We start from the raw sequence: 461,373 nt of genomic DNA on the forward strand, positions 1-461,373 counted from the left end.
CACTCTATTGTGTGAAAAAAGCGCTCCTTTGGGGCGCTTTTTTTTTGCTTCTATAATACTGTAATTGTAGGTTTCATCAGTAACGCGCAATCTACTCTTTCTAAGGCGTCATGATAATTATCTTGGACAGCTTAAATAGCTGATGCGTATGTGATGGTCTGTGACATAGACTTGGTTACATATGGATTTATAAGTGACGTGGGTACCAATAACCGACCGTTTTAAGTGACATATTGGCTAAGGGTTTGGCCTAATTCGGCTAATTTATTCGGTCTGCCACATGTATATAAAAGGTTATTAACCTGATGTGCAAAGCTGCCTGTATTGTCTCGATTATCGGCTATTTGATTCAAGGTATCTGGGGTTTGAGCAAAATTTAAGGGTGATCCTCTGATTCGTTTGTCCAGATAATCTGATCTAACCTTTGAGCTGTTTCCAGTAGCGTATTGCGCTTGAGCAAGCATTTATTTTCAGTATTTTACATGTTTGTTGGCGGAATCACCGCAGATACTCACTAACTTTCAAGCAGCTGATGACATTGTTTGTCATTTGCTTGAGCATACTTTTAGGTTTAGACCCTTTGAGTAAAGTGGGATATCTCTTGAGTTTAAGTGTAGGGGGAAAACGTCAATTGGTTGTGCACAAAATGTTTGGTGAAGATTTATTCCTCTGAACATAGTCTGGCTAAATAATGACATTCGTTCAGCTTTACGTAATAAAACCTTGTGCTGCATTCCTCCCATCTTGGTATTCAAATCAATACGAAAATTGTCAAACAATTCCATCATTAAACTGTCCTTAACTGATACTTTCCTGACCCTATCTGCGCTTATCACTCTGCCGCAAAACCGTAATATTAGAAGCAAGAAAAACAAGCATAAATATGATCAGACCATGATGTCTGTAGGAGTCTCAGGATGAATGCTAAGGTAAAAATTACCAACCGTGCAGGAGCAAGTTTTCCGGTGCGTCGTATGAATTTTAATTTTGAACAAGTGCCTGAATATTGGATGGATGGCTCAGCAGGGCTCACACATTTTATGACGGCCTTGTCGGCACTTTTTCCAGCGGGTGAGCAGTTCTTTATTGATAGTGTGCGTGCGGTACGTTATCACCCAAGCATAAAAGAGAATGAAGCCTTACAAAAAGAGATTAGCGCGTTTATTGGGCAAGAGGCTATGCATACACAGGAACATGTCGGTTTCAATGCTGCAGCGCAAAAGTACGGGCATGATGTTGCGCGTTTAGAAAAACAGACCGATCGTGTAATTCAGGGTTTTCGTAAGACTGCGGCAATGCTCTTTAAGCCAGTGGGCGTTACTCAAGAAATGATTGATTTAATGGGAACAACTGCGCTAGAGCATTTTACCGCGACCATTGCATCACAGTTATTAGTAAATCAGCATATTCAAGCACTGATGACGGACGAAACCATGTCGACCATGTGGTATTGGCATGCGATTGAAGAAAATGAACATAAAGCTGTGGCTTATGATGTATTTGAAGGGGTATTTGGAACCGGGGTTAAGGCTTATCTGGCTCGTTGTGGTTCATTGATTGCCGCCATGATGACTTTATTTGTGGTGCAAAGTTATTTTGTCTTCCGCTTATTAAAAGATGATCAACAATTGAATTTCAAAGCCCTCAAAGAGATTTATATCTATGGTTATAGCCCATCTAAGGGGATTATTGCGGGTATGGGACGTGAAATGCTAGCCTATTTTAAACCGAGTTTTCATCCCAATGATTTAGATACGGTGAATTTATTAACCAACTGGAAAGCAAAATTAGGCTTCTAGACGGCACTTTATGCTCAACAGCCATAGGGATAGTAAAAATATCCCTATTTTACTTCGACTCTCACATAAAAATTTTTATAATGCCAGTTCATATAGATTAGTAAGATGAACGAGCATGATTCGTTTAATGCAGCAAGCCGATGTCAATGCGGTGGCACAAATTGAGAAATTGGTACAAAGCCACCCATGGAGTACGAAGCAATTTCAAGATGCAGTGGATAGCTATCAATGTACGGTGATTGAGCAAGCTGGACAGGTGGTGGGTTTTTGTATTTTACAGCCAGTCTTGGACGAAGCCAATTTACTGTTGATGGCGATTCATCCCAATCAGCAGGGTAAAGGTTTGGGCTATCAGCTCTTGGAACAATCGATTACTTTACTAAAAAATCAGCCAGTGCAAATTTTCTTGGAAGTCCGCGAAAGTAATCAGGCGGCCATTACCTTGTATGAAAAATCAGGCTTCCACCAAATTGATCTGCGTAAAAATTATTATCCATGCCCCAAGGGTGGACGCGAGCATGCCATTATTATGGTTAAAGCCTGCAGCGATGACTTTGCGCAACTGTTTAAGTAATCAATCGATAAAGTCCAACGAACTCCATCTTATTGCTTATTTAATAATTGAATTGTTCCAGCCTGAGGGCAACGTGGTCATTAATGAGTTTCCCAACAGTTGAATTTCCTCTGCACTCAGTGAACGGTTGATACGACGCCATTGACCATCAAGCAAGACTTCTAAAGGGGTGTACTGCGACTTGTAATTCATTTTATTGGAATGTGGTACCCAATAGCCCAAATAGACATAATCTAAATCTTGTTGCTGTGCATATTCAATTTGTTTCATGATTGCAAATGCCCCTAAAGAGCGGCGGTTTTCGTCGGGCTCAAAAAAGGTATAGACCGCAGATAGACCGTCATCCAGCTGATCGCAGGTTGAAACACAGAGCAATTGATCATCTTTCCATAGCTCGAGAAAGAAACTCTCGGTACAAGTATGAATCAGGAATTTTTCGAACTGATCATAGCTCGGAGGAAACATATCGCCATCGGCATGGCGAGCATGAATATAACGCTCATATAAGGCGTAGTGCACATCACTAGCATCTTTGGGTTGGGTAATTTTAACGGTTAAATCCTGATTACGTTTCCATGCTTTTTTTTGCTTGCTGTTCATCTGGAAGTCTTGTACAGGAACACGGCAAGATAGACATTGGCGACATAAATGACATTCGGGACGATAGACAAAATCACCACTACGACGGAATCCGACCCGTGATAGTTCAGATAAAGTCACCACATCAATTCGATGTGCTGGATCTAGAAAAACCATCCGTGCTGATTTTTTTTCAAGATAACTGCATTCATGTGGCGGTGTAATGTAGTACTGTAAATCATTTAACAGGGACTTCGGGTGATAAGAATTCATAAAGATCCCTCTATTGTTCTCATTCGATTAACTGCGAAGATAACGCTATTCTTTTACTTGAAAATACACCCTCTTGATACTTTTTCCAATCGATAGGGGGTTGTTTTATCATATCTTGTAACGAATTTAAGTACTCTTGTCGAGAAATTGTACAGGCTCCTAGACTGAGTAAATGATCATTCACTAGCTGGCAGTCTACCCAAGCCAGTTTATTTTCTCTAGCGAGCAGCATGAGCGTGTAAAATGCCATTTTAGAGACATCGGTGCGCAGGCTAAACATGGATTCACCAAAGCAGCCTTGGCCAATACTGACCCCATAGAGTCCCCCAACCAGCTGTTCCTGTTCCCAGACTTCTACACTATAGGCATAACCAGCGGCAAACAGGCTTAAATAGCCTTGAATAATGTCTTCTGAAATCCAAGTTTCATCGGCATAGCTACGGGGTAAGGCACAGGAGCGAATCACCGTTTCAAAGGCATGGTTGATGGTAATTTTATAGTCCTGCTTTTTCATGGTGCGCAGTAAGGATTTACTCGGATGATACTGCTCAGGTCGAATAATGCAGCGTGGTTCTGGGCACCACCAGCAAATCGGTTCATCCGCGGAAAACCATGGAAATAGACCATGGGTGTAGGCTTCATACAGCGTGGAAGGGGAGAGGTCTGCACCGATACAAATTAGTCCGTGTCCTTCAGGATCAGCGGCAATCGGATCAGGAAATAAATATTCAGAAGGGGCTAAAGTCTGTGGCATGATTTTATTCGGAGTGTCATTCTTTGCTCTATCATACATAAAAAAACCGCCCAAATTGGGCGGTCTTTTTTGATGCAAAAGATTATGAGCCGAGTGCATCTAAATATTTTTCAGCATCCAGTGCTGCCATACAGCCTGAACCTGCTGAAGTAATCGCTTGACGATAGATGCTGTCAGCCACGTCACCCGCTGCAAATACACCTGCAACCGATGTTGCTGTGGCATTGCCAGAAGTACCGCTGTGCACTTGAATATAACCATCACGCAAGTTCAATTGACCTTCAAACATGCCTGTATTTGGTTTGTGACCAATGGCAATGAATAAGCCCTGAACGTCTACATCTTGTGTACTTTCATCTACAGTTGATTTTAAACGGACTGAAGTAACACCTGTGTTGTCACCCAATACTTCATCCACTTGATTGTTCCAAAGAATGCTGATTTTGCCTTCTTTTTCTTTTTCAAATAAATGATCTTGTAGAATTTTTTCAGAACGTAAGCTGTCACGACGGTGAACCAGAGTCACATGTGAAGCAATATTCGACAAATAAAGCGCTTCTTCTACGGCAGTGTTACCGCCACCGACCACCATGACTTTTTGGTTTTTATAGAAGAAACCATCACAGGTTGCACAGGCACTTACACCTTGACCCATGAATTTCGCTTCAGACTCTAAACCTAAATACTGTGCGGTCGCGCCTGTTGCAATAATTAAGGCATCACAGGTGAACTCTTCCATATCACCTTTAAGCACAAATGGGCGAACACTCAGGTCGACTTCATTGATATGGTCATACACGATTTCTGTGCCAAAACGTTCTGCATGGGCTTGCATACGCTCCATCAGGGCTGGACCCGTTAAACCATCAGGATCACCTGGCCAGTTATCCACTTCGGTGGTTGTGGTTAATTGACCACCCAATTGTAAACCAGCAATCAGGGTTGGTTTTAAATTGGCACGTGCCGCATACACTGCAGCGCTATAACCCGCAGGGCCAGAACCTAAAATAATTAATCGTGAGTGACGAACGCTCATCCGCGACATCCTTTTTTTCTTTCAAAATTTATGAAATTATACGTGAAAGTGTATAACAGTTGTGTGTGATCAATGTGGGTAATATTGATCATGCAAATCGATTTGAGCTATATAGAATTAAAGTTAACAACAAGCCCTCATAATCTTGCATCTTTTTTACGTGAACAGGTGCATAATATCAGGTTTTATTAAGAAACAAATTCAGGTTGTTTTCCAGAAAAACATGAATGAAAAAATGCCTACAGGACAGAGTATGACTGCGGTGTCGGGTGCTTATGCACAGCGCTTAATTTTGACATTATTTTTAGTCTCGTTTGGAATTTATCTGTTCCTTGCAACAGTCACTTATACGCCTTTTGATCCCGGTTGGATGCATATTTCCAGTGATACGCAACAGGTGTCAAATGCGAGTGGAGTTGCTGGAGCGTGGATTTCAGATTTATTGTTCGGATTTTTAGGCTGGGCAAGCTTACTCATCCCAATTTTTTTATTTATTGAAGCTGTACAAGTCTGGTGGCCTCGCAGTTTTCTGAACCGACCTTTCCGCTATGCAGCGCAGTTTTTTATTTTGTTGGCATCAGCCACTTTATTATTCCTGTTTTGGGAAGTGCCAGCAGATACTCTGACCAATGCATCAGGCGGTATTATTGGTTATGAGCTGGGACAAAGCTTAAGCCAATTACTGACTGTCTATGGTGCTGCATTTTTCTTGCTGGTGTTTTGGCTGGTACTTTTCACTTTGGCTTTTGGGGTCAAGTGGAATAAAACTTGGCAAACTCTCCAAGCGACTCCGGCTTATTTACAAGATTTATTTTATAAAAATGTGCCTGAGAGCGAGTCTGATTTTGATCGTACGACGCCACAGGTTAAAAAACAGGTGGTGGCTGTTGCACCCGCAAAAGCCCTTGCCAAAGATGACGTGACTCCATCTGCAGAAACTCAAACTGCCGAGCAGCCATTTGTGGCCAGTGCAGCCGCAGAGCGTCTCTTTGATGATATGGTGCAGAAAGAAGCGAACAGCACCTCGCCTACGCAGATAGATCTAGACGATGATGAAGAGTTTGAAAAAACCTTAGCCAAAGCACATCAATTAGAGCAGGACAGTCAGCGCAAGATCGCTTCAGGTGAAGTCTGGCGAGCGCTGAATACACATAATGATCATCAGCATAAGCAAGATATTGAAGCCTTATTGAAAGCCGCTGAAGATGAAACCATTACACCAAAGCACGATTTTGGTTCAGTGGTGGCACGTCAGCAGCATGAAGAAGCTCAATTCGAGATGAGCTCAGTTCAAGCCAAAAATGGGTTGGATTGGGATGATGATGAGATCTTTGATGAGTTATTGGCTGCTGTTCCAAACGCAAAAACTGCGACGGATGTCCATACGCCATTTCAGCGTCCTGAGCTTCAATTGTTGCAAAGCACTGAGTTTGCCACGCAAGCGATGGAATCTGCAGCACTAGCAACGGTAGCCACAGCTGGCGCAGTGGGGGTCGCAGAGGGAGCGGTTAAGGCACGCTTACTGAATGATGAGCTGAATCGTTTTCTGGATGATTTTGATGCCGAAGAGCAACAGGTCGCGCGTGTAGTTGAGTCGCCTAGCAGCTCTTATGCGCAATCTTCAGCCTTTGTGCAAGCCCCTATTCAGCATACCACCCTTGAACCTTCGGTGCCGTCTACATCGCCAGAAAAAGTGGAATTGTCCAAAGAAGCCTTTATAGAGGCATGGCAAGAAACCGCAGGGAAACCACAAGACGAAGATGAAGAGTTTGATTTTGATGCACCACTGACCGATGCAGCGGGACGCCCAATGTCGCGTGCCATGCAAGTAGCGCAGAAACGTCGAGATTTATCGACCTTACCAAGTTTGGATTTACTGGATCGGGTCGATCCAAACAAGAAAGTCAATTTTACTGCAGAACAGTTGACACGCCTTTCAGAACTGCTGGAAATTAAACTGCAAGAGTTTAATGTTAAAGCCAAAGTGATTGAAGCCCAGCCAGGTCCTGTGGTAACACGCTTTGAACTGGATTTAGCGCCAGGGGTAAAAGCATCCAAAGTTACCAATATTTCCAAAGATTTGGCACGCTCCATGTCGATGGCATCGGTACGTGTGGTCGAGGTGATTCCGGGCAAACCTTATATTGGCATTGAAATTCCGAATAGTGCACGTGAAATGGTACGCTTGATTGAATTATTGGAAACACCTGCCTATCGAGACCCTGCGGGTTTATTGTCGATGGCAATGGGGAAAGATATTTCAGGCAATCCAGTGATTACCGATTTAGGTAAGGCACCGCATATGCTGGTGGCAGGCACCACGGGTTCAGGTAAATCGGTAGCCGTAAACTCGATGATTTTATCGATGCTGCTGAAATACACTCCTGATCAATTGCGTTTGATTTTAATTGACCCTAAGCAATTGGAACTTGCGAACTATAATGACATTCCGCATTTACTTACACCAGTTGTCACCGACATGAAAGATGCGGTGAATGCATTGAACTGGTGTGTTAATGAAATGGAACGTCGTTATAAACTGATGTCTTTCCTTAAAATTCGTAAATTGGCCGATTACAACCGTAAGGTTGAAGAAGCAATTGCCAATGGTGAGGATTTGATTGATCCGACATGGAAGCCAAGTGATTCGGCTACGCAGGAACGTGCGCCACGCTTAACGCCATTGCCTTCCATTGTGATTGTGGCGGATGAGTTTGCCGACATGATTATGCAGGTGGGTAAGAAAGCTGAGGAAATGATTACCCGTCTGGCACAAAAATCCCGTGCTGCAGGTATCCATTTACTGCTGGCAACGCAGCGTCCATCGGTGGATGTGATCACAGGTCTAATTAAAGCCAATATTCCAACCCGTGTTGCTTTGCGTGTGAACAGTAAAATTGACTCTAGAACCATTTTGGATGCTGGTGGTGCTGAGGACATGCTGGGGCATGGTGATATGCTGTTTTTAGGACCAGGAAAAATTGAGCCTGAACGGGTGCATGGAGCGTTTATTTCGGATGACGAAGTGAACCGTATTTGTGATGCTTGGCGTGAGCGTGGTGATCCTGATTATATTGATGAGATTTTGACGCCTTATGATGAAGAGCCGACCTCACGTGGTTTTGAAGAAGGGGATGCTGGCTCTGATCGTGATGCATTGTATGATCAGTGCGTGTCTTTTGTTTTAGAAACACGTAAAGCGTCAACATCATCCTTACAGCGCAAATTTAGTTTGGGATATAACCGTGCTGCACGGATTATTGATCAAATGGAAGAAAACGGTATTGTGAGTGCCATGGGAGCCAATGGTAAACGCGATATTCTGGTTTAAGCATTAGTCATTAAAAAAACCTGCTGAATTAGCAGGTTTTTTTATTTGAAGTGAAGGCTTAATCGTAAAACATGGTTTGTGCCAACTCAATAAAAGCACGTGTTGCTGGACTGATGAGTTTATGGTTACGTACCGCCAAGCCAATCTCACGTTGGGTATTGGGCAGTAAGGGTCTTTTGACCACATTCGGATGCAAGGCGAGTAATTCAGGCGTCATGGCCATATCGGCCACAATCGAAATGCCTTCATGCTGATTCACCATATTTAGAATGGTCAATAATTGTGACAGTTGATACTGAATTTTGGGTTGGATTTCATACTGTTTCAGCAGTTTTTCAATATGCGTTTGGCTACCTGCTTTGGTCAGAATAAACGGGTAGTGCTTGAGCTGATGGATATCGACTTGGCTCATGTGAGCAATCGGATAGGAATTCGGAATTAAGGCAATAAAAATATCTTTGATCAGCGGGAAGGTATCCAATTGATGATTGGGTAATACAGCAAAACCAACATCGACGTGTTGATCTAGAATCCATTGTGCGACTTCATCATCCGTGCCTTCTTCAACAAAAACTTCAATTTGCGGATAGGCTGTACGAAATGCTTGTAGCAGCTCAGGCAGTAAATGAATGGACGCAGATGCACCAAAAGAGCCAATCCGAAGCGTTCCTTGTTGTAGACCATGGGTGGCCGCAACTTGCTGTTGCATGACTTGCGCGGTATTTAAAATTTCTTGGGCATGGATGCGTAACTGTTGTCCAATCTCAGTCAGTACCACATCGTTCTGTTCTCGGCTAAACAATTGCACCCGCCAAAAATTCTCCAGACTTTTGATGGCATGTGAAACGGCAGACTGAGAAATACCCAGTTGTTTGGCCGCATTGCTAAAACTTTGGTGCTTTGCGACCAATAAGAAGATTTCAAGCTGGCTAAACGTCATTCGGGGTATGAGTAAATACTCATTTTATTATGAGGGAGAATAAGGATTATATTCTGTTTCGGAGTCGAGTCAAACAGGGCGCGATGAGAAGGCTGGAACTGTAAAATGAATATGATGTTGACGTTATTCCCATTGCTAAGTTTGATTGCGATGGGGTATGTCTTAAAGAGGACCCGTTTTTTACAGGATGAATTTTGGGCGAATGCTGAAAAACTAAATTATTTTATTCTATTTCCCGCCTTATTATTTACCAACCTTGCTACCGTGCAGTTGGATGTGCTGTCGATAGCGCCCGTATTTTTCACACTCATGAGTGTGATTTTGATTGTCAGCACTGTGTTGTGGGGGCTAAAACAACTTCTAAATATTCCTGTGCGCCGTTTTGGTGTTTATATGCAAAGCCATATTCGCTTTAACACGTATATGGGGTTGTCCATCATGGGGTTTATGTTTGGTTCAGCAGGTATGCATTTATTTGCCATGATCATTGCCGTGGCAATTCCGTTGGTGAATATTATTTCTGTATGGTCATTTACTCAGCATGCAACTGGACAGCTTGGGCAGACCTTTGTGGCTATTTTAAAGAATCCCTTAATTACAGCATGCGTGCTCGGTCTGTTCTTTAATTACACAGGTCTAGGCATGTGGGAAGGTATGGCACAATGGCTGAAACTATTGGCGAGTAGCAGTTTGCCTTTGGGGCTCATTTCAGTCGGGGCAGCCTTACAGTTTGCTCAGCTCAAACCCACTTTTTGGCCTGTGCTTGTCAACAGTGCCTCTCGCTTAGTCCTGGTGCCTTTACTGACTTATGCTGTGGCAATGCTAGTCGGCTTAAGCCAACAGCATACTGCGGTATTAGTGGTCTTTTTTGCTTTGCCGACGGCATCGGCCTCGTATATTTTAACCCGCTTTTTTCAGGGCGATAGTCAGTTGATGGCCGCAATCATTAGCTTACAAACGCTTTTGTTTGCCGGTAGTTTTCCACTTTTAATGTGGTTATTGTTTTAAGCCTGTAAATAAAGTCTTGAGCAGGCAAGATTCGAAATAAAAAAGCCTACACAAGGTAGGCTTTTAAGCTTAAGCAAATTTTGCCAAGACTTCTAAAAATTCATCACGTTGACGTGGGTATTCAGCAATCACATCATGAATACGCTGCCCTTGTGGATTGGTTGCATTGACATCACGGCCATCGGCAACAAATTGGGTTAACAGGCGTGCATAATCTGTTGGGCGCATGTGTTTAAATGCATGGTAAAGAACATGAAAGTCGGCATTAACTCCAGTCGGAGGAAGCTGATTTAAATAGGCAAAAACGCGCTCATCCGACCATTCTTCATTAAACGTTGCAGGCTGAGATAATGCCATCGCAAACTCCTTGGTATATTCTTTTCAAACTAAAAAGGCAAAATAGCTGATGCTATTTTGCCTTGAATCAATTTGCTTGACTAATCAGAATTCAGATTATCGCTCTTCAGGCAAATTGATATTCATTTCGAGCATTTCAATATTCGCTTCAGAGCGAACCGACATTTGGATATGCTGTTCATCGACTCCGCGAACATAGCGGTTGACCACTTGCATGATTTCTTTTTTCATCTGGTCAATTTTGTCTTGGCTTAAACGTTTTCCTAAACCTTGTTCAGAAGCAACGATGACTTTCAAACGGTCTTTCGCCATCTGCGCGCTTGTAGGTTTATCATCACTACTGAACAATTTACTCCAGAATCCTGCCATATTTACGCTCCAAATAATCGTGCTAACCAGCCTTTTGGTTTGACTGTGATGTGACGGTAAGGACGTTCTTCACCTAAGAAGCGTGCAACAAGATCATCGTAAGCTTGTCCAGCTTCTGCTTCTTGAAACAGAATGACTGGTTTACCTTCGTTTGATGCTTGTAAAACACTTTTACATTCAGGAACCACACCCAGTGTAGGCACGCGTAAAATGTCTTTAGAAATGTCATCAATCGTCAGCATTTCTTGTTTGTCAGCACGCTCAGGATTAAAACGAGTGATACACAAATGTTTGCGTATACGTCCTTCGTTCTGTTCTACTTTTTTAGTTTTACTGTCCAACATTCCAATAATGCGGTCTGAGTCACGCACTGATGAAATCTCAGGATTGGTGACAATAATCGCTTCATCGGCATGGTACATGGCTAAAATGGCGCCACGTTCGATTCCCGCTGGAGAGTCACAAATAATGTAATCGAATTCCTGAGATAATTCGTCCATTACACGAGCAACACCTTCATCGGTTAACGCATCTTTATCGCGCGTTTGCGATGCAGGCAAAATATATAAATTTTCAATATCTTTATCACGAATAAGTGCCTGTTGTAATCGTGCTTCGTTATTTAAAACATTCACAAAATCATAAACTACACGTCGTTCGCAGCCCATAATAAGGTCAAGGTTACGTAAACCTACGTCAAAATCGATAACAACAGTTTTGTGACCACGTAGGGCTAAACCTGTTGCAAAAGATGCACTGGTCGTAGTTTTGCCTACGCCACCTTTGCCTGATGTTACGACAACAATTTTCGCCACCGAATCCACTCCTGTTATGGTATATCCCCCCTTTAAATAGCGGGGTTTTGGTGTTTATTTATACATTAAAATTCAAGTGCTTTAAACTCAAGCTCTTGGTTTGCATTTAAATAAATATGTACGGGCTTCTTTACGACATGGGGTGGAATGTCATCGGCAACACAATATGTCCCCGCAATTGAAACCAATTCAGCTTCAAGCGAGTGACAGAAAATGCGAGCAGCACTGTTTCCACCTGCACCTGCGATTACTCTACCACGGGCACTGCCATAAATATGTATATTTCCTGAAGCAATCACTTCTGAACCGCTGTTAATTCCGGCATTGACGATAATATCGCCATGATCTTGGACCAAGCATTGACCTGTACGTAAGATTTCATCGTGATACGAGGTAATATGTCCAATATTGCGTGGAAATGGTGAAGTTTTGGGAGCATTCTCGGTTGCTTCAGGGGCTGGTACCACTGCTTCGACCACTTGTTCCTGTGTCGCTTTAATCCGTTGCAATGCTTTATTGTCAGCGGGCAGTACAGGAAATTGAATGGCACGGGCTTGATCACCCAATAGGCCGTCTATGACGGCCATCGGTTGTAAATCTAAGTCGAGCAAGAGCTGAATTAAGGCAATCAGCTCTTGTTCAACAGTACTGTCTAAAATTACCAGTGCACCATGTGTGCTGCTGTCTTGAAGTAAATGGGTCAGTTGCTGACGAATGGCATTATGGTCATTTGTGTCGAAGGTTAGTCTACTAAAGTTAACCATTCTACCGGTGATCCGAATATCAGCCATATTTTATCCTTAAGACTTCGAAGCTATTGGTTTTATGCCGAAGTGACGTTGTAAATAGAGCAAATCCTAGAACAAATTCCATGAATTCTCTAGCCAAGTTTGTAACTTTTTTATCTTAATGCCTATTCTTTAGCTTGATCGAGGGCTTCAAGGTCTTCTAACCACTGTTTTACTTTCACTTGCTTGCGAATGGCGTCCAAACTTTCATAGACCGCGGACTCAACCAACTGCTCCAGCGCCTGATTATCAATATTTAACTCACTGACTTTTTCAGCAATTAGTTTATAGGTATGGTTGGGCTGTTCGGGGCTGCCAGACATCAGCGGATCCAAGATTCCATAGGTAATATTTTCTCCGAGACGTTGCCCGATACTTTGAATCTGGTGTTCAATCCTTCCCCCGACAATTGGAATTAAACGCAGTAACTGGGTTAACTCTGGCGTGTCTTCAATGGCTTGATTAACAATAGCCCCGATGTTTTGTGCAATCATGGTTTGTCGTTCTTTTAATTCCACAGCCAATGATTCTTGCAAAATTTCCGCCAGTGCTTGCGCGAATAAGGTGCGATGATGATCGACCAGATCATGAATAATTTTTTTATGGGTTGAGCTGGTATTTAACTCGTGTTTGACGCCATCAAGAACGGTAATGACCACGCGATCCGAGAGTTCTTCCATGATCACACGGTAATAGAATTTGGCTCTTTGTTGAATCGATTGCGGAATAACGTTATAGCCCAGTTCATGCAAACGGAACACAATAATTCCGGCCCGAAATAATCGTAGGAAACGGAGGTGCGGAATAATGGCCAGTACTTCATACCAATGGATAAAGGGGAAGAAAAACCAGCGGCGATGATGCCGATAAATCACGGCAATCACCCAACGGACTAGTAACTCTGTGATTAAAAATAAAATAAACCATGCTTCAGTGATAATGACCCACGGATGCAGATGTGTGCGGTACAAATTCAGTAGGTCATCTAAATGAATGGCGTTTAAAAACCAGCCGCCAATATTGCTCATCAAGAAGAAATTAGCCGCTAAGCAGAACAAGTTAAAAATAATCAGAAACACCATGAAGGTGTCATAGATCAAATAGAGTTTGAACGACCAACTCTGAGGATCGACACGATGATATTTCGATTTCGGGGGAGAACTGTTCTGCTTCATGGGCTTATATCTTCTCGGCTACAGGCTTCGCGTATTTGGCTTTCATTTCGCTGATGAGCTGATCTTTTTCTTTCCAGAGTTGATCAACCCAGTCTTGGAAGCGTTCACGATAGTTTTCATCTTCTTCATAGTTTCCTCCTAAAACCCAGTCTGGTATGTCAATTTTGCGTAAATTCACGGCAATATGACTGACCTCTCCAAGCCAAAAATCACTATATCCTGGTGCGCCATCAGGATAGACAATGGTCATATCCACCAACGCATCAATTTGATCCCCCAAAATATTCAGGGCGAGGGCTAACCCCCCCGCTTTGGGTTTCAGTAGATGCTGATAAGGTGAGTTTTGCTGTTTGTGCTTTTCTGGGGTAAAGCGTGTGCCTTCCAAATAATTCAGCAGGGTGAAGGGTTGGCTCAAAAGCTGTTGACAGGCTTTACGGGCTTCTTCCAGATCTCGAGATTTGAGTTCAGGATTTTTGGCAATTTCTTCTTTGCTATGACGCTTCATCATCGGGAAGCCTAAAATTTTGAAGGCTTGTCCAACAAAGGGAATAAAAATTAGTTCCCATTTGGTGAAAAAACGGGTTAAAGGCATACGGGTTAAACCAAAATATTGATTGACCGTCGTATCGACCCAGCTTTGATGATTACAGGTCATTAAATAGCGACCTTGCATACTTAAATCTAAGTTTTCATCAATGCTGATCTCCCATTTTAAATGCGGTAAAACATGATCGATCAACCAGTTATTGACGCCTAACCAACTGTTGGTAATCTGAATATTGGTTTCGTCGACTTTGCGAGATGGTTTGAATAACTTGGTGAAACCTAGAGCTAAAACAGGTGGGCCATGAAAAAAAGTGCTGCCTGTCATAATTGAGCCAACAGTGAGTCCACGTGTGATTTTTTTTAGTATGGGTTGTTTGTTTGCTTGAGATGACATATAAAAATAATCCTAAGTTAAATGCGTCCATTCTCTCTGTGGAATATAGTTACAAATTCTGAAAATAAAACAAGCGTTGAGTTAAGTAAATGAATCTGCAAGATTGCTTAATCATGTAGAGATTGTGGTCTTTACGCATTTGAAATTGAAAATAATTATTACAAAATGTAACTACAACGGCTATTATTAACAAAAAATCAATGGTCTAAGTTAGTTTTTTCAGCGACCATTTCAGGCAACAACAAAACACACAAATGGAGGCATGTCATGCGTGCACTATTAATTTCATCAGCAGTAGCAGGGGCGTTGGTTCTTTCAGGTTGTCAATCTACTGGCACAGGTATGGAATATGACAAAGCAGCAATTGGTGCAGGTCTCGGTGCATTATTGGGTGCAGGTTTAGCCTATTCAAATGCAGACAAGGACAAAATGGGTCAAGCTGCTGCAATTGGTGCAGTTGTCGGTGGCGGTGCTGGTCTGTTACTTGACAAGAAAGAGAAGCGCTTGCGTGAAGAACTTGCGGGTACAGGTGTAGACGTTGACCGTAATCAAGACGGTTCAATTAACCTTGTGATGCCAAGTGTGACTTTTGCGACCAACTCTTACACCATTCAACCACGTTTCCAAACTGCGTTGAACGATGTAGCGCGTGTGTTACGTGAAGATGGTACTGCGAACAAACTTGCCTTGGTTATTCACGGTCATACCGACAACACTGGTACAGATGCGATTAATAATCCATTGTCACAAAACCGTGCCAACTCTGTAATGAGCTATTTATCTTCTCAAGGTATTTCTAGCTCACGCATGACTGCTCGTGGTTATGGTTCATCATCTCCAATTGCAAGTAATGATACTGCTGCGGGTCGTGAACAAAACCGTCGTGTAGAAATTACAGTATACGAAACAAAATAATTGTTATTTTGTTTGCTTAGAAATCATCGAGTTTCGGAAAAGCCACCTTAAGGTGGCTTTTTTTATGAACAGAGAATCGTCATTTTGGGTTAGGCAATAGCTGGTTTGATGTCTATAATCTAGCTCGGAGAAAAAAGAGGAATCACTATGTCACTGGCAAGTCAGTTAAACGACAAGCAACTTGAAGCCATGAAATATACTCAAGGACCCTTGTTAGTACTTGCAGGGGCGGGTTCGGGTAAAACTTCGGTAATTACCCGTAAAATTGCTTATTTGGTTAAGCATTGTGGTATTCCTGCACATCGTATTACCGCAATGACCTTCACCAATAAAGCGGCACGTGAAATGAAAGAGCGTGTTACGAAATTGCTGTCACGTGAAGAAGCCAAAGGGCTTTCAGTTTCGACCTTCCATACTTTTGGGCTAAATCTATTGCGTATTGAGCTTAAAAATACGCCCTTAAAAGCCAATTTCTCTATTTTGGATGCCGATGACTGTAAACGTATTCTGATGGACTTGATGCATCGCGATAATTTGTCGGGTGCGGAAAGCAAAGAATTAATCGCCAAAGCGATGAGAATGATTTCAGACTGGAAAAATGACTTGATTCCACCTGAACAGGCCCACACGACCTGTGAAACGCCTGAAGATATTCAAATGGCGCATTTATACCAACTCTATGAACGCAATCTACGCGCCTACAATGCCGTAGATTTTGATGATCTGATTGTGATGCCGACGCGCTTGTTACAAGAAAATCAAGAAGTGCGTGATCGTTGGCAAAATCGTATTCGCTATTTATTGGTCGATGAATATCAAGATACCAATACTGCCCAGTATATTTTGGTGAAGCTGCTGGTTGGTGTAATGGGTCAGTTTACGGCCGTGGGTGATGATGACCAGTCGATTTATGCATGGCGTGGAGCAAAGCCAGAAAATATGGCATTGCTAAATGAAGATTTTCGCAATTTAAAAGTCATTAAGCTCGAGCAGAATTACCGTTCTACCAGCCGTATTTTAAAAGCGGCCAATACCGTGATTGGAAATAACCCGCATATTTTTGATAAAAAATTATGGTCAGACAAAGGTCATGGCGAAGTGATTCGCGTGATTACCTGCCGTAATGACGATGATGAAGCAGAACGCGTGGTCAAAGATCTGATTACCCACAAATTGATGAATGGGAAAAACTGGAAAGACTATGCCATTTTATATCGGGGTAACTTTCAGGCACGCATTTTAGAAACTCAACTACGTCAAATGCAGATCCCGTATAAGTTGTCGGGTGGTCAGTCATTCTTTGCGCGCGCTGAAATCAAAGACATTATGAGCTATTTGCGCCTGATCATTAACCCTGAAGATGACAGTGCCTTTCTACGCATTATTAATACACCGAAACGTGCGATTGGCCCTGTGACTCTAGAAAAGCTCGGGTTATTTGCACAGGAAAATCACTTGTCGCTCTTAGCTGCAGCGGGTGATCAGCGTTTGACCATGGCGATTCCGAAAAAGGCCACCACCCAGTTGGCTGAATTTGCTGAGTTTATTAGTAACTTTACCCGTGAGTTGCTGGAAGATGATGAACCTGTGCCGATTATTCGCCAGATGATGCTCGAAGCGGGTTATATCGACTACATCAAAGAGTCTGCTGCTACACCAGCACAGGAAAAAACCAAACTCGACAATATTGAAGTGTTATACACCAGCATTCAAAGTTTGATTAACCGTGCCGAAGATGTGGATGAGCGCAATATTGAAAGTGTAATTCGTAAAATGGTGTTGCTGGATATGTTGGAGCAACAACAGGAAGAAGAAGATACGGACAAGGTGAACTTGTTGACTTTGCATGCATCAAAAGGCTTGGAATTTCCATTTGTTTATTTGATTGGTTTGGAAGAAGAGCTGCTGCCACATAAAAACTCGATTGTGGCGGAAACTGTCGAAGAAGAACGCCGTTTGATGTATGTGGGGATTACTCGTGCGCGTCAAGGGCTGACCATTACCTTGGCAGAACAGCGTAAAGCCGGTGGACAAATGCGTCAAATGACCCCAAGCCGCTTTTTAGATGAATTACCCCAAGATGAACTGGAATGGTTAGGGCGCAAGAAAAAGCTGGCAGGCAATGTCGATCCAAAGCAGCAAGCGCAGCACTATCTTGAAAATTTACGTGCGTTAATTAAACGCTAATCCCAATATTTATTTTGCAACAATAGGAAACATTATGAAGGTTCAAGTTAAAGTTCTAGATGCACGTTTAGGACAAGAGTGGCCTATGCCCACTTATGCAACGCAAGGTTCAGCAGGTTTGGATTTGCGTGCATGTGTAACTGAGCCAACCGTAATTGAACCGGGTCAAACCGTGCTGGTTAAAACTGGTCTCGCTATTTATATTGAAGATACAGGTTTTGCTGGTCTGATTCTGCCACGTTCAGGCTTGGGCCATAAGCACGGTATTGTTTTAGGTAACTTGGTCGGTTTAATTGACTCGGATTACCAAGGGGAATTAATGGTTTCTGTATGGAACCGTGGTCAAACGGCATTTACTTTAGAGCCGGGTGAGCGTTTGGCGCAATATGTCCTTGTTCCGGTTGTACAGGCAGAATTTGAACAAGTGGATGAATTTGTCGCGACTGAACGTGGTGCAGGTGGTTTTGGACACACGGGTAAAAACTGATGTTATGCTGAAAGAACCTTCGGGTTCTTTCATTTTGAAATATAAAAGATTTTATTAAGATTACTTTTAAACCACTTCACGATAACTTAAATAGTATTAACAGTTCGATTCTATTCAGATATAAACTAGAAATATTTTAAAACATTTATGTTGTGTGAATACGGTGAACTGAATTCAGTTTGCTCGATTCTGAAGTTCCTAAGATATGAATATTCAACAACCTTTATTTCCATGGCAGGTATTCCGTGCCTATGATATCCGTGGAAAACTTACACTTTTAAGCCCTGAGTTGATGGAAGCCATTGCGCATGGTTTGGTTTGCCAGTATCAGCAAGCCGGTCAAAACTCAGTGGTAATTGGTTATGATGCTCGTTTGAGTAGTCCTGCTTACGCCCAAATTATACAAACAATCTTTGAAAAAAATGGGTTTCAGGTCACCAATGTCGGCTGTTGTTCCAGCCCAATGCTGTATTACACAGCACGTCAATTTTCAGGCAATGGCATTATGGTCACGGCTAGTCATAATCCAAAAAGCGATAATGGCATTAAATGGATTATGCAAGGCATTCCGCCATGCCCCGATATGATTCAGCAAGTGGCTTATGTGGCGAGTTTACAATTTTCACCCCAGCGTAAAGTTACAGTACCTACAATGCCGCATCAATTTGATGTGAGTTATTGCTTGCAGTATCAGCAAGCGATGTTGCAAGACATTCAACTGCAACGGCCCTTCCATGTGGTGCTTGATGGTTTGCATGGCTCTGCTGGGCGTTGTGCCGTATTGATCTTAGAAAAACTCGGTTGTCAGGTCACAGCACTTCGTTGTGAATCGAATGGTGAATTTCCAGATCATGCGCCTGATCCTTCACAGGCATGCCATTTAACTGCGTTAACCGCAACCGTTCGAGAGCAACAGGCCGATCTGGGTATCGCGCTCGATGGTGATGGAGATCGTTTGGTACTGGTGGATGAGAACGGCACAATTATTAGCGCAGACCGCCTATTGTCCTTATTTGCCCAAATGTGTCTGACTACACATCCTCAGCATGAAGTGGTGTTTGATGTGAAATGCTCAACCATGGTGCGGAATACGATTCGTGAATTGGGCGGGCAGCCGAAAATGATTCGTACCGGCAGCACCTTCCTGAAAAAATACCTACTACAATCTCAGGGTCGTGCGGTATTTGGCGGTGAGTATGCGGGACATTATGTATTTAATGATGGTCGTGGCTTTGGCTATGATGATGGTCTCTATGCCGGATTAAGAGTGTTGGAATTTTTAAGCCAGACCACGGGTTTAACCCTGTCCCAAGCCTTGTCCAAATATCCGGAACGTTGTGGCACTGAAGATACTTATATCAGTACCTACAGCACAGATCCGAAATTATTACTGGCGGATATTGAAGTCAACAGCCACCATCTGGCGGCACAATTAAGTAAAATTGATGGTGTAAGGCTTGATTTTGAAGACGGTTTTGGCATTATTCGAGCATCCAATACGGGTGAATATTTCACGGTCCGTTTTGATGCCGATAATCCTGTTCGTTTAAATGATATTCGGCAATCATTTGTTTCCATGTTAAGTGACCGATACCCTAAAATCGCACACGACATTTTAAAAGCTCATTGAGGAGAGAGGCGAATGCCACATCAGCAGACTGGCATCGACAAAGCACAAATTTTGACTGAAGCTTTGCCGTATATTCAACGTTTTTCAGGTAAAACGCTGGTCGTAAAATATGGCGGCAATGCAATGACCGATCCAGAGCTAGAAAGCTCTTTTGCGCGGGATATTGTGCTGTTAAAAACAGTCGGTTTAAACCCGATTGTGGTGCATGGCGGTGGTCCACAAGTTGACTCTTTCTTAAAGCAATTGGGGCGTGAATCTGACCGTATTGATGGCATGCGCGTGACCGATGCGGCGACCATGGAAGTGGTTGAAATGGTCTTGGGCGGTAGTGTGAACAAATCGATCGTGAACTTGATTAACCAGCATGGTGGTCGTGCCATTGGTTTAACTGGTAAAGATGGCAATTTAATTCGCGCGCGTAAACTTTTAATGCAGAAAAACCAAGAAGATGGTTCGGTGCAGCAGATTGATTTAGGTCTAGTCGGTGAAGTGACTGGGGTTAAAACCGATGTGCTAGAAATGTTCACCCAAAGTGATTTCATTCCTGTAATTGCACCTTTAGGCGTCGATGATCAGGGTAATACCTATAACATCAATGCGGATTTGGTGGCGGGTAAAGTCGCTGAAGCTCTAGGTGCAGAAAAGCTGATTCTACTCACCAATATCACCGGTGTATTGGATGAAAACAAAAACTTGCTTACAGGCTTAACCACACAGGAAGTCGATCGACTGATTGAAACAGGTGTGATTTACGGGGGCATGATTCCTAAAGTGGGTTGTGCATTGGATGCCGTGAAAGGTGGTGTGGTCAGTGCGCATATTGTAGATGGTCGTGTTCCACATGCTACCTTGCTTGAAATCTTTACCGATCATGGGGTAGGTACACTGATTACCAACCGTGCTAAGCACTGAGATTCAAGTGAGTTGTAAAATGCCAGCGAAATGCTGGCATTTTTATTGTGGGAGGAGCGACAGGATTTAAGTTTCGCCTCAACTTTGGTCATGCTACTGTCATCTAGTTTTTCTAGTGTAGGGGAAGAATCACTGGAGAGCATGATCCATGTTTGAAAAGCTGAACCTATATCGTCAACAATTAAATTTTCCACATCCTAAAAAAAATACGAGTCAAACCCAATATCGCTTTGAATGGGTAGAAGATTTAAAACAATTACAAGAAGTACAAAAATTTCGAGCGGAACAGTTTTCACAACAATTTGGGATTCAGTTTGAGCAGGGGTTAGATCAGGACCTCTATGATTTTGGTTGTGAGCATGCCGTACTGCGGGATAAATATAGCAATGAAATTGTGGCATATACTCGCTTAAAACGACTGCAAGCTTCGGATTTAGCCCACAGCTACAGTGCCCAAGAATTTAAAATTGTCGATGAGTTGGGACATTTATCGAATATTGTCGAAATTGGTCGAACCTGTGTGCATCATCGTTATCGCTCTGGGCGTGCACTCTCGGTCTTATGGCTTAATCTTGTGCCTAAAGTCCTTTGGGAAATGCGGGCGAAATACCTAATTGGTTGCGTTAGCATTCGTTTACAAGGCAATCAGGCACGTGCTTACTATACGCATCAGTATTTAAAACAGCTCAGTCCAGCGCAGACCTGCGCCATTCAACCGCAAGAAGCTTATGAGCCCACGCATCCTGAATATAGTTTCCCGCAGGATGAAAAAATTCCCAAGTTATTTGATGTGTATTTGAAAATGCACGCTAAATTGTCGCAACAGGCCTTTTATGATCGCGAATTTAATTGTCTTGATTATTTTGTGCTGCTTGAAGTGAACAAAATGGCGAAAAATTTTGTCATGCAAAAACAAAGGCAACGCTAAGCATTAAAATTACTGTCGCTAGCACAGATTCAGATTTACAAGCTTTGCTTTCGTCATGCACAATAAACCCATACTTAATAAATGTGTTTATAGTTGCTTATGTGCCAGTTGCTTGGAATGAATTGTGCGACCCCGACGGATATTACTTTTTCTTTCCGTGGATTTTCGCAGCGCGCTGGCATTACTTCCGACCATTGTGATGGTTTTGGCATCGCATTTTTTGAAGACAAAGCCTGCCGTTTATTTGTCGATAACCAGTCTGCAGTGGAATCACCGATTGCAGAATTAATTCGCAATTATCCGATTAAATCACGCAACGTGATTGCGCATATTCGTAAAGCCACCCAAGGTAAAATTAACCTCGAAAATTCGCATCCTTTTATGCGAGAACTCTGGGGAAGACAATGGATTTTTGCGCATAATGGTGATTTACATGATTTCGATCCACCACTTACGGGGCGTTTTACACCCGTGGGCAACACCGATAGCGAACGTGCATTTTGTTTTTTATTGGATCAATTGGTGGCACGATTTGGTTATGTTGAACCATCACTCAAGCAAATTTTTGAATTATTGTTAGAAATCTCCCCAAAAATTGCAGAGCATGGGACTTTTAATTTTTGTTTGTCCAATGGTCAGGCATTATTTAGCTATGCAATTACCAAATTGCATTGGCTGGTTCGCGAATATCCGTTTAAACCTGCGCAATTGATCGATTTAGATGTCGAGGTCGATTTTAGTCAGGTCACTACACCTGAAGACCGTGTAGCGGTGATTACCACCGAACCTTTGACGCAAAATGAAACTTGGCAAGCATTTCAACCTGGTGAAATGATTTTATTTCAACATGGGAAACCGATTCAGCATGCACTGACCCATGTGCAGCGTTTGATCCGTGAACAAGAAAATCCAGCGTTAAAACGTGTAACCCGTGCCGATCAATATTGAGCAGCATTGGCGGACTAAACGGCTAAAAGTCCGAAGTAGGTTAAAATTAAAGTTTTAATAATTAAAGAAAAAATATTATGTTTGGTTAATAAATATCTTATTCTTTTGATCGGGTATAAATTAATTAATGCATATATATCATGGGCTTAGTTTTACAATATAGCTAAATACTTGAATCCAGAGCAATTTACTTGTTTTTTATTTGTTTTCAATATCGTTACTATCCTTTTCCAGTAATGAATAATGAATGTGAAATGGGGGGCGTATGAAGATGAAATGGGTTCCAGAATATAATACCGGTATCGATGTAATTGATGATCAGCATAAGCGTATTCTCGATTATATTAATGAAATTGATGATGTTGCGCTGGATACTGATCGTGCGCGAATTAAACAGATTCTCGACAATATTATTGACTACACTCAATCCCATTTTACTTTTGAAGAATCCTTACAAGAAGAAGCGGGTTATAAATACCGAGTGCCGCATAAACGCGTACATGATTTATTTATTAAAAAAATTGAATCGTATCGTGACCGTTTTGAAATGGGGCATTCGATTGAAGCTGAATTGCATGAAGTTTTAGCGAAATGGCTGATTAACCATATTCAGCACGATGATGCTGATTATGTCGGTGCGGTCAAAGAAAACATGATGGGTATTATTAAAGAAAAAGAACAGAAAAAGGGTAAAAACTGGTTCGCACGTTTCTTCTCTTAAGTACAGCAAGGGCTGAGATTCAGCATGGACAAGCTGTGCAAAAGAATTAAAAAATTGAAAAAAAGAAAATAAAGTATTGGCGCAGCAAACCATCTGTTCGGTGGTTTGCTTTTCTTTTTGATTTTCACGCATGAGAAAGGCAAAATAGCGATAGATTTTTTTCAGGAATGCATCATGCAGGATAATGCTATGTCACGATGGTTATCGCCGCTGATGGCTTTTTGTTTGTCATTCATCATTATTGCCACATTGGCACCAATTGTTGGGATACAGGCAGAACGTCAGCTCGATTTCTGGTTGCTTTGGTTGGGCACAATGTTGGTTTTAGCCTTGCCGATTTGTTATTTGGAAATCGCATTGGCAAAGCGCTCTAAAAGCACAGCACTGAATGCATTGTCGAGCTTAACCCGTGATGCGGATGCCTCGTCGAAATGGCGTTTAGTGGGTTGGCTTGCGGTGGTGTTTATGCCATTCCTTGCTGGTGCAATGTTATTTCATGTCAGCCAATACAGTGCGCAATGGCTGCTGCAAGGCATTCAAGCTTCCTATATTTTTCTTGGCATCGCGATTGCCGCGATTGCTTTATCACTGTTACCGCGTCAGATTCTTGCTGCCATTACAGCACTCGGGGTGATTGCTGCGTTGATTTTTTCACAATTGAGTGAGGCCGCATTACCAGCATGGCACATGACCGCACTTGAATTTGGTGAGTGGGGCAGTGCTACGGTATTGGCACTGGTGGCGAGTGGTCTTGGTTTAGGGGTGTATTGGCAAACGAGTCTGGTGCAAATTAAACAGCAAGAGGTTGCCACTAAAACGGTATTACCAATTTGGATTGCTCAATTGGTTGCGGTCTTGGCATTTGCTTATTTTGCAGTCGCGGCTCAGCTTCCAGTCATGGCTTTATTGGTGGCAACGGTAGCTGGGGCTGCATTGTTATTGCAGTTGGCACGTGAGCAGTTGGCACAACGTCAAATTATGCTTGCCGTACAATGGGCTGTTCTTGTTGCTGCTGTGCTGGTCTGGGCTATTCCGAGCATCAGCGTGATATTCAATATTGTTCTGGTACTTTGGGGCTTGGTGATTTGCTTGATTTATGCCATTTTTGCAGGCTGGATTATGAAAATTAGCCATTTACGCAAGGCCATGAATTTCAGCAATGAGTTATTTTACAATATCTGGCGTATCGCTGTTCGTATTGTGCTGCCATTATCAATTTTACTTGCGATCGTATCGGTCTTAGGGCAATTGATCTAATGGCTGAGCAGGCAAAGGTATGGGTCGCCTATGCGACACCTGAACAGCAATTTCACTTGGAAGTGCCTTTTCAAACTGGGATGACCGCACTCGATGCGATTGAGCAAAGTGGTCTTCGCCAACAGGTAGAATTACCTGAGGTATTGCAGTTGGGGATTTTTGGGCTTCGTATATCTGAGCCGACTCATTTACTGCAAGCAGGTGATCGGGTTGAGATTTATCGGGCACTCACCATTAACCCTAAAGACATTCGCCGTAAGCGTGCAGCACAAAATCCCGTCGGACGCTTTGCCAAAGGCAATCGCTTTAAACAATTGAAATGATATAAAAAACCCCTCATCGAGGGGTTTCTTTTTATTTTAAAGTGTCTATAGTGGGGGCGCAGTTAAAATTGCTTCTTTCGATCCTGGTAAACCAGGTTGTGATTCTGGAATGGTTTCTAAACCTTCAATTTTGTTCACAATGCCATTTTGATCGAAGTAAATTTTCAAATGTTGACCATGTGCTGCCGGAATCTTGGCTTTTTTAGCATAAGTTCCTGGGATATAATTGTAGATGTAGTCCCATCGATATGGATTTAATGGATCTGCAACGGTTGGACTACCCAGTAAAAAACGCACTTGTTGGTGACTCATGCCGACTTGGATTTTGGACGCTTGGGCTTGGGTTAATGGTGTTCCTTGAGGAATATCTACTTTATAAACGCCCAAGGTCGAACAGCCCGCGAGCAGTGAAGTGACGAATAACGTCAACATGATTTTTTGCATTTTGCTACACTATCCCAAATTAATTTTGATGCATTTGATCCAAGGATAGATCATACTGCATCTTAACTTTGTTGCATATTCCAACTTTAAATTTGTTGAGAGAGACCTTTTTTCATGCCTATTTCAAACCAAGACTTACGCAAAGCTGGACTTAAAGTTACACTTCCACGAATTAAAATATTAGAATTATTAGAAAATTCAAAACAGCATCATTTAAGTGCGGAAGATATTTACAAGACTTTACTCGAACAGGGTGAAGATGTCGGTTTAGCAACTGTGTATCGCGTGTTAACGCAATTCGAAGCTGCTGGCATTATTCAGCGCCATCATTTTGAAAACAATCACTCTGTTTTTGAAATTATGCAAGAAGATCACCACGACCACTTGGTTTGCCAAAACTGTAACAAAGTTGTTGAATTTACTAACGAAGTTATTGAACATGAACAGCATACCGTGGCTGAAAAACATGGTTTTACCTTAACGGGTCACTCACTCAATCTGTATGGCTACTGCAGTGATCAAGAATGTCAGGATGCATTACGTAAAAAGTAATGTAACTTAATGACCTTCTTGAAAGTAAAAAGGCTTCAAAATGAAGCCTTTTTTATTGTGTGTTTAAAGTTGATTGCTCATCAATTGATGTCGCCTGTTTAAGACACAATTTGAATACGGCTTGCACCTGAACCCATTGGCTGAACCTGAATCTGCACTGGAATCCGTTCGTGCATTTCTTGGATATGGGAAATGAGTACCACCTTACGTCCCTGATTTTGTAATTGGTCAAAGGCGTTCATTACCATATGCAGTGACGAGGCATCTAAGGTTCCAAAGCCTTCGTCGATAAATAGCGATTCAATTTTCATGGAGCCTGCAGCCATATTGGCAATCGCCAAAGACAGGGCAAGTGAAGTCAGGAACGATTCTCCCCCCGAAAGCGAAGCCACCGAACGCGTTTCACCATCCATATCATGATCAATAATGGCTAGACTGAGCGAATTGTCCAAGCGCTTTAAAGTATAGCGTTGCGATAGCTGTGCCAGTTGCTGGTTCGCATATTCAATTAAAATATCTAAATGATATTGTTGTGCCAAATCACGGAATTTTTTCCCCGTTGCATCGCCCATCAAGCTGGAAATTTTTGCCCAGCGATGTTCTTGCTGCTGAATTTGCTGAATTTGGGTGGCGAATTGCTGTTGCTTGGCTAAATTTTGCTGATGCAGTTCCAGTTTGAGTTTTAATTGATCGCGTTGTTCAGTCTGTTGCTGTAATTGTTCTACGTTGGCTGAAATTAACTGGAGCAATTGTGCATAAGTGATTTGTGGTTGCTGTTGTAGATGCTGCTGCCATTGGTTTTGTAATGTCGTCAAGGCATAAGCGGCTTCATTTAACAGACGATCCGCTTGTTGTACACTCAGGCGCAACTGTTGTTCTTGTATTGAAGAAATCGCAAGAAGCTCGGTTAATTGGAGTTCTGTAAAATCACTGTGCTGAGTTAACCATGTGTTGATGTCAGTTTGAACCTGATCAAGGGCTTGTTGCTGTTGCTGTTGTTGTGCTTGCAATTGTTCCAGTGCATTTTTCTGCTGTTCAAAATTTTGACGTGCCTGTTCAAAGCTCTGCTTGAGTTGTTGATAGTGTTGCTGTAACTGTTGACGCTGCTGATCATGCTGCTGCAGCCATTCAGTGGCTTTCAGTTCGGTAGCCCCGTTCATTTGTACAATGAGTTGATGCGCGGCTTCGGTATTGTGTTTCCCTTTGGCTTCCACTTCTTGTAGTTGCTGTAGCAACGCATGACGTTGTGACTGAAGGTTGCTGAGATGGGTTTTTAGTACTTGCAGTTGTTGTGCTGAATGCTCCTGTTGTTTGCTTAACGCTTCAACCTGTTCAAGCTGTTGTGCACGTTGCTGCAAATGCTGCAACGTTTTTTGTGCAGCGGTCAGTGGCTGTTCCAGCCACATGGCGTTTTCATGTGCAGATAGGCAATCCATAATCTGCTGAATGTGCTGTTGCCACTGCTGTACAGATTCCAATTGATGGGAAATCTGTTGAACTTTCTGGGTTAAATGCAATTGATCTTTATGGGCCTGATTCAATTGTTCTAAGTCCAACTCATCTTGCTGTTTGTGTTGAGTGGTTTCTACAATCTGCGCTTGAAGTGTCGCTAAGATTTGCTTTTGAGTTTGATCTAAATCTAAACATAGTTCCGATTGCGTTAAATGCTGCTGCAATTCTTTACGCTGAAGTTCAGTTTTTACATGAGCCTGCTGCAAGGACTGTTGCAATTGCGTCTGCTCAGTACTCAGTTGTATAAATTGTTGTTGAGCCGTTTGCCAAAGTTGTAGGCATTGCTGTTCCTGCTGCATGGCTTGCTGTTCTTGTTGCTGTTGCAACTCATACAAAGCCTTCGATACCAGATTTTCATCCTCGCGATAAGGATGCTCTGTACTGCCGCAAACAAGGCAGGCTTCGCCTGATTTTAGTTCAGCGCGTAAATGTTCAATATTATCGGCATGCAGTAAGCGTTGTTGTTGCAAGAAGGTTTGCAATTTTTCACGTTCACTTTGAGCAGATTGGAATTTTAATTCTGCTTGTTGAGCTTGCTGTTCCGCGTGTTGGTGCTGCTGTTGAATGGTGTGTAATTTGCCATTAAGACCGAGTATTTCATGATTTAAAGTAAACCATTGCTGGAGCTTTTGCTGAATGCTATCCAGTTGATTGAGTTGAAGCTGTAGCTGCTCTTTATTTTTCTGACACTGCGCTTGTTGCATTTCAATTTGAGCCGTTGTCCCAAACTGTGCCATTAATTTTTGCAGCTGCAAGGTATCTTGATCACGCTGTTGCTGAGCTTGTTGCAGATTGCCTAGGGTATTTTCGACTTTTTGATAATGCTGAATAAACTGATGCAATTGCTGAAGATGTGCGTTTAAGCTCTTATCTAAGGGTGCAAAGTGATGGCTGTTGTGCAATTGTGCAGCATAGGTCTGTTGCTGGGCATCCAATTGTTGCAGTTGTTGTTCTAACTGCTGTTGCTGTTTGAGTAGCGGCTGTTGCTGAGCGTCTAATTCCTGTAGACGACCTTTGGTTTTCTTATATTCATCAGCGATATAGTCTCGTTCTTGCACGTATTTACGTACTTCAGCCAGTTCTTGTTGATGCTCTACTTCAAAAGTTTGGAACTGAGTAAGTGCGGTGTCAGCTTGCTGAAAGTGATTTTTCTCTTGATCGAACTGGGTCGATAGAGTGGTAAAGTTCTGTTGTTGCTGTTGAATTTTGGGTGTGAGTTGTTGCAGCGTATGCAGTATTTGCTGTTGTTGAAATACCACAGGACGTATGCCAGAGAAGGTTTCAAGTTGGGTCAGACGTTGGCGGTCTGGTGCTAAAGCCGCATGGGCTTGTTGTTGTGTCAGATGCTGTTGTTGTTTAAGTGCAATCTCTTGCTCGAATTTATGCAGTTGCTCAAACCATTGCTGTTGTTGCGTATGTTGAAGTTTTTCTTGTTCGAGGTGTTGAACCGTTTGTTGTGCTACGGTGAATTGGCGACGAAGTTCTGCAAGTTCTTCTTCCGAGAGCAGTTCAAGATGCCCTAAAACATTTTCTAGTTCTTTGCGCTGTGCCGCGATGGTTTTGGTTTTTTCATAAGCCAATTGTCCAATCTTGCCAAAAATACTGGAATTGGTCAGGTATTCCAATAACTCGCCACGCTCATTATCCCGTGCTTTTAAAAAAGCCGTCACTTCAGACTGTGCCAACAACACTGCACGGGTAAATTGTTCAAAACTCAGCTGGGTAATCTGTTGAATAGCACTGTCTACCGCTTTGGTTTTGTCTGCGATCACCACATCATCGCTTAAACATTTTAAATAGCGTTGTACATTTTGCAGTTTGCCTGTGGCACTTTCACGTGCGCGTTTCACTTCCCAACGTGCCAAATAACGCTTTTGGTCTTGGGCGATAAAACACAGCTCGGCAAAACCATGTCCCGAACCACGACGCAATACGGTGAGGGGGGAATTGGTCAGTAACTCCGAACCATCACTGTCGAGCAATTTACCATCGCTTTCTTTTAGGCGCGGAATTTTGTTAAACAGGGCCAAGCACATGGCATCTAGAATGGTCGATTTTCCTGCGCCGGTTTTACCCACAATGGCGATTAAGCCAGCACTGGCTAAAGGTTCCGCATCAAAATCGATCAGGTGTTCGCCAGCCAGAGAGGCTAGATTTTTAATGCGAATAGATAAAATTTTCATGGCAAACCTTTAACTGTTTTGTTCTTCTTCTAATGCTTTTTCCGCATCTTGTACCAAACTCATAAAGTCACTGAACACAGCATCATCTGCGCTATAACCTTGCTTTTCCCAGACTGTTTGGAACAGTTGTGCTGGCGTAGGTGGCTCAAGCTGTATGGTCTGTGCATTTGAAGCATCTTGTTCTGAGGCTAAATATTGGCGGGAAATCCGCACCAGACGATAACGTCCCTCAGGTAAAGCCTGCTCAAACTGCTGACGTAAATTGGGTGGTGGAGGGGTTAGGCTATGGTATTCAATATCGACATATTCTCGTTGGTCAATATTTTCAATTTCACCAGGGGCTAAATTTTTAAGTTGCTGTAAGACGTCATTCATCTCACCGCGAATACGGTGTAAGGCAATACTGCGCGGGATTGGCAATACCTTCAGTTGCAAGCGGGCTGAAGCTTCAAGCTTAGGATCGATCGTGATCTCTAAGACCTGATGCTTGTAATTGACTTCACTAAAGGACAGGGGAATGGGAGAGCCACTATAGCGAATATGTTCTTGCCCCACTTTTTGCGGTTTATGCAAATGTCCTAGAGCCACATAATCAATCACCTCATCAAATAATGCGGTTGAAAGGGCTTCTTCATTGCCTATGATAATCGGGCGTTCTGAATCTGATGTTTCAGCGCCTTGCATGTGGGCATGTGACATTAGAATCAGGGCTTGATCAGGTGTTTTATGGGCTTTGGCTACTGCAATCAGCTGCTGATGTAAATGTGCAATGGCTTCTTGACTGTCACTGCTCTGTTCATTAATACCAGTAATTTCAGCAGGACGTAAAAAGGGCAGACTCAAGCACCAAGCGACAATTTGTTGCTGCTCATCAACAATGGGAATGAGCAGGCGATTGAGGTCTAGTTGACCTTCGGCATTTTTGTGAATGACCCCAACCGCTTTGGCATTGTATTTCGACAGCAGCGGTTCGACTTGTTCAATGCGATAGCCCGAATCATGATTACCGGCAATTATAAGCGTTTGCATGTGCGGAGCCACCGCATGAGCATCGGCTAAAAACTGGTAGAGCTGCTTTTGTGCGCTCGATGCAGGATTAATGACATCAAAAATATCACCTGCAATGAGCAATGCATGCGGTTGCTGAATTTTGATTTGATCGATGAGCCACGCAAGGAATTGTTCATGCTCGTACTGACGGGAATGGTTGTAAAAGAATTGCCCTAAATGCCAGTCAGATGTATGAAAAAAGCGAACAGTCATGTGATTTCAAAGTATAAAAATGCCTCGTATAACTTAGCATATTTTGCAGCACTACATGTGCTGTAGACATTTAAAGCGACAGCTTCAGTCGCAAGAAAATACAATTTTAAACAGCATTTGGATCGAGTTGAACCAAGCCAAAAGTATTATGATCGGGGTCGAGAAAATAGCCTTGCCAGCATTTATTGGGAATGGCAAATTTGGGCATGGCAACTTGTCCACCTAATTCCAAGATTTTTGCAGCAGTTGTATCAAAGTCCTCAACCTGAATGGAACAGGTAAAGGCATTGGTGCCGCAATGGGGCGGCGGAACAGCGACGGGTCGTTTTAATAAGCCGCCATGCAAATTTGCCGTTTCAATTTGATAATATTCAATCGGTAGACCTTCCACTTTTGTGAAGTTCCAGCCAAAAATCGCGTGGTAAAACTGAATATCACGTGCAGGATGAGAGGATTGGATTTCAAAATAAACCATTGCTTGCATGGTCGTGATTCCATTTTTATTCTTCTGAAAAATAAAGACCGACGATTCGAGTGATGATGAAATCGTCGGTCAAGAAACGGTGTATGCTTTCAATTTTTAAGCTGCTGTTTTAAAAATTGAACCATAACGCCAAGCTTGTTGCTTTTGGTAGAAGGTCGCCGAAAATATTGTGGATGCCGGTACAAATTGACGGTTTCGAACCTTGTACCCTTATTAACGCGAACAAGTTTGAATTGGTTGACAAGAAAATTAAAAAAAACTGATTTTTTTTTTATAATGGTTTTTTGCCCCTTTTAGAGCTGAGTTGATGATACCACTCCGTCGATATTTTATTTGGTTTTTTGTCCTGTGCTTTGTGTTTACCTGTATTTGCGGTGTAGTCGCAGCGCTGATGCCGCGAGGCATGGGGGGAATCCTAACCGCTGTACCTTATTTGGTGGCAATGATTTGGGTGTTATTTAAATTCCTGAAACAACAAAAACGTGCTCCGACGCAAAGCGAACGTAAGCGTTTTACGCTCGGCTTTAGCCTGATTTTTTGGGGCTATAATTTGTTAGGCCTACTGGGCGGAATTTATTTCTTTTCACGCAGCAATCCAACCATTTGGCAAGACTTGTTGCTCTATCTGCAACAACCGCAGTTTATGGCCGTGGTCATCATCATGTTCTTGTTGATTGCGATCCCCCTGTATGTGCTGACCTATTGGTTTTATGGAGCACAGGCACAACGGATGGCAACAAAAATGTTTGGTTAACAGAGTATGGCTTGTATTTGTGCGGATTCTATTCTATAGATTAAACATCTGACCATGAGATTGTTTTATGTACAAACCAGTGGTGTTGATTACCGGGGCTTCAGGATTCATAGGCTCAAATCTGGTGCCTTATTTATTGGCACGCGATTATCAAGTGATTGGGGTTTCGCGGAAACCGCAAACGCGCAGCCATCCTGATTTAAGCTGGATCCAGCAATTCGAGGAACTACAAAACCCGTCGATTGATTATGTGATTAATTTGGCGGGTGAAAGCATTGCTCAGGGGCGCTGGACTGAGCAGCGCAAACAGAAGCTGATACAAAGCCGTGTTCAAACCACGCAGAAACTCTATCGCTATTTACACAGTCAGCAAATTTTCCCTAAATGTATTCTTTCGGGTTCAGCCGTGGGCTATTACGGTATTGATGCTACGGAACAATGGCAGCAAGTGTGCACTGAAAGCACGCAGGGGCAATCGATCTTCATGTCCCAGTTGTGCCAGCAATGGGAACAGGCGGCTCTCGCGGATTCGACGCAAAACACCAAAATTATGCGTTTAGGTGTGGTGTTTGGGCGTGGTGGTGGAATTTTGCCGCAAATGTTATTTCCCATTAAGTGGAATTTGGTGGGGAAAATTGGTCATGGTCGGCAACCTGTGGTCTGGGTGCATATGCAAGATGTGCTTCGCGCCATGGAATTTATTCTTACCCAAAACACAGAACAAAAAATATTTAATGTGGTGGCACCCGAAAAAGTTAGGCAGTGCCAATTTGCTCAAACCGCGGCCTTACTGTTAAAGCGGCATCCTATGTTAAGTTTACCGGCTTGGGTATTTAAAAACTTGCTGGGGGAGCAATCGCAACTGATTTTAAATGGTCAGTTTGTACAACCTCAAGCTTTGCAGCAGGCGGGATTCGAGTTTGAATTTCCGACGCTAAAAGAAGCCCTGCAAAATTTGCTTTAAGGGCTTAACACGGTTGCGGCACAACCCTGAAGAATTGAGCAGGAGCATAAGCCTGCGCATTAATGAAGGTCGGCTGTTTCAACATCAGCTGACGTAACAATTGTGCCGATGCTGGCCCCATGCATAAGCCATTTCTAAAATGACCCAGATTCAGCCAGACATTTTTTAGATGTGGTAACTGACCAATATAAGGAATGCCTTCAGATGAACTTGGGCGCAAACCGGCCCATTGTTGTACCACAGGGAACTGGGCTAGCTCTGGCACCATTTCATAAGCAGCCGCTAAAATATTTTGCTGAATCTGCTCGGACGTTTCGGCATTAAAGCCACAATCCTGCATGCTAGAACCACAGACAATATGACCATCTATGCGCGGAATGAGATACATCACCTGATTCATACACATGGTCGGCAACCAGTGTGCAGGGGCTTGAATCAATGCCATTTGACCTTGGATCGGACGAACAGGAAGTTCTAAACCGAGTTGCTCCGACCATAAACCCGACCACGCGCCCGTGGCAAGCACAAATTGATCGGCATAGACTTTTTGTCCAGCTGCGGTTTCTACGTATTGCACTTGGTCATCTTGAACATGAAACTTTTCAATCGGGGTTTGATCGAAAAAATTCACCTTGGGATGCAATTCTAAATAGCGTCGAATCGACTGCAACAGGCGCGGATTTCTGATATTGGCAATTTCAGGAAAATAGATGGCGTGCTGGAATTGCTCGGCGATATGCGGATTGACCTGTTCTAAATGCTCACGCTGCAAATATTCGCAATGCTGCATCGGTTCTTGAAACTGGGTTTTATAATTGAGACCGACTTCAAAATCGGCTTCATCGAAAATCAGCATACCAGTTTCATGGATTTGAAAATCAATGCCGGTAATCGGCTGTAATTTTTCATTCCAAGTTTGATACAGGGCTTTGCCATGTTGGGCCAAGCTATTCACGGCTTGTGGATAACGCCAAGGATACATCGGAGAGAGAATACCACCACCGGCCCAAGAGGCTTGACCGGCATAAGTCTGGTTATAAATGCTGACTTGGCAACCTTGTTCGACCAGTTCCAAAGCAGACAATAAACCGCTGATGCCTGCACCAATGATGACGATATTCATAAGGATTCGATGTGAATTAGTTCATGGCTTTGAGTTTGCGTGCAGCCTCTTCGGCAAAGTAGGTCCAGATGCCATCAGCACCTGCACGGCGGCAGCTCATGAGGGATTCGATAATGACCTGATCGGATAACCAGCCATTTTGAATCGCGCCTGCCAACATGGCATATTCACCACTGACCTGATACACAAAAGTAGGAATACCAAAGGTATCTTTAACTTCACGGACGATGTCTAAATAGGGCATACCTGGTTTGACAATCACCATATCAGCACCTTCTTGAATATCCAGTGCAATTTCATGTAAGGCTTCGGCGCGGTTGCCAATATCCATTTGGTAATTATATTTATTGCCACCTTTCAAGTTGCTGGCAGAACCTACGGCATCGCGGAATGGACCATAAAAACTTGAAGCATATTTGGCTGAATACGCCATGATATTGGTATAAATATGACCGTTGGCTTCAAGTGCTTGGCGGATGGCGCCAATACGGCCGTCCATCATGTCACTCGGTGCGACCACATCGGCACCCGCTTCAGCATGACTGAGCGCTTGTTTAATTAAACATTCTACCGTTTCATCATTGAGCACATAGCCTGTGTCATCAATAATGCCATCCTGACCATGCGTGGTATAAGGATCAAGGGCACCATCGGTAATCAACACCATTTCTGGCAGTTCTTTTTTGAGTAAGCGCACTGTGTTTTGGACTAAACCATCTTCACGCCATGCGGCTTCAGCCGTTAAGCTTTTGTCTTCTTGTGGGGTTACAGGGAACAATGCCAGTTTAGACACACCCAGTTCGAGTAAGGTTTCTGCTTTTTTTAATAAGAGGTCTGCCGAGAGACGTTGGACATTCGGCATGCTCGGAATATCTTGGGTTTGATTTTGTCCTGGCAGTACAAATACGGGATAAATCAAATGATCGGTAGTGAGTTGAGTTTCTCGAACCATGGCACGTAGTTGGTCATTTTTTCGAATACGACGCATACGAGTGGCAGGAAATGCTGGACGATTGAACGTATAAGTCATAACAATCTCACTGATCAGTATTAAACTAGGCAGTATTGTAGACCTATCCCGTAACTTTTGGGGCAAAATGCGGTCGTTTTTTCTAAATTTAAGGTGTTCGAGTAAATTATGAGCGATATGGAAAAGAAATGGACGGGGGGCATTCACTTGGGCGCAAAAGTTGATCTTGATCTGGTATTGGAACAGTTGTGTCATACCTTTAACCATTCTCCTTTTTTCTCTCATAATAGTATGACCATGCGCGTGGTGGATCAGCAGATTGAAGGCTATATTGAAATGCAGCCACACATGATTGGTAATATGGCCTTTCAAATTTTGCATGGCGGTGTTGCAGCAACGCTACTGGATAGCGTCGGGGGGATTGTTGCGATGGGTGAATTGTACAAACGCGCTGAACCTGAGCATTTGCCTGAGACCATTAAAAAAGTGACACGCTTGGCCACCGTAGATATGCGAGTAGATTATTTGTCACCAGGTCGCGGCAAATTCTTTATTGCTCGTGCAGAAACTTTACGTTTAGGTCGTAAAGGCTGCACCATGCGTATGACTTTGGTTAACGATGAAGATAAAGCCATTGCGACAGCCATCGCGTCTTATGCTTTTTAAAGTAATTGAAAAGTAAAATATTTCTTTGCATGTCATGAATAAAAGATGATCGAGAACCCGTCATGATATGGCGGGTTTAATCAATTAATAAACCGATCAGTCTAAAAAATAATTCTCATAATGTGATTTTTTTATTTAATATTCCTAGCCAAATATGAATTAAAGAAATGACTTTCTCATCGACACAATTCCTGCATTTTAAAAATACTGAAAAAAATGTGGTGATTTGTGGATTTTGTGGTGACCAAGTCTGTCTGGTGTAAGGAATAAACGATGACAGAAGCCTCAACAACTCCATCACAATCGACGCATGCCAATATGCAGGCAAAACGCAAAAAAGCCTTCTCGGTGTTTGGGCTGATCCTTGTGATTATTGCGGTGGTATATGCGATTTGGGCACTTCTGTTGAATCACTATGTCAGTACCGAAAATGCTTATGTTGGTGCCGAAACGGCATCGATTACCTCAATGGTCAATGGGCAGGTGCAAAAGGTTTTGGTGAAAGACACTCAACAGGTCAAGCAGGGCGATGTGCTGGTACAAATTGATGATCGAGATGCAACCATTGCGGTGGCGGCTGCACAAGCCGAATTAGCCAAAGCCAAGCGTCAATACAAACAAACCCGTGCCAACAGTAGCGCCTTAAATTCGCAAGTCTTTGTGAGTGATGATGGGATTCATAGTGCCGAAGCGCAAGTGCAAAAAGCACAGGTCGATTTAGGCAAAGCAGAAAAAGAATTGCAGCGTCGTCATCAACTGAGTGCTTCAGGAGCAATTTCCAAAGAGGAATTAAGCACCGCACAGATTGCCGTCGACAATGCCAAAGCGGGGCTTGCGGTAAACAAAGCGGCTTTGGCTCAGGCCATCTCCAATCAAAAGGCAGCACAAAGTACCCTTGCTGCGAATGATGCCTTAATTCAAGACAGCGATGAGAATTCGACTCCAGATGTGTTAATTGCAGAAACCAAATTAAAGCAAGCTTTGCTTGATTTGGAACGTACCCAGATTAAAGCCCCCTTAGATGGCGTGGTCACGCGCCGTAATATTCAGGTGGGACAACGCGTTGCACCAGGCACAGTCATGATGATGGTGGTGCCAGTGTCACAACTGTATGTGGATGCTAACTTTAAAGAAAGCCAGCTAGAGAAAGTTCGAGCAGGGCAAAAAGTGACCTTGTCATCCGATTTATATGGCGATGCGGTGGAATTTCACGGCACTGTACAAGGTTTTTCTGGTGGTACAGGTGCAGCGTTTGCGTTGATTCCTGCCCAAAATGCCACAGGGAACTGGATTAAAGTGGTGCAGCGTTTGCCTGTTCGTATTGCTCTAGATCCGCAAGAGTTGGCAAAATATCCGTTACGTGTCGGCCTGTCGATGGAAGCCAAAATTGATTTACGTTCTGTGAAGTAATTTCTCATGAACCCATATCGTCCTTTTGGTGATTTACAAGGTGGCCGCTTGATGCTGGCTGCCTTTGTATTGGCATTGGCAAATTTTATGGTGGTGCTGGATATGACCATCGCCAATGTCTCGGTCCCGCATATTACAGGCAGTTTGGCAGTTTCCAGCTCACAGGGCACATGGGTGATTACCTCCTATGCTGTGGCCGAAGCGATTTGTGTTCCCTTAACAGGCTGGTTGGCTGGGCGTTTTGGTACGGTCAGGCTTTTTATAATCAGTTTAATTGGCTTTACCACCTTTTCTGTGTTGTGTGGTCTTTCCACCAGTTTGGAAATGCTGGTGTTCTGCCGGATTGGACAGGGACTGTTTGGCGGCCCAATCATGCCACTCAGCCAGACGCTCCTGATGCGGATTTTCCCACCGGAAAAACAATCGCAAGCGATGGGTATGTGGGCAATGACCACTGTGGTTGGACCCATTTTAGGACCAATTTTAGGTGGGTCGATTAGTGACAACTGGTCATGGCACTGGATTTTCTTTATCAATATTCCCGTGGGAATTGTGTGTGCCTTGGCGGCGATTCGACTTTTGAAACCCGCTGAAACCGATAAATTCCGACTTCCGATTGATGCGGTTGGTCTGGGCTTGCTGGTGATTTGGATTGGTGCCTTGCAACTCATGCTTGACCTAGGGCATGAAAATGACTGGTTCAACAGCAGCTTTATTTGCCTGTTGGCGGTCATTACTATTGTCGGTCTGATAGCGTTTATTATTTGGGAACTGACCGAAGAGCACCCCATCGTTAACATTGCGATTTTTCGATATCGGGGCTTTACCATTGCGGTCTTGTCACTGGCATTTGCCTTTGGTGGCTTCTTTAGCAGTATTGTACTGATTCCGCAATGGGTACAGGTCAATCTGGCGTATACCGCGACGTGGGCGGGTTATCTCACTGCGACCATGGGCTTTGGTAGTCTGACCATGTCGCCTGTGGTGGCAAAGCTGTCGACCAAATATGATCAGCGAGCTTTGGCCAGTTTTGGCTTAATGTTGATGGGTGTTGTAACCCTGATGCGGGCTTTCTGGATTACCGATGCTGATTTTATGACCTTGGCGATGCCACAAATCCTACAGGGCTTTGCTGTGCCATTTTTCTTTATTCCCTTGTCGAACATTGCCTTAGGCTCAGTCTTAACTCAAGAGATGGCTTCGGCTGCGGGCTTAATGAACTTTTTAAGAACCATGGCAGGCGCCATCGGGGCATCCATAGCCGTGACCATTTGGGATGATCATGCCAAAGTGGCGCGTAGTGAGATGGTCTCTAACTTACATCCGACAGAAGTACAGGCGACTTTATTGCAAAATGGCATGAGCCATGAAACCAGCTTGGGTGTAATTTCAAATCTGGTGGATAAGGAAGCCATGACCATGTCGGTCGATCATGTCTTCCTAATTCTGACCTTGGTGTTTGTGGTGGCCAGTTTAATCATTTGGCTTGCACCAAAACCGAAAACTAAAGTGACTGGACCTAGCCATTAAGTTTAAAAAAACACCGCCAAAGGGCGGTGTTTTTTTAATTTAGATTTCAGATTTTGCCCGTTTCAGTGCGGTTTTCCATTGTTGTAGGTGTTGCTGGCGCTGATCTTCAGACATTTGCGGTTCAAAAATACGATCCAGTTGCCAAGATTCAGCAATTTCAGAGACATTGGAAAATACGCCCATCTTCAATCCAGCCATGGCCGCTGCACCCCATGCCGTTGATTCCAGCATCTTGGGACGTAATACAGGGACATTCAGCATGTCGGCTTGGAACTGCATCAGCATATCATTCTGACTGGCCCCTCCATCTACCCTTAATTCTTTGAGCGGTTGAGTGATATCTGCTTGCATGGCATTTAAAACATCAGAAACCTGAAAGGCAATGGACTCCAAGGCTGCCCGAGCTATATGGGCTTTGCTGGTACCGCGTGACATACCGCACAGTAAGGCGCGGGCATTGCTGTCCCAATGTGGCGCACCAAGTCCAGTAAAGGCAGGGACAAGCACTACACCATCCGAATCTTGTACTTGGCAAGCCAGTTTTTCCACCTCAGAGCTATGATGAATGATCCCCAAACCATCGCGAAGCCATTGCACAATCGCCCCCGCCATAAATACACTGCCTTCGAGGGCAAAGGTATTGTGTTCTTGGCATTGCCAAGCCAGTGTGGTGAGCAATTGGTTTTGGCTGTATTGAATTTGATTGCCCGTATTAAACAGCATGAAACAGCCTGTGCCATAGGTATTTTTGGCCGTACCCGCCTCAAAACAAGACTGACCAAATAGGGCAGATTGCTGATCTCCTAATATGCCTGCAATCGGGATTTCTGCACCCAATAAGCCTGGAGCGGTATTGGCAATATAGCGGTCAGAGGAAATAATGGTTGGCAGCACAGAGACAGGAATATTAAATAATTCTAATAATTCGTCATCCCACTGTTGTGTGGCCAAATTCATGAGCATGGTACGGGATGCATTACTGGCTTCAATCACATGTTCGGCACCACGGGTCAAGTTCCAGACCAACCAGCTATCAATGGTGCCAAAAGCCACATGACCTTGTTCTGCAAGGGTCCTTAAACCATCGACATTTTCCAATAACCAGACCAGTTTACCCGCACTAAAATAAGGGTCGATTCTTAGCCCTGTTTTTTTATGAATAGTGGCTAACAGGTTCCGTTTGGCCAGTTGTTCACACCAGTCTATGGCACGGCGGTCTTGCCAGACAATGGCAGGTGCTAGAGGAATACCGGTGCGTTTATCCCAGACAACGGTGGTTTCACGTTGATTGGTCACGCCAATGGCTTGAATGTCTTTGGCAAGCAAATGAGCAGAAGCAATGGCTTGTTGCACGACGGCAATCTGCGTGCTCCAAATTTCTTGAGCATCTTGTTCGACCCAACCTGAGTGTGGGGTGCGAATTTGTGTTTCACGTTGAGCTGTTGCGTAAATTTTTCCATGTTCGTCAAAAATTATAGCCCGACTGGAGGTGGTTCCTTGATCAAGTGCAAGTAAATAGCTCATGTTTTTATTTTTTAACTCTTGAAATATGAAAGATTACCGCAATAATGTAATAGAACGCAGTCAGTTCTGTAAATACTGTGAAATTACCTCGTAATTTTCGATATTTATGCTATGATTGTGGCGTACTTTGGGGGTGTTTCTGGCTTCGACGCTGGTGATGAAACTCATAGATGCATGCCGAGAGCGCATTTTCTCTCGTAAATAAAATTTGCATTTTAATAGTCGCAAACGACGAATCATACGCTCTAGCTGCCTAAGGGCAGCTTGTCCGCCTCTCCGAATACTTGTGGTTAGAGAGTCCGACTGAAGCGCACGCACACAAGTCCGTATGAAATCAAGCCTTGGGGTTTCGTACTAAATTAAAAGGATCGCGATTTGTACCCTGTTCGTCGGGTCACAAAGAGTTAAAACAGTAGACGATATCTAAGCATGTAGTATTCTCGAGCGTAGTGCTGGCGGACGCGGGTTCAACTCCCGCCACCTCCACCAAAATTCTTTCCGAAGTAATCCATCGGAATATATAAAAGCCTTTAAACTCAATGTTTAAGGGCTTTTTTATTGGCTGTATTGTCCGATACTGTCCTAAGCGATTTGACCCTATTTTTGCTTTATGTGGGTAAAAATTGGCAAAATTTACCCAATTAGTTTTAGTTTAAATAAGGGTAAATTGTCATGTCTCTTACAGATGCAGAATGTAGAAAAGCTCAACCGAAAGACAAGCAATATCGGCTATCAGATTCTCATGGCTTATCGCTGATTATTACGACTAAAGGTCAAAAATATTGGAATGTCCGCTACACTGTTCATAAGCACCTCGTTAATTAGCCATTTTATCTAACTAAAAGATGTCTACAAAATTAGTGGCTATTCACACATCGGCTAAATCTCAGCATTTATAAAGGTAGAGAAATAGCAATCAGAACATTTAAAAACTGGTTGGGATTCTTGAAAGGTAAGGCTATTAGCTTCATAGGTGGTGTGAAAATTTTGTGATTTTAATCAAAAAGATACAAATTATTATGATTGTAATTCTGACGGTTAGTGCCTAGTATTCTTCTTGAAGTTACTCCATGTAAGCTTCCTTGGTTTCATCCCATACACGTTTCAGTATGGGATTTTTTTTAATCTGAGGGTCGTATGAGCATACATTCAAAAGCGTATATTTTTAGAGAGCAGAAATTACTGGTAGATGAATATTTTCAATTACCGCAGGTAGAACGTCTTCAGCATGATCTGAATCTGTTAGAAAATGGCAAGATCATTGCGCGGGATTTAAAACAGGATGAGCCAGTGCCAGAAGGTTATCAGTTGATTCCGATCCGACAACTGGTACAAGTGTGGAACCAAAACGAATTTGCAGAAGCTAGCCGTGCAGTACAGTTATTAGAATGGCATCGTAATCACCGCTTTTGCAGTCAATGTGGTCATGCAACTTTTCAACATCCTAGTCAGTATGTCATGTGCTGTCCATCTTGTGGTTACAACCAATATCCGCGTGTTAATCCTTGTGTGATTACCATCATCACACGGGGTGAAAATGAAATTCTATTAGCGAAAAATGCACGGAACAAATCTCAGATGTACAGTTTGATTGCAGGTTTTGTTGAAGTAGGAGAAACCTTGGAAGACGCTGTACGTCGTGAAACGTTGGAAGAAGTTGGGCTTCAGATTCGGAATATTCAATATCTTGCAAGTCAGCCATGGCCATTTCCAAGCAATTTGATGATGGCATTCAAAGCAGAATATCACGCAGGGGAGATCCAGATTCAGGAAAATGAACTCAGTGATGCTCAATTTTTCAAGTTTGATAATTTACCCGAGATTCCCTTTAAGGGCAGTATTGCGTATGCCATGATTAATCATGTGATACATGGAACGCCTGTAGCAGATGACACCAAAGAATGGCTTTGAAGCAAAGATAAGCGGAATGCATTTTCTGAAGCATCAATCATTGGATTTCGCCATCGTATTTTCACGTTTAGTTCACAGGTCATTTGTTTATCATCCAAGTATCAGGAAAAGTGCATTCACGAACTGAAGTTCAGCGTTTTTCTAAAGCTTGAAAATATATGTTGTTTACACAAGGAAATGACGAGGTACTGCGACTGGACCTGTCGGTCGAGAGTCTAAAACCGAACCATAGGCGTATTTTCAAATTACGAGGCATTATGCTGATTCCGGCATAAACTGACTCAAAGTATTGTATGCATCTGCGACCCTTTTGCCGAACTGGACCTTCTCTCTACAGTTCGGTTTTTTTTACTTAACATTAAAGTCATACCAGATAAGTTGCCCGCTATGTTCATATTTATCCTCATCCTTTAGATCGGCTAAAGTGAATAAAATATGAGGATATCAGCGAAAGACCATGTTGTATTGCATAGATTTTTGGCAATCAAAGATTAATTTTTTAACCTTTTTTTTCGGCCATTAACCAATCAATAATATTCATGACATCACGATTTTCATTATTTTTTCTGACCATGGCATAAAAATTATAGTCACAATAGATAAAACCAAAAGGAGCAATCACTCTTCCATTTAATATTTCTTTTTCTACTAACATTTCAGGTGCTATGGCAATTCCTAACCCAGATACAGCAGCCTCTATCATTAAATTGAGACGATCAAAATAACGATCATTCGCTTTTGGGGAAAAGTTTATTTTGGACTGATCAAACCATGTATGCCATGCATTTTTATTGGAGTGGGTATGCAGTAATGGATAATTTAAGAGCTCATTTTTTGTATGAAGCGGATTTATTTCCCGATTACAAATAGGCCCCATGTTATCGGGAAATAAAAGATATTTATGCACAAAGTTGGGAAGCGTGTGGTTTTCACTGATGCTATTGATAAATATATCAACCTTCTCTTTTTCCAAAAGTTTTAAGTCATTACATGTCATTAATTTGATATGGATATTGGGATAAATAATTTCGATCTTTTCTAATCGAGGAATTAGCCAATTTGCCATAAAACTATGAGAGGCGCCGATCACAACTTCTACCTCAGATGGTTTATTGGTTAACTCAAAGATGCATTGTTCTAATCGATTAAAAAGATGCGTACAAACTAGAGATAATTCTTCTGCGTCCGTGGTCAGAGAGATGGTAGCGGAATGCCGAATAAATAATTTTTTATCTAACCATTCTTCTAACTGCTTTATTTGGTGGCTAATCGCACTATGGGTGACACACAGTTCTTCCGCAGCTAAGCTGAAACTTTTATTTCTGGCAACTGCTTCAAATGCTTTTAAAGCATTGAGGGGCGGTAATGTTCTACGTTTCATGTTGTAAAATTTTCTAACAGCATAAACTCAAAATATATCAATTATCAGAAAAATGAAAATATTTTAAGATCAAGCAAGTTTTGATACAGCAAGAGATATGAGATGGCGAGCCCTTATACAGGTAATGGTCCTGATGACTTGGGATTTTTTGGTAAATTTGGCGGATGTTACATGCCAGAAAGCTTAATGCCAGCACTTCAAGAATTAGCACACGCCTTTAATACTGTTCGGCATAAACCTGAATTTTGGGCTGAATATCAGCAGATTTTAACGGACTTTGTGGGACGTCCTAGCCCTCTTTTTTATGCAAAAAATCTAACAGCTTATGCAGGTGGCGCTCGAATATATCTCAAGCGGGAAGATTTGAACCATACGGGTGCACATAAGATCAATAATTGTGTTGGGCAAATCTTATTGGCCAAATTTATGGGGAAAACCAGAATTATTGCTGAAACGGGTGCTGGACAACATGGTGTTGCAACAGCCACTGTTTGCGCACTGTTTAAGATGAAATGTACCATTTTTATGGGAGAAACCGACATTCAGCGTCAACAAATGAATGTTGAACGCATGAAATTACTCGGTGCCGAAGTCAGAAGTGTTCAACAAGGCCGTGGGACTTTAAAAGATGCGATGAATGAAGCCTTACGTGACTGGATTCGTCATGTTGATAGTACCTATTACCTGTTGGGTACGGGTGCAGGTCCTCATCCTTATCCCACGATGGTGAGAGAATTTCAGAAAATTATTGGTCTAGAAGCCAGAAACCAAATCCTGCTCAAAGAAAATAAACTGCCCGATGCTTTAGTTGCTTGCGTGGGTGGTGGATCAAATGCATTAGGGCTGATGCATCCTTTTCTAGAAGACCTGAATGTCAAAATGTTTGGCGTTGAGGCAGGTGGAAAAGGAACACATAGTGGTGAACATGCCGCCTCTATTTGCAAAGGTCAAGTTGGTGTACTGCATGGCAATTTAACCTATTTATTACAAGATTTAGATGGGCAGATTTTAGAGGGGCACTCTATATCAGCTGGCTTAGATTATCCTGGTGTTGGTCCTGAACATGGCCATCTGTTTGAAACTGGGCGTGTGACATATACGGCGATCACCGATCAACAAGCGGTAAATGCCTTTCAGCTTTTAAGCCAGCAGGAGGGCATTATTCCCGCGCTTGAGAGTTCGCATGCGATTGCGTATGCGATTCAATTGGCTCAAGAAATGCAGCCAGAACAGATCATTATTGTCAATTTAAGTGGCAGAGGGGACAAAGACTTAAATACGGTCAAAAAATATCTTGCAGGAGCGACAGCATGAACCGTCTAGATCAAAAATTAGAGCAATTGAAATTGGAAAATCGAAGTGGTTTGGTCTGTTACTTTACTGCTGGGGATCCTAATTTTGCAGAAAGTTGTCGTCTGTTAAGCCAATTGGGTCAAGCTGGAGCCGACATTATTGAAGTTGGCATTCCATTTTCAGATCCTGTGGCAGATGGAGAGATCATTCAGGCAGCGCATCTTAGGGCATTAAGTGCAGGTCAAACGGTTAAACAGACCATTGAATTGGTACAAGCAATTAGGCTACATGATGACCAGACACCAATAATTTTCATGACTTATTTAAATCCGATGATGCAATATGGTTTCGATACGTTTGTCGCTGAAACAGAAAATCTTATAGATGGAGTGTTGATTTTAGATGCTCCATATGGATATCGAGAAAAATTTGAAGCGCAATTCAATGAAAAAAATATGCATTTCATTGCAATGACAGCACCGACCACTCCAGTTGAAAGGTTAGAGCAAATTTCAGCGCGTGCGACAGGTTTTTTATATCATGTTGCAGAAAATGGCTTAACCGGAGGAGACTTAAATCTGTCTAATCTTGAGAAAAAAATTGCTGAAATCAAACCTATTTTTAATATTCCTGTTGCAATTGGTTTTGGAATCAAAAATGAAAGCCATGTTAAAGCCTTAGCCAATCAAGTAGATTTGATTGTTATCGGTTCAGCACTTGTCGATACTTTTTTTAAGAAGGGAATGAAGGCGACTTTAGAAAAAGTCACAGTTTTTTCGCAGATACTTAAAGGAAATAAATAATAGCCCGTTTCTTTCATCAGTATGTTTAAAGTGAATTTAATAACCACCAGAGGTTAAAATCCTCTCCCGTAAGGGAGAGGGAACGTTTGATCTGGATTTTTTACTGAAAAGTGATCGCTTTTTAAAAATCACTATTATCATACAGATGCGACATACGTTTTTGCTTGGTTTCTAGATAATTTTTATTGAAAATATTTAAACCAACTTTTAAAGGAATGCGCTCAATAACATTAATTCCTAAATCAGTTAAAGATTTAATTTTAAGCGGGTTGTTCGTAATGAGTTTTACATTTTTTATTTTTAAATAATCTAACATAATGGAACACATGTCATATTTACGAGCATCTGCTGGTAAATTTAATAATAAATTTGCATCAAGAGTATCATGACCTTGGTCTTGAAGGGCGTAGGCACGAATTTTATTGGTTAGTCCTATGCCTCGTCCCTCTTGGCGTAGGTATAAAATGACACCTTGGCCTACATCATTGATCATTTTCATGGTGGCGTGTAATTGTGGACCACAATCACATTTGAGTGAGGCAAAAGCGTCACCTGTTAAGCATTCCGAATGAATTCTAACAAGTACAGGTTGATCAGAAATAGTAGACATGCCTTTTACAAGAGCAATATGTTCTTCACCCGTACTTTGATCCTGAAATGCTATAATTTCAAAATCACCAAAAGCGGTAGGTAACTTTGATTTGGAAACAAATTCTATAGCCACGGAAGAACCCACCTATATGTTGGTATTGGATAAAATATGTTTAAGCAACCTTGAAAGTATTCGTGCACTTTTGAAATTTTAAAGTGCTGACTTTGACTTTTAATTCAAGCATATGTCTTGGATAGTGAATTTTATGTGAAATCTTTTTTGAGAATACATATGTTTTTTATAGATTGATTATATCTATATATGGATGAGCTTATAGCTAGACCAAGAGATGAGAGGATTATCCAACTTTAAAGTGAAGCTATTCGAGAGACAATGTCTGAACCAATTTAATGGTGAAAACTCGGCAGTTGATTGAGAAGTTTGATGTGGGAGGTAGACGTTGATTGCTATAAAAAATCGATGTGACCCTGACCAAAAACATATCGAACATTAGCGCGGTAACCATAAAAGTAGTAAATGGCTCTTTAAGCTGTCTCATGTGGTTCACTATCTAAACTTTATAAGCCTGGTGATTCCTAAATTTGTATGACTTTTTCTCATGGATTCAATAGTTTTTATCATTTTTGTTCCTGTTATAATTATGAGAATCTAAACAAAGTTTTATCCAAGTAATTTAGTATAGATTGCTTGCCTGAAACTTTATGTTAATGGATTAATTTTTGGGACAAATCAGGAGTGTCCATGAAGATCAAGCCACTTCCTCCGATGAATAGTCTCATCGTTTTCGAGGCCGCTGCCCGTCATTTGAGTTTTACCAAAGCTGCTGATGAACTTAATGTTACCCAAGGTGCAATTAGTCGACAAATCAGACAATTGGAAGAATACTTAGGGAAAGAGCTATTTATTCGTGCCAATCGTAATATTTTATTAAGCCCGACAGGAGCACAGTTTTACCAAACAATTTACGCTTCTTTATTGAATATCGCTCAAGCGACAGCCGAAATTAAGAAATGGCAAGGTGATCGCCAAGTTACTGTAGCGACCACAAATGCGATGGCTTCTTTATGGTTATTGCCAAAAGTTGCTGGATTTCAGCAAAGTGAAGAAATAGATTTACGTATTTTGACCACAGAGAATATTCAAGATTTATATAAAATGGATTTTGATATAGCCTTGTTTTATTGCAAAGTTCCTCCTGTGGGTATGCAAGCCACCATGCTTTTTCCTGAAGAGGTATTTCCTGTCTGTAGCCCTAGTTATTTAGAACAATTCAAAGATACCGAGAATCAAATACAGATTTTTGAAAAAACTTTATTATATCTAGATGATTCTCAAAAAGATTGGATTAACTGGAATGAATGGTTTACATCGGTGAACTACCCAATTGTTAAGCCGAAAAATCGGATTAATATTAATAACTACCCGATGTTATTACAGGCAGCAATTAATGGACATGGTCTTGCTTTGGCTTGGGGGTCATTAGTTGATGACTATTTAAAATCGGGATCTTTAGTACGTCCTGTAGATACGGTTTTAAGAACACCAGCGAGCTTTTGTATGTTAGAGCCGCTTGATCGTGGTGTGATACCTTCCAGTGTAAAACATTTTCGTCAATGGTTATTAGAGCAATTGCCTGGACAAGTGGGGCAGAAAGGTTTGACCTAATAAGCTATATAAAAGGCATAAAAATAGGGATCTTAGATCCCTATTTTTATTTGTGATGAGACTTATTTTTCGGAGATGGATTGTCCAATAATTCTGGGACTCTCCTGAGTCTCTGTCGAAACTGGTTTATCACAAAAATCAGGACGAACATGCTCTGGCATCATTGCCCAAGCTTGCGGTTCACGACGTAAAGACTTAAATAAGGTCACACTTAAGATGGCGATGAAAATTGAGATTGGAAAGCCTGCAATAATAGAGGCAGTTTGCATGGCTTTTAATCCACCTGCATAAAGCAGTCCAGCACCAATTACAGCGATCAGCACGCCCCAAACAATTCTAATTTTTATTGGTGTATCTGTTGCTCCTTCGGCATCAAGAAAACAGAGTACATGGGTTCCGCAATCGGCTGAGGTGATGAAATAGGTTGCTAACAATAGACATGCAATGACACTCAAGGCTTGACCTAAGGTACCATGATCAATGTTGTCAAACATGGTGAAAAGTGCTGTGGTATTGTCTGCTTTAGTTGCTTTGACGATAGGACCACCTTCAAATGCTTGAGCAGCAGGTTGTCCAGCTTCAACTAAAGCTGCTGTTTGGGCTTCATATTGATGGCGTGCATCCTGTTCAATTTTTAGTGCTGAGCCACCAATGGTCGACATCCAGATGGCGGTGATTAATGTTGGAACTAATAACACACCAGCAATCAGTTCTCGGATAGTACGACCTTTAGAAATACGGGCGACGAACATACCGACAAAAGGACCCCAAGTCATCCACCAAGGCCAGTAATAGGCAGTCCACCAATTTTGCCAACCAGAATCTTTTTGTGCATCGCTCCAAAGACTCATCCCGATAATATTTTGCGTATAATTCCCTGTTGTTTCGAGTAAAGTATTTAAAATATAACGGGTTGGGCCAATGGCCAGTAAAATGATGATTAACAATACTGACAACAACATATTAAGTTCAGATATACGTTGCATCCCGCGATTGATACCAAATATGACCGAAACGGTTGCAATACTACATAAAATCGCAATGATTGAAAATTGAACACCTAGACTGTTGGATATACCAAAAACTTGATTTAACCCAGAGTTGATTTGGATCACACCCATTCCTAAGGTTTGGGCAATACCAAATGCGGTTATCACCACCGTTAAAATATCAACGGTATGTCCGATTGGGCCGTAAATACGGTCACCAATGATGGGATATAAAATGGAACGTAAACTGAATGGAAGACCTTTTCGATATGAAAAGTAAGCCAGTGCTAAAGCTGTAATACAGAAGATTGACCACGGGTGTAAACCCCAATGGAAGAAGGTCAATTGCATTGCCATACTGGCAGATTCATCGCTAAAACTTGGCGTAAATGGATTGCTCGCATAGTGCCACATAGGTTCGGCTGCAGACCAAAATACAATACCAATTCCCATACCACCTGAAAACAGCATGGAAATCCAAGCTACAAAGCTAAACTCAGGTTTTTCATCATCTTTTCCAAGACGAATCAGACCAAAACGGCTAACCATTAGATACAGTAAAAAAGCCACGACAAACGTCAGGAGTCCAACGTAGAACCACTTAACGTTATTTAATAAAATAGTTGAAACTTGTTCAAATAGTTTACCTGCCTGTTCAGCTTGAAAAGCACAAAACAGTACAAAAACTAAAACCAAAATTTTGGAAATGACGGTGACTGTCGGATTGAGTCCCTTAAAGACCCCAGATGTAGCACGCATAACTCCTCCTTGGATGCGGCACCGCAGTTAACTACCTGTTAACTGATCATGTGAGTCTTAAAAGCTTAGTGATTCACATGGAATTTGCTCAACTGATTTATTCTCATCCATGAGTGAGTTTTAATCATAGATCGCACATACCAAGTATAAGCCAAATTCATCCTCTTTAGATGCATGATAAAAACTCATGTATGCCTAGCTAAAAAGTCGTTTGTCTGTTTGCTCGATGTTTTACAGAATCTTCACTATCAAAGGCACCACGTGCTCATGGTTGAATGGCCTCGCAGGGAGAACTGCGTTTAGGAACGAAATGGAGATTATCGGATGAACAGTCAAGTTAGCCAAAAACTGATTTCAATTGCACAGATCGAGAATATTTTAAGCCCGATTACTGAATCTAGTGGTATGCCGAATGAAGCATATCTTAGTCAAGAATACTTCCAATTTGAACGTGATAATGTTTTTGCAAAAACATGGGCGTGTGTTGGATTTGCTTCAGACTTACCTAAAAATGCCTATGTGAAACCTGTGGATTTTATGGGTATGCCGTTGGTCATGATGCGTAACCGTGAAGGTGAAGTTCAAGTATTCCATAACGTATGTAGCCACCGTGGCATGCAGTTAGTACATGAAGAGGGTAGCATTGAAGGCGTGATTCGCTGTCCATACCACTCTTGGAGCTATGACTTAAACGGTAATTTAAAAGGTACACCACATATTGGTGGGATCGGTCAGCATAAAGATGAACGTTTTAAATGTGAAAAACATGGCTTAAAAGCGCTGCGTTCAGCTATCTGGATGGACTTAGTCTTTATTAATATTTCGGGTGATGCACCTGCTTTTGAAGAGCACATCGCACCATTAGCAAAGCGTTGGGAAGCTTTTTTAGGCACTAATGATCTTGATTTAATTCGTGTGGCAAAAACAGGTTCAGTATTTGAACTTCCTGTTGAGAGTAACTGGAAACTGACTGTTGAAAACTTCTGTGAAGCCTATCACTTGCCATGGGTACACCCTGCATTAAACACCTACTCAAAACTTGAGGATCACTACAACATTATGTTTGAAGATCGTTTCTCGGGTCAGGGGAGTTATAAATACAACCTATCTGCAACAGCTGGTACGCATTTACCAAAATTCCCAAGCTGGCCAGAAGATCAACTACGTCATGCTGAATATGTGGCGGTATTTCCGAATGTCTTGTTAGGTATTCAAGCGGACCACGCGTTTGCCATGATGATTGATCCTATAGCACCTGAAAAAACAATTGAAAAATTACGCTTGTATTACGTGGGTGATGAAGCACTTAGCCCGGAATATGACGCATGTCGTGAAGCGACTTTGCAATCTTGGAAAGTTGTATTTGCGGAAGATGTATTTGCGGTAGAGAACATGCAAAAAGGGCGTCATTCTCCAGGTTTTACTGGTGGTGTTTTCTCGCCTGAAATGGATTTACCAACATATTTCTTCCAACAATGGTTGGCTAATCAAACTAAAGCGGCTTTAGAGGGTAGATAATGAAACATTACCTCAACTATGTTGATGGTCAATGGCGGGATTCTTCTCGCCAATTGGTGATCATGAACCCTGGTACTGCAGCGCCTTATGCAACGATTGCACAAGCAACAACTGATGATGCTGATTTGGCAATGGCTGCTGCTCGTCGTTGTGTCGAAAGTGGGGCACTAACAGATGTACGTCCTGCACAGCGTACGACGTGGATGCTGAAAGCAGCAGAAGCAATTCGTGAAATTACTGACGAAGCAGCAATGGTGCTTTGTTTAGAAAATGGTAAAAATTTTGAAACTGCGCGTGAAGAGTTTGTAGAAGCTGCACGTTATTTCGAATACTACGCAGGTATGGCAGACAAAATCGAAGGAATCTCTGTGCCGCTTGGTAAAGACTATGTCGATTTTACGCAATACGTACCAATGGGTGTTTCTGTTCAGATCGTACCTTGGAACTTCCCAGTATCGATCTGTGCACGTTCACTTGCTCCAGCATTAGCTGCAGGTAATGCAGTAGTAATCAAGTCTCCTGAAATTTCACCTCTTGCGATGACCTTGTTAATTGCGGCAATTGAAAAAGCAGGCTTCCCACAAGGTGCGGTGAACTTACTTTGCGGTAAAGGTTCTGAAGTTGGTAATCATTTGGTTGAACACAACGATACGAATCAAATCGTATTCACGGGTTCAGTTCCGACGGGTCAACGCATTTTAAAAGCTGCTTCACAACGTGCAACACCATCTGTCATGGAGCTTGGTGGTAAGTCTGCCGCAATTGCTTTGGCTGATGTGGATTTAGAAAATCTGATCCGTAGCGTTAAAGTCGGTATTTTCTATAACGCAGGTCAAGTGTGTTCTGCAATGTCGCGCTTATTGGTGCATCGCAGTCGTTTTGAAGAAGTGAAACAAGCTGTCGTAACCATGGCGCAAAGCTTAAACATTGGTTCAGGTGAAACGCATGCCGAATTAACACCTGTTGTTTCTCTCGATCAGCAGCAACGTATTCTGGCTATGGTGGAACAGGCTCGTCAAGAAGGCGCAACGGTATTAACTGGTGGTAAAGCACCAGAACTCGCAGGTTACTTTGTAGAGCCGACTATTATTGAAGCAACGCCATCTATGAGTATTGCTCAGGAAGAAGTTTTTGGTCCTGTACTGGTCATGATCCCATTTGATGATGAAGACCAAGCGATTGAAATTGCAAATGGTACTGACTTTGGTTTGGTTGCGGGCGTATTTGGTGCTGGCATCAATCAAACATTGCGTATCGCGAATCGCTTACGTGCTGGGCAAGTCTTCATTAATGAATGGTTTGCTGGTGGTATTGAAACACCATTTGGTGGTGTCGGGCTTTCTGGCTTTGGTCGTGAAAAAGGTCAGGAAGCGATCTACAGTTATGTGCAAACACGAAACATCGCAATTCGTTTGTCACATCACGCGTAGTCATCAGGGAAGGAATGAGACAAGATGAAAAAGTGGTTATGTATTGTCTGTGGATGGATCTACGACGAAGCAAAAGGCTGGCCTGCTGATGGTATTGCTCCAGGCACAAAGTGGGAAGATGTGCCTGAAGACTGGTTATGCCCAGACTGTTTGGTTACTAAAGCTGACTTTGAAATGATTGAAATCACAGATGAGGTGATAGAAGCACCTCAAGTTCAAGAAACAATTGAACCTGTGGTGATTATTGGTAGTGGCCATGCGGGTTATCAACTTGCTTCGGCATTACGTGCTCAGTCTGCAGATCTGCAAATCACTTTATTCACTCTTGATGATGGCGCGATTTACAGTAAACCCGCCTTATCTAATGCTTTGGCATTAGGTAAGGACGGTCACTCGCTTGTACGAGAGACCGCATTAAGCTGGGAAAAGCGTTTAAACATCCGTGTATATGCCCATACTCGTGTTGAACGTATTGACCGTGCAAACAAGAAATTAATTACTTCAATTGGTGAATATCCATTTGGTCGATTGGTTCTTGCGACGGGTGCTTCTCCGATTGTGATCCCTATGCGAGGCGATACAAATGCAGTCGTGAGTGTAAACGACTTGGCAGATTATCGTCGCTTCCGTTCTATGTTGGAAGGCAAGCAGCATGTCACGCTATTGGGTGATGGCTTAATTGGTTGTGAGTTTGCCAATGATCTAGCAACGCATGGAATTAAAGTGACGGTTGTTGGATTAGGGCAATGGCCAATGGGACGTTTGATTCCACAAGCATTGGGTCGAGCATTACAAAATGCATTAACCAAGCTCGGTGTAGATTGGGAACTTGAAAACAGTATCAGTTCTATTCAGGCACAAGGCGATCGTTATCAAGTGACACTGCAAAATGGTCAAGTCTTAGAAACTGACTTGGTATTAAGCGCAGTAGGCTTGAAACCAAATGTTTCGTTAGCTCAAGACGCTGGTTTAGAAGTTGGTCGTGGTATTCGCACTGGTTTAGATCACCGTAGTAGTGATGCCGCTATTTTTGCTTTAGGTGACTGTGTAGAAGTAGAAGGTCAGTGGGCGCCATACATCAATCCAATTAACCAAGCTATTCCAGCATTGGTGAACAGCTTATTAGGTAAATCTACCGACGCAACATTAAAGAATACACCTGTATTAGTGAAAACTCCTGTTCTTCCGCTATCGATCTTATCTCCTGTAGGCCAAGGTCAATGGTCTGTGGAACAACATGGGGATGAGTGGGCTGCAAGTTATCATGATGATGCTGGCGTATTAAAAGGCTTTGCTCTCCTCGGGAGTCAATTACAGCAGCAGCGTAGTGAATGGCTTGAAAAGCTGAATAAGAGCAGTGCGGCAGCATAAGGATATAGAACATGATTGCTTTACCCCATGATGATAAAAGTTGCGGTTGGTATGCTGCATTACCTGCTGCACAACCAGCAATAGGCTTAACAGGTGTTCAAACTGCGGACTACGCTATTATTGGTGCTGGTTTTGCAGGATTGGCGGCAGCGCGTAGACTTGCTGAACTCAAACCGAATGCCCGTATTATTTTGGTCGATGCACAGCGTGTAGCAGAAGGTGCATCAGGTCGAAATTCTGGTTTTGTTATTGATCTACCGCATAAATTCTCACTAGAACATCCAGATCCTGAATTAAAGCAAAAGTTACTCAAGCTTAACCGTGCTGCAATTGCACAGTTAGAGGGATTGGTTAAAAAGCACAGCATTGATTGCCAATGGTCACTAGCTGGTAAATATCAAGGTGCAGTCGGTGAGCGTGGTGAAGCGCATCTGGCTCACTTCGCAAAATTGATGACAGATCTTGGCGAACCATTCCGTTATGTAGAAAAAGATGAGTTATCGAAGGTTTTAGGTACGAATTATTACAGTCGTGCAATTTTCACAGGTGGATCATATCTGATGCAACCTGCAGCTCTTGTACGTGGTATGGGGGATCATCTTCCTGAAAATGTAGAGCTATTGGAAGAATCTCCAATTCGTCGTTTGGAAAAGGTCGGTGATCAATGGGTTTTGCATGGTGATAACGGTTCAATAAAAGCACCTAAGTTACTTTTGGGAACCAGTATCTTCACGCAAGAATTTGGTTATTTAAGAAACCGCCTATTACCTGTAATGACTTTTGCAAGTTGGACGCGCCCATTAACTGATGAAGAAATGAAGCGCTACCACGGTGAATTGGATTGGGGCTTAACCCCAGCAGACCACGCAGGTACAACACTTCGTATGACTGCTGACCGTCGTATCTTGATTCGTAACACGTACAAGCACGTGCCTAAATACGGTTCAAGTGTGAACGAAGAGCAGCGTAAAAAAATCCGTGCAGACCACCGCAAAGCTTTTGTTGATCGTTATCCAGATCTTGCAGATGTTCCATTTACTGAAACATGGGGTGGTGTCTACGCCATTTCACGTAACTTCACTAACTTCTTTGGTGAGTTGGATGATGGCGTGTATGCCAGTGCGTGTGACAACGGTGTAGGCGCTGCATGGGGCACTATTTCGGGAACTTTACTTGCTGAATTGGCTGTCGGAGTTGATTCCGAACAACTTAAAGATATTCAGTATGTCACAGGTATGCCGAGTTTGAATCCGCCAGAACCATTTTTAGGGATGGGGGTGAAATTCCGTATTGCTTTGGCGAAATGGCAAAGCCGTAGCGAATTGTAAGAGAGGGAGTGGAAGATGAGTGAAGTCCGTTTAGTTGACAGTCAGTCACTGAATTTTAATGTCCGTGGTGACACGCCTGGTATGGCTTATGTTGCACGCGCGTTAGGCGCTGATGTATCTCCAAATATGGGTATTGGTTTTGCTCGTTGGGAAGGTGCAGAGGTCGCATGGAAGGTACTGTATGACGAAGTCATTTTCGTCATTGAGGGTTGTTTTGAGTTGACTGCAAATGGTCAGAAATATGAAGTCCGTCCTGGGCAAATGCTGTGGATTCCAGAGGGTACTGAACTGGTCTATGGCGGACATGCTCTGTTTGGCTATGTGGTACATCCGGGGAATTGGAAAGAAATACACGGGATTGCTTAAGGCTGAATCATAGCATTCAACATGCCTATATTGCGTAAACGTTTAGCCTCACGAAGACGCTAAACGTGGTTATGCATGAACGCTAAAAAATTGATGTGAACATATATCTATACATCAAGGTAATACAAAAATATGGATATGTTGTTTTAATTTCATTACACAAAGGATATGTCAGTAAATGAATCATTTATATCGTAAAGCAACTGTTGGGTTATTTGCGTTAGGTGTAACACTTCCTACTTTTGCAGGTGTCACATTTGGTGATGCGAAGAGTGAACTCGGAGCCTTAACGGTGTCAGGAGCAGTCCGTGCTAATTATCAAGACAAGCATTATGGGGGGCCTGCATCGGATCAGAAAGTTCAGTTTGATGCTGGAATTTTAAAACTTGACTATCAATCTTCCAAGTTGTTTGGACAAGTGCAATATCGTTGTTATCAATACGAACGTTTATGTGATTTCTCAACTTTAGTCGATGGTTATATGGGGTATAAAATTAACCCGACCGATCGTATTACTTTAGGTGTGCAACCGATTCCATTTGGCCCAGGTCAATATTGGGACAGTAGTTTTTATGCCAGTATTAACAACACGATTGGTCTACAGGATGCACATAACTTAGGTGTGAATTACCATTTTGAATTGGATTCTGCAACACAGTTTGATCTCGCTTACTTTGTAACCGATGGTGGTAATTATCATGGTACAAGCCGAGATGCAGCCAGATATACCGCCAATTTAGTTAAATCGTCCGATCCCAATAAAACAGAGCTGCAAGAAAAAAATATGTGGATGGCCCGAGTGAAACAAGAGTTTAACCCGCAAAGTCTACCTGATCTTAAAATGTCAGTAGGTGGAAGCTACTGGTATTCGGATATTGAGAATAACCGCACTTCAGCTCAGGGTTCACGAGATGCTTGGGCACTCTTTAATACTTTGAGCTATAAAAATTTTGCGCTTTCCATTACCGGTGGTGAGATGTCACTCGACAATAAGGATGGTATGAATCCAAATCAGTCGACATTCGGTTCGTTTGATACGGAATATGATATTGCTAATGATGGTTATTTCTATACCGTGGATATGAACTATACCTTTGCGAATGTGGGGGATATGCTCAATATCACACCTTATTTTGTCTATAGCGGTTTTAATAAGAAACAGCATGGTTTTGCTGATTCTGAACGACATATTGCAGGTGTTGCATGGAATCACAAAAATGTTTCTTTATATACAGAATATGTGATGAGTAAAAATGACCCATTTGTTGGTGGCACCTCAAGTTCATTGGCGCAAGGGGATGATGGTAAAATGAATAAACTTTTAAACCTCATGTTTATTTATAGTTTCTAAGTATATGCGCTTTATTTTTCGCTCTTACCATAGAGTATAGATCACATTAAGCTCCTGTATTAGGAGCTTTTTGCGTGTTGAATTACAAATAATGGATAATCCAAGATGCTGTCCACATATATTAATTCGTTTGCATTATTTTTTTCCCTATTGAATCCATTTCTAATGAGTATTTATATGATTGGGTTGATTCGGCACACTGAAACGAATGTGTTTAATAAAGGTTTAATTCAAGGTGCATTAATCGCCTATGTGGTTTTTTTATTATTTGCTTGGGGTGGGGAAGCGATATTTAGTAAGTATTTAAATGTCAGATTTGAATCGTTTCAAATTTTTGGAGGATTAATTTTTCTTGTTATTGGATACCGCTATGTATTTCAAGGTGCGGATACTATTGGCGAAATGCGTGGTGCACCAGAGCATTTAGCAGGCACCATTGCAATGCCGTTCATGATTGGACCAGGCACGATCAGTGCTGCGGTGGTTACAGGCATGAGCATGTCTATAGGTGAAGCAGCTTTAGTGATTGGGCTAACTTTATTTTTAAGTTGCAGTATATTGATTTTGATGAAATTTTCTCATGATCATTTACGTTATAAACATGCCAAATATATTGATCGCTATTTTGATATAGTTGGGCGTTTATCAGCTTTGCTAATTGGGACAATTGCAGTGGATATGATTGTTACAGGCGTGATGCGTCTAGTTGATAAAATGTAAGACTTCAAAATATCCTTTAGATTAAAACATGTAACTCATTTGTTATTACGGAAGATCTGTCGTGTGAGATTTAGCGCTGAATTTTTTGTCAAATTCAGCTTTTTTGTACATTTCATAGGATGCTTTACTAATAATTACAGCGGGTTCTCGTCCACGACGAGTAATTTCAACAGGTTGACCTGCGAGTGCTTGATCCATTAACGTAGAAAGTTGTGCGCGTGCATTTGAATAATTCCAACTTTTCATCAGGCTATCCTAGATTAAATTTGACTAAATATAAGTTGTCTCTTATGGGACGTTCAAACGATTTATTCTCAACGCAGGATGATAATTTGGAATGGATAAACACTTGTTATAAATTTTAATTTCTTAGATTTTTTTTAAATAATATTTCAAAAACTGTGTGTAGAAAAAATATATTCCAAAGATGATCTGCTAGGGGGTAAATCCATCTAGCAAAGCATTAGTAATGAGTTGGGCTGAATAGCTACCAAAAATTTAAAAATACTGTTCATTTCTATCTATAAAGTAACTACAAAATCGATAGCTATTCACACAGATACAGTGTCTAAGAACGCATAGCCTAAAACAAAACAGCACCCTCTATTCGATTCCATGGTTTTTCATTATGGATTGCTCAGAATGAAAACCAATATTAGCTTGCCCAAGATTTTCATGCTTTATTGAGCCTGAATCAAATATAACTAATGGGCTTGAAACAGAGGAGGCGTAGAGCCATAAGTTGAGTTATTTTACAAGCTTACACCCGAGTCCTGCTGTTCCTTGCATCATAGAGCTTATAACCAAGTCTGCCGTATCCTTGAGATTTCTTTTTTAAATCTAAATTCATCATACTTTGCAAATCAGCTCTATGTACTTTTCCAATCTACCCATCGATAACCGATCAGGCTCTACTGTTTTTAGTTTCAAAAATTATTGACGTGGAATGCGTACTGTTAGGGCGACCCATAAAGCTGCAATCAGTTGCAACCCACCGATCACCAAAAAGCCAATACTAAAGTTCCCAGTTAACTGACTAAACTTGCCAATCAAAACTGGAGCAAAAAAACCGCCCAGATTTCCAATTGATGCAATCACGCCAATGCCTATAGCTGCTGCCACAGGCGTTAACATTCGAGTCGGGATGGTCCAACTTAATGGTGCGCCAGCTAAAATCCCGATGTGGGCAATACTAAAGCCAATCACTAAGCCGACGACACTGCCTAACTGACTCACAATGACGAGATATCCGATAGCAATCAATGTAAAGCAAGCCGTTAAATGCCAGCGACGCTCCTGAGTTCGATCCGAATGTCGACAGATTAGAAGCATGGCAATTACGCCTAGTAAATTGGGTATAGCGACTAATAAGCCAATTTTAGCATTGGATTCTATTCCAGCTTGGCTAAATAGGGTGGGCATCCAAAACGATATACCATAGCCTCCACAGACCAATAAAAAATAGATCCAGGCACTGCTCCAAGTCCAGAAGTTTAACAGCGCAGCTCTCATTGAGGCTTTCGGGCGTTGTTGATTCCCTAAACTGGCTTTAAGCACCTGTTTTTCGCGTGAACTGAGCCAATTCGCATCCTCAGGTCTATCGGTCAGTAAAAAATAAATACCAGCAGCAATAATTAAGCATGGTAATCCCGTGGTAATCATCAACCATTGCCAGCCCGCTAGACCCGCATAACCATCCAAATACTCGATAATTGCTCCACAAATTGGCCCTCCAATCACACCAGAAACAGCCAGTCCAGCCATAAATAGCGCCATAATTCGGCCACGATGCGAGGCTGGAAACCAATACGTCATGAATAGCACCACGCCTGGAAAAAAGCCTGCTTCTGCAAAACCAATAAAGAATCGAATTACATAAAACTCTTGTGGTGTTGTAACCCAGGCTAAGCTTAAGGTGGCACCTCCCCAGGCAAGCATGATCATCGGCACCCAACGCCGAGCCCCCATGCGTTCCAAAATCATGTTGCTGGGAACTTCGAAAAAGAAGTAGCCAATGAAAAACATCCCTGCACCGATACCGTATGCCACATCATTGAGCCCCAGCGCCTGACTCATCTGTAGCTTGGCAAAAGAAATATTGATTCGATCGATGAAGTTAATCAGATAAGCTAAAAATAGGATAGGGATCAGCCGCCAAGCGACTTTCCGTACAATGTCATCAATTTCCTCAGATAGAATGTCGGGGACGCTTGTGCCACTGAGCGGTTTAGTGGTAACTATTTCATTCATTTTATTGTTCTCTTGAGTATTACTGCTTGGAACTCAATATGCCAAATTCAGTAATTTTTCCTTGTAGATACACGGACCTCGGAGTTTCTGAACCCCAAGGTCTGTATGCCACTTACTCTTATGTTGTATTTTGAAATTAGCTTTTGTAACTCGGATCTAATCGATCCAGTTTACGTAGTAATGCCGGCCAAGCAATTTCGGCACCCATACCACTGGTCGCGGCCTTAAAGACTTGATCTAGACCTTGTCGTATCGTAGGGTTAACCTCAATCAATGCGCCACCAGCTTGCGCATCAATTTGAATCCGACAGGTATTTTCGAAGGTATACATTTTCAAGAAAGCATCGGCGACACTTCGTCCGACGACTAACAGGCCATGATTACGAAGCATAAGATAATCTGCAGTGCCCAAATCGGCTTGCAAGCGAAGTTTTTCATCTTCACGAATCGCAACGCCTTCATAATCGTGGTAAGCCAACGAATCGAGAACAAAAATAGACTGTTGGCTAATCGGTAGAACTCCACATTTTTGCGCACTCACGGCCACACCGCTGCGGGTGTGGGTGTGCAAGACGCAAGCTGCATCTTCTCGGGCAGCATGAATGGCACTATGAATTGTGAAACCAGCTGGGGTGACAGGAAATGGAGAGTCACTTAACTTGTTGCATTCGGCATCCACTCTAATCAAATTAGAAGCGGTAATCTCTTCGAATAACAAACCATAAGGATTAAGTAAGAACTGTTCGGGTTCACCTTTCGCGGTAGGCAACCGCACACTGATGTGAGTAAACACCAAGTCCGTCCAGCCATACAATGCCGTGAGTCGATAGAGTGCAGCAAGTTCTACCCGCAGCTTCCACTCAGCATCGCTGACTTTGCCTTGCAATGATTCGATTTGCATAATTTTCTCAGCCTATACTTTGTCAGCTTGTGTCATATCCATATGCTCTAAGGCAGCTTTATACAAAGTGTTTTTAGGTTTAGAGAAAACCTTACGCAGCATCGGTTCAAAAAACTCCAGCGGAAGGATTTCACCCTGAGGGTCGAATGCAGGATTGTCGTATAAATCGACAAATTCACGCGTGCGTTCATAGTACTGATGCTCTGCGAACATATCGCGCATATTGCGATCCATACCAATAAAATGGAAAAAGTTATTGCCCTGAAAAACGCCATGATTTTGAATCATCCAATGATTCGCTTCACTGACAAAAGGCTTAAGAATTGCCGCTGCAACTTCAGGGTGATTGAACGAACCCAAGGTATCACCAATATCATGTAGCAAAGCGCAGACCACATATTCCTCATCACGGCCATCGCGATAAGCGAAAGTTGCAGTCTGTAAACAATGGCTCATTCGATCAATAGGGAAACCCGCATAATCCCCCTTTAATAGCTGAAGATGCGCCATAATACGGTCAGGCAATTCTTTGCTAAAAGGGCGGAATTCAGCCGCAATAATATCCCAGTCAGCTTGGGTTCCTTGATCCATCCGTGTGAAGCTAGCATGTTTGCTCATTATTCGTTTTCCTTACTCAAATATTTTTTTTCATCCAACAGCGAGGCAAGAAAATTGCTCCTTAGCAACCAGAACCTGATCGTTTCTCCCTGTTGACAACACGCTATCAGTCTCATAAATTCATGTCTAATGCATTATTTACAGGGATCTTATGCATTGAAAGCATCAATCAACCTGAAACAATTGCAACATTTAGCCTTGCTGGCTGAAGAGTTAAATTTTTCGAGAGCTGCCGAACGCGCCAATCTTTCGCAAACGGCTTTTAGCCGAAGTATCCAAGCCCTTGAAACGGAATTTGGCTTACGCTTATTCGATAGAGACACTAGATCTGTGCGCCCAACCCCGGCAGGTCGATATTTAATTGCCAGAGCGGTGAGCCTGTTGGGCAGGGCACGCGATTTAGCCGATGATATTTATTACTTATCTCAGGCTGAACGGGGAGAGTTAAATTTTGGGATTAGCTTACTCGCAATCGATGGGCCACTGCGCCGTGCTTTGATTGATCTGAAGCAACAATGCCCGCACTTGAAACTCCACATAGAAGCCAGTCAAACACCGAACCTGCAAACCCATTTAGAGCAGGAGCGGATCGAGTTTTTTGTTGCCTACCCAGGCGAACTGCAAGAGGATGATCGCTTTGAACTCACGTGGCTTCCTGCTGAACCCGTGTCCATGTATTGTCGACCTGAACACCCCTTATTACAGCAAAATACGCCTCCTGCACCCACACAAATTCCGTCTTATCCGTGGTCGGCTGTTACGATTGATAAATCGCTCTCACCCCGTCTACGTTCCATACTCGGGATGAAGCCCAATCAAGCCCTGCCGATTGGACTGACCTGTGATAATTTGCAAATCCTGCACGACCTGACTCTGAATAGCGACAACATTCTGTTTACTTGGAAATCATGGATAGAGAGCGATAGTAAACTTGTTGATCTGGCTACTGTATTGCAACCCGAGTTACCGACACAGTCGATGCATATTGAATATGCTATTGTGCAATTGGCGGAGCGTTCACTTTCACCGCCCGCACAGCGTTTGGTGAACTTGATTTTGCAGCATGCAGAGATAGCGTGAAACCCCCACGGATTGTTGAAGAGTCCGTTTTATTGAGCTCATGTTTTGCTGTAAAAAATCACGACATACTGCCTAAAATGAGAGAAACAGCAGTTTGCTGCCTGCTTGGTAAAGCAGCGGCAAGGCTTAAACCGAAGCGGTTAAGCCTTGCTCTCGCCTGCATAACGCATCTGTTGCCGCGGCTTGTTGTGTCTGGTGGTATATCTTTATTTATCGCGTATTTTTACTCATCCGAGCCAGTAAAATGACAGGGATGATGCCAACCAATACAATTAATAACGCTGCGATTGCGCCATCTTCATAGGTACCTCGTGAGGCTTCTGCATAGAGCTGTGTGGCTAAGGTTTCCATATTTAACGGTCTTAGTAGCAGGGTGGCAGGCAGTTCTTTCATACAGTCGACAAAAATCAATAATGCAGCCGAGATGATTGCAGGGCGTAATAGGGGTAAATGAACGCGCCATAAAATCCCCAGTTTATTCTGTCCTAGGTTTCGTGCAGCATCATCGAGCACACCATGGATTCGGTTATAGCCAGACTCAATACCACCAATCGAAATCGCTAAAAAGCGCACAGCATAGGCATAGATTAAAGTGAAACTGGTACCTAAAAACAGTAACCCAGTCGAAATTCCAAGTCTGAATTCTAGAAAATCTGCGACGGCATGATCAATGACACCGAGGGAAAGCATCAGCCCGATTGCAAGGACCGTACCCGGAACGGCATAGCCTAAACTTGAAATTCGGCTAAACCAAGTATTGCCACTAAATCGTGCTGAGCTGACAATAAAGAACCCGATCAGAATGGTCACGAATGTCGCAATACTGGCTAAGATCAGGGTATTGATTGAAGATTCTAATAAATAGTCGGACAAACCTGCGTATTGAAAACGTTTATAAGACTCCAGCAACAAATGGCTGAAGGGAATCAGGAATCCGATACAGACGGGAATGAGCCCCAGTCCGAATAAAGTCAGGGCTTTGCTTCCCGTTACAACCTGAGCCGGCATCAGTCTACTGCGTTGAGCCGAGTTCATATAACGCTGCTTACGCCGTCCCAATCGTTCAATGAAGACCAAAAAGCTAATAATCATCAGCATAAAAATGGCAATCTGTGCGGCGCCAGCCAGATCGGATTGGTTCATCCAAGTGGAATAAATGGATAAGGTCAGCGTTTTAATGCCAAGGAACTCGGTTGCCCCGATGTCATTAATGGTTTCCATTAAGACCAGACTGGTGCCGACCGCAATGGCTGGTCGAGCAAGCGGGATGGCAACTCTTAAAAAGACTTGATTGGGTTTCAGGCCCAAGCTACGCGCGACTTCAATCAGACTTGCTGATTGCATTAAAAACATGGCGCGGGTGCTTAAATAGATATAAGGATAAAGCACGAAACTCAATAGAAAAATTCCGCCCCAGACCGACCGGATATTTGGAAACCATAGCTGTTGCATGTCCAAGCCTAGCTGGTCTCGCAACAGACTTTGCACCGGACCTATGGGATGCAGAATATCAATATAACTATAGGCAATAATGTATGTGGGAACGGCAAGCGGTAACAGCAGGGCCCAGTCCAGAAAAGCTCGACCACGAAACTGATAGGCGGTCACAATCCATGCACTGCCCGTACCAATCAGGATGGTCAATACACCCACCCCGACAAGCAGTAGGCCCGTTTCGACTAGCGTAGGGGGAATGACATATTGAATCAGATGCTGCCAAATCTCACTATTACCTTGCAGCGCAGTCCACACTAAAGCAAGGACAGGTAAACAGGCGAGTAGCGTCAATAGTCCACTGAGTGAAAATAAAGAACGATATGCAAATTTCTTGTTGGGCATTGAAGGTAAAAGTCTAATGAGAGATGGAAATAAATCTGATCGTATAGGGAGCAAGATCACTCCCTATACGACAAGCGAGACTTAATGATTGAACTGTACCTTATCAACCAAACGATTGGCTGCTTTGCGGTGTTGGGCAATGTCACTTAAGCGGATCGTATCGACTTTCAGCTTGCCAAAGCTGGCAATAATCGGATCAATTTTAACTCCCGGTTTCACAGGATATTCAAAATCACTTTTCGCATACATGGCTTGAGCATGATCGGATGCTAAGAATTCGAGCAGCTGGACGGCTTCTTTACGGTTCGGTGCATATTTAGAGACCACAGCACCTGAAACATTGACGTGCGTGCCGCCATTTTTAAATTGCGGTAAAACGACATTAATGGCATTGCCCCAACGCTTTTGCTCTGCATCCCCTGTGCGCATGGTGCCAACATAATAGGTGTTTGCTACCCCAATATCACAAATCTTACCGAGAATATCTCGTGCCACGTCGCGATCACCACCACTCGCTGGACGGGCTAAATTCGCTTTCACACCCCGTAACCATTTTTCCGTTTCTTTTTCGCCATGATGGGCAATATAAGCAGCAATTAAACCAGTGTTGTATGGATGACTGCCTGAGCGGATACAGATTTTGCCTTTCCATTTAGGATTTGCCAGATCTTCATAGGAAATCGCCGTCAGCGGGACACGATCTTTGGACACATAAACTGCACGAGCACGCATGGAGAGGGCATACCAGTGTCCATTTGCAGCACGTAAGTTGGCGGGAATAGAACGGTTTAAAACTTTTGAGTCGACGCGTTGGGTCAAACCACTTTCGACCAGATCCACCAAGTTTCCGAAATCTACTGTGAGCATTACATCGGCTGGGGAGCGTGAACCTTCAACTTTCACGCGTTCAAGCAAACCGTCTTTGATAAAGACAGTATTCACTTTCACCCCTGTTTTCTGACTAAAATCTTTTAACAGAGGCTGAATTAAAGCCGGTTCCCGAGTGGTATACAGGTTGACTTCAGCTGCATGTACCCAGCTTCCACTGAAGGCGGCCAGACCAGTTAAAAGAAGATGAATTTTCGATAGTGATTTCATTTCTTATTTCCTACAGAGTTTAAATCTGAACGTCGTGTTCAAGTTGAGAGGTATGAGTTACGCCAGAATGCTCATCGGGCGCAAAGAAAAAACATGCGGCTAAATCTACGGACACATAGACAATTTCATGTTCAGAATATTGCTGTAGGTGATCCACTTGAGCCAATAAGCTAATAGGTTCAGAAACCAGTTGCAGATCTAATTGAGAGGCATGTCCCATAAAGCTGGAGGACATGACTTTGCAGGCAACTGCGCCTGCCACGGGTTCTCGACTCACCCGAACCTGATGCGGGCGGAAATAGCAGGAAATCGACGGTTCAGCCTCAGTCAGGTTGGCTGGAGCTGCGGTCTGACCGAAAAGGGTGGTGATTTGATCGCCCATGCGCTGAGCCGGTATTTCATTCAATGCTGAAAAATAACGTGCGGCAAACAGGGTGGCGGGCTGAAAATACAGTTGCTTTGGTGTGCCAATCTGAAGAATTTGTCCTTGATGCATGAGGATAATTTGATCTGCAATCTGTAAGGCTTCTTCAGGATCATGCGTGACAATCACAGCGGTAGACGCTGTCTGTTTTAAAAGTTCGATGGTGCTTTTACGGATCTGATCACGTAGGCGATGATCTAAATTAGAAAAAGGTTCATCCATCAGCAACACATGAGGATTAGGGGCTAATGCACGCGCTAAGGCAATCCGCTGTTGTTCTCCCCCCGATAAAGTATAAGGATAACTCAGGCGATGATGATGCATAGAGACCAGTTTTAAGGCTTGATCGACAATTTCTTGTTGTTGATTTTTATTGAATTTTTTTAGACCAAACTTCACATTTTCAAGCACGTTGAGGTGCGGGAACAAAGCATAGTCCTGAAAAACCAGACCAATATGACGAGCTTCGGCAGGGAGATGCTGTTCTTCATTCCAGAGAATGGTTTGTTCTAGTTGAATAGCACCGCTCGTAGGCGTTTCCAGACCAGCAATCAAACGTAGCATGGTTGTTTTACCACAACCTGAATGACCCAGTAAGCAAGTGATTTGGCCACGTGTTGCTGACCATGTCGCTTCATGAACAGCAAAACGTGAGCCGAATTTTTTGCTTAGCTGATTGATGATTAAGGCTTTGGCTGAATGTTCTGCGTTGGCATTCATATCGAATTCACGGAGCGATGGGTTGCGTCAAATAATAACTGATAATCTTTCTTATGTAGAGTGTTTTTATCATTTGGAGCATGGGTGGGACGAGTAAATTTCTGACAAGTTGCTAGCGCATAGCATACGGTGCTGTTGTCTAAAAAAAGATTAGACCATCGTTATTTCTACGCGAGATAGAAGTCCATCAGGATCAAGCATTTAAAATAAAAAAATTGTTGTTTTTATTTCGTTCATCTCAAGCAGTGTCATCACAAATCGGGAGGGTTTCGCTATACACTGCAAGAAAAGAACGTCATTTGCATCACTGGGTTTGATATCGCTTCAATCTATGCCTAGTATGCAGCTGCACATCTTTGGGTTTGAACTCAAGTTTTTCAGTGCTTTGAAATTTCAATTCGGCATGCTCGCGCTATTGATCATGACCTTATTTTGAATGATTGGGGGATGATGATGGATATGCCTAAGTAGGGGAAGACATGGAATTAAAGCAGCTCAAGTATTTAGTGACCATTGTTGAATCTGGCAGTTTGGGGAAGGCTGCTCAAAAGCTAGATGTCGGCACCTCGGCTTTAAGCCAGCAAATTGCTAAACTTGAAGATGAACTGTGTACACGTTTATTAAGCCGCTCCTCTACTGGTGTGGTGCCCACGCCGTCAGGATTAGCATTTTTCAAACAGGCGCAACTGGTGCTCAGGCATACACAATATGCCATTGAAGCCGCACATTCTTCTCGTTTAACAGGTCATGTGTGCGTCGGATTTTCTCCAAGTATTGCTTCGGTCTTGGGCGTGCCTTTAATGAAATTAATGTCAAAACGTTATCCTGAGATTAAGGTGCATCTGGTTGAAAGTCTGTCTGGGAATCTGGCAGCCATGGTCAATTCGCGCCAACTGGATATTGCCATTATTTTTACCCAAGATGTTGATCCACACTGGTCTGTCCAGCCTTTGCTGAAAGAACCGATGTTTCTGATGGCACATGCCGACCTACTGCAGCAGCATGGTTTTGCAGACTGTATTCACAACAAACAGATTGAATTTGAAAAAGTGAATCAGCTGCCTTTGGCTTTACCCAGCCAACATCATGGCTTACGCAAGTTTTTAGAGCAAAAAGTTGAACTTTTAAATGTTGAGTTTGAAATAGATGGTCTGCATTTGCTGATGAACTGCGTGCGTCAACTGAAAATGGCAACCATTCAGCCGGGCAGTGCCTATTTTGAGTACTTAAGATCAGATCTGTGCTTCCTCAAAATCATCTCTCCAGAGCTGAATCGAATGAATTATTTGATCAGTATTGCAGAGGAAGAGCTATCACCAGCCAGCCTTGCCACCAAAGTGGCCATCAAGACTTGTATTAAAGACTTAATAAATAAAGATTTATGGCCTAGTGTTGAGCTCTTAGACTTTTAGCCTATTTAGTTTTAGTAAAGACCCATTTAAATCCTCAGCATCACGATGACTGCCTCTTTTGAGTTTTAATTGCTCTAAATTCGAGAGGGAGAAATCGAATGCATGATGTAATAGTGATTGGCGGTGGGAATGCTGCATTGTGTGCAGCGATCACTGCTCGCGAGGCAGGGGCGTCCGTATTACTCGTCGAAGCAGCGCCAAAAGAATGGCGCGGGGGAAATTCACAGCACACACGTAACTTGCGCTGTATGCACGATGCTCCGCAAGATGTGTTGGTGGATGCATATTCAGAAGAAGAATATTGGCAAGACTTACTCAAAGTCACTGCGGGTAAAACCAATGAACATTTAGCGCGTCTGGTGATTCGAACTACAGCGAATTGCCGTGACTGGATGCGTCAGCACGGAGTGAACTTTCAGCCGCCTTTATCGGGTGCTCTCCATGTTGCGCGAACCAATGCTTTCTTCATGGGCGGAGGCAAGGCGCTGGTCAATGCCTATTTCAGAAGCGCGAAAAATCTTGGGGTTGAAATCCGTTATAACACCAAGATTACCGAATTGATGATTGAAGATGGCAAATTCATTGCCGCCATTGCCGCAGATGGCACTCGTTTTGAAGGTGCATCTTGTGTTCTCGCCGCAGGCGGCTTTGAATCTAATCGTGAATGGTTAAAACAAGCTTGGGGTCAAAACGCAAATGGTGAATGGCCCGCGGATAACTTCATTATTCGTGGCACTCGTTTTAATCAGGGCAACTTGCTGAAATTCATGATGGATAAAGGGGCCGATATTATTGGTGATCCGTCGCAGTCACATTGTGTGGCAGTGGATGCCCGTGCTCCTTTGTATGATGGCGGTATTTGTACCCGAATTGACTGCGTGTCTTTAGGTATTGTGGTCAATAAAAATGCCGAGCGCTTTTATGATGAGGGTGAGGATTTCTGGCCCAAACGTTATGCCATTTGGGGACGCCTGGTCGCGCAGCAGCCAAATCAAATTGCTTATTCAATTATCGATTCAAAATCGGTGGGTAAATTTATGCCACCGGTTTTTGAGGGGACGCAAGCCAACAGCATTGAAGAACTCGCCCAAAAGTTAAATTTAGATGTGGCGACCTTATCCAAAACGGTAAGGGACTATAACCATGCTTGTGTAGCAGGCGAGTTTAACCACACGGTACTGGACAATTGTCATACCGAAAATTTAAGCCCTGCCAAAACACATTGGGCCGTTCCACTCGATCAACCCCCTTATTATGCCTATGCCTTAAGACCCGGAATTACTTTTACCTATTTAGGTCTGAAAGTTGAAGATGATGCGGCCGTCCGTTTTAACGATGTCGCAAGTCCAAATTTATATGTGGCAGGTGAAATGATGGCAGGAAATGTACTCGGTCAGGGTTATACCGCGGGTGTGGGGATGTCGATAGGCACTACCTTTGGACGTATTGCCGGTAAGAATGCTGCAGCAGCGGCATTGAAGCAGGGAGCTTTAACATGAACTCCAATGTCAAAAATTTAATTCCTGTCGTGCAACTGACTGAAAATGAGCAGCAAGTGAAGCAAGCCTTACAGATTTGTAATGCCTGCCGGTACTGTGAAACTTTCTGTGCGGTGTTTCCAGCCATGACCAAGCGCTTGGAATTTACGCAGGCCGACATTCACTATATGGCCAACTTATGCCACAACTGCGGGGCATGTTTACATGCCTGCCAATATGCACCGCCACATGAATTTGGCGTGAATATTCCACAAGCGATGGCTCAAGTGCGCTTGGAAACCTATCAGCAGTTTGCTGTGCCAGCCTCTTTTGGCGCGATTTATAAAAAAACTGGTATTGCTTTGGTCTCGGGCATGACGCTGAGCTTCTTCCTGCTCATGTTGGCTGGGGTATGGCTCAATGGCACTAACCTCTTTGCTGAATACCAAGGTGATTTTTATGCGATTTTCCCGCATAACTTTTTAGCAGTGCTCTTTGGTTCAGTCTTTATCACGGCGATTGTGCTGCTAGGTTTGGGAGTAGCCAAGTTTTGGAAGCAAACCTCAACCATTATTCCAGAAGGTGTGGCACAGCCAGACATTTTGCAAGCCTCTAAAAATGTATTGACCCTTAAATATCTCGATGGAGGACACGGTAAAGGCTGTAATGAAGAAGATGACCGTTATACCCAAATTCGTCGCATGTTTCACCATTGCACCATGTACGGATTCTTATTGTGTTTTTTGGCCACAACTGTCGCGACCTTCTATCACTACTTCCTTGCTTTAGAAGCACCGTATGCCTATACCAGTTTGCCTGTCATTTTAGGCACTTTAGGGGGGATTGGCTTGGTTGTTGGACCATTAGGTCTGCTCTACCTGAATATCAAACGCCATCCACTACATGGCGATGCCGAACAAAAGCCAATGGATCGCGGTTTTATCTTCTTATTGCTGTTAATCAGTGTTACGGGGCTCGCACTACTGGCATTCCGTGACAGTTCTGCAATGGCACTCTTACTGATCATACATTTGGCGACGGTCATGACCTTCTTCTTGACCATCCCTTTTGGCAAGTTTGCCCATGGTTTTTACCGCAGTGCAGCATTACTGAAGTTTGCAGTGGAAGAGCGGATGGCAAAGCATAAGCGCAAAGCAAAATAAGATTTTTAACCCGGATCGCACCATGGAGGGCGATGAGGGTTAAGGGTAAAAAACTCGAAAGAGATGAATAGAGTAAAGGCGTTATAAGGATGTATTTGAAATGAAAAATTTAAAATTACTCGCATTAGCATGTGTTGGATTGAGCATGGTGGGCTGTGGTTCAGGCAATGCTTCTAAAGCGGCTGGTGAGCCTAAACGTCCAGAGTGTATCGCCCCAGCCAAGCCTGGTGGTGGTTTTGACATGACTTGTAAACTGATCCAGTCTGGTTTTAAACAAACAGAACAGCTCAAAGACCCGATTCGTGTCACCTATATGCCTGGAGGGGTGGGGGCTGTTGCCTATAATAAGATTGTAAACAATGATCCTGCGAACAATGATGCCGTGGTTGCATTTTCGACGGGTTCACTCTTGAACTTGGCACAAGGAAAATTTGGGCACTTCAGTGAAAAAGATGTGAAATGGTTGTCTGGGGTCGCCGTGGATTATGGTTTGGTTTCGGTACATAAAGACTCACCACTGAAAAACCTTGATGACCTCATGAAAGCCCTCCGAGAAAATCCGAAAGCGATTAGTTTTGGTGGTGCAGGAAGTGTCGGTGGTCAAGACTGGATGCAAACTGCAATGTTGGCAAAAAAAGCTGGCATTAGTCCTACCGACTTGAGATTTGTTGCACTTGAAGGTGGAGGTGAGGTTCTGACTTCATTGCTGGGGCAGCATATTCAAGTTGGTGTCGGCAATGTCAGTGAGGTCGGCTCACACTTAGAATCTGGTGATATTCGTGTTTTGGCCGTATTTGCAGACAAGCGCTTAGATGGGAAGTTCTCACAGCTACGTACTGCCAAAGAGCAGGGCTATGACATTGAATGGCCAGTCATTCGTGGTTTCTATATGGGGCCAAAAGTTAGTGATGAAGCCTATGGCTGGTGGAAAAACGCCTTCGATAAAATGATGGCTGACCAGAAATATGAAGCAATACGTAACAACCAAGATCTGCTCCCATTTCAGATGACAGGTGAAGAACTGACTGCCTATGTATATAAGCAGACTGAAGAAATGCGCAAATTGTCGCAAGAATATAAATTATCAAAATAGCAAATAGACTGAGTTGAGAAATTATTGCTCAACTCAGTTTTTGTTTTGAGGATAGATGATGAAATCTGAACGGATTCTTACCGCCATTATTGCAGTGTGTGGATTATTTTTGCTGATCTATGCAAGCAATTTTGAAGCGCCAATTTCCTACGATCCAGTGGGACCTAAAGCCTTTCCGATTCTATTAATGGGCTTAATTACAGCGAGTGCCGTATATCTGACAGTACGCCCAGCCATTATGTTTGAACCAGTGGAGTTGCATTGGACTAAACATCTGCTTGGTAAGTTAGTGTTGTGTACGGTCGCTTTAACTCTGTACGCATTAATTTTTGAATGGCTAGGCTTTATTGTTGCCACGCTGTTGATGACGGTTGCAGTGGGCAAACTTTTCCATGGCAAAACCGTACCAGTTTTGGTTACAGGCTTGGTGCTGAGCATTAGTACCTATTATATGTTTGACCGTTTCTTGGATGTGCCATTACCACTTGGATTTTTTGGTTAAGGATGACCTGATATGGACGTATTAAGTTTTTTAATGACAGGTTTCGAGGTTGCCTTACAACCGCAGAATCTCCTAATTGCCTTTGTCGGTGCATTTATTGGAACGATTGTTGGTTTATTGCCAGGTTTAGGTCCTATTAATGGTGTGGCAATTTTATTGCCGTTTGCCTATGCCCTAGGTCTACCAGTCGATAGTGCATTAATTTTATTGGCAGCAGTCTATTTGGGTTGTGAATATGGAGGACGTATTTCAGCGATTCTCTTAAACGTACCTGGGGATGCTGGGGCCATTATGACCACCTTAGACGGTTATCCATTGGCACAGCAAGGCAAGGCAGGTATTGCACTGTCTTTATCTTCGGTCAGCTCTTTTATTGGCAGTACGATCGCTTTTATTGGCATTGTCTTGTTTGCTCCAATCTTGGCGAAATGGGCAATCGCGTTTGGTCCAGCTGAATATTTTGCCTTAATGGTGTTTGCAATTGTATGTTTAACCGGTTTGGTCAGTACGCAGCCCTTTAAAACTCTGATTATGGCTTTAATGGGCTTGGCTCTTTCGACAGTGGGGATGGATGCCATTACTGGTGTTTATCGTTTTACCTTTAACAGTGTGGGCTTAAGTGATGGAATTGCCTTTACCACTTTGGTGATCGGATTATTCAGTGTAAGTGAAATCTTATTACTGCTTGAACGAACCACGATTGGTAAAGTCGCGATGGAGCAGGGCAAACGTTCACTATTCAATCTAAAAGAATTGCTCAGTTCATTAGCGACCATTATCCGTGGTGCATTGATTGGTTTCTTCTCAGGAATTTTACCTGGTGCAGGTGCAACCGTTGCAAGTGCCATGGCTTATACCACTGAACGGAAGATGGCAAGCGACAATAGCAAGTTCGGTAAAGGTGATCTGCGTGGTCTTGCTGCACCTGAAAGTGCCAATAACGCAGCAGCGTGTGGTTCATTTGTCCCGATGTTGACTTTGGGGGTGCCGGGTTCAGGTACAACTGCGGTCATGATGGGCGCTTTGCTCATGTACAACATTACTCCAGGTCCTCAATTATTTGCTCAGGAACCCGTATTGGTGTGGTCACTGATTGCATCGTTGATGGTCGGTAACATTATTCTGCTGGTATTGAACTTGCCATTGGTAGGCTTCTTTGCCCGCATGCTAAGTATTCCTAATTATATTCTGATTCCGATTATTGCCAGTGTCAGCTTTGTTGGGGTGTACGCCATTCACACCAATATCTTTGACTTGCTGCTCTGCATGGGCTTGGGCGTGTTTGGATATATTCTAAGAAAATTTGATTTCCCATTGGCACCGTTAATTCTTGGCTTCGTTCTTGGACAGTTGATGGAATCTAATTTACGTCGTGCCTTGTCTATTTCTCAAGGCGAACTCAACATTTTGTGGAGCAGTAACATCAGTATGGGCCTCTGGATCATGTCGGGATTGTTACTGATCTTGCCAATCGTGCGTAAATACTTGTACATCAAAAAACAAACAGCTTAACAGGATGGCAATAATGGTCGGCATCTGTTGACGATTATTGCTGAAAATTATGAACACAATCAGCTCAAATCTCAAAGGATTGGTCATCGCCCTGCTGGGAGCCATATTCGCCCATTATGTGCATATGCCTTTACCATGGCTGCTGGGGCCGTTATTGACGGCCTTATTACTTGGTAGTGTTGGGCATCCACTGGCTTGTGATCCGCGCTGGCGACGTGTAGGACAGATCATTATTGGTATGGCCTTAGGGCTTTACTTTACCCCCGCACTGGTACAAGCCGTAGCTGCGTATTGGGGCTTTATCCTGCTTGGCATGGCATGGTCACTTTTACTGGGGACTATGCTCGCGGTTTTGCAATATCGAATCAATGCTCTGGATTGGGCGACCGCATGGTTCTCTTCAGCCATTGGCAGTGCCAGTGAGATGGTGAATATTGCAGAACGGCACCACGCACAGGTCGATAAAGTCGTTGCTGCACATAGTTTGAGAATTGTGATTCTGGTGGTGTTGGTGCCAGTGTTTATGCATTTTTATTTTCAAGTCGAATGGTCTGGTTTGCCTCTGCACGATAGCGAGCGATTTGGTCTTTTTCAGGTGCTGCTGCTGTTTGGACTTGCTGTGTTTTTTGGGAAGGTATTTGAATTTTTTAATCTGCTGAATGCTTGGATTCTAGGCCCACTGACCATTATTGGACTGTTGTCATTTTGCGAGATACTTCAGTTGAGATTTCCAGAATGGTTAATTGCCTTGGGACAAGTCTGTATAGGTTGGTCATTGGGTAGCAAATTCCCGTTTAGTTTTTTAAAGAACAACAAAAAATTTATAGGGGTGACTTTGCTCTTCAATCTGTTGGCCTTGCTGTTATCAATCAGCTTTGCCTTGTTACTGGTGAATTTAAGCCATACCGAAAAGCAAATCTTGATTTTAGGTCTTTCTCCAGGCGGGATCGCAGAAATGTCGCTTATGGCCAAAGCTTTAGGACTCACAGTGCCGATTGTTGTGGCCTTTCAGCTCTCCAGATTAATTTTTGTCATTCTCACCACGCACTTTTTTTATCAACGCAGTCTTCAACTGTTTTTCAGATCAGAAAACAAGACCTTTTAAGCAACTGAAGCAGCTCATTCAGGGGGAACGTGTACCTACAATTTGTGTAAATGGACGAATAACACGGTTTTTTTAAATAAAATACATGGAATGCAAAATGAAATTTAATTCACCTAAGATGGTTCTCATCGCAAGCTTGACCACAATCAGTGCTTTTACCCATGCCAATCAGCCCAGTGAAATTGAACAGTTACGTGCGGAAGTGAATGAACTTCGACAACTGCTTCAGGCGCAGCAAGCGAAATCAGTTCCGAACCTGACCGCCACACCAGTCGCAGCAAGCAGTGTTGTCCAGCCCGTCGAAAAAAATATGCTTGCTCAAGCAAAAAGGCAAACACCATCGGGTAGCGAGGTAAGTTTGTATGGATTTGTTCGGGCCGATGTTGCATACCAGATTGAAGGTGCCAAAGGTATGTTTAACCGGATTAATAGTGTGGTGCTAGAAGGCGATCCCGGGAAAAAAGCCACGGAAGATCGCTTGGATACCACCGTCAATGCCACACGCATTGGTCTAGATTTTACTACCCCTTTAGCTGAGCATGCATTAAAAGGAAAAATTGAAATAGATTTTCGGGGTGGAGAAAATAAGGATACGGCACGTCTTCGTCATGTTTATTTAAATTATGACCGCTGGTTGGTAGGTCAGACCACCTCTAGTTTTCTTTCCACTGAAACTGCACCCGAAATGCTCGATTCAAATACTGCACTAGGGGGCGGTACCACGCGTAATCCAATGGTGCGCTATTCCCAACCCGTTAATGCCCTCACCACGTATTTTTTAAGTTTAGAAAAAGGCAATGACGATAACCGTCTGCCATTACTGGCGGGTAAATTGAAGCATGAATTTGCCGCAGGTAAAGGGGTAATGACGGCACGTGGTTTAATTCAAGAAGTCCGCCTACGCAGTGAAAATGATGCAACAGAACTGGGGTGGGGCGCTGCGCTAGGACTGCGTTATAAAATCACGCCATCTTTATTATTCAATAGCAACTATTCACATGTGGCTGGAGACAACAAATTATTACTGGCAAGTTCCGATAATCGACGCTATATCCAGAATGGAGATGATCTTGAATTAATTGATTTTGATGCCTTTCAAATGGGTCTTACCTATCAATTTAATCCAAAGCTGAGAAGCACGCTTGGCTATGGTGCATTGATCTATGCGGATAAAGACTATATTACGAAAGATGCCAATGAGAAGTTACAGCAGGGCTGGGTCAATATGATGTTCAAACCCAATAAGCCGCTCACTTTCGGACTGGAATATGTCTATGGGGAGCGTCATACCGTGAATGATCGATTAGGGAAAGATAATCGTATAGAAATGATGGCGAAATATGAATTCTAGATCAGGCGATAAGGTATAGCAGATATTCACTTTCCCGATTTCCTGTGTGCTCAATTCAATCTAACTATCAGCTCAAGTCCTGTTTTACCTTTAGCATGGCTTGAGCTTTTTAGGCTTAGATCTCTATCTATCCGTACACGGCGCAAGTGCCAAAGGCGATCCCGACAAAACATTTCATGCTTGAAATATCTGAGCCAATCTAGAGTGATTGATGGCTCTACAGCGCAATTTGTCTCGACTTTTATGCTGTGACGAGAAATGAACGCGTAAAAAAAGACAACATCCTGTGCAGATGTTGTCTTATACCGTCATTTTACTGTGGGATTTGTTCTAGCCCCTGATCCTCAATAATCTGTGTCGCTTGCGGAGATTTTACAAACTGAATTAATGCGTTGGCCGTCTTTTCGTGTTCCGAGTCTTTGCCAATTCCCGCAGAAAAAATCGTGACTTTTTGATAAGGCGCTGGAATTGCACCCACCAACTCAACTTGTCCATATTTGCCTGTAAAAGGCTTAATTTCGCTGATTTGCTGGAATCCAATATCAAATTGTCCTTCGGCTATACGCTTGGCAACGCGATCACCGACCACTTTTTCTGCCTTGCTAGAAATAATTTTATATTCAACAGCAGGAAAGCTTGGGAAGACATTTTTTTCGAGGTGGGTGCCGCTTGCACTGGCTGAGTAACCAATATGTTTTGCATTTAACAAAACTTTTTCGAATTTCTCTGCAGAGCTAATATCCGGCTTTTTAGCCCCTTTGGGAATTGCCATCCCAATACTAGATTTTACTAAATCGCGTTGTGACGCTGGTTCTACATAGCCCTTTTCGGCCAGCTTACTCAGTTCTGGAGCCGCAAGCACCACAACATCAAAACGCTCTCCACGATCCAGTCTATTTGGTATAGCGGTAGGTGATGCGCCCATAGACGAACCAGACGAGAGATGAATGGTATGACCTGTTTGTTGTTCAAAGATTGGAATGAGTTTTTCCATGGATGAATAAAACCCGCCAGAGCTAATCACTTCGAGTGTGTCTGCATGGCTCAATGTCGCGATTATACTCGCGCTGGTGAAAATAACCGATTTTAAAATAGAGAATTTTTTCATGTAGTGCCTCATTTTTGCGTGCAAGAGAGCACAGCACGGACATTCAAGATTGTCCGTACTGTCTATTAAAACTAAAGATGGAGTACTAGGAGATTAAGCGTTCAGTTTTGCGGGTTCAGTCACGGTATCTGACTTGTTTTGTTGAGAACCACGACAGAGATATAAGCTTGAGATTAGGCTACATACCGCGGCTAACATCAGCCAGAAAGCAGGGGTGCTGGCATTTCCTGTATTTTCCACAAGGAAAGTACACGCCATCGGTGTCATTCCGCCAAAAATAGCGGCTGCAAGGCTGAAAGCTAAAGAGAAACCAACGGTACGTACACGTTTGGGCATAACTTCGGCCAGTGTGGCCACCATGGTGCCGTTGTACATGCCAAAGAAGAAGGAGAAGTAAGCAAGCGTTATCAACAGGTTGGTGAAACTAATGTCATGCACTAACCAGTTTAAAACAGGATATGTGGTAAAGATGGCAAGTGTCGTGATCCCCACTAAAACTGGACGACGACCAATTTTGTCTGAAAGCAAACCACCCATAGGTAACCAGAAGAAATTGGAGAGACCGACAAACACCGTTGCTAAAAGGCTATCGGTCACGGACATTTCGAGTGTCCGTTTTGCATACACCGTGGTGTAAACCGTAATAAAATAGAATGTGGTGGTGGTCATGGCACTCATCATCATGCCTGCAAGCACGATACGCCAGTTACTGACCAGTGTATTGAAAATCTCTTTTGATGTCGGATGTGTTTTTTGCGCTTTGAAATCCTCTGTTTCTTCCAAGGTTCGACGGAATAAAAAGATTAATGGAATAATTAAACAACCAATCAGAAATGGAATACGCCAACCCCATTCACCGACTTGGGCATTGGTTAATACCGTATTTAGCCAGTAACCCAGTGATGCCGCAAATACAACCGCAATTTGTTGGCTGCCAGATTGCCAACTGGTAATAAATCCACGGTTCTTATCGGTTGAAATTTCCGCGAGATAAATAGAAACCCCGCCAGATTCAACACCGGCTGAAAAGCCTTGTAATAAACGTCCGATCACCACCAAAATTGGAGCAAGAATTCCTATGGTTTCATACCCTGGTACAAAGGTAATTAAGATGGTTCCAATCGCCATCAAGCTCAGGGTTACAATTAAACCTTTGCGGCGACCGACTTTATCGACATAGGCACCTAGAAAAATCGCGCCTAAAGGGCGCATCAGAAAGCCAGCAGCAAATACGGTAAATGTCATCATTAAAGAGACATATTCATTTTCGGAGTGAAAAAATTTTGCTGCAATATAAGTGGCATAGAAACCAAAAAGAAAAAAATCGTACTGCTCTAAAAAGTTGCCACTGGTTACATTTAATATTTTTTTAAAAGTGGCCGTACGATTATTCACGACATCCATTGGAGACCTCCTTGGCCTGACAAAACGGAAACATTCACATAAGTGCATCGCAAGGTCTTCGGCTTGAATGACGCAGACCCTAAAATCGCGAGTGGGGATAGACGGGACGCAATGATGTCCTTCATATCCCCTGTGAAGCCTTGTTTCCTATTCAAACTACATATCTATATTGCAATAAGCAGAAACCTGCTTAACCTGCATCGACAATGTAATCTTAAAAAGTCGGCATAGGAGAGAGGTAAAAGTTAATTGGGTATTTAATAAAATTAATGGTTGGTTATAAAATATTTTCCGCGCAAGGCCAGCTCTGATTTTGAATCAGCTCTCTCACACACGCCCGTATGGCCGATTTCGCGGCTAATGCAGCAGGAGATAATTCTTCTTCCGCGAGACTCACCAGATAATTTATACGCTCGATTTCTGGATCAACGACCTTTAGTAATTCTAATTTAGGCTGGTATTCTGGTAGGCAGGCACTGCCCGGTCGAACACTTGCCAGGTCGAGATGAACAAGACTATCCATGAGTAAATGTAGACCATCAATTTCATAGACCACATTTAGCTGTCCAATCTTGTTTTCTAAGAGTTTTCTTAAACTATGTCGCTGACGGGGCAATACTAAAGGAATATCCCCGATTTGTTTCGACTGGATGATGCCACTCTTAATGCACTCGGCAAGACCATATTGTTGCAGCACTTCTTTTCGAGCCATCAAATACATTTGCTCACGTACTAGCGGCTGTATTGACCACTGTTTATCAATTTCATTGGTAAAAATAATCGCAAGATCAAGCTGACGTGAATTAATGGCCTGAATTAGATTACCCGACAGCGTTTCCACAATTTCAAGCCGAATGTCGGGATAACGATCAGACATTAATTTCATGAAGGGTATTCCGAGCAACGCCATAATCGTTGGTGGAAAGCCGAGGCTGACGTGGCCTGAGAGTCGTGCAGAATGAGCTGCATCAACTGCAAAATTGATTTGTCTTAGAATTAACTGCGAGTGTTTTAAAAAGGCCAGACCCGCTGGAGTGGGGGTTACCCCAAAGGCATTCCGCTGTAATAAGCGAATAGACAGTTCCTGCTCGAGTTTACTAATTTGCTGGCTAATGGCTGAAGCACCAACATCCAGCTTTTGCGCGGCCTTTCCAATACTGCCAGCTTCTACCACCGTCAAAAAATATTTTATTTGCTTGATTTCCATAATGAATATATTCGCTAATCATCCTTGATTTATAGAGTTATGAAGGATTGGAAAATCGCTCATGAGGATTAATTTTAACAGCAATACAGAAAAGTATTGGGTAAAAGAATGCGTAGAAAATGGCTTTTTTGAATAAAAAATAAACTTTGAGATGCAGTTTTTCTCATATCCATAGACCAGCCTCTAAGAACCATCAAATAACGGTGCAAAGGGCATCTTTATCTTCTCTGTGGTTTGCATAGGATGATCAATAACCGCGAACGTAAATATTGTGGAAACTCAACGCAACTATCAAGTAAGAGCTTTCCTTCAGATATTTGTGCTGAACTGAGGTTATTCGACTTTATTTAAAATAAAAAACCGCCATGCATGGCGGTTTTTTAATAATGATATTTTAAGCATCAGCAATGACACTGGAGATGTTATATCGTCAGGCGACACATTGTTTGTCATTCAGGGGTATTAATTACAATGACTTAGAAATCATTACGACACATGATGACAAAAGTTAGCGACACAACCTATATCATTTTTTTGATAAAACGACACAACCTGTGTCAATTTTTAAATTTCATGTTGAATAAAAAATGAATTCTTTCTCTATCTCTTTTTTCTAAAGTACTTTAAAGGTATGCGTCTTTTTCTTGCCACTACAGCCTTTTGGTTTCAACCAAACTTTGGCAATGATAGCCTGACCAGTTTTTCCATATCGTTTTGTCTTGAATCATATAATTTATTATTGATATTAAAAAAGGCTGCGAATGGCAGCCTTTTCATTAAGTCGTCTATGACAACTTATGTGTCGCGTGACGGTGATATAATTACCAGCTTAACGCACCACCTGTTTGGTAATCAGTTACGCGAGTTTCAAAGAAGTTCTTCTCTTTACGTAAATCCATCATTTCTGACATCCACTGGAATGGATTATTCACACCAGCAAATTGTTCAGGTAAGCCCAACTGGCTTAAACGACGGTTACAGATAAATTTCAAGTATTCTTCCATCATACCTGCATTCATACCCAATACACCGCGTGGCATCGTGTCACGTGCATATTCGATTTCGAGCATCGTACCTTCAAGAATCATCTGGATGATTTCTTCTTGGAATTCAGCCGTCCAAAGATGCGGGTTCTCAATCTTGATTTGGTTAATCATATCGATACCAAAGTTCAAGTGCATAGATTCATCACGCAAGATGTATTGGAATTGCTCGGCAACACCATTCATCTTGTTACGACGACCCATCGACAAGATTTGACTGAAACCACAGTAGAAGAAGATCCCTTCAAGTACACAGTAGAATGCGATCAAGTTGCGAAGCAAAATTTGGTCGTTTTCAGGTGTACCTGTTTGGAAGGTTGGGTCACTCAATGATTGCGTATACTTTAAGCCCCAAGCCGCTTTACGCGCGACTGATGGAACTTCACGGTACATGTTGAAGACTTCGCCTTCATCCATACCTAAAGATTCAATACAGTATTGGTAAGCGTGGGTGTGAATCGCTTCTTCAAAGGCTTGACGCAAAATGTACTGACGGCATTCAGGGTTGGTAATGTGGCGGTAAATCGCCAAGACCAAGTTGTTTGCAACCAATGAGTCTGCAGTCGAGAAGAAACCTAAAGAACGCATTACAATGGTACGCTCATCTTCAGTTAAGCCATTTTCAGACTTCCAAAGTGCGATGTCATGGTTCATGTTCACTTCTTGCGGCATCCAGTGGTTGGCACAACCATCTAGATACTTCTGCCAAGCCCATTCGTATTTGAACGGTACCAGTTGGTTCAAGTCCGCACGACAGTTAATCATAGCTTTGTCGTCAACTTGTACACGTTGAGCACCCATCTCAAGCTCTTCAAGACCAGGCGCAACGTCCAAGGTTTCTAGAGCGTTAGATGCTCTTGCCAACGGATCGGCTGGATCTGTTGATCGCACTGAACGGGTTCCAGCGGATTGTGGAGCTGCCACATTCTTCTGTGGTTGCTCTGCATTAGATACCAACGGCGCAGCAGGCGCTTTTTGCGGTTCGACGGGCGCAGACTTGTGCTCAGGTGCAGCCGGTTTTTGCGAATCATCTTCTAAATCGTCCCAACTTAGGATAGACATATCAATTCTCTCTTCGTTGCTTTATATCTTTTATGAAGACATCTCAACCAAGAAGATGTCCTACTATACGCTCAATTTGTGTAAGCAAAATTAAGTTTTGTCGATAAATGCTCTAATTTTGTTCGGTAGAGCAAGTGTCCCCACTACTTATTTTGCTTACGCTGCTGATGGCGAATGGCTACAAATGCGTAGACCATTGGCACGTAAAAGAAAACAAAGGAAAAGACCAAAACCGCGAGTCCTAACATGTAGTTATGAGTCATATGGAGCATGGTCTTTTCCTTTTAAATTTCTTTTAAAATTTTTTAATCTCCCTAAATCCCTCTTTAAAAAGAGGGACTTTCACACCTCAATAAATCTGGTGTGATCCCCCTCCTTTAAGGAGGGGTTAGGGGAGGTTATTACTGACAAGCCTCACAATCTGGATTGTCAATTGAACATGCCATTGGCACTGGTGCCGCTTGTTCAAAACCTTCATCTTCGACCACAGGTGCTGCAACTGGTTTTTCTTCCGCTACTGCTGCAACAGGCGCTGCGACTGTAGTGGCCTTAACCGCATTCAATGCACCCGTGTTAATGGTCGATTTCTCAGCCGACGTTGCACCTAATGCACGGAGGTAATAAGTAGTTTTTAAACCACGTAACCATGCCATCTTATACGTGATGTCAAGTTTCTTACCATTTGCGCCAGCAATGTAAAGGTTTAGCGATTGCGCTTGGTCAATCCATTTTTGACGACGTGAAGCCGCATCTACAATCCAGCGTGGCTCAACTTCAAATGCAGTCGCAAAAATTGCTTTAAGCTCTTCTGGAATGCGTGAAATCTTCTGTACAGAACCTTCGAAGTGTTTCAAGTCATTCACCATGACTGAATCCCAAAGACCACGTTCTTTTAACGCACGTACCAAGTACGGGTTAATTACAGTGAATTCACCAGAAAGGTTAGATTTCACATACAAGTTTTGGAAAGTTGGCTCAATCGATTGAGATACGCCACAAATATTCGAGATAGTTGCTGTTGGAGCAATCGCCATCACGTTTGAGTTACGCATACCATCTTTTTGTACTTTCGCACGTAAAGAATCCCAATCTAAACGTTGTGTACGATCAACTTCGAACATACGCTCAGGACGTGATTGTGCAACTTTGTTTAAAGAGTCGATTGGAAGAATACCTTGATCCCACAATGAACCCTTGAAGGTCGAGTAAGCACCACGTTCAACCGCTAAGTCGCTAGACGTTTGGATTGCATAGTAGCTAATCACTTCCATTGATTCATCAGCAAAGTCTACCGCTGCATCTGAACCATACGCCATGCCCATTTCATATAAAGCATCTTGGAAGCCCATGATACCCATACCCACAGGGCGGTGTTTCAAGTTCGAGTTTTTCGCTTGTGGCACTGCATAGTAGTTAATGTCGATCACGTTATCGAGCATACGTACGGCTGTTTTAATGGTGCGAGCCAATTTCTCACGATCCAATACACCGCCTTGCACGTGTTGAACAAGGTTGATTGAACCCAAGTTACATACTGCAATTTCGTCTTTATTGGTGTTCAGCGTAATTTCAGTACATAAGTTCGACGAGTGCACTACACCTACGTGTTGCTGTGGTGAACGTAAGTTACATACGTCTTTGAATGTGATCCACGGGTGACCTGTTTCAAACAACATTGACAGCATTTTGCGCCATAAGTCTTTAGCACGTACTTTTTTGTGTAGCATGTTATTTTCTTTTGCTACAGCTTCGTAGTGTGCATAACGCTCTGCAAACTCTACACCCATCAAGTCGTGTAGGTCAGGAGTTTCAGATGGCGTGAATAGTGTCCATTCAGCATCTTCAAATACACGTTGCATGAACAAATCTGGAACCCAGTTCGCTGTGTTCATGTCATGCGTACGACGACGGTCATCACCTGTGTTTTTACGCAGCTCTAGGAATTCTTCAATGTCCAAGTGCCAAGTTTCAAGGTAGGCACATACTGCACCTTTACGCTTACCACCTTGGTTAACTGCAACAGCGGTATCGTTGGCCACTTTCAGGAACGGGACAACACCTTGTGATTTACCGTTGGTGCCTTTGATGTATGAGTTCAAAGCACGTACTGGTGTCCAGTCATTACCTAAACCACCCGCCCATTTAGACAACATCGCGTTATCACGCATCGCGCCATAAATGTCGAACAGGTCATCATCAATGGTGGTTAAATAACAGCTTGATAATTGTGGGCGTAAAGTCCCTGAGTTAAACAACGTCGGAGTAGACGCCATGTAATCGAAGCTCGACAATAAGTTGTAGAATTCGATTGCACGTTCTTCACGGTTTTCTTCGTTCAGTGCTAGACCCATCGAAACACGCATGAAGAACAATTGTGGAAGTTCGAAGCGAATACCATTTGAATGGATAAAGTAACGGTCAAATAAAGTTTGTAGACCTAAGTAAGTAAACTGGTTTGAACGTTCTGGTTGAATCGCAGCAGCTAACTTGGCTAAATCAAAGTCAAGCAAGTCAGCAGAAAGCAATTCTAACTCAACACCTTTTTTCAAGAATGCTTCAAGAGCATCGCTTTCTAAAGTGTCCGTAGAAAGACCTAAGAATTCTAAACCAGTCGCAACCAAGTCATCACGCAATAAACGTGCAGTCACATAAGTATAGTTAGGTTCTTGTTCAATACGGGTACGCGTCGCCATCATCATGGTGGTTGAGATGTCTGACTCTTTTACACCGTTATAAAGGTTTTTCACAGTTTCATCGATAATCGCTTGCGCATCGATGCCTTCTAAACCTTCAGCGGCTTTTGTTACTTTCGCTTGGAGCGCGCTTAAGTCTAGTGGCTTTAATTGACCGTCTTGTGCAGTAATTTGTAATGTCGGGTGATGGTGTGCACCTGTTTGCTGACGAGCAGACGCACGCTGTTCACGATAGATCACATAGGCACGCGCAACTTTCTGTTCACCAGTACGCATGAGTGCCAATTCCACTTGGTCTTGGATTTCTTCAATATGAATGGTGCCGCCTGAAGGTAAACGACGGTTAAAGGTGTTCATGACCATTTCAGTTAGTTGTGAAATGCGATCATGAATACGGCTAGAGTCAGCACTTTGCTGTCCTTCTACCGCTAAAAATGCTTTACCAATTGCGACAGAAATTTTTTCGGCATCAAAAGCAGCAACATCACCAGTTCGTTTAATCACCTGAAGTTGACCAGGGGTGGATGTGATTACGCTCATGTCAGCATAGCTCCATTGTCATCTATTGTTATGTTTATGGACCATTTGAACTGGGCAAAAAGTGTGCCACAGTGTTTGAGGAATAAACACAAGACTTAGTGGTTTAAGATTGAATTGAACACAAGATACGGGAAAATTGAGGGTAGATCAATATTGACATTTTACTAAAAATTTTTCTGATTCATGTCAAAAAAAGATTGCTCAAAATTCCTTGTTTTTGTCTTTCTAGTTTAAGCCTTATTAGACAAGGGCATAGCATAGCAAAGCTAGATTTATCTGCTTATAGATAAACTTGTGGATAAGTAAAAAAGAATGCAATTGATCAGTCAGAATCTGATCAATGGTCTGATTTGCTTAATAAAACATCGTTTTGTAACAGCAAGTCGGCGAGTGGGTTGTAAAAATTACAATCTTAAAAAGCCAATTAATTCAATGATTAAAAAATATTACAAAAAGCTACGTAGATGTATCAGTTTGGTGAATGGCATCTTGTTTACAATGTAAACGTGTGTATATTGCAAAATTATATTACGTCGTATCTGTCGGATTTTTAAAAGATACGCTTCATGCTATTGAAGGGGCAATTTATGAGCCAAGAAGAAAAGTTACCGAAAATTTTAATTGTAGAAGATGATGAGCGTTTAGCGCGTTTAACCCAGGAATATTTAATCCGTAATGGATTGGAAGTGGGTGTAGAGCCAGATGGTAATCGTGCGATTCGTCGTATTATTGCAGAGCAACCTGACTTGGTGGTGTTGGATGTAATGTTACCGGGTGCTGATGGTTTAACCATTTGTCGTGAAGTACGTCCTCATTATCATCAACCAATTTTAATGTTAACGGCTCGTACCGAAGATATGGATCAAGTGCTTGGCTTGGAAATGGGGGCAGATGACTATGTGGCGAAACCTGTTCAGCCACGTGTTTTATTAGCACGTATCCGTGCTTTATTGCGTCGCACCGACAAAGCGCCTGAAGATGAAGTGGCTCAACGTATCGAGTTTGATGATCTCGTCATCGATAATGGTGGCCGTTCTGTAACACTAAATGGCGAATTGGTGGACTTCACCAGTGCAGAATATGATTTGCTCTGGTTGTTAGCGTCAAATGCAGGTCGTATTTTATCGCGTGAAGATATTTTTGAACGTTTGCGTGGCATTGAATATGACGGTCAAGACCGTTCGATTGACGTGCGTATTTCGCGTATTCGTCCAAAAATTGGCGATGATCCTGAGAATCCTAAGCGTATTAAGACTGTGCGTAGTAAAGGTTATCTTTTTGTCAAAGAAACCAATGGAATGTAATTCCCTTTTGAATGATTAACACAGGACATTTTCGTGTTTAAACACAGTATATTCTTGCGGATCTATGCAGGTCTGGTTGTGCTGGTCGCAATCGTGGCGCTGTTTGGTTATCTCTTGGTGCAAATCATTAACTATCAGCGTGCGCAAGAATATCGTGAGTCACTCACGGATGGGCTGTCTTTTATCATTAGTGAAGGCATCGCTCGTCAGCAAACGGTGCAGCAAAAAGTCGACTGGATTTCGGATGCTTCGGATTTACTGGAACTGCCCATTTACTATGTCGATGCCAATAAGGTTGATTTGTCTCGCGCAGAGGAAAAACGAATTAGCCAGCGTAAAGCAGCAGTACGTTATGATGCGCAAAACTCAATTGCCTATATCATTATTGGTCTAAAAAACGACACCAACCATTATCTTTATGTCAAAGTCGATAAGATTGGTGAGCGTCAAATGAAAGCTTTGCCGATCTTTATTCTGGACTATCTGGTGTATTACCCAGGTCAGGAAAAAGAATATTTGGCAAAAATTCAGAAGCATTTCTCTTATCCAATCGAAATTGAAAAAGTACAAAACCTGCCGTTAGATTCTGAACAAATCGGACGTTTAAGGTTAGATCATAGCATTATCTTGTATCGAGACAGCGCGACAGTACGCGGCACGACGATTTCTATTGTTTCCCCGATACCAAGTTCACCAACAGAAGTGCTGGTTTTAGGTCCAGTGCCTTTATTTAACTGGATGCCATTTCAGTTGGCGGCTGGAATTACCTTGCTCAGTCTGTTTGTGTTGAGTTTGGGAGTCTATGGCCTGATTTTGCCGATGCAGCGTAAGATTCGCGAAGTGAATTATGCTTTAAACCGTATGAAGTCAGGGGACTTGAGTCTGCGTTTGCCGGTCGATGGTACGGATGAGATGGCGAGTCTGGCATCTAGCTACAACAGTATGTCGGATCATATTCAACGCCTTATTGAAGCGCAGCGAGAACTGATGCGGGCGGTTTCGCATGAACTGCGCACACCGGTCGCACGGATACGCTTTGGCATGGAAATGTTGGCGGAAGAAGATGATTATGATTACCGCCTGCAACAGGTCGAGATGATTGATAAAGATATTGAGGCCTTGAATACCTTGATTGATGAAATCATGACCTATGCCAAGTTGGAGCAGGGCACACCTTCACTGGATTTTGAGAAAATTGTTTTAGCAGAAGTATTAGAGCAAGTCGCCACCGAGACCGAAGCACTAAAAACGCAAAAAGAGATTATTGTGCAAGCTCCATTACCCAATCTTGTGGTGGATGCGGAACGACGTTACTTGCATCGTGTGGTGCAGAATCTGGTCGGAAATGCGGTGCGCTATTGCGATCATAAAGTCGTTATTAGTGGCGGAATCAATCAGGCTGGCATGGCTTATGTCTGTGTTGAAGATGATGGTCCAGGAATACCAGAAGAAGATCGCAAGCGTATTTTTGAAGCCTTTGCTCGTTTAGATGATAGTCGTACCCGTGCCTCAGGTGGTTATGGTTTGGGACTTTCAATTGTCAGTCGTATCGCTTATTGGTTTGGTGGTCGTATTGAGGTGGATGCCAGTCCAAATTTGAAGGGGGCGCGCTTTACCATGAGCTGGCCTGCTAAGCGCTTTGCTAAAGCAGGAAAGAAGAAGGCTGGGGTCAAAGAAAGTTTAGACAGCTAGGTCAAATCAATTTAAATGTGTTGTAAAGATAAGCCCAAATTTATTCTGTGGAGTGAATAAGTTGGGCTTTTATCTTGTTGGGGTGTTAGTAATTTAATCAATAATACTGGCATCGGGTTCAATAATTTGTTTGCCGCTTTTTAAGCTTTCGAGTGCTTCTTGATTAAAGTCGACCAATAACGAATTATTGAGTGTATCTATGGCATGACGGGTAATGAGCTTCTGATCACCATTGAGGGTTTCTACTTTATAGTCATCTACTATGTCAAAAATACCATCTAAATTGGTGGTGGTTGAAGCTCGATCTTGTCTAAATAATTCATAGATATCACGCAGATCAAATATTGCATTGTTTGCATCGGGATGTTTGGCAATATAGTTCTCAATATGGCGAATGAGCAGTTGTGCAAACAAGTAATAATTGGGTTTGTGAGTGAATTCTAGATTCATATAATTGCTCCTTATTATTTGTTTTACATGATGATATAGGAATACCATAATCGTGATCATCAGGTAATTTTGTCGTGTAGCAGTGTTGTAAATAAGATTACATTTTTTCTAGATTTTCCTCTTCGGATTTGAGTGCTTTTTATCCCATTTTATGTTTTTTTCACGATACTGTGTTGGATTGTTCGCAAGGGATTTGTTATTCGATAATTCGGATGCTTATAAGATAAATAAAGGATTTCAGCTGAAATTTGAAGTGCAGAAAAGCATATAAAATGGAAGCAATGTTGAAAAAAATGATGGAAAATTATTTTTTTATTCAATAAAGCGATAGTGACGTGTGTTTCAGTGTTTTATGCGTGGAAATACTGAAAAAAGCTCAAAAAATCATCCGAAAGACTAAGAGCTATAAACTAGCAAGTGAAATCATAAATCAGGTACAATTGGCGGGATTAATTTTGTGTTTGGTGTATTTGAAGGCCAATACATACATTCTTTGTTAATAAATAGGCCTGCCAGGAGTTATCCCCGCATGAGTGCCATTACTCCATACGAATGGGCAATTATTGCCTTCGTGATCGGCGTTACATTTCTTTGTGCTTTTATGCTCACAGTTCCATTACTCCTTGGGGGTAAGTCATGGGGCCGTGCTAAGCAGGAGCAGTTTGAGTCAGGCGTAGTGGGTGCAGGTGGTGCACGTATTCGCTTGTCTGCTAAGTTCTATTTGGTTGCTATTTTCTTCGTAGTTTTTGACTTAGAAGCGCTTTATCTTTATGCATGGTCTACCTCTGTACGAGAAGTAGGCTGGTTAGGTTTTACAACTGTTGTAATTTTTGTGGTCGATTTATTGATTGCATTGGTTTATGCAGTGTCAGTTGGTGCGTTAAATTGGGCACCTACAGATCGTCGTAAAGCTGCTGGTAAAGCGATTAAAGTTGGCTCTCCTAATATGAACATTGCTGACATTACACGTTTTAACTCTATTGAAGAATTGGTAACAGACCCTACGGGTCATATCCCAGCTCAATCATCTGGTCGTGTGAAAGCAAAATCATCGACTATCTCATCTGATAAGGAGTAACTCGGGATGAAATATACCTTAACCCGTGCGAATCCGAATGCTGATCAATATCCACTTCAGGAGCGTCAGGTTGTTGCTGATCCGCTTGAAGAAGAAGTGAATAAGAATGTGTTCATGACTCGTTTAGAGGACGTGTTACACACAGCAGTAAACTGGGGACGTAAGAACTCAGTTTGGCCGTTTAACTTTGGTACGTCGTGCTGTTACGTAGAGTATGCAACCACCTTAACAGGTGTGCATGACTTATCACGTTTTGGTGCTGAGGTTATTCGTGCTTCACCGCGTCAGGCCGACTTGATGATTGTAGCAGGTACGTGCTTTGTTAAAATGGCACCTGTTATTCAGCGTTTGTATGAGCAAATGTTAGAACCTAAATGGGTGATTTCAATGGGTGCTTGTGCAAACTCAGGTGGTATGTATGACATCTACTCGGTTGTACAAGGTGTCGATAAAATCATTCCTGTCGATGTGTACATCCCAGGTTGCCCACCACGTCCAGAAGCATTGATTCAAGCACTGATGTTGTTGCAGGATCAAATTCAATTAGAGCGTCGTCCGCTATCTGCTGTGATTGGTGATGATCTTAAGCCAGTGTATAAGCCAAAGATGATGCCAGAACGCGATCGTAAGAATGCACAGCGTATTGCGGTGAAAAACCTACGCTCTATGGATGAAATTAAATAATTTTAACGATGAATGTTTGATGCACCCGAGATGGGTGTAATTGTCGTTAAGGTTGACTGAATTTGTATTAAATAGGAAGCCAAGCCAATGGCTGAAACTGACATTGCTATGCCAGAATCAACAGCAGTTGATTCACGCCCAGCATTTGCAATTATAGAAGAGCTCAAAACCAAATTTGGTGAGAACTTCTATGTGCAAACGACTCGTGAAGATTTTCCGACGGTCTGGGTTGAGCGCGCACGTGTACAAGAAGTTTTAATGTTCTTGCGTACAGTGTCACGTCCTTACGTGATGCTGTTTGACTTGTCTGCGGTAGACGAGCGTTTACGTACTCACCGTGACGGTTTGCCTGCATCTGACTTTACAGTGTTCTATCACTTATTGTCATTAGAGCGCAATACAGATATTCGTATTAAAGTTGCTTTGAATGAGAGCGATCTCAATATTCCTACAGCAACCAATATCTGGCCAAATGCAAACTGGTACGAGCGTGAAGCTTACGATATGTTCGGGATCAATTTCGAAGGGCATCCAATGCTCCGTCGTATTTTGTTGCCGACTTATTGGGAAGGTCACCCTCTGCGTAAGGAATACTCTGCACGTGCTACGGAATATACACCGTACATGCAGAACCAAGCGAAACAAGACTTCGAGCAAGAGCACTTACGTTTTGTCCCAGAAGATTGGGGTCTAAAACGTGGTAATGCTGACGAAGACTTCATGTTCTTGAACTTGGGTCCTAACCACCCATCTGCGCACGGTGCGTTCCGTGTAATCTTGCAGTTGGATGGTGAAGAAGTGAAAGACTGTGTGCCTGATATCGGTTATCACCACCGTGGTGTGGAAAAGATGGCTGAACGTCAAACTTGGCATTCATTTATTCCTTATACCGACCGTGTTGACTACTTAGGTGGTTGTGCGCAAAACATGCCATACGTGATGGGTGTTGAGCAGCTTGCTGGTATTCAAGTACCTGAGCGTGCGCAATGTATCCGTGTCATGATGTCTGAATTGTTCCGTATCAATAACCACTTGTTATATATCGGGACTGCAATTCAGGATGCGGGTGGTATGACCCCTGTATTCTACATGTTCGCTGACCGTCAAAAAATCTATGACGCGATTGAAGCGATCACGGGTTACCGTATGCACCCAGCATGGTTCCGTATCGGTGGTACAGCGCATGACCTTCCAAACAACTGGCAGCACCTGATTCGTGAAATTCTCGAATGGATGCCAAAACGTTTGAAGGAATACCACACTGCAGCGCTTAAAAACTCTGTATTTGAAGGTCGTACCCGTAATGTTGCGCAATACGATGCAAAATCTGCATTGGCTTGGGGTGTAACAGGTACTGGTCTTCGTGCAACAGGTATTGATTTCGACGTTCGTAAATACCGTCCATACAGTGGTTATGAAAACTATGACTTCGAAGTTCCAGTCGAGTACGAAGGCGATGCTTATGCGCGTGTCATCGTTCACTACCGTGAAATCGAACAATCATTAAAAATCATCAAACAGTGCTTGGATAACATGCCTTCTGGTCCATATAAAGCGGATCACCCATTGGCTGTTCCACCACCAAAAGACAAGACTTTACAAGATATTGAAACCTTGATTACGCACTTCTTAAGCGTATCTTGGGGTCCTGTAATGCCTGCTGGTGAAGCATCTGTGATGGCTGAAGTTGTGAAAGGTGCATCGAACTACTACTTGACTTCTGACAAGTCAACCATGAGTTATCGTACCCGTATTCGTACACCTACTTTCACGCATTTACAGCAAATGCCTTCGGTGATTAACGGCAGTTTGGTATCTGACTTGATCATTTATTTAGCGACAATTGACGTCGTAATGGCTGACGTGGATCGCTAAGGGGTAACGCATTATGATGATTTTGACTGATAAAAAGCCACGTGTGAATGTTGAAGGAATTTTGACTGCGGAAGAAATTCACGATATCGAACATCACATGGATCACTATCCGTACCCGCGTGCAGCCTGTCTTGATGCGCTGAAGTGTGTACAACGCCGTAATGGTTGGGTAGATGATGCACAAATGAATGCCATTGCGCAAATGTTAAGCATGAGCGTCGCTGATCTTGAAGGTGTTGCAACATTCTATAACCGTATCTACCGTCAACCTGTAGGTCGTCACGTAATTCTTTTATGTGACTCGATTGCGTGCTTCTTGATGGGTGCGGAAACTTTAGCAGAAGCATTCCAGCGTGAATTAGGTATTCAGTTTGGTCAAACGACTGCAGATGGTCGTTTTACTTTGCTACCAATTTGCTGCCTAGGTAACTGTGACAAAGGTCCTACCTTAATGATTGATGAAGACACTCACGGTCTGGTTGAAGTGACCTCAGTGAAACAGTTGTTGGAGAAGTATGTATGAATACCGAACCAAAACCAATTTATGGCGACGGTAACCCAGAAACTCATCCATTAACTTGGCGTTTGAGTAAACAAGAGTTTGTTCGTAGTGCAGATGACTACGAAGCGCTTGAGGGTTATGCAGGCTTTAAAAAAGCAATCACTATGCCACCGAAAGACGTGCTTGAAGTCATTAAGGCTGCAACCGTTAAAGGTCGTGGTGGTGCAGGTTTTCCAGCAGGGATCAAATGGTCTTTGATGGCGCCAAATGACAATTCAGGTCCACGTTACCTGATTTGTAATGCCGATGAAATGGAACCAGGTACCTTTAAAGACCGTTTGTTGATGGAAAAACTTCCGCATCAATTGATCGAAGGTATGTTGATTGCAGGTTATACCCTTGAAGCAACGCATGGTTATATCTTCATCCGTGGTGAATACATCGAAGCGGCTCAATACTTAAATGAAGCATTAGAGCAAATCCGTGCCAAAGGTTACTTGGGTGAAAACATCCTCGGAACTGGCTGGAACTTTGAAATGCACGTACATACGGGTGCGGGTCGTTATATCTGTGGTGAAGAAACTGCATTGATTAACTCGCTTGAAGGTCGCCGTGCAAACCCACGTACTAAACCACCATTCCCGCAAGTTGCAGGTGCTTGGGGTCGTCCTACAATTGTAAACAACGTAGAGACCTACAATAACTTACCAGCAATCATGTTGCGTGGTCCTGAATGGTACATCAATCTTTCTGCAGGCAAATCGAAAGATCCAGGCACAAAGATTTATGGCGCATCAGGTAAGGTGAAATTCCCTGGCTTATGGGAATTGCCATTTGGTACAACCGCACGTGAAGTAATTGAAGAACATGCGGGTGGTATGCGTGATGGTCTTAAGCTAAAAGCTTGGTTACCAGGCGGTGCATCGACTGACTTCTTGGCCGCTGAACACATTGACCTGCCTATGGATGCGGAAAGCATCATGAAAGCAGGTTCACGTTTAGGTACGTGTTTGTTGATGGTGGTTGATGAAACCCAGTGTATGGTTTCTGCTACACGTAACTTAGAAGAATTCTTTGCGCGTGAGTCATGTGGTTTCTGTACGCCTTGTCGTGATGGTTTACCTTGGGCGGTTAAAGCTCTGAAAGCATTGGAAGATGGCACAGGTAAGAAAGAAGATATCGATCACTTACAAGAATTAACGCGTAAGTTATGGATTGGTAAAACTTTCTGTGCACATGCTCCTGGTGCAATGGAACCGTTAATGGGCGCACTTAAATATTTCCGTAGCGAGTTTGAAGCCAAGGTAGTAGATGCTGCCGCTCGAACTAGCAACGTAGAACAAGCTTAAGGAATTCGACTATGGCTACAATTCATGTCGATGGAAAATCGTATGAAGTCAACGGCTCAGAAAACTTGCTACAAGCATGTTTAAGCCTTGGCATCGACATCCCATATTTTTGTTGGCATCCATCCTTAGGTTCTGTCGGTTCATGCCGTCAATGTGCTGTGACTCAATACGCGAATCCAGAAGATACGCGTGGTCGTTTGGTCATGTCATGTATGACGCCTGCGTCTGACAATACCTACATCTCGATTGAAGACAAAGAAGCGAAGGATTTCCGTGCGTCTATTGTTGAATTCTTGATGACGAACCACCCACACGACTGTCCAGTCTGTGAAGAAGGTGGTCACTGTCATTTACAGGATATGACTGTAATGACGCAACACGACCGTCGTCGTTACCGTTTCACGAAGCGTACGCATTACAACCAAGAATTAGGTTCGTTTATTGCGCACGAAATGAACCGTTGTATCGCTTGCTACCGTTGTGTTCGTTACTACAAAGACTACGCAGGTGGTACAGACTTTGGTGTTTATGCCAATGCATCGCGTGTTTACTTTGGTCGTCCAGAATCAGGGACTTTAGAGTCTGAATTCTCGGGTAACTTGACTGAAGTGTGTCCAACAGGTGTATTCACCGATAAAACTCACTCTGAACGTTACAACCGTAAATGGGACATGCAGTATGCGCCAAGCGTATGCCAAGGCTGTTCTTCAGGTTGTAACATCTCTCCAGGTGAGCGTTATGGTGAACTCCGTCGCGTAGAAAACCGTTTTAACGGTGAAGTAAACCAATACTTCTTGTGTGACAAAGGCCGTTTCGGTACAGGTTATGTGAACCGTGCAGATCGTCCGCGTCAACCACAACTCCGTGATGGTGCTGATGCGACTGTAGTGTCTGTCGATCAAGTATTAGATACCGTGATTGCTAATATCCAAGGTAAAAAAGTTTTGGGTATCGGTTCGCCACGTGCATCTCTTGAGTCGAACTACGCACTGCGTGAGTTAGTGGGTCAAGAAAACTATTCAACAGGTATGTCTCAAAAAGAGCAAAACTTGGTTGAATTGGCGGCTTCAATCATGCAAACCGAAGGTGTTTACAACCCAGGTATGCGTGAAATTGAAAGCTATGATGCTGTGTTGATTTTGGGTGAAGATTTAACTCAAACTGCACCACGTATGGCCTTGTCTGTTCGCCAAGCAGCGAAAAACAAAGCCAAAGAAATGGCAGCTGAGCGTCGTACTCAAGAATGGTTGGCTGAGCCTGTGCAACGTATTGCACAAGATGCAAAATCACCAATTTACATCTTGGCTGCAACACAAACGCGTTTATCTGACGTAGCGACTGGTGAAGTGGTTGCTTCTCCAAACGATATAGCACGTTTAGGTTTTGCGGTTGCTGCTGCAGTGAAGGGTGAAGTGCTTTCTGGTTTGGCTGAAGATGCGAAAGCATTTGCTCAAACAATTGCGGACACTTTAAAAGCTGCGAAAAAGCCATTAATTATTTCGGGTACCAGCTTACAAGATCCTGCAATCATGGAAGCTGCAGCACAAGTTGCGCAAAACCTTGGTAATGCTGGCTTGACTTTGACTGTTCCTGAAGTGAACTCAATGGGCTTGGCAATTCTTGGTGGTCAAAGCTTAGAGCAAGCATTTGCTCAAGACTATGACACCGTGATTGTGGTTGAAAACGATCTTTATCGTCGTTTACCTGCTGCGCAAGTGAATGCTGCACTTTCAGGCAAAGAAGTGATCGTACTTGATCATTCTGAAACTGAAACTGTGAAGAAAGCTTCAATTGTTCTTTCTGCGGCATCTTTTGCTGAAGGTGATGGTACTGTAGTTTCTCAAGAAGGCCGTGCACAACGTTTCTACCAAGTGTATGACCCAAGCTACTACAAACCTGAATATGCGATTAAAGAATCTTGGCGCTGGTTACATGCCATTGAAACTGGCTTGAAAGGTAAAGCCATTTCTTGGACATTGCTTGATGATGTAATTGAAACAGTTGCGAAGAATGTTCCTGCATTACAAGCGATTGAAGATGTTGCTCCAGATGCGGGCTTCCGTGTACATGGTTTAAAAATTGCGCGTGAACCACGTCGTTACTCTGGTCGTACTGCTATTCGTGCGCCTTTATCTGTTCACGAACCAAAACAACCAACGGATATTGACTCAGCATTAACATTCTCTATGGAAGGTTATGTGGGTACGCAAACTCCATCTGCACTTGTGCCATTTGCTTGGTCTGCAGGTTGGAACTCGCCACAAGCTTGGAACAAATTCCAAGATAACGTGGGTGGTCACTTAAAAGGTGGTGATTCTGGCGTACGTTTATTCGACCGTTTACCAAAACGTCCAGCACGTAGCTTCGTTGCTCCGTCAGCTGTAGTGGTAAATCCAGAAAGCTTCCGCTTAGTACCGATGCACCACATTTTTGCTTCTGGTGAATTCACGATAAAAACACCTGCAATGGAATCACGTATTCCTGAAGCGATGTTTGCTGTAGGTGAACAAGATGCAGCGCGTTTGAATGTTCAAGACGGGCAGCAAATGACGGTGAAAGCAGGTGAAACGAGCATTAGCTTGCCTGTTCAAGTCATCGAATATTTACCAGCAGGCTACATCGGTTATCCAATTGGTCTTGCACCGACTGTTTCTTTAGCTGAACCAGTTTCAGTCGCGGTAGGAGTGTAATTCATGAATCAAGAAATTATACGTCAAACACCGCTCTGGGCTGAGAACTGGCCGATTGCGTACTCTGTGATTCAAGCCGTTATCATCTTATTGGTGGTGGTATTGATTGCAGCCTTAATGTCATTTGTCGAGCGTCGTTTGCTCGGCTTATGGCAAGACCGTTACGGTCCAAACCGTGTTGGTCCTGGGGGTATGTTCCAGATTGTTGCCGACATGCTGAAAATCATGTTCAAAGAAGACTGGACACCAAAATTTGCGGACAAATTAACGTTCCGTTTAGCACCGGCAGTTGCAATGGCAACTGCGGTACTGTCGTTCATGGTGATTCCTGTTAGCCCATATTTGGGTGTGGCAGACATGAGCATCGGCTTATTGTTCTTTATGGCAATGGCAGGTATTGCAGTATATGCCGTGTTATTTGGTGGTTGGGCTTCAAACAACAAATATGCATTACTCGGTGGTTTACGTTCTGCTGCGCAAACAATTTCATACGAAGTGTTTTTGGGTATTTCGCTCATGGGTGTGGTTGCGATTGCAGGCTCATTCAACATGCGTGAAATTGTTGAAGCACAACGTGATGTTTGGTTTGTTATTCCTCAATTCTTAGGCTTCATGATCTTTGTGGTTGCGGGTGTTGCGGTAACTCACCGTCATCCATTTGACCAACCAGAAGCTGAACAAGAATTGGCTGAAGGTTACCATGTAGAATATGGCGGTATGAAATGGGGGATGTTCTTCGTTGCGGAATACGTCAACGTGGTCTTGATCTCTGCATTGATCGTGACTTTATTCTTCGGTGGTTGGTTAGCGCCATTCAACCTTGAGATTTCGTTCATTCCACCAGCATTCTGGTTCATTATCAAAACAGCATTCTTTGTAATGATGTTTGTATTGGCGCGTGGTTCTTTAATGCGTCCACGTTATGACCAAGTAATGAACTTTGGTTGGAAAATTTGCTTGCCATTGGCATTGGTCAACTTACTCGTGACTGGTGCTGTGATTCTGATGAATCAGGCCTAAGACAGCAGGGAGAACAAAATGTTTAAATTTCTAGCTGGAGTTGGGTCAATTGTACGATCATTGTGGATGGTATTCAGCCACGTGACGCGTAAACGTGACACGATTTTATATCCAGAAGTACCAGCTGAAGAAATCGTACCACCGCGTTTCCGTGGTCGTATCGTATTAACGCGCGACCCAGATGGTGAAGAGCGTTGTGTAGCATGTAACTTATGTGCTGTTGCGTGTCCAGTGGGCTGTATTTCACTCCAAAAAGCGGAAAAAGAAGATGGTCGTTGGTACCCAGAATTTTTCCGTATTAACTTCTCGCGTTGTATTTTCTGCGGGATGTGTGAAGAAGCGTGTCCTACCACTGCAATTCAGATGACACCTGATTTCGAATTAGGTGAGTACGTTCGTCAAGACCTTGTCTATGAGAAAGAAAACTTGCTCATTTCAGGTCCTGGTAAATATCCAGACTACAACTTCTACCGCGTTACAGGTATGGCTGTAACAGGAAAAGAAAAAGGTCAGGCGCAACGTGAAAGCGCACCTGTTGATGTACGGAGTCTATTACCATGATGTGGCCGTTTTATTTGATGGCACTCGTGGCCATCGTTTCTACGGTTCGTGTTGTTACTAACGCGAACCCTGTACATGCGTTACTTAGCTTGATCGTATCTTTGCTTGCAGTTGCAGGGATGTTCATGATTGTCGGTGCACCATTTGCAGGTGCACTGGAAATTATCGTTTACGCTGGCGCGATCATGGTGTTATTCGTGTTCGTGGTGATGATGCTGAATCTTGGTCAACATACTGTTGATCAGGAGCGTCAGTGGTTAACATCATCTGCTTGGGCATACCCAGCGTTAATGAGTTTCCTGATGGGCTTGGTTTTGGTTTGGATGTTAAGTTCAGACTACACCACGGCAGGCAATCTTATGGGCACTGAAATTGTAGGTCCGAAAGCTGTTGGTCAAGCGCTCTTTACTCACTACTTATTATTGGTAGAAGTTGCCGCGATGTTATTGCTTGCAGCATTGGTTGCAGCATTCCACTTAGGTAAACGTGAGCCAAGTGCAGAAGAGGATAAAGAATAATGGGCAACATCCCTTTAGAACATGGTTTGATCGTTGCAACCATTCTTTTTGCACTGGGTTTTTACGGTGTAATGGTGCGACGCAACCTATTATTTATGTTAATGAGCCTTGAAGTTATGATGAATGCCGCTGCATTGGCATTCGTTTTGGCGGGTAGTGCTTGGGTACAACCAGATGGACAAATCATGTTCATTCTGATTTTGACCCTTGCTGCAGCAGAGGCTTGTATCGGTCTTGCGATCGTCCTCCAGTTTTATCATCGCTTCCATCATCTGGATGTGGATGCTGCTAGTGAGATGCGCGGATGAGTTATTTATATTTAACAGTTTTGTTTCCGCTAATCGGCTTTGTCTTATTAGCGGCGGGGCGCCAGAATTTACCTGAGAAAGTTGCAGCGATTATTGGCGTTGGGGCTGTCGGTTTATCTGCTTTATTTGCCCTAATTGCGGGGATGGATTTCGTTAACAATGGTTCTGTCGCCCAAGTCCAACACTTGTGGACGTGGTTCCAAGTTGGTGATTTCGCACCAGGCATTAGCTTGCACCTTGATGGCTTATCATTATTGATGATGGGTATGGTTACAGGTGTTGGTTTCCTGATTCATATCTTTGCATCATGGTATATGCGTGGTGAAGAAGACTTTGCACGTTTCTTCTCTTACTTCAACCTGTTCGTTGCAAGCATGTTGTTGCTGGTTCTTGGCGATAACTTGGCATTGTTATTCTTGGGTTGGGAAGGCGTAGGTCTGTGCTCATACTTGCTGATTGGTTACTACTACCAAAATCCAGACAACGGTTTTGCTGCCATTAAAGCATTTACCGTAACGCGTGTCGGTGATGTGTTCTTACTGATTGCATTGTTCTTAATCTACCAACAGTTCGGTACATTAAACATTGCAGAAGTGGTTGCTGCGGCACCGACAGTATTAACTCAAGGTTCATCTATGGCCATCTGGACAGCATTGATGTTGTTCTTAGGGGCTGCAGGTAAATCTGCACAGATTCCACTACAAACATGGTTAGCAGATGCGATGGCTGGTCCTACACCAGTATCTGCATTAATCCACGCAGCGACAATGGTTACTGCGGGCGTTTATCTCTGCTGCCGTATGTTCACCGTATTTGAAATGGCACCTCAAGTGATGATGTTCATTTCGATTACTGGTGCGGTAACGCTGTTGGTTGCTGGTTTTGCTGCATTGGTTCAAACCGACATCAAACGTATCTTGGCTTACTCAACTATGAGTCAGTTAGGTTATATGTTTATGGCTGTTGGTGCGGAAGCATACCAAGCGGGTCTGTTCCACATGCTGACTCACGCATTCTTTAAGGCATTATTATTCTTGTCTTCTGGTGCGGTGATCTTGGCTTACCACCACGAACAAAACATTTTCAAAATGGGTGGTTTGTTCTACAAGAATAAATTCCTATTTGCTTGCTTCGCGATTGGTGGCGGTGCATTGGCTGCTATTCCATTCATCACCGTCGGCTTCTTCTCGAAAGATGCGATCTTAGGTGCGGTTTGGGTACAAGGCGAATCAATCGCAGTGTATAACACCTTGTATTGGGTGGGTGTAGCAGGTGCATTCTTAACTTCGATTTACACATTCCGTCTGATCTGGGTTGTGTTCTTCGGAAAAGAAAATACGCCATATCATGAAATCAAAGGCGTGACTTATTGGGGTCCTTTGGCAATTTTAGCGCTTCTTTCAACTTTCGTTGGTGCAGCACTTAAAGCGCCAGTAGAAAGCATCTTGAATGCTGCTCAAATTCCAGCATTTGTGATTCCAGAAGCTCTAGAGCATGGTATGCACAGCGCAGAATATACTGCGGTTGGTATTGCCCTCGCTGGTCTTGTGATTGGTGTCATCTTATTTGCTTTTGCTTACGGTGCAGTGAAAGGTTTTGCGAAAACTTCATTGGGTGCAGGTTTGGCGAATATTTGCCGTAATGCACTAGGTTTCGACACCTTGTATGACCTGATCTTCGTAAAACCATATTTACTGATTGCTAAGATTTGTGGTCGTGATCCAATTGATGGTTTATGGCTCGTATTACCTGCAATTGTCAAAGCTGGTAACGGCTTTACAAGCTCTCGTCAAACAGGTTCATTGCGTGAATACGCTTCGAGCATGTCACTGGGCATTGTGGTTCTACTGATGATCTTAGTCGTGATTCAGGTAGTGGGGAAATAAGATGGAAATCACAAACAATATGGTTTTGCCCGCGCTGATCCTCGTACCGTTCATTGCAGGTTTTTTATGTTGGTTGGTCGATAAGCTCGACCAACAACTACCACGCTATATTGCGCTTGTCGGTATGCTCGTGACTTTGGGCTTAACCGTTGCATTATGGCAGACGGGTACATACAGCTATGAATTGGGTGCAAAAGTCCCAACATGGTCTGCAGAGTTTTTCTTGCCGTGGATTCAAACTCTCGGCATCAATATCCACTTAGCGATTGATGGCTTATCCTTATTGATGGTGGGCTTAACTGCGCTGTTGGGTATTTTGGCAGTTGGTTGTTCTTGGGGTGAGATTCAAAAGAACGTCGGCTTCTTCCATTTGAACCTATTATGGTCATTGGGCGGGGTTATCGGTGTATTCATTTCGATTGATATGTTCTTGTTCTTCTTCTTCTGGGAGATGATGCTCGTTCCAATCTACTTCTTGATTGCACTTTGGGGACACCGCGGTGCGGATGGTAAATCACGTGTTTACGCTGCCACCAAGTTCTTCATTTATACCCAAGTTGCGGGTTTAATCATGTTGATCGGTATTCTAGGCCTTGTGGTTTATGGATACATGATGACGGGTATGATTGGCTTCGACTATAACTACTTGTTAGGTGTAGCGAATACGCTTGATGCTCAGCTTCCAGCGGTTGCTTATGCATTCATGCTGTGCTTGTTTGTGGGCTTTGCAGTAAAACTTCCTGTATTCCCATTACATGGCTGGTTACCAGATGCCCATGCGCAAGCACCTACAGCAGGTTCTGTAGACTTAGCGGGTATCTTGATTAAGACTGCGGCATACGGTTTACTTCGTTTTGTTATTCCGTTCTTCCCAGCGGCATCTGCACAGTTTGCAGATATCGCAATCATCATGGGTTTAATTGGTATTTTCTACGGCGCTTGGTGTGCTTTCCAGCAAACCGACATGAAGCGTCTGTTGGCTTATACGTCAATTTCTCACATGGGCTTCATTTTACTTGCATTGTATGCAGGTAACATTTTGACCTTCCAAGGTCTTATGATCATGATGTTGGCGCATGGTTTATCTTCTGCTGCACTGTTCATTATGTGTGGTCAGGTTTATGAGCGCTTACATACACGTGACATGCGTTTAATGGGCGGTATTCGTGGTCAATTCCAATACCTTTCATTCTTCCTCATGTTCTTCGTGGCAGCATTAGTCGGTATTCCTGGTTTAGGTAACTTCATTGGTGAGTTCCTGATCTTGATGGGTTCTTATGCGAAGTTCCCAGTATTCACTATTTTGGCTGCAATCAGCTTAGTATTCGCTGGTCTTTATGGTCTGATTTTGATTCACAAAGCTTTATTTGGTACGCCAAATGAAGAGCAAAAACAACATTACGCAAGTCCACTGAAAGATTTGAATGCGCGTGAAGTTGGTATCTTGTTAGTTTGTGCATTCGGTCTGCTTTGGCTTGGTCTTTACCCACAAACCTTCCTTGATATTTCAAATTCAAGTATGGCGTGGTTAGCAAATAGCTACATTCCAGTTCAAGAAGTCGTTGACGTTGTGCATCAAGCATCTGTTCAACTCGAAAATGTGGAGATGCAATAAGCCATGAACTTCACAATGTCTTTTTCTGAGCTTATGCCATTAGCTCCTGTAATGATCGTGGCGTTGACTGCGGTCGTTGTGATGGTTCTCACTGCGATTAAACGTAATCATAATTTAATCGCAACAGCGTCTGTGGTCGGCTTAAACCTTGCTGCGGCATATATTCTGCTCGACATGTTTGGTGGGCATTTTGCCCCAGCAAACGTAATGGGTATGTTCATGGTGGATCCGTTCACCATGCTGTACCAATTGTTAATTTTGGTTGCATCATTGGCATGCTGTACTTTGTCTCATGCCTATATTGAAAGCTATAAAGATAACCGTGAAGAACTGTATATCTTAATGTTGTGCTCTGTAGCAGGGGCAATGTTAATGGTTGCAAGCTCGCACTATGCATCTTTCTTCATCAGCTTAGAGTTGATGTCGATTCCTGTATACGGTTTATTGGCTTATACGCACCAACGTTCAAACTCATTAGAAGCTGGGATTAAATATCTTGTGCTTTCAGCAACAGCTTCGGCAATGTTGCTGATGGGGATGGCGTACATTTATGCTTATACAGGTTCATTGTCTTTCTATGAATCTTTCCAAGCATTAATGCAAAACATCCGTCAGCCGATGGTACTCCTAGGTTTGGCACTGATTATTTTTGCAGTTGGCTTTAAGCTTTCATTGGCGCCATTCCACAAATGGACGCCAGACGTGTATGCCGGTGCACCAGCTCCAATCGCTACCTTCCTTGCAACCGCTGCGAAAGTTGCGACGATTGGTCTGTTTGTACGTTACTTACTGACTTCAGGCGCAATCTTGGTTGAGTCTTTGGTGACCATCATCACCATCATCGCTGTGCTTTCAATCTTGGTGGGTAACTTCTTGGCAGTACGCCAAGTGAACTTGAAGCGTATTCTCGGTTATTCATCGATTGCACACTTCGGTTACTTGTTGATTGGTTTAATCAGCATGACTTATGCAAGCTTAGGCAACGTATCGGTTTATGTGATCACTTATGTGTTAACAACGATTGGTGCATTTGGTGCGGTTGCATTGATGTCTAGCCCATACAACAACGTTGATGAAGCAGAAAGTTTGGCTGATTACCGCGGTTTATTCTGGCGTCGTCCAGTCTTAACGGCGACATTAACTGTGATGATGTTGTCTTTAGCAGGTATTCCGTTAACAGCAGGCTTTATTGGTAAGTTCTTGGTGGTAATGGCTGCGGTAACAACGCAACACTGGTTCTTGGCAGCCATGATTGTTGTAGGTTCTGGTATTGGTTTGTACTACTACCTCCGTGTGATGGTAGTCATGTATATGACTCCACCAGATACGCCACGTATCGATGCGGTAGATCACTGGGGTCAAAAAGTGGGTGGTATTATGGTATTGCTCGCAGCGCTTGCAGTACTGGTAATTGGTATCTATCCAGACCCAATTATTAAAATGGCGCTTCAAGCTGAGATTTTATCTCCATTACACTTCATGCTAACCCGTCAATAATTGAAAAAATTATTGTGTTAATCAAAAAGCTCCCGCTCAGCGGGGGCTTTTTTTCTTATAAGATTTATAAAAAACAATTATAATAATAGAAATATTATTTTGATCTTTTTAGGTGTACTCCCGTGGCTATTCATGAAATTCGTCATCCCTTGATTCGACATAAACTCGGTTTATTGCGTCGTGCTGATATCAGCACCAAGAATTTCCGTGAATTGGCACAGGAAGTGACCATGTTGCTGACTTATGAAGCAACCAAAGATTTACCTGTGGTAGATCATGAAGTAGATGGTTGGGCGGGTAAAGTCACCACTCAGCGTATTGCAGGTAAAAAAATCACGGTAGTACCAATTTTACGTGCGGGTATTGGTATGTTGGATGGTTTTTTAAATCTGATACCAAGTGCTAAAGTCTCTGTATTGGGTTTAGAGCGTGATGAAGAAACCCTAGAAGCACGGACTTACTATAAAAAGTTAGTGCCTGATGTGCAAAACCGTATCGCCATGATTATTGATCCAATGTTAGCAACTGGTTCTTCGCTAGTAGCAGCAATTGATGTGTTAAAAGCCAGTGGTTGTAAAGATATTCGCGTGATGGTTCTTGTCGCTGCACCAGAAGGGATTAAGAAAGTTGAAGCTGCGCATCCTGATGTTACAATCTTTACCGCATCGGTAGATGAAGGCTTAAATGAACAAGGTTATATCGTGCCAGGTCTAGGTGATGCTGGTGATAAAATTTTTGGCTCAGTACAAAAAGATTAATTCTCACTATGCTAAAAGGGGCAGTCATCGCCTCTTTTTTATAGACTCTAGCTCGCATGTTTCCAGAAAAGGGGAAAATGAATGAAACCTGAGTTTCAACAAGGAAAAATTAGACAATATAACGCGGATAAAGGCTACGGTTTTATTGCGACGTCTGAAGAAGATATTTTCTTTCATATCTCAGATTTTCCGCTTGCGGATGGTGAGCCGAAACGCAATGAGCGTGTAAAATTTTTAGTCGTTGAAAATGGCAATAAGTTGAAAGCGATTAAAATTGAACGGGTTGAAGATACTTCTGCAAAAGCCAAGAAAGCTAAAGTCTCGGCACACAATAAATCGATTACATCGGCTTTATTGACAAACTTTAGACGTTAATCACAAAGCATTCGATTTATTTCATTTAGAATTTAAGAAAGGGACTTTAGAGTCTCTTTTTTATTGATTAGAATAAAAAAAATAAGAAAAGATTAGAGTGTATTATGTTTCTAGAGGGGAAAATTAAACACTACAATTCCGAACGTGGTTTTGGCTTTATTGTGGTGGATGAATCATCGGATGATATTTTTTTCCATATTAAGGATTTTCCTAGTTGGCATATTAAGCCCAATACAGGAGAAACCTTGAAGTTTCGTATTGTGGAAGAACAAGGCAAATTTAAGGCAGCGGATATCGTTCGTTTGGAATTAAAACCGGATGATTCTGATCTTTTAGCACAAGTGAGCTCAACAGAAAAAACCGTGGTATTACCCAAGCAAAGTGCTAAAGCTAAAACAACACGATGGACGTTCTTAACTTTGTTCAGTTTGGTCATTATTGCCGTGCTTGGTTTTTACAGCTATGAAAAAGTGCAGGATTACCGTGCGGCCAAACAGTTAAAAGCTGAACAATTAATGCAGGAACAAAAAAAGATTGTGCAACAACAGCGCGAGGCTTTAGGGCATCTTCCTGAGCAAATACTTTCTACTCAGGGGCGTCAAAATTTGAGCACGGTTGGTTATGAAGTGAATTCGAAAGCAGCAGAACCTGTGTCAGAGATAAAAGCTCATGCTGCCTATGCTGCAAGCCCGTAAAATACTGAATCAGTGATCCAGTATAAATGTGACGGTCGGATGCATTGCAGTCAAATGCACTCTTATGAGGAAGCCGTGTTTTTCTTGAAAAATTGCCCAAGCACGGAGATGGAGTTCCTTGTGAGCGGCAATTTAAGCGTTAAAAAAATTACATATAAAAAATGCTCCAGATGAGGAGCATTTTTGATTTAGCCAAGAGCATTAACCTTCACAGAACTTCATAAAGGCTTTTAAACCCGGTCCTTGATACTTTTGGCGATGTACCAACATAAATAATGGACGAGAAAGCTGCCAGAATGGGGTTTTCAGAACTACCAATTGTCCTTTTTCTTGCAAAGGTTCAATCGCCAGTTTTGAAATACATGACATGCCCAAACCACCCGCCACAATTTTTAAAATGGCTTCATTATGGCCCAGTGTTAAGCGAATATTGGCATCAGGGAGGTCTTGCAAAATGGCATTGTCGAAGACTTCTCGTGTACCAGAACCTTCTTCACGTAAAATCCATTCAACATGGTCAAAATCAGCTGGGCTGAGTTCGCGGTTTATGCGCGCAAGCGGGTGATCTGGTGCGCAGCAGACGGCCAGCTCATCGTCACGCCAATGAATACACTGGAGTTGCGGTAAGTGGCATGAGCCTTCAATCAGGGCCAGATCCAGCTGGAACTGGTTCACAGCTTCAATCATTTGACGAGTGTTACCAACTTGAAGCTGTAAGTGGGCTTGGGGCTGAATCTGTAAAAAATTAGCCATCAAATCTGGCATCAGGTAATCGCTGATGGTTAAGGTCGCGCCTAATCGTAAATCGATACTTTGTAATTCACCTTTGGCCGCTTGTTCAAACGCTTCACAACGTCCGAGAATTTCCAGAGCCTGAGGTAATAGAAAACGACCTAAATCATTCAGTTGCAGACGTTTGCCTAAACGGTCGAATAAAGGCGCACCGAGTCCATCTTCCAGATCTGCCAGTGCCATACTCGCAGCACTTTGGGTGAGCTTGACCGCGTCGCTGGCTTTGGTCACGGTGCCTTCCTGAGCGACTGCTACAAAAACAGCCAATTGGCGTAAAGTCATGCGCATGAATGTAGCCTTAACATTTAAAAAATATTAATAAATTATGCTGTCATGCTAACATGAGCACAGTCTTTGATGCCACGTCGAAATCATGTCAATTGAAAAATTTAGCGTAGAAACGGTTTTATCTGTACAACGTTGGACCAATACTTTATTTAGTTTTACCATGACACGCCCTGCACATTTTAAATTCACAGCAGGTCAATTTGCCCGTATTGGTTTAAAAGTTGGCGATGAGCTAGTGGTTCGTGCGTATTCAATTGTCTCTTCACCTTTTGACGAAACCTTAGAATTTTTCTCGATTGTGGTGCCTGATGGTGCATTTACCTCTAACCTGCAACATCTACAGGTGGGGGATACGCTGTATTTGGAAAAAATTCCTTATGGATTTCTGACCTTAGCGCGTTATCAATTGCCTTTACCACAAGATTTATGGTTATTGGCTACGGGCACTGGTTTGGCACCATTTGTATCGATGCTGCAAGACTTCGAAACATGGAGCAAATATCAGCAGATTCACTTGGTCTATAGTGTTCGTACTGAGGCTGAATTGGCTTATGTGGAACGCATTCAAGAGATTGCACAAAGCTTTGGTGAAGGGCATACCGGCTTTAAATTTGTTCCAATTATTACGCGTGATCCACACGCTGCTTTACATGATCGTTTACCGATATTGATCGAGAATGGTGCATTAGAGCAGTCCGTTGGCTGTCAGCTTAATCCTGCAAGCAGCCATGTGATGTTATGTGGTAATCCACAGATGGTGGAAGATACCAAAGAAGCCTTAAAAGCCCGTGGTTTAACCATGAATCGTCGTGGCGAAGGCAATATAGCGGTGGAAAACTACTGGTAAAGGATGGGTTTGATACAGGTATTCTGTGCATTCGATATAAAAAATCCTCCAAATTTAGGAGGATTTTTTATATGTCTTTAGTGAACAAACATATCCATGAAATCACGAATTTCATAAATGGCGCTGTCTAAGTCCGTATTGAGCCAAGTAGGTTCAAAAAGGCCAGCATAATATTCAAGACGATCATGCGGAACCACCAAACGGACAGGGCAATCTTCTTCCACTAAACGCCAAGGCAGAATAGGGACTTCATTGTCTAGAAAGGCCGCCACATTACGAATATCCACAATCATGGCATTCACACATTCAGGAAATGGCATGAGTGAAAATTCTTCGGTACGACGACGGAAATATTCCAAATCTCCCCATTTCAGTACATAACTCGGCTTGGTAAATTCAATAATACCAATGAGATGCTGATCACGTGTGAGGTGTAATGCACATTGATGAGTGACGTCGGTGTCAATATCAAGTGTGACACTTTGTTGACTATACGCCATAAAATTTAGGAGCATTTAAAATGAGGTGGATGATTATACTCCAATTTCAGTTTGATGCAGCAGAATGGTTACATATTCTTTGCCTTGGTTGTAGTCACTGAAATCATTGCGATGAGCTTCATTCAGTCAGCGAAATGACGATGCCGAATAAGACGCTGTTTTTCAGTAAAAATCTCTAATTTTTTGACCTAAAAGTAAAACTTGGTACAGCTTATGCATTGATCTAGGCAATCACTCAAAGGCGAGGTGCTTATGTCAAATGTAAAAACTGTGATTGTGGATGCTGATCAAACTGCCGAGGCCGATTATTTTGCGCAACGTAAACTCAAACAAGGTGCGGTCGGCTGGTTACTGTTGATAGGACTTGGCGTTGCCTACGTGATTTCGGGTGATTTTGCGGGTTGGAACTTTGGTTTAGCACAAGGTGGTTGGGGCGGTATGTTTATTGCGACCATCATTGTTGCGATGATGTATTTATGTATGTGCTTGGCGATGTCGGAAATGTCGACCATGCTGCCAACTGCAGGAGGCGGGTATAGCTTTGCTCGAACCGCCTTTGGCCCTTTGGGGGGATACTTAACTGGTACTGCGATTCTGATTGAATATGCGATTGCACCTGCTGCGATTGCGGTATTTATTGGCGCATATTGCGAGTCTTTGTTTGGAATTGGCGGCTGGGTGGTTTATTTATTGTGTTATCTCTTTTTTATGGGGATTCATTTAAAAGGGGCAGGTGAAGCATTAAAAATTATTTTCGGGATTACTGCTGTTGCTGCCATCGCATTGTTGGTTTTTATGGTGGCGATGTTGCCGCATTTTAATAGTGAGAATTTATTCAATATTCCAGTCAATCCCGAAGCTGCAGGCGCAAGCACGTTCTTACCGATGGGCTATTTGGGAATTTGGGCCGCAGTACCTTATGCCATCTGGTTTTTTCTGGCGGTCGAAGGCGTGCCATTGGCTGCCGAAGAAGCCAAAGATCCACACAGATCTTTACCGCGTGGTTTGATCGGTTCGATGTTGATTTTGGCGGTGTTTGCATTAGCGATTTTATTTTTAGGTGCAGGGGCTGCTGGGGCAGATGCTCTGAAACAGTCGGGTGCTCCGTTGGTTGATGCATTAAAGCTGGTTTATGGAGAAAACACGGGGCTGGCCAGTTTTGTTAATTTTGTCGGATTGGCTGGTTTAGTTGCGAGTTTCTTCTCAATTATTTATGCCTATTCGCGCCAGATTTTTGCCTTATCCCGTGCGGGCTATTTGCCGAAGAAACTTTCATTAACAAATAAAAACCATGCACCCCATCTGGCGATTATTATTCCAGGAATAATAGGGTTTATGCTGTCTTTATCTGGTGAAGGTGATTTACTGATCTTGATGGCAGTGTTTGGTGCGACCATCTCCTATGTATTAATGATGATGGCGTATATCAAACTGAAAATTGCCAAACCCAATATGCCACGTCCCTATAAAGCCCCTGGAGGTGTCGTGACCGCATCGATTGCGTTGTTATTGGCAGCCATTGCGACAGTGGCGGGGTTTGTGGTCGACCCTAAAGTCTGGTTTATGGCAGCAGGGATTTATGCGGTATTGATTGCCTACTTTTTATTGTATAGCCGTTATCACTTGGTGGCAGGAACCCCAGAAGAAGAGTTTGCCAATATACAAGCTGCAGAACAAGAACTTAATTCATAAGGAGTTGGACGGTGATTTATCGGATTCATGTTGCCAATCAACACTATGTTTTTTCAGATTTAAAAACCCTCATGGCCAAGGCGACCCCTGAGCGTTCGGGCGATCAGCTTGCAGGCATTGCTGCATACGATGCTACAGAGCGGGTCGCTGCACAAATGTGCTTGGCCGATGTACCATTAAAGCAGTTTTTAAACGAAGCCCTGATTCCTTATGAACACGATGAAGTAACCCGACTAATCTTGGATGGGCATAATACAGCAGCCTTTTATCCTATCTCGCATTTTACAGTGGGGGATTTACGGAATTGGTTACTAAGTGCCGATGCCACCACAGAAAAATTGACGGTGCTGCAGGCGGGCTTAACCCCCGAAATGGTCGCAGCGGTCAGTAAAATCATGCGTAATCAAGACTTGATATTGGTGGCAAAGAAATGCCGTGTGGTTACCCAATTTCGCAATACCATCGGTTTAGAAGGGCATTTATCAACCCGTTTACAGCCCAATCATCCTACCGATGATGTGTTGGGGATTTCCGCCAGTATTTTAGATGGACTGATGTATGGCAATGGCGATGCCGTGATTGGCATTAATCCAGCCACGGATAACTTGCAGAACCTGTCTGAACTTTTAAAACTGTTGGATTACATCATCCACGAATACGATATTCCAACCCAATCGTGTGTATTGACTCATGTCAGCTCGGGTATTCAATTGGCCAATCAAAATGTCCCGATTGATTTGATGTTTCAGTCGATTGCCGGTACGGAACAAGCCAATCATGCTTTCGGGATTAATTTGGCCTTACTGCAAGAAGGCTATGAGGCTGCCCTGAGCCTGAAGCGTGGTACGGTGGGGCAGAATGTCATGTATTTTGAAACAGGTCAGGGCAGTGCGCTGTCGAGTCAAACCCATCATGGGGTAGATCAGCAAACCATCGAAGCCAGAGCCTATGCCGTGGCTCGACAGTATCAACCGTTCTTAGTCAATACCGTGGTCGGTTTTATTGGTCCCGAATATTTATATAACGGCAAACAGATTATACGCGCAGGTTTGGAAGATCACTTCTGTGGCAAGTTGCTGGGTGTGCCGATGGGCTGTGATATCTGTTATACCAATCATGCCGATGCTGATCAGGATGATATGGATGTGCTTTTGACCTTACTCGCCAATGCCGGGATTAACTTTATTATGGGGATTCCTGGCTCGGATGATGTGATGTTGAATTATCAAACCACGTCATTTCATGATGCCTTATACATTCGACAATTATTGGGTCTGTCCCCAGCCCCTGAATTTGCTGACTGGCTAGAGCAACAGGGCATCTTAAAACAACACAGTTCAAGATTGGAATGGCCACAGCAGATGCCGACAAAATTTTCACGTTTGTTAATGTCTTAGTTGGGGGGGAAGCACATGAAACTACAGCATGATATTCAATATCCTCAGCATTTTGAACAAAATAGTTGGGATAAGCTGAAGCAATTTACCGATGCTCGTATTGCCTTGGGACGAACCGGAGGCAGTTTGCCTACGCGTCCTTTACTGGAATTCCAATTGGCACATGCCCAAGCTAAGGATGCTGTTTTAAAACCTTTAGATGTAGACATTTTGAGTCAGCAGTTGCACCAGCAGCAGCTCTCTTTTGTGCAGGTCAGCAGTTGTGCAGTCGATAAAGATACTTATCTGAAACGCCCAGATTTAGGACGAGAGCTTTCAGAACCATCGCGTCAGACCTTAAAAGATTTGGCTGTGCTAAAGCAGCACTATGATGTCTTGATTGTCGCGGGGGATGGTTTGTCTGCCCGTGCGATAGAAGATAATGCGGCAAGTTTTGTTGAAAAACTCCTTGCGGCGTGCAAGGAACAAGGCTGGACAGTGGCTCCAATTGTGGTGGCTACAGGCAGCCGTGTGGCTTTGGGGGATGAAATTGCACAAATTTTACAAGCGCAAATGCTGGTCATGCTGATTGGGGAACGCCCAGGCTTAAGCTCACCCGACAGTATGGGGATTTATTACACTTGGCAAGCACAAAAGGGCTGTCATGATGCCATGCGCAACTGTATTTCCAATGTGCGCCCAGCAGGTTTAGATGAGATAACCGCAGTACAACGCCTGATGGCACTGATGCGTAAATCAAAACAGGTGCAATTTTCAGGTGTGAATTTAAAGGATGAGCATGCAATGGTGATTGAACAGGGGCAGCCGAAGTTACAGCATGGGATTTTCTAGCACGAACAAAAATGCAGAAAAGCACAGGCTAAGCTGCTCTTTTACAGATGATTTACAAGTGTTCACGATCTCATAATGCTTCTTCACACAACGTTGTAGTTTTTGTTGCTAGTATAAAAATTCAACAAGGAACAAATTTAGTGAGGGGAACATGGTACATGATTTCAATAAACCGCCTCATGTCACGAGTGCTGAAGAAATAAGACAAAAAAAACGCTTACCCGTATACATGCTTATCTTAGTCGGTATATTTTTTGTAGCGCTAGTGGTGTACATGCTCTCAAGTGGAACACCAAGCTAATCACGTGCAAAGGGGATTGTCTTCGAAATAACTTAATAGAGGACGAGTTTCGATGCAGTAGTTAAAAGGGATATTCGCTTGAGTTGAAACTTATTGTATAAGTTAATGAATTTTAAAATATAAAAGACTCTAACTTTTTTGAAGTTAGGGTCTTTTTGCTATTGGAATGTACCCTTTTGTTGTAATTCTGCATATCGGTATTGCTTAAAAAAAGTACAAATTTTATGGTGAATGAGTACCTCCGCATTTTCATCAATACAACAATCAAGCTCTTTAAGAGCAATGCATTTTGCAGAAATAAGAAGAGGGAAAAAACATGAATGACTTTTTTGACGGTGGGATGCGCAATCCTGAAATGAATGGCATGTATTTTTGGGATCAGTTTTATCCGATATTAGCGGCCGTTGCAATTTTGCTCATCGGTTGGGTCATTGCCTTGGTTATCGCGGCAGCGGTGAAGAAGGTGTTATCCAAACTAGGTACCAATCAAAAACTTTCAGGCGCAACTGGGCATCGTTCCAATATAGAAAATATTGTTTCTAGAATCGTGTTTTGGATTGTCCTGTTAATTGCTGTGATAGGTGCTCTCAATGCGTTGAACCTGACCAGTGTCAGTGGTCCGTTCAGTAGTATGATTCAACAATTTTTATTGTTTATTCCTCAGCTGTTGGCTGCTACTGCGATTGCATTTATCGGTTGGATTTTTGCGAATCTGGTCAAAGTTGGATTGAAAAAATTACTGGATCGGACTCGGCTAGATGAAAAACTCAGCGAAGATGTCGGTGTCAGTTCTATCAGCCAAAACATCAGTGAAATCGTGTATTGGCTGATCCTGTTATTATTTTTACCAATTGTCCTGTCAATTTTGGGACTCAACGGGTTGTTGTTCCCAATCCAAAATATGCTGAATGAAGCTATTTCATATTTACCTAATCTGTTTATTGCCATCGTGATTGTATTTGTTGGTTATATACTGGCAAAACTCGTTCGAGGCATTATCGAGGGCTTGGTACGCAGTTTAGATTTGCAGGCTCAAGCCCAAAAAATAGGGCTATTTAAAAACTCGAATTTGGCGCAAGTGTTAGGCTCATTTGTGTTTGCGATCATCATTATTACCGCCTTGATTATCGCCTTTGAAGCATTGGGAATCGATTCAATTTCGCAACCTGCAACAGCAATGTTGTATGACATCATGAATGCAATTCCGCAGATTATTGCGGCGGGTTTAATCCTGATTATTGCCTATGTGGTATCCCGTTTTGTGGCCAATCTAGTGGTCGATGTGGTGGCTGGAACTGGGGTAGATGATCTACCCGCCAAATTAGATATTCAGCGCTTTTTAGGTCATACCAAAATTTCATGCCTAGTGGGCTATTTAATAGTCTTTTTTACCATGCTATTTGCGGTCTCAGAAGCCGCAAACCGATTGGGCTTGGAACAAGTCAGCCTGTTGATTTCGATGTTTATCCAATTTGGTGCCAATATCTTGCTGGGTGCTGTGATTCTGGTGATTGGTTTCTGGCTTGCCAATTTGGTTGCCAATATTGTGCAACGCGGTGAATATCAAAGTTCAGTGTGGCTGGCGAACTTGGTGCGTGTGCTCATTATGGGCTTGGTGATTGCGATGGGCTTGAAAGCCATGGGCATCGCCGATTCCATTGTAAATTTGGCCTTTGGTTTGACCTTGGGTGCAGTGGCTGTGGCCTTTGCCTTGGCCTTTGGTTTGGGTGGACGTCAGCCTGCGGAACGCGTACTGACCGATTTAATCGACTGTGCAAAAAAACAGGCCAAACAGCCCAATTCTCAATCGCATATTAAAATAGAACCGATGATGACAAGTTCGATGCCCTCCGAAGCTCATTCGAAGTCTTCAAATGAGCAAGTGGTGCCAGATGAACTCGTAGTCGATCCGAAAGATAAGCCTTTAAATAACCCCTATGGTTCTACTGGCGAAGCTGAGCAAGATGTGGATATTCAACCAAAAGATGACCCGAAATAACGTGTTCAAGTGGATTAAGATCGATCATGCTCAGGCTGATCGATCTTTTTTTAATAATGAATTTAATCATTCCTAAGCCAAGCCCCGCATCAGTGCTTCGCACTGATTATCATTGCTGGGATCAGTATTGGTTTTATGGCCAGTGCTTATACGTTTATTTTTCACTCCACCCATATTGCAGAGCCAGCAACGATCCCGTCAGATGATTCAGTGCCATAATTCTTCTTATACTTTTAGCTGAGAGCATCGCTTTTTAAAAAGGGTTATGTTATCTATATAAAATATTCAGCATAAATCAGTATTTAGTTTAATACGGCTGCAATATTTATAAACGATACTTGGACGTATAAAGACAAAAATGACGGAGAATGACATGTTAAAATTATTATTGACGCATTTAAATCAAAGCCGCGAAGACCTGCTGAATATTGAGCAGCAACAGTTAATCAAAATGCAAAAAACCATTGAGCGTATGCACCGAAATTCACGAATTAATTTATTGCGTACCGATTATTTGGAATAAGATTGGGGGCGTATTTAAGCTCATTTAGAGCATCAAGATATTAAAAAGTGGTGTTTCATAAACACCACTTTTTTATTTTTAAACGTATTGTGCCGCGGCATGGGCAGATGACCATGCCCATTGAAAGTTATAACCCCCTAAATGCCCTGTGACATCCAGAACTTCACCAACAAAATACAAGCCTTTCTGTTTTTTACTTTCCATCGTTTTCGAGGAAACTTCAGTGGTATCCACCCCACCTAAAGTGACTTCTGCCGTGCGGTAGCCTTCAGTTCCGGAGGGTTTGACTTCAAAGCCCTGTAAGCGTTCTGCAATGTGTTGCAGTTTTTCATCACTTAAATTACCGATTGCGGTATCGGCATGTTCCAGCCAAATTAAATTCTGCAATTCAATCACGACACTTTTCGGTAAATGTTCGGTGAATAGGGTACGAAGTAAAACTTTCGGTTGTTGCGCTTTCTTTTGCTTTAAATATTCAGGCATATCCAGATAAGGTAAAAAATTGATCTGGAAGCTTTGTCCAACATCCCAATAATTAGAGAGTTGCAGCGAGCTTGGTCCGCTCAGACCACGATGAGTAAACAAAAGAGCTTCGGTAAAACTGTTCAAGTCATTGGATAAAGTCACATCAACTGCATTTCCACTCAGTTTAGTGGTGACTTCCTTAAAATGATCGGAGAAGGTAAATGGCACTAAACCTGCACGGGTTGGATAGACATGATGCCCAAATTGCTTGGCAATTTCATAGCCAATGCCAGACCCGCCTAAAGTAGGAATCGACAAGCCACCTGAAGCGACGACTACGGACTCAGCAGTAAAGTAGCCGATGTTGGTGGCAACCTGAAAACCTTGTCCCTCAACCGCTTGGACGGCTTTGACTTCACAACTGGTTTTTATCTCGACCAAGCCAGTTTTTTCACATTCCGCCAGCAACATGGACAGAATTTCTTTGGCACCTTTCAGGGTAAACAATTGTCCGTGTTTACGCTCTTCATATTCAATGCCATAGCTACACACCAGTCCAATAAAGTCCCAGTTGGTATAGCGGGTGAGCGCAGAAATCACGAAATGCGGATTGTGGGAAATATAGTGGCTCGGTTCGACATCCAAGTTGGTGAAGTTGCATTTACCACCACCCGACATCAGAATTTTTTTGCCGACTTTGTTGGCTTTTTCCACCACGAGTACTTTACGTCCACGCTGAGCTGCCATATATGCCAGCATCAAACCAGAGGCACCTGCACCTAAAACAAGGACATCATAATGAGGGGTAGACATGACAAACTCACGGGAGATAAAAGCAGGGCATTATAGAGTATTTTCTTGGCGCATTTTAGTCGGAGCCGATTTTTTCTGATCGACCTTGTAAGCCCCCTGTATGAATCAGCAAAATACGGCTATTCGCAGGGAAATAGCCTTGTTGTAGCAGGCTAAACACTCCCATCAGCATTTTGCCAGTGTACACCTGTTCAAGAGGAATCTGGTATTGCTGCTCAAAGTCAGCAATAAATTGCAGTAGTTCAGGCGTGGTTTTGGCATAACCACCCGCACAAAACTGATCAGTAATTTTCCAGTTGGTTTTTGGGGTGAGTTGTTGGACTTCATGGCTTAAAAAATTGCCTTTTAAGGCGGAAAACCCGAGGACTTGTTGATGAGGATGACTGGCTTCAATCAGCCCCGTGATGGTGCCACCAGTACCCACGGCACAACAGATGACATCGTAATTTTCACGATCATCGGCAGTTAATATTTCTTGGCAACCTTGAATTGCCAGCGCATTGGTACCGCCTTCGGGTATTACATAATACTTAGGATAATCTTGTTGCAGTTGCGACAGATAATTCGGGCTGTGCTTGTGTCGATAGGATTCACGTGAAACAAATTGCAGCTGCATCCCCATGTGCTGTGCATGCAAAAGGGTTGGATTCAGCGGTCTGCTCGCGAGTTCTTCACCGCGAATAATTCCCAGACTGTCAAAGCCAAAGCACTGTGCAGCATAGGCTGTGGCAGCAATATGATTGGAATAGGCTCCGCCAAAAGTCAGCAGCTTTTTATAGCCTTGCTGCTGTGCCTGCAACAGATTGTACTTGAGTTTAAAAAACTTGTTGCCTGAAATCTGCGGATGAACCTGATCTAAACGCTTGATGCAAAGTTGATAGCCATAGACGGAAATGTGCTGATACGGAATGGCTTGAGCAATCTGGTCAAACATGGTGGCTTCATCTAACAGGTTTAGCATAAATTATACGTGAATTGAGCTATCACAGCGCTGCAATTAGCGCTGTGTTGAACGGGTGTCAACCGAACTAATGACCGACATCCCCGGTCTTAAGTTTTCCATGCCAGACTGATTGGGGTCGATCGAAATTCGTACCGCAATCCGTTGTACGACCTTGGTGAAATTACCCGTGGCATTATCGGCTTTTAGCACACTGAACTCAGAACCTGCAGCAGGGGAAATCTGTTCCACATGACCTGTAAATTTTTGATGATTCAGTGCATCTACCGTGAACCAAGCTTTTTGCCCGATTTTCATGTTGGCTATCTGGGTTTCTTTAAAGTTCGCAGTGACCCAAGTTTGCTGTGGAATTAAATAGAGCAATTGCGTGCCCGCAGCCACATATTGCCCAACGCGAGGATTCACTTCGCCCAGCTGTCCATCCATTGGTGCGGTAATGGTGCTGTAGTCTTTGGTGGTTTTGGCTTGATCTAGTTGGGCGGTCGCATTGGTGACTTGAGCTTTTAAGCCAGTTTCTGCCACCTGTGCGGTTTTCAATGCTTCTTGAGCAACCTGCACATTAGCCTGAGCTTGTTGCAATAAGGCTAAATTATTTTGCGTATCCGCGATGACTTTATCTTGTTCTGATTTGGAGGCTGCGCCAGAGTTACCCAATTGCTGATAGCGTTTTTGTTGGGTCAAGGACAAGGCATAAGCTGCACGTGCTTGTTCGACTTTGGCTTCTGCCGCCACAATATCAGCTTTGCGCTGTGCAATACTTTGGGTTTGGTTAGAGAGATTATTCTGCGCCTGATCCACGCCCGCTTCTGCCTGTGTAACCTTTTGATCATAGGTGGTGGCATCAATATGCATCAGCACTTGGCCTTGTTTGACATGATCAAAATCACTGACCAAAACATCTTTCACATAGCCATTAATCTGCGAAGACAGCACCGTAGTTTTGCCTTTGATATAACTGTTGTCGGTCGATTCAATGGCACTGTCAAACGGTCCGATTTTCCAAGCCCATAAAATAATGGTAATGCCTACCAACAACACCAGAAACATCAGCATGAGCGTGCGCTTCGCCGTTGGAATCAGTTTGCTTGGTGGCGGTGCGGCTGGTGCTTGCGGCACAGTCGCTGACTGCCCTGAACTCGGGGTTGCGGAAGCGGTTGTGTTTTTTTGATCTTCAGACATAACAATTACTCTATAAATTTGGTCAGACTGGCTTAAGCGTTGAGCGTTTTATTCTGCTGTCGTAACTGATATTGATTACGGGCAATCAGGATGATGCCCCATAACAGCAGCAGTAAGGCCACGATGCCGTTTAAGCGAATCACATCGCTATAGGCACGCACCTGTGCCTCACGAGTGACCACTTGATTCAAATTCTTTAATGCTTGTTGCTGTTCCAAACTTTGGTCCAGTGTGTAACTGCGTGAACTTTGCTGATAGGCCAAAATGCGCTGGGCAATCAGTGGGTCGGTTTCAGGCAATTGACGAATCATTTCTGCTCGATAGTCTTGCGTCCGCATTTGCTGATAGGTCGAATAGAAGGAGGAGCCGACCAAGCCACCAAAGGTTTGTGTGGCAGAGAACAAAACCACAAAGGTGACAATATGAGCAGGACCCTTTTGCATAGCATTTAAAATACCGGTGACCAGCAGTGGTCCTATAAATACCCCACTGGCAAAGCCAACCAGAAATTGGCTTAAATAAAAATTGGCAGGACGTATGTCACTGGTCAGATGAAAATCTAAGCCACAGGCAATTAACACCAGAACTTCTGCAAACAGCAAATGCCAGATGATGCGTTCACGTGCAAAAGTGATGGCACTAAACAGGGTACCCGCCACAATGCCGAAAAAAATAATGCTATACAGTGGAACAAACTGGTCAGGTCCCATGCCCATGGTTTTTAAGAAATTCACCGCGGCATAGCTTTGCTCGGACATTAAAAAGCGAATCGCAAATGCACCAATAATGAAGCGAAGGGTGCTGGCCGTCCCCAACCAACGGGTCATAATCAGAGGATTGACCCGATAATGTTCGTACACTAATCCGATCACAATTAAGCTGAAACCTACAATCAGCAGGTAAGCCAGCCATTTCACTTCAAACCACCACAGAATTGGACCTTGAGTCAGGACAATACAGAGCAGGGCAAAGCCCGGTGCCAGCAGGGCAAAGGTCAAGAAATCCTGTTTTTCAAACACGGCGACGCGTAAACTGCGCGGCAGTTTGAGCGATACCACCATTGCAAGGCAGCACAATGCCAAGCCAATTTCAAAGGTGTACAGCACATTCCAGTTGTTCACATCAATCAGGTAAGGTGAAATGATCCAAGCCAAAGGAAGCCCTAACTGTTGGAATCCCAAAGCCAGATAAATACTGCGCCCAAAATCTTCTCGTTTAAAGGCCTGCATAATGTAATACATGCCTAATGAACTGAGTGGCGCGGCGACCATGCCACTGATAAAGCGTACAAAGATGGCCATTTCAAAGGTATGTACAAATAAATGCAAAACCAGCACCGCAATAAAAACCAGCAGTCCAATTTCTGAAAATAACCGTAAGCCATACTGCTGACGTGCTTTAAATAAAATCAGATTGGCACTGACATTTGCCATGACATAAGCGGCAGGAATCCATGCCACCTCAGACGGTGTTAAGGCATACTCCCCTTGAATCAAAGGTAAATTGGCGGTAATAAAGCCATTACTTAAACTGGCTGAAAGCGCGACAAATAAGCCAATAAAGAAATAGACCAGACGTTTAGGTGTGGAATGCGCAATGACGGCTGGAGAGCCTGGCAGAGTCGGTTTTTCCTCTGGCGTCCAGTCGGGTGCAGGTTCGAGTAAGCGAGGAGGCTGAGTCATCACGATTCATCCTTTAGGCTCGAATACCATGCAGTAGCAGTTCAATGGCCCGTTGTGCCAATAACTGCTGTTCGGTATCGGTTAAACCTTGAAAAGAAGTACGCAAAATAGCGGTAATCATGGCGTAGTCTTTGGTGGTCAAATCTGTACGACAGACGCCATGCTGAATGGCACGATCAATTAAGGGCTGCAAAATCGCATCACGACGTGCATAAATGTCGACCATGATCGGATCATTCCGCTCAATCACCCGCCAATATTCCATCAGTGCTGTTAAATACGGCAAGTTATAGACATGGTTTTGAATCAGGCGAATAAACCCATCATCATATCGAGAAAATTCTTCCGCCTTAATAGCAAGCCGTTCAAGTGCTTGTTCCATTAACGCAATTACCAAAGCGCGACGATCGGCAAAATTACGATAAAAAGTGGCACGTCCTACTTTGGCTTCATCAATCACCATCTGTAAGGGCGCATTGATGCCATGCGTACGAAAGACCTGAATGGCTGCGGCAAGCAATTCTTCACGGTTTTGTACGGCACGTTGTTGACGAATGCTCATGAGCGTGGCTTTGGGAGGAGAGGAGATCATTATATTTAACGGACATTTTTGTCCGTTGTAAATATTACAGTCTGTAAGTTTTTGTAATACGGACCTAAGCACTTTATTTTTATATTTTTTATGTACAGTCTTTTCGCGTAGAAAAACACCATCTTCTATTTTACTGCGATTGAATTATGCTTGCTTACTTCGCGATAAGAGTTGTAACAAAGTTAGTGGGATCGCAAAATGAAAAGTGCTATGCTGAATAAACAATAAGAAAGAAAAGTGAGGATGTGATGAAAAATATATCCTTCGTACTGATGTGCATTTTGGCAGGATGCCTTACCGCGTGCGATGTAAAGGACGATTTGAATAAGCCGAAAACGGCATTAAGAACTGTAATTATTGGGGGAGTACCTGTGGCAGAGCATGATTATCAAATTACTGCGCGAGAGCAAACACGGCATTCTGCTGTACAGCAACCTTAAGCTGTGGCAAGCAACTTTATCTTACTGCAATATAACAAAGAGCATCTCAAGGATGCTCTTTGTTTCGCTGCAAAGTTTAATGAAATACAGCTTCTAATGCTTTCAGTCCCACTTTCGGGTCAAGTAAGCCATTGTAGATTTCAGGAATGTCCCGATCGACTGCAAAAAACGCATAAATGGCCAGCATGGCAGCACGAACCGAGTATTCCACGGTAAAGACCACATCATCTTCCAGTTCAACAAATTGTCCTAAGAACCCAAAGTTTTGCGCACCACGTGGAATCACCAAGGGACGATCCCCCGGTTTGCGGCAGGCAAATAAAGCCGAAGCATACGGCATCATCACTGTTGTTACGTCGGTATTGGCCAAAACATGATCCAAAATATCCGCAAAGCCGAATTGATGTATCAGTTCAGTCAGAATTTCTTTACCTGTACAGGCACTCATGGGCTTTGCAACATAATCACCTTGATGATCAATTTGGAAACCATAGCCCCATAAGGTAAAAGTACCTTCGGGTAAATTGGCAAAGTGTGGCTGAGCCGGAACCACGACCGACAAATGCCAACCCGATTCAAACCAAGTCATGAGTGCCCCTGTACCAGGTTGATTGCCGGTATAGTCAATAATGCGATTGAGCAATACATCATCTTTCATGGTCAGGGTAAAGGACTCCCATTTATGTTCATCGACATTGCCATAAAAGCTCATCGGACGCCCAAAGTCCGGTGCTTTTTTGGATAGGGTTTCCCATAGACTCCAGCCATGATCTCGTCGATCACGAATTAACTCAGGCACATCATCATTACCGCCATAACGCGAGTCTGCAGTTATAGAACCTAAGGTAAACAGCGCAAGATCATGTGTTTTTAATTCAATCTGCTCAGTCCCTTCAGGTAAAGTGACATACAGCCGAGTAGCGCGTCGCTGCTGAGTAAGGGCGTCAGTACTGAAATCTGCATCTGTGACATAGTGACCAAAGCGGACATCGACACCTTGTTCGAGCAACCAGCGTTGTAAGGGATAAATCATGGAATCATATTGATTATATTTGGTCCGTTTAACCCCAGCTAAGGTATGAATACGCGGCAATTCTTGAATAAAACGCAAGAAATAGCGTCTTAATTCGGCAGCACTGTGCCATTTTTGAAAGGCAAAAGTGGTTCGCCACATACGCCAGAAATTACTGTCAAAAAAGCTGTCATCAAAAAACTCATCAATGCGTCGACTGCCAATCCGTTCTTCTTTAGAAGCCAACAGGCGGAGCATTTGAGCCCGATGCAAATTATTCAGCCCCAGTTTTTCTGCATTTAAAATATGATGTTCAGCATCAATTAAACGTGCGCGGGCATGGGTCTTCACCTGAGCATTGAATTCACGACATTCTTCACGCACTGAAATTTCTGGATGTTCTAAAGATGGAATACTGGAAAATAAGTCCCATAAACACAAATAGGTTTCATCGGTCAGCATACGCCCGCCACGCGTGACCCAAGCATGCGCAGCTTCAGGGGAGTGCCCGCCATCCATTGAACCACCCGTAATATTTAATTCTTCTAAAATGTGAATATTTTTTGCAGGGACTTGAGCATCACGAATGGCAAAGGCCGCAGCAGCCATTCCGGCAATGCCTCCGCCAATAATCCATAGATGTGTGTGTTGAGCCTCGAATGTCTTGTTATTCGGCATGGATGAACCCTCATTTGTCGTTTTATATCAGAAAGTAAAATAAAGCCATATTTTTAGTATGTGATTATGTATAGAAAAAATCTATAAATTAAGTATGAAAAATTGATGTTAAATATTGATCGAAATACGGGTTTTATGGAGAAAATATATGCTGTAATTTCTTTTGCAGATCTTGTGTTATTATTTTAAACAATTGAAATTAATAAATAATTTAGTTTTTACTCTACTATTGTAAATTCTAGTGCAGAACGTGAAATACTTTACAAGTGTATTTTAATAATAGTTTAAAACGATTAAATTAAAAATACGAACAGTGAACAACTTGAAATGAATAAAAAATAGCGCAATCTTTTGGTAGGTTTTGGTGCATTTTTGGACTAAAATAGTGCACCTTTTTTCCTGTACCAATCTATCGAGGTGCTTTTTGGAATCACTCATTATTTTAGGTTCAATTACCTTAGCATTAATGTTGGGTGCAATTAGCCCAGGACCGACGTTCATTTATGTCGCGAAAAACTCGATTGCAATTTCACGTAAACATGGCCTGTTTACCGCACTCGGCACAGGAACAGGTGCTGCTTTATTTGGCTTACTGGCGGTCATGGGTTTGCAGGCAATTTTATTGGCCGTGCCTTCGGCATATCTGGCTTTAAAAATCTGTGGCGGTTTATACTTGCTTTGGCTGGCATTTAAAATTATTAAACATGCCAAAGAGCCGATGGACAGTCCTCAGGGTGGAACTGAACCGATGAGTTATAAACAAGCTTATCGTTTAGGCTTAATTACCCAAATGAGTAACCCGAAAATTGCGATTGTATTGGCCAGTATTTTTACTGCGTTATTGCCGAAAGATATTCCAACCTATTTTTATGTGGTGTTACCAATGCTGTGCTTCTTTATTGATGCAGGATGGTATTCCTTGGTTGCAGTGGCATTATCCGCTGAAGGTCCGCGTAAGGTGTATTTAAAATCGAAAGCTATTTTTGACCGTGTTGCAGGTGGGGTGATGACACTGCTTGGACTTAAATTGATTTTTGGTATGAAATAAAAAGTGAAGGGATAAAAAGCGACCAGAGGGGTCGCTTTTTTTATGCTTGATGCAAGCGAGATTGCTTAGTCCTTAAAATGCACAGGAATCCATTGATAACTTTTGCCATCGGCTGAATAAATATGCCCAATGCCGGGGAATGGGAGGTGGGGTGCTGCAATGGTTTGTCCGCCTTTTGCATATTCCGCAAATTGTTTTAAGCGTGTGGCCACGGCTTTATTCGGGTCAATGTCGTATTCAATGGCGGTTTCAGGATGATCAAATTGCACCGTATGTGAATGGACAATGTCGCCAATAAAAACGATGCTTTCATCTTTGGTTTTTAGTTCATAGCTAAAATGCCCGGGGGTATGTCCCGCAGTATTAATCACTTTAAAGCCCTGAACTTGATCGCCCAGTTTATACGTTTTGAAGCGTTGTTGAGCTTGGTATGGTGCTAGGGCTTGTTTAATTTTTTCGACAGTCCCCAAGTAGCCAGCTTGTTTTTCTTTAGGGAGTTGTTCAACCTGTTTTGGATTTAGCCAGAAATTGGCTTCATCATTAGAAACATAGACCGTGGCATTTGGAAAGTTTGCTTTACCCTCTTTACTGATACCACAGACATGATCTGGATGTAGATGGGTCAGTAAAATAGCATCGACTTGTTCGGGTTTATAGCCAGAGGCTTTTAAGTTACTGACTACCGAACCTAAATGAGCCCCGAAACAGCTGGCTGCACCGCTATCCACCAACACCAGTGAATGTCCTGTATTTACCAAGAAGGCATTTATTGAGGTTTGTACGCCTTTCTCTTGATCTGCATAGTATTTCTTTAAAATCTCGTGAACTTGTTGTTCAGAAAGCCCTTTAAATAGAGTTGGTGACATGAAATTTGTGCCATCAAGTAGTGCCGTAATTTGGGTATGTCCTGATTGATATTGGTAATAGCCTGAAACCTGTTTTTGTTGTTGGATTGGGGCAGGTGGGGAAGTGGCAAAGGCAGAACAACTAATAAGACAAGAGCTAATTAAGGCGGAATTAAGTAATTTATTCATTTATAAAGTTTCGCGAAAGTTGTTGAATTGTCTATTTTTTAGCATGTAAACTATTTTTTTTCATCTGTTTTTGAAAGGCTTATTTAAACTATTTACAGATGAGCTTTAAAAAAATTATGTTATTTTTTATAAAACTTTATGATTAGGTTCTTTATATAATGACACAAGAAAATTGGATTTCAGCTCCAAATAAGCATATCGAAGAGTATTTAGATTATTATTTTGATGGCAAAAAGAAGTTCGAATATGCAGTTCTGTTGAATGGAGCTTGGGGGAGTGGAAAGACTTGGTTTGTAAAACAATATCTGGAAAAAAAGGAAGACGATAAAAGGAAGATCTGTTATGTAAGCTTAAATGGGATCTCAAAAACTTCGGATATTGATGAATTAATTTTTAAAAACATACATCCAATTCTTAGTAGTAAAGGAGCAAAATTAATCGGGCAATTAGGTAAGGGCTTATTGAAAGCGACTTTAAAAGTTGATTTAGATGGTGATTCCAGACCCGATGTATCGGTAAATGCTAAACTACCAAGTTTAAATCTTCCAGACTACCTAAAAATTGATGAAAATTTTATTCTTGTTTTTGATGACTTAGAGCGTTGTGAATTAAAAAAAGAAGAAGTTCTTGGTTACATTAATTACTTTGTAGAGCAGGAAAATATTAAGACACTTATAGTCTCAAATGAAGAAGAAATTAATAAAGATAATAGTGAATACGTTAGAAAAAAAGAAAAGTTAATTGGTGCAACATTTACATATATAGAAGATCAAGATTTAGCAATTAAAAGTATTATTGAAGAAGTTGAAAATGAAGAGTTAAGAAAACTTTTAAATAAAAATGTTGATTTTATTAAACAAGTATTTAATCAAGTTGGATATAAAAATTTAAGATCCTTTAAACAAACAATTTTTGATTTTGAGCGTTTTTATAAAAAAGAATATTTTCAATGGAAAGAGGTTTTTGATTTTGAGATTTTTGCAAAAATTTTAAAGGCATTTTTGATTCTTTCACTAGAAAACAAGAAAGGAATATTTCATAAAGAAATATTAAATTTTAGACCTGATTTAGAGGGAGAAATCTCTAAAAAGCCTGAGGATAAAATTGCAGAAGCAATATCAGGTTTTAAAGGTAATGATGCACAAAAATTTAAACGTAAATATCAAATGAGTCTCAATGAATATATTTTTTCAAAAGAACTGTGGGAACAAATTCTTAATAAAAATATTATTACTGATGAGTTGATTAAGACTAATTTATTTGATGCACACTTTAGGTTTAAAGAAGATAAGCCAATATGGTGGAAACTATGGCATTATCTAGATTTAAATGATGAAGATTTTCAAAAATTAGTAAGTACAGCAAAAGAAAGTATCGAAAAATTAGAATTAACAGACATTACTGCTATTCTTCATACTTTAAGTATGTTGGTGTATTTAAGTGAACAGAAATTAATATATTTTTCCATAGATCCATTAGTCGGTAAAGCTATAGATAGATTTAAAAAAATAGTCGAAATTGATGATCGACATAAAAGTATAAGTTATTTCGATCTTAGTGAACAATCAGGAGGATATGGATTGTATGCTAGAGATTCGGAAACTTTCAAAATTTTTTTAGAAAAAATTGCAGATGCATATAAAGAAAAATACTTAGAAAAAAATTCTGAAAGATATAGTGAACTGCTCAAATTAATGCAGACAGATACTTATTCATTTTATGAAAAACTTACAAATCAATATTATGATTATCCAATATTAAAATCTTTCAAAGTTGAAGAATTTTTAGATCAACTCTGTAAAATTAACTTTAAAAATTCAATGAGCGTATTAGATACACTTAATTATAGATATAAAATTATTTCGCAGTCTAAAATATATTTACAAGAACAAGATTGGTTTGAGAAATTGATAGTTTTAACTAATGAAAAATTAGTAAAAGCAAAAGGAATTGAAAAACACAAAATAGAAGAAAAATTTATACCTAAATTGTATCAGATAAAAGAGGAGGCTTATAAAGGTTGAAATCACGATTCTTTCCTAAGCATCTCTTTTAATATTATAAAAATTGAAAAAAAGCCCCTACAATGTAGAGGCTTTTTTACTTAAGAATTAAGTCTTAAGACACTTTATCACCTGGTTTAGCGCCAGATTCAGGTGAAATCACCCAAACACCGTCGCCATTACCTGCTGCAAGTACCATACCGTTAGAAATACCAAAACGCATCTTACGTGGCGCAAGGTTCGCCACCATCACCACCAATTTGCCTTTTAAATCTTCTGGTTGATAGAACTCACGAATACCACTAAATACATTACGTGGTTCAGCTTCACCGACATTTAAAGTCAGTTGAAGCAATTTATCAGAACCTTCAACCGTTGCAGCTTCAAGAACTTCCGCTACACGTAGGTCAACTTTCATAAAGTCTTCAATGCCAATTACATTGTTTTCAGAAACAGCTTCACCGACTTTAGGCTCAGGTTTTTTCTCAGCTTTCTTTTCTTTTTTCTTTTCAACTTTAGGCGCTTCTGCCGCAGCTGCTAAAGAATCTTTAGATGCATCGACCATCGCAGCTACTGCTTTCGGGTCTACACGTTGCATTAACGGTTGGAACAATGCAATTTCATGATCGACCAATGCCGTTTGAGCTGAAGCAAAGTCAAAACGTTCTAATTTCAAGAAGTCCTGAACTTGCGCGGCTAAAGTTGGCAATACTGGAGCTAAGTAAACCGCCAATTGACGGAACAGGTTAATCCCAACCGAACAGACGTCATGGACTTGTTGTTCTTCGCCTTCAATTTTGGCTAAAGCCCACGGCTTTTTCTCATCAATGTACTGGTTGGCTTTATCTGCCAGCGCCATGATTTCACGAATTGCAGTCGAGAATTCACGTGCTTCATAGGCTTTGGCAATTGAATCGCCTGCATCAATAAAGCTTTGCACCAATTCAGGCTCTGCACAGGTTGCAGAGAGTTTATTATCAAACTTGGTGTTGATGAATTTGGCACAACGGCTGGCAATGTTGACCACTTTACCCACGAGGTCAGAATTCACTTTCTGTACAAAGTCATCCAGATTCAAGTCAGAATCTTCAACTTTATCCGACAGTTTAGATGCAAAGTAGTAACGCAAATATTCAGGGTTTAAGTGCTGTAAATAGGTTTCAGCTTTAATGAAGGTACCGCGAGATTTTGACATCTTCTGACCATTCACGGTTAAGAAACCATTCACAAATAAACCTGATGGCGTACGGAAGTTAGCGCCTTCAAGCATCGCTGGCCAGAACAGGGCGTGGAAGTAAACGATGTCTTTACCAATGAAATGATAGACTTCATTTTTAGAGTCTTTTTTCCAGAAGTCATCAAAGCTTAATTCTGGACGCTTGGTTTTAATGTAGTTTTCAAAACTCGACATATAACCAATTGGAGCATCCACCCAAACGTAGAAATATTTGTTGGGTGCATCTGGAATTTCAAAACCGAAATAAGGTGCATCACGCGAAATATCCCAATCGGCTAAACCAGCTTCAAACCATTCATCTAACTTGTTGGCAATCGAAACAGGTAAACGACCTTCATCACGCGTCCACTTCTGTAAATATTCACCAAAGTTTGGCAATTTGAAGAAGTAGTGGTCTGAAGATTTCTCGACTGGTGTTGCACCGCTTAGGGTTGATTTCGGATTGAGAAGTTCAGTGGCGTTATAAGTTGTACCACACACTTCACATGAGTCGCCGTATTGATCTTCTGCTTTACATTTCGGGCATGTCCCTTTAATGAAACGATCAGACAAGAACATGCCTTTTTCAGGGTCAAACAGTTGTGATACAGGACGTACGGCAATATTGCCAGCTTCACGGTTTTTTACATAAATTTCAGAAGCGCGGGCACGGTTGGTGTCGCTATGGGTTGAATCATAGTGATCGAAGTGCACACCAAAACCATCAAAATCACGCATGTGTTCTTTTTGCACATTGGCAATTTGTTGTTCTGGGCTAATGCCGTTTGCTTCGGCGCGCAGCATGATTGCAGTACCATGAGCATCATCCGCACAGACATAAGTCACATCATGGCCCATTGCACGCATGGCGCGAACCCAGATATCGGCTTGGATATAACCGAGCAGGTGACCCATATGGATGGGGCCATTGGCGTATGGAAGGGCGTTAGTGACTAAAATATTGCGCACGGATATAACTCTCTCATTCGTAGTCAATGCAAGGGCATTGATTTTACCTTAGTTACTGCAAAGTTGCATAAGGGATTCAGTGAATTCTTTTTAAATCCAGCCCGACTTTAGAAGTGAAGTCTCAAAAAATCGAGTGCAGCCCTGTTTATTTGTCAGATCAATCTGCTTTTGAGGCTGAAATCGGTCTATATTATCTAGGTGACTGGTCAAATAAATCAGGTTAAATAAACTAGGTTAAATAAGCCATGCTGAACTTAAAGTTTGATGCCTTCTCCAAACCCGAGCGACGATCAAAACAAGACCAGTCTTAACTTAGAGAGGCATAGCGCAACATTCTGTAGCGTCTTTGTTTCAATATGCTGTTTTGTATTTTATTCAATCCAGATCGCGGTATAACTAGAAGTAGATGCCATAACAGAAAAAGGTGTAAAAATGACTGTTGAAAATAAAATTGATGAGCTAAAAAATAAAGCCACTGAGTTGGGTGATGATTTAAAACATGCTGCCAAAGAAGCACAACTCGAAGGTGAAAAAGCTGTCGATGATTTAAAACACGCGGCTGCCGATGCCAAACTTGAAGCCGAGCAAAAGCTGGATCAAGTGAAAGAAAAATTGGATGAGCAGCAAGCGGAAAATGAAGATGCGGGTTTTGACAGTACCATTGAAGATGCCAAAGCCAAATGGTCAGATGTGCAGCATCAAGCTCAAGAAAAATTCGAGCATTTAAAAGTCGAAGCCAGTCATAAGTTCGATGAAGCCAAAGTCAAAGCCACCGAACTGAAGCAGGAAGCCTCAGTTAAATTTGATGAATTGAAAGTTCAAGCCACAGAAAAATTTGATGAGCTTAAAAAAGCTGCGACCGATGCTATAAGCAAATTTAAGAAAGATGATCACGATCAATCTTAATTCTAACAATCTCTGCCTGATTCAGTCGGCAGGTTAAATGTATTTAGGGATTCAGGCTCTCCCATTCGATGTTGGTCACCCGATTGTCAATCACCGTAATCGTATATCGCTTTCCGTCAAGTTCATACACATAGTACAAAGCGGTATACGATTGCTGATTTTTAGTCACAATTTCGCTGCGCATCGCATTCGGGGATTGCCCCATACGAGCCTGTAGGGTTTGATAACTGTCACCGACATGCAGCAGAGTGCCTGTCGAGGTTTTTAAACTGGAAGCTGGATAGGTTTGCGCATAGACCCAAGGTGCACAAGCCAGACCCGCACATAACACCCATATCGATTTCATGAAGCACACCTCGCGGTTCAATCAATAAAATGATTTTTTTATTGCGCTGTAATTAATTTAGTCTGCAATGTTCAGTGGCATCAGCAGTAAAATTGTTAATCCTGTAGGCTGCTAAACATGGCAAAAGCCCACGCTGTGCTAACTTGGCGTCTAGAAAATCATTTTTAGCTCATAATCTGACAAAATTACTTGGTTTTTTTACTTGTGATCAATCCTTCAACCCGTACAACGCTTAACCTGATTGCAAATAACCGTTAAACTAGGGCATTCAGCTGTATATCCAAACTTGGAGTAAATGTATGTCGTGGCTTTCTTCACTTAAATCCGTTTTTTCACCAGCACAAGAGGTGAAAGAAGAAGAAATCCAGCAGGTTTTACAGCACTATCTTTTGCCGAATTCCAATCAGGCATTAAAAGATCGTATTTCTCAAGTCAATGTTCAAGGTCGTGTATTACAAATCACCATGAATACCTATCCTGAAGAAGCAGATCATTTACAAAAAATTCATGATGATTTGGCCGATGCCTTAGAGAAATGTGGCATCCAAGAATTGAATATGCATGTGATTCAACAAAAGACAGGGCAGAAATCGGGTGGTTGTGGGCATGATCATGCGCAAGGTGAAAGCTGCTCAACACCTAGTCAGAGTGCGAAAAGCACGTTACCGCCTGTGATGGATGCCTCAGCAACTCCGTCGGCTGAACCTGATCCAAACAATCCTCCAATTGCCAAAGCTGCACCGCAACAGCGTGATGTGCCGAAGCACCCTCGTATTCAAAATGTGATTTTGGTGTCCTCGGGTAAAGGCGGTGTGGGTAAATCTACCACCACAGTCAATTTGGCCTTAGCTTTACAGCAATTGGGTTTGAGCGTAGGTGTCTTGGATGCGGACATTTACGGTCCTAGCATTCCAACCATGTTGGGCAATGCGGGCAAAACCCCAATGATCGAGGCAGAAAATTTTGTCCCATTAGATGCTTATGGACTTGCAGTATTATCGATTGGTCATTTGACTGGCGACCACAATACGCCTGTGGCGTGGCGTGGGCCAAAAGCTACCGGTGCATTAATGCAGTTGTTTAATCAGACCTTATGGCCTGATTTGGATGTATTGGTCATTGATATGCCACCAGGCACAGGGGATATTCAACTGACGTTGGCACAACGTATTCCAGTGACAGGTGCGGTCATTGTCACCACCCCACAAAATGTCGCGTTAATGGATGCCACTAAAGGTATTGAATTATTTAACCGCGTCCACATTCCAGTGATGGGTGTAATTGAAAATATGTCGACGCACATTTGTTCTAACTGTGGTTTTGAAGAGCAAATATTTGGAACCGGGGGCGGAGATAAATTGGCGGAGCAATACCACATTCCATTGCTGGGTCGTTTGCCTTTAGATGCAAAAATTCGTGAAAATGCAGATGCAGGACAACCGTCAGTGATTGCAGGCGATGTGGCGGCGGAAAGTTATTTGGCGATTGCGCAAAAAATTGCAGATAAATTACCGAAAGCAGAAAAAGATAAGACGCGTATTTTTTAAGCTGCGGGCGGATAGGGTATCTTCATCAAGATATCCTATCTAGTAGCCCTGCAATTTGCTTACAGCATTAGCTTAAGAGTCTTTGTGGTTTAAGCGGTTGATCTGAAGGGCGGCTTTTAGTGCTTCATGCTGACTCAGACGTTTATGCCATTTACGCAGCACAGTCCAACGCCAAATTACGCGGGTACAAATATAAAATAAACAGGCTGCCAACAGTGCCTCAAGTACCAGTCCCGTCAATAAAATTTTCGCCAGATGCATGTCAATATGCCCATGCCCGAAGTTTTTGATCCAGTTAATAATTTGGTGTAATACCCCCAAAATCATATCTTGATCAATCATATTGACTTGAAAGATTTTACTCCCCAGCCAAAAGCCCAAATATAAAATCGGCACCACTGTGAGCGGGTTAGAGAGCCAAGCCAGAGTTAAGCTGAGCGGTAGATTCACTTCAATTAACAGCACAGTAAGTACAATAAAAACACTGTGGAAGGGAACAGGTAAAATACCCCAAAAAGTTCCAATAAAGACTGCTTGAGAAATCGATTTTCGATTGACGTACCAAAGCACAGGATTTAAGGTGCGTTGACCAAAAATCCGCATAAATTTCAATTGATTGACTTTTTCAGGAGAGGGAAGCCAAGATTGGAAAAATTTCTTTGCCATATGAAACTAGCTTTTCAGGACAGGGTATTGTGCATGATTTGGGAGTGAAACGGTAGTTTAATTCCCTGTGTAGCTGTAAGGAAATATGCTGAAGTTTCGCGCTTAAAACTGAAAATAAACTTAAAAATATAAGTGAATTGATGTCTGCACCTTATATTTAATGCGACTTTAAACACAAAATTCAAGCTAAAGGTGAAATAAATACTTACAGAATGACCGTGAGGTTTTATCTCAAATTTTATAGTTAATAGTCTGATTTTAAATGCTTTAATGTATTTTTACTCGAAGGGTTAGCGCTTTCCTTTACAATAATTTTTTTGCTATATTGAAATAATTAAACTACATTTCTTTCACTCAAGTGTGAGGTGAGAGTATGGTTTCGTTCTTCTTTATAGGACTCGTGGTTTCATTGCTGTTAACCCCAGGTCCAACCAATACTCTACTTGCATCATCTGGGATACAAGTGGGTATTCGTAAGTCTTTTCGCCTCATTCCTGCCGAGGCATTCGGATATCTGATTTCCATTACCTTATGGGGTGTCATTATTGGCACGGTATCACGTCACTATCCTTTAATTCCGACGCTGTTAAAGCTGTTCAGTGCAGCATATATCTTGTTCTTAGCCATTAAATTATGGAAAACTGCGGATGTGGTTGAAAGCTATACCCAACCATCGATTCGAGCGTATGAGCTTTTTATTGCAACATTATTAAACCCCAAAGCATTGTTGTTTGCTTCTGCAATTTTTCCGGCCATAGTGTGGAAAAATATGGATGCCTATGTCGCACATATGCTGGTGTTTTTGATTGTCCTTGTTCCAATTGCTTTTTTATGGACCTTTATTGGCTCAATTCTGGCCTCAAATCGGATTCGTTGGTTAACCCAGTCTAATCTACAAAAAACGGCATCCATTGTTTTGGTGAGTTTTTCTATTCCCCTCAGTTATTCCGCATTACTCAGTCTATAAATGATTTAATGCGATCTCGGATGGTTTGCTATTTTGAAAGATCGCATCATGCGAGGTGTTCGTATTTCCATTAAGGCTGAATTCGGTTAAAGTACAGCGCAAGAATTGCTTGAAGTTTTTGGAAATAAAAGAATGGCTATTAAGTCTGATCGTTGGATTCGCGAAATGAGCGAAAAGCACGGCATGATTGAACCCTATGCTGAAAATCAGGTGCGTTTTGATGAAAATGGCGAAAAGCTGATTTCTTATGGCGTATCGAGTTATGGCTATGATGTTCGTTGTGCGCGTGAATTTAAAGTGTTCACCAATGTTCACTCGGCTATTGTTGATCCAAAACATTTTGATGAAAAAAGTTTTATCGATATCGAGTCCGATGTTTGTATTATTCCACCCAACTCATTTGCGCTAGCCCGTACTGTGGAGTATTTCCGTATTCCGCGTAATGTATTGACTGTATGTTTGGGCAAATCAACTTATGCACGTTGCGGTATTATTGTAAACGTAACGCCGTTGGAGCCAGAGTGGGAAGGTCATGTCACACTCGAATTTTCGAATACCACCAACTTACCTGCACGTATTTATGCGGGTGAAGGTGTTGCACAAATGCTATTTTTTGAAAGTGATGAAGTGTGCGAAACCTCTTACAAAGACCGTGGTGGTAAGTACCAAGGACAAACTGGAGTGACCTTACCGAAAGCTTAGTGCTTCTTGATGAGTCCTCTTGAAAAACCTATTTGTGGAAACAAATAGGTTTTTTTTTGTGCATCAAAACCAGCATCAAACGCATTTTTAAATATGGATAGTTCGACTTCATTCATCGGAAAAAGCCTGCATTTTCCGAGTTTTTTTTGCAATCGGGTCAATATTCAGCATAATGAGGATGAAAAATGACTTGGTGAAATGAGCCGTATACGGCGGCATTTGACAGTAAAACAAAGCATAACCAAGTCCAGGATGAACAGAATAATGATGCGGAGCATCTCATAACAAGGAAGGTCGCGATGACGGATCGGCACACGACAATTTTACGTAAAACTTTACTGGCGAGTGTAATCGGACTGTGTTGCTCGTCTAGCTTTGCCTTAGAAGCACTTTCCGATCAGGTCTTGAGCAATGCTACAGGAGAAGGAATTGCGATCTTGCCTGAAAATTTCAAAATGGTCTTTCAGGCGGCTGAGGATGGACTGACCGCAGCACAAAACCAAAGCCGTTTAGCCAACCGTAATTATGATACGGGCTTTATTCGTTTTATTCCTGTAGGACCACTTTCAGAGACTGCTAAAACAGCAGGTGCTAAAAAGGCAGATGTATTTCTGTATGGTTTAGCTTTATCCGCATCCGATAGCAATCTTAACTCTCGTTTTAGTAACCTTGGCTTTAACTGGGGACAGGAAACCAATCCCTGGGTATTTAGTGTGAAATCAATCAGTACCACAGCCAATCGGGTGGTCTATGACTTTGCTGGTGAAGCACAAGATTTCAGTTATTTATCCTTAGAAGCACCTTATGTATTGGATGGTGCAGCCAATACCGCAGCGGACAATAATATTAAATTGGGTTTATGGGGAGATTTCTTTGCACGAAACCCTTTGGTTGCCGCACCAGTCGATGCCAAAAATGGTGCACCTGCCAATTTAAATGGTTTAGATCAACGCTTACGTTTACAACTGGTTGCCAATGGGTTGTCCTTAAATGGTTCCAACTTGAAGCTGTTCCAAACTTTGGGAGGGGCGGCAAGTTCATCTTTGCCGACTTCGTATAACAATACCCTAGGTCTGGCGGCCTTAATCCGTTTAAATACCAATGATAATCCAACATTAGCCACCACTGAAGATCCATCCAAAGCCTTAAGAATTAGCACCGCAGAGACATTAGCCACCGATATTAGCAATGATTTAACTACCCCTGCCATTTCAAAAACGCTAGCACCGACATTTAACGCCAATGATGGGGTATTTTTATATAGTCCGAATATCAACTTGGTTTTGGGGAGTGTATATCAACCGCTGATTGTGGATACCGCAGCAGACGGTCAGAACTTTGTAATTGAATTGACCCGGATTCCAAACAAAGCCAATGTTTACCAGCAGATTTATACAGATTATAGCGCGTTGGCAAGTGGCGCAACTTCGGTCTATAAGGGATCTACATGTAATGTGCAATATTGTGGCGACCCTATCAGCATGGGGCAGACCTATCAGGGCAACACTGCCACGCACAGCAGTATATCGATTGGTACGGTTGGCTTTAGCAATAACAATAAATTCTTAAAAGCCGATACCAGCAATAATGCGGTGGGCATTAGTTTTGTCACACCAACAGGAACCAAGACCAATTTAGGTTCTGCAGCGATTGATGGCATGCTCATCCAGCATTTAAAAATAACCACAACAGGGCTGTGAGGACAAAACAATGAAGCGATATCTCCTTAGCATATTGTTGCTGGGCTCTCAATTGGCTCGTGCAGATTTAGCGGTTTTAGATCCGATTGAGCTGGCGAATATACGTGGGCAAGGTGGAGCCGATTTAAGTTGGTCTTTTTCTTTGAATCATAATTTACCGAGTAATATCAACGAAGTTCCCTATGAATATAGCTGTAATGGGGCAAGTAACGAGTTTTGCCGTTTGGCTTTTAATGTGAGTAATCGTAAAGATGCCAGCGGTAATTTGTATTGGCTGGTGTTTAAAAAAATCCAAGGGACTGTCGCAATCGATAAATTTCAGCTAGATGGCACAACGGTCACCACCAGCGCGGGCTATAAAACAGCGATGAAACTCACCTTTTTGGACGGCTATCCCATTCAGATTCGTAACTTTGGCTTTGAGGCACTGGCGATTGAAAAAGATAGTGGCAGTTCAGATGCACAAAAAGGCTATTTAAAGCAGACCACCTATAGTACCAGTCATGAGTCGGTCTTTGACCGTGGTTTAGAAACAGGTTTTACAGGCTTAAATATGCACGGCAACTTAGCCATGTCAGGCACAATCAAATTTTTTAGTTGCAATTCTTCAGCAGCATCACGTTGTTAATTCAATCACACAAGGAACGGTGAATGAGTACAAATAAAATCATAAAGCTCAGTGTGTTGGCTTCAAGTGTTTTACTGGCTCAACAAGTTTTTGCCTTACAAGAATTATCGGATCAAAATTTACGGACTGTTTCAGGACAAGATGGGATCACGCTAACCTATGAAACAGATCGAGTTACGATTGACCAATTCAACTGGAAAGACAATACCAATTTCTCCAATGGCACATCAGGGAATTTAAACCTGTCGCTCAATAATATTGAAGTGACGAAAGTCGATAATCACAAGATTGGCGGCAAGGTTAAGCTCGATGTTGGGACGAATGCGAATAAAACGGGGATCCGCTTGGAAGCAGTGGTTAATCCTGCCAATATCCATATGGCTAAAGTTGCGGTGTGTGGCGATGCAGCACGTGGCGCTGATTGTGCTAGTCAGAATACCTTAGGGGCTTTAACACTCCAAAATCGAGCACCCATGAATTTTGTGTTGGAAACCCGCAGTGGGTTATTTAATTCTAAAGATAAAGCCTACTTAGAGTTTGGACTGCAAAATGCCAATATTTTCCATACGCTAAAAAATGGAAGTGAATATAACCAATTTATTTTAAAAGATTTTAATTTTAACTTTAAAGGGACTGGCTATTTATATCTTGATGCCGATAAGGGAATGGTACTATCCACGACCTCCCCAAATGCTACCGATAGTAGCGTGAATGAAGTCGTGTTAGAGCGTGTCCCTGATCTGGATAATCCAGGTAAAACTCGCCCTGGTTTTAATCTTGATGTTCGCTATAAAACCAATGTGGGTAATGATGCTAAAAATTATACGGCCAACGATAATACCGACCAACTCAACTCAATTATTCGCTTAGGGGCATCAGGGCGTTTACGTGATGCTGAAATTTCAGTCAATGCCGACCGCACCAATTTAGGTGGAGCCGAAGGTACAAGTATTTCTAGTAATCCAATGACAGGTTCAACAGGTCTACATGTGAATGTGAAAACCAGTTTTACCCGTGATGAAAAGAATGCTTCTGGTGCGATTGTGGCTGAAGGAACTCGTTTTGAACTGGGACATACGGGCAAGAACTCCTATTCCATTGAATTTGGAAATTTAACCCCGTTACAGATTCGGACTCAGAGCGGTTCCAGTCTTGTAGCAAACAACAGTTTAGCCTATATCAACTTCGGCGACATTTATATCAATGCCGTGCAAACTAAATCATTAGAATTTGAAATTGGACAGAATATTGCCAAATTATTGGGTAAGCAAGCGGGTATTGATCGTTATAACTTAAGTAATACTGCCCAAAATGCAGTAGCAATTGCTGTTCGGGGGATGGATTTTCAGGCGATTGCGAGAAATGCCAAATTTATCGCCAATAACAGTAATGATGCGAGTCATCAAATTAGTTCACAAAGCGCTACTTGGGGCTTGGGCATTCCGATTTATAACTTAAATGCCAATTTAGGCTTATATGGCACAACTTATGGTGCCAATAATGCCGAGGCAATAGGCTTTGGTTTAACCATGTCCACCCAAGGTCGAGATGCTTCTGGTTCCAAAACGACTTCAATTATTCTGATTGATGGGGCACCCAATAGCTATAACACCACGGAAGAAGTGAACTATTACACAGGCTTGCGTAATATTGATTTGTTTATGGATGCTCAAGGGGTCTTAGCACTACAACAATCAGGAATTAAACTTGATTTGCCGCGTTTAGTAATTGCCATGGGTGCTGAGATTGCACTAGGGCAATTACCAGGCAGTCGATATGAGACGTCTGCTTGTGCAAATGCAGCAACCAGTAATTTGAGTTGTTTTGTTCCAGCCAATAGTTTTACCAATACAGATGATGTGCTATTTGGTTTGGCACTACGCTTAGACTCTTCTGCACAATTAAATATTTTACCAGGCACAGCAGCGGATAATCACTTAGCGATTCAAGGCAATATCAAACTGAATGCTTCCGATGCCAGCAACAATAGAAACTATTTGCATTTTAGCAATGTCCAAGATAATGCGACCATTGGTTTTGACCGTATACAGGGAGAGCTCGATTTAAATGCCAAAATCGTGCTCGAAAAAGATCAGGTCAAATTTAACAATAGCATTCGTTTAAATCCGTCCAATCAAGCTGCAGGCGTATTAAAGGCCGATGTGAATTTATACCCGACTGTAGATCGGGCGCAGAATTTGGGCACGATGGTGATGACGGGCGGGAATATTCGCAGTAGTTTTGGCATTACTCCAAGATAAAAAGAATGAAAGGAATAAAGTAGTCATGAAGACGAAGTTATTATTGAGTATTGTATTGGCATCAACCAGCATTCCAGTCATGGCAAAGAATTTACAAAGTCTTTCCGATCAGGAGCTATCTGATGTATCTGGTCAGGCATTGTTAACTTTGCAATATTTGCAAGGGATATCACAAACGGATTCAACAGGCACAACCTATAACCAGTCAAATATGGGTTTTTACAAGTTAGGACTCGAAGCGGTTATGGAGCTGAATGCCAATATTAATAAGCTGCAATTGGGTTGTGGTGGGGTTAATAACAGTGTTCGTGCAAACAGTTGCGATATTGATATCGATAATATTTCGCTCAGTGGATTGCCTGCAAATGCCAACTATACCTCGGATGAGCGCGCAGCGACGTCGGCAAAAATTACCAATCCATTTTTACAATTTGCGATTAAAAATCCGAATTCGGCTGCAACGCGTGAAGTGGTTGGATTTCGAGTCAGTGCAGAAAAAATTTCAGGGTTGATGACTTTGGGGACTGAGAATACGGCAACTCCCAATGGGATTAACTCCTTTAGTGGTTATATGAAAACCAAAACAGCATCAGGTACCGCTGTGACGCAGGCACGTACCATGACTTATGCTGATACCAATATGACGATCGATGGAGTGGTTGAAGGTGGATTGGGCGTAGGGGATTGTGGTCCTTGGTATAATCTATGTATTCCAGTGTCTTACTCATCTAAAAATTATAATTTAAACCTATCTTCAACTTCTGCTCCTTTTACCATTAACTCCACTGTTGTATCAGGGACACGTTTAAAAGATGTGGTATTAAAAGGCAGTGGTACGGTTGGACAAATTGACTTTAGTGGGCAATTAACAGCAACAGTTGCTGGTTTACTTAACTTAGATAAGCAAGTAACAGGCAATATTACGGGGCTGACTACCGATATTACGGTCAATCAAAACTTAGGTTTAATTCATGCCCTATATCTAAATAACCCAGCTTCATTATCGTTACAGTCCCAAAAAATATTGTGGCCTGGGGCGGCAGTAGCTGCCAATCAAGGCTGGTGGTTGTCTATGGAAGATGAAGTGGAACTCGGCAGTTTAAGCCCAACTACGCAAATAGCAATTACGAACCAAGTGTTACAGCAAACCATTGCAGGCATTAGTCAGGACTTAACTGATAATCCGCGAAAATGCGGTAATTTGTTGACTGGTTGTGTAGGCGGTTCCGCTCTAGCCGTTGGAAATATTCCACTGAACTCCACGACTTTAGATTTTCCACTGACCAATTTAACCTTACAAGGACAAAATTTCCGTTCTAACTGCTTTGGTGGAATGAAATTTTGTTAATGTCATTGCAATAAAAAATCCCGCAAAGTGCGGGATTTTTTATTCTAAGTAAAAATTACTTGGCAATTTTTGCTAATAATTCTTCTTTAGAAATGTTCACAGATTCAGCATCGGTACGACCTTTATATTCAAAAGTGCCTGCATCCAAGCCTTTCTCACCAATGACGATACGATGTGGAATCCCCGTTAATTCAAGATCCGAGAATTTTACGCCTGGACGTTCATTACGATCATCCAGTAATACATCATAACCCGCAGCTGTTAACTCAGCATATAAAGCTTCAGCCGCCTCTACAGTGCGTGGTGATTTGTGTGCATTCATTGGCACAATCGCAACTTCAAACGGAGCAATTGCTGCTGGCCAAATAATGCCTTTTTCATCGAAGTTTTGTTCAATAGCAGAAGCAACGACACGTGTTACCCCGATACCATAACAGCCCATAGTCACAGTAAATGGTTTGCCATCTTCACCCAATACTTTACAGCCTAATGCTTCTGAGTACTTTTGACCCAATTGGAAGATATGACCCACTTCAATACCGCGTTTAATTTGCAGGGTGCCTTTACCATCTGGAGATGGATCACCTTCAACCACATTACGAAGGTCATAAACTTCAGTAAACTGCGCATCACGCTCCCAGTTGACACCAGTGGCATGTTTATCTGCTTCGTTTGCACCCGCAACAAAGTCAGATAATACCGATGCAGCGCGGTCAACAATCACTGTAACGCCTTTTTCCACTAAGCCTTGTGGTCCAATATAACCAGCAGTCAGGCCAAGGCTCTGCATTTGAGCGTCAGTTGCAAAGGTTAATGGTGATGCAATTAACGGATGTTTCTCCGCTTTAATTTCATTTAGCTCATGATCACCGCGTAAGAATAAAGCGATAACAGGTATCTGACCATTTTCATCTGCCACACCTTGCACCAGCAATGCTTTCACAGATTGCGCAGGGTCTGACTTCAGGAACGCAGACACATCTGCAATGGTTTTTTGATTTGGTGTATCGACAATTTCCAAAGCTTGGGTTGGAGCAGCACGTTCGCCCACCAAGATCGCTTCAGCCATTTCAATGTTGGCTGCATAATCCGATTCGGTTGAGAAGGCGATATCATCTTCACCACTTGAAGCCAATACGTGGAATTCATGTGAACCTGAACCGCCGATTGAACCTGTATCCGCTTGAACTGGACGGAAATCTAAACCTAAACGCGTGAAAATGTTGCAATAGGTTTGATACATCAGATCATAAGTCTCTTGCAGAGAAGCTTGATCAGCATGGAAAGAATAAGCATCTTTCATAATGAATTCACGCGAACGCATCACGCCAAAACGAGGGCGGATTTCGTCACGGAATTTGGTTTGAATTTGGTAGAAGTTAATCGGCAATTGCTTATAACTTTTTAGTTCATTACGTGCTAAGTCGGTAATCACTTCTTCGTGAGTTGGTCCCAACACAAATGGATTATCGTGACGATCTTTGAAGCGCAATAATTCAGGACCGTATTGCACATAGCGCCCAGACTCCTCCCACAGGCTTGCAGGTTGCGCCACAGGCATAAATACTTCGAGTGCGCCTGAACGGTTCATTTCTTCACGTACAATCGCTTCAACTTTATTTAGCACACGTACGCCCATCGGCAGCCAAGTATATAAACCTGAAGCCAATTTACGAATCATGCCCGCACGGAGCATTAGTTGATGTGAAATAACTTCAGCATCGTTTGGGGTTTCTCTTAACGTTGCAAATAAAAAGCGACTCGCGCGCATGAAAACTGTCCTAATATTAATCGTGAGGATAATCCAATCATAAATGAAACGGACATAAGGTAATGACCGCTTATTTAACTTGCTCCGAATTATGCCATGATTTTGTCTTTGACACGAAGTAGAAAATTCTTAAAGTCATCCAAGTAGGTAAAGATCACAGGAACGACCACCAAGGTGAGTAAGGTTGAGGTTATGACCCCGCCAATCACGGCATGTGCCATTGGTGCGCTTTGTTCGCCACCTTCACCTAATCCAAGAGCCAAAGGGATCATCCCCATAACCATCGCGCTGGTGGTCATCAAAATGGGGCGTAAACGGGTTTTGCCTGCCTGAAGAATCGCATCGTAACGATTGCTGCCAGATTCCATGGCTTTTTTAATAAAGTCAATCAGGAGGATGGCATTTTTAGTGACTAAGCCCATCAGCATAATAATGCCAATGATCGAAAAAAGGTTCATGGTCGAGTTAAACAGGAATAAGGCCAAAAACACGCCAATTAAGGACAGAGGGAGCGAGGCCATAATCGCGGCAGGATGAATGAAACTATTAAACTGCGAGCCGAGTACAATATAAATAAACACAATCGACAGGGTGATGGCGGTCAGGGCATATCCAGCAGATTCTGCCATATCAGCATTTGCCCCTTGTGTATCAAAACTATAGCCCGCTGGCAGTTTAAAGTTATTTTGAATTTTTTGAATATCTGCACCAATATCACCCGCAGGACGACCTGTTGTATTGGCTTCGACTAAGACTTCTCTGGCTAGATCACGCCGATTAATTTGTGACGCGCCTAAACGCTGCTCTAGACTGGCAATACTGCCTAAAGGAACCAGAATATTGTGTCCAGCCTGATCCTGCTTGCTTGAGTTGATATATAAGCCAGCTAAATCACTCGGCAGGCTGCGTTGGCTTTCTGCTAGACGAACATTGACATCATAGCTTTCGCCACGTGCATCTTGCCACGTTGTTACGTTGTCCCCAGCAATTAAAGGCCGTATCACATTGGCAATCTGGCTAACGGATAATCCCAAATCATTGGCCAAAACCCGATTGATCTGTACATTCAGGGTCGCTTTAGGTTCTTTGAGTGAACTTTCCAGATCGACCACACCAGGCACTTGGGCAACTTGTGTCATGAATTGATCTGAGATGTGTTGCAGTTCATCTAAATCGGGACCTTTAATGGAAATCATGATCGGCTTTTGACCGCCTGAAACATTTTCATCCGCAGATGCAACTGAGGTAATGCTGATGCCTGCAATGCTTTGTAAGCGATGTCGGAATTCATTGTTTAATTGCACCAGTGTTTGAGTACGTTGCTGGCGTGGAGAGACCGTTACCCTTAAGCTGACATGGTTCTTACCACGATCTGTCGCGCCGTTAATTACCCCATAGGTATTGAGTACCTCAGGATGCTGTCGCAAGACCTTTTCAACCTGTAATAATTTGGCTTGTGAATACTCCAGCGAGGCATTCACAGGCGTTTCAAATTTAATGCGAATTTGTGCTTTATCGGGCACAGGTACGAATTCGGTGCCAATCATTTTCGATAAGGCTAATGCACCAAATAATGAGGCAATCGCAATCAATAGGGTGATCAATCGGAAACGTAAGGCCAGTTTTAACAAATATTCGTAAAGGATGGTTATACGGTCAAGCTGATGAGCGAGGGCATTAAAGAATCTTTTTAATACGCTCGGTTTAGCATTTTGTCGAGGTTTGGCGGTCCAATGTGCCGAAAGCATGGGGTCAAGCGTGAAACTGACAAACATGGAAATCAGTACCGCTGTGCTGACAGTTACTCCAAATTGATAAAAAAAGCGGCCAATAATGCCCCCCATAAAAGCAACGGGTAAAAATACCGCCACAATCGTTAAGGTGGTGGCCAATACCGCCAGACCAATTTCTTTGGTGCCGTCCAATGCAGCAGTCACATGGTCTTTGCCCATATCAGCATGTCGGACAATATTTTCACGCACCACAATCGCATCATCAATCAATAGACCAATGCTGAGCGAGAGGGCCAATAGGGTCATCATGTTAATACTAAAGCCAAATGCCCAAATCATGGCTAAAGTACCAAGTAAGGATATCGGCAATGTCATCCCTGTAATTGCTGTTGAGCGGAATGAACCGAGGAACAGCAACACAATCAGTACTGCAAGCATCGCGCCTTCTAATATGGTGCGCGCGACATCTTTAATGCTGCCGCGAATCCCTTTGGAGCTATCCACCACCACTTTGGCACTCATGCCTTGAGGCAATTGCATTTCAATTTTGGCTAAGGCTTTGTAGGTTCCATCTACAACCTGAATAATATTTGAATCGGAGTTACGTAATACATCTACCGCGACAGCAGGATTACCATTTAAAAAGGCACTGGATTCCAGTTCTGCCTGACTATCCTCGACGCTGGCGACCTGTTTTAAAAAAATAGGCGTAGCATTTTTGGTAGCCACAATTAAATCGCCAAAGGCATAAGGATGTATCACCTTGGAGTTGATCTCGACCACGAGTTCAGAATGTGCCTGTTTTAAGGTTCCGCCCGGGATTTCAATATTTTCACTTTTTAGCGTATTGATCACTTGATCAATTCCAATGCCATAGCTTTGTAGCTTGAACGGATCAATCACAATCCGTATCTGACGCTGACTATCACCCAGTAAATTAACCGCACCCACCCCAGAAACAGTTTGTAATTCTGGCAGGATCCGTTGGTCGACATAACTACTGAGTTCGCTGAGTGATTGTCGATCGGACTCAAAAACAATCGACATCACCGCGCTGGCCGTAGGGTCATAGCGCTCCACAATCGGGTCTTGAATTTCGTCGCGGAATTCTGCTGTGACGGGTGCAATTTTGTCGCGAATATCTTGGGCAGCGACAGCAGAGGGGACATCTAAATTAAATTCCACAATAATGGTGGAAAGGCCTTCACTGGATTGAGAGATGACTTGCTTCAGTCCAGCAATAGTATTGATCTGATCTTCCATTTTTTTGGTAATTTCAGATTCAATGGTTTCAGGAGAAGCCCCAGCATAAGTGGTATGTATGACGACGAAGGGAAAATCGACATCAGGAAACTCTTCCACGCTCATACGCTGCCATGAGGCTAACCCAAGCACCATTAAACAGAGCATCATCATAATGGTAAAAACAGGGTATTTCACACTGATTCGGGTTAACCACATGTTAAGATCCTGAACTTATTTATTTTTTTGAATGGTAACGGTCTTATGTAAGTCGTTATCGTTAAACTTTATGCGGCTGACTTGATCACCAGTTTGGAGTCCATCTATCACCGCGATATTTTCACTATAACGTTGCTCCAAAATTTGAATCGGAACACGCTCAATTTTTTGTTGTCGTATGACCCAAACATAAGGGTGATGGTCTATATCTCGAATGGTATCTAAAGGAATTAACTGTCCAGAAACTGAAGAAGTTTCCAGGATATGTCCTTCAACAAATGCCCCAATACTGAGCGGGTTTAGTGGTGAATTCGGGGTTGCAAAGAACTCTATTTGACGGCTATTTAAATCGGCAAGTGGGGAAATACGGCTCAGGGTTGCTTGAAGTTGCTGACGTTCACCTTGTAAATGGTACTCGATTTTTTGCCCAACTTTGAGAGCCTTGCGTTGATCACTCGCTAAACGTGCCTGAATTTCTAAACCAGAAGGATCGATTATTTCAAAAAGGGTCTGCCCAGCTGCAACGGTCTGTCCTGGTTCAACATGGCGTGTGGTAATAATCCCTGTAATGGGGCTGCGAAGCGAACCATCTTGTTGTGCTTTTAAGGCAATCTCCACACTGGCTTGTTGTGCATTCACATTTTCTAATTGAGCCTGATAATCCACTTGGCTTTGTTCGTACTCTACTTTTGAAATAAAACCCTGATCCAATAAGCGTTTTTTTCGTTGCATCATGTTTTGAGCAAGACGGGCTTGTGCTTGGGTTGCGGCTAAATTAGCTTTGGCTTGTGCTAAACGGGCTTCATTGTCCTGATTATTGAGTTGAACCAGAAGTTGTCCTTGTTGAACGGCATCACCGATCTCCGCTTTAACTAGAGTGGCTGTTGCGCTAATTTGCGATTGCAGACTACTTTGTTTAATGGCGCGAATGGTACCTGTAAATGGAGTTTTATCGATAGCTTGACCATAATTGAGCGTGACGAGGTCTTGTTGAATCAGTTCAATGCTTACCTCGGTTGTTGATGGGGGCGGAGTAGGCTGTTGATGACATGCACTGACTAAGATACAGCTGCTGATGCTTAATGCGAGAATACGAGACTGAAATAATCGTGGGACAAGCTGCATCTAAACATCCTTATCTGAGGTCAAATTGCAGGATTAATTTTCCATGGCTTTTAAACGCGCAATAATATTGGCGTATTCAGCTTGAGTATTACGATAGTTGCTTTGTAATGACTGAATCTGCTGCTTCTTATTGTTAATATTGCTGGCATTGTTGTTCAAATTGCTTTTGAGCATGGCAGGAACAGGGTCGCCTTTGCGTAGATATTCCATTTCTTGGCGTTTAAGGATGATTCGGTCATTTTGTAACTGTTTTAACTGATCTTGCTGAAAGTTAATTTGATTTTTAATATTGACTAAAGCTTCATTGCGTTTATTCGTGGCGACTGTACTATTTGTATAGGCACGTTTGATGCGTAAATCAGCTTCACGTTGCTTAGCCTGTGCTGCACGTTGCGGTGCTTTCTTTTCTTCGGTAACAGCATTATATGCTCGATTACGTTGAATAACCTGCATATTTTGGTCTAAAGCTTCATAGCCATAGCGAATATGGTTGGGGGTTACATTGGTACTAATATTTGCAACACCTTTGCTATCATAGTAACGATACCAGACCGCTTTAGGCGGTTCGGCAAAGCTTGGGGTAGATTGAAGGAACATAAGGCTTAAAAATAACAATTTGAAAGCTATTTCCTTTTTTGCAATGAAAGCGAGTTTGCAACTAAACTGACTTTTCATTGAGTCCCCCAGCAAAGTTAAAGTTGACTAAATTACTTATTTTTAAGTAATAATAAAGTTATATTAGAACTAATCTGTTTAAGAAAAAACATCTATTCATCAAAAAAAAAATTGGGATGTGTTAAAGTGTGAGTTTGTACAAAAAAAAAGATAAAAGTGTCGATTAAGTTCAAAACTGTTCATTGAAAATACAAGTAAATATATGTTAAAAATGTTGGCAACTTGTAATAAAACTTTTATACCAAATGTTTGTACATACTAAAAATGGGACGGGTCATTAAATGGACGATAAATTTCAAAATCTAAAAGTCATGGTAATTGATGATTCAAAAACCATTCGCCGTACCGCAGAAACATTATTACAACGTGAAGGTTGTGAGGTGGTGACCGCAGTAGATGGTTTCGAAGCGCTCTCAAAAATTGCTGAAGCGAATCCAGATATTGTTTTTGTCGATATCATGATGCCACGTTTAGATGGTTATCAAACCTGTGCACTCATTAAAAATTCACAAAATTATCAAAACATTCCGGTCGTTATGCTATCGAGTAAAGATGGTTTATTTGATCAGGCTAAAGGTCGTGTTGTCGGTTCAGATGAATATTTAACTAAACCGTTCAGTAAAGATGAACTATTAAACGCAATTCGTAATCACGTAACAGCATAAGTTTTTTGCATTGGGGAAGAGCATGGCTCGTATATTGGTTGTAGATGATTCACCTACAGAAACATTTCGTTTTAGAGAAATTTTAGGCAAGCATGGCTTTGAAGTGATTGAAGCTTCCAATGGTGCTGATGGGGTCACCATGGCACAAGCTGAATTACCAGACCTTGTGCTTATGGATGTTGTGATGCCTGGCGTTAATGGCTTCCAAGCAACTCGCCAAATCTCGCGTGGGGAAACTACAAAGCACATTCCAATTGTGATTGTAAGTACCAAAGATCAGGCAACTGACCGTGTTTGGGGTAAACGTCAGGGTGCGATTGATTATTTAACCAAGCCAATCGATGAGCAACAATTAATCGATACCATCAAGCAGCACCTCAACGCAGGATAAACTATGGCAGCGAATGGATTTATCGAATTACTTCGCTTGGCAAAACGTGGCAATAAAAACTACGTTTCGACCGAAAATGAAGTAAACCGATGGTCAGGGATTGCATTTGAAATGATGGGGCAATATTTCGTTGCCCCATTAGGTGAGGTTTCGGAAGTTATTTATCCACCTAAATATACGCCAGTACCAAATACTCAGTCTTGGGTAATCGGGCTGGCCAATATTCGTGGAAGACTACTTTCTGTTGCAGATTTGGCACATTATATTTCTGGACACCGAAGCCAATATTCACCGACTCAAAAAGTCTTATGTATCAGTCATCATGATCATTATGTCGGTTTGGTGGTCGATCAGGTTTTGGGCATTCAACACTTTAATAAGAAAAGTTTCTTTTCTAAACACAAAGATTTAGATAGTAACTTGCAAGAATATTGCCAAGGGTATTTTCATCAACATAACCAACAATGGCATGTTTTCTTATTTAGTCGTTTATTGCAAAATCCAAAATACATGAACGCATCTATAAAACTTATAAATTAAATACTCACGCACATTAAGTAAGAATGAAGGCGAAATTCGGGGGAGAAGCTGCATGGGCTTTAAACTAAAAAAGAAAAATGCAGGTGAAAGTACCAACCGTTCGGGTGGTAATGCTTTAGTAGCAAAAATTCAATCACAGACGGAACAGTTTTCACGTGTATTCGGTGACAGTGAAAAGTCCAGGCCATTAATTTTGGGTGCAGCGTTTTGTATCATCTTGGCAATTTTCCTTCTGTTGTACTTATTCTATAGCGTACCGAGAAATAACGAATATACGCGTAGTTTGGGTGAGTTACGTCTTTTATCGCAAACAATTTCACGTCAAGCGACTGAAGCAACTGCGTCAGGTACACCAGAATCGATTAAAAAATTAACCGAATCGCAAAAGGCATTTGCTGAAAATCTTGAAACAGTCAATGATATTCACGCGAGTACTGAGGCATTACGTGAAGTTGATGCACAATGGAAAAAAGTTTCTGAAAACATTGACTTAATTGCATCGCAACAAAAAATCATTAATCAGTTATATGACACGAATATTGCGATTAGTGAAAGTATTCCTGGGATTCAGGCTGAATATAACCTGATGGTTGACCAAATGGCACGTCAAAACATGCCAAGTAGTCAGGTGGTGATTGCGAAGAACCAGGTATTCATTGCAGAACGTATTTTACGTTCGATTAACTCGGTTCTAACGGGGACGACCAACTCCAGTGCCTCAGCGGATGACTTTAGTGCTGATACTGAAACCTTTGGTTCATACTTAAATGCACAAATTAATGGTAGCGCAGAACTGGGTGTACAACAGATTTCAGAGCCAGCTTTACGTGAGTCTTTAGATGGTATTAAAGCTGAATATGATGAAGTATTAAAATCAGCAGCGGCAACCGTATTAAAGAACTCGGCTCAAATCGTAAAAGTACGTCAAGCATCTTCTTCAATTTTTGAACAATCAGATGCGCTGCTAAGCAATTTGAACAAATTGTCTGGTGGTACAGGTTGGGCGATTGCAATTCCTGCATTGGGCTTAATTCTGGCTTTATTGGGCTTCTTGTTCTGCGTATTTAAATTACTTGTACTTCGTGGTGAAGCCGATAAAGTCCGTGTATCGCGTCTACAAGAAGAATATGACCGTAACCAGAATGCGATTTTACGTTTACTTGATGAAATTGCCGACTTGGCAGATGGTGACTTACGTTCTTATGCAACGGTATCTGAAGACTTTACTGGTGCAATTGCCGACTCGATTAACTTTGCGATCGACCAATTACGTGAGTTAGTTTCTCGAATCACTGAAACTTCTGCCGAAGTGGCGCACTATACGCAAAATACCCAGATCATTACCAACCAGTTAGCGGAAGCTTCTGAGCATCAGGCGCAAGAAATTGCTGGTGCATCTGCCGCAATTAACGAAATGGCGATGTCGATTGACCAAGTATCTGCGAACGCATCTGAATCTGCTACGGTAGCAGAACGTTCGGTACATATTGCATCGAATGGTGCGGAAGTTGTAAACCGTTCCATTGAAGGTATGGATATCATTCGTGAACAGATTCAAGAAACCTCAAAACGTATTAAACGTTTGGGTGAATCTTCTCAGGAAATTGGTAACATCGTAGCCCTGATTAACGATATTGCCGACCAAACGAACATTCTGGCATTAAACGCTGCGATTCAAGCATCGATGGCGGGTGAAGCCGGTCGTGGTTTCGCGGTCGTAGCGGATGAGGTTCAGCGTCTTGCGGAACGTTCTGCATCGGCAACCAAGCAGATTGAAACCTTAGTAAAAACCATTCAGACAGATACCAACGAAGCCGTAATTTCGATGGAGCAAACCACCTCTGAGGTTGTACGTGGTGCAAACTTATCGAAGGATGCGGGTGTAGCACTGGATGAAATTCAAAACGTATCGGGTAACTTGGCGAAATTGATTGCAAGCATTTCTGATGCAGCAAAACTGCAATCCGCTTCTGCAGGCCATATTGCAACGACGATGAATGTTGTACAAGAGATTACCTCTCAAACCACAACGGCAACCTTCGATACAGCGCGTTCGGTTTCTGAACTTGCCAACATGGCAGAGTCATTACGTGAATCTGTAACGGACTTCAAACTACCTGAATAATTTGCGCAAGCAAATGATCTACCGATCTGGCATAGAGCGGTAGATCAATCTAGTTTAAAGCATCGACCCGCTGGACTATAGAAATTAGTCCAGCGTGATGATTACACTCAGGTTTGAGCGCCTTTTATGGTGGCAAAACGTAAGAAGCCAAAGCTATGAAAGAAATATTAAAAAACTTAGTCAATACGACAACGCTTCCAGAAGATAGTTATCTTGATCAAGATGCTGAGATTTTAGAGATTTTTGTAGAAGAAATTGAAGAAATCTTTGCCGAGTTAGACAGCATTTTTACCCAATGGTTTGCCCATCCCGCAGATCAAGACACGCTAATGACTATTCGTCGGCACTTTCATACGCTGAAAGGTTCTGGTCGTATGGTTGGGGCTAAGTCGGCAGGGGAGCTGGCTTGGGCTGTTGAAGATACATTAAATCGTGTGATTGCGGGAGCAATTGCCTTGGATCACACGATTCAAAAATTTGCACAAACCGTTTATCGCATTTTTCAGTACAAGCTTTACCCACAATTCAAACAGGTCAAGCCAATTGAAATTGATTTACGTCCTTTAGTGCTATTGGGGCAACAGTTACAACAAGGTCAATCGCCAGAACCTGCATTAGAAGAATTGTTGCTTTTAGCGGATCAGCTCCAATCAGAGCAGGATACGATAGGACTCGAATTTGCAACTGAGCAAGAAGATGTTACGTTAGCCGAAGAAACATTATTGCAAGAATCTAAAGATCTGCAAGATGTTACTATTGCAATCTTTATTGAAGAAGCCGAAGAGCATTTAGCAACCATTGACGGTTTCTTAAAACAAGAGGCTGAAGATGGCCAAGACTACAATGCCTTAATACGTGCATTACATACGCTGCGTGGCAGCTCGTCCATGGCGCATATCCAGCAAATTTTTGATGCCAGCTCAAAAGTCGAAAATTTATTTAAAACCTTATTGCAAGAAGAAATTGTTTCCTCTTCAAATGAAACGGCATTGCTGATTCAATATGCTGAATTTGTCCGTGATTATTTACATATTCTACGTCAAGGCAAGTTAGAGAATCTGAACCAAATTGATCAAACCTTCAATCAGGCTTGGGAAGATTATGGTTTTAGTCACCAAGATATGGAGACAACTGCAAACCCACAAGGGTTAGTGTCTCAACTGATTGAACTAGATATTGATTTACTGTTAGATGCGGAACTAGAATTTGAGAAACGGGCGAAAACAGAGTTCCCAGCTTACGTTCAGCAATTAAGCATTAAGGCAGAATTATTAGCCCAGCATACAGACAATCGCGCCTCGGCAGGTATTCATTCATTTATTCAAACTTTAGATGCATGTTATCAGGCACTGTTAGCTAAGCCAGCACTATTAAATATTGATTATGCCTATGAGCTGTTTAGTCAGGCCCATCAAGAGTTTATCTATTTATTTGATACTTTGGCCGCGGGTCAACGTATCAGTCTGAGCGCGCATGCAGATCAAGTACTGCAAAATCTGATTGCTTTTGTTCAGCAGGATTTAGAAATCTTTGAGGACGTAGAACAAGCAACTGATGCTACTGCTCTTCAAGTGGAAGCCGATGTAACGTCTGAAGAAAGTCAAAAAATTATTGCTGTTGACTTTGCAACATTGTCAAAACGCTTACAAGTTGACCACAACTTGCAAGATGCTGAAGACTCAAATCGTCAGTTTGATGATGATCTCCTCGATATTTTCCTTGAGGAAGCTGATGAATTGCTTGTGGGGATTGATCAGGATGTACATACATGGAGTAGTGATCAGTCCAATACTGCCGCTTTAAATAATTTGATGCGCTATTTGCACACCTTGAAAGGCGGTGCAAACATGATTCAGGCGACGCATATTGGTTTAATCGCACATGAACTCGAAACGATTTATGAGCGGATTATCAATCAACAAATTCAAGTGTCACCTGCACTCATTCAGATTGTTCGATTGGTACAAGACAATATCGCCGATCGTATTCAAACTATTCGTGAACAACGTGTCGATTATCCAGCACCAGAAGCGATTGATATTTTAACGAATATTCAGGCCTTGGTGGCTGGTGCTGTTGCTCCGATGAGTGTTGAAGTCACGCCTGAACAAACTTTGGCTGCGATAGAAAAAGTTGCTGCATATGCTACGACTTCTGTGGATAAACCAGTAGCGCAACCAGCGCACATTACGGGTGCTTTTGAAGATGAAGCGCCTGAGATTGACTGGGATGAACCGGCTCCTTTAGCCATACAGGCACAGATCACAGATTCGGACGAGAGTGTACGTTCTATCGTCGAAGAAACCTTCTTCGAAGAAGCGGCAGAAATCTTCGAAACTATGGACAAGTTGTTGAAACAATGGTTTGAACAACGTAGTGACCGTAGCTTATTGCTTCAATTACAACGTGCTGCGCATAGTCTAAAAGGCGGTGCGCGTATGGCTGAAATTGAAGCGGTGGGTGCAATTGCCTATCGAATTGAAAGTACATTTGAACAGTTTGCGGTTCATCATTTCAATTCCAATGTCTATGATGCCTTGTTACAGACCACGCTTGCATGGTTAAAACAAGCGATTTTCGAACATGATTACAGCAACTTTGACAGCTTAAAAGCCAGCCTTGAAGCGATTGAGTATGTCGATGTTACGGTTCAATTGCCGACACGTAAGAGTCCAGAGCTTGCTGCAATTACAACGCCAAGTTTTGAATTTATTCAGGGCGATGGTACTGAACCTCCTGCAATGATGGGTGAATGGGAAAGTTCTGGTCAAAGCGATCAATCCAATGAAATGATTCGAATTTCAGCTGATTTGATCGAGAAAATGATCGATTTGTCGGGTGAAAACTCGATTAACCGTTCCCGTATTGAGATGGATTTGGGGCAATTGGGGAATACGCTGAATGAAATGGAATTGGCCATTAAGCGTTTGGCAGACCAATTACGTCGAATGGAAGGTGAATTAGAGTCGCAAATTATTGCGAAGCATGGTAGTGAAGTCGGACGCTATGCGGATTTCGATCCACTAGAAATGGACCAATATTCTTCATTGAATCAGTTGTCTAAATCGTTGGCGGAATCGGCATCGGATTTAATTGACTTTAAGAGTACCTTGGCTGAAAAGATTCGTGATACTGAAGGTTTGTTATTACAGCAATCGCGGATTCAGGCTGAAATTCAAGAAGGCTTAATGCGGACGCGTTTGGTTCCTTTCTCGCGCTTATTACCACGTTTGCAACGGATTGTGCGCCAGACTGCATCAACGCTGAATCGTCCTGCTGAACTGATTGTAAACAATACCGAAGGTGAATTAGATCGTACCATCTTGGAGCGGTTGACGACACCACTAGAGCATATGCTGCGAAATGCAGTTGACCACGGGATTGAAGATCCTGAGCAACGTCAGTTAGCAAACAAACCAGCAGTTGGACGAATTGAACTGAATATTACCCGTCAAGGTACTGATGTTATTGTTGAGTTCCATGATGATGGTAAAGGCATTGATGTCAGCAAAATTAAAGAAAAAGCTATTTCTTTAGGCTTGATGAAAGCCGATCAAATGCTTGAACAGCAGGAGATCTTACAGTTTATTTTCCATCCTGGTTTTAGTACGGCACAGCACATTACCCAGATTTCGGGACGTGGGGTCGGACTGGATGTGGTTCAAAGCTCGATTAAAGCCTTAGGGGGGCATGTTGCTGTAGATTCCACCTTAGGACGTGGCACCAGCTTTAGTATTCGTGTACCAACGACGGTTGCGGTAAGTGATGCCTTGATGGTGAAATCGGGTGATCAGCAGTTTGCGATTCCATTGGCACAAATTGAACGTATTGTCCGAATTGCACCTACGGCACTTGAAAGCTACTTCAACAGTAAAGATGATTACTTCCAGATTGATAATGAAAGTTATAAATTACGTTATCTGTCTGAGTTTGTATCGAATCAACCATTACCTCGTCTAGGTAGTATTGCGCATTCTTTACCTGTCTTGCTCATCAAAGAAAATAGTGGTCAAACGATTGCGTTATTGGTTGATCAGTTAATTGGTTCACGTGCACAAATTGTTGTAAAACCAATTGGACAGCAGTTCGCAGCGATTGGGGCAATTGCAGGCGCGACAATTCTCGGGGATGGACAAGTCTGCTTGATTTTAGATGGGCAAAATATTGCACGTCAAATCCAGACCACACAGCGTGTGAAACATGTCCATGATCAGCGTGATTCATATCGTTATAGCGATACCCGTCGTTTAATTATGATTGTGGATGACTCGGTAACAGTACGTAAGGTAACGTCGCGTTTACTTGAGCGACAAGGTTATGATGTTGTGACTGCAAAAGATGGTGTCGATGCCATTGAGCAGTTGGAAAATGTCCGACCAGACCTAATGTTGTTGGATATTGAAATGCCGCGCATGGATGGATTTGAGGTGACCAATTTAGTTCGTCATCATGAAATCCACAAGCAATTGCCGATTATTATGATTACATCACGTACGGGTGAAAAACATCGTGAACGTGCCTTCAGTCTTGGGGTAACACACTATATGGGTAAACCTTTCCAAGAAGCTGAACTGTTAAATAATATTGAAAGCTTATTGATGGCGAAACAGGGTGAATAAGATGAGTGAGAATACTGCGAATAAGTCGGTCTTAGACCAGATTAGTCAACAGGAGTTACACCATCTCATTACTGTTTCTACAGGATTTATTGATGCGTACATTATTCAGTGTTATGGCAAAGTGGCGATGCTACTGCCGCAGAATATTGTACTTTCCGCACTGGATAGTCCAACCCATGTGAATTCGGTAGAATGGCATGATGTCAAACTTCCAGTATTTGCGGTCAATGATCCTGCTCAAGACGCTGGTGTTGCTTTAGTGATTGAAGGGGATGAGGTCAATCAACGGTTTGCCTTAATGTGTAATGAAATGCCGAAATCGGTGCGTGTGCGTATCTCTGAAGTGGTTGATGAGGAAATGACCGTGACGGATCCGATGGTGTTTCAATATGTGCGGATGGGGGAACAAACTTTCCAAGTTCCGAATATGGCACAGATACAGGCCAGTTTAGGTCTTCTTTAACTGTTCAGACTGATAAAAAAACCCATGTGTCAACATGGGTTTTTTTGTTTGGCTAAATTAACAAATTAAGTTAATAAGCCTTCCAGAATTTGTTCATAAATCTCAGCAAGTGGCTCAAGATCAGCTACATTCACATGCTCATCAATTTGATGGATGCTGGCATTTAATACGCCCAACTCAAGTACCTGTGCACCCGTTGGCGCAATGAAACGACCGTCAGACGTACCACCGCTGGTTGATAATTCAGTTTCACGACCTGTGACATTGCGAATTGCATTTTGTGCAGCATTCACCAATTCACCAACAGGAGTTAAGAATGGTAGACCTGAATGTGTCCATTTAATCTCATAGTTAAGACCATGACGATCTAAAATTTCTAGGACACGGACTTTTAATTCTTCAGCGGTCACTTCAGTTGAATAACGGAAGTTAAAGGTCACCGTCATTGTGCCTGGTACAACATTGGTTGCGCCAGTACCAGCCTGAATATTTGAAACTTGGAACGAGGTAGCAGGGAAGTACTCATTGCCCTGATCCCAAACCGTATCACACAGTTCAGCAACCGCCTTAGAGGCCATATGAATTGGGTTAATCGCTAGGTGTGGATAAGCGACATGCCCTTGTTTCCCTTTAACCGTTAAGACCGCATTTAATGAACCACGACGACCATTTTTCACGATATCGCCTAAATGATTGGTACTAGACGGTTCACCCACCAAACACCACGTCATTTTTTCCTGACGTGCCTCTAGTGTTTCAATCACTTTCACCGTGCCATTGATCGCTGGACCTTCTTCATCCGAAGTAATCAGAAAGGCAATTGACCCCTTATGGTTTGGATGTTTGGCAACGAAGCGCTCTGATGCTACCACCATTGCAGCCAGTGCTGTTTTCATATCGGCACTGCCACGACCATAAAGCTTGCCATCACGAATTTCAGGAATGAATGGTGCAGAATGCCAAGCATCTAGATTTCCAGTTGGGACAACATCGGTATGTCCTGCAAAACAAAAAACAGGAGATTCGGTTCCTTTACGTGCCCAAAGGTTATCCACGTCATCAAAACGCATAGGTTCAATATGAAAACCAATTTTTTCTAGACGTTCAGCCATAATATTTTGGCAATTATGGTCTACAGGAGTAACAGAAGGTTGGCGAAGTAACTGTAAACTAAGTTCGAGAGTTTCGGAGTGGTTCATACGGCAAAGCAAGTGAAAAATATGCAACTATGATAGGCGAATCGCATCAAGAAAGGGAGTTTTGAAATAAAAAAACCTTATCGTTTTGATAAGGTCTGAAGAGATGAGAGAAAAATTATAATTTGTCTGCCGTCTTCTCAGCGCTGTTGGTGACGACATCGCCGACTTTAGAAACGTCTTTGCCGACACCTGCAACCGTATTACAACCAGTTAAAATAACGCTCAGTAATAAAGAGACCGCGATTGCTTTTTTCATGACATACTCCCAAATTTTTTTAAGTTCCAACTTTTAAGAAGTTAAAAAATAATCGCAAATAAAAGTACGTCAATTTGATCGTAGAAAAGTAAATGATTGTATAACCCTGTTTAATCTGAGTTATTTTGAGCAGAAGGGTACTGTAATAGCGGTGGATTGCGATACATATAAAAATTCTTTTCGGTTCCTTGCTGATACGCATACAGTCCATCGGTCCAAAAGTGTGGAGTCTGACTGGTTGCACACAAGTTCGGACAGAGCCATTCGTGACGTTGCAGACGATAAGTAAAATACTCGCTTGGGATAAAGTCATACCCCCATAAGCCTAAGCGACGCTGGCGACAGACCCAGTCAGGAATTTGCGCTAATGAAGTATTTAAAGGCAGATAAAGTTGACCTTTGAGCATGACGAAGCGCTGTTGGATGGGATAATCGAGTGCTTGATTAAATTGAAATTGTTTTTGAGTAAAGTGATTTAATTTACGTTTTAAGGTATCCGTTCTATTTAGTCCATACCAGTGGGGCAAGGAAAAATCACATTCAGCCAGATAATATTTCAGCGCAACTTCCCAATGTTCGACTTGATTGCTTTCAGTATTCTGTAGCAGAAAATCAATTTCCCCCAAGGTTCTAGGGCCAGAAATTTGCTGAATACTGTGTCCAAGTAAATGGTAAGGATGATATTGATGTTCACGCAGCCAAAACCATACGAACATTTCAAATCTTAAACCTAAGCGGGTGCTTTTTAATTGGTTGAGAAAGTTTTCTAATTCATTCGGATGCTGATCTAGAAAATTTAATCGTGGCTGATATAAGTCAAAGTATTCTTGCCATAGGTTGTGGGCATGTAGTTGAAACGGTTGCTGAATCACAAACTGTTCGGGATAAGCTGAAAGAATATTTGGACTGGCGACCGTAAAAGCGAGTTGACGCACCAACGGATTTTTATAATGCAACCAAGGTTCAAACAGAGAATCCTGTTGTAATGTGTCAAACATAAGCAAAACCAAAAGGAACTGAACAAAGTACAGAATTTAAAAAGGATAAAGTGTAAAAACATTTTATACTAGCGCAATTCTAGAAGTAGGGCTTGAAGATGAAGGGATTGTTTTGGCGAAGTTTGGTGGTGCTCTTTGTCATTTTAGGCTTTATTGGAGCAGTCTTGCCAGGTATGCCAACAACAGTCTTCTTGATTTTAGCCGCTTGGGCAGCATCTAAAGGCTGGCCACAGATGGACGATTGGTTATTGAATCATCCTAAATACGGTACAACGCTACGTGCATGGCGTGAAAATGGCACAGTGCCACGGAAGGCGAAATGGATCGCTTCGCTGATGATGGCCCTCAGTGGCATAATGATGCTATTCACCACGGCGCCTTTTGCGGTAAAAGTCTTTACCGATTTAACCATGCTGATTGTAGCGATTTGGTTATGGTTACGCCCCGAAGCAACATCAAAATAATAGGCATCGTTTATGCTAGCGGTAGCCGCTATTTTATTTAGGTCAGTCCAATGCAATATTCATTACAACAAGCAGATATTTTAATCGATTTAGCTGAACAAACCTTACAGTTGCCCAAATACAATAAATTTTATGTTATTTCCTCTGGTAAAAATGGTATTGGCGAGCAAGAAAATAGTGGAAAAACGCCCCGAGGATGGCATCAAGTCGCGTTAAAATTTGGTGAATATGCCCCAGCCAATGCGGTATTTATTGCCCGTAAAGAAACGGGTGAGGTCTATGATCAAGAACTGGCTGATGCATTTCCGGAACGAGACTGGATTCTATCCCGTATTTTATGGCTTTCAGGCTTAGAACCTTGTTTTAACCAAGGGGAGGGCTGTGATACGTTTAACCGCTATATTTATATTCATGGCACACCTGACAGCGAGCCTATGGGGATTCCTATGTCACATGGTTGTATTCGCATGCGGAATGAAGACGTGATTGAATTATTTGAACTCATTCCGGAAAAGGCGCTGGTATACATTTCAGAACATGCTTTAAATTTGGTTTAATCTGCAAAATTTAAGTTTTAACAGAGCAGTTTGGTGTAAAACTGAAAATCATCAGGCCTTTTTTTACTAAAAATGAGTTGAGCGTAAAAATAATCTAGCGCTGTGAATTAAAAAAAGTAGCACTATTTTATAAATAACATACAGAATTTGTTTGTTTTTATAGCAATCCACCTATTTTTTAATCACTCAAACATAAAATGATGAAAACTGTGAGAAAAGCGTTTGACACTCGGTAAAGATTCTCTATAATGCACCTCACAAACGATGAAGACGTTAAGGGCGCTTAGCTCAGTTGGTAGAGCGTCTGCCTTACAAGCAGAATGTCGGCGGTTCGATCCCGTCAGCGCCCACCAAGCCTTTACGTTAAACTCTCAGTGCAGCGGTAGTTCAGTTGGTTAGAATACCGGCCTGTCACGCCGGGGGTCGCGGGTTCGAGCCCCGTCCGCTGCGCCACTTGATGAGTTTAATAAATTGTTTGTACCACATTAGTGACTTTGTGTAAGTGCAGCGGTAGTTCAGTTGGTTAGAATACCGGCCTGTCACGCCGGGGGTCGCGGGTTCGAGCCCCGTCCGCTGCGCCATTTATACAGATCATTTAATGCGGGCGCTTAGCTCAGTTGGTAGAGCGTCTGCCTTACAAGCAGAATGTCGGCGGTTCGATCCCGTCAGCGCCCACCAGATTTCTTTGCGATGCAGCGGTAGTTCAGTTGGTTAGAATACCGGCCTGTCACGCCGGGGGTCGCGGGTTCGAGCCCCGTCCGCTGCGCCATTCCAAAGTAATCGATGCAACCTGACAAGTTGTTTAAAGATAATCCTTAGTGTTTATCTTGCATCCTAAAAATAGTGATGCTATTTTTAATGCCCTAGGGCGCTTAGCTCAGTTGGTAGAGCGTCTGCCTTACAAGCAGAATGTCGGCGGTTCGATCCCGTCAGCGCCCACCATAATTTTGACAGATTATGGATTTTGGTTTTAAAGATTCCGTGTTGCAGCGGTAGTTCAGTTGGTTAGAATACCGGCCTGTCACGCCGGGGGTCGCGGGTTCGAGCCCCGTCCGCTGCGCCATTTATCTTAAGTTCCTGAGACTTAAGCTATTAAATACCAAGATAAAATCTTATTATCTTGCGTCATAAAAACAACACTGTTGTTTTTCTCTCAGGGCGCTTAGCTCAGTTGGTAGAGCGTCTGCCTTACAAGCAGAATGTCGGCGGTTCGATCCCGTCAGCGCCCACCATATCTCTCGTTCATCTTGTCTACATGTCCATTGTTATATAGAATTTATTCTATAATAATTTCAATATAATGATATGCATGAGAAATCCTTATCAGCGTAAAGCAGCATCTAAAACCTCTAGTTCTAGTGATAATGTCAAAGAACTTTATAAGCAGTTCATTGAGAATATGGTTGCACAAGGTTCAATCATCGCGTTGTATCAGGACGGTTGGGCAATATGTACAACGCCATCTGGACAGCGTGGATTTCCAATTTGGCAAAATAAAAATTTAGCAAAATTGATGATTAAAGACACTTGGGCAAATTACCAAGTTCAGGAAATTCCACTTAAAAATTTAATTGAGCAGCTTATTCCGTATTTACGTCAGCAAAACACCACCATTTCAATGGATCTTACACCCGATGGACATAATCTGATGGTGTTGCCTGAAAAGCTTTTATTAGACTTAAAAAATTATCTCTATCAAATCTATTTACAAAAGCCTGAGTTATTCCAGAGCTTGAAATTGCCTTTGCCGCGTCATATTCGGTTAAATTAGTCCTTAATATTCATTGAGTAGCCATCCGCTGAGGTAGGCAAAATATTCTCTCAGCCATGAATTATAACGGTTAACCAGCGGTGTTGGTGCGGCAACCGCGATAATTTGGCTGTAACCTTGTTTCTTGGCAATTGCTGCGGCTCTTAAGGTGTGAAAGTCGCTGGTGACCATCGCGATCGGGGCAGTGAGAGGAATATTGTGTTGTGTTAAGATGGCTTGGCTGTTTTTAAGGTTTAAATCGGTACTGGTACTTTTATCTTCAAGCCAAATACGTGTGGCTGGAATGGCAAATTTGCGTTGTAGATACGCAGACATGACTTCCGCTTCAGTATATTGTTCACGAAAATCTAATCCGCCCGTCATAATGAGCGGTACAGTGGGTTGCTGGGCTGCAACTTCCGCAGCGCGATCTAAACGCTGAGCCAAAGTTGCAGATGGTTGACCGTTTTCTATACCGCTGCCTAAGACAATAATCGCTTTCACAGGAACTTGCTGAACATTATTTTGGGTTGCAAGATGCAAATAGAGAAAGAAGCAGAATACGCTCGCACTCCAAAGCAGAAAACCTGCCCAGCCGAAGCGCCAGAGATGGGTTCTTAATGAATTTTTCTGCACAAAGATTTGTATTTTATGATAAAAAAGTGCAAAAAATAGCAGTGCAATGCCGATCAGTAAGGGAAGGACCGTCCCTAAGTGAATTTTATTGAGGCCAATTAAATAGATGCCATCTAAGAATAAAATAGTTCCAATAAAAGCTGAAAAAAGCCGTTTAAATTGAGTAGTTGGCATTATTGTAGATGAGAATTTGAAAGACTTGGGTACAATTGTAGCTGAGTTTAGACCTTACAGATGTTGATATTCTTTTCAAATATAAAACCGAGCTCACTAGAGCTCGGTTTTAACGGTTTAATAGGGCTAGGGATTAGTACACATCACGACGATAACGGCCATCTAGGCGAAGTTGTTCAACGGTATTTTCACCCAGAATATCCATTAGAGCTTGATCTACATCACGGGCCATCCCTTGGATGCTGCCGCAAACATAAATTACTGCACCACGATTAATCCACGCTACCAGTTCGGCAGCTTGATTGCGAAGTACATGATGCACATAGACCTTTTCGGCTTGATCGCGTGAGAAAGCTAAATCTAGACGCTCTAGCATGCCAGTTATTTGCCATGCTTCGATGGTACTTTGATAGAAATAGTCATGCTCACGTTGACGTTCACCGAAAATCAGCCAGTTTTGAGTATAATCGGCACGCACGCGGGCATGTAAAAGGCTCATGAGCCCAGCAATACCAGTACCATTACCAATACAAATGATTGGGCGATTGTCATCAATTAAATGGAAAGACTCGTTGTTACGAATACGTAGTGCAATTTCCTGACCAATTTTTGCATGTGCCGTTAACCAACCTGAGCCTAAACCGAGTTCACCTTGGGCATCTTGCTGTTGGCGAATTACCAAACGGATTTTTTGCTGGCTAGGGATGCTGGCAATTGAATATTCTCGTGCAGGAAGTGTTTCGAGTTGCTCGAGTAGGTGTTCCATATTGGCAAAAGGTTCAACTGCAGTATTCAGCTGTTTATTCCAAAGTGCTTGTTCAATTGGAATCGCTAACGATTCAACTTGCGTTTGTGCTGCAATATGGTGTTTTTCCATAAAAGCTTGAATGCGGGCAGGGCTGTTGCCTGGCTGCACTTCGGCAATATCACCCGCTTGCCAGTGGGCTTCATGCTTGGCCTGTAACTCAAGATTAAAGGCAGGCGCACCCAGACTATTTGGATTTAACAATTCACGTTGGATCAAAGTCCAACTGTCAAAGGTTTTATCAATCTGCATGGCTTGCAGTTCTAGCTTGCTCACTTTTGCCAATGCAGCATTCCAACGCTGAATATCATGCGGATTGGCATTATCCACTTCAATCGTGTCAAACATGGCCTGTGCATGATTGTGTTTGAGCCAAGCTGCAATGGCGTGTCCAAAGCTACAATAGCTTTCTAGATATTCTTTTGAGCCTAGGGCTAAGACCGCAAATTGCAACTGACTCAGGTCAAGTGTGCTCTTTAGCATTGTTTTGGCAAAACTTGTCGCCAAATCTGGTGCATCGCCAGTGCCATAGGTACTCGCCACAAACAGGACTTGTTGAGCCGTTTTTAACTCTTCTGATGTAAGTTGCTGTATCGTTTTAACACTTACAGGTTGACGCGCTTCTTGTAAGCTGGTGGCTGTACGCCAAGCCAATTGTTCTGCAACACCCGTTTGTGATGCATAGACAATTAACCAAGGTTTCGCATGTGGATCGATGGTTACACTATTTAAGCTAGCACGTGCAGCTTGGGTGAGTTTCTTCTGTTTACGACGTTTGAGATACAGCATCCAACCCGTCACAAAGAATAATGGCATGGCCAAAGCGGCAAGCATGGCGAAAAACTGATAGATTGGTCCAAAGAAGCTGCCGCGGTGTACAGGCAACATGCTGCTCATGATTTTTTCATTGAGCTTTTTATCTTGATACAACTCAACATCTTGTACTTTTGCTGCTTGATAGTCATAGATGGCTTTGTTTCGTGCACGTTCATGTTGAGGGATTGGGTCCACAAAGCTGAGTTCAACTTTGCCATCTGCTTTTTTCGGAAGATTTAAAGTCAGTGTTGAATAGTCATGTCCGAGTTTGGCTTGAACTCCTGTCCATGTCTGTGTCAGCACAGTTTGCATCTGTTCAGGACTAAAGTTCGCAGCTTTTTGCTGAACACCACGACTTTCACCATCCGCAGATCCACGTCGACCTGATTCACTTTTGCTAGCAGCCCATGCTTGACGAGTCTCTGCATGACCTGTATTCGCTTCAAATTGACCGCGTCCTTGACCAGTTCGAGCATCTTCAGCGGGTCGCCCTTGAGGAGCATGCTCAGCACGGTATTCGCCCGATGCTGGGCGTGAACCTTGTCCTTCAGGCTTGCCACCTTGCATTTCTGGTTGAGGACGTTCAACCCCCATGATTTTAAACATACCATTACGCCACCAGTCATACGACCAATAGAGTCCGGTGCAAGCCATCAGTAGATAAAACACGACCACCCAAGTACCCACTACAGCATGTAAATCCCAGAGGAAATTACGTCCTTTCAGTTGTGGTTTAAGCATGAACCATTGCTTAAACGAATGCCTTTTAGGCCAGCGCAAATATAGACCACTCAAGACAAAGAAAATTAGCATGAGGGTACAAGCACCAGTAATCTGTTTCCCCACAGGACCAACGGTTAGATTACGGTGCAGTTGCTGTACAAATTGGAAGAAGCCTTGTCCTTTAATTTCTGGTAGGACTTCGGCAGAGTAGGGGTTGACCATCATGTTATACCCCTTACGCGCACCTTCTTTGACAATATTAATTGTGCTTGAGGCCGTCGGGTCTTTCGCAATGGTAATGCTGTTAATCTGAATATTTGGGTCGACCTGTTGAAAATGGGTATATAGCTCGGCAGGGCTAAGTTTATCTCGACTTTCGGCCTGGACGACATAACTGTCCGTGTTGATCCATTTTAGAATTTGTTGTTCGTAGGAATAAATTGCGCCAGTCACCCCCATTATGGACAGTATTAATCCAGCGGTAATCCCCATAAACCAGTGAATTTGGAAAAATGTTTTTTTCAACATGATGGTCAAGTATTGGATGTGTGAATAAATTGGCGAAATTATAACTGAAGATTTAGCAGATAATGTGGATTTTGCAGATAATATTTATTCTCATTATCGTTTTTAATTAGTTTCGTAAAAAAGCCTTCATATTTCAGAAGGCTTTTGTGTATCGGGGAAGAAGCTTAAATTTGCTTTGCTTCACCAACAGTTTCTTTCAAGTGCTTACGAATGGTCTCGAAAGAAAAATTACGAGAATCCATACGCTTAGGCAGAATGTAAGCACCTTGCTGATCTTTTACTTTGAAGTTCAATAGCATAAATTCAGGGGTGTTGTACCATTCATAAATGTCTTTCCAACCAATGGCACCCACGCCTTCCTGCATGCCCATTTGTTGGCGCATCACAATACCATGCGGTTGCACACCCAGTTTCACGCCTTTAATTTCCTGTATAGGAAACTCATTCATTTTGCGTTTAACATACCATTCTAAGCCATAGATACGAATGGCAAGGTATAAAGCCACCCCGACAATTGCCACCCAGCAGAAAATCGTGGAGTAATTTTTCAATAAGATGATGCCTAAAACAGCAAGTGCTACGATTGCACCCATAATCATCCATGCTTTGGTGCTAATTTTATTGGTGCTACGCCAAATTACCATCTGAGCATGACGCTGCTCAGCTTCAGAAATTTCGTAGTTCACAGGTTGTAGCGTATACGCGTATAAATTTTTTGCGGTCATAGTGAAAAGAGCAAATTTAGAACTAAAGAAAGTTTAGCATTAAATCGGCAGACTTGGCACTTTATAAATGCATTGGATTGAAGGTATCTGCATGCTTTTTTTATGCAAAATCACGTCTGAGCCCAACAATGCACAAGGTTAATCTCTCCATAACTTAAACTACAAAGAGGCAAACTCAGTCGCTTGATCATCACGCGCATTACTCAGACTCTGCTTGAGATGGCTAAGTTGCTGTAAAATACTGAACATTAAAGATAATTGCTGTAAAATAATTAAAGACAATTGATCTTCTTTTTTGTCTTGCGTTAGCCGCTGCCGAATGGTCTGCAACATATTCTGCGCAGTGAGGTCTGGCATTTCATCTTTTAATAACGCGCCTTGAATGTCATCTAAGGCTTGATCGAGTAAATTTAGAATTTCAGGATCAGTGATTTGTGCACGATGCGCGCCAAGCGCGGCAATATAACTTAAAAAAGTATGATTGAGACAGAGGAATTCAAAAGCCTGTGCTTTCTGCGTCGGGTCAAAATCAGGTTCAGTCGCAAGGGTTGAAATCAAAGAAGCGACATCAGCATCGCTGTTATTTGCAGCCCGACGCACCACACGATAATTCAAGCTATTGTTGCGCCCTTGTTTATATTGCTGAATTACTTCATTTAGATAGGTACATTGTGCCTGCAAGCTACGTTGAATACTGCGTGGAAGTCGGCGGAACTTCCAGTCGGGGAAAATAAAACTGACGCCTAACCATGCCAGCCCACAGCCAATTAAAGTGTCAATCATACGTGGTAGGGCCGCAGAAAAGCCCAAACCATCCAAGTTAAAATTAATTAAAGCCAAAATGGTGATAAAAGCAGTGGCTTGTGCATACTGTTTACTGCGTAGTTCAAAGAACAATACCCCACTTAAAATCAGCAGGAGCAATTGCCCTTCGACTGAAGGAATAAAGTACAAGACAGCTTCACCAATAATAATCCCGATCAGCGTACCGACCACCCGTAGGCGCAGTCGACGTTTGGTGGCATTAAAGTTGGGTTGGCAGACAAACAGGGCCGTCAGGATAATCCAGTAGCCGTATTGGATTTGTGTGACCTGAACAAAAATATAGCTGACCAGTAACACAATTGACAGCCGTATCGCATGGCGGAACAGAACTGACTCAGGGCTAAGATGCTGTTTGAATCGAATGACAATATCATCCCAACCTTTTAGATCATCATCTTTAAGCTGATTTTCAATATGTTTGCTTTTATCCAAGATAATATTTTGTTCAGTTTCTAGATTGCGTAATTGCGCATCGATCGACTTTAAGTTCTGATACAACGAAAATAGTGCATTGACCCAAATCGGGTCATAGTGACTGTCATCACGTAATTTTTCTAAAGACACTTTCAGGTTTTGAAATGCATGTTTAAAGCGTTTGTTATGTCGATAGTTTTTACGCAATAAAATACTTTCACTCAAATCCTTACAGGCCTTGCCTTGAATCGAGAGAATGCGCTGAAAACGGAACAAAATATCACTATGTTCAAAGACTTTGGTCAGAATCTGATAGTCGATATGTGCCGAGTCGGCGCGTTCATGAATATCCTGTGCTACAAAATAATATTGCAAGCTACGTCGTGTATCTCGTTGACCGCGGTCACCTTTTAAACGGGTCAGCAAAGCGGTTTTCATTTCATTGAAAATGCCGACCAACTTGCCATTTTCTAAGGACAAATCAATCATACTTTGCTGATAACTTTGCGGGGTCATATCCACATCAAATAAATTTGATTTTGCAAACAGGAAGTTACCGAGTGATGAATAACATTCTGACAGTTTGTCTTGCACTTGGCGCACAGGAAAAAGTAAAAAACTGATGGTGGAAATCAAGCCATACCAAGCGGCGCCTGCCACCAATAGCATGGGTTGCATATACCATTGTTCAAACAGATGCACACCCAGCATGGAATAAACTGAGATCACCAAACAACCATAAGAAATGGTGGCATAGCGACGTCCCAGTGAACCCAATAAAATGAAACCAATACACGAAATGATCAGACCGATGGCAAACAGGATGGGGTAGGGAAACAGGAAATACACTGAGGTTGCAGTGACAAAGAAACCAATATAGGTATAGACCAAATTTAGAAGGCGAACGGAAAATCGGTCATCAATATCGCTGAGTCCTGCGGCAACGACCCCCAAGGTGAGTGGAATCGTGGCAAGTTGCTGTCCTAACAAGTAAGGAACAAAGGCGGTACCCGTGAACGCAATAATCATGCGGACGTTATACATAAATGAAGTGTTATATGTGGTTTGCTTCAGACGAGTAAGCCAAGTGTTCAAGTGTTTTCCTTCAAAATTTGTCGGTCAAATCAAGCTGCGAATCAGAATTGGGACAGGATTTAATTTCACTTTTTTAGTGGATAAATCATACTATGGAGAGTGTAAGCTTGTCTTGTTTCTTAGTCGTTAAAAATTAAATATGAATATCTCCCAAAACGCTGTAACCAAACCCTATTCCAGCACGTGGATCATGCTTTTGGCGTTATTAACCGCCCTTGGTCCACTGTCAATTGATATGTATTTGCCTGCCTTGCCGCAGATGGCACAAGATTTTGGGGTCAGCACCCAAATGGTGGCCAATACATTGCCGGCTTATTTTTTAGGCTTAGCCATCGGGCAGTTGATTTATGGGCCACTGAGTGACCGAATAGGACGTAAGAAACCGCTGTACTTGGGGTTAAGCCTCTATGTGGTGGCAAGTTTGTTATGTGTTCTGGCAAGTAATGAATGGGCATTAATTGCAGCGCGAGTTTTACAAGCACTTGGCGGCTGTGTGGGGGTGGTGATTGCTCGTGCGGCCATTCGTGATCGTTTAGATATGAATGCATCCGCCCAAGCCTTTGCCAGTATGATGATTGTGATGGGGGTTGCCCCAATTCTTGCTCCAACGCTAGGTGCTCTGGTCCTGAGCTACTTTAACTGGCATGCTATTTTCGTGTTTTTGATGCTTATTGGTGTAGTGTGCTTTGGCTGTATTCATTTCTTCTTTCAGGAAACATTGCCCGCAGAGCGTCGCTTACGGTTAAATTTGTCGCAAGTGTTCCAGCTTTATGCGGCTATTTTTCAAGACCGTAGTTTTCGTATTCCGATGTTGGCTGGGTGCTTTTCGGGTGGCGTATTATTCTGTTATATCAGTTCGTCGGCTTCGGTTTTGATGAATAGTTATGGTTTAAATCAACAGCATTTTGCGATTGCCTTTGGATCAAATGCCTTTGGGATAATGTTGCTTTCCACCCTGAATAAACAATTAGGCAAGCATTTGTCGGTCTTAACCCGCTTAAAGATCGGGGGCTTTATTCAGTTGCTGGGTGCTTTAATTTTAGTAGGTGCGGGTTTGTTAGCTCATGCCCCGCTTGAACTGGTTTTTGCGGGCATGTTCTTGGCGGTGTCTGGCATTGGTTTTACGGGACCAAATGCAATGGCTTTGGCGATGTCAGAACAGGGTGCACGTGCAGGAACAGCCAGTGCGGTGATGGGCAGTATGCAATTTGCCTGTGGTTTACTGGGCGGGGTAATTTTAAACTTTTTAGCTTGGACCGATTTACTGAATATGGCGACCTTGATGTTCTGTTTTATCAGTATTGCCATGCTGGCCATTTTTAACTTGTCTGCTGCACAAGTTGCACAGCAGCCTTAAGCTCCTTCAGGGCAGTCATTCATTGCAGGGAGATCAATGGCATGACTGTCCCAAGTGGCCTGTACTACTTGTGTAGGAACTGTTTAAAGTTACGCAAAATGCGGAAGCTGACATAAAGTGCAATCAGCGCAAATATCGCGATGCCAAAAACAGTATATTTCAACTGCTGTACATCTTGTTCAAAGAATGCTTGGAGTTCGGCATCACTATAGTCAAAATTGCTGACTTTTTGAGTTTGACTGTCATGAAATTGAATGCGCTGAATGTAGTGTTGCGCCCCGATTTGTTTTAACAGCAGATGGTCAATTTGACGACGGTGACTTTGGTTGTCGGCATCCGTACACAGCTCTTGCGCATAGTGTTCACAGTTGATTTTGCTAATAAAGCCTTGATTGGCCACTAAAATAAAGAGTGCTTCATCTGGTTTCTGATTATTGCTGACCAGCACCAATGGTTTTTCTGCTGTGGAACGCAGTTCAAATGTTTTCGCTTGCGCCATCTCTTGCGTAGCGTTGCGAATTTCTATGGTTTTAACTACACATGTCCAGAGCAATGCTAAAGTAATTAGAAAAATACAGGCGGCCAAGCACAAGCGAAAAATAGTTTTAATGGTCTGGTGCATCATTGAGCCAAAATCCTTAGGTTTAAATATAGATGTGTAGTCACGATAAATTGTAATGAAGTCTGAAGGGATTGCCCAATCCTGTAGGAAAATTATGTTAAAAAAATTAACCAAATAAAGTGAGGGGATGAAAAAAACGCTACACTGCAAAATGTAAAAAAGTATTTAAGCCGTTACTGAATTCGAAAAGCCTTGAGTTCATGCGCTTGATATGACTCCATTGTTAGCATCGGAACTCGCATGGGTAATTTCTTATTCCTTCAAATCTTTACTGTTGTTTTTGCGCTATCGATTGCAACCACGATTTTTAACAAGCGAATTTTAGGCTTCCCGCAAGCGATAGGTGTGCCGATTGTTTCTGCAATTTTCGTGTTTATTTTGCAATGGGGGGCCAGCCTGCTCAGTGGTAATCAGTTCATTACTATTAATATCCACAATATTGAAAATGCGGTCAGACATATCGATTTTTATGACTTCCTCATCAATGGGGTCATTTGTTTCATTTTGACTTCTTCCGCGCTGAAATTTAAGGTCTCCGATTTACGCAGCTACTGGAAACCAATCAGTATCTTAGCCAGTATTGCATTAGTACTCTGCGCAGTTTTCTTCGGTGTGGCGCTATATGGCTATCAATTTTTGGTGGGACAGCATGTCGATTTATTGGTGTTACTGCTTTTAGGGGCTGCCTTGGGGGCAACCGATCCGATTGGGATTAAAGGCGTGTTAAGTTCAGTTCGCGCACCGCATCATTTAATGGTGAAATTGGAAGGAGAGTCTTTATTTAATGATGCTATGTGTATTGCCTTGTTCATGACCTTACTCAATGTACTACAAGGCGAGCACTTCACTTTAATTGGAACATTACAAACCTTACTTTACGAAATTGTCGTGGCCATCATTATTGGCTGGGGCTTTGGTTTGGCCATTCTACGTTTGCTGCGTGGCAAGCATGAAATGGAGTCTCTGATTTTAACCACGGCTTTACTGGCATGTGGCTCTTACTTGGTGGCTTTATTTGCCCATGCTTCTGCACCAATTGCTTGTGTAATTGGTGGCTTGATTGTGGGTAATAAATGGAAAGAAATCCTGCAAGAACGTGAAATTAGAGAAGTGAACCATTTTTGGCACACCGTGGAAGGGATTATCAATTCATTTTTATTTACCCTGATTGGGCTTGAACTGTTTATTCTTGATTTAAGTGTAAGCCTGATTTTAGGTGGAATCATTGCCTTTATTATCTTGCATGCATCGCGCTTTGCGGCCAATTATCTGGCATTTGCGTTTTTCCCGAGCTTCCGCCACAAAAGCTATAACGGTAGTTTAGCAATTCTGTCTTGGGGCGGAGTACGTGGGGGAATTTCTTTGGCTTTAATCCTTGCTGTCGCCAATATCCCTCAACTTAGTGAGTACAGCAGTATCTTAATTGGCTATACCTTTATTAGTGTGTTGTTGTCGGGTTTGGTGTGTGGTTTAGGACTGCCAGCGGTGATGAATGCTTTCTATTACAATCCGCACGAAGAAACGCAAGGTTTTAAAGGCTGGTATCAGCGCTTATGTCATAAAATGAATCGTAAGGGCTTTCAGTATATCGTCGGTGAAGATTCCAATGGCAATGAAACCATTACCATTTACAACCCCGATGCCTATGTTGATGTAAAAGCTGAAGATGGTGTGGCGTTGCTGCATAATCCTGAAAAAGTCCAAGAAGTGAAGCGGTTAGAAAGCCCTGAAAACTTCTAAGTATTTATAAGAAATAGGGTATTTTGATGATGTCAGTTGCCAAAACATCGTCCCAAGAGCTGAGTGTGCTGATACTGCAAGTGGTTGCCTTGATTCCATATGGCAAAGTAGCGACTTATGGGCAAATTGCCAAAATGGCAGGGTTGCCGAAACATGCCCGTATGGTTGGTCGCGTATTGCAGCAGGTGGAAGACGATTTGCCGTGGCATCGCGTGATCAATTCGCAAGGCAAAATTAGCCTAAGTAAGCTCGATGCGCAGGGTGATAATCTTCAAATTGTGAAATTACAAGCGGAGAATATTGCAGTTGTCGCAGGGAAGGTAAATTTAAAACTGTATCAGTGGACGGGTGAGATTCGCTAGCCGATTAAAAAGGTCTTACATCCAATGCTGAGTTTTGAATGTAAGACCAAGTCGATAGATTAATTTATTGACGAACCACCAAAACAGGTACGCCTGTATCACCCAAAATATTTTGTGCAACGCTGCCCAAGAATAATTTTTTCAACCCTGTACGACCATGTGAACCAATCACAATTAAATCTGCATTGGTGTCTTTCGCGGCATTAATAATTTCTTGATGGATGACTTGTCCTTCTAGCAGACGAGTTTCAACGTCAAGACCTTCAGCACTGAATTTTGCTTTTGCTTCTTCAAGTGTACTTAAAATAGATGTACGAGCACGCTCAATCAGATCATTGGTTTGTGCTGCAGTAATGTATTCAGCAGCAATGTATGGGTCTAAAGCAAGGACTTGAACCACAGTAATTTTACTGCCAAAAACTTTGGCAAGTTCTGCTGCTTGCTTCACCGCTGCAAAAGAGGTTTCTGAACCGTCCACTGGAACCAAAATGTTTTGATAAGCCATCTGTATTACTCCTTGTTGTCATTACAATCATTCTAGAAGTTGTATATTTGAGAGTTGCGACTCAAAATTATTGTTTATGCTTTTATACTAACGCTAATTTTGACTTTATAAAACCTAGTATTTTCATAAGGATAAGGTTGTATAAACCGTCGATTTCATTACCTAACTTAGCACGTTTTTTGCTGAAAAAGTATGCGTTGTTGTACTAAAGTCGGGTAAAAATTGTGAGAAAAATGAAACAGCTAAGTTAAGGCATTTTTATGTGGAAAAGTGCTTAAATGGATGAAGCTTGGTCACATTTATGAGGCATAGTATGATATTGCGAACTTATTAATAACAAACAATACATGACTGATCAAACTCAATTAAATTGGAATAGAACGAATTTAGATAATATTGAAGTTGCTTGGGAAGGTGATCTTTGGGATCGTCAGCGTTTAGGTATTCAATTGACTAACTATGTTGATCGTCTGAATTGTGGAGCCGTGCTTGCTTTAGATGCGCGTTGGGGAGAAGGGAAAACGTGGTTTGTAAGGCACTGGCAAAAGCATCTGGAAGATGAAAAGCATAACGTGATTTATCTAGACGCTTTTGCAAATGATTACTTGGACGATCCATTTTTAGTTGTGACTTCAGAAATTACAAATACTTTAAGTAAAGATAAAAAGACCAAAAATAAGGTTAAAAAATTAATAGATCTATCCGCATCTGTAGGAACTGCATTGTTACCATCTTTACCGAAAATTGCATTAACGCTTGGGCTTCATTTAGTTGGGGCTGGTTTTTTAGGTGGAATCTTGCAGCAAGGTTATGAAAATGCGCAGGATGAAATAGATAAATTATCAGATGAGACGAGTGATCGAATTAAAGAAAGTATTCAGGAGAAAATAGCAGGTCATGAAGCTGAAAAGAAAACTTTAGAAGCATTCAAGAAACATCTAGCTGAAACAGTTGAAAAGTTAGACAAACCATTAGTTTTTATTATTGATGAATTAGATCGTTGTCGTCCTGATTTTGCAATTCGTTTGATTGAGCGGATCAAACACTTTTTTGATATTCCTAAAATTGTTTTTGTTTTAGTCATGGATAAAGCCCAACTCTCTAAAGCTCTCTGTCATAACTTTGGCTATGATGAAAAGTTAGGAGAAGAATATTTGGATAAGTTTGTTGATTTTAGTATTAATTTACCTAAAGTTAAAAACTATGAAATGGATGAAGCACATAAATATGTAGGAAACATTTTTTTTAGTTTAGGGTTGGATAACTCCGATTTGTATAATGGTGCTATAGGACTGACGACTTTACTTTATCTGAGATCAAAAATTACAAAAAGGAAGCTATTAAAAATTATTAACGAATTCTCGTTGTTCGCTACATTCAATACATCTGATTTAAATGAATTTTTGATTTATATTCTATTTAATAAAGAATTAATAAGTAACTATAAAGATGATCAAGAGGGCTTTTTTAATTATATAGTGAAAGACTTATCAGAAATTGTTGAAAACTATTTGTGGCATTATAAGTATGATGTGTATGAGCATATAGCACGGGAAGAAGGTCTGGAATTAAATGAAAGAGAGCAAAATGAGTGGTGCTTTTCACAGTATAAGTCACAGCTCTTAAAAGAAATGAACTATATAAATGAAGTAGATAAACAGAATCCCTTTGATCATGTAATTATGAGAAGTTATAAATATAATTTGGATGCTGGCGATTCAGTGATTGGTTTACTTGAAAGTTGGGAAAATTATTTAAATTTGTAATGATAAAAATGAATGTAATTTATCTACATCATCCGTCTGCAACTGTTCCCGCATCTTTAAAAACAGCTTTTCATCTAAATCATAAAGTTTGAGGGCAAGCAGTTTTTGAATATCTTCTTCAGGAAAGCGATATTTTATAATTTTTGCTGGTACACCGCCCACGACCGCGTAGGGTGGGACATCTTTAGTAACTACAGCACCCGTCGCCACTACAGCCCCTTCGCCCAGAGTTACTCCTTGCATAATCATGGCACGACTGCCAATCCAGCAACCATCACCTATGATGGTATCTCCCGCAGGGACAAAACTACGCGTATCAAAGGGAAAAGCAGAAATCCAGTCAGTGCGATGTAGTTGGTTACCGCCCATCATAATCACGCATTCTGCTCCAAAGCAGACAAAGTTGCCAATATGAAGTTGGTCAATTGGTTTTTCAGGCGTTGAAGGCTTGTCGTGTAAATAACGCACCACACAACGTTCAAAACCCTGATCCCAATACGCTGAATAATATGAATAATTCCCTTTGATGTGAATATTCGGATTCTTTACGGTTTTCGCGATGAATTCAAATTCACACCAGTGTTTGACAGGGGAGTTAATCAAAGGTTCAGACATGACGAGCATCATAAGCAATGGATCTGAGAATTATAGCGGATTGCGTCAAGATTCCCTATTCGATAACACATCTCGTGCACTAGATTAAAGTTATGGATGGTTAAGCTGGGTTAGTGAAACAGATTCCAAAATAACTTGAACCTGTGTTGAATCGAATTGGGAAAAACAAAACCGAGCAGAGAGCAAAGTGTTGTTGTCATGAGGATAATCAGCACAGAGCTAGTACTACTGTTGATATAAAGTGACCATGTAATTGCTACGATAATTCCTAAAAACAATCCAGCAATGGCAAAGTAGCCAGCTTGAATGATTCTGTTGTCCATGATTTGAGTCGTTGTTTTGAATAGGTTTTTAACCCCATTCTATACAAAAAAACCCCTCAATTGAGGGGTTCTTACAGCTGTAAATATCAGAAGATTAGATATATTCAACTTTTACAATTTCGTATTCTACTTCACCATTTGGTGTTTGAATTTTTGCTTCGTCGCCTTCGTTTTTACCGAGTAGGCCACGTGCAATTGGAGAGTTCACAGAAATCTTGTTAATTTTGAAATCTGCTTCATCATCACCCACTATTTTATAGGTTTTTTGTTCTTCAGTATCCAAGTTTTCAATGGTAACTGTTACACCAAAAACAACGCGACCATTTTGCTCAAGTTCTTTTACATCAATCACTTGGCAGGCACCTAATTTGCCTTCAATATCCTGAATGCGACCTTCACAGAAACCTTGTTGTTCACGTGCTGCATGGTATTCAGCATTTTCTTTCAAATCGCCATGCTCACGCGCTTCAGCAATTGCTTGTGTAATGCGTGGACGTTCAACAGATTTAAGTTGCTGTAACTCTTTCTCTAAGGCGATTTTGCCTTCAGGAGTCATAGGATAACGTTGCATTGTTGTCCCTCGTGTTGGTATTAAAAAATACTGGTCAATAAAATAAAAAAAAGCCCGCCACCGATAAGGTGACGGGACTTATCGGAAACGAATTAACCTACTGTTTGTAAATCTTGCAAACGGTATACATCCATTGGTAATTGGATTCCAAATGCTTGGCAAACTGCTTCAGCACCGTTAATGGTGGTTGTGTAATACACTTTACCTTGTAACGCAGCACGACGGATCATTGCTGAGTCATACTGAGCACGTTTGCCCTCAGTGGTATTGACAATAAGGTGTATTTCACCATTTTTCAAGCGGTCTACAATGTGTGGACGGCCTTCGGTAACTTTATTTACACGTTCACACGCTAAACCTGCTTGGCTGAGTACGTCATGCGTACCACCAGTAGCCACAAGTTTGAAACCGTAAGAAACAAATTTTTTCGCAATATCAACGATGTGTTTTTTGTCAGATTCACGTACAGACAAGAATGCATGTTTTACTTCGCCTTCTGTCGGTAAACCTGGTAAGCGTTCATTTGAACCTAGCACTGCTTTGTAGAATGCTTCACCAAATGTTTTACCTACGCCCATCACTTCACCTGTAGATTTCATCTCAGGGCCAAGCATTGGATCAACGCCAGGGAATTTCGCGAACGGGAAGACAGCTTCTTTTACAGCAAAGTGAGTCGGGATAATCTCTTTCGTAAAACCTTGAGATTCTAATGACTGACCCGCCATACAACGTGCAGCAACTTTCGCTAAAGATTCGCCAATACATTTCGAAACGAAAGGAACGGTACGTGATGCACGTGGGTTCACTTCGAGTACATAAATGTCGTTGCCTTTCACTGCAAACTGAACGTTCATCAAACCAATTACGCCAAGCTCTTTGGCCATAGCCACAGTTTGGCGACGCATTTCGTCTTGAACTTCTTGTGAAAGCGAGTAAGGAGGAATCGAACATGCAGAGTCACCAGAGTGAATACCTGCTTGTTCAATGTGCTGCATGATCCCGCCAATCACCACATTTTTACCGTCAGATACGCAGTCAACATCGACTTCAGTGGCATCATCAAGGAAGTGGTCAAGCAATACAGGCGCTTCATTAGATGCTTGAACTGCTTCGCGAAGGTAGCGTTTAAGCTCATCTTCGTTGTAAACGATTTCCATCGCACGACCACCCAATACATAAGATGGACGAACAACCAGTGGGTAGCCCACTTTTGCCGCTTCAGAAATACCTTCTTCAGCAGACTTCACGATGCTGTTGTTTGGTTGACGTAATTGCAGACGTTGAATCATTTGTTGGAAACGTTCACGGTCTTCTGCACGGTCAATCGCATCTGGAGATGTACCGATAATTGGTGCACCAGCTTCTTCTAAAGCACGCGCCAATTTCAACGGAGTTTGACCGCCGTACTGAACGATAATGCCTTTAGGCTTTTCAGTACGAACGATTTCGAGTACATCTTCAAGCGTAATCGGTTCGAAGTACAAACGATCAGAAGTATCGTAGTCAGTTGACACTGTTTCAGGGTTACAGTTCACCATAATGGTTTCGTAACCGTCTTCACGCATAGCAAGAGCCGCGTGTACACAGCAATAGTCAAACTCGATCCCTTGACCAATACGGTTAGGACCACCACCAATCACCATGATCTTGTCTTTAGTTGAAGGGTTAGATTCACACTCTTCATCATAAGTTGAGTACATATAGGCTGTGTCAGATTCGAACTCAGCAGCACATGTATCTACACGTTTGTAAACTGGGGTTACACCCAAGTTCCAGCGGTGCTTACGGAATTGCTTTTGTGAAATACCCATCAAGTCCGCAATGCGAAGGTCAGATAAACCTTTGCGTTTGAACGAACGGATGTTTTCAGCTGTTAAATCACCAAAACCTAAAGTTTTGATTTCATTTTCAGTTTTGACGATGTCCTGAATTTGAATCAAGAACCATTTGTCGATTTTGGTCGCTTCAAACACTTCATCTAAAGTGAAGCCGTGACGGAACGCATCCGCAACGTACCAAATACGCTCAGGACCTGGAACGTTAAGTTCTTTTAAGATCTTATCTTTCGCGCCTTCAGCACCCAATTCGATTTTCTCATCGAATCCAGAAACGCCAACTTCAAGACCGCGAAGTGCTTTGTTTACAGATTCTTGGAAGTTACGGCCGATCGCCATCACTTCGCCCACAGATTTCATCTGAGTTGTTAATACTGGCTCAGCTTGTGGGAATTTTTCGAAGTTGAAACGTGGAATCTTAGTCACAACATAGTCAATCGAAGGTTCGAATGACGCAGGAGTTGTACCGCCAGTGATGTCATTTTTCAATTCATCAAGGGTATAACCTACAGCAAGTTTCGCTGCAATTTTTGCAATTGGGAAACCAGTTGCTTTAGAGGCTAAGGCAGACGAACGAGATACACGTGGGTTCATCTCGATGATGACCATACGTCCATCTTTCGGGTTAATACCGAATTGAACGTTAGAACCACCCGTTTCAACACCAATTTCACGCAATACTGCTAAAGAGGCATTACGCATCAATTGGTATTCTTTGTCTGTCAATGTTTGCGCAGGAGCAACGGTGATTGAGTCACCAGTGTGTACGCCCATTGGGTCAAAGTTTTCAATCGCACAGACGATGATACAGTTGTCGTTTTTGTCACGAACAACTTCCATCTCATATTCTTTCCAACCAATTAGAGATTCATCAATCAATAATTGTTTAGTTGGAGAAAGATCGAAACCACGTTCACAGATTTCGATAAATTCTTCTTTGTTATATGCAATACCGCCACCTGAACCACCCATGGTGAATGAAGGACGGATAATCACAGGGAAGCCAAAGCGTGCTTGAATTTCTAAAGCTTGTTCCATTGACTCTGCAATGTCAGCTTTTGGACATTCAAGACCAATTTTACGCATCGCGATATCGAAAAGTTTACGGTCTTCCGCTTTTTCGATAGCTTCTTTGGTTGCACCAATCAATTCAACATTGAATTTTTCTAAAATGCCATGCTCATCAAGTGCAAGGGCACAGTTCAATGCAGTTTGACCACCCATTGTCGGAAGAACTGCATCTGGGCGTTCCTTCTCAATAATGGCAGCAACAGTTTGCCAAGTAATTGGCTCAATATACGTTGCATCCGCCATTGATGGGTCGGTCATAATGGTTGCTGGGTTAGAGTTCACCAAAATAACACGGTAGCCTTCTTCGCGAAGGGCTTTACATGCTTGCGCACCTGAATAGTCAAACTCACAGGCTTGACCAATCACAATCGGACCAGCACCGATAATTAAGATGCTTTTAATATCCGTACGTTTAGGCATTATTTCGCTCCTTAATTACTTCTTAGATGCTTCAATAAGTTCGATGAAATGATCGAACAATGGGGCACAGTCATGTGGACCTGGGCTTGCTTCAGGGTGACCTTGGAAGCTGAACGCTGGCTTGTCTGTACGGTGAATCCCTTGTAGGGTACCGTCAAACAATGATTTATGCGTTGCTTTCATGTTTGCAGGTAAAGTTTCTGCTTCTACAGCAAAGCCATGGTTCTGAGAAGTAATCATCACAGTCCCATCTTCAATGTTTTGCACAGGGTGGTTTGCACCGTGATGGCCATGAGGCATTTTCACAGTTTTTGCACCTGAAGCAAGAGCAAGAATTTGGTGACCTAAACAGATACCAAATACTGGTAAATCAGTGGTATCTACGATTGTTTTTACAGCTTCAATGGCATAGTCACACGCAGCAGGGTCACCAGGACCATTCGATAAGAACACGCCATCTGGATTCAGCGCGAGTACTTTTTCTGCTGGAGTTTGTGCAGGGACCACCGTCAATTTACAACCGCGGTCTGCGAGCATACGTAAGATGTTGGTTTTGACACCGTAGTCGTACGCTACAACATGGAATTTGTGTTCAGGTTGAGTAAAGCCTTGACCAAGAACCCATGAGCCTTCAGTCCATTCAAATCCTTCAGGATCACAACATTCTTTTGCAAGGTCTAAACCATTCAAGCCGCCGAATGCACGAGCTTTTGCTAAAGCCTCTTCTTCAGTAATATTTTCGCCAGCGAGAATACAACCATTTTGCGCACCTTTGGCACGTAAAATGCGGGTTAATTTACGGGTATCGATATCTGCAATCGCAACAACATTGTGCTCTACAAGGTATTCACCTAAAGATTGTTCTGCACGGAAGTTGCTATGCAATAAAGGAAGGTCACGGATAATTAAACCGTTGGCCCACACTTTATGAATACGGCCAGACTCTGCATCTTCAGAGTTACAACCGGTATTACCAATATGCGGATAAGTTAATGTCACAAGTTGTTGTGCATAACTTGGGTCGGTCAAAATTTCTTGATAGCCAGTCATGGCTGTGTTGAAAACGACTTCACCTGTCGTACTTCCCGTTGCACCGATAGACGTACCTTTAAAGATTGTACCGTCGGCAAGGGCTAAAATGGCGGGGATGCTCAAACCAAAGCTCCTGAACTAAAACCACAAAAATAGGGCTGTAAAAAAGCGAGTAGACGAAAAAAAAGGAAGGCTATAAAAAAACCTACCCTCCCTTGTGTCTGCTCGCTTGTAACTTAACAGCGCATTATACGCATCAACACCTGAAAAGTCCACGCCAAAACTCAACAATAAAATTATAAAAGGCTTGCTTTTTTCTGAAAGTTGTTTTGTTGAGCAAATTGTAAAATGTAAGTAATTAAGAATTGTCTGACAAATCAACGTCTAAAATTTATCCATCCAAGCTAAGCTGTAACCCTTCTTAGACATAACAATAGGTAGCCCATCATGACAGTAGAAAAAAAACCAACCGAAGCCGCTGATACCTTGAAAGAAGTTGTCACGGAAAGTTCAGAAAAGCTTGAAAAAGTTGCCAAGCAAGCGAAAAAGCAGGTAGCAGAAGCTGTTACAGAAGCTGAAGAAAAGGTCGCTGAAGAAGCGAAGCAGCTGAATGCGACCGTGCAAGATCAAATTCGTCAGCTTAAAGAAGATGTAGTACAACGCATTGAAAGCCTTAAATCACAGTTAAATTTTTCACAAAAAGACATAACAGAACTTAAAGATTTTGTGAAAACAGAAGTCAATGCAGTGATTGAAGATCTAACAAAATTCGGTAAGGAGCTGAAAGATGATGTCAGTCAAATTTCAGTGAAACATAAAGACCAGTTAACCGAAACGTTTAAACGCTCTAAAGAACATACCCTTGAAGCATGGAACAAAGTTGCCAGTAAAGAAGCATCTTCAAACTAACCTATAAGATAAGTCGTCAGCAAAAAATACGTCACCGTGCTGTGCTAAACGGTGACGTATTTTTTTAGAACTGGTGTAACCAGTCGCGCTTATTGTGGAAATCTGCCTGAGGGCTGCTATGTTGCATGGCATAAAACTGTTCGCCTTGGGAGGTTTTCAAGACAGCAGTTAAACCAACAAACAAGTCAGACCATTTTAATTTATGCTGTAGCATAAATTCAGTGAAATCGAGACTAATATTCAAGCCATAATGTGTGCGTTTCAGCTGATTCAGCTCAATATCGTACGCTGCAAGTGGCGGCATATCTTCAGGGTAGCGATACTCTTCAAATTGATAGGCTTGCCAAGCTTGCGACGGTGACAGGTTAATTTCACGATAAAAGTCTTCGTGTTTAACCCCAACAAAAATTTCAAAACAGGTATCTTCCCAGAGAAAATCCTGACGCGGGTGAGCTGCAACCAAGTTCGGCCATTCAATCCATTGATTTGGATCTCGAATCCAAAAACCAACATTTAAGTTAAATGGGCTGACTTGTTCAATCGCACCCACCACAGAAATTGCCTGAAAGCGTCGGTCAAAAGCGCTCAGTTCGTAGCTAGCCATAAAGAAAGATTACTTCGATAAATGCGCGTGACGAACAAGATTAGAAAGTTTCGGGTTCTGTTGTTTGGCTTTTTTGTACAGCAATGCAATTTTACCAATGGTCTGTACAACTTCAGCACCAGTGACTTCTGCAATTTCTGCAATCACTGCAACGCGGGCTTCACGGTCTTCACCAGCGATTTTAATTTTAATCAGCTCGTGGTCGTGTAATGCACGGTTAGTTTCCTCAACGACATTTTCAGTTAAACCTTGACCACCAATCATCACAACTGGATTAAGTGCATGACCAATTTGACGTAAACGCTTGCGTTCCTGAATAGATAAAGCCGCCATGAAAGATAACCTAATTTTAAAAACGACCTAGTATAGCAAAGTTGAGTAGAAGCGGTTGAAATAATCGATCTAGTTAATTGAAAAAATCAGGCGGAATGAGTCGAATTAGATACAGATGTATACTGCAAGCACTTGGTTTTTCACGTACAATAAAAAATTAGAAGTTTTTATATACACAGAGAGTTATGGCAACACGCATTACCAATCAAAAATTATCCAAAAGTAGTCGTGCGTGGATGAGAGAACATCTAGATGATCCTTTTGTGAAAAAAGCACAGAAAGAAGGTTATCGAGCGCGTGCTGCTTACAAGTTATTGGAAATTCAAGAAAAATATAAAATTATTAAGCCCGGTATGACCGTGGTCGATTTGGGTGCTGCTCCAGGGAGCTGGTCGCAAATCGCAGGAAAGCTGGTCGGTGACAAAGGTTTAGTTATCGCATCAGATATTTTAGAAATGGATGCATTGCCTGATGTGACTTTTTTACAAGGTGACTTTCGTGAGGAAGAAGTCTTCGAAAAATTGTTAAATATTTTAAATGGTCGGGTTGTAGATGTTGTAATTTCAGATATGGCCCCCAATACATCAGGTAATAAAGCTGTAGATCAACCTCGCCAAATCTACCTTTGTGAACTTGCACTCGACTTTGCCAATAAGGTTTTAGGACCGAATGGGCAGTTTGTGGTGAAGGTTTTCCAAGGCACAGGATTTGATGAATTCCGTAAACAAGTGGTCGATAGTTTTGATGTGTTGAAGACGGCAAAGCCCGCTGCATCTCGTGCACGTTCAAAAGAGGTTTTTTTGATCGGGCAGGGCCGTAAGAAAGCTTTAAAGTAAAGTTTACTTGCCAACGCGTTAAAAATTGTGCATTTTGTACTTTTTTACATTATTGAACAGCTGGGTTTACAGCTTACATTATTAAGGTCACCCATCCTTGGGCATGATCAAATTAGATTGATATGGGAATAAAGCTTTGAGCGATCTCTTCAAGAATGCCGTGTTGTGGCTCATTATACTGGGTGTGCTGATTCTGATTTTCAGCAACATCAGTGACCGAGATAAGCCGACTGCAATGAACTATTCAGAGTTCGTTACTGCGGTGAATGCTGGTCAAATTAAGCAAGTCACAATTGATGGTGAAAGAATTAGTGGCACTAAATCAAATGGATCTGAGTTCGAAAGTATCCGTCCTGCGGTGCAAGATCCTGAATTGATGCCGAGCCTGATTAAAAACAATGTTGTCGTTGAAGGTACTGCACCACAACGTCAAGGATTGTTGATGCAACTTCTCATTGCAAGCTTCCCTGTACTTTTAATCATTTTGTTATTCATGTTCTTTATGCGCAACATGGGTGGCGGAGCAGGTGGTAAAAACGGTCCAATGAGTTTTGGTAAGTCAAAGGCGAAAATGCTTTCTGAAGACCAAATTAAAGTTACATTTACCGATGTTGCGGGCTGTGATGAAGCGAAACAAGAAGTCGTTGAAATTGTGGACTTCTTGAAAGACCCTGCGAAGTTTAAACGTCTTGGTGCAACGATTCCGAAAGGCGTCTTGATGGTCGGACCTCCAGGTACAGGTAAAACTTTACTTGCGAAAGCCATTGCAGGTGAAGCCAAGGTTCCTTTCTTCAGTATTTCAGGTTCTGATTTCGTAGAAATGTTTGTTGGTGTCGGTGCATCTCGTGTGCGTGATATGTTCGAACAAGCCAAACGCCATGCACCATGTATCATTTTCATTGATGAGATTGATGCAGTTGGTCGTCACCGTGGTTCAGGTACTGGTGGCGGTCATGATGAGCGCGAACAGACCTTGAACCAAATGTTGGTTGAAATGGACGGTTTTGAGGGTAATGAAGGCATTATCGTTATTGCTGCAACTAACCGTGCCGATGTACTGGATAAAGCCTTGCTTCGTCCGGGACGTTTTGACCGTCAAGTTATGGTAGGTCTGCCAGACATTAAAGGTCGTGAGCAAATCCTTAATGTGCATTTGAAGAAATTGCCTTCAGTAACAGGTGTGGATCTGAAAGTCCTTGCTCGTGGTACGCCTGGTTTCTCGGGTGCTCAATTAGCAAACTTAGTCAATGAGGCTGCACTTTTTGCAGCACGCCGTAACAAGAATACGGTGGATATGCATGACTTTGAAGATGCGAAAGATAAAATCTACATGGGACCAGAACGTAAATCGATGGTGCTTCGTGAAGAAGAACGTCGTGCTACGGCTTACCATGAAGCAGGTCATGCGATTGTTGCGGAAATTCTACCGGGTACCGATCCTGTGCATAAAGTTACAATTATGCCGCGTGGTTGGGCATTGGGTGTGACTTGGCAGTTGCCTGAACAAGACCAGATTAGTCACTATAAAGACAAGATGTTGAATGAACTTTCAATCTTGTTTGGTGGTCGTATCGCTGAAGAGATCTTTATTAATCAACAATCCACAGGTGCTTCGAACGACTTCGAGCGTGCAACTAAAATGGCACGTGCGATGGTCACCAAATATGGTATGTCGGACAAAATGGGCGTGATGGTTTATGAAGATGAAAACCAAAATGGTTTCTTTGGTAATGTCGGTAGCCGTACTATTTCTGAAGCAACACAACAAAAAGTTGATGAAGAAGTCCGTCGTATTCTAGATGAGCAGTACCGTGTTGCACGTGAGGTCTTGGAAAATAATAAAGACATCGCTCATGCCATGGTAAAAGCCTTGATGGAATGGGAAACCATTGATCGTGATCAGATTCGTGACATTATGGAAGGGCGTGAACCACAACCACCAAAAGTGTATGTGGCTGAAAATCCTGTGATTGATGTAACGCCAACTAATGGTCCATCAACACCACCTCCATTACCTGCAAGTTAAGCTGAATTTAAAGAGAGCCTCAATATGAGGCTCTTTTTTTTGTTTAAGGGATTGGAAAAATCAAATGAACTGAAAAGTTTTCAGCCCGCTTTTACCTTGAGTTGCTACACTAGCGAGGATTGTTTCAGGAGTACTTTTATGCAGCTCATGCCTTTACCACAGCGGATTCTAACCTGTGGTCGTTACAGTTTAGATTTATCCAAACCGCATGTGATGGGGATTTTAAATGTGACTCCGGACTCATTTAGTGATGGTGGTTTGCATAATTCAAAAGAAGCTGCTGTTACGCGTGCTTTACAGATGATCGCTGAGGGAGCGACGGTGATTGATGTAGGTGGTGAGTCTACACGTCCCGGGGCATCTGCCGTTGAGATTGAAGAAGAAATCCGTCGCGTGATTCCTGTGGTTGAAGCCTTGTCGCAATATGATGTCATTATTTCCATCGACACGTCACAGCCGGAAGTGATTCGGGCTGCGGTACAAGCTGGGGCGCATATTTGGAATGATGTTCGTGCACTAACCCGTCCGCATGCACTGACAACGGCTGCTGAATTGAATATTCCAATTATTATTATGCATATGCGTGGCGAACCCACCACGATGAATAATCTGGACCAATATCATAATGTGACGCATGATGTGATGGCTGAATTGCAACTGAGAGTGAATGATGCGCTTGCTGCAGGTGTTCGGGCCGAAAATATTATGATTGATCCTGGCTTTGGTTTCGCAAAGAATGCCAAGCAGAATTTAAAGCTATTGAATGAGTTTTGGAAACTGAGTGCTTTGGGCTATCCGATTCTATCGGCTTTATCTCGTAAGCGTTTTATTGGTGAAGCATTAGGGGGGGCAGAAGCAGCCCAGCGTGCAGTCGGTTCAGTTGCTGCGCATTTACTGAGTATTCAGCAAGGGGCAAGTCTGGTACGTGTCCATGATGTAAAAGCCATGTCTGATGCCATTAAAGTCTGGCAGGCTATGCAAGCGCCTGAGACCTTTTGAAACTTGCATAAGTCTGCACTGGCGAGGTGAGGCAATTTAGCACTAGCTATTCAGGGATGAAGCGATTGCATAAGTTATGCTGCAAGGGGACTCAAAATTAGAAAGCATCTTGAAAACTAGGATAAAGCATGAAGTTAATAATAAAACATACTGTTCCGACATTGGCTTCTCTGCTGTTGGCTGCATGTGGACAAGTTCCACCTCAGCAAATGGCAATGAGCCGAACTGCAATCGTCGGTCTGGCAATGCCTGCCCCCGCATCGATGTCAGCGGCTTATGAAAATAGAACACAGCTGATTGAAAATACAGAAAACTATCAGAAAATTGACACCAATCCTGTGCACAGTGTCACGGAACAGCCTATTTCTACCTTTAGTATTGATGTTGATACCGGTAGTTATAGCAATGTCAGGCGTTTTCTGACCCAAGCGAGCCAACTGCCGCCAGTAGATGCGGTAAGGGTTGAAGAAATGCTGAATTACTTTAGCTATCACTATTCTAATCCAACAGGGCAGCATCCATTTTCGGTGAATACTGAAGTGGTGAATTCACCGTGGCAGCCGAATGCGAAAATTATCAGAATTGGGATGAAAGCCAAAGACTTAGAACTAAAACAGTTGCCGCCGGCAAATTTGGTCTTTTTGGTCGATGTTTCGGGCAGTATGGATGCTGAAAATAAACTCCCTTTGGTCAAGAAAACTTTGACCTTGTTGACCGAGCAGTTGCGTTCACAAGATAAAGTAACCATCGTGACTTATGCCAGTGGTGAAGACTTGGCTTTGGCAGCCACTGGTGGTGCAGAAAAAGATAAAATCTTAAGCGTGATACATCGCTTGAAGGCTGGTGGTGCAACCTCAGGGGAGCGCGCGATTCAATTGGCTTATGAGCAAGCACAAAAGTCCTATATTCAAGGTGGCATCAACCGTATTCTGATTGCAACCGATGGAGATTTTAATGTTGGCATCACTGACTTTGAAACATTAAAAGGTATGATCGCAGAAAAGCGAAAATCGGGGATCTCTTTTTCCACCTTCGGCTTTGGCACAGGAAATTATGATGAGCAGTTGATGGAACAATTGGCGGATGCAGGAGATGGTAACTATAGTTATATCGACAATGAACGTGAAGCCAAAAAGGTATTACAGCGACAATTGAGTTCGACATTGGCAACGGTTGCACAAGATGTCAAAATTCAAGTTGAATTTAATCCTGCGACAGTCAAAGAATATCGGTTATTGGGCTATGAAAATCGTGTGTTGAATAATGAAGATTTTAACAATGATCGCGTAGATGCCGGGGATATTGGTGCAGGGCATAGCGTTACTGCCTTATATGAAATTATTCCTGTCGGGCAAAAAGGTTGGCTCAATGATTCACGTTATCAGCCTAAACCTGTAGGCGCATTGAATCATCAGCAAGAATATGCCTATGTGAATGTTCGCTATAAGCAACCGCAGCACAGTCAAAGTCTATTGCTGAGTCAAGCTGTGCCAGCACAAAGCCTATCACTCGCTCAGGCATCTACAGATACGCGTTTCGCGATAGCGGTTGCAGCTTATGCCCAGCAATTACGCGGTGGACAATATAATGCCCAAATGCAATGGGATGACATCTTGAAATTAGCACAAAGTGCGGCCCAACCAGATGAATTTGGTTTACGTGCAGAATTTGTTGATTTGGTCAAAACAGCGAAAAGTCTGAGTGCTAAGCCAGTTCAACCATAATTGAGGCTATGTAGAATATGCTTAGATTTAAATGGGTTATTGCTGCATAGCCCATTTTAGATTTGGTATTTTAAAATCTTTATGCTATACAGGCTCGCGTTTATTAGTAGTTTTGAGTTGCTGTATGTTTGCAGATTTACTTCTCCCCATGTTTGATGATGACTATTACCCAGATGTATTGGTGGCTGAAGTCCAGCAATACATTGTGCAATTTGCGAAAAAGGTGGCAAAACTCAAAGATGGCTCAGCAGATATTTACCGTTTAGCCAATGAGGCAGTCTTAGCAATTAATGAAATGAAACCACAATTTGAAGATTTGGATTCGTCTTTAGATGATACGGCTGCAGATTATATTGCTGAAGCGATGATGATGGTGGTGCAAGAACACGGTCATTTTGATGTCGAAATGGAAGAGCTGATTGCAAATCGAGAGTGGTAACACTCTCTTTTTTTTATTTATTTTAGGCATAAAAAAACCAGCTTTCGCTGGATTTTTATTGCACCATTTCAATTAGTATAAAATGGTGCCCGGGGCCGGACTCGAACCGGCACGCTTTGAGGGCGGGGGATTTTAAATCCCCTGTGTCTACCTATTTCACCACCCGGGCATGTGCGCAATAATAGAGGAGGAAATTATTCTTTGCAAGACTATTTGCTTACATTTGCTTTATTTTCATTCAATTCATAGGTTTATGGTTAAAAAATCATAGTTTATGCAGAGTGTGGCATATATCTTGTCATCATATGTTCATGCAATTGAGATCATCATTAAATATTGTTGTCTTATTTTTTAACTCACGTTAGAAGTGGATTAAAAAAATGACAAATACCTTAACGCGCCGTGAACTTATTCAAAAAACATTCGCAGGTTTGGGTGCGCTTTCTTTACCAATTTCACTGACCGCTTGCGGGGATGATGACAATTCATCTTCAGGAGTGAGTGTGGCATTTGTGCATGGTGTTGCCAGTGGTGATCCTTTGCAGGATCGAGTGATTTTATGGACACGAGTGACCCCGAATGACCTGCAGGCGCGTTTGGATATTGTTTGGGAAGTGGCGTTAGATCAAGCATTTACCCAAATTATTTTAACGGGAAAAGTACAAACCAGTTTGGCACAAGATTTTACGGTCAAAGTCGATGCAATCGGTTTGCAAGCGCAGCAGCGTTACTATTATCGTTTTCGCTTCGGACAAATCAGTTCTCCGATTGGTCAAACCAAAACCTTGCCTTTAAATGCTAAGGCGGTGAAATTTGCCGTTTGCTCATGCTCGAATTACCCAGCGGGATATTTTTATGTATACCGTGAAATGGCCAAACAAGATGTGGATGTGGTCCTGCATTTAGGTGACTATATTTATGAGTATGGTCAAGACGGTTACGCAACAGAAGACGCTGAGAAATTAGGGCGGATGCTAGCAGTTGAGAATAGTCAGGAAATCATCACGCTAGATGATTATCGTCAGCGCTATGCGCTGTATCGTAGCGATGCAGATTTGCAAAGTGTGCATCAGCGTCATCCTTTTATTGTGATTTGGGATGATCATGAGTTGGCGAATGATACTTGGCTCGACGGTGCAGAAAACCATACGGAAGCAACAGCACAAGCGCAAAATGAAGGCAAGTTCTCTGAGCGTAAACTGGCCGCTTTACAAGCTTATTTTGAATGGATGCCGATTCGACCAGTGACCGAAGATGATCACCTACATATTTACCGACAGTTTAATTTTGGTTCTTTGGTACAGTTGACCATGTTGGATACGCGCATCATTGCACGCGATCAGCAGTTGGATTATGCCAATTATATGACGGCACAAGGCTTAAACACGGTACAATTTCAGGCCGATCTTGTTGCCCAAGACCGAACGTTATTGGGATATGAACAACGCGATTGGTTATTGCAAAAATTAATACAAAGCCAAGCCACTTGGAATGTGCTGGGACAGCAGATTCTCATGTCAAAAATGTTGATTCCTGCCGAGCTGTTGTTGTCATTAGCTGCGATAAGCAGTGGAGCAGTAACGGCTGAAACTTTAACGAATATGCATGCTCAAATTACACAGTTGGTGCAAATTAAGCTGCGAATGCAAGCAGGTGATCCTAGTCTCACAGAATTAGAAAAGGCGAGGGTCACTACAGTGGCACCGTATAATTTGGATGCATGGGATGGTTATTATTATGAGCGAGAAGTGCTTTATTCAACCCTTAAAGCGCTGAATAAGAAAGTCGTGGTCTTGGCTGGTGATACGCATAATGCATGGTATTCAGAGTTGTATACGCAGGATCAAGCTTTTGTTGGAGTTGAGCTGGCAACCAGTTCGGTTTCTTCACCGGGTTTGGAAAAATACCTTAATATTCCTTTGGAGCAGTTACAGCAATTTGAAAATGCATTTAAGCTCTTAATTGATGAATTGTCTTATTGTAATTTAAATCAGCGTGGATTTTTGGTGGTGAGTTTCACTGAGCAAGAGATGCAGTCTGACTGGATTTTTGTTAATACGATTAAAGAAAAAACCTATGTGGTCGATCAAGAGCGCAGTTATCGCTTGTTATTCAACTCACAATTGCAGCAATTGGAAGTATTACCGCAATCAGCATGAGTCACGGCATTAAAAAAACTGGGTAAATCCCAGTTTTTTTAATGTTTAGAGTTGGATTACATTAGGCTATCTAAATAATTTTCTAAATCTTGATATTTATGCGTTTGACATAACTGTTGTTCCATGTGCATGGATTTTAAATGTAACGTTTGAAAATGCTGAAGTTTTTTTAGTCTTTGTTGGTATTTTGGCGTATTTTTAGTAGAAAACTTTAAAATGATTTTTAGTTTAAGTGTTTGTTTATATGTCCAAAAATTAAAACGACGCAATTCTTGTAGATAATACAGTCCAACATGGGTCGCACTATTACGGAATAGATTTTCTTTATAAAATTTGACAAAGCCAAATCCCATAGCGAAGAAAAATAATACGATTTGTAGAAAAGTACTTTCAATAAACGAAATATTGAGTGCTTGTAAAATAATTAAAACCGCAATTTTAATTGGCGCATGCTGTTGTTGCTCATAGCAGGAGCTGGAACTATGTTTCATTTGTTTGAGTACGCACGGAACATACAGCATATACAGCAGCATAAAACCTAATACAGCAATACCATGGGCTTGAAAGTGGCTAAAGTGAGGAAAGTGCTGTTCAATTAAAGCACCTAAACTCAAGGATAAGGATACAAAAATCATAATGGCTAAAATCCAAGGAATAAATTCTTTGATTTCATCCATTAAGCCTTTGGTTTTGAGCATGCCATAAAAGACAAAATTACGCTTAAATGCAGAAGGATATTGAATTTGCAATGGCTTTAAAAAGAGTGCTGCCTGCTTATCACTGACCATAAAAATAAGTACTTAAGAGTTGCCACATTATAAATCAAAAAAACAATTCTGCGTCAAACTTGATTAAAACCAACCAATTTAGTAGAAAAATTTTACCATTTAGTTAAATCGTGACACCACCTGACCACTTAATAGCATATTTTACAAAAACTGTGATCAGTTGGAGGGTTTTATGAGAATTATCGCAGGACCATTACATTATCCGCATATTAATAATGCACAAAAAAGAATGATTTTAGGGTTTATCCGTAAGGAATTAAGAACGCAAAAATTCCATCATTTTTATTATTCTTTGATCCATTTGGAGCAATATAAAGCACGATTAAGCGTTAAATAGAGAAGGGGGTATTTATAAAATATTTTTAAAATATATTTTCATTTATGGCTAAATACGGTATTGATAAATGAAAGAGAGATAAAGTACAGAGAATCTGTACTGACTAAATGTGTTGTATCTATAACTTTATAATAATGAATTGGTTTTGAGGGTGTTGCTATGGAGCGTAAAACTGCTCCGCACGAGCGATTGGCTGAACGCTTGGCAAGCATTTTGACTAAGCTGAATAATGGTCAAAAATTAAATGCCAAGACATTGGCGCAAGAATTTTCAGTCAGCTCACGGACAATTGTGCGTGATTTTGATCGTTTAAGTATTCATTTACCGTTGATACATGATCCAGTGTCAAAGCAATATTATCTGAAACAGCACGATCTAAGTCGCATTAGACCGCAGGATGTACAGAATTTTGCTGAACTATCAGGTATTGGTGAATTATTTCCGAGTTTAGAACCTCCTTTTTTAAAGGAATTGCTGGGGGATAATGCGCAAAAAATCTATATGGCGAAAGGTTATAGTTTCGAAGATTCAACTCAGTTTATTGCCTTGTTTGAATGCTTTTCTAAAGCAATTCAAGCACAGCGTGAAGTCGAATTTTATTATCGTCAAGAATATCGTCTGGTACAGCCTTATCGCTTAATTCATCATTTTGGCAGTTGGTATTTGGCTGCTGTACATGATAATAAACTTAAAGCTTTTCGTTTAGGGCGGATTCAATTGCGCAGTCAAAGCGCTGAGCTGGCTGTTTTTAAGCACAAGCCTGAAATTTTACAACAGCTTGAGCAGGAGCAGAGTATTTGGTTTGGTGAAGAAACACAGGTGGTGCATTTATTGGTAGATGCTGAGGCGGCTTCATTTTTTAAATTTAAAAAACAATTTCCCCAACAGACCATTTTAAAAGAAATGGAAAATGGCGATTTATATTTGTCTATCTCTATTACCCATCCAATGCAATTGCTACCATTTGTTCGCTATTGGATTCCTTATGTGCAGATTTTGGCACCAGAGCATTTAAAGCAGAAATTTTTCTTAGAACTGAAATCATATATGCAGCAACAACCCGATCATTCCTATATCGGTAACCAGTATATTTTGTAATTTTATGGATGCATCGCTAGCTATTTTTCAAATTTTGCTTGATCCACCGTGCTGTGATTGAGCAATTTTCTGAATTTTAGACATAAAAAAACCAGCTTTCGCTGGATTCTTTATTACACCATTTTAAGAAGTATTAAAATGGTGCCCGGGGCCGGACTCGAACCGGCACGCTTTGAGGGCGGGGGATTTTAAATCCCCTGTGTCTACCTATTTCACCACCCGGGCGTTTTAACAAGATTGGAGGCGGAGGTCGGAATCGAACCGGCGTACACGGAGTTGCAGTCCGCTGCATGACCACTCTGCCACCCCGCCATGTCTTGTTGATGCACATATTAGCAACCTTTAAAAAAATTACAATACTTTAAATGGCGCATATGCACATAAAACCATCATATAGAATAAAATTGCCTAAATAATCATGTATGATTTGCAAAATTGATTCATATCTACCTTGGAGATGTGCTGTGGCATTAATTTTAGATGGTCGTGCGTTGGCAAAACAAATCGAAACTGACTTGTTAACACGTGTTGAAGCGTTGAAAGCAAAATCAGGTCGTACCCCAATTTTGGCAACGATTTTAGTCGGTGACGATGGTGCATCAGCGACTTATGTACGTATGAAGGGTAATGCCTGTCGTCGCGTCGGTATGGATTCATTAAAAGTTGAGTTGCCTAAGGAAACTACAACTGAACAATTGTTGGCTGAAATTGAAAAATTAAATGCCAATCCGGATGTTCACGGTATTTTGTTGCAGCATCCAGTGCCTGAGCAAATTGATGAGCGTGCTTGCTTTGATGCCATTTCTTTAGAAAAAGATGTCGATGGTGTGACATGCCTAGGTTTTGGTCGTATGGCGATGGGTGAAGCAGCCTACGGTTCAGCAACTCCAGCAGGGATTATGACCATCCTGAAAGAAAACAACATTGAAATTACAGGTAAGCATGCCGTAGTGGTGGGTCGTTCTGCGATTTTAGGTAAACCAATGGCTGCAATGTTGTTGGAAGCAAATGCAACGGTAACGATTTGCCATTCACGCACTCAAAACCTTTCTGAGTTTGTTAAACAAGCCGATATTATTGTGGGTGCGGTAGGGAAAGCTGAGCTGATTCAAAAAGACTGGATTAAGCCAGGTGCTGTTGTGGTTGATGCTGGCTTCCATCCACGTGATGGTGGTGGTGTTGGTGATATCCAATTGGTGGGTATCGAAGAGATTGCATCTGCGTATACGCCTGTACCAGGTGGTGTAGGTCCAATGACCATCACAACATTAATTCGTCAAACAGTTGAAGCGGCTGAGAAAGCTTTAGGCTAATACTTTAAGTATGCTTCTAAAAAGCTGTATAGCATAAAACTATACAGCTTTTTTTTATGTGAAATCGCTACAGATGATGTCTATTGAGTTGAATCGAATGGGGGGCTTTCGATGATTTGTACTTTCTAGTTTTGAGGCTTTCCAGTCAGCCGTCTGTGCCTTATGATCGCCATATTTGTGGACTGTCACGTTATCTCATATATCCATTGTAGTATTTGACGGTACGCTAACAGTTTGCTGTGGCATAAATGCGCGATATAAGGTCCAAAGGTTTAGAAATTTAATGAATGATACTTCTCAAATGATCAATGCCCCAACTCATTTATTGGATGCCTTGCATGAAGTTATTCCTCAAGCTGAGTTGGTCGCACAGCAACTTCCGGAAACACCAATTTCACTGTGGTTAATTCCTCCTGTATTTCCTACTGACCGTTTGGATGATGAGGTGATTCGCCGAATATGGAATGAAACACCGTATTGGATCTTTTGTTGGGCTTCGGGGTTGGCAATGGCACAGTGGCTATTGGCAGAGCCACAGCATGTAAAAGACAAAGTGGTATTGGATTTTGGTGCGGGTTCAGGCGTGGTCGCGATTGCTGCGAAAATGGCCGGTGCAAAGCGAGTCATTTGCTGTGATATTGATTCTGTCAGTTTGGCTGCATGTCGTGAAAATGCAGCACTCAATCAGGTTGAACTCGAATATTTGGATGATTTGTATCAATCAGAGCAAGTTGATGTATTGTTAGCAGCTGATGTCTTATATGATCAATGTAACCGTTTTTTCTTAGATGAATTCTTAAAGTTTTCCCCCGAAGTTTGGGTCGCTGATAGCCGAGTGAAAAATTTTAGTCATGTAAAATATATGAAAATTGATGAGCGCAGTGCAACGACATGGCCTGATCTGGATGAAGCAAAAGAGTTTCGTAATGTGAGTTTTTATAAGACGCTATAATGGCTATAGCGCCTTATGCTCAAACTTAAGAGCAAGTATAGCGTACGATACGTAAGGTGCTTGGACGCGCCTCTAGAGCTTGACGTGTGGCATAGTCTTCGCTGCTATGCAGGTCTGGGGTATTGCTTAGCCCGATAGAGGTACGCGAGTTGCCGATTTGACGGCCATAGCTATCTGAAGGAGCAGCAGCAGGATTAGCGATCTCGTTGATACTTAAAATTTGCAGTGTATAAGTCTTATTGCTCCCTAATACTTTTTGGCACGCACGTTGTAGTTTTTTTTCATCCAAATCTTGATTTTGACGACCAGCCAGCGAATAGGCGAGGGTTGCTGAGTTTGTGGTCTGGCTTTCTACACGGTAACCCACTTGACCATTATATTGCTGAGGCGTGCTTTGGCAGGCTGCTAGTCCAAAAGCGATAAAACTGAGCCCTAAAAATTGAACTGTTTTTTTCATGTCGAAAGTCCGTGTTTTATTCTTGGGCACAGTATGCCATAAGCCAATTGAAATAACGATGGACTACATGCAAAACCCTGCTGCTTTCCATAAGATGGTTTGCTGAACGGTCTTTATTTGATTTAACCTGAGTTCTAAGCACCATAGTATTGGCTTCGTTTGAAGTGGAGAGCATTCGGATGGAAGAACTTGAAAGCTGTGGTAAGTCTGATTTTTTAAACTATTGTATATTAATAAAAAATAAAAACATCTAGGTGTAAGCAAGGGGGGTTATCTCTCGCTAGATTAGAGATGGGAGGAAATTATAGTGAAAATGCATCAATCAAGTAATGGTTTACAGCAAGGAATGTTGTGACCAGTCACGTGATTGGTTGATCAAATGCGGATGGGGCTTGGTGCAGGTGTTTGACAACTGGTTAGACAATATTCCCATCATGCTGGATGTTTTCTGCTAGGATTTAAGAAAGAATTTAAAAACACAATAAAAGTTGCTTGAAAGCACATAAAAGAGGAGCCTGAACATGGATCAACATCATATGTATGACCTTGTAGTCATTGGTGGCGGTATCAATGGGGCGGGCATTGCAGCAGATGCTGCGGGTCGGGGATTATCAGTTTTATTATGTGAAAAAGATGATTTGGCTAGCCACACGTCTTCAGCAAGTAGCAAATTAATTCATGGTGGTTTGCGCTATTTGGAACATAAAGAATTTCGTTTGGTGCGTGAGGCTTTGGCCGAACGTGAAGTCCTGATGGCAAAAGCCCCTCATCTAATACGTGCCATGCGCTTTATTATGCCGCACCGTCCACATTTACGTCCTGCGTGGCTTATTCGTACTGGCTTATTCTTTTATGATCATCTAGGTAAGCGAGAAAAACTGGCTGCGTCTGCAGTTGTGGATTTTGATACAACAAGCAGCGTGTTTAAACCTGAAATTGTTAAAGGTTTTGAATATTCAGATTGTGCTGTTGATGATGCGCGTTTGGTGATTGCCAATATTATGCAGGCACATGAATATGGTGCAACAATACAAACCCATACGCGTTGTTTGGGGGCAGAGGTAGATGATCAGGGATGGATGGTACAACTACAAAATAAGCAAAGCACTTATACGGTTCGTGCCAAAGTGCTGGTGAATGCGGCAGGCCCATGGGTGACACAGTTTATTCAACAGAATTTGAAGCAAAAAGCTGCTTATAACATTCGTTTGATTCAGGGTAGTCATATTATTGTGCCGAAGATCTATGCGGGGGAGAAAGCCTTTATTCTACAAAATGATGATCAACGCATTGTTTTTGCTATCCCTTATTTAGATCAGTACACCCTAATTGGTACAACTGATCAGCGTTATATGGGTAATCCTGATCAAGTTGAAATTACGGACAGTGAAATTGATTATTTGTTGCATGTCATGAATCTGCACTTTAAGCAGCAGCTGAGTCGAGCGGATATTGTGAGTACTTACTCGGGTGTACGACCATTATGTGATGATGAGTCAGATAACCCATCGGCCATGACCCGAGATTACACTTTGGTATTGTCGCGGCAGCAACAGGCTCCCTTGCTTTCTGTATATGGCGGAAAATTGACGACCTACCGTAAATTGGCTGAGTCTGCCATGCATCAACTTAAGCCTTTCTTTACCAAACTGAAACCGAATTGGACTGCCAAAGCTTTATTACCGGGTGCTGAAAACTTTTTTGATGCAGAAGCTTTAAAGCATGAACTACAACACGCTGTTGCGGAACTGCCTGAGTCACTGGCGGAACGCTGGGTACACACTTATGGTTCTCGTACTTGGAATATGTTGGCCGGATGCACAAGTTTGTTCGCTTTAGGGCAAAATTTTGGTTGTGATCTTTATCAGCAAGAAGTGGATTATTTGGTCGCACATGAATGGGCGATGAGCAGTGAGGATATATTAAAACGACGCACCAAACTGTATTTGAAATTCGACCAAGACCAGATCGCTCAATTGGATGAATATCTAGTGGGATTACATAAGCGACGTGCGCAGGAAAAGGCAGCATAGTTGAAAGTGGAAATGATGAAATTAAAAAAAAGGTCGCTTACGCGACCTTTTTAATTTTTAGCTGAATTAAGCAGATTGCTTAATTGCTGCTTTAACCGCAGCTAAAAGTTCATTTTGACGAGCTTTAAGTGCTGCTGGTAAGCGATCACCTAATTGATTAAACAATTCAGTGTGGCTTTCAATTTCTTTGATCCATTGATCTTTATCTTGAGAAGTTACAAGATCAAACTGTTCTTTGGTAAAGTCAGAACCAGTCCAGTTTAACTGTTCGTAAGTTGGGACTAGGCCAATTGGTGTTTCAACCGCGCTTGCACGACCTTCACAACGATCAATGATCCACTCAAGCACACGCATGTTTTGACCGAAACCAGGCCATACGAAGTTACCTTCAGCATCACGACGGAACCAGTTTACATTGTAGATGCCAGGAAGTTTGTTGCCTGCAGCTTTTGCTTTTGCTTCAACTTCTTCACCAAGCTCTAACCAGTGAGAGAAGTAGTCAGCCATGTTGTAGCCAGCAAACGGAAGCATCGCAAATGGGTCACGACGAACGATACCTTGTTGACCAACAGCAGCAGCAGTTGTTTCAGAACCCATTGTTGCAGCTTTGTACACGCCATCAACCCAGTCAAATGCTTCTGAGATTAAAGGCACAGTGTCTGCACGACGACCACCGAAGATGAACGCCGAAATTGGAACACCTGCTGGATTTTCCCAGTCAGCGTCAATCGAAGGACATTGACCCGCAGCAACTGTGAAGCGCGCATTTGGATGAGCCGCTTTTTCAGCACCAGTATGTGGTTGACCTTTCCAGTTAGTCAGGTTTGCAGGCGCTTCTTTAGAAAGACCTTCCCACCAAACTTCGCCATTATCTGTAACTGCAACGTTGGTGTAGATCACGTCTTTATGCAGCGTTGCCATACAGTTCGGGTTAGTTTTGGTATTGGTACCAGGAGCAACACCGAAGAAACCAGCTTCAGGGTTAATTGCATATAAGCGACCATCTTCACCTGGTTTAATCCAAGCAATATCGTCACCTACAGTTTCAATTTTCCAGCCCTCGTAGCCTGCTGGTGGAATGAGCATTGCAAAGTTGGTTTTACCACAAGCAGATGGGAATGCCGCTGCGATGTAGTGTTTTTCACCTTGAGGATTCGTTACACCAAGGATCAGCATGTGTTCAGCTAACCAACCTTGTTCACGGCCCATTGCAGATGCAATACGGAGTGCTAAGCATTTTTTACCCAATAATGCGTTGCCGCCGTAGCCAGAACCATATGACCAAATTTCACGAGTTTCTGGATAATGTACGATGTATTTTTCAGGGTTGCATGGCCATGCAACGTCTTTTTGACCTTCTGCAAGCGGAGCACCAACAGTGTGTACGCAAGGGATGTATTCACCATCGGTACCAAGAACGTCATAAACGGCTTTACCCATACGTGCCATTTTAGACATGCTTACAGCAACGTAAGGAGAGTCTGTTAATTCAATACCGATGTGTGCAATGTGGCTGCCCAAAGGACCCATAGAGAAAGGAACAACGTACATTGTACGACCTTGCATAGCACCGTCAAATAAACCATTTAAACGAGCGCGCATTTCTGCAGGAGCTTCCCAGTTGTTTGTCGCACCAGCATCTTCTTCTTTTTCAGAACAGATATATGTACGACCTTCAACACGAGCAACGTCAGAAGGGTCAGAATTTGCAAGATAAGAACCAGGGTGTTTTTCTTGGTTTAAAGCTTGCATAGTGCCGTTAGCGATCATCAAGTCGATAAGACGTTGATATTCTTCTTCGCTACCGTCACACCATTCAATCTTTGCTGGTTTGGTTAATTTCGCAATTTCTTCAACCCATGCAATAAGCTTAGGGTGACGAACGAATTCTGGTGCGTTCACTTGGGTCATGGTGAGGCCTATCTTAAAAGTGTACAAATTTTGCACAAAGTACAATCTAAGTAATCAGGTTACCTAGATGAAAGTAAAAAAAAGTGGCAGTATTAAAGCACAAAACGATGAAAAAAATAAGACACCCCTATGTGCTTGTAGATATTGAAAATTTGTATTGGACTTTATTTTTTATTTTTAAAAACAGTAGCTTATGTTTTAATTTTAATGGGTTTGCTTTTATTTATTTTGTTTATGAATATCATTTATTTTAATTATATCCTTTATTTACAATAACTTATAATGTTGTTTTTTGTGAGAATTATTATTGATTTAATAAATGGTGGTAATTTGAATTTCGCATAAAGGCATTGTTAATTGTTGATAAATTGGACAAAATTAGAGCAAATACTTCATTGAAGTGAACGAACAGCATGACTTTAAAACCACTTTCCATTATTTACAATGCACGCTCTGGTTTTCATGCCAGTAATAAAGAAACCGTGTATGAAGAACTGCTGACGTATTTTTCCGATCATGGTTTTGAAATTCAGGCATTTGAACTGGGGGAAAAAGATGATTTTCCCGCCTTGATGCAGTCGATTATGTTGCGTCATCGCGCAAGCACCGAGCTTGGGGTTATTGTGGCTGCAGGGGGGGATGGCACTTTAAATGCCGTGGCCAATGCGCTGTTAGGTCAAGACATTCCGTTGGGAATTTTACCCTTAGGTACCTTTAACTATGTGGCGCGGGTGCTGAATATTCCTTTAGATATTATGCAGGCAGCGACTGTTATTGCCACAGGGCAGTTACGTTCCATTCATGTGGCGAAAATTAACGATCAAATTTATTTAAATAATGCCAGCTTGGGCTTGTATCCATTATTTATTCAACGCCGTGAAAAATATAATGCGAAATTCGGACGTTTTCCTTTACATGCTTATACTTCGGGTCTAGATGTGCTGATTCGAGATCGGAAGGAGCTCAAGCTGGAAATTGAGGTAGATGGTAAAATTTATCCTGTTAAAACCCCGTTAATTTTTTTTGGCAACAATCAATTACAGCTTAAAGAAATGAAATTGCGCATTGCAAAATGTGCAGAGCAGGGGCAGGTTGCCGGCGTGATTGTGGCCAAAAGTGATAAATTGACGCTATTTCGTATGTTACTGCAACTGATTCGTGGTCAGCTTGATAAAGCACCAGATGTTTACAGCTTTGCGGCAGACGACGTCAAAGTCTATTCCAAACGCGGAAAACTAACCGTGGCAATTGATGGTGAAATTGTCGAAATGCAACCCCCGTTGCATATTTCGGTGCAAAAAAATGCGATTAAGATGTTGGTGCCGAATGATCCTGCATCTGTCTGATTTGCATTTTGGCACCGAACGCACAGAATGCTTAGTCGCAATTCAAGAGTTTTGCCAACAGCAGCAGCCTGAAGCGGTGGTGGTGAGTGGAGATTTAACCCAACGCGCGCGTTATTTTGAGTTTTTCCATTGCAAGCAGTTTTTGGACAGTTTGAATTGTCCTTATTTGGTGGTACCAGGCAATCACGATATCCCGCTATATCACGTTTGGAACCGGATTTTTAATCCATTTAGCCGCTATCAATTGTTCTTTGGGCAAATGGAAATGACCTTAGAAACCGAGCATTTTTATCTGATTGGGGTGAATAGCATCCGTCGTCGTTACCATACCCGCGGTCATATTTCTTTGGAACAAATTCAGCAGATTGATCAAATTTTAAAGCAGGCTCCTGCGCACAAACTCAAGGTGATTGCGGCACATCAGCCTTTCTATGCGGATCCGGATGATCTGCATGGTATTAAGGATTGCCCTGTATTGGGACGTATGGCTTTGGAAGTCTGGAGTCAGAGTGGTTTAAACGCCTTATTGCATGGACATTTGCATCAACCTGCGGTGTATGACTTAAATGATTTGTATCAATTGGGTGTTGCGCAGCCTGTGCTGGATATTCATGCAGGAACGGCAACCTCCTATCGTTTACATCATGCCGCAAGCAACAGCTTTAATCTGATTGATGCACAGGCAAATGTGCGGCATTTTCAATTCAATCGACATCTTGCTCAGTTTGAAATGCTTTAAATTGTCGATTAAAGCAGCGAATTATTCATATTGGGTAAAAAAAATACAAAAAAGATGATTTTTTTTAAAATTTGCCCTTGAAGCGTTATTTTCCATCCCCACAAAAGTGTCATCCAAATTCATTTTGATGATGACCAACGGAATAAATAAGTCGTCATCAGTCATCTTAAAATAGACTTAGTCTGATGGAGTTATTTATGAGCAACATTCGTCCATTACATGACCGCGTAGTTATTCGTCGTGTTGAAGAAGAAACGAAAACGGCTGGCGGTATTTTATTGCCAGGTTCTGCAGCTGAAAAACCAGCACAAGGTGAAATTATTGCTGTAGGTAATGGTCAAATCACGGACAACGGTGTTCGCGCTTTAGATGTAAAAGTAGGCGATAAAGTATTGTTCGGTACTTATGCAGGTACAACTGTAAAAGTTAATGGTGAAGAACTTCTTATCATGAAAGAGTCTGACATTTTAGCTGTATTAGAAGGCTAATTCTGTCCTTACTCGTTCAATATCAGATTAGTAAAGCTTAAAAATATTCGGAGTCTATAAATGTCAGCAAAAGACGTAAAATTTGGTGATTCAGCACGTTCTAAAATGATTGCAGGCGTTAACGTTCTTGCAGATGCTGTAAAAGTAACTTTAGGTCCTAAAGGCCGTAACGTTGTGATCGACCGTTCTTTCGGTGCGCCACACATCACTAAAGATGGTGTGACTGTTGCGAAAGAAATTTCTCTTAAAGACAAATTTGAGAACATGGGTGCTCAATTGGTTCGTGAAGTATCTTCTAAAACCAATGACATCGCAGGTGACGGTACAACAACTGCAACTGTACTTGCTCAAGCAATTTTAAATGAAGGCATCAAGTCTGTTACTGCGGGCATGAACCCAATGGACTTGAAACGTGGTATTGACCTTGCCGTTAAAGCATTGGTTGCTGAAATTAAAGCTACTGCGAAGCCTGCGTCTGATACTAAAGCGATTGAACAAGTGGGTTCAATCTCTGCAAACTCTGACGAAACAGTAGGTAAACTCATTGCTCAAGCAATGGAACGCGTGGGTAAAGAAGGCGTAATTACTGTAGAAGAAGGTTCAGGCTTTGAAGACGCGCTTGACGTTGTAGAAGGTATGCAGTTTGACCGTGGTTATATCTCTCCATACTTTGCTAACAAACAAGATACCTTAACGGCTGAATTAGAAAATCCGTTCATCTTGCTTGTGGATAAAAAAATCAGCAACATCCGTGAATTGATTACGGTATTAGAAGCGGTTGCTAAAACAGGTAAGCCACTGTTAATCATCGCTGAAGATGTTGAAGGTGAAGCATTAGCGACACTTGTCGTGAACAACATGCGCGGCATTATTAAAGTATGTGCAGTGAAAGCGCCTGGCTTTGGTGATCGTCGTAAAGCAATGTTGCAAGATATCGCGATCTTGACTGGCGCGACTGTAATCTCTGAAGAAGTGGGTATGTCTTTAGAGCAAGCGTCTCTTCAAGATTTAGGTACGGCACACAAAATTACTGTATCTAAAGAAAATACCGTGATTGTGGATGGTGCTGGCGATGCAGCTCAAATTGCTGATCGTGTTCAACAAATCCGTGCTCAAATTGAAGAATCTACGTCTGAATACGACAAAGAAAAACTTCAAGAACGTGTTGCTAAATTAGCTGGCGGTGTTGCAGTCATTAAAATTGGTGCAGCAACTGAAGTTGAAATGAAAGAGAAGAAAGACCGTGTTGACGATGCTCTTCATGCAACGCGTGCTGCGGTTGAAGAAGGTGTTGTTGCAGGTGGTGGTGTTGCGCTAGTACGTGCAGCGAAAGCACTTGACGGTGTAACTGGTGCAAATGACGACCAAAATGTTGGTGTTAACATTTTACGTCGTGCAATCGAAGCGCCACTTCGTCAAATCGTTGCCAATGCGGGTGATGAGCCATCAGTTGTGATCAATGCTGTGAAAAATGGTGAAGGTAACTTCGGTTATAACGCTGCAACTTCTCAGTATGGCGACATGTTAGAAATGGGTATTCTTGACCCTGCAAAAGTAACCCGTTCTGCTCTTGAGCATGCTGCTTCTGTTGCTGGTTTAATGCTAACTACAGAGTGCATGATCACTGAAATTCCAGAAGATAAACCTGCTATGCCTGATATGGGCGGCATGGGTGGTATGGGCGGTATGATGTAATCATCCCCTCAGATTCACCAATCTAAAAAAATCCCCACATTTTGTGGGGATTTTTTTGTTTTATGCGTATAATTAAATCTGCATAAGCAGATATGCTAATAATAAAGTCAAATAAAACATTAGATTATAAACCTAGAATAAGGACGTTTGCTTGATTGGAGAGGGGAATGGAGCAAGAACATGAAATGGTCGAAATGATTTATGAAGCGACCATGAATCCTGAACTTTGGCAGCAGGTTTTGATTCGCCTGGTTGAATATACAGGCAGTCAAAGTGCTATTTTTACTGCAATTGATCAGCTTAATCCCAAGTTCAATTTTACCTTCAGCCATAATATTTCTACCGCAATATTGGCGGCTTATCATGATGAAAAAATTCAAGTGATTGATATGCATTTGCACGCTCCGCTTTTAAAGCAGCAAGGCTTGGGTGAACCAATTGTTCTAGATTGGAGCGCTTATGCCAATTGTCAGGGACAGGATGAATATATCTTTTATGAAAAATGTGTTGCACCTTCAGGCATTGGTTCTGCACAAGGGATTTTGTTAGAAACAGGCACATATCGCTGGGCAGTCCTCGGCATTCATCGTGCACATAGCACACCGACTTATCAACCGCATGAAACTGAACTATTAAAGCGATTGGCCAAGCATTTGCGCCGAGCTTTACAAATACATCGTCAGTTCAGTTTAATCCAGCAAGAAAACTTTGATTTATATAAGCTATTCGATGCGCTCAAAACGGGAGTAATTTTACTGGATGCTAACGCCAGCTTGATTTATTCCAATGCCAAAGCACAAAATATTTTAGAACAGTACACAGCTATAAGCTTAGACCAACGGAATCGGCTCAAGGTTCCAGCAGCTTATCAAACACAACTTGAACAATATATCCAAAGTGCTTTATTTCAGCATGCTGAAGCAGAGCATCTTGACGATTACGCAGGTGGCGTGCTCGCCCTGCCGATTAACCCAGCCAAACAGTCGCTGATGATGAGTGTGGTGCCATTTTCCAGTGTTTGGCAACACATGCCCTATGATCAATTGATTGAACAAAAAGTTGCTATTTTTCTGACTGAACCCGAAAAAAGTTATCAATTGGCACATGCATTCTTGAAGCAGAATTATCAACTTTCCAACCGTGAAATCCGAATTTGCGAGCTATTTTTGAATGGATATAATCTAGAAGCCATTGCCCAGGAATGCTCACTGACTTTGAGTTCGGTACGAACTTATATGAAATATATATTTGCCAAAACCCATTGCAACTCTCAAGTTGAGTTATTTCGCTTATTGGCAAGTTTGACACATGAGTTTGAGCATATTCCTTAACTTACTATTTGCCCAATAAAATCAGTGCCCAAGTGATGGCAATCATACTCAATGCAACAAATTGCGCAGCACTGCCCATATCTTTGGCATTTTTTGATAAGGGGTGACGTTCTAAAGACACACGGTCGACAATTGCTTCTAAGGCCGAGTTAAATAGCTCGACAATAATTGCTAAAAGACAGACAGCTATCAGAATGGCATGCTCACTACGACTAATATCAAGAAAAAACGTGATGGGAATCAGCACGATATTAATGTAAATAATTTGTCGAAAAGCGGCCTCATGTTGAAATGCCGCTTTAAAACCAGCAATAGAATAGCCCGTTGCGCTTAAAATACGTTTAACGCCAGTTTTGCCTTTAAGGGGAGAATATTCGCTCATGATGCTTTGTATAGATTAGGAATCATTAAAAGGTTAACAGTCCGAAATTAAAACGGGCTTAAAAGCCCAATGTCAGCTGATATGATTGTTGTAGTCTAGCATTATTTAATGTGCATGAAATCGGCGGAAAGTTCTTAAATTTAATCGAGGGTATAGCTTGTCGATGATTGGCTGTCTGCTTGTGATTGTTCCCCCGTATCAGGTGCTCTAGTTGTGACTTGGCAATCACAATCCACCCACTCAATAGATTGATCTATCTTGTGTAAAAGTTGTTACTCCAGCCACTTCTTCACAATTTCTACATAATTGAGTAATACATCTATAACTATGTTAATAATGATTGTAATTTAAAGTTGAGTCATTGAATATCAACACAAATTTGCTAATTTTTCGCAACTTCTGTTTTTCTTCTCATTTTTAAGTGGCGCCGACCTATGTTGTCTAAGTTTTTTATACAACGTCCCATTTTCGCGGGTGTTCTTGCAATTATCGTGATGGCGTTGGGGCTATTTGCAGTGCTGAATTTGCCTGTGGAGCGTTATCCAGACATTGCACCTCCCCGAATTACGGTGAGCGCCAGTTATACCGGGGCATCTGCAGAATCGGTTGAGGAAAGTGTTACACAAATTTTAGAACAGCAAATCAAGGGTATTGATCATCTTTTATATTTTAGTTCCAGCAGTGATTCTTCAGGGCGTAGCCGGATTAGCATCAGCTTTGAAAACGGCACAGATCCTGATACGGCTCAGGTACAGGTGCAAAATGCCATTAATGGGGTACTGAGCCGATTACCAGAGGAAGTCCAGCGGCAAGGGGTAAATGTCTATAAGTCACTGGGCGATACCCATATGGTGATTGGTCTGTATGATGCGTCTGGGCGTAGCGATAATATCGCACTATCCGATTATATGATGACGCATCTTGAACAGGATATTGCGCGGATTGATGGAGTGGGGGAAGTTGATGTGTTTGGCTCGCAATATGCCATGCGCATCTGGCTGAATCCCAGCAAGCTGAAGCAATTTAGTCTGATGCCTTCGGATATCCGGACGGCTATTGAAGCCCAGAATACGCAAGTAGCTGCTGGAGGACTTGGGGATTTACCGACCTTAGATCAGCAATATTTGAATGCCAAAGTGACTTCGGGCTCACGCCTAAAAACCGTGCCTGAATTTGAGCAGATTATTGTCAAATCCAATCGGGATGGCAGTTTTGTCTATTTAAAAGATGTCGCGCGGATTGAACTGGGGGCTGAGAATTATCAGTCTTATAATACCATCAATGGCTATCCTTCTGCGGGCATGGGGATTTCATTATCTTCGGGGGCTAATGCACTGGCGACATCGGCCTTAATTAAAGCCGAAGTGCAACATCTTGCAAGCAAGCTGCCAGCGGGTTACCAAATAGTTTACCCACGAGATAACACCCCATTTGTACAAGAGTCGATTAAGGAAGTCGTTAAAACCTTGTTTGAAGCTGTGCTGCTAGTGGTCTTGGTGATGTTCTTGTTCTTGCAGAATTGGCGCGCCACTTTAATTCCAACCATTACTGTCCCGGTGGTGATTTTAGGTACGCTTGCTCTACTGTATGTATTAGGGATGAGTATCAATACACTCACCTTATTTGCACTGGTACTTGCGATTGGCTTGTTGGTGGATGACGCCATTGTGGTGGTGGAAAATGTTGAGCGGTTGATGCATGAACAGCACCTGTCAGCCAAACAAGCTGCAATCGCCTCGATGAATGAAATCAGTGGTGCCTTGATCGGGATTACCTTGGTGTTGACTGCGGTCTTTATTCCTATGGCTTTTTTTGGTGGATCGACTGGGGTCATCTACCGTCAGTTTTCCATCACACTCGTAGCGGCAATGGGCTTATCCTTGTTGGTTGCTTTAATTTTAACACCAGCATTGTGTGCTTTGATCTTACAGCCAAGCCAGCACGTGATGCGTTGGGCCGCATGGTTTAATGCACAATTAGAGCATTTAAAAGGGCGCTATCTGCAACTTGCGCAAACTACCTTGCACTATAAACGCATCAGCTTAGTTGTTTTTGTGGCACTGATGGCGGTGTTTGCCTTATTTTATCGTGCCTTGCCGACCAGTTTTATTCCTAGCGAAGATCAAGGCATGCTGAGTGTACAGTTTGAACTGATCAACGGTGCGCCACTGGCTAAAACCCGCGAAGTTGGGGAAGAAATCCGACAATATTTCCTGAATCAAGAGCAAGCCAACGTCAACTTGGTGATGGTGCGCTATGGACGTAATTACTCAGGTACAGGACAAAATTTGGGTCAAGGTTTTATTGCATTAAAACATTGGGATGAACGTTCAGGGCAACACAATTCAGCACAAGCTATTCGTGAACGTGCCATGCAGCATTTTCGTCAAAACCCGAATGCCAAGATTATGGTGAATCTGCCTGCTTCGGTCAGTGGTTTGGGGCAAACCGATGGCTTGGAATTTTGGATCAGAGACATTAATGGTCAAGGGCGACCATTTTTAGCCGATCAATTGAAAACTTTACAAGCTGCGGCAGAACAGCAAAAGAGTTTTGAAAATCTAGATAATAAGGCAAATCCGGATAAAGCCAATTTACAGGTCAATATTGATCAAAAACAGGCGATGGCCTTAGGGCTTTCACCCGCTGCGATTAACAGTACTTTGTCAGCAGCATGGGGTGGGGCTTATGTGAATGATTTTATTGACCGTGGACGGGTGAAGCGTGTGGTGATGCAGGGAGATGCAGAATTCCGTTCCAAACCTGAAGACCTACAACAGTGGTATGTCCGTAATGATAGCAATCAAATGGTGTCCTTTGCCAATTTTGCTCAGGTAAATTGGAGTGGTGCACCTGAAGTGGTTAAACGCTTTATGGGCTATACAGCCATTGAGATGGAAGCCGACACTGCCAAAAATGTCAGCTCTGGTGTTGCCATGCGGGATATTGAGGCGTTGGTTCAGCAACAACCTGAGATAGATTTGGCATGGAGTGGTTTGTCATTTGAAGAGCAAAAATCCAGTCATCAAGCACTCTGGTTATACCTGATTTCTATTGGCTTTATTTTCTTATGCTTGGCCGCGTTATATGAAAGCTGGTCTATTCCAACTGCGGTGATGAGTGCCATTCCGCTGGGGGTAGGTGGCAATATACTGTTTAGTGCCCTATTCGGTTTCCCGAATGATATTTATTTCCAGATTGCTTTGCTAACCACCATTGGTCTGTCTTGTAAAAATGCAATTTTAATCGTTGAATTTGCTTCTATTGCGCAAACACGCGGACTGGGTGTCATACAGGCAGCGCTTGAAGGTGCACGTTTACGCTTGCGCCCGATTCTAATGACCTCATTGGCCTTTGGTGCTGGGGTTATTCCCTTGGTGTTTGCCACGGGGGCAGGTGCAGCCAGTCGTCAGGAAATTGGCAGCAGTGTGTTGGGGGGCGTGATTTTTGGAACGGTGTTGGTGCTGATTTTTATTCCCTTCATGTACGTATTGATTCGCTCCGTATTTGTAGCCAAGCCAACCGATTCCATGTAATAGTCCGTGATAGAGCTGGGGCAGCTTCAGCGCAAGCCCCTCGCCTCTAAGTTTCTTTAAATTAGAATACAGAACAATAATGATGAACGAAAATCCGTTGAGTGCCTTGCAGCAAGCCGTGGAGCAGCAACAGTGGTTTGCATTAATTAGCCAATTAAATCAACTCAATGCTGCGGATGTTGCCGAGTTTTTGCAAATACAGAGCCTCGCTGTGCAATGCAGGTTGGTGCAGCAATTGCAATCCGCTGCCTATGTGTTTGAGTTCTTGCCCGTTGAGACTCAACTGCGCGTGGCCTTAGCGCTGCCGCTAGACGCTCTGCTGCATTTGCTCAGTAGCATGCATTCTGATGATCGTACAGATCTGTTTCAGCTGCTGCCTCAGACCTTGCAACAGCATGTGTTGAGTGAGTTGGGGGGAGACCAACAACAGCATTTACAGCAATTATTGACTTATCCCGCAGAGTCGGCGGGTGCGATTATGAGTACGGATTATGTCAGTCTAGCCCCTGAACTGACTATGCAGCAGGCAATCGAGCAGCTTCGGCAAATTGCCGCGAATCGTGAAACACTATATCTCATCTATATTACCAATGCGACTCATGAATTAGTCGGGGTTATTTCATTACGGGAAATTATTCAGGCTGCACCGAATGCAACCATTGCGGACACCATGACCACTCGACTTATTGTTGGTCAGGTGGATGAAGACCAAGAAAGTATTGCGGCAAAGTTAAGTCATTATGATTTTCTGGCTTTACCGATTGTTGATCAGCAACAGCATTTATTGGGCATTGTGACCTATGATGATGCGATGGATGTGGTACAGCAAGAAATGACCGAAGACTTTCTAAAAGGCAGTGCGGTTGCAGCGACGTCACATACCAGTCTAAAAACCGCACCGATTTTTGCCCTGTACAAAAAACGGGTGTTTTGGCTGGTATTGCTGGTTTTTGGTAGCTTGTTATCTGGAATCGGCATTGCACATTTTGAAGAGATTATTGCCCAACATATTGTGTTGGTGTTCTTTTTGCCGTTACTGGTTGGCAGTGGTGGAAATGCAGGATCCCAATCTGCCACTCTGATGGTGCGCGCCATGGCAACCGGAGATGTCCATTTTAAAGACTGGTTCATGTTATTGGGGCGGGAGAGTTTGGTTGCGCTCTGCCTGGGGGCTACCATGGCCTGTGCCGTTTCCGTATTGGGATACCTGCGTGGAGATATTGTGGTTGCCTGTGTACTGGCACTCAGTATGTTAGGCATAGTCTTACTAGGGTCTCTTATTGGCATGAGTCTGCCATTTTTATTACGCCGTTTAAACCTCGATCCTGCCAGTGCCTCTGCGCCTTTGGTGACTTCAATCTGTGATGCAACGGGAGTGCTAGTGTATTTATTTATCGCGTCACAATTGCTGAGTGGGTGGTCCTAATGGCACGTATAGCACGTTGCAGGGCAAAATACGCTAAGCTGTAGAGAAATCAACTTGATATCGAGAAAAATGCCTAATTCCCCAGACCTTCCTAAAAAATCAGCGCAAGAGGTCATTCGCTTAGAGCGTGATCTGGCGAAGTTCGCCAATATGATGGATTCTGTCATTCGGATTCCCTTTACCAAACAAGGTATCGGGGCCGATGCAGCACTCGGTACCATTCCTGTGGTCGGGGATGCCGCAGGTTTTGCCTTGACTTGCTATGCCATCTATAAAGCCAAACAGATTGGCGTACCGCAGCATAAATTAAATGTGGTGTATAAACTGGCTGTAATGGATGCCGTGGTGGGATTTATTCCGATTGCAGGAACCCTGTTTGATATTTTTATTCGTCCGAGTCGTAAAGCCCTCGATATCGTGCATGAACACATTCAGGAAGAATATCAAATTCGTGACAGCAGGCATGTGGTACATCCATTTTTGCATGAGAAGCTCGAGCAGAAACAGCAACAATCAGCCTTATGGCGACATCCAGTTGTTGCTTGGCTCTGGTTACATATTCCAGATTTGATTGGATTGCTGGTGCTAATTTTGTTGATGATGGCGACATGGTATGGTTTTACGATGCTCCAGATGTGGTGGCAGAGCTGGAGTTAAATCGAGTTGTTCTGACATAAAAATAGCCTCCTAGTTGGAGGCTATTTTTATGAGAATCTGGATTATGCGCAGTCTAACTGTTGTAATGCTGCAACACGTTGCTCAATGCTTGGGTGAGTCTGGAATAAAGCCGCTAAGCTAAAACCTTGTTCTTTACCTTCCGCAATTGAAAATGCTTTCATTTCTTTTGGCATTTGGTCTGGCATTTCTGATTCTGCTTGTAAGCGTAATAGGGCAGAAATCATGGCTTGTTTACCGGCTAAACGTGCACCTGCTTCATCAGCACGGTATTCACGGTAGCGCGAGAACCACATTACAATCGCAGACGCTAAAATACCGAACACGATATCTAGCACAATGGTAATCCCAAAGTATGCTAGGCCTGGTGCTTCACCATCTTCACGACCAAAGACATTACGGTCAATAAAGTCACCGACCACGCGTGCGAAGAACATCACAAAAGCGTTCACGACACCTTGGATTAAGGCTAATGTGACCATGTCTCCATTGGCAACGTGACCAATTTCGTGAGCCAGTACCGCACGTAATTCATCTTTATTCATGCGCTCTAATAAGCCCGTTGAAACGGCAACTAAAGCATCATTTTTATTCCAACCTGTTGCAAAGGCATTCGATTGGTAAGATGGGAAGATTCCCACTTCTGGCATTTTAATACCAGCACGTTGAGATAATTCCGCAACTGTTTGTAGCAACCAAGCTTCGGCTTGACTACGTGGAGCATTAGGGTCAATAAGTTCAGTGCCAGTTGTTTTTTTCGCCATCCATTTCGACATGAACAGAGACACTAAAGAGCCAACCATACCAAACACAAAACAGACGACTAAAAGGTTGCCTAGATTCAAGCCACCCGCGCCATGGTAACTACCGACACCGAAGAGTGACAAAATAATGCCAGCTACAACCAGTACCGCGAGGTTGGTTAGCAAGAACAAACCAATCCGCATCATTGAGAAAATCCTCTTAAAATAGAAATATGATCTGATTTATAACTGATAAATCATAGAGATCAATATGCGGTGAATCATGGCAAAATTCAAGAAAAAAACGCGATTTGACGCGAAAAATAACATATTTCTATTAATAAATTCGCGCTGAGGCAGAAGCATGTTCGGTCGAATATGTACCAGAACGTGGAGCATCTGTATAGCTGCCATCTGCCGCCATAATGATTTGACGCTGGCTGCTGCTTTTTGCCGGAGTCGTCGGAATAGGCGCTGCCTGAGGAGGCGTGTTGTTATTCACGTTGCTAGGGGAATAATTGACGGATTGGGCTAGGACTTGTCCTGAGCTTGATGCAATGGAACCACCTGCATACAAATTGTTATAGCGACTGGTCACTCGTCTTACATAATCTTGGGTCTCTCTAAATGGAGGAATTCCGCCATATTTATCAACATTACCTTCACCAGCATTATAGGCAGCCAGAGCCAAAGAGGTGTTGCCATTAAAACGCTTGAGCAGCCAGCTCAAATATTTGGCACCGCCCATAATATTTTGCTGTGGATCATAAGCATTCGCGACATTAAAGCGCCGTGCTGTAGCAGGCATCAGTTGCATTAAGCCTTGGGCACCCACAGGGGAGCGCGCATTCACATTAAACCCCGATTCGGTATGCATGACGGCTTTGATTAAACCTTCAGAAACCCCATGGGTTTGTGCTGCTTGGCGAATCATACCATCAAAGGCATTGCGGTTACGGCTATAGCTGGGCAGGACAGATGATTCGGAGTTCCCCCAGTTGGTATAGCTATGGATATTACTGTCAGGGTAATAGGTTTTCTTTTCCACTTTAAGATGGCTGTATTTACTTTTCTTATTGGTCAATAAAGTCGTACCGTTAGACTCGGTTAATTGATAAATGGTTTGACCTGCCAGACATGCAGGACTCATCAGCAGGATAGATACACAGCCCACGAGGTAAGATTTGATGTTTTGCCATTTATTTTTCATTTTTTATCAATTTATCTGTCCCCAAACAGTCATTACAAGTTTAGCAAAAAAAAGAGAGATAAAAAGCGCTGAGGGATTTTATTTTTCATGTCTTTGTAAAAATCAAGTGAGTTTGCAGATGAAATAATCAAAAAAAAATTTAATTTTTTTTTAATCAGGATTGCTTGACTATGCTAAGCCATTGATATTTATTTAAAATAAAATAGATCAAAAAATAACCAATTTAAATAGAAGCCTTAAAATATGGGCAGCATCACCTGTCAAGTGTTTTGAAATCCACAAAGTTATCCACAGCTTTTGTGGACAACTGTGGAAAAGTCCAAAAGATAAGCGTTTCGGCTAAAAAGTGAACTGCAACGTTCAAATATACACTTCGAGCAAGACGAAAAAATGACATGGCTTGTCATTCATGAGAATTTACATTCTTTAGATGCGATTGCTTAGCGAATCGGATAAAATTGCGCGGTATTTTTATTTATGGGTTAATCGTGTCTATGTACTCGCCAGTTGAGTCCGAACAAGGGTTTAATTTCAAGCCAGAACTCCCAACCAGCTCTGCGTATTATCGTTTGTTGAAGAAGTTGCGCCGCCAAGTCGGTCATGCAATTCGTGATTTTAAAATGATCGAAGATGGCGATAAGGTCATGGTGTGTATTTCTGGTGGTAAAGACAGTTATACCTTGCTGGATATCTTGTTGCAGTTTAAACGTATTGCACCGATTAATTTTGACGTGGTTGCGGTCAACCTTGATCAGAAACAACCGGGTTTCCCTGAAGATGTATTACCACGTTATTTAGAAGAAAATAACATTCCTTATTATATTTTGGAAAAAGACACCTATAGCATCACCAAGCGCTTAACCCCAGAAGGGAAAACGTATTGTGCAGTATGTTCACGTTTACGCCGTGGCTCTTTATATGGCTTTGCACAAGAGATTGGTGCGACCAAAGTGGCTCTCGGACATCACCGTGATGACATCTTGGCAACCTTCTTCCTGAACTTGTTCCATGGCGGTAGCTTAAAAGCCATGCCGCCAAAACTTTTATCTACGGATAAAAAGAACATGTTGATTCGTCCATTGGCGTATGTGGAAGAAAAAGACATTATTAAATATGCCGAAATGCGTAAGTTCCCAATCATTCCATGTAACTTGTGTGGTTCGCAGGAGAACCTGCAACGTGCCATCATTAATGACATGTTACGTGCTTGGGACAAAGAGCATCCGAAGCGCTTACACAGCATTTTTGGTGCTTTACAAAACGTTTCGCCATCGCAATTGGCAGACCGTGAATTGTTTGACTTTGAAGTGCTCGATTCGCAACGTGAATTTGATTTTAAAGAAACCTGTTCGACTGAAGAGCAAGGCATCAATAAGCGCATCAATATGGTGAACTTAGGATTTGCCGCAGAGTAAAGTCTATAGACACCGCTTCATGTAGTAGTGGTGTCTATTTTTGTTATTCATTGATTTTAAACATGTATAAAAAGCATAAAAACTGAACGGTCCGTACAAAAAACTTTAGCCCAAGATTTCATTTACGTGCTATAACAGGCTTCAAGCAAAACAGCTTCGCACTGATGTTGTCTGGATAGGCGACAGAAAATGAACAAATAAATTTGAGGAAACATCATGCCTGCCTTTTTAACTGATGATTGGTTTTCAACTGTAGAAACTTTAACTGCGCAAGCAGGGGATTTGAATTTGCCACCAGCGTTGGCAAATTTAGCCATTAACTTAGTGGTGACAGATACCAGTGGCAATACCGAATTGGCGTTAGATGGCGGCAAAATCTTAAAAGGTTTGTCTTCAAATGCTAAAACCACTTTAAATATGGATGCTGAAACGCTACGTAAAGTTTTCCTCGAGTTTGACATGTCTGCGGCAATGCAAGCGTTTATGACAGGCAAAATTAAAGTGCAAGGCGACATGTCTCAATTGATGGCATTGCAAACTGCCAAGCCAAGCCAAGAGCAAAAAGATCTATTTAAGAAAGTCCTTGAGCACACTGCTTAAGTTTTTCGAAAAAAAAAGCTTACCTGACGGTAAGCTTTTTTTTATGCCATGCAATCATGATGATTTAGATGTTCACCAATTGCGGCGTATTTTTGATGTATTCCAAGTAGGCACGAATACGCGTGACATATTGTACTGCTTGGCGATAGCGACCATTTTGCGCTTTCTTTTCATCTAAATAACTATAGAGGTTGACCCAGTTATTTGGATCTTTACCTTGAGCACTAATCTGCTTTTGAATCTGATTTACGGCACCTGGTCCCATGTTATAGGCCACTAAGGCATACCAGTTACGGTCAGGATAAGGTACATCTTCAAATCGACTCAACATTCGGTCGTAGTACTTGGCACCACCCTGAATGCTTTGTGCAGGATCGGTACGGTTCGATACTCCCATGGCCTTTGCGGTGCTGTTGGTCAGCATCATAATGCCACGGACTCCGGTAGGAGAAATCGAGTCAGGCTTTAAGTATGATTCTTGATAGCCAATAGCCGCTAAGAAATGCCAATCCAAATCGTATTTCTCAGCCGTACGCTGGAAGCTGGCTTTATAAATCGGCATACGTTTGCTGAGGTCACGCTGGATCGAATCCCATGACTCGGCATTTACGACATTGCGATTATAAAAGGATGCCAACTGACTGATGGCACCAGTCTGTTTACCTTGGCAAACATAACCACTTGCAGTTTGCGTCAGCGGGTCGTCCGCATGTTTAAATACCCAATTCAGTTGCGTATTTAAACCATTTTTTTGCAAGCTATATAAGTCACCACACGTAGCCGAGAATGAGGTGAGTTTTTTACTTTCAATGTTTTGAATGGTTGAAGTGGTAATTGCAAAATTGACCTTACCTTGATCGACCAATTTCAATGCGCTGGCATCGTCAGGTACTGTGGTAAAGACCAGTTCAACATTCATACTGTCAGCATAGTTACGGGCAAGGTCATAACCAAAGCCATGTAAATACTGTCCATCTTTAAAAACAGTCGATGGATTTTCTACACCAACCACGGTGAGCTTATTGTTATTCACAACAGCATCGTATTGGTAAGCCTTACTCGCATTGATGCTATGGAACGGAATCAAGGCGGTGGTGAGTGCTAAGGCTTTTAAAGGGAAAGAGAAAGTTAATGAGTTAAGGCTAAGCCTCGACCCAGAAGATGAACTACTGTGCATGTTGTCTCCGCTACAAGTAATTTATGCCCTAAAAAGCCAAAGCAAACGAGGCCTTAAACTTTTTCAAGTTTGATAAATTCAATAAGGGGTGGGCAGTCATGACGTCATTCAGAATGACATGAGATAAACAGGAATTATGTAGAAAAAAACTACATAGGTTAAAAAGTATTCGAAACTTAAGATGAACGAATAATAAAGTCGGAAATTCGGATTGTCAAATTTAGTACAGAAAATATTTAAAAAATGTAACATAACTTTCTAATTTTATTAAAAAAATAATTTTATACACTTTTGTTGTGGTGAAAATGCGCATAAAATAGCTTAAAAATGTATCTGTTTCGTACTCTAAATAGACCCAAGGCAAGATGAAATCGAACTTAATTACACGTGCTGGACATGACAAATTGGTGGCTGAATTACAGCAGCTTTGGCGTGAGGAACGACCTGAAATTACCAAAAAAGTGAACTGGGCCGCGAGCCTCGGCGACCGTAGTGAAAACGCAGATTACCAGTACAACAAACAGCTGTTAAGGAAGATTGATCGTCGGGTGCGTTATCTTGGAAAACGGCTCGAAGAATTACGTATTGTTGATTTTTCGCCAGAGCAAGAAGGCAAGGTTTATTTTGGCGCTTGGGTCGAAATTGAAAATGAGCAAGGTGAACAAAAACAGTTACGCATAGTCGGAGTTGATGAAATTTATGATCATCATCCGCAGCATATTTCAATTGATTCACCGATGGCGCGTGCCTTACTTTCCAAACAAGTGGATGATGAGGTGGAAGTGATGACGCCATCTGGGAAAAAGTTGTGGTATATCAATACAATTCGCTATGAAAAGCCCTAAGGGCTAAAAAATTACAGTTTTTGATTTTATTTTGTTCAGTTAAACAAGAAAATGCGCAAAAGTATTTGCCAAGTTAGAAATTTATTTATATGATAGCCGCCATTGGAAGCGTGGCAGAGCGGTTTAATGCACCGGTCTTGAAAACCGACGAGGGTGTGAGTCCTCCGTGAGTTCGAATCTCACCGCTTCCGCCAAATACTTAAAAAAGCCCTTGTGAAAACAAGGGCTTTTTTTTTCATCTGTAATTTTTCCCACAACACAATCTGGATCAATGCCTTACAGGAGAAATACTTAATCTGGACAATACATTTTGCTGCTGTTGGCATAGCGCGTATTGAGTGTAAGAAACTTTTAAAACAGCATATATTGCAACAATTTTCGCTGGATATTTATTGATAATTTAATGTAAAATTACATTTAATAATACTGATACCTAATTTTAAAAACTATAATAAAAGTGTATTGTTTTATCCTGAGTTGCGATAAAATCATCCGAAAGGATGAGTTTATGAAGAATAATCAGCGATAAACTTCGTGTAAAAGAATGTCAATATGGATATGAGTTAAATGAATAGTAATATGTTGTTGAATGGTGAAACGGTTGTGGGTCAAGGCGAAGCATTTGCAGTGCTGAACCCAGCCACAGAGCAAACTATCGTGGAAATGAACAGTGCGACTGTTGAGCAGGTCGATCAAGCTGTTCAGGCGGCACGTGCGGCTTTTAAAACATGGCAGTATGTGTCTGATCACAGTATCAATGAAAGTTTTGCCAAAATTGCCCAAGATATTCGTGCTGAAAAAGACCAAATTGCCGAATTGATTACCACGGAACAAGGTAAACCTTTAGCATTGGCGCAGTTTGAAGTCGAAGCGGGTGCAGGCTGGATTGAATATATTATGAGTCTGGAAGTGCCTGTAGAGACCATTCCTGATTCAAGTGGTAAAACCATTAAAGTCTATAACCGTCCCTTGGGTGTTGTTGCCTCGATTACACCTTGGAACTGGCCGTTTATGATTGCAATCTGGCATTTCTTCCCAGCGTTAAAAACCAAGAATACAGTAGTCAATAAACCTTCAGAATTTACCCCACTCAGTACCATTAAACTGGTGGAAATTATCAACCGCCATTTACCGAAAGGTGTGTGTAATATCGTGCTGGGTAAAGGGGATGTTGGACAGGCACTCAGCGAACATCCTGATGTTGATAAAGTCACCTTTACAGGCTCAACCCGTACAGGACAAAGTATTCTTAAACACTCCGTGAATACTTTAAAAAGTGTGGTGCTGGAACTTGGTGGCAATGATGTCGGGATTGTTCTGGATGATGTGGATGTGGATGTCGCGGCTGAGAAAATCTTTGGCTCTGCATTCTTAAATATGGGACAAACCTGTGCCGCGTTAAAACGGTTGTATGTGCATGAGAATGTTTATGATGCGCTCACACAAAAACTCGCTCAAATTGCCAATGCGCAAGTGGTTGGCAATGGCTTAGAACAAAGCACGACTTTTGGTCCCATCCAAAACCGTCCGCAATATAATAAAGTCAAGGCTTTGATAGAAGACGCTGTGGCAAAGGGTGGACAGATTATTACGGAACATAAGCCTGTGAGTGAGCAAGGGTATTTTATTCCGCCAACTTTAGTGACCAATGTTCAAGAAGGTATAGCATTGGTGGATGAAGAACAGTTTGGTCCAGTCCTGCCAATTATTAAGTTCAGTGATGTAGACAGTGTGATTGAACGTGCCAATAATAGCGAGTTTGGTTTGGGTGGTTCAGTTTGGAGCAAAGATTTAGAGCGCGCACAAGACATTGCTAGCAAACTGGAAACCGGAACGGTTTGGATTAACAGCCATTCGGATGTCTCGCCCGCAGCTGAGTTTGGGGGCTGGAAAATGTCTGGCTTGGGTTACTCATTTGGATTAAGTGGTTTGTTACTGTTCACGCATAAACAAGCTGTTCATATTAGCCAATAACTGATTGAATTGATCAATCATCCTTAGGCATAAATACAGGTATCAGTTTTAATATGCTCGCACTGAGGGTATTAAAACTGAGCTAGGTATTTGCTCATTTTAGGTAAAAATGAAGATGCTTAAGGAAATGCTTGGCAGGAAGCCAAGCGGATTGATCAAGCCGTATGATTAAATTTTCCAAAGGATGGTGAAAATTTATGTTAAATCAAAATTTTATTCAGCAATTTAGTCATAATTTTATCGACCAGATTAAACACGTCTCAGATTTGGACGGATTTCTGACCTATAAAATTGACAATATCCAACATGCCTATGGCTTTGAAGTTGTCGGTATCCCAAAGTGTTCGATTGATGAGTATTTGAATCTGCATATCGAACACGATCCTGTGAGCTTTCGACATTTTTATGATGGGCAAGAGAATGTGGCGATTTTAGATCACTATCAACCCAATGAAAATTACCGTTATTTTATGAATAGATGGCAGGTGTATGATACGGCCGAGTTTTTCTTTCGGAAGCATAATGGTCAGCCAGTATTGGGATTCAGTATTTTTCGCGAACATGGCAAAGCTAAATTTAGTGAACAGGAAAAGAAGATTTTTGAAGCTTTTCACCGTCTCTCCATCGATCATTTTCACCATCATGTGGATGTGCTGAATAGAGATAAAATGATGGATGAATACCATTTAACAAAAAAAGAAATGGTGGTGTTAGAGGAATTATTTACTAATTTAGAAGCGAGCCAAATCTCAAAAAAATTAAACTGTAGTTTGTCCACCATTAAAACCCATGTGCAACATATTTATCAAAAAGTGAATGTCAGTAGTCGCCAAGAATTAGTCTGTAAATTCTTACGTTAATTCAATTGATCATCCTCCCTGATTTCTAAATGACTTGAGCATAAGATTAAAAAATTGGGTTGTATTTAATGCGGCTAGCAATAGCCCCGTTGTTCTGTTGTTCTCATTCGTTTTGTAGTGTCCTCGCATTTTTCCATCATTTGGCATATTCATTGCTTATTTTATGACATCTGGTCAGACCAGTCTGACAATGACTTGAAATGGAGCATACATGAATCTAGCTGAGTTTAACCAATTAAGCCCTGTACAGGCCAAAGCCGTGCTACAGCCTTGCGTACATATTGCTACTTGGGTCGAGTCTCTGGTTCAACAGCGACCATTCAGTCTAAAAGATCAACTCTATCAATATGCTGCGGCACAAGCCCAAACATGGCAGTGGCCTGAAATTGCTGAAGCACTGGCACAACATCCACGAATTGGTGAGCGTAAAGCGGCTGTGGCTTTATCAGAAAAAGAGCAAAGTTATTCCCAAACGGAGCAGGCGCAATTGGGAACAGATGCTGAATTACAACAAGCACTGTATCAGGGCAATCTGGATTATGAGCACAAGTTTGGACACATCTTTTTGATTCGTGCCGCAGGGCGTTCAGGGCAAGAAATGCTATCTGAATTACATCGTCGTTTAAGCAATAGCGTGGAACAGGAACAGCAAGAAGTTCAACAGCAGTTGGCAGAAATCGCATTGTTACGTTTAAAACAGGAAATTCAATAAATGGCTGGAATTAGTACCCATATTTTAAATGCTTCTATTGGACAGCCTGCAATTGCTGTCGTCGTCAAATTACAGAAACAGTTGGGCGATAGCTATGTGCTGTTAGATACACAACACACTGATCAGGATGGTCGAATCCAAGCTTTTGCCTTGGATCAGTTTGAGCAGGGCAATTATCAATTGGTGTTTGAAGTGGCCGCTTACTTTGAGCAGCAGCAGGTCGAAAGCTTTTACCCGCGAGTAACTATCGACTTTAAAGTGGCGAATACAGCGCAGCATTACCATGTTCCTCTGCTGATTAGCCCATTTTCTTACTCAACCTATCGCGGCAGTTAATCGTATTTAACCCCAAATAATGATTTGGCAATTTTAGAGGAATTCGTTATGCAGCAAGAAAATGCAAATCAGGCACTTCGGCAGCAGGTTGCCCCTGAGCATGAATATTTAGGCCTCCATAAAAATCTGATCTATGGTTTACAGCATGTCTTGACCATGTATGGCGGGATTATTGCGCCCCCGTTAATTATAGGTGCAGCCGCAGGACTGAGCGCTGCTGAAATTGGCTTATTGATTGCAGCCGCCTTATTTGTAGGTGGATTGGCGACAGTTTTACAAACCCTAGGCATGAAGCATTTTGGCGCAAAATTACCGATTGTTCAGGGCGTTTCTTTTGCAGGTGTGGCCACCATTTTGGCCATCTTAAGTACAGGAGGGGGATTGCCTACGGTCTATGGTGCCGTGATTGCCGCATCCTTGATTGGTTTGCTGCTTACGCCTTTTTTCTCGAAAATCATTCGCTTTTTCCCACCAGTTGTCACAGGCTGCGTGATTATGATGATTGGGATATCGCTGACACCTGTCGCAATTCGATGGATGATGGGAGGCAATCCTAAAGCTGAAAACTGGGGGGATCCTGCCAATATTGCTCTTGCCGCCATGACTTTGCTCATCGTCCTGATTTTTAGCATGTTAAACAGTGTGATTCTACGTCGTCTGGCAATTTTAGTGGCGATTGTGCTGGGTACTTTACTGGCTTGGGGCTTGGGATTTACCGATTTTAGCAAGGTGGGGGCTGGAGCAATTATTGCGTTTCCCAATGTATTTCATTTTGGTTTGCCCGTATTTGAATTTACAGCCATTTTTTCTATGTTGATCGTTACTTTGGTGATTATGACGGAAACTACGGCAGATGTGATTGCGATTGGTGAAGTGGTCGGTACACCTGTGGATGCGAAACGCATTGGCGACGGTTTGCGTGCAGATATGCTTTCTAGTGCTATTTCTCCGTTATTTGGTTCATTTTCTCAGAGTGCCTTTGCACAAAACGTGGGTTTAGTTGCAATTACAGGGGTAAAAAGTCGCTTTGTGGTGGCGACTGCCGGTGTGATTTTAATTTTATTGGGGCTGTTACCGATTGTGGGACGCTTAATTGCATCTATTCCGATGCCTGTTTTAGGTGGTGCTGGGATTGTGTTATTTGGTACGGTAGCGGCCAGTGGAATTCGCACTTTAGCCAAAGTCGATTTTAGCGATAACAAAAATTTAATTATTGTGGCCACTTCATTGGCTATCGGCTTGATTCCAATTGTCAATCATGAATTTTATGCGCAATTTCCAACATGGGTAAAAACCTTGCTGCATTCTGGCATTAGTTCAACCTGTATTGCTGCGATCTTACTCAACCTTGTATTTAACCACTTACCGTGGAGTAAATCGGGAGTTGCTCTGCCACCAATCGCAGCTAACAGCGAGCACTCATCTTGATGGTAGGCTGAGCACCGCGCTTTGTTCACCTTTTTTTAGTCAATTACGCTTTTAAAGAGGCTTATCCATTGGGGCATAAGTCGAGGAGAGTTTTGACTTTAAAAAAGCCGAATGGATCAATAAAAAATATTTAAGTATCTGTTTGTCTGTAATTTATTTTTAAAATGTTAATTAGGGGTTGTAATGCAAAACTTTAAAATGAAATCAGCCGTGTTGATGCTGAGCATGCTGGCAACGATGTCGGGCTGGGCCGCCGATAGCAGTTTGAATGGGATGTTGAATTTGCAACAAGGGTGTCAAATCAACAACAATTCTGTAGCGACACTGTCCGAAATGTTGGGCTGTGGTACGCTGCATGGGGCAGTCAAATCGCTCTATTATTCAACTCATAATGCCTATTTTGTCGAAGGTTTAAATCAGGATACGGTATCGGTTGGGGGCTATGTTAAATATGAAACCGCGCCATTTTATGGAGTACAGGCTGCGGTTGGCTATGACCTGCAACGCCGCTTAGATGAGAAAAACCAGCATCCTGAAGTCTCAGAATTAAAAGAAGACCGGGATGGTTTAGCGGAAGCCTATGTGACTTGGAAAAATGATAGGGCACGAGTCACCATCGGTAATCAGCGTTTAAATTTACCGTTTATGGGAGATTATGCTGATCGACGTGTGTTGCTGAATCTTTACCAAGCTGCTGATGTACAGATTGGCAACAATAAAGATTATTTACGTTTTACCAAAGTGAATAAATTCAAGAGTTATGGCGATGATGAATTTACTGAAACTTCACGTCAAAATGCCAATCTGGAGACTGATGGCGTCTGGTCGATTGGTTTAGGTAAAGCTTTTAATTTAGATCAGCAAAAACAACTAAAAGCACAAGTGTGGTATCAAAGCTATGATGACTATACCGATTTGATTTATACCCAGGCTGATTTGAGCTTCCCTCTATGGAAAACTTCACCTGAATTTTCTATGCAGTATATCTATGGACGAGAGCAAGGCAAGGCGTTGGCAGGGGATGTGAACAGTAATATTTTTGGGGTACAAGCCGCATTTAAGGTCGTACCCAAAGCCACTTTAAAACTCGCTTATGACTATATTAAACCAGAGCATGAGAGTTATTTGAATGGTGCATTATTGACACCATATGCCACGAAAACCTCATCGGGTGAAATTTTTGCCCAACCATTTTTCACCAGTACTCAAGATTTAGGTGCTGGCAATGCGCTAATGGTGTCCCTCGATGGTCTGTTAACAGATCAACTGATTGGTGGAGTGCGCTATTCATTCATGGATTTGAAAGAAGCCGAAAATGTAGAGAGTCGTAATCAGTCAGAATATATGTTGTTTGCAATCTATAATTTTACTGGGGCACTGAAAGGTTTGAGTGTCAGTAACTTTGCGGGGATTCAAACTTCACCGCGTTATAACAAGGACTTCTTACAAAACCGTTTTGCCATTGCCTATAAATTTTAACATAAGCACTGAAACAGCATTTTTGTGAGAGCAAGAATGCTGTTTTTGTACTGAGCTATAAATACAAAAAAGCCCCGAAATCGGGGCTTAAGTTTGCGTAAATGTTTAGTCTAGCGGATTGCCGACAATATTACTGAGGATGCCTTGCATAATATGGCCTCCTTGTTCTTGATACAGCGATTGATACCATTCTTCGGTTAACTGGCGATCTTTCATATGGGTGACATCACAGCGTTTGCGTGCGCGGAGTACCATTTCACGGGTACGTTGATTGCGCTTATTTTGATAACGTGTCAAAGCATCATCTAAACCAAAGGTATTGATTTGTAAGGCACGTGCTAAATAAATGGCATCTTCCATGGCTTGACAGCCCCCTTGCCCAATATCTGGTGTGGTGCTATGCGCCGCATCCCCCAGTAACACCACATGACCATTATAAAAGTCCATGAATGGCTCAATATCATGAATTTCGACACGATTGGTTTTTTGTTCATCGATGGCATCAATGAGCTGCTGTACTGGTGTACACCATCCCTTGAAATATTGTTTTAATAAGGTTTTATACTGATCACGGTGGTTGGGTAAACCCGCATCTAAAGGAACATCAAAGAAAAAGTAAAAGCGGTTGTTGGCTACCGGCATGAGGGAGACCCGCTTTCCTTCGCCAATAAAGGTGGTCCACTGTTGTGCCGGGGCAAGTTCTGCATTAATTTCGACTAATCCATTCCAGTTTACATAGCCAGCATAGCGACGTTCTACGGAATGTCCCAATACATATTGGCGACTTAGAGAATGTGTGCCATCTGCACCAATCAGTAAATCGGCTTGTACAGAACAACCATCTTCAAAATGAATCGTGACATTGGACTGCTGATCTTCAATGCGGATCATTTTTTTACCAAGGTGGATCTGCTCAGTTCCGAATTTTTGCATTAATAAGTGTTGTAAATCGGCACGAGACACTGGGTAGGCTTTTTGTCCCACTTCTTTATACAGCGGGGACAAGCTAAATTGGGTCATGGTCTGTTGATTTAAACCGTCGACATAGGCCAGCGATTCCATTTCACCACCTAAAGCCTGAATTTCGTCGGTTAAGCCCAAATAGTTCAGACATTTCACGCCATTTGACCACAACGAAATGGCTGCACCGACGGGTAAAATCTCGGTGGCTTGCTCATAAATAGTCACTTGATGACCAAATTTTTTTAATGCAATACCCGCAGTTAGCCCGCCCATACCTGCACCTACAATTGCAATGTTCATCGTCTCAACCTTATAGAATTTGAATGAAAAAATAAAAATCAATAAGGAGGATTAAGCGAGAAGTGTGCCAAGTATTGGCTACTGGTTTTACTGGTAAGACCAGTGTTATGCCTCATTAGCATGCATAAAATAACAGGGTGCACCGAATGGTGTTATAGCTTGCTAAATAACAGTGCAGCATGACTCAACGCTTGTGCAAATGTGAGGGAGAGCACTCAGGGGCTGATGAAATTTCTATGTCGAGTCAGAAAAAAAATTAGTCGGTTGCGAGTGCCGATTTAAGCTTCAAGGCCAGTCTTGAGGATCTGAAGAATAGCCTTGTAAGGAACACGACAAATCAAGCAGGACAAGACGGATAGATTTATTCGGGTGCGTATCGGCTACCGACATTTTGTTCAGAAGATGCAAGGATGGGCAGTGACGATCCAATTGCTTTAAATGAGGGTTTGATGTCTTGAAAAATACACGCCCGCACGCTGTGCTGCCCCAATAATATGGTTTTGCATGGCTTTTTCAGCTGCTAGAGCATCTTGGGCAAATAGGGCATTTAAAATCTGTTCATGTTCCTGAATGGTTTTATAGGCCAAATTAGGTTGTAGAAAGGGTAAGATCTGGCTCTTTTTGATCCATTCGGTATGAAGTTTAAGTGTTTGAATAATTGATTGATTATGGCTTAAATCGATAATGTGCTGATGAAAGGCATAATCAGATTCAGAGGCCGCAGGCCAATCTTGCTGTTGAATGGCTTGAGTGAGCTGTTCATGATACTGCTGCAATAGCGTTTTGTCGTCCGCAGTTAAATATTCACATGCCAATAGGGCAGAAAAACTTTCTAAAACATAGCGCAATTGATAAAAGTCTTTTAACGAGACCCGATGTTCACCTTCCCATTGCTCGGAGGCTCGACTGTGTTGGGAAATGACATACACGCCTTTGCCGGCTTTAATTTCGAGTAAACCTAAAGCTGCCAGCCGAGTGACCGCCTCACGTAAAGAGGCACGACTGATTCCCAGTTGAAGGGCTAGGTCACGCTGCGACGGTAAAACCGAACCGATGGCATACAGGCCTTGCTGAATGCGCTGATGAATCACTTCGACGGCTTGCTCAGTGACCTGAGAGGATTTTCCACTGGAAATTGCTTGTGGCTTCATAATAGGCACTGCATCCTAATCAAATTGAACACCTTGATTCTACACAAAAAAGCCGAGATGAAATGAACTAATCGCGTCGCATCGGCACAATTTTTACAACAGGTCAGACCAGTTGGACTGGTTTTTGCATAATGATCATCGAAAAGATATGAGGAATGATCAATGACAGTGCATATTGCCAAATCTGTAAATTTACCAGAACAACTCAGTGGTCTCACCAACTTAGCCGATGCGCGCATAGGGGCCAGTATTGTAGCTTGCTCCGATGAGTTCTTTGCCAGTGCCGAGCGCATGCTTCAAGCAGAACCTGCGCAATTTATTGAGGGCAAATATGATGATCATGGTAAATGGATGGATGGCTGGGAAACCCGACGTAAACGTGAAGCGGGTTATGACTGGTGTATTGTTCGTTTAGGGGTTGCTGGGAAAATTTCAGGCTTCGATATTGATACCTCTTTTTTTACGGGGAATTACCCAGCATCAGCTTCGATTGAAGGCTGTTACGCCCCAGATGATCAGCTGGAACAAGTCGAATGGATGACTTTATTAGAAAATTCGGGACTGTCACCAGACCAACACCATGTTTTTAGTTGTGAAACTAGTCCGAAGCTGAGTCATATTCGGATCAATATTTTTCCTGATGGTGGCATCGCGCGACTCCGTGTCTATGGTCAGGTGGTGCTGGAAAAGATTGATCCAGATCAAATACTGGATTTGATTGGGCTGAAAAATGGCGGACGTATTGTGGCCTTTAGTGATGCGCATTTTGGTCATCCGAATAATCTGATTAAACCTGACCAAGGCATCAATATGGGCGATGGCTGGGAAACCAAACGTCGTCGTGCTCCTGGTTTTGACTGGTGCATTATTGCTTTAGCACAGGCAGGACAGGTCGAAAAAATCGAAGTCGATACCGCATTTTTTAAAGGGAATTTCCCTGCATTTTGCTCGATTCAGGCGGCTTATGTGGAAAATGCTACCGACGCACAACTGATTCCGCAAAGCATGTTCTGGAATTTTTTACTGGACCAACAACCGTTAAGCATGGATCAGCAGCATGGTTACAGTGCTGAGATTTTGCCGCATCAAAAAATCAATTATATCCGGGTCAATATGATTCCAGATGGAGGTATCAGTCGGATTCGCTTATGGGGGAAAATCTTAGGTTGATAAATGCTACGTGGTCAGCTGCTAAAGTTAGCGGCTGACCCACCCTAATCAAAAGTGAAGAAGTCGAGATGCGTGAAAATCAAATTATTATTCGTCCCTTAACTCGGGAAAATTTTGCTGCTTTTGGTGATGTGATTGAAACGGAACAACGTGAGAGTTTTCCGATTAATCAAGGTTTGACCCAGCGCTATCATGCACTGTCTTTGACCCAGTTGGGGGGCGAAAATGGGGCAGTCGGTTTAAGTGTTTTTCATAATCTTCAGGCGACAGTTTTACCATTCAACATTCATATGTTGGAGCGGCATCCACTCGGTTCGCAATCTTTTATTCCACTTGCCCAGCAAAAATTTATTATTGTGGTGGCATTGCCTTTGAATGAGGCTGAACCAGATGAAGCCAAAATTTCCGCATTTTTAAGCAATGGTCAGCAAGGTATTACCTATCATCAAGGCGTTTGGCATCATCCTTTAATCACGCTTGAAGCGGAGAGTGATTTCTTGGTGGTGGATCGAATCGGTTCGGAACCCAACTGTGATATTCATCATTTGTCACGGCCGATAGATATTATTGAATCTTCTACACAGCCAGAGCGAATCAAGCTCTGACTGTGTTTGTCTTTCAGTATTTCCCTTCAAAATTGGCACTAATCCGTTGTTTTAAATATTCACGCGCAGTAATCGCAGGATACTTATGCGCCGGACTTTCAATGACGACATCTTCATTGGCTTGGCAGAAAAAAGCTAAGCTATAGCGTGCCCCCTGATATTCATGCGCTTCTGGATTTTTAACGCGATGGAAATTTGAGGGTAGCTGGTCATCGCTCCAGCGCATCAGCATATCGCCAATATTACAGGTGATCACATCATTATGTGGTTCTATACTGGTCCATTGTTGCTGTTCCATATCTTTACCCGGACAGACCTGTAAACCACCTTGTCCATGACGCTGGAACAATAAAGTCAGGCAGTCAAAGTCAGTATGTGCCCCTGCACGCCATAAACCCAGTTGCTCTTTCAAAGCAGGGTCGACCGCATAGTAATGCAGCATGCGTAAAGTGCTTTGATAGCTTGCTTGCTCAGGATTATGCGCATGGGTAAAAAAGTCATCGGCAAAGCCCAGTTTATAGGCAAAGCAGGACAAAATTTTCATACCGACTTGCCAACATGCTTGCTCAAAATTGAGCATGGTGTGTTGGAACTGGGGTAATTCTTGTTCGGAAGGGTACAGTCCAGCCATGCGTGGACGGGTAATTTGATAGGATTCTTTCTGGTCGGGGGTATGGGTCGAGGGGCGAACTTGCGCCTTACTTTCCCAGCCTGCATTACGGTTTAACGGATATTGTGCTTTGACCTGTTCAGGCAGTTGGAAAAATTGTTCCGTCATGGCAAAGGCTTGATCAATTTGCTCTGCGGGAATGCCATGATTGGAGACCTGGAAAAAACCAATATCGGTTGCTGCACTCCAGAGCTGTTCGGCAATTTCATATTTGCGTTGCTCAAAGTCGGATAAATCAATAATCCGAACTTCACGCTCAAAGGTTTCCTGACCGAAAGCTCCCATACGCGCTTCTTTATTGAGTTCATCTAAGCTGTAATCGCTTTCAGCCAATCGGGTCAGGTTTGCTGTGTTCATCGTTTCACCTCAATTTTGGGATGAGTGTGACCCAAACTCGCTGTAGGCAAGAGCATAGGTCACGGGTTCAAAAAAAAGGCACATATTCTTGCGAACAAGAACATGAGCATATTTCTGAGCAATGACCCACAGCGATGACCAAATTCGACAACACTGCTGAACGCTTCTACTCTGACTGCAAAACATAAGCATTTTCTATACCAGATAATTAGAGCCTGAGTGAAATAGCTGTTTGAGATACTTAAAATAGGTTTTACGACAGTAAAATGAGTGAGCTGCTGGCGGTAGCACAGCAATGGAGCATTTTTATACCGTGGTTTGCAATAAATGAGTGCAAAGTTTTTGTGGTGGATTGCAGCTAATCAAGCCAAGTGTCGCAATCCGCGAAATTACACAGCCTAAAATCAAATTAGCGAAATGTATTTTTAATAAACACATTGGAAAAGCATAAAAAAATTATTTTGGCATAGAGCTTGCTAAATCTAACTTGAGTATAAGCGGTTAGTGTGTACTGAACACATGGGACATTGCTCTACAGCGTTGGCTGTTCCTCATTAGGGGACAAAGTCGAGTTTGGCTTGGCTTTGAGAGTAAATGTATTTCAGCATTTTCCCCTAAAAGAATAGCAAAAATGAGTTGATACATATTTTAGGGGTTGTCGTTATGAAAATTCATCATCGTGTAGGCAAAGGTCGTTTCGCATTTCTTGTAAGCGCTTTATTGCTGAGTCCATTCACACAGGCGGCTGACAAGTTGGTGTTACAAACCACATGGTATGCCCAAGCAGAACAAGGCGGCTATTATCAGGCTTTAGCGCAGGGAATCTATAAAAAATATGGCTTAGATGTCGAAATTAAAGTCGGTGGTCCACAAGTCAATAATATGACGCTCCTGTTATCAAAACGCGCCGATATTATTATTAATTATGATTTACAAGTGCTGAAAGGCATTGAAAGTAATTTCCCGATTAAAGCGATTGCTGCGCCTTTTCAGTTTGATCCTCAAGGAATGCTGACCCATGCCGATGTCAAATCTTTGGCAGATTTGAAAGGCAAAACCATTTTAGTCTCGACCAGTGGACAAGCCAGCTGGTGGCCTTGGTTAAAAGCCAAATACAAGTTAGATGCTGCTCAAGCGCGTCCTTATACTTTTAATATGCAGCCTTTTCTAGCAGGAAAAAATGTTGCCCAACAAGCGTATGCCACCTCAGAAGTGTTCCAAGCCAAAAAAGCCGAGCCATCCAGTAAATTCTTCCTATTTGCCGACAATGGCTATCCCGCTTATGGTGGCATTTTAGTGACACGAAATGATGTGATTCAAACTAAACCAGAAGTGCTACAGCGTTTTGTTAAGGCCTCGATGGAGGGCTGGAAAAACTATTTGGCGGATCCTCGCTTAGGCAACGCCATCATAAAAAAAGAAAACCCGAATATGCAGGATGATTTGCTCGCATTTGCTGTCGCACAAATGAAAAAGTTACAGCTAATTGATGGTAGTGATGCAAAAACCAAAGGGATTGGTGTCATGACGGATGCACGCTGGAAAGCTACCCGGGATTTTATGGTGGGTGCAGGATTACTGAATAGTAAGACCAATTGGAAAGCGGCGTATACCACTCAATTTGTCACATCGGCCAAAAAATAAGACAACCATTCGGTAAAGAAAATAAGGCGATTGCCTGAAGGGGAAACCTCATGAACTTTGCATTACCCATAGATAAATTAATAGAAGAATCAAGTAGTTTTGTTGCACCTATGTTAATGGCACGCGGGGTAGAAAAAACTTATGCCAATGGTACTCAGGCCTTACAGCGCTTAGATGTTGATATTACTCGTGGTGAAATCGTGTCTTTGTTGGGGCCTTCAGGCTGTGGCAAAAGTACCTTATTAAAAATGTTTGCCGATCTGGAACAGCCTTCGGCAGGGCAGGTGCGCTGGAATGGCAAAAGTGACATGCAGTCGCAATGCAAAATGGCAATGGTGTTTCAAGAGGCAACCTTAATGCCTTGGGCAAATATTGAAGATAATGTACGGTTACCGCTAGATTTGCAGGGTCTTGCCAAATCAAAAGGAAATCCTAAAGTGCATGATGCCCTAAAAGCTGTCGGTTTGGAAAATTTTAGCCAAGCCTACTCACGTGAACTTTCAGGCGGAATGCAAATGCGTGCTTCATTAGCACGTGCTTTGGTGACGGAGCCAGACTTGTTACTCATGGATGAGCCATTTGGTGCCTTGGATGAGTTTACCCGTCATAAATTAGACAGTGATATTCGTACACTTTGGTCAGAGCGAGACCTCACAGTGGTGTTTGTGACCCACAGTATTTATGAAGCCGTGTATTTGTCTTCACGAGTGATTGTGATGGGCGCGCGACCAGGTCGCATTATGGCGGATATTACAATTGATGGGCCAATAGCACGAGATGAATCGTTTCGAACGTCTGAAGTCTTTATTCAACAGTGCTCACAATTGTCTCAAATCTTAGCGCAAGCGAGTGGAGGGTCAGACCATGCTTAAACCACTCATCAAAAATCCCGCTATTCAACGAGTTGCTGCTCCTATGATTTTAGGTTTGCTGTTACTTTTGACCTGGCAAATTAGTTTTCAGCAGCTTCATGTGCCAGTCTATATTGTGCCAAAACCGAGTGATATTGCCCTGACCATGGTCAATCAGTCTGGATTGTTATTGGGCAGTTTATGGGTCACGTTAAAAATCACCTTATTGGCATTTTTCAGTGCGGTGATTATCGGTACCTTGGTGGCGTTCCTGTTTGTACAAAGCCGAGTCATTGAAGCCTGCTTCATGCCTTATGCGATTTTATTTCAGGTGACCCCGATTGTCGCGATTGCCCCCTTGGTGATTATCTGGATTCAAAATACCACTTTGGCCTTGGTGGTCTGTGCCATGCTGGTCGCGATTTTTCCAATTTTAACCAATACCACGCTGGGTTTACGCAGTGTCAATAAAGGCCTGCTCAATTTATTTCAAATCAATAAAGCCAGTCGCTGGCAAATCCTGATGCGCTTGCGGGTACCGAATGCCTTGCCATACTTCTTTGGAGGTTTACGTATTTCATGTGGTTTGGCACTGATTGGTGCGGTGGTGTCTGAATTTGTGGCGGGCACAGGGGGCACCAGTGCCGGACTGGCCTATCAAATTTTACAAGCAGGTTTTCAGCTGGATTTACCGTTAATGTTTGCCGCCTTATTGCTGATTACCTGTACAGGGCTGGCACTGTTTATGGCCATGTCTTGGCTGAGTACTTTATTTCTAAGCAAATGGCATGAGAGTGAGCAGGCTTAAATGACAACACAATATTTAATCAAAAATGCCTATGCCATTTTAACTGGCTTGGCTGGAGAAAGTGCGCGTGCAACAGCAGCAGATATTCGTATACAGAATGGAAAAATTAGTGCAATTGGCGATTTGAGTCCATTACCCGAAGATACCTTGATGGATGCAAAAGACTGTGTGATTTACCCCGCGTGGGTGAATACGCATCATCATTTATTTCAGTCATTACTCAAAGGCGAGCCACAAGGCTTAAATCAAAGTTTAACACCGTGGTTAGCTAGTACACCGTATCGTTTTCGCGGGGCTTTTGATGAGGAAACCTTCCGTATAGCAGTTCGGATTGGCTTAATTGAGTTATTACGCTCGGGTTGTGCCACAGTGGCTGACCATCATTATTTATATTGGCCTAATATGCCGTTTGATGGTGCTGCGATTTTATTTGATGAAGTTGAAAAACTGGGAATGCGTTTTGTGTTGTGCCGTGGAGGGGCAACCCAAACGCGTGGTTTAGAGAGTGAATTACCTCAAGCTTTACGTGCCGAGAAATTTGAAGATTATTTGGCCGATGTCGAACGTTTGGTGCAGCAATATCATCAGAAGGATGCACATGCCATGCGAAAAATTGTCATGGCACCGACCACCTGCCTGCATTCCACCACGCCAGTTCAGTTACGCGAGAGTGCCAAATTCGCGCGTCAGTTAGGCATTGGATTACATAGTCATTTATCAGAAACAGTCGACTATTTGGATGCAGCACAAAAGAAGTTTGGCATGAGCCCTGTACAGTTTTGTGCGGAACATGACTGGGTTGGTTCAGATGTCTGGTTTGCACATCTGGTGAAATTATTGCCCGAGGAGATTCAGATTCTAGGACAAACTCGTACTGGGATTGCGCATTGTCCACAAAGTAATGCCCGATTGGGCAGTGGCATTGCCGATTTAATTGCTTTAGAACAGGCAGGCATGACCATATCCATTGGGGTAGATGGTGCAGCCTCGAATGAAGCCGCAGATATGTTGTCCGAAACCCATGCGGCATGGCTCATGCAACGTGCACGTAAAGGCATGTTGGCTGTACCACAATATCAAGGAGGGCAATTTGAGGGTGGAGCCGATGCCGCTACCATTGAAGATATTGTACGTTGGGGATCTGCGGGCGGTGCAAAAATCTTAGGTTTTGAGCAAGTCGGAACACTTGAGGTCGGACAGCAAGCAGATTTTGTGTTGTATCAACTGGATGATCCGCGTTATTTCGGGCTGCATGATATGGCGATTGGTCCAATTGCCAGTGGTGGACGTGCACATATTAAAGCCATGTTTATTGCCGGAGAGATGGTGATGCAACATGATCAGATTCCGAATATGGATATGCAGGAATTGGCTTGGCAGGCAAGAGAGGCAGTGCAGTTGCTACAGCAACGCACCTTAAAAATTGCTTAAAGTAATTCTGTTGAATATATAACTTAGAATAAACCTTCAAATAAGTTTATCAGGGTATAAGCTTGTTTGAGGTTTATTTATTATATTAAATGTATTTAAAATATATAAAACAATTTGGAGATTGAATAAAATACTACTAGTAAGGCGATGTTTTAATTTTTGCTGATTGTTAGTAGGTTTTATATTTGAATATGCATATATGTGTATTTATTTATTGGTTAAGGTACTAATCGCCTGATTAAATACTCTACCTCACTATATTTTTATTATACATATAAAATGATTATGTCGGTATATGATTTTTAAAAGTTTAAATTTTTATTAATCTATTGATATTATTGCTATTTTTAAATATTTACTACAGAGTCACAAATAGAGTTTTACAAATTTATGAAAATGTTTTCTTGGTATTTTTGTGACATATAATGTCTGTATTTTAGCTTTTTTGTCGCTTTCTTAAAAATAATAAAATGTATTTTGTATGAATTTTAAAATAGAAAATTAAACTTTAATTTTTTATTTATTTTAATAATTGAAAATTAAATTATAAGTGTGATAGTTTTCACCAAATGTTATATTTATTTTGACTAGAAATGCAGAAAAAAAGTAAATCATATCTAACTGTAAAAAATAATGTTTCTGGGTTCACTTTGATTGAACTAATGGTAACAGTTGTAATTGCAGCAATCTTAGCTGCAATAGCACTGCCTTCGTATCAAAGTTATATCAAGAAATCACAGCTTCGGGCTGCTCAAAACGATTTAGTCGCATTAAGTTTGGTTTTTGAAAATTATTACCAACGCAATTTATCCTATCCAAATGCAGATTATTCTAGTACGAGTGCATTAACTGCTTCGACGGCATTTCCGCAATGGGCTCCAGGTAATCAGGATATTTTTGAATTCTCTAGTAGCAAAGTGAACAGCGGTAAAGGTTATGAATTAATCGCAACTGCAAAAACTACGACTAAGTTGAATGGTTGTATTTTAAAAATTACCAATACAAATGCAAGAACGGCCACAACAAGTTGTGAAGGTAAGACCTCGTGGTAATCAGAAATATCAGAGAGGCTGGTTTAAGCTTAATCGAACTGATGATCACCATTACTATTTTGGCTATTTTAGTGGTCAGTGGAACAGCATTAACTGGCCAATGGTCGAGACAAACAGAATTAGATAAAGCCTCTATGGCTTTAAACAGCGCAATGGGATTAGCCAAAGCGACAGCTATTCGAAATGAATTTGCACAAACAGCGGACTCTTCAGCCAGTCAAATATGCTTTGATGCCAATACCAAAGTACTTGAAGTGCATAAAGCGAGTGCAACTCAGCCTGCAAGTTGTAGCAATACAGTTGTATTTAGTTATCCCCTCAGTCAGAGCATAGAAATTAAGAAAGTTGATGCAACAAACTTCAAATGTTTTGCTTTCAATCATTTTGGGCAAGTTTCGACTGAGATCACAGGTAATTGTAAAACCAATTTAACGCTTACGCTAAGTAATGGGAACTTAAATGAAAGCCTTACATTCAATTAAATCGAACCAACACGGGGTTGGTTTATTGGAGGCACTCATCGCTGTTGCACTATCTAGCTTTGTGATTTTAGGTGCACTTTATAGTATGGGGCGTATGTTTGTGAGTCAGAAGCAAACCAATGTGCAATATATTGTAATCAATGAATTACGAGCAAAATTACAGAATGCGACCTCGACTGAAAAAGCGGAATGGTGCAGCGGAACATCACACCCAACAATCACTTTGCCTAAGGAAACATCTGCCATAGATGTAACAGTAACCTGTAAATCTATGGACGTAACCGTTAATAATGCAAGTAATTCTAGTTATAACAAAACCATCTCAGAAACTCAGTTAGTTAAATTTGAAGTCGATAATGCTTTACTCGGCGGTAAGCTGACTGTAGGAGAAGAACTGAAATGAAACATCAGTCTGGGGTGACTTTAATTAGCTTATTGATCGGCTTGTTAATAGCCATGTTGTGTATTATCGCCTTACTCAGTGCTTATCGTGTGGTGGTGAAGACCGGTGTTGAATCACGTATAGCAGCGAGTCATGATACTCAATTACAACGCGGATTAACCACAGCACAAATGTTTTTGCAAAATGCGGGTTTCGGATTAACGGGTTCAAATCACTTATTAACGTCAGATATTTCAATAAATACAAAAACGTATTCTGCTTTATTGTGGCGCTATAAAGAGGGCTCTAAGACAGTCTGTCAAGGATTGTTTGATATGAGTACTGCTGATAATAAAAATAGACAATTGGTTTTAGCCCAAGGCTTTAAAGACACCAGTGGTGCTGATTGTGATGCTACAGCTGGTTTGGGGACGTTTACTTGGAAAGTACAAAGCACGTTAGCAAATCTCGAAGATTTTTCGGTAGATCAATCCAATCCTGCACAAATTACTTTTACTCAAACCACATCCGCATGTACTCCCTATGGCGCAGGAAAAGTTGATGCAAGCACTCAACATCCATTAATCACTATTCTAGCTCAAACCAGTACGCAGCATCTTGCAGGTCTAGGTACAGCCCAAATTCCTGTTTGTATTGTCAATATATCTTTGTAATAGGGTAAATAAAATGTCAAACAATAGAGGTTTACCTACATCTCAGCGTGGTTTTGCAACCATTCTTATGGTCTTGTTAATTGGACTGGCTATAGCTGGATCTGCTTTAGGTACAGCATATTATTTAAATACGTCTCAAAAAAGTCTGGTTTCTAGTCATGCTTTAACCAATGCGCAGTCTGGAGCTTGGACCGGTGTTGAAATTTTTAGGAAATATTTAAATACCCTAGATGCAGCAGGGGTTAATGCCTTGAATGGACAGGATTTAACATTAAACATTCAAGATGGAAGACAGTTGAAAGTAAACTCCATTGTGAGTACTCAAACCAGTACAAACCCTGAAAAATATGAAGTTTTAGCCAACATTCAAAATATCAGTGATCGCTCTGAGGCCTCATCAACCATTCAGATTGTGTATGAGGTTTCCTTAGATTCTGCTTCAACGCCAGATGATATTAATTCGAATGGATCTTCTAATTTCCCAGCAGCAATGAACTTTTATGGAGATTTGGATGCTAGAGGTGGAATCCAGTTATCGAACGGTGATAATGATCGTGCAGTAATTAATGTTGCAGGAAATTTCACTGCGAATTCAATTAAAGGCATTAAAACCTTGAATGTGATTGGTAATGTCAATATTTCTGGAGCAGGCATTCAGGGTTTAGAAAATATCTATACCAATGGCAATGTAAATTTATCGGGCAGTGGCTCAGTGAATTTAATTTCTGCTAAAGGCACCGTGACCACTAATGGTTCATGGGCGGCAGGAAATATTTATGCAGATCAGGATGTTAAAATTGACAGTAGTGGTGCATTCAATAGTATTGATACAAAAGCCTCTATTTTTGCAGGAGGAAACTCTTCAATTAATTCAGCAATCGCTGGCGTAAATATAAATATCACAAATGCTTCGATGCAAAAGGCTTTGGCTAATGCAAAAATAAACCATTCAAGTAATGGCAGAAATTTAGACTATGCCACCAGTGGTGATGTTTTAACGTGTGTCCAGAAAAATTGGAAAGATTTTACCTTATTAAAAGCAGTTTCATTCTCAAACTGTCCAGATATTCCTGCCAAAATGCAGACCATACCGGCAGGGACTAAAGTGGCTTCTCCACAAGGAGCATTAGTCACTGTAACCCTGTCCAGTAAACCAATCGTCAACGCACTTGTATTTGAAGAACAAGCGAACTATATCTTTAGTGTTAATAGTAGCAATCAAATTATGGTTTATGTGCGCAATGTAAATAGTGTACCTGAGGGTGAATATAGAATTGGTAAGCAAAAAATAGATTATCAAACCTCATGGGGGTATTTGTGTAAGACAGTGGATTCGGATAATTTTTGTACTTCTAATATTGTCGCAAATTTAGGCCGTCGTGTTGATAATGGCCCTGAAATAATCAAATACGAGAATGGCAAATGGACTTTAAAAGATACGCAGAGTAAAGAGCCATCACTTGCACCAGGTGTACTTTTATTTAAAGGATCAGTTGATGTTTCACATGGATACTATGTCAACACGATTATAAGTACCCAAAGTATTCACTATGGAAACGGTAATGTCGAATTAATTGCACCCAATTATGCCAGTGCAAGCATAACCTGTAATAGTGCAACGTTTAATACGCCGAGTAATTTGTGTAGCTCTTCTTCATCATTAATCCCAGCCAGTATTGCAAATATAGGTCTCTTAGCAGGTTCTTGCTCGAATTCTTCATCATTGGAGCTCTGTGAAAGTACTTATGCAGGTGGGGATATTACATTTAATGGTTCAGCTTCGGTGGAAGGAAATATTATTGCTGGAAATAAGATTATTACGAGTGGTTCAACCAGTATTAAAGGCTCAATTTTAGCAGCAGCACATGGCAGTTCCAGTAATTCTGCCTTAGGCGGTTCAACTGATATTGACTTTGATGGGACAACTTCGGATGACACTACAATTATTTTGCCGGGCGGTGGCGATGATGAGGATAGCAGTGAAGCCACTGAAAGTGATCGGGCTAAAATTAAGTGGGCCAGATATCTATGATCACAAGTGACTTATAAGTTGTTTTCCGCAAGCCAATTTGTTCTCCAGACATTTGGCTTTGTTCCTTTTAAAGAATATAAATTCGCTAGCTGAGGAGTTTTGTCTAACAACTCCTCAGTGGTATTCCAAAGAGTTAATTTTTAAATAAATGATTGCAGATCATCCCACTAATATTAAAGATGGATTCGATTTTTCATAGCATATTTTGAATATTGCAGAGACAAAATTTTATAAAAAAATCATGAATTTGGGGCTTTACTGACTCATATCAAGCTCTGACTGCTGTTGAATAATCTTGGCTAAGATTTTGATGGCATGTTCAATCTCAAGGGTATCAAAGTCCCCCAGCCCAAGAATCAGCCCCGATCGTTTAGCTGGTTTTGAAAACGTTGGGGATACCGCTTTGACGGAAACACCCGCTTCAAGTGCGATTTGCGCAATTTTCAGGTCATCGAAGGTTTCGGTTAACCATAACACCATGTGCATGCCTTGATCGCCTGTTTCAATAAATGCATGTTGTTTGGGAATATACTGTTCAATCAGACGGATGATCTGTTGTCGATTCTCAGCATAGACATTACGGATGCGCCGAATATGCCGTTCTAAATAACCTTTCTGAATAAATGCCGCCAAAACATGTTGATCCGCAGAGGGTGGATGTCGGTCAATCAGCACGCGCAGTCCACAAAAAGCGGCTACCCATATTTTGGGTAATACCGCATAACCCAGTCTAAGTGAGGGGAAAAGGACCTTGCTAAATGTGCCTAAATAAATGACCTGATCAGGTGCCATTCCTTGCAGCGCAGGAAAAGGCTGCCCTGTATAACGTAGTTCACTGTCATAATCATCCTCAATAATCCAAGCCTGTTGTTGCGTTGCCCAAGCGATCAGCGCCGTTCTTCTTGCCAAACTCATGGGCATACCGAGCGGATATTGATGCGAAGGAGTAACAAAGGCTGCGCGCGCATGCTTAGCCAGTCGAATTCCTGTGTCAATTTGAATTCCTTCTTCATCGACTGGAACACGTACAATTTGTTGCTGATGTAAAGAGTTCTCAAGAATGGCGGTTGTGCCACGATAGGCGGGATCTTCTACCCAAACGCTATCCTGAGTTTCAAATAAAATCTGGCTGCAAATATACAGGGCTTGCTGAATACCATTGGTAATGACAATTTGCTCAGGCTCACACTGTACCGAACGCGAGCGTCTGACATAATCAGCAATGGCTGAACGCAACGCATAGACCCCTTGTGGATCGTCATAACCTGAAGGTGCAGCGACCCCGCGAGCGCGAAAACGATTGCCAAATTTGCGCCAAACATCATTCGGTTGGGTACGTCCAGTGGGAACAGAAATGGCAAATGGACGATGCGGTAAAGGTTTAAATTCTTTCAGTATATTGGCATACACTTGAGCGGCAGAAGTAAGCGGATTGGCATCCGCTTTATGCAAAGCGTCTTCACTTTGCTTTTTTATTTTGGAGCTAAATAGGGCATGAGAGACAAAAGTTCCCTGACGTGCTCGAGCTTCAAACACACCTTCTGCAATCAGTTGATCGTAGGCTTCAATAATGGTACCTCGGGCCAAACCCAAGGTTTGAGCCAAGTCACGAGAAGACGGCAAAGAATCGCCAGCGTGTAAATCACCTTGTTGTACAGCGTCCCTCAAAATTTGAATGAGCTGTGATCTGACCTGTCCATCTGCTTTATTTAGTTTCACCAACGCAGGAAGGTCGACCACTTTTGCGATTCTCGCCATAATTCTGGTCTACTCAAATTAAAATAAACTGGTTCTTTTAATAATCCAGTGAATAGGAGAAATTTACAACCATCAAGTCACTTTGATTTAAATCCTACTGAAATGAGGTTAGAGCATGTACATCCCCGAAGATTTTAAAATTACTGAAATAGAAATCATGCATGAACTGATTCAGCAGCATGCGTTGGGAGTCTTGTTTAGCCATGGCAAAAGCGGTTTAGATGCCAATCATCTGCCATTTGAATTAATGACCGAACAATCTGAATTGGGGACCTTACATAGTCATGTGTCCAGAAATAACCCGATTTGGCATGACATTAAAGATGGTGATGAGGTTCTTATCGTCTTTCGTGCAGGCGATGCTTATATTTCACCACAGTGGTATCCGAGTAAGCATGAACATCATCAACAAGTGCCAACATGGAACTACAGGGCAGTACATGCCTATGGCACAGTGAAAATTCGGGATGATGAGAAATATGTTCGAGGTGTGGTGGCACGTTTAACTCGCACCCATGAAGCGATCCAAGCTGAGCCATGGAAGATGTCCGATGCACCGAAAGATTATTTAGAACCGATGCTGAAAGCGATTGTTGGGATCGAAATAGAGATTACTCAATTACAAGGCAAAGCAAAACTAGGCCAGAACAAAGAGTACCGAGATGTTCTGGGGGCTGCCAATGCCCTAACAGCAACGGGGCAGCATACCATTGCCGATGCCATGCATCAGGTTGCTGCATCAAAAACAACACAGTCCATACAATAAAGATAGGTTGAGGAGCATCGTATGCAATGGATCGAGTCAGTAACTTTGGTGGGGCACAATGTCATTTTACAACCATTGGATCTTTCACATCATCAAGCACTGAGTGAGGCCGTACAAGATGGTGAGTTATGGAAACTATGGTACACCTCTATTCCAAAACCAGAGCAGATGTTGGCCGAAATTCAAAGACGTTTAGATTTACAGCAGCAAGGTCTGATGTTGCCTTTTACTGTGTTTGACCGTCATAGCGCGAAAGTATTGGGCATGACCAGTTTTATGAATATTGACACGGCTCATCGTCGGCTAGAAATAGGCTCAACTTGGTATCGACAGTCAGTACAGCGAAGTGCGGTGAATACTGAATCGAAGAAATTACTGCTCACGCATGCTTTTGAGGTGATGAACTGTATTGCGGTTGAGTTTCGAACATCATCATTTAATTTTAAAAGCCGAGCTGCGATTGAACGCTTAGGGGCAAAATTGGATGGCATATTAAGAAGCCATCAAATTGTTAAAGGGGATATTTTAAGAGATACCTATGTGTACAGCATTTTAAAAAATGAGTGGCCTGCAGTGCGACAGAATCTAGAGTTTAGGCGAGATCAGCATTCTGCATAAGCTGCATACTAAAAAACGATGATGGTTTTTGCACTTATTTACCTGCTTGTTGCAGCAGCATGACAGAAATTTGAATATTGAATTTTGTAGCCAATCGTTTAAGTACGAATGCTGCAACAGTATGCATAAGTTCAGGAGTGAAAGTTTGTATAGCTTGGAAAATGAAAGGTGCGGAAATTAAATTTTTATTATATTAATCAATAAACTAAAGCACTCCGATGATGCCGCTGCATGTGTCGTTACCCTGAACCCGATGAGTTCAAGGTGGACGCGACGTATACTTGCTGGGTTTCCCACTCGAAGGTGGGCATACACTCTAAATATACAGAACGCAATCCATAAGTTTAAGTATCGGCAGGGGAATAGACCCGCTGGCGAGCATCTCAGAGTTAAGCCTAGTATAACGGATAATGAAATACAGGCAAATCATACTGGGCGAAGAACTGTAAAGTTTGGTGCTGTTTGTCGAGAGATTATGCAATCAAACGTGAAACTAGGTAAGTGTCTTCACTTCATCAAGAATTGTGCTTAATAAACGCTCACAATGGGCATATTCTTGTAAGGACTTATTCATGGCGAGGACTTCTTGCATTAACTCCAGAGCCACCATAATAATCAGTTTGCTTGGTTCAACACGTGGAGCCTGACGACGAAACTCATCATATTTGTCATTCAGCAATTGTGCAGCACGTTCTAAATCGGGTTTTTTATCTTCAGTAGTGGCTAAACGAAAGCTATGCCCCAAAACACGTAGTTCTACAGGAATTTGTTCACTCATGATTGCATGTCCTCAGTGACTTCCGTTGGATGCGCCAGTTGCTGAATTTCTTGAGCATGCTGATCTTGTTCCGTACCCAAAATAGATAAACGTTGAATGATGGTTTCGACTTTAGCGCGTGCTAACTCATTTTTTTGTAACAATCTTTCACGCTCTTGCTGCAAACCCTGAATTTCTTGCTGCGCATGACGTTGTTCATTCTGCATTTTTTCTTTAATGACACGTAATTCATTCCGCTCACTCAGAATATCCTGAAAACGATTCTTTAAATCGGTACAGCTTTTTTCCAAACGGCTGTAACGATCTGCCAAAGCTGTGGCATCGGTATTCAGCTGCTTAAACTGAGACTGTAATTCAGTTAATTGTTCAGATAAGGTCTCAATTTCTTCTTGTTTTTTGGTAATGATGCCATTTTTATGCAGAACTTGGGCATGATGCTGCTCAGCTGCAGATGCGCTGGCTTCGGTCAGTGCATTATTTTCAGTTTCATAATGCGCGAGTCGGGTTTTTAAAACGCCAATATGCGCCTGTAGACGCTGTAATTCTTCTAACATAACGTAGTCGCACAGTGTTGCAAACAAAGGTAATATATAAGAAGTATAGAGATTGGATTAACGAATGCAAGACGATATTTCAGGTTGGTCAGAATGGCACCAACATTTTTCCCAAATTGAAGAGATTTCAAGCCCAAGTGAGTTACATGGGTTACTCACAGGTATTGTTTGTGTGACTCAATCACCAACGCGTGAAGAGTGGCAACAAATTTTATCCACGCTGAATGTCCCAGAATTGAGCGATTTGGCTTTGACTGTACTCACAGATGAGGCCGAAGATGTATCACATGCCTTGTCGGAAGATGAGTTGGACTACTTACCTTTACTTCCAGATGATGAACACGTATTGGCAGATCGGGTACAAGCCTTGGCCGACTGGTGTGCAGGCGTCGTACTGGGCTTTGGTTTAGCATCTGGCCATATTCGTCAGGATGAAATGGAGCTGATTGAGCATTTACAAGATGTTGCAGCCGTTGAGTTCGAAGAATCGGATAATGACGAAGAAGGCGAAGACAGCTATCAAGAGCTGTATGAGTTTGTCCGCCTGATTCCTGTGAGCTTGGCTTTAGGGCGTACAAAAGTAGCTGTAGATGAAAGTTCATTATTACAAAACTTTCAGGCCAAAATGCAGAAGCATAAAACTAGCGCTGAAAACAATGTTGTAGAAATGTTCACACCACATCGACCAAGCTAATTTGGTCGATTTTTTGCTTTAAGATCACAAGCACAGCAACCCTATTCTGTATTCAACAAAACTGAAGAACATTTAATGAAAAAACTGACTCAAGTAGATTTTAAGGAACGTCGTGACCGCCTCGCAGAGGAAATGGGACCACACAGCATCGCGATTATTGCAACAAGCTCCGTGGCGATACGTAACCGTGATGCTGACTATAAATTTCGAGCGGACAGCAGTTTTTTCTATTTGACGGGTTTTGCCGAACCAGAAGCGGTTGCTGTGATTGAAACCTATGAATCGTTAGATGAAGGCTATACCTATAGCTTGTTTTGTCGTGAACGTAACCGTGAGATGGAAATCTGGAATGGTTATCGTGCTGGAATTGATGGCGCCATTGATGATTATGAAGCCGATGAAGCTTATGCCATTGATTTGTTAGATGAAGAAATCATTGAAAAATTACTGAACAAACAAAAACTATTTTACCGTATTGGGCATAGCTCAGAGTTTGATGTGCGAGTGAGTAAGTGGATTCAGCAGGCAGATGCACAGCAACGCCGTGGCAATGAATCACCTGCACAAGTGATTCAGTTAGATCGTCTTTTAGATGAAATTCGCTTATTTAAAACCGAACAAGAAATTGAATTGATGCAAATTGCATCGAACATTAGTGCAGAAGCACATACTCGTGCCATGAAAGCGGTGCGCGTTGGCATGATGGAATATGCTTTGGAAGCCGAATTGAATTATGTGTTCGGACAAAACGGTTGTGTACCAGCCTATAACAGTATTGTGGGTGGTGGGGCGAATGCCTGCATTTTGCACTATGTTGAAAATAACCAAGCATTAAAAGACGGTGATTTGGTGTTGATTGATGCAGCTTGTGAATATGAGCTGTATGCATCTGATATTACCCGTACTTTCCCTGTAAATGGCAAGTTTAGCCCTGAGCAAAAAGCGCTATATGAGATTGTGTTAAACGCCCAGCTTGCCGCAATTGATGCGGTGCAAATTGGCAGCTCTTATAAAGAGCCGCACAATGTTGCAGTGCGTATTTTGGTGGAAGGTTTGTTGTCTCTTGGCATTATGCAGGGTGATATTGAACAGATTATTCAAACCGAAGCATACCGTCAGTTCTATATGCATGGCACAGGGCATTGGTTAGGGATGGATGTGCATGATGTTGGTGCCTATAAGCAAGCAGGGGATTGGCGTCCATATGAAGCAGGTATGGTGGTGACCATTGAGCCGGGGCTTTATATTGCACCTGATGATGAAACCGTGGATGCGAAATGGCGTGGTATTGGCATTCGTATTGAAGATGATGTGGTTGCAACGGTCAATGGTCCACTGGTTTTAACCCAAAATGTGGTGAAATCGGTTGAAGATATTGAAGCCTTGATGGCTCAGTAAGTGTAATTCGGATATTAAAAAAGCCGATCATTTGATCGGCTTTTTTATATTTACATTTGGTAGAAGGGATTTTATGTTAAATAGCCCCTCGATCTGGGGCTATTTTTTGAAGTTTCGTATAACGTGCATTATGTTAATTGTAGGAAAACTTAATTTTTAATACCAGTTCATATGAAAATTTAAATTAAGTGATTTATTATTTATAAAAACCATTAAATTTTATAATTTTTTCATAATTTAAAATTCTTTTATTTTTAGGTTCTAAATTGCTATTAATCGAATGCTTTATACTTTCAATATTATTTAAAAACAATTGCTTGTAAACATCATCCATATTCTGATAATCAAGTATAGATGTAACTAAATTATTAAAATTAATATCCTTTTGTTCTTCTGTTGGGTCATCAGGAATAAGTCTTACTGTTTCATCAAATACAAAACCTCTTAATATCTCATCAATAGAGATTAAAAAATGAATCAATAATCTTTCATTTGGAGTCTTACAGTGATTACCATCTTTATCACACACATCAGAAGGAGTAATTACATAAACTAAATCACAAAATACTGTTCCCTCTCTACTCAAATCATAACCTCTATGAACAATAGAATTTCTAAGTTCTCTTAAATAAATATAAGCATCTTCAGTAAAAATACTCTTCATTTTATTATGTGAATATCCTTGTTTTTCTCGTATAAGATCTAAAGCAGAACAAATAGATTCAGTATAAATACCATAATAAAATCTAAGATCATCTGAATTAGCTGGTGGTTTAATAGCTAAAATTTGGCTCAAAGCTCTATTTGCTTTAGAAAAATACCAAGTCATTGATTGTAAAATATGCTGATCCATCAATTAATACACCACAAATAAAAATAAAAGTTCTAAATTCACTCTAAGAGTCTGAAAAAAAATTGCTTACTCTTAAAGTATTTCCGAATACCAAGTTCAGGCTAACAGAGCAGTGCATCAGTCATCCACGACAGTAAGTAATTGTGTTTTCCTACATAGGCTGAGATTACGATTCAGACACTGTATCGACACGTTCTCCGTCCTATTTGAATCCATTTAACATAATGGCGATTATACGAAGTACACTTGTATATGAATGTAAATATCAAGCACTTAAAAATTTAACTCTAGCCAAAAAATGCCCAAAAAGCCGATTTTGAAACAAATCGGCTTTTTATTGAACGAATTTGTCACTTTCAGTCAATAAAATTGATCAAAAAACGCCCAAATTCCAACTTTTCCCTGATAACTCAACACCCCAACCTCTGAAACTATCCGCAATTTCTGCGGATAAACCTTGGGGTAAGTTTTAAACAATCTTGTACGCTCAGGCTGACATCAATTAAGGAACATTGCGTCTAGGCCACTATGGGGATTTTTTATATGATGGGGACATAGAGAACAGGATGTTCCAAACAAGAAGAAAAAAGAAAATCGCACAAGGATTGGCAGGTACGACAGGAGTTATACCAAGCGAACCAATACGAAAAAGCCCGACAGGATGTTGGGCTTTTTTATTGCCATTTGAAAACAAACTAAGTTCGCTACAAGATATACATTATTATCTATATTTTTGTTGTGATATGTGGACCGTCATCACGACGGATCTGTTTCATGAATGGCTTGAGCAGCAAGACGAAGTAGCTCAATAAAAAGTCCTAGCAGCTTTGGTTGTTCTACAACTTGTAATCAGATTTCTTAGAGAGTAAAGTGTGGTTAATAAGTGAGCATATTATATTTATGATGGCTCTTTTAAACATCCAGAAAAGAATGATTAAAATAAGGAAAATAGGCTATGACAAAATTAAATTTACCTATTTTACGTTACTCAATCCTGTGTGCAATTTCAGTCGCTTCAATTTCAGCCCTGCTTTATAGCAATGTATTTGCAGTGACAACAACTGCGGGATCATCTCAAACGCAATCAAAAATGAGCCAAAACCAAAAGGCCGAAGCTCAAGTCAAACAGAATCCGTATAAAGATGCGTATTTTGGTGAAACTCATGTGCATACAGGCGTTTCAATGGATGCCTTTATTGGGGGAAACCGCTTAACCCCAGAAGATGCCTATCGTTTTGCCCGAGGCGAAGCAGTTAATATTAATGGGCAAATGCATAAAATTAAGCGACCACTCGATTTTTGTGCAGTCTCGGATCATTCTGAATTTATGGGTGAAGCATATAGCTTAATGACACCCGGTGCACCGGGGTATAATGACCCAATTGCCAAAGCCTTTCGAGAGACTACCGATTTAAATGAGGCCTTAGCCTTATACAAAAAATATGTCTTAGACCCTTTAAGTGGTGGAGGAGATCCGCACCCTTCTTTCTATCAAGGACCTGAGGCGACAAAATCGACCTGGAAAAAGAATTTCGAAGCGACAGAAAAATATTATCAACCTGGGAAATTTACCACTATTCATGCTTATGAATGGACGTCTGCACCTGATGGCGGGAATTTACACCGGAATATTTTCTTCCGTGATAAAAATGTGCCTGATTTGCCTTTTTCGTCGAACGAAAGTCCCGATCCTGAAAAGCTATGGCAATGGATGGGAACGCAGCGTGCTCAGGGCAAGAAAGTTTTCGCTATTCCACATAATTCAAATGAAAGTAAAGGCTTATTATTTACCGAAGCCACTTTAGAAGGGAAGCCGATTACTCAGCAGTACGTGCAGACACGGGCGAGTATGGAACCTTTAATTGAAATGATGCAAATTAAGGGAAACTCGGAAGTGATTCCGCAGTTCTGGCCTAATGATGAGTTTGCAGATTTTGAAAATGCCAATTCCATTCAAAAATATAATGGACGGATCTTTAAAAAAGAAAACTATGTCCGTTATGGTCTAACCCGAGGCTTGAAGTACAAGCAAGATCTAGGTACCAACCCATTTAAATATGGATTTGTAGGCGGAACAGACAATCACAACGGCACTCCAAGCAATGTTGAAGAAGATAATTATGCCTTGGGTAGTCATGGTTTAACAGACCGTAATGCAGATGCACGATCTAAAAATGATTTAGAAGGTGAAATGCGGATTGCAGATATGAATCCTGGTGCATTAACTGGGGTTTGGGCGACTTCGAATACACGTGCAGCCATTTGGGATTCAATGTATGCCAAAGAAACTTTTGCGACAAGCGGTCCACGCATGAAGGTGCGCGCATTTGCAGGTCAAGGTTTTGCAAAATCGTATCCATCTTATCAGGCACTGGTTCAAGATGGTTATAAAAAAGGCGTTCCGATGGGAGGCGACTATAAAGGCAAAACGGCTCCACAGCTTTTAGTCTGGGCAGTTAAAGACCCAATTGGACCAAACTTAGACCGAATTCAAATTGTGAAGGGTTGGGTTGAAAATGGTCAGATGAAAGACAAAATTTATAACGTCGTGGCATCAGGAAATCGGTTACGTAAAGATGGTTCAGTTGAACCCATTAATGCGCCAATTGATTTGAAAACAGGGAAATTTAATACTCAAAAAGGCAGTGCCGAACTGATGGGTGTCTGGACAGATCCTGATTATGATGCCAAACAACAGGCATATTATTACGTTCGAGTTCTACAATTACCAACTGCACGTTGGACGTTGTATGATGAGTTACGTGCGAACGTCAAATATCCAGACGATGTGAAAAAACAGATCGTTGAACGGGCATGGGGTTCACCAATTTGGCATGAAGTAAATTAAAGAAAATATGATTAAACAACTGATAAAAGAACCATTTGTCCATTTTTTAGTACTCGGGTCTCTCATTTTTGCGGTTTATTTTTGGATAAACCGCAATCAGGTGGATGAAAATCATATTGTGATTGATCAACCTGAATATGAACATTTGAAAAACCTATGGTCAATGCAGTGGAAAAAGGAACCCGATAAATCCGATATACAAGCACTGGTTGATCGCTATATTCGTCAGGAGGTTTTTTATCGAGAAGCTTTGGCTTTAAAGCTAGACCAAAATGATGAAATTGTAAAAAAACGACTGTCGCAGAAAATGGAAGCAGTTGCTTCAGATTTGGGGGCTCTAACACAGCCACCGACTGAGCCACAGCTCAAAAAATATTATGCTGAGCATCCTGAATTATTTAAACAGCCTACAGCCTATACTTTCCGACAAATTGTATTCCCCGTGGGTGAAGAAGGGGCTTCGCAAAAAATGTCTGCTACCTTAAAGCAGTTGCAACAAGGGGGAAGTATTTCAGACAGTCAATTGGATCGTTTGGGTGTTCCTTCACAGTGGTCCACGACGTCCGTGAATGATCTAGAAAATGCCTTTGGTGGGGGATTTGCACAGGCTTTAGATAAACTGCCAGTACAACAATGGGTAGGACCCGTTTCATCTGGATTTGGTCAGCATCTGGTCTTTATTGAAAAGAAAGAAAGTACCCAGCTTCCGCCATTTGAGGATATCAAAGCACAAGTAGAACAAGAGTATAAATATCAAACTGAACTTGAAACTCAAGAGCGTATTTATAAAGAGTTGTTGGCGAAATACCAAGTAAGTATTACTGCCAAAGACATTCCTTCTGATATTTCATCGATATATGCGCAGAAATGATAAATAAATTGATACGACTTTTAATTTTGTTGTGGTTGAGTTGTCTGGTTCAGGTATGGGCACATGAAATTCGCCCTGCCTATTTACAAATCAATCAAACAGCGCAGAATCAATACGATATATTGTGGAAAGTACCGAGTAAAGGGGAGACGGTTTTAGATATTCAGCCTGAATTTTCCCCCAAGTTTCATTTAAGTCGCAGTGCAAATGAAACGGTACTCGAGGGTTTTGTGATTTTCCGATATCAGTTAACCGGAAACCAGCTACTACAGGGCACAGCACTCAACATTCGCAATCTGCCTCTGACCACGATAGATGTGTTGGTGAATATCCATCTGCTAGATGGACAAAAATACACCTTTTTAATACAGCCTAGTCAAAGTCAAATCGAGATTCCAGAAAGACCGACCAAATGGAATGTGGCTAAAACCTATACGCTATTAGGGATTGAGCATATTCTGCTGGGATTCGATCATCTACTTTTTGTACTCGCCCTGATTATCCTGACGAAAGGGGCAATGCGGATCGTAAAAACTATTACTGCCTTTACCCTAGCGCATAGTATTACTTTGGGCATGGCCTCATTGGGTTATGTGCATGTGCCAGGTCCACCTGTAGAAGCTGTGATTGCCTTGAGCATTATGTTTTTGGCACTCGAAATATTGAGGGGGTTGAATGGGCAAGTGACCCTAACAGCAAGTAAACCTTGGTTGGTTGCCTTCACTTTTGGATTATTACATGGCTTTGGATTTGCGGGTGCTTTGGCAGAAATTGGCTTACCTCAAAGTGAAATTCCTCTGGCATTAGCTTGTTTCAATATTGGTGTAGAACTCGGGCAATTAGCATTTGTCGGGCTTATGCTCTGTGTGATTTATTTACTGCATTTAAAAAAGGATTGGCCGGTGTGGTTACAGAAAGTTCCGCCCTATGCCATCGGAACTCTTAGTGCATTTTGGGTGATTGAACGGATTGTAGGTTTTACTTGATAACGGATTTGTTACATAAACCCGTCCATTAGGGTTTATTCGGCAATATTATTTTCGGATGTGTATTGGCTGAAAAAGTAAGAAATTTTGAATTAACCAATTAAGATTTCCTAAAATTAATATCATACACCTTATACGAAATGCTTAAGTTTTATTGTTTAAATTTAATTGATTAAGTTGTTTTAAACAGCCCAATTCATCCGGATTGGGCTTTTATACATTTAGCGCATTCCACGATCATTCTTAGATCAAAGTTCCACGCTTTTTATGAGTTATATTCAACATTATCCTCTATGAGTTTTGAAGAAAATGACAAGATGCTCATTGATCAAATCACCACAGAACACTTTACCTTGATAGTACGTAAAAACATCCATTTCATTATAAAAATGAAACGCTTTCATGTAATATAAAATCCATTAAAACTTATAGGCATTTTGAAGTTTTTGACTTTAAATACGCCATAACAAAGGAAACAAGCATGCAGCAAGAAGTCATCATTGTCGGTGGTGGAATGGTCGGACTAAGTCTGGCACTTATGTTGGCGAAAGCGAATATTGCAGTCAAACTGCTCGAAGCCATCAAATACCCAAATTATGATGATATTAACCTTGCACCTTACCATTCCAGTTTCGATGCACGAAACAGTGCTTTATCTCGCCGCAGCGTGCAAATTTATCAAGAACTGGGCTTATGGGATGCCTTGCAACAACATGCCACACCTATCCTTCAAGTGCATATTACCGAGCAAGGCAGCTTTGGTAAGGCACGTTTACTCGTCGAACAAGAAAAAGTCGAAAGCTTTGGTCAGGTGATCGAAAATGCATGGTTAGGACGGGTTTTACTTACTCAAGTGCGCCAGCAGCCCTTAATTGAACTGATTGACGGCGTACAAGTGACAGCCCTGACACAAGATGCTGAGCATGCTTATATTGAAGCATTACGCGGTGAAGAACAGCTTCAACTGCAAGCCAAACTGGTTATTGCAGCCGATGGACGTGATTCCTTCTGTCGTCAAGCCTTGGGCATTACTGTGTCTGAACATGATTATGACCAAGTCGCAATTGTCACCACGGTACAGACTTCAAAACCGCATCAACATATTGGTTTTGAACGCTTCAGCCCATTAGGACCATTGGCATTACTGCCTTTACCGGGTGAATACCGCCGTTCGGTGGTTTGGCCAGTGAAAAAGGGCACAGAGCAAGAATGGCTGGGCGAAGAAAATGATCAACATTTCTTAGACGCCTTACAGCAAACCTATGGCGACCGCGCTGGTAAATTCCAAAAAACCGGTAAGCGTTTTAGTTATCCATTATCTCAAGTATTAGCAGAAAAGCAGGCAGTCGGGCGTGTAGTGCTCATGGGTAATGCAGCACATACCATTCACCCAGTCGCAGGACAAGGCTTTAACTTATGTATGCGTGATGCTTATGTATTACTGCGCTATTTGCAAGCACAAATGGCAGCTGGGGCAGACTTAGGTGAGCCAAGCGTGTTGTTAGAATATGAACAAGCTCGCTTAAAAGACCAGCAACGTGTGATTAAGTTCTGCGACAGTGTGGTGCGTGGCTTTAGTAACCAAAATCCAATGCTGAAATTGTTACGCAATACCGGACTCATCGCTTTTGATTTGATTCCGGGTATTAAACCTCTAGTCGCAACCTATGCAATGGGGTTAAAAGCATGAGCCAAGTTCTCGATGTGGTAATAGTCGGTGGTGGTCTGGTCGGTGGGCTCACGGCTTTATTATTGGCGCAGGGTGGTGTGCAGGCAACGGTTTTGGATGCTGCGCCCATTCTCGATGAAAGTAAGGTATTGGCCGTTGCCAATCCGCGTGTGCTGGCGCTGAGTCAAGCCACTATTCATTTACTCAAAACAGTCAAGGTGTGGGACTTGCTGGCACGCCAGATGCCCTATAGCGGGATGCAGGTCTGGAATAAGAATGGCTATGGCGAAATCAATTTTGGTCATGCCTGTGAAAAAACACCTTCTATTGAGCAAGCGCTTGGTTCAATGGTAGAGCCGAGTATTTTAAATTTGGCGATTCAGCAGCGTATGCTCAGCGAAGTGAAAGACTACCGCACCCAAGTCAAAGTCACGCGAGTAGAGCGTGGCATAGGGGTTTGGCATATCCATTTAGCTGATGGTACGCAATTAACGACTAAACTGGTGATTGGTGCGGATGGTGCCAATTCTTTTGTTCGTGAACAAGCCTTTATTGATCTGGACGTATTGGATTACCGTCAAGCAGGCGTGACCTGTGCGATTCGTACTGCGCAACCGCATCAGCATGTCGCACGTCAAATCTTCTTGGAAACAGGTCCATTGGCATTTTTACCGATGGCGAGTTTAAAACCCGAACAAGATGGCTATTGGCAGTCAATCGTTTGGACTTTGCCCGATGACTATGCTGAAGAATATACCGCGTTAGATGATAATGCCTTTTTACAACTGTTGACGCGTGAGAGTCAGCATATGTTGGGCGAAGTGCTGGAAGCAACACCACGTGCAATGTTCCCGTTAAAAGCGCGTGCTGCGCAGCAATATATGACTTCAGGTCTGGCTTTAATTGGCGATGCTGCACACGTGATCCATCCTCTGGCGGGGCAAGGGGTGAATATCGGCTGTCTAGATGCTGCGGTACTCTGTGATGCTTTATTGCATGATTTATCGCGTGGGGTCTGGGCACATGATCAAACCTTACAACGCTATGAGCACAGCCGCAAAGGGCAGAATGACGCCATGATGCATAGTATGTCGGCCATTGGCTGGTTAGAGACCACTGAATTTTTCCCAGTGATTTGGGCGCGTAATGCAGGCTTAAAACAGGTTGAGCAGCAAGCCGTATTGAAAGATGCCTTTATGATGCAAGCCAATGGTTTACAGGCACTGAAAAATACTCGTTATGCAAATTAGATTTAAATAGATAGTTTTTAGACATTTAAGTAAATCTGATTACCAATATGATTAAAAAAGATACGATTTTTTTGCACTAACTACTAGGCGAAATCGATTTAGATTGATAAATTTCATCGTAATTCGAAACCAATTCGAAACGATGTAAATAGAAGTCATTGTGGGGAGAGAAAGATGACGGATATGAATGATTATGACGACGTAGAAGACTCAGCTGTGGATGAGGATGAAGCGAAGGCTGCTGAAAAAGGCGCATCTGATGAAGCCGAAGGTGCTTCTGATGGTGATCTGGCTGAGGCAGAAACATTAACTGTGACAGCGAAACAAAAGCAACGTCAGGCATTGGAAGATGAAGTCGCTGCATTTTTAGCACGTGGTGGACGGATTACCGAAGTCCCACCAGATGAATCTGCGCATGACTAAACTGGCAGAAAAAAACCACTCGTGAGAGTGGTTTTTTTATCATGCTAAAATTATTCTGCGGCTTGTTGGGTTAATTCCAAGGCACGTTGGTAAGCAATTTTTTTCTTGATGCCGGTCAAATCTGCAGCCAGTTGTGACGCTGCTTTCACCGATAAGTCTTGTAGCAGACGCTTGAGCAGCTGATCTAACTTTTCTTGTTCCAGATCTTTTTCTTGGGTTGCACCACCCACCACCAACACAATTTCACCTTTCTGCTGATGATGATCGGACTCAATAAATTGAACCAGTTCACCCAAAGTCATTTTACGAATGGTTTCAAAGGTTTTGGTAATCTCGCGGGCAAAACCGACAGGACGATCCGCACCAAACACCTCTGCCATATTTTTCACGCATTCTAAAATTCGGTGGGGTGCTTCATAAAAAATCAGGGTCTGGGTTTCGTCTTTGAGCTTTTCTAGTTGGCTGAGTCGTTGAGTGGCTTTGGCGGATAAAAAACCTTCAAAACTAAAGCGGTCACTCGGTAGCCCAACGCTACTTAACGCTGCAATTGCGGCACAGGCGCCAGGCACAGGAATAACGCGAATGCCGTGTTCTTGTGCAGCGCGAACCAGTTTAAATCCTGGGTCACTAATCAGGGGGGTGCCCGCATCACTGATCAATGCCATGCTTTCGCCCTTTAGTAAGCGTTGTACCAACAAATCAATTTTGTTGCTTTCATTGTGGTCGTGACAGGCCGTAAGCGGGGTCGAAATATTAAAATGTTTGAGTAATTGTGCAGAAGTTCGAGTGTCTTCTGCGGCAATAATGCTGACTGATTTTAAGGTCTCAATAGCACGAAAAGTCATGTCATCTAAGTGCCCGATCGGGGTGGCTACAACAAATAACTGAGCACTCATGTGATTTCTCCAATGCTAAGAATAAAATGAAAAAGAATGACGCGATGGGAGTAAAACGGGAAACATGTGCCCGAAACGCGTGAGAATACTTGCATTCTACCCGAATCTAGCATTAAGACGCGAATGTGTTTCTTAGGATCTTGTAAATTAAGCGATGACCTTGAATTTGAGCTGAATCTGCTCAAGTTTGTGTTAGCGCTGTGCTAGGCGTGCTTTAAACCTGCAATCAGATGTCAGGTACTGTGCGATGAATGATTCATCAGCTAAAATTGTGCTTAAACATCACAAAAAGCCGTTGCAGAACATCAGAAGAACAATCGCCCTTTAAAAGGGTTAAGGAGCAGGATTTGGGAGCAAAAACGACAGCACAAGCATTAGGGGATTGGGCTGAACAGCGCGCATTAATTTTGTTACAGCAACAGGGCTTTCAGTTGGTCCAGCGCAATTATCATAGCCGTTTGGGTGAGATCGACTTGGTGGTGAATCGAGGCGAAGAGTTGATTTTTGTAGAGGTGAAAGCACGTGCTTTAACCCAGTACGCACAAGCCAATGAAGTGGTCTCTGCGAGCAAGCAGCGAAAATTAATGAAAACAGCCGTGTGTTTTTTACATGAATATCCTGAATTTCAGCAATTCTATTGCCGATTTGATGTGATTTGTTTTGATTTTTATCAACACTTTGCAAAAACAGTACAGTATGACTTTTCCAGTTTCACTTATGATCTGCAATGGATAGAAAATGCTTTTACTTTTAATTCAGAGTTCATTAATCTTTGAAGGAACAGGAAGCATTAATGCTAAATATAAAATGAATGAATAAGTGAGGAGTCTTGCTGAGTGTTGAATCGTATTGCAATGACAGTGCTTTGTGTCGCAAGTTTATCAGGCTGTGCAAGTTTTATTTCGGGTGGTACAGGGACTGCACCCGTTGGAACAGATAGCGGAGTACGTTCGCTTGGGCAGGTCTTTATTGATTCCTCTATTGAACGTACAGCCAATATTAATTTATATAAATTAGATTCTCGTTTTAAACAGTCGCGCATTAACATTGAAAGCTTTTATGGCAATGTCTTGCTGACAGGGCAAGTTCCCGATCAGCATTTGAAACAGCTTGCGGAAGACAATGTTCGTGCGATGAGTGATGTAAAAAATGTGCATAATTTTATTACAGTAGGTGATAAAATTGGTTATAACACCATCATGCAGGATGCCTCTGCTACGGCAAATACGCGTGGATTAATCATGAAAGCGCCAGTGGTGGCAGATAGTAAAGTACGTGTACATACCGAAGATGGTGTGTTGTATGTCATGGGCCGTTTGAATAATGCTGAAATCAATGATTTGAACAACGTATTACAGCAAGTGGGCAACGTTACCAAAATCGTGACATTGGTGGATAATGTTGATCAAGGACAGAAGTCGATTAGTTCTAGCTTTGTAAGTCCAGTTGCAAGCAATGCACAGCCTGAAGTTCAAACGCCTGTTGCTATTGACCCAGATCAGGTAGAACCGACGAATGCTCAATAAATCCGAATATTGGATTAAACAGTTAAATGACACCGTAGGCACTGCGAAAGACTTTATCCGAGATTTTCGCATCTACGATGTTGGTAGCTATGCATTGAATCAGCTCACCCCACGTGAGGGATATACATTGCATGAAAACATTGCTTATGGCTTAAAAGCACGTCATCGTCTTGACTTATTTAAAACGCATAAACCGCAACTGAATCAACCCCTGATTGTCTTTGTCCATGGTGGTGCTTGGACACATGGAGATAAAAGCTCGTATCGTTTTGTTGGCGAAGCTTTTGCACGGGAAGGTTATGATGTGGCGGTGATCAATTATCACTTGGCACCGCAATATATCTTCCCCAGTTATGTCGATGATTTAACGCTGGCGTTAAATTTCTTAACCTTGCATCGAGAAAAACTGGTGATCCGCACCGACAATGTTGTGTTGATGGGGCATTCGGCAGGGGCATTTAATGTGATGTCAGCTGTATATCATCCGCAGCAATACGAGTTGCAATGTCGTGCACAAATCCGCGCGATTATTGGTGTGGCGGGTCCTTATCATTTCGATTATAAGGGTGACCCCCTTTGTGCAGAAGCGTTTGATCAAAGTGTGCCTTTCCAACACGTCATGCCGTACTATTTTGTTGCATCAAACAGCATCAAGCATTATTTGGTCATGGCTGAAAATGACCAAGTGGTTGGACATAATAATACCGAAGACTTTGATCGTGTACTGAAAGAAAAAGGCAATCATAGCAAAATGATTGTGATCCCTCGCACTGGTCATATTACCGTGATGGGATCTGTGTCGAGTTTATTCAGTCGTTACTTTGAAACCAAAGAACAAATCTTGGTCTCAATTGAAGAGGCTTTAAAGCCATAAGTGCGTGTCATCCGCCACAGGATGACCTTCAGTCACATGCATAATCATGGCATGTGCAATACTCCCTTTGAGTGGAATCTGAGGGAGTTGATCAAATTTGAAAAATTGCGCGTCACTGATTTCTTCTTCTTGCAAACGAATATCCCCACCGGCATATTCGGCGCGGAAGGCCAGCATTAGATTGCTGGGGAAAGGCCACGGCTGGCTTGCCAAATATTGAATATTTTTCAGTTTTAAACCGACTTCTTCTTCGGTTTCACGTCGTACGGCATCTTCTAAGGTTTCACCCACTTCAACAAATCCTGCAATCAAACCATACATGTTGTTGGTGTTTTTGGCATTCTTGGCTAAAAGGATTTCATCTTCACCACGCGTAATCACGGTAATGACACAAGGCTGGACACGGGGGTATTGGTGATAATGGCAAGCGGGACAAATCATGGCATATTCAGAGCTATGCACATGGGTTTCGTGTCCGCAATGACTGCAGAATTTATGATTACGACGCCATTCGAGGAGTTGTAAGGCCCGACTGGCTTGTTCAAATTGCTTAGTGGTCCATTGTGTTAACAGTTGGCGGATGGGAACCAATTGTAAACCATTGGGAATTTGCTCATGCATTTGTAAGTCACGGGCAATGACAGCATTACCCGTGTGTAAATGCAGATCACCTGCTAATCGTTCGACTTTTGGAAGCTGTAGATTTTCATCTACTAAAAGTTGCTGTTGCTGAAAGATATAGGCAAGTGATAATTCTGACATTAGGCGACTACTTCGGCATGGAGTTTTTGACTGCTGTTTAATGCTACATCAAACATGGAGTGCAAAACAGGCTGTTTATTTTTCAAATGGTCAATCATCATCTCGGCACTGGCTAGAGTGTCTAAAATGTAATTCACTTCTTGTTGAGAAATATTGCCTGAAGTTTCAATTTTCTGCTGGACAAAATTTGCGGCATTTTTCAATGCTTGCTGGCCATCTGCAGCGTTCAGGAACAATAATGCGCCACTAATTTCATGAAGTTGCGTTGGTAAGTTGCCCAAAGCCGCCAGAAATTCATCTTGCAGGTATTGTACTAAGCTGCTCGCAGCTTTATCGACTAAGGACTTGGTTTCGCTGAGTAAGGCTTCATGCGCTTCGTCTAGGCGGTCGAGCGAAATATGCATGTTATTCACACGAAGCTGTAAGCGATTTGACGTGTGATGACGTTCCAAAACGCCAATTGAGTTCATGGCAGATAAAATTACCTTCATCAATTGTTGTGCAAAGTTTTCGTCTTTAAGCACATCGGTTTGGTTTAACGTTTCTGCTTGACGCGACAAATCCTGATAGGCTTCATTCAAGTTGAGAACTTTAAAGATGTTGGCTAGGTCTTTAATTTTAGTTTGAAGCTCTTGGATCTTTTCCGCAGGCATGGTTTGGTAGTTGTATTCAATCTCATTGCGAATTTGTGTCATTTCCACAGTCACAAGTTCACTGATGGTGTGCATGGTATTGAAGTCCGGACCATACAGATGACGACTGAAAACCTGCAATTGCGTATCCGTTAAGGCATCGTCACCAATGTTGAGTTGATCACGAATCTGCTGTGCAGAATCATCTTCCTGACTGATACACAGACTAAGAATATTAGATAAATCTTTTAAGTTAGCGTTGAAGCTTTCAGGGGTTTGGAAAAATTCCGCGATATTGCGTTCAATATCGATAAAGCTACGTAATCTAGCTTCATTCAACAATAAACTATCAATCTGATTGAAAGCGACGTGGACTAAACCCCAATATTGCTGACTTGGTAATTGATTGGCTAACCCGGCTAAATAAGTTCCGACTAAACGAATGGCTTGTAAGTCGAGTTCAGTTTCTTGTTGTTTCAGTAGTTTGTTCAGCGCCAGTTTGTAAAGACGATGCACATATTCAGATTTTTCCAGAGAAGGAACTGTTGGTAACTGGAAATTTGGCTCTATACATTCTAGGAGCGATTCGAGGTGCTGACCTTCATGGGTCATTGGTTTGCCCAGTGCCAGCTCTAAACGATTCAGGGTGTCGAGTAAGAACTGTGGAATCTTCACTTCGCGAAGACAGATAAATTCGATATAGCGCTTGAGCATGGTGGTGCCTTCACTCAGCGCTATGACATCCTGTGTATTAATTTGTTCAGGATTTGCCATAATTTTACGCATCAGCTCAGCAGAGTACTGCGCAATTTGCCCTAAATTCGGCATATCAATTAAAACCAAGACCTGTGCGCATTGTTCAAATTGATTCAGTGCATCATCAATGCCAAACGGTAGCGTATGATCCTCAGCTAAAGTACTGACCGCGGATTCGACTAATTTGATCGAGTTATCAACCTCATTTTTTATTATCAGTAAGGCTGTCGGATCAAAATGAATAGAGGTTTGGTAAGACATTTATCTGCACCTTTCCTAAAGTTTTATCTGTTTATGTTTGGCTGAGTTAGAGCATTATTTCTTGCATTTAACTATAACTGATGTCCCCAAAGTTTAAATACAAAAAATAATGGAATCTCTAGATTTTATTTTGAAAAAAAGCAAGCTTTGCCCTGTTTTTCCTCGATTTGTTTGACCCAAGTCTCATGTGCAGCCAATTCTTCCTCTGAAGGTAGAATTACCGCCAAGCCTGTCTCATCAATGTGACGGCGTCCACTCGAGCCTAGTTCTTGTTCTGATTGTGACAGGGCATCCATATCAAAAGACACCTGTCCACCGGTCATGGCTAAATAGACATCAGCCAGAATCTCGGCATCAAGTAAGGCACCATGGAAGGTACGATCACGTTGCACAATTTCATAGCGGCGCACCAAAGCATCTAAGGAATTCTTCTGTCCTGGATGTTTGCTTTTCGCCATGGCTAAAGTATCTGTGACTTCACAGACCTCAGATAACGGACCATGCCCAGTACGCTTGAACTCCATATCCAAGAAGTTCATATCGAAGGTTGCATTATGGGCAATGATTTCTGCACCTTTTAGATACTCAAACAATACATCCGCAATTTCAGCATATTTAGGTTTATCTGCTAAAAATTCATCGGTAATGCCGTGGACATTGACAGAATCGCCTACTTCCTTTTCGGGGTTGATATAAATATGGATGGAGCTACCTGTCAGTTTACGATTGATCATCTCAATCGCACCAACTTCAATAATGCGGTCACTGTCCTGAAAGTAAAAACCAGTGGTTTCGGTATCGAGAATCAGTTGGCGAGGGCCATAGGCTTCAACCGTTGCAGGTGTAATCACAATATGTGGATGCGCAGGAAGGGCATTTTGACCTGCATCTTCAGCATCTGGTGTTTGTACTGTGGAAGCAATGATGACAGTATCTTCAAGCAGGCTTTCAGCTTCTTCTAAATCAGTTTCGTCTGCGACCACATCGAGTCCGAAGGGGTCATCGAACAGCCAGTCAGATTCCGCTTTTTTTTTATCTGCAAGATTTGTTTCTGCTGCGGTAGTTAAGCCTTTAGCCACTTGATCTGCACCTAAATTCGCCAGCTGATCGGCCATTTCATTGCCAGGATGTCCCGCATGTCCTTTAATCCAGTTCCATTCGATGTCTCGGCCTTGACACACGGCATCGAGTTTTTGCCATAAATCTGGATTTTTCACATCTTTCCAGTTTTTCTTTTTCCAACCGTGAATCCACTCGGTAATCCCTTGTTTGACATAGTTAGAGTCGGTCCAGATAATGAGTTTGGCTTGTTGCGGGCAGGCTAGAACACCTTCAATTGCAGCCGTCAGCTCCATGCGGTTATTGGTGGTTTGCGTTTCGCCACCAAAGATTTTACGTTCTTCGGTTGCTGTAACGATGTATGCTCCCCAACCACCGAGCGCGCTCTCTTTACCATTTCCACGACAAGCGCCATCGACATAAAGCGTGATTGTTTCCGACATAAAAGTTAATCCAGACAGCAAAGAAAGTGATACAGAAGAGAATTCAATTTTGTATTGTATAACGCATTTGTGCTCGGGAAGTGCATTACATGGTTATTTTTTAATTTCTTGTAACATTTATCATCGAATCGCGCTAAATTATTGCCTTGAGTCTCTGCCGAGCTTCACTACAATGGCATTGCGAAAAAATAAATTTTATACGAGTTGTTTGGATTTTTTTATGTATAAACCAACCACGTTCATGTGGCAGCCCTCGGTTCCGACATTTTTTAAAATTACTGTAATGGGTTCTGCACTCGCTGCATTAGGATTAACGACGGGTTGTGCATCGAGCCAAAGTGCGACCAAGGCTGCTGCATCGAAACAGGTTGGCTCTAATTATTTAGATGCAAACAGTTTAGATTCTTTAGAAGATCTCTTGTCTGCTACGGATATGCGTGCTGTAGAAGGGGATCGTCTGTTAATTTTAAAACACGGTGATGTGTGGAAGCGCATGACGGTGGGCTTCAAAATGGATTTAAACCATTGGGATCCACGTATTGAAGCGCAGCGGAGTTGGTTTGTCTCTCGTCAACCGTATATTGAGCGTTTAAGTGCGCGTGCTTCGCGTTATCTTTATCACACGGTGAAAGAGGCAGAGCGCCGTGGCTTACCGACTGAGTTAGCACTGCTACCAATTATTGAAAGTTCTTATGACCCAGCAGCTACCAGTAGTGCAGCAGCAGCGGGGCTTTGGCAGTTCATTCCAAGTACAGGTCGTATTTACGGTCTAAAACAAACAGGCATGTACGATGGTCGTCGTGATGTGGTGGAATCTACGCGTGCTGCCTATGAGTTTTTAGGAAGTTTGTATAACCAGTTTGGCTCTTGGGAATTGGCTTTGGCAGCTTATAATGCAGGCCCTGGTCGTATTCAGCAGGCAATCAACCGTAACCGTGATGCAGGTTTGCCAACCGATTACTGGTCATTGCGTTTACCTCAGGAAACCATGAACTATGTACCACGCTTCTTGGCCGTGGCACAAATTATTAAAAATCCAAATGCATATGGTGTGTCTTTACCTCCAATTGCCAACCGACCACACTTTAGAGAAATTAGTGTGGGAGCTGCCAGCCTGAATGATATTGCATCGATTACAGGATTGAGCCGTGCCGAATTGTATGCCTTGAACCCTGGACATCGTGGTGATCGTATTGACAACAGTAGTCCAATGCGTATTTTGATTCCTGCGGATTTAAGCCCATCGATTGATGCCCAGTTATCGAAACTACAAACCTCAGGTGGTTTATGGGCAAGTTCAGCACCGATCAGCACACCATCGACCACAACAACCATTACACCAAGTAAAGCGACTCCGCCAGCATTGGCGGCAAGTAACAGCAGTAAAACCACAGAAACCAAAAACTCGGCGACAGTGAGTAGCACGACCAGCCGTCCATTATCTGTAACTCCGCGTGGTTCGGATGCGCTAGCAGCTTTTGCTTCTAGTACGGTTGTACCGAGTGCGCCGCGTATTCCAGTTGCAGTCACCCCTGCAAAAAATGTCAAACCTGTGAGTGTTGAGCCACCAATTTCTGCGGCTGAGCGTGAGCAAATTCTCGCAACGGTGAAAGCGGAAGATGCGACCAAAACTGTCGATCAGGTGTTACAGCCTGTCGCAACCAAAGCGGAACAAGAGCAGGTTGTGGCTGAATTAAAAGCGATTGCACCTCAAGGTACAGAAATTGTGGATCCTTATGATGGCAAGATTAAGCTAACAGCCATTCAGACCAGCCAATCGGTTGCCGAACAGCAAGGTAAAGAGTTAACCAAAGGCTTCTCTTATCCAAAATCGGTGACTGACAATACCAAGTCGGATTCGGATGAAGCGCAGTTAAATAAAGGCAAAAATTATGTCAGTACGGCATCAGAAGTTGTTGTCGTACCACCAAAAGGGAAGCGTTCAACATATACCGTATTGCCAGGAGATACTCTGGCAACGATTGCGTTGAAAAATGGGGTGAACTGGCGTGATATTGCCAAATGGAACCAGATAGACCCAAATGCAACTTTGTATGTTGGTGCCAGCATTTATTTATACGATGCGAAACCAGTACAAGATCGTTCTTCCAATACGACAAATAGCAAACCTGAGAGTTATGTGGTGCAAGCCAATGACAACTTGACCAGTGTGGCGAGTCAGTTTGGTCTTTCAGTGAAACAATTGGCAGACTATAACGATTTAACAGTAACCAGTGGATTATACGTCGGTCAAAAGTTAACGTTAAAAGAAAGCACTAGCGCGACTACGAAAAAATCTGCTGAAAAAACTTCGGCTAAAAGCAGTATTAAAACCAAATCCTATGTGGTGAAACGTGGCGAGTATTTAAAACTAATTGCCGATCGTTATGCCTTGTCTAATCAGGAGTTGGCGGAGTTAACCCCAGGCTTAAGTGCGGGCAGTAATTTACTGGTTGGACAGAAAATTAATGTTCCATTGAATACTGTGAGTGATGCTGCTGCTTCAGAAAAAACAGCAGTGAAAGTGGATGCAGTAAAATCTACACCAAGCATTAAAACCGAAAGTTATAAAGTTCAGCGTGGCGACACACTGTACAGTATTGCTGCGCAATCCAAAATTTCGCTGAGTGATTTGGCTGAGTTGAATCAAATCTCGAGCAACAGTGGTGTTTATGTTGGTCAGATCATTAAAGTACCCGCGGGTTCAACGGTTCCAGAAACCTATGTGGTGCAATCGGGCGACAGCCTGTCAGAGATTGCCAGCAAGTACAATTTAAGCCAAGACAATTTGGCCAATCTGAATGGTTTGGGCAGAAATGCCAACGTACGTATTGGGCAACGTCTAAAATTAACCGGTGATGTGGCTGACGTTGAAAAAGAGTCGGCAAGTTCTGAGCCAACCAAAGATATTCATGTGGTGAAATCAGGTGAAACACTAGGCAGTATTGCTAAAAAGTACCATTTGCAACTGAGTTATTTGGCGGCACTGAATGAGCTCTCTAGCAATGCTGGTGTACGCGTTGGTCAACGTTTAAAAATTGAGGGTGATTTACCGAGCAAGGCAAATGCCAAGGTGGACACGACTCCGAAAAAGACGGCAGCCAGCAGCAAGGACACGGAAAAATATACGGTCAAATCAGGCGAGTCTTTGAATCTGATCGCAAGTCGTGTCGGAATTTCTGTCAGTGAGTTGGCCAGTTTAAATGACATCAGCCCGCGCACAGGCTTACAGGTGGGTCAAAGCTTATTGATTCCCAAAACAGTGAAGGAATATAAGGTGAGATCGGGAGATAACCTGATTCGTTTAGCTGCACGTTATGGCGTTGAAGCCAGCGAATTGGCTGAGATGAATGATTTAAAACCTACGGCTCAGTTACAAATTGGAGATGTGATTAAAGTTCCGAACCTTTAAGTCACGGCTCTGGTATGAATCTAGGAAAGTTGACCATCCAAAAAATTGCCACGCTATTACTCTGCAGTGGCAGTTGCATGGTCACACAGCAGGGGTGGTCGGCTTTACACACCACCCCTTATATTGCAGTGCATAGCCAGCCCAAATATGCGGGGTTAAAGGTCATGCCGTATGCGAATGCTCATGCCCCGAAAGGCGGCTATATCAGCATGGCGGCAAATGGTACTTTTGATAATCTCAACACTATGAATGGTAAAGGCAGTGCGACCGATGGTGTGAATTATTTATTTGATACTTTAATGGATAATTCTCTGGATGAACCTGGGGTGATGTATCCTTTATTGGCAGATAAAGTCAGTTTTGATCCGAACAAGCCGCAATTCATAATTTTTCATTTAAACCCTAAAGCGCGCTTTAGTAATGGCACAGCTGTCACGGCAGAAGATGTTAAATTCAGTTTCGATGCTTACCAGAACAAAGCGAATTTGGGTCTCCAAATGTATCTTTCTAATTTGGCTAAGACGGAAGTGCTGTCCAAATTTCAGATCAAATTTAGTTTTAAATCTGCAAAAAATAAAGAAATGCCGCTGATTGTGGCCAGTTTGCCCATTTATTCCCAACAGGATTGGCGCAATAAAGATTTCACGCGGATCACCATGCAGCCGATTTTAGGTTCTGGACCCTATCTGATTGAACGTATTGATGCGGGGCGCAGTATTACTTACAAGCGTAATCCCCGATATTGGGCCAAAGATTTAATGATCAATCGTGGCCGCTATAATTTTGATCGGATTCAATACGTGTATTACCGCAATGCTGATATAGCATTTGAGGGATTTAAGTCTGGTCAATACACCTTGCATGAAGAAAAGAAAACTCAAAACTGGGTTACCGCCTATCAGTTTCCTGCTGTTCAGGCAGGCATAGTTAAAAAATATAAGCATCGCTTAGCACGGCCTGTGGTCACGCAAAGTTTGGTTCTCAATACGCGTAAAGCCCCTTTAAATGATATTTATTTTCGTCAGGCACTAAGTTATGCCTATGATTTTGAATGGTTAAATAAGGCGTTGTTTTATGGGCAGTATCAGCGTCTGCAAAGTCATTTTCAAAATAGTGAATTGGCTGCAACAGGACAACCCAGTGTAGCCGAGCTAAAGCTGTTACAACCTTATTTAACGCAGCTACATCCGCTTCAGCGCCAAGGGGTCTTGTCCAACTGGCAATATCCTGTATCCGATGCAGGTGGATTTAACCGTCCCAATTTGCTGCAAGCGCGCAACATTTTACTGAAAGCCGGTTATTTTTATCGCCAAGGGCAGTTATATGCTCGAAATGGCAAGCCAGTTCAATTTGAAATTTTAACGGATAAAGAAGGCGCGCAACGTACCTTAATGCCGTGGATACGGAACTTGAAAAAGTTGGGCATGAACGTGACCTTGCACCAAGTGGACGTATCGCAATATATGGAACGTATGCGCCGTTATCAGTTTGATGTGACCACGATGGAAATGCCGCAATCACTTTCGCCGGGCAGTGAGCAGGCGCAAATGTGGAGTAGTAGTGCTGCACGTGAACTGGGCAATTATAATTATTCGGGTATTCAAAATGCTGCGATTGATGCTGCTGTGCAACAGGTCATTCAAGCACCCAATCGAGAGCAGTTGGTCGTGCGTACGCGGGTGTTGGATCGATTGCTGCGAGCAGGTTATTATCAAATCCTAACGTATGGTAAAAATGACAATTGGTATGCCTACTGGAATATGTACCAACAACCAGCCGTGAAACCCAAATTATCTTTGGGGCTGGATTATTGGTGGAGTGATCCGGTGCAAGCCAAAAAAGTCAGTCAGTATCTTCGCCAATAGTTAAAGTCATCGATGTTGTCCTCGGTTATTTAGGATGCATATCCAGTCAAAACAAGATAAGGAAAACAGCTTGGGTGCTTATATTCTAAAAAGGTTATTGCTGATTATTCCAACCTTGTTTCTGATTCTGCTGATCAATTTCGCGGTGATACAGATTGCCCCTGGTGGACCGGTCGAACGCGCCATTCAACAAGCTGAATTTTTTCAACAGCAACAAGCGCTCAAGATGGGCATTGCGCCTAATAGTGCTTATTATCAGGGGGCTAAAGGGCTCAGCGAAGACATGATTCGCAGCATTCAAGTGCAGTATGGCTTTGATCAACCGGCTTATGTCCGCTTTTGGCTGATGATTAAAAACTATCTGCAGCTGGATTTTGGCAACAGCTTTTTCAAGGATAAGGCTGTAACCGAATTGCTGTGGGAAAAAATGCCGGTATCCTTGTCTTTAGGCTTGTGGAGTGGGTTGCTGATTTATGCGATTGCGATTCCCCTAGGGATGCAGAAAGCCAAGCAACATGGTTTGCTGTTTGATAAAACCACCTCGCTACTTTTGGCTGTGGGTTATGCCGTTCCTGCCTTTGTTTTTGCGATTTTATTGATTGTTTTTTTTGCGGGTGGTAGCTATTTTCAATGGTTTCCCTTGCAAGGTTTGGTTTCGGAAAATTTTCACCAGCTCAGTCTTTGGGCTAAAATTCAAGATTATTTCTGGCATTTGAGCTTGCCCTTGCTGGCGATTGTTTTGGGTGGTTTCGCCAGTTTAACGTATTTAAGTAAATATTCTTTTTTAGAGGAATTACATAAGCCTTATGTGCTGGCAGCACGTGCCAAAGGTTTATCGCTATCTCGTGTGCAGTATGGGCATGTATTTCGCAACGCCATTTTGGTGGTGGTGGCGGGTTTACCAGAAGCTCTGCTGAGTATTTTCTTTGTCGGTAATTTATTCATAGAAATTGTGTTTAATCTGGATGGTTTGGGATTGTTGGGCTTTGAAGCGATTATCCAGCGCGATTATCCTGTGATTTTTGGCACCTTATTTATTTTTACGTTGTTGGGATTGATCTTGCGTTTGATTTGCGATGTGCTGTATCAGTGGATTGATCCTAGAATTGACTTTGAATCTCGGGAGAAATCCTAATGTCGCCGATGGTTCAGGCACGTCTGCGACGTTTTCGACAAAACCGTTTAGGCTTTTGCTGTTTTATTTTATTTAGTTTAATTTTTACTGTGGCTTTAGCGGCCAATTTGATTGCCAATGAAAAACCATTGTTGGTGAAGTATCAGCACGAACTGTATTTTCCTGTTTTTAAAACCTATCCCGAAACGACTTTTGGCGGGGTCTTTGAAACCGAAGCTGATTATAAAGACCCCGCGGTACAACAGTTAATCAGTGCGCATGGTTGGGTGATTTGGCCTGTCATTCCTTATGCTGCGCAAACCCCAAATCTTGATTTGGCGGTACCTGTACCCTCACCACCAAGCGCAGAAAACTGGTTAGGCACAGATGATCAAGGGCGAGACGTGTTGGCGAGGATTCTGTATGCCTTGCGGGTTTCCTTATTGTTTGGATTTGCTTTGACCCTGCTGTCTTCGGTGTTGGGTATCCTGATCGGAGCCATCCAAGGCTATTATGGGGGCTGGGTGGACTTGATTGGACAGCGCATCCTAGAAGTGTGGGGTGGATTACCCATGCTGTTCATGGTCATGATTCTGGTGAGTATTTTCAGTCCTAATGTTTATTGGCTCTTGTTGATCATGCTGTTTTTCTCATGGCCGACCTTGGTAAATTTGGTGCGGACCGAATTTTTACGTGCTCGTCATTTAGACTATGTCCGGGCAGCGCGGGCTTTGGGTGTCTCGGATTCGCGCATTATATTCCGCCATATTTTGCCGAATGTCATCAGTTCCAGTCTGTCGCAATTGCCATTCATCTTAACAGCCAATATTACCGCACTTGCAGCCTTAGATTTCCTCGGCTTGGGTTTGACTGCAGACTCCGCATCTTTAGGGGAGATTTTGCTACAGGGAAAAAATAACTTAAATGCTCCGTGGTTGGCTTTATCGGGCTTCTTTACCTTGGCAATCGTGTTGTCATTATTAATCTATATTGGGGAGGCGGCACGTGATGCATTTGACCCAAGACGATAAGCAGCCCCAACGGGTGATTTTAAAGGTTGAACAACTGCACATCCGACATGAGCAAAATTTACTGCTGCAAGATGTCTCGTTTGAATTATGCCAAGCTCAGACATTGGCTTTGGTGGGAGAGAGTGGTTCTGGGAAATCGATTAGCTGTTTGGCACTTTTGGGTTTATTGCCAGCGCATTTGCAGATCAGCGGAACAGCAAGCTATATCGGAGCGGATCTACTGCAACTGACAGATCAGCAGTTACAACCGATTCGTGGACGTAAAATCGCCATGATTTTCCAAGACCCGATGACGGCACTGAATCCTTTACATCAGGTTGAACATTTGGTTGGAGAGAGCTTAGGCCTTCAGGGTTTTAGTAAGGGTGAAGTTCGGAACAAAGTATTGCAACTGTTGCAAGATGTTGGTTTAACCGAGGCTGAAGCACTTTTAAAGCGTTATCCGCATCAACTGTCGGGCGGGCAAAGGCAACGTGTCATGATTGCGGCTGCATTAGCCCTTGACCCTGAGATTTTGATTGCAGATGAACCCACCACGGCATTAGATGTCACTTTGCAATTACAGATTCTAGACTTGTTGAAATGGCTCCAACAACAACGGCATATGGCACTGATATTAATTAGCCATGATTTGAATCTGGTGCGACATTATGCCGATGAGGTGATTGTCCTGAATCAGGGACGAGTGGAACAGCAAGGCACGACCGAGCAGGTCTTTCAACACCCTGAAACCCCCTATACCCGTGAATTAATCAATCATGATTTTGGTCAAGCATTGCGGCCTGTCATGACGGCTCCAGTACTGCAATTAGAACAATTACGGGTACTGTATCCCATCAAGCAAGGCTGGTTGAATCGTGTGACTGGACAACAGACTGCGGTTGAAATTGCCCATCTACAATTACAACAAGGCGAGTGTTTGGGCATTGTGGGAGAAAGTGGATCCGGTAAAAGTTCACTGGCTTTGGCGATTGCACGTTTGATTCAGAGTCACGGAAAAATTCTGTTTCAGCAGCAGAATTTAAATGCCTTGAATCAAAAACAGTTACGCGCTTTACGTTCACATTTCCAAATTGTGTTTCAAGATCCGTGGAGCAGTTTAAATCCGCGCTTAAATGTGGAACAGATTATTGCGGAAGGATTAAGTTTAGCAAATGCTTCTGCCAGCATAATCCAGCAGAAAGTCTCACAGGCTTTGCTCGATGTCGAACTAGACGACAGTTATTTACAGCGCTACCCGCAGGAGTTATCTGGCGGGCAACGACAACGGGTCGCATTGGCACGTGCTTTAGTGTTACAGCCACAATTGCTGATTTTGGATGAACCGACTTCATCCTTAGATCGCACCACTCAACGCGCGATTGTGCAGCTCTTACGGCGCTTACAGCAACATTATCAACTGAGTTATTTATTTATCAGTCACGACTTACATGTGATTCGTGCCATCAGTCAAAAAGTCTTGGTGCTTAAAGATGCGCAGGTGGTGGAGCTGCAAGCCACAGATGATTTATTTAATCATCCACAAACCGACTACACCCGAAAACTGATTCAGGCGAGTCGGGTGATGTGAATGGATTAACTTGACATAATAAATTGTCAAAAAGGTCTTGACCTGATGTTGAAACCATTTAGAGTAAATCATCTAAATAAAACAATGAGGAAGTCAGAATGAGTCAACTTGCAGAGCCTTTAAAGATTCGCAATACCACTTTTAAAAACCGTATTATCAAAGGCGCGATGAGCGAGGCTCTTGCAGATTATGCCGGACGACCAAATCATTTACATCTGGGTTTATATGAAGCATGGGCTAAAGGGGGATTGGGCTGTGCCATTACGGGCAATGTGATGGTGGATTTCCGTGCCAAGAATGAACCCGGTGTTGTGGTGGTGGAGTCGGAACGTGATCTTGCCGCGCTGACTCAATGGGCTAATCTGGGTAAACAATATGGCATGGTGCAGTTGGTGCAGCTATCGCATCCTGGACGCCAATGCCCGAAAGGATTAAATCAAGAAACGGTAGCCCCTTCGGCGGTACCTTTTAGTCCTATGCTCGCAACGACGTTTGCTACGCCACGGGAACTGCGTGAAGATGAAATTTTAGAGATTATTCAGCGTTTCGCGCGTGCGGCTCAGATCTGTGAAAAAGCCGGATTTGAAGGGGTACAGTTGCATGGTGCACATGGTTATTTAATTAGTCAGTTTCTTTCACCTTTGACCAATCAGCGTCAGGATCAATGGGGCGGTAGTATTGAAAACCGCATGCGCTTTCTCTTGGAAATTTATCAAGCCGTTCGTGCGGCAACTTCGGCTGATTTTATTATTTCCGTCAAACTCAATTCTGCCGATTTTCAACGAGGTGGAATTAGTGAAGAAGATGTGATTGCTGTGTTTAAAGCGATTGATGCGGCAGGTATTGACTTGATTGAAATTTCAGGGGGAACCTATGAAGCACCTGCCATGGCGGGAGTAAAGCAAGAAAAGCGTAAAACCAGTACTATTGCGCGAGAAGCCTATTTCCTCGATTTTGCCGAACAGATTCGTCAGCAGGTGAGTTGCCATCTTATGGTGACCGGAGGATTCCGCACGGTTCAAGGCATGAATGCTGCACTTGATAGTGGTGCATGTGATTTTATTGGCATCGCACGACCATTTGCGGTGGAAACCGATCTGGCAGACCGGTTACTGGTGGGGCAAGATGTACGTTATGCCGTGGATAAAATTAAAACCGGCATTCCAATGGTCGATAAAATGGCCATTATGGAAATTATTTGGTATGCAGCACAATTTAAATCGATTGCTCAAGGTAAACGGCCAAATCCGAAGCTTTCTCCACTCAAAGTCTTTTTCCAGTATGTGAAGGGGAATTTAAAAGCCGTGATTCAAGGTCAGATCAACTCGCGTAAAAGCGCATAATATTAGTTGGCTTCGGCCCAATACTGTTTGAAGATTGAGGCAGACCATTGACCTTTTGATAAAGCGCGTTGAAAGGCGGTTCTGTCTTCAATCTGTTGTAAATAACTATTGATTGCAGGGTAGTACATATAACGCTCATTGAGATGGGTGCAAGCGTGTAATGGAAACCAGAGCAAGATATCTGCAATCGTCAATTGAGAGCCTGCCACCCACAGTTGTGTGCTGAGATGCTGATTGATGATTTGCATTTGTTGTTGCAGTAGGGGATTTAAATAGCCTTGATTAAATCCATATTGCATGGCTCGTGGAATAAAACGGATAAGCCAAGGGGTTCGGATCGCCAATTGGGAAAAGATCTGTTTTAACGCTAAATTTGGCATAAATGTGGCTTCAGCGAAGTTTTTCCAATAGCAGTAGTCCACTAAGGCAGCACCGTCTAAATTCATTGCACCTAAACCTTGCTGGTGAATACTGAACCATTCGGCAATAGCACTGGTTTCAGACAAGAACACAGATTGCTCAAGTTTTGTTATTTTGACGGTTGGAAATTTTGCAAAAGGATGTGCTTGTTGTAATTGACGCGTATTGGCATTATCCGGTGTGTGGCAAACCAAAATGTCATAATCGAGACCGAGTTCTTCGAAAAGCCAGACAATCCGTTGCGAACGTGAATTAGGTTTATGATAAAGTTGAATCTGTATTTTGTTGTTTCAATTGCCTTGTATTGCATATGTTTTTTATTTTGCTCAAAGCGAGCATAACTCAAAATATAGGCATAAAAAAACCTGAGTCGTTATGCTCAGGTTTTTTTAAGAGATAAACATCTCTGAATATGGCGTCCCTACGGGGATTCGAACCCCGGTTACCGCCGTGAAAGGGCGATGTCCCAACTGTCATATTTCATGGCGGAAATTATTGTAAAGTTTTGTAAATTTATTGTAAAACGGGCAGTCTTTTTAGAACATCGTGTAAATGTTCAGGAGCTAAATGTGCGTAACGTTGTGTGATTCGAATATCAGAATGACCAAGCAATGTTGATACATGATAGAGAGGAACACCATTTTTAACTAAGAAACTGGCGAATGTGTGGCGCAGATCGTGAATGCGAACATGACCTAAATCAGCTCTTTTCACTGCATTTTCAAATCCTCTCCTAAAACTTCTTATATTTTTATCCGTATTGGGATTATAAAAGACATAATGCTTATGCATTTTTAATCTGATTAATGCAGCCACACAAACTGTATTAATCGGTTTATAAACTGTCTTTTTATTTTTAGATAGTGAATTACGGATAATAATATAACGATCATCTAGGCTTACATTATTCCATGTAAGCGTTGTTAATTCAGAAGCACGACAACCCGTATTTAATGCCAATGTGACAAAGTCATAGAGCATAGTGTTATCAAAATCGAGCGTTGCTGAAAGCAATTTTCTGCATTCGGTTGAGTTCAAAAATCTTGGCATGTAATCGGATTCAAAGAGCTTGAATCGATTAAATGGATTTTTAAAATTAGCAGTGTTGTTATAAGTCAAATAGTAATTGAATGCAGCACGCATCAAATTAATTTCTCTATTGATGGTTGAGTTCTTCACTCCCTCCAGCGAGCGATGTGTGCAGTAATCCGTGATTACATCTATTGTGATTTGTTGATGTGAGTAAAACCATTCAAGATATTTCATTTTGTCATTGTATGTATGCTTTGAATTATAAAGACCATTTTTTAAATAGAAATGCAGTATTTCTTGTACATCCATAAATTCACCTATTTGTAACATTATGTCAATTCGGTTTTTTTGATGAATTTTCAATATACATAAATATCAGTCACTTAAATTTTTTATCCTGGCAAAAATTTTGTCCAGGAGATGATGTGTTAATGGAAGATTATGCTAGTCAGTTCGCGCCCATTCGGGACGCTCTGGAACTCCCGATGTAAAGTAAAAGGGAGCTTGTAATCAGGGAAAGAAGGTTTAGTAATTTAGTTGCGTCAGTTCGAGGGCACTCCGCCCTCTCTATTTAAGATGTAAAGGCGTAAAAGGATCAAGATATATGAATAAGTAAGCCATGAGAAATAAGGTAACAATAGACCAAAAAAGGAGATGTTTTTTCATTGAAAAGTGACGAGGGCTTTTTTGTAAGTCTGAGAGCATTTTTTTTCTACGAATAGCCATAATTTCATTGCGGTATTCAATATCAACGTAATGATCGCCTAAGCGGTAAAGATAGCCGAATAGAGTTTTAATGCGGTTAGGTCGCTGAACTTCATTAAAGAATATTGTTTTTAGGGTATTAAGTAAGCCAGTGCAAATAGCACCAGTGAAAACGCCAACAGCGAAAACAATAAAAATAAAAGATTCTATTGCAGCGGTATCTTGAATATTCATTAAATTAGACCTTCCTTTTTAGCTTGTTCATATTTTGCTAAATCTTCGCGAGTCATAGACACTGAAATATTTGATTGAGGTTGTGTAGTAACAGGTGTTTGTGTTGTTGTCGTTGTAGATCGTGCAGGTTGTTGTTGTGTTGAAGCGAAATAATTAAACGGTCTGTCTCCAGCGATGATTTTTTTACAGTCAGATTGTGAAACTTTTAATTTAGTGCCTTGTTGTGAGTAGGCAGTAAAAGAGCCGTCAGGGTTAGACATGCAACCTGAAAGAATGGGTTTTGCAGTTACTTCGTACTGGAGAGATTCTTGAATAGAATCTTGATCGAATGGTTTATCAGGATTGTAAGAAACGTATTGTTTATTAGTTTCACCAATTGACCCACCATTTTTTGAAAGATCGTTAAACCATTTAACACATTCAGGTTTTTCTACATTGACACCCTTTCTGCATTCTATATCTAAATTTGATTGAGTCTGCATTGAAGCAGAAGCAGCTTGTGAACCAACAAGTTGAGTTTGTTCAGTTGGTTTTTTTCCTGATGCAATATCAGCATTTTCTTTAATTTTTGAAGCAGATAAGAAAGGATTATCAGATCCGAAAACCATATAACCAACTAGACAGACAACAGCGAGGATAAAGCCACCCAACTTGAAATAGAGAGGGGGAATTTTTAGCTTATGAGTGTCGAGGGTAGTAGATTTATATTTTTCAAATATTTTTGAATCAGGTTTAAATTTTTCGTGTGATTCAGCTTTATTTTTTGCGCCAGTAGAATCAGGCATTGTGACAGCATAACGCCATAAAAAAACGTCAGCAAAGGCACGACCATAAGCACGATGCAAATGATAGTGAGATCCGACAAGGCTTAGAACATGGTTGTGCAGAAAAGATGGGGATTGTGTAATTAAAATAATGTCATGGCCAGAATGGCGATGAGTTTCTAATTTTTTTACACGTTCGTCACTGGAGAGTTTTTCACGACCCTTATATTGGAAAAAGTCAAATTGTTGTGCTTCATCATAAATAACAACAGAACCTTCGGGCGTATCTCTCCAGTCGGAATTTTCGGGCAAAGGTTGAGCGCCTTCATAATCAAACTGATCAATATTGGTATAAACAGGACGACCTTCTTTTAAGTAATTAATCGCCATTGTTGCAGCCTTAGCGGATTTAAAAGAACCAGGTTTTGCAGTAATTAGAATTAACATAGTTTCACCTATTGGCGCGCTCGCCCCACGCTACACGTAGCGAGGTGCAACGCGGTGCGCGGTAGCGCGCGCGCCCTTATGTCGCTTTAGTAAATGAGATATTGGCAGCCATGAGTGTGGCACGCGCAATCAAAGCACCGACAATGATGCTAATTGCATGATCTAGACCCGAAATGGACAAAAGTCCTAAATAAGTTCCATCAATTTGTGATGAAGCTGAAATTGCTTTATTTATGTATGTTGTGAGTACGATATTAATAACCGCACCTGATATAAGAGTAACGCCAGCACCTATCAAAACTTTACGAGCAAAGTTTGAAAGTAGCCAAGATGTAAGACCGAATAGAAGTGCTTTCATGTTCTAAGCCCCAAAACAATGAAAGCAGCTCCAATATATGCAGAAGCAATAATTGCAGGCTTAATAATTGAAAGAAGCTGACACCAAGGCGACCAAGAAAAGGTAATTGTTGAGGAAACGCCTTGCATGTTAATTGGGACCTGAACATCTTGAGGACATTGAGCACCCCATGAAATTGCATTTTCTTGAAGTTCAGGCGTAGGCAATTGTGAAATATCAACTGAGTCAGCATCAGGTAAGGCATCATCAGCAAAAAGCCATTCTTTAGTAGTAGCCCATGCTTCTGCTACAGCTTGAGGAACAGAGATAACAACTTGAGCAGCTTCACAAACAATAGGTGCCCAACCGCAAAAAGTAGGGAATTCAAGTGCTATATCAGTTGTTTCTGTTACAGGTTCACCAGTTACGGGATCTGTTTTGGTTTGTGTAGATTCACCAGTGGCAGTTTCATCAGTGGCAGTTGAAGCGGCTTTGTCTAATTCAGTGACAATAGGTCGAGCTTTTGTTTCATCGCTTTCAGCTTCATTAACGATGTCAGCAGCAGCAGCCATTGTTGCAGCTTGAGCACCAACTTTTACGTTTTCATCAGTTGATGATTCAGCATTTGAAATTACTTGGGCAGCAACAGTGGTAAGGGGTAAAGATTTCCAATCATCTTTTGCTGGATCGTAAGCAGGATTAACTACTTTTGACTGAGTGCCGTTTGAAGTTTTATAACCATCAGATTTACGTTGGACCATACATTCGGATGTTGTAATGTTAAAGCCCAAATCAATCCAAGATCCAGATAAACCAAATTGAACAAATTTGGCAGCACAAGCAGCATCAGCAGTTAAGTAATTGACACCATTAAAGGGATAGTAATAAGGAACATTTGTAGTATTGGGATCTAGATATTTGATCTGATTATTTTCAGCATCCATGACCCAATCAACAGCTCCTAGAAGTTGTTCAACAGCAACAGTTAAAGCATAAGCAGCACCACCACGAGCAAGAACTTTAGCAACATTCGCAGCAGTAGGTGTAATTTTTACTGTTGAATTTTTTATTACATCTTTACCATTAATAAGGACTGTTTTAGTAGCGTCATAAACAGCAGAAGCGCCTTGTGCAACTGGATTACCAAGTTGCCAACCACCGACATTTGTTGCATTGGCAGAATTAATAATGAGTACTGGAGAAATCGCTATAACAAGCGATAAGAAAATTCTTATTATTCTATTCATTTTGTCATCCTCGTTACTGCAATAACAATTGCAAAGACAATGAGCCAATTCACAATAGACGCTTCCATATATGACCCCTAGAAAGAAGAAAGGGGGCGAACCCCCTTTTTATTACTTTGCAGCAGCTCGAAGGTTGCGCCAAATTGCAATACCTGCCGTAAAGCCGAGCCAAGTTACGCCGATAGTTGCAGCAGCAGTAACAGCAAGACCTAAATTTGTAACGATTGCAGTTACGTCATAATCAGCGCGAGCCATTCCAGTGGCAGTGGCAACAGTTGCAACAACAGCACCACGGTTTAAATAGGTTTGTAAGCGAGATTGTTTTTTAACTAGGACTTGAGCCAAGCCTAATTTTTGTTGTTCAGTCATGAGATTTATCCCCTATTTGACTTAACTTGTTGAATACAGCACCAGTGATAATGACCAGTGAAAAAGCTAAACCGATCATTCCCGCTTGTGTTGCAGTTATTGCGAACATGTCAGTTAAAGTGACTTGTTCGACCCACAAGACACACGTAGTAACACCGTCAATTGTTTGCAGTTGCTCACATACGAATGCCATGTCTTAGAATTCCTTAAGCGTTACAATTGGATTGATGAAACGGTAAATATTGGTAATGAAAATATGATCCACAGGTAGGACACATCTTTTCATTGTTACCCATTGCGTATATTTTCATAGTTAAATAGCCTAAGCAGATTTTGCAGGTTGATTCGGTGCAGGTTTTTGTTCAGCAACACGAGGGACTAAATCCTTAATCAACAATGTTGAGTTATTACCATTTGAAACTTGTTCAAGGAGAACATCAGCAACAAGAGGGAACTGGCAGTCTTTAATTTTCTTGAAATTGTCAGATGTACCCCACTTAATTGATTCGCCAACTTCACCTACAAAGTTGTCACCTTCCTGAAGGTCAGCTTTGTAGAAAATAGTTGTAGAGTCGTAAGGTTTGCCGTTGTAATCGCCTTTTGAAGATTTAGCACCAAGTACGACCATTTCAGATTTAAATTGCATGAGTTATTCCCTCATAAAAGTCTTGTGAAGATGTAAGAAATGGAACACCTTCAAATAAAGGCGTTTCAATTAGAGTGTTATTTTTGATCGGTTGATCAATTCGCAATGCTTGCATGACCGCAGCATGTGAGAAGTTAAGACGTTTTGGGACAACGTCCTTATCTGATGAAATCAGATTCAGTAAAACGTCATCATTAATAAATTTGCGGAACTGGCGGATATACTTACCAAACTGGACTTTAAGGATGTCTAAAGCTTTATCAACGTTGATATTTGCTTGTTTTTCGATGAGTTGGCATTTTTCAGGCATTGTAAAATCATTGAGTTGATTACAAAGCATCTCTAAAGCAGGGTAAGCACCCTTAAAATATGTACTTGGAGAGATCAACACATCTAAAGGCAGATAGCGGTCTGTAGACTTTAATTCGAGTTCAGCACGTGTCCAAAGGCTTAGAGCATCGCCCTCTTTTTTGCCACGCTCATAAAAACGTAAGAACTTGGAGCTTTCACGTTTACCTATGGTTAAAGTACGACCCTTGCCGTTAATACGCTTCCAGTCACCTAAATGGTTGACCTCAGAAGGACGGCCACCACACCAAAACAAGTCTTGTGTATCCCATTCGTTAGCAAGGTCTACAGATACCCATTCAGATTGAAAGTCATCTAGGGCAAGGTCTACACGATTAATTTTTGGGTTACGTGCTTCTGTATTTAGCCATTTATAAAGAACCTCATTCCAACCTTTACGAGCTAAAGCACAGCCAGTACCGTTAATTTGTACCGTAATCCGATTGTTATTGTGTCCGTAAAGAATAATGCCGAGATTATCTTGCAGATCGTAACCATATTTGTTGAAGTGCATGCCTTTTTCACGTTTCTTGGCAATACCGAACCCAAAGATTTCAAAGAGCAATTGATCAAGCCATGTTTCAATGGCATCACCTACGGCAGATTCAACTTGTTCAGGTTTAAGACCCACGTATTTATCACCAAAAGTCGATTGGCAAAAGCTAAAAGTCACCCAATCCAAGCCGACTACAGAATTTTCGATAGGTACAGCACGTAAGACAGGAACAACACCTTGTGGAGTTGAGATTAATTGGTAATTGTCCAAGTGTCTTGGAAATGCAAAAGCTTCCGATTCTAGGTTAGCCAGTGTTTTAGGTTCATTCGTGAATTCACTTGCATATCCTTCCCACATATCGCCAAAACCACATGACTCAGATGCCTTTTGTGTATCCGCTACCCCTATATTATAAAAAGGGGTGTCTTGGGGCTTACTGCCGTGTTTTGCACGGGAAAGGTCAATTTTTGTACAGAAGATTTGTTGAATAGAAGTTTCAGCAGGTTTTGTATTTTTTTGAGCAGCTAATGCTTCAAATGCAGCAAGTTTATTTTTAACAATGCCATCGAGCATATTTTTTAATGTTTGACCATCAACTGGCGATAAATCACCAAAAGCAGTAGAACAATGGATTTCTTCATAGATAGATTTTTGTTGCTCAAATACTTCAACAACACTTAAAGAAGAATTATCAAACTGGTGAATTAAATTGAGTAGGTTATTCATTATTAATGTTCCCCAAATGATTCAATTAATTCTTGATTGGCTTTATTATAAATTTCAGCATAAGCATCAATTGTTGAAGCGTCATAAGACCAGTCGTAAGCAACAAGGGCTAAATGCGATAAACATTTTTCAGCAGCGATGGCAGGGGATAATGCTTCTAAACATGGTTCAGCGTGATCAGAAACGATTTTAGCCACTTGATCAAAAGCAGCCTGAATAAAATCAGCCTTTGTTCTAAAAGTTAACTGCTCAGACATGTCATGCCCCTTGTTATGTTTTTGTTGAACTTCCCTAAAACGGGAAGTTGTAGCCAAAAAAAACTTCTATAATCTGGGAAAGAATGTACTTCCACTTTTCGGGAAAAACAAGAGGCGTAAAAATGCTTAAAGAACTAATTGAGAAATGCAAAGAGCGTTTAGGAACGTATGAAAAACTATCATGGGCATTAGAGGTTACACCCTCTAATATCTCAGATTGGAAAGCAGGAAGAAAAAAACCCAACGTTATTCAGATCATGCAAATGGCTGAAATCGTTGGGTTTGATAAGTACCAAACACTCTGCTTAGTCATGGAAGAAGTCGACATGAAAAATGCAGAGCTTTGGAGAAAATGGCGTCCCTACGGGGATTCGAACCCCGGTTACCGCCGTGAAAGGGCGATGTCCCAACTGTCATATTTCATGGCGGAAATTATTGTAAAGTTTTGTAAATTTATTGTAAAACGGGCAGTCTTTTTAGAACATCGTGTAAATGTTCAGGAGCTAAATGTGCGTAACGTTGTGTGATTCGAATATCAGAATGACCAAGCAATGTTGATACATGATAGAGAGGAACACCATTTTTAACTAAGAAACTGGCGAATGTGTGGCGCAGATCGTGAATGCGAACATGACCTAAATCAGCTCTTTTCACTGCATTTTCAAATCCTCTCCTAAAACTTCTTATATTTTTATCCGTATTGGGATTATAAAAGACATAATGCTTATGCATTTTTAATCTGATTAATGCAGCCACACAAACTGTATTAATCGGTTTATAAACTGTCTTTTTATTTTTAGATAGTGAATTACGGATAATAATATAACGATCATCTAGGCTTACATTATTCCATGTAAGCGTTGTTAATTCAGAAGCACGACAACCCGTATTTAATGCCAATGTGACAAAGTCATAGAGCATAGTGTTATCAAAATCGAGCGTTGCTGAAAGCAATTTTCTGCATTCGGTTGAGTTCAAAAATCTTGGCATGTAATCGGATTCAAAGAGCTTGAATCGATTAAATGGATTTTTAAAATTAGCAGTGTTGTTATAAGTCAAATAGTAATTGAATGCAGCACGCATCAAATTAATTTCTCTATTGATGGTTGAGTTCTTCACTCCCTCCAGCGAGCGATGTGTGCAGTAATCCGTGATTACATCTATTGTGATTTGTTGATGTGAGTAAAACCATTCAAGATATTTCATTTTGTCATTGTATGTATGCTTTGAATTATAAAGACCATTTTTTAAATAGAAATGCAGTATTTCTTGTACATCCATAAATTCACCTATTTGTAACATTATGTCAATTCGGTTTTTTTGATGAATTTTCAATATACATAAATATCAGTCACTTAAATTTTTTATCCTGGCAAAAATTTTGTCCAGGAGATGATGTGTTAATGGAAGATTATGCTAGTCAGTTCGCGCCCATTCGGGACGCTCTGGAACTCCCGATGTAAAGTAAAAGGGAGCTTGTAATCAGGGAAAGAAGGTTTAGTAATTTAGTTGCGTCAGTTCGAGGGCACTCCGCCCTCTCTATTTAAGATGTAAAGGCGTAAAAGGATCAAGATATATGAATAAGTAAGCCATGAGAAATAAGGTAACAATAGACCAAAAAAGGAGATGTTTTTTCATTGAAAAGTGACGAGGGCTTTTTTGTAAGTCTGAGAGCATTTTTTTTCTACGAATAGCCATAATTTCATTGCGGTATTCAATATCAACGTAATGATCGCCTAAGCGGTAAAGATAGCCGAATAGAGTTTTAATGCGGTTAGGTCGCTGAACTTCATTAAAGAATATTGTTTTTAGGGTATTAAGTAAGCCAGTGCAAATAGCACCAGTGAAAACGCCAACAGCGAAAACAATAAAAATAAAAGATTCTATTGCAGCGGTATCTTGAATATTCATTAAATTAGACCTTCCTTTTTAGCTTGTTCATATTTTGCTAAATCTTCGCGAGTCATAGACACTGAAATATTTGATTGAGGTTGTGTAGTAACAGGTGTTTGTGTTGTTGTCGTTGTAGATCGTGCAGGTTGTTGTTGTGTTGAAGCGAAATAATTAAACGGTCTGTCTCCAGCGATGATTTTTTTACAGTCAGATTGTGAAACTTTTAATTTAGTGCCTTGTTGTGAGTAGGCAGTAAAAGAGCCGTCAGGGTTAGACATGCAACCTGAAAGAATGGGTTTTGCAGTTACTTCGTACTGGAGAGATTCTTGAATAGAATCTTGATCGAATGGTTTATCAGGATTGTAAGAAACGTATTGTTTATTAGTTTCACCAATTGACCCACCATTTTTTGAAAGATCGTTAAACCATTTAACACATTCAGGTTTTTCTACATTGACACCCTTTCTGCATTCTATATCTAAATTTGATTGAGTCTGCATTGAAGCAGAAGCAGCTTGTGAACCAACAAGTTGAGTTTGTTCAGTTGGTTTTTTTCCTGATGCAATATCAGCATTTTCTTTAATTTTTGAAGCAGATAAGAAAGGATTATCAGATCCGAAAACCATATAACCAACTAGACAGACAACAGCGAGGATAAAGCCACCCAACTTGAAATAGAGAGGGGGAATTTTTAGCTTATGAGTGTCGAGGGTAGTAGATTTATATTTTTCAAATATTTTTGAATCAGGTTTAAATTTTTCGTGTGATTCAGCTTTATTTTTTGCGCCAGTAGAATCAGGCATTGTGACAGCATAACGCCATAAAAAAACGTCAGCAAAGGCACGACCATAAGCACGATGCAAATGATAGTGAGATCCGACAAGGCTTAGAACATGGTTGTGCAGAAAAGATGGGGATTGTGTAATTAAAATAATGTCATGGCCAGAATGGCGATGAGTTTCTAATTTTTTTACACGTTCGTCACTGGAGAGTTTTTCACGACCCTTATATTGGAAAAAGTCAAATTGTTGTGCTTCATCATAAATAACAACAGAACCTTCGGGCGTATCTCTCCAGTCGGAATTTTCGGGCAAAGGTTGAGCGCCTTCATAATCAAACTGATCAATATTGGTATAAACAGGACGACCTTCTTTTAAGTAATTAATCGCCATTGTTGCAGCCTTAGCGGATTTAAAAGAACCAGGTTTTGCAGTAATTAGAATTAACATAGTTTCACCTATTGGCGCGCTCGCCCCACGCTACACGTAGCGAGGTGCAACGCGGTGCGCGGTAGCGCGCGCGCCCTTATGTCGCTTTAGTAAATGAGATATTGGCAGCCATGAGTGTGGCACGCGCAATCAAAGCACCGACAATGATGCTAATTGCATGATCTAGACCCGAAATGGACAAAAGTCCTAAATAAGTTCCATCAATTTGTGATGAAGCTGAAATTGCTTTATTTATGTATGTTGTGAGTACGATATTAATAACCGCACCTGATATAAGAGTAACGCCAGCACCTATCAAAACTTTACGAGCAAAGTTTGAAAGTAGCCAAGATGTAAGACCGAATAGAAGTGCTTTCATGTTCTAAGCCCCAAAACAATGAAAGCAGCTCCAATATATGCAGAAGCAATAATTGCAGGCTTAATAATTGAAAGAAGCTGACACCAAGGCGACCAAGAAAAGGTAATTGTTGAGGAAACGCCTTGCATGTTAATTGGGACCTGAACATCTTGAGGACATTGAGCACCCCATGAAATTGCATTTTCTTGAAGTTCAGGCGTAGGCAATTGTGAAATATCAACTGAGTCAGCATCAGGTAAGGCATCATCAGCAAAAAGCCATTCTTTAGTAGTAGCCCATGCTTCTGCTACAGCTTGAGGAACAGAGATAACAACTTGAGCAGCTTCACAAACAATAGGTGCCCAACCGCAAAAAGTAGGGAATTCAAGTGCTATATCAGTTGTTTCTGTTACAGGTTCACCAGTTACGGGATCTGTTTTGGTTTGTGTAGATTCACCAGTGGCAGTTTCATCAGTGGCAGTTGAAGCGGCTTTGTCTAATTCAGTGACAATAGGTCGAGCTTTTGTTTCATCGCTTTCAGCTTCATTAACGATGTCAGCAGCAGCAGCCATTGTTGCAGCTTGAGCACCAACTTTTACGTTTTCATCAGTTGATGATTCAGCATTTGAAATTACTTGGGCAGCAACAGTGGTAAGGGGTAAAGATTTCCAATCATCTTTTGCTGGATCGTAAGCAGGATTAACTACTTTTGACTGAGTGCCGTTTGAAGTTTTATAACCATCAGATTTACGTTGGACCATACATTCGGATGTTGTAATGTTAAAGCCCAAATCAATCCAAGATCCAGATAAACCAAATTGAACAAATTTGGCAGCACAAGCAGCATCAGCAGTTAAGTAATTGACACCATTAAAGGGATAGTAATAAGGAACATTTGTAGTATTGGGATCTAGATATTTGATCTGATTATTTTCAGCATCCATGACCCAATCAACAGCTCCTAGAAGTTGTTCAACAGCAACAGTTAAAGCATAAGCAGCACCACCACGAGCAAGAACTTTAGCAACATTCGCAGCAGTAGGTGTAATTTTTACTGTTGAATTTTTTATTACATCTTTACCATTAATAAGGACTGTTTTAGTAGCGTCATAAACAGCAGAAGCGCCTTGTGCAACTGGATTACCAAGTTGCCAACCACCGACATTTGTTGCATTGGCAGAATTAATAATGAGTACTGGAGAAATCGCTATAACAAGCGATAAGAAAATTCTTATTATTCTATTCATTTTGTCATCCTCGTTACTGCAATAACAATTGCAAAGACAATGAGCCAATTCACAATAGACGCTTCCATATATGACCCCTAGAAAGAAGAAAGGGGGCGAACCCCCTTTTTATTACTTTGCAGCAGCTCGAAGGTTGCGCCAAATTGCAATACCTGCCGTAAAGCCGAGCCAAGTTACGCCGATAGTTGCAGCAGCAGTAACAGCAAGACCTAAATTTGTAACGATTGCAGTTACGTCATAATCAGCGCGAGCCATTCCAGTGGCAGTGGCAACAGTTGCAACAACAGCACCACGGTTTAAATAGGTTTGTAAGCGAGATTGTTTTTTAACTAGGACTTGAGCCAAGCCTAATTTTTGTTGTTCAGTCATGAGATTTATCCCCTATTTGACTTAACTTGTTGAATACAGCACCAGTGATAATGACCAGTGAAAAAGCTAAACCGATCATTCCCGCTTGTGTTGCAGTTATTGCGAACATGTCAGTTAAAGTGACTTGTTCGACCCACAAGACACACGTAGTAACACCGTCAATTGTTTGCAGTTGCTCACATACGAATGCCATGTCTTAGAATTCCTTAAGCGTTACAATTGGATTGATGAAACGGTAAATATTGGTAATGAAAATATGATCCACAGGTAGGACACATCTTTTCATTGTTACCCATTGCGTATATTTTCATAGTTAAATAGCCTAAGCAGATTTTGCAGGTTGATTCGGTGCAGGTTTTTGTTCAGCAACACGAGGGACTAAATCCTTAATCAACAATGTTGAGTTATTACCATTTGAAACTTGTTCAAGGAGAACATCAGCAACAAGAGGGAACTGGCAGTCTTTAATTTTCTTGAAATTGTCAGATGTACCCCACTTAATTGATTCGCCAACTTCACCTACAAAGTTGTCACCTTCCTGAAGGTCAGCTTTGTAGAAAATAGTTGTAGAGTCGTAAGGTTTGCCGTTGTAATCGCCTTTTGAAGATTTAGCACCAAGTACGACCATTTCAGATTTAAATTGCATGAGTTATTCCCTCATAAAAGTCTTGTGAAGATGTAAGAAATGGAACACCTTCAAATAAAGGCGTTTCAATTAGAGTGTTATTTTTGATCGGTTGATCAATTCGCAATGCTTGCATGACCGCAGCATGTGAGAAGTTAAGACGTTTTGGGACAACGTCCTTATCTGATGAAATCAGATTCAGTAAAACGTCATCATTAATAAATTTGCGGAACTGGCGGATATACTTACCAAACTGGACTTTAAGGATGTCTAAAGCTTTATCAACGTTGATATTTGCTTGTTTTTCGATGAGTTGGCATTTTTCAGGCATTGTAAAATCATTGAGTTGATTACAAAGCATCTCTAAAGCAGGGTAAGCACCCTTAAAATATGTACTTGGAGAGATCAACACATCTAAAGGCAGATAGCGGTCTGTAGACTTTAATTCGAGTTCAGCACGTGTCCAAAGGCTTAGAGCATCGCCCTCTTTTTTGCCACGCTCATAAAAACGTAAGAACTTGGAGCTTTCACGTTTACCTATGGTTAAAGTACGACCCTTGCCGTTAATACGCTTCCAGTCACCTAAATGGTTGACCTCAGAAGGACGGCCACCACACCAAAACAAGTCTTGTGTATCCCATTCGTTAGCAAGGTCTACAGATACCCATTCAGATTGAAAGTCATCTAGGGCAAGGTCTACACGATTAATTTTTGGGTTACGTGCTTCTGTATTTAGCCATTTATAAAGAACCTCATTCCAACCTTTACGAGCTAAAGCACAGCCAGTACCGTTAATTTGTACCGTAATCCGATTGTTATTGTGTCCGTAAAGAATAATGCCGAGATTATCTTGCAGATCGTAACCATATTTGTTGAAGTGCATGCCTTTTTCACGTTTCTTGGCAATACCGAACCCAAAGATTTCAAAGAGCAATTGATCAAGCCATGTTTCAATGGCATCACCTACGGCAGATTCAACTTGTTCAGGTTTAAGACCCACGTATTTATCACCAAAAGTCGATTGGCAAAAGCTAAAAGTCACCCAATCCAAGCCGACTACAGAATTTTCGATAGGTACAGCACGTAAGACAGGAACAACACCTTGTGGAGTTGAGATTAATTGGTAATTGTCCAAGTGTCTTGGAAATGCAAAAGCTTCCGATTCTAGGTTAGCCAGTGTTTTAGGTTCATTCGTGAATTCACTTGCATATCCTTCCCACATATCGCCAAAACCACATGACTCAGATGCCTTTTGTGTATCCGCTACCCCTATATTATAAAAAGGGGTGTCTTGGGGCTTACTGCCGTGTTTTGCACGGGAAAGGTCAATTTTTGTACAGAAGATTTGTTGAATAGAAGTTTCAGCAGGTTTTGTATTTTTTTGAGCAGCTAATGCTTCAAATGCAGCAAGTTTATTTTTAACAATGCCATCGAGCATATTTTTTAATGTTTGACCATCAACTGGCGATAAATCACCAAAAGCAGTAGAACAATGGATTTCTTCATAGATAGATTTTTGTTGCTCAAATACTTCAACAACACTTAAAGAAGAATTATCAAACTGGTGAATTAAATTGAGTAGGTTATTCATTATTAATGTTCCCCAAATGATTCAATTAATTCTTGATTGGCTTTATTATAAATTTCAGCATAAGCATCAATTGTTGAAGCGTCATAAGACCAGTCGTAAGCAACAAGGGCTAAATGCGATAAACATTTTTCAGCAGCGATGGCAGGGGATAATGCTTCTAAACATGGTTCAGCGTGATCAGAAACGATTTTAGCCACTTGATCAAAAGCAGCCTGAATAAAATCAGCCTTTGTTCTAAAAGTTAACTGCTCAGACATGTCATGCCCCTTGTTATGTTTTTGTTGAACTTCCCTAAAACGGGAAGTTGTAGCCAAAAAAAACTTCTATAATCTGGGAAAGAATGTACTTCCACTTTTCGGGAAAAACAAGAGGCGTAAAAATGCTTAAAGAACTAATTGAGAAATGCAAAGAGCGTTTAGGAACGTATGAAAAACTATCATGGGCATTAGAGGTTACACCCTCTAATATCTCAGATTGGAAAGCAGGAAGAAAAAAACCCAACGTTATTCAGATCATGCAAATGGCTGAAATCGTTGGGTTTGATAAGTACCAAACACTCTGCTTAGTCATGGAAGAAGTCGACATGAAAAATGCAGAGCTTTGGAGAAAATGGCGTCCCTACGGGGATTCGAACCCCGGTTACCGCCGTGAAAGGGCGATGTCCTAGGCCTCTAGACGATAGGGACTTAATGAGGCAGGTACTTCTGAAAACTAAACCATCTATTAAATGGCGTCCCTACGGGGATTCGAACCCCGGTTACCGCCGTGAAAGGGCGATGTCCTAGGCCTCTAGACGATAGGGACGTTTCAGAGGTGGGCGTATATTAGGGTGAATACGGGGGAGTGTCAAACGTTTTTCTGCAATAAAACTGAAAAAATAGTGTGTCTGTTTAAAATTAAAACAAAAAATAAAAGTGTGTTGAAAAAGTATTCACTTTAGGGTGAGAAATGCCAGTACAAGGCCTTATGCAGTCAAATGATGCAGTATTGGAAATTCGCTTGCAAAAAAAAGAGCGACCGTAGTCGCTCTTTTTGAAAAACTTATTCTAACGGTGCTTTTTTATGATAAAGCGCATAATAACTGATATAGCACAGAGCAATAAAAATTAAACAGCCAATAAAACCAGCCCACATTTCAGGGTCTGCTGCCATACTAATACCGGTAATAAAACAGAAGACAAAGCCTAAAATAGGGACAATAGGGAATAGCGGTGCTGCAAAGCCTAATTCATTTGCTGTATGTCCTTGTTTGTACCATTGGCGGCGGAAGTTAAACTGACTTAAACAAATGCTCATCCACACCACAACCATTGTAAATGCGGCAACGCCCAGCAAGTTCTTGAAGATGGTTTCTGGCGCAAATTGTTCTGACAGTAAGCCCGGTACGGCACCAAACATCGTCACAATAATTGCCACGGTTGGTATACCTTTGTGATTCACCTTTGAGAATACTGCAGGTAATTGTTTCTTGTCGGATAAAGCCCACATCATACGGGATGCTGCATACAAACCAGAGTTTGCGGCTGACAGTAATGCCGTGATAATCACAAAGCGAATGATATCTTCCGCATGTGGAATACCAATATAAGTAAATACGGTTACAAATGGACTGCTACTGACGCCATGTCCGCCTAAGCCCGCCATTTCATGCGGCAATAGCGCACTAATCACCACAATGGTGCCGACAAAGAAAATCAACAAACGCCAGATTGCCGCATTAATCGCTTTTGGCACATTCTTGGCAGGATCTTCGGTTTCACCCGCGGCAACGCCAATCAACTCTGTACCTGAAAAGGCAAAGTTGACAATTAGCATGGTTGCAAAAATCGGGAAGAAACCTTGCGGGAACCAACCTTCAGCAGTCAGGTTGCTAAAGAGTGGGGCAGAGCTATAACCTTGGAATGGCAACACGCCAAAAATTGCCAATAGCCCCAGCAGAATAAAGGTAATCACAGTGACAACCTTGACCAGAGAAAGCCAGAACTCAGATTCAGCAAACATCCGGGTTGAGCTCATATTTAGCCCAAAAATGATGGCTGCAAAGATCAGTGTCCAGATCCAGACCGAAATATGTGGGAACCATTCCTGCATCAGTAATGCAGCAGCGGTAAATTCAGTCCCCAGCGTTGCGGTCCATGTAAGCCAATATAGCCATGTAATTGTATAGCCTGTCCCTGGACCTATAAATTTGTGTGCATAAGCGCCGAAAGAACCCGATACAGGCATGTGTACCGCAAGTTCTCCTAAGCATAACATCACCATATAGGCAATTAATCCACCTAAAATATAAGCGATGATGGCACCTACAGGCCCCGTTTGTGCAATGACTTCACCCGACCCTAAAAATAGACCAGTACCGATTGCACCGCCAAGTGAAATCATAACCAGATGTCGAGTACTCATAGCGCGTTTTAAAGGCGCAGAATTGCCCTGATGCATAGCATCATTCGGAGAGTGAGATGACTGCATATGAGAGAGAAAAATAGAATATAGAAGCGCGCTATTGTAGTGAAAAACTACAAATCTGCAATCGAATAATAGTGAATTGTGCGTTTTGAATGATCGTATGCAACGATATATGGCGTCCCTACGGGGATTCGAACCCCGGTTACCGCCGTGAAAGGGCGATGTCCTAGGCCTCTAGACGATAGGGACGTTGCGAGGTGATGCGTATATTAAGGATTTTTCCTGTGACTGTCAAACATGATATTACAATATTTCTGAAAAAGCGGTTTGTTTGTGTAAAAAATGTCTAATTTAGTGAAAATAGTGCAATTTTTTACGTAAAGCCATCTTGATTGAGGGTTTTTAGTGGCTCTGTTTAACGCCTAGAGTGGAGCAGTGGATTGGCGTCAGGCCAATATTTGAAATAAAGCGCTGAGATCTTTATATGCTGCGCAATGATCAGTTTGAATTTTAAGGATGGGGATTATTGCGCTTAAGCTATGGGGATATATTTTATTCAGCTGAAAGGACAGTCATGGGATCGCCCTAATTCAGGATTCAAAAGAGAAGGATACTGACTGAAAATCTTATTGCTGCGGAGCTAAAAAGGCATTTATTGCTAAAGTTATGCTCAAAGATGCTAATGACAGCATTTTAATGTTCAGGGGTTTGATAAGGATCGTGTGCGGCCTTGGGTTGAGCAACATCTGGTGTTGATGGTTGATCATTCTTGCTGACGATATACAGATAAATGGCCGTTGGGGAAAGAATAAGTAAGACCAGTAAAATTTTCTTTAGCATGAGGCGATTCAGGTAAAAACAAAGGTCTAAGTATAACCAATTCTAGCTAATAGAATGAAGAATGGATAGCTTAAGAAAAGTTTTGCGATTGCAAGAAGATGGCGTCCCTACGGGGATTCGAACCCCGGTTACCGCCGTGAAAGGGCGATGTCCTAGGCCTCTAGACGATAGGGACGTTTAGAAGATGGCGGTATCTTATTGATCCGCCATCAAAGTGTCAAGTATGTGAGGAGAGAGTTTGTTCAAAATATAGCAAAACAGTTCTGCGGTCTTTTGTGTGTCATACAAAGCCGAATGTGCTTCTTTGCCATCAAACTCAATGCCTGCTTGAATACAGGATTTTGCCAGTACGGTTTGACCAAAAGTGATGGCACTTAAAGTCACCGTATCAAATACAGAAAAGCTATGGAATGGATTTTGATTTTTGGTGCCTGTGCGCGCAATGGCGGCTTGCACAAAACCTAAATCAAAATGGGCATTATGCCCGACCAAAATGGCATGGGTACAATTCTGCTGGCGACGAACCTCGTTCACCGCTTTAAAAATACGTTTCAGGGCAGATTTTTCATCTTCAGCCATTGCAACGCGCATTGGGTTAAATGGGTCAATCCCAATAAAATCCAGCGAGCGACGGTCTAGGTTAGCACCTTCAAACGGATTGATGTGTGCATGATGAGCAACGCCTGGTACAAACTTACCATCCGCATCATAAATAATTGGAATCGCTGCGATCTCTAGCAGCGCGTCAGTTTGGCAATTAAAACCTGCAGTTTCGACATCGACCACGACAGGTAAAAATCCGCGGAAACGCTGACCAATTACTGGTAGAGTTTCATCTGTCACACTTTTCTCCATTGGATGGTTTTTCCTGCATAGAGCGGGATAATCTTGTCACCATCTAAATAATCAAAACTTTCAGGAATAACCTGATCTTCTTTTACCAAAGTAATGGTTTCAGTATTACGAGGTAAACCATAGAAATCTGCGCCAAAATGGCTCGCAAAGCCTTCAAGACGTTCAATTTTACCGACTTGGTCAAAGGCTTGTGCATACAATTCAATGGCAGTAGGTGCGCTATAGCAACCTGCGCAACCGCACGCATTTTCTTTGGCATTCTTCGAGTGCGGAGCACTGTCTGTTCCCAAGAAGAACTTAGGATTACCACTGGTCGCCACTTCCAACAAAGTTTGTTGGTGGGTTTGACGCTTAAGAATTGGTAAGCAATAAAAATGCGGTTTAATACCACCGACCAACATATCATTGCGGTTAAACAATAAGTGTTGTGGGGTAATCGTTGCCGCAACATTGCGATCTTGTTCCAATACAAAATGTGCAGCTTCGCTGGTGGTAATGTGTTCAAGCACTAGTTTTAATTTCGGGAATTGCTTTAAAAGCGGAGATAAAACTTCATCGATGAAGCGTTTTTCACGATCAAAAATATCGACATGATTGTGAGTGACTTCACCATGCAGTAACAATGGCACTTGATGTTCTTCAAGTTGCTCAATGACCGCGTAGACTTTACGAATATCGCTAACCCCGTTATCCGAGTTGGTGGTTGCACCGGCTGGATAAAGTTTGATGGCATTTACGAATTCTGAATCTTTAATTTTTTTGACTTCGCTGGCTGGTGTCGTGTCAGTAAAGTACAACACCATACGAGGATCGAAAGGATTGCCTTCAGGCACATGCGCCATAATTCGCTCGCGGTATGCCAGCGCTTCTTCCACGGTTTTGACGGGTGGAACAAGATTTGGCATACAAATCGCACGCTTAAATTGATTTGCTAAATCTGGAACAGTGCGTTTCAGTGCAAGGCCATCACGTAAGTGGGCATGCCAATCATCTGGCTGCAAAAGAGTAATCGTATTCAAGGCGATTTCGGACTAAAAAATAAAACAGATGATAATCTATATCAGCTTGCAATGCTAAGTCGAATTACAGATAAATGGCTTAATTCAGGTAAATATAGACCGCATTTTTATTGTTTTTCTGTGAGTAGTGACTCGGGAAAAATAACACATCTTAATGTCTAGCTTATTTTGTATACGAATGATGCTGATACAAAATTAAAGCGGATAAAAGAAAAAACCGCCAAGAGGTGGCGGTTTTTTCTTTTAGTTTTCAAGAGCTGAAAACTTAGTTTTTGTCTTTTAATTGTGGAACGGCAGAACCCGCACCAATCGACAATAAACCAGAATTTGTATAAATGCCAAGTTTTGCACGAGTATCAGTAATGTCGAGATTACGCATCGTTAACTGTCCAATACGATCCATTGGGGTAAACATTGAATCACCTTTCTCCATGGTTAAACGCTCAGCTTCATAAGTGAGGTTTGGAGATTCAGTGTTCATGATGGTGTAGTCATTACCACGACGTAATTCTAAAGTCACAGTACCAGTAATCGCTTTAGCAACCCAACGTTGTGCAGTTTCACGGAGCATAAGTGCTTGTGAATCGAACCAACGACCTTGGTACAACAAACGACCTAAACGTAAACCGTTGATGCGGTATTGTTCAATCGTGTCTTCGTTATGAATACCAGTGACTAAACGCTCGTAAGCGATATGTAGTAACGCCATACCCGGTGCTTCATAGATACCACGAGATTTCGCTTCGATAATACGGTTTTCGATTTGGTCAGACATCCCTAGACCATGACGACCACCGATACGGTTCGCTTCAAGAATAAAATCAACTGGATTTTCAAAACGCTGACCGTTAATTGCAACTGGGAAGCCTTCTTCAAAGGTAATTGAAACTTCTTCAGCATCAATTTTTACATCGTCTTTCCAGAATGCAACGCCCATGATTGGATCTACAATTTTGATACCTGCATTCAGGTATTCAAGATCTTTTGCTTCGTGAGTTGCACCCAACATGTTTGAGTCAGTTGAGTAAGCTTTCTCTTTCGACATTTTGTAGTCAAAACCATTGTCGATGAGGAACTGTGACATTTCTGCACGGCCGCCTAATTCATCAATAAAGGTTTGGTCTAACCACGGTTTGTAAATTTTAAGTGCAGGGTTAGTCAACAAACCGTAACGGTAGAAACGTTCAATGTCGTTTCCTTTATACGTTGAACCATCACCCCAGATGTTCACGTCATCTTCTTTCATGGCAGTTACAAGCATGGTACCTGTGACTGCACGACCCAGTGGCGTCGTGTTGAAATATGGCATACCGCCAGTGCTGATATGGAATGCACCACATTGAATCGCTGCAATACCTTCAAGCGCAAGCTGTAAACGGCAGTCCACTAAACGTGCTTTAACTGCACCATACGCTTCGGCTTTTTTCGGAATGGCATCGTAGTCATCTTCATCAGGCTGACCTAAGTTTGCCGTATATGCATAAGGCTCTGCGCCTTTTTGTTTCATCCACAATAAAGCAGCTGAAGTATCTAGACCACCAGAGAAGGCAATACCAACTTTTTTGCCAACTGGGACATTCTGCAAGATAGTTGCATTATCAGTCATTGTTAATCCTAACGATATAAATATAGGCACCGAGAATGGGTGGCCTGAAAGAATACATATTTTTGCGATTGTAGCACTTTTCTAGACGCTTGTTTTCGCAAAACAAAGTCAAAATTAAAAAAACCATAAATTTTCTGATCGATGCTGCTTTTGCTATACGTGATTTGATTTGCTCAAACCGTCTTTTTTAAGGCTTTAATTTACATATAAATCATTAAGCTGCTGCAAAGCCTGCTTAAAACGACAACAAACGCATCTATCAGACTAAAGTCTAATAAATGAGCGCTGTATTTTTATAAAAAACAAAAAAGCAAATAAAAACAAATATCTTGATTAAACTTATTGGTTTTAAGCAAGGGGCTGTTCGATTGGTCTGGATATCTTGAATTGGTCTGACCAATATATTTATTATGCTTTTTTATTGATCTCTTTTCGGTTTGAAATTACTATATTGGTGCGATCTGCTCTATTTTTTTACATTTTAGGTTTATTGGTCAGACCAATTTGGTTTTTTAATCAGCGACTGATCCGACCAAATTAAGGTTCTAGCAAGCATTTCAAGGAGATGACAATGCTTCAACATTGGCAACAAGTTTATGACCCAATGGGCAATATCTGGATTTCCAGCTTAATTGCATTAATTCCAATTATTTTTTTCTTTTTAGCACTTGCCGTCTTTCGTATGAAGGGCAGTGTAGCGGGAACAATTACCGTTGTATTAGCGCTGTTAGTTTCTCTTTTTGCCTATGACATGCCGACGTTAATGGCATTTGCTTCTTTGGTTTATGGTTTCTTTTACGGTTTATGGCCAATTGCATGGATTATTATCGGTGCAGTTTTCCTGTATAAAATTTCAGTGAAAACAGGTCAATTTGACATTATCCGCTCTTCCATTTTGTCAATTACTGAAGATCAACGTTTGCAAATGTTATTGGTCGGTTTTGCATTCGGTACCTTCCTTGAGGGTGCCGCAGGCTTTGGTGCACCAGTGGCCATTACTGCCGCTTTGCTGGTGGGGCTTGGTTTTAAACCTTTGTACGCTGCGGGATTGTGTTTGATTGTGAACACGGCACCTGTTGCCTTTGGTGCGATGGGTATTCCAATTATTGTGGCTGGTCAGGTGTCGGGTGTAGACACGCATGAAATCAGCCAGATGGTTGGTCGTCAGTTACCATTTATGGTTCCAATCGTATTGTTCTGGATTATGGCCATTATGGATGGCTGGCGCGGTGTGAAAGAAACATGGCCAGCAGTACTTGTGGGCGGTGGTTCATTTGCGATTGCACAATTCTTGACATCTAACTATGTGGGTCCAGAGTTACCCGACATTACTGCTGCGATTGCCTCTTTAGTCAGCTTGACTATTTTATTGAAATACTGGAAACCAAAACATATTTTCCGTTTCAAAGCTGAAGATATGCATATCGATGCGAAAAGCTTGGATGCAGATCAACAGAAGAAGTATTCAATCGGTCAAATTGCGAAAGCATGGTCTCCATTCATGATCTTAACCGTGATGGTGACGATTTGGAGTATCAAACCATTTAAGGACTTGTTCGCCAAAGATGGTGCATTACATGACCTTGTGATTTCGATCAAAGTGCCATTTTTGCATCAGATGGTGCAAAAGATGCCACCTGTTGTTCCTGAAATCAAAGACTATGATGCAATTTTTAAATTCGACTGGTTATCTGCAACGGGTACAGCAATTTTCATTGCTGCGATGATCACCATCGTTTATTTAAAAATGAAGCCACGTGATGCCGTGACAACTTTTGGTGAAACGCTGAACGAGTTAAAAACGCCAATTTATTCGATTGGTATGGTGTTGGCATTTGCCTTTATTGCGAACTACTCAGGTATGTCTGCAACCTTGGCATTGGCTTTGGCGCATACTGGTCATGCATTTACCTTCTTCTCGCCATTCTTGGGCTGGATTGGGGTGTTCTTGACCGGTTCAGATACCTCGGCAAATGCTTTGTTCAGTGCCTTGCAAGCGACGACTGCACAGCAGATTGGTGTGCCAGAAGTGCTGTTGGTTGCGGCAAACACCAGTGGTGGTGTGACAGGTAAAATGATTTCACCTCAATCTATCGCGATTGCCTGTGCGGCAGTAGGCTTGGTGGGTAAAGAATCTGATTTGTTCCGTTTTACAGTGAAACACAGTATCACTTTTACGGTAATGATCGGTATTATTATTACCTTACAAGCATATGTGTTCCCATGGATGATTCCATAACACCCGTAGATTGAAGGACCGCGGTATGAAAGTCTCTGACAGAGTTTTACAAAGTTTACGTCATTTGATTGAAATTCAACAAATGAAAGTCGGAGACCGTTTACCTGCGGAAAGAAAGTTGTGTGAACAACTCGGTGTATCTCGCTCCTCTTTGCGTGAGGCGATTCAGCAATTGACCAGTCAGGGCATGCTGGTCAGCAAAGTTGGAGCGGGAACTTATTTGCAGCAATTACCCAGCTCATGGTCGCAAAATTTGATTGTGCAACCACTGAGTGAGCTGATTGATGCAGATCCTGCGTATCGTTTTGATGTGCAGGAAGCGCGAATGATTCTAGAGGGAGGCACGGCATGGCATGCCGCTTTACGCGCCACTCCCGAAGACATTCAATACATCCGTTATTGTTATGACCAAATTACCCACTTTCAGTCTTTGGGTGATGATGAGCAGGCGGCACGTGCCGATGCCAATTTCCATCTGGCGATTGCCGAAGCTTCTCATAATTTGGTGCTGATTCAGGTTATGCGTGGACTGTTTGATTTATTGCAATTTAATGTGGTGCTAGGACGACGCAAAGTCTATTCCGAAGCCCACCGTTTTGACCAATTGCATGAACAGCATTCACAAGTAATTGATGCGATTGAACGCAAAGACCCTGAAGCAGCGCGAAAGGCTGTGTGTGGACATATAGAATTTGTAGTTCAGCAAGTACGTTCGATTGATGAGGAAGAAGCTCGTCGACAACGTTCGAGCCGTTTAAACAGGATATAACTATGATTATTTCTTCTGCAAATGATTATCGCGAAGCTGCGCGACGTCGTTTACCGCCATTTCTTTTCCACTACATTGATGGTGGGGCATATGCAGAATATACCCTGAAGCGAAATGTAGAAGACCTTTCTAAAATTGCGTTAAGACAACGTGTTCTGAACGATATGTCAGAGTTGAGTTTGGAAACCAAACTGTTTGATGAAACCTTGTCGATGCCAGTGGCCTTATCTCCTGTGGGTTTAACAGGGATGTATGCACGTCGTGGTGAGGTTCAGGCCGCTGTAGCAGCGGATAAAAAAGGCATTCCTTTTACACTGTCGACCGTATCTGTTTGTCCAATTGAAGAAGTGACGCCTGCCATTAGCCGCCCAATGTGGTTTCAGTTATATGTGTTGCGTGACCGTGGGTTTATGCGTAATGCTTTAGAGCGTGCCAAAGCAGCGGGCTGTTCAACCTTGGTGTTCACGGTCGATATGCCTGTGCCTGGTGCACGTTACCGTGATGCACATTCAGGCATGAGTGGTCCAAATGCGGCAATGCGCCGTTATTTACAGTCTTGCATGCATCCCCATTGGGCATGGAATGTGGGCTTGATGGGACGTCCGCACGATTTGGGTAATATTTCTAAATACTTGGGCAAGCCTACAGGTCTAGAAGACTATATTGGCTGGTTAGGTGCGAACTTTGACCCATCGATTTCCTGGAAAGATTTAGAGTGGATCCGTGATTTCTGGGATGGACCTATGGTGATCAAAGGGATTTTAGATCCTGAAGATGCCAAAGATGCGGTTCGTTTTGGTGCAGATGGGATCGTGGTGTCGAACCACGGTGGTCGTCAGTTGGATGGTGTTTTATCTTCGGCACGTGCCTTGCCACCAATTGCGGATGCAGTCAAAGGCGACCTGAAAATCTTGGTGGATTCAGGTATTCGTAATGGTCTGGATGTAGTACGTATGCTGGCGATGGGTGCGGATACTTGTATGCTTGGTCGTGCCTTTGTTTATGCCTTAGGTGCTGCGGGCGGTGCTGGCGTTTCCAATCTCTTGGAATTAATTGATAAAGAAATGCGTGTGGCCATGACCTTAACTGGTGCGAAAACTATTGCCGATATTTCATCGGATTGTTTGGTGCGTTTAGATCGTGAATTAGCTCAGTAAGCAGACAGAAGCTAAGGAGACTCCTTCGCAATGCATGGAGTTTCCTGAATTCGACTGAAAGCATGCCGCAGTTCAGTCACAGATCATCCGATTGGGAGTAGCGCTTTAATATCAGGCTTACCTGATTCGGACGTACAAGCATAAAGACAAAGATAATCATGCTATCGCCAAGAATGCCTTGTGGCCTGAGATGGAAATAAGGCTTCGTTTACAGGACTAGAACGATGCAACCTCATGTAGATACACAACAGACGATTAAAAAATTGATCGAGATTGTTGGTAAGCAACACGTACTCACCCATGAAAGTGAAACGCGATTGTACCGACAAGGACGCCGCTATGGATCAGGTCAAGTGCTTGCTGTGGTTGTTCCTGGAACTTTGCTTGAGCAATGGCAAGTCCTACAGGCGGCTGTCGAGGCAGACTGTATTGTGATTATGCAAGCGGCTAATACGGGTTTAACGGGTGGATCTACACCTTTCGGTGATGACTATGATCGACCTGTAATACTGATGAGCACACGACGCTTGGCGGGTATTCAAATTATCCGAGATGGTCAACAAGTGATTTGCTTGCCGGGTGCAACTTTGGATCGTTTGGAAAAAGAGTTGGCCCCGTTTAATCGCGAACCCCATTCGGTCATTGGTTCTTCATGTATTGGGGCATCGGTATTAGGTGGTGTGTGTAACAATTCTGGCGGAGCATTGGTTCGCCGTGGTCCTGCTTATACGGAGTTAGCGCTTTATGCACGTGTCAATGATGCTGGGCAACTGGAACTGATTAATCATTTGGGCGTGGATTTAGGCTCGACACCTGAAGAAATCTTAACCCGCTTGCAAAATCAACACTATCAAAATGCAGATGTGCGACATAATCCAAGTTGCTGTGCATCTGACCAGCGCTATGCCCATGATGTGAAACAGGTAGATGAGGCAACGCCTGCACGCTTTAATGCGGATCCATCACGCTTGTTTGAAGCTTCTGGTTCGGCAGGCAAAATTTGTGTGTTTGCGGTACGTCTGGATACCTTTGAGAAAATACCCAGTCAGGTATTTTATGTCGGCACCAATGCACAGGATGACCTGACTGAAATCCGTCGTTTCCTATTAACCGATTTACCACGCTTACCGATTGCGGGCGAATATATTCACCGCGTGGCGTATGACATTGGTGCTGAATACGGTAAAGACACCTTTGTCTTTATTGAAAAATTTGGCACAGCTAAAGTACCTGCGGCTTTTGCCATGAAAGACAAAGTGGATGGCTATTTAGAAAAAGTGGGTATGAAAGGTCTGTCGGATAAAGTCCTGCAATTGGTCACCAAATTCATGCCGAATCATTTGCCAGAACGCATGAATCAATTCCGAGACTTATACGAGCATCACCTAATTCTTCGGATTGAAAATCAAGATGTAGAGCAAGTACAGCAATTCTTGAGTGGCTATTTCGCTCAGCGTACGACAGGCAATTTTTTCCATTGTACGGATGAAGAAGGGCGTAAAGCCTTTTTACACCGCTTTGCTGTAGCGGGCGCTGCAATTCGCTACCGTGACACGCATCGTAGTGAAGTGGAAGATATTGTCGCGTTAGATATTGCTTTACGTCGGAATGACCGTCAATGGGTCGAAACATTGCCCAAAGAAATGGATGAGCTGATTGTACATAAGCTGTATTACGGTCATTTCTTATGTCATGTTTTCCATCAGGACTATATTGTCAAAAAAGGCGTCGATCCTTTGGCCATGGAACATCAGATGTGGCATTTACTCGATCATCGGGGTGCTGAATATCCAGCGGAACATAATGTCGGACATTTATATGTGGCGAAACCCGCCTTAAAACAGCATTATCAAAAATTAGATCCCACCAATAGCTTTAATGTCGGGATTGGGCAAACGTCGAAGTTAAAATACTGGAAGTAAATACAACAGCTGCTTCATTAGTTGTGATAAAAGTGTAGTCAACTCGCAATAGTGTTTGGCTACACTTTTTTATTGGCTGATTATTTGCAGAATCAGTCTGTTATAGCCATAAACAAAATAAAAAATCACGTTAAAGTATTATGCAACAAGTTGCAAAGCTAATTAATTATAAGGATTCGCCATGACAACACCGTATGCCAATATTTTAAAGCCCCTGCATTTGGGTTTTACCACCATCAAAAATCGGGTGGTGATGGGTTCTATGCATACAGGTTTAGAAGACCGTTTTTATAACTATCCTAAACTGGCTGCTTATTTTGGCGAACGGGCAAAAGGGGGTGTCGGGCTCATCATCACAGGGGGTATTTCACCCAATCGACAGGGCTGGTTACTCCCTGCGGGTGGCACCATGAATACGGTGGGCGATATTGCGCCACATCGCTTAGTGACGCATGCTGTGCATAAGCATGGCGCTAAAATTCTGATGCAAATTTTGCATTCGGGGCGTTATGGTTATCAGCCTTTTGTCGTGTCTTCTAGTGCGATTAAATCGCCGATTTCTCCGTTTAAGCCGCGTCAAATGAGTGAAAAGCAAATTTTGGCGACCATTCAAGATTATGCAGAATGTGCACATTTAGCCAAACTTGCGGGCTATGATGGCGTGGAAATTATGGGTTCAGAAGGGTACTTGCTGAATCAGTTTTTAAGCCGGCATGTGAATCAACGTACCGATCGTTGGGGCGGAGTGATTGAAAATCGCATGCGTTTTGCGGTTGAAATTGTCAAAGCGATTCGTCAGAAGGTTGGTGAGCATTTTATTATCTGTTTCCGTTTATCCATGCTGGATTTGGTGCATGATGGCAATACCATGCAAGAAGTCATCACGGTGGCTCAGGCCTTGGAACAAGCTGGTATTACGCTGTTAAATACAGGGATTGGCTGGCATGAAGCTCGAATTCCGACCATTGTTACTTCAGTGCCACGTGCTGCATTTGTAGATTATACCGCAGAGGTGAAAAAGCATGTGAGCCTGCCAGTGATTGCCTCGAATCGTATTAATATGCCAGACACGGCCGAAGAAATTTTGGCACAAGGCAAAGCCGATATGGTACAGATGGCACGACCCTTATTGGCAGATCCGTACTGGGTCAATAAAACAGCCACCAATCGCGTGGATGAAATTAATACCTGCATCGCCTGTAATCAGGCATGTTTAGATCACACCTTTAAAAATCAGCGCGCTACCTGTCTAGTTAACCCGCGTGCTGCGTATGAAACAGAATTGGTTTATCTCAAAGCTCAAAAAACAAAACGTGTTGCAGTCGTTGGTGGTGGTGTTGCAGGCATGTCTGCTGCAACTGTAGCTGCGGAACGTGGGCATCGGGTGACGCTATTTGAAGCGAGCCATGAAGTGGGCGGGCAATTTAATTTAGCTAAGGTCATTCCGGGTAAAGAAGAATTTCACGAAACCATTCGCTATTTTAAAGTGCAACTGGAAAAAACAGGGGTTGAACTGCGCTTAAATACCAAAGTCAACCGTGAGCAATTAGAGCGCGAAGGCTTTGATGAGGTGATTATTGCCACGGGTGTCGTACCACGGGCATTAAAAATTCAAGGCAGTGATGCACCGAATGTACTTTCTTATGCACAAGTATTGCGGGGAGCAACAGTGGGGCATCGGGTTGCGGTGATCGGTGCTGGTGGTATTGGTTTCGATGTTTCCGAATTTTTACTCAAGCCTCAGCATCAACCTCAGCCACAACCCTTAGCCGACTGGAAGCGTGAGTGGGGTGTTGATACGGATGCCCACTATATGACCGAAGGTGGTTTGCAACATGCCGAAGTAGAATCTCCTGTCCGTGAAATTTACTTATTGCAACGTAAAACTACGCCGTTAGGTATTGGTCTGGGCAAGACTTCGGGTTGGGTACATCGTGCGCAACTTAAAAAACATGCGGTACGGATGCTCCGTGGTGTGCAGTACAAAGCGGTGAGTAACGAAGGTTTATGGGTAGAAATGAATGGGCAGGATCAGCTGCTGCGCGTCGATACAATTGTGGTGTGTGCAGGGCAAGAATCTGTCAAAGATTTAATGCCAAATGAAGGACAAGCCTCGTTGGCAAATTACCATATTATTGGTGGTGCAAAACTTGCGGCAGAGCTTGATGCCAAGCGTGCGATTCGTGATGGTGCTGAAATTGCAGCCAAACTTTAATAAATTGATGAAACAATATGCACTTGAATGCTGTGATGCTATTTTTTACTTGTCTAAATTGAAAAAGCTTAGTATTCTTGCGCACATGGAAGCGTGGCAGAGCGGTTTAATGCACCGGTCTTGAAAACCGACGAGGGTGTGAGTCCTCCGTGAGTTCGAATCTCACCGCTTCCGCCAAATTCGAAAAGCCCCTGTATTTACAGGGGCTTTTTTTGTGTCTGATGTTTTAGGATATCTGGCCAATGAATGGTTCGGCTTATTCAAAATTACTGCTGAATGAATTTTATGAGTTATGAAAATAATAAAGAGAGCGAATTTAGACACACGCCTTGAAGTTATAAACCATCTTCCATCATAAAAACTTAAGCCACAATTGGCACTCATTCGCCATCATTAAATGGCTCTCGTATCTCTACAGAAAAAAGTTAAATTAGCAGCATAGGGCAGAGTTCCATGCTTCTAAAGGTCTGAAGGGGAGGACCCATCTCTTCAGACCTTGTTTTATTTTCAAGATGAATTAAATCAAAAAGGCTTTACAGCAACTGTGTCGCTGAGTGACGAAAAAAAGTGATGCAGTGTGTTTATTATAGAAATTATAAGAAAACAGTTTAATTGCTTATTAAAAAATAGAGTTGATGATCTCGATATTTTATTTGTTTTGTGCAAATGGTACTCAGTGTTTATGTGAAATTGGTTCTATGTTTTTGCAAAAAAAGAAAGAGAATGAAATAGCAAAATAAAAATCATGGAATTGATGGAAATAAAATGATGAAAAATAAGCTTATATATAGTTTATTCGCAGCAATTACAGTTACTCAAGTACACGCTGAAACAGTAAATGAAGCTAAAATTCTAGATAGTTTCTCTAGTAGTGGTAGCGTAGCATTTTTAACAGACTATTATTCACGAGGTTATTCACAAAATCAGGGCAATCCAGCGGTACAGGGTTTTCTGAGAGTTGATCATACTTCGGGATTATATGCCCAGTTATTTGCCTCCAATATTGATTTAGATATTGGCAGCAGCTTAGAGTTCGATTATTACTTGGGTTATGACTATTTGGTGAATGACCACTTTAGATTGAATATTCAGTATCTGGATGTGAACTATCCCGGGGCCGATAAATCCATCCCAAGTCCAGATTATGAGGAATATTCTGTCAGTGCGGTTGGTATGGGCTTACTCAAAGAAAATGATGAGCTGAATTTCTCGTTCTATTACTCACCTGAATATTCCTTCCAGACGGGCAAGGAGTTGCGCTACGAGGTGACTTATCTGTACCCAATTGCAGAGAGCTGGAATGCCTACGGACAAGTGGGTTATAACCAATTTTCAAGCAATCAAGCCTATGATGTGTTGTGGGCAACCGATAAGAAAGATGCTTATACCGATTATAAAATTGGTGGAAACTATAGCTACAACGATTTTATTTTTGACCTGTATTATGTCGATTCAAATATGAATAAAGACCTTGATAATGCTGATGATGCGCTGATTTTTAGTATCACCAAGGCATTTTAATCGCCACATCATGTTTTAAATGTTGAGTTTAGATTTTAAAAAGGACTACGCTGGAATACTCGGTGTAGTCCTTTTTCTGTTGAAAAATTTATTATTTTAATCCATGGTTTTATTTAATGATGCTTGAGGCATATTGGTTATTAAAGAATAAAATCTGGGTAAAATATCAGCATTTTATGGTTCGGCTTATACCATTTTTTAATAATAAAAATATGTTTTAAAAATAATCAATCTGTGTTTTTAAAGTTTTTAAGATAGATTTTAATTTCCTATTTAATTTATATTTTTCAGGTATTTGAAATTTTTTGAACGTCAGGTCTATCTATTTTACTTGGGTTTGTAGGAGGATTTCTTTAGCATGGGCGAAGTGAGCAAGTGGTATTCAATTTAAGGGTATTAGTTTTTCTAATGTCGTGCTTAAAAATATATCGCTTGTTGCTATTCGGTTTTTTTTCTAGAGTGAATTTACGAAATTAGGTGTCACCGATGACACGTAAAAGTATTTATAAAATGGATGTTCTAGTAAATGAAAGCGAATGCGGAACGGTTGTGGCAAATGCTGATGGAAATGGCAAAAATTGGCGCAACAGATAAAGGTGGCAACACACGTTTGGCGTTATCTGATGAAGATGTTGCTGGGCGTTCCTTGTTGATTGAATGGGCAAAAAAAATCAATCTTTCAATTCATTATGATGAAATTGGAAACCTGATTTTAAGACGTGCAGGTCTTTCTGCAACAGCATTACCGATTGTGATGGGCAGTCATTTAGATACCCAGCCTAAAGGTGGTCGTTTTGATGGCATTTATGGTGTATTGGCAGGCTTAGAAGTTTTGCAACGTCTGACTGAAGAAGAGATCAATACTTACCATCCTTTGGAAGTGGTGGTGTGGACCAATGAAGAAGGTGCGCGTTTTACACCAGCCATGATGGGTTCTGCGGCATTCACTGGCTTGTTGGATAAGCAAAAAGTGTATGACAGTACCGACAAGCAAGGTATTTCAGTATATTCCGAGCTGGTACGTACGGGGCAATTGGGCGAAACACCGTTAGCACGTCCGTTTAAGGCCTATTACGAAGCACATATTGAGCAAGGTCCAGTGTTAGAACAAAACCATGTCGCGATTGGTGTGGTGACAGGTGGGCAAGCAATTCTCTGGTTAGATGTAGAAACCAAAGGGAAAGCAGCGCATGCAGGCACAACCCCAATGTCGATGCGTAAAGATACCATGGTCGGTTCAGCCGCGATGATTGTGGAACTGGAACAAAATATTCGAAAACGCTTCCCTGAGGGATTGGTGACTTTTGGTGAAATGCAGGTCGCGAATTCTTCGCGTAATACCATTCCAGGTCAAATTCAATGGACCATTGATTTGCGTAATCCGAATGATGCGGCATTGAAAGACATGGAAGCAGAAACGCGTAAAATTCTGCAGACCCTTGCCGAGCATCATGATTTGGATATTAGCATTAGCGAACACTGGTTTAGCCCAGCCACCTATTTTGATAAAGCGTGTGTCGAAACCGTACAAAAGGCGGTGGATCGCCTAGGTTATAGCAACCAGAAAATTGTCAGTGGTGCAGGACATGATGCGATTAATATTGCCAAGCACTGTCCAACCACCATGATTTTTATTCCATGTATTGATGGTTTAAGCCATAACGAAGCCGAAGATGTCTATGCGCTAGATGCGGCTCAAGGTGCGGATGTGCTGTTAAATGCAATCCTCAATTATGATGCCATGCAGGCAGAAGCTTTAGAAACTCAGTGCGCTCAAGCCGTCTGAGCAAAATGATGAACGAATAAACCGTAAAAAGCAGTCTTCTGGATGAGTCGACTGCGAGTGTAAGGAAGGACAAAGCATGAACTCGAAATTACCTGTAGAAATGGATATTCAAGATGTTTGGCAAAAAGACAAAGACCATGTAATTCACCCTTGGACAGATTTCACCACATTTAAAGAAGAAGGTTCTTTAATTATGGCGAAAGGTGAAAATGTTTTTGTTTATGATGCACATGGCAATAAATACCTCGATGGTATCGGTGGCTTGTGGTGTGTCAATGTCGGTTATGGTCGTCAAGAAATTGCTGATGCGGTCTCTGCACAGATTATGGAGCTTCCATACTTCTCGCCATTTGGTCATCAAACTACGGCACCTGCGGCCAAATTAGCAGCAAAATTGGCAGAACATGCTCCAGAAGGCTTAAACCATGTGTTCTTTGGATGTGGTGGTTCGGTCGCCAATGACACAGCCGTGCGTTTAATTCACCATTACTTCCATCAAATTGGTCAGCCTTCTAAGAAAAAACTGATTGCACGTAAAGATGCCTATCATGGCAGTACCTATATCAGTATGAGTCTGACGGGGATTGAAGCCGATCATATTGGTTTTGAAATTCACAACCAATTGGTGCATCACGTTTCATGTCCGAACCCGTACCGTAAGCCTGAATCGCAGTCGATGGAAGATTTCTGTAATGAAAAAGTACAGGAATTGGAAGATACGATTTTGGAATTGGGTCCAGACAATGTGGCGGCATTCTTTGCTGAGCCTATTATGGGGGCAGGTGGTGTGATTGTTCCGCCTGAAGGCTACCATGCGAAAACTTTGGCCGTGTGTAAAAAATACAACGTGTTATATGTATCGGACGAAGTTGTGACCGCATTTGGTCGTTTAGGTCATATGTTTGCGTCTGAAGCGGTATTTGATATTGTTCCAGACATTATTACCTGTGCCAAAGGTTTATCTTCAGGTTATCTACCTTTAGGTGCCACCATTATCTCGGACGAAATTTATGACGCGATCAGTAAACCGCATCATAAGGGTGGCTTATTAACCCATGGCTTCACCTATTCAGGTCATCCAGTGAGCTGTGTTGCAGCCCTGAAAAATATTGAAATCATTGAGCGCGAAAAGATTTGTGAACACGTGCAAGATGTTGGTGTGTATTTTGAAGAGCAGCTGAAAACCCTAGCTGACTTGGAAATTGTGGGTCAGGTACGTGGCAAGAAATTCATGATGTGCATTGAAAACTTACGCAACAAAGCAACTAAAGAGTTATTTGATGGTTCGGTGGGTGTTGGTAAACGTATTGCCAATCACTGCCAAAAACTAGGCTTAATTGTCCGTCCAGTGGGTCACATGAATGTGCTTTCACCACCATTAATTTTAACGCGCGATCAGGTGGATTTTGTAGTCAAAACCCTGCGTCACGCGATTCAAAATACCATTCAGGAACTTAAAGCAGAAGGTCATTTATAAGTTTTAATCCGCAATTTATTCGATCAGCCTGATTCCAAACAATCAGGTTGCTCGGAAGCTGTCGGTCAGTGAATCAGGCTAGCGCAGCAACAGGTAAAAACAGTTAAAAAGCCAAATGGAATAATAGTCCTGTTGGGTTGTGCTGAATTTGAGACCAAAGCGGTTTTCAGCAATGCCAGCATGCTAAGGCGAGTAAGAAGATGAAAAATTATATCAATGGACAATGGGCGGCAACGACAGGCTCGACCGAGATTGCGGTGATCAATCCACGGAGTGAACAAACACTCGCGCAATTCATTGCAGCGTCTACCCATGATGTAGATGCTGCAGTTACAGCAGCCAATCAAGCTTTGGCAGGCTGGAGCAATACCAGTGCAGCAGAACGTGCCGCATGGCTGAATAAAATTGCAGATGCAATTGAACAGTCGAAAGATACGCTGGTGGAACTGTCGCATCACAACAATGGCAAATCACTTGGTCAAGCCAAAGTCGATGTCGAGAACAGCATTAAATGCTATCGCTACTATGCCGACTTGGTTCAGAAATTTGCGTTCACGAAAACCAGTCAAACCGACCATGGGACTGAACTCACTCATCAGCAAAATCCCGTGGGTGTGGTGGCCTTAATTACCCCGTGGAATTTCCCATTAATTACCAGTGCATGGAAAATTGCCCCTGCGTTGGCAGCAGGCTGTACCTTGGTATTTAAGCCTTCAGAATTGGTGCCATTGCCTGAACTTGAATTGATTAAACTACTGAATCAGATTGATTTCCCGCAAGGTGTATTTAATTTGGTGTTGGGGGATGCGGTGGCTGCGGAGCATCTGGTTCGTCATCCTGAGGTACAGAAAGTTTCCTTCACAGGCAGTACGGAAATTGGCATTCAAGTCATGCAGGCTGCGGCAACGAGTGTCAAGCGGGTGACTTTGGAATTGGGTGGAAAGTCGGCATTTTTAGTATTAGAGGATGCCGACCTTGATGATGCCGTGGAAAAAGCCATTGGTGGCATGTTCTATAACGCGGGTCAAATGTGTTCTGCCATGTCTCGCGTATTGGTGCATGAATCCATTGCGGAAGCCTTTTATCAAAAACTAAAACAGGCGACAGAGTCGATTGTGTTGGGTCAAGAAGCTGAAGGGCAGTTCAGCATGGGTCCCATGACCACACAAAAGCAATTCAAAAAAGTACATGAATATTTAGCCATTGCCGCGCAAGAGCAGCTCACCGTTTTGATTGATGCGGAAAATATTCCATGTCCTGCGCAGGGTTTTTATATTCGCCCACAAATTTATATTGATGTTCCGACAGACAGTCGTTTGTGGAAAGAAGAAATTTTTGGTCCAGTTATGTGCTGCCGTAGCTTTAGTACTGAAGATGAAGCTATTGCGGTTGCCAATGATTCAGAGTTTGGTTTGGCAGCAACTATTATGACGGGATCGGTCGATCACGGTAAAACCATCGCGAAACGACTACGTGCGGGGCATATCTGGATTAACTCTTTCCAAATGATTCACCCAAGTTCTTTATGGGGTGGTTTTAAAAAGAGTGGCACTGGGCGCGAGCTGGGTGAATCGGGTATGCAAAGTTATTTAGAGGAAAACGTGATTACGATTTAAATGTAGTTTTAAAGGGTTATTGAAAAGGAAAGGGATGTCCTTTTTCAGTAAGTGTGCTGTTAGGTGGAACAACCATTGCACTAAAAAAATGTGCGCAGAATGCTACAGGAGCAAAAAGCATGGAAAGCGATAATCATCAAAGGAGTCTCTCCCTATGGCAAGTGGTTGTCATAGGTGTTGCCTATATGGCGCCAGCCACAGTATTCGATACATTTGGCATTATTTCCAGAGTGACCAATGGTCAGGTGCCATTAGCCTATTTGCTGGCCTTGGTGGCCATGTTACTTACCGCATTGAGTTATGCACGTTTTAGCCGTTTATCGCCTAAGGAAGGCTCGGCGTATACCTACACCACTGAAACCTGCGGAAAAACCATGGGCTTTTTTGTTGGCTGGTGTTCGTTACTCGATTATATGTTGCTGCCGCTGATTAATGCCTTACTTGCGGGCTTTTATTTAAACTCCATTTTCCCCGATGTATCGTATACCACTTGGGTCCTCATCATGGTGGGGCTGGTGACGTTAATTAATAGTTTCCGCATTAATATTCTGGCCAATTTTAGCTTTGTCTTTGTTGCAGCAACCTTGGTCATGATGTTGGTGTTTATCTATTTGGTCGTGACGGGCATTGGACAAGCGCAAGGGTATAACGCGGTGATGACGGTGAAACCGATGTTCAGTGGGGATCCTGAATTGGCAACGCTGGTTGCGGGTGTTTCTTTGGTGTGTTTTTCCTATTTAGGTTTTGATGCTGTTTCGACCCTTGCACATGAAACCAAAAATCCAACCAAAACCATTCCAAAAGCAATTATTTGGACGACTTTGGTGGGGGGAGCCATTTTCATTACGGTGTCTTGGTTCGTCACCCTGCAATTTCCGACCTTGGCACAATTTAAAAATCCGGATGAAGCCTTGCCGGAAATTGCACTGATTGTGGGTGGTGCGGCATTTCAGACCCAACTACTGACTGTACAAATTATGAATGCCTTTGCCTCTGGTTTAGCAACACATGCCAGTGCTTCGCGCTTAATTCATATTATGGGTCGTGATGGTATCTTCAATAAGAAAGTCTTCGGTTCAGTCAGCAGACTCGGGACACCACTGTATTCAATTTTCTTTGTTGGTTTAATTTCCTTACTGGCGATTTATGTAGATCTGGCAACAGTGGTGAGCTTCGTCAGCTTTGGTGCCTTGATTGCTTTTACCATGGTGAATTTCTCCGTATTTATGAAATTCTTTGTGATTGGCAAACAACGCTCGGGCTTGAAGCATCTATTTATGAACTTATTTTTGCCCCTGGCGTCGGTACTTTCATTGCTGGGACTTTGGATTAATTTAGAAAAATCAGCGCTTGAATTTGGCGGTATCTGGTTATGCATCGGCATTGTCTTGGTGGTGTACAAGAAAATCAAAAAACAGCCGATTTCTTTAGGATCTCCGACTGAAGAGGTCTCAAACGGTTAAATGCGTGTGAGTGAGTTGGCTTCAAGCACTCACTCAAGAATTGGTAAACATTGAAATTAAAAGAGAGTAAATATGGAACTCGTGGTAGAAAAGCAACAAGTCGTGACAACGCCAAAACAACAAGGCTATAGCATGCCTGCCGAATGGTCAGCGCAAGAAGCCGTGTGGATGATCTGGCCGTTTCGTACCGATAACTGGCGTGACAATGCGCAACCCGCACAACAGGCCTTTGCTCAAGTGGCAGCAGCCATTGCACAAAAGACGCCTGTATTTATGGCTGTCCCAGTGACTGAAATGCAAAAAGCACGTCAAACCATGCCTGCAGAAGTGACGTTGTATGCGATGGAAAGTGATGATGCTTGGACACGTGATACAGGTCCATCCATTGTGAAAAATGCACAAGGTGAACGCCTTGGAATTGACTGGATTTTCAATGCATGGGGCGGTGAAAATGGGGGGCTATATTTCCCATGGGATCAAGACCAACTGATTGCCAAGCAAATTTCTGCCATGCATGAACTCGACATCTACTCGGCGCCTTTGGTATTGGAAGGCGGATCCATCCATGTTGATGGTGAAGGCACTTTACTCACGACAGCAGAGTGCTTACTGAATCCAAATCGTAATCCAGATTTGACGCAGGCTGAAATTGAAGAAATTCTGCAAGAAAGCTTAGGCGTAACCAAATTCATCTGGTTGCCTGAAGGCGTGTTTAATGATGAAACAGATGGCCACGTCGACAATATGTGTTGTTTCGTCCGTCCAGGCGAAGTGGCATTGCATTGGACCGATGATGAACAAGATCCACAATACCCACGTTCTGTTGCGGCACTTAAGGTATTGGAAAATACGGTAGATGCACAAGGTCGCCGTTTGAAGGTGTGGAAACTGCCTGCACCGGGTCCACTTTATGCGCGTGAGAACGAAACGCATGACGTGCAAAAAGGCAATGCCATTGAGCGTGTGGAAGGCAATCGTTTAGCGGGTTCTTATGTGAATTACCTGATTAGTAATCAACAGATTATTTTCCCATTGTTCGATGAAAGCACGGATGAGCAGGCACAAGCATTGTTCCAGCAAATGTATCCTGATTATTTGATCACTGGAGTTCCTGCGCGTGAAATTCTGTTGGGTGGTGGTAATATTCACTGTATTACCCAGCAAATTCCAGCTTAATCGTTGATGTAGGAAAACCGAACATTAAGCCATGCGACAGCATGGCTTTTTTATGTGTAACTGAGTGCTTTTGATATATGGGGCTAAGAATTCCCCGATTTTTTCGATATTTAGGCGAAGTGATAAGCTTTTTCCAAACTTTAAGCCTAGAGAAGATGACTGAAAAAACCAACAATTTGTATGAACTTGTATATACAAATAAGCTTAGGGTAATATAGACTAAATTTGATTATTTTGTAAGAGTTTAGCAAATGCCACGAGGGTCTACACAACACGACTTGGAGTTATCTTTAGAGGATGATAGTCCTGTTCCATTGTATTTACGTGTCAAACAAATGATTTCACAGAAAATCTATGAAGGAACATGGGCGGTCAATAAAAAGATTCCTTCAGAAAGTGAATTGGTGAATTTGCTCGGGTGTAGCCGAATGACGGTCAATCGTGCTTTACGTGAACTGACGACCGAAGGCTTATTGGTGCGTATTCAAGGCGTGGGGTCTTTTGTTGCTGAAGGACAAGGGCGTACGGCTTTATTTCAAATCAATAACATTGCAGATGAAATTATTGCCCGAAACCATAAACACCATGCAGAAGTGTTGGTGCTCGAACAAATCCAAGCCAATCCTGAACAAAGTCTATTAATGCAGGTGCGTGAAGGGCAAAAATTATATCATTCAATTATTGTGCATTATGAAGATAATGTCCCTGTCCAGATTGAAGATCGACTGGTCGATCCGACGATCATTGCTGATTATTTAAGCCAAGATTTCACCAAGATTACCCCGAATGCGTATTTAATGTCGAAAGCCCCAGTCACGGAAGGCGAACACGTCGTGACCGCGATTCAAGCTTCCGCTCAAGAATGTAAGTGGCTAAAAATTAATAAAACTGAACCTTGCTTGCTGATTCGTCGACGTACATGGTCGAATAAACAGTTAATTTCCAGTGCCCGACTGATTTATCCCGGTAGTCGTTACTTCTTGGAAGGTAAATTTACCCCATGATGCAGTTGCTCAGTTTCAGTGACTATAAAAAAATGCCATGGAAAAACGGAGCGGGCTATACCTTGGAGTTGGCGCGTAGTGCAGGACAAGATTTAGCAGCCTTTGACTGGCGCATTTCCATGGCAGATGTCACCACTTCGGGGGCATTTTCTCCATTTTTCGGGATGCAACGGCTCCTGACTGTATTAGAGGGTGAGGGCATTGATTTACATATTGAAGATCAAACCTTGCGGCTCAATGCCATGCAAACTGCCCAATTTGGTGGCGAGCAAGCAGTCAGCTGTGATTTGGTTGCAGGGGCAATCCGCGATTTTAATTTAATTTATGATCCTGACAAATACGCTGCGCGTTATCAATGGATTCATACGGCTGAAACATTGCAGGTTTTTTCCGCAGCGGATGTGATTTTTTTATTTAATCATGCCCAGTGCCAAATTGAACTCTGTGTAGATGGACAAGATTTGGTACTGGATGCTCAGCAGAGTTTGTTGATCCAAGCGCATCAAAAGCTACACGCTATAGAATTCAAAGCAGCCCAGTTTAGACAATGTTGTCTCATTGAATTGACAAAAAACTAAGTTTTTATGCTTCAAAAGAAACACATATAATTTGTAGTTGTATGTGTTTTTTTATTGCCATTAAAAAATAAAAATAATAAATACATTTACTTATTGTTTTTTTATAAAAAATATTAAAAAGCATCTTTTCAATTATTTTGTTTTGTGTAGTATATGGATGTATATACAAGTTCATACATTATTGTACAGATAAGGCAGAGTATCTCTGCTGAAAAAATCAATGGAAGGAGTCCGATTGTGACAGCATCAACAACAAAATTTCGTGATGTAGAAATTCGCGCACCACGTGGCACAAAATTGAATGCGAAGAGCTGGTTAACAGAAGCCCCTTTACGTATGCTGATGAATAACCTTGATCCAGATGTTGCCGAAAATCCAAAGGAATTGGTGGTTTATGGCGGTATTGGTCGTGCTGCACGTAACTGGGAATGTTTCGATAAAATTGTAGAAACCCTGAAAAATTTAGAAATTGATGAAACGTTGTTGGTGCAATCGGGCAAACCAGTCGGTGTGTTTAAAACCCATAAAGATGCTCCACGTGTCCTCATTGCAAACTCGAACTTGGTGCCACATTGGGGCAACTGGGAACACTTTAACGAGTTAGATGCCAAAGGCTTAGCAATGTACGGTCAAATGACCGCAGGTTCTTGGATCTATATTGGTAGCCAAGGGATTGTTCAAGGTACTTACGAAACGTTTGTTGAAGCAGGTCGTCAACATTACAATGGTGACTTAACGGGTCGTTGGGTGTTAACCGCTGGTTTGGGCGGCATGGGTGGTGCACAACCATTGGCTGCAACACTTGCAGGTGCTTGTTCTTTAAACATTGAATGTCAACAAGCGAGCATCGATTTCCGTTTACGTACCCGTTATGTGGATGAACAAGCCACTGACTTAGATGATGCTTTAGCGCGTATTGAAAAATACACCAAAGAAGGCAAAGCAATTTCAATTGCGCTACATGGCAATGCCGCAGAAATTTTACCTGAATTGGTTCGTCGTGGCGTGCATCCAGATATGGTGACTGACCAAACCAGCGCACATGACCCATTGAATGGTTACTTGCCAATTGGTTGGACATGGGAAGAATATCGTCAACGTGCTAAAACTGAGTCAGAAGTTGTAGTGAAAGCTGCGAAACAATCGATGGCAAAGCATGTTCAGGCGATGCTTGATTTCCAAAAAATGGGTGTTCCAACTTTTGACTACGGCAACAACATTCGTCAAATGGCGCAAGAAGAAGGCGTAGAAAATGCCTTTGATTTCCCAGGCTTTGTTCCTGCTTATATCCGCCCATTATTCTGCCGTGGTGTAGGTCCATTCCGTTGGGCAGCACTTTCAGGTGATCCAGAAGACATCTATAAAACAGATGCTAAAGTCAAAGAATTGATTCCTGATGATGAACATTTGCATCGTTGGTTAGACATGGCGCGTGAACGCATTAGCTTCCAAGGCTTGCCAGCACGTATTTGCTGGGTAGGTTTAGGCTTACGTGCTAAACTTGGCTTAGCGTTCAACGAAATGGTACGTTCAGGTGAATTATCTGCACCAATCGTAATTGGTCGTGACCACTTAGACTCAGGTTCAGTGGCAAGTCCAAACCGTGAGACTGAATCCATGAAAGATGGTTCTGATGCTGTATCTGACTGGCCATTATTGAATGCCTTGTTGAATACTGCAGGCGGCGCAACATGGGTATCTTTACATCATGGTGGCGGTGTTGGTATGGGCTTCTCGCAACACTCTGGTGTGGTGATTGTCTGTGATGGTACCGACGAAGCAGCAGCACGTATTGCGCGTGTATTGACCAATGACCCAGCAACTGGGGTAATGCGTCATGCTGATGCAGGTTATGAGATTGCGATCGACTGTGCAAAAGAGCAAGGTTTAAACTTGCCAATGATCACGCAATAATATTTTTATGGACATGGATTACGATGCTTATTGCTTGAGTCAATAGCATCGTAATTACACAGTATCGTGCATTACAGGACGAAAAAATGGAACTCTTACTTCAATCAGATACAACTTCTTTAGCTGATCTCCGTCAAACATATTCAAATTCTAACGAAAAAATGGAACTGTTACTTCAACCAGGTACACTAACTTTAGCTCAACTCCGTCAAGCCTATTTAAATCCGATTCAGGTTAAACTTGATGAAAGTGCAGCGCCAGCCATTGAAGCCAGTGTTGCTTGTGTGGAAAAAATCGTCAATGAAGGTCGTACTGCATACGGCATTAACACAGGTTTTGGTTTATTGGCTTCGACCAAAATTGCGCCTGAAGATTTAGAGCAATTACAGCGTTCATTGGTACTTTCACACGCAGCAGGTGTAGGCGAAGCATTAGATGATGCGATGGTTCGCTTAATTATGCTGTTGAAAGCCAACAGTTTGGCACGCGGCTTCTCGGGTATTCGTCGTAAAGTCATTGAAGCTATTTTGGCCCTCATTAATGCCGAAGTGTATCCACATATTCCCCTTAAAGGTTCTGTAGGGGCATCTGGTGACTTAGCACCATTGGCTCATATGTCTTTGGTGTTACTTGGTGAAAGCAAAGCACGTTATAAAGGCGAATGGCTTCCAGCAGTTGAAGCTTTAAAAATTGCAGGTTTAGAGCCAATTTCATTGGCTGCAAAAGAAGGCTTGGCTTTGCTGAATGGTACGCAAGTCTCGACGGCCTATGCCTTACGCGGTTTATTTGAAGCGGAAGATTTGTTTGCTGCGGCAACTGTCTGTGGTGGCTTAAGCGTAGAAGCAATGCTCGGTTCACGTGCCCCATTCGATGCACGTGTCCATGAAGTTCGTGGTCAGCGTGGTCAAATTGATGTCGCTGCGGCTTATCGTGATTTATTGACTGAATCAAGTGAAATCGCGCATTCACATGAAGACTGTAGCAAAGTTCAAGACCCGTACTCATTACGTTGCCAGCCTCAAGTCATGGGCGCGTGCTTAACGCAAATTCGTCAAGCGGCAGAAGTACTTGAAATTGAATCGAATGCCGTTTCTGACAACCCATTGGTCTTTGCTGCTGAAGGTGACGTGATTTCAGGCGGTAACTTCCATGCGGAACCTGTGGCTATGGCGGCAGATAATTTAGCCCTAGCGATTGCTGAAATTGGTTCATTGTCTGAACGCCGTATTTCCATGATGATGGATCGCCATATGTCACAACTTCCACCATTCTTGGTGGCCAATGGCGGTGTCAATTCAGGCTTTATGATTGCTCAAGTAACTGCAGCGGCTTTGGCGAGTGATAACAAGGCATTGGCTCATCCTGCCAGCGTTGACAGCTTGCCGACTTCAGCAAACCAAGAAGACCACGTTTCTATGGCGCCAAATGCAGGTAAACGCTTGTGGTACATGGCAGATAACGTGCGTGGCATCTTGGCTGTGGAGTGGTTAGGTGCGTGTCAGGGCCTAGATTTCCGTGAAGGTCTAAAAAGCTCTCCAAAATTGGAACGTGCGCGTAAAGTTTTACGTGATCAAGTGCCGTATTACAGTGAAGACCGTTTCTTTGCACCAGACATTGAGCAAGCAAGTGAATTACTGGCAAGTGGCTGTTTAAATGAATTGTTAATCCCTGATTTGCTGCCAAGTTTATAAAAAGTGATGAATCAAACGGCCACATGAAGTGGCCGTAACTTAATAAACTTCCTCAAGGATCGGAGATTATAATGTCACAACAGGCTTCACTGCAGCGGGGTCTTAATACCCGCCATATCCGTTTTTTGGCTTTAGGTTCAGCCATTGCTTTTTTACGGTTCAGCACCGGCCATTAAATTGGCCCTACTTTGTATTGCCTATAACATATGGGTCAAACCAAAACAAAACACGCTTAAAGTGAAAGATCAAAATCTTTCTGGTCAGCTTGAAATGTAAAGCTCAATAGTAAATTGCCCAAGTTGCAGCGCATGCTTGGGCAATGTGAGGAATTGGAATGAAAAAACTTTGGCACAACTGCCACATTGCCACCATGCAAAATGGACAATACTCCAGCATTGAGCAGGGAGCCATTGTGACCTCTGGGCAGTTGATTGACTGGATTGGTGCTGAACAAGATTTACCTGTTGACGATTATGCCGAGCGTATTGATCTGAATGGGGCTTGGGTAACACCAGGCTTGATTGATTGCCATACCCACAGTGTCTTTGGTGGCAACCGAAGCGTGGAGTTTGAAAAACGCTTGCAAGGCGTGAGTTATGCGGAAATTGCAGCCAGCGGTGGGGGCATTGCCAGTACTGTACGCGCAACACGCGAGGCCAGCGAAGAACAGTTATTGGCATCTGCCTTAAAGCGTATCCGCTGTATGCTGCACGATGGCGTGACCACCATTGAAATTAAATCAGGCTACGGTCTGGATTATGCCAATGAACGCAAAATGTTACGCGTGATTCGTCAGGTGTCAGAGACATTGCCCATGACGGTCAAGAGTACCTGCTTGGCAGCGCATGCTTTACCGCCAGAATATCAAGATCAAAGCGATGCTTATATTGAGCATATCTGCACAGAAATGCTGCCGAAACTACATGCGGAAGGTTTGGTCGACGCCGTGGATGCTTTTTGTGAATATTTGGCATTTTCTCCTGCGCAAGTCGAACGCGTGTTCAAAGCGGCTCAAGCACTGAACTTACCCGTTAAACTGCATGCCGAACAATTGTCTGCCTTGGGCGGTTCAAGTCTTGCGGCACGCTACCATGCACTTTCGGCAGACCATTTGGAATACATGACCGAAGATGATGTCAAAGCCATGGCTGCAGCAGGCACCGTCGCGGTGTTGTTACCGGGGGCGTTCTATCTGTTAAGAGAAACCCAATTACCACCCATGCAAAGTTTGCTGCAACATGGGGTGCGTATTGCCTTATCTAGTGACTTAAATCCGGGAACTTCACCAGCATTGTCGTTACGCCTCATGCTGAATATGGGCAGTACTTTATTCCGTTTAACCCCAGAACAGGCCTTGGCTGGTGTGACTATTCATGCGGCGCAGGCACTTGGTTTGCAAGACACACTCGGCAGTTTAGCCCAAGGCAAGCTGGCTGATTTTGTGGCGTGGGATATTGAACACCCATCCGAAATTGTCTACTGGTTAGGTGGTGATTTACCTAAACGGATTATTCAGCATGGTGTAGAAATCCAGTTTTAACCATTGGCTCCTTATTGCATAGAGTGATTGAAAAAAATGAATCAAACCTTTACTTGGCAAGGTCGAAATGATGGCGATACAGAAGAACATCGCCGTATTCACCAAATCATCAATCAAGAGCAAACGGCTGAATATGCCCTGATCGGTTTTAGCTCAGATGAGGGAGTAAAGCGCAACAAAGGACGTATTGGTGCAGCCGAAGCACCAAATGTCATTCGTAGCCAATTGGCGAACTTGCCTGTCCATCAAAATATTCATTTGCAGGACTTAGGGAATGTCATTTGTGAGCAGGGGCAGTTAGAACAGGCACAAGCTGCATTGGCAAGTCGTGTGCAACACAGCCTTGAACAGGGCATGAAACCGATTGTGCTGGGCGGGGGGCATGAGGTCGCTTTTGGTAGCTTTTCGGGTTTATTCCAGTATGTGCAACAACATCAGTTTCAGCAAAAGATTGGCATTATCAATTTCGATGCTCATTTTGATTTGCGTGAAGCGGAGCAAGTGACCTCAGGTACCCCATTTTTAAATGCAGCTCAGCTTTCCGCACAGCATCAACAAGCATTTCATTATTTGTGTATTGGTGTAGCCAAGCATGCCAATACCAAAGTGCTGTTTAATACTGCGGATCGCTTAAATTGTCGTTATATTTACGATCATGAATTGCAATTGGCTCAACTGCCGGTATTGATTGAAAAAGTTCAAGCATTTATGGATCAGGTAGATGTCTTGTATGTCACCATTGATTTAGATGTTTTTCATGCCAGTATTGCCCCAGGAGTGAGTGCACCAGCGGTCAAAGGTATTGATTTAAATATATTTGAACCATTGTTCCAAGCCATCAAGCACACCGGAAAAATTCGGGTATTTGATGTGGCTGAGTGCAATCCAAATTACGATTTGGATAACAGAACCGCTAAGCTCGCAGCATATTTGATTTTTAATTATTTATTTGATTGAGACCAAGGTTTGCATGCATGGTTGGCTGAGTCGAACCCAACTGTACAAGAATGAATCACTTCATCTGAATCTTGTTTTAGCCGATGATGCTATACATTAGCATCATCGGCTTATTATATTGACTGTGTAAATAGGCCGATTTAGATCTATCACGCTCAACCAAAACACCTGTATCACTTGGGGCTTTGCCCAAAAAACAATCTCATAAATACTGGGCAGAGCCGGACGTAGGCTTAAGCCCATACAGTTCTGCTTTAAAAAATTAGAATAGCTCGTTTGAGCCTTTCCCATTTTCAAGGGGATGGTTTATCCGCGATTTGGGCTCATTAAACCGATGTTATTCTTATATGATTTTATTTGACCCATGCGGTCACGAAACATCCTCCACAATCTGCATAGCTTGTCTATACTTTGTTCACCATTTCTAAAACACATGGAGAACAAAAATGGTTACTGCTGGCGAAAAACCTGGAACAGGCTTCTATTTTTGTATGCAATGCGGCTACCGCGTTTACTTAGAAATTGGTACTGATCGTTTACCTCCGTGTACCAAATGCCTTGGCAATCAATTCAACAATAAGATTGCATAAGTCGCACCCTGCAAACAGTTATCCGCTGTTTCGTATCAAAGCCCTGTCGCACCTGATAGGGCTTTTTGCTGGATGGAACTTTTAGTTCGACATCATGCATCAGTCATTTGGTAGACAAAAATGCAAGTCAAGCGCAATCGATTAGATCGAAGCCGTTACGGTTTTAGCTTTACATCATTTCTCACATTTATGACATCATTATTTTTTAAAATGATCAATAGACATTGGGATGAAGCGCGTTATACTAGGGAAACCATTTCTAAAAGAACATAAGGAGGACAAAAATGATTACTGCCGGCGAAAAACCTGGAACAGGCTTCTATTTTTGTGTTCAATGCGGACGTCGAGTCTACTTAGAAATTGGTACAGATCGTTTACCCCCGTGTACCAAATGCCATTGCACCGAATTTAAAAAATAAACGTGCTTGTGCAACATCACTAAAACAGTCAATCCTGTTTTAAAAGAAAAGCCCTATTACTGCATAGGGCTTTTTGTGGTCTACACTTTAATAAAATTTAGTCAGAGCTATTCATCAGGCGCTTTAAACCAATTTAGCATCATGCGCTTAATTTAGATCCTGTGCTAAAAGTTGACTTTCTGAGGTTAATTTTTCTGCCATTTCAGCGGTTTTCTTTAAACCTGGCATGCGATATTCGGTATGACCATAATCCTGAATGGACTTCCATCGTCCCCCCCAAGTTAAACCGACTGACTCCGCAACCTCGCCATATAGCTGATAGCCACGCCATGCCCAAGGGTCGCGTTCAGAAATTACAACTTTGCCATCACGTTTGAAAGCCACATCCGCAGCCAAGCCAAATTGGTGATAGCTTTGAAAGGCTTTAGCCCGAGTGGTATTTTTATTGCCGGACAGCATATTTTGTCGAGCAGGGCTACGGTAACCTTCTAACAAAACCAGTTCATAGTTATAACGCTCTTTCATAATTTTAAAGACCATCAATAAGCGTTGCTTGTAACGAGGATTCATACGATCCCATTTACGGTCGACCAATGCAGTCTCAAAATGCCCATGACTTTGCGCAAAGGTACTGTCACGTTCTAAAGAGAAGGCTGGTGCTGTGCTCGGATGACTCTGTGCCTGATATTGTTGTTCGAGTTGCATTGCTTCAACAATTGCTGCATCCACCAATTGTTCATCCACTTCAGGTGGTGGAGTTAACATTTCACCATTTAATAAGGCGTAAATTTGAGGGTCAACTTTTTCCAGATAATTGGCTTCAACTTTGGTGGGGTCAATAGGTCGCGTAATAGCGAACAGCAACACACTACCTAATAAAAAAAATCCTGCAATTAAAATCCACCATTGCTGTAAATGCCAATGTGTCTGGGTTTGTTCAGCCGAGGCAGCATAACTCATCTCTTGGGCAAAATGTCGTGCATGCCCAAGTTTCTGTTTGCTACTGGGTAAAATCATGCGGACATAATTGAGAGTCCGTAGCCTTAGTTCGTAAGACATTAACAAGCTCAGTCCAATCACTAAGACCAAAAAACTGCAACTAATAAAAATAATCATCTTAGTGTGAATGTGCAGGAGTAGATGGAGCGAGGATCGTCGGTGCTTGAGGTTGGACTAATTCAATTTCTTTATCTAATTGATCCAATAGTGCAGGTTTCACCACCCCTTGAGCTAATGGTTTGGGTTTCGTCGGTGTTGGCTGATTTTTTTTCTCATTTTTCTCTATAACAATGACATCCTTGGTCACGAATTGGGGTTCTGGGTTAAGCTGTGCAAAAGGGGAGTTGTGCTGAACATGACTGTTGAGATTTGCAGTAGGATTTACAGGATGCTTGAACAGTGTTGACATTTCCTGTTCATTAATTTGATTGGAATAATCGAGATCATCCTCCTTCATTTCACTTTGCTCAGTTGCTTGAGGAGTATGTGTATTTGTCTCGGATTCCGTTTGCTGATGGTCTGAAGGATGTAGATGGCTTTTTTCTGAATCTTGGGAATAGTAAAAAAAACCAAACAGTCCACAACTCAAAACAATTCCGCCCAAAAAGCCACAAATAACATAAATAGATGATTTTTTTTGTGGTTTTGTTGGTGTGGATTTTAAAATACGTATTGTATTCTGTTTTTCTAGTGCCATGAGCCACTCACAATTTAAGGTAAATAAATCGTAATATTGGCCTGTTCGGCAGGCGTACTAATTACATTTTCATAGGGTGCAAGAGAGGTCTGGGTGTGTTGATTCAATGAGTACTTTAAGCCTGCGAAAGCAAGCAAACTGAATATGAATAAAAATAAGACAATCCAAATAAACGGCAGTTCTTTATGAATGATGTTCTTAATCTGGTCGGGTAATGCTGAAAATGGAGAAAATGCAGCTTTTTTACCTTTGAGAAAATCAATTTCATCACCAACGCGAGCCACCAAATGGTTCAGATTTTCAATCGACTCAATACGGTATTTTCCTTGAAACCCCAATAACATGCAGTAATGGAAGACCTCTAGTGATGCTAGCCGTTCTTTGCCTTTATGTCGTAACTGTTCCAAAATTTCAAAGAATTGATAGCCTGCTAATTGCGAACCAAACAAGCTCAATTGTAGGGGATTAATCAACCAGACATTCTGCAAGTTAAAAAATGCAGCATCTTGCTGGGTCACAATTGTTTCATCGAGTAGTGCGCAATAGGCATATTTCGCATCATGAATATCATTGGCTGAAAATTGTAATTTTCGTGCTTGTTGTTCAAAACGATGCAATAAATCCAGAACTTTTTCACGAAATTGAGAGGGATTGGCTGGAATATATTGGTTACGTAATAAGAATACAATGTAGAAGCCATCGTACAGCAGATCCGTTAAGGTTGAACTCTGCTGGGTAGTTATTGGCATACTTTGTGGAATGCTGCTACCAATTTGACCATCATCAAAGAGGGAAGGAGCTTTAGTTGTCGAGTTCATTCTAATTACTCCTTAACCATTGATGACCGCAATTAATTCAATGCTGATGTCCTGAAAACCAGAAGGGACATAGATGCAAATAGTTTCTGAATCCAGCATATTTTGATAAAGCTCATGATGTGGCTCTACCTCAAAGTAACTCACGCCTGAGCGGACTGGTATCGCGGTCGGCACTTGCATCAGATGATGTAATGGAATGGCAGGAAGGGCGGCCACCACTCGCTGTTCAACATCCACTGTACTGCCCAATTTAAAGCGTAAAGGAACAATCTGAATCAACTCATGGGTTGGCATCATGCTGCTAGATACTGCGACGTAAAGTCGAGTGTCACGAGTAATTTTGTCTGTTTCAAGACTACCGACCCAATAAGATGGTCGTGTTTCTTTCAGGCTAATGCTGATATAGCGATTCGAAATAATGGTGTCTAATAGATCACGTAGAATTTGATCTAAATGATGAAAACTCTGTTGCAACTGATGGTGCTGATATTGAGGCAGTTGATCGACGTCATGTGCCGAAGAGAACGTCAGTAACGATCCCGTTAATCTTAATAATTCGCAAAATAAGCGTTCAGGGTGGATTTGTGGATGCTGAAAAATATGATTTAAGCTGGAATAAGCGGTATTTAAGGCATTCACTAGCCAAAATGAAACAATATCCCCCGATCTAAACTCAATTAGTTTCTGTTCATTTTCACGATTATTGGTTTGAATAGTTTTAATTTTGGCACGAATCACATTCAGCGTGCGTTTAAGTTGATTAAATAATGCTTCACTAGATTCTATATGTAACAAAGGCGGAATAAACTTATGATCAAGCTCAAACTGACCAGAACTTTGACGTTTAATCTTGCCAACAGGTAAATAGAGAAAACCATCCATTTCATGTGATGGTATGACATGAGGCTCTAATAATTTAAATTCAGCTCTGCGTTTTAACAGCGAAATCTCTGCTGGGGAAGCATCGGTAAATAGATCATGGGTTTCATTTAAATAACAGTGATAGCGACTTGGTTGCGTTGTTTGTTCATAAGAGACATTTTTTTTATTGGCTTGAACGATGGGCATTGCAAGGTAAATTTGCATTTCTCCACGCAAGTTTAAATGATCCAGTAAAATCGGTTCTGGTAAAAGATCACGTGCGGGAGCCGTATAAATTTCGCCATCTTGCCAAATCATTTCAATTGACGACAAAGCCAGAACATTGATATTTAATTGGCTTTCATCGAAATTAATTTTTTGCACACCATAAGCAAAAGGAATAGTAGATCGAATGGTGTGATTTAAATGTTGTTCATGATAACGGTCTTGTAATTGAAAGTGTTGTGGACGTAAAAAAAGCCCCTCACCCCAAAGAATCTTTTCTGCTTTAAACATATAAATTACCAGTTACTTGTTTCATTGCTAGTTGCAGGAACACCCAATAATTCTTGTACAGATTCCAGTGGGTTTTCATTTTTAATGACCTGAGCCAGCCATTCATGTAAAGGCATTTGGCTCCATTTCACAGTTTTTTGTAGCATGTAGCTCACCGGACTATGAGGTTCATGTGTTTTAAAATACTCGGCAATATCTTGTAAAAGTTTGATTGCCTGTTCACGATTCTTTAGGTGGCTTTGTGCTGAAGCTTGAAAATTTTGCGGTTGCTGCTGAGGTATAGTTGTCATGGTTTTGGAGATATCGGGCAGGGGTGTTCCGAGATTACTGTCAGGCATTGCGGTCAGTGCAGTTGTATTTAGCTTGGTCTGTAACAGATCGGGTTTATAAATTTTTTTTAAGGATTTATGGATATCTTCAAGTTGTGAATCGATCTGAGCAAAACTCGGGGCTTCTAGCTGCATCAATTGATCAAGCACTTGCTTCAAACTTTCCCAGTGCGCCAAAATTAATTCAAAATTTTGGTAATTTTGTAGTTGTATATTTTGAGCACTCGTCGCTAGTGCTGACTCAAATTGTTCAAGCTGTTGAGCATTAATCCCATGATCCTCATCTTCAGATTGCTTGCGGAGTTGATTATGTTGATAAAGAAAGTTTTCATAATCAAACAACGAGTAAGCTGGGGAAGTTTCCATCAGTGGGGTTTTTTTGATGAGCACTGGCAGTTGATTGACTAAACCTTTGAGTAGACCGAGGCGTTGGTCTAAATCATCCTCTTCAATTTCAGGATGTAGCTTTAACCAGTATTGCTCTAGTAAGCGATAGGACAATTCTAATCCTGAGGCAATACCTTGGAAGCCATATAAATGTGCCCAAGCCTCAGATAACCAAGTCAGTAAGCGAATATCTTTACTTTTATTGGCAAGCAGCATGCTACTTTGCTCAGCAACAAATTGCCAATCTGCCTGTTTAGGTTCCGTAACCCAATCACCCAAGGCGAGTAAAGGGTCATCCTGAGTCTTGGCTTTTTTTATGGCATGGAATTCATTGGAGAAAGACAAATCCTCTCCACAAGCGCGAGAACCCGCTATGGGTTCAAGCAAGGATTCAAGTGAAAAATTCATAAGTGCTGAATAATCCGAGTCTGTTTTTACAAGGTTTCTAATTTAGGTTTTTTAGCAATCTTCTTCTTGGCCGACTTAATGTGAGGATCCAGTACATAGTTGATTTCATCATCTTGCACATCAATCCAAATCTGTTGAGGAAGCTTTTGTTCACTAAGGGCAAGTAAAATTTCTGTTGCTAGCGCGGGTAAAATCGTTGCATTTAAAATGTGGTCAATATTGCGTGCACCACTATCAACTTCGGTACAACGGTTTAGTAACAGTTCTGGGACTTCAGCACTGTACTGCACTTGTGTTTGATATTGCTGTTCTAGTCGTTGAATGACTTTCGCTAATTTATGCTCAATAATCTGAATTAAAAGATCATCATGTAATGGGAAATAGGGAACGATGCGCATTCTACCTAAAAAGGCTGGCTTAAATTGCTGATATAAACTTGGTTTAAGTTGATCTAGCAATTGTTCCGCGGTTGGCCATTGCTCAATGGGTTGATTTAAGCAGGCTTGCATAATGGCACTGGAGCCAGTGTTGGAGGTTAGCAAGATCGTGGTGTTTTTAAAGTCAATTACGCGACCTTCACCATCTTCTAGTGTTCCTTTGTCGAAGACTTGATAAAACAGTTCTTGAACATCACTATGGGCTTTTTCAATTTCATCCAACAGCACCACACTATAGGGATTGCGACGCACAGCTTCAGTTAATACGCCACCTTGACCGTAGCCAACATAACCTGGAGGTGCACCTTTTAATGAAGAAACGGTATGAGCTTCTTGATACTCAGACATATTGATGGTGATGAGATGGGATTCACCACCATATAACTCATGTGCCAATGCCAAAGCGGTTTCTGTTTTACCGACCCCACTTGGTCCGACTAGCATAAAGACACCTTGAGGCTTATTGGGGTCTTCCAATTTTGCTTTAGATGTTTTAATTCCTTGCACCAGTTGCTTTAAGGCATAAGGTTGCCCCATGACACGTTGAGAAAGTTGTTCTTCTAAACTTAAAATTTGTTTAATTTCATCACTGACCATATTGCCGATAGGAATACCAGTCCAGTCAGAGATAATTTCATGAATAATCGTTGCATTTACGCGTTCAAACACTAGCGGATGCTGACCTTGTAGAGTACGCAATTGTTTTCGGAGCTCAGCGATTGTTTCAGTTGGCTGTTGTGTACTACTCTGTTGCATCGCTTGAATTTGTTGCACCAGTGCTAATTCTTGTTGCCACTTTTGTTCTAAAGTCTGGATATTTTGTTCTAATTGTTGAATGGACTGTTTAATCTGGTGGATACGTTCATTATGAATCGCATTAAGCTGATTTTCCTTTTCAAGGATATTTAGTTCTAATAGCAAATTATGCAATTGCGCCTTATCTTGATCTAAGGCGACTGGTTGCGCATTCTGAGTCAATGCAACCCGTGCAGCAGCCGTATCTAATACACTAATTGCCTTATCTGGAAGTTGTCTTCCTGTAATGTATCGATGTGAGGCATGCACTGCGGTAATAATGGCTTCATCATCAATTGCGAGTTGAAAATGGGCGGACATGACTGGAATCATGGCGCGCAACATATCAATCGCAACAGCTTCACTTGGTTCTTCAACTTTAATTACTTGAAAGCGACGACTCAAAGCGGCATCTTTTTCAAAGTATTGTTTGTATTCAGCCCATGTCGTTGCAGCAATTGTTCTCAGTTCACCACGGGCAAGCGCAGGTTTTAGTAAATTCGCAGCATCGTTTTGCCCAGCTTGACCTCCAGCTCCAATTAGGCTGTGGGCTTCATCAATAAATAAAATAATAGCTTGGCTTGAGCTTTGGACTTCTTGAATAATTTGTTTGAGTCGGTTTTCAAACTCACCTTTGACACTGGCACCTGCTTGTAACAGCCCCATGTCTAAGGTCCGTAATTGCACATTTTGGAGTGCTGCAGGCACATTATTTTGTGCAATTTTTAATGCGAGACCTTCAACAACAGCTGTTTTTCCAACACCGGGTTCACCCGTTAAAATTGGATTATTTTGACGGCGGCGCATCAGAATATCGAGCATTAAACGAATTTCATGCTCACGACCAATGACTGGATCAATTTCACCTCGTTGTGCTTTTTCCGTTAAATTGATGGTGTATTGATCTAGTGCAGGTGTTTTGGCAGATTTTTGCTGTGTAGTATCGGAGCTCACATCAGATTTGGGATGCTTTGCTGTAGTTGGCTCAGATTCAATACTTTGTTGACATAATTCCCCAAATTGATGCTTCATGCTGTCAATTGGAAAGTTTTCTAACAGTGAAGATGCTCGGCTGGCAATTTGAAAGAGATCTGAAGCCGTAAGTAAGGCGACAAGAAGATGGCTACTGCGAATAACGGGCTTTTGTTCAGCAGAGGCGACCAACCAAGCTTGTTCAAATAATCGGACAATCGATCGTGCAAAAATAGGGGTGCGAGTATTGCCTTTGGGTAATTGAGCAATACTCTGTGATAAATCATGAATTAAATCAGGTTCAGAAATTTTATATTTTTTTAGTAATATTTTTAAATCGTTATCAGCAGGCTGTTTAACAATTTCAGAGAATAAATGTTCAATTTCTATTTCAAAATTTTGTTGAGAAACACAAAAATTCGCTGCCTTTTCAAGTGCCTCACGCACAGGTATAGACAATTTTGTAATTAAAACTTTTAAATTATTCATCATGGATCTCAGCTTTTGAGACTAAGAATAAATGCTTACTTTAAAATAAAAATATACAGTGAATAAGCTATTAATAATAAAGTAATAATCAAGTTTTCTTAGTCAAAAAATCATAACTTTTAATATGAAAAATTATGTTTTTAATTAATTGGTATAAAGTCGTGCGCATCTTATACCATAAAATTTAAGAAAAAAAGTGTTATTTACACTTGCTAATTGTCATAAGTTGACGAAATTTGTCTTGACGAGTGCGGTTATTTTTTAGTTAAATCTGCCTACTTTAAAAATACATAAAGTAAAAACCAGTGAATGTGGTTAAAACTTTAGATAAATACTTTATAAACAGAGGTTGTTTTGAAAACTAATATTTTGATATCTGCATGTTTATCATTGTGCTGTGTATCTATGAGTACACTCGCGAGTAATGCAGAAGTGGATATTTCAAGAAGCTGTATTAAGAAAAATCCGCTGATTGCTGGTGAAACAGATTCTGTTTTATTAAAAACCTATGCTCAAATCTGTGATAAAAAAAATGCAGATAATAAAAATGGATATTTAGTTCAAGCTGCGCAACGCTTTCAGTTGATTGGGAAAAATGAAAAAGCATTAGCCATTGTTCAGCAACTTGAAGCAGAAAAAGTGCAAGGTAATACACTGACCGATGTTAAATTTTTAGCAGCAACTGGTATTGCTAATGATGCATTAAAACAGATGCGTCAGAAAGAAATGCGTTATTTAAGTTCAGATATTACTTACCCTGCTGCGCAGGATTTTACGCGGGCAATCAATTCAGCTAAACCCGCTTCAGTGTTGTTAGAAACAGCACTTAATACTGCTGAAAAGAATCCAAGTTCTTCTAAATCGTCGAAAGCAAAAACCACTAAAGTATTTGCTTCGAAAAGTAAAACTAAATCAAAAGCCAACCCTCCAGCAAACAAAACGAAACCCAATACAAGCATAGCGAAAACAAATACAACTACGAGCAATACCAGTAGCAATCCTTTTGCAGGTCTATAACAATTTAATTTAAGGTTAAAAAATCATGGCTAAACGAGAAAGCGTGCAAAAAAAATTGCAACGTATTCGTCCTCCACGTGTTCAATTAACATATGACGTTGAAGTGGGTGAAGGTAAAGAAATCAAAGAATTACCCTTTGTTGTTGGGGTGTTAGGTGATTTTTCAGCGGCATCTGAGCATGAAAAAACGAAATTAAAAGATAAGAAATTTATCAATGTTGATTTAGAGAATATTGATGAAGTCATGGAATCACTGGCACCTCGAGCAGCGTTTCAGGTAGAAAATACCCTGACAGAAAAGGGTGGGCGCTTTGGGGTTGATTTGACCTTTAAATCTATGGATGATTTTCGTCCAGAAAATATTGCGCAACAGATTGAACCACTGCGTAAATTGGTAGAAGCACGTGAACGTCTGACCGATTTACGCAATAAAATTTCAAATAGTGAGCGTCTAGAAGATTTACTTGATGAGGTTTTGAAAAATACTGAGCAAGTTCGACAATTGAGTCAAGAAGCAGGAGCAGACAATGAGTAATATGCAATCTGCTCTTGCTGTTCAAGACAATAATACTGAGCTGACTTTATTAGATTCAATCGTAGAGCAAAGCCGTATTGCCAGAACTGATGATGAACATGACCGGGCAAAAAGTCTGATTGCAGAACTTGCAAAAGAAGTCATGTCTGGAACTATCACAGTCTCTGACAATATGTCTATGTCGATTGATAAACGTATTGCTGAAATTGATCATTTAATTTCGCAGCAACTCAGCAAAATTATGCATCATGCCGAGTTTCAGAAAATCGAATCAACTTGGCGTGGGCTATATTATTTCTGCCAAGAGTCACCTTCGAATCCTTTAATTAAGATTCGCATGCTTAATACCACCAAAAAAGAATTGATTAAAGATTTTCAAAGTGCGACTGACTTTGATCAAAGCACGTTGTTTAAGAAAATCTATGAAGAAGAATATGGGTCATTTGGTGGTGCGCCGTATGCAACCTTAATTGGGGACTTCGAATTTGATCGTACACCAGCAGATATGTATTTGCTGGAGCAGATCTCTCATGTGGCTGCAGCATCGCATGCACCATTTATTTCTGCCACAAGCTGCAATATGTTGGGACTTGAATCATTTACCGATATTGACCGGCCACGTGATGTTTCTAAGATTTTTGAGACAGCTGAATATGTACAATGGCGCTCTTTCCGAGAAAGTGATGATGCGCGCTATGTTGCATTAACTATGCCACGTGTTTTGGGACGTTTACCTTATGATCCGAAACAAGGAACCCAAACCGAAGGTTTCAATTTTGTTGAAGAGGTTTCCGGCCAAAATCATGATGAATATTTGTGGATGAATGCTGCTTATGCCTTTGGTACGCGTTTAACCAATGCTTTTGATATGCATGGTTGGTGTGCCGCGATTCGCGGGGTGGAAGGTGGCGGTTTAGTCGAAGGGCTGCCTGTACATACCTTTAAAACCAGCGATGGTGAAGTTGCATTTAAATGCCCAACCGAAATTGCAATTACAGACCGTCGCGAAAAAGAGCTGAGTGATTTGGGCTTTATTCCTTTGGTGCATTGTAAAAATACTGATTATGCAGCATTTTTCGGTGCGCAATCTGCACAAAAGCCTAAAAAATACGATAGCGATACCGCAAATGCCAATTCAGCTTTATCCAGTCAAATCCAATACATCATGGCAGTATCTCGCATCGCACACTACTTAAAAGCAATGATGCGAGATAAAGTCGGAAGTTTTGCTTCGGCAGGAAATGTTGAAGCCTTTTTAAATGAATGGCTTGCTAAATATGTATTACTGGATGATGGGGCTTCTCAAGAAGCGAAAGCACAATTTCCTTTAAGAGAAGCATCCGTGAAAGTTGTAGAAAATCCAGCACAGCCTGGTCACTACAAGTCTGTGGTTTTTTTAAGACCACATTTCCAGCTGGACGAGTTGTCCGTCTCTTTGCGACTTGTCACTGAGTTGCCTCAGTCTTCTAATTAAATTAAGAACAGCTAAATAATTAAGAACTTTATAATAGGATAATTCCATGAAAGATATATACGTCGAGTTTCGAGGTAAATACAAAGTTGATGGTGAGTCACGCGACTCAGAGCATAAGGGCTGGTTAGAGGTAAACTCTTGGGCACACAATATCCGTCAGCCAAAATCTGCAACTTCTTCAAGCGTCGGTGGTCATACGGCTGAACGTGTGGAACATGCGGATATGCATTTTGTCAAAGACTTGGATGCAACGAGTCCTAAACTTTGGGAAGCATGTTCAGCGGGTTATACCTTTGATGAAGTACAAATCGATTTTTACCGTGCCAATGGTGATAAGCGTATCAAATATCTTCAAATCAAACTTAAGCATGTCTTAGTTTCGAGTGTAGCGCCAAGCGTGAATGAAGAAGGTGTACCAACTGAAACCTTTGGTTTGAAATATGCTGCGGTTGAGTGGACGTATAACCAACAGGATATTAATGGTACTGCGAAAGGTGCTGTGACTAAGAAATGGTCATTGTCTAATAACACGGCATCTTATGCTGCTTAATTAAACAACGACCTGAAAATAGGGGACAGCATGGCTTGTCCTCTATTTTTTGAATAAATCACTGTTGAATTTAGATCATCAAAATGAGCTTAGATCAGTTGTACCCTTACGGTTTCCGTTCGACACTTTTTGACCGTTTACTGCCAGAAAATGAGACTATAAACGGTTTGTCATTACAAGAATTAAGACAGTCTGTTGCGAATGATCTTGAAGATTTACTGAATAGTCGTGTGGCAAAGTTAGATGCGGCTTTAGACCAATATCCCTTGGTTAAACAGTCAATTATCCAATTTGGCATTATAGATTTTGTTGGTTTATCAACCGCAAATCCATTAGATCGAGATAAGATTTGCCAATCGATTGAACAATCTATTTCTGCGCATGAACCTCGTTTAAGACAAGTCAAAGTCGAAATGCTATTAGATGGTCACAATATGGGGGCACTCTGTTTAACCATTCAGGCCTTTTTAAATATTCATCCTCTGTATGAACCTGTGGTTTTCGATGCTTTATTAAAACCTACAACACAACAATATGTTGTGTCAGCCCAGTCTTAAGCTTTCAGGATAATATTGTGATAGAAGAACTTTTACCGTATTACGAAAAGCAACTTCAAGAATTTGGGCAACAGTCGCGTGATTTTGCTAAAAAGTATCCCAAAATTGCGCAACGTTTATCATTGAATCAAGAACAAATTGATGATCCGCATATTGAACGGCTTATTCAAGCCTTTTCCTTGATTGCCGCTAGAATTGATAAGAAGTTAGTTGATAGTTACGACCTCTTCACCCATTCTTTGTTTGAGGTGATGTTTCCGCAATATTTACGTCATTTCCCTGCCTGCACAGTCATCAGTTTTGAAGATATTGAAAAGCAAAAAAAATTAACTGAAGTCCATGTGATTCCTGCCAAAATTGCACTCAAATCCAGAAGTGTTAAGGGGGTTCAGTGTGAATTTAAAACCAGTTTGGATGTGCATTTATTACCCATACAGCTGAAAGGGTTAGAGTTCACTTCTAATCAAAGTTCGCATATTCATTTAAATCAAAATGCATCATTAGCATTTTCTTTCGAAATTTATAATGGAGCGGAAGATTGGCTAGAACATCAATCACTTCCGATTTATTTGGATGCAATATCAAATTTTCCCTTACAGTTTTTGGATGCGGTGTTTAGATCAGAAACTCGGTTCAGTATAAAATCGGGTCAACATGTCGTATATATTGATAATCCCTTTACTGTTATGGGGTTTGGCGAAAATGAAAGTGTATTACCGCGCGATCAACATACTCATCATGCTTATCGCCTGTTGATGGAGTATTTTTGTTTTCCAGAAAAATTTAATTATTTAAACTTGAATCTAAACTTTCTTAAGCAATTAAAACTACACGGTCAACATTTTGAATTGCAGGTACACTTGAAATTAAATTTAAGTGATCCCGTCCTAGTTCATAATTATTCTGCATTAAGTACTGCGAATTTTAAACTCTTTACCAGCCCAGCCGTTAATCTTTTTGAAAAACAAGCCGAGCCACAGAAGATTGATCATAAAAAAATAGAATATCCCATTTTAACCGATGCCCATCATCCAGAGTTTTATCGGGTATATTCTATTTTAAAGATGCAAATGATAAGAGAAAAACATGATCAAGAAGAAGTGAATTATCCAATTTCTCCTTTTTTTGCAATGAGTCATGCACACAAAGATAATCTTCAATATTTTTATACTTTAAATACAAAACAAAATCAGAAAAACTGTGAAATATTTTACTCCATTCTTTCTAAAAATCTTAATCCGCAAGAAATAAAATCTGACTTTATTAGCTCAACTTTGCTGTGCTCGAATGGTAACTTGCCTTATGAAGCCATGAGTATGAGTCATCAGGTTTTAAATTCCACCAGCACAGGATTAATTCGCAGAGCATTGGTATTAAAAAGACCTTCAGCGTGTTATGCATTTTCGGGAAATAAATCTGAACAATGGCGTCTGGTTTCTCACCTTTCACTCAATTTAATGTCTTTAATGCAAGATGATTCGGTTCAGCCCATTCAGGAATTACTGACTTTATATAATTTACCGAATTCACAAGAAAATCATTTGCTAATTAATTCAATTCAGCAGGTCAGGTTTGAGCTCAGTCATAAAATGATGGATATCAAGCCATTTCCAGCATTTGTGCGTGGTTTAAAGGTCAGTCTAGTGATGAAATCGGAAGTTTTTCGAGGGCATAGTCTGTATCTATTTAGTCAATTATTAAGTCATGTTTTTAATTTAAAAGTTCAGATGAACAGTTTTATCGATCTGAATATCATTGATGATCAATCAGGACAGGAGTTATACCAATGCGTGCAGAACGTTGGTGGCAAGAAGCTTCTGTAATTGATAACTTATTTCAAGTTCCTACCGCTTATGAGTTTATACAAACGACACGTTTGTTACGTCATCAGCCTGCATTAAAACAGGGGTTGGATTGGTCGAGTCAATTCAGTTTTGAAAGTTCAATTAATCTGAATTTCCCTGCGGCAGAAATCGAGTCATTAACCGTTAATGATGAAAAAGTTGAGATTAAGAACCTGATTGTTGGGTTGATGGGGATACAAGGAGCTTTACCCTATACGTATACGCAGAAAGTAAAGCTAGCACCTAGAAAGCAACGACTTGAAATTCAGAAATTTATCGGGCTATTCAATCATAAGTTAACCAGTCAGTATGTCGACTCTAGCCTAACTTATCATTTACCTATTCGTTATGAAATTGAGCAAGAAAACCACTATTTAAATATTTTACATGCTTTGAGTGGATGTCAGAAAAATCATAAGGGAGATACGGATTTAGTACATTTCTTTGCTGAGTTTTCTGGTCTGTTGCAAGGTCAAAATAATAATGTGCATGCGATGCAGACCATGTTGTGTTGTGTATTAAAACAGCAGGTGCATATTCAAGAATTTATCACTGAAACATTTTATTTGAGCGATAAGCAAAAAACCTGTTTGGGCGGGAATCATCAAAGTTCATTGGGTATAAATACCTTTTGTGGTGAAAAAATTCGCCAAGTGGATGGAAAGATTGAAATCCAAATTGGTCCATTAAGCTATCAAGATTATTTGGATTATTTACCGCAAAAAAGTTTAAGTCTAAAACTCAAAAAAATAGTCCAAAGTTGGTGTAGCCCAACATTACAGGTCGATGTTCGCCTTATTCTCAAAATGGACGAAATGCATTCTATTGTTCTCAGTTCTCTGGGAAATATGGGATTAGGGCAGAGCAGCTTCTTGCTGTCTGATGATCACCAAGAACACCAACAGTTTTGTTATCCGCTGATTCGGGAAATTTCATATGCTTAAGCTAATAGTAAGTACAGTCTTAAGTGTATTTTTCTTAAGTTCTGCTGTCGTGATTGTCTATTGGCAAGATTCAAAGTTCGAGCCTACGGCTGAAGATTTATTCCTGTATTTGTTTTTGTTACCCAGTGTCATCAGTTTAATACTGTTAAGTCCATATTTAATTTGGACTGGGTATAAAGCCGCATCGCAGAAAAAACAGCTGAATGAGCAGATGCAGGCGGAAAGCAGTGTGACTGACTCAGTCGCAAATAAAACAGCGGATGTGGAGCATATCCGATTGCATGTGTATGCAACCTCATTGCAGAGTGCAATCGGAAGGAACCAAGAGGCGTTTCATCAAACTTTGGATATGCTTGCTCCAACATTAGATACAGTCCTTATGAATCATATTGGTAATCCAATTTTATCGTACCGTATCGAGGAGCAATTGACTGCTGCTGAAGATGAGGAGTTTGAAGATTCATTCATTGCAAACATTCAGAAGCGGATTCAGCACTTTATTCAGAACGAGTTATATGAAAACGAAGAGGTGTTACTCAATGTGGTTGAGCATTTAAAACAATCGGCTATGTTTTATGATCAGCAGCTTGCCTATGAATATCGTATTCATCCTGCTTGGATCAAGGCAGATGCTCAAGAGGATGAAGAGATCCCTGCTCTTAAGGATATTCCACGTTTAAATCATCTCAATGTACATCTGGTGCTATCCGAGACTTTATTGCATGTTTGGAATGAAACTGAGAGTGAGCATCTTATACAGGATTTTCTGCATAACTTAGGATTGCTGCCGCAGCAGCTCAAGATTCAATATCACTATTGGGATATCCACAATTGTTATTCAAAATGGATGAATTTATTAAAAAAAATCCAAAATCAGACTGCTGAAGTTTCATTTCTTTTGGTGGCAGATTCGGCATTAGACCAAGAATTGATTGATGATCATAGTTGGCGGACCGATCAATATATTCCTGCTGAGTTTGTCGGTAGTTGTTGTATTGCAAGTCAAACAGTACAGATTTTAGGACAGCCTCATATAAAAGTTCTGGATCTTGTTCTGAATGAAGTAAATGCAGCAGATGCTTTAAAACGATTGAATATTGAAAATCTTGAACAATATGAATTAGAACAGCCATTTATTGTGTTGCCTGACAATATTGCCCAGCCTCGGGTTATTCAACAGATTTCAAAATATTTTGACTCTTCGTCGATACAACCGCATCACCATCTATATAGCCATTACAGTTTAGGCCATACCCAAAATCTGGCCAAAATCTATGCCTTTATTTTGGGGCTACAGGTACCTGAATCTGTTCATGGTTTTGTTTATAGCTTAGATGCTGCACAGGCTTTAATGCATGTTTATGCCGAAGATGACTTAACTGAATTTAACCAAACATAATATTAAAATTGATGAGAAAACAATGTATATAATTTTAGGCTACTTATGGCAGTACATTACCAACCCCAAAGCCATTATTGCCCTTTCATTATTTGTGGCACTGCTATCCTCATATAATGTGATTCCTCGACATATTTTTATTTTGTTATGCGTGGCCTATGTTGTGGGCCTGATCGGTTATGGCATTTATTGGTTAATACAACGCAGAAAACATGAGCGCCAAGGCGAAGAACTCGCAGAGGCGATTGGTAAAGAAACTGATGCAGAATATGGCCAGACAAAAAATAATGAAGAATTAAAGCTGATTCAACAGCAGATGAAAGAATCCATCCAATTGATTCGGAAATCCAGATTGGGGGATAAAAAAGGCAATGCAGCACTTTATGAATTGCCTTGGTATATGGTGATTGGTAATCCTGCTGCTGGAAAAAGTTCAGCAATTTATAATTCTGGTCTCAAGTTTCCATTCGAAGAATCGCATCAAAAAGTGGTTTCTGCAGGGCTGAGTGGAACGAGAAACTGTGACTGGTTTTTTTCTACAGACGGTGTATTACTCGATACCGCAGGTCGTTATTCAGTTTATGCCGAAGATCATGGAGAGTGGTTGGGCTTTTTAAAATTATTGAAAAAAAACCGTCCCAAAGCTCCCGTGAATGGCCTGATTGTGGTGGTCAGTATTGCGGAACTGATTAGCCAAAGCCCAGAAAAGTCGCTTAAATTAGCGAAAAATTTAAGAGCACGTATTCAAGATTTGACCGAGCGATTAGAGGTTTTTGCACCTGTCTATGTTGTCTTTACCAAAATGGATTTGATTGCAGGTTTTACGGAGTTTTTTGATTGCTATGATGGTCAAGAATTTGATCAGGTTTGGGGGGCAACACTCCCATATCATCCTGAATCTGCTCCGAATGCGTCTGAATTATTTGAACAGCACTATAATATTTTATTTGATGGATTGAAGAGTGTTAGTACCACACATTTAAGTCGTCGGAACGCGCAGAATATTTCGCCAGGGGTGATGACTTTTCCGTTGGAATTTAAAACGCTTAAACCTGCGGTAAAAACATTTATTGCTGCACTATTTGAAGATAATCCCTATCAATTTAAGCCTGTTTTCCGTGGTTTTTATTTTACCAGTGCCCTGCAAGAGGGCATGATTGAAAGTCCAATGACTGAGCAAATTGCACAAGAGTTTGATCTAACATTATTAGAGCAACCTGAGCATTCTCTTGCAGTGACTACTCAAAATCATGGATATTTTTTAAAAGGATTATTTTCAAATGTCATTTTAAAAGACAAGAATTTGGTCAAACAGCATATTAACCCTATGCGTAAACGACAACGCTATTTGGGTTTTATGATTGCTCTTTTGGCCGTGTCGTTGTGTCTAGGTGCATGGGTTTGGTCTTATCGAAATAACCAGCAGTTAATTGTAGATGTGCAGGCTGACCTAAATAAAGTAATGCAAATGGAAAAAAGTACAGGCAGCGAATTGGCTACACAGTTTGATGCCTTATTAATTTTGCAAAATCGCCTGCAGCAATTGGATAGTTTTGAACAGGATCGACCATTTAAATTTTCATTTGGCTTATATCAAGGTCAAGCATTAAGAGAAAAGCTCGAAGTTGAGTATCTGAAGGGGATTCGTCAACTGGTTCTAGAGCCCTCCCAACAAAATATCGAGCAATATTTACAGCGGGTGAAGGCAAATGAAGCCGTATTGAAAGCAAATCATGCCAATGTTCAAATTCAGCAAGCATCTGCACAGCAAAGCCCTCAGTATTTTGAACCTTCAGATAATAATCCCCAAGATGCTTATAACGCTTTAAAAGCTTATTTGATGATGAGCAATCCCGAATATATGGATGCCAGTCATTTAAGTGATCAGGTCACTAAATTTTGGCGTTCTTGGTTATTGGCGAATCGAGGAGCAATGCCTCAAGCAGAGCTGACTCAAAAAGCAGAGCAAGTGCTGAGTTATGCAATGACATTGGCCAATCAGAAAAATTTTCCTGTCTTGGATGCGGATACGCAACTGGTTGAGCAGACACGACAAGTGATGGTATCTGTGGTGCGTGGGATGCCTGCACGGGATCGTGTTTATAATGAAATTAAAATGCGTGCAGCGGTTCGCTACCCAGCTTTAACCGTTGCCCAAATCGTCGGTGAAAACAATAAAACTATCGTAATGGGGGGGTATGCATTACCTGGCGTATTTACTTACCATGCATGGGATGATTATGTTGCAAAAGCAATTGATGCAGCCGCCAATAAACCAACAGATACAAAAGATTGGGTGCTTAACACGACTCAGTCAGATGATTTAACGTTTAGTGGTAGTCCTGATCAAATCAGAAAACAACTGACACAGTTATATAAGCAAGAATATATTGCAGAATGGAAAAAGTTTCTTAATGCTGTGCATTATGCCAAAGGGACGGATTTTAAGGCTGATGCTCGTATTGTTGATATTTTGGGAGAGTCCCAAAATTCGCCAATACGTCTCTTTTTAAATCGCGTGGCGCAGGAAACCAGTTGGGATAATCCAGTTGTTCAAGCGGAGCTTGCTGCCCCTCAAACAGGTTTTGTGGCTTGGTTTAAACGTAAAATTCTAAGACAAAATAATGAAGATGCTGTAAAAAAAGCATTGCAGCAAGCCCAAGGACCGATATCTCAAGAATTTGTTGTGTTTTATCAATTGGTTCGTAAGCGTGATGATCAGCAAAATCAATCATTATTGGATGAGTATTTAAACAGTTTGTCGCAGGTACGAAGTAAGTTTAATGATCTGAAAAATGCAGGGGACATTGGTCCAAATGCATTAACTGTGGTGAAACAGACAATTAATGATCAGGCATCTGTATTTAATAATACTCAAAAAATTGTAGATGAAAAGCTCACAGTTGGTTTAAATGCGACAGATCAGCAAATGTTACAGCGTTTATTGGTTAGCCCATTAACGCAAGCATTTAATGCATTGTTGTTACCAGCCCAAGATGAAATCAATAAATTATGGCAGATGCAGGCCTATCAACCGTTTAGTCAAAATTTGGCAAAGAAATATCCATTTAATCCAGCGGCAACTATTCAAGCCACCAGTGGTGAAATTGGTCAAGTTTTTGGTGAAACTGGCAGTATTGCCCGATTTGTGAAAGAAAGTTTAGATCCATTGGTGATACGACGCGGCTATATGCTGTCATCGAAAACATGGAAAGATTTAGGGATTGGTCTAAATCCACAATTTGTGATGAATTTCCAAAGTTATGTTGCACCTGCAAATGGGGTTGCGACTGGAGAACTCAATCAAACTGCGGCAACTGCAGCGGCAAATCAGTCCAATTTTCAGTTTTATCCTTTGCCAAATCCAAAGTTGCAGTCGTATAGCATTGATATTGATGGGCAACGCATGCTGTATGAAAACGGTATTCAGCAATGGGTGAACTTTATTTGGCCAAATCCAGGTGCAATTCCTGGAGTACGAATTACTGCGGTCGATTTAGAGGGACAAACCCATACCATTTTTGATGCACCAGGTGAATATGGCATTAATCGCTTAATCGATTCGGCGCAACGTAAACCGCAGAATGGAAGTTTTGAAATGACATGGGCTGATCCTAAAAATCCAGCCTTGTCGGTTAAACTCAATTTCCGTCTGATTAGCGGTAATAGTGGCAGTAATGTCGGTTCTGGACGCGGTTATGCCGGTTTGCAATTGGTCGATAAAGTGGTCATGGATAAAGCGGTTCGTGTTGTTGCTGCCCAAGTTGCACCTGAGGCAATCAAACCTGATCAGTCGGGGAATACTGCCGTATCCAATCCGCAATCATCATTGTCAGGAGTGAATAACTAATGCAGCAATGTTGGCATCGAGATGCGGGAGGTTCAAATGCAGATCATTAAATCCACATCTTTGTATTTTGGTAAAAGTCCTGCTCGTGGTGATTTTTTAAAAAGCAAAGGGCAATCTGCAATCATCAATATGATTGATCGTTGGATGACAGAGGCATTGGAGTTGGCAAAGAAAAATGCCAACTTCGATGAAGCTTATCAAAGTCTGCCCAGTCTAGATTTTTTTATAGCAAATCCTGTCGAACAGATGTTTTTGCTAGCGAACTTAGCGTCTAGTGAAGATTCATCGGGGCGAAAATTTCCAATGGTTTTAAGTCATTTAATTGAAGTTTCGCATCCTGCACTGAATTTGTCTTATGCCCCTTTGCTTTATAAACCGACCTTAGTCCATTTATTTCAGCAGAATAAAAGATTAAAAACAGTCCGAGATCCTGAAGAGTTAGTCGAATTATTAGCGGATTTTAGCCGCGACTTGTCGCAAACACATGCCAATACACACTTAGATTTTTTTGATAATCATACGATGCATTCATTTGCAGGATTAATGAAACTGAATAGTTATCAATTGGCGCAAAGCATGATAGGTCTTGGTTTATTACTCCAACCAATCCTTAATTTTGGTGTGGCCAAGCTGAATAAGGTGCTGATTTTACCAATTCATAATGCGCGTTATAGTTATGAAATAGCAGCATTTTGGGTCAATTTAATCAACATGTTTCTTGGTCATCAAAATACCGAAGTTTTGATTGGCTTATTCCATCAGCATGAGCCTGTTTTGTTATTTGGTTTCCAAGGTGCAGATATTTTTGCCCTAAGTGATATTTTTTCACAAAACTTCAATTCGGAGCGCTGGGTTTCATTGATTGATGCTGGGTGGATAGATACTTATTTGGAGCAAAATGCTGGATTAGCCGTATTGGAACAAGCGCTTTGTGAGCGCCAGCTTAGCTTAAATCAAGGCATCAAACTTTTTAAACAAACGTTTATACATGGTTAATAAGAAAATGAATGCAATCAATAAAAAACTATTTAGCTCACTAATGTTTAGTGTTGGACTATATTGCAGCTGTTTGGCTTATGCACAGCCAATTATTGTTGAAGGTGTCGTTCCGAATGAAGCCAGTAAACAGGCGATTTTACAAAAATTATATGCGGTATATGGTGCAGATCAGGTGGTAGATAAAGTCCAAATTCGTGCGGTTGCTGTACCAAACGGATGGAATGATTTGGTGACGCGTGTCATTACGCCTGATTTAAAAAAAGTCAGTGCTGGAAAGTTGGCGGTAAAAGGCACGCAGGTCGAATTAACTGGAAAATTGAATAATCCGAGTGAAATACAACCGATTACTTCGATGTATCAGTCTTTGGTGCAACCACCGTATCGAATCAATGCATTACTTTCTGCGAATCAATCAGAACAGAAAGTTGTCGATGATGCCTTAAAAGATCGGATTGTTGAATTTGAATCAGGAAGTGCCATTTTGACTGCATCGGGCACAAAAATCCTTGATGAGATGGCGGTTGCTTTAGCTCAGGTACAAAATAAAAATGTCAAAATTATTGGTCATACCGATAGTTCTGGTGATGCAAAGAAAAATGCACAGTTAAGTTTAGCGAGAGCTGAAGCCGTTAAAGCGTATTTGATTGAAAAGAAAATCGTTGCAGAACGTTTGAGTACGGCTGGTTTAGGCTCAGAAAAGCCTGTCGCAGATAATGCAACTGTAGAAGGGCGAAAGAAAAATAGAAGAATTGAATTTGAAGTCTTATAGTTTATTTTTGAGGAATTAGATTATGGCTACACCTTATATTACGGTAGGTTGCCCTACAACGGGGGGCGGGAAGGTGATTTCGGGTCAATCCAGCTATTTAATTGACGGTATTGCTGTAGCCTGTGTTGGAGATAAAGCAACATGCCCATTACATAAAGTCGTTGCTACGATTGTTGTTGGTGATCCACATATGCTGGTGATGGGGAAAGCGGTTGCTCGTGTAAATGATGCTTTATCTTGTGGATGTAAGTTATTGCCCAAACAAAATTTAGTGCAGGGTGCGAACTGATCTAAAACGGGCTACCGATGTGTCGAGGTATTACAGTTTTGACGATCATATATTCCCGAAACTTAGAGGGATACGCATAGAGCTTCAAAGCCATGACAAAAAATTGCTGCTGTGACGAAGTCTAATGCAAACTTGATTTTGTTTGCTGTTCTATCAGATTGAGCTAACAGCAGTTTGGCTTTTCAAGCATCGATCTGCTTTCAATTGTGCTGCAAAATCTTGCTGGATACATTTACAAGTACTCTTTAAAACTTTGAGGAGCTAGTTTGCTGTGAGCATCATGCTGATCCATGTAAAAACTCTTGATCTAAACTCATTTAGGGCCAGTGCATTCGACATTATTGTTTTGATAGGGGCAGTAAAAAGGCTGGGTTTAAGAAAGCTTAGCTTGCAAATGATCTTCTGGAATTAAAATTTTAATACTCAGGGGCAGCATTTGGCTGTAGTCCCGACAGTCGATGTGTATTTCTACTTAACCTTTGGGCATTATTTTCTCTTCTTTTGCGCTGATTAAAAGCCGATTTTTTGCTCTTGCTTGCCGATTTTTTTATGCAAAACCATTCAGCAACCATTCTTTTGCATGGTTGTTCCATGCTTTAAGGCTGTTAATCTTCAGAAGCGGCTCCAAGACTCAATGATTGAGTTGGAGGTGCAAGTTATATTTTTAAGAGCCCCATAATTCAGGATGAAGAAGGTGTTTTTGAAAATATCAGCTTGTTAAAAAATATCGATGGGAAATCGAATACATATAGCTCGTCAATATTGAATTCGAGAATAGCTGAGATATTGAGTACTTGCAGGATTGCAAGAGATTGCTGCTAAAAGGATTTAGACCATGATGGTGAATCATACAGACAGAATTGCGGTAGAAAATATTTCAATTTCACCACAATTGAAACTGGTACATAAGAATGAATTGTACCAATTCCATTCTATGGTTAAGCCGAGTGGTGCGCAGTGCAATATTGATTGTGAATACTGTTTTTACTTATATAAGCAAGATTTCCTTAATCAACCGAAATATCCGCGTATGGAAGCTTCGGTATTAGAGTTGCATATCCGTCAATATATTGAAGCGCAAACTGGACCAGAAGTGGTGTTTAGTTGGCAAGGTGGCGAACCGACCTTAATGGGGCTAGGTTTCTTTAAACAGATTGTTGCTATGCAACAAAAATATAAGAAGCCCAATCAAGCGATTTTTAATGACTTACAAACCAATGGTTTGTTGCTAGATGATGAGTGGTGTGCATTCTTGCAGCAACATGGCTTTTTAGTTGGACTTTCGATTGATGGTCCAGAACGCTTACATGATATTTATCGTCGTACTAAAAACGATAAGCCGACTCACTCTTTGGTGCTCAAGGCCATTGAATTACTCCGTCATTACCAAATTGAGTTTAATGCTTTATGTGTGGTGAATGATGTAAATGCCAAGTATCCACTTGAAGTCTATCAATACTTAAGAGATGAAGTTCGCCCCAAAATGATTCAGTTCAGTGCTGGCATTGATCCAGTTGAACCTGACTGGATGCTGCAACCCAAATCAGCATTGAAAAAAGTTGATACAGCGGTCAGCAGTTGGACGGTGAACAGTCAGGATTGGGGCAATTTTCTTGCAACAATCTGGCAAGAATGGCTCGCCAAGGATTATGGCGACGTTTTTGTCGATCAGTTTGAGAATGTAATTTCACAATTATTTGGCTTTGGCCCACAAAAATGCACCACAGGGCAAATTTGTGGCAAAGCAGTCGCGGTTGAGTTTAACGGCGATGTTTATTCTTGCGACCACTTTGTCTATCCAGAATTCAAACTCGGGAATATCCGAGACATCCATCAAGGTGATTTGGTGTTCTCGAAAAAGCAGGAAAAGTTTGCATATGACAAATATCTGACTTTACCCAAATATTGTAAGCGTTGCGATTTCTTAGCACTGTGCTGGGGAGAATGCCCAAAAAATCGATTTACACACACGCCAGAGGGAGAGGCAGGCTTAAATTATCTGTGTGCAGGATTAAAAATATTTTATCGACAAGTAGTAAAAGACCAAGATGTCTTGATGCAGTACCTCAACAACGGTGTTGCATGAAATAAGCCAATCAATTGGAAGCGTATAAAAAAATTCTGACGTAAGTCGGAAGGGATAATTACACCTTAAAAAAACGGTCAAGGAGGGTACCATGGGTATCAAGAAGTCAAAGCTGTGTTTGTCTATCGGGACGGCTTTATTATCATGTGCTGCAATGATGACAGTACAAGCGGCATCACCAACAACCTATCAAAAAGGAAAGACCATCAGCGATGATCCTTTTTTGAAGGCGGTGATCACTTCTGAAAACATGGAACCCGCGATTATTCACCCCGCACAAAATGCTGCTGCACAGCAAAAAATTGAGGCCTATAAAAAGAAAACAGGACGTAACCCGAACATTCTGATTTTTATTGTGGATGATATGGGCTGGGGTGATATTGGTGCCAACGGCGGCGGTGAAGCAGTCGGTGCGCCAACCCCAAATATTGATAAATTGGCCTATGGCGGTATGCGTTTTACCTCTTTCTATGCACAGCCTTTAAGTACGCCATCCCGTGCGGCAATGATGACTGGCCGTTTACCGATTCGGACTGGTTTAACTCGTCCAATCTTAACGGGTGAAAAACTCAAAGCCAATCCATGGGAGGGTGAAGTGACTGCTGCGGGTCTGTTGCAAAAGGCAGGTTACCGTACCGGCATGATTGGTAAATGGCATTTGGGCGAAATTGATGGTGCCTATCCACAGCAAAATGGCTATGACGAATATTTTGGCTTCTTACAGGTTATTTCAAATATCACAGAAATGACGGATGAGCGTTTATATCCAAATTTGGTTCATGATCCAGAGCGCATTGAAGCGATGCGTTCAATTCAGCCACCACAAATTACCAGTGGTATGAAAAATGGCCCGATTAAAGTAGAACAAAACATCAAAACGATTGATGACATCAGCCGTCTGGATCAAAAGTTTGCGGATTATTCCGATGGTTTTATTCGTCGTTCTGCGAAAAAGAATGAACCCTTCTACCTCGTGCATTCATTCTCGCGTTTGCATAACGACAACTATCCAGCACCAGGTTATGCCGGCAAAAGCCCCGCCAAATTCCCGTATAAAGATGGTGTAGTCGAAGTCGATGATATTGTGGGGCGTTTAATGAAAACCCTGAAAGATACAGGGCAGTTGGAAAACACCATCGTATTCTTCACCTCAGATAATGGTGCCAATGAAGATGTATGGCCAGATTCAGGTTTCCATCCATGGAAAGGTGGTAAAGGAACCACGTGGGAAGGCGGTATCCGTGTGCCAGGAATTGCTTACTGGCCGGGTATGATTAAAGCGGGTCGCGTGAGTGATGGCCTCTTTGACATTTTAGACTTATTCAATACCTCGGTGGCTCTAGGTGGTCAAAGCAGCCAGATTCCAAAAGATCGCTATTTTGATGGTATCGACCAGACGAGCTTCTTGTTGGCAGACGATGGTGAATCCAATCGTGAAACCTCCTATTTCTATGCAAATAACCAGTTTGCAGCGTTACGTTGGAACGAGTTTAAAGTGCATTTTAAAGTGATGGATACGACTTCACCGCGTAAGAATATTGATGCCACAGTACTGTCAGTCGCCAGTCCTGCACCATGGGCTTACAACCTGTACTTAGATCCGAAAGAGCAAATTCCAAGCCATCACGGTTTTGAATGGGGGTATCCACGTACCTTGAATTTGGTACGTTACCATGCGAGCACATTCAAGAAGTTCCCAGTTAAAGACATCGGCTTAAACGTACCGTAATGGTGCTTTCGTAAAACCCATCAGATTAGATATCAGCTATTTAATCTTGAATTTGTGGGTGTTTTTCATAGGACCGAAAAATACTCACTGATTTAAACTTACACTAAAGGATTAGCGTTGAGATGAAATTAATTAAGAAAAAATACCTTGCTGTAGCAACGTTGTCGGTATTTGCAGGTCAAACCTACGCTGCAGGTTTAGAGCGTTCACCACAGCAAATTGATGCTTTGTTTGAAAATGGCACTTATGCCGAAGTCAGCTATACGCATATTTCCCCAGAAATTACGGGAACAGACTCAAGTGGTCACCATATTTCAGATATGGCAGAAGATTTTCAAACGCTGGGGTATGCGGTAAAAACGGACTTGACTCCGAACTTACGCCTCGCGGTTATTTATGATGAACCCTACGGTGCGAAAGTAAAGTTTGAAGGTGAAAATGACTTTATTGCACAGAATTTACCTGCTGCTGATGCCAGTACCCGTGTGGAGGTCAATTCAAAAAATCTCACGACTTTATTGGGTTATAACCTCAATAAAAACTTCATGATCTATGCTGGTCCAGCACTGCAAGAACTTAAAGCCGATGTACATTTACGTGGTTTGACCTATCAAGCTTCAAGTGGTTATAACAATAGCTTTGATGATATTGCTGTCGGTTGGGTGGCAGGCATGAGCTATGCCAAGCCAGAGCTGGGTATTCTTGCTTCATTAACCTATCGTTCTGAGATTGATCATGAAACGATGATTAAGGAAGATGTTCCTTTGGCGGATCTTCTTCAATTCCCGTATGAACATTCTAATAAAGGCACAATTACGACGCCAGAATCTGTGAATTTGCACTTACAAACAGGTCTAAATCAGACCACCGCTGTATTTGCAAAAATTCGCTGGGTGCCATGGGGAGACTTTGCGTATTATCCTCCTGCATTAAAAGCGACCACAGCTTATGCATTGCAAAACAGTGGTTTACCGTTACTCAACTACCATGATGACCAAACTGCGGTAGAGCTCGGACTTGGTAAAAAAGTCATGCCAAACCTTGCAGTATCGGTATCTGGTTTGTGGGACTCGGGTGCAGGGGCGCCAGCACCAACATTAGGCCCAGTTGAAGGTTATTGGGGTGCGGGTTTAGCTGCACGATATAACTTTAATGACAATGTTGCCTTAAGTGTCGGTGGTCGTTATATGTGGTTTGGTGACGCGAAAGGGGAAGTATCAGATGGCCGTATTGTAGGTGATTTCAAAGACAATACCGGTTATATCGTGGGGATGAAGCTTTCTTATAAATCAAAATAATTTTTTCTAATTTTTACCAGTTTAGGTCCTTCCTTCTTCCTGAAACATGGAGGAAGGGAATTTTTTATTGGATATTAAATAATCAGTGGCAATATATGCTGGATTGAACCTAGGTAGCTACAGAGCTAGGGCAATTTGACTGACTGATTCAAGTTGCAATAATTTTAGTGCAGAGCGAGGGTGGGCGAGCGATAACAAGGCATATTTCGATCTTTAAAAATGCTGTGTTGAAGTTACTATAAAGTAAATTGTAATATCTATTTGATTTTAAACAAAAAATATAATTGGCATAGAATTCGCTTTCAGTATCTTAACTTGTATACAAGATAGGATGCATAAAGTGAGTAGACTTCAAGCTTTGGGCTGGACCATTCATGAATGGCAAGAGGCTTATATTAAACAACAGATTCAACTCGCAGATTTAATCACTTGGGTGCAGTCGTTTGATCCTCAAGATACGGCTTGGATTGCCATAGCACCAGCAGCTGTATTGCAACAGCAAATTGAGGAATTGCAACAGAGAAGTCTTCACAGCCAGTCCTTATGGGAACAGTTCCCACTATACGGTATCCCTTTTGCGGTGAAAGACAATATTGATGTCAACGGTTTCGCCACGACTGCTGCCTGTAAAGCGTTAAACTCAATTGTCACTGAAGATGCTGAAACTGTGCGTTTACTTAAGCAAGCCGGCGCGATTGTGGTTGGGAAAACCAACTTGGATCAATTTGCAACGGGTTTGGTGGGCACACGGTCGCCATTTGGCGCTGTCAAAAATAGTTTTAATCCCGAATATGTCAGTGGCGGGTCAAGCTCAGGTTCTGCAAGTGTAGTGGCACGTGGTTTGGTGCCTTTTTCCTTGGGAACCGATACGGCAGGGTCGGGGCGAGTTCCTGCGGCATTCAATAATATTGTAGGGTTAAAACCAAGCAAAGGGCGCTTCTCGAATTATGGTCTATTACCCGCTTGTAAAAGTATTGACTGTATTTCGGTATTTGCTCTGACCGTAACCGATGCTGAAGCGGTAGCACAGGTATTGGAACAATTTGATGTACGTGATAGCTATTCACGCCATAACCCAAAAACAGCGCCCGCCAAATTCTCGGCAGGACTGAATTTTGCCCTTCCAAAAACTTTGCAATTCTTCGGTGATGTGCAGGCAGAGCAAGCTTTTCAGCAAGCAATTGCGCAGTTAAAACAGATGAATGTTAGGTTGACCGAAATAGATTTTTCGATTTTTGAACAATTGGCAGCCCAACTTTATCAAGGTTCATGGGTGGCTGAACGTACAGTGGCCGTCGAAGCCATATTAGAGCAAGCACCAGAAGCATTTGATCCAACCGTTTTAGAAATCATTCAGCAAGGCAAGCACTATACGGCACTCGATGCCTATAAAGCCGAATATTTGAAGCATGATTTGGCGCGACAAATTCAAGAGTTACTGTCTGAGTTCGATGCCTTGGTTGTGCCAACATCACCGACCATTCATACCCTAGCAGAAATGCAGCAGCAGCCAATTCAGTACAACTCACATTTTGGCACTTATACCAACTTTACCAATTTGGCGGACTTAAGTGCTTTGGCATTACCTGCGGGATTCCGTGGTGATGGTTTGCCGTTTGGCATCAGCTTGATTGCCCCTGCATGGCATGACCGTGCTTTGGCAGATTTTGGATGCCAATGGCAGCAACATCTGCAACTCCCTCTAGGGGCGACAGGACGTCCTTACGCTGAAAAGGTAAAGTCAATCTCTGCACCATCAGCGCAGCATATTCGTGTGGCGGTAGTGGGAGCACATTTGACAGGAATGCCTCTGAATTTCCAGTTGACGACCCGACAAGCCGTACATGTGGAAACCACGAAAACCTCAGCCCATTATGCCCTATATGCTTTGAATGGCACGATTCCGCCAAAACCTGGTTTAGCACGTCAAGCACAGGGACAGGAAATTATTGTCGAACTTTGGGATGTGCCAACAGCAAGGTTTGGTGAGTTTGTCGCTGAAATTCCAACGCCTTTGGGCATGGGCAATGTTGAGCTCAGTGATGGGCGCTGGGTCAAGGGGTTTATTTGCGAGCCTTATGGTTTAGCCGATGCTGAAAACATCAGTCATTTTGGGGGCTGGCGCGCCTATATTCAGCATCGTAATGCACAACAACTACAAATAACACATTAAAAAAATAGGAACGCTCATGTTTAAAACTGTATTAATTGCCAACCGTGGTGAAATAGCTGTACGTGCAATACGTACCTTAAAAAAATTAGGAATCACCAGTGTTGCTGTGTATTCGGACAGTGACCGTTATGCGCAGCATGTTCAAGATGCTGATCTTGCAGTGGACTTACAGGGAACCAAACCTGCTGAGACATATTTATCAATTGAAAAATTAATTGCTGCTGCAAAACAAACAGGTGCTGAAGCAATTTTCCCAGGTTATGGTTTTTTGTCTGAAAGTGCTGAATTTGCACAAGCCTGTGAAGCCAACCATATTGCTTTTATGGGACCAACTGTCGAACAGATTTTGGAATTTGGTCTGAAACATCGTGCACGTGAATTGGCTGCTGCTGCGCATGTTCCAATGACATCGGGTACAGGTTTGCTCAATAGTTTAGAAGAAGCATTGGTTGCTGCGGCAGAAATTGGTTATCCAATTATGCTGAAAAGCACCGCAGGAGGAGGCGGTATTGGTTTAACCCGCTGTGATACGCCTGAAGCACTGCAAGATGCTTATGCCAGTGTCAAACGTTTAGGTGAACAATTTTTTAAAGATGCAGGCGTGTTTTTAGAACGTTTTATCGATAAAGCACGTCATGTTGAAGTCCAAATTTTTGGCGATGGTTTGGGTCAAGTAGTGGCTTTAGGTGAGCGTGACTGTTCCTTACAACGCCGTAACCAGAAAGTGGTGGAGGAAACCCCCGCTGCATTATTGCCTGAAGCGACACGTCAGAAGTTACATCAAGCGGCAGTAGAACTGGGTGCTTCGGTTAACTATCGTAGTGCGGGCACCGTCGAGTTTATTTATGATGCTGCGCGTGATGAATTTTATTTCTTGGAAGTAAATACTCGTCTACAAGTCGAGCATCCTGTGACAGAAATGGTAACAGGACTGGATTTAATTGAATGTATGCTCAAAGTGGCTGCGGGTGATGGCTTAGATTGGGAAAAATTGCAGAATATTCAGCCGCAAGGCGCTGCGATTGAAGTGCGTATTTATGCAGAAGACCCTGTGAAAAACTTTCAACCGAGTCCGGGGGTATTAACTGAAGTTTATTTTCCTGAACACGCTCGTGTGGATACATGGGTTGCGACGGGCACAGAAATTTCACAATATTTTGACCCGATGATTGCCAAAATCATTGTGCATGCGGAAAACCGTGAACAAGCGATTGCAAAATTACAGCAAGTGCTGAGCGAAACACGCCTTAATGGTATCAGTACCAATTTGGATTATGCCCGTGCTGTTATTGCCGATCAGCGTTTTGCCGAGATGAACATTTGGACACGGATGTTAGATGATTTTACTTATGTGCCAAAAGTAATTGAAGTCTTGCAGCCGGGAACTTTAAGCTCGATTCAAGATTATCCGGGACGGACAGGGTATTGGGATATTGGTGTGCCACCCTCAGGTCCAATGGATGATTATGCTTTCCAATTGGGGAATAAAATTGTAGGTAATCCACAAAATGCGGCAGGATTTGAGTTCACTTTATTAGGACCTACACTCAAGTTCCACGCGACAACTACGATTGCATTAACAGGTGCCCCATGTGTCACCACATTGGATGATCAACCTGTTGCGTTTTGGTCGGCGATTCAGGTGAAGGCGGGGCAGGTGCTTAAACTGGGTCAGGTGGATTCAGGATGTCGAACTTATTTGGCTGTACGTCATGGTTTAGATGTCCCGCTATATTTAGGCAGTCGTGCAACTTTTGCTTTAGGTAACTTTGGCGGACATGCAGGGCGTACATTACGTACTGGCGATATGATTAAACTGGTTGATCCTGATATGCCGCATGTTGGGTTAACTTTAGCCACAGCCGAACCCCAAGATCTCGCATGCGATTTGATTCCACGTTATGGGCATGAATGGAAAATTGGTGTGCTCTATGGTCCGCATGGCGCTCCTGATTTCTTTAAAGCGGAATATATTGAAGAGTTTTTCCAAACTGAATGGACAGTACATTTTAACTCCAACCGCTTAGGTGTCCGTTTATCAGGTCCAACTCCAAGTTGGGCGCGTGAAAATGGTGGTGAAGCAGGCTTACATCCCTCCAATGTACATGACTGTGAATATGCAATTGGGGCAATTAACTTCACGGGGGATTTTCCTGTGATCTTGGCAAAAGATGGTCCAAGTCTGGGTGGTTTCGTTTGTCCAGTAACGATTGCCAAAGCAGAGCTGTGGAAAGTAGGGCAATTAAAAGCTGATGATAAAATTAGTTTTTACCCGATGACAGTCGAGCAAGCCAATGCTTTAGAACGTCAGCAAATTGAGCAGATTGAGCATTTTGCTACGGCTCAAATGGTTGCAGAAAGACCAGCAGAAATCGAGCTAGGTAGCACCATACTGGCTTTACGTGAGGAAACAGCAACAACACCAAAAACAATTTACCGTCAGGCAGGAGACAGTTATATTCTGCTGGAATATGGTGAAAATGTATTAGATTTGGCGCTGCGTTTACGCGTGCACCAATTGATGCAAATGATTCGTAGCGCGAACCAAAACGGCATTTTAGAACTGTCGCCTGGGGTACGCTCACTGCAAATTAAATATGATGGTCTGGTGATTTCACAGCCACAATTGATTGCACATTTACTTGAGTTGGAATCTTCAATGGGAGATTTAAGCCAGTTAAAAATTCCATCTCGGATTGTGCATTTGCCAATGGCATTTGAGGACAGTTCGACTTTGGGCGCTGTGAAGCGTTATCAGGAAAGTGTCTGCGCCAAAGCACCGTGGTTGCCCAACAATGTCGATTTTATTCAACGGATTAATGGTTTAGACAGCCGTGAACAAGTCCGCGACATTATTTTTGATGCCAATTATTTGGTACTTGGCTTAGGCGATGTCTATCTGACTGCACCTTGTGCGGTACCAATTGATCCGCGTCATCGTTTACTCAGTTCGAAATATAACCCTGCACGGACCTTTACTGCGGAAGGTACAGTGGGTATTGGCGGTATGTACATGTGTATTTACGGCATGGACTCCCCAGGGGGGTATCAGTTGGTGGGGCGTACCTTACCTATTTGGAATAAGTTTAAACAAAACAAACAATTTGGTGATAAACAATGGTTCTTGCAGTTCTTCGACCAAATTAAATTCTTCCCTGTTACTGAAGCAGAGTTGAATCAATGGCGTACCGATTTTGCACATGGTGTAGCGCAGATTCAAATTGAAGAAACTGAGTTTGATTTTGCCAGTTATACCCAATTTTTACAGGACGAAGCCGAAAGCATTGCAGTATTCAAGCAACAGCAACAACACGCTTTCAGCTCAGAAGTCGGGCGTTGGAAAGAGGAACATAGCGCACAACCCGAAGAAATCATTCAGCAACAGTTCGAAGACTTTGATGATTTCTTAGCTGTGAATGCTTCTATGACAGGTAATATCTGGAAAATTTTTGTTGAGTCAGGACAGGAGATTAAAAAAGGTGAAACAGTTGCTATTATTGAAGCCATGAAAATGGAGTTGCCTGTGTATGCGACTGAAGATGGCATCGTTAAAGCAGTCATTTGTCGTGCGGGGCAGACCGTACACAGCGGAGAACCTTTGGTGTATATGGAATAGAGTTGAGTATAGGAAATGAAAAGCGCGACAAGTAAAAGTGCAGACAGTTTGTCCGCGCAGGTCTATCAACGTATTAAAAACGATATCTTTGATTTTAAATACATGCCAGGTGAGCGTTTTACTGAGTCTGAACTTGCTCAAGTTTATGCAGTGAGCCGAACTCCGATTCGGCAAGCTTTGTATCGCTTACAGCAAGAAGGCTATGTCGAGGTCAGTTTCCGCAGTGGTTGGCAAGTCCGACCACTGAACTTCCGCTATTATGAAGAACTATATGATGTACGGATTGTGCTGGAAAAAGAGGCCATTTATAAATTGTCACAACAGAATTGTGAGCAATCCAGTGAGTTGACAAGACTGAAAGCAATTTGGATGGTGGAACCACAAGATTATCTGAATGACATAAAGCAACTCTCGCAAATGGATGAAGATTTTCACTGTGCTTTGCTTCGTGCAGCAGGTAATCATGAGATGGCGCGAATTCATCGTGATTTAAGTGAAAAAATACGGATTATCCGCCGTCTAGATTTTTCGAAACAGTACCGGATTGAAGCGACTTATCAGGAACATCAACATATTTTAAAACTGATTTTTGAGAAAAAAACTGAAGATGCTATTGCGGCAATAGTCACCCATATTCAGCAAAGTCGAGATGAGGTGAAAAAGATTACTTTACATATGCTTGATCCGAGCCAGTTTGTTTAAGTGTCTATTCAAGATCCGTTTAAAAATACATTCGACGGCAGATGAGTTGCTAAGATGTGCATGCAGCAAAAGTAAAGATTTTGTTATACTATTACATTAATCTTCACTTTTCGTTTGGCTTGCGAGCATCTCATTTTGAAACTGTTGACCCCACAAAAATCCGTACCGACCCATATTATTTCTGGATTTCTCGGTGCGGGAAAAACGACCTTATTGAACAGTGTATTGGCACAAAAGCCTGAAGGTGAAGTCTGGGCGGTGTTGATGAATGAGTTTGGGCAGATTGGGGTCGATCAAAACCTGCTTCCACAAGACGAAGGTTATGCGGTCAAAGAACTGTTAGGTGGTTGTTTGTGTTGCAGCAGTCAATTACCAATGCAAATTGCGTTATCGCGTTTGTTGTCTGAAGCGAAACCCGACCGTTTATTCATAGAACCGACAGGTTTGGGACATCCCGCCCAACTGTTAGAACAACTGACGGAACCGCATTGGCAAAGTCAAATTCAGATGCGCGCTTTAGTCACGGTGGTGGATGGTTCACGCTTGCATGAGCAAGAATGGGTCAAGCAAAACCTGTATGCCGATCAGCTCAAAGCCGCGCAGATTGTGGTGATTTCTCACGTAGAACAGATGCAGGCTGCGGATGAACAAGCTTTAAAGCAATTACAGCAAGAATATGCAGCGTATGCCCAGACATGGTTAAAACCCGATTTAGGGCAACTCCAATTGGCCGAAATTGATGTGCCATTTCAAGGCATACAACGCAAAATTCAACCCTTAATTCAATTGCAAAAGCAGTATAGCAATACAGATGCTTTACCTGAAATTAAGCAATTGCCTTACCATTATGTCGAAACAGCGCAAGGCTATAGTGTGGCAGGTTGGAAATTTTCCAAACGTTGGCAATTCGATTTTTATGATTTGCTAGACTTGTTATGCGAACAACAGGATTGGCTTCGAATTAAAGGCATTTTCAATACCAATCAGGGCTGGAAAAGTTTTAATTTTAATCCGAATCAATTCAATTATCAGTCTGCACCTGAAAATGTAGATAACCGTATTGAAGTGATTGTACAAACTGAACGAGACTGGACTTTATTTGAAACTCAGTTACTTGCTTGCCGTATAGATACGGAAACGGATTAAAACTGTTCAGCAAAATTGTGTTAAATCTTATATGCTAGGCGCCAAATTTGAGGAACTTTTCATGGCGCTGAAAGCAACAATTTACAAAGCAGATTTGAACATTGCCAATATGGATGTTCACCAATATGGTGATTATCAACTCACCATGGCATTGCACCCTTCAGAAACCCTTGAACGTTTAATGGTACGGATTTTGGCATTTTCCCGTTATGCGTCGGAACAGCTGGAATTTACCAAAGATCTCTTTGAAACCGATGAGCCCGCGCTATGGGAAAAAGACCTCACGGGGCAATTGGTTCAATGGATTGAAGTGGGTTGTCCAGATGAAGATAAGGTTAAAAAAGCCAGTGCCCGTTGTAAGTCGGTGGCGGTAATCGCCTATGGTACATCTGTAGAAGAATGGTACAAACGCAACAGCAAATTGAAAACATTGCGCAATGTCGAAGTCTGGCAATTAACGCCAGCAACCACAGAAGCCATTCAGCAATTGTGTGAGCGCACCATGCAGCTACAATTAAATGTGATGGATGGCGAATGGACATTAATTGGTGATCATGCCCAAGCACAAATTGAGTGGATTCAGTTACAGTAAACGGTATTTAAGGAGTTTTTGAAATGACTAAAGAATTAGAGATTATTGATTTAATCGTGGGTGAAGGTAAAGAGGCGGTAAAAGGCGCTTTAATTACCACGCATTATACTGGTTGGTTGGAAGATGGCACCAAGTTTGATTCCTCGCTTGACCGAGGTAATTATTTTGAGTGCGTGATTGGTACAGGTCGAGTCATTAAGGGCTGGGATCAAGGCATTATGGGCATGAAAGTCGGCGGTAAACGTAAGTTGATCGTTCCGGCACATTTGGCTTATGGTGAGCGTAAAATGGGGAATATTATTCCTGCAAATTCAAATTTAATCTTTGAAATTGAATTATATGATGTAAAAACGCGTGACTAATAATATTTGAAAAATAAACCATAGCATGTGGATGAAAAAGCATGTTATGGTTAAATCAAGCTCGGCTCAGTTATTGCTATTGAGCCGAACCAAAACTGCATTAAAAATTAAATTCGCGATCAAGGAATAAGCGCGACTTGTATAATAAATTCCCCCAGCGATATGGGATCATTCAATTTATCTTATATGCGCTTAGTAGTGTGTTGCTGCTGCTACAGCAATCCAGTTGGGCACTCTACGAGCCAGTTCCCAACTCTTACTACGTCCAGCAGAAAAATATCAATCCTGTCAACTTTACTGAAAACAGCACCAGTTATTTGGCAGGACAATGGCAATTTTATCCGCAGCAATTCATACAAACAGCAACGCCTGCTGCACCCACACAAACCGTTATATTGCCTATTTCCTTTAAAGAATTGGGTTATCCAAAAAATACCTATGGCACCTTTGTCGGGCATTTTAAAATTCCCTCAGAATTTATTGGTCGCCGTATAGCGATTTGGATTCCAAATCAATACGGGGCTTATCGGATGTACCTGAATGGGGACTTACTGCTCCGGCTGGGGGAGGTGGGCAAAACTGTAGCAACACATCAGACGGAAAATGCCCCACGCTTTGCTTATTTTATTGCCGAGAATGAATATTTTACTGTCACCATGCAGGTGTCGAGTTTTCAAAGTTTACACGGTGGTTTGGAAAATCCTATGCGCATAGGAGTCAGTAAAACCATTAACCGTCAGTTTCAACAATTGATGATGAGTATTGCTGGAGTCTGTGGTGCCGTGATCGGTGTTGGTGTTTTTACCATCCTGTTTGGTTTTTTCCGAGGCGTCAAACATCACCAAAGTCGGGGCTTCTTGGTTTTCGGTGTTTTTATTATCTTTTTAGCCCTGCATAATTTATTTTCTGCCCCCTATGTGTATACCGTATTTACCAATATCGATTGGTTATGGGGCACACGGCTGGAATATATTTTCACCTATCTTTCCGCGTTATTCTTTATTAACTACATGTTTTTACTGAATCGACGTTATTTACATCCCAACATCTTTGCCATTGCAGTTTTTATTCTCAGCCTGAATATCGTGATGACCTGTTTGACACTCCCTGATGTGTTTGAACGGTTAGCATTTTATAGTTTTCTATTTGGTATTGTGGTGGTATTGAATTTTGCCTATGGTTTTTTAATTACCATTAAGCGGCATGAGCCTTATTCGAGCATTAATCTATGGGCAGTGGTGTTGCTGTGCGTCACCTTCTTACATGATTTTTTATTAAGCCTGAACTGGATTGATTCCATAAATTTATCGTTTGCTTCGACCAGTTTTTATGCATTTTTAATTATGTTGCAACAGTCCAAGAGCTTTGCCTACCATTCAGACCGCATTGAAAAATTGAATAATAATTTATTAGAGCTTAACTCTTCTTTAGATCAGAAGGTGAGGGAGCGAACACTGCAATTAAGCGAGCTGAATGCAAAGCTAGAATTACAGGCAAAAATAGATCCTCTAACGGGTGCATTTAATCGGGGCGCATTGAATTCTGAAATCCAGCGTCAATTTGCTGAAACCTCGCAACATCATAATGCTGTATTGGCATTTGCCATGTTAGATGTCGATTATTTTAAAAACTATAATGACTATTATGGTCATCTCAAAGGTGATGAAATTCTGCAACAACTGGTTCAGGTGATTCAAGCTCATCTGCCTGAACATGCCTATTTGGCGCGTTATGGGGGAGAAGAGTTTGCTGTACTGATACGTGATATGCCAGTTGTGGTGATTGAAAAAAGCTTAAATCAGTTGCTACAAGCTATTCGTAATCAGCATCTTGAACACCTCAACCGTGCCGATGCAAAGCAATATGTCACCATGAGTATTGGAGCGGCCTATATGGATCGAAACCATCCATTTCAGGATATACACGAACTGATGAAAGCCGCAGACCAAAATCTGTATCTCGCCAAGAATGCTGGGCGAGATCAGCTTAAAATATGATCGCGACTAATTAAGGTGCTATGAGATATTTAATCATCGGAATGGTCTGTTGTTCTGGTAGTGCATAAGTACGAACTTGAAAGCCCTGTTTTTGGTAAAAACCGAGAGCTGTCTGGGTACTTTCAAGCGTGATTTGTTCTAGATTTCTTAGTTTTAAATGAGCAGTTGCACTGTTGAGTAATGCGGTTCCAATGCCCTGATTTTGCATCTCGGGTAAGGTGTAATTCAGTAAGATTTTCCCAATGTCACTGACCATAATAAAGCCGACAATGTGCTGATTGATACTATAAATCCAGCTGTCGTTATAATGCATCCATAACAGTAAATTGGCATGCGTGATTTTTTCCAACCATGCCTGAATTTTACTTTCATCGGATTGATGGTCTGGTACGCAGGAACGAATCGCTTCCTGTAAAACATAAAGAATCTCAGGGATATCCTGAATTTTTGCTGCCCTAATCATTGTTTGTTCTTATTTCCTGAAAACAGGCTTATTTCATGTGAATACGCTCAATTACAAAAGTGGCGATTTGTTGCTTTTTATGTATGTTTTGCTATTTGCTTAAACTTTACCCAGCACAATTTATTTGATCTGGGTCACAGATTACGGAGTACTAAGTCTTCATTAATCTGATTTTTCAAAGAATTATGTTAAAGCAAGCAAGAATTCCGAGTATGATGAAAAAGACTGTAATGCTGAATGTACTCCTAATCGGGAGGGGATATGTTTAAAATTATCGTTTTGTTTGTATTGGGGATGGTGCTGACAGCGGCTTGGCAGATTTTTAAAAAAATGAGAAAGGCGCAAAAGTATCGCACTCAATATTTAGCCAAAACACAAACGCAGAACTTCGTGGTTGATGATCCGGCATTGGATCTGGTAGAGGGGCTGGTCATTGAAATTGAATACTATGAGCAAGTCCTGTTTGATGATGCGGCACAACTGTTTTTTGAGCAAAATATTCATATTCGAGATCTTCAGTGTGCTGAAGAAATTCAATACAATTTACTGAAAAAATTACCAGCAAAAACCTTAACTCAAATTCGTCAACTCGATCTAAATGAATGGTCAATTTATTGGTATTTTTATGATCAGTCTTTGGAATATTATGTGGGTAAATATGGGGTGTTCTGTAGTCATGTAGATCGTCATGGTGAAGAACATAAGTGTGAAACTACATTAAATCCGCAGGATCGCTAGCCGACCGCGGCACAACAAAATAAAGAGCAAAGCTATTCATTCCCTGCGCCGTATTTATTTACTTTGCCTTTTAATAAAAAATTCCCATAATGTGCCATCTCTTTGGGAATGTGACTGATGTCTGGACTGGAAATTTTTGCTGTCATCATTAGCCTCATTGGCGTGGCATTAACGGTTAAGCGCAATATGTGGTGTTGGTGGTTTAATTTTCTCGCCTTCGTTCTGTATGCCTATTTGTTTTATACCTTTAAACTTTATGGTGAAACAATTTTACAGTTTTTCTTTATCGGGCTAAATTTTTACGGCTTCTATCATTGGTTAAAGGGTAAACAGCAAGATCACGAGATTCGGATTGAACCGATTGCAGGTAAAACCGTGTTATGGCAAATGGTATTGGCGGCTTTGGGCGGTTTGCTGTTTGGTTTGAGTCTTCATTTCTGGACCGATGCTGCGGTTCCTTTGCTTGATGCGCAACTTGCTGCATTTAGTTTACTTGCCACCTATTGGACAAGCCGCAAGCATATTGCGACATGGATACTCTGGGTATTTGTCGATATTATTTATGTCGGAATGTTTATTTATAAAGATTTGTTCTTAACTGCGGGACTGTATGCTGCTTTTGTGGGTTTGGCTGCATCCGGCTGGTGGCAATGGATTCAAGTACAAAAGCAACAGCAACACAAACTCACCGAGTCTGCATAGTTTTATAGGACAACCTTATGCTGATCGATTTTAAGCAAGCCAAATTGCAGCAATTTGATGCTTTGGCGCGAAAAATTGCGCATTCCCCTCAGGATTATCTACAATTTGATTCAGTTGCTGATTTTTATCAGGCGGAGTGGCTATTACAATTTCCGCCAGGCACCACGTGGACTGCAACGGGCTTGGATGATGGGGCAACCGAGTTTTATGCTTTAATTGAATATCAGCATCATTATTTAAAAATCAGCTGTTTAGAACAAAGCACAGCCATCTTTGGCATTTCTAATCAGCATAATTCAAAATAGGTCAATGACAGTGCTGGCGCAATTGATTTAAATCAGGCACTCAAGTAATGCTGCGCAATCGAGCCGATTCAGAGTATGAGCGTGGCATTTCAGTCCAAGCAAAACAAAAATAGAAGGAACCCTCATGGCACATCAGTTTACTGTGAATGCAATTATTCGTGGCGTCTCACTGGCAGACTTTAAACGCCTAGCAGCAGATACCCGCTTACATGAAGAAGTCTGTCGCCGTATACCTGGCGAAAATTTAGAAATTTTGGAGTCTAAAAAACAAGGGGATCAATACACGTTAAAACGTGCCTACAATTTAGATGTCAATATTCCCGAAATTGCGAAAAAATTATTAAAAGATGCCTTCCGTTTACATCGCACAGATGTGAGTGATCTTGAAGCCATGACCTCAACGGTTGATTTGGGCGCGAACTTACCTTTACAGGCCAGTTGTAAGCGTTCTGTGAAAGGTTCAGACCAGCAAATTGAATTCCAGTTAGATTGGACCGTAAATGTGAAGGTGCCTTTAATTGGTGGCATGTTAGAAAAACATGCGGAAGGTGAAATTCGTAAATTCAGTGAAATTGAGTTGACGATTGTTGAAGATGAGTTGAAAAAGAGCTTAAGTATTTAAGTTCCTGCCGAATAAAATACAGGAGATCATATTGAGATGACCTCCTGTGTTACATCAGTAGACTAAAACCTATTCAGCTTTGATTTAGCGTTTGAACATCGAAAATGCTTTTTTCAGCGGTAATTTATCTGTTGCAAAACCATAAATGGCAGCAAAAGGCAGTGCAGTTCTGGCCAAATATGCCACACGCCATAAGCCACCATGATTCGCACCATGCATCATAAGCTCTAATGGATGTTCCATCACCGTTTCAGGATTGGCAACAGACTCAGGATTACGTAAGTCATGAATCCATAACGCTGCCATAATGGCATTGGTGGTTTCAGGATTAAATGCTTCGACATCAAACAAGCTTGCCCCATTAAAAGCCGCTTTTAGCAGTGGATTCTTGGTGACGGAATGTGTCGTGGTCGAAGGGGCAATATTGATACTGACGCGTTGACCTTCATGACGGGCTAATATTGCACGCCACTGTTGAATACGTTTGGCGAGCGCATAGTTAGGACCTTGTTCTATTACTAAGCAGTCGGCAATGCCATATTCTTGCCCATTGTCTGAAGCAATCAGTTCATGCAGGTTTTGCTGGAAAAAGTGTTTTAACGAAGCCGTTGCGACCCCTTTGGTCAGCACTTTTTGAAGCTGCGAGCGGTAGCGGAATTTGTCGGCTGATGAGGCAACAACCTCTTTAGGTACAGCATAGACATCGGTTGGGGTACACATAAACATTAAGCTGGTATCGGCTTTTTGTTCACTGACCACTTTCATAATGCTGTCCATGGCCATGGCTACACGGACGTGTTTTTCACCATCTAAATAAGCAATCGCAGCTAAATCAAGCTGATGATGGCTTTTTAGTAACCATTGAGCAATTTCAGGGGTTTGCGTGAGTAAGTTTGCCCCCAGTTTGCTACTTAATTCACGGGTTGGGGTATTTTCAGGTACGGGCGTTGCGCTTGGTGCATACAGGGTAGCATTACCATTTTGTACGGTATTAAGAATTTTTTGCCAAACGCGCTCATTCGGTAAATCGACCGCTACAATATTGGCTTTCCATTGTGATAACCAGGTCAGAGGACCAGCTTCTGAGCCAGCACCAAATAACACCATGGTACGGTCGGATAAATCAAACCACTCTGGATGTGCATTGGCTAGGCGTAAGGCATCGGCATGTGAAGGTTCAATAATGCCGTCATCTTCCCATTTTTGTACTTGAGCCAATAAGCTTTCACCTTTTAGGTTTTGGCCATGGTAAGGAATATACCATTCAGGTTCTGCTTGCCCTTCACCTTGCAATTGCACCGTATGCAATTGTTCCTGCGGAACCTGCATCATGTCTTTTAGTAAATAACGCTGTCCCTTACGGTAAAATTCAAAGCTGTGCTGAGCTTTATGTAGCCCTTGCTTGGCAATGGTAATCGGGTTGTTACAACTACGAATGCCATGTTCGACCAAGGCTTTAAAATATTTTGGATAATTTTTACGCCATTTTTTTTCTTTTAAAGCTTGCTGGGCAGATTGATGGTCTACAATCGATAATGCTTCAGCAATAATTTCCTTGCCTGTACGAGTTGTACTTGGTTTTTGGGTATCGGGTTGAACAGGGAACTGTAGACCCTCTAAAGAGCTGGACATGCAAAAAATCTCGTCTGATTACAGTATTAATATACAGATGTATTCATTATCTATGCCAAATTAAAGATTGGGGTGGCATTAAATACCAATTTATGTCCGCAGCGTCTAAATTTTAAAAAAGCGAAGTGCGAAACTAGAATATGGGGTAGGGCTTTGAAAATTTTGAGGGCGGCATTTAAAGATAAAGGGATAATACTGTCAGTCTGGGCAATCGACTGACAGTCATTAAAAATGGATTTAAATAATAAGATGACTAGCAACGGCCTTTTTTTGCTTGACCTGGTGGGCAGAAATCTCCTCCGCCATGTTCATAGTGCCCCAAGTTACCATTCGGATCGACCACAATACTGCCTTCAGGAGTATGAACAGCACATGCAGTCAGTGCGCTCAAACTGAAACAGGTTGCAATAATCATAAGAAATTTATGCATATATACATTCTCCATCTTGTTCTGATTTGGGTTTATGTCTAGAGAAAACACTTTATTGTTACGATTTATTCTATGTGAAAGAAGCAATGAAATAAAACATTATTTGAACAAGTAGGTAGGGAATGGCGGATTATTTTGCATAATTCGCCATTCCGAAACATTGATCAAAGCGGGTTGAGGCAGTGCTTAAAAGGGAAGTTGAGCGAGCTTATTTAGGAAGTGTGGAATTAAGCGCGGTTCAAGCAAAATGGTGACCACTACGCCATATGCTGCCCCCCAAAGATGCGCACTATGGTTAATATGCGAATTGCCACGTTTACCTGACCAAATGCTATAGGCCACATACAGCACGGCAAAAATAATGGCTGGTACGGGAATAAAGAACACAAAAATGAGTTTCCAAGGTTCAAACAGGATATAGGCAAACAAAACTGCCGATACGGCACCTGAAGCCCCGAGACTTGCCCATTGGAAATCATTTTTATGCTTTAAATAACTTGGCAAGATGGCCACTATAAGTCCACCTAAATAAAACAGGGCAAAACCAAGATCGTAAAAATATTGACGATAAAAACTTTCAATAATGCTGCCAAAGAAAAATAGGGTAATCATATTGAACAGCAGGTGTGCGCCATCCGCATGCACAAAACCATGGGTAATAAAACGGTCATACTGACCTTTTTGCATGGCAGGAGGCCAGAAAATTAAGCGGCTCATGAGCTTTTGATTGGAGAACGCCAAAAGTGAAACCACTACAGTAATGATAATCAGCGCTACAGTATGGTTGAAAGGCAGATTGAGCATAGAGAAAGGTTCAAATTTTCATATTTAAAGCTTAATAATGCCATTAATTGTCTAATTGCACAGAACTTTTAGAATAAATCCGACAAATTTGGTTGATTTTTTTTATTTAAGCCGCATCTTCAGTTAAAATAGCGACTTCAGCTTGAGGAAATATTGTTATGTCGACTGAGAACACCAGCACTGCAGTTGCAGAAGAGATTCCAAACCTATTAATCACACCAAATGCACAAGAGTATTTACGTGATTTATTGGCGAAACAAAATACTCCAGGTATTGGTGTACGTGTTTTTGTAGAGAATCCTGGTACACCTCGTGCTGAATGTTGTATGGCATATAGTGCGCCTGAAGAAGTTATTCCAACAGATTATAAGCAAGACTATCCAGACTTCCCGGCTTATGTAGATGCACCATCAATTCCATACCTATTAGATGCGGTGATTGATTACAATAAAGACCGTTTTGGTGGTCAGCTGACTTTCCGTGCGCCAAACTCGAAAGTGCCACGTGTTGGACCAGATGCATCTGTGGAAGAGCGTATTACTTATGTCTTGCAATCGGAAATTAATCCTGGTTTGGCTGGGCATGGCGGAAACTGTGCGCTGGTAGAAGTGGTTGAAGATGAAGAGCATGGCTTAACTGCGGTGCTTAAGTTTGGTGGTGGTTGTCAAGGTTGTTCAGCAATCGATGTCACCTTAAAGCAAGGTGTAGAAACCACGCTTAAACAACACGTACCTGAATTACAACGCGTGATTGACCAGACGGATCATACTCAAGCAGAAGGTGCTTACTTCAAGTAATCTGCACCCTCAAATTAAAAAAACCTCCACCTTTGGAGGTTTTTTTATGTCTGTTATAAGCCTATATTCTGACCATGTAATATTATTATCATATGTTAATGATAATTGTTATTAATATTAATTGCATTTGTAGCTATGTTTGTTACACTCTGAAACCGAAATTTCATGTTGTTTTCTATCTTCCAACAGTTTTTTGGGGTCATTGAATGAACAGACGTATTGTCCAATCCGCATTAGCACTTTCTATTTTGTCGGTTATGAGTGTGCTCAGTCATGCTGAGAATGTACAAACAGAACAGCACACCGCTGCAACAGAACAAATGACGACACAAGCTACAGATACGACCCAGCTTGAAAAAATTGTCCTGACGGCTGAAGAACAGGTCAAACAATCTCTAGGAGCCTCAGTAATTACTGCAGAAGATTTGGAAAACCTGCCCGTAGTCAATGACATTTCTGAATATGTCCGCCGTATGCCCGGGGTGAATCTAACGGGGAATAGTGCAACGGGGCAGCGCGGTAATAACCGTCAAATTGATATTCGTGGAATGGGACCTGAGAACACCTTGATTTTGATTGATGGCAAACCTGTAACTTCAAGAAACTCGGTGCGTTATGGCTGGCGAGGTGAGCGTGATACGCGAGGTGATTCGAACTGGGTACCTGCTGATGCAATTGAATCGATAGAGGTGCTACGTGGTCCAGCGGCAGCCCGCTATGGTTCTGGAGCAATGGGCGGTGTGGTCAATATTAAAACCAAGAAAGTGACCAATGAAGTACATGGTTCGGTTGAACTATTTAGCAATCAGCCTGAAGATTCTAAAGAAGGTGAGTCTGGGCGTGTCAGTGTAAATCTAAGCGGCCCAATTATTAAAGATGTTTTATCCTATCGTTTATATGGGAACTTTAATAAGACTCAACCAGATGCCATAGATATCAATAAGTTCATTAATAGTACTGCGGCAGGAAGAGAAGGGGTTAAAAATGAGGATGTATCTGCACGTTTGGCTTGGCAAATCACAGACAGTCAAACCCTTACATTGGATGCTGCTTCCAGCCGTCAGGGGAATCTCTACTCAGGTGATTCTCAACTGAATGCGGATGCCGAAGCGAATGCTATTTTGTCAGCCTTATATGGCAGTGAAACCAATACAATGTACCGCGAAAGCTATTCATTAATGCATGATGGTGAATGGGATTGGGGTAATAATAAATTAATCTTTCAATACGATAAAACGAAGAACAAGCGTTTATTGGAAGGCTTAGGTGGCAGCACCGAAGGGCGGATTAATACGGAAACCGATAAGTCGACTTCAACCTTAGATACTTTCCGTATAAATGGTGAAGTGAATATTCCGTTTGAGGTTTACATTCCTCAGAATTTAACCATAGGTGCTGAATGGATTGAAGATGATTTTACCGACGAAGCCAATACCAGCGTGGGTTCAACAGGAAGTTCAGCAGGTTTAGATGCGATTGCACCCAAAAATCGTAGTGATATGAGTTCACGAATTGCATCCGTATATGCAGAAGACAATTTAAAAATTACCGATTCGACAGACCTAGTACTTGGTTTACGCTTTGATGATCATGATAAATCAGGATCAAATTGGAGCCCAAGTCTAAACATAACGCAAAAATTAGGGGATTATTTCACGGTTAAAGGTGGAATTGCGAAAGCTTATAAAGCCCCCAATATGTATCAAAATGCAGAAGGGTATTTGTTATCGACTAATGGTAATGGTTGTCCAGCGACTATTCAAAACCGTTGTTTGCTTCAAGGTAATGCAGATTTAAATCCTGAAACATCAATCAACAAAGAATTGGGGATCCAATTCGCCAAAGATAATGTTAATGCGAGTTTCGCATGGTTCCGTAATGATTATAAAGACAAGATTGTGGCAGGAACTGAAATTATTACCACAGCTACAACGACTTCAGGAACGACTTGGAATGTCTTGCGTTGGGAGAATATTCCTGAAGCTTTGGTTCAGGGCTTTGAAGGCAGTATCGGTCTAGAGTGGGATCATATCAGTTGGACCAATAACTTTACTTATATGATGGATTCAGAAGATAAATCCACAGGTAACCCACTTTCTCTTGTACCTAACTATACGATTAACTCAATTTTTGGCTACGACATTACCGATCAATTGGATGTGAATTTTGTTTATACCCAGTACGGTCGTCAAAAGTCTCGCCAATATGCTCAAAATCGCATTGAAGCAGGTGTGGGTTCGGGGGGGACAGATGATGCATTGCAACCTAGTGTCGTGAAAAGTTATGGCATTGCAGGTATTAATCTAGGCTATAAATTTACTGACAATCTGAGTACGCGTATAGGGGTGAGTAATTTATTTGATGAACAGAAATTAAGAGATAGTGAGTCGACCAGTCAGACTTATAACGAACCGGGTCGTGCCTATTATGCATCCTTAAAATATTCGTTCTAAGCTGAGCATTTATGCAGAAAGATGCGTTTAAGCATCTTTCTGCTGTAAAATTTCTAAGGTATTACTTGAGTAATAAAACGTTTCTAAATAATGACGTGCTCGCTGCTGTAAATAATCCGATTGCAGCATGTGCTGAATCACAGGTTCGAGTAACTGCTGTAATTGGTTTTGAATCAGCGCTTCATCAATATTTAAATCACGTAATAACACATCAAAACTTCGATCTTGATTACGTGCGTACCATGCCGAAATTCCGTCTTTGACTTGCTGTTCTAAGTAGGTCGTCTGGCGCAAATGATCCCAAATTTCATGCCCTAAACCGACTGTTTGCGGCAGATCATCAACTTCAATATAATTTTTTAAAACATTTAAAGGTAAGTCTTTAATTTTGTGCCATAAGTTGGCTTGGAAATGGTACAGCTTCTCGTCATTAAAATGATGATTTAACACTTGTTCACTCATTTGACTGAGCTTTTGTATATTTTTTTGTAAATAGTGTTGAATGGCCTGATCAAGATTGGAATCGGTTACACTTTCCAGCACAGACTTGCCCATCTTCATAAAGCGTGACACCCCAGGTACATGTTTCACCATGACGGAGTTGTCTAGGTAGTCCTGAATGGCATGTTGAATCAATTGGGTAATCATGGCAGAAAAAGCAGGATTATTGACCACGGTATAAATCAGGCGCTGACGATGTCCACTTTTACTGGCCACATATTGAGCAATTTTATCGATGGTGAGAACAGGGATGGCATCTGCAATTTTGGTGTGGTCATTGGCTGGATGCACCAGTGCAAAACGAATATGTTCTGCAATCTGTTCAATTAAAAAATCGCTGGCACGGGTGTTTAAGACCTGTTGTTGAATCAGTTGATGAATCTGTTCAACTGTCCAAAGTTGTTTTAAATTTTGCTTTCTAAACCAATGATAAAATTCAACAAACTCATTTTGAATCGTTTTTGACTGAGAGAATTCATCATTTAAAAATTGAATATGAGCCTCAATCAGTTGCTCAATCATTGGGTGTTTTTGCATACAAGCTCAAATTCAGTGGAGAGGAATCAGTTGATCAGCCAGTGGATTTTTCAGATTTTGGGTTTTCGCAAGAAACGGTAAGTAATAATTCGCAACTTGCTTATCTGCTTCCAATAACGGCATATGACCAACATTGTTAAGGATGACAGGAGCCTCGGCTCGTTTCAATAATGATTTTAATTCATCTGCCACTTCAACATTAAAAATTTTGTCCTGTTTGCCCCATAAAATGAGAGTGGGGGCTTCAACATTTCGAGTAATTCGGGCAAATGTTTCAGGTGTATAAATTCGGTTTAAGGTAGAAATTTGTTCAATCACCAGATTATTTTTGCCTGATTGAGCAATCAGTAGCTGTTCTTTTGCCCGTTGCAGTTCTGGGGAAAGCTTGGGTGGATTTTGCATGATTTCATGGCGCATATCATCATAATCGCCCGGTTTAGCCACAATAATATGCTTTAAAAAATTGGGATCTTTGCTGTAAGGGGTATTGGCTTTCTTATAAATGCCCGCACTGTTTAAAAGAAACAGACTTTGCGTATCAAAAGGGTATTGCGCTGCATATAAAGTGGCAATCGAGCCCCCTAAGGAATGTCCTGCAATATTGAGTTTTTTTTCTATATCGATGGCTTCAGCAAATTGTCTGAGACTTGAGGTAACATTGGGAACCGCGATGTCAAAATTCGCAGGGATTTTGGTCTCACCATAAACAGGTAAGTCAGGTACTATCACATGATAATTGGGGGTTAAATAAGCCGCTACGCGATTCCAGTTGTCCCGATTACTGGCAAGACCATGCAGCAAGAGCACCGTGGGCTTTTGCGGAGAACCGCCCTCATTATAACTCCAAATAATATCCCCGACTTTGAGGGTTTTACTTTTTAAGCCGCTGCTTTCACGTTCGTGTTGCAAGTAGTTTTGTAGAGTAATTTGTTCAGGGGTGGGTGGTTGAGTTTTGGCTGAGGCGAGATTGGGCAAGGACACGGTAATTAGGATTCCCATTGCTGTAACAAAATGAGAAAAATATTTACTAGTTTGTGTCATTGACTTAAATCCTTCTGATCAAAATAAACTGCTTTAAAATCCATTTTAGAAGCAATTAAATGGGCTGAAATGGTATCAAATTTTATCTTCAGCTTGATGGTGAACTATTTTAAATACAATAGTTAGAATGTCACGCATAAGTTTATTGAAGTGGTTTTTATTCAGACTGAATAGTGTGATGCTGTTCAATCAAGTGATGGTGATCATATGAACTTTTTTGCCAATTCATAAATTCCAAAACACTATCCTTTTTTGCAAGTGACTTTCATTTTAGCTGGGATTAGAATAGTGAAAATTCAAATCATGGTGGAAAAAAGCATGCTAACGGCTCAAGAAGCATTAGACCGTCTTAAAAAAGGAAACCAACGCTTTGTCTCTGGGGAAACGACCCACCCTAAACAATTGACGCACCAAGAACGTGCTCAAATGGCAGAAGATCAAAACCCGTTTGCGATTGTACTCGGCTGTTCAGATTCACGTGTCCCTGCCGAAATGGTCTTTGATCAAGGTTTAGGTGATTTGTTTGTTATCCGTGTTGCAGGCAATGTGGTTGCACCTTCACAAGTGGGTAGTGTGGAATTTGCTGCTGAACGTTATGACTGTGCAGTGGTTGTGGTATTGGGACATAGTCACTGTGGCGCGATTAAAGCCACGATTGATACTTTGATGAATCCAGATAGCCCGCCATCGAATAACTTAATGTCCATTGTGAACCGCGTGCGTCCATCCGTTGAAACCTTGATGCAAACTGAATTGAAAAATGATTTGGACAAGCTTTCAACGCATGCAGTACGTTCTAATGTTTTTGCTTCTGTGAATCAATTACGTCATGGCTCAGCCGTGTTAGAACAATTAATTGCTAAAGGTAAAATGATTGTAGTGGGTGCAGAATACTCACTCGAAACCGGTGAAGTGATTTTTTTTGACTTCTAAGTTTTACCGACTTAGAACATCACATCATGATTAAAGGCGCTTTATAAAGCGCCTTTAATGTATGGATAAGCCAGATTTAATAATTTCGGTTGCGCTTGGGCATTGGGGTGAATTAAATCTTTTTGCATCAGGTTTTTTTGTCCGGCAATTCCTTCTAAAAAGAACGGCAGTAATTTTACTTGATAGCGCTGACTGATCACCGTGTAATTTTGCTCAAATGCTTTGCTATAGGCTGTGCCATAATTGGGTGGAATTTTCATGCCAAACACTACAACTTTGGCTTGCGCCTTTTGGCTTTGCTCAACCAAACGTGCCAGATTCTGCTGAATCATTTGTGAGGGTTGTCCGCGTAAACCATCATTTCCACCCAGTTCGATCACCACAACATTTGGCTTATATGTTGCTAGCAATTTAGGCAAACGTGCCAGTGCACCACTGGTGGTTTCGCCACTTACACTTGCATTGACCACTTGATGTTGTTTCGGATACTGTTGCTCCAATCGTTTTTGTAATAACGATACCCATCCTTGTTGGGGTTGTAAGCCATAACCTGCACTGATGCTATCTCCCAAGATCATAATGGTTTTGGCAGAAGCCATCACTGGGCTAACACAGCACAGCACAGCGGGAACCCATGAACAAATGAATACTTTAAAACGAAATTGATGCATATAAACTGACGAAAACCTGAGCAAAACAGAAGAAGGATTCATGATGCCACAAGCCGTTATCTCTGCCCAGAATTTGACACAAAAAATACAACTTGCCGACAAGAACCTTGTGATTTTCGAAAATTTGAATCTTGAGATTATGGAGGGTGAGCAAGTTGCCATTACTGGGCGTTCCGGTTCAGGAAAATCCACTTTATTGGGTATTTTGGCTACGCTGGATCAGGCCAGCAGTGGACAGTTAAAAGTTTGTGGCGCAGAGATTCCCCGTTTAGATGAAGAACAACGGGCACAGATTCGCTTGCAACATATTGGGTTTGTCTTTCAATCCTTTCAATTATTGCCGCATTTAAGTGCCTTGGAAAATGTGATGTTGCCGTTACGTTTGCATGCAGATTTCAACTATGCCGAGGCAGAACAACGAGCTTTACAGCTCCTGAAAAAAGTTGGATTGGAGCGGCAGACCACGCAAACCCCCAAAGTTCTCTCTGGTGGAGAGCAGCAACGTGTGGCGATTGCCCGAGCTTTGATTAGTCAGCCCAAAATCATTTTTGCGGATGAACCCACAGGTAATTTGGACAGTCAAACGGCTAAAGAGATTGAGCAATTACTCTTCAGCTTAAATCGGGAGTTGGGCACGACGCTGGTGTTGGTGACCCATGATTTACAACTCGCCCAACAATGCCAGCGGCATGTCTATTTGTTAGATGGTCAATTACATGAGTCTGCACAGGATGGAGAGTAACTATGAGTACGTTATTCCGTCCATTATTGCAGCAGAGCCTGAAAAGCACAGGTATGTACTTGCTGATTATTGCACTGGTTTTGGCAATTAGTGTCACCACGGCACTAAAATTCAGTAATGAACAGATTAAAAATGCAGTCACCTTACAAGCGGCCGAACTGTTAGCGGCTGATCTGGTTTTGTCCGATCAGACTGCGCTTGAACCGCATTGGAAAACTCAAGCCAAAGCGTTGAATTTGAAGCAGTCTGAAGTGACCGTGTTTAACTCCATGGCTCACACCCAAGATCAATTTGTCATGGTTAATGTCAAAGCGATTGATGCGCAATTTCCACTGCGGGGGCAGTTACAGTTGCAGCCTGAGCTGCGGCGCCCCATACAGCGTGGTGAGGTTTGGTTGAGTCCGCGGGTCATGGATTTGTTAAAGGTAAAATTGGGTGACCAGATTCAAATTGCCGATGCCACATTCAAGGTGACAGCTCAAATTAAGCATGATTCCAATCAGGAGTTGGGTTTTTCAGGGTTTTCACCAACAGTGATGATTGCTCAGCAAGATATTGCCCGTACCCATGCCATTCAAGTTGGCAGCCGTATTGACTATCGCTTATTAATGGCAGGCGATCCTCCTCAGATTCGTCAGTTTCAGCGCTTATTTACGCAGCAACAATCGATAAAAAATGCTAAGCATGAAGTTGATGACAGTAGCGGGTTAAAACTGCGTACCGCGACTGAAGGGAATACACGCTTGATGCGTCCGATTGAAAATCTGGACACTTTTTTACAGCTCGCCAATATTTTGACCATTTTACTGTGTGGTATTGCCATAGCGCTGACCAGTCAACGCTATGTTCAGCAAAATCAAGACTATATTGCTTTACTGCGTTGTATAGGAGCATCTAAGGCGCAAATTTTAAAGGTCTATGCATATTTACTGTTATTAATGTTGGGCATCGCGATTGCTATAGGACTGGTCACGGGGATTGCGATAGGTTATGGACTTTTACAGTTAATGCTGCAATTGATTCCAAACTTACAGGTGCAATTTTCGGCCTGGGCTATGCTCACAGGGCCTTTACCGATTGCAGTGCTGACCAGTGCCGTGGTTCTAGTGGGTTTTATTCTGCCCAATTTATGGCAGCTGATGTCTACACCGCCTATTCGGGTAATTCGTCAACAAACACAAACGTTGTCTACTTTATTCTGGACACTCATCACAGGTACGTTCAGTCTATTTATTTTTAGCGCCATTTTAACTGAAAATCTGCGGCTAAGCAGTTTGGTGATTGGGGGCATTATTGTCCTATCTGCTGTATTGTATGCAGTGGTTTGGTTTATTCTGAAAGGATTAAAACAATTAAAAATAGGCGTTTCAGCTTACGTTAAAGTGCCTTATCAAACCGCTTTTCAGATTACCGCCTTAGCCTTGGGCTTGAGTTTAATTACTGTATTGGCGGTTTTAAGAAATGATTTATTGGAACGCTGGCAACAACAATTACCGCAGGGGACACCCAATCAATTTGTATATGGTTTGCCACCCTTCGATTTAGCGCAGTTTAAACAGCAACTACAACGACATGGTTGGCAAAGTACTCCGTTGTATCCGAATATCCGTGGTAGATTGGTGGCGAAAAATGAACAGCCATTTTCGGAACAATTGGTGCAGCAAAATAATTCTCTGCGTCGCGAATTAAATTTGACCCAAAGCAATGTTTTACCAGCGGATAATCAGATTTTACAAGGACAAGCTCAGTTTGCTCAGGCTGGTGAAGTATCCGTTGAGGCCAAAACGGCTGCCGAGTTGGGAATTCAGGTTGGAGACCGTTTAACCTTTAGTCTGCCTGAAGGCTTACTGCAAGCCAAAGTGGTGAACTTGAGAACCGTGGAATGGGAGAGTTTTAGCCCCAATTTCTTCTTTATTTTTTCACCCGAAACTTTAGATGAAAATGCAGGCAGTTATCTGGGGAGTTTTTACCTACCCGAACAGGATAAGCCACAACTGATCCAGTTAATTCAACAGTTTAGTAATACTGTTTTCATTGATGTGGGGCTTATTCTGGATGAGATTAAGCGCTTAATGAATGTATTAATTCGCGTGGTGACCATTTTAGCGTTGTTGGTCAGCGTCGCGGGAATATTGGTGTTAATTGCCTGTTTAAACTTACTCTTAGATGAGCGTAAGCGGGAAGTGGCTTTGTTGCGTTCATTTGGTAGTTCTAAGCAAAAACTGAAACGAATGCTGATGTTGGAGATTGGCTTTATGGGGCTGGTGGCTGGTCTCGTTGCATGTGTTTTTGCCGAATTTATCAGCGCTATTGCCAGTGCAAAAATGAACTTGATGATTCAGCCGCACTGGGAAATCTGGTTGATCCTGCCTATGAGCATGATGCTGTTATGTGCCTTGATTGGACGCTATCGATTAAGTTATCTCTGCGATATTCCGCCTTTACAAAGTCTTAGAGAGATGAATCAGTCTTAGGATTCATCTCTAGTGCATTTAAAAGTGATAATGCTGTCGCATGGCTTGCAACAATTCTGTCCAAAGCGGATCAATCAATTGGAGTTGTTGCAGGCAGTATTGATAGAGCAACCAGCAGCTGGCCACAGCAATCACACTTCCGAAGAGGGTACTCAGGAAAGGCTTGTGCCATTTTTGGCATAGATACCAAATGCCTGCCAGTACTGCGCCCATCAGCATACCCCCCACATGCGCGGCATTATTAATTCCTGATATGGTGAAGCCAATGATCAAGTTAATGCCCATGACCATGATCAAGGTCTTTTTATCTAAGATAAAACGCTGTTGCGGTAAAATAGGAAACAATGAGAGTAAGGTTAAAGCACCACCTAAACCCATGACGGCACCAGAAGCACCAGCGCTAACATGAGGCAATAAGTCAGGATCAATGGCATGGTTTGAGAACATGCTGATGGTCTCATGTATGGACAAATAACCACTGAATAAGCTCCCCATCAGTCCCGCTGCCACATACAACATCAGAAAATAAAACCGACCAAATAATTGTTCAGCAACGCTGCCAAAAATGTACAAAGCCCACATGTTCAACATTAAGTGCACCATGCCAAAATGAAAAAACATGCTACTGAACAGTCGGATGGGTTCCTCTAAAAAGGTTAAAGGTGCATAATCAGCTCCCCAGCGTATTGCATCTGGCAAGCTTGGATGACTCGCATCTACGCCAGAAAAAATTTGCCAGAGAAATAAACCCACATTGATTGCAATGAACAGTGCAGTGAGCCACCAGTCCTGCATATTCAGTTTGTTTGGAACCCAAGGTGGTGTTGAATGAGACATGTTATGGTTTGACTTTCACTCTATGTTTGCATAAAGCTTAGCATGAAAGAATGAGAATATTTGGAGCAACATACTGACATGAAAGCCTTTTTTGTTCGAACTTTGTTAGTCATTGTCAGTTTTTTTCTACTTGTACAGTTATGGATATTCAGTAGTTTGGTTTGGTGGCGTACCCATCCGGTCGAAACTACCATGTTTATGCGCTTAGATTACTGGGCTGAACCGTCTCAACCTATTCAGCACAAATGGCGTGATTATGATGAGATTAGTGACTATGTGAAACGTGCTGTCGTCGCATCGGAAGATGGTAAGTTCATGCATCACCATGGCTTTGACTGGGAAGGTATGCAATATGCCTTAGAGCGCAATCAAGATAAAGGCAAAGTCGTGGCAGGTGGTTCTACCATTTCACAGCAATTAGCAAAAAACTTATTTTTATACAACAAGCGTTCCTTTATTCGTAAAGGACAAGAAGCCATTGCAACGTGGATGATGGAACGTATGTGGTCGAAACAGCGTATTCTTGAAGTCTATTTAAACTCAGTTGAATTCGGGGACAATATCTATGGTGTGGAAGCAGCAACGCAGCATTATTTTGGAAAAAATGCGCGCAGTTTAAGCCGTGATCAGGCTGCATTTTTAGCCGCGATTTTGCCAAATCCTAAATATTATCAAGACCATCAAAATGATCGCCGTATTCAAATTCGTAAAAAAATGATTCGTAAATATATGCGATATAGTCAAATTCCCTAAACGCTCAACTCAACGTGTAAAAGCTCAAATTATTTTGGGCTTTTTTTATGAAAATGTCACAAAATTGAAGCATACTTATGGCTATACACATTTCGTCTTAAAATCATGGGTTGATTATGAATACGGCGGCGCAGACTCCATTAGAGCCAGTAGAATATACTTATAATGATCGATTTATTAATCGTGAACTTTCCATTTTAGATTTCCATTTACGCGTGCTGGAACAAGCTGTAGATCCTCTGCATCCATTATTAGAACGCATGAATTTCTTGCTGATTTTTTCGCGCAATTTAGATGAGTTTTTTGAAATTCGTGTTGCGGGAATGATGGAACAGCTAGATTTAGGCAATGAAAGTCACACCCCTGATGGTCTCACGCCCAAACAAGTTTTAGATCAAATTTCACAAACTGCCCATGCTGCAATTGAACGCCAATACCGTATTTTAAATGAAGAAATTTTGACGAAATTACGTGAGGAAGATATCTGTTTCTTACGTCGTGGGGAATTAACACCGGCACAATCATCTTGGGTCAAAAAATACTTCCAAGAACAAGTTGCCCCTGTACTCACCCCGATCAGCTTAGACCCAGCCCATCCATTCCCGCGTTTAGTCAATAAAAGTTTGAACTTTATTGTGACCTTGGAAGGCAAGGATGCTTTTGGACGTCAAATTGATCTGGCGGTTGTGCCTGCACCACGTTCATTGCCGCGGGTGGTTCGGTTACCCGATGAATTGACCGGTGGCAAAGAACATCATGTCATGCTCTCAGCTATTATTCATGAGCATGTTTCTGATTTGTTCCCAGGTATGACGGCTACTGGCTGCTATCAATTCCGTGTCACGCGTAATGCCGATTTAGCCTTGAATGAAGATGTGGAAGACTTGGCCAAAGCCTTGAAAGGGGAGTTAAATTCGCGACGCTTTGGACGTGCTGTACGTTTAGAGGTTACGGAAAACTGTCCAAAACATATTTATGATTACTTGCTGAATGAATTTGATTTAGATGAAGAGCAGCTCTATAAGGTCGATGGCCCTGTTAATCTAGCGCGCTTACTGTCTAATTTTAAACGTCCGCATTTGCGTTATGACACGCATACCCCTGTGATTCCGAAAGTCTTGAAAAAATCTGAAAATATTTTTTCTGCGATGCAAAAACAGGACATCTTATTACATCATCCGTATGAATCTTTTGCGCCAGTCATTAACTTGCTCAGAGAAGCAGCACGTGATCCGCAAGTCTTGGCCATTAAGCAAACCTTATATCGTAGCGGTGCAGACTCTGAAATTGTGCAGGTACTGGCAGAAGCCGCACGAAATGGTAAAGAAGTCACTGCGGTGATTGAGCTTCGTGCACGTTTTGACGAAGAATCTAATATTGCCGTGGCGAACGTACTGCAAGAAGCGGGTGCTGTGGTGGTGTATGGTATTGTCGGTTATAAGACCCATGCCAAAATGATTCTGGTGGTGCGCCGTGAAAATAACAAACTGGTGCGTTATGTCCATTTAGGCACAGGAAATTATCATGCGGGTAATGCGCGTATTTATACCGATTATGGTTTGTTGACGACTGACAAAGAACTTTGTGAAGATGTACATCGCATTTTCCAAGAGCTGACGGGTATGGGCAAAATGGCAAAATTGAAAAAATTATTGCATGCGCCTTTTACCTTACATGCACAATTAATCAATTTCATCGACGATGAAATTGCCAACGCCAAGGCAGGTAAGCCTGCTCAGATTATTGTCAAAGTAAATGCCTTAACTGAATTGCAGTTAATCAATAAACTGTATGAAGCCTCGCAGGCTGGGGTACAAATTGACTTAATCATCCGTTCGATTTGCTGTTTACGTCCAGGTTTACCAGGCTTGTCGGAAAATATTCGAGTGCGTTCGGTTGTCGGGCGTTTCCTTGAACATACGCGTGTTTATTACTTTAGTAATAATGGTAATCCACATGTGTACTGTTCAAGTGCGGACTGGATGGATCGTAATTTATTCAATCGGGTAGAAGCCTGCTTCCCGATAGAAGATCCTGCTTTGAAAAAACGTATTTATCAGCAGGGCTTATTGAATTATTTAAAAGACAATCAACAGGCGTGGTTACTGCAAGGCGATGGTTCTTGGCTGCGTGCTCAGGTTGCTGAAGGGCAGGAACCGCATAATGCACAACGAACCTTGTTGGAATGGATTAAATAACTGACAGGAAAAAGAGCCTCAATCGGCTCTTTTTTTTATGCTTTATTTATGGTTCAAATGACGATAAATCGATTTAATTCGCCCTTCAATACTGTACAGCGGCATGCTGAGCTGATGGGCAATTTCACGAGTATTTTTTTGTTCGGCAAGTAAGGTCAGGATTTCAAATTCCAAATCTGAAAATTGCACGGGAGCATCTCTAAACTGAATGAAATGGCGCGTAAAACCTTGGGTTTGGGCATTTAAAATATATTGTGCCAGTTCTGCATCCAAGCTTGCTCCCCCCCTCAAGATGGTACGAATTTGCTGTAATGCTTCGCGATCCGTTTGTTCAATAAAAAAATAGCCTTGAGCACCAGATTGGATACCACGGAAAAGCTGTTCGGTCTGTCCTTTTGAGGCCAAAAGTATAATGACCACATAAGGGTGAAAAGATTTCAGCGAACGGATTAAATCATGTAATGGCGCTTGGCTAAAATTTAGGTCAATCAACACAATATTGGGTAAATGTAGGCGATAAATTTCTAGTGCATCATCTAAATAGGGGGTAGAGTGAATCAGTTGTGCAGGATAACCCAACTCCATCAATAATATTTTAATGTGAAGGTCTAAGCTTATTTCTTCTGAGAGAATTAAGACAGGTGCTGGGAGTAAAAGCTCATTCACAATGTTGTTGTCCTAGACGTGAGCATCCAATTTATCTTTTGACTGTGTTCCAAATGCTGAAAATGTTCTATACCTGTAAACAGGGATTTTAAACAATTAGAATTCAGTGTAAGTGTTTGTTGAATAAAAATTAAATGAAAACGGTTTTAATTTTGTTGTTAATTTTAGGCAATTTGTAGAGATTATTTTTTCGTGCAGACGTATTCTCCAAAAGTTTGAGCGGTAACTATTACAGTAAATCTTTACGGAGTTCACGGGCACTGGGTATAGAGGTATAACGAAACACGGTATATCCCGCTTCTGTCAGCATGGCATCACGTTGACGATCTTCATCTTCTTTACCAATATGGCTTGGGTCATCAAGTTCAACAATTGCAATCACTTTCATTTCACGATTCAGCACAACGAAATCAGTGACTTTTCGATTAAATTGTTGACGAATTTTGAAATGATGACTGGTGATTAAGGCACTAAAAGCCACTTGTGCCAAGATATGATGTTCAGGTAATGCTTCATTCAAACGGATAAACATTTTCTGTTCAAACGCGGTAATAATTGGTTTTTGATAAAATTGCTGACGCTTCCAAAACCAATGCTGAAACAGCATCAGCAGCAACACAAAACTTGCTAGACAGCCAATAATAAAAAACAACGTTTGAATGGATGTAAACACAGATTGAATCCAATAAAAAACCCACTACATAGTGAGTGGGTTTTTAGAATCTTGGCTCTCCAACCTGGGCTCGAACCAGGGACCTGCGGATTAACAGTCCGTCGCTCTACCGACTGAGCTATTGGAGAATCTGGAACGCATTTTAGGGGGCTAAGCCAATGTGGTCAAGTAAAAAGTGAAAAAAAACAGGGATTTTGTATTAAGTGCTTCAAAAACAAACAAAGCGTTTATTTAATCGACTGAATCGCTTCAATATATTGGGCTTGGCTCGCTAAGGGGTTGGCCTGACGACATTGATTGATCAACTGCATCAGTTGTTGCTGAGTCATATTGGCATGTAGCTGAGTTTGTATTGATTTTAAAACATCAGGATTTTTTCCCGATAAATCACGGCTACATTGGTATAAACGTTCATACATTAGTGTGGATGCCGATTTATTATTCTCTGATTTTTGAGTGCATTGAAAAACTGCAAAGATCACCACTACAACGATGACCCAAAAGATTAAAGATTTTAACCAAGGCGTATTCATTATAAGCTGCCTAATTTTTATTCTTTCTTAAGATAATCAAAATAGTTGAACAATTCAATCTAGGCAAAAGAGGGGAAAAGGCGGGAGCTTTGCTGAGTAAAAAGTAATAAAAAACCCACGTCATTATGCGTGGGTTTTTTAGAATCTTGGCTCTCCCACCTGGGCTCGAACCAGGGACCTGCGGATTAACAGTCCGTCGCTCTACCGACTGAGCTATGGGAGAATAGTAGATTGGCTCTCCAACCTGGGCTCGAACCAGGGACCTGCGGATTAACAGTCCGTCGCTCTACCGACTGAGCTATTGGAGAATCTGATGCGCATTTTAGGCATGAAAACCAAAGTCGTCAACACGTTCTTGCAGATAATTATATTATTTGATTTATTATTATTCAGATAATCCATAAAAATAAAAAAATCACCCATAAAGGGTGATTTTTTATGCAGAAAAATAAAAATTATTTTTCAACACCAGCTGCTTGACCCGCATATTTCGCATTTGCATAGTCCCAGTTCACTAGGCTTTCTAAGAAAGTCGAGATATATTTTGGACGTGCATTGCGGAAATCGATGTAGTAAGCGTGTTCCCAAACGTCAATTGTTAATACTGCAACTTTACCGTGAGCAAGTGGAGTATCTGCATTTGAAGTTTTCATGATTGAAAGCGCGCCATTAACTTCGTCAGCCACTAACCAAGCCCAGCCAGAACCGAACTGAGTGGTAGCTGCAGCAGCGAATTCTTCAGCAAATTTTTCGTAAGAACCGAAAGTTTCATCAATTTTCGCTGCTAATGCGCCAGTCGCTTTACCGCCACCGTTTTTCGCCATGCAGTTCCAGTAGAACGTGTGGTTCCAAACTTGTGCTGCGTTATTGAAAACACCCACTTTAGATGCATCACCAGCAGAAGCTTTGATGATTTCTTCTAAAGTTTTACCCTCAAGGTCTGTACCCTTGATCAAGTTGTTTAAGTTAACAACATAAGTATTGTGGTGTTTGTCGTGGTGGTATTCTAAAGTTTCTTTGCTGATATGAGGAGCAAGATCTTCATAACCATATGGAAGTGCTGGTAAAGTGATCGTTGTCATGATTTCAATTCCTTGCTTTTGCTGGGTTTTGACATTAAGTGGCACTATTGTAAAGGATTCGAGGTTGAATTTGCGCAATACTTTTAAATAACAATACAGAATAAAGCTCGAATTTATACGTATATAAAAAATACTGTAAACCCGATCACGTTGCTTTAAATCCATACTTTGAGTATGGAAAATCAACCCCATCCAAAATTAAATCGGATTGTTTAATTCGAAATAACTATACTCAAGATTAAACTGTTCTGAAATAGCTTTGCCTAAACGTTGTACACCATAACGTTCAGTCGCGTGATGTCCGCAGGCATAGTAATGCACATCCAGTTCTTTGGCTTCGTAATAAGTTCGTTCACTGACTTCACCTGAAATGTAGGCATCACAATTTTGTTCAGCGGCTTTGCTGATAAAGTCTTGAGCAGCACCCGTGCAGAAACCAACTTTTTGAATGGTTTTTTTATCTGCAGGTAAATGAATGGTTTGAAAACCTAAGCGTTCTGTAAGCAAATTTTTAAAATCTTCAGGAGTAAGTGCTTGTTTTAAATAGCCAATATTACCAATCGGATGACGTTCTGATGCATCTAAAGCTTCAAAAATTTCCAGTTCTAAAAGATCTGCAATAGCCGCATTGTTACCTAGCATCGGATGCGAATCTAACGGTAAGTGATAAGCTACTAAGGAAATATCATTTTGGATAAGGGTTTTAATACGTTTACCGCGCATGCCTGTAATTGGGTAGGCTTCTCCTTTCCAAAAATAGCCATGATGAACCAAGAGGAGATCCGCTTGTTGTGCAACGGCTGCATCAATCGCTTCTTGAGAGGCGGTGACAGCACAGACAATTTTTTTGACCTCATATTTCCCTTCAATTTGCAAACCATTCGGTGCATAGTCTTTAAATTCATGGGTTTTTAATGTGTCATTGCACCATTGAATAATTTCTTGTAGAGCGGCCATAAAAATCTCTTAAGTTGCGAATTAATATCATCAAAACATATTTTCAATTGTAACTAAAGCATCACAAAACTCTTGCATCAATTTTGTGTATCTAACTGTATTTGCCTTTACAATAAGCAGAAATTCTTCGTCATTAAGAAATTAAAATATTTTAAGAGGATAGCAACGTGCGCCGGACCTTTACATGGTTACCTTGGGTGTTACTCATTATTGTGATTATTGGTTTTATTGCATGGCAACAATACCAAAAACCGAAAGCACCTATTGCCTCGGATGGGGTGAAATTACCCGCAGAAAAAGTTGAGCCTTTAATTGATACGAGTCGGACAGGCGGCGTTGTTTCTTATAGTGCTGCGGTTAAAGTGGCTGCGCCTGCGGTGGTGAATATTTTCACCACCCAAAAAGTGAAACAGCTCGATCATCCTTTATTAAATGACCCTGCTTTTCGAGAATTTTTTGGCAATCAAGTGCCAGATCAATTAGAGCCAGGTCAAAATGAAAATAGTCTGGGCTCGGGGGTAATCGTGCGCCCAGATGGCTATATCCTCACGAATAATCATGTGGTGTCTCAGGCCGATCAAATTATTGTTGCTTTGCAAGATGGACGTCGTGCAGTTGCTAAAATTATTGGGACTGACCCAGATACCGATTTGGCAGTAATCAAAATTGATTTGGATAAATTGCCTGTATTGCCATTCAAACTTAGTGGCAATGAAGTTGGTGATGTAGTCCTTGCAATTGGTAATCCATTTGGTGTGGGTCAAACCGTGACACAAGGGATTATTTCCGCGACAGGTCGTTCTGATTTAGGTATCAATACCTACGAAGACTTTATTCAAACTGATGCAGCAATTAACCCAGGGAATTCGGGTGGTGCATTAATTGATGTGGCGGGTAATTTAATTGGGGTGAATACTGCCATCTTTTCGCAGTCGGGTGGGTCATTAGGAATTGGATTTGCAATTCCTGCAAAAGTTTGTCAGCAAGTATTAAATTCTATTCTGAAAGATGGACGAGTAGTTCGCGGCTGGTTAGGCATCAGCCTAATGCCAGTTCAACAAGATGATGTCATGGCGCCGAAACAGGCGGGTGTTGTGGTTGCAGATGTGTTAAAAAATGGTCCTGCGGCACAGGCTGGATTATTAAAAGGCGATAAGATTATTCAAGTGAATGATGAGAAAATTACTTCAGCTTCACATTTAATTAATTATGTTGCCTTACAAGCGCCAAATAGCACCATTAAGATTCAAGTGGATCGTGCTGGTCAACCTTTAACGCTAGATGTGGTTGTGGGTGAGCGTCAAATACAGAATGCGGGTTCACAGTACATTCCGTTACCAAAACGCTAAATCTGATTTGAAGAAAAAGCTCCTGAAAATAGGAGCTTTTTTTATACAAAATGTATGATTTATACGGCTAAATGTGTAGCAGGTTTGGCTTCATTCCAGTAAGGCTTTATGATGAAATACAGAATGATAAGCACAAGTACATATAGGGAAACATCATGTCAAATCCAATGATGCATCAGGTGGTAATTACCGAAGCGGGTGGACCAGAAACATTAGCGATTGTGCAAACGGACGTGCCTGAGCCGAAGGCAGATGAAGTCTTGGTTCAAGTCCATGCTTTTGGCTTAAACCGTCCAGATATTTTACAACGTCAGGGCTTATATCCAATGCCAAAAGGCGTCACGCCAGTGCCTGGTTTGGAAGTTGCGGGTGAGGTGGTTGCCGTTGGTTCATCAGTCAGCAATTTTAAGGTTGGTGATCAGGTCTGCGGCTTAACCAATGGTGGCGGTTATGCCGAATATTGTGTAGTTCCTGAGTCACAAACCTTAACTATTCCGAGTGGTCTTAGTTATGTACAAGCGGCTGCGATTCCAGAGACATTTTTTACGGTTTGGGCAAATGTATTCCAAATGGGCAAAGCCAAAGCAGGTGAAACCATTCTAATTCATGGTGGAACCAGCGGTATTGGCACGACTGCACTGATGTTATGTCAGGCGATGGGGCTTAAAACTTTTGCAACGGTTGGGTCGGATGAAAAAGTTCAGGCAATTGCGCATTTAACCGATGCAATTAACTATAAAACACAAAATTTCGAAAGTTATATTTTGGAGAAAACGGAGCAGGCCGGGGTTGATATTATTCTAGATATCGTTGGTGCACCGTATTTAGATCAAAATCTGAATATACTGCGTAAAGATGGACGTTTGGTGTATATCGCCTTTCTTGGTGGAGCGAAAGCCAAAGAAGTAAAATTGGGTCAAATTATGATGAAACGCTTAACCATTACAGGTTCAACGATGCGTGCACGTAATACGGCTGAAAAAGCAGAAATTACCCAAGGTTTATTGCAGCATGTCTGGCCGTTGTTAGAGCAGGGGCAATGTGTACCGATGATTTATAAAACCTTTAAATTTGATCAGATTCAAGATGCACATCGCGCCATGGATACTGGGGATCATATTGGGAAAATTGTGGTCGAAGTGATTTAATTCGATTTAAAAAGAGCGCGATAAAGAAGATTCAATATTGCTTTCAAAGTAGGATTGAATCTTTTCTGCGTGCTTACATGTCCAAGGTCATCGTAAACACTGCTCTTTATGAAGGAAGTATGCGAGAATAGCACTTTCTAATGAATTTATACGAGCAGTGCATGACTGAACAATCTCCCGCGCAATTAAGTGATATCGAAATTTTAGACGTTTTAAAGTCTATGAAAAACGATAAGCTCAATATTGAAGCCAACCAAATTATTCGTGCTGGTGGAAAAGCGGGTCGTCAGGAGTCGCATAAGCAGGCTTTATTGGCATTGCATCAATCTTTTGAAGAAAAATTTGTTGAAGCAGTGACCTTGGCGTTAAATTTAAATTCGACTCAAGCGAAAAAAATCCGTTATAAAAAAGATCGTATTCGTATTTTGAAAGCACAAGGTATTGATTATTTAGCCATTGATGGTGCTGAAACAGCACAAGTGCTTTCCCAGATTGCGCAAGCCATTACCCGTGAAGATGCAATCGTTACGGAAGATCTTCATAACATCTTTCCATTTTGGAAACAGGGTTGGCCAATGGTGCAATTCGATAATGCTTATAAAATTTTAGAAGAAGATATTCTGATTCACTATCAAGCTGTTCTAGAAGCGCTGCTTGCGAAGTACTGAAATATTTGATTCATACTCAAAAAGAGCACCTAAAGGTGCTCTTTTTTTTATAACGTAGTTATCCGAGCGTTGAATAGAGTGGGAAAATACCAAAAATGACAGCAGTCACCAGCATCACCAAGCACGTTATAACGGCCCATTTAAAAGTGAACTCTTGATGTTCACCAAAATTGATACCCGCCAGCCCACACAATAAATAGGTAGATGGAACCAAAGGTGAAAGTAAATGTACAGGCTGTCCGACAATTGAGGCACGTGCCATTTCTACTGGGGTAATGCCATAATGCCCAGCAGCTTCTGATAACACAGGTAAGACACCGAAATAGAAAGCATCATTCGACATAAAGAAGGTTAATGGCATACTAATGAGGGCAGTGATAGGTGCTAAATACGGTCCCATACTTTCTGGGATAATTGCGACCAATTGCTTAGACATCGCATCGACCATACCTGTACCGGATAGAATACCCGTGAAAATCCCTGCGGCAAAAATAATCCCAACTACAGCCAAAGCACTTGCAGAATGATTACCGATCAGCTGCTTTTGCATGTTTAAGTCGGGATAATTCACAATTAATGCAATAGATAATGCCACCATAAATAAAATTGGCGCAGGCAAAATTCCCATCACCAACGTAATCATCAGGCCGAGTGTCAGTAAGGCATTAAATGTACGTAAATGATGACGGTTTGCTTCTGGCACTTGCGAGATTTGAATATTGTCACCATGGCTAATGTCCAGTTCTACAATACCAATGCGTTTACGCTCCATGCGACCATACATAAAGCCTAGGAAATATAGCCAGATAATCGCCACCAACATCGGGAATAGCATAGGTACAAAGACATCGTTTGGATCGACATGAAGTGCGGTTGCAGCACGTGCAGTAGGTCCGCCCCAAGGGGTTAAATTCATAATACCACTGGCAAGCATCATCAAACATGCCATGATTAATGGGCTCATCCCAATCCGTTTATACAATGGCAACATGGCTGCTACACAGATCATATAGGTTGTTGAGCCATCACCATCTAAGGATACAATCAAAGTTAGCGTTATCGTCCCTAAAGTCACTTTTAGGGGATCACCTTTCACTTGTTTCAAAATCCATTTTACCGATGGTTCAAACAAGCCGGTATCAATCATGATGGCAAAGTAAAGAATAGCAAATAACAGCATGACGCCAGTTGGGGCAAGTTTCTTGATCCCATCCATCATCATGTTGCCTAATTCTGAAATATTAAATCCAGCTAGACTGTCTACAAAGAAACTTAGTGCATACGTAATTAATGCAAAAAGAATAGGAATAAGAGTTAAGGCGACAAGAGCACTTAGACGCTTGGACATGATTAAATACATAAAGCAAATAATCATGCCTAAGCCTAAAATAGTCAGCATGGATCAATCCTTTGAGTGTGATAGTTTTATTTAATATTCAAGTGAAATTAATACTATTCAATTCATCTGGTTTTTTAAATATAATTTAACAAATGGTGTTATTTATTCTATTTTTCTAATAAATAATATGGATTTATAAACTATCTAAAAATGCAACTTTATTGCTATCACTAAATTTAAAGCAATAAAAAGCCTTGTACAGATGACAAGGCTTAAGAAAAAATCAAAATAATTAATCTTCAACGTTGTCGCTGTTGTTCAGCGACTGTTCCTCTAACAGGCGAGTGACGAGCAATTGGTCAATTTTAAAATGATCCACATCGACCACTTCAAATTTATAACCCGCATAAATAACGATGTCTGCTGGACGAGGAATTTTACGTAAGCGATACATCATAAAACCTGCGAGGGTTTCATAATTTTCTTCGTCAGGCATCTCATCTATTTCGAGTGCATGCTTCATATCCTCAATAGGAGTGCTGCCTTCAATGAGCCATGAATTGTTGTCACGTTTAATAATTTGCTGCTCTTCTTCCATTGGGGTAACCCAATCACCCATTACGGTAATCATGATGTCAGAGAGAGTAATTACACCTACCACAAGGGCATATTCATTAATGACTACTGCAAACTTTTCTTTGCTGGAGCGGAAACGGTCTAACAGTTCAGACAAGGTTAAGGTGTCTGGAATGGTTAGGACATTCCGGATGGTATTTTCGTTGAGCTGCAATAAAGATTGATTATTGAGAATACGAACCAGAATGTCTTTGGCATCAACATAGCCAATTACGTCATCAATATTTTCACTACAAACTAAAAATTTAGAGTAGGGGTATTCAGCCAATTTTTGACGAATACTGGCTTCAGATTCATTTAACGTAAAATACACCACGTTTTCGCGTGTCGTCATACTGGAAGGCACGTTACGTTCTTCAAGCTCAAACACATTTTCAATAAAGTGATGTTCTTGCTTTTGTAGAACCCCAGCTTGCGCACCAGCATCCATCACTGCGGAAATATCATCAAAGGTAATATTGTCATCACGGATGGTATTTACTTTAAACAGGCGGAAGAGTAAATTTGCTAAAGCATTGATAATCCATGCTAAAGGCTTACAGACCTTAATAAAGACCTGAATCGGATTAATCACCGCAATTGAGATTTTTTCAGGGGCGATCATTGCCAAGCGTTTAGGCATTAAATCGGCAAAAAGAATAAATAACGAGGTGACCAAGGTAAAAGAGAGGACGAAACTGATGGTTTCTGACCAAGGGCCTGTGTAGAAGCGAGAGACAAAAGTAAGAAAATAAGGCCGAAAGGCGCCTTCGCCCAAAATACCGCCCAAAATGGCAACGGCATTGAGTCCAATTTGCGATGCAGCAAAGAAGTCAGCAGAGTTTTCCTGTAAATCTAGAACTTTTTGCGCACGTTCTTCACCCGCTTCAGCCAGAATTTTCAATTTGACTTTGCGCGCGCCTGCAAGCGCAATTTCTGTAAGCGACAGAAAACCCGCTCCTGCGATGAGCAGAAAAATGATTATAATATTCTGGAAGAGGCTCACGAATCCACCTGCGGATCATCATTATTATGAAATATTTTGAACAAAAAAAGCACAAGGGGAATAATTTAATTAGTCCCGAAGTGCTTACAGTATAATCTCAAAAATTAAGAATTTAAGAAAAAATCTAATTAATAATGTGAAAATTGTGAGTTATTGAGTAAGAATTCACGATTTTCTTCCTCAATCATCTGGCGTGCAACGTATAAAATTAATTGGCGCAACCAGCGGTGTGCAGGGTGATGATGTAATAATGGGCACCATGCCATTTTTAATTCAAATTCTGGAATATAGAACGGTGGGTCTTTAATCAATAAGTTCTGATTTTTCGCCTGTAAACGAGCAATACGGGTAGGTAAGGTCGCAATCAAATCAACATTCGAGGCTAATAATGCTGGCATTTGATAATGACGCGTAAATACAGAAATTTTACGCTTTTGACCAATACGTTCCAGTGCTTGATCAATCCAACCTAAACCGGCTTGCTTTTCTGGATTTACACCAAAGCCAACTCCCATACCTGTTTTCGATACCCAAATATGTTGAGCATCCAGATAACTTTTTAAGTTCAGGTTGGTAGCGGCTGGGTGTTTGCCATTGAGTAGGCAAGAAAAACTGTCGCGCCAAACCAGAACCTGATGGAAACTTTGCGGTATTTCATTAAAACGGTTGATGGCTAGGTCAACTTTGCCTTGTTCCATATCACGATAAGACACGTCACTTGGCGTTAAAAAGTCGAGTACGACATTTGGTGCTTCAGAACGCAAGGCTTTAACTAGGCGAGGGACTAAAGTCGCTTCGGCATAGTCTGACGTCATAATGCGGAATACGCGATTAGAGGTATAAGGACGGAATTCGGTGCGTGGCTCTAAAATCATCGAAAGGTCAGATAAGGCATCACGAATGCGTGGCTGTAATTCCAGTGCGCGTTCGGTGGGTGTCATACCTTCAGATGAACGAATCAAGAGGGGATCATTAAACAGATTACGAAGACGACGTAAGATGTTACTCATTGCAGGTTGGGTGACACCCAATTGTTCTGCTGCACGTGTGACATTTTTTTCACGTAATAACACGTCAAGATAAATGAGTAAGTTAAGGTCGACCCGCTCCAGATTCATAAAATAAATACCAAGAATAAACTTATGAAATTATGTTGATTATGCCATAAGCTGTAAGGCTTGTGTAGAAAATATGATGAAAAAGCGCGTTTGGATTTTTATGATGAGCCTGCGCATAGTATAGGAAAATGACAACAGATAAAAGCCTGATCTAAACCAATATCATCCCTTATGCGGAGGAAAGAAAATAAGTCATATAGTTGGAATGCCAAGCTGAAAATAAAAAAACTGAAGTGAACTGAGCTGAAGGTTGCATTTATTTTATACGATTGTATTTTAATTATAGTGGCAAAATTAAGTCCATTTAGTTGCGCTATTTCATCCCCAAAAATAGATTTTAAGGCATGCGAGACTTAAGTCTAATGCTGAATATTTAGCCATTTTTTGTAAATTGTAAGTAATTCTAATTTTTCTATATTATTGATATGTAATATAATTATTGATTTTTATTTGCAATATAATACGACTTTGATCTATACATTTATTAAATAAATACCGAAAATTACTTGAGGATATTGGATTAATTTGACAACTCAATCTAATCTGTATTCATCGTAATGAAGTGTTGTAAATCTGAACAAAAATCATTATTCAGATTTTACTGCTTCAATTGATGAAATCCTAATATTATTACAGGAAAATATCATGACTACATACCAAACAGCGATTGATGCAATCCGCGAATTAAAAGCAAAATTCGGTAACACTTGGGCAGACATCAGTCCTGAAGATGCTGCGCGTATGCAATTGCAAAACCGTTTCAAAACTGGTTTGGATATTGCTAAATACACAGCTGCGATTATGCGTCGTGATATGGCTGCTTATGATGCCGATTCAAGCAAATACACTCAATCATTAGGTTGCTGGCACGGTTTCATCGCACAACAAAAAATGATTGCGAACAAAAAATACTTCGGTACTACTGAACGTCGTTATATCTACCTTTCTGGTTGGATGGTTGCTGCTCTTCGTTCAGAATTCGGTCCACTTCCTGACCAATCTATGCACGAAAAAACTTCTGTTCCTGCATTAATCGAAGAAATCTACACTTTCTTACGTCAAGCTGATGCTAAAGAATTAAACGATTTGTTCCGTGCGCTTAAAAAAGCACAAGAAGCGGGTGATACTGCTAAAGCTGCTGAAATCACTGCTCAAATCGACAACTTTGAAACTCACGTTGTGCCAATTATTGCGGACATCGACGCTGGTTTCGGTAACGAAGAAGCAACTTACTTACTTGCTAAGAAAATGATCGAAGCGGGTGCTTGTGCGCTACAAATCGAAAACCAAGTATCTGACGCTAAACAATGTGGTCACCAAGCTGGTAAAGTAACTGTTCCACACGAAGACTTCATCGCTAAAATCCATGCATTACGTTATGCATTCTTAGAAATGGGTCTTGACGACGGTATTATCGTTGCGCGTACTGACTCTGAAGGCGCTGACTTGACTCAAAAAATCCCAGTGGTTAAAGAGCCAGGCGACATCGCTTCTCAATACATCAGCTACTTAGACACAGTTGAAATTGATATCTCTGAAGCTCAAGAAGACGAAATCTTGATCAAACGTAATGGCAAATTACACCGTCCTAAGCGTTTAGCTTCTGGTTTATACCAATTCCGTGAAGGTACACAAATTGACCGCGTTGTACTTGACTGTGTAACTAGCTTACAAAACGGTGCTGACCTTCTTTGGATCGAGACTGCAACTCCAAACGTTGACGAAATCGCTCACATGGTGAACCGTGTTAAAGAAACAGTTCCAAATGCGAAACTTGTTTACAACAACTCTCCATCGTTCAACTGGACTTTAAACTTCCGTCAACAAGCTTACGATCGTTGGGTTGCTGAAGGTAAAGATGTATCTGCATACGACCGTGCTAAATTAATGAGCGCTGAGTATGACAACTCTGAATTGGCTGCTGAAGCTGACGAAAAAGTACGTACATTCCAAGCTGATGCTTCTCGTGAAGCGGGTGTGTTCCATCACTTGATCACACTTCCAACTTACCACACAGCTGCTCTTTCTACGCATGAGCTTGCTCAAGGTTACTTCGGTTCTGAAGGTATGTTGGCTTATGTTGCTGGCGTACAACGTAAAGAAATCCGCGGTGGTATCGCTTGTGTTAAACACCAAGCAATGGCAGGTTCTGACATCGGTGATGATCACAAAGAAATCTTCTCTGGTGACAACGCTCTTAAAGCACATGACGATGCTAAAAACACGATGAACCAATTCGCTGCTCACTAAGCCGCGAACTGATTCGAAAAACCCTGCGTAAGCAGGGTTTTTTTTGCTGAGTCTGACAGAATTGTGGAGCAACTGTTTGGGGCTGATGAGCCGATGGGCGACAAGCCACTTAGACCCAAGACCATAAGCCAATCCTAGTATGCTTTTCTTTTCATAGACCACTGAGATGGCGTTTAAATAGTGATTAAATTTTAATGGTGAGTTTTATTTATTAACCAATTGAAATATATAAAATATTTTATTGATCTTGTTTCTGTAATTCAGTTTTATTTGTTTTTAAAAAGTTTTAAGCCCAAGATGAATCATGAATAAAGAGATATTTGCTTACAAAACAGTCGTTGGGATTTACGGTTATAAAATTTAGAGCACCCTAAGAATTTAATTCCAAATTCACTGTTATAGCATGCATTTCTGATCAGAATAATTACCATATGAAAATCTGCTCAGGATTTAGCAATTGAATTAAAAAAATCAAAATTAACAATTTATACATTTATATATTAATAGCCTGTTTTTTGTACTTATGGCTCTTTTTTTATTCAAATAGATTGGTAGAATTCGCTGTCTTTTTTTGTTGATTCTGGTGTTGCTGTGTTTGAGAAGTTGGCTGAACAATCTTTAGCATTGATGGGTTGGAAGACAGATGATCAGTGGCCGGAAGATCTAGAACAATGTGTGATGATTGCTGCACCACATACCAGTAATTGGGATGCACTCTATGCGCGTTTAGCCTTAAAAGCACTTGGGGTAAATGTCCGAATTACCATTAAAGACAGTTATATGAAATTACCATTTGGTCCTTTTGTGCGTGCTATGGGCGGCATTGGTATTGACCGTCGCCCGAAGAAAGCAGGGGATGCTCGACCAAGTATGGTTGAACTGATGACTGATTTATTCAAAACTCACCCGAAGCTGGTGATGTTGGTAACGCCAGAAGGTACACGCTCGAAACAAGAACAATGGAAAACGGGCTTTTACCATGTGGCAGTAAATGCAGGCGTGCCAATTGCACTGGCTTATATGGATTATGTAAAAAAAGAAGCGGGCGTCGGAAAAATTGTTTATCCCACTGGAAATTATGAGCAGGATATGCAAGAAATCATGCGGTTTTATGCCAGTATTCAGCCGAAGTTTCCAGAAAAATTCAGTATCGATACACGATATCTCAATCAGCGAGATGCTTAAACTCCAGCACTATCAAGCAAGGGCAGGTTTTACTGCCCTTGCTTATATGTACAATCACCACGTGATGGGATTATCGACTTAAGCCGCCTAAAGACTGGCAGGCTGCCTTATAATGTTCATATTCGGCGGAAATAATATCCGGCAAGGGTTCGGTAAAGAGAATATCGCCATCTTTATAACTTTGTAGATAACCTTCCACTTTTTGACGGCTATTGCCTAAAGCGCGTTCATGGTAAGTAATAATAGGGCTATGCATCATCTGGCTCGTTTCAATATTGTGACATTGAAAATGGGTGAGCAGTTTTTCGGCTTGTTTTATTTCTTGACTGGTACCGAGAGCACATCCTGATAAAGCCAGAATGCAAGTGATAAGAGGAAGGCGTAACATTGTATGCGGTGTAGTAATAAATTGAGCAGCATTGTAAGTGTCAATGTGTTTGGAATAAATCTTTTTAATCGGTTGCAGTACTTCTTTGCACGTAAACTAAGCAGTAATAAATAAAAAGAGCGACAGAGAGCGCCAAAAAAATCTATTTGAATAGTCAGTGTAATTCGAAAACAGTAATATAGATTGGACTCCATTGCTGGTCCGACTTTATGAAAATTGTGGCTGATGAAAATCTAGCGTTTACGGATTATTTTTTTGCAGAATTTGGTTCAATTGAACATGCGGCAGGGCGAAATTTGCAGCATGCAGATGTTGTGGATGCTGATGCCCTGTTGGTCCGTTCGGTGACCAAAGTAAATGCAGAATTGATTCAAAATACCGCTTTGAAATATGTTGGCAGTGCCACAATTGGTACAGATCATCTTGATATAGCCGCGTTAAATGCAGCAGGTATAACATGGTCGAATGCCGCAGGATGTAATGCGCAGGCCGTGGCTGAATATGTGATTACCGCTTTATTGCATTTGAGATCGGAACTGATTACTGCTCAGCAGACATTTTGTCTCGGTATTATTGGCTTAGGTAATGTGGGATCACGTTTAGCGGCAATGGCTCAGCTTTTTGGTTGGCGGGTGATTGCGTATGATCCATTTGTTCAATCTCAAGATGTCACACAAGTCGATTTTAGTCAGTTATTGCAACAAGCCGATGCTATTTCGATTCATGTGCCCTTAACTCAAGCAGGGGCTTATCCAACTTATCATTTGTTTAATGCGCAGGCTTTTGCAGAAATGAAGCCGAATGCCATTTTGATTAATTCCGCTCGTGGTCCTGTGGTTGAAGAAATTGCTTTAATGGCCGACATACAGCAAACAGGCCGCCAAGTGGTACTGGATGTGTTTGAGCATGAACCAGAAATTTCGGCTGAACTGTTGAATATGTTGAGTTTGGCCACGCCACATATCGCAGGGTATAGCTTGGAAGGCAAAGCGCGTGGCACGCAAATGATTTATGATGCCTTCTGTCGAGTATTTTACTACAGCAATAACAAAAAGTTTGAAACCCAATTACCGAGTTGCGAACAATATTTCGCACATGCCGATTTCAAAACAGTAATCTCACAATACCTCAAACAGATTTATGATATTGCGCAAGATGATGCGCAGTTGAGAGCCTGCGTGCGGGATGGAAAAGTTGAGCAACTCGCTTTTGATGCTTTAAGAAAAAACTATCCGCTGCGACGTGAATGGGCAGCTCATGGAGGTCCACAGGCATGAGTCAAATTCACTATCAGCCGACTTGTGATCTGGCTGCAATGCAAGCCCGTGCAAAAATGTATGCTCAAATCCGTCAGTTTTTTGCAGATCGCCAAATCTTGGAGGTTGAAACACCGATTTTATCTCAAGCTGGTGTAACCGATGTGCATTTGGCTTCTGTACAAGCACAGCGTCATGTGCAGGGCAAACTGGCAACGCATTATTTACAGACTTCGCCTGAGTTTGCGATGAAGCGCCTACTGGCAAGTGGCAGTGGGGCAATTTACCAGATATGCAAGGTGTTTCGCGATGATGAGCATGGTCGTAAACATAACAGTGAGTTCAGTATGCTGGAGTGGTATCGTCCGCACTTTAGCCTGCAAGATTTAATGTTTGAGGTCACGGATTTATTAAATTTGACTTTGGCACAACGTTTTGGTGAAATTCGTCCAACCATCTTAAGTTATAAACATGCCTTTATGGATCGCTTGGATTTAAATCCATTACAAGCCAGCCTTAAACAGCTCCAAGATTGTTGTCAGCGTATGGGGCTCAATCTGGATTTGGGTGAGGATCGACTCGGTTATATTGATCTTTTGTTCTCTCATTTTGTTGAACCAAGTTTAGGTTTTGACACAGCGGTTTTTTTAACAGATTTTCCACCCGAGCTGGCTTCATTGGCGAAAACCAAGCAAGATGAAGACGGTGAGCTGGTTGCAGCTCGCTTCGAGTTATATATCGAAGGTTTGGAACTGGCGAATGCCTATGATGAACTGATTGATGCAGAAGTATTGCGTCAGCGTTTCGAGGCGGATAATCAAGAGCGTGCGCAGCTCGGATTACATGTGATGCCGGTAGATGAATACTTATTGGCAGCGTTGCCGCAGATGAGTGAATGTGCGGGGATTGCATTGGGGCTGGATCGTTTGTTGATGATTGCAACCCAAAAAATGCGTTTAGAGCAGGTCATCACTTTTCCTGCTCAGGTTTCATAAAAGTTAAATGATGCTAGATCAAAAGCCCTCACCAAACCAAGTGAGGGCTTTTTATTTTATTCAGCAGTAGGAGGGGCGGCGTGTTGTGCTTTATAGGTTTCTAAGGCTTGAATCCGACGTTGAATCAGCATTTCACCAATTTCAGAGCCTTGAATTTCAGGTGGCAAATCTTGTGCTTTAATGCCGCGTACAATTTCCATGGCATTCCGTACATAAGCCGCTTGTGGATATTCCCGGTCTTCTAGCCCTAAACGCCCTCGCGAATCACATTCACAGGCTTGAATAAAGGCTTCAACACGTTCAGGACGGCGCAATACATCTAAGCGCTGTAATAAGCGCCACAATGTTCCCGGTTTGAGTGCTAAAGCCTGATGGCATTTGAGATGTTCCTTACAGACTGCTAAAGCCAGTTGTTTGGTTTGAGTCGGTACTTTTAAGCGGTCACAAACTTCGGTTACAGGTTTGATGCCACGTTCTTCGTGCATAATATGGCGCGGTAATTCATGCGCGGGAGTCAGTGCTTTACCCAAATCATGAACCAGTACGGCAAAACGAACATCCAGTGAGTAATTGGCTTTGCAGGCTTGATGTAATGACATGAGGGTATGAATGCCACAGTCAATTTCGGGATGATACTCAGGGCGCTGCGGAATACCAAATAAGGCATCAATTTCAGGAAATAGAACTTTTAAAGCACCACACGCGTGTAGAACTTCAAAATAGATGTCTGCATGCGGTTCCATGAGTGCACGAGAAGTTTCCTTCCAGACACGCTCTGGCGTTAAGGCATTCAGTTCGCCTGATTCCGCCAATTCCCGCATTAAGTCTAAGGTTTCAGCGGCTATGCTAAAACCTAAAGGTTTATAGCGTGCGGCAAAACGCGCAACACGTAATACACGAAGTGGATCTTCTACAAAGGCTTGTGATACATGGCGCAGGATTTTATCATTTAAGTCCTGCTGACCATCATAAGGATCATAGACTTGACCTTGCTCATCCATGGCCATGGCATTGATGGTCAAATCACGACGAATGAGATCATCTTCTAAACGAACGCTCACATCCGTATAAAATTCAAACCCATGATAACCCTGACCTGACTTACGTTCAGTGCGGGCCAATGCATATTCTTCTTTTGTTTCTGGATGTAAAAAAACCGGAAAATCTTTGCCAACGGGTTGATAGCCGAGATCAAGCATTTGTTCTGGTGTAGCACCAACAACAACATAATCTTTTTCGTGATAGGGGTGTCCGAGTAAGTGATCTCGTACTGCACCGCCTACTAAATAAACTTGCATGAAAAAACCTCTATTCTTCAAGCAATCATGCTACAGAATAGAGGTTTTCTCAAGTCAATAACTTGAGCTTTTCACTAAAGATTAAAGTGCTTCAGTTTCAGCTTGCTGAATTTCAGCTACAGTTAAAGCCGTCATATTCACAAGACGACGAGTTGTGGTCGTCGGAGTAAGGATATGAACTGGTTTTGCTGCACCCAATAAAATAGGACCGATAGTTACGTTGTTACCAGAAGTCGATTTTAATAGGTTGAATGAAATATTCGCAGCATCAAGGTTTGGCATAATTAACAAGTTAGCCGAGCCTTTGAAACGTGAGTTCGGGAAGGCAAATTGACGAATGGTTTCGTCCATTGCAGCATCACCGTGCATTTCACCTTCAACTTCAAGTTCAGGTGCAATTTCACTCAAGATTTCAAATACTTTACGCATTTTTTGCGCGCTTGGATCATTTTGATCTGAACCAAAACTTGAGTGTGAAAGTAGTGCTACACGCGGTGTGATACCAAAACGACGCACTTCTTCAGCAGCTAAAATGGTCATTTCAGCCAGCTGTTCAGCTGTTGGATTACGATTGATGTAAGTGTCAGCAATGAATAGGTTGCGGTCTTCAAGCATTAACGCATTCAGTGTAAAGAATGAGTTGTGACCTTCTTTTAAACCAATGACATTTTTCACAAAGTCTAAGTGAATGTCATAGCTTGAATACGTACCACATAACATACCATCCGCAAGCCCGTGTTTAACCAACATACCTGCGATTAAGGTAGAACGACGACGTGCTTCACGATGTGCGTATTCAGGTGTAACCCCTTTACGTTGCATGATGTCATAGTAGTCTTCAGCAAATTTTTCGTAGTCAGGGTTTTTCTCTTGATCCACAATCGTAATGTTTACACCGTGTTCAAGACGTAAGCCTAACTTTTTAATGTTTGCTTCAATAACCGCAGTACGACCAACTAAAATTGGTTTTGCAAGATCTTCATCCACCGCAATTTGAACCGCACGAAGTACGCGTAGGTCTTCACCTTCAGCATAAGCAATACGTTTAGGATCTGTTTTTGCTTGCGCGAAGATTGGCTTCATCATGAATGCAGAGTTATAAACAAACTCAGACAAGCGTTGACGGTAAGCAGAGAAATCTTCGATTGGACGAGTCGCTACACCAGAATCCATTGCTGCTTGCGCAACTGCTGGTGCAATTTCAAGAATCAAGCGTTGATCAAGTGGGCGAGGAATCAGGTAGTCACGACCAAATGATGCAGATTTTTCACCATAGGTCGCAGCATCTGCTTCAATGTGTGCCATACGTGCGATTGCGTATACGCAGGCAATCTTCATTTCTTCGTTAATGGTGGTTGCACCAACATCAAGTGCACCACGGAAGATGTATGGGAAGCAAAGCGCGTTGTTGACTTGGTTCGGATAGTCAGAACGACCTGTCGCCATAATCACATCTGGACGAACTTCGTGAGCGTGCTCTGGTAAAATCTCAGGATCTGGGTTTGCCAATGCAAAGATGATTGGATCATTTGCCATTTCCTTAACCATTTCTTTGGTTAAGATGCCCGCAGCAGAAAGACCAAGGAACATGTCAGCGCCAGCAATTACATCTGCCAGTTGAGTGCCTTCGATATCTTGTACGTAGCGTTTTTTCGAGTCGTCTAGACCTTCACGTTTTGTAGTTAACAAACCGCGTGAATCCGCAACAATGATGTTTTCTTTCTTCGCACCAATCGCGCAAAGTAAATCTAAACATGAAAGGGCAGCAGCACCCGCACCAGAAGCCACGATTTTGATTTCATCAATTTTTTTGCCATTTAACTGAAGTGCATTCAGTAAAGCAGAACCTACAATGATAGATGTACCGTGTTGGTCATCATGGAACACAGGAATGTTCATGCGTTCACGTAGTTTGCGCTCAATATAGAAACATTCTGGGGCTTTAATGTCTTCGAGGTTAATACCGCCAAATGTTGGTTCTAATGCCGCAACAATATCCACGATTTTGTCTGGATCATTTTCAGCGATTTCGATGTCGAATACGTCAACACCAGCAAATTTCTTAAACAGTACGCCTTTACCTTCCATTACAGGTTTTGACGCTAATGGACCGATGTTGCCTAGTCCAAGTACAGCAGTACCGTTACTGACAACGGCAACTAAGTTACCACGAGCAGTATATAGGGCTGCAGTTGAAGGGTCGCGTTCAATCTCTAAACAAGGAGCAGCAACACCTGGAGAGTAAGCAAGGGCTAAGTCATGTTGGTTGACCAGCTGCTTACTTGGTGTAACACTGATTTTACCTGGGGTTGGAAACTCGTGATAATACAAAGCTTGCTGTTTTAATGATTGATCGTCCATCTGAATCTCGTTTGTTACTGAGTGGTCCAGCGAGGCTGGTGGTTTTTGCTGAATTTGCTCGAATATACCATTACTTGCGTTTTAAGCACAGTCGAACACGGTTCTTTTTTACACAAACTTAGACCTAAAGCCTATTGACTCAGATTAATAAGCTATAAGTTTGTGCTGTTGAAGGTATTCGGTCGCATTATTTTCAGATAAGGGTTTGGAGAAGAGATAGCCTTGCGCTATATCGCATTGTAGTTTTTCGAGATAGCAAAGCTGCTGTTCAGTTTCAATTCCTTCAGCAACCACGGTCAGCCCCATGGCTTTGCCCATAGCTACCATTGCGCTGATGATGGCATCTTGTTTGCCATCCCCAATGTTAGCAATGAAAGCACGATCTATTTTTAAGATATCAATCGGGAAGTCGGCAAGGTAGGCTAAGGACGAATAGCCTGTACCAAAGTCATCGAGAGCGATATTGATCTTGCGTTGTTTGATCTGATCGAGCAGCAGTTTTACAGTTTTAGAGTTTTCAATCAGGGATGATTCGGTGATTTCCAACTCAAGACTTTCACCTGAAATTTGATAAGTTTGAATCGCGTCATCTAAATCAGACAGTAATTGTCCGCGCTGTAATTGCTGGGCAACCACATTGACGGAAACACAGATATTCTTAAAGCCAATCGAATTCCAATAACTAATTTGTTTGGCTGTTTTATGGATGACAATACGTCCAATATCAGAAATTAAACTGGTTTTTTCTGCCATCGGAATAAACAAAGCCGGAGGAATAATGCCCTTGGTTGGGTGATTCCAACGAACCAAGGCTTCAAATCCATAAACGTGCTGATCTTTAAAATTAATTTTAGGTTGATAATAAACAATGAGCTCATCATTACGGATTGCTCGGCGTAAATCACGTTCTAAATAAATGCCTTGTTCAAGCAGGGCGGTATTATCACTCGAATAATATTTAACAGTATGTCCACCGAGGCGTTTGGCTTCAGTCAGTGCCTGTTCAGCACAGTTATTCAGATAATCGAGTTGGCGACCATGTTCTGGATAGAAAGAAATCCCCATAGAAATGGTAATAAAGTGATCTTGCCCAAAAATGTCAAAGGGTTCACTAAAGGCATCTTGAATACGTTGGCAATGCTGCTGAATGGACGGGCGGATATGCGAAATTTCGTACACAATCGCGAAGTCATCGCCATTTAAGTGTGCTAAGAATAAAGCTTCTGTATTGGTCAGTCGTAAGCGTTGCGCGACTTGTCTTAAAAGCTCATCACCACCATTGTTGCTTAAAAATTCATTTAATGGACGGAAACGGTCAATATTGAGCCGAATGACAGCCAATTGTTGAATGGAATCTTGATGCGAAACCAGATATTGATGTAGTTGATAGTTATAATAAAAACGGTTCGGCAGGTCGGTTAAGGTATCGTAATTTTCCAGATAAGACAGACGCTGTTCTTGGAGTTTGCGTTCGGTCAAGTCCGACACAATGCCAATATAATTAATGACACGATCATATTCATCATGAATGGCATTGATATGCAGCCAGAGGGTGAGTTCTTTGCCAGAGTCAAACTTTTCGGTTAACTCGCCATCATATTCACCCGTACGTTCTAATTGTTCGAGAATAAGCAGATGATTTTTTTGCTGCTGTATTTTGCTCTTTGAACTAATGTCAAAAAGATGTAGTCCTAGACAATGCTCTTGCTTAAAGCCAGTAATTTTTTCATAAAAAGGATTCACATTCACATAACGTAAATGTTTATCTAAAATAAAAATGCCTTCAGCTGCTTGCTCTAAGACGCTCGCAGCAAGTTTTAGTCGTTCCTGATCGGTTTTTTCACGATGAATATCACGTTGAATACCCACCATACGCAATGGTTTTTTGCTTTGAGGGTCTCGTTCAATTACACGACCAATATCATGGACCCACGTCCATTCACCGGTACTCTGTAGCACACGGTAAGTGGCTTCGTAACGGTCGGTCTCAGCGCGTAAGTGGCGTTTTAAGGCGGTTTTGAAACAGCGTAGATCATCGGGATGAATGATATTTTTTAATTGAATACGATGATCTTTGGAGTGTTTACGTTTCTGTTGCTGTTGGTAATCACTGACAGAGATATGCCGCTCACGAATATTCCAGTCCCAAGGCTTTAAGCCTGCAATTTCATGCGCAAGATCCAAGTTTTGCTGTTGATTTTCGAGATTGCAGTTCATTTGTTCAATATCAAACGTTCGTTCTTTAATTTTTTGTTCTAAAAGCTGATTGTTAAGCTGAAGCTGTAATTCAATTTCTTTGGATTTGTTCATTTCGTTTTGGAGTTGCATGCACAAGTCTTCAGTCCAAGTCACTTGTTGTTCTGTATTTTTGATTAATTGAGCATTACGTAAATACAGAGCGGATAAACGTTTATGAATTCTAGAAGTTGAATTTGCGCAAAGTAGAATAACAATCAGAACAAAATTGACCGTCAGATGAAAGAGTTGATTAATCTGGTCGGTTAGAATGAATTGAGAAATAAAATAGGGAATAATCGAGGGGATAAAAACTAAACAAAAATAATCTAGGCGTTGGGTTAGAAATGTCAGTGCCAAGGTTTGCGTGACGATCAGCATTAACGCGGATAAGGTTAATGCATGGACATGTTCAAAATTTGGGTTGACCTGAGGTAGGTAGTAATAAATCAGGGCAATTCCAATCGCGATCAAGCTGCCGACACTCAGGCAAAGAAACTGCACCCAGTGATGTGCTTTAGAGATTTGATATTGCTCGGGCTTGAACCAAATGGCGGTTAGTAACCAAAAAAAACTGACTAAAATTTCAGTACCAATAAACCAGATATTAAAAAAGGTAGAAAATTGAGAAAAATTGAATTGATAAACGCAATACACATAAAGAAAAATAATCAGAATGCTGGCTAAAAACAGTTGAATATGCCGTATGGAATTATGAATTTGCGCAGCTCTTAACTGCGGTTTAAGATTCGCATCTAAAAAATCTGGCATATCTTTCATAACCTTATTTTTGTTTTGTTCTAGATACAGTATAGGTTATACGTTCCATTCATTAGCTTAGGCGTTTAATAAAATTACAGTAATTGGAATCACTTTTAGATTAATCAGGTTGTTCATAAATTTCAATCGAATCCATCTGTATTTGCATAAATATTCAAAAACTATGGTCTAACATTGTAATTCAAGATGGACAATGCAACCACAGGGGCAGTTTCGGTGCGTAACACACGTTCGCCGATGCACCAACTCGTAAACCCAGCCTGATTGGCAGCCAGTATTTCCGCTTCACTTAAACCACCTTCAGGTCCAATCAGCAGGGCAATATCTTGACTCGCATCGTTCAAAGGATCGGTTTCGTCTTTATTCGGTGCAAGCACGAGTTTAGTGTTTGGCAATGCAGATGCAAGCCATTTCTCTAAACTGATCGGTGCATGGATTTTTGGCACAATATTCATGCCGCACTGTTCACATGCTGCAATTGCAATACCTTGCCAATGGTCTAATTTTTTCTGGTCACGGTCATACTTCAAACGCATTTCACAGCGTTCAGAGGTCAACAGTTGAATCTCAGCAACACCCAGTTCGACCGCTTTTTGAATCGCATAATCCATGCGATCACCTTTGCTCATCACTTGTCCGAGTAAAGTACGAATAGCAGGAGTCCGATTGCTAGGATTAAACGTCAATACCTGAACAGTCGCAGTCTTTTTCGAAACTTCGGTGAGTTCTGCGAGGTATTCACCCCCTTGTCCATTAAACAAGATGGCTTGATCGCCAACTTGGGCGCGAAGTACTTTACACCAATGATGAAAAACGGTTTCCGTCAGTTCAATCTGGGTTTCAACCGCTAATTCAGCTTCAATATAAAAACGTGGCATAAAGTACAACTCGTCTAAGTCAGGATTAAACTAAACCAAGGTCAGTCACAAGCTGACGGGTTGGATCAGTGGTGTTCATGGTGTAGAAATGCAAGCTCGGTGCACCGCCAGCCAGTAGACGCTCGCAGAGTTTGACCACAACTTCGTGACCAAAAGCTTTAATACTTGCGGTATCATCACCATAGGTTGCCAATTGCTTACGAATCCAACGTGGAATTTCAGCGCCTGTGCCATCAGCAAAACGAATCAGGTTGCTGGCATTGGTAATCGGCATAATGCCGGGTGCGATTGGAATATTCACGCCTTCTTTTTGAATGCGCTCTACAAAGTAGAAATAGGCATCTGGATTAAAGAAGAACTGGGTTAAACCGGCATTCGCCCCTGCATTGGCTTTGTCGCAGAAACGCTGGATATCTAAATCAAAACTTTCTGCTTGTGGGTGCATTTCTGGATAGGCTGCCACTTCAATATGGAAGTGATCCCCCGAATGCTCACGGATAAAGCGCACCAAATCTGTTGCATAAGGCAGTTCACCTAAACCGACTTGTCCAGAGGGTAAGTCGCCACGTAAAGCCACAATACGGTCAATACCTTGGTCTTTATAGATATCAAGTAATTCAGCAATACGGGCTTTGTCATCACCAATACACGATAAGTGCGGCGCAACCGGTGTGCCTTTACCATTGAATTCAGCAATCGCTGCAAGCGTACGTTCACGAGTTGAACCGCCAGCACCGTAGGTAATTGAGAAGAACTCTGGGTTTAATAACTGAAGTTCTTGGTGTACGATTTTAAGTTTTTCTGCACCCGCATCAGTTTTAGTTGGGAAAAACTCAAAAGAAATAGGAACTTTTTTGCTCATCATCAAATCCTTTTTTATAAATGCTTTTTATTTAGACCTCTCCCTATTCCTCTCCTAAAAGGAGAGGAAACTTTCCATATAAGTTGAATTAATCATGAAAAGTCCCTTCTCCCACCGGGAGAAGGCTAGGATGAGGGGGAATATAAAACTTAGTATTTATAAGCGTCAGATTTGAATGGACCTTCAACAGCTACACCTAAGTAGTCAGCTTGTTCTTGCGTCAATTGAGTCAAGACACCGCCAAAACCAGCAACCATTGCTGCTGCAACTTCTTCATCTAATTTCTTAGGAAGAAGTTCTACACGAATTGCTGCTTGTTTTTGATCTTCTGGAAGATCCGCAAATTTTTCAGCGAATAAGTGCATTTGACCCAAGACTTGGTTGGCAAAAGAACCATCCATAATACGTGATGGGTGACCAGTTGCATTACCTAGATTCACTAAACGACCTTCAGAAAGAAGAATCAGGTAATCGCTGTCATTTTCAGAACGGTAAACTTGGTGAACTTGTGGCTTCACTTCAACCCACTTGTAACCACGTAAGTAGTTGGTATCGATTTCAGTGTCAAAGTGACCAATGTTACACACCACTGCACCTGCTTTTAATGAATCAAGCATTGCAGCGTCGCAGACGTGGTAGTTACCCGTCGTTGTTACGATTAGGTCAGTGTTTTGAAGAAGGTCAAGGTTGATGTCTTCTTTCTTACCAGTCTGTACGCCATTTTTGTATGGAGAAACAACTTCGTAACCGTCCATGCATGCTTGCATAGCACAGATTGGATCTACTTCAGTTACACGTACAATCATGCCTTCTTGACGAAGTGATTGAGCAGAACCTTTACCTACGTCACCGTAACCGATCACAAGGGCGCGACGACCAGATAAAAGCATATCTGTACCGCGTTTGATTGCATCATTGAGTGAGTGGCGGCAACCATATTTGTTGTCGTTTTTAGACTTCGTTACAGAGTCATTTACGTTGATTGCAGGAACTTTTAAAGTACCGTCACGAAGCATTTCATACAGACGTTGAACACCTGTCGTTGTTTCTTCTGTAACGCCGTGGATTTTTGCAATCACTTCAGGATATTTTTCATGAACAAGGAGTGTTAAATCACCACCATCATCCAAAATCATGTTGGCATCCCAAGGTGTGCCATTTACATTGATTTGTTGTTCAAGACACCACATGTATTCTTCTTCAGTTTCGCCTTTCCAAGCAAAGACAGGAACACCAGAAGCCGCAATTGCAGCAGCAGCGTGGTCTTGAGTTGAGAAGATGTTACAAGAAGTCCAACGAACTTCTGCACCCAATTCAACCAATGTTTCAATTAAAACAGCAGTTTGAATAGTCATGTGGATACAGCCAAGGATTTTCGCACCTGCAAGTGGTTTTGCAGCAGCATAGCGCTTACGAAGACCCATTAATGCTGGCATTTCAGCTTCAGCAAGTTTGATTTCTTTACGGCCGTAGTCAGCTAGAGTGATGTCAGCAACTTTATAATCTGTAAATGAAGCATTAACCGCGTTCATTACGATCTCCTTATAAATACAAAAATTGATCATTATGTTCGCGGATGCCGTTGTTGATTAGAGCGAGTGTCTAACCGAATCGTCGAGCCTAGCGATTTCACATTTGTGTACCTGTGAAAAAGTCGCAGCATCCCTCGACTGCGGGATATTGTACTTGGAAATTGATTTTGTTCCAATCTGTAATTGGTTAATATCTGGCTGAAAGAAATAATCTGATTTAAAACATATTCTTGGTTGAGAAATCTAATTGTTCTGTAAGTACCGAAGAATGAGGGAGATCAGTCAAATGGGAAGAATTGCAAGGTGAATACGGCTTTAATCTAAGACATTCAGCATGCAGAAAGCCTCAGGAAAAACCTTGAGTTTAAATCTGTAAGTATTATCATCCGCCCATTACATCTTGAGATCAAACCTATGGCTTTAGAGATTCCTGATTCCTTGCTGAATTTAGAAGCAAACTGCGGTGTCTTTGCGGTTTGGATGTTGCTGCAACATCATGGTGTGCATATCGACATCGAAGAGCTAATCAAGTTATGCCGACATGATCGTCAAGATGGAACTTTTACGATCGCGTTAGCAGTTGCTTTAAAAAAGATCGGCTTTAAGGTGTCATTTCATAGCGATCCAGATCCAAATATTGACCGAACTGAGCGTCAGAGTTATACCGAAGCCAAAGCGTTAAAAATTCCGATTGAACCTGCATTGAGCTATGCCCAAATCCAAAAAGAAATTGCGCAGGGAAACATGGTGATCGTGTACTACGACACTTTAGATGAAGTGGGTAATCAATCCTTGGTGTATTCAATTGATGATCAAGACATTTATTTCTTTGATAATTTTGAGTCAATGCCTGCCTTGGTTTTTGAACAGCAGCGTAAAGCGGAAGGCATTTGCCGACAAGCGATTGTGATTAATGATCGTGGTGTTCAGCTTCAATCGACTGTACGCAATTAATAGATTTTGAAGATTCCAAGTTTGATGTATTTTTATGAATAGCCATCAAGCTTGGAATACAAGAATAACCGCTTGGCAATTTAATAGAGATAGGGTTGCTCACTAACTCAAATTCGGGTCTGCGGAATTTAAAGGATTAGTTTTCTTGGTTATTCCATTCTTCAAATAGCGCATTGACCCAAGTGTTCTGACCGTTGTTGATACGATAACTTTCTAATTCTTTGAATTGACCATTCTCCATTAGATAATAAACCAGCTCGCATTGTTCATGATCGCCTTTGCGACTGCCTGTACCTATTAGCAAGCGACTATCAGCTTTGAATTTGATCTCTCTCGATGAAAAACCATATTGTTCGGAGTAACAGTCTCGGAATGAGTCGGGTAAATAGGCGGTTGCACCCGTTTTCGCATCATACAGTAAACCTGCGACACATCCGCCACCACAGCCATAAGTTTCAACGCCATAATGACCGGCAAAATTGACAGGCTGTTTTGAAAGTTCAGTCATTAAGGTTTTATACAGTCTAGTTTCTTTATTCAAAATGACAGCATGGTTTTTGCCTGTATACATCTGCGCTGGATAATCTTGAAAAGTGGGATGCGCAAAGAGTGTACTAGAAATCAGCAGTGCAGAAATGGCGAGAAGCGATTGTTTAGCTGGCATTTGAGTCCCCGAAATGGCGTAATTTTAAATAAATTCAATATAGTATTAAATGATAGATCAGCAAAATTTGAATAAGATAAAAGGATAGAGAATGTATAAATGGCAGTGGTGCAGTATATGGGTAAGTGCCTTGATAGTGGTGAATGCCTATGCCAATGATAGTACAGGTTTTGTGGAGACTGGAGGCGTTCAATATCTGCATAATCCCAAGATTGTGATGCAGAGTGAAGACTTGTTTATTAGTAAAAAGCAGATTCGGGTGGCCTATCAGTTTAAAAATTTGACTGACCAAGACATCGAAGAAATAGTTCTGTTTCCATTGCCCCGAGTCGGTAGTGCTAGGGAGAGCGATTTTGCCGATACGGAAGGGCTGATTCAAAGCTTTCAGATTAGGCAGCAGGGTAAGCCCGTACAACCCAAAACGCATGTGCGGGCCTTTTTGCCGGATATGCGTCAGTCCAAGCATGACTCGGCAGACTATTCGCTGATTGATGTCACACCTCAACTTAAAGCGTGTGGTTTATCTGAGATGGATTTGATGTATCCGTGGATGCAAAATCAGGATGTTAAAAAAATCAGCCAGAAGATGCTGCAATGTACAAATCCTAAAATACAACAATTACTCCAGTCCTATCAGCAAGAGGATGAAGTCTATTGGGAAGCACAGGTGGTTTATAGTTGGCAGCAACGCTTTAAAGCCCATGCGATCACGCATATTCAGCACGAATATCAGCCCTTGGTCGGTGGTTCGGTTGCGCTCTATCCAGAGCAAGATGAAAAAACTTATTGTATGGATGCGACTTTTAAAGCGGGCTTAAACAAGGCGAAAGCACAGCAGGCACCATATCAGGCACTTGGCTATATTTTAACTACGGGTGCTAACTGGGCGAAACCGATTGCAGATTTTAAGCTTACGATTGAGCGTGATGTAGGGGAATTAGTTTCTTTCTGTTGGGAAGGCAAGGTGCAAAAGATCAGCCCAACGCGTTTTCAAATGCAGAAAAAGAATTTTGTGCCAAAACAAGACTTGAATATTATTTTTGTGAATACTAAATTTCGCTTTGAATAATAAAAGATTGCCCATCATCGAGATGGGCATGTCTAAACTTAACTGAATTGTTGTGCCTTAATGGACCATTCATCCGCTTTGGCTTCATCAACTTCGACGCCCAAACCATGTGCATAGATACAGGCTAAATCACGCATGGCTTGTGCTTCACCGAGTTCTGCGGCTTGTTGTACCAAAGCCACTGACTTGGCGATATCTTTTTCCACCACATTGCCACGACGATAGAAGCCTGCAAGTTCTAAAATTGCAGCAGGGTGATTCAAAGCACTGGCTTGTTTTAGCCAGTGATACGCATGTTCAAAATAAGTGTTCGCTTCTTCAGGGTCTTCTTCTAACAGCTCTTTGGCATACACCACATAACCTTCACCCAACCAGTACATGGCTTCGACATGACCATTGCCCGCAGCCTTTAAGGCCCACTCTTCGGCAAGTTCTATATCTTGCTCAGCTTCACTTTGCATATATAAATTGGCTAATTCAAATTGAGCTTCAGCATTACCTGCTGTCGCACGATTTATGAGTTCCGCTGAAATAGAAGGAAGTTGGGACATAACAACACCAGTACACGAGCAATAAAAAAGCCAATCGGAAGATTGGCGCTAACAGTATAACTGAAAATCGCACTTTTGTACGCTATGGAAAATATAGTTGTTTGTGTATGGCAAATTAAATCAGGAGGCATGCGACACACATCGAGCTTTAATCCCACTTGAGATTTATAAAGAACTTCCTTCACAATGTCTGAGTATGCGCATCATCTTGACAAGGATTAACCTGTGCTGAAATTAATTTATTATGTGCCAGAAAGTCATTTAGAAGTCACCAAACAGGCCATCTTTGCTGCGGGTGCTGGAGGGATTGGCGATTATGAACATTGTGCATGGCAAGTGCTTGGTATGGGGCAATTCAAGCCTGTGAATGGTGCTAATCCATTTATTGGGCAGTTGAATACACTGGAGCAAGTCCCTGAATGGCGCGTAGAAACGATTGTGCCTGAAGGACAGGCGCAAGCAGTGGCACAAGCACTGAAAGCCAGCCATCCTTATGAAGAGCCTGCGTTTGAGTTTATTCAAATCTTGGATATTTAGCCCAAATCGCTTTTCCAAACTAAAATGAGATACACGGAAACGTCATCTGCAATTCCTTGAAGCAGGATGAATTATGAAAAAAGTTTCTGTGATGCGCTGACATATCGAGGGTATTTGCCCAGTTTTGCAGGTCTTGCATTGCTATAGTCACACCTCAGCTTTTGCCTACTTTTCCCGAAAGAAAAGTAGGTCGAACCAAAGGCTAGTCCAATCATTAAAATCTTATTGAACAGATTCTATCGGCAAAGCCCTTAAAGTTTTTGAATAAAGAGTTCGCGGTCAAAGCGATATTGTGGGAAAAACACACCATCTTTCGCACGTTCTCCCGCGGCTATTACCATGACTGGGTATTGTTGCTCATTTAATTGTAAGATTTTTCGCACCATGGGTTCATCAAAACCTTCCATCATACAACTGTCAAAACCATAGGCTCTTAACGCTAAAACTAGATTTTCACAGGCCAGCGCAGTGGTTTTACTTGCCCATAATTTGGCATCTGCGGGGGTAAAAGCAGTGACAGGAAGTTGTTTGTTAAAACTTCGCGCTACTTTAAAGGCAATTTTTTTTACATTACCTAAGGTATTAAAGTAGCCCGTTTTATAATTGTACGGAATCACGCGATAATATTTCTGAACTGCTGGCGGGGTTTCGGGAAATGGAAATTCGCTAATATTACGTTTTGCCATATCATCTAAACGGTCAGTACGGGCAATGCAGACTATCAGTTCAGCCGCTGTTTTAGCTGCCAATTGATTTAAACAGGCTTTGACCAATTGCTTTTTCTTGGCAGGGGTCTGCACCAGATAAAAGGTCCACGGCTGTAAATTGGAGGAGTTCGGTGCAAGCAAAGCTAAATCTAAGCAGGCATCTAAAACGTCACTTGGAATTGCCCGATCCGTAAATTTTCTGACCGAACGACGGCTTTCAATGACTTTTCTGAAGTTGTTAATATCAATATCTTGTGGAGCAGGCTCGTAATAGCGTTTTTTGCCTGATTCATCTGTAATGTAATGGGTTTGATCTGAATGAGTCATAGGTTTAATTCAGCGATGAAAGACTGTTTTTAGAATATCGCGTGCTAAGTCAGAGCGATGTTGTTTTTACGTGAGTTGCGTTGTAAAAAAGGGGCATGCAGCCCCTTATTCAGTCTTAGTTAAATTGAGAAAAATCAGGTTTACGCTTTTGCATAAATGCCGCAATGGCTTCGGCCATTTCAGGAGAAGACACGCGCTTCATAAAAATTTCAGCTTCATGGTCAATACAGTCCACGATGCTTTCTAAGTTATGCTTCATCAGAGCTTTGGTTTGGCGTAAAGATGCCAAAGGTAAGGCCGCTAGGGTTTGTGCCTGTTTAAAGGCTGCTGCATAGACATCTTCTTCAATGCTATTGACCAGACCCGCCGCAACCGCTTTTTCGCTGTTGAACTTCTGCGCCGTGAATAAAAGTTCTGCCGCTTTATGATAGCCTGCCTGTTGAATTAACAATTGGCTGGCAGCGCCTTCAGGTGAAAGCCCCAAGCTCACAAATGGAATTTGGAATAATGCCGTTTGGTCACTATAAACCAAATCTGCATGTAATAAGATGGTGACCCCAATGCCAATGGCAACACCACGCACTGCGGCAATTAAAGGTTTAGAAAAACGAGCCGCGGCTTTTAATACCACAAATGGTGGAGCATCGCCTGACTTGCCTTGTAAGGGTGACTGAATAAATTGCATAAAGTCCTGCATGTCATTTCCAGCAGTGAAGTCGGCATCTTCACCACGTAAAATTACCACGCGCACGTCTTGAGACTGATCCGCTTCATTGAGTGCTTGGGCAATCCATAAATACAAATCACCATACAGGGCATTTTTAGCTTTAGGACGGTTGATGGCTAAAGTTAAAATCCCGTTATCTAAATTTGCATTTAAATGTTCATGTGGTTGTTGAATACAACTGAGCGTCATCGTACTATCCTTGCTTTAAAATTTAGTTAAATTTTATGTGCCATTATGTCGTATCTTAATGAAGAAGGGTGCAACTGATGAGTTCATAAAAAAGTTCAGATTCTATGAAGCATACATTTGATTATCTGGTTTTTATTGGGCGTTTCCAGCCATTTCATATCGCGCATATGCGAACCATCCAAATTGCATTGGAGCTGAGTGATTATGTCATTTTGGCTTTGGGTTCGGCACAAATGGAACGCAATATAAAAAATCCATTTACCGCACAAGAACGTGAACAGATGATCTTGTCGAATTTTTCTGAACAAGATGCGGCACGGATTCGTTTTGTGCATGTGATTGATGTCTATAACGATAAAAAATGGGTGAATTTGGTCAAGACTTTAGTCAATGGTATTGTTCGAACCGAAGATAAAGTCGGCTTGATTGGGCACTTTAAAGATGAGTCCTCCTATTATTTAGAGTTATTTCCAGAGTGGGACATGGTGGAAATTGACAGTCTAGAAGGGGCGATGTCGGCAACTCCAATGCGCGAAGCTTTTTATCGTGGTGAGATCTGGGAAGAGGCGTTCCCTCAAGGCACCATTGAGTTTTTACAAAAGTTCAAACAAAGCGTGATTTATCAACAATTGCAACACAAATACCACACCGAAGATAAATCTAATCTTGAGTAAACTATAAGCTCAGTACCTCAATTGAGGGAATGGGCATGCGAACTCACTCTGCATATGATGATCATTCAGGCATACACCGGATTAAGCTGTGTATGTTTTCCTGCGCACTATTGTGCTTCACAAATGTGGGGCATGCCTCGACTTGGCAATTAACTTCGAATTCTGAGGTCGGCTTTCATATTGATTCATTTGGCATGAACTTGGTGAAGGGTCGCTTTAACACTGTACAATCGGCATTGGAGTTTGATCTACAGCAACCTGAACGTGCCACTGCACAGGTGGTGTTGGATATTAATAGTGTAGAACTGAATAAGCCTAGTTATAAAAGTATGGTGCTGGGACCTGATTTGTTCTATGCCGAAAAATACAAAACTGCGACCTTTAAAAGTACCCAGTTTAAAGGGCTTGGGGGGCATGACTACCAAATTCACGGCAACCTGACGTTACGTGGTATTACCCGTCCAATTATTTTCAAGGCCAAAATGAGTCCGCGGCAGGGCAATCCAGATTTAATGGATCTGGAAGCCTTTACCATCATTCGCCGGAGTGATTTCGGTATGAAAAAAGCTTTGGGCGGTATTGGAGAAAAAGTCAATATTCAAGTGGTCGGGCAGTGGAGAAATCTGGATTAATCCCTTAGTCATGCACCTTTTAGGGTTAAAATGAGGTGTTCAGTTGTTGGTTCATATAGCTGGGAGCTTGTTGCAAAAGGGTTTGCGTGAGTTTAGCCAGTGCCAGTGATTGTTGTTTCCAGTGGTGCCAATAGACCGGTAGATCGATGCTTAATGCTGAAGAAACCTCGACTAATTCACCTGACTTTAAATAGTGTTGCGCCTGAAAATCGGGAAGCCAGCTATAGCCTAATCCCATCACCGCCGCATCCAAAAATGCACTGGAAGATGGCAGTAAAAAATGCGGATATTGGTTGGGATTGAGCCCAAATTTTTGCTGAATATAATCAATATGCATATGATCTTTTTCATTAAAAATTAACGCTGGTGCAAGGCGTAGTGCATCGCGGGTCACCCCTTGACTAAACCAACACTGAGTAAATTCTGGTGTCGCCACAAAGCGGTAATGCATGCTGCCTAAATATTCTGCAATACAGCCTTTCATGGCTTTGGACTCAGTGGTTAAACAGGCATTGACCAAGCCAGCCTCGAGTAGATGATGAGTCTGGGATTGGTCATCCACCTGAAAATGTAGCACGATGTTATGTTCAACAAGATAGTTTTTGAGTAAGGGTAACAGCCACGTCGCCAGAGAGTCAGCATTGGTGGCAATATTGATTTGATAAAATGCTGACTCGGCAGATTGTCCCGTCAGGTTTTGCATTAAATTATGTTCGAGCAAACGGCTATGTTGTAAGTAATGTAATAACGATTGGCCTGCTTGAGTCACGCGGCATGGGCGTTCGCGTACAATCAATAAATGACCTAGCGTCTTTTCCAGACTTTGCACTCTGAGGGTGACGGCTGAAGCGGTAATATATAAGCGTTCAGCGGCCAAATCGAAACTTCCTGTTTCTGCCACCGCTAAAAAGGCATCACATTGCTTGCTGTTTAACATTTTAGATCTGTGTGGTTCAAATTTCCTTTTAGCATAAACTAAAAATAATTTAGTTGTATTGATATTTTCTTAATTATATTTAGTTTTGTGCGAAAAAATTGATAATACGAGGAAGTTAAAATCAATTGGGAATCATCATGCTACTACAAACGTATTTTCAAGGAATCGCGATCGGTTTGAGTCTAATTGTTGCGATTGGGGCACAGAATGCTTTTGTTTTAAAGCAAGGTTTAAAACAGCAGTCGGTGTTTTGGGTTTGCACCGTATGTGCTTTGTCAGATTCAATCTTGATTGTGTTGGGGGTAACGGGCTTTGCCGTGGTCATGCAGCAACATCCTGAAATTTTGTCGATTGCAAAATGGGCAGGGGCTTTGTTTCTTTTTTGGTATGGCATGCAACATTTAATCAGAGCATTCAAAGCCAATGAAGGTCTGCAAGCCAGTGAGCGTGAAGAAACCCAATTGAGTAAAGTTATTCTGGTGTGTTTGGCCTTAACTTGGCTGAATCCGCATGTGTATTTAGATACAGTCGTGTTGTTGGGTTCAATCTCTACTCAATTTGAGCACGCTAAACTTTATTTTGCTTTGGGGGCGATTACGGCTTCTTGGTTGTTCTTTTTTAGCCTAGGTTATGGTGCACGTTTGTTAACGCCTATTTTTGAAAATCCGAAATCCTGGAAGATTCTTGATGCTTTGATTGCGCTGGTGATGTGGGCAATTGCCGTGTCTTTAGTGCTGGGTTAATAGCAAAAGAAAATGCCGCTGCATGCAGATGACCCTATCTGATCATGAGCGGCATTTTTTGCATTAAGCTTGCAAGGCTTTTAAATCTTCAAGCACTTGTTCAGCATGACCTGCAGCTTTGACTTTGCGATATTCTTTCACCAGCTTGCCTTGATGGAAAATGAATGTTGAGCGTTCAATCCCCATCACTTGTTTGCCATACATATTTTTTTCTTTAATCACGTCAAAGTGCTTGCACAGCACTTCCTCTTTATCACTGATTAAGTCAATCGTGAGAGATTGTTTTGTTGTGAAGTTTTGATGAGCTTTAACCGAGTCACGTGAAACACCGAAAATAGTGGTATTCAGTGCATCAAACTGGTCTTTTAAACAAGAGAATCCAACCGCTTGAGTGGTACATCCAGGCGTGGAGTCTTTTGGGTAGAAATATACAATCAACCATTCAGTCGGTACTTCAGTTAAGTTGACTTCACCGGTTGTGGTGAAAAAGCTTTGATTGGGAAGTAGAATTGTATCCGTCATGGTTTATCCTTCAATCGGGTGTTGTTTTAGTTCAAGCGGTAAAAAGGCATAATTTCCGTGATAAAGAATAGCACCTTTTGCAATATTCAGGGCATGTTTGAAAATGGGGCCATCAATCACGGTGGTATGGAATTCACCGGCTTCTCCACATGGGTCTATGCCACGCGCTAGCAGTTCTTGCACATAGTCGAGTGTGAGTACTCGGCCTAAATCTTCTACTTGCATACCTAGGTTTAGATTGACTGTCACAATGATGCTTTGAAATCCAAGAGCAATGAATTCATGCACAATGTCCAAACGCGGGCGTTGCCAAAGCGGCATGCATAAACTGAGCGAGCTTTTATCACATACCGATTGATTCCATTCGGCATGAGCCATTAAGTCAATATCCCCAGTGACCAAGGTTTCCGCACCGAATGCCTTCGCTTGTTGCAGCAGTTGGATAAACTGACTTTCATACTCCTGCCATGTTGCCGAAGCGACAAGGATCTGGAGTCCGATTGCATCGGCCTGTGCATGGATGATATCTAAGGACATTCCATGAGAGCGTGACTTTAAGCCCTGTTCTTCCAGCATTACAATCAGTGCAACTGGTTGGCCCATTTGCATGGCCTGATAGAGGGCAAGGCTGCTGTCTTTGCCACCACTATAAGAAGCCACAAATTTTTGACCCTGCGCGTTAGTATTCCATTCAACCTGCATAATTAAGTTCTATCTTTTTTTGCCATAGAAAAAGCCTGCATAAAGCAGGCTTGATTCACGCAGTGCGAATTATTTCTTCGCTTGAGCGTTTTTCATCGCTTCTTCAGTTAATGACTTTAATTTAGTTGTTAACTGAGGACCAAAACATGCTTGTAAGTCTTTATTTTGCTTTTGCACAAAAGCTAATGTGCTCGGGCTTTTCTTTTGGTTAATCGCGCTTTGGATTTCCCATTTTTGTGCATTGGTTAATTTACCATCTGCATCGACCGCACAAGTACAGTACTTACTTACTTCAGCACTTGATAATTTATTACCTTTGGCTGTTTCTTCTTTACAAACATTAATTAACGCAGCTTTTACATTAGTGCTTTTATACGCTTCTTGTAGTTTGTTGGATTCTGCAGCATGTGAAGCTGTTGCGAATAATGCCGCAGCAGACACTAATGTAGAAAGAATAATGTTTGATTTTAAATTTTTCATAAACTGTACCCTGTAATTACGGTATGTAACGTGTTGGGTCTGCTACACCTGCGTCTTCAAAGCCTTGTTTGCGTAAGCGGCAGCTGTCGCATTTACCACAAGCACGTCCTTGGTCATCTGCTTGGTAGCAAGACACTGTTTGACTATAGTCTACGCCATGTTCAATACCCAAGCGAATGATATTTGCTTTGGATAAATGTAACAGAGGTGTTTCAAATTTAAGAGGTTTTCCTTCGACGCCAACTTTGGTTGCCAAGCGCGCCATGTTGGCAAACGCTTCGATATATTCTGGACGGCAATCAGGATAACCAGAATAATCAACAGCATTGATACCAATCACAATCGCTTCAGCCCCAAAAACTTCTGCTGCAGCCAAAGCATAGGACAAGAAAATGGTGTTACGTGCTGGAACATAAGTTACAGGAATGCCATCTTGCAGTTGTTCTGGTACATCAATGCTATGGTCGGTTAAGGCGGAACCACCTAAGTTACTTAAATCAATATTAATAATACGATGTTCAACACCAGCACGTTGTGTTAACGCTTTTGCAGCATCAAGTTCTGTGGTAGAGCGTTGACCATACATAAAGCTAATTGCCATGCATTCGTAACGTGCTTGTGCCCAAGCTAAACAAGTAGTTGAGTCTAAGCCGCCAGATAACAAGACTATGGCACGAGTGCGCATCTGCAAATCTCCTAAATCTCTAAAAGCAATTAACGACCAGTTTCATCGTTCCACAACAGTTTATGCAGCTGAAGTTGGAAACGAACAGGGAGATGGTCTTCTAAAATCCATTGCGCTAAGTCACGCGCGAGTTGCGGTAAGCGTACAGCACCTTTTTCAACAGCAAAAGCAGGGGAGAACCAAACGGTACTGACTTTATCCTGTAGTTGGTACTGTGCAACTTGTAGTTTTGACCATTCGTAGTCTTCACGGTTACAAATCACGAATTTGATCTGATCGTGAGGCGTAAGATGCGCCAAATTACTGATCAAATTACGATGTTCTTCACCCGAAGTTGGGGTTTTTAAGTCTAATACTTTTGAAACACGGGGATCGACCTTAGCAACATCTAAAGCACCACTGGTTTCTAAAGAGACTTCACAACCTAAATCGGCCAGACGCGTCATTAAAGGTAATGCATTGGGTTGTGCCAATGGCTCGCCACCTGTCACGCAGACATAAGGCGTTTGAAAGTCTAGCGTAGTTTCAATAATCTGTTCGAGCGACTGACGCTCGCCACCTTCAAAGGAGTAGGTGGTATCACAATAGGTACAACGTAGCGGACAACCTGTTAAACGGATAAATACCGTCGGCAGTCCTGCTGTATTTGCTTCACCTTGTAATGAATAGAAAATCTCCGTGATGCGTAAGCCCGCAGCCGGATCAGAAACAGGAATAGCCGAAGATCGGAGAGTATTCATAGCACAAGATAACCACATGATAGAAAAATAAAAATCTCTACGATCATGCCTGACCGTAGAGACCGAAAAGCATTTTGAAGAATTAGTCTTCGCGTAATAATTCGTTCAAGCTGGTTTTAGCACGAGTTTTCGCATCAACTTTTTTCACGATAATTGCAGCATATAAGCTGTAAGTACCGCATTTAGATGGAAGGCTACCAGAAACAACCACAGAACCTGCTGGTACACGGCCGTAGTGGATTTCGCCAGTTTCGCGGTCATAAATCTTGGTTGATTGACCAATGAACACGCCCATTGAAATCACAGAACCTTCTTCAACAATTACGCCTTCAACGATTTCAGAACGTGCACCGATGAAGCAGTTGTCTTCAATAATAGTTGGGTTCGCTTGTAATGGCTCTAATACACCACCGATACCTACGCCACCAGACAAGTGAACGTTTTTACCGATTTGTGCACATGAACCTACAGTTGCCCATGTATCAACCATTGTGCCTTCATCTACATAAGCACCAATGTTGACATAAGATGGCATTAACACCACGTTTTTCGCTTGGAAGCTGCCTTTACGTGCAACGGCTGGAGGTACAACACGTACGCCTGCAGCTTTGAACTGTTCTTCAGTCCAACCCGAGAATTTAGTGTCTACTTTGTCATAGAAACGAAGATCACAAGACTCAATTGGTTTGTTGTCGTTTAATTTGAACGATAACAAGACTGCTTTTTTAAGCCATTGATGTACAACCCATTCGCCGTCGATTTTTTCAGCAACGCGTAATGAACCGTTGTCTAAACCAGCGATAGCTTGTTCAACAGCATTGCGAATTTCTGCAGGACAGTCCGCTGCTGTGAAATTGGCACGGTCTTCAAAGGCTTGTTCGATAATTGTCGAAAGCTGAGACATGATCTTCCTTCCAAAAAAATTTTGAAGATTTTACACTATATTTGCTCAAAAATAGATGAAAAATCGTCTTAGCATCGGAATTTATAATTAAGACAGTTAAGTAAAAACCTATGTTAAATTGTATAAGTTGTTAAACAAATTAGTGTTTGCAAACGATATTTCATGAAATATGTATCAAAAGTTAACACAAACCTAGCAAATTGTTCATAAAAAGTACCGATGTTCTGGTCTAGCATGAGTTCATCAAAACAACTTCACGATTAAAAGTTTAATCTTCTGAGGAGACCAGTAATGAAAAAACTAAGTTTAATTGCGATTGCAACTACAATGACCGCTTTTGCAGGTACTGCAATGGCAGAAGAACCAGTCATTAATGATGGTCGTGTTTCTAACCAACTCATGCCAACTTCTGTCCGTGCTGAGGCGGGGACAACAGGTTATGGTGGTGCAGTCACTTGGACCGCAAACCCTTATGTGGGTGTAACCCTTGGTTATAATGGTGGTGATGTTTCTTGGTCAGATGACCTGTCTGTAGATGGCGTGAAATATGACATGGACATGAAAAATAATCTGACTTATTTAAACGCTGAAGTACGTCCTTGGGGTACAAGTTCGAACATGTGGGCAAATTCTCTTTACATGGCAGCGGGTGTTGGCTATGTCGATAGTGAATACACGCTCAAATCTAAAGCTGGTAGTGGCAGTATTGAAATTGATGGCAAGCAAACCGACTTTAAATCTGTAACGGGTAAAGTTAACTATAACAATGACATTGCACCATACTTGGGTCTAGGTTTTGCACCTAAAATTACTGACCGTGTAGGTGTGTTTGGTGAGGTTGGTGCTTATTATACGGGTAATCCGCAAGCCAAATTGACTGGTGTGGGTGGTACAGCCGCAGATCAAGAACTACTTGCTGAACATGAGCGTAATGTTGCTAATGATGATAAATATGAATGGATGCCAGTGGCGAAACTGGGTGTAAGCTATCACTTCTAATAAGAGGTAGCTTAGAAATAAAAAAACGGGCTGCATGCCCGTTTTTTATGCCGATAGACAACGTCAACTAAAAGTGATGTCCAATTTTTCCACCAAAGACCCATGCATCATTCTGATTGACTGAATATAAAGTCGCAATTTTTCCTTCCGCCTCACTATCCATAACGGTTTTGGCTTTGTTAAAGCGTAAATATTGGGTTCCGAAAGCCATGAAGGACTGGGGTTGCCAGTAGTAGAGTGTACCGAGTCCAAGTCCGTAATAACCATCAACGGGGCTTAATGTAGACGCTGTATTGCCGCTGCCAGAATCCCAGCTTAGATCAAGGGTAGAAACCCAGCGTGGGCTGAATTGATGGGCAATGCCAATTTTTCCAGACCATTGATCCTCTTGATATTGAATCATTTTGAAGGAACGAATTTCAGGAGCATATTGCGCGGCACTTGCGATGATGGCAGCGAACTGAGTGGGCTGAATGATATAGTCACTCCAATTGACCCAGCGGAGCGAAGCATAAATCAGATTTTTTTGCGAAATCCCAGTTTGAAAATCCAGATTGACAGATGCAGGTGTTTGAATGGTAGTTTTATCCGCTGTAGTAAAGCTAATCGGCTGGTTCTGAATCGATTCATTTACATGCACTTTATGTTTAATTGCCGAGCGGTAGGTTAGGCTACTGCGAAATGCGTATTCAGGAATTTGATAACTTAGACCAGCAAGCCAACCTACAGCATGATCTTTTTTAAATTCGGCACGATAACCATTTAAAAAAGAAAAACTTTGTCCGAATACTTGTAGCTCGCCTTCAAAGCTTTGTAGAGCCAGTCCGGAGTAGATTTGCCATGAGGGATTCAGTTGATAGCCAAAAATGGTGGTGATATTTTGACTGTCAAAATTGATTTCTGTGGATTCAATCTCGATGGGGCCGATCACGGTCTCAGGACGATAATGATATTGAATGTCGACACCAAAAGGCTGATCGAAAATCAGTCCGACCGCAATTTTGGGATGTGGCTGAAACTTGAGTGCTGCTTGTAGAAAATTTCGGTCTTCGACAAAATTACCAGTAGAAAAATCGGTGACGCCTATCTCGGCTAAAACATCCTGATTTTGCACTTGTCCGGAAATATCGGCATTTAAATGCGCGACAGTGATTTCAGCATAATTGCCGTGTTCAAAAAAGGAGCCAAGGGATTGTCCAGATAATTCCATCCCTCCCGCCTGAACTGAGGAGGGAAGAAAGATGATGGCTGAGGTCAAAGAGCTGATTTTCCACATGAAAACATACCTAAAATTATGATGAATTTACTGATTGTTCTAATGTCGGTGCGACTCATTGTGTGGAATTATGCAGAATGAAGCAAGATGATTATGTTGTTCTGACTAATTGTAGAATTTGTGAATTTGGTTGAAATTAAAAATTAGCAATAAAAGGAGATAATCCTTAGATTATCTCCATTCCATATTGTTGCTTAGTCTTCAGGATAAGCGATTTTCTTTAATGCTTTAATATCGGTTTCAGGCGAGCAAAGGGAAATAAACTCGTAACCATAGCCACGGAGTAAATGGCCTTTACGTACTGCAAGCCATGTGGTGTTGATGCCAAAAATATCGGTTTGGATTTGCTTTAAGCGGTAGTCACGTTCAGCATCATAAGCCACGTTATTGACAATCCCGACCCCCATACCGAGCTCTACATAGGTCTTGATGACGTCGGCATCAAGCGCAGACATGACAATATCAACATTTACATGTGCTTCTTCAAAGGCTTTGTCGATTTTAGAACGCCCCGTAAAACCGCCATGATAGGTAATTAACGGATATTGTGCTAAATCGGTCAGTTCAATTTTTTCTTTTTGTGCCAATTCATGTTGTTTAGGCGTAATAATGCAGTGCTGCCAGTTATAAAACGGCACGCTAGCTAAATTTTCTTCTGTAGTGAGTGATTCGGTAGCAATACCAATATCGGCTTCACCTTGTAACAACATTTCAGTAATTTCAACAGGGCTGGCTTGTTGCAAAATTAAATGCACTTTCGGGAATTCTTTTTTAAATAAATTCACGATCGGTGGCAATACATAACGCGCTTGGGTATGTGTGGTGGCAATGGTTAAAGTGCCTTCATCAACTTTATTAAAGTCATCTGCTAAGCGTTTAATGTTGTCTGCATCTACCAGCATGCGTTCTACAATTCCGAGCAGGGCTTGTCCTGGCTCGGTTAACCCCAGTAGACGCTTGCCTTTACGGATAAAAAGCTGTACCCCTAATTCATCTTCTAGATCTTTAATATGTTTACTGACCCCAGATTGAGAGGTGTATAAAGCCGCAGATGCTTCGGTTAAATTGAAGTTCTGTCGCACTGTTTCTCGAATAATTCTGAGTTGTTGGAAATTCATTTCTCTATACCTTAAAGCGGGTGAGGTGGCGATGCCTCACCTAAATGTCTCTATGCGACTTGATTTTCGAATAAGTGTAATGCAGTTGCGCTTAACCAAACAGTTTGATTTGGTCTAAATTGATGTAATTTTGACTCTTCTGGGCTAAGCGTAATTTCAATCAGGTTGCCTTGGCGGTCTTGTAACTCGGCCAAAACTTTGCCTGCAATCCAGATTTCACGTAAAAACGTGGCTTGAATGGCATTGTCTTTGGGCTGAGTATGAATGCGTAATTCATTCGGGCGGGCAAAGGCTACAACATTGCCATGCGGTGCATGTTTTGCTGTATCTAAGTGAATACGATCTTCACCCAGTTGAATAAGCCCTTGATGGTGGTGACCTTCAAAACGGTTGGCTTGACCCAAGAAGTCGAACACAAAGGGGGTTGCGGGTTGTTCATAGACCTCACGCGGGGAGCCGATTTGTTCAACATTACCTTTGTTCATCACCACGATTTGATCGGCCACTTCTAGCGCTTCCTCCTGATCATGGGTCACAAAAATCGAGGTGATATGTAGTTCATCGTGTAGGGTACGCAACCAGCGACGGAGCTCTTTACGGACTTTGGCATCCAGTGCACCAAACGGCTCATCAAGAAGTAATACTCGGGGCTCAACCGCTAAGGCACGCGCCAAGGCAATCCGTTGACGTTGTCCGCCCGAAAGCTGTGCGGGGTAGCGATCTGCTAAAAAGCCAAGCTGAACCAAATCTAATAATCGAGTGACCCGCTTCTTAATCTCTGCTTCGGAGGGACGTGTTGCACGAGGACGTACCCGTAACCCAAAGGCAATATTGTCATACACGGTCATGTGACGGAATAGCGCATAATGCTGAAACACAAAGCCGACTTGGCGCTCACGAACGTGAATATCCGTTGAATCTTGGCCTTCCAAAATAACTTGTCCAGCATCAGCAGATTCTAGACCTGCAATAATGCGCAGTAGTGTCGTTTTACCGCATCCTGAAGGGCCTAACAAGGCAACCAGTTGACCTTCTGGAAAGTCTAAAGAGATATTTTTAAGTGCATGGAATGCACCAAAGTGTTTTTCAATATTTTTAACTTGAATACTCATATGCTTATGCCTACTTAATTTGTTGAATTGCTATTGATCTGGTTTTGCTTTTCCTGACGGAACTCGACCCATGTTTTTAAAATCAGCGTCACAATGGCCAGTAAAGCCAATAAGGAAGACACAGCGAAAGCCGCACTAAAGGTGTATTCGTTATATAAAATTTCGACATGTAGGGGCAAAGTATTGGTTTCTCCACGAATATGTCCAGAGACCACGGAGACCGCACCAAACTCACCCATAGCGCGGGCATTACACAGGATGACCCCATAAATCAGACCCCATTTGATGTTGGGGAGCGTTACTTTCCAAAAGGTTTGCCAACCTGAAGCACCAAGAACTATCGCAGCTTCTTCTTCCTCTGTCCCTTGAGCTTCCATCAGCGGAATCAACTCGCGGGCAACAAAAGGAACGGTAATGAACACGGTTGCTAGCACAATCGCTGGAACGGCATACAAAATCTTGATGTCATGATCGAGTAACCAGTTGCCCATCCAGCCTTGTGTCCCAAAAATCAGGACTAACATTAATCCGGCAATGACAGGGGAAACCGAAAATGGCAGGTCAATTAGGGTGGTCAAAATCGACTTTCCACGAAAATTAAATTTAGCAACGGACCATGCTGCAGCCACACCAAACACAACATTGAGGGGTACTGCAATTGCTGCTGTTAATAAGGTGAGTTTTACCGCAGATAATGTGTCTGGATCGATTAAAGCCTGAAAATAAACCGCAACGCCTTGCTTGAAGGCTTCAACAAAAACCAGAATCAAAGGCAGGATTAAGCAGCTTAAAAAGAAGATTAAGGCAATACTGAGTAAGGTGTAGCGTACCCAGACCGGTTCACGGGTCGCGTCACGAGACTGTAACTGTTGTGCTAGGGCATGACTGTTAGTGGCTAAGCTCATATTGCAGTTCTCCCTGTACGACGACTTGCCCATGCTTGTAATAAGTTAATTAAAAACAGCAGGGCAAAAGAAATTAACAGCATCACGACGGCAATGGTTGTTGCACCGGCATAATCGTATTCTTCTAAACGCGAAATAATCAGCAACGGTGCAATTTCAGTTTTAAATGGCTGATTACCCGCAATAAAAATCACAGAACCATATTCACCAACGCCGCGGGCAAAAGCCAACGCAAAGCCTGTGAGCAAGGCAGGGAACAAAATGGGTAAAATCACTTTGCTCACAATTTGCAAACGGTTGGCGCCTAAAGCGGCGGCTGCTTCTTCTAGCTCGGTTTCTAAGTCACTTAAAACCGGTTGAACGGTACGGACCACAAAGGGTATACCAATAAAAATCAGGGCAAGGGTGATCCCGATGGGGGTATAGGCCACTTGTATTCCTAAAGGATCCAGATATTGTCCAACCCAGCCTGTAGGTGCATAAAGTGATGTTAGGGCAATACCTGCAACTGCTGTTGGTAAGGCAAAGGGTAAATCGACCAAGGCATCGACTATGCGCTTTCCAGGAAAATGGTAACGAACCAGACACCAAGCGAGCAGTAGTCCAAAAATCACATTGATGACAGCTGCAATGAGGGCTGCACTAAAGCTAAGTTGTAGCGACTTTAAAATTCGCTCTGAACTTAAAATTTCCCATAAACCTGCCCAACCAATATCAAGCGATTTGATAAAGACTGCTGAAAGTGGAATCAGCACGATTAAAGATAAATAAGCGAGGGTAAAACCTAGCGAAAGTCCAAACCCAGGCAGCACTCGGGATCGCTGCGACATGAAAATTCCTCAAAATTCGAGCAAACTGATTAAGAAAAATCAGTAAAAAATCAGTGAATTAAATTATGCAATTGCTATATCGCATAGTTAAGAAAATGGGGGTAATCATCCGACCAACGCATTCGTGACCGAGATGGTTCAGGAATCAGATAGTCATAAATTTCAGGAAAAGGCCCAAAGCCAGATGCCACATTAATATGACCCACTTGCCCTAAATTGATCGGTTTCAATTTCCAGTGTTGGGCCAGTTGCTGAGCATCTTCAAAGCTTAACCACGGATCATTTTCACTAATCAACAAGCTGGTCGGTACATGGATTTTGAAGTTTTGAAAATGGGCCTGATAATTCTGTTTGCTGTCTCGGGCAAAACCCGCTTCGCCAAAACGTGCGGGATTGGCAGGTGCAACCAGAATCAATTTTTTCACCTGTTTGTTCAGTTCAGGATGGAGTGCCAAAGCCGCAACCGTAGTTAAACAGCCGAAACTATGCGCGACGATTTGTACTTCACCTTGAATGGGTTGCAGCGTCTGTACAAATTGCTCAACCCAGTGTGGCAAGATGGGGTGGTTCCAGTCCGTCTGATGTACACGGGAGCTAGACATGAGGTTGCGTTGTAACCACGATTGCCAGTGCTGTGCTTCACTGCCACCTACACCCGGTACAATTAGGGTATGAATCATGACGATGCTCCTGTGTAATTGAATAAGCGCTTATTTTGTGTTGTTGGCTTTGACGATCTGATCGAACACACCACCATTTTCAAAATGTTGTTTCTGAACTTTGGCCCAGCCGCCAAACTCTTGATCAATCGTGACCAGTTTTAACGGTTTAAAGATATGTTGGTACTGCGCCAACGTGGTGGCATTACGTGGACGATAAAAATGTTTGGCGGCCAGTTGTTGCCCAAGTGGTGAATACAAGAAGTTTAAGTAGCCCTGTGCCAAATATTGTGTGCCATGCTTGTTGACATTTTTTTCAACAATCGCGACTGGGGGTTCAGCCAAAATAGATAAAGATGGCGTCACGATTTCAAATTTTCCCGGTTGCTCACGCACCGCAAGGTAGGCTTCATTTTCCCAAGCGAGCAAGACATCCCCAATCCCACGTTCTGCAAAAGTGGTGGTTGCACCACGTGCACCTGAATCCAGTACTTTGGTGTTTTTATAGATTTGACCTACAAATGCTTGCGCCTTGGCATCATTTCCATTGGGTTGATGTTTGGCCCAAGCCCAAGCCGCTAAATAATTCCAGCGAGCGCCCCCTGACGTTTTCGGGTTCGGGGTAATAATGCCGACATTCGGTTTGACTAAATCACCCCAGTCTTTAATGCCTTTGGGATTGCCTTTACGCACTAAAAACACAATGGTGGAGGTGTAGGGCGTTGAGTTTTGTGGCAACTTTTTCTGCCAGTCTGTTGGGAGGAGCTTGGCTTTTTCCGCAATTACATCAATATCGGCAGCCAGTGCCAGAGTGACTACATCAGCTTCAAGTCCATCGATGACTGCGCGGGCTTGTTTGCCAGAACCGCCATGCGATTGTTTAAAATTGATGTCTTGACCTGTACGGCTTTTCCAGTATTTACCAAATTGAGTGTTGACATCACTATACAGTTCACGTGTTGGATCATAGGACACGTTCAGAAAGTCACGTGCTGATGCATTGACGGATGTAATTGAAATCAGTGCAGCGATGACCCCGAGTTTTAAAGTAGAAAAACGCATTTGTTGCCTCAATAATTTGTGTGCTTATGTCATGAGGCAAGAATAGCCTTGAGTTTTTTGCAAAAAAAATAATAAAAAACGAATTTGATATGAATAAAAAAGCAATAAAATTTAAACTAGACTCCCTACACTACGGCAGGGTCAAGAGGACAGATCAATATGCTTTGTTTTAAGAATGCGCAAGAAGTGAAGGAAATTGCACTATTAGACCGTGCATTTCACTATGGCGATGGCTGTTTTACTACGGCACGTATTGTCGATAATAAAATTGAGCTAGAAGCCTTGCATTTCGCGCGTTTACAACAGGCGTGCGAACGTCTGTTTCTGCAAGCAGATCTGGCCCAAATTGAAAAAACCTTGCTGCAGATGCAGCAGCAGTTTTTGCATCTGAACGGGACGTTAAAGGTCGTGATTAGCCGTGGTGAAGGGCAACGGGGCTATAGTTTGCCGCAACATCCAGCAGATGTCTGGGTATTTTTTTATCCTAAAGCGATTGAACCGTTCCACTATGAGCAGATCCAAGCAGGAATATTGCAGACAGCAATGGGCTTAAGTATGCCGAACTTGGTCGGGATTAAAAGCCTGAATCGCTTAGAGCAGGTCATGCTGAAGCAAGAGGCAGATCAACAGGGCTGGTTAGAAGCGTTGGTGTTGGATGTTCAAGGTTTGATTGTAGAAGGTGTAAGCAGTAATTGCTTCTTTCGCATAAATGACACATGGATTACGCCTGAACTTCGTTATAATGGCGTGCATGGTGTGATGCGTAGCGAGATTTTACGACGCATGCAGCAATCTGGCATTGCTTGTGAGCAGCGCTTGGTGGATTCGGAAGAAATATCGAATTTTCAAAGCTTGTTTTTTTGCAATGCGTTGCAGCCTATGAAAATTGCCACAATGCTTGATCAGCAAGCATTAGCGGTTGAACCCTGTATTGAGCTTTTTAATACTTTACAATTGAATCAGATCATCTAGCCTTATTATGAGCAGTAAACCTAAACCGAAAAAAAAACCTGCAAAGAAAAGCACACAAGCCACGACAGCGTTATATAAAAAACGCGGCGTTTGGTTTGTTTTAGCTGTTATTGTTGTTATCGGCATGCTGTGGTCGAGCTTATTTAAGGCTTATCCAGTCGAAGGGAAAAAACAGCTTTTGGCCATTGGGCAGGGCGACTCTTATTCGGGTTTAATTGATCGTTTATCTAAAGAAAATAAGATCCATTTTCCATTTATTTTAAAGCTCTATCAAAAAATAATGATTCATGACACCTTAAAAGCAGGTGTCTATGAAATTCATCAAGGGATGAGTGTACGTCAGGTCTTGGAATTGATATCCAATGCCGAAAATGCGCAGATGAACCGTATTTTGGTGATTGAAGGCACCACGTTTAAGCAACTTGTTGAGCAATTACAACAAAATCCGATGGTGAAAAAAGAAGTTTCGACTTTATCCCAAGCCGAGATGTTGCAGGCCTTAAATATCCCCTTTACTCATCCTGAAGGTTTGTTTGCACCTGACACCTATTTTTTCAATAAAGGTGAATCGGATAAGAAGATTCTGACCGATTTGTATCGCCGTCAAATGAAAAATCTAGATCAGGCATGGGAAAATCGGGCACCAAATTTACCGTATAAAGATAAATATGAAGCGCTGATTATGGCGTCAATTATTGAAAAAGAAACCAGTATCGACAGCGAGCTAGAGCAAGTTTCAGGTGTGTTTGTACGTCGCTTGCAAAAAGGCATGCGTCTGCAAACCGACCCAACTGTGATTTACGGGATGGGAGATCGTTATAAAGGCAATATTACCCGCCAAGATTTAAGAACACCGACGGCTTATAACACCTATACCATGAATGGTCTGCCGCCTACACCGATTGCTTTACCGAGCAAGAAAGCCATTGAAGCGGCCATGCATCCAGATAATGCCGACAATATTTATTTTGTCGCGACCGGCAATGGCGGACATAAATTTAGCGCGACACTGGAAGAACACAATCGTGCGGTGCAAGAATATTTAAGCGTTTTAAAATCGAAACAGGAGTGAGGCATGTTTATTAGTTTTGAAGGCACGGAAGGTGTCGGGAAAACCACCCTGATTCGTAAAATACATGAGCATTTTCAACAGCAAGGTACCGAAGTGGTGCTGACGCGTGAACCGGGCGGCACCCCTATGGCCGAACAGATTCGCAGCTTGCTGTTGGCCGTCAATCACGATGAACTCATGTCCAATGACACTGAATTGCTACTGATCTACGCGGCTCGAGCGCAACATTTGCAACAGGTGATTGTGCCTGCATTAGAAGCGGGCAAGATGGTATTGTGTGACCGTTTCACCGATGCCAGTTTTGCCTATCAATGTTCAGGCCGTGGTTTAAACCAGAGCAAATTAAATTTATTAAATGATCATTTTGTTTCGCATATGCCGAACATTACCTTTTGGTTGGATGCACCAATTGAAACGGGCATGGCGCGTGCACGTGAACGTGGTGCACTCGATCGTTTTGAGCAAGAGAAAGTCAGTTTCTTTGAGAAAGTCCGTGCAGGTTATCAAAGCCTATGGGAGCAACAGCCTGAGCGGATCAAGCGCCTCGATGCGACACAAATGCCAGATCAGGTCTTTGCCCAAGCTTTGTCGTATTTAGCCTAATCCTTGATCGAATTTCCTAGTGCCGATCATCCTATTATCTTTTATAGTGATGATCGAATAGGGAAATTTGGGAAGCGATCAATTAATGAATGTGCAAGTGAAGCAAGCTGAAATTGTTCAGTTTTTAATGCAGCATTTTCCGCAAAGTTTAGAAAAATGTGAAATTGAATCGATCACCGAGCGTGGAGCAACGGTCATTTATCATATTGATGATCGGGATTTACGTCCAGGAGGGACGGTGTCAGGTCCTACCATGATGACTGTGGCAGATTATGCCTTGTATATCGCGATACTGGGGGAGATTGGTCTTGTTGGGCTGACGGTGACCACCAATCTAAATATTAATTTTTTGCGTAAGCCTGCGGCTTCACAGGATTTACGCGGCGTGTGCAAACTCATGAAAGTGGGCAAAGCCTTGATTGTGGGTGAGGTTTGGATTTATTCAGCCCATGAAGATGAGCCTGTGGCACACGTCACGGGGACTTATTCTGTGCCTCCGCAGCATGTAGCTGCTATAGGCTAAGCGAGTCATCTCTGGCACAGTTTTAGCGACTGTGCCAGAAATTTTAATGACTTATACCGCTTCTTGCGCATTGACCAAGGGAGTTTCCACTTGGAAATTAGGTGGCGTCAGTACGGTTTTACGTAATTCAGGTGCTAGCTCAGGATAATCCAAGGTAAAATGTAAGCCTCGCGATTCTTTACGTTCCATCGCACAGCGTACAATCATTTCCGAAACCAGAACCAAATTACGCAGTTCAATCAGATTTTTGCTGACTTGATAATCTTCGTAATATTCGGTGATTTCACGTTTCAACATTTCAATACGATGCAAGGCACGCTGTAAGCGTTTCGTGGTGCGAACAATCCCGACATAGTTCCACATGGTTTGGCGTAACTCATCCCAGTTTTGTAAAATCACTACATCTTCATCAGGATTCATGACTTGGGAATCATCCCATTCAGGTACTTGTGGAGATTGATAATTTTCGACAAATGCTGCTGCAATATGCTCTGCCGCACTCATGCCATAAACGAAACATTCTAGGAGTGAGTTACTGGCCATACGGTTAGCGCCATGTAGGCCGGTATACGAGGTTTCCCCAATGGCATACAAACCTTGCAAATCGGTCTGGCTATGTTCATCAACCACAACCCCACCACAGGTGTAGTGCGCAGCAGGAACAACAGGAATCATTTCCTTGGTGATGTCGATGCCCAGTTCAAGTAAACGTGCATACAAGGTTGGGAAGTGTTCTTTTACAAAGGCTTCAGGTTTGTGAGTAATATCCAGCCACACATGACGGATACCCAAACGCTTAATTTCATAGTCAATCGCACGAGCCACAATATCACGCGGTGCCAGTTCGGCACGTTCATCAAAGCGCAACATGAAGCGTTCACCATCTGGTAGGCGTAAGTAAGCGCCTTCACCACGCATTGCTTCAGTAATCAGGAACGAGCGTGCTTGTGGATGGTATAAACAGGTGGGATGAAATTGGTTAAATTCCATATTGGCAACCCGACAGCCAGCTCGATAGGCCATGGCAATGCCATCACCAGTCGCAATGTCTGGGTTAGAGGTGTAGAGATAGGCCTTCATTGCTCCGCCACATGCTAAAGCGGTAAAGGGTGCTAAGAAGGTATGGACCTGTTCGGTTTTTTCATCTAAGGCATAAAGCCCCAAAGCGCGATTGTTCGGTTCATCTAAACCGAGTTTTTGTGAGGTAATTAAATCAATCGCGATATAGTTTTCAAAAATCGTAATATTGTCTTTTTCTTGCGCCCGTTGCACCAGAGTCGTGGAAATAGCACGACCGGTTGCATCTGCTGCGTGAATGATACGACGTTGCGAGTGACCGCCTTCACGGGTTAAATGCAGTTGAGCCTGTTCATCTAAAGTAAACTGCACGCCATGATTTAACAGAAAGTCGACCGAAGGTCGTCCACCTTCAACCGTATGTTTAACTGCGTCAAGTTCACATAATTGTGCCCCCGCAATCATGGTGTCATCAATATGCTGTTGAATAGAATCCGTTTCATCCAAAACAGCAGCAACCCCGCCTTGCGCATAATAGGTACTGGCATCAGTGAGGGTTGATTTTGCTAAAACTGCAATATTGAAATGATGAGGTAATGACAGTGCTAAACTTAAACCTGCGCCACCACTGCCCACAATAATCACATCAAATTGATGCGTTAAGCTTAAATTAGACATTTCCATCAGCTAATTTTAAAAAAAGTTTGATAATGACACCGCTTTTTTACATAAAAGGCAAGTGTAAATTGGTCGAGTCTTATCAGAAAAAGCAATCAAGTTCCTATAACTTTATCTAAAAATAAGTGCTTGTTTTGCTAAAACATAATTGAACATATTATTACGCAAGAGTAACAAGTTTTATGATAAAAATTTTTTGTCTAATACGTAACAATAATTGAGTGAATGAGCTTTATGAAAAGTGGCTATCTACAAAAAGGAATGTATGCTGCTGTGTTTACAATAGCAGCAGTACAAACTCAAGCCGCATCAGCAGTAGATTTTTCAAACTTGGTTGAGCAAGTCAGTCCTGCGGTTGTGAGTGTGAATGTGGTCAAAAAAATGACCGAAGAAGAAATCTTACAACAACAAGTTCCAGAAATTTTAAAACGATTTTTCGGTAATCAAGTGATTATTCCACAGCAACAAGTCCCGCAAGAAAAGACCGCTTATGGCAGTGCCTTCTTTATCAGTCGAGATGGTTATCTGCTGACCAATCACCATGTGGTGGAAAATGCCTCTAAAGTTACGATTAGGTTGAATGACCGCCGCGAGCTTGATGCAACAGTGGTTGGAAGTGATGAACGTACCGATGTGGCATTATTAAAAGTGAGTGGCGGTCAATTTCCTGCATTGAAAGCGGGGAATGTTGATCAACTCAAAGTTGGTGAGCCAGTTTTAGCGATTGGTTCTCCTTTTGGTTTTGATTATTCAGCTTCAGCGGGAATCGTCAGTGCCAAAATGCGTAATATGATGGGAGAAACCTCCGTTCCATTTATTCAAACCGATGTGGCACTCAATCCAGGGAACTCGGGGGGACCTTTATTTAACCAACGGGGTGAAGTCGTTGGCGTGAATTCACGGATTTTCAGTGGTACGGGCGGCTATATGGGCTTATCTTTTTCCATCCCGATTGATGTGGCCATGGATATTGCCGATCAGTTGAAAAAGAATGGCAAGGTCACCCGTTCATATTTGGGGGTGATGATGCAGGATATTGATCGTAACCTAGCAGAATCCTACAATTTACCTAAGCCAGAAGGCGCTTTAATTGCCGAAGTCAAACCGAATTCTCCTGCTGCGAAAGCAGGCGTGAGAGCTGGGGATATCATCCTAAAATACAATGGGATTTCAATTTCTCGAACCTCAGAACTATTGAATTATTTGAACCGCTCTGTGCCGAATCAAACCATTCAGCTCGAAGTGTTGCGTGATGATAAACATCGTAATATCACTGCAACGCTCACGTCTGCACCTGATGATACACCTGCAAAAGCACAGCAAGTTTCTGAAACTTCAGGTCCAAAAATTGGCGTCGCGATTCGGGATTTGTCCGTTGCTGAATTGTCACAACTCAATATTCAAGGTGGCGTACTCATTCAAGATGTCATGCGTGGCGGTGTAGCTGCGCAGGCACGAATTTTACCGGGGGATGTCATTACACAATTGAATAATAGTCCTATTAATAATGCTAACGACTTTATTAAGACGGTTTCAGGCTTGAAAAAAAATACGGTAGTGCGTGTTTCTCTTATCCGAGATGGGCAACGCGCTATTGTCGGGATGCGAATTTAATCAACCCGATGGGATAAAACTCTTTCAAACTGGTCAATGCCAGCCTATTCAGTTTAGACTGGCATTTTTATTTGTCTGATGATCAGACCCTCTAGCAAGCGACAATATTTAACAGCGTATAGACGTGGTTTGCAGACTTAAAGTAAAACCATGACAAGGACGAAGTAGTTCATGAGTGCAATTTTTGATTTGAATTTAACGGTACAGCCAAAACATATTGATGCTCTGGGGCATGTGAATAATGTGGTGTATGTACAATGGATGCAGGATATCGCTTCTGCACATATCAATCATTTAGGCTTGGGGATTCAACAATATTTAGAATTAAAGCATGCCATGGTGGCGGTGGAACATCATGTGCAATATCGCAAAGCTGCGTTATTGGATGATCAGCTGGTTTTACGAACTTGGTTAAGCGACATTAACAGTATGTATCTGTTTCGTCAGTATGCATTTTATCGACCTGCGGATCAGGCGGTATTATTTATGGGACAAACGAAATGGGCCTGTGTGGAAATAGCGACGGGACGACCAAAAAGAATTTCTCCAACTTTTTCACAAGCGTATCAGCCTTTAGATGCGCAGATTAATCCATTAGATTTTAGCCTCAGCTATACATTTGCAACATGAAGGAGCTGCTGTTTGTAAAATAACCAGTCGTAAAAACCCGTGCGTTTCAACGAATTTATCACTTTTTCATTTTTGCAATCTGTTATAATCGGCAGCAATTTGTTTAACCGCTTACGCTTAGTACCTCTGCTTAGTACTTGGCACTATTTTTTTCTTAAGGTAACTCATGGCGCAAGCTAAAAAATCCGTTGATATCAATAACATCCGAAATTTTTCGATTATTGCTCACATTGACCATGGCAAGTCAACATTGGCTGACCGTTTTATTCAAATGTGTGGTGGTTTACAAGATCGTGAAATGCAAGCCCAAGTTTTGGACTCGATGGAGTTAGAACGCGAACGTGGGATTACCATTAAAGCTGCATCTGTAACCCTGTACTATACCCATCCAAATGGACAAGAGTATCAATTAAACTTTATTGATACGCCAGGACACGTCGACTTTTCTTATGAAGTTTCTCGTTCTTTGGCTGCCTGTGAAGGTGCGTTACTGGTGGTTGATGCTGCACAAGGTGTTGAAGCGCAATCGGTAGCGAACTGTTACACCGCAATTGAGCAGGGACTCGAAGTTCTGCCAATTCTAAACAAAATTGATTTACCGCAAGCTGAACCAGAGCGTGTAATTCATGAAATTGAAGAAATTATTGGCATCGAAGCGACGGATGCACCGACCTGTTCTGCAAAAACAGGGCTGGGTGTAGAAGGTGTTTTGGCGCGTTTAGTCGATGTGATTCCGGCACCACAAGGTGATCGTGAAGCTCCACTTCAAGCCTTAATTATTGATTCATGGTTCGATAACTACTTAGGTGTCGTATCTTTAGTTCGTATTAAGCAAGGTCGTATCCGTAAGGGCGACAAAATGTTGGTGAAATCAACGGGGCAAACCCATCCTGTCACGTCAGTCGGGGTATTTAATCCGAAGCATACCGAAACGGATATGCTTGAAGCGGGCGAAGTCGGTTTTGTGATTGCGGGGATTAAAGATATTTTTGGTGCGCCAGTGGGTGATACCATTACCCTTGCTGCAACGCCTGAAGTCGCTACTTTACCAGGTTTTAAAAAGGTTAAACCGCAGGTTTATGCAGGCTTATTCCCGATTGATTCCAGCGATTTTGAACCATTCCGTGAAGCTCTGCAAAAATTGCAAATCAATGACTCAGCCTTATTCTTTGAACCTGAAAGTTCAGATGCCCTAGGTTTTGGTTTCCGTTGTGGCTTCTTGGGAATGTTGCATATGGAAATCGTTCAAGAACGTCTTGAACGTGAATATGACCTTGATCTGATTAGCTCTGCACCAACGGTGGTCTATGAAGCATTGACCAAGAAAGGTGAAATCATCTATATCGACAGCCCATCGAAAATGCCAGATGGTTCAACAGTTGAAGATTTACGTGAACCGATTGCAGAGTGTCATATTTTAGTACCGCAAGAATATTTGGGTAACGTGATGACCTTGTGTATTGAGCGTCGTGGTGTGCAAAAAGACATGAAGTTCTTGGGTAATCAGGTTTCGATCACGTTTGAAATTCCAATGGCTGAAGTGGTCATGGATTTCTTTGATAAGTTGAAATCGTGTTCTCGTGGTTTTGCATCTTTGGACTATAACTTTGTCCGTTTTGAAAGCTCTTCTTTGGTGAAAGTAGATGTCTTGATTAACAGTGAAAAGGTTGATGCCTTAGCCATGATTTGTCACCGTCAAGATGCACGCCATCGTGGCATTGCCTTGGTGGAAAAAATGAAAGACCTCATTCCACGTCAAATGTTTGATGTCGCGATTCAGGCAGCCATTGGCGCTCAAATTATTGCGCGTTCAACGGTAAAAGCCATGCGTAAAAACGTATTGGCGAAATGTTATGGTGGTGACGTTTCACGTAAGAAAAAACTTTTAGCGAAGCAAAAAGAAGGTAAAAAACGCATGAAGCAAGTGGGCAGCGTAGAAATCCCACAAGAAGCGTTCCTTGCTGTGTTGAAAGTAGAAAGATAAGAATTAGAGGTCGTATAGCTCATGGATTTTGATTTTAATTTAATACTCGTGCCTGCCACACTGATTTTTTTTCTGGTGTGGTTATTAGATAAGTTTGTTTTTAAACAAAGACAAACCAAAGGCAGGGGAAATGAAAACTTCATCATCACATGGGCCTACGATTTCTGGCCAGTACTTGCAGTCGTATTGGTGTTGCGATCATTTCTTTATGAGCCATTTAATATTCCGTCAGACTCTATGGTACCAACCTTAGAAACTGGAGATTTTATTTTGGTAAATAAGTTTGATTATGGTGTGCGTTTACCGATCGTGAATAAAAAAATCATTGATGTGGGTGAGCCTGAGCGTGGTGATGTGATTGTTTTTCGTTACCCACCACAACCGACCATTAGCTACATTAAGCGTGTAGTCGGTTTGCCGGGCGACCATATTATTTACGATCATGGACAGTTGACGATTAACGGGCAAAAAGTTGCTAAAGTACCGGTGGAATTTAGCCGTGAAAAAGATGCTTTAGATACCCCAACTTCAATTTATCATAAAGAAACGTTGGGTCAGCATACCTTTACCATGCGTGAGCTGGAAGGGGTGAACGTAGCACGCCAGGCACCATTTATTAATTATATTGAAAATGGTAAATACTCAACTGAAAATGGTTTATATTGGGAAGTAAAAGTTCCTGAAGGGCACTATTTTGCGATGGGGGATAACCGAGATCAAAGTGCGGACAGTCGCTTTTGGGGATTTGTGCCTGAAGAGAACTTAACTGGGCGAGCATTCTATGTGTGGATGCATAAAGAGCCTGGCTTTAAGCTGCCGTCATTTAGCCGTAACGGTAAAATTGATTAATTGACCAAAATGGAAAATAAAAAATGCGTCGAAATCAAAAAGGTGCGTCATATATTGGGTTTTTAATTGCAATTATTGGTTTTGCTTTTTTGGCAAAAGTTGCAATTGCAGTGTGGGCTCCCTATTGGGATGATCGAGTGATTGATACTCAGATTACTGAGTTAATGCAAAGTAGTCCGAAGGATATTAGCCCTGATAAATTTAATACTCAGATGGAGCAACGTCTGACTATGAATAATATCCGAGATGTAAATTTTAAAGAAATTGCACAGGTTACCAATACAGATGGTATACAAGTGAACAAGAGCTATGAGGTAAGAAAGCCTTTCTTACTGAATATTGATTTAGTGTTAAAGTTTGAGAAAAGTTTTGATCAAAGGTCAGTCCAAACTAAGTGATATTCGCTTGGCAAGTCGTATCGGTTATCAGTTTAAGCAAGCGGAATTACTCCAGCTTGCTTTAACACATCGATCGGTGAGCCATAAATATAATTACGAGCGCCTTGAATTTTTAGGTGATTCGTTATTAGGAATGATCATCGCCAACTATTTATATCATGCATATCCGCATGAAAATGAAGGCCGCTTAACTCGAATGCGAGCGACCTTGGTTCGACAAGAAGCATTGGGTAAAATTGCCAATGACTTGAAGCTCAGCACAAGTCTTATTTTAAGTACGGGTGAGTTGAAGTCTGGTGGTCACCATCGAGAATCAATATTAGCAGATACTGTAGAAGCGATTATTGGGGCAATTTATGTAGATTGTTCTGATTTAACGGTACTGCAGCGGATCGTGTTAAAATGGTATGAACCTTATTTGGATCATATCGAGCCAACAGATCAATTAAAAGATCCAAAATCGAGATTGCAGGAATATCTGCAAGCACGTAAAAAACCACTTCCGCTCTATGAGGTAGTGGATATTCAAGGGGATGCCCCGAACCAGCATTTCAAAGTGAATTGTACGGTTGAAGGCTTACCTTTATTTATGGGCGAAGGCTCAAGTCGTCGTTTCGCTGAACAAGCAGCAGCGGCGGAGATTTTAAAACTATTGGAGCAGTGAACTGCATGACCATGAATTCCGATCACAATGATGCTGATCACGAGTCGTCTACCGACAATAATGATTTAATTGGCCAGTTTTTTAGCGAACAAGGCACCACGATTCCTTCTGACTTCAGAAGTGGCTTTGTGGCGATTGTAGGCCGTCCAAACGTAGGTAAGTCGACGCTGATGAACCACTTGCTTGGGCAGAAACTTTCGATCACCTCGCGTAAGCCACAAACGACACGACATAAGATTGTTGGGATCGATTCTCGTGAAAAATCTCAAGCGGTATTTGTGGATACGCCTGGGATGCATAAAAAAGAAGTCCGTGCCATCAATAAGATGATGAACCGTGCTGCGCATTCTGCCTTACGTGATGTCAACTTGGTTTTATTTGTGGTTGATGCACAGAAGTGGACGCAAAACGATGAACTGGTTTTGGAAAAGCTTAAAAATGCCGAAATGCCAGTGATTCTAGTGATCAATAAACTAGATACCTTGGAAAATAAAAATCAGGCATTACCGCTTATTCAAGAGCGCGCAAAACTGATGAATTTTGCTGAAATTGTGCCAGTCTCTGCACTGCGCGGCGCGAATCTCGAGCATTTGCGCAATACAATTGAGCAGTATTTACCGTTCCAGCCGCCATTGTATTCACTGGATCAAATTACCGATCGTTCTGAGCGTTTCTTGGCTTCGGAAATTATCCGTGAAAAGATTATGCGTCAATTAGGTGAAGAGCTTCCATATGATTTAACTGTTCAAATTGAATCATTCCGTACGGAAGATGCTGTTCTGCATGAAAAAACGGGTAGATTAAAGCCGGCTTGTACTTATATTGATGCCACTATTTTCGTTGATCGTCTAGGGCAAAAGGCCATTGTGATTGGTGAGAAAGGTTCAAAGTTAAAGAAAATTGGTATGGATGCCCGTGCCGATATGGAAAAAATGTTTGAACAAAAAATCATGCTGACACTTTGGGTGAAAGTCAAAGGTGGCTGGTCGGATGATGAGCGTGCACTGAAAAGTCTTGGTTATAGTGATATCTAACTTGTAAGCAAATACGGGAATTGTAATGGTAAAACTATGCTTAATTGTAGCTTGTGTTGTTATGCTGCAAGGTTGTATACATAAGATTGTTACAGTTCCTGCGAAAATTGCTTATAAGACCACCAAGGGTGTGGTGAAAGGCACTGTTGCTGTGGTGGAGTTGGCGATTCCAGATGGTGATCATAAGGCTGAGGAAACACAGCAAAATCAACAGGATTGATGTTGATTTATGCGTAATGAAGTTTTACATGGCTATTTAATTCATCATCGAAAGTACCGTGAACGCAGTCATATTGTGCACTTGTATACTCAAGAATATGGCCGTGTTGATGGCATTCTTCGTCAGACACCACCACCGCAATATCAGCCATTGCGTATACAGGCAACTGGTAAATCTGAACTTAAAAACTTCAGTAAATTAGAAATTATGCATCATCCAATTTTCTTTTTTGGTGATGCATTTTTTTCAGGTTTTTATCTGAATGAAATCTTGTTACGTTTATGCCCTTTAGAAGTGGAGATGCCCGAGACATTTCGCCAATATGCATTGACGATTCAGCATTTACAGACGCTCAATACGCAAGATCATCCAACACTCTTTTTAAGGCAAATCCTGAGACAATTTGAGCATGCTTTGCTTGAGGAGTTGGGTTACCCGCTTGATTATACAGTAGATGCCAATCAGGCCCCAATTTGCCCTGAACAGCATTATACTTTTCAGCTCAATGATGGCTTTATTCCAACCTTAAAGGTTTCTGCATCTACTTTATCGGGCGAATTGATCCTCAGTATGCAGTACTATGAAAGGGGTAGGGATTTTAATGCCGAGCAATTACAATTATTATCAAAGTTGTATAGGCAAATGATTACCTCTTTGTTGGGCGATCGACCATTAAAAAGTCGCCAACTGTGGATTCAGAATACTCAATCTAAAACATGATTAGGAAAAAATTATGGCTGCTTTGCTTGGTGTAAATATTGACCATGTTGCAACATTGCGACAAGCACGTGGAACCAGTTATCCAGATCCAGTCAATGCTGCTTTAATTTGTGAGCAAGCTGGTGCGGAGGGTATTACACTGCATCTACGTGAAGACCGTCGTCATATTCAGGATGATGATGTGCGTCGTATGCGTCCGGTATTAAAAACGCGTATGAATTTGGAGCTTGCAGTTACCCCAGAAATGATTGCGTTTGCCAAAGAAATTCAACCACAGCATGTCTGTTTTGTACCTGAAAAACGTCAGGAAGTTACGACTGAAGGTGGATTAGATGTTGTGGGGCATTTTGAGGAAGTCAAAGCGGCAACTCAAGAACTCACGGCTATCGGTTGTGATGTGTCATTATTCATTGATGCTGATTTTGCGCAGATTGATGCTGCTGTAGCGTGTGGTGCGCCAACCATCGAAATTCACACAGGTGCATATGCTGATGCTGAAACAGCGGAAGCGCAGCTACATGAACTCGATCGAATCGTAAAAGCGGCACGTTATGCTGCGGAAAAAGGCTTGGTGGTGAATGCAGGACATGGCTTAAACCTTGAAAATGTTACACCGATTGCACAAATCCCAGAAATTCATGAATTAAATATTGGTCATTCTCTGATTGCGGATGCTGTTTTTGTCGGCTTGTCGCAAGCTGTGCAGCAAATGAAAGCTGTGATCAAAGCTGCGCGTTAAGACTCTGGGTTTAGCTTAAATTATGTCAACAATTGATTATGATGACTTGATGAAGCCCGTATTGGGCTTCTTAGGGTGTACGACGCCGCAAGCATGGTTAGATGCAGCATTAAACAATCTAGAAATTTTGATGCAAGATCATGCCAATTGTGAGAAAAAAGCTGCAGGTACAGCAATGAACCTGATGTTTCGTTATAGTTTTTTTACCGATTTACAAGTCAAATTGGCCCAATTGGTGCGTGAAGAAATGCTGCACTATGAGCAGGTACTTGAGTTTATGCAAAAGCGTGGACAAGAGTGGAACGGCTTAAGTGCGGGGCGTTATGCAGGTGGCTTGAGAAAAGAAATTCGAACCTATGAGCCAGAAGCTTTAATTGATGTGTTGGTGATAGGTGCATTTGTGGAGGCACGTTCATGTGAACGGTTCTATGCACTTGCTCCAATTGTGGATGAGGAATTAGGGCGTTATTACCGTTATTTGTTAAAGTCAGAATCCCGTCATTATGAAGACTATTTGGCTTTGGCTTTAGATGTGGCGAAAACCGCGAAATTGAAAGATCCAGAAGAGGATATTCAGCAGCGTATTGAGCATATCCGAGAAGTTGAAAAGGATCTCATTCTATCTCCTGATGATACCTTCCGCTTTCATAGTGGTGTGCCCATGCAGGTAGCTTAAATTGATTGAGGTGCTTAAGCAATTAAGCGCCTTTTTTATTGGCAGAAGAAGATCTGGGCGGATGATGCAAAAATTACCGACGAGGGGCGATAGAGGAGAGTGATGTGGTGTCTATAGGCGGCATGATGACTGAATTTTAGGCATAAAAAAAGCCCGCTTGATGCAGCGGGCTTTCTTGAATTTGGCTCTCCAACCTGGGCTCGAACCAGGGACCTGCGGATTAACAGTCCGTCGCTCTACCGACTGAGCTATTGGAGAATCTGAGTGCGATTATAAGCAGATTTTACCGCTGGTCAAGCCTTAAGATTATAAAAAAATGGTTTTTGGATTTGTCTGTTGTATATTTAAGCAAACAAATCAATTTAAAGAAAAAACTAAAGTTTTGGCTTGTGCTCCGTAAAAACGCTTGTTAGATTAATTAAAGAAAGTTGTTGAAGCAAAACTTCAACAGTGTGGATTTAAACCAACTTGCCAGCACTAAAATGGCTAAATCGGAGTAAGCGAATGAATACGCTCAGCATCCCTGAAATTTTTTCTCAATTTTCATATTATCAAGAAAACTATCTGAGCTTGCTTCAGCAACCAGAGCATTATTATACGCCTGTGGAAGGCGCACAGGTTTCGGTACGCCCATTTGCGACCGTACCATTATATCTTGGTGATTTACTACAGTTGTGGTTTTCTGAAAAATGGCTGGTTGAGTCTGCGCGTCAAAGCTGGATTGAGTCATATTTTTCTACCGAAACGGACACACAAGAACGTGTTTATGTATTTGCCTTAGAAGGACAGCTTTGGTCCAAACCTTTGCAAGCCCTAGCTTGGTCTCAGGCACAAAATGCAGTCTGTGAAATTCAGTTGGAACGTACCTTAAAATATTATTGCTATTACAAAGCGTTATCTACACCGCAGTTTAAAGTTGATCCTGCTCAGAAGTGCCTGCAAAAAGTCTAATTTTTTAAAAGGGCACAACACGTCAGTGAATTGTGCCCCGATTTTAAGGACGAATGATCATGCAAGTTGCTGTCGCATGTGCATATAGTTTCCCATCGGCATCAATGATTTTACCTTCTGAAATCCCTAAATTTTTACTCATATTGATTACAGTGCCAATCGCGATTAATTCTTTATTTTGTGGAATAGGACGGCACATTTTAATATTTAGCTCGATGGTGCCATAACCCACTCCAGTATCGAGCATGCTGTGAATTGCACAGCCTGTTACCGAATCTAATACTGTTGCGGCAAAGCCCCCATGTACACCGCCCAATGGATTCAAATGGCGTGCATCAGCTTTGGCCTTAAAGTGGATACTGCCCAAAGCAACCTGATAGGGTGACATAGGAATTGTTTCACTAATACTTGCCGCAGGGATTTGTCCTGCACACATCGCTTCGAGTAATTGTAATCCCGTCATTTCTTGAGTTTTCATTGATTTTCCCTTAATTAATAAGTTCTAAAAAGGAACTTGTTGGTTAAGATAATCTTTGCGGGAAAATGATGTCAAGAAAAGTTTGGAGATAATGCTTTAAGCATCTAACTCATAAATTTTGTCTAGGCTGTCCGCACTGGTTAAAATATTTAAGCAGATGCGTTCTCCGGTTGCCCATGTGGCTTGATCGGCGTGTAAATCTACATCAATGATATCTAAATCACGACAGAGAGTAAGTGCGCTTTCAATGACGATAAATTGTGGGGAGCGGGCTTTTAAGCATTTAGCAATGTAACGTTTAATATTCTGTTGTCGGTATACATCGATAATCTTATAGCGCATGATGAACTCATAGGCATTTAGCTAGGTGTGAGCGTATCTTAGAAGATCAAGCCACAACTGACTATTTAAAAAATGTTGCGAAATGTTTGATTCTTAAAAATAAACAAGCATTACATTTATTTATGCAGTGTAAATTGTGTTCTTACTGTAAGTGTCTTTCAATGGCATGAATTGAAAATAATGATACCCATCAAGCAAAAAGAGGGAAATAAAGCCATCAGGTTTTAATCAAGATAGCGGTGGAGCCAAATAAACAGTTATTGATTCCAGCAAATCAGTTAGAGATGTCTTAGGCGCTGCAAACAGTTTGGAAAATGCAGTTTAGTGGCCAGCAGTACAGTGGCGGTAATTAAAACATCTTGCTATAGATGAGTTATAGCGACATGTACAACACGAATAATTTGAGACGGAGTGGCCTATTGATGATAAGTCTGATCTGAATGGGCTAAGCAAGCAGCCAAATGCGGAAAGATACTGAGATCCATGTAATGTTGATGCTTACAAAAGAAAAGATAGAAAAATAGCTCACAAAAAAAAAGAGCCCAATGCTATTGAGCTCTTTTTTTTCAATAATCGACTCGATTATTGTGCTGCTTTTTCAGCTTCGATAGAAGCAATCGCAGCATCAACACCTTCGATTGAATCAGCCGCTTTTTTAATACGCGCTAAAGCATCGACCAGCACTTCATCCGCAGTTGCATAAGAAATACGCATGAAACCGCCAAGACCGAATGCATCACCAGGAACAACGGCAACACCAGTTTCTTCTAATAACCATTCAGAGAATTCTGTGCAAGATTTTAAACCTTTAGCACGAATCAATGGACGAATGTTGGCGTATGCATAGAATGCACCATCCGCAGGTAGGCATGAAATACCGTTGATTTCATTTAAGCCATTCACAACCAAGTCATGACGACGCTTAAATGCTTCGATCATTGGCTCAAGTACGTCTTGTGGGCCGTTCAATGCAGCTTCAGCAGCAACTTGCGAAATTGAAGTTGGGTTAGACGTAGATTGAGATTGGATTTTTTTCATTGCGCCAATGATTTTTGCAGGACCTGCTGCATAACCAATACGCCAGCCAGTCATTGCATAAGCTTTAGACACGCCATTAAGTACGATTACGCGGTCATATAAGTCTGGCGCAACAGTGGCGATGTTGTAGAACTCATCATCCCAACGGATTGGTTCATACATGTCATCAGAGGCAACAAATACTTGTGGGTGACGACGTAATACCTCAGCCAAAGCTTCTAATTCAGCTTTGGTGTAGATCATACCTGTTGGGTTCGATGGGCTGTTGAGTACCACTAAGCGAGTATTTTCAGTGATTGCCGCTTCTAATTGTTCAGGAGTGATTTTGAAACGTTGTTCTTCACCACATTTCACAATTACAGGTGTACCTTCTGCGATGATTACCATATCTGGATAGCTGACCCAGAAAGGTGCAGGGATAATGACTTCATCACCTTTGTTTAACAAAGCTAAAGCTAAGTTAAAGAATGATTGCTTACCACCACAAGAAACTAGAATTTGGTTTGCTTGGTAATCAAGGTTATTGTCACGTTTAAGTTTTGCAATAATTGCTTTTTTAAGGCCTGGCGTACCATCTACAGCGGTATATTTTGTGAAACCGTTGTTAATCGCAGCAATTGCTGCATCTTTGATGTGTTGCGGGGTGTCAAAATCTGGTTCACCAGCTCCCAAACCAATGACATTTTTACCAGCCGCTTTAAGTTCAGCAGCTTTGTTTGTCACAGCTAATGTTGGGGACGGTTTGATGGCATTTACACGATCAGATAGACGTACGTCCACGGCAGAATTCCTTCTTATGGGGGATAAAAAATAAAAAGCATATTATCTTAGCTCAAAAATAGTGACTGCGTCGTTTAAAATACAAGCAAATTCATAAAAAAGCATAAAATAAATATTTTTTGTCTCGAAAGCATACAAAAACAAGAGAGTCGTATGAAGTCACTCGCAACTGAGCGCAAAAAACCTTAAACTACTGTCAGATTTTATTTGAGTCATGGTCATGAGTAAGCAACAGCCTACGAATAAGCCATTGGTGAAACTCCCATTCCCAATGCCAGCTACTGATGAGCAATCGTCAGACTCAGCTGCCCATAATCAGGTGCGTCCTAAACCTGAGCAATATGCAGATCGAACTTGGATGCCTCCACGTGGTACACGTCGCTCCATGGGTAAACGTTAAAAAAGAAGTGCATATGCACTTCTTTTTTTGTCTAATATCTAGCGCGTTCGACGATCATTTTGCGCATAAAATTGTTGTTTCTGTTGATACATCATGTGATCCGCGCGTTTCAGCATGTCTTCAATCCGCTCGTGGGCTTTTACAGTTGCATATCCGATGGAAAGGCTAATCGGTTGACTGGCATGGAATTGGTTATCGACATGAATTAATTCTTGCAGACTGTGCAGGCAGTTGTGTAACGCGGCTTCATCCGCACCTGGCAGTAACACCACCAGCTCATCCCCCCCAATTCGGGAAGCAGAGTAGAGCGTATTTTGGATCAGCTGGTTTAAAATCCCTCCGATACGACGTAATAAACCATCACCTGCATCATGTCCTAAGCTGTCATTTACTTCTTTTAAGCCATTCATATCAAGAAAAATGCAAGAGGCAGGACGTAAAGGGCTACGTTCTAGGCGGTTCATTTCTTCGGTATAAAAGGAGCGGTTATACAGTTTGGTTAAGACGTCGTGCTTGCCCAGATACTCCAGATAGTTTTCTGCTTTTTTACGTGCAGTAATATCGGTAAGCGCAACCTGCACCATGCTCCAATCATGTTGGTAATCGGGGAAAACGGTAAATTGCAATAGCACATGTCGAATACTGCCATCGAGCGCATAATTGACTGCTTCACGTTGATGATGGATATTGCCATTCCATAATTCAAGCAATTGTTCACGGAAGGTTTGTACCATTTCTTTGGCAAATATTTTATGGACATTCTTTAGTAAAGTGTCTTTATCGGCTGCGCCAAATAAATCTAAGGTTGCCTGATTCACATCAATAATCACAATATCCTGAATACATTGCAAAATAAAATCATGATGTACATCTAAAAAGGTTTGGAAATCTCGAATTCCCATGTGTTTTAGCTGATCAAGACGGTATTTAATTCGACTGAAATCTTCCACCCATAATGACGTTGGGGAATATTTAAAGCGAGATTCAGCCAGCAAGCGGTTTTTTTCTTCCAGTCGGCAGGCGGTTTTGTAAGGGGTAATATCTTCAGTGGTAATTAAAAGCAGGGAAAGATCCTGTTCATGTCCTGGAATTATCGTACCGCGTAATTGAATATCTAAGCGTTGTCCTGAAATGGTGTAATTGACAGTACTACTGGAAAATTCAGTATCACCTGCCCATAAACTTAACAGTTCTTGAATATGAGTTTTTGCCATATCCTGTTTAAAGATCAGCTCAAGGTTTTGCTGTAAATGCTCAAGATCTTGTGCTTGAAAGAGTTGCAGGGTTTTTGCGTTGACTTTCAAAATTCTGATTTTACGAGCACATTCTAATACGCGAGATTCATCTTCCTGCAAGAATTGTTCAAGGTCTTGAATACCTTGCGCTCGCCATAGATCAAATTGCTTTTTGACTTCGCTGAAATCTTCTAGCCACATGGCGATGGGGGATAATTCAAAAATTGAGGAATCTAATAACTCCATGAATAGCTCGTATTTATTTTTAAGTGTGACTTAGTATAGGAGCTATTGTTTCAATTTTAAATCATGTGATAAATAAAAGTTTTAAAAGTAATTTTGTGCTTAATTTGGCATTAAATTTGCCTGAAAATGAGGTTGTCTACCAGTCGTGGTTGACAACCTCCAGTGCAGTGAGCTTGAGTTAGCGTGCCAGTTTGCGTGCTTTATTCTCTGCTTTAGGAGCTGCAATCTCACGTTGATGATTCCAGACATCCAAGAAATCCTGCTCATTGATGTTATACAGCTCAAGTAAAGCCAGTATCACGCCACCAATCACCATTCGGCTTTCTAGAGGCGAATCGATCCGGAAACCCTTTTCATCCAGACGATGCAGAATATCCTCAATCTCAAAAATGCGATCACGTCCATTACTGTCGGTAGGATACATCGGGGTATTTAAAATGATTTGCGCCAAGCTTTTTTCATTTTCTGCCAGATGCAGTTGTTCAATCACTTGATTTAGAGGCTCGGTCGGGAAAATCACAGGGTCTTGCAAGACTGCTTTTAAAAAAGCCTGACGCAGTTTGGGTAAGGGTTGTTCCACAAATGGGCGGAAAGAAATCGGGAAAATCACATTGTGTGAAATGCCTTTAAACATTGGGGCAATTTCTTCAACTTTATAACCAGCTACCCCACAGCCAACTGAGGTAATAAAATATTTGGTTTTGGGATGATGCTGGGTATAGATTTTGAAGTCATCAATATAGTGCTGAATTTGTGAAAGTGGCATTTGTTGTAAATGCTCGTTCATGGTGGGAATGGCATAACTTTGACCAGCCCAACCCCGTCCGGCACCTTTCATGGCACCAAAATGTAATAAAGCGATTTTGGCTGCACCACCCGCATGCGTACCCGCCATATTACTGCCAAAAACAAAAACGGTATCTTCTGGTAAGCTTTTGACGATGCTTTCGTCATGGTAATGGTAGCGCATAAGTTTGTTATCTAATCATCATTATTGCTTCATGTTGCAACTGAATAGCGTAAGGGTCAAGGGGCAAGCAATGCTTTTTTAGTAGAGGAGATTCGAGGGGGAATTTCTACCTGCTGCGAATTGGTTTTCATGCGCATAATTCTCACAATGGACTTGTTGCATGTTGTAAAACTGCCCCCATACTATAGGGGTCATATTGTGTCGAAGATGGAAACCATGCAAGAGCATCAAAAACCTGTGCAAGACAATCATCAGCCTTTTGAGTTGGTGACTCAGTTTCAACCTGCGGGGGATCAACCTCAGGCGATTGAGAAACTGGTGCAGGGCATCGAGCAAGGTTATCGCAATCAATTGCTTTTAGGCGTCACGGGGTCGGGTAAGACGTATACCATGGCCAATGTCATTGCGCAGACACAACGACCCACCATTATCATGGCGCATAACAAAACCCTGGCTGCCCAGCTTTATGGTGAGTTCAAGGCATTTTTCCCCAATAATGCGGTTGAGTATTTCGTGAGTTATTACGATTACTATCAACCTGAAGCTTATGTGCCATCTTCAGATACGTTTATTGAAAAAGACGCGGCGATTAATGATCACATTGACCAAATGCGTTTATCCGCCACGCGTGCCTTACTGGAACGTCGCGATGCGATTATTGTGGCCTCGGTCTCGGCCATTTATGGCTTGGGTGATCCGAATGCCTATATGAGTATGCTATTGCATATTGTTGCAGGGGATCGCATTAGCCGTGATGAAATTATTCGTCGTCTGGTGGAAATGCAATATAGCCGGAATGAATTGGAGTTTTTACGTGCGACCTATCGTATTCGTGGCGAAATTATTGATATTTTCCCTGCCGAATCAGATCAACATGCCATCCGGATTGAACTGTTTGATGATGAGGTGGATTCCATCCGCTGGTTTGATCCTTTAACTGGCAAAATGGTGCGTAAAGTCCCGCGTGTCACGATTTATCCCAAAAGCCATTACGTTACCCCAAAAGATAATTTGGAACGTGCGATTGGCACGATTCGGGAAGAACTAAAAGAGCGGTTGGTGTTTTTCCGTGAGCATGACAAATTATTGGAAGCACAGCGAATTGAACAGCGTACCCGCTACGATTTGGAAATGATGCAGCAGTTGGGCTACACCAACGGTATTGAAAACTATTCGCGGCATTTATCTGGACGTCCGGCAGGCGAAGCACCGCCGACCTTGTTTGATTATGTGCCGGATGACGCTCTATTGATTATTGATGAATCGCATGTGACCGTTCCACAGATTGGTGCTATGTATAAAGGTGACCGTTCGCGTAAAGAGAACTTGGTGAATTATGGTTTCCGTTTACCCAGTGCTTTAGATAACCGTCCCATGAAATTTGAAGAGTGGGAACGAATTGTTCCGAGCACGATTTATGTCAGTGCAACCCCAGCACGATATGAATTGGAAAAATCGGAACAAGTGGTCGAGCAGGTGGTCCGTCCAACAGGTTTGGTCGACCCTGAAATCGAAATCCGTCCGGTGCTGACCCAAGTCGATGATGTGCTGTCTGAAATTAATATTCGTAAGGAATTCAATGAGCGGGTATTGGTGACCACATTAACCAAACGTATGGCAGAAGATTTGACCTCTTATTTAAAAGAATATGGCGTGAAAGTCGCGTATTTGCATTCTGATATTGATACGGTAGAGCGAGTGAAGATTATTCATGAATTACGCTCAGGGATTCATGATGTCTTGGTGGGAATTAACTTGCTACGTGAAGGTTTGGATATGCCTGAAGTGTCTTTGGTCGCCATTCTGGATGCCGACAAAGAAGGCTTTTTACGCTCCGAACGCTCACTCATTCAAACCATCGGTCGTGCTGCACGTAACCTAAAAGGTAAAGCCATTCTCTATGCGGATCGGATTACAGATTCAATGCAAAAAGCCATGGATGAAACTGAGCGACGTCGTGCCAAACAAATCGAGTTTAACTTGCAACATGGCATTACCCCGCGAAGTGCCGTGCGCCAAGTGGTGAGAGAAATTGATACAGGTGAAGTGCTGACCGACGATCAGATTGATGCCAAGTTTGCAGAGCAGACTCAGGCACTTTCAGCAGATGAGCAACATCTTCTTGCGAATCCTAAACTGTTTGCGAAGCATATTGCCAAACTGGAAAAAGAGATGCTGAAAGCCTCTAAAGAATTACAGTTTGAACAAGCTGCTCGTTTACGAGATGAGATCCTGCGCTTAAAAGCACAGCTGTTACAATAGCTTGGGTAACTTTGCACTTCAAAATCATTACATAACGCTACAATACGCTGACCTAAAGCTCGTTATTTTTTAGAGACATGCTGTTTGATTGTGAATGAATCAAAACCTTTTAAGGAATGACATGATGAGTAAAAGTAATCTTCCTCAGGCAGGTTGGCGGATTGGAAAAATTGTATTGGGTGGGGCAATTCTAGTCGGTTTAGGAGCCGCTACATTGGCTTATGCACAAACGAAACCAATGCCAGTGGTTGAAAAGGTCGAGTTAGACCGTTATTTAGGGGTTTGGTATGAAATAGCACGCAAACCGATGTACTTTCAAAACAAATGTGCGCGTGACGTTTCAGCGACCTATACCTTAAATGAAAATGGCAATGTGAATGTAGATAATCGTTGTTATTCCAAAGAGGGCATTTTACAGCAGGCCATCGGAGAGGCTTTTGTGCAAAATCCTCCGTTTAACTCCAAGTTACAAGTCAGCTTCTTGCCGGAAGCCGTCCGTTGGTTGCCAGTGGCGCGCGGTGATTATTGGATTTTAAAACTGGATGATGATTATCAAACCGTTCTGGTGGGTGAGCCGCGTCGTAAATATATGTGGGTTCTTTCTCGAACTCCAGAAGCCAAACCTGAAGTATTGAATGAGTATTTAGATTATGCAAAAACGCTAGGCTATGATTTAAGCGACTTAATTCAAACCCCGCAGAGCAAGAAAGTTGAGAAGAAATAATACAGGCTGAATGTTATTGTATGACGGGTAACTGACCTTTTATCATGACCACCGAATAAAAATACCAGCCTGAGCGACTAAACTTGGCTGGGCAGCATGTGGTGAAAGATTGTCTGTAGTTGATTGGGTTTGGCGAATGAATGTCAACTTCTCGCTTTTTTTAAATGGCACATGACAATAGTTCTTACATACATGCAGTACTTTGAGTGTCTGGATTTACGTGAAAGTTATCTTTAATAATAAGTATTTTATTTCGCTTATCGTTATACTAAACGCGAAAAAATGATCGAGTAAAAAGATGTATAAGGGCGTAGCACTGTCGGTATTGGCATCTGTCACTTTTGGTGTGCTTTACGGCTATACAGAGTTTTTAAAACCGCTCGACAGTGAGCAAACATTTGCTTGGCGAATGCTGGCGACTTTACCTTTTTTAAGTATATTTATGTGGTGGTCGGGTGAGCTCACTCGAATTACTGAACTGTTTAAAAAAGTGCTCCAACAACCCCTTTATTTGCTTTGGTTGCTGATCAGTTCAATACTTTGTACTTCACAGTTATGGCTGTTCTTATGGGGGCCAATTAACGGACGAGGACTGGAAGTATCGCTGGGGTATTTTTTACTGCCGCTGGTGATGGTGTTGATCGGTTGTATTCTGCATAAGGAAAAACTGTCACGATGGCAGTTGCTGGCGGTGATTCTGGCAGCCCTCGGGGTCGCGCATGAGATTTGGCGGATTGGCAGTATTGCTTGGGAAACGCTATATGTCGCTTTAGCTTATCCTTTATATTTCTATTTACGTCGTCTGTTTCAATCTGATCACTTGGGTGGTTTTTGGTGGGATTTGTTTCTGATTCTGCCGATAGCGTTGTATTTGCTGTCAATTTCAAATGGCTTGAGCATTATTCCTCAATTTCCGCATCTGATTTGGGCAATTATCGGTTTAGGCTTTTTAAGTGCACTGGGCTTGGGAAGCTATATTTTGGCTAGCCGATATCTACCTTTCGTGCTGTTCGGTTTGCTCAGTTATTTGGAACCTGTGTTATTGGCAGCTGCTTCTGTGGCTTTGGGCGAACAGATTGCCCCCGATGAATGGCTCACCTATATCCCGATTTGGTGCGCAGTATTGGTTTTGGTACTTGAGGGGAGTTTGCATTTGTATAAACAACACAGACAGAAGCAGAGCTTGGTAAGAAATATAGAAAAAGTTGATGCGCGTTTAAAAGATCAGAATTAAGCAAAATTTTGGGGATAAAAATCTATCTTTATCCCCAAGGCACATCTATTGAGTTGGCGATTCAAGCCAATTCAAAAATCCGTATTTTTCGTCCAAAAAGTAAAATCACATCAAAAATTACAACTATTTTGTAAATTTATAATGAATATGTAGGAAAATAGCAGTGTCTGAACCAGCTTTTGATTCAATCTTGCTGACAATTCCTTTACAATTGTCGGGTTTTGAAATTTATGCCTAGATATACAATTTAATTAGAGGACGTATCTGTGAGCAAAGAGACTATTATCGCCCTACACGCAGAGCACCAAGGTCGCTGGAAAAACCGTGAAGAAATCGCGGAACAAATGATTGCTTTAATCGGTAAACTTTACCGTGAGCAAAACATCGTAACTTCAGTTTATGGTCGTTCTTTAGTTAACCGTTCGGTTATCCAGATCCTAAAAGCACACCGTCGTACACGTATGATGGACGTTGAGCTTTCTGTTGTGAATACTTACCCAATTCTTCAAGCATTGGCGAAAATTCAGAATATCGGTACAGCTGAAATTGATCTAGGTAAACTTGCTGTTGAATACAAAGCACAAGGTGGCGATGTTGATGCCTTTGTTGCGAGCGCGGTTAAATCAATCGAAGGTCGTGCGACTTCAGTTGAAGGTCGTGATGTGGTTCTTTACGGTTTTGGCCGTATTGGTCGTATCCTTGCACGTTTGATGATTGGTCAATCTGGTCTTGGTCGTGGTTTAAACCTCAAAGCGATCGTTGTTCGTAAATCTTCTGATGGTGATTTGGAAAAACGTGCGTCTTTATTACGCCGTGACTCGATCCATGGTCCATTCTCTGGCACGATTTCTGTAGATGAAGAAAACGAAGCAATTATTGCGAATGGTCAATTCATCAAAGTGATTTATGCATCAAATCCATCTGAAGTTGATTACACAGCTTATGGTATTGAAAATGCATTGGTAATTGACAATACAGGTAAATGGCGCGATTCAGAAGGTCTTGCACAACACCTTAAATGCCCAGGCGCTGCACGCGTAATTTTGACTGCACCTGGTAAAGGTGACATGAAGAACGTGGTATTTGGTGTTAACCAAGCAGACATTCTTGATGAAGATCAAATCATTTCTGCTGCAAGCTGTACAACGAATGCAATTACGCCAACCTTAAAAGTATTGCATGACAAATACACTGTGTTAAATGGTCACGTTGAAACAGTTCACTCGTTCACAAATGACCAGAACTTAATCGACAACTATCATAAAGCAGATCGTCGTGGTCGTGCGGCGACGTTGAACATGGTGATTACTGAAACTGGTGCGGCTAAAGCAGTTGCTAAAGCGCTTCCAGCACTTCAAGGTAAATTGACTGGTAACTCAGTGCGTGTTCCTACGCCAAACGTTTCACTTGCGATTCTTAACTTAACGTTAGATAAAGAAGTTGATCGTGAAGAAGTAAACGAATATATCCGTCAGATTTCTATCCATTCTAACCTTCAAGGTCAGATTGGTTTTACCAACTCAACTGAAGTTGTATCTTCTGACTTTATCGGTTCGCGTACTGCGGGTGTGTTTGATGCACAAGCAACAATCACTTCTGGTAACCGCTTAACTGCATACGTATGGTATGACAATGAAGTCGGTTATAGCTGCCAAGTGTTGCGTATTGCTGAACAAATGGGCGGCTTAAGCTATCCAAAAATTCCTGTAGAAACAAATGCATAATTTGTTTTTGTAAGTAAAAAAGAGCTTCAGTCATGAAGCTCTTTTTTTTACCTGAGGTTTAGAACTGCTTTTGAGTAAAAATAACAAGCATATTTATATTGAATTAAAAATATAACTGATGAATTTGGATTAATGTTTTAATTCCCACTAAGTGCATAGTATTCAAATTCATGCATGATGCTCTGCAAAATAAAGCATCAAAATGCTTGAGAGTATGGGGAGTTGTTTGAGGTTAACTTATCCCAGATTGATATCGATCGATAATTAAATTTACCCTGAAGTAGAAAGTACTTGGCTGATTTAAAGTTTCAGGTTGAAACACCGATACAGGTCTTGATTGATGATCAGCTCCTGATTCATATAAAACCACTGATGCCAGTAGAAACCACAACAGATTTGATTTATCAGCACCAATTGTTGCTTCGGTTTTCGCTTAAATGGAATCTTCCTATTAAGATGGAGGTGCCAGTTCATTTAAAAACGTGATTACACTATTCCAGTGCAGATTCGCGACGATGGATCTGTGTATTTCCAGTTGGATGAGCACATTCATTAATATGTCTTACATCATTTAGCAGCACAACTAAATTTAAATGACCCCATGAAAATGCAGCGCATACTCAGCTTTAATGCCACGATGTACAACGCTGTACGTGAGATTTTCGCAAACCTGAAGATGAACCTGCATTTGCCGCTACGCAATATTCATCCTTAAAGCATAAATAGATGTACGACGTTAAGCTGGTGATAGAGTGAGATGTGAATGTTCATTTTAGATCGAGAAAAGCTATTCTTGCTGGCTAAAGATTAATCTGTTAGCTTACCAAATGAAAGTACATAGAATAATAGTAAGCAGAGTTAGGGGAATACATGAGTACATATGCAACCAGTAAAATATTAGGGCAAGTGTTATCTACGGAGTGCCCATCCCGCGAAATTTTAGAACATCTTTCGAGTAAATGGTCATTATTGGTGTTGCATTGCCTAAGTGGAGGGGTACATCGTTTTAGCGAACTTAAAGTCAAGATTGAGGGGATTAGTGAAAAAATGCTTTCACAAACTTTAAAAAGCTTAGAGCAAGATGGTTTTATCCTACGCACGGTTTATCCGATCGTACCACCCAAAGTGGAATATCAACTGACGATTTTAGGTGCGCAAGTCGCTGAAAAAGTAGGTGATTTAATTGCTTGGATTGAGCGTACCCTTCCTGAAATTTTGGAACAGAAACCAAAAATTGCGAATTGAGTGAAGTAAGTGGGAGGGGAGAATAATTGCAGACCCTGATCAATCTTTCTTTTTAAGCTTGAATCTCTCCTCGGGTAAGGCTGATTTAGAGCGGAAGACGTTAATAATCTTTATTTGCGCCCAAGCAAAAAATGAAAAATAAGAATGAAAATAGGCTGTTAAATCTCAATAATGAGCAAAATTAATATTTAGTTGAATAATTCTATTCGAGAAATGCTTTAAAATGTGGCAGAATAAGCGGTTTTAAAGATTTTAGAGGATTGGCAGTATGCGCTTTGTTGATGAAGCAGTCATTACCGTAGAGGCTGGCGACGGTGGCAATGGCGTAGCCAGTTTTCGCCGTGAAAAATTTGTACCCTTTGGTGGGCCAGATGGTGGTGACGGTGGTCGTGGTGGCAGCATTTATATTCAAGCCGATGACGATACGAGCACATTGGTAGATTATCGTTATACCCGTAAATTCCGTGCAGAACGTGGTAAAAACGGTTCAGGCGCAAACTGTGCTGGTCGTGGCGGTGAATCCGTTATTTTAAAAGTTCCTGTGGGCACCACAATTGTCGATACCGATTCTGGCGACATTATTGCAGATTTGGTCGAAGATGGTCAGCAAGTGATGGTTGCTAAAGGTGGTGATGGTGGTTTGGGTAACACGCACTTCAAATCTTCAACCAACCGTACGCCACGTAAATGTACACATGGTTTTAAAGGCGAATTCCGTGAAATTCGTTTAGAACTTAAAGTGTTGGCGGATGTAGGTTTGTTGGGTATGCCGAATGCGGGTAAATCAACCTTTATTCGTGCCGTTTCAGCCGCAAAACCAAAAGTTGCAGACTATCCATTCACAACCATGGTTCCAAACTTGGGCGTAGTCGATGCTGACCGTCATCGTTCATTCGTAATGGCGGATATTCCTGGTTTGATCGAAGGTGCAGCAGAAGGTGCGGGTTTAGGTATCCGTTTCTTAAAGCACTTGGCGCGTACTCGTATTTTATTGCACATTGTCGATGTACAGCCAATTGATGGTTCTGACCCTGCGTATAATGCCAAAGCCATTATGAAAGAGTTGAAGAAATTCTCTCCAACTTTGGCGAAACTCCCAGTGGTCTTGGTGTTGAACAAATTGGATCAACTTGAAGATGAAACCAGTGAAGAATGGTGTAACCACATTCTTGAAGAATTGGATTGGAAAGGTCCAGTATTCAAAACTTCAGGTTTATTAGCAGAAGGCACGAAACCTGTTGTGTATTACCTCATGGATCAAATTGAACGACAACGTGAACGCGAAGTTGAAGATCCTGAATACGCTGCAGAGGTGAAAGCATTCCGTGAACAGTTAGAAGCTGAAACACGTGAACAAACCATTGCCGCGAAAGAAGCTTATCGTGAAATGCGTCGTCAACAGCGTCTTGCTGGTCTGTTGGGCGATGATGACGAAGACGATGATGATGGCGACGATGGCGAAATGGAAGTGTATTACGTTCGCTAATTTCCAAGCGAACAACATGTAACTGAGGACAAGATGATAGAAGTGGTAGATGGGCAACGTCAGCTCAAGGCTTTAAAACGTATCGTTGTTAAAATCGGATCATCTTTACTCACAGCAAATGGGCAAGGTTTAGATTTAGAGGCAATTTCGCATTGGGCGAAACAAATCGCGGATCTACACCAAGCAGGGCATGAAATTATCCTTGTTTCGTCTGGTGCTGTGGCTGAAGGTATGGTTCGAATGAAGCTAGAGCATCGACCCACCGATCTACCCAGTCTTCAGGCATGTGCTGCCATTGGTCAAATGGGCTTAATCCATACTTGGTCTAGCGTATTAGAGCAACATAGCATTCAAACCGCTCAAGTGTTGTTAACGCATGATGATCTTGCAGATCGTCGTCGTTACCTAAACTCATGTGATGCATTGCAAAACCTCATCGACTGGCGTGTGATTCCTGTCATTAATGAGAATGACACGGTATCGACCGATGAAATTCGTTTTGGTGACAATGACACGCTTGCTGCAATGGTGGCGGGACAAGTCCATGCGGATTTGTTGATTATCCTGACCGATCAGCAGGGCATGTTTGATTCTGACCCACGTTCTAATCCAAATGCAAAACTGTTCCATACCGTGCGTGCTTTAGATGAAAGCCTGTTTGATATGGCAGGTGGCGGTGGTAAGTTTGGTCGTGGTGGTATGCTGACCAAAGTTCGCGCAGCGCGTTTGGCGGCTAAATCAGGTTGTCCAACTTTAATTGCCAGTGGTGAAAGTGATCATGTACTTGCGCGCTTAATGGCGGGTGAAATGCTGGGCACTTTATTCATCACGGATAATGATCGTATTACAGCCCATCAGCAATGGTTGGCAGCACACTTACAAACCGCAGGCCGTTTGATTTTAGATGATGGTGCAGTGAAAGCCATCAAAGAAAATCATCGTAGTTTGTTGCCTGTAGGTGTGAAAGCGGTAGAAGGTCATTTTGACCGTGGTGATGTTGTCGAGTGTGTTGATCCATCCGGCTACCGTGTAGCGGTTGGACGTGTGAATTTTAGCTCTCGTTCAGCGGAACTGGTCAAGGGCTTGGCTTCCGACAAGGTTTATCAAGTTCTTGGTGAAGCCCGTTCACTGGAAATGATTCATCGTGATCATATGGCAATTTACTAACTGATTTTATAAATCCCGCTTAAGAGCGGGATTTTTTTATATTTATACAGATTTATTTAATATAGCCTCTTTGAATCAGTGGCTTAAATACATAGAAATGCAAAGTCAGCACCCATTGCATGATTTTCTCTTTATATTGGTTCCAAAGGGTTAAGCCAAAATAATTCAATATAAACGCCAGTATAAATGCACCAAGCATATCCAATGGGAAATGCACACCGAGATAGACGCGTGACCAAGCCACCAACCAAGCCATCGGCAAGAGGAATACACTCAATTTCCGTTGTGCCGAAAATAAGTATGAAAAAGCGATGCTGCTAAAAATCAGCATATGATCGCTCGGGAACGAGCCATTCGGTGCGTGGTAGATCAGTGTGCGTCCAACGTCCATCATAAAGGGTCGTGGGTGATAAAAAGCATGGGAAATACACTGACTAATTAAAAGGGCTATACTGGTAAAAATAAAGGCCTTTAAGATTTGTTTTTTAGTTTCATAATTCCCGCGTAACCAGAACCATGCGAAAAGTGCAATCATGCAATACAGTAGGTCATTGGCAATAAAAATAGCGAAATTGATGCTACTGTTGCTGGCATCAGGAGAGGCATTAATCAGAGAAAAAAGCGTGAGATTGAGTTCTGAAAGAGACATGAAGGCGTATTAGGTATACAAAGTGCATAAAGTGTAATAATTCTGTCATCTTGTTGAAATAAAAAAAGACCACAGAATTGTAGTCTTTTTTTAGGCAAAGATTGTTATGTGCTTAAGTAAACTTCATTTTAGAAATCAAACGAAGTTTGTAGGTAAAACGTACGTGGTTGTCCAACATATTTACCGCCTGTGGCATCTGACGAGCGAGTAAAATATTGCTTATCAAATACATTCTTCACACCACCAGCAATTTTTAAACCATGGAATTGCTGACCAAAGTCGTAAGCGGTACGCGCAGCAAAAGTGGAGTAGCCTGGAATATCTCCGTATTTACCATCGGCCGATTCTACAGTTTGATAAATCCCCGATTCTTGGTTGCCTGGTGAATGTTGTTTTGATTGCGCAAACATATCGGCATTGACTGTCCATTGATCGACTTTATAGCCTAAACCCACATTGGCAGTATGGCGTGAATAGAATGGGAGGTCTTTGTCTTTAAAATTACCTGCTTCAGCTACGGCTTTGGTAAATGTATAGTTGCTATAGACTTTTAGTCCTTCAAGTGCATCTATGAGGTAGCCAAAATCATAGGCAAGACCTAATTCGACACCTTTATGGCTCGTTGCTCCAAGGTCTGTCCAGATGCCATTATTCTGTGCATCGCGTTCTAGAATTAATTCTTTTTCAAAGTCCAAATAGAAAGCAGTCAATTCGGCATTAAGACCATTACCTAAATATTTAGTGCCAATTTCATAGTTATTAGACTTTTCTGGATGTAAGCCATCGGTCGTGCTTTGTGCCACGCCACCTTCTAAGCGAGCCAATTGATTGTATTGCTGAGGTCCAAAGGACACACCCGCATTGGCGAAAATATTCCAGTTGTCAGTGGCTTTATACATGACAGATAAGCTTGGTAAAAACTCATCTGAATCAATTTTAGGTGAAACTGTATTCACGTACTTGCCTTGGTTGTAGGCAGTAAAATTATTATGTGTTTCGATGGATTCAAAGCGTAAGCCTGGGGTGATGACCCAGTTGCCTAAATCAAAACGGTTATCGACATAAATAGCATGAGCTTTGGTGCCACCTTCACTTGATGTGCGGGCTTTAATTTTAGGAACGGCTGCATTAGAAGCATAGTTGGAAGATCGTCCTGCATACTCAGAACTATCTTCTTCTAAATAGCGATAACCAACAGTAAATTCGTTATTGGTATTACCGAGTTGGTAAGCACGGGAAAAGCGGGGTTCAATCGCAAAGACTTGATACTCTCGTGGCGAAATATCCATGCGCTTAGTCGTGGTACTGAGGTCAGTTTCTAAATTACTAGTACGGAATGAGTCAATATAATAAGTGAGTAATTCAAAATTATTTTGCTGATCTTGATGGGTGTAGCGCAAAGACACATCCGAGCGACGACCCGCAAAATAATTGCGGGACTGATTAGATTGGTAAGGATTTTCTGCATATTGAGCCGCAGTTAAGCCTTCCGGCATTTCACCTCGACCTTCGTAATGATGCAGATTTAAAGCAATCGCATCAGCATCAGTCAATTGATAAGCCGTTTTTAACATGACATCGTCAATGTCGGTTTGGTTATTGGCTTCGCGATAACCATTACCTTTGGTGCCTGAATACAGTAGTGCAAGACCTAAGCCATTATCCAAAGTCCCACCAACAAATAAACTTGGACTCAGTTTGGTTTGATCGGTACCCGATGCATATTCGGTAGTAAGACTCACATTACCTGCAAAATCTTGTGGAATAGCGCGTGTTGCAAAATTAATAATACCCCCTACGTTTTGTGGCCCAAAGCGTACAGAACCTGCACCACGAACTACGTCAACAGATTCGATATTGCCCAATGAAACTGGGGCAAGTGAAAGCTGCGGTTGACCATAAGGTGCAACGGATAGCGGTACACCATCAAGGAGTACCGTTGAACGTGGCGATAAGCGCGAAGTTAAACCACGCACGCCAATATTAAGTGATACGTCACTTCCACCAGTGCCGTTGTTTTCTTGAACTTGCACACCTGGAACTTGTTTGAGCGCATCTTTAATGGATGTTGCAGCAACTTCATCTAAGCGTTTACGATCAATAATGGTTCGTGCCCCAGCATGTTTTTGTACTTTTTCGGCATTGGCATTTTCTAGCCAGTTACCTTGTGCTTGAAGCTTAATGGTTTGTAAAGTACTGAGAGAAGCGTCCTCTGCATTTGCTGCAAAAGCAGTTTGAGTTACAACACAAGTCAGTACAAATTGAACCGCTAAAGTTAAAGGTGAGAGTTTATTTGGAGCAGACTGGATTAAGTGATTTGGCATACAGGGGATAGGATTTAAAATTTGCCGGTATCTTATAGGGAGAATTAATTTATTTGAATAATAATGGTTATCATTAATAACCATAATTTTTTAATATTATTGTAATATTTCGATCTTAAATATGACGTAAATCAAAATAAAATTAAAAAAACCGTGTCAAGAACACGGTTTTGAGTCAATTACTACAAATTATTTAAACTGTACAGTTCCGTTCGCATTCACGGTAATTTTAGATTCACCTGCGGCAACATCCTGCATAGGGGTTGCTTCGGCACTGGCAAATTTCGCCATACTATTTCGCATCATAATGGGTTGAGGATAGTTGTTACTGGTATTCAAGTTAAGGTTGACTAGGTTATAACCAGATTTATTCCAAGACTGGCTGAGTAATTGTGCGCGTTGTTGGAAATTCTTAGAGGCCTCAATCATCAGTTCATTTTCAACTTTTTTACGCTGTGCATCAGAAACAGTAAAGTTGATGGATTCCGTTTGGAAGTTTTGCTGTAACTCACTGATGAGCTGACTGGCTGCTTTAAAGTCTGTGCTTTCAATTTGAACTTCTGCGCGACCACGCCATTCTTTTAACTTGCGGCTGTCATTGTCATAAATTGGGTAGGTGGTTTGTGAGCCTGTTTCAACTTTTACATTCGGGTATTTACGTGAAGTCGCAATTGCCTGATTCATCAGTTGTGTGATTTGGCTCGCTAGTTCGGCAGGTTGTTTATTGCTCTTTTCGATATACAGTACAGCATGCATTTCATCATTGGAAACTTGGCGAGAAGCCTCCGCTTGAACATTTACTAAATTGTAGTTTAAAGCTTCAGTTGCTTGAGCAAAAGCACTGGTGCAGGTTAGGCTACTTAAAATGAGAGAAGAAAGTACAAAATGGCGCATAATTGATGACCTTTATTTGAATATTCAGATTTATTTAATTCAGCTTATGGTAATTGTTGTTTATGGGGAATCCTCGTAGGAATTGTGGTGAGTTTGTAATTTTTTTTAGGAGAAATGAGACCCATATTTTTATATTAAAATGAATTAAATTATAGACTTAATTTTAAATTGATATGAACTTGAGTTTATAAAGGGCTTAAAACAATAAAAAGTTAAAAAAATCATATTTTCTTTCGCTTGTCACAATGTAAGATGATAATGAATGAACAGGTTAGCAGTAGATTTTTTTTCGATAAAATTAGGGCGGAAATTTGCTAAAAGTTGTTTATTTTCCTGAAAAATTCGGTATCATGCCGCACCTAGTTCTTAAATAGATACACACTGTCTAACTAGATTCTATAAAGCACCGAGTCAAAGGACCGCAAGTCACCAGACTTATTTCTTTCAACCCATATCAGAGATGGTAATTCGATATGAGCGTTTCTTCTGTAAACCCTGCCACCAATTCCACCAACGAATACTACTTGACTCGCCAAAGTCAGATGGAATCGAATGTTCGTAGCTACCCACGTAAATTACCGTTGGCGATAGCGAAAGCACAAGGTTGCTGGGTTACCGATGTTGAAGGTACAGAGTACCTTGATTGTTTAGCTGGGGCAGGTACATTGGCTTTAGGCCATAATCATCCTGCGGTCGTTCAAAGTATTCAAGATACACTGACAAGTGGCATCCCACTACATACTTTAGATTTAACAACACCTTTGAAAGATGCTTTCACAGAAGCGTTACTTTCATATCTTCCAGGTGGCAAAGAAGAGTACTGCTTACAGTTCTGTGGTCCATCTGGTGCAGATGCGACTGAAGCAGCAATTAAACTTGCGAAGACTTATACAGGCCGTAGCTCTGTAATCAGCTTCTCAGGTGGTTATCATGGTATGACTCACGGTTCTTTAGCAATGACAGGTAACTTGTCTGCTAAAAATGCTGTGAATAGTTTAATGCCAGGCGTACAGTTTATGCCGTATCCGCATGAATACCGTTGCCCACTTGGTTTAGGTGGTGAGGCTGGTGTTGATGCTTTAACGTATTTCTTTGAAAACTTCATTGAAGATGTTGAAAGTGGTGTAACTAAGCCTGCTGCGGTAATTCTTGAAGCCATTCAAGGTGAAGGCGGTGTTGTAACTGCGCCAACCAAATGGTTGAAGAAAATCCGTGAAGTGACTGAAAAGCACAACATCGTATTAATTCTTGACGAAGTTCAAGCGGGCTTTGCACGTTCAGGTAAAATGTTTGCCTTTGAACATGCGGGTATCGAGCCAGATGTTGTAGTAATGTCTAAAGCTGTAGGTGGTGGTTTACCACTTGCTGTACTTGGTATTAAACGTAAGTTTGATGCGTGGCAGCCAGCGGGTCACACGGGTACTTTCCGTGGTAACCAATTGGCAATGGGTACTGGCTTAGTGGTATTAAAAACCATTACTGAACAGAACTTGGCGCAAAATGCACAAGAACGCGGTGATTTCTTACAAGCTGAATTGAAAAAATTAGCGCAAGAATTCCCATGTATCGGTAACGTTCGTGGTCGTGGTTTAATGATCGGCGTTGAAATCGTTGACGAGCGTAAACCTGCGGATCATATGGGTTCTTTACCTGCTGATGGTCAATTGGCGGCAGCAATCCAAGCGGCATGTTTTGATAACAAATTATTGTTAGAAAAAGGTGGTCGTAACGGTACAGTGATTCGTTTACTTTGCCCATTAATCATCAAGCAAGAAGAATGTGTGGAAGTGATTGCTCGCTTTAAGAAAGCAGTTGCAGAAGCGCTTGTTGCTGTGCGAGGCGCTCAATAATGGTTGATTTTGCAGAACATCGTAAAGCGTTACTCTGCAATGATGCCCAATCCATTGCTGACTACGAGTCAGCAATGGAGCAAGCTACCAAGGCGGTAGCGGCATGGTTGCAAAATGACAAAATGTACACAGGCGGCAGCATTAAACAATTACGTGATGCGATTGCTTTTAACCCGACCAAAGAAGGTTTGGGTGTACAAAAGTCATTAGATCGTATGGTTGAGCTTTTCTTAAATAAAAGCTTGAAAGTACATCATCCTCATTCTTTAGCACATTTACATTGCCCAACCATGGTTGCAAGCCAAATTGCTGAAGTTTTGATTAATGCAACCAACCAATCTATGGACTCATGGGATCAAAGCCCAGCGGGTTCTTTGATGGAAGTTCAA

At 41.9% G+C, this 461,373-nt stretch carries 402 protein-coding genes, 21 tRNA genes, 2 other RNA genes and 7 pseudogenes (1 of these 432 only partly in view); 255 read left to right on the forward strand and 177 right to left on the reverse strand.

The genetic code is table 11. The features are described 5' to 3' along the window. The first annotated feature begins 917 nt into the window (after positions 1–917). Together AC6CHI_RS00005 and rimI are read left to right on the forward strand one after the other, a co-directional pair. Positions 918–1,799 (forward strand): metal-dependent hydrolase, encoded by an 882-nt coding sequence (locus AC6CHI_RS00005; RefSeq protein ID WP_498118966.1) that lies wholly within the window; start codon positions 918–920, stop codon positions 1,797–1,799. A 115-nt stretch (positions 1,800–1,914) separates the two neighbouring features. Next, positions 1,915–2,373, forward strand: a complete 459-nt coding sequence (gene rimI, locus AC6CHI_RS00010; protein ID WP_498118967.1) for a ribosomal protein S18-alanine N-acetyltransferase — start codon at positions 1,915–1,917, stop codon at positions 2,371–2,373. Between the two features lie 36 nt (positions 2,374–2,409). Here rimI and AC6CHI_RS00015 read toward each other — a convergent pair whose 3' ends face one another. From AC6CHI_RS00015 to trxB, 3 genes are all read right to left on the reverse strand, one after another. Further along, on the reverse strand, positions 2,410–3,225 hold the full coding sequence (locus tag AC6CHI_RS00015; RefSeq protein WP_498118968.1) for an arginyltransferase: 816 nt from the start codon (positions 3,223–3,225) through the stop codon (positions 2,410–2,412). 19 nt (positions 3,226–3,244) lie between these two features. Continuing rightward, the gene (aat, locus tag AC6CHI_RS00020) at positions 3,245–3,979 is read right to left on the reverse strand and encodes a leucyl/phenylalanyl-tRNA--protein transferase (RefSeq protein ID WP_498119395.1); all 735 of its coding nucleotides are present in this window, start codon (positions 3,977–3,979) and stop codon (positions 3,245–3,247) included. Positions 3,980–4,061: 82 nt separating this feature from the next. Next, positions 4,062–5,015 (reverse strand): thioredoxin-disulfide reductase, encoded by a 954-nt coding sequence (gene trxB / locus AC6CHI_RS00025; protein ID WP_498118969.1) that lies wholly within the window; start codon positions 5,013–5,015, stop codon positions 4,062–4,064. A 253-nt stretch (positions 5,016–5,268) separates the two neighbouring features. Here trxB and AC6CHI_RS00030 point away from each other — a divergent pair, with 253 nt between their 5' ends. Further along, positions 5,269–8,346, forward strand: coding sequence for a DNA translocase FtsK (locus AC6CHI_RS00030; RefSeq protein ID WP_498119396.1), 3,078 nt, complete (start codon positions 5,269–5,271; stop codon positions 8,344–8,346). Between the two features lie 58 nt (positions 8,347–8,404). Here the strand turns inward: AC6CHI_RS00030 and AC6CHI_RS00035 are convergent, their stop codons facing one another. Beyond that, complete coding sequence (locus AC6CHI_RS00035) at positions 8,405–9,286, reverse strand: LysR family transcriptional regulator (RefSeq protein ID WP_498118970.1); 882 nt, start codon at positions 9,284–9,286, stop codon at positions 8,405–8,407. A 105-nt stretch (positions 9,287–9,391) separates the two neighbouring features. Between AC6CHI_RS00035 and AC6CHI_RS00040 the strand changes: the two genes are divergently transcribed. Further along, positions 9,392–10,294, forward strand: a complete 903-nt coding sequence (locus AC6CHI_RS00040; RefSeq protein ID WP_498118971.1) for an AEC family transporter — start codon at positions 9,392–9,394, stop codon at positions 10,292–10,294. Positions 10,295–10,363: 69 nt separating this feature from the next. On the opposite strand, the gene AC6CHI_RS00045 is transcribed toward AC6CHI_RS00040, so the two are convergent. From AC6CHI_RS00045 to yihG, 6 genes are all read right to left on the reverse strand, one after another. Further along, positions 10,364–10,651, reverse strand: a complete 288-nt coding sequence (locus AC6CHI_RS00045) for a PA4642 family protein (RefSeq protein WP_458891092.1) — start codon at positions 10,649–10,651, stop codon at positions 10,364–10,366. 96 nt (positions 10,652–10,747) lie between these two features. After that, on the reverse strand, positions 10,748–11,020 hold the full coding sequence (gene minE, locus AC6CHI_RS00050; RefSeq protein ID WP_498118972.1) for a cell division topological specificity factor MinE: 273 nt from the start codon (positions 11,018–11,020) through the stop codon (positions 10,748–10,750). A gap of 2 nt (positions 11,021–11,022) precedes the next feature. Then, entirely contained in the window at positions 11,023–11,835 is an 813-nt protein-coding gene (minD, locus tag AC6CHI_RS00055) for a septum site-determining protein MinD (RefSeq protein ID WP_458891091.1), read from the reverse strand. 65 nt (positions 11,836–11,900) lie between these two features. Then, the gene (gene minC / locus AC6CHI_RS00060; protein ID WP_498118973.1) at positions 11,901–12,626 is read right to left on the reverse strand and encodes a septum site-determining protein MinC; all 726 of its coding nucleotides are present in this window, start codon (positions 12,624–12,626) and stop codon (positions 11,901–11,903) included. 122 nt (positions 12,627–12,748) lie between these two features. Next, on the reverse strand, positions 12,749–13,798 hold the full coding sequence (locus tag AC6CHI_RS00065) for a preprotein translocase subunit SecA (protein ID WP_458891089.1): 1,050 nt from the start codon (positions 13,796–13,798) through the stop codon (positions 12,749–12,751). A 4-nt stretch (positions 13,799–13,802) separates the two neighbouring features. After that, entirely contained in the window at positions 13,803–14,738 is a 936-nt protein-coding gene (gene yihG / locus AC6CHI_RS00070; RefSeq protein ID WP_458891088.1) for a 1-acylglycerol-3-phosphate O-acyltransferase, YihG family, read from the reverse strand. A gap of 267 nt (positions 14,739–15,005) precedes the next feature. Between yihG and AC6CHI_RS00075 the strand changes: the two genes are divergently transcribed. The 10 genes from AC6CHI_RS00075 to AC6CHI_RS00120 all read left to right on the forward strand — a co-directional run bounded on the left by AC6CHI_RS00075 (position 15,006) and on the right by AC6CHI_RS00120 (position 25,046). Continuing rightward, positions 15,006–15,653: a YiaD family glycine zipper/OmpA-like lipoprotein gene (locus tag AC6CHI_RS00075; RefSeq protein ID WP_458891087.1), complete on the forward strand. Its 648-nt coding sequence runs from the start codon at positions 15,006–15,008 to the stop codon at positions 15,651–15,653. A gap of 147 nt (positions 15,654–15,800) precedes the next feature. After that, on the forward strand, positions 15,801–17,840 hold the full coding sequence (locus tag AC6CHI_RS00080; protein WP_458891086.1) for a UvrD-helicase domain-containing protein: 2,040 nt from the start codon (positions 15,801–15,803) through the stop codon (positions 17,838–17,840). Positions 17,841–17,874: 34 nt separating this feature from the next. After that, entirely contained in the window at positions 17,875–18,327 is a 453-nt protein-coding gene (dut, locus tag AC6CHI_RS00085; protein ID WP_458891085.1) for a dUTP diphosphatase, read from the forward strand. 205 nt (positions 18,328–18,532) lie between these two features. Continuing rightward, positions 18,533–19,957 (forward strand): phosphomannomutase/phosphoglucomutase, encoded by a 1,425-nt coding sequence (locus AC6CHI_RS00090; protein WP_498118974.1) that lies wholly within the window; start codon positions 18,533–18,535, stop codon positions 19,955–19,957. A gap of 12 nt (positions 19,958–19,969) precedes the next feature. Continuing rightward, positions 19,970–20,869, forward strand: a complete 900-nt coding sequence (argB, locus tag AC6CHI_RS00095; RefSeq protein ID WP_458891082.1) for an acetylglutamate kinase — start codon at positions 19,970–19,972, stop codon at positions 20,867–20,869. A gap of 148 nt (positions 20,870–21,017) precedes the next feature. Beyond that, positions 21,018–21,797, forward strand: coding sequence for a GNAT family N-acetyltransferase (locus AC6CHI_RS00100; protein ID WP_498118975.1), 780 nt, complete (start codon positions 21,018–21,020; stop codon positions 21,795–21,797). A 99-nt stretch (positions 21,798–21,896) separates the two neighbouring features. Further along, positions 21,897–22,745: a class II glutamine amidotransferase gene (locus tag AC6CHI_RS00105; protein ID WP_458891080.1), complete on the forward strand. Its 849-nt coding sequence runs from the start codon at positions 21,897–21,899 to the stop codon at positions 22,743–22,745. Positions 22,746–23,010: 265 nt separating this feature from the next. Next, entirely contained in the window at positions 23,011–23,466 is a 456-nt protein-coding gene (locus tag AC6CHI_RS00110) for a bacteriohemerythrin (RefSeq protein ID WP_458891079.1), read from the forward strand. 174 nt (positions 23,467–23,640) lie between these two features. After that, the gene (locus AC6CHI_RS00115) at positions 23,641–24,723 is read left to right on the forward strand and encodes a hypothetical protein (protein ID WP_498118976.1); all 1,083 of its coding nucleotides are present in this window, start codon (positions 23,641–23,643) and stop codon (positions 24,721–24,723) included. Then, positions 24,723–25,046: an RnfH family protein gene (locus AC6CHI_RS00120; protein WP_498118977.1), complete on the forward strand. Its 324-nt coding sequence runs from the start codon at positions 24,723–24,725 to the stop codon at positions 25,044–25,046. The genes AC6CHI_RS00115 and AC6CHI_RS00120 overlap by 1 nt, the downstream gene beginning before the upstream one ends. Before the next feature lie 45 nt (positions 25,047–25,091). Here AC6CHI_RS00120 and AC6CHI_RS00125 read toward each other — a convergent pair whose 3' ends face one another. Next, a complete protein-coding gene (locus AC6CHI_RS00125; RefSeq protein ID WP_458891076.1) occupies positions 25,092–25,490 on the reverse strand; it encodes an outer membrane protein assembly factor BamE in 399 nt (132 codons plus the stop codon). A gap of 114 nt (positions 25,491–25,604) precedes the next feature. On the opposite strand from AC6CHI_RS00125, the gene fur reads away from it, so the two are divergent. After that, positions 25,605–26,042: a ferric iron uptake transcriptional regulator gene (gene fur / locus AC6CHI_RS00130; protein WP_458891075.1), complete on the forward strand. Its 438-nt coding sequence runs from the start codon at positions 25,605–25,607 to the stop codon at positions 26,040–26,042. Between the two features lie 98 nt (positions 26,043–26,140). Here fur and AC6CHI_RS00135 read toward each other — a convergent pair whose 3' ends face one another. The 3 genes from AC6CHI_RS00135 to AC6CHI_RS00145 form a co-directional block, all read right to left on the reverse strand. Continuing rightward, positions 26,141–29,737: an AAA family ATPase gene (locus AC6CHI_RS00135; RefSeq protein WP_498118978.1), complete on the reverse strand. Its 3,597-nt coding sequence runs from the start codon at positions 29,735–29,737 to the stop codon at positions 26,141–26,143. Between the two features lie 9 nt (positions 29,738–29,746). Continuing rightward, entirely contained in the window at positions 29,747–31,000 is a 1,254-nt protein-coding gene (locus tag AC6CHI_RS00140) for an exonuclease SbcCD subunit D C-terminal domain-containing protein (protein WP_498118979.1), read from the reverse strand. 106 nt (positions 31,001–31,106) lie between these two features. Next, complete coding sequence (locus AC6CHI_RS00145) at positions 31,107–31,484, reverse strand: VOC family protein (protein WP_498118980.1); 378 nt, start codon at positions 31,482–31,484, stop codon at positions 31,107–31,109. A gap of 307 nt (positions 31,485–31,791) precedes the next feature. On the opposite strand from AC6CHI_RS00145, the gene AC6CHI_RS00150 reads away from it, so the two are divergent. Together AC6CHI_RS00150 and AC6CHI_RS00155 are read left to right on the forward strand one after the other, a co-directional pair. Beyond that, positions 31,792–32,238 carry an ABZJ_00895 family protein gene (locus AC6CHI_RS00150; RefSeq protein WP_498118981.1) on the forward strand — a complete coding sequence of 149 codons (447 nt, stop codon included), beginning with the start codon at positions 31,792–31,794 and terminating at the stop codon, positions 32,236–32,238. Positions 32,239–32,305: 67 nt separating this feature from the next. Next, positions 32,306–33,202 (forward strand): TIGR01777 family oxidoreductase, encoded by an 897-nt coding sequence (locus AC6CHI_RS00155; RefSeq protein WP_498118982.1) that lies wholly within the window; start codon positions 32,306–32,308, stop codon positions 33,200–33,202. A gap of 4 nt (positions 33,203–33,206) precedes the next feature. On the opposite strand, the gene AC6CHI_RS00160 is transcribed toward AC6CHI_RS00155, so the two are convergent. Together AC6CHI_RS00160 and hemB are read right to left on the reverse strand one after the other, a co-directional pair. Further along, positions 33,207–34,325 carry an NAD(P)/FAD-dependent oxidoreductase gene (locus AC6CHI_RS00160; RefSeq protein WP_498118983.1) on the reverse strand — a complete coding sequence of 373 codons (1,119 nt, stop codon included), beginning with the start codon at positions 34,323–34,325 and terminating at the stop codon, positions 33,207–33,209. 16 nt (positions 34,326–34,341) lie between these two features. Beyond that, positions 34,342–35,355, reverse strand: a complete 1,014-nt coding sequence (gene hemB / locus AC6CHI_RS00165) for a porphobilinogen synthase (protein WP_498118984.1) — start codon at positions 35,353–35,355, stop codon at positions 34,342–34,344. A 108-nt stretch (positions 35,356–35,463) separates the two neighbouring features. Here hemB and AC6CHI_RS00170 point away from each other — a divergent pair, with 108 nt between their 5' ends. The 3 genes from AC6CHI_RS00170 to AC6CHI_RS00180 all read left to right on the forward strand — a co-directional run bounded on the left by AC6CHI_RS00170 (position 35,464) and on the right by AC6CHI_RS00180 (position 38,901). Next, positions 35,464–35,961 carry a thioesterase family protein gene (locus AC6CHI_RS00170; protein ID WP_498118985.1) on the forward strand — a complete coding sequence of 166 codons (498 nt, stop codon included), beginning with the start codon at positions 35,464–35,466 and terminating at the stop codon, positions 35,959–35,961. Positions 35,962–36,234: 273 nt separating this feature from the next. Further along, the gene (locus AC6CHI_RS00175; RefSeq protein ID WP_498118986.1) at positions 36,235–37,371 is read left to right on the forward strand and encodes an HlyD family secretion protein; all 1,137 of its coding nucleotides are present in this window, start codon (positions 36,235–36,237) and stop codon (positions 37,369–37,371) included. Between the two features lie 6 nt (positions 37,372–37,377). Beyond that, complete coding sequence (locus AC6CHI_RS00180) at positions 37,378–38,901, forward strand: DHA2 family efflux MFS transporter permease subunit (RefSeq protein ID WP_498118987.1); 1,524 nt, start codon at positions 37,378–37,380, stop codon at positions 38,899–38,901. A 39-nt stretch (positions 38,902–38,940) separates the two neighbouring features. Here AC6CHI_RS00180 and glpK read toward each other — a convergent pair whose 3' ends face one another. Beyond that, the gene (glpK, locus tag AC6CHI_RS00185; protein WP_498118988.1) at positions 38,941–40,425 is read right to left on the reverse strand and encodes a glycerol kinase GlpK; all 1,485 of its coding nucleotides are present in this window, start codon (positions 40,423–40,425) and stop codon (positions 38,941–38,943) included. Between the two features lie 129 nt (positions 40,426–40,554). Here glpK and ssrA point away from each other — a divergent pair. From ssrA to nudC (AC6CHI_RS00200), 3 genes and pseudogenes are all read left to right on the forward strand, one after another. Continuing rightward, positions 40,555–40,914, forward strand: a transfer-messenger RNA (tmRNA) gene (ssrA, locus tag AC6CHI_RS00190). A 183-nt stretch (positions 40,915–41,097) separates the two neighbouring features. Beyond that, positions 41,098–41,232: pseudogene (locus AC6CHI_RS00195) on the forward strand (Arm DNA-binding domain-containing protein); the annotation flags it as partial. Positions 41,233–41,562: 330 nt separating this feature from the next. Beyond that, positions 41,563–42,336: an NAD(+) diphosphatase gene (gene nudC / locus AC6CHI_RS00200; protein WP_498118989.1), complete on the forward strand. Its 774-nt coding sequence runs from the start codon at positions 41,563–41,565 to the stop codon at positions 42,334–42,336. A 499-nt stretch (positions 42,337–42,835) separates the two neighbouring features. On the opposite strand, the gene AC6CHI_RS00205 is transcribed toward nudC (AC6CHI_RS00200), so the two are convergent. Then, positions 42,836–43,717 (reverse strand): LysR family transcriptional regulator, encoded by an 882-nt coding sequence (locus AC6CHI_RS00205; protein ID WP_498118990.1) that lies wholly within the window; start codon positions 43,715–43,717, stop codon positions 42,836–42,838. Between the two features lie 102 nt (positions 43,718–43,819). On the opposite strand from AC6CHI_RS00205, the gene trpB reads away from it, so the two are divergent. Further along, positions 43,820–45,031, forward strand: a complete 1,212-nt coding sequence (gene trpB, locus AC6CHI_RS00210; protein ID WP_498118991.1) for a tryptophan synthase subunit beta — start codon at positions 43,820–43,822, stop codon at positions 45,029–45,031. After that, positions 45,028–45,813: a tryptophan synthase subunit alpha gene (trpA, locus tag AC6CHI_RS00215; protein WP_498118992.1), complete on the forward strand. Its 786-nt coding sequence runs from the start codon at positions 45,028–45,030 to the stop codon at positions 45,811–45,813. Before trpB ends, trpA begins: the two co-directional genes overlap by 4 nt. A 121-nt stretch (positions 45,814–45,934) precedes the next feature. Here the strand turns inward: trpA and ribA are convergent, their stop codons facing one another. Further along, positions 45,935–46,537: a GTP cyclohydrolase II gene (gene ribA, locus AC6CHI_RS00220; protein WP_498118993.1), complete on the reverse strand. Its 603-nt coding sequence runs from the start codon at positions 46,535–46,537 to the stop codon at positions 45,935–45,937. Positions 46,538–47,167: 630 nt separating this feature from the next. Here ribA and AC6CHI_RS00225 point away from each other — a divergent pair. Beyond that, a complete protein-coding gene (locus AC6CHI_RS00225) occupies positions 47,168–48,091 on the forward strand; it encodes a LysR substrate-binding domain-containing protein (RefSeq protein ID WP_458891039.1) in 924 nt (307 codons plus the stop codon). Positions 48,092–48,153: 62 nt separating this feature from the next. On the opposite strand, the gene AC6CHI_RS00230 is transcribed toward AC6CHI_RS00225, so the two are convergent. Continuing rightward, positions 48,154–49,839, reverse strand: coding sequence for a BCCT family transporter (locus tag AC6CHI_RS00230; RefSeq protein WP_498118994.1), 1,686 nt, complete (start codon positions 49,837–49,839; stop codon positions 48,154–48,156). Positions 49,840–50,163: 324 nt separating this feature from the next. Here AC6CHI_RS00230 and AC6CHI_RS00235 point away from each other — a divergent pair, with 324 nt between their 5' ends. The 8 genes and pseudogenes from AC6CHI_RS00235 to AC6CHI_RS00270 all read left to right on the forward strand — a co-directional run bounded on the left by AC6CHI_RS00235 (position 50,164) and on the right by AC6CHI_RS00270 (position 57,923). Beyond that, the gene (locus tag AC6CHI_RS00235) at positions 50,164–51,357 is read left to right on the forward strand and encodes an aromatic ring-hydroxylating oxygenase subunit alpha (protein WP_458891037.1); all 1,194 of its coding nucleotides are present in this window, start codon (positions 50,164–50,166) and stop codon (positions 51,355–51,357) included. After that, the gene (locus tag AC6CHI_RS00240; RefSeq protein WP_498118995.1) at positions 51,357–52,787 is read left to right on the forward strand and encodes an aldehyde dehydrogenase family protein; all 1,431 of its coding nucleotides are present in this window, start codon (positions 51,357–51,359) and stop codon (positions 52,785–52,787) included. Before AC6CHI_RS00235 ends, AC6CHI_RS00240 begins: the two co-directional genes overlap by 1 nt. 24 nt (positions 52,788–52,811) lie before the next feature. Next, a pseudogene (locus AC6CHI_RS00245) lies at positions 52,812–52,973 on the forward strand (rubredoxin); the annotation flags it as partial. Next, positions 52,962–54,158, forward strand: a complete 1,197-nt coding sequence (locus tag AC6CHI_RS00250) for an FAD-dependent oxidoreductase (RefSeq protein WP_498119397.1) — start codon at positions 52,962–52,964, stop codon at positions 54,156–54,158. The pseudogene AC6CHI_RS00245 and the gene AC6CHI_RS00250, both read left to right, overlap by 12 nt. An 11-nt stretch (positions 54,159–54,169) precedes the next feature. Beyond that, a complete protein-coding gene (locus AC6CHI_RS00255; RefSeq protein ID WP_498118996.1) occupies positions 54,170–55,486 on the forward strand; it encodes an NAD(P)/FAD-dependent oxidoreductase in 1,317 nt (438 codons plus the stop codon). Between the two features lie 15 nt (positions 55,487–55,501). Next, complete coding sequence (locus AC6CHI_RS00260) at positions 55,502–55,852, forward strand: EutQ-related cupin domain-containing protein (protein WP_153566796.1); 351 nt, start codon at positions 55,502–55,504, stop codon at positions 55,850–55,852. Positions 55,853–56,030: 178 nt separating this feature from the next. Further along, complete coding sequence (locus tag AC6CHI_RS00265; protein WP_498118997.1) at positions 56,031–57,203, forward strand: hypothetical protein; 1,173 nt, start codon at positions 56,031–56,033, stop codon at positions 57,201–57,203. A 105-nt stretch (positions 57,204–57,308) separates the two neighbouring features. Then, on the forward strand, positions 57,309–57,923 hold the full coding sequence (locus AC6CHI_RS00270) for a MarC family protein (protein WP_458891033.1): 615 nt from the start codon (positions 57,309–57,311) through the stop codon (positions 57,921–57,923). A gap of 45 nt (positions 57,924–57,968) precedes the next feature. Here the strand turns inward: AC6CHI_RS00270 and AC6CHI_RS00275 are convergent, their stop codons facing one another. The 4 genes from AC6CHI_RS00275 to AC6CHI_RS00290 all read right to left on the reverse strand — a co-directional run bounded on the left by AC6CHI_RS00275 (position 57,969) and on the right by AC6CHI_RS00290 (position 61,692). Beyond that, complete coding sequence (locus tag AC6CHI_RS00275; RefSeq protein WP_498118998.1) at positions 57,969–58,169, reverse strand: type II toxin-antitoxin system Phd/YefM family antitoxin; 201 nt, start codon at positions 58,167–58,169, stop codon at positions 57,969–57,971. A 687-nt stretch (positions 58,170–58,856) separates the two neighbouring features. After that, positions 58,857–60,173: an MFS transporter gene (locus tag AC6CHI_RS00280; RefSeq protein WP_498118999.1), complete on the reverse strand. Its 1,317-nt coding sequence runs from the start codon at positions 60,171–60,173 to the stop codon at positions 58,857–58,859. A gap of 136 nt (positions 60,174–60,309) precedes the next feature. Next, positions 60,310–61,074 (reverse strand): class II aldolase/adducin family protein, encoded by a 765-nt coding sequence (locus tag AC6CHI_RS00285; RefSeq protein WP_498119000.1) that lies wholly within the window; start codon positions 61,072–61,074, stop codon positions 60,310–60,312. Positions 61,075–61,086: 12 nt separating this feature from the next. After that, a complete protein-coding gene (locus AC6CHI_RS00290; RefSeq protein WP_498119001.1) occupies positions 61,087–61,692 on the reverse strand; it encodes an HD domain-containing protein in 606 nt (201 codons plus the stop codon). A 156-nt stretch (positions 61,693–61,848) separates the two neighbouring features. Between AC6CHI_RS00290 and AC6CHI_RS00295 the strand changes: the two genes are divergently transcribed. Further along, positions 61,849–62,772 carry a LysR family transcriptional regulator gene (locus tag AC6CHI_RS00295; protein ID WP_458891014.1) on the forward strand — a complete coding sequence of 308 codons (924 nt, stop codon included), beginning with the start codon at positions 61,849–61,851 and terminating at the stop codon, positions 62,770–62,772. Between the two features lie 210 nt (positions 62,773–62,982). On the opposite strand, the gene AC6CHI_RS00300 is transcribed toward AC6CHI_RS00295, so the two are convergent. From AC6CHI_RS00300 to AC6CHI_RS00310, 3 genes are all read right to left on the reverse strand, one after another. Beyond that, a complete protein-coding gene (locus AC6CHI_RS00300; protein WP_458891013.1) occupies positions 62,983–64,611 on the reverse strand; it encodes an ABC transporter permease in 1,629 nt (542 codons plus the stop codon). 81 nt (positions 64,612–64,692) lie between these two features. Beyond that, complete coding sequence (locus AC6CHI_RS00305; RefSeq protein WP_458891012.1) at positions 64,693–65,709, reverse strand: Fe(3+) ABC transporter substrate-binding protein; 1,017 nt, start codon at positions 65,707–65,709, stop codon at positions 64,693–64,695. 19 nt (positions 65,710–65,728) lie between these two features. Continuing rightward, positions 65,729–66,853, reverse strand: a complete 1,125-nt coding sequence (locus tag AC6CHI_RS00310; RefSeq protein WP_498119002.1) for an ABC transporter ATP-binding protein — start codon at positions 66,851–66,853, stop codon at positions 65,729–65,731. A gap of 479 nt (positions 66,854–67,332) precedes the next feature. Between AC6CHI_RS00310 and AC6CHI_RS00315 the strand changes: the two genes are divergently transcribed. The 8 genes and pseudogenes from AC6CHI_RS00315 to AC6CHI_RS00350 all read left to right on the forward strand — a co-directional run bounded on the left by AC6CHI_RS00315 (position 67,333) and on the right by AC6CHI_RS00350 (position 76,469). Beyond that, positions 67,333–68,265, forward strand: a complete 933-nt coding sequence (locus AC6CHI_RS00315) for a LysR family transcriptional regulator (protein WP_498119003.1) — start codon at positions 67,333–67,335, stop codon at positions 68,263–68,265. Positions 68,266–68,363: 98 nt separating this feature from the next. Then, positions 68,364–69,764 carry an FAD-dependent tricarballylate dehydrogenase TcuA gene (gene tcuA / locus AC6CHI_RS00320; protein ID WP_498119004.1) on the forward strand — a complete coding sequence of 467 codons (1,401 nt, stop codon included), beginning with the start codon at positions 68,364–68,366 and terminating at the stop codon, positions 69,762–69,764. Beyond that, positions 69,761–70,906: a tricarballylate utilization 4Fe-4S protein TcuB gene (gene tcuB, locus AC6CHI_RS00325; protein ID WP_498119005.1), complete on the forward strand. Its 1,146-nt coding sequence runs from the start codon at positions 69,761–69,763 to the stop codon at positions 70,904–70,906. The genes tcuA and tcuB overlap by 4 nt, the downstream gene beginning before the upstream one ends. A 63-nt stretch (positions 70,907–70,969) precedes the next feature. Continuing rightward, positions 70,970–71,999 (forward strand): annotated as a pseudogene (locus AC6CHI_RS00330) (Bug family tripartite tricarboxylate transporter substrate binding protein). 55 nt (positions 72,000–72,054) lie between these two features. Further along, the gene (locus AC6CHI_RS00335) at positions 72,055–72,501 is read left to right on the forward strand and encodes a tripartite tricarboxylate transporter TctB family protein (RefSeq protein WP_458891007.1); all 447 of its coding nucleotides are present in this window, start codon (positions 72,055–72,057) and stop codon (positions 72,499–72,501) included. Positions 72,502–72,513: 12 nt separating this feature from the next. Further along, positions 72,514–74,013, forward strand: coding sequence for a tripartite tricarboxylate transporter permease (locus AC6CHI_RS00340; RefSeq protein ID WP_498119006.1), 1,500 nt, complete (start codon positions 72,514–72,516; stop codon positions 74,011–74,013). A gap of 49 nt (positions 74,014–74,062) precedes the next feature. Next, positions 74,063–75,118 carry an AbrB family transcriptional regulator gene (locus AC6CHI_RS00345; protein ID WP_498119007.1) on the forward strand — a complete coding sequence of 352 codons (1,056 nt, stop codon included), beginning with the start codon at positions 74,063–74,065 and terminating at the stop codon, positions 75,116–75,118. 97 nt (positions 75,119–75,215) lie between these two features. Then, a complete protein-coding gene (locus AC6CHI_RS00350; RefSeq protein ID WP_498119008.1) occupies positions 75,216–76,469 on the forward strand; it encodes a DcaP family trimeric outer membrane transporter in 1,254 nt (417 codons plus the stop codon). 313 nt (positions 76,470–76,782) lie between these two features. Here the strand turns inward: AC6CHI_RS00350 and AC6CHI_RS00355 are convergent, their stop codons facing one another. The 6 genes from AC6CHI_RS00355 to AC6CHI_RS00380 form a co-directional block, all read right to left on the reverse strand. After that, positions 76,783–77,577 carry a substrate-binding domain-containing protein gene (locus AC6CHI_RS00355; protein WP_498119009.1) on the reverse strand — a complete coding sequence of 265 codons (795 nt, stop codon included), beginning with the start codon at positions 77,575–77,577 and terminating at the stop codon, positions 76,783–76,785. A 93-nt stretch (positions 77,578–77,670) separates the two neighbouring features. Beyond that, a complete protein-coding gene (locus AC6CHI_RS00360; RefSeq protein WP_498119010.1) occupies positions 77,671–78,981 on the reverse strand; it encodes an MFS transporter in 1,311 nt (436 codons plus the stop codon). A 277-nt stretch (positions 78,982–79,258) separates the two neighbouring features. Continuing rightward, complete coding sequence (locus tag AC6CHI_RS00365; protein ID WP_458891001.1) at positions 79,259–80,188, reverse strand: LysR family transcriptional regulator; 930 nt, start codon at positions 80,186–80,188, stop codon at positions 79,259–79,261. Positions 80,189–81,009: 821 nt separating this feature from the next. Further along, positions 81,010–82,293, reverse strand: coding sequence for a ribonucleotide-diphosphate reductase subunit beta (locus AC6CHI_RS00370; protein WP_458890998.1), 1,284 nt, complete (start codon positions 82,291–82,293; stop codon positions 81,010–81,012). Between the two features lie 143 nt (positions 82,294–82,436). Next, entirely contained in the window at positions 82,437–82,565 is a 129-nt protein-coding gene (locus AC6CHI_RS00375) for a preprotein translocase subunit YajC (protein WP_458890997.1), read from the reverse strand. 129 nt (positions 82,566–82,694) lie between these two features. After that, positions 82,695–85,526, reverse strand: coding sequence for a ribonucleoside-diphosphate reductase subunit alpha (locus AC6CHI_RS00380; RefSeq protein WP_458890996.1), 2,832 nt, complete (start codon positions 85,524–85,526; stop codon positions 82,695–82,697). Between the two features lie 587 nt (positions 85,527–86,113). Here AC6CHI_RS00380 and bfmR point away from each other — a divergent pair. Continuing rightward, positions 86,114–86,830 (forward strand): response regulator transcription factor BfmR, encoded by a 717-nt coding sequence (gene bfmR / locus AC6CHI_RS00385; RefSeq protein WP_016166031.1) that lies wholly within the window; start codon positions 86,114–86,116, stop codon positions 86,828–86,830. 33 nt (positions 86,831–86,863) lie between these two features. Continuing rightward, complete coding sequence (bfmS, locus tag AC6CHI_RS00390) at positions 86,864–88,522, forward strand: sensor histidine kinase BfmS (protein ID WP_498119011.1); 1,659 nt, start codon at positions 86,864–86,866, stop codon at positions 88,520–88,522. Between the two features lie 93 nt (positions 88,523–88,615). Here the strand turns inward: bfmS and AC6CHI_RS00395 are convergent, their stop codons facing one another. Next, positions 88,616–88,972, reverse strand: coding sequence for a hypothetical protein (locus tag AC6CHI_RS00395; RefSeq protein WP_498119012.1), 357 nt, complete (start codon positions 88,970–88,972; stop codon positions 88,616–88,618). 529 nt (positions 88,973–89,501) lie between these two features. Between AC6CHI_RS00395 and ndhC the strand changes: the two genes are divergently transcribed. The 16 genes and pseudogenes from ndhC to AC6CHI_RS00475 all read left to right on the forward strand — a co-directional run bounded on the left by ndhC (position 89,502) and on the right by AC6CHI_RS00475 (position 106,526). Next, positions 89,502–90,050, forward strand: coding sequence for an NADH-quinone oxidoreductase subunit A (ndhC, locus tag AC6CHI_RS00400; protein WP_498119013.1), 549 nt, complete (start codon positions 89,502–89,504; stop codon positions 90,048–90,050). Positions 90,051–90,056: 6 nt separating this feature from the next. Beyond that, complete coding sequence (locus AC6CHI_RS00405) at positions 90,057–90,734, forward strand: NuoB/complex I 20 kDa subunit family protein (protein WP_498119014.1); 678 nt, start codon at positions 90,057–90,059, stop codon at positions 90,732–90,734. A gap of 87 nt (positions 90,735–90,821) precedes the next feature. Beyond that, positions 90,822–92,609 carry an NADH-quinone oxidoreductase subunit C/D gene (gene nuoC / locus AC6CHI_RS00410; protein ID WP_458890991.1) on the forward strand — a complete coding sequence of 596 codons (1,788 nt, stop codon included), beginning with the start codon at positions 90,822–90,824 and terminating at the stop codon, positions 92,607–92,609. Between the two features lie 13 nt (positions 92,610–92,622). Then, positions 92,623–93,132: an NADH-quinone oxidoreductase subunit NuoE gene (gene nuoE, locus AC6CHI_RS00415; RefSeq protein ID WP_458890990.1), complete on the forward strand. Its 510-nt coding sequence runs from the start codon at positions 92,623–92,625 to the stop codon at positions 93,130–93,132. Then, entirely contained in the window at positions 93,129–94,460 is a 1,332-nt protein-coding gene (gene nuoF, locus AC6CHI_RS00420) for an NADH-quinone oxidoreductase subunit NuoF (protein ID WP_087526390.1), read from the forward strand. The genes nuoE and nuoF overlap by 4 nt, the downstream gene beginning before the upstream one ends. Before the next feature lie 11 nt (positions 94,461–94,471). Continuing rightward, on the forward strand, positions 94,472–97,150 hold the full coding sequence (nuoG, locus tag AC6CHI_RS00425) for an NADH-quinone oxidoreductase subunit NuoG (protein WP_498119015.1): 2,679 nt from the start codon (positions 94,472–94,474) through the stop codon (positions 97,148–97,150). 3 nt (positions 97,151–97,153) lie between these two features. Continuing rightward, positions 97,154–98,170 (forward strand): NADH-quinone oxidoreductase subunit NuoH, encoded by a 1,017-nt coding sequence (gene nuoH / locus AC6CHI_RS00430; RefSeq protein ID WP_498119016.1) that lies wholly within the window; start codon positions 97,154–97,156, stop codon positions 98,168–98,170. A gap of 18 nt (positions 98,171–98,188) precedes the next feature. Then, positions 98,189–98,731: an NADH-quinone oxidoreductase subunit NuoI gene (nuoI, locus tag AC6CHI_RS00435; RefSeq protein WP_116762494.1), complete on the forward strand. Its 543-nt coding sequence runs from the start codon at positions 98,189–98,191 to the stop codon at positions 98,729–98,731. Further along, on the forward strand, positions 98,731–99,249 hold the full coding sequence (gene nuoJ, locus AC6CHI_RS00440; RefSeq protein ID WP_458891127.1) for an NADH-quinone oxidoreductase subunit J: 519 nt from the start codon (positions 98,731–98,733) through the stop codon (positions 99,247–99,249). Before nuoI ends, nuoJ begins: the two co-directional genes overlap by 1 nt. Beyond that, complete coding sequence (gene nuoK, locus AC6CHI_RS00445) at positions 99,249–99,557, forward strand: NADH-quinone oxidoreductase subunit NuoK (protein WP_039621332.1); 309 nt, start codon at positions 99,249–99,251, stop codon at positions 99,555–99,557. The genes nuoJ and nuoK overlap by 1 nt, the downstream gene beginning before the upstream one ends. Further along, a complete protein-coding gene (gene nuoL, locus AC6CHI_RS00450; RefSeq protein WP_458890987.1) occupies positions 99,554–101,443 on the forward strand; it encodes an NADH-quinone oxidoreductase subunit L in 1,890 nt (629 codons plus the stop codon). The genes nuoK and nuoL overlap by 4 nt, the downstream gene beginning before the upstream one ends. Positions 101,444–101,450: 7 nt before the next feature. Beyond that, a complete protein-coding gene (gene nuoM / locus AC6CHI_RS00455) occupies positions 101,451–103,058 on the forward strand; it encodes an NADH-quinone oxidoreductase subunit M (RefSeq protein ID WP_498119398.1) in 1,608 nt (535 codons plus the stop codon). A gap of 3 nt (positions 103,059–103,061) precedes the next feature. Continuing rightward, complete coding sequence (gene nuoN, locus AC6CHI_RS00460) at positions 103,062–104,555, forward strand: NADH-quinone oxidoreductase subunit NuoN (RefSeq protein ID WP_498119017.1); 1,494 nt, start codon at positions 103,062–103,064, stop codon at positions 104,553–104,555. A gap of 122 nt (positions 104,556–104,677) precedes the next feature. After that, on the forward strand, positions 104,678–105,313 hold the full coding sequence (upp, locus tag AC6CHI_RS00465) for a uracil phosphoribosyltransferase (RefSeq protein WP_498119018.1): 636 nt from the start codon (positions 104,678–104,680) through the stop codon (positions 105,311–105,313). A gap of 81 nt (positions 105,314–105,394) precedes the next feature. Next, on the forward strand, positions 105,395–105,688 hold the full coding sequence (locus AC6CHI_RS00470) for a cold-shock protein (RefSeq protein ID WP_458890984.1): 294 nt from the start codon (positions 105,395–105,397) through the stop codon (positions 105,686–105,688). A 104-nt stretch (positions 105,689–105,792) separates the two neighbouring features. Then, positions 105,793–106,526: pseudogene (locus AC6CHI_RS00475) on the forward strand (cold shock domain-containing protein). Between the two features lie 58 nt (positions 106,527–106,584). Here the strand turns inward: AC6CHI_RS00475 and gigC are convergent. After that, complete coding sequence (gene gigC / locus AC6CHI_RS00480) at positions 106,585–107,463, reverse strand: LysR family transcriptional regulator GigC (RefSeq protein WP_458890982.1); 879 nt, start codon at positions 107,461–107,463, stop codon at positions 106,585–106,587. Positions 107,464–107,548: 85 nt separating this feature from the next. Here gigC and AC6CHI_RS00485 point away from each other — a divergent pair, with 85 nt between their 5' ends. Beyond that, positions 107,549–108,310, forward strand: a complete 762-nt coding sequence (locus AC6CHI_RS00485) for a ferredoxin--NADP reductase (RefSeq protein ID WP_498119019.1) — start codon at positions 107,549–107,551, stop codon at positions 108,308–108,310. Positions 108,311–108,387: 77 nt separating this feature from the next. Here the strand turns inward: AC6CHI_RS00485 and AC6CHI_RS00490 are convergent, their stop codons facing one another. Continuing rightward, positions 108,388–108,810 carry a hypothetical protein gene (locus AC6CHI_RS00490; protein WP_498119020.1) on the reverse strand — a complete coding sequence of 141 codons (423 nt, stop codon included), beginning with the start codon at positions 108,808–108,810 and terminating at the stop codon, positions 108,388–108,390. A 252-nt stretch (positions 108,811–109,062) separates the two neighbouring features. Here AC6CHI_RS00490 and eat point away from each other — a divergent pair, with 252 nt between their 5' ends. The 5 genes from eat (at position 109,063) to AC6CHI_RS00515 (ending at position 115,553) form a co-directional block, all read left to right on the forward strand. Continuing rightward, positions 109,063–110,502 (forward strand): ethanolamine permease, encoded by a 1,440-nt coding sequence (eat, locus tag AC6CHI_RS00495; protein ID WP_498119021.1) that lies wholly within the window; start codon positions 109,063–109,065, stop codon positions 110,500–110,502. 11 nt (positions 110,503–110,513) lie between these two features. Then, on the forward strand, positions 110,514–111,899 hold the full coding sequence (locus AC6CHI_RS00500; protein WP_498119022.1) for an ethanolamine ammonia-lyase subunit EutB: 1,386 nt from the start codon (positions 110,514–110,516) through the stop codon (positions 111,897–111,899). Positions 111,900–111,914: 15 nt separating this feature from the next. Then, positions 111,915–112,730, forward strand: a complete 816-nt coding sequence (gene eutC / locus AC6CHI_RS00505) for an ethanolamine ammonia-lyase subunit EutC (RefSeq protein ID WP_498119023.1) — start codon at positions 111,915–111,917, stop codon at positions 112,728–112,730. Between the two features lie 617 nt (positions 112,731–113,347). Next, positions 113,348–115,030, forward strand: coding sequence for a mechanosensitive ion channel (locus tag AC6CHI_RS00510; protein WP_498119024.1), 1,683 nt, complete (start codon positions 113,348–113,350; stop codon positions 115,028–115,030). Between the two features lie 373 nt (positions 115,031–115,403). Continuing rightward, complete coding sequence (locus AC6CHI_RS00515) at positions 115,404–115,553, forward strand: hypothetical protein (RefSeq protein WP_498119025.1); 150 nt, start codon at positions 115,404–115,406, stop codon at positions 115,551–115,553. A gap of 78 nt (positions 115,554–115,631) precedes the next feature. On the opposite strand, the gene AC6CHI_RS00520 is transcribed toward AC6CHI_RS00515, so the two are convergent. From AC6CHI_RS00520 to AC6CHI_RS00540, 5 genes are all read right to left on the reverse strand, one after another. Next, on the reverse strand, positions 115,632–116,831 hold the full coding sequence (locus AC6CHI_RS00520) for a BaiN/RdsA family NAD(P)/FAD-dependent oxidoreductase (RefSeq protein WP_498119026.1): 1,200 nt from the start codon (positions 116,829–116,831) through the stop codon (positions 115,632–115,634). 55 nt (positions 116,832–116,886) lie between these two features. Further along, a complete protein-coding gene (locus AC6CHI_RS00525; protein ID WP_498119399.1) occupies positions 116,887–117,765 on the reverse strand; it encodes a 1-aminocyclopropane-1-carboxylate deaminase/D-cysteine desulfhydrase in 879 nt (292 codons plus the stop codon). A gap of 63 nt (positions 117,766–117,828) precedes the next feature. Then, the gene (locus AC6CHI_RS00530) at positions 117,829–118,971 is read right to left on the reverse strand and encodes an HlyD family secretion protein (protein WP_498119027.1); all 1,143 of its coding nucleotides are present in this window, start codon (positions 118,969–118,971) and stop codon (positions 117,829–117,831) included. Between the two features lie 32 nt (positions 118,972–119,003). After that, positions 119,004–120,653 (reverse strand): MFS transporter, encoded by a 1,650-nt coding sequence (locus AC6CHI_RS00535; protein ID WP_498119028.1) that lies wholly within the window; start codon positions 120,651–120,653, stop codon positions 119,004–119,006. 13 nt (positions 120,654–120,666) lie between these two features. After that, entirely contained in the window at positions 120,667–121,215 is a 549-nt protein-coding gene (locus AC6CHI_RS00540) for a TetR/AcrR family transcriptional regulator (protein WP_498119029.1), read from the reverse strand. A 278-nt stretch (positions 121,216–121,493) separates the two neighbouring features. Between AC6CHI_RS00540 and AC6CHI_RS00545 the strand changes: the two genes are divergently transcribed. After that, entirely contained in the window at positions 121,494–121,685 is a 192-nt protein-coding gene (locus AC6CHI_RS00545) for an NF038215 family lipoprotein (RefSeq protein WP_458890970.1), read from the forward strand. Positions 121,686–121,761: 76 nt separating this feature from the next. Here AC6CHI_RS00545 and AC6CHI_RS00550 read toward each other — a convergent pair whose 3' ends face one another. After that, positions 121,762–123,375, reverse strand: coding sequence for an oleate hydratase (locus tag AC6CHI_RS00550; protein WP_498119030.1), 1,614 nt, complete (start codon positions 123,373–123,375; stop codon positions 121,762–121,764). A 466-nt stretch (positions 123,376–123,841) separates the two neighbouring features. On the opposite strand from AC6CHI_RS00550, the gene AC6CHI_RS00555 reads away from it, so the two are divergent. Then, the gene (locus AC6CHI_RS00555) at positions 123,842–124,423 is read left to right on the forward strand and encodes a LysE family translocator (protein WP_458891123.1); all 582 of its coding nucleotides are present in this window, start codon (positions 123,842–123,844) and stop codon (positions 124,421–124,423) included. Positions 124,424–124,488: 65 nt separating this feature from the next. Here AC6CHI_RS00555 and AC6CHI_RS00560 read toward each other — a convergent pair whose 3' ends face one another. Continuing rightward, positions 124,489–125,457, reverse strand: coding sequence for an MBL fold metallo-hydrolase (locus tag AC6CHI_RS00560; RefSeq protein WP_498119031.1), 969 nt, complete (start codon positions 125,455–125,457; stop codon positions 124,489–124,491). A gap of 158 nt (positions 125,458–125,615) precedes the next feature. Here AC6CHI_RS00560 and AC6CHI_RS00565 point away from each other — a divergent pair, with 158 nt between their 5' ends. Next, entirely contained in the window at positions 125,616–127,481 is a 1,866-nt protein-coding gene (locus AC6CHI_RS00565; protein WP_498119032.1) for a P-loop NTPase fold protein, read from the forward strand. Between the two features lie 94 nt (positions 127,482–127,575). On the opposite strand, the gene metG is transcribed toward AC6CHI_RS00565, so the two are convergent. Then, positions 127,576–129,645, reverse strand: a complete 2,070-nt coding sequence (gene metG / locus AC6CHI_RS00570; RefSeq protein WP_498119033.1) for a methionine--tRNA ligase — start codon at positions 129,643–129,645, stop codon at positions 127,576–127,578. A gap of 432 nt (positions 129,646–130,077) precedes the next feature. Between metG and AC6CHI_RS00575 the strand changes: the two genes are divergently transcribed. Next, positions 130,078–130,551 carry a hypothetical protein gene (locus AC6CHI_RS00575; RefSeq protein WP_498119034.1) on the forward strand — a complete coding sequence of 158 codons (474 nt, stop codon included), beginning with the start codon at positions 130,078–130,080 and terminating at the stop codon, positions 130,549–130,551. 43 nt (positions 130,552–130,594) lie between these two features. Here AC6CHI_RS00575 and AC6CHI_RS00580 read toward each other — a convergent pair whose 3' ends face one another. Then, positions 130,595–130,897, reverse strand: a complete 303-nt coding sequence (locus tag AC6CHI_RS00580; protein WP_498119035.1) for a hypothetical protein — start codon at positions 130,895–130,897, stop codon at positions 130,595–130,597. Between the two features lie 299 nt (positions 130,898–131,196). On the opposite strand from AC6CHI_RS00580, the gene apbC reads away from it, so the two are divergent. Further along, complete coding sequence (apbC, locus tag AC6CHI_RS00585; RefSeq protein WP_498119036.1) at positions 131,197–132,444, forward strand: iron-sulfur cluster carrier protein ApbC; 1,248 nt, start codon at positions 131,197–131,199, stop codon at positions 132,442–132,444. A 72-nt stretch (positions 132,445–132,516) separates the two neighbouring features. On the opposite strand, the gene AC6CHI_RS00590 is transcribed toward apbC, so the two are convergent. Beyond that, on the reverse strand, positions 132,517–133,110 hold the full coding sequence (locus AC6CHI_RS00590) for a DUF2062 domain-containing protein (protein WP_498119037.1): 594 nt from the start codon (positions 133,108–133,110) through the stop codon (positions 132,517–132,519). A 373-nt stretch (positions 133,111–133,483) separates the two neighbouring features. Here AC6CHI_RS00590 and AC6CHI_RS00595 point away from each other — a divergent pair, with 373 nt between their 5' ends. The 6 genes from AC6CHI_RS00595 to AC6CHI_RS00620 all read left to right on the forward strand — a co-directional run bounded on the left by AC6CHI_RS00595 (position 133,484) and on the right by AC6CHI_RS00620 (position 140,716). Continuing rightward, a complete protein-coding gene (locus tag AC6CHI_RS00595) occupies positions 133,484–134,077 on the forward strand; it encodes a LysE family translocator (RefSeq protein ID WP_458890960.1) in 594 nt (197 codons plus the stop codon). Positions 134,078–134,209: 132 nt separating this feature from the next. Then, positions 134,210–134,779 carry a dCTP deaminase gene (dcd, locus tag AC6CHI_RS00600; protein WP_004814752.1) on the forward strand — a complete coding sequence of 190 codons (570 nt, stop codon included), beginning with the start codon at positions 134,210–134,212 and terminating at the stop codon, positions 134,777–134,779. 299 nt (positions 134,780–135,078) lie between these two features. Continuing rightward, complete coding sequence (locus tag AC6CHI_RS00605; RefSeq protein WP_498119038.1) at positions 135,079–136,479, forward strand: hypothetical protein; 1,401 nt, start codon at positions 135,079–135,081, stop codon at positions 136,477–136,479. Positions 136,480–136,489: 10 nt separating this feature from the next. Continuing rightward, a complete protein-coding gene (locus tag AC6CHI_RS00610; RefSeq protein ID WP_498119039.1) occupies positions 136,490–137,107 on the forward strand; it encodes a hypothetical protein in 618 nt (205 codons plus the stop codon). Between the two features lie 23 nt (positions 137,108–137,130). After that, positions 137,131–139,368 carry a DUF6160 family protein gene (locus AC6CHI_RS00615; protein WP_498119040.1) on the forward strand — a complete coding sequence of 746 codons (2,238 nt, stop codon included), beginning with the start codon at positions 137,131–137,133 and terminating at the stop codon, positions 139,366–139,368. A 25-nt stretch (positions 139,369–139,393) separates the two neighbouring features. Then, on the forward strand, positions 139,394–140,716 hold the full coding sequence (locus tag AC6CHI_RS00620; RefSeq protein WP_498119041.1) for a hypothetical protein: 1,323 nt from the start codon (positions 139,394–139,396) through the stop codon (positions 140,714–140,716). 55 nt (positions 140,717–140,771) lie between these two features. Here AC6CHI_RS00620 and AC6CHI_RS00625 read toward each other — a convergent pair whose 3' ends face one another. The 4 genes from AC6CHI_RS00625 to AC6CHI_RS00640 all read right to left on the reverse strand — a co-directional run bounded on the left by AC6CHI_RS00625 (position 140,772) and on the right by AC6CHI_RS00640 (position 147,481). Beyond that, positions 140,772–142,487 carry a proline--tRNA ligase gene (locus tag AC6CHI_RS00625; protein ID WP_498119042.1) on the reverse strand — a complete coding sequence of 572 codons (1,716 nt, stop codon included), beginning with the start codon at positions 142,485–142,487 and terminating at the stop codon, positions 140,772–140,774. An 89-nt stretch (positions 142,488–142,576) separates the two neighbouring features. After that, entirely contained in the window at positions 142,577–145,681 is a 3,105-nt protein-coding gene (locus AC6CHI_RS00630; RefSeq protein ID WP_498119043.1) for an efflux RND transporter permease subunit, read from the reverse strand. A gap of 15 nt (positions 145,682–145,696) precedes the next feature. Beyond that, complete coding sequence (locus tag AC6CHI_RS00635; RefSeq protein WP_498119044.1) at positions 145,697–146,806, reverse strand: efflux RND transporter periplasmic adaptor subunit; 1,110 nt, start codon at positions 146,804–146,806, stop codon at positions 145,697–145,699. A gap of 33 nt (positions 146,807–146,839) precedes the next feature. Continuing rightward, positions 146,840–147,481 carry a hypothetical protein gene (locus AC6CHI_RS00640; RefSeq protein ID WP_498119045.1) on the reverse strand — a complete coding sequence of 214 codons (642 nt, stop codon included), beginning with the start codon at positions 147,479–147,481 and terminating at the stop codon, positions 146,840–146,842. 281 nt (positions 147,482–147,762) lie between these two features. On the opposite strand from AC6CHI_RS00640, the gene pilG reads away from it, so the two are divergent. From pilG to AC6CHI_RS00670, 6 genes are all read left to right on the forward strand, one after another. Further along, entirely contained in the window at positions 147,763–148,146 is a 384-nt protein-coding gene (pilG, locus tag AC6CHI_RS00645) for a twitching motility response regulator PilG (RefSeq protein ID WP_106985073.1), read from the forward strand. Positions 148,147–148,168: 22 nt separating this feature from the next. After that, complete coding sequence (locus AC6CHI_RS00650; protein WP_458890951.1) at positions 148,169–148,537, forward strand: response regulator; 369 nt, start codon at positions 148,169–148,171, stop codon at positions 148,535–148,537. A gap of 3 nt (positions 148,538–148,540) precedes the next feature. Next, positions 148,541–149,077 (forward strand): chemotaxis protein CheW, encoded by a 537-nt coding sequence (locus tag AC6CHI_RS00655; RefSeq protein WP_458890950.1) that lies wholly within the window; start codon positions 148,541–148,543, stop codon positions 149,075–149,077. Between the two features lie 52 nt (positions 149,078–149,129). Then, positions 149,130–151,202: a methyl-accepting chemotaxis protein gene (locus tag AC6CHI_RS00660; protein WP_498119046.1), complete on the forward strand. Its 2,073-nt coding sequence runs from the start codon at positions 149,130–149,132 to the stop codon at positions 151,200–151,202. A 155-nt stretch (positions 151,203–151,357) separates the two neighbouring features. Beyond that, a complete protein-coding gene (locus AC6CHI_RS00665) occupies positions 151,358–155,821 on the forward strand; it encodes a hybrid sensor histidine kinase/response regulator (protein WP_498119047.1) in 4,464 nt (1,487 codons plus the stop codon). A gap of 1 nt (position 155,822) precedes the next feature. Next, positions 155,823–156,284 (forward strand): hypothetical protein, encoded by a 462-nt coding sequence (locus tag AC6CHI_RS00670; protein ID WP_458890947.1) that lies wholly within the window; start codon positions 155,823–155,825, stop codon positions 156,282–156,284. Positions 156,285–156,349: 65 nt separating this feature from the next. On the opposite strand, the gene dapE is transcribed toward AC6CHI_RS00670, so the two are convergent. The 3 genes from dapE to AC6CHI_RS00685 all read right to left on the reverse strand — a co-directional run bounded on the left by dapE (position 156,350) and on the right by AC6CHI_RS00685 (position 158,737). Next, positions 156,350–157,483 carry a succinyl-diaminopimelate desuccinylase gene (gene dapE, locus AC6CHI_RS00675; protein WP_458890946.1) on the reverse strand — a complete coding sequence of 378 codons (1,134 nt, stop codon included), beginning with the start codon at positions 157,481–157,483 and terminating at the stop codon, positions 156,350–156,352. Positions 157,484–157,598: 115 nt separating this feature from the next. After that, on the reverse strand, positions 157,599–157,739 hold the full coding sequence (locus AC6CHI_RS00680) for an entericidin A/B family lipoprotein (protein WP_498119048.1): 141 nt from the start codon (positions 157,737–157,739) through the stop codon (positions 157,599–157,601). A gap of 110 nt (positions 157,740–157,849) precedes the next feature. Then, a complete protein-coding gene (locus tag AC6CHI_RS00685) occupies positions 157,850–158,737 on the reverse strand; it encodes a DUF1853 family protein (protein ID WP_498119049.1) in 888 nt (295 codons plus the stop codon). A gap of 98 nt (positions 158,738–158,835) precedes the next feature. Between AC6CHI_RS00685 and AC6CHI_RS00690 the strand changes: the two genes are divergently transcribed. The 11 genes from AC6CHI_RS00690 to AC6CHI_RS00740 all read left to right on the forward strand — a co-directional run bounded on the left by AC6CHI_RS00690 (position 158,836) and on the right by AC6CHI_RS00740 (position 161,529). Further along, a complete protein-coding gene (locus tag AC6CHI_RS00690; RefSeq protein ID WP_498119050.1) occupies positions 158,836–159,201 on the forward strand; it encodes a YbaN family protein in 366 nt (121 codons plus the stop codon). A gap of 50 nt (positions 159,202–159,251) precedes the next feature. Then, positions 159,252–159,758, forward strand: coding sequence for a cell wall-recycling L,D-carboxypeptidase ElsL (gene elsL / locus AC6CHI_RS00695; RefSeq protein ID WP_458890942.1), 507 nt, complete (start codon positions 159,252–159,254; stop codon positions 159,756–159,758). Positions 159,759–160,035: 277 nt separating this feature from the next. Next, positions 160,036–160,111 (forward strand) — tRNA-Val (locus AC6CHI_RS00700). Between the two features lie 23 nt (positions 160,112–160,134). Next, positions 160,135–160,211: transfer RNA gene (locus AC6CHI_RS00705), tRNA-Asp, on the forward strand. Between the two features lie 51 nt (positions 160,212–160,262). Next, positions 160,263–160,339: transfer RNA gene (locus AC6CHI_RS00710), tRNA-Asp, on the forward strand. Between the two features lie 21 nt (positions 160,340–160,360). Continuing rightward, positions 160,361–160,436, forward strand: a tRNA-Val gene (locus AC6CHI_RS00715). Between the two features lie 14 nt (positions 160,437–160,450). Then, positions 160,451–160,527: transfer RNA gene (locus AC6CHI_RS00720), tRNA-Asp, on the forward strand. Positions 160,528–160,624: 97 nt separating this feature from the next. Continuing rightward, positions 160,625–160,700: transfer RNA gene (locus tag AC6CHI_RS00725), tRNA-Val, on the forward strand. Positions 160,701–160,744: 44 nt separating this feature from the next. Continuing rightward, positions 160,745–160,821: transfer RNA gene (locus AC6CHI_RS00730), tRNA-Asp, on the forward strand. Positions 160,822–160,914: 93 nt separating this feature from the next. Then, positions 160,915–160,990 (forward strand) — tRNA-Val (locus AC6CHI_RS00735). A 77-nt stretch (positions 160,991–161,067) separates the two neighbouring features. Further along, on the forward strand, positions 161,068–161,529 hold the full coding sequence (locus tag AC6CHI_RS00740; protein WP_498119051.1) for a DUF2750 domain-containing protein: 462 nt from the start codon (positions 161,068–161,070) through the stop codon (positions 161,527–161,529). A 3-nt stretch (positions 161,530–161,532) separates the two neighbouring features. On the opposite strand, the gene AC6CHI_RS00745 is transcribed toward AC6CHI_RS00740, so the two are convergent. The 4 genes from AC6CHI_RS00745 to yccS form a co-directional block, all read right to left on the reverse strand. Beyond that, positions 161,533–162,318: a YdcF family protein gene (locus AC6CHI_RS00745; protein WP_498119052.1), complete on the reverse strand. Its 786-nt coding sequence runs from the start codon at positions 162,316–162,318 to the stop codon at positions 161,533–161,535. 133 nt (positions 162,319–162,451) lie between these two features. Beyond that, a complete protein-coding gene (locus AC6CHI_RS00750; RefSeq protein WP_498119053.1) occupies positions 162,452–165,190 on the reverse strand; it encodes a PepSY domain-containing protein in 2,739 nt (912 codons plus the stop codon). A 164-nt stretch (positions 165,191–165,354) separates the two neighbouring features. Then, entirely contained in the window at positions 165,355–165,915 is a 561-nt protein-coding gene (locus AC6CHI_RS00755; RefSeq protein WP_498119054.1) for a hypothetical protein, read from the reverse strand. 159 nt (positions 165,916–166,074) lie between these two features. Next, positions 166,075–168,249, reverse strand: coding sequence for a YccS family putative transporter (gene yccS, locus AC6CHI_RS00760; protein WP_498119055.1), 2,175 nt, complete (start codon positions 168,247–168,249; stop codon positions 166,075–166,077). Positions 168,250–168,388: 139 nt separating this feature from the next. On the opposite strand from yccS, the gene AC6CHI_RS00765 reads away from it, so the two are divergent. Beyond that, entirely contained in the window at positions 168,389–169,606 is a 1,218-nt protein-coding gene (locus AC6CHI_RS00765) for a multidrug effflux MFS transporter (protein ID WP_498119056.1), read from the forward strand. A gap of 64 nt (positions 169,607–169,670) precedes the next feature. Here the strand turns inward: AC6CHI_RS00765 and AC6CHI_RS00770 are convergent, their stop codons facing one another. Next, a complete protein-coding gene (locus AC6CHI_RS00770; RefSeq protein WP_458891122.1) occupies positions 169,671–170,228 on the reverse strand; it encodes a hypothetical protein in 558 nt (185 codons plus the stop codon). 240 nt (positions 170,229–170,468) lie between these two features. Here AC6CHI_RS00770 and AC6CHI_RS00775 point away from each other — a divergent pair, with 240 nt between their 5' ends. Both AC6CHI_RS00775 and AC6CHI_RS00780 read left to right on the forward strand, forming a co-directional pair. Then, positions 170,469–171,968: a cation:proton antiporter gene (locus AC6CHI_RS00775; protein WP_498119057.1), complete on the forward strand. Its 1,500-nt coding sequence runs from the start codon at positions 170,469–170,471 to the stop codon at positions 171,966–171,968. A 26-nt stretch (positions 171,969–171,994) separates the two neighbouring features. Continuing rightward, positions 171,995–172,330, forward strand: coding sequence for an MGMT family protein (locus AC6CHI_RS00780; protein WP_458890934.1), 336 nt, complete (start codon positions 171,995–171,997; stop codon positions 172,328–172,330). A gap of 64 nt (positions 172,331–172,394) precedes the next feature. Here the strand turns inward: AC6CHI_RS00780 and AC6CHI_RS00785 are convergent, their stop codons facing one another. After that, positions 172,395–172,835 (reverse strand): universal stress protein, encoded by a 441-nt coding sequence (locus AC6CHI_RS00785; RefSeq protein ID WP_498119058.1) that lies wholly within the window; start codon positions 172,833–172,835, stop codon positions 172,395–172,397. Between the two features lie 347 nt (positions 172,836–173,182). On the opposite strand from AC6CHI_RS00785, the gene AC6CHI_RS00790 reads away from it, so the two are divergent. Beyond that, positions 173,183–174,601, forward strand: a complete 1,419-nt coding sequence (locus AC6CHI_RS00790; protein WP_498119059.1) for a KAP family P-loop NTPase fold protein — start codon at positions 173,183–173,185, stop codon at positions 174,599–174,601. Here AC6CHI_RS00790 and AC6CHI_RS00795 read toward each other — a convergent pair. From AC6CHI_RS00795 to carA, 4 genes are all read right to left on the reverse strand, one after another. Next, a complete protein-coding gene (locus tag AC6CHI_RS00795; RefSeq protein WP_498119060.1) occupies positions 174,590–175,216 on the reverse strand; it encodes a CatB-related O-acetyltransferase in 627 nt (208 codons plus the stop codon). The two genes, AC6CHI_RS00790 and AC6CHI_RS00795, sit on opposite strands and share 12 nt — an antisense overlap. A 417-nt stretch (positions 175,217–175,633) precedes the next feature. Further along, positions 175,634–176,110 (reverse strand): transcription elongation factor GreA, encoded by a 477-nt coding sequence (gene greA, locus AC6CHI_RS00800; protein ID WP_458890930.1) that lies wholly within the window; start codon positions 176,108–176,110, stop codon positions 175,634–175,636. Positions 176,111–176,202: 92 nt separating this feature from the next. Continuing rightward, positions 176,203–179,436, reverse strand: coding sequence for a carbamoyl-phosphate synthase large subunit (carB, locus tag AC6CHI_RS00805; RefSeq protein ID WP_498119061.1), 3,234 nt, complete (start codon positions 179,434–179,436; stop codon positions 176,203–176,205). Between the two features lie 15 nt (positions 179,437–179,451). Then, positions 179,452–180,591: a glutamine-hydrolyzing carbamoyl-phosphate synthase small subunit gene (carA, locus tag AC6CHI_RS00810; protein WP_458890928.1), complete on the reverse strand. Its 1,140-nt coding sequence runs from the start codon at positions 180,589–180,591 to the stop codon at positions 179,452–179,454. 324 nt (positions 180,592–180,915) lie between these two features. Between carA and AC6CHI_RS00815 the strand changes: the two genes are divergently transcribed. Then, positions 180,916–181,377, forward strand: coding sequence for a hypothetical protein (locus tag AC6CHI_RS00815; RefSeq protein ID WP_498119062.1), 462 nt, complete (start codon positions 180,916–180,918; stop codon positions 181,375–181,377). Positions 181,378–181,441: 64 nt separating this feature from the next. Here the strand turns inward: AC6CHI_RS00815 and AC6CHI_RS00820 are convergent, their stop codons facing one another. Both AC6CHI_RS00820 and yhbY read right to left on the reverse strand, forming a co-directional pair. Further along, positions 181,442–181,981, reverse strand: a complete 540-nt coding sequence (locus AC6CHI_RS00820) for a DOMON-like domain-containing protein (protein ID WP_498119063.1) — start codon at positions 181,979–181,981, stop codon at positions 181,442–181,444. A 9-nt stretch (positions 181,982–181,990) separates the two neighbouring features. Then, a complete protein-coding gene (gene yhbY / locus AC6CHI_RS00825) occupies positions 181,991–182,314 on the reverse strand; it encodes a ribosome assembly RNA-binding protein YhbY (protein ID WP_458890925.1) in 324 nt (107 codons plus the stop codon). A 185-nt stretch (positions 182,315–182,499) separates the two neighbouring features. Here yhbY and rlmE point away from each other — a divergent pair, with 185 nt between their 5' ends. The 5 genes from rlmE to AC6CHI_RS00850 all read left to right on the forward strand — a co-directional run bounded on the left by rlmE (position 182,500) and on the right by AC6CHI_RS00850 (position 188,338). Beyond that, positions 182,500–183,150, forward strand: a complete 651-nt coding sequence (gene rlmE / locus AC6CHI_RS00830) for a 23S rRNA (uridine(2552)-2'-O)-methyltransferase RlmE (RefSeq protein ID WP_458890924.1) — start codon at positions 182,500–182,502, stop codon at positions 183,148–183,150. Between the two features lie 136 nt (positions 183,151–183,286). Next, a complete protein-coding gene (gene ftsH / locus AC6CHI_RS00835) occupies positions 183,287–185,176 on the forward strand; it encodes an ATP-dependent zinc metalloprotease FtsH (protein ID WP_458890923.1) in 1,890 nt (629 codons plus the stop codon). A gap of 138 nt (positions 185,177–185,314) precedes the next feature. Beyond that, positions 185,315–186,175: a dihydropteroate synthase gene (folP, locus tag AC6CHI_RS00840; RefSeq protein WP_498119064.1), complete on the forward strand. Its 861-nt coding sequence runs from the start codon at positions 185,315–185,317 to the stop codon at positions 186,173–186,175. Between the two features lie 128 nt (positions 186,176–186,303). Beyond that, positions 186,304–187,899 carry a vWA domain-containing protein gene (locus AC6CHI_RS00845; RefSeq protein WP_498119065.1) on the forward strand — a complete coding sequence of 532 codons (1,596 nt, stop codon included), beginning with the start codon at positions 186,304–186,306 and terminating at the stop codon, positions 187,897–187,899. A gap of 124 nt (positions 187,900–188,023) precedes the next feature. Then, positions 188,024–188,338, forward strand: a complete 315-nt coding sequence (locus AC6CHI_RS00850; protein WP_458890921.1) for a DUF5713 family protein — start codon at positions 188,024–188,026, stop codon at positions 188,336–188,338. Between the two features lie 83 nt (positions 188,339–188,421). Here the strand turns inward: AC6CHI_RS00850 and AC6CHI_RS00855 are convergent. After that, positions 188,422–188,507, reverse strand: a tRNA-Leu gene (locus tag AC6CHI_RS00855). A gap of 211 nt (positions 188,508–188,718) precedes the next feature. On the opposite strand from AC6CHI_RS00855, the gene AC6CHI_RS00860 reads away from it, so the two are divergent. Next, on the forward strand, positions 188,719–190,497 hold the full coding sequence (locus AC6CHI_RS00860) for an alkaline phosphatase D family protein (RefSeq protein WP_498119066.1): 1,779 nt from the start codon (positions 188,719–188,721) through the stop codon (positions 190,495–190,497). Between the two features lie 56 nt (positions 190,498–190,553). Here the strand turns inward: AC6CHI_RS00860 and AC6CHI_RS00865 are convergent, their stop codons facing one another. Continuing rightward, the gene (locus AC6CHI_RS00865) at positions 190,554–191,285 is read right to left on the reverse strand and encodes a hypothetical protein (protein WP_498119067.1); all 732 of its coding nucleotides are present in this window, start codon (positions 191,283–191,285) and stop codon (positions 190,554–190,556) included. Positions 191,286–191,457: 172 nt separating this feature from the next. On the opposite strand from AC6CHI_RS00865, the gene AC6CHI_RS00870 reads away from it, so the two are divergent. Both AC6CHI_RS00870 and AC6CHI_RS00875 read left to right on the forward strand, forming a co-directional pair. Then, positions 191,458–191,622 (forward strand): hypothetical protein, encoded by a 165-nt coding sequence (locus tag AC6CHI_RS00870; protein ID WP_458890918.1) that lies wholly within the window; start codon positions 191,458–191,460, stop codon positions 191,620–191,622. A gap of 159 nt (positions 191,623–191,781) precedes the next feature. Then, positions 191,782–192,720 carry a helix-turn-helix transcriptional regulator gene (locus AC6CHI_RS00875; protein WP_498119068.1) on the forward strand — a complete coding sequence of 313 codons (939 nt, stop codon included), beginning with the start codon at positions 191,782–191,784 and terminating at the stop codon, positions 192,718–192,720. Positions 192,721–192,859: 139 nt separating this feature from the next. Here AC6CHI_RS00875 and AC6CHI_RS00880 read toward each other — a convergent pair. Together AC6CHI_RS00880 and AC6CHI_RS00885 are read right to left on the reverse strand one after the other, a co-directional pair. Then, positions 192,860–192,945: transfer RNA gene (locus AC6CHI_RS00880), tRNA-Leu, on the reverse strand. A 13-nt stretch (positions 192,946–192,958) separates the two neighbouring features. Continuing rightward, a tRNA-Cys gene (locus AC6CHI_RS00885) sits at positions 192,959–193,032 on the reverse strand. Positions 193,033–193,184: 152 nt separating this feature from the next. On the opposite strand from AC6CHI_RS00885, the gene folD reads away from it, so the two are divergent. Next, a complete protein-coding gene (gene folD, locus AC6CHI_RS00890) occupies positions 193,185–194,033 on the forward strand; it encodes a bifunctional methylenetetrahydrofolate dehydrogenase/methenyltetrahydrofolate cyclohydrolase FolD (protein ID WP_458890916.1) in 849 nt (282 codons plus the stop codon). A 283-nt stretch (positions 194,034–194,316) separates the two neighbouring features. Then, positions 194,317–194,985 carry a class I SAM-dependent methyltransferase gene (locus tag AC6CHI_RS00895; protein ID WP_498119069.1) on the forward strand — a complete coding sequence of 223 codons (669 nt, stop codon included), beginning with the start codon at positions 194,317–194,319 and terminating at the stop codon, positions 194,983–194,985. Between the two features lie 25 nt (positions 194,986–195,010). On the opposite strand, the gene AC6CHI_RS00900 is transcribed toward AC6CHI_RS00895, so the two are convergent. Beyond that, positions 195,011–195,442, reverse strand: coding sequence for a hypothetical protein (locus AC6CHI_RS00900; RefSeq protein ID WP_458890914.1), 432 nt, complete (start codon positions 195,440–195,442; stop codon positions 195,011–195,013). A gap of 521 nt (positions 195,443–195,963) precedes the next feature. Between AC6CHI_RS00900 and glpD the strand changes: the two genes are divergently transcribed. Continuing rightward, positions 195,964–197,475, forward strand: coding sequence for a glycerol-3-phosphate dehydrogenase (gene glpD / locus AC6CHI_RS00905; RefSeq protein WP_498119070.1), 1,512 nt, complete (start codon positions 195,964–195,966; stop codon positions 197,473–197,475). Positions 197,476–197,541: 66 nt separating this feature from the next. Here glpD and AC6CHI_RS00910 read toward each other — a convergent pair whose 3' ends face one another. After that, positions 197,542–199,386, reverse strand: coding sequence for a phosphoenolpyruvate carboxykinase (GTP) (locus AC6CHI_RS00910; RefSeq protein WP_498119071.1), 1,845 nt, complete (start codon positions 199,384–199,386; stop codon positions 197,542–197,544). A 413-nt stretch (positions 199,387–199,799) separates the two neighbouring features. Here AC6CHI_RS00910 and AC6CHI_RS00915 point away from each other — a divergent pair, with 413 nt between their 5' ends. The 5 genes from AC6CHI_RS00915 (at position 199,800) to AC6CHI_RS00935 (ending at position 204,985) form a co-directional block, all read left to right on the forward strand. Beyond that, the gene (locus AC6CHI_RS00915) at positions 199,800–200,732 is read left to right on the forward strand and encodes a diacylglycerol/lipid kinase family protein (RefSeq protein ID WP_498119072.1); all 933 of its coding nucleotides are present in this window, start codon (positions 199,800–199,802) and stop codon (positions 200,730–200,732) included. After that, positions 200,713–201,471 (forward strand): metallophosphoesterase family protein, encoded by a 759-nt coding sequence (locus tag AC6CHI_RS00920; protein ID WP_498119073.1) that lies wholly within the window; start codon positions 200,713–200,715, stop codon positions 201,469–201,471. The genes AC6CHI_RS00915 and AC6CHI_RS00920 overlap by 20 nt, the downstream gene beginning before the upstream one ends. A 197-nt stretch (positions 201,472–201,668) precedes the next feature. Further along, complete coding sequence (locus tag AC6CHI_RS00925) at positions 201,669–201,959, forward strand: co-chaperone GroES (protein ID WP_005176348.1); 291 nt, start codon at positions 201,669–201,671, stop codon at positions 201,957–201,959. A 60-nt stretch (positions 201,960–202,019) separates the two neighbouring features. After that, positions 202,020–203,654: a chaperonin GroEL gene (gene groL, locus AC6CHI_RS00930; protein WP_458890909.1), complete on the forward strand. Its 1,635-nt coding sequence runs from the start codon at positions 202,020–202,022 to the stop codon at positions 203,652–203,654. 167 nt (positions 203,655–203,821) lie between these two features. Continuing rightward, on the forward strand, positions 203,822–204,985 hold the full coding sequence (locus tag AC6CHI_RS00935; protein WP_498119074.1) for a helix-turn-helix transcriptional regulator: 1,164 nt from the start codon (positions 203,822–203,824) through the stop codon (positions 204,983–204,985). 4 nt (positions 204,986–204,989) lie between these two features. On the opposite strand, the gene AC6CHI_RS00940 is transcribed toward AC6CHI_RS00935, so the two are convergent. Continuing rightward, entirely contained in the window at positions 204,990–205,367 is a 378-nt protein-coding gene (locus AC6CHI_RS00940; RefSeq protein WP_498119075.1) for a diacylglycerol kinase, read from the reverse strand. 434 nt (positions 205,368–205,801) lie between these two features. On the opposite strand from AC6CHI_RS00940, the gene AC6CHI_RS00945 reads away from it, so the two are divergent. The 3 genes from AC6CHI_RS00945 (at position 205,802) to AC6CHI_RS00955 (ending at position 210,986) form a co-directional block, all read left to right on the forward strand. Beyond that, positions 205,802–208,903 carry a multidrug efflux RND transporter permease subunit gene (locus AC6CHI_RS00945; protein WP_498119076.1) on the forward strand — a complete coding sequence of 1,034 codons (3,102 nt, stop codon included), beginning with the start codon at positions 205,802–205,804 and terminating at the stop codon, positions 208,901–208,903. 82 nt (positions 208,904–208,985) lie between these two features. Beyond that, entirely contained in the window at positions 208,986–210,329 is a 1,344-nt protein-coding gene (gene mgtE / locus AC6CHI_RS00950; RefSeq protein ID WP_498119400.1) for a magnesium transporter, read from the forward strand. 69 nt (positions 210,330–210,398) lie between these two features. Continuing rightward, on the forward strand, positions 210,399–210,986 hold the full coding sequence (locus AC6CHI_RS00955; protein ID WP_498119077.1) for a DUF4112 domain-containing protein: 588 nt from the start codon (positions 210,399–210,401) through the stop codon (positions 210,984–210,986). A gap of 62 nt (positions 210,987–211,048) precedes the next feature. Here the strand turns inward: AC6CHI_RS00955 and htpX are convergent, their stop codons facing one another. Beyond that, positions 211,049–211,954: a protease HtpX gene (gene htpX, locus AC6CHI_RS00960; RefSeq protein WP_458890903.1), complete on the reverse strand. Its 906-nt coding sequence runs from the start codon at positions 211,952–211,954 to the stop codon at positions 211,049–211,051. A gap of 130 nt (positions 211,955–212,084) precedes the next feature. Further along, positions 212,085–212,897, reverse strand: coding sequence for a lytic transglycosylase domain-containing protein (locus AC6CHI_RS00965; protein ID WP_498119401.1), 813 nt, complete (start codon positions 212,895–212,897; stop codon positions 212,085–212,087). A 554-nt stretch (positions 212,898–213,451) separates the two neighbouring features. Here AC6CHI_RS00965 and ttcA point away from each other — a divergent pair. Together ttcA and AC6CHI_RS00975 are read left to right on the forward strand one after the other, a co-directional pair. Further along, the gene (ttcA, locus tag AC6CHI_RS00970) at positions 213,452–214,372 is read left to right on the forward strand and encodes a tRNA 2-thiocytidine(32) synthetase TtcA (protein WP_458891120.1); all 921 of its coding nucleotides are present in this window, start codon (positions 213,452–213,454) and stop codon (positions 214,370–214,372) included. Between the two features lie 216 nt (positions 214,373–214,588). Next, on the forward strand, positions 214,589–214,972 hold the full coding sequence (locus tag AC6CHI_RS00975; RefSeq protein ID WP_458890902.1) for an SCP2 sterol-binding domain-containing protein: 384 nt from the start codon (positions 214,589–214,591) through the stop codon (positions 214,970–214,972). A gap of 64 nt (positions 214,973–215,036) precedes the next feature. Here the strand turns inward: AC6CHI_RS00975 and AC6CHI_RS00980 are convergent, their stop codons facing one another. Next, positions 215,037–216,149, reverse strand: a complete 1,113-nt coding sequence (locus AC6CHI_RS00980; protein WP_458890901.1) for a transglycosylase SLT domain-containing protein — start codon at positions 216,147–216,149, stop codon at positions 215,037–215,039. Positions 216,150–216,514: 365 nt separating this feature from the next. On the opposite strand from AC6CHI_RS00980, the gene greB reads away from it, so the two are divergent. From greB to AC6CHI_RS01020, 8 genes are all read left to right on the forward strand, one after another. After that, positions 216,515–216,994 carry a transcription elongation factor GreB gene (greB, locus tag AC6CHI_RS00985; protein ID WP_498119078.1) on the forward strand — a complete coding sequence of 160 codons (480 nt, stop codon included), beginning with the start codon at positions 216,515–216,517 and terminating at the stop codon, positions 216,992–216,994. Between the two features lie 104 nt (positions 216,995–217,098). After that, positions 217,099–217,188 (forward strand) — tRNA-Ser (locus tag AC6CHI_RS00990). Between the two features lie 373 nt (positions 217,189–217,561). Further along, positions 217,562–218,968 (forward strand): aldehyde dehydrogenase family protein, encoded by a 1,407-nt coding sequence (locus AC6CHI_RS00995; RefSeq protein ID WP_498119079.1) that lies wholly within the window; start codon positions 217,562–217,564, stop codon positions 218,966–218,968. Between the two features lie 197 nt (positions 218,969–219,165). Continuing rightward, a complete protein-coding gene (locus tag AC6CHI_RS01000; RefSeq protein WP_458890898.1) occupies positions 219,166–219,828 on the forward strand; it encodes a helix-turn-helix transcriptional regulator in 663 nt (220 codons plus the stop codon). A 211-nt stretch (positions 219,829–220,039) separates the two neighbouring features. Continuing rightward, a complete protein-coding gene (uraD, locus tag AC6CHI_RS01005; RefSeq protein ID WP_458890897.1) occupies positions 220,040–220,540 on the forward strand; it encodes a 2-oxo-4-hydroxy-4-carboxy-5-ureidoimidazoline decarboxylase in 501 nt (166 codons plus the stop codon). Continuing rightward, positions 220,541–220,876: a hydroxyisourate hydrolase gene (gene uraH / locus AC6CHI_RS01010; protein ID WP_498119080.1), complete on the forward strand. Its 336-nt coding sequence runs from the start codon at positions 220,541–220,543 to the stop codon at positions 220,874–220,876. Positions 220,877–220,924: 48 nt separating this feature from the next. Continuing rightward, entirely contained in the window at positions 220,925–222,304 is a 1,380-nt protein-coding gene (locus tag AC6CHI_RS01015; RefSeq protein WP_498119081.1) for a nucleobase:cation symporter-2 family protein, read from the forward strand. A gap of 183 nt (positions 222,305–222,487) precedes the next feature. Next, the gene (locus tag AC6CHI_RS01020) at positions 222,488–223,783 is read left to right on the forward strand and encodes an OprD family porin (protein WP_498119082.1); all 1,296 of its coding nucleotides are present in this window, start codon (positions 222,488–222,490) and stop codon (positions 223,781–223,783) included. A 105-nt stretch (positions 223,784–223,888) separates the two neighbouring features. Here the strand turns inward: AC6CHI_RS01020 and hpxO are convergent, their stop codons facing one another. Then, a complete protein-coding gene (gene hpxO, locus AC6CHI_RS01025; RefSeq protein ID WP_498119083.1) occupies positions 223,889–225,046 on the reverse strand; it encodes an FAD-dependent urate hydroxylase HpxO in 1,158 nt (385 codons plus the stop codon). Positions 225,047–225,480: 434 nt separating this feature from the next. Further along, complete coding sequence (locus AC6CHI_RS01030; RefSeq protein ID WP_498119084.1) at positions 225,481–226,197, reverse strand: FadR/GntR family transcriptional regulator; 717 nt, start codon at positions 226,195–226,197, stop codon at positions 225,481–225,483. 162 nt (positions 226,198–226,359) lie between these two features. On the opposite strand from AC6CHI_RS01030, the gene alc reads away from it, so the two are divergent. Both alc and AC6CHI_RS01040 read left to right on the forward strand, forming a co-directional pair. Next, positions 226,360–227,367, forward strand: a complete 1,008-nt coding sequence (gene alc / locus AC6CHI_RS01035; protein WP_498119085.1) for an allantoicase — start codon at positions 226,360–226,362, stop codon at positions 227,365–227,367. Between the two features lie 68 nt (positions 227,368–227,435). Further along, positions 227,436–227,972 carry an ureidoglycolate lyase gene (locus tag AC6CHI_RS01040; protein ID WP_498119086.1) on the forward strand — a complete coding sequence of 179 codons (537 nt, stop codon included), beginning with the start codon at positions 227,436–227,438 and terminating at the stop codon, positions 227,970–227,972. 13 nt (positions 227,973–227,985) lie between these two features. Here the strand turns inward: AC6CHI_RS01040 and AC6CHI_RS01045 are convergent, their stop codons facing one another. Beyond that, positions 227,986–228,999: an isopenicillin N synthase family dioxygenase gene (locus AC6CHI_RS01045; RefSeq protein WP_498119087.1), complete on the reverse strand. Its 1,014-nt coding sequence runs from the start codon at positions 228,997–228,999 to the stop codon at positions 227,986–227,988. 663 nt (positions 229,000–229,662) lie between these two features. Here AC6CHI_RS01045 and AC6CHI_RS01050 point away from each other — a divergent pair. The 9 genes from AC6CHI_RS01050 (at position 229,663) to AC6CHI_RS01090 (ending at position 238,355) form a co-directional block, all read left to right on the forward strand. Beyond that, positions 229,663–230,643, forward strand: a complete 981-nt coding sequence (locus AC6CHI_RS01050; protein WP_498119088.1) for an ABC transporter substrate-binding protein — start codon at positions 229,663–229,665, stop codon at positions 230,641–230,643. Between the two features lie 50 nt (positions 230,644–230,693). Beyond that, positions 230,694–231,515: an ABC transporter ATP-binding protein gene (locus AC6CHI_RS01055; protein ID WP_498119089.1), complete on the forward strand. Its 822-nt coding sequence runs from the start codon at positions 230,694–230,696 to the stop codon at positions 231,513–231,515. Continuing rightward, positions 231,508–232,302 (forward strand): ABC transporter permease, encoded by a 795-nt coding sequence (locus tag AC6CHI_RS01060; RefSeq protein WP_498119090.1) that lies wholly within the window; start codon positions 231,508–231,510, stop codon positions 232,300–232,302. Before AC6CHI_RS01055 ends, AC6CHI_RS01060 begins: the two co-directional genes overlap by 8 nt. Then, entirely contained in the window at positions 232,303–233,733 is a 1,431-nt protein-coding gene (locus tag AC6CHI_RS01065; protein ID WP_498119091.1) for an amidohydrolase family protein, read from the forward strand. Between the two features lie 593 nt (positions 233,734–234,326). Further along, on the forward strand, positions 234,327–234,785 hold the full coding sequence (locus AC6CHI_RS01070) for a type IV pilin protein (RefSeq protein WP_498119092.1): 459 nt from the start codon (positions 234,327–234,329) through the stop codon (positions 234,783–234,785). Further along, complete coding sequence (locus AC6CHI_RS01075; protein ID WP_458890882.1) at positions 234,779–235,267, forward strand: pilus assembly FimT family protein; 489 nt, start codon at positions 234,779–234,781, stop codon at positions 235,265–235,267. The genes AC6CHI_RS01070 and AC6CHI_RS01075 overlap by 7 nt, the downstream gene beginning before the upstream one ends. Beyond that, entirely contained in the window at positions 235,245–235,670 is a 426-nt protein-coding gene (locus tag AC6CHI_RS01080; RefSeq protein ID WP_458890881.1) for a type IV pilus modification PilV family protein, read from the forward strand. The genes AC6CHI_RS01075 and AC6CHI_RS01080 overlap by 23 nt, the downstream gene beginning before the upstream one ends. Then, positions 235,667–236,323 (forward strand): hypothetical protein, encoded by a 657-nt coding sequence (locus AC6CHI_RS01085; RefSeq protein WP_498119093.1) that lies wholly within the window; start codon positions 235,667–235,669, stop codon positions 236,321–236,323. The genes AC6CHI_RS01080 and AC6CHI_RS01085 overlap by 4 nt, the downstream gene beginning before the upstream one ends. 13 nt (positions 236,324–236,336) lie before the next feature. Further along, entirely contained in the window at positions 236,337–238,355 is a 2,019-nt protein-coding gene (locus AC6CHI_RS01090; protein WP_498119094.1) for a hypothetical protein, read from the forward strand. Between the two features lie 255 nt (positions 238,356–238,610). On the opposite strand, the gene pdxR is transcribed toward AC6CHI_RS01090, so the two are convergent. Then, complete coding sequence (pdxR, locus tag AC6CHI_RS01095; RefSeq protein ID WP_498119095.1) at positions 238,611–240,113, reverse strand: MocR-like pyridoxine biosynthesis transcription factor PdxR; 1,503 nt, start codon at positions 240,111–240,113, stop codon at positions 238,611–238,613. 115 nt (positions 240,114–240,228) lie between these two features. Between pdxR and AC6CHI_RS01100 the strand changes: the two genes are divergently transcribed. Together AC6CHI_RS01100 and AC6CHI_RS01105 are read left to right on the forward strand one after the other, a co-directional pair. Beyond that, positions 240,229–240,879 carry an FMN-binding negative transcriptional regulator gene (locus AC6CHI_RS01100; protein WP_498119096.1) on the forward strand — a complete coding sequence of 217 codons (651 nt, stop codon included), beginning with the start codon at positions 240,229–240,231 and terminating at the stop codon, positions 240,877–240,879. A 21-nt stretch (positions 240,880–240,900) separates the two neighbouring features. Then, positions 240,901–241,497, forward strand: a complete 597-nt coding sequence (locus AC6CHI_RS01105) for a GNAT family N-acetyltransferase (protein WP_498119097.1) — start codon at positions 240,901–240,903, stop codon at positions 241,495–241,497. A gap of 208 nt (positions 241,498–241,705) precedes the next feature. Here AC6CHI_RS01105 and ssrS read toward each other — a convergent pair. From ssrS to AC6CHI_RS01120, 3 genes are all read right to left on the reverse strand, one after another. Continuing rightward, positions 241,706–241,890, reverse strand: a non-coding RNA gene (gene ssrS, locus AC6CHI_RS01110) — 6S RNA. Between the two features lie 100 nt (positions 241,891–241,990). After that, positions 241,991–242,275, reverse strand: coding sequence for a cell division protein ZapA (locus AC6CHI_RS01115; RefSeq protein ID WP_458890875.1), 285 nt, complete (start codon positions 242,273–242,275; stop codon positions 241,991–241,993). Continuing rightward, complete coding sequence (locus AC6CHI_RS01120; RefSeq protein WP_498119098.1) at positions 242,272–242,829, reverse strand: hypothetical protein; 558 nt, start codon at positions 242,827–242,829, stop codon at positions 242,272–242,274. Before AC6CHI_RS01120 ends, AC6CHI_RS01115 begins: the two co-directional genes overlap by 4 nt. 64 nt (positions 242,830–242,893) lie before the next feature. On the opposite strand from AC6CHI_RS01120, the gene AC6CHI_RS01125 reads away from it, so the two are divergent. Together AC6CHI_RS01125 and pepP are read left to right on the forward strand one after the other, a co-directional pair. Next, complete coding sequence (locus AC6CHI_RS01125) at positions 242,894–243,523, forward strand: UPF0149 family protein (RefSeq protein WP_458890873.1); 630 nt, start codon at positions 242,894–242,896, stop codon at positions 243,521–243,523. Between the two features lie 75 nt (positions 243,524–243,598). Continuing rightward, complete coding sequence (gene pepP / locus AC6CHI_RS01130; protein WP_498119099.1) at positions 243,599–244,921, forward strand: Xaa-Pro aminopeptidase; 1,323 nt, start codon at positions 243,599–243,601, stop codon at positions 244,919–244,921. Positions 244,922–245,117: 196 nt separating this feature from the next. Here the strand turns inward: pepP and AC6CHI_RS01135 are convergent, their stop codons facing one another. Further along, positions 245,118–245,774, reverse strand: coding sequence for a hypothetical protein (locus AC6CHI_RS01135; RefSeq protein WP_498119100.1), 657 nt, complete (start codon positions 245,772–245,774; stop codon positions 245,118–245,120). Between the two features lie 743 nt (positions 245,775–246,517). Between AC6CHI_RS01135 and AC6CHI_RS01140 the strand changes: the two are divergent. The 7 genes and pseudogenes from AC6CHI_RS01140 to AC6CHI_RS01170 form a co-directional block, all read left to right on the forward strand. Further along, positions 246,518–246,583, forward strand: a pseudogene (locus tag AC6CHI_RS01140) (type II toxin-antitoxin system RelE/ParE family toxin); the annotation flags it as partial. Positions 246,584–246,729: 146 nt separating this feature from the next. Beyond that, the gene (locus AC6CHI_RS01145) at positions 246,730–248,622 is read left to right on the forward strand and encodes a DUF3604 domain-containing protein (RefSeq protein WP_498119101.1); all 1,893 of its coding nucleotides are present in this window, start codon (positions 246,730–246,732) and stop codon (positions 248,620–248,622) included. Positions 248,623–248,722: 100 nt separating this feature from the next. Further along, on the forward strand, positions 248,723–249,493 hold the full coding sequence (locus AC6CHI_RS01150) for a peptidyl-prolyl cis-trans isomerase (RefSeq protein WP_498119102.1): 771 nt from the start codon (positions 248,723–248,725) through the stop codon (positions 249,491–249,493). Continuing rightward, entirely contained in the window at positions 249,490–250,479 is a 990-nt protein-coding gene (locus tag AC6CHI_RS01155) for a HupE/UreJ family protein (RefSeq protein WP_498119103.1), read from the forward strand. The genes AC6CHI_RS01150 and AC6CHI_RS01155 overlap by 4 nt, the downstream gene beginning before the upstream one ends. 481 nt (positions 250,480–250,960) lie before the next feature. Next, on the forward strand, positions 250,961–252,169 hold the full coding sequence (gene ubiH / locus AC6CHI_RS01160; RefSeq protein WP_498119104.1) for a 2-octaprenyl-6-methoxyphenyl hydroxylase: 1,209 nt from the start codon (positions 250,961–250,963) through the stop codon (positions 252,167–252,169). Beyond that, positions 252,166–253,398 (forward strand): FAD-dependent monooxygenase, encoded by a 1,233-nt coding sequence (locus tag AC6CHI_RS01165; RefSeq protein ID WP_498119105.1) that lies wholly within the window; start codon positions 252,166–252,168, stop codon positions 253,396–253,398. The genes ubiH and AC6CHI_RS01165 overlap by 4 nt, the downstream gene beginning before the upstream one ends. A 174-nt stretch (positions 253,399–253,572) precedes the next feature. Beyond that, on the forward strand, positions 253,573–253,821 hold the full coding sequence (locus AC6CHI_RS01170; RefSeq protein WP_016167002.1) for a hypothetical protein: 249 nt from the start codon (positions 253,573–253,575) through the stop codon (positions 253,819–253,821). Positions 253,822–253,871: 50 nt separating this feature from the next. Here the strand turns inward: AC6CHI_RS01170 and rsmI are convergent, their stop codons facing one another. After that, on the reverse strand, positions 253,872–254,717 hold the full coding sequence (rsmI, locus tag AC6CHI_RS01175) for a 16S rRNA (cytidine(1402)-2'-O)-methyltransferase (RefSeq protein ID WP_498119106.1): 846 nt from the start codon (positions 254,715–254,717) through the stop codon (positions 253,872–253,874). A 347-nt stretch (positions 254,718–255,064) separates the two neighbouring features. Between rsmI and AC6CHI_RS01180 the strand changes: the two genes are divergently transcribed. The 3 genes from AC6CHI_RS01180 to AC6CHI_RS01190 are packed head-to-tail and all read left to right on the forward strand — an operon-like array spanning position 255,065 to position 257,117. Beyond that, positions 255,065–255,493 (forward strand): YraN family protein, encoded by a 429-nt coding sequence (locus AC6CHI_RS01180; protein ID WP_498119107.1) that lies wholly within the window; start codon positions 255,065–255,067, stop codon positions 255,491–255,493. A 60-nt stretch (positions 255,494–255,553) separates the two neighbouring features. After that, on the forward strand, positions 255,554–256,243 hold the full coding sequence (locus AC6CHI_RS01185) for a BON domain-containing protein (RefSeq protein ID WP_458890861.1): 690 nt from the start codon (positions 255,554–255,556) through the stop codon (positions 256,241–256,243). Then, positions 256,233–257,117, forward strand: a complete 885-nt coding sequence (locus AC6CHI_RS01190) for an alpha/beta hydrolase (RefSeq protein ID WP_458890860.1) — start codon at positions 256,233–256,235, stop codon at positions 257,115–257,117. Before AC6CHI_RS01185 ends, AC6CHI_RS01190 begins: the two co-directional genes overlap by 11 nt. Here AC6CHI_RS01190 and nudC (AC6CHI_RS01195) read toward each other — a convergent pair. The 3 genes from nudC (AC6CHI_RS01195) to dnaQ form a co-directional block, all read right to left on the reverse strand. Next, positions 257,106–257,879, reverse strand: coding sequence for an NAD(+) diphosphatase (gene nudC / locus AC6CHI_RS01195; RefSeq protein ID WP_498119108.1), 774 nt, complete (start codon positions 257,877–257,879; stop codon positions 257,106–257,108). The two genes, AC6CHI_RS01190 and nudC (AC6CHI_RS01195), sit on opposite strands and share 12 nt — an antisense overlap. Further along, on the reverse strand, positions 257,879–259,528 hold the full coding sequence (locus tag AC6CHI_RS01200; protein ID WP_498119109.1) for a chemotaxis protein: 1,650 nt from the start codon (positions 259,526–259,528) through the stop codon (positions 257,879–257,881). Before AC6CHI_RS01200 ends, nudC (AC6CHI_RS01195) begins: the two co-directional genes overlap by 1 nt. Positions 259,529–259,653: 125 nt before the next feature. Continuing rightward, positions 259,654–261,030, reverse strand: coding sequence for a DNA polymerase III subunit epsilon (gene dnaQ / locus AC6CHI_RS01205; protein ID WP_498119110.1), 1,377 nt, complete (start codon positions 261,028–261,030; stop codon positions 259,654–259,656). 220 nt (positions 261,031–261,250) lie between these two features. Here dnaQ and AC6CHI_RS01210 point away from each other — a divergent pair, with 220 nt between their 5' ends. From AC6CHI_RS01210 to AC6CHI_RS01235, 6 genes are all read left to right on the forward strand, one after another. Next, positions 261,251–264,442 carry a LysM peptidoglycan-binding domain-containing protein gene (locus AC6CHI_RS01210; RefSeq protein ID WP_498119111.1) on the forward strand — a complete coding sequence of 1,064 codons (3,192 nt, stop codon included), beginning with the start codon at positions 261,251–261,253 and terminating at the stop codon, positions 264,440–264,442. Between the two features lie 77 nt (positions 264,443–264,519). Then, positions 264,520–266,307 carry an extracellular solute-binding protein gene (locus AC6CHI_RS01215; protein ID WP_498119402.1) on the forward strand — a complete coding sequence of 596 codons (1,788 nt, stop codon included), beginning with the start codon at positions 264,520–264,522 and terminating at the stop codon, positions 266,305–266,307. Between the two features lie 70 nt (positions 266,308–266,377). Beyond that, the gene (locus tag AC6CHI_RS01220) at positions 266,378–267,442 is read left to right on the forward strand and encodes an ABC transporter permease subunit (RefSeq protein WP_498119403.1); all 1,065 of its coding nucleotides are present in this window, start codon (positions 266,378–266,380) and stop codon (positions 267,440–267,442) included. Then, the gene (locus AC6CHI_RS01225) at positions 267,442–268,452 is read left to right on the forward strand and encodes an ABC transporter permease (RefSeq protein ID WP_498119112.1); all 1,011 of its coding nucleotides are present in this window, start codon (positions 267,442–267,444) and stop codon (positions 268,450–268,452) included. The genes AC6CHI_RS01220 and AC6CHI_RS01225 overlap by 1 nt, the downstream gene beginning before the upstream one ends. After that, positions 268,430–270,022, forward strand: coding sequence for a dipeptide ABC transporter ATP-binding protein (locus tag AC6CHI_RS01230; RefSeq protein WP_498119404.1), 1,593 nt, complete (start codon positions 268,430–268,432; stop codon positions 270,020–270,022). Before AC6CHI_RS01225 ends, AC6CHI_RS01230 begins: the two co-directional genes overlap by 23 nt. Positions 270,023–270,120: 98 nt before the next feature. Next, positions 270,121–271,365, forward strand: coding sequence for an NADH:flavin oxidoreductase/NADH oxidase family protein (locus tag AC6CHI_RS01235; RefSeq protein WP_498119113.1), 1,245 nt, complete (start codon positions 270,121–270,123; stop codon positions 271,363–271,365). A gap of 2 nt (positions 271,366–271,367) precedes the next feature. On the opposite strand, the gene AC6CHI_RS01240 is transcribed toward AC6CHI_RS01235, so the two are convergent. The 11 genes from AC6CHI_RS01240 to AC6CHI_RS01290 form a co-directional block, all read right to left on the reverse strand. Continuing rightward, positions 271,368–272,066 carry a glutathione S-transferase N-terminal domain-containing protein gene (locus tag AC6CHI_RS01240; RefSeq protein ID WP_498119405.1) on the reverse strand — a complete coding sequence of 233 codons (699 nt, stop codon included), beginning with the start codon at positions 272,064–272,066 and terminating at the stop codon, positions 271,368–271,370. A gap of 232 nt (positions 272,067–272,298) precedes the next feature. Beyond that, complete coding sequence (locus tag AC6CHI_RS01245) at positions 272,299–273,126, reverse strand: tyrosine-type recombinase/integrase (RefSeq protein WP_498119114.1); 828 nt, start codon at positions 273,124–273,126, stop codon at positions 272,299–272,301. Between the two features lie 258 nt (positions 273,127–273,384). Further along, positions 273,385–273,756: a hypothetical protein gene (locus AC6CHI_RS01250; RefSeq protein ID WP_498119115.1), complete on the reverse strand. Its 372-nt coding sequence runs from the start codon at positions 273,754–273,756 to the stop codon at positions 273,385–273,387. After that, a complete protein-coding gene (locus AC6CHI_RS01255; protein WP_498119116.1) occupies positions 273,756–274,967 on the reverse strand; it encodes a zonular occludens toxin domain-containing protein in 1,212 nt (403 codons plus the stop codon). The genes AC6CHI_RS01250 and AC6CHI_RS01255 overlap by 1 nt, the downstream gene beginning before the upstream one ends. Positions 274,968–275,043: 76 nt before the next feature. Continuing rightward, positions 275,044–275,325 carry a DUF2523 family protein gene (locus AC6CHI_RS01260; RefSeq protein WP_498119117.1) on the reverse strand — a complete coding sequence of 94 codons (282 nt, stop codon included), beginning with the start codon at positions 275,323–275,325 and terminating at the stop codon, positions 275,044–275,046. Next, complete coding sequence (locus AC6CHI_RS01265; RefSeq protein ID WP_498119118.1) at positions 275,322–276,551, reverse strand: virulence factor TspB C-terminal domain-related protein; 1,230 nt, start codon at positions 276,549–276,551, stop codon at positions 275,322–275,324. Before AC6CHI_RS01265 ends, AC6CHI_RS01260 begins: the two co-directional genes overlap by 4 nt. A gap of 111 nt (positions 276,552–276,662) precedes the next feature. Then, the gene (locus AC6CHI_RS01270; RefSeq protein WP_498119119.1) at positions 276,663–276,920 is read right to left on the reverse strand and encodes a major capsid protein; all 258 of its coding nucleotides are present in this window, start codon (positions 276,918–276,920) and stop codon (positions 276,663–276,665) included. Then, positions 276,913–277,113, reverse strand: coding sequence for a hypothetical protein (locus AC6CHI_RS01275; protein ID WP_498119120.1), 201 nt, complete (start codon positions 277,111–277,113; stop codon positions 276,913–276,915). Before AC6CHI_RS01275 ends, AC6CHI_RS01270 begins: the two co-directional genes overlap by 8 nt. Positions 277,114–277,242: 129 nt before the next feature. Further along, a complete protein-coding gene (locus tag AC6CHI_RS01280; RefSeq protein ID WP_498119121.1) occupies positions 277,243–277,566 on the reverse strand; it encodes a hypothetical protein in 324 nt (107 codons plus the stop codon). Next, a complete protein-coding gene (locus tag AC6CHI_RS01285) occupies positions 277,556–279,136 on the reverse strand; it encodes a replication initiation factor domain-containing protein (RefSeq protein ID WP_498119122.1) in 1,581 nt (526 codons plus the stop codon). The genes AC6CHI_RS01280 and AC6CHI_RS01285 overlap by 11 nt, the downstream gene beginning before the upstream one ends. A 2-nt stretch (positions 279,137–279,138) precedes the next feature. After that, a complete protein-coding gene (locus tag AC6CHI_RS01290; protein ID WP_498119123.1) occupies positions 279,139–279,393 on the reverse strand; it encodes a hypothetical protein in 255 nt (84 codons plus the stop codon). Positions 279,394–279,515: 122 nt separating this feature from the next. On the opposite strand from AC6CHI_RS01290, the gene AC6CHI_RS01295 reads away from it, so the two are divergent. Beyond that, a complete protein-coding gene (locus AC6CHI_RS01295) occupies positions 279,516–279,920 on the forward strand; it encodes a hypothetical protein (RefSeq protein WP_498119124.1) in 405 nt (134 codons plus the stop codon). Here the strand turns inward: AC6CHI_RS01295 and AC6CHI_RS01300 are convergent. The 19 genes from AC6CHI_RS01300 to argG form a co-directional block, all read right to left on the reverse strand. Continuing rightward, on the reverse strand, positions 279,847–280,674 hold the full coding sequence (locus tag AC6CHI_RS01300) for a tyrosine-type recombinase/integrase (protein ID WP_498119114.1): 828 nt from the start codon (positions 280,672–280,674) through the stop codon (positions 279,847–279,849). The two genes, AC6CHI_RS01295 and AC6CHI_RS01300, sit on opposite strands and share 74 nt — an antisense overlap. A gap of 258 nt (positions 280,675–280,932) precedes the next feature. Then, entirely contained in the window at positions 280,933–281,304 is a 372-nt protein-coding gene (locus AC6CHI_RS01305; RefSeq protein ID WP_498119115.1) for a hypothetical protein, read from the reverse strand. Further along, positions 281,304–282,515 (reverse strand): zonular occludens toxin domain-containing protein, encoded by a 1,212-nt coding sequence (locus tag AC6CHI_RS01310; RefSeq protein ID WP_498119116.1) that lies wholly within the window; start codon positions 282,513–282,515, stop codon positions 281,304–281,306. Before AC6CHI_RS01310 ends, AC6CHI_RS01305 begins: the two co-directional genes overlap by 1 nt. Positions 282,516–282,591: 76 nt before the next feature. Further along, positions 282,592–282,873, reverse strand: a complete 282-nt coding sequence (locus AC6CHI_RS01315; protein ID WP_498119117.1) for a DUF2523 family protein — start codon at positions 282,871–282,873, stop codon at positions 282,592–282,594. Continuing rightward, a complete protein-coding gene (locus AC6CHI_RS01320; RefSeq protein WP_498119118.1) occupies positions 282,870–284,099 on the reverse strand; it encodes a virulence factor TspB C-terminal domain-related protein in 1,230 nt (409 codons plus the stop codon). Before AC6CHI_RS01320 ends, AC6CHI_RS01315 begins: the two co-directional genes overlap by 4 nt. A gap of 111 nt (positions 284,100–284,210) precedes the next feature. After that, complete coding sequence (locus AC6CHI_RS01325; RefSeq protein WP_498119119.1) at positions 284,211–284,468, reverse strand: major capsid protein; 258 nt, start codon at positions 284,466–284,468, stop codon at positions 284,211–284,213. After that, positions 284,461–284,661: a hypothetical protein gene (locus AC6CHI_RS01330; protein WP_498119120.1), complete on the reverse strand. Its 201-nt coding sequence runs from the start codon at positions 284,659–284,661 to the stop codon at positions 284,461–284,463. The genes AC6CHI_RS01325 and AC6CHI_RS01330 overlap by 8 nt, the downstream gene beginning before the upstream one ends. A gap of 129 nt (positions 284,662–284,790) precedes the next feature. Then, on the reverse strand, positions 284,791–285,114 hold the full coding sequence (locus tag AC6CHI_RS01335; RefSeq protein ID WP_498119121.1) for a hypothetical protein: 324 nt from the start codon (positions 285,112–285,114) through the stop codon (positions 284,791–284,793). After that, positions 285,104–286,684, reverse strand: coding sequence for a replication initiation factor domain-containing protein (locus AC6CHI_RS01340; RefSeq protein ID WP_498119122.1), 1,581 nt, complete (start codon positions 286,682–286,684; stop codon positions 285,104–285,106). Before AC6CHI_RS01340 ends, AC6CHI_RS01335 begins: the two co-directional genes overlap by 11 nt. A gap of 2 nt (positions 286,685–286,686) precedes the next feature. After that, positions 286,687–286,941 carry a hypothetical protein gene (locus AC6CHI_RS01345; protein ID WP_498119123.1) on the reverse strand — a complete coding sequence of 85 codons (255 nt, stop codon included), beginning with the start codon at positions 286,939–286,941 and terminating at the stop codon, positions 286,687–286,689. 353 nt (positions 286,942–287,294) lie between these two features. Continuing rightward, positions 287,295–287,370: transfer RNA gene (locus AC6CHI_RS01350), tRNA-Glu, on the reverse strand. A gap of 42 nt (positions 287,371–287,412) precedes the next feature. Beyond that, a tRNA-Glu gene (locus AC6CHI_RS01355) sits at positions 287,413–287,488 on the reverse strand. Between the two features lie 237 nt (positions 287,489–287,725). Then, entirely contained in the window at positions 287,726–289,153 is a 1,428-nt protein-coding gene (locus tag AC6CHI_RS01360) for an amino acid permease (RefSeq protein WP_498119125.1), read from the reverse strand. 110 nt (positions 289,154–289,263) lie between these two features. Further along, positions 289,264–289,339: transfer RNA gene (locus AC6CHI_RS01365), tRNA-Glu, on the reverse strand. Between the two features lie 444 nt (positions 289,340–289,783). Next, positions 289,784–289,930, reverse strand: coding sequence for a hypothetical protein (locus AC6CHI_RS01370; protein ID WP_458890840.1), 147 nt, complete (start codon positions 289,928–289,930; stop codon positions 289,784–289,786). Between the two features lie 99 nt (positions 289,931–290,029). Then, positions 290,030–290,105, reverse strand: a tRNA-Glu gene (locus tag AC6CHI_RS01375). Between the two features lie 20 nt (positions 290,106–290,125). Continuing rightward, positions 290,126–290,785, reverse strand: coding sequence for a ribonuclease T (gene rnt, locus AC6CHI_RS01380; protein WP_498119126.1), 660 nt, complete (start codon positions 290,783–290,785; stop codon positions 290,126–290,128). After that, positions 290,770–291,804 carry a dihydroorotase gene (gene pyrC, locus AC6CHI_RS01385; RefSeq protein ID WP_458890837.1) on the reverse strand — a complete coding sequence of 345 codons (1,035 nt, stop codon included), beginning with the start codon at positions 291,802–291,804 and terminating at the stop codon, positions 290,770–290,772. The genes rnt and pyrC overlap by 16 nt, the downstream gene beginning before the upstream one ends. 265 nt (positions 291,805–292,069) lie before the next feature. Beyond that, complete coding sequence (gene argG, locus AC6CHI_RS01390; RefSeq protein WP_142768091.1) at positions 292,070–293,410, reverse strand: argininosuccinate synthase; 1,341 nt, start codon at positions 293,408–293,410, stop codon at positions 292,070–292,072. A gap of 565 nt (positions 293,411–293,975) precedes the next feature. Here argG and lldP point away from each other — a divergent pair. The 21 genes and pseudogenes from lldP (at position 293,976) to AC6CHI_RS01495 (ending at position 319,444) form a co-directional block, all read left to right on the forward strand. Then, complete coding sequence (gene lldP / locus AC6CHI_RS01395; RefSeq protein ID WP_458890836.1) at positions 293,976–295,649, forward strand: L-lactate permease; 1,674 nt, start codon at positions 293,976–293,978, stop codon at positions 295,647–295,649. A gap of 25 nt (positions 295,650–295,674) precedes the next feature. Continuing rightward, positions 295,675–296,418 (forward strand): transcriptional regulator LldR, encoded by a 744-nt coding sequence (lldR, locus tag AC6CHI_RS01400; RefSeq protein WP_458890835.1) that lies wholly within the window; start codon positions 295,675–295,677, stop codon positions 296,416–296,418. A gap of 2 nt (positions 296,419–296,420) precedes the next feature. Further along, positions 296,421–297,575: an FMN-dependent L-lactate dehydrogenase LldD gene (gene lldD, locus AC6CHI_RS01405; protein WP_458890834.1), complete on the forward strand. Its 1,155-nt coding sequence runs from the start codon at positions 296,421–296,423 to the stop codon at positions 297,573–297,575. 224 nt (positions 297,576–297,799) lie between these two features. Then, positions 297,800–299,497, forward strand: a complete 1,698-nt coding sequence (dld, locus tag AC6CHI_RS01410) for a D-lactate dehydrogenase (RefSeq protein WP_498119127.1) — start codon at positions 297,800–297,802, stop codon at positions 299,495–299,497. 181 nt (positions 299,498–299,678) lie between these two features. Then, a complete protein-coding gene (locus AC6CHI_RS01415) occupies positions 299,679–301,712 on the forward strand; it encodes an FAD-dependent oxidoreductase (RefSeq protein WP_498119128.1) in 2,034 nt (677 codons plus the stop codon). A gap of 87 nt (positions 301,713–301,799) precedes the next feature. Next, a tRNA-Ser gene (locus AC6CHI_RS01420) sits at positions 301,800–301,889 on the forward strand. A 588-nt stretch (positions 301,890–302,477) separates the two neighbouring features. Beyond that, positions 302,478–303,233 (forward strand): TorF family putative porin, encoded by a 756-nt coding sequence (locus AC6CHI_RS01425; RefSeq protein WP_498119129.1) that lies wholly within the window; start codon positions 302,478–302,480, stop codon positions 303,231–303,233. Positions 303,234–303,759: 526 nt separating this feature from the next. Continuing rightward, complete coding sequence (locus AC6CHI_RS01430) at positions 303,760–305,019, forward strand: Zn-dependent hydrolase (RefSeq protein WP_498119130.1); 1,260 nt, start codon at positions 303,760–303,762, stop codon at positions 305,017–305,019. 76 nt (positions 305,020–305,095) lie between these two features. Then, complete coding sequence (locus AC6CHI_RS01435) at positions 305,096–306,496, forward strand: aminotransferase (RefSeq protein ID WP_498119131.1); 1,401 nt, start codon at positions 305,096–305,098, stop codon at positions 306,494–306,496. Between the two features lie 200 nt (positions 306,497–306,696). After that, the gene (locus tag AC6CHI_RS01440) at positions 306,697–308,112 is read left to right on the forward strand and encodes an aldehyde dehydrogenase family protein (protein ID WP_498119132.1); all 1,416 of its coding nucleotides are present in this window, start codon (positions 306,697–306,699) and stop codon (positions 308,110–308,112) included. A 119-nt stretch (positions 308,113–308,231) separates the two neighbouring features. After that, on the forward strand, positions 308,232–309,575 hold the full coding sequence (locus tag AC6CHI_RS01445) for an APC family permease (protein WP_498119133.1): 1,344 nt from the start codon (positions 308,232–308,234) through the stop codon (positions 309,573–309,575). Positions 309,576–309,647: 72 nt separating this feature from the next. Then, positions 309,648–310,751, forward strand: coding sequence for an agmatine deiminase (gene aguA, locus AC6CHI_RS01450; protein WP_498119134.1), 1,104 nt, complete (start codon positions 309,648–309,650; stop codon positions 310,749–310,751). Positions 310,752–311,002: 251 nt separating this feature from the next. Beyond that, positions 311,003–311,755: a histidine utilization transcriptional repressor HutC gene (gene hutC / locus AC6CHI_RS01455; protein WP_458890820.1), complete on the forward strand. Its 753-nt coding sequence runs from the start codon at positions 311,003–311,005 to the stop codon at positions 311,753–311,755. Next, complete coding sequence (locus AC6CHI_RS01460) at positions 311,752–312,333, forward strand: HutD/Ves family protein (protein ID WP_498119135.1); 582 nt, start codon at positions 311,752–311,754, stop codon at positions 312,331–312,333. Before hutC ends, AC6CHI_RS01460 begins: the two co-directional genes overlap by 4 nt. A gap of 237 nt (positions 312,334–312,570) precedes the next feature. Then, the gene (hutU, locus tag AC6CHI_RS01465) at positions 312,571–314,247 is read left to right on the forward strand and encodes a urocanate hydratase (protein ID WP_498119136.1); all 1,677 of its coding nucleotides are present in this window, start codon (positions 312,571–312,573) and stop codon (positions 314,245–314,247) included. 161 nt (positions 314,248–314,408) lie between these two features. Beyond that, complete coding sequence (gene hutH, locus AC6CHI_RS01470; protein ID WP_458891115.1) at positions 314,409–315,938, forward strand: histidine ammonia-lyase; 1,530 nt, start codon at positions 314,409–314,411, stop codon at positions 315,936–315,938. A 71-nt stretch (positions 315,939–316,009) separates the two neighbouring features. After that, a pseudogene (locus AC6CHI_RS01475) lies at positions 316,010–316,121 on the forward strand (hypothetical protein); the annotation flags it as partial. A 151-nt stretch (positions 316,122–316,272) separates the two neighbouring features. Next, the gene (gene hutI, locus AC6CHI_RS01480) at positions 316,273–317,478 is read left to right on the forward strand and encodes an imidazolonepropionase (protein ID WP_498119137.1); all 1,206 of its coding nucleotides are present in this window, start codon (positions 316,273–316,275) and stop codon (positions 317,476–317,478) included. A gap of 36 nt (positions 317,479–317,514) precedes the next feature. Beyond that, entirely contained in the window at positions 317,515–318,435 is a 921-nt protein-coding gene (hutG, locus tag AC6CHI_RS01485) for a formimidoylglutamase (RefSeq protein ID WP_498119138.1), read from the forward strand. Between the two features lie 446 nt (positions 318,436–318,881). Further along, the gene (locus AC6CHI_RS01490; RefSeq protein WP_458890815.1) at positions 318,882–319,025 is read left to right on the forward strand and encodes a zinc ribbon-containing protein; all 144 of its coding nucleotides are present in this window, start codon (positions 318,882–318,884) and stop codon (positions 319,023–319,025) included. A 269-nt stretch (positions 319,026–319,294) separates the two neighbouring features. Beyond that, on the forward strand, positions 319,295–319,444 hold the full coding sequence (locus AC6CHI_RS01495; protein WP_458891114.1) for a zinc ribbon-containing protein: 150 nt from the start codon (positions 319,295–319,297) through the stop codon (positions 319,442–319,444). A 147-nt stretch (positions 319,445–319,591) separates the two neighbouring features. Here the strand turns inward: AC6CHI_RS01495 and AC6CHI_RS01500 are convergent, their stop codons facing one another. The 6 genes from AC6CHI_RS01500 to tssH are packed head-to-tail and all read right to left on the reverse strand — an operon-like array spanning position 319,592 to position 327,152. Then, on the reverse strand, positions 319,592–320,560 hold the full coding sequence (locus AC6CHI_RS01500) for a M15 family metallopeptidase (protein ID WP_498119139.1): 969 nt from the start codon (positions 320,558–320,560) through the stop codon (positions 319,592–319,594). Between the two features lies 1 nt (position 320,561). Continuing rightward, positions 320,562–321,140 carry a hypothetical protein gene (locus AC6CHI_RS01505; protein WP_498119140.1) on the reverse strand — a complete coding sequence of 193 codons (579 nt, stop codon included), beginning with the start codon at positions 321,138–321,140 and terminating at the stop codon, positions 320,562–320,564. Between the two features lie 14 nt (positions 321,141–321,154). After that, positions 321,155–321,958 carry a DotU family type IV/VI secretion system protein gene (locus AC6CHI_RS01510; protein WP_498119141.1) on the reverse strand — a complete coding sequence of 268 codons (804 nt, stop codon included), beginning with the start codon at positions 321,956–321,958 and terminating at the stop codon, positions 321,155–321,157. Positions 321,959–321,970: 12 nt separating this feature from the next. After that, positions 321,971–323,335: a type VI secretion system baseplate subunit TssK gene (gene tssK / locus AC6CHI_RS01515; protein WP_498119142.1), complete on the reverse strand. Its 1,365-nt coding sequence runs from the start codon at positions 323,333–323,335 to the stop codon at positions 321,971–321,973. A 5-nt stretch (positions 323,336–323,340) separates the two neighbouring features. Further along, positions 323,341–324,459, reverse strand: a complete 1,119-nt coding sequence (gene tssA, locus AC6CHI_RS01520) for a type VI secretion system protein TssA (RefSeq protein ID WP_498119143.1) — start codon at positions 324,457–324,459, stop codon at positions 323,341–323,343. Positions 324,460–324,485: 26 nt separating this feature from the next. Beyond that, the gene (tssH, locus tag AC6CHI_RS01525; protein WP_498119406.1) at positions 324,486–327,152 is read right to left on the reverse strand and encodes a type VI secretion system ATPase TssH; all 2,667 of its coding nucleotides are present in this window, start codon (positions 327,150–327,152) and stop codon (positions 324,486–324,488) included. 354 nt (positions 327,153–327,506) lie between these two features. Between tssH and AC6CHI_RS01530 the strand changes: the two genes are divergently transcribed. From AC6CHI_RS01530 to AC6CHI_RS01635, 22 genes and pseudogenes are all read left to right on the forward strand, one after another. Next, complete coding sequence (locus AC6CHI_RS01530; protein ID WP_498119144.1) at positions 327,507–328,169, forward strand: hypothetical protein; 663 nt, start codon at positions 327,507–327,509, stop codon at positions 328,167–328,169. 25 nt (positions 328,170–328,194) lie between these two features. Further along, positions 328,195–328,704, forward strand: coding sequence for a type VI secretion system contractile sheath small subunit (gene tssB / locus AC6CHI_RS01535; RefSeq protein WP_458890808.1), 510 nt, complete (start codon positions 328,195–328,197; stop codon positions 328,702–328,704). Continuing rightward, positions 328,697–330,178 (forward strand): type VI secretion system contractile sheath large subunit, encoded by a 1,482-nt coding sequence (gene tssC, locus AC6CHI_RS01540; protein WP_458890807.1) that lies wholly within the window; start codon positions 328,697–328,699, stop codon positions 330,176–330,178. Before tssB ends, tssC begins: the two co-directional genes overlap by 8 nt. A gap of 46 nt (positions 330,179–330,224) precedes the next feature. Beyond that, positions 330,225–330,728: an Hcp family type VI secretion system effector gene (locus AC6CHI_RS01545; RefSeq protein WP_016165884.1), complete on the forward strand. Its 504-nt coding sequence runs from the start codon at positions 330,225–330,227 to the stop codon at positions 330,726–330,728. Positions 330,729–330,811: 83 nt separating this feature from the next. Continuing rightward, positions 330,812–331,285, forward strand: coding sequence for a type VI secretion system baseplate subunit TssE (gene tssE / locus AC6CHI_RS01550; protein ID WP_458890806.1), 474 nt, complete (start codon positions 330,812–330,814; stop codon positions 331,283–331,285). A gap of 17 nt (positions 331,286–331,302) precedes the next feature. After that, on the forward strand, positions 331,303–333,108 hold the full coding sequence (gene tssF / locus AC6CHI_RS01555) for a type VI secretion system baseplate subunit TssF (protein WP_498119145.1): 1,806 nt from the start codon (positions 331,303–331,305) through the stop codon (positions 333,106–333,108). Beyond that, complete coding sequence (gene tssG, locus AC6CHI_RS01560; protein ID WP_498119146.1) at positions 333,072–334,073, forward strand: type VI secretion system baseplate subunit TssG; 1,002 nt, start codon at positions 333,072–333,074, stop codon at positions 334,071–334,073. Before tssF ends, tssG begins: the two co-directional genes overlap by 37 nt. Further along, positions 334,066–335,472, forward strand: coding sequence for a hypothetical protein (locus tag AC6CHI_RS01565; RefSeq protein WP_498119147.1), 1,407 nt, complete (start codon positions 334,066–334,068; stop codon positions 335,470–335,472). The genes tssG and AC6CHI_RS01565 overlap by 8 nt, the downstream gene beginning before the upstream one ends. 22 nt (positions 335,473–335,494) lie before the next feature. Then, positions 335,495–339,322 carry a type VI secretion system membrane subunit TssM gene (gene tssM / locus AC6CHI_RS01570; protein WP_498119148.1) on the forward strand — a complete coding sequence of 1,276 codons (3,828 nt, stop codon included), beginning with the start codon at positions 335,495–335,497 and terminating at the stop codon, positions 339,320–339,322. A 36-nt stretch (positions 339,323–339,358) separates the two neighbouring features. Beyond that, positions 339,359–340,318, forward strand: a complete 960-nt coding sequence (gene tagF, locus AC6CHI_RS01575) for a type VI secretion system-associated protein TagF (protein WP_498119149.1) — start codon at positions 339,359–339,361, stop codon at positions 340,316–340,318. Positions 340,319–340,394: 76 nt separating this feature from the next. Further along, positions 340,395–341,090 (forward strand): annotated as a pseudogene (locus AC6CHI_RS01580) (OmpA family protein); the annotation flags it as partial. 22 nt (positions 341,091–341,112) lie between these two features. Then, complete coding sequence (locus AC6CHI_RS01585) at positions 341,113–341,379, forward strand: PAAR domain-containing protein (RefSeq protein WP_498119150.1); 267 nt, start codon at positions 341,113–341,115, stop codon at positions 341,377–341,379. A gap of 835 nt (positions 341,380–342,214) precedes the next feature. Further along, positions 342,215–343,465: an anaerobic sulfatase maturase gene (locus AC6CHI_RS01590; protein ID WP_498119151.1), complete on the forward strand. Its 1,251-nt coding sequence runs from the start codon at positions 342,215–342,217 to the stop codon at positions 343,463–343,465. A gap of 91 nt (positions 343,466–343,556) precedes the next feature. After that, positions 343,557–345,194: an arylsulfatase gene (locus AC6CHI_RS01595; RefSeq protein ID WP_498119152.1), complete on the forward strand. Its 1,638-nt coding sequence runs from the start codon at positions 343,557–343,559 to the stop codon at positions 345,192–345,194. 122 nt (positions 345,195–345,316) lie between these two features. Continuing rightward, on the forward strand, positions 345,317–346,492 hold the full coding sequence (locus AC6CHI_RS01600) for an OmpP1/FadL family transporter (RefSeq protein ID WP_498119153.1): 1,176 nt from the start codon (positions 345,317–345,319) through the stop codon (positions 346,490–346,492). A 331-nt stretch (positions 346,493–346,823) separates the two neighbouring features. Beyond that, positions 346,824–348,665, forward strand: coding sequence for an allophanate hydrolase (gene atzF / locus AC6CHI_RS01605; RefSeq protein WP_498119154.1), 1,842 nt, complete (start codon positions 346,824–346,826; stop codon positions 348,663–348,665). A 16-nt stretch (positions 348,666–348,681) separates the two neighbouring features. After that, positions 348,682–352,281 carry an urea carboxylase gene (gene uca, locus AC6CHI_RS01610; RefSeq protein ID WP_498119155.1) on the forward strand — a complete coding sequence of 1,200 codons (3,600 nt, stop codon included), beginning with the start codon at positions 348,682–348,684 and terminating at the stop codon, positions 352,279–352,281. A 15-nt stretch (positions 352,282–352,296) separates the two neighbouring features. Beyond that, a complete protein-coding gene (locus tag AC6CHI_RS01615; protein ID WP_498119156.1) occupies positions 352,297–352,983 on the forward strand; it encodes a GntR family transcriptional regulator in 687 nt (228 codons plus the stop codon). Positions 352,984–353,118: 135 nt separating this feature from the next. Next, complete coding sequence (locus AC6CHI_RS01620; protein WP_498119157.1) at positions 353,119–354,129, forward strand: CobW family GTP-binding protein; 1,011 nt, start codon at positions 353,119–353,121, stop codon at positions 354,127–354,129. 61 nt (positions 354,130–354,190) lie between these two features. Further along, positions 354,191–354,721: a YaeQ family protein gene (locus AC6CHI_RS01625; RefSeq protein ID WP_498119158.1), complete on the forward strand. Its 531-nt coding sequence runs from the start codon at positions 354,191–354,193 to the stop codon at positions 354,719–354,721. A gap of 23 nt (positions 354,722–354,744) precedes the next feature. Continuing rightward, positions 354,745–355,083, forward strand: a complete 339-nt coding sequence (locus AC6CHI_RS01630; protein ID WP_458890789.1) for an FKBP-type peptidyl-prolyl cis-trans isomerase — start codon at positions 354,745–354,747, stop codon at positions 355,081–355,083. Between the two features lie 137 nt (positions 355,084–355,220). After that, positions 355,221–357,080 carry a sensor domain-containing diguanylate cyclase gene (locus AC6CHI_RS01635; RefSeq protein WP_498119159.1) on the forward strand — a complete coding sequence of 620 codons (1,860 nt, stop codon included), beginning with the start codon at positions 355,221–355,223 and terminating at the stop codon, positions 357,078–357,080. Between the two features lie 10 nt (positions 357,081–357,090). Here AC6CHI_RS01635 and AC6CHI_RS01640 read toward each other — a convergent pair whose 3' ends face one another. Next, a complete protein-coding gene (locus tag AC6CHI_RS01640; RefSeq protein WP_498119160.1) occupies positions 357,091–357,543 on the reverse strand; it encodes a GNAT family N-acetyltransferase in 453 nt (150 codons plus the stop codon). 261 nt (positions 357,544–357,804) lie between these two features. Here AC6CHI_RS01640 and AC6CHI_RS01645 point away from each other — a divergent pair, with 261 nt between their 5' ends. The 4 genes from AC6CHI_RS01645 to AC6CHI_RS01660 all read left to right on the forward strand — a co-directional run bounded on the left by AC6CHI_RS01645 (position 357,805) and on the right by AC6CHI_RS01660 (position 359,910). After that, positions 357,805–358,281: a hypothetical protein gene (locus tag AC6CHI_RS01645; protein WP_498119161.1), complete on the forward strand. Its 477-nt coding sequence runs from the start codon at positions 357,805–357,807 to the stop codon at positions 358,279–358,281. Positions 358,282–358,398: 117 nt separating this feature from the next. Further along, positions 358,399–358,983, forward strand: coding sequence for a nicotinamide riboside transporter PnuC (pnuC, locus tag AC6CHI_RS01650; protein WP_498119162.1), 585 nt, complete (start codon positions 358,399–358,401; stop codon positions 358,981–358,983). A gap of 17 nt (positions 358,984–359,000) precedes the next feature. Next, positions 359,001–359,288 (forward strand): hypothetical protein, encoded by a 288-nt coding sequence (locus AC6CHI_RS01655; RefSeq protein ID WP_498119163.1) that lies wholly within the window; start codon positions 359,001–359,003, stop codon positions 359,286–359,288. Positions 359,289–359,412: 124 nt separating this feature from the next. Continuing rightward, positions 359,413–359,910 (forward strand): DUF2505 family protein, encoded by a 498-nt coding sequence (locus tag AC6CHI_RS01660; protein ID WP_498119164.1) that lies wholly within the window; start codon positions 359,413–359,415, stop codon positions 359,908–359,910. A gap of 84 nt (positions 359,911–359,994) precedes the next feature. Here the strand turns inward: AC6CHI_RS01660 and AC6CHI_RS01665 are convergent, their stop codons facing one another. The 3 genes from AC6CHI_RS01665 to AC6CHI_RS01675 all read right to left on the reverse strand — a co-directional run bounded on the left by AC6CHI_RS01665 (position 359,995) and on the right by AC6CHI_RS01675 (position 362,776). Then, positions 359,995–361,542, reverse strand: a complete 1,548-nt coding sequence (locus AC6CHI_RS01665) for a hypothetical protein (protein WP_498119165.1) — start codon at positions 361,540–361,542, stop codon at positions 359,995–359,997. Between the two features lie 253 nt (positions 361,543–361,795). Further along, the gene (locus tag AC6CHI_RS01670) at positions 361,796–361,972 is read right to left on the reverse strand and encodes a hypothetical protein (RefSeq protein ID WP_498119166.1); all 177 of its coding nucleotides are present in this window, start codon (positions 361,970–361,972) and stop codon (positions 361,796–361,798) included. A 186-nt stretch (positions 361,973–362,158) separates the two neighbouring features. Continuing rightward, entirely contained in the window at positions 362,159–362,776 is a 618-nt protein-coding gene (locus tag AC6CHI_RS01675) for a rhomboid family intramembrane serine protease (RefSeq protein WP_458890781.1), read from the reverse strand. 158 nt (positions 362,777–362,934) lie between these two features. Here AC6CHI_RS01675 and nfuA point away from each other — a divergent pair, with 158 nt between their 5' ends. After that, entirely contained in the window at positions 362,935–363,573 is a 639-nt protein-coding gene (gene nfuA, locus AC6CHI_RS01680; RefSeq protein WP_498119167.1) for a Fe-S biogenesis protein NfuA, read from the forward strand. Between the two features lie 206 nt (positions 363,574–363,779). After that, the gene (locus tag AC6CHI_RS01685) at positions 363,780–366,026 is read left to right on the forward strand and encodes a TonB-dependent siderophore receptor (protein WP_498119168.1); all 2,247 of its coding nucleotides are present in this window, start codon (positions 363,780–363,782) and stop codon (positions 366,024–366,026) included. 27 nt (positions 366,027–366,053) lie between these two features. On the opposite strand, the gene AC6CHI_RS01690 is transcribed toward AC6CHI_RS01685, so the two are convergent. Together AC6CHI_RS01690 and AC6CHI_RS01695 are read right to left on the reverse strand one after the other, a co-directional pair. Continuing rightward, a complete protein-coding gene (locus AC6CHI_RS01690) occupies positions 366,054–367,064 on the reverse strand; it encodes a hypothetical protein (RefSeq protein ID WP_498119169.1) in 1,011 nt (336 codons plus the stop codon). Positions 367,065–367,076: 12 nt separating this feature from the next. Continuing rightward, complete coding sequence (locus AC6CHI_RS01695) at positions 367,077–368,105, reverse strand: alpha/beta fold hydrolase (RefSeq protein WP_498119170.1); 1,029 nt, start codon at positions 368,103–368,105, stop codon at positions 367,077–367,079. A 318-nt stretch (positions 368,106–368,423) separates the two neighbouring features. On the opposite strand from AC6CHI_RS01695, the gene AC6CHI_RS01700 reads away from it, so the two are divergent. After that, the gene (locus tag AC6CHI_RS01700) at positions 368,424–369,038 is read left to right on the forward strand and encodes a carbonic anhydrase (RefSeq protein ID WP_458891111.1); all 615 of its coding nucleotides are present in this window, start codon (positions 368,424–368,426) and stop codon (positions 369,036–369,038) included. A gap of 41 nt (positions 369,039–369,079) precedes the next feature. Here the strand turns inward: AC6CHI_RS01700 and AC6CHI_RS01705 are convergent, their stop codons facing one another. After that, positions 369,080–369,709 (reverse strand): arylesterase, encoded by a 630-nt coding sequence (locus AC6CHI_RS01705; protein ID WP_498119171.1) that lies wholly within the window; start codon positions 369,707–369,709, stop codon positions 369,080–369,082. Positions 369,710–369,749: 40 nt separating this feature from the next. Here AC6CHI_RS01705 and AC6CHI_RS01710 point away from each other — a divergent pair, with 40 nt between their 5' ends. Together AC6CHI_RS01710 and AC6CHI_RS01715 are read left to right on the forward strand one after the other, a co-directional pair. Beyond that, positions 369,750–370,451: an ABC transporter ATP-binding protein gene (locus AC6CHI_RS01710; RefSeq protein ID WP_498119172.1), complete on the forward strand. Its 702-nt coding sequence runs from the start codon at positions 369,750–369,752 to the stop codon at positions 370,449–370,451. A gap of 2 nt (positions 370,452–370,453) precedes the next feature. Beyond that, positions 370,454–372,925, forward strand: a complete 2,472-nt coding sequence (locus AC6CHI_RS01715) for an ABC transporter permease (RefSeq protein WP_498119173.1) — start codon at positions 370,454–370,456, stop codon at positions 372,923–372,925. Positions 372,926–372,943: 18 nt separating this feature from the next. On the opposite strand, the gene AC6CHI_RS01720 is transcribed toward AC6CHI_RS01715, so the two are convergent. Further along, a complete protein-coding gene (locus tag AC6CHI_RS01720) occupies positions 372,944–373,762 on the reverse strand; it encodes a rhomboid family intramembrane serine protease (RefSeq protein WP_498119174.1) in 819 nt (272 codons plus the stop codon). A gap of 78 nt (positions 373,763–373,840) precedes the next feature. Here AC6CHI_RS01720 and mtgA point away from each other — a divergent pair, with 78 nt between their 5' ends. Next, a complete protein-coding gene (gene mtgA, locus AC6CHI_RS01725) occupies positions 373,841–374,515 on the forward strand; it encodes a monofunctional biosynthetic peptidoglycan transglycosylase (protein WP_498119407.1) in 675 nt (224 codons plus the stop codon). Positions 374,516–374,631: 116 nt separating this feature from the next. Continuing rightward, positions 374,632–376,713: a polyphosphate kinase 1 gene (ppk1, locus tag AC6CHI_RS01730; RefSeq protein ID WP_458890771.1), complete on the forward strand. Its 2,082-nt coding sequence runs from the start codon at positions 374,632–374,634 to the stop codon at positions 376,711–376,713. Positions 376,714–376,755: 42 nt separating this feature from the next. On the opposite strand, the gene AC6CHI_RS01735 is transcribed toward ppk1, so the two are convergent. The 8 genes from AC6CHI_RS01735 to AC6CHI_RS01770 form a co-directional block, all read right to left on the reverse strand. After that, positions 376,756–377,379, reverse strand: a complete 624-nt coding sequence (locus tag AC6CHI_RS01735) for a hypothetical protein (protein WP_498119175.1) — start codon at positions 377,377–377,379, stop codon at positions 376,756–376,758. Between the two features lie 229 nt (positions 377,380–377,608). Further along, entirely contained in the window at positions 377,609–378,052 is a 444-nt protein-coding gene (locus AC6CHI_RS01740; protein WP_498119176.1) for a DUF2726 domain-containing protein, read from the reverse strand. Positions 378,053–378,104: 52 nt separating this feature from the next. After that, positions 378,105–378,180, reverse strand: a tRNA-Asn gene (locus tag AC6CHI_RS01745). Positions 378,181–378,279: 99 nt separating this feature from the next. Further along, positions 378,280–378,585 (reverse strand): hypothetical protein, encoded by a 306-nt coding sequence (locus AC6CHI_RS01750; protein ID WP_498119177.1) that lies wholly within the window; start codon positions 378,583–378,585, stop codon positions 378,280–378,282. A gap of 147 nt (positions 378,586–378,732) precedes the next feature. Beyond that, a tRNA-Asn gene (locus AC6CHI_RS01755) sits at positions 378,733–378,808 on the reverse strand. A gap of 9 nt (positions 378,809–378,817) precedes the next feature. After that, a tRNA-Asn gene (locus tag AC6CHI_RS01760) sits at positions 378,818–378,893 on the reverse strand. Between the two features lie 147 nt (positions 378,894–379,040). Then, positions 379,041–379,667, reverse strand: coding sequence for a superoxide dismutase SodB (gene sodB / locus AC6CHI_RS01765; RefSeq protein WP_498119178.1), 627 nt, complete (start codon positions 379,665–379,667; stop codon positions 379,041–379,043). 198 nt (positions 379,668–379,865) lie between these two features. Then, positions 379,866–380,624: a Nif3-like dinuclear metal center hexameric protein gene (locus tag AC6CHI_RS01770; protein WP_498119179.1), complete on the reverse strand. Its 759-nt coding sequence runs from the start codon at positions 380,622–380,624 to the stop codon at positions 379,866–379,868. Between the two features lie 167 nt (positions 380,625–380,791). Here AC6CHI_RS01770 and AC6CHI_RS01775 point away from each other — a divergent pair, with 167 nt between their 5' ends. The 3 genes from AC6CHI_RS01775 to AC6CHI_RS01785 all read left to right on the forward strand — a co-directional run bounded on the left by AC6CHI_RS01775 (position 380,792) and on the right by AC6CHI_RS01785 (position 383,789). Then, positions 380,792–381,973, forward strand: a complete 1,182-nt coding sequence (locus AC6CHI_RS01775) for a S1C family serine protease (RefSeq protein ID WP_498119180.1) — start codon at positions 380,792–380,794, stop codon at positions 381,971–381,973. A 155-nt stretch (positions 381,974–382,128) separates the two neighbouring features. Continuing rightward, entirely contained in the window at positions 382,129–383,121 is a 993-nt protein-coding gene (locus tag AC6CHI_RS01780; protein WP_498119181.1) for an NAD(P)H-quinone oxidoreductase, read from the forward strand. Between the two features lie 161 nt (positions 383,122–383,282). Continuing rightward, positions 383,283–383,789 carry a hypothetical protein gene (locus tag AC6CHI_RS01785; protein WP_458890763.1) on the forward strand — a complete coding sequence of 169 codons (507 nt, stop codon included), beginning with the start codon at positions 383,283–383,285 and terminating at the stop codon, positions 383,787–383,789. 58 nt (positions 383,790–383,847) lie between these two features. Here AC6CHI_RS01785 and AC6CHI_RS01790 read toward each other — a convergent pair whose 3' ends face one another. From AC6CHI_RS01790 to AC6CHI_RS01800, 3 genes are all read right to left on the reverse strand, one after another. Further along, on the reverse strand, positions 383,848–385,188 hold the full coding sequence (locus AC6CHI_RS01790) for a CitMHS family transporter (RefSeq protein WP_498119182.1): 1,341 nt from the start codon (positions 385,186–385,188) through the stop codon (positions 383,848–383,850). 232 nt (positions 385,189–385,420) lie between these two features. After that, complete coding sequence (paeA, locus tag AC6CHI_RS01795) at positions 385,421–386,749, reverse strand: polyamine export protein PaeA (protein ID WP_458890761.1); 1,329 nt, start codon at positions 386,747–386,749, stop codon at positions 385,421–385,423. A 128-nt stretch (positions 386,750–386,877) separates the two neighbouring features. Continuing rightward, a complete protein-coding gene (locus AC6CHI_RS01800) occupies positions 386,878–387,867 on the reverse strand; it encodes a LysR family transcriptional regulator (protein WP_458890760.1) in 990 nt (329 codons plus the stop codon). Positions 387,868–388,512: 645 nt separating this feature from the next. Here AC6CHI_RS01800 and AC6CHI_RS01805 point away from each other — a divergent pair. Both AC6CHI_RS01805 and AC6CHI_RS01810 read left to right on the forward strand, forming a co-directional pair. Then, positions 388,513–390,117, forward strand: a complete 1,605-nt coding sequence (locus AC6CHI_RS01805; protein ID WP_498119183.1) for an isocitrate lyase — start codon at positions 388,513–388,515, stop codon at positions 390,115–390,117. 591 nt (positions 390,118–390,708) lie between these two features. Next, entirely contained in the window at positions 390,709–391,302 is a 594-nt protein-coding gene (locus AC6CHI_RS01810) for a 1-acyl-sn-glycerol-3-phosphate acyltransferase (RefSeq protein WP_498119184.1), read from the forward strand. A gap of 70 nt (positions 391,303–391,372) precedes the next feature. Here AC6CHI_RS01810 and AC6CHI_RS01815 read toward each other — a convergent pair whose 3' ends face one another. Beyond that, positions 391,373–391,561: a hypothetical protein gene (locus AC6CHI_RS01815; RefSeq protein WP_458890757.1), complete on the reverse strand. Its 189-nt coding sequence runs from the start codon at positions 391,559–391,561 to the stop codon at positions 391,373–391,375. A gap of 338 nt (positions 391,562–391,899) precedes the next feature. Between AC6CHI_RS01815 and AC6CHI_RS01820 the strand changes: the two genes are divergently transcribed. After that, the gene (locus tag AC6CHI_RS01820; protein WP_498119185.1) at positions 391,900–392,967 is read left to right on the forward strand and encodes a 4-phosphoerythronate dehydrogenase; all 1,068 of its coding nucleotides are present in this window, start codon (positions 391,900–391,902) and stop codon (positions 392,965–392,967) included. Then, a complete protein-coding gene (epmA, locus tag AC6CHI_RS01825) occupies positions 392,964–393,941 on the forward strand; it encodes an EF-P lysine aminoacylase EpmA (protein ID WP_498119186.1) in 978 nt (325 codons plus the stop codon). The genes AC6CHI_RS01820 and epmA overlap by 4 nt, the downstream gene beginning before the upstream one ends. 56 nt (positions 393,942–393,997) lie before the next feature. On the opposite strand, the gene AC6CHI_RS01830 is transcribed toward epmA, so the two are convergent. The 6 genes from AC6CHI_RS01830 to ahcY form a co-directional block, all read right to left on the reverse strand. Beyond that, positions 393,998–395,239 carry a multifunctional CCA addition/repair protein gene (locus AC6CHI_RS01830; protein WP_498119187.1) on the reverse strand — a complete coding sequence of 414 codons (1,242 nt, stop codon included), beginning with the start codon at positions 395,237–395,239 and terminating at the stop codon, positions 393,998–394,000. Positions 395,240–395,320: 81 nt separating this feature from the next. After that, positions 395,321–397,600 carry an NADP-dependent malic enzyme gene (locus AC6CHI_RS01835; protein ID WP_458890752.1) on the reverse strand — a complete coding sequence of 760 codons (2,280 nt, stop codon included), beginning with the start codon at positions 397,598–397,600 and terminating at the stop codon, positions 395,321–395,323. 144 nt (positions 397,601–397,744) lie between these two features. Continuing rightward, entirely contained in the window at positions 397,745–400,606 is a 2,862-nt protein-coding gene (locus tag AC6CHI_RS01840) for a putative bifunctional diguanylate cyclase/phosphodiesterase (protein ID WP_498119188.1), read from the reverse strand. A gap of 170 nt (positions 400,607–400,776) precedes the next feature. Further along, on the reverse strand, positions 400,777–401,493 hold the full coding sequence (locus tag AC6CHI_RS01845) for a 16S rRNA (uracil(1498)-N(3))-methyltransferase (protein ID WP_498119189.1): 717 nt from the start codon (positions 401,491–401,493) through the stop codon (positions 400,777–400,779). Positions 401,494–401,518: 25 nt separating this feature from the next. Then, complete coding sequence (gene metF, locus AC6CHI_RS01850) at positions 401,519–402,355, reverse strand: methylenetetrahydrofolate reductase [NAD(P)H] (protein WP_498119190.1); 837 nt, start codon at positions 402,353–402,355, stop codon at positions 401,519–401,521. 149 nt (positions 402,356–402,504) lie between these two features. Then, positions 402,505–403,887 (reverse strand): adenosylhomocysteinase, encoded by a 1,383-nt coding sequence (gene ahcY / locus AC6CHI_RS01855; RefSeq protein ID WP_498119191.1) that lies wholly within the window; start codon positions 403,885–403,887, stop codon positions 402,505–402,507. A gap of 414 nt (positions 403,888–404,301) precedes the next feature. Here ahcY and AC6CHI_RS01860 point away from each other — a divergent pair, with 414 nt between their 5' ends. Beyond that, positions 404,302–404,841 (forward strand): cysteine peptidase family C39 domain-containing protein, encoded by a 540-nt coding sequence (locus tag AC6CHI_RS01860; protein WP_498119192.1) that lies wholly within the window; start codon positions 404,302–404,304, stop codon positions 404,839–404,841. A 136-nt stretch (positions 404,842–404,977) separates the two neighbouring features. Here the strand turns inward: AC6CHI_RS01860 and AC6CHI_RS01865 are convergent, their stop codons facing one another. After that, complete coding sequence (locus AC6CHI_RS01865) at positions 404,978–405,505, reverse strand: hypothetical protein (protein ID WP_498119193.1); 528 nt, start codon at positions 405,503–405,505, stop codon at positions 404,978–404,980. Positions 405,506–405,596: 91 nt separating this feature from the next. On the opposite strand from AC6CHI_RS01865, the gene AC6CHI_RS01870 reads away from it, so the two are divergent. Then, on the forward strand, positions 405,597–406,574 hold the full coding sequence (locus AC6CHI_RS01870; protein ID WP_498119194.1) for a DUF4424 family protein: 978 nt from the start codon (positions 405,597–405,599) through the stop codon (positions 406,572–406,574). Between the two features lie 38 nt (positions 406,575–406,612). On the opposite strand, the gene AC6CHI_RS01875 is transcribed toward AC6CHI_RS01870, so the two are convergent. After that, positions 406,613–407,125: a tetratricopeptide repeat protein gene (locus tag AC6CHI_RS01875; protein ID WP_498119195.1), complete on the reverse strand. Its 513-nt coding sequence runs from the start codon at positions 407,123–407,125 to the stop codon at positions 406,613–406,615. Positions 407,126–407,350: 225 nt separating this feature from the next. On the opposite strand from AC6CHI_RS01875, the gene AC6CHI_RS01880 reads away from it, so the two are divergent. Then, a complete protein-coding gene (locus AC6CHI_RS01880) occupies positions 407,351–407,662 on the forward strand; it encodes an NGG1p interacting factor NIF3 (protein ID WP_498119196.1) in 312 nt (103 codons plus the stop codon). A gap of 251 nt (positions 407,663–407,913) precedes the next feature. Here the strand turns inward: AC6CHI_RS01880 and AC6CHI_RS01885 are convergent, their stop codons facing one another. Both AC6CHI_RS01885 and AC6CHI_RS01890 read right to left on the reverse strand, forming a co-directional pair. Then, positions 407,914–408,696 (reverse strand): nitroreductase family protein, encoded by a 783-nt coding sequence (locus tag AC6CHI_RS01885; RefSeq protein WP_458890742.1) that lies wholly within the window; start codon positions 408,694–408,696, stop codon positions 407,914–407,916. A gap of 115 nt (positions 408,697–408,811) precedes the next feature. Then, positions 408,812–409,612: an enoyl-CoA hydratase gene (locus AC6CHI_RS01890; protein ID WP_458890741.1), complete on the reverse strand. Its 801-nt coding sequence runs from the start codon at positions 409,610–409,612 to the stop codon at positions 408,812–408,814. A 104-nt stretch (positions 409,613–409,716) separates the two neighbouring features. Here AC6CHI_RS01890 and AC6CHI_RS01895 point away from each other — a divergent pair, with 104 nt between their 5' ends. Both AC6CHI_RS01895 and AC6CHI_RS01900 read left to right on the forward strand, forming a co-directional pair. Continuing rightward, the gene (locus AC6CHI_RS01895) at positions 409,717–410,286 is read left to right on the forward strand and encodes a nicotinate-nicotinamide nucleotide adenylyltransferase (RefSeq protein WP_498119197.1); all 570 of its coding nucleotides are present in this window, start codon (positions 409,717–409,719) and stop codon (positions 410,284–410,286) included. Positions 410,287–410,321: 35 nt separating this feature from the next. Then, a complete protein-coding gene (locus AC6CHI_RS01900; protein ID WP_498119198.1) occupies positions 410,322–410,918 on the forward strand; it encodes a YceI family protein in 597 nt (198 codons plus the stop codon). 25 nt (positions 410,919–410,943) lie between these two features. Here AC6CHI_RS01900 and AC6CHI_RS01905 read toward each other — a convergent pair whose 3' ends face one another. Next, positions 410,944–411,855, reverse strand: a complete 912-nt coding sequence (locus tag AC6CHI_RS01905) for a LysR family transcriptional regulator ArgP (protein WP_458890738.1) — start codon at positions 411,853–411,855, stop codon at positions 410,944–410,946. A 137-nt stretch (positions 411,856–411,992) separates the two neighbouring features. On the opposite strand from AC6CHI_RS01905, the gene AC6CHI_RS01910 reads away from it, so the two are divergent. Beyond that, positions 411,993–412,598 carry a LysE/ArgO family amino acid transporter gene (locus AC6CHI_RS01910; RefSeq protein ID WP_498119199.1) on the forward strand — a complete coding sequence of 202 codons (606 nt, stop codon included), beginning with the start codon at positions 411,993–411,995 and terminating at the stop codon, positions 412,596–412,598. Positions 412,599–412,661: 63 nt separating this feature from the next. Here the strand turns inward: AC6CHI_RS01910 and AC6CHI_RS01915 are convergent, their stop codons facing one another. The 6 genes from AC6CHI_RS01915 to dapD all read right to left on the reverse strand — a co-directional run bounded on the left by AC6CHI_RS01915 (position 412,662) and on the right by dapD (position 416,631). Then, a complete protein-coding gene (locus AC6CHI_RS01915) occupies positions 412,662–413,120 on the reverse strand; it encodes a peroxiredoxin (protein ID WP_498119200.1) in 459 nt (152 codons plus the stop codon). Between the two features lie 3 nt (positions 413,121–413,123). After that, a complete protein-coding gene (locus AC6CHI_RS01920) occupies positions 413,124–413,822 on the reverse strand; it encodes a Dph6-related ATP pyrophosphatase (protein WP_498119201.1) in 699 nt (232 codons plus the stop codon). Between the two features lie 69 nt (positions 413,823–413,891). Further along, on the reverse strand, positions 413,892–414,302 hold the full coding sequence (locus tag AC6CHI_RS01925; protein WP_458890734.1) for a hypothetical protein: 411 nt from the start codon (positions 414,300–414,302) through the stop codon (positions 413,892–413,894). Positions 414,303–414,318: 16 nt separating this feature from the next. Continuing rightward, positions 414,319–414,987, reverse strand: a complete 669-nt coding sequence (gene queC / locus AC6CHI_RS01930; RefSeq protein WP_458890733.1) for a 7-cyano-7-deazaguanine synthase QueC — start codon at positions 414,985–414,987, stop codon at positions 414,319–414,321. Between the two features lie 29 nt (positions 414,988–415,016). Then, positions 415,017–415,727 (reverse strand): 7-carboxy-7-deazaguanine synthase QueE, encoded by a 711-nt coding sequence (gene queE / locus AC6CHI_RS01935; protein ID WP_458890732.1) that lies wholly within the window; start codon positions 415,725–415,727, stop codon positions 415,017–415,019. Positions 415,728–415,809: 82 nt separating this feature from the next. After that, complete coding sequence (dapD, locus tag AC6CHI_RS01940; protein ID WP_458890731.1) at positions 415,810–416,631, reverse strand: 2,3,4,5-tetrahydropyridine-2,6-dicarboxylate N-succinyltransferase; 822 nt, start codon at positions 416,629–416,631, stop codon at positions 415,810–415,812. 291 nt (positions 416,632–416,922) lie between these two features. Here dapD and carO point away from each other — a divergent pair, with 291 nt between their 5' ends. Continuing rightward, positions 416,923–417,630 carry an ornithine uptake porin CarO gene (carO, locus tag AC6CHI_RS01945; protein WP_458890730.1) on the forward strand — a complete coding sequence of 236 codons (708 nt, stop codon included), beginning with the start codon at positions 416,923–416,925 and terminating at the stop codon, positions 417,628–417,630. 67 nt (positions 417,631–417,697) lie between these two features. Here carO and AC6CHI_RS01950 read toward each other — a convergent pair whose 3' ends face one another. The 7 genes from AC6CHI_RS01950 to AC6CHI_RS01980 all read right to left on the reverse strand — a co-directional run bounded on the left by AC6CHI_RS01950 (position 417,698) and on the right by AC6CHI_RS01980 (position 424,592). Continuing rightward, positions 417,698–418,906, reverse strand: a complete 1,209-nt coding sequence (locus tag AC6CHI_RS01950) for an OmpP1/FadL family transporter (RefSeq protein WP_498119202.1) — start codon at positions 418,904–418,906, stop codon at positions 417,698–417,700. A 194-nt stretch (positions 418,907–419,100) separates the two neighbouring features. Next, the gene (locus tag AC6CHI_RS01955) at positions 419,101–420,024 is read right to left on the reverse strand and encodes a CysB family HTH-type transcriptional regulator (protein WP_498119203.1); all 924 of its coding nucleotides are present in this window, start codon (positions 420,022–420,024) and stop codon (positions 419,101–419,103) included. Between the two features lie 50 nt (positions 420,025–420,074). Then, positions 420,075–421,136 carry a sulfate/molybdate ABC transporter ATP-binding protein gene (locus AC6CHI_RS01960; protein WP_498119204.1) on the reverse strand — a complete coding sequence of 354 codons (1,062 nt, stop codon included), beginning with the start codon at positions 421,134–421,136 and terminating at the stop codon, positions 420,075–420,077. 14 nt (positions 421,137–421,150) lie between these two features. Then, the gene (gene cysW / locus AC6CHI_RS01965; protein WP_498119205.1) at positions 421,151–422,041 is read right to left on the reverse strand and encodes a sulfate ABC transporter permease subunit CysW; all 891 of its coding nucleotides are present in this window, start codon (positions 422,039–422,041) and stop codon (positions 421,151–421,153) included. Continuing rightward, positions 422,038–422,871, reverse strand: coding sequence for a sulfate ABC transporter permease subunit CysT (cysT, locus tag AC6CHI_RS01970; protein ID WP_458890725.1), 834 nt, complete (start codon positions 422,869–422,871; stop codon positions 422,038–422,040). Before cysT ends, cysW begins: the two co-directional genes overlap by 4 nt. 74 nt (positions 422,872–422,945) lie before the next feature. Continuing rightward, positions 422,946–423,551, reverse strand: a complete 606-nt coding sequence (locus tag AC6CHI_RS01975) for an RBBP9/YdeN family alpha/beta hydrolase (RefSeq protein WP_498119206.1) — start codon at positions 423,549–423,551, stop codon at positions 422,946–422,948. 30 nt (positions 423,552–423,581) lie between these two features. After that, a complete protein-coding gene (locus tag AC6CHI_RS01980) occupies positions 423,582–424,592 on the reverse strand; it encodes a sulfate ABC transporter substrate-binding protein (protein WP_498119207.1) in 1,011 nt (336 codons plus the stop codon). Positions 424,593–424,751: 159 nt separating this feature from the next. Here AC6CHI_RS01980 and pabC point away from each other — a divergent pair, with 159 nt between their 5' ends. The 4 genes from pabC to AC6CHI_RS02000 all read left to right on the forward strand — a co-directional run bounded on the left by pabC (position 424,752) and on the right by AC6CHI_RS02000 (position 427,762). Next, positions 424,752–425,564, forward strand: a complete 813-nt coding sequence (gene pabC, locus AC6CHI_RS01985; RefSeq protein ID WP_498119208.1) for an aminodeoxychorismate lyase — start codon at positions 424,752–424,754, stop codon at positions 425,562–425,564. A gap of 7 nt (positions 425,565–425,571) precedes the next feature. Further along, on the forward strand, positions 425,572–426,636 hold the full coding sequence (gene mltG, locus AC6CHI_RS01990) for an endolytic transglycosylase MltG (RefSeq protein WP_498119209.1): 1,065 nt from the start codon (positions 425,572–425,574) through the stop codon (positions 426,634–426,636). Positions 426,637–426,639: 3 nt separating this feature from the next. Beyond that, positions 426,640–427,239, forward strand: a complete 600-nt coding sequence (gene tmk, locus AC6CHI_RS01995) for a dTMP kinase (RefSeq protein ID WP_498119210.1) — start codon at positions 426,640–426,642, stop codon at positions 427,237–427,239. An 85-nt stretch (positions 427,240–427,324) separates the two neighbouring features. Beyond that, positions 427,325–427,762: a PaaI family thioesterase gene (locus AC6CHI_RS02000; RefSeq protein ID WP_498119211.1), complete on the forward strand. Its 438-nt coding sequence runs from the start codon at positions 427,325–427,327 to the stop codon at positions 427,760–427,762. 51 nt (positions 427,763–427,813) lie between these two features. Here AC6CHI_RS02000 and nadB read toward each other — a convergent pair whose 3' ends face one another. Further along, a complete protein-coding gene (nadB, locus tag AC6CHI_RS02005) occupies positions 427,814–429,463 on the reverse strand; it encodes an L-aspartate oxidase (RefSeq protein ID WP_498119212.1) in 1,650 nt (549 codons plus the stop codon). 228 nt (positions 429,464–429,691) lie between these two features. On the opposite strand from nadB, the gene AC6CHI_RS02010 reads away from it, so the two are divergent. The 11 genes from AC6CHI_RS02010 (at position 429,692) to AC6CHI_RS02060 (ending at position 438,985) form a co-directional block, all read left to right on the forward strand. After that, positions 429,692–431,071 carry a Do family serine endopeptidase gene (locus AC6CHI_RS02010; RefSeq protein WP_498119213.1) on the forward strand — a complete coding sequence of 460 codons (1,380 nt, stop codon included), beginning with the start codon at positions 429,692–429,694 and terminating at the stop codon, positions 431,069–431,071. Between the two features lie 171 nt (positions 431,072–431,242). Then, entirely contained in the window at positions 431,243–431,701 is a 459-nt protein-coding gene (locus AC6CHI_RS02015) for an acyl-CoA thioesterase (protein ID WP_458890717.1), read from the forward strand. Between the two features lie 166 nt (positions 431,702–431,867). Beyond that, complete coding sequence (lepA, locus tag AC6CHI_RS02020; protein ID WP_498119214.1) at positions 431,868–433,685, forward strand: translation elongation factor 4; 1,818 nt, start codon at positions 431,868–431,870, stop codon at positions 433,683–433,685. A 21-nt stretch (positions 433,686–433,706) separates the two neighbouring features. Then, on the forward strand, positions 433,707–434,534 hold the full coding sequence (lepB, locus tag AC6CHI_RS02025) for a signal peptidase I (protein ID WP_498119215.1): 828 nt from the start codon (positions 433,707–433,709) through the stop codon (positions 434,532–434,534). A gap of 23 nt (positions 434,535–434,557) precedes the next feature. Continuing rightward, on the forward strand, positions 434,558–434,932 hold the full coding sequence (locus tag AC6CHI_RS02030) for a DUF4845 domain-containing protein (protein ID WP_498119216.1): 375 nt from the start codon (positions 434,558–434,560) through the stop codon (positions 434,930–434,932). Next, positions 434,904–435,596, forward strand: coding sequence for a ribonuclease III (gene rnc / locus AC6CHI_RS02035; RefSeq protein ID WP_458890713.1), 693 nt, complete (start codon positions 434,904–434,906; stop codon positions 435,594–435,596). Before AC6CHI_RS02030 ends, rnc begins: the two co-directional genes overlap by 29 nt. Positions 435,597–435,601: 5 nt before the next feature. Then, positions 435,602–436,630 (forward strand): GTPase Era, encoded by a 1,029-nt coding sequence (gene era / locus AC6CHI_RS02040; protein WP_498119217.1) that lies wholly within the window; start codon positions 435,602–435,604, stop codon positions 436,628–436,630. 25 nt (positions 436,631–436,655) lie between these two features. After that, positions 436,656–436,850 carry an NF038104 family lipoprotein gene (locus AC6CHI_RS02045; protein ID WP_458890711.1) on the forward strand — a complete coding sequence of 65 codons (195 nt, stop codon included), beginning with the start codon at positions 436,656–436,658 and terminating at the stop codon, positions 436,848–436,850. 9 nt (positions 436,851–436,859) lie between these two features. Next, a complete protein-coding gene (gene recO / locus AC6CHI_RS02050) occupies positions 436,860–437,570 on the forward strand; it encodes a DNA repair protein RecO (protein WP_498119218.1) in 711 nt (236 codons plus the stop codon). 13 nt (positions 437,571–437,583) lie between these two features. Beyond that, positions 437,584–438,309 carry a pyridoxine 5'-phosphate synthase gene (gene pdxJ, locus AC6CHI_RS02055; protein WP_498119219.1) on the forward strand — a complete coding sequence of 242 codons (726 nt, stop codon included), beginning with the start codon at positions 437,584–437,586 and terminating at the stop codon, positions 438,307–438,309. A 22-nt stretch (positions 438,310–438,331) separates the two neighbouring features. Further along, a complete protein-coding gene (locus AC6CHI_RS02060; protein WP_498119220.1) occupies positions 438,332–438,985 on the forward strand; it encodes a MiaE family protein in 654 nt (217 codons plus the stop codon). 182 nt (positions 438,986–439,167) lie between these two features. Here the strand turns inward: AC6CHI_RS02060 and AC6CHI_RS02065 are convergent. Then, a tRNA-Asn gene (locus tag AC6CHI_RS02065) sits at positions 439,168–439,243 on the reverse strand. Between the two features lie 246 nt (positions 439,244–439,489). Between AC6CHI_RS02065 and AC6CHI_RS02070 the strand changes: the two genes are divergently transcribed. After that, positions 439,490–439,936: a hypothetical protein gene (locus tag AC6CHI_RS02070; RefSeq protein ID WP_498119221.1), complete on the forward strand. Its 447-nt coding sequence runs from the start codon at positions 439,490–439,492 to the stop codon at positions 439,934–439,936. A gap of 43 nt (positions 439,937–439,979) precedes the next feature. On the opposite strand, the gene AC6CHI_RS02075 is transcribed toward AC6CHI_RS02070, so the two are convergent. The 3 genes from AC6CHI_RS02075 to AC6CHI_RS02085 form a co-directional block, all read right to left on the reverse strand. Beyond that, positions 439,980–440,414: a PaaI family thioesterase gene (locus tag AC6CHI_RS02075; protein WP_498119222.1), complete on the reverse strand. Its 435-nt coding sequence runs from the start codon at positions 440,412–440,414 to the stop codon at positions 439,980–439,982. Between the two features lie 96 nt (positions 440,415–440,510). After that, the gene (locus AC6CHI_RS02080; RefSeq protein ID WP_498119223.1) at positions 440,511–440,756 is read right to left on the reverse strand and encodes a hypothetical protein; all 246 of its coding nucleotides are present in this window, start codon (positions 440,754–440,756) and stop codon (positions 440,511–440,513) included. Positions 440,757–441,338: 582 nt separating this feature from the next. Further along, positions 441,339–442,574: a pyridoxal phosphate-dependent aminotransferase gene (locus tag AC6CHI_RS02085; RefSeq protein ID WP_458890704.1), complete on the reverse strand. Its 1,236-nt coding sequence runs from the start codon at positions 442,572–442,574 to the stop codon at positions 441,339–441,341. 220 nt (positions 442,575–442,794) lie between these two features. Between AC6CHI_RS02085 and AC6CHI_RS02090 the strand changes: the two genes are divergently transcribed. Beyond that, positions 442,795–442,974, forward strand: coding sequence for a hypothetical protein (locus AC6CHI_RS02090; RefSeq protein ID WP_016166827.1), 180 nt, complete (start codon positions 442,795–442,797; stop codon positions 442,972–442,974). A 38-nt stretch (positions 442,975–443,012) separates the two neighbouring features. Here the strand turns inward: AC6CHI_RS02090 and AC6CHI_RS02095 are convergent, their stop codons facing one another. Next, a complete protein-coding gene (locus tag AC6CHI_RS02095) occupies positions 443,013–444,455 on the reverse strand; it encodes a sensor domain-containing diguanylate cyclase (protein WP_498119224.1) in 1,443 nt (480 codons plus the stop codon). Positions 444,456–444,633: 178 nt separating this feature from the next. Beyond that, positions 444,634–445,425, reverse strand: a complete 792-nt coding sequence (locus tag AC6CHI_RS02100; RefSeq protein WP_498119225.1) for an A1S_2505 family phage non-structural protein — start codon at positions 445,423–445,425, stop codon at positions 444,634–444,636. A gap of 216 nt (positions 445,426–445,641) precedes the next feature. On the opposite strand from AC6CHI_RS02100, the gene uvrB reads away from it, so the two are divergent. From uvrB to proB, 7 genes are all read left to right on the forward strand, one after another. Then, positions 445,642–447,687, forward strand: coding sequence for an excinuclease ABC subunit UvrB (gene uvrB, locus AC6CHI_RS02105; protein WP_498119408.1), 2,046 nt, complete (start codon positions 445,642–445,644; stop codon positions 447,685–447,687). Positions 447,688–447,808: 121 nt separating this feature from the next. Further along, a complete protein-coding gene (locus AC6CHI_RS02110) occupies positions 447,809–448,411 on the forward strand; it encodes a lipocalin family protein (protein ID WP_498119226.1) in 603 nt (200 codons plus the stop codon). Between the two features lie 298 nt (positions 448,412–448,709). Beyond that, positions 448,710–449,645 (forward strand): EamA family transporter RarD, encoded by a 936-nt coding sequence (gene rarD, locus AC6CHI_RS02115; protein WP_498119227.1) that lies wholly within the window; start codon positions 448,710–448,712, stop codon positions 449,643–449,645. A gap of 266 nt (positions 449,646–449,911) precedes the next feature. Continuing rightward, positions 449,912–451,369, forward strand: coding sequence for a glyceraldehyde-3-phosphate dehydrogenase (locus tag AC6CHI_RS02120; protein ID WP_458890699.1), 1,458 nt, complete (start codon positions 449,912–449,914; stop codon positions 451,367–451,369). 870 nt (positions 451,370–452,239) lie between these two features. Continuing rightward, a complete protein-coding gene (locus AC6CHI_RS02125) occupies positions 452,240–452,614 on the forward strand; it encodes a winged helix-turn-helix transcriptional regulator (protein WP_458890698.1) in 375 nt (124 codons plus the stop codon). A gap of 268 nt (positions 452,615–452,882) precedes the next feature. Continuing rightward, positions 452,883–454,100, forward strand: a complete 1,218-nt coding sequence (cgtA, locus tag AC6CHI_RS02130) for an Obg family GTPase CgtA (RefSeq protein WP_498119228.1) — start codon at positions 452,883–452,885, stop codon at positions 454,098–454,100. A gap of 33 nt (positions 454,101–454,133) precedes the next feature. Then, on the forward strand, positions 454,134–455,267 hold the full coding sequence (gene proB / locus AC6CHI_RS02135) for a glutamate 5-kinase (protein ID WP_458890696.1): 1,134 nt from the start codon (positions 454,134–454,136) through the stop codon (positions 455,265–455,267). Positions 455,268–455,319: 52 nt separating this feature from the next. Here proB and AC6CHI_RS02140 read toward each other — a convergent pair whose 3' ends face one another. The 3 genes from AC6CHI_RS02140 to AC6CHI_RS02150 all read right to left on the reverse strand — a co-directional run bounded on the left by AC6CHI_RS02140 (position 455,320) and on the right by AC6CHI_RS02150 (position 459,134). Beyond that, positions 455,320–455,916: a phosphatase PAP2 family protein gene (locus AC6CHI_RS02140; protein ID WP_498119229.1), complete on the reverse strand. Its 597-nt coding sequence runs from the start codon at positions 455,914–455,916 to the stop codon at positions 455,320–455,322. A 128-nt stretch (positions 455,917–456,044) separates the two neighbouring features. Further along, positions 456,045–458,240: a TonB-dependent receptor family protein gene (locus tag AC6CHI_RS02145; protein WP_498119230.1), complete on the reverse strand. Its 2,196-nt coding sequence runs from the start codon at positions 458,238–458,240 to the stop codon at positions 456,045–456,047. Between the two features lie 189 nt (positions 458,241–458,429). Next, on the reverse strand, positions 458,430–459,134 hold the full coding sequence (locus tag AC6CHI_RS02150) for an SIMPL domain-containing protein (protein WP_498119231.1): 705 nt from the start codon (positions 459,132–459,134) through the stop codon (positions 458,430–458,432). Between the two features lie 473 nt (positions 459,135–459,607). On the opposite strand from AC6CHI_RS02150, the gene AC6CHI_RS02155 reads away from it, so the two are divergent. Further along, the gene (locus AC6CHI_RS02155; RefSeq protein ID WP_458890692.1) at positions 459,608–460,984 is read left to right on the forward strand and encodes a diaminobutyrate--2-oxoglutarate transaminase; all 1,377 of its coding nucleotides are present in this window, start codon (positions 459,608–459,610) and stop codon (positions 460,982–460,984) included. Next, a protein-coding gene (locus AC6CHI_RS02160; RefSeq protein WP_498119232.1) for a pyridoxal phosphate-dependent decarboxylase family protein crosses the window boundary here: on the forward strand, positions 460,984–461,373 show its beginning. The gene runs 1,143 nt beyond the window's last position; only the first 390 of its 1,533 coding nucleotides appear in the window; its start codon is at positions 460,984–460,986; the stop codon falls past the right edge of the window. The genes AC6CHI_RS02155 and AC6CHI_RS02160 overlap by 1 nt, the downstream gene beginning before the upstream one ends.

The organism is Acinetobacter sp. GQ146, assembly GCF_059758585.1.

Excerpts from the sequence above, each read along its gene's own strand:
- AC6CHI_RS01700 (WP_458891111.1), top strand. The coding sequence starts at position 368,424 with ATGCTAACGGCTCAAGAAGCATTAGACCGTCTTAAAAAAGGAAACCAA.
- AC6CHI_RS01505 (WP_498119140.1), bottom strand. The coding sequence starts at position 321,140 with ATGGCACTAGAAAAACAGAATACAATACGTATTTTAAAATCCACACCA.
- apbC (WP_498119036.1), top strand. The coding sequence starts at position 131,197 with ATGTCGTGGCTTTCTTCACTTAAATCCGTTTTTTCACCAGCACAAGAG.
- AC6CHI_RS01125 (WP_458890873.1), top strand. The coding sequence starts at position 242,894 with ATGCAAGACGATATTTCAGGTTGGTCAGAATGGCACCAACATTTTTCC.
- AC6CHI_RS02000 (WP_498119211.1), top strand. The coding sequence starts at position 427,325 with ATGAATGTGCAAGTGAAGCAAGCTGAAATTGTTCAGTTTTTAATGCAG.
- AC6CHI_RS00520 (WP_498119026.1), bottom strand. The coding sequence starts at position 116,831 with ATGTCTACCCCTCATTATGATGTCCTTGTTTTAGGTGCAGGTGCCTCT.
- lldP (WP_458890836.1), top strand. The coding sequence starts at position 293,976 with ATGACAATGCTTCAACATTGGCAACAAGTTTATGACCCAATGGGCAAT.
- nuoF (WP_087526390.1), top strand. The coding sequence starts at position 93,129 with ATGAATACCGAACCAAAACCAATTTATGGCGACGGTAACCCAGAAACT.
- AC6CHI_RS01595 (WP_498119152.1), top strand. The coding sequence starts at position 343,557 with ATGGGTATCAAGAAGTCAAAGCTGTGTTTGTCTATCGGGACGGCTTTA.
- AC6CHI_RS02060 (WP_498119220.1), top strand. The coding sequence starts at position 438,332 with ATGTCAACAATTGATTATGATGACTTGATGAAGCCCGTATTGGGCTTC.
- AC6CHI_RS01360 (WP_498119125.1), bottom strand. The coding sequence starts at position 289,153 with ATGCAGTCATCTCACTCTCCGAATGATGCTATGCATCAGGGCAATTCT.
- tssH (WP_498119406.1), bottom strand. The coding sequence starts at position 327,152 with ATGAATAATTTAAAAGTTTTAATTACAAAATTGTCTATACCTGTGCGT.
- AC6CHI_RS01815 (WP_458890757.1), bottom strand. The coding sequence starts at position 391,561 with ATGATGCATAGCCCTATTATTACTTACCATGAACGCGCTTTAGGCAAT.
- AC6CHI_RS00575 (WP_498119034.1), top strand. The coding sequence starts at position 130,078 with ATGACTGTTGAAAATAAAATTGATGAGCTAAAAAATAAAGCCACTGAG.
- nuoN (WP_498119017.1), top strand. The coding sequence starts at position 103,062 with ATGAACTTCACAATGTCTTTTTCTGAGCTTATGCCATTAGCTCCTGTA.
- AC6CHI_RS01290 (WP_498119123.1), bottom strand. The coding sequence starts at position 279,393 with ATGTCTGAGCAGTTAACTTTTAGAACAAAGGCTGATTTTATTCAGGCT.
- AC6CHI_RS02100 (WP_498119225.1), bottom strand. The coding sequence starts at position 445,425 with ATGCGCTACCATTACCATGACGAAAGCATCGTCAAAAGCTTACCAGAA.
- lldR (WP_458890835.1), top strand. The coding sequence starts at position 295,675 with ATGAAAGTCTCTGACAGAGTTTTACAAAGTTTACGTCATTTGATTGAA.
- AC6CHI_RS00670 (WP_458890947.1), top strand. The coding sequence starts at position 155,823 with ATGAGTGAGAATACTGCGAATAAGTCGGTCTTAGACCAGATTAGTCAA.
- AC6CHI_RS00155 (WP_498118982.1), top strand. The coding sequence starts at position 32,306 with ATGTACAAACCAGTGGTGTTGATTACCGGGGCTTCAGGATTCATAGGC.
- tssC (WP_458890807.1), top strand. The coding sequence starts at position 328,697 with ATGAGTAATATGCAATCTGCTCTTGCTGTTCAAGACAATAATACTGAG.
- AC6CHI_RS01085 (WP_498119093.1), top strand. The coding sequence starts at position 235,667 with ATGAAACATCAGTCTGGGGTGACTTTAATTAGCTTATTGATCGGCTTG.
- recO (WP_498119218.1), top strand. The coding sequence starts at position 436,860 with ATGCGTAATGAAGTTTTACATGGCTATTTAATTCATCATCGAAAGTAC.
- AC6CHI_RS00755 (WP_498119054.1), bottom strand. The coding sequence starts at position 165,915 with ATGACCGCAAAAAATTTATACGCGTATACGCTACAACCTGTGAACTAC.
- metF (WP_498119190.1), bottom strand. The coding sequence starts at position 402,355 with ATGAGCAAAAAAGTTCCTATTTCTTTTGAGTTTTTCCCAACTAAAACT.
- AC6CHI_RS00635 (WP_498119044.1), bottom strand. The coding sequence starts at position 146,806 with ATGCAGCTTGTCCCACGATTATTTCAGTCTCGTATTCTCGCATTAAGC.
- cysT (WP_458890725.1), bottom strand. The coding sequence starts at position 422,871 with ATGTCGCAGCGATCCCGAGTGCTGCCTGGGTTTGGACTTTCGCTAGGT.
- AC6CHI_RS00365 (WP_458891001.1), bottom strand. The coding sequence starts at position 80,188 with ATGGAAATCAAGCAAATAAAATATTTTTTGACGGTGGTAGAAGCTGGC.
- AC6CHI_RS01615 (WP_498119156.1), top strand. The coding sequence starts at position 352,297 with ATGAAAAGCGCGACAAGTAAAAGTGCAGACAGTTTGTCCGCGCAGGTC.
- AC6CHI_RS00260 (WP_153566796.1), top strand. The coding sequence starts at position 55,502 with ATGAGTGAAGTCCGTTTAGTTGACAGTCAGTCACTGAATTTTAATGTC.
- nuoC (WP_458890991.1), top strand. The coding sequence starts at position 90,822 with ATGGCTGAAACTGACATTGCTATGCCAGAATCAACAGCAGTTGATTCA.
- minE (WP_498118972.1), bottom strand. The coding sequence starts at position 11,020 with ATGGCAGGATTCTGGAGTAAATTGTTCAGTAGTGATGATAAACCTACA.
- AC6CHI_RS01800 (WP_458890760.1), bottom strand. The coding sequence starts at position 387,867 with ATGAATCTGGAGCGGGTCGACCTTAACTTACTCATTTATCTTGACGTG.
- nuoK (WP_039621332.1), top strand. The coding sequence starts at position 99,249 with ATGGGCAACATCCCTTTAGAACATGGTTTGATCGTTGCAACCATTCTT.
- AC6CHI_RS01460 (WP_498119135.1), top strand. The coding sequence starts at position 311,752 with ATGATGCAGTTGCTCAGTTTCAGTGACTATAAAAAAATGCCATGGAAA.
- AC6CHI_RS00375 (WP_458890997.1), bottom strand. The coding sequence starts at position 82,565 with ATGCTCCATATGACTCATAACTACATGTTAGGACTCGCGGTTTTGGTC.
- AC6CHI_RS00350 (WP_498119008.1), top strand. The coding sequence starts at position 75,216 with ATGAAATTTAATTCACCTAAGATGGTTCTCATCGCAAGCTTGACCACA.
- AC6CHI_RS02070 (WP_498119221.1), top strand. The coding sequence starts at position 439,490 with ATGAATACGCTCAGCATCCCTGAAATTTTTTCTCAATTTTCATATTAT.
- AC6CHI_RS01955 (WP_498119203.1), bottom strand. The coding sequence starts at position 420,024 with ATGAATTTCCAACAACTCAGAATTATTCGAGAAACAGTGCGACAGAAC.
- AC6CHI_RS00535 (WP_498119028.1), bottom strand. The coding sequence starts at position 120,653 with ATGACTCAGCCTCCTCGCTTACTCGAACCTGCACCCGACTGGACGCCA.
- AC6CHI_RS02080 (WP_498119223.1), bottom strand. The coding sequence starts at position 440,756 with ATGCGCTATAAGATTATCGATGTATACCGACAACAGAATATTAAACGT.
- nuoI (WP_116762494.1), top strand. The coding sequence starts at position 98,189 with ATGTTTAAATTTCTAGCTGGAGTTGGGTCAATTGTACGATCATTGTGG.
- AC6CHI_RS01135 (WP_498119100.1), bottom strand. The coding sequence starts at position 245,774 with ATGGATCAGCATATTTTACAATCAATGACTTGGTATTTTTCTAAAGCA.
- AC6CHI_RS00345 (WP_498119007.1), top strand. The coding sequence starts at position 74,063 with ATGAACACAATCAGCTCAAATCTCAAAGGATTGGTCATCGCCCTGCTG.
- elsL (WP_458890942.1), top strand. The coding sequence starts at position 159,252 with ATGCAATATTCATTACAACAAGCAGATATTTTAATCGATTTAGCTGAA.
- AC6CHI_RS01710 (WP_498119172.1), top strand. The coding sequence starts at position 369,750 with ATGATGCCACAAGCCGTTATCTCTGCCCAGAATTTGACACAAAAAATA.
- yihG (WP_458891088.1), bottom strand. The coding sequence starts at position 14,738 with ATGTCATCTCAAGCAAACAAACAACCCATACTAAAAAAAATCACACGT.
- AC6CHI_RS00565 (WP_498119032.1), top strand. The coding sequence starts at position 125,616 with ATGACACAAGAAAATTGGATTTCAGCTCCAAATAAGCATATCGAAGAG.
- AC6CHI_RS01705 (WP_498119171.1), bottom strand. The coding sequence starts at position 369,709 with ATGCATCAATTTCGTTTTAAAGTATTCATTTGTTCATGGGTTCCCGCT.
- AC6CHI_RS01190 (WP_458890860.1), top strand. The coding sequence starts at position 256,233 with ATGCTCAATAAATCCGAATATTGGATTAAACAGTTAAATGACACCGTA.
- AC6CHI_RS00530 (WP_498119027.1), bottom strand. The coding sequence starts at position 118,971 with ATGTCTGAAGATCAAAAAAACACAACCGCTTCCGCAACCCCGAGTTCA.
- lepA (WP_498119214.1), top strand. The coding sequence starts at position 431,868 with ATGGCGCAAGCTAAAAAATCCGTTGATATCAATAACATCCGAAATTTT.
- AC6CHI_RS00275 (WP_498118998.1), bottom strand. The coding sequence starts at position 58,169 with ATGAAAAGTTGGAATTATTCAAATGCACGCGCACAACTTTCTACGTTA.
- AC6CHI_RS00910 (WP_498119071.1), bottom strand. The coding sequence starts at position 199,386 with ATGACCCAAGTGAACGCACCAGAATTCGTTCGTCACCCTAAGCTTATT.
- lldD (WP_458890834.1), top strand. The coding sequence starts at position 296,421 with ATGATTATTTCTTCTGCAAATGATTATCGCGAAGCTGCGCGACGTCGT.
- AC6CHI_RS02145 (WP_498119230.1), bottom strand. The coding sequence starts at position 458,240 with ATGCCAAATCACTTAATCCAGTCTGCTCCAAATAAACTCTCACCTTTA.
- tmk (WP_498119210.1), top strand. The coding sequence starts at position 426,640 with ATGTTTATTAGTTTTGAAGGCACGGAAGGTGTCGGGAAAACCACCCTG.
- AC6CHI_RS01090 (WP_498119094.1), top strand. The coding sequence starts at position 236,337 with ATGTCAAACAATAGAGGTTTACCTACATCTCAGCGTGGTTTTGCAACC.
- AC6CHI_RS01255 (WP_498119116.1), bottom strand. The coding sequence starts at position 274,967 with ATGTTAATTCTAATTACTGCAAAACCTGGTTCTTTTAAATCCGCTAAG.
- mgtE (WP_498119400.1), top strand. The coding sequence starts at position 208,986 with ATGAACGAAAATCCGTTGAGTGCCTTGCAGCAAGCCGTGGAGCAGCAA.
- tssB (WP_458890808.1), top strand. The coding sequence starts at position 328,195 with ATGGCTAAACGAGAAAGCGTGCAAAAAAAATTGCAACGTATTCGTCCT.
- AC6CHI_RS02045 (WP_458890711.1), top strand. The coding sequence starts at position 436,656 with ATGGTAAAACTATGCTTAATTGTAGCTTGTGTTGTTATGCTGCAAGGT.
- uraH (WP_498119080.1), top strand. The coding sequence starts at position 220,541 with ATGGCTGGAATTAGTACCCATATTTTAAATGCTTCTATTGGACAGCCT.
- AC6CHI_RS00850 (WP_458890921.1), top strand. The coding sequence starts at position 188,024 with ATGTTTGCAGATTTACTTCTCCCCATGTTTGATGATGACTATTACCCA.
- AC6CHI_RS01585 (WP_498119150.1), top strand. The coding sequence starts at position 341,113 with ATGGCTACACCTTATATTACGGTAGGTTGCCCTACAACGGGGGGCGGG.
- AC6CHI_RS00300 (WP_458891013.1), bottom strand. The coding sequence starts at position 64,611 with ATGCCCAACAAGAAATTTGCATATCGTTCTTTATTTTCACTCAGTGGA.
- AC6CHI_RS01275 (WP_498119120.1), bottom strand. The coding sequence starts at position 277,113 with ATGGCATTCGTATGTGAGCAACTGCAAACAATTGACGGTGTTACTACG.
- mtgA (WP_498119407.1), top strand. The coding sequence starts at position 373,841 with ATGAAAGCCTTTTTTGTTCGAACTTTGTTAGTCATTGTCAGTTTTTTT.
- AC6CHI_RS00175 (WP_498118986.1), top strand. The coding sequence starts at position 36,235 with ATGACAGAAGCCTCAACAACTCCATCACAATCGACGCATGCCAATATG.
- greA (WP_458890930.1), bottom strand. The coding sequence starts at position 176,110 with ATGCAACGTTATCCTATGACTCCTGAAGGCAAAATCGCCTTAGAGAAA.
- AC6CHI_RS01625 (WP_498119158.1), top strand. The coding sequence starts at position 354,191 with ATGGCGCTGAAAGCAACAATTTACAAAGCAGATTTGAACATTGCCAAT.
- AC6CHI_RS01215 (WP_498119402.1), top strand. The coding sequence starts at position 264,520 with ATGGTCACACAGCAGGGGTGGTCGGCTTTACACACCACCCCTTATATT.
- AC6CHI_RS00340 (WP_498119006.1), top strand. The coding sequence starts at position 72,514 with ATGGACGTATTAAGTTTTTTAATGACAGGTTTCGAGGTTGCCTTACAA.
- AC6CHI_RS01690 (WP_498119169.1), bottom strand. The coding sequence starts at position 367,064 with ATGCAAAAACACCCAATGATTGAGCAACTGATTGAGGCTCATATTCAA.
- tcuA (WP_498119004.1), top strand. The coding sequence starts at position 68,364 with ATGCATGATGTAATAGTGATTGGCGGTGGGAATGCTGCATTGTGTGCA.
- queC (WP_458890733.1), bottom strand. The coding sequence starts at position 414,987 with ATGCGCACTCGTGCCATAGTCTTGTTATCTGGCGGCTTAGACTCAACT.
- AC6CHI_RS00935 (WP_498119074.1), top strand. The coding sequence starts at position 203,822 with ATGGAGCAAGAACATGAAATGGTCGAAATGATTTATGAAGCGACCATG.
- AC6CHI_RS00150 (WP_498118981.1), top strand. The coding sequence starts at position 31,792 with ATGATACCACTCCGTCGATATTTTATTTGGTTTTTTGTCCTGTGCTTT.
- AC6CHI_RS00785 (WP_498119058.1), bottom strand. The coding sequence starts at position 172,835 with ATGGCTTATCAAAACATTTTGGTTCCAGTGGACGGTTCAGAAACCTCT.
- AC6CHI_RS00265 (WP_498118997.1), top strand. The coding sequence starts at position 56,031 with ATGAATCATTTATATCGTAAAGCAACTGTTGGGTTATTTGCGTTAGGT.
- AC6CHI_RS00925 (WP_005176348.1), top strand. The coding sequence starts at position 201,669 with ATGAGCAACATTCGTCCATTACATGACCGCGTAGTTATTCGTCGTGTT.
- AC6CHI_RS01265 (WP_498119118.1), bottom strand. The coding sequence starts at position 276,551 with ATGAATAGAATAATAAGAATTTTCTTATCGCTTGTTATAGCGATTTCT.
- AC6CHI_RS00955 (WP_498119077.1), top strand. The coding sequence starts at position 210,399 with ATGCCTAATTCCCCAGACCTTCCTAAAAAATCAGCGCAAGAGGTCATT.
- AC6CHI_RS02010 (WP_498119213.1), top strand. The coding sequence starts at position 429,692 with ATGAAAAGTGGCTATCTACAAAAAGGAATGTATGCTGCTGTGTTTACA.
- dld (WP_498119127.1), top strand. The coding sequence starts at position 297,800 with ATGCAACCTCATGTAGATACACAACAGACGATTAAAAAATTGATCGAG.
- trxB (WP_498118969.1), bottom strand. The coding sequence starts at position 5,015 with ATGAGCGTTCGTCACTCACGATTAATTATTTTAGGTTCTGGCCCTGCG.
- AC6CHI_RS01115 (WP_458890875.1), bottom strand. The coding sequence starts at position 242,275 with ATGAGTGAACAAATTCCTGTAGAACTACGTGTTTTGGGGCATAGCTTT.
- AC6CHI_RS00250 (WP_498119397.1), top strand. The coding sequence starts at position 52,962 with ATGATTGAAATCACAGATGAGGTGATAGAAGCACCTCAAGTTCAAGAA.
- htpX (WP_458890903.1), bottom strand. The coding sequence starts at position 211,954 with ATGATGCGGATTGGTTTGTTCTTGCTAACCAACCTCGCGGTACTGGTT.
- AC6CHI_RS01280 (WP_498119121.1), bottom strand. The coding sequence starts at position 277,566 with ATGCAATTTAAATCTGAAATGGTCGTACTTGGTGCTAAATCTTCAAAA.
- AC6CHI_RS00015 (WP_498118968.1), bottom strand. The coding sequence starts at position 3,225 with ATGAATTCTTATCACCCGAAGTCCCTGTTAAATGATTTACAGTACTAC.
- AC6CHI_RS00620 (WP_498119041.1), top strand. The coding sequence starts at position 139,394 with ATGAAGACGAAGTTATTATTGAGTATTGTATTGGCATCAACCAGCATT.
- aat (WP_498119395.1), bottom strand. The coding sequence starts at position 3,979 with ATGCCACAGACTTTAGCCCCTTCTGAATATTTATTTCCTGATCCGATT.
- AC6CHI_RS00470 (WP_458890984.1), top strand. The coding sequence starts at position 105,395 with ATGAAACCTGAGTTTCAACAAGGAAAAATTAGACAATATAACGCGGAT.
- AC6CHI_RS01300 (WP_498119114.1), bottom strand. The coding sequence starts at position 280,674 with ATGGATGTACAAGAAATACTGCATTTCTATTTAAAAAATGGTCTTTAT.
- dapD (WP_458890731.1), bottom strand. The coding sequence starts at position 416,631 with ATGTCTCAGCTTTCGACAATTATCGAACAAGCCTTTGAAGACCGTGCC.
- carB (WP_498119061.1), bottom strand. The coding sequence starts at position 179,436 with ATGCCTAAACGTACGGATATTAAAAGCATCTTAATTATCGGTGCTGGT.
- AC6CHI_RS00525 (WP_498119399.1), bottom strand. The coding sequence starts at position 117,765 with ATGTTTGACCAGATTGCTCAAGCCATTCCGTATCAGCACATTTCCGTC.
- AC6CHI_RS01960 (WP_498119204.1), bottom strand. The coding sequence starts at position 421,136 with ATGAGTATTCAAGTTAAAAATATTGAAAAACACTTTGGTGCATTCCAT.
- AC6CHI_RS00395 (WP_498119012.1), bottom strand. The coding sequence starts at position 88,972 with ATGAATCTAGAATTCACTCACAAACCCAATTATTACTTGTTTGCACAA.
- AC6CHI_RS01875 (WP_498119195.1), bottom strand. The coding sequence starts at position 407,125 with ATGTCCCAACTTCCTTCTATTTCAGCGGAACTCATAAATCGTGCGACA.
- cysW (WP_498119205.1), bottom strand. The coding sequence starts at position 422,041 with ATGAGCTTAGCCACTAACAGTCATGCCCTAGCACAACAGTTACAGTCT.
- AC6CHI_RS01320 (WP_498119118.1), bottom strand. The coding sequence starts at position 284,099 with ATGAATAGAATAATAAGAATTTTCTTATCGCTTGTTATAGCGATTTCT.
- AC6CHI_RS01895 (WP_498119197.1), top strand. The coding sequence starts at position 409,717 with ATGAAGCATACATTTGATTATCTGGTTTTTATTGGGCGTTTCCAGCCA.
- nuoJ (WP_458891127.1), top strand. The coding sequence starts at position 98,731 with ATGTGGCCGTTTTATTTGATGGCACTCGTGGCCATCGTTTCTACGGTT.
- AC6CHI_RS01720 (WP_498119174.1), bottom strand. The coding sequence starts at position 373,762 with ATGTCTCATTCAACACCACCTTGGGTTCCAAACAAACTGAATATGCAG.
- AC6CHI_RS01865 (WP_498119193.1), bottom strand. The coding sequence starts at position 405,505 with ATGCCAGCTAAACAATCGCTTCTCGCCATTTCTGCACTGCTGATTTCT.
- AC6CHI_RS00940 (WP_498119075.1), bottom strand. The coding sequence starts at position 205,367 with ATGAGCGAATATTCTCCCCTTAAAGGCAAAACTGGCGTTAAACGTATT.
- AC6CHI_RS00745 (WP_498119052.1), bottom strand. The coding sequence starts at position 162,318 with ATGCCAACTACTCAATTTAAACGGCTTTTTTCAGCTTTTATTGGAACT.
- gigC (WP_458890982.1), bottom strand. The coding sequence starts at position 107,463 with ATGCGCATGACTTTACGCCAATTGGCTGTTTTTGTAGCAGTCGCTCAG.
- AC6CHI_RS00205 (WP_498118990.1), bottom strand. The coding sequence starts at position 43,717 with ATGAAACGTAGAACATTACCGCCCCTCAATGCTTTAAAAGCATTTGAA.
- tssK (WP_498119142.1), bottom strand. The coding sequence starts at position 323,335 with ATGTTTAAAGCAGAAAAGATTCTTTGGGGTGAGGGGCTTTTTTTACGT.
- ubiH (WP_498119104.1), top strand. The coding sequence starts at position 250,961 with ATGCAGCAAGAAGTCATCATTGTCGGTGGTGGAATGGTCGGACTAAGT.
- AC6CHI_RS00485 (WP_498119019.1), top strand. The coding sequence starts at position 107,549 with ATGTCAATTGAAAAATTTAGCGTAGAAACGGTTTTATCTGTACAACGT.
- AC6CHI_RS01545 (WP_016165884.1), top strand. The coding sequence starts at position 330,225 with ATGAAAGATATATACGTCGAGTTTCGAGGTAAATACAAAGTTGATGGT.
- AC6CHI_RS01210 (WP_498119111.1), top strand. The coding sequence starts at position 261,251 with ATGTATAAACCAACCACGTTCATGTGGCAGCCCTCGGTTCCGACATTT.
- AC6CHI_RS01155 (WP_498119103.1), top strand. The coding sequence starts at position 249,490 with ATGATAAATAAATTGATACGACTTTTAATTTTGTTGTGGTTGAGTTGT.
- AC6CHI_RS00655 (WP_458890950.1), top strand. The coding sequence starts at position 148,541 with ATGGCAGCGAATGGATTTATCGAATTACTTCGCTTGGCAAAACGTGGC.
- hutH (WP_458891115.1), top strand. The coding sequence starts at position 314,409 with ATGGAACTGTTACTTCAACCAGGTACACTAACTTTAGCTCAACTCCGT.
- AC6CHI_RS02075 (WP_498119222.1), bottom strand. The coding sequence starts at position 440,414 with ATGAAAACTCAAGAAATGACGGGATTACAATTACTCGAAGCGATGTGT.
- nadB (WP_498119212.1), bottom strand. The coding sequence starts at position 429,463 with ATGGAAATGTCTAATTTAAGCTTAACGCATCAATTTGATGTGATTATT.
- AC6CHI_RS01235 (WP_498119113.1), top strand. The coding sequence starts at position 270,121 with ATGAGTCAACTTGCAGAGCCTTTAAAGATTCGCAATACCACTTTTAAA.
- hemB (WP_498118984.1), bottom strand. The coding sequence starts at position 35,355 with ATGACTTATACGTTCAATCGTCCAGCATTTCCTGCCACTCGTATGCGT.
- rsmI (WP_498119106.1), bottom strand. The coding sequence starts at position 254,717 with ATGAGTGCTCAGTTATTTGTTGTAGCCACCCCGATCGGGCACTTAGAT.
- AC6CHI_RS01510 (WP_498119141.1), bottom strand. The coding sequence starts at position 321,958 with ATGAACTCGACAACTAAAGCTCCTTCCCTCTTTGATGATGGTCAAATT.
- AC6CHI_RS01920 (WP_498119201.1), bottom strand. The coding sequence starts at position 413,822 with ATGCAGGTTGAATGGAATACTAACGCGCAGGGTCAAAAATTTGTGGCT.
- AC6CHI_RS00640 (WP_498119045.1), bottom strand. The coding sequence starts at position 147,481 with ATGAAAAGTCAGTTTAGTTGCAAACTCGCTTTCATTGCAAAAAAGGAA.
- tssA (WP_498119143.1), bottom strand. The coding sequence starts at position 324,459 with ATGAATTTTTCACTTGAATCCTTGCTTGAACCCATAGCGGGTTCTCGC.
- AC6CHI_RS00125 (WP_458891076.1), bottom strand. The coding sequence starts at position 25,490 with ATGCAAAAAATCATGTTGACGTTATTCGTCACTTCACTGCTCGCGGGC.
- AC6CHI_RS00180 (WP_498118987.1), top strand. The coding sequence starts at position 37,378 with ATGAACCCATATCGTCCTTTTGGTGATTTACAAGGTGGCCGCTTGATG.
- AC6CHI_RS00135 (WP_498118978.1), bottom strand. The coding sequence starts at position 29,737 with ATGAAAATTTTATCTATTCGCATTAAAAATCTAGCCTCTCTGGCTGGC.
- AC6CHI_RS01015 (WP_498119081.1), top strand. The coding sequence starts at position 220,925 with ATGCAGCAAGAAAATGCAAATCAGGCACTTCGGCAGCAGGTTGCCCCT.
- AC6CHI_RS00975 (WP_458890902.1), top strand. The coding sequence starts at position 214,589 with ATGCCTGCCTTTTTAACTGATGATTGGTTTTCAACTGTAGAAACTTTA.
- AC6CHI_RS00170 (WP_498118985.1), top strand. The coding sequence starts at position 35,464 with ATGAGCGATATGGAAAAGAAATGGACGGGGGGCATTCACTTGGGCGCA.
- AC6CHI_RS00105 (WP_458891080.1), top strand. The coding sequence starts at position 21,897 with ATGTGCCAGTTGCTTGGAATGAATTGTGCGACCCCGACGGATATTACT.
- AC6CHI_RS00595 (WP_458890960.1), top strand. The coding sequence starts at position 133,484 with ATGGTTTCGTTCTTCTTTATAGGACTCGTGGTTTCATTGCTGTTAACC.
- AC6CHI_RS00355 (WP_498119009.1), bottom strand. The coding sequence starts at position 77,577 with ATGAAAAAATTCTCTATTTTAAAATCGGTTATTTTCACCAGCGCGAGT.
- AC6CHI_RS01100 (WP_498119096.1), top strand. The coding sequence starts at position 240,229 with ATGTACATCCCCGAAGATTTTAAAATTACTGAAATAGAAATCATGCAT.
- AC6CHI_RS00820 (WP_498119063.1), bottom strand. The coding sequence starts at position 181,981 with ATGGCTAGCTACGAACTGAGCGCTTTTGACCGACGCTTTCAGGCAATT.
- AC6CHI_RS00965 (WP_498119401.1), bottom strand. The coding sequence starts at position 212,897 with ATGAGTCCTGCATGTCTGGCAGGTCAAACCATTTATCAATTAACCGAG.
- fur (WP_458891075.1), top strand. The coding sequence starts at position 25,605 with ATGCCTATTTCAAACCAAGACTTACGCAAAGCTGGACTTAAAGTTACA.
- pnuC (WP_498119162.1), top strand. The coding sequence starts at position 358,399 with ATGTCTGGACTGGAAATTTTTGCTGTCATCATTAGCCTCATTGGCGTG.
- AC6CHI_RS01080 (WP_458890881.1), top strand. The coding sequence starts at position 235,245 with ATGAAAGCCTTACATTCAATTAAATCGAACCAACACGGGGTTGGTTTA.
- AC6CHI_RS00780 (WP_458890934.1), top strand. The coding sequence starts at position 171,995 with ATGATGTCAGTTGCCAAAACATCGTCCCAAGAGCTGAGTGTGCTGATA.
- AC6CHI_RS01440 (WP_498119132.1), top strand. The coding sequence starts at position 306,697 with ATGAAAAATTATATCAATGGACAATGGGCGGCAACGACAGGCTCGACC.
- AC6CHI_RS00115 (WP_498118976.1), top strand. The coding sequence starts at position 23,641 with ATGCAGGATAATGCTATGTCACGATGGTTATCGCCGCTGATGGCTTTT.
- AC6CHI_RS01425 (WP_498119129.1), top strand. The coding sequence starts at position 302,478 with ATGATGAAAAATAAGCTTATATATAGTTTATTCGCAGCAATTACAGTT.
- AC6CHI_RS01770 (WP_498119179.1), bottom strand. The coding sequence starts at position 380,624 with ATGGCCGCTCTACAAGAAATTATTCAATGGTGCAATGACACATTAAAA.
- ppk1 (WP_458890771.1), top strand. The coding sequence starts at position 374,632 with ATGAATACGGCGGCGCAGACTCCATTAGAGCCAGTAGAATATACTTAT.
- AC6CHI_RS00305 (WP_458891012.1), bottom strand. The coding sequence starts at position 65,709 with ATGAAATCACTATCGAAAATTCATCTTCTTTTAACTGGTCTGGCCGCC.
- argG (WP_142768091.1), bottom strand. The coding sequence starts at position 293,410 with ATGACTGATAATGCAACTATCTTGCAGAATGTCCCAGTTGGCAAAAAA.
- AC6CHI_RS00650 (WP_458890951.1), top strand. The coding sequence starts at position 148,169 with ATGGCTCGTATATTGGTTGTAGATGATTCACCTACAGAAACATTTCGT.
- AC6CHI_RS01345 (WP_498119123.1), bottom strand. The coding sequence starts at position 286,941 with ATGTCTGAGCAGTTAACTTTTAGAACAAAGGCTGATTTTATTCAGGCT.
- AC6CHI_RS00110 (WP_458891079.1), top strand. The coding sequence starts at position 23,011 with ATGAAGATGAAATGGGTTCCAGAATATAATACCGGTATCGATGTAATT.
- AC6CHI_RS00945 (WP_498119076.1), top strand. The coding sequence starts at position 205,802 with ATGTTGTCTAAGTTTTTTATACAACGTCCCATTTTCGCGGGTGTTCTT.
- AC6CHI_RS01145 (WP_498119101.1), top strand. The coding sequence starts at position 246,730 with ATGACAAAATTAAATTTACCTATTTTACGTTACTCAATCCTGTGTGCA.
- AC6CHI_RS00870 (WP_458890918.1), top strand. The coding sequence starts at position 191,458 with ATGAGAATTATCGCAGGACCATTACATTATCCGCATATTAATAATGCA.
- AC6CHI_RS01630 (WP_458890789.1), top strand. The coding sequence starts at position 354,745 with ATGACTAAAGAATTAGAGATTATTGATTTAATCGTGGGTGAAGGTAAA.
- folP (WP_498119064.1), top strand. The coding sequence starts at position 185,315 with ATGCAGCTCATGCCTTTACCACAGCGGATTCTAACCTGTGGTCGTTAC.
- AC6CHI_RS00765 (WP_498119056.1), top strand. The coding sequence starts at position 168,389 with ATGAATATCTCCCAAAACGCTGTAACCAAACCCTATTCCAGCACGTGG.
- AC6CHI_RS00680 (WP_498119048.1), bottom strand. The coding sequence starts at position 157,739 with ATGAAAAAAGCAATCGCGGTCTCTTTATTACTGAGCGTTATTTTAACT.
- AC6CHI_RS00860 (WP_498119066.1), top strand. The coding sequence starts at position 188,719 with ATGACAAATACCTTAACGCGCCGTGAACTTATTCAAAAAACATTCGCA.
- AC6CHI_RS00360 (WP_498119010.1), bottom strand. The coding sequence starts at position 78,981 with ATGGATGTCGTGAATAATCGTACGGCCACTTTTAAAAAAATATTAAAT.
- AC6CHI_RS00770 (WP_458891122.1), bottom strand. The coding sequence starts at position 170,228 with ATGCACCAGACCATTAAAACTATTTTTCGCTTGTGCTTGGCCGCCTGT.
- nudC (WP_498119108.1), bottom strand. The coding sequence starts at position 257,879 with ATGTCAGAATTATCACTTGCCTATATCTTTCAGCAACAGCAACTTTTA.
- AC6CHI_RS02090 (WP_016166827.1), top strand. The coding sequence starts at position 442,795 with ATGAGTAAGCAACAGCCTACGAATAAGCCATTGGTGAAACTCCCATTC.
- hutC (WP_458890820.1), top strand. The coding sequence starts at position 311,003 with ATGCCACGAGGGTCTACACAACACGACTTGGAGTTATCTTTAGAGGAT.
- alc (WP_498119085.1), top strand. The coding sequence starts at position 226,360 with ATGACAGTGCATATTGCCAAATCTGTAAATTTACCAGAACAACTCAGT.
- AC6CHI_RS00590 (WP_498119037.1), bottom strand. The coding sequence starts at position 133,110 with ATGGCAAAGAAATTTTTCCAATCTTGGCTTCCCTCTCCTGAAAAAGTC.
- AC6CHI_RS00045 (WP_458891092.1), bottom strand. The coding sequence starts at position 10,651 with ATGGCATTATCTCAGCCTGCAACGTTTAATGAAGAATGGTCGGATGAG.
- AC6CHI_RS00795 (WP_498119060.1), bottom strand. The coding sequence starts at position 175,216 with ATGTCTGAACCTTTGATTAACTCCCCTGTCAAACACTGGTGTGAATTT.
- AC6CHI_RS02015 (WP_458890717.1), top strand. The coding sequence starts at position 431,243 with ATGAGTGCAATTTTTGATTTGAATTTAACGGTACAGCCAAAACATATT.
- AC6CHI_RS00335 (WP_458891007.1), top strand. The coding sequence starts at position 72,055 with ATGATGAAATCTGAACGGATTCTTACCGCCATTATTGCAGTGTGTGGA.
- greB (WP_498119078.1), top strand. The coding sequence starts at position 216,515 with ATGAAATCGAACTTAATTACACGTGCTGGACATGACAAATTGGTGGCT.
- sodB (WP_498119178.1), bottom strand. The coding sequence starts at position 379,667 with ATGACAACGATCACTTTACCAGCACTTCCATATGGTTATGAAGATCTT.
- AC6CHI_RS02110 (WP_498119226.1), top strand. The coding sequence starts at position 447,809 with ATGATGAGTAAAAGTAATCTTCCTCAGGCAGGTTGGCGGATTGGAAAA.
- AC6CHI_RS01665 (WP_498119165.1), bottom strand. The coding sequence starts at position 361,542 with ATGTCCAGCTCTTTAGAGGGTCTACAGTTCCCTGTTCAACCCGATACC.
- AC6CHI_RS00665 (WP_498119047.1), top strand. The coding sequence starts at position 151,358 with ATGAAAGAAATATTAAAAAACTTAGTCAATACGACAACGCTTCCAGAA.
- dapE (WP_458890946.1), bottom strand. The coding sequence starts at position 157,483 with ATGAACCACTCCGAAACTCTCGAACTTAGTTTACAGTTACTTCGCCAA.
- AC6CHI_RS01820 (WP_498119185.1), top strand. The coding sequence starts at position 391,900 with ATGAAAATTGTGGCTGATGAAAATCTAGCGTTTACGGATTATTTTTTT.
- AC6CHI_RS01270 (WP_498119119.1), bottom strand. The coding sequence starts at position 276,920 with ATGACTGAACAACAAAAATTAGGCTTGGCTCAAGTCCTAGTTAAAAAA.
- AC6CHI_RS01660 (WP_498119164.1), top strand. The coding sequence starts at position 359,413 with ATGGCACATCAGTTTACTGTGAATGCAATTATTCGTGGCGTCTCACTG.
- nfuA (WP_498119167.1), top strand. The coding sequence starts at position 362,935 with ATGTCGACTGAGAACACCAGCACTGCAGTTGCAGAAGAGATTCCAAAC.
- AC6CHI_RS00075 (WP_458891087.1), top strand. The coding sequence starts at position 15,006 with ATGCGTGCACTATTAATTTCATCAGCAGTAGCAGGGGCGTTGGTTCTT.
- aguA (WP_498119134.1), top strand. The coding sequence starts at position 309,648 with ATGGAACTCGTGGTAGAAAAGCAACAAGTCGTGACAACGCCAAAACAA.
- AC6CHI_RS00510 (WP_498119024.1), top strand. The coding sequence starts at position 113,348 with ATGAATGACTTTTTTGACGGTGGGATGCGCAATCCTGAAATGAATGGC.
- AC6CHI_RS00490 (WP_498119020.1), bottom strand. The coding sequence starts at position 108,810 with ATGGCGTATAGTCAACAAAGTGTCACACTTGATATTGACACCGACGTC.
- AC6CHI_RS01430 (WP_498119130.1), top strand. The coding sequence starts at position 303,760 with ATGAAAGCGAATGCGGAACGGTTGTGGCAAATGCTGATGGAAATGGCA.
- AC6CHI_RS01305 (WP_498119115.1), bottom strand. The coding sequence starts at position 281,304 with ATGAATATTCAAGATACCGCTGCAATAGAATCTTTTATTTTTATTGTT.
- era (WP_498119217.1), top strand. The coding sequence starts at position 435,602 with ATGACCATGAATTCCGATCACAATGATGCTGATCACGAGTCGTCTACC.
- tssG (WP_498119146.1), top strand. The coding sequence starts at position 333,072 with ATGCGTGCAGAACGTTGGTGGCAAGAAGCTTCTGTAATTGATAACTTA.
- AC6CHI_RS01975 (WP_498119206.1), bottom strand. The coding sequence starts at position 423,551 with ATGATTCATACCCTAATTGTACCGGGTGTAGGTGGCAGTGAAGCACAG.
- AC6CHI_RS01640 (WP_498119160.1), bottom strand. The coding sequence starts at position 357,543 with ATGATTAGGGCAGCAAAAATTCAGGATATCCCTGAGATTCTTTATGTT.
- AC6CHI_RS01805 (WP_498119183.1), top strand. The coding sequence starts at position 388,513 with ATGACTACATACCAAACAGCGATTGATGCAATCCGCGAATTAAAAGCA.
- AC6CHI_RS01590 (WP_498119151.1), top strand. The coding sequence starts at position 342,215 with ATGATGGTGAATCATACAGACAGAATTGCGGTAGAAAATATTTCAATT.
- AC6CHI_RS01165 (WP_498119105.1), top strand. The coding sequence starts at position 252,166 with ATGAGCCAAGTTCTCGATGTGGTAATAGTCGGTGGTGGTCTGGTCGGT.
- hutI (WP_498119137.1), top strand. The coding sequence starts at position 316,273 with ATGAAAAAACTTTGGCACAACTGCCACATTGCCACCATGCAAAATGGA.
- AC6CHI_RS00255 (WP_498118996.1), top strand. The coding sequence starts at position 54,170 with ATGATTGCTTTACCCCATGATGATAAAAGTTGCGGTTGGTATGCTGCA.
- AC6CHI_RS00405 (WP_498119014.1), top strand. The coding sequence starts at position 90,057 with ATGAAATATACCTTAACCCGTGCGAATCCGAATGCTGATCAATATCCA.
- AC6CHI_RS00030 (WP_498119396.1), top strand. The coding sequence starts at position 5,269 with ATGACTGCGGTGTCGGGTGCTTATGCACAGCGCTTAATTTTGACATTA.
- AC6CHI_RS00270 (WP_458891033.1), top strand. The coding sequence starts at position 57,309 with ATGCTGTCCACATATATTAATTCGTTTGCATTATTTTTTTCCCTATTG.
- ttcA (WP_458891120.1), top strand. The coding sequence starts at position 213,452 with ATGTACTCGCCAGTTGAGTCCGAACAAGGGTTTAATTTCAAGCCAGAA.
- nuoH (WP_498119016.1), top strand. The coding sequence starts at position 97,154 with ATGAATCAAGAAATTATACGTCAAACACCGCTCTGGGCTGAGAACTGG.
- AC6CHI_RS01685 (WP_498119168.1), top strand. The coding sequence starts at position 363,780 with ATGAACAGACGTATTGTCCAATCCGCATTAGCACTTTCTATTTTGTCG.
- AC6CHI_RS01050 (WP_498119088.1), top strand. The coding sequence starts at position 229,663 with ATGAAAATTCATCATCGTGTAGGCAAAGGTCGTTTCGCATTTCTTGTA.
- AC6CHI_RS01910 (WP_498119199.1), top strand. The coding sequence starts at position 411,993 with ATGCTACTACAAACGTATTTTCAAGGAATCGCGATCGGTTTGAGTCTA.
- AC6CHI_RS01250 (WP_498119115.1), bottom strand. The coding sequence starts at position 273,756 with ATGAATATTCAAGATACCGCTGCAATAGAATCTTTTATTTTTATTGTT.
- tagF (WP_498119149.1), top strand. The coding sequence starts at position 339,359 with ATGCAGATCATTAAATCCACATCTTTGTATTTTGGTAAAAGTCCTGCT.
- AC6CHI_RS01245 (WP_498119114.1), bottom strand. The coding sequence starts at position 273,126 with ATGGATGTACAAGAAATACTGCATTTCTATTTAAAAAATGGTCTTTAT.
- bfmR (WP_016166031.1), top strand. The coding sequence starts at position 86,114 with ATGAGCCAAGAAGAAAAGTTACCGAAAATTTTAATTGTAGAAGATGAT.
- AC6CHI_RS00035 (WP_498118970.1), bottom strand. The coding sequence starts at position 9,286 with ATGACGTTTAGCCAGCTTGAAATCTTCTTATTGGTCGCAAAGCACCAA.
- AC6CHI_RS00225 (WP_458891039.1), top strand. The coding sequence starts at position 47,168 with ATGAAGATCAAGCCACTTCCTCCGATGAATAGTCTCATCGTTTTCGAG.
- AC6CHI_RS00240 (WP_498118995.1), top strand. The coding sequence starts at position 51,357 with ATGAAACATTACCTCAACTATGTTGATGGTCAATGGCGGGATTCTTCT.
- queE (WP_458890732.1), bottom strand. The coding sequence starts at position 415,727 with ATGAATACTCTCCGATCTTCGGCTATTCCTGTTTCTGATCCGGCTGCG.
- AC6CHI_RS01435 (WP_498119131.1), top strand. The coding sequence starts at position 305,096 with ATGAACTCGAAATTACCTGTAGAAATGGATATTCAAGATGTTTGGCAA.
- ndhC (WP_498119013.1), top strand. The coding sequence starts at position 89,502 with ATGAGTGCCATTACTCCATACGAATGGGCAATTATTGCCTTCGTGATC.
- AC6CHI_RS01065 (WP_498119091.1), top strand. The coding sequence starts at position 232,303 with ATGACAACACAATATTTAATCAAAAATGCCTATGCCATTTTAACTGGC.
- AC6CHI_RS00995 (WP_498119079.1), top strand. The coding sequence starts at position 217,562 with ATGAATAGTAATATGTTGTTGAATGGTGAAACGGTTGTGGGTCAAGGC.
- AC6CHI_RS01675 (WP_458890781.1), bottom strand. The coding sequence starts at position 362,776 with ATGCTCAATCTGCCTTTCAACCATACTGTAGCGCTGATTATCATTACT.
- atzF (WP_498119154.1), top strand. The coding sequence starts at position 346,824 with ATGCATAAAGTGAGTAGACTTCAAGCTTTGGGCTGGACCATTCATGAA.
- AC6CHI_RS00285 (WP_498119000.1), bottom strand. The coding sequence starts at position 61,074 with ATGCAAATCGAATCATTGCAAGGCAAAGTCAGCGATGCTGAGTGGAAG.
- argB (WP_458891082.1), top strand. The coding sequence starts at position 19,970 with ATGCCACATCAGCAGACTGGCATCGACAAAGCACAAATTTTGACTGAA.
- AC6CHI_RS00980 (WP_458890901.1), bottom strand. The coding sequence starts at position 216,149 with ATGCACAGTAGTTCATCTTCTGGGTCGAGGCTTAGCCTTAACTCATTA.
- AC6CHI_RS01020 (WP_498119082.1), top strand. The coding sequence starts at position 222,488 with ATGCAAAACTTTAAAATGAAATCAGCCGTGTTGATGCTGAGCATGCTG.
- AC6CHI_RS00545 (WP_458890970.1), top strand. The coding sequence starts at position 121,494 with ATGAAAAATATATCCTTCGTACTGATGTGCATTTTGGCAGGATGCCTT.
- AC6CHI_RS00685 (WP_498119049.1), bottom strand. The coding sequence starts at position 158,737 with ATGTTTGACACATTACAACAGGATTCTCTGTTTGAACCTTGGTTGCAT.
- AC6CHI_RS01780 (WP_498119181.1), top strand. The coding sequence starts at position 382,129 with ATGTCAAATCCAATGATGCATCAGGTGGTAATTACCGAAGCGGGTGGA.
- AC6CHI_RS00605 (WP_498119038.1), top strand. The coding sequence starts at position 135,079 with ATGACGGATCGGCACACGACAATTTTACGTAAAACTTTACTGGCGAGT.
- yhbY (WP_458890925.1), bottom strand. The coding sequence starts at position 182,314 with ATGGCGGCTTTATCTATTCAGGAACGCAAGCGTTTACGTCAAATTGGT.
- AC6CHI_RS01860 (WP_498119192.1), top strand. The coding sequence starts at position 404,302 with ATGGCTTTAGAGATTCCTGATTCCTTGCTGAATTTAGAAGCAAACTGC.
- AC6CHI_RS00100 (WP_498118975.1), top strand. The coding sequence starts at position 21,018 with ATGTTTGAAAAGCTGAACCTATATCGTCAACAATTAAATTTTCCACAT.
- AC6CHI_RS00370 (WP_458890998.1), bottom strand. The coding sequence starts at position 82,293 with ATGTCTATCCTAAGTTGGGACGATTTAGAAGATGATTCGCAAAAACCG.
- proB (WP_458890696.1), top strand. The coding sequence starts at position 454,134 with ATGATAGAAGTGGTAGATGGGCAACGTCAGCTCAAGGCTTTAAAACGT.
- nuoL (WP_458890987.1), top strand. The coding sequence starts at position 99,554 with ATGAGTTATTTATATTTAACAGTTTTGTTTCCGCTAATCGGCTTTGTC.
- rimI (WP_498118967.1), top strand. The coding sequence starts at position 1,915 with ATGATTCGTTTAATGCAGCAAGCCGATGTCAATGCGGTGGCACAAATT.
- AC6CHI_RS01890 (WP_458890741.1), bottom strand. The coding sequence starts at position 409,612 with ATGACGCTCAGTTGTATTCAACAACCACATGAACATTTAAATGCAAAT.
- AC6CHI_RS01120 (WP_498119098.1), bottom strand. The coding sequence starts at position 242,829 with ATGTTAGAAGAATTACAGCGTCTACAGGCGCATATTGGCGTTTTAAAA.
- eutC (WP_498119023.1), top strand. The coding sequence starts at position 111,915 with ATGAAACTACAGCATGATATTCAATATCCTCAGCATTTTGAACAAAAT.
- AC6CHI_RS01750 (WP_498119177.1), bottom strand. The coding sequence starts at position 378,585 with ATGAATACGCCTTGGTTAAAATCTTTAATCTTTTGGGTCATCGTTGTA.
- dut (WP_458891085.1), top strand. The coding sequence starts at position 17,875 with ATGAAGGTTCAAGTTAAAGTTCTAGATGCACGTTTAGGACAAGAGTGG.
- AC6CHI_RS01415 (WP_498119128.1), top strand. The coding sequence starts at position 299,679 with ATGACAACACCGTATGCCAATATTTTAAAGCCCCTGCATTTGGGTTTT.
- AC6CHI_RS00140 (WP_498118979.1), bottom strand. The coding sequence starts at position 31,000 with ATGACTGTTCGCTTTTTTCATACATCTGACTGGCATTTAGGGCAATTC.
- AC6CHI_RS00080 (WP_458891086.1), top strand. The coding sequence starts at position 15,801 with ATGTCACTGGCAAGTCAGTTAAACGACAAGCAACTTGAAGCCATGAAA.
- AC6CHI_RS02155 (WP_458890692.1), top strand. The coding sequence starts at position 459,608 with ATGAGCGTTTCTTCTGTAAACCCTGCCACCAATTCCACCAACGAATAC.
- AC6CHI_RS01835 (WP_458890752.1), bottom strand. The coding sequence starts at position 397,600 with ATGGACGATCAATCATTAAAACAGCAAGCTTTGTATTATCACGAGTTT.
- AC6CHI_RS01200 (WP_498119109.1), bottom strand. The coding sequence starts at position 259,528 with ATGTCTTACCAAACCTCTATTCATTTTGATCCGACAGCCTTACTGATA.
- AC6CHI_RS01915 (WP_498119200.1), bottom strand. The coding sequence starts at position 413,120 with ATGACGGATACAATTCTACTTCCCAATCAAAGCTTTTTCACCACAACC.
- AC6CHI_RS00380 (WP_458890996.1), bottom strand. The coding sequence starts at position 85,526 with ATGAGCGTAATCACATCCACCCCTGGTCAACTTCAGGTGATTAAACGA.
- AC6CHI_RS00065 (WP_458891089.1), bottom strand. The coding sequence starts at position 13,798 with ATGAAGCAGAACAGTTCTCCCCCGAAATCGAAATATCATCGTGTCGAT.
- AC6CHI_RS01870 (WP_498119194.1), top strand. The coding sequence starts at position 405,597 with ATGTATAAATGGCAGTGGTGCAGTATATGGGTAAGTGCCTTGATAGTG.
- dnaQ (WP_498119110.1), bottom strand. The coding sequence starts at position 261,030 with ATGTCGGAAACAATCACGCTTTATGTCGATGGCGCTTGTCGTGGAAAT.
- AC6CHI_RS00660 (WP_498119046.1), top strand. The coding sequence starts at position 149,130 with ATGGGCTTTAAACTAAAAAAGAAAAATGCAGGTGAAAGTACCAACCGT.
- lepB (WP_498119215.1), top strand. The coding sequence starts at position 433,707 with ATGGATTTTGATTTTAATTTAATACTCGTGCCTGCCACACTGATTTTT.
- AC6CHI_RS00555 (WP_458891123.1), top strand. The coding sequence starts at position 123,842 with ATGTTGGGTGCAATTAGCCCAGGACCGACGTTCATTTATGTCGCGAAA.
- AC6CHI_RS00120 (WP_498118977.1), top strand. The coding sequence starts at position 24,723 with ATGGCTGAGCAGGCAAAGGTATGGGTCGCCTATGCGACACCTGAACAG.
- cgtA (WP_498119228.1), top strand. The coding sequence starts at position 452,883 with ATGCGCTTTGTTGATGAAGCAGTCATTACCGTAGAGGCTGGCGACGGT.
- AC6CHI_RS00540 (WP_498119029.1), bottom strand. The coding sequence starts at position 121,215 with ATGAGCATTCGTCAACAACGTGCCGTACAAAACCGTGAAGAATTGCTT.
- AC6CHI_RS01490 (WP_458890815.1), top strand. The coding sequence starts at position 318,882 with ATGGTTACTGCTGGCGAAAAACCTGGAACAGGCTTCTATTTTTGTATG.
- AC6CHI_RS00280 (WP_498118999.1), bottom strand. The coding sequence starts at position 60,173 with ATGAATGAAATAGTTACCACTAAACCGCTCAGTGGCACAAGCGTCCCC.
- AC6CHI_RS01000 (WP_458890898.1), top strand. The coding sequence starts at position 219,166 with ATGTTAAATCAAAATTTTATTCAGCAATTTAGTCATAATTTTATCGAC.
- AC6CHI_RS01950 (WP_498119202.1), bottom strand. The coding sequence starts at position 418,906 with ATGTGGAAAATCAGCTCTTTGACCTCAGCCATCATCTTTCTTCCCTCC.
- ahcY (WP_498119191.1), bottom strand. The coding sequence starts at position 403,887 with ATGAACGCGGTTAATGCTTCATTTACAGATTATAAAGTTGCTGACATC.
- AC6CHI_RS01670 (WP_498119166.1), bottom strand. The coding sequence starts at position 361,972 with ATGCATAAATTTCTTATGATTATTGCAACCTGTTTCAGTTTGAGCGCA.
- AC6CHI_RS00580 (WP_498119035.1), bottom strand. The coding sequence starts at position 130,897 with ATGAAATCGATATGGGTGTTATGTGCGGGTCTGGCTTGTGCACCTTGG.
- AC6CHI_RS00040 (WP_498118971.1), top strand. The coding sequence starts at position 9,392 with ATGAATATGATGTTGACGTTATTCCCATTGCTAAGTTTGATTGCGATG.
- AC6CHI_RS01905 (WP_458890738.1), bottom strand. The coding sequence starts at position 411,855 with ATGTTAAACAGCAAGCAATGTGATGCCTTTTTAGCGGTGGCAGAAACA.
- AC6CHI_RS01885 (WP_458890742.1), bottom strand. The coding sequence starts at position 408,696 with ATGACTCATTCAGATCAAACCCATTACATTACAGATGAATCAGGCAAA.
- uraD (WP_458890897.1), top strand. The coding sequence starts at position 220,040 with ATGAATCTAGCTGAGTTTAACCAATTAAGCCCTGTACAGGCCAAAGCC.
- glpK (WP_498118988.1), bottom strand. The coding sequence starts at position 40,425 with ATGAGCTATTTACTTGCACTTGATCAAGGAACCACCTCCAGTCGGGCT.
- pilG (WP_106985073.1), top strand. The coding sequence starts at position 147,763 with ATGGACGATAAATTTCAAAATCTAAAAGTCATGGTAATTGATGATTCA.
- AC6CHI_RS00615 (WP_498119040.1), top strand. The coding sequence starts at position 137,131 with ATGAGTACAAATAAAATCATAAAGCTCAGTGTGTTGGCTTCAAGTGTT.
- AC6CHI_RS01225 (WP_498119112.1), top strand. The coding sequence starts at position 267,442 with ATGTCGCCGATGGTTCAGGCACGTCTGCGACGTTTTCGACAAAACCGT.
- AC6CHI_RS01600 (WP_498119153.1), top strand. The coding sequence starts at position 345,317 with ATGAAATTAATTAAGAAAAAATACCTTGCTGTAGCAACGTTGTCGGTA.
- AC6CHI_RS00915 (WP_498119072.1), top strand. The coding sequence starts at position 199,800 with ATGACTTTAAAACCACTTTCCATTATTTACAATGCACGCTCTGGTTTT.
- AC6CHI_RS00625 (WP_498119042.1), bottom strand. The coding sequence starts at position 142,487 with ATGCGCGCGAGTCGCTTTTTATTTGCAACGTTAAGAGAAACCCCAAAC.
- hpxO (WP_498119083.1), bottom strand. The coding sequence starts at position 225,046 with ATGAACATTGCAATTGTAGGTGCAGGTATGGGCGGGCTAACTGCGGGT.
- glpD (WP_498119070.1), top strand. The coding sequence starts at position 195,964 with ATGGATCAACATCATATGTATGACCTTGTAGTCATTGGTGGCGGTATC.
- pabC (WP_498119208.1), top strand. The coding sequence starts at position 424,752 with ATGCTTTGTTTTAAGAATGCGCAAGAAGTGAAGGAAATTGCACTATTA.
- AC6CHI_RS01340 (WP_498119122.1), bottom strand. The coding sequence starts at position 286,684 with ATGAATAACCTACTCAATTTAATTCACCAGTTTGATAATTCTTCTTTA.
- AC6CHI_RS01295 (WP_498119124.1), top strand. The coding sequence starts at position 279,516 with ATGCTTAAAGAACTAATTGAGAAATGCAAAGAGCGTTTAGGAACGTAT.
- AC6CHI_RS01330 (WP_498119120.1), bottom strand. The coding sequence starts at position 284,661 with ATGGCATTCGTATGTGAGCAACTGCAAACAATTGACGGTGTTACTACG.
- AC6CHI_RS01655 (WP_498119163.1), top strand. The coding sequence starts at position 359,001 with ATGCTGATCGATTTTAAGCAAGCCAAATTGCAGCAATTTGATGCTTTG.
- AC6CHI_RS01785 (WP_458890763.1), top strand. The coding sequence starts at position 383,283 with ATGACTGAACAATCTCCCGCGCAATTAAGTGATATCGAAATTTTAGAC.
- AC6CHI_RS01045 (WP_498119087.1), bottom strand. The coding sequence starts at position 228,999 with ATGAACACAGCAAACCTGACCCGATTGGCTGAAAGCGATTACAGCTTA.
- AC6CHI_RS02125 (WP_458890698.1), top strand. The coding sequence starts at position 452,240 with ATGAGTACATATGCAACCAGTAAAATATTAGGGCAAGTGTTATCTACG.
- AC6CHI_RS00750 (WP_498119053.1), bottom strand. The coding sequence starts at position 165,190 with ATGTTGAAAAAAACATTTTTCCAAATTCACTGGTTTATGGGGATTACC.
- groL (WP_458890909.1), top strand. The coding sequence starts at position 202,020 with ATGTCAGCAAAAGACGTAAAATTTGGTGATTCAGCACGTTCTAAAATG.
- AC6CHI_RS00235 (WP_458891037.1), top strand. The coding sequence starts at position 50,164 with ATGAACAGTCAAGTTAGCCAAAAACTGATTTCAATTGCACAGATCGAG.
- AC6CHI_RS00610 (WP_498119039.1), top strand. The coding sequence starts at position 136,490 with ATGAAGCGATATCTCCTTAGCATATTGTTGCTGGGCTCTCAATTGGCT.
- AC6CHI_RS00875 (WP_498119068.1), top strand. The coding sequence starts at position 191,782 with ATGGAGCGTAAAACTGCTCCGCACGAGCGATTGGCTGAACGCTTGGCA.
- AC6CHI_RS01315 (WP_498119117.1), bottom strand. The coding sequence starts at position 282,873 with ATGAAAGCACTTCTATTCGGTCTTACATCTTGGCTACTTTCAAACTTT.
- AC6CHI_RS01980 (WP_498119207.1), bottom strand. The coding sequence starts at position 424,592 with ATGCGTTTTTCTACTTTAAAACTCGGGGTCATCGCTGCACTGATTTCA.
- tssE (WP_458890806.1), top strand. The coding sequence starts at position 330,812 with ATGAGCTTAGATCAGTTGTACCCTTACGGTTTCCGTTCGACACTTTTT.
- AC6CHI_RS01310 (WP_498119116.1), bottom strand. The coding sequence starts at position 282,515 with ATGTTAATTCTAATTACTGCAAAACCTGGTTCTTTTAAATCCGCTAAG.
- AC6CHI_RS00230 (WP_498118994.1), bottom strand. The coding sequence starts at position 49,839 with ATGCGTGCTACATCTGGGGTCTTTAAGGGACTCAATCCGACAGTCACC.
- AC6CHI_RS01695 (WP_498119170.1), bottom strand. The coding sequence starts at position 368,105 with ATGACACAAACTAGTAAATATTTTTCTCATTTTGTTACAGCAATGGGA.
- AC6CHI_RS01055 (WP_498119089.1), top strand. The coding sequence starts at position 230,694 with ATGAACTTTGCATTACCCATAGATAAATTAATAGAAGAATCAAGTAGT.
- eat (WP_498119021.1), top strand. The coding sequence starts at position 109,063 with ATGTCAAATGTAAAAACTGTGATTGTGGATGCTGATCAAACTGCCGAG.
- AC6CHI_RS01565 (WP_498119147.1), top strand. The coding sequence starts at position 334,066 with ATGCTTAAGCTAATAGTAAGTACAGTCTTAAGTGTATTTTTCTTAAGT.
- AC6CHI_RS00865 (WP_498119067.1), bottom strand. The coding sequence starts at position 191,285 with ATGGTCAGTGATAAGCAGGCAGCACTCTTTTTAAAGCCATTGCAAATT.
- AC6CHI_RS00090 (WP_498118974.1), top strand. The coding sequence starts at position 18,533 with ATGAATATTCAACAACCTTTATTTCCATGGCAGGTATTCCGTGCCTAT.
- AC6CHI_RS01230 (WP_498119404.1), top strand. The coding sequence starts at position 268,430 with ATGCATTTGACCCAAGACGATAAGCAGCCCCAACGGGTGATTTTAAAG.
- pdxR (WP_498119095.1), bottom strand. The coding sequence starts at position 240,113 with ATGGCGAGAATCGCAAAAGTGGTCGACCTTCCTGCGTTGGTGAAACTA.
- AC6CHI_RS00630 (WP_498119043.1), bottom strand. The coding sequence starts at position 145,681 with ATGTGGTTAACCCGAATCAGTGTGAAATACCCTGTTTTTACCATTATG.
- AC6CHI_RS00290 (WP_498119001.1), bottom strand. The coding sequence starts at position 61,692 with ATGAGCAAACATGCTAGCTTCACACGGATGGATCAAGGAACCCAAGCT.
- AC6CHI_RS00160 (WP_498118983.1), bottom strand. The coding sequence starts at position 34,325 with ATGAATATCGTCATCATTGGTGCAGGCATCAGCGGTTTATTGTCTGCT.
- AC6CHI_RS01060 (WP_498119090.1), top strand. The coding sequence starts at position 231,508 with ATGCTTAAACCACTCATCAAAAATCCCGCTATTCAACGAGTTGCTGCT.
- AC6CHI_RS02095 (WP_498119224.1), bottom strand. The coding sequence starts at position 444,455 with ATGGAGTTATTAGATTCCTCAATTTTTGAATTATCCCCCATCGCCATG.
- trpA (WP_498118992.1), top strand. The coding sequence starts at position 45,028 with ATGAACCGTCTAGATCAAAAATTAGAGCAATTGAAATTGGAAAATCGA.
- AC6CHI_RS02150 (WP_498119231.1), bottom strand. The coding sequence starts at position 459,134 with ATGCGCCATTTTGTACTTTCTTCTCTCATTTTAAGTAGCCTAACCTGC.
- pepP (WP_498119099.1), top strand. The coding sequence starts at position 243,599 with ATGAAAAAACTGACTCAAGTAGATTTTAAGGAACGTCGTGACCGCCTC.
- AC6CHI_RS00550 (WP_498119030.1), bottom strand. The coding sequence starts at position 123,375 with ATGCCGAATAACAAGACATTCGAGGCTCAACACACACATCTATGGATT.
- AC6CHI_RS00895 (WP_498119069.1), top strand. The coding sequence starts at position 194,317 with ATGAATGATACTTCTCAAATGATCAATGCCCCAACTCATTTATTGGAT.
- pdxJ (WP_498119219.1), top strand. The coding sequence starts at position 437,584 with ATGGCTGCTTTGCTTGGTGTAAATATTGACCATGTTGCAACATTGCGA.
- AC6CHI_RS01070 (WP_498119092.1), top strand. The coding sequence starts at position 234,327 with ATGCAGAAAAAAAGTAAATCATATCTAACTGTAAAAAATAATGTTTCT.
- AC6CHI_RS01325 (WP_498119119.1), bottom strand. The coding sequence starts at position 284,468 with ATGACTGAACAACAAAAATTAGGCTTGGCTCAAGTCCTAGTTAAAAAA.
- AC6CHI_RS01285 (WP_498119122.1), bottom strand. The coding sequence starts at position 279,136 with ATGAATAACCTACTCAATTTAATTCACCAGTTTGATAATTCTTCTTTA.
- dcd (WP_004814752.1), top strand. The coding sequence starts at position 134,210 with ATGGCTATTAAGTCTGATCGTTGGATTCGCGAAATGAGCGAAAAGCAC.
- AC6CHI_RS00920 (WP_498119073.1), top strand. The coding sequence starts at position 200,713 with ATGATCCTGCATCTGTCTGATTTGCATTTTGGCACCGAACGCACAGAA.
- nuoG (WP_498119015.1), top strand. The coding sequence starts at position 94,472 with ATGGCTACAATTCATGTCGATGGAAAATCGTATGAAGTCAACGGCTCA.
- AC6CHI_RS01170 (WP_016167002.1), top strand. The coding sequence starts at position 253,573 with ATGACGGATATGAATGATTATGACGACGTAGAAGACTCAGCTGTGGAT.
- tcuB (WP_498119005.1), top strand. The coding sequence starts at position 69,761 with ATGAACTCCAATGTCAAAAATTTAATTCCTGTCGTGCAACTGACTGAA.
- carO (WP_458890730.1), top strand. The coding sequence starts at position 416,923 with ATGAAAAAACTAAGTTTAATTGCGATTGCAACTACAATGACCGCTTTT.
- AC6CHI_RS01335 (WP_498119121.1), bottom strand. The coding sequence starts at position 285,114 with ATGCAATTTAAATCTGAAATGGTCGTACTTGGTGCTAAATCTTCAAAA.
- nudC (WP_498118989.1), top strand. The coding sequence starts at position 41,563 with ATGAGCATACATTCAAAAGCGTATATTTTTAGAGAGCAGAAATTACTG.
- epmA (WP_498119186.1), top strand. The coding sequence starts at position 392,964 with ATGAGTCAAATTCACTATCAGCCGACTTGTGATCTGGCTGCAATGCAA.
- AC6CHI_RS02140 (WP_498119229.1), bottom strand. The coding sequence starts at position 455,916 with ATGTCTCTTTCAGAACTCAATCTCACGCTTTTTTCTCTGATTAATGCC.
- AC6CHI_RS00005 (WP_498118966.1), top strand. The coding sequence starts at position 918 with ATGAATGCTAAGGTAAAAATTACCAACCGTGCAGGAGCAAGTTTTCCG.
- AC6CHI_RS00740 (WP_498119051.1), top strand. The coding sequence starts at position 161,068 with ATGAGAAATCCTTATCAGCGTAAAGCAGCATCTAAAACCTCTAGTTCT.
- AC6CHI_RS00790 (WP_498119059.1), top strand. The coding sequence starts at position 173,183 with ATGACTGATCAAACTCAATTAAATTGGAATAGAACGAATTTAGATAAT.
- AC6CHI_RS00315 (WP_498119003.1), top strand. The coding sequence starts at position 67,333 with ATGGAATTAAAGCAGCTCAAGTATTTAGTGACCATTGTTGAATCTGGC.
- AC6CHI_RS00515 (WP_498119025.1), top strand. The coding sequence starts at position 115,404 with ATGTTAAAATTATTATTGACGCATTTAAATCAAAGCCGCGAAGACCTG.
- rlmE (WP_458890924.1), top strand. The coding sequence starts at position 182,500 with ATGGCAACACGCATTACCAATCAAAAATTATCCAAAAGTAGTCGTGCG.
- minC (WP_498118973.1), bottom strand. The coding sequence starts at position 12,626 with ATGGCTGATATTCGGATCACCGGTAGAATGGTTAACTTTAGTAGACTA.
- AC6CHI_RS01645 (WP_498119161.1), top strand. The coding sequence starts at position 357,805 with ATGTTTAAAATTATCGTTTTGTTTGTATTGGGGATGGTGCTGACAGCG.
- AC6CHI_RS01840 (WP_498119188.1), bottom strand. The coding sequence starts at position 400,606 with ATGCCAGATTTTTTAGATGCGAATCTTAAACCGCAGTTAAGAGCTGCG.
- hutG (WP_498119138.1), top strand. The coding sequence starts at position 317,515 with ATGAATCAAACCTTTACTTGGCAAGGTCGAAATGATGGCGATACAGAA.
- AC6CHI_RS00845 (WP_498119065.1), top strand. The coding sequence starts at position 186,304 with ATGAAGTTAATAATAAAACATACTGTTCCGACATTGGCTTCTCTGCTG.
- tssM (WP_498119148.1), top strand. The coding sequence starts at position 335,495 with ATGTATATAATTTTAGGCTACTTATGGCAGTACATTACCAACCCCAAA.
- AC6CHI_RS01925 (WP_458890734.1), bottom strand. The coding sequence starts at position 414,302 with ATGAAAAATTTAAAATCAAACATTATTCTTTCTACATTAGTGTCTGCT.
- nuoE (WP_458890990.1), top strand. The coding sequence starts at position 92,623 with ATGATGATTTTGACTGATAAAAAGCCACGTGTGAATGTTGAAGGAATT.
- AC6CHI_RS00310 (WP_498119002.1), bottom strand. The coding sequence starts at position 66,853 with ATGAATGCCAACGCAGAACATTCAGCCAAAGCCTTAATCATCAATCAG.
- AC6CHI_RS00775 (WP_498119057.1), top strand. The coding sequence starts at position 170,469 with ATGGGTAATTTCTTATTCCTTCAAATCTTTACTGTTGTTTTTGCGCTA.
- AC6CHI_RS01105 (WP_498119097.1), top strand. The coding sequence starts at position 240,901 with ATGCAATGGATCGAGTCAGTAACTTTGGTGGGGCACAATGTCATTTTA.
- AC6CHI_RS01790 (WP_498119182.1), bottom strand. The coding sequence starts at position 385,188 with ATGCTGACTATTTTAGGCTTAGGCATGATTATTTGCTTTATGTATTTA.
- AC6CHI_RS01370 (WP_458890840.1), bottom strand. The coding sequence starts at position 289,930 with ATGCTAAAGAAAATTTTACTGGTCTTACTTATTCTTTCCCCAACGGCC.
- AC6CHI_RS00145 (WP_498118980.1), bottom strand. The coding sequence starts at position 31,484 with ATGCAAGCAATGGTTTATTTTGAAATCCAATCCTCTCATCCTGCACGT.
- AC6CHI_RS01715 (WP_498119173.1), top strand. The coding sequence starts at position 370,454 with ATGAGTACGTTATTCCGTCCATTATTGCAGCAGAGCCTGAAAAGCACA.
- AC6CHI_RS01830 (WP_498119187.1), bottom strand. The coding sequence starts at position 395,239 with ATGCAAGTTTATTTAGTAGGCGGTGCAGTACGAGATCACTTACTCGGA.
- rnt (WP_498119126.1), bottom strand. The coding sequence starts at position 290,785 with ATGGAGAAAAGTGTGACAGATGAAACTCTACCAGTAATTGGTCAGCGT.
- AC6CHI_RS00900 (WP_458890914.1), bottom strand. The coding sequence starts at position 195,442 with ATGAAAAAAACAGTTCAATTTTTAGGGCTCAGTTTTATCGCTTTTGGA.
- AC6CHI_RS01500 (WP_498119139.1), bottom strand. The coding sequence starts at position 320,560 with ATGATTATTTTTATTAGTTGCAGTTTTTTGGTCTTAGTGATTGGACTG.
- AC6CHI_RS02030 (WP_498119216.1), top strand. The coding sequence starts at position 434,558 with ATGCGTCGAAATCAAAAAGGTGCGTCATATATTGGGTTTTTAATTGCA.
- AC6CHI_RS01030 (WP_498119084.1), bottom strand. The coding sequence starts at position 226,197 with ATGAAGCCACAAGCAATTTCCAGTGGAAAATCCTCTCAGGTCACTGAG.
- rarD (WP_498119227.1), top strand. The coding sequence starts at position 448,710 with ATGTATAAGGGCGTAGCACTGTCGGTATTGGCATCTGTCACTTTTGGT.
- AC6CHI_RS01260 (WP_498119117.1), bottom strand. The coding sequence starts at position 275,325 with ATGAAAGCACTTCTATTCGGTCTTACATCTTGGCTACTTTCAAACTTT.
- AC6CHI_RS01040 (WP_498119086.1), top strand. The coding sequence starts at position 227,436 with ATGCGTGAAAATCAAATTATTATTCGTCCCTTAACTCGGGAAAATTTT.
- AC6CHI_RS00815 (WP_498119062.1), top strand. The coding sequence starts at position 180,916 with ATGACAGTAGAAAAAAAACCAACCGAAGCCGCTGATACCTTGAAAGAA.
- AC6CHI_RS00560 (WP_498119031.1), bottom strand. The coding sequence starts at position 125,457 with ATGAATAAATTACTTAATTCCGCCTTAATTAGCTCTTGTCTTATTAGT.
- AC6CHI_RS00690 (WP_498119050.1), top strand. The coding sequence starts at position 158,836 with ATGAAGGGATTGTTTTGGCGAAGTTTGGTGGTGCTCTTTGTCATTTTA.
- mltG (WP_498119209.1), top strand. The coding sequence starts at position 425,572 with ATGAGCAGTAAACCTAAACCGAAAAAAAAACCTGCAAAGAAAAGCACA.
- AC6CHI_RS01900 (WP_498119198.1), top strand. The coding sequence starts at position 410,322 with ATGCGAACTCACTCTGCATATGATGATCATTCAGGCATACACCGGATT.
- trpB (WP_498118991.1), top strand. The coding sequence starts at position 43,820 with ATGGCGAGCCCTTATACAGGTAATGGTCCTGATGACTTGGGATTTTTT.
- uca (WP_498119155.1), top strand. The coding sequence starts at position 348,682 with ATGTTTAAAACTGTATTAATTGCCAACCGTGGTGAAATAGCTGTACGT.
- uvrB (WP_498119408.1), top strand. The coding sequence starts at position 445,642 with ATGCAAGAGCATCAAAAACCTGTGCAAGACAATCATCAGCCTTTTGAG.
- AC6CHI_RS01845 (WP_498119189.1), bottom strand. The coding sequence starts at position 401,493 with ATGCCACGTTTTTATATTGAAGCTGAATTAGCGGTTGAAACCCAGATT.
- AC6CHI_RS01445 (WP_498119133.1), top strand. The coding sequence starts at position 308,232 with ATGGAAAGCGATAATCATCAAAGGAGTCTCTCCCTATGGCAAGTGGTT.